Annotated in this window: 422 protein-coding genes, 7 tRNA genes, 1 other RNA gene, 1 pseudogene and 1 riboswitch (2 of these 432 cut by a window edge); of the genes and pseudogenes, 230 read left to right on the top strand and 201 right to left on the bottom strand. The window is 56.0% G+C overall.

Going from position 1 to position 456765, the window contains the following annotated elements:
- From fliD to EL361_RS09475, 14 genes are all read right to left on the bottom strand, one after another.
- A protein-coding gene (gene fliD / locus EL361_RS09540; protein ID WP_126378896.1) for a flagellar filament capping protein FliD crosses the window boundary here: on the bottom strand, nt 1-639 show its beginning. It extends 1047 nt beyond the left edge of the window; the window shows 639 of its 1686 coding nt (coding positions 1-639); its start codon is at nt 637-639; its stop codon lies beyond the left edge, outside the window.
- 152 nt (nt 640-791) lie between these two features.
- On the bottom strand, nt 792-1682 hold the full coding sequence (locus EL361_RS09535; RefSeq protein ID WP_126378894.1) for a flagellin N-terminal helical domain-containing protein: 891 nt from the start codon (nt 1680-1682) through the stop codon (nt 792-794).
- Between the two features lie 327 nt (nt 1683-2009).
- A complete protein-coding gene (locus tag EL361_RS09530) occupies nt 2010-2963 on the bottom strand; it encodes a hypothetical protein (protein ID WP_126378892.1) in 954 nt (317 codons plus the stop codon).
- A 334-nt stretch (nt 2964-3297) separates the two neighbouring features.
- Entirely contained in the window at nt 3298-4101 is an 804-nt protein-coding gene (gene tsaB / locus EL361_RS09525; protein ID WP_172961699.1) for a tRNA (adenosine(37)-N6)-threonylcarbamoyltransferase complex dimerization subunit type 1 TsaB, read from the bottom strand.
- Between the two features lie 8 nt (nt 4102-4109).
- Nucleotides 4110-5177 (bottom strand): RIP metalloprotease RseP, encoded by a 1068-nt coding sequence (gene rseP, locus EL361_RS09520; RefSeq protein WP_126378888.1) that lies wholly within the window; start codon nt 5175-5177, stop codon nt 4110-4112.
- Nucleotides 5178-5246: 69 nt separating this feature from the next.
- Nucleotides 5247-6440, bottom strand: coding sequence for a 1-deoxy-D-xylulose-5-phosphate reductoisomerase (dxr, locus tag EL361_RS09515; protein ID WP_126378886.1), 1194 nt, complete (start codon nt 6438-6440; stop codon nt 5247-5249).
- A gap of 36 nt (nt 6441-6476) precedes the next feature.
- Entirely contained in the window at nt 6477-7322 is an 846-nt protein-coding gene (locus EL361_RS09510) for a phosphatidate cytidylyltransferase (RefSeq protein WP_126378884.1), read from the bottom strand.
- Between the two features lie 15 nt (nt 7323-7337).
- Nucleotides 7338-8078: a polyprenyl diphosphate synthase gene (gene uppS / locus EL361_RS09505; protein WP_126378882.1), complete on the bottom strand. Its 741-nt coding sequence runs from the start codon at nt 8076-8078 to the stop codon at nt 7338-7340.
- Between the two features lie 72 nt (nt 8079-8150).
- Complete coding sequence (gene frr, locus EL361_RS09500) at nt 8151-8705, bottom strand: ribosome recycling factor (RefSeq protein WP_126378880.1); 555 nt, start codon at nt 8703-8705, stop codon at nt 8151-8153.
- A gap of 6 nt (nt 8706-8711) precedes the next feature.
- A complete protein-coding gene (pyrH, locus tag EL361_RS09495; protein ID WP_126378878.1) occupies nt 8712-9431 on the bottom strand; it encodes a UMP kinase in 720 nt (239 codons plus the stop codon).
- A gap of 104 nt (nt 9432-9535) precedes the next feature.
- Nucleotides 9536-10372 (bottom strand): translation elongation factor Ts, encoded by an 837-nt coding sequence (gene tsf / locus EL361_RS09490; protein WP_126378876.1) that lies wholly within the window; start codon nt 10370-10372, stop codon nt 9536-9538.
- Between the two features lie 17 nt (nt 10373-10389).
- Nucleotides 10390-11271, bottom strand: coding sequence for a 30S ribosomal protein S2 (gene rpsB / locus EL361_RS09485; RefSeq protein WP_126378874.1), 882 nt, complete (start codon nt 11269-11271; stop codon nt 10390-10392).
- A gap of 228 nt (nt 11272-11499) precedes the next feature.
- On the bottom strand, nt 11500-12294 hold the full coding sequence (locus EL361_RS09480) for a fumarylacetoacetate hydrolase family protein (protein ID WP_126378872.1): 795 nt from the start codon (nt 12292-12294) through the stop codon (nt 11500-11502).
- Between the two features lie 164 nt (nt 12295-12458).
- Nucleotides 12459-15833 (bottom strand): ABC transporter substrate binding protein, encoded by a 3375-nt coding sequence (locus tag EL361_RS09475; RefSeq protein ID WP_126378870.1) that lies wholly within the window; start codon nt 15831-15833, stop codon nt 12459-12461.
- Between the two features lie 400 nt (nt 15834-16233).
- Between EL361_RS09475 and EL361_RS09470 the strand changes: the two genes are divergently transcribed.
- Nucleotides 16234-17034 carry a 2-amino-3,7-dideoxy-D-threo-hept-6-ulosonate synthase gene (locus EL361_RS09470; RefSeq protein WP_126378868.1) on the top strand — a complete coding sequence of 267 codons (801 nt, stop codon included), beginning with the start codon at nt 16234-16236 and terminating at the stop codon, nt 17032-17034.
- A 99-nt stretch (nt 17035-17133) separates the two neighbouring features.
- Here the strand turns inward: EL361_RS09470 and EL361_RS09465 are convergent, their stop codons facing one another.
- Nucleotides 17134-18321 (bottom strand): response regulator, encoded by a 1188-nt coding sequence (locus tag EL361_RS09465; RefSeq protein WP_126378866.1) that lies wholly within the window; start codon nt 18319-18321, stop codon nt 17134-17136.
- A gap of 445 nt (nt 18322-18766) precedes the next feature.
- Here EL361_RS09465 and EL361_RS09460 point away from each other — a divergent pair, with 445 nt between their 5' ends.
- From EL361_RS09460 to EL361_RS09435, 6 genes are all read left to right on the top strand, one after another.
- Nucleotides 18767-19231: a cytochrome c family protein gene (locus EL361_RS09460; RefSeq protein WP_126378864.1), complete on the top strand. Its 465-nt coding sequence runs from the start codon at nt 18767-18769 to the stop codon at nt 19229-19231.
- A gap of 9 nt (nt 19232-19240) precedes the next feature.
- A complete protein-coding gene (locus EL361_RS09455) occupies nt 19241-21268 on the top strand; it encodes a methyl-accepting chemotaxis protein (RefSeq protein ID WP_126378861.1) in 2028 nt (675 codons plus the stop codon).
- A 216-nt stretch (nt 21269-21484) separates the two neighbouring features.
- Entirely contained in the window at nt 21485-23809 is a 2325-nt protein-coding gene (locus EL361_RS09450) for a methyl-accepting chemotaxis protein (protein WP_126378859.1), read from the top strand.
- 369 nt (nt 23810-24178) lie between these two features.
- Nucleotides 24179-25345, top strand: coding sequence for a multiheme c-type cytochrome (locus EL361_RS09445; protein WP_232034750.1), 1167 nt, complete (start codon nt 24179-24181; stop codon nt 25343-25345).
- Between the two features lie 23 nt (nt 25346-25368).
- Nucleotides 25369-26043, top strand: coding sequence for a hypothetical protein (locus EL361_RS09440; RefSeq protein ID WP_126378855.1), 675 nt, complete (start codon nt 25369-25371; stop codon nt 26041-26043).
- Nucleotides 26040-26843 (top strand): formate dehydrogenase subunit gamma, encoded by an 804-nt coding sequence (locus EL361_RS09435; RefSeq protein ID WP_126378854.1) that lies wholly within the window; start codon nt 26040-26042, stop codon nt 26841-26843. Before EL361_RS09440 ends, EL361_RS09435 begins: the two co-directional genes overlap by 4 nt.
- Nucleotides 26844-27043: 200 nt before the next feature.
- On the opposite strand, the gene EL361_RS09430 is transcribed toward EL361_RS09435, so the two are convergent.
- From EL361_RS09430 to EL361_RS09395, 8 genes are all read right to left on the bottom strand, one after another.
- On the bottom strand, nt 27044-27592 hold the full coding sequence (locus EL361_RS09430) for a methyltransferase family protein (RefSeq protein WP_126378852.1): 549 nt from the start codon (nt 27590-27592) through the stop codon (nt 27044-27046).
- Nucleotides 27593-27613: 21 nt separating this feature from the next.
- Nucleotides 27614-28072, bottom strand: a complete 459-nt coding sequence (locus EL361_RS09425) for a hypothetical protein (protein WP_126378850.1) — start codon at nt 28070-28072, stop codon at nt 27614-27616.
- 88 nt (nt 28073-28160) lie between these two features.
- On the bottom strand, nt 28161-28391 hold the full coding sequence (locus tag EL361_RS09420; RefSeq protein ID WP_126378848.1) for a hypothetical protein: 231 nt from the start codon (nt 28389-28391) through the stop codon (nt 28161-28163).
- A 218-nt stretch (nt 28392-28609) separates the two neighbouring features.
- The gene (locus EL361_RS09415) at nt 28610-30010 is read right to left on the bottom strand and encodes an NAD(P)/FAD-dependent oxidoreductase (RefSeq protein ID WP_126378846.1); all 1401 of its coding nucleotides are present in this window, start codon (nt 30008-30010) and stop codon (nt 28610-28612) included.
- 224 nt (nt 30011-30234) lie between these two features.
- Nucleotides 30235-30768 (bottom strand): ribosome biogenesis factor YjgA, encoded by a 534-nt coding sequence (gene yjgA, locus EL361_RS09410; RefSeq protein ID WP_126378844.1) that lies wholly within the window; start codon nt 30766-30768, stop codon nt 30235-30237.
- 84 nt (nt 30769-30852) lie between these two features.
- A complete protein-coding gene (locus EL361_RS09405) occupies nt 30853-31644 on the bottom strand; it encodes an MBL fold metallo-hydrolase (RefSeq protein ID WP_172961698.1) in 792 nt (263 codons plus the stop codon).
- A gap of 76 nt (nt 31645-31720) precedes the next feature.
- Entirely contained in the window at nt 31721-33406 is a 1686-nt protein-coding gene (locus EL361_RS09400) for a methyl-accepting chemotaxis protein (RefSeq protein ID WP_126378840.1), read from the bottom strand.
- 72 nt (nt 33407-33478) lie between these two features.
- The gene (locus tag EL361_RS09395; RefSeq protein WP_172961697.1) at nt 33479-35785 is read right to left on the bottom strand and encodes an EAL domain-containing protein; all 2307 of its coding nucleotides are present in this window, start codon (nt 35783-35785) and stop codon (nt 33479-33481) included.
- A gap of 198 nt (nt 35786-35983) precedes the next feature.
- On the opposite strand from EL361_RS09395, the gene EL361_RS09390 reads away from it, so the two are divergent.
- From EL361_RS09390 to EL361_RS09375, 4 genes are read left to right on the top strand one after another with little or no spacing between them, the layout of a single operon-like run.
- On the top strand, nt 35984-36349 hold the full coding sequence (locus EL361_RS09390) for a PAS domain-containing protein (RefSeq protein WP_126378836.1): 366 nt from the start codon (nt 35984-35986) through the stop codon (nt 36347-36349).
- 53 nt (nt 36350-36402) lie between these two features.
- A complete protein-coding gene (locus tag EL361_RS09385) occupies nt 36403-39960 on the top strand; it encodes a PAS domain S-box protein (protein WP_232034922.1) in 3558 nt (1185 codons plus the stop codon).
- Entirely contained in the window at nt 39957-40991 is a 1035-nt protein-coding gene (locus EL361_RS09380; RefSeq protein ID WP_126378832.1) for a response regulator, read from the top strand. Before EL361_RS09385 ends, EL361_RS09380 begins: the two co-directional genes overlap by 4 nt.
- A 10-nt stretch (nt 40992-41001) precedes the next feature.
- Nucleotides 41002-42291: a mechanosensitive ion channel family protein gene (locus EL361_RS09375; protein WP_126378830.1), complete on the top strand. Its 1290-nt coding sequence runs from the start codon at nt 41002-41004 to the stop codon at nt 42289-42291.
- A 136-nt stretch (nt 42292-42427) separates the two neighbouring features.
- Here EL361_RS09375 and lysA read toward each other — a convergent pair whose 3' ends face one another.
- From lysA to EL361_RS09315, 12 genes are all read right to left on the bottom strand, one after another.
- Nucleotides 42428-43702, bottom strand: a complete 1275-nt coding sequence (lysA, locus tag EL361_RS09370; protein WP_126378828.1) for a diaminopimelate decarboxylase — start codon at nt 43700-43702, stop codon at nt 42428-42430.
- Nucleotides 43699-44391 (bottom strand): TrmB family transcriptional regulator, encoded by a 693-nt coding sequence (locus EL361_RS09365; protein WP_172961696.1) that lies wholly within the window; start codon nt 44389-44391, stop codon nt 43699-43701. The genes lysA and EL361_RS09365 overlap by 4 nt, the downstream gene beginning before the upstream one ends.
- A 113-nt stretch (nt 44392-44504) precedes the next feature.
- Nucleotides 44505-45488: an HD-GYP domain-containing protein gene (locus EL361_RS09360; RefSeq protein WP_126378824.1), complete on the bottom strand. Its 984-nt coding sequence runs from the start codon at nt 45486-45488 to the stop codon at nt 44505-44507.
- A 324-nt stretch (nt 45489-45812) separates the two neighbouring features.
- Nucleotides 45813-46919 carry a M20 family metallopeptidase gene (locus EL361_RS09355; RefSeq protein ID WP_126378823.1) on the bottom strand — a complete coding sequence of 369 codons (1107 nt, stop codon included), beginning with the start codon at nt 46917-46919 and terminating at the stop codon, nt 45813-45815.
- Nucleotides 46920-47057: 138 nt separating this feature from the next.
- Complete coding sequence (locus tag EL361_RS09350) at nt 47058-47255, bottom strand: hypothetical protein (RefSeq protein ID WP_126378821.1); 198 nt, start codon at nt 47253-47255, stop codon at nt 47058-47060.
- 276 nt (nt 47256-47531) lie between these two features.
- A complete protein-coding gene (locus tag EL361_RS09345; RefSeq protein ID WP_126378819.1) occupies nt 47532-48824 on the bottom strand; it encodes an amidohydrolase family protein in 1293 nt (430 codons plus the stop codon).
- A 71-nt stretch (nt 48825-48895) separates the two neighbouring features.
- Nucleotides 48896-49837, bottom strand: a complete 942-nt coding sequence (locus EL361_RS09340; RefSeq protein WP_126378816.1) for an ABC transporter permease — start codon at nt 49835-49837, stop codon at nt 48896-48898.
- A 3-nt stretch (nt 49838-49840) separates the two neighbouring features.
- Nucleotides 49841-50890 (bottom strand): ABC transporter permease, encoded by a 1050-nt coding sequence (locus EL361_RS09335; RefSeq protein WP_126378814.1) that lies wholly within the window; start codon nt 50888-50890, stop codon nt 49841-49843.
- Nucleotides 50887-52461: an ABC transporter ATP-binding protein gene (locus EL361_RS09330; RefSeq protein ID WP_126378812.1), complete on the bottom strand. Its 1575-nt coding sequence runs from the start codon at nt 52459-52461 to the stop codon at nt 50887-50889. Before EL361_RS09330 ends, EL361_RS09335 begins: the two co-directional genes overlap by 4 nt.
- A gap of 61 nt (nt 52462-52522) precedes the next feature.
- The gene (locus EL361_RS09325) at nt 52523-53521 is read right to left on the bottom strand and encodes a BMP family protein (protein ID WP_126378810.1); all 999 of its coding nucleotides are present in this window, start codon (nt 53519-53521) and stop codon (nt 52523-52525) included.
- Between the two features lie 316 nt (nt 53522-53837).
- A complete protein-coding gene (gene feoB / locus EL361_RS09320) occupies nt 53838-56024 on the bottom strand; it encodes a ferrous iron transport protein B (RefSeq protein WP_126378808.1) in 2187 nt (728 codons plus the stop codon).
- Nucleotides 56025-56027: 3 nt separating this feature from the next.
- Complete coding sequence (locus EL361_RS09315; RefSeq protein WP_126378807.1) at nt 56028-56270, bottom strand: FeoA family protein; 243 nt, start codon at nt 56268-56270, stop codon at nt 56028-56030.
- A gap of 446 nt (nt 56271-56716) precedes the next feature.
- Between EL361_RS09315 and EL361_RS09310 the strand changes: the two genes are divergently transcribed.
- The 9 genes from EL361_RS09310 (at nt 56717) to EL361_RS09270 (ending at nt 64603) form a co-directional block, all read left to right on the top strand.
- On the top strand, nt 56717-57631 hold the full coding sequence (locus tag EL361_RS09310; protein WP_172961695.1) for a diguanylate cyclase domain-containing protein: 915 nt from the start codon (nt 56717-56719) through the stop codon (nt 57629-57631).
- A 135-nt stretch (nt 57632-57766) separates the two neighbouring features.
- The gene (locus EL361_RS09305; RefSeq protein WP_126378802.1) at nt 57767-58357 is read left to right on the top strand and encodes a superoxide dismutase; all 591 of its coding nucleotides are present in this window, start codon (nt 57767-57769) and stop codon (nt 58355-58357) included.
- Between the two features lie 635 nt (nt 58358-58992).
- Entirely contained in the window at nt 58993-59292 is a 300-nt protein-coding gene (locus EL361_RS09300; RefSeq protein ID WP_126378800.1) for a hypothetical protein, read from the top strand.
- A gap of 20 nt (nt 59293-59312) precedes the next feature.
- Nucleotides 59313-60101, top strand: coding sequence for an ABC transporter substrate-binding protein (locus EL361_RS09295; protein ID WP_172961694.1), 789 nt, complete (start codon nt 59313-59315; stop codon nt 60099-60101).
- A gap of 75 nt (nt 60102-60176) precedes the next feature.
- On the top strand, nt 60177-60833 hold the full coding sequence (locus EL361_RS09290; RefSeq protein ID WP_126378798.1) for an amino acid ABC transporter permease: 657 nt from the start codon (nt 60177-60179) through the stop codon (nt 60831-60833).
- Between the two features lie 8 nt (nt 60834-60841).
- Nucleotides 60842-61579, top strand: coding sequence for an amino acid ABC transporter ATP-binding protein (locus tag EL361_RS09285; protein ID WP_126378796.1), 738 nt, complete (start codon nt 60842-60844; stop codon nt 61577-61579).
- A 13-nt stretch (nt 61580-61592) separates the two neighbouring features.
- Nucleotides 61593-62906 carry a lysine 2,3-aminomutase gene (gene kamA, locus EL361_RS09280; protein WP_126378794.1) on the top strand — a complete coding sequence of 438 codons (1314 nt, stop codon included), beginning with the start codon at nt 61593-61595 and terminating at the stop codon, nt 62904-62906.
- Nucleotides 62893-63738 carry a putative beta-lysine N-acetyltransferase gene (gene ablB, locus EL361_RS09275; protein WP_232034749.1) on the top strand — a complete coding sequence of 282 codons (846 nt, stop codon included), beginning with the start codon at nt 62893-62895 and terminating at the stop codon, nt 63736-63738. Before kamA ends, ablB begins: the two co-directional genes overlap by 14 nt.
- Entirely contained in the window at nt 63707-64603 is an 897-nt protein-coding gene (locus EL361_RS09270) for a YitT family protein (RefSeq protein WP_126378792.1), read from the top strand. Before ablB ends, EL361_RS09270 begins: the two co-directional genes overlap by 32 nt.
- Before the next feature lie 163 nt (nt 64604-64766).
- Here EL361_RS09270 and EL361_RS09265 read toward each other — a convergent pair.
- From EL361_RS09265 to EL361_RS09255, 3 genes are all read right to left on the bottom strand, one after another.
- A tRNA-Pro gene (locus tag EL361_RS09265) sits at nt 64767-64843 on the bottom strand.
- A gap of 143 nt (nt 64844-64986) precedes the next feature.
- Nucleotides 64987-66000 carry an AmmeMemoRadiSam system radical SAM enzyme gene (amrS, locus tag EL361_RS09260; protein WP_126378790.1) on the bottom strand — a complete coding sequence of 338 codons (1014 nt, stop codon included), beginning with the start codon at nt 65998-66000 and terminating at the stop codon, nt 64987-64989.
- 110 nt (nt 66001-66110) lie between these two features.
- The gene (locus tag EL361_RS09255; protein ID WP_126378788.1) at nt 66111-66431 is read right to left on the bottom strand and encodes a hypothetical protein; all 321 of its coding nucleotides are present in this window, start codon (nt 66429-66431) and stop codon (nt 66111-66113) included.
- A gap of 94 nt (nt 66432-66525) precedes the next feature.
- On the opposite strand from EL361_RS09255, the gene purM reads away from it, so the two are divergent.
- From purM to EL361_RS09235, 4 genes are all read left to right on the top strand, one after another.
- On the top strand, nt 66526-67590 hold the full coding sequence (gene purM, locus EL361_RS09250) for a phosphoribosylformylglycinamidine cyclo-ligase (RefSeq protein WP_126378786.1): 1065 nt from the start codon (nt 66526-66528) through the stop codon (nt 67588-67590).
- Between the two features lie 192 nt (nt 67591-67782).
- Nucleotides 67783-69237, top strand: a complete 1455-nt coding sequence (locus tag EL361_RS09245; RefSeq protein WP_126378784.1) for a CHASE domain-containing protein — start codon at nt 67783-67785, stop codon at nt 69235-69237.
- Nucleotides 69234-69908 carry a sensor histidine kinase gene (locus EL361_RS09240; RefSeq protein ID WP_126378782.1) on the top strand — a complete coding sequence of 225 codons (675 nt, stop codon included), beginning with the start codon at nt 69234-69236 and terminating at the stop codon, nt 69906-69908. Before EL361_RS09245 ends, EL361_RS09240 begins: the two co-directional genes overlap by 4 nt.
- A 144-nt stretch (nt 69909-70052) precedes the next feature.
- Nucleotides 70053-70472 carry a PPC domain-containing DNA-binding protein gene (locus EL361_RS09235; protein ID WP_126378781.1) on the top strand — a complete coding sequence of 140 codons (420 nt, stop codon included), beginning with the start codon at nt 70053-70055 and terminating at the stop codon, nt 70470-70472.
- 107 nt (nt 70473-70579) lie between these two features.
- Here EL361_RS09235 and EL361_RS09230 read toward each other — a convergent pair whose 3' ends face one another.
- From EL361_RS09230 to rplM, 3 genes are all read right to left on the bottom strand, one after another.
- On the bottom strand, nt 70580-71845 hold the full coding sequence (locus EL361_RS09230) for a radical SAM family protein (protein ID WP_126378779.1): 1266 nt from the start codon (nt 71843-71845) through the stop codon (nt 70580-70582).
- A 102-nt stretch (nt 71846-71947) separates the two neighbouring features.
- The gene (rpsI, locus tag EL361_RS09225; RefSeq protein WP_126378777.1) at nt 71948-72340 is read right to left on the bottom strand and encodes a 30S ribosomal protein S9; all 393 of its coding nucleotides are present in this window, start codon (nt 72338-72340) and stop codon (nt 71948-71950) included.
- 23 nt (nt 72341-72363) lie between these two features.
- Nucleotides 72364-72792, bottom strand: coding sequence for a 50S ribosomal protein L13 (rplM, locus tag EL361_RS09220; protein ID WP_126378775.1), 429 nt, complete (start codon nt 72790-72792; stop codon nt 72364-72366).
- A 227-nt stretch (nt 72793-73019) separates the two neighbouring features.
- On the opposite strand from rplM, the gene EL361_RS09215 reads away from it, so the two are divergent.
- The 4 genes from EL361_RS09215 to EL361_RS09200 all read left to right on the top strand — a co-directional run bounded on the left by EL361_RS09215 (nt 73020) and on the right by EL361_RS09200 (nt 76315).
- On the top strand, nt 73020-74261 hold the full coding sequence (locus tag EL361_RS09215) for an HD domain-containing protein (protein WP_126378773.1): 1242 nt from the start codon (nt 73020-73022) through the stop codon (nt 74259-74261).
- Between the two features lie 25 nt (nt 74262-74286).
- Nucleotides 74287-74625, top strand: coding sequence for a helix-turn-helix domain-containing protein (locus EL361_RS09210; RefSeq protein ID WP_126378770.1), 339 nt, complete (start codon nt 74287-74289; stop codon nt 74623-74625).
- Between the two features lie 108 nt (nt 74626-74733).
- Nucleotides 74734-75690 carry an MBL fold metallo-hydrolase gene (locus tag EL361_RS09205; protein WP_126378768.1) on the top strand — a complete coding sequence of 319 codons (957 nt, stop codon included), beginning with the start codon at nt 74734-74736 and terminating at the stop codon, nt 75688-75690.
- 148 nt (nt 75691-75838) lie between these two features.
- A complete protein-coding gene (locus tag EL361_RS09200) occupies nt 75839-76315 on the top strand; it encodes a hypothetical protein (RefSeq protein WP_126378767.1) in 477 nt (158 codons plus the stop codon).
- A 76-nt stretch (nt 76316-76391) separates the two neighbouring features.
- Here the strand turns inward: EL361_RS09200 and EL361_RS09195 are convergent, their stop codons facing one another.
- From EL361_RS09195 to EL361_RS09160, 8 genes are all read right to left on the bottom strand, one after another.
- The gene (locus tag EL361_RS09195; RefSeq protein ID WP_126378765.1) at nt 76392-77150 is read right to left on the bottom strand and encodes a substrate-binding periplasmic protein; all 759 of its coding nucleotides are present in this window, start codon (nt 77148-77150) and stop codon (nt 76392-76394) included.
- A gap of 149 nt (nt 77151-77299) precedes the next feature.
- A complete protein-coding gene (locus tag EL361_RS09190; protein ID WP_126378763.1) occupies nt 77300-77716 on the bottom strand; it encodes a MarR family winged helix-turn-helix transcriptional regulator in 417 nt (138 codons plus the stop codon).
- A gap of 20 nt (nt 77717-77736) precedes the next feature.
- Nucleotides 77737-78507: an urease accessory protein UreH domain-containing protein gene (locus tag EL361_RS09185; protein WP_126378761.1), complete on the bottom strand. Its 771-nt coding sequence runs from the start codon at nt 78505-78507 to the stop codon at nt 77737-77739.
- 177 nt (nt 78508-78684) lie between these two features.
- A complete protein-coding gene (locus tag EL361_RS09180) occupies nt 78685-79869 on the bottom strand; it encodes an aminotransferase-like domain-containing protein (protein WP_126378759.1) in 1185 nt (394 codons plus the stop codon).
- A 74-nt stretch (nt 79870-79943) separates the two neighbouring features.
- Nucleotides 79944-80585, bottom strand: a complete 642-nt coding sequence (thiE, locus tag EL361_RS09175; RefSeq protein WP_126378757.1) for a thiamine phosphate synthase — start codon at nt 80583-80585, stop codon at nt 79944-79946.
- Nucleotides 80582-81433, bottom strand: a complete 852-nt coding sequence (thiM, locus tag EL361_RS09170) for a hydroxyethylthiazole kinase (RefSeq protein WP_126378755.1) — start codon at nt 81431-81433, stop codon at nt 80582-80584. Before thiM ends, thiE begins: the two co-directional genes overlap by 4 nt.
- 347 nt (nt 81434-81780) lie before the next feature.
- Entirely contained in the window at nt 81781-82722 is a 942-nt protein-coding gene (arsS, locus tag EL361_RS09165; protein ID WP_172961693.1) for an arsenosugar biosynthesis radical SAM (seleno)protein ArsS, read from the bottom strand.
- A gap of 59 nt (nt 82723-82781) precedes the next feature.
- The gene (locus tag EL361_RS09160; protein ID WP_126378751.1) at nt 82782-83306 is read right to left on the bottom strand and encodes a type 1 glutamine amidotransferase domain-containing protein; all 525 of its coding nucleotides are present in this window, start codon (nt 83304-83306) and stop codon (nt 82782-82784) included.
- Nucleotides 83307-83522: 216 nt separating this feature from the next.
- Between EL361_RS09160 and EL361_RS09155 the strand changes: the two genes are divergently transcribed.
- Both EL361_RS09155 and EL361_RS09150 read left to right on the top strand, forming a co-directional pair.
- Complete coding sequence (locus tag EL361_RS09155; protein ID WP_126378749.1) at nt 83523-84011, top strand: CBS domain-containing protein; 489 nt, start codon at nt 83523-83525, stop codon at nt 84009-84011.
- 265 nt (nt 84012-84276) lie between these two features.
- Nucleotides 84277-85227 (top strand): delta(1)-pyrroline-2-carboxylate reductase family protein, encoded by a 951-nt coding sequence (locus tag EL361_RS09150; protein WP_126378747.1) that lies wholly within the window; start codon nt 84277-84279, stop codon nt 85225-85227.
- A gap of 30 nt (nt 85228-85257) precedes the next feature.
- Here the strand turns inward: EL361_RS09150 and EL361_RS09145 are convergent, their stop codons facing one another.
- Entirely contained in the window at nt 85258-86694 is a 1437-nt protein-coding gene (locus EL361_RS09145) for an aminotransferase-like domain-containing protein (protein WP_172961692.1), read from the bottom strand.
- A 121-nt stretch (nt 86695-86815) separates the two neighbouring features.
- Between EL361_RS09145 and EL361_RS09140 the strand changes: the two genes are divergently transcribed.
- A complete protein-coding gene (locus EL361_RS09140) occupies nt 86816-87592 on the top strand; it encodes an NHL repeat-containing protein (protein ID WP_126378744.1) in 777 nt (258 codons plus the stop codon).
- A gap of 66 nt (nt 87593-87658) precedes the next feature.
- Here the strand turns inward: EL361_RS09140 and EL361_RS09135 are convergent, their stop codons facing one another.
- On the bottom strand, nt 87659-88264 hold the full coding sequence (locus EL361_RS09135) for a TetR/AcrR family transcriptional regulator (RefSeq protein ID WP_126378742.1): 606 nt from the start codon (nt 88262-88264) through the stop codon (nt 87659-87661).
- 141 nt (nt 88265-88405) lie between these two features.
- Here EL361_RS09135 and EL361_RS09130 point away from each other — a divergent pair, with 141 nt between their 5' ends.
- Nucleotides 88406-89206: an EFR1 family ferrodoxin gene (locus EL361_RS09130; RefSeq protein WP_126378740.1), complete on the top strand. Its 801-nt coding sequence runs from the start codon at nt 88406-88408 to the stop codon at nt 89204-89206.
- A gap of 100 nt (nt 89207-89306) precedes the next feature.
- On the opposite strand, the gene EL361_RS09125 is transcribed toward EL361_RS09130, so the two are convergent.
- Entirely contained in the window at nt 89307-90314 is a 1008-nt protein-coding gene (locus EL361_RS09125) for an HD-GYP domain-containing protein (RefSeq protein WP_232034748.1), read from the bottom strand.
- 421 nt (nt 90315-90735) lie between these two features.
- On the opposite strand from EL361_RS09125, the gene mraZ reads away from it, so the two are divergent.
- From mraZ to EL361_RS09040, 17 genes are all read left to right on the top strand, one after another.
- Nucleotides 90736-91191, top strand: a complete 456-nt coding sequence (gene mraZ / locus EL361_RS09120; RefSeq protein WP_126381395.1) for a division/cell wall cluster transcriptional repressor MraZ — start codon at nt 90736-90738, stop codon at nt 91189-91191.
- 12 nt (nt 91192-91203) lie between these two features.
- The gene (rsmH, locus tag EL361_RS09115; protein WP_126378738.1) at nt 91204-92190 is read left to right on the top strand and encodes a 16S rRNA (cytosine(1402)-N(4))-methyltransferase RsmH; all 987 of its coding nucleotides are present in this window, start codon (nt 91204-91206) and stop codon (nt 92188-92190) included.
- Nucleotides 92190-92495, top strand: a complete 306-nt coding sequence (locus tag EL361_RS09110; protein ID WP_126378736.1) for a hypothetical protein — start codon at nt 92190-92192, stop codon at nt 92493-92495. Before rsmH ends, EL361_RS09110 begins: the two co-directional genes overlap by 1 nt.
- Before the next feature lie 3 nt (nt 92496-92498).
- On the top strand, nt 92499-94487 hold the full coding sequence (locus EL361_RS09105) for a penicillin-binding transpeptidase domain-containing protein (RefSeq protein ID WP_126378734.1): 1989 nt from the start codon (nt 92499-92501) through the stop codon (nt 94485-94487).
- Between the two features lies 1 nt (nt 94488).
- Nucleotides 94489-95934: a UDP-N-acetylmuramoyl-L-alanyl-D-glutamate--2,6-diaminopimelate ligase gene (locus EL361_RS09100; RefSeq protein WP_126378732.1), complete on the top strand. Its 1446-nt coding sequence runs from the start codon at nt 94489-94491 to the stop codon at nt 95932-95934.
- Entirely contained in the window at nt 95928-97328 is a 1401-nt protein-coding gene (locus EL361_RS09095; RefSeq protein WP_232034747.1) for a UDP-N-acetylmuramoyl-tripeptide--D-alanyl-D-alanine ligase, read from the top strand. The genes EL361_RS09100 and EL361_RS09095 overlap by 7 nt, the downstream gene beginning before the upstream one ends.
- Nucleotides 97325-98401: a phospho-N-acetylmuramoyl-pentapeptide-transferase gene (mraY, locus tag EL361_RS09090; RefSeq protein ID WP_126378730.1), complete on the top strand. Its 1077-nt coding sequence runs from the start codon at nt 97325-97327 to the stop codon at nt 98399-98401. Before EL361_RS09095 ends, mraY begins: the two co-directional genes overlap by 4 nt.
- A 4-nt stretch (nt 98402-98405) precedes the next feature.
- Entirely contained in the window at nt 98406-99701 is a 1296-nt protein-coding gene (murD, locus tag EL361_RS09085) for a UDP-N-acetylmuramoyl-L-alanine--D-glutamate ligase (protein WP_126378728.1), read from the top strand.
- Nucleotides 99698-100831, top strand: a complete 1134-nt coding sequence (gene ftsW, locus EL361_RS09080; protein WP_126378727.1) for a putative lipid II flippase FtsW — start codon at nt 99698-99700, stop codon at nt 100829-100831. The genes murD and ftsW overlap by 4 nt, the downstream gene beginning before the upstream one ends.
- Complete coding sequence (murG, locus tag EL361_RS09075; protein WP_126378725.1) at nt 100831-101922, top strand: undecaprenyldiphospho-muramoylpentapeptide beta-N-acetylglucosaminyltransferase; 1092 nt, start codon at nt 100831-100833, stop codon at nt 101920-101922. The genes ftsW and murG overlap by 1 nt, the downstream gene beginning before the upstream one ends.
- Before the next feature lie 31 nt (nt 101923-101953).
- On the top strand, nt 101954-103321 hold the full coding sequence (gene murC / locus EL361_RS09070) for a UDP-N-acetylmuramate--L-alanine ligase (protein ID WP_126378723.1): 1368 nt from the start codon (nt 101954-101956) through the stop codon (nt 103319-103321).
- A gap of 10 nt (nt 103322-103331) precedes the next feature.
- Nucleotides 103332-104216 (top strand): UDP-N-acetylmuramate dehydrogenase, encoded by an 885-nt coding sequence (gene murB / locus EL361_RS09065; protein WP_126378721.1) that lies wholly within the window; start codon nt 103332-103334, stop codon nt 104214-104216.
- On the top strand, nt 104213-105034 hold the full coding sequence (locus tag EL361_RS09060; RefSeq protein ID WP_126378719.1) for a cell division protein FtsQ/DivIB: 822 nt from the start codon (nt 104213-104215) through the stop codon (nt 105032-105034). The genes murB and EL361_RS09060 overlap by 4 nt, the downstream gene beginning before the upstream one ends.
- 31 nt (nt 105035-105065) lie before the next feature.
- The gene (ftsA, locus tag EL361_RS09055) at nt 105066-106295 is read left to right on the top strand and encodes a cell division protein FtsA (RefSeq protein ID WP_126378717.1); all 1230 of its coding nucleotides are present in this window, start codon (nt 105066-105068) and stop codon (nt 106293-106295) included.
- A gap of 61 nt (nt 106296-106356) precedes the next feature.
- Nucleotides 106357-107742: a cell division protein FtsZ gene (gene ftsZ, locus EL361_RS09050; protein ID WP_126378715.1), complete on the top strand. Its 1386-nt coding sequence runs from the start codon at nt 106357-106359 to the stop codon at nt 107740-107742.
- Between the two features lie 164 nt (nt 107743-107906).
- Nucleotides 107907-109286 (top strand): M23 family metallopeptidase, encoded by a 1380-nt coding sequence (locus tag EL361_RS09045; RefSeq protein ID WP_172961691.1) that lies wholly within the window; start codon nt 107907-107909, stop codon nt 109284-109286.
- 108 nt (nt 109287-109394) lie between these two features.
- Complete coding sequence (locus tag EL361_RS09040) at nt 109395-111065, top strand: radical SAM protein (RefSeq protein ID WP_126378711.1); 1671 nt, start codon at nt 109395-109397, stop codon at nt 111063-111065.
- A 2-nt stretch (nt 111066-111067) separates the two neighbouring features.
- Here EL361_RS09040 and EL361_RS09035 read toward each other — a convergent pair whose 3' ends face one another.
- Complete coding sequence (locus EL361_RS09035; RefSeq protein WP_172961690.1) at nt 111068-111340, bottom strand: FmdB family zinc ribbon protein; 273 nt, start codon at nt 111338-111340, stop codon at nt 111068-111070.
- Between the two features lie 203 nt (nt 111341-111543).
- Between EL361_RS09035 and EL361_RS09030 the strand changes: the two genes are divergently transcribed.
- Both EL361_RS09030 and EL361_RS09025 read left to right on the top strand, forming a co-directional pair.
- Nucleotides 111544-112548, top strand: a complete 1005-nt coding sequence (locus EL361_RS09030) for an HD-GYP domain-containing protein (protein ID WP_126378707.1) — start codon at nt 111544-111546, stop codon at nt 112546-112548.
- Between the two features lie 87 nt (nt 112549-112635).
- The gene (locus tag EL361_RS09025; RefSeq protein WP_172961689.1) at nt 112636-113802 is read left to right on the top strand and encodes an ATP-grasp domain-containing protein; all 1167 of its coding nucleotides are present in this window, start codon (nt 112636-112638) and stop codon (nt 113800-113802) included.
- Nucleotides 113803-113821: 19 nt separating this feature from the next.
- Here the strand turns inward: EL361_RS09025 and EL361_RS09020 are convergent, their stop codons facing one another.
- From EL361_RS09020 to EL361_RS08940, 18 genes are all read right to left on the bottom strand, one after another.
- The gene (locus EL361_RS09020) at nt 113822-114208 is read right to left on the bottom strand and encodes a response regulator (RefSeq protein WP_126378703.1); all 387 of its coding nucleotides are present in this window, start codon (nt 114206-114208) and stop codon (nt 113822-113824) included.
- A gap of 50 nt (nt 114209-114258) precedes the next feature.
- A complete protein-coding gene (locus EL361_RS09015) occupies nt 114259-116967 on the bottom strand; it encodes an ATP-binding protein (RefSeq protein ID WP_172961688.1) in 2709 nt (902 codons plus the stop codon).
- A gap of 22 nt (nt 116968-116989) precedes the next feature.
- The gene (locus tag EL361_RS09010; RefSeq protein ID WP_126378699.1) at nt 116990-117748 is read right to left on the bottom strand and encodes a substrate-binding periplasmic protein; all 759 of its coding nucleotides are present in this window, start codon (nt 117746-117748) and stop codon (nt 116990-116992) included.
- Between the two features lie 184 nt (nt 117749-117932).
- A complete protein-coding gene (locus EL361_RS09005; RefSeq protein ID WP_126378697.1) occupies nt 117933-118298 on the bottom strand; it encodes a CGGC domain-containing protein in 366 nt (121 codons plus the stop codon).
- A gap of 311 nt (nt 118299-118609) precedes the next feature.
- A complete protein-coding gene (locus tag EL361_RS09000) occupies nt 118610-118885 on the bottom strand; it encodes a hypothetical protein (RefSeq protein ID WP_126378695.1) in 276 nt (91 codons plus the stop codon).
- Between the two features lie 33 nt (nt 118886-118918).
- Complete coding sequence (locus tag EL361_RS08995; protein ID WP_126378693.1) at nt 118919-121159, bottom strand: hypothetical protein; 2241 nt, start codon at nt 121157-121159, stop codon at nt 118919-118921.
- 13 nt (nt 121160-121172) lie between these two features.
- On the bottom strand, nt 121173-121712 hold the full coding sequence (locus EL361_RS08990) for a prepilin-type N-terminal cleavage/methylation domain-containing protein (RefSeq protein WP_126378692.1): 540 nt from the start codon (nt 121710-121712) through the stop codon (nt 121173-121175).
- Nucleotides 121713-121725: 13 nt separating this feature from the next.
- Nucleotides 121726-122115, bottom strand: coding sequence for a type II secretion system protein (locus EL361_RS08985; RefSeq protein WP_126378690.1), 390 nt, complete (start codon nt 122113-122115; stop codon nt 121726-121728).
- Between the two features lie 57 nt (nt 122116-122172).
- A complete protein-coding gene (locus EL361_RS17325) occupies nt 122173-122574 on the bottom strand; it encodes a prepilin-type N-terminal cleavage/methylation domain-containing protein (protein ID WP_126378688.1) in 402 nt (133 codons plus the stop codon).
- Complete coding sequence (locus tag EL361_RS08975; protein WP_126378686.1) at nt 122571-123044, bottom strand: pilus assembly FimT family protein; 474 nt, start codon at nt 123042-123044, stop codon at nt 122571-122573. The genes EL361_RS17325 and EL361_RS08975 overlap by 4 nt, the downstream gene beginning before the upstream one ends.
- A 60-nt stretch (nt 123045-123104) precedes the next feature.
- Nucleotides 123105-123530 (bottom strand): type IV pilin protein, encoded by a 426-nt coding sequence (locus EL361_RS08970; protein WP_232034745.1) that lies wholly within the window; start codon nt 123528-123530, stop codon nt 123105-123107.
- A gap of 45 nt (nt 123531-123575) precedes the next feature.
- Nucleotides 123576-124805 (bottom strand): type II secretion system F family protein, encoded by a 1230-nt coding sequence (locus EL361_RS08965; protein WP_126378684.1) that lies wholly within the window; start codon nt 124803-124805, stop codon nt 123576-123578.
- 13 nt (nt 124806-124818) lie between these two features.
- Entirely contained in the window at nt 124819-126525 is a 1707-nt protein-coding gene (locus EL361_RS08960; protein ID WP_232034744.1) for a GspE/PulE family protein, read from the bottom strand.
- Between the two features lie 52 nt (nt 126526-126577).
- Nucleotides 126578-128170, bottom strand: a complete 1593-nt coding sequence (locus EL361_RS08955; protein WP_172961687.1) for an AAA family ATPase — start codon at nt 128168-128170, stop codon at nt 126578-126580.
- Nucleotides 128171-128181: 11 nt separating this feature from the next.
- Complete coding sequence (gene pilQ, locus EL361_RS08950) at nt 128182-129783, bottom strand: type IV pilus secretin PilQ (protein ID WP_172961686.1); 1602 nt, start codon at nt 129781-129783, stop codon at nt 128182-128184.
- Nucleotides 129776-130294 carry a hypothetical protein gene (locus EL361_RS17070; RefSeq protein WP_172961685.1) on the bottom strand — a complete coding sequence of 173 codons (519 nt, stop codon included), beginning with the start codon at nt 130292-130294 and terminating at the stop codon, nt 129776-129778. The genes pilQ and EL361_RS17070 overlap by 8 nt, the downstream gene beginning before the upstream one ends.
- A gap of 26 nt (nt 130295-130320) precedes the next feature.
- Nucleotides 130321-130848, bottom strand: coding sequence for a hypothetical protein (locus EL361_RS08945; RefSeq protein WP_126378678.1), 528 nt, complete (start codon nt 130846-130848; stop codon nt 130321-130323).
- A 10-nt stretch (nt 130849-130858) separates the two neighbouring features.
- Nucleotides 130859-132940 (bottom strand): hypothetical protein, encoded by a 2082-nt coding sequence (locus EL361_RS08940; protein WP_126378676.1) that lies wholly within the window; start codon nt 132938-132940, stop codon nt 130859-130861.
- A gap of 452 nt (nt 132941-133392) precedes the next feature.
- Between EL361_RS08940 and EL361_RS08935 the strand changes: the two genes are divergently transcribed.
- Nucleotides 133393-133947, top strand: coding sequence for a chalcone isomerase family protein (locus EL361_RS08935; RefSeq protein ID WP_172961684.1), 555 nt, complete (start codon nt 133393-133395; stop codon nt 133945-133947).
- Nucleotides 133948-133958: 11 nt separating this feature from the next.
- On the opposite strand, the gene EL361_RS08930 is transcribed toward EL361_RS08935, so the two are convergent.
- From EL361_RS08930 to EL361_RS08910, 5 genes are all read right to left on the bottom strand, one after another.
- Complete coding sequence (locus EL361_RS08930) at nt 133959-136874, bottom strand: PAS domain S-box protein (RefSeq protein WP_126378672.1); 2916 nt, start codon at nt 136872-136874, stop codon at nt 133959-133961.
- Nucleotides 136875-137074: 200 nt separating this feature from the next.
- A complete protein-coding gene (locus EL361_RS08925) occupies nt 137075-137656 on the bottom strand; it encodes a substrate-binding periplasmic protein (RefSeq protein ID WP_232034921.1) in 582 nt (193 codons plus the stop codon).
- 414 nt (nt 137657-138070) lie between these two features.
- Complete coding sequence (locus EL361_RS08920) at nt 138071-139222, bottom strand: HD domain-containing phosphohydrolase (RefSeq protein WP_126378668.1); 1152 nt, start codon at nt 139220-139222, stop codon at nt 138071-138073.
- A gap of 403 nt (nt 139223-139625) precedes the next feature.
- A complete protein-coding gene (locus tag EL361_RS08915; protein WP_126378666.1) occupies nt 139626-140447 on the bottom strand; it encodes an IclR family transcriptional regulator in 822 nt (273 codons plus the stop codon).
- 90 nt (nt 140448-140537) lie between these two features.
- Nucleotides 140538-142103, bottom strand: a complete 1566-nt coding sequence (locus tag EL361_RS08910) for a BCCT family transporter (protein WP_172961683.1) — start codon at nt 142101-142103, stop codon at nt 140538-140540.
- Nucleotides 142104-142592: 489 nt separating this feature from the next.
- On the opposite strand from EL361_RS08910, the gene EL361_RS08905 reads away from it, so the two are divergent.
- The 15 genes from EL361_RS08905 to EL361_RS08835 all read left to right on the top strand — a co-directional run bounded on the left by EL361_RS08905 (nt 142593) and on the right by EL361_RS08835 (nt 163621).
- On the top strand, nt 142593-143663 hold the full coding sequence (locus EL361_RS08905) for a pyruvate ferredoxin oxidoreductase (protein WP_126378662.1): 1071 nt from the start codon (nt 142593-142595) through the stop codon (nt 143661-143663).
- Nucleotides 143664-143666: 3 nt separating this feature from the next.
- Nucleotides 143667-144428, top strand: coding sequence for a thiamine pyrophosphate-dependent enzyme (locus EL361_RS08900; protein ID WP_126378660.1), 762 nt, complete (start codon nt 143667-143669; stop codon nt 144426-144428).
- Nucleotides 144418-144975, top strand: coding sequence for a 2-oxoacid:acceptor oxidoreductase family protein (locus tag EL361_RS08895; RefSeq protein WP_126378658.1), 558 nt, complete (start codon nt 144418-144420; stop codon nt 144973-144975). The genes EL361_RS08900 and EL361_RS08895 overlap by 11 nt, the downstream gene beginning before the upstream one ends.
- Nucleotides 144968-145183 carry a 4Fe-4S binding protein gene (locus EL361_RS08890; protein ID WP_126378656.1) on the top strand — a complete coding sequence of 72 codons (216 nt, stop codon included), beginning with the start codon at nt 144968-144970 and terminating at the stop codon, nt 145181-145183. Before EL361_RS08895 ends, EL361_RS08890 begins: the two co-directional genes overlap by 8 nt.
- Before the next feature lie 51 nt (nt 145184-145234).
- Nucleotides 145235-147382 carry an acetate--CoA ligase family protein gene (locus EL361_RS08885; RefSeq protein WP_126378654.1) on the top strand — a complete coding sequence of 716 codons (2148 nt, stop codon included), beginning with the start codon at nt 145235-145237 and terminating at the stop codon, nt 147380-147382.
- A 38-nt stretch (nt 147383-147420) separates the two neighbouring features.
- A complete protein-coding gene (locus tag EL361_RS08880) occupies nt 147421-148746 on the top strand; it encodes an NAD(P)/FAD-dependent oxidoreductase (RefSeq protein ID WP_126378652.1) in 1326 nt (441 codons plus the stop codon).
- A gap of 102 nt (nt 148747-148848) precedes the next feature.
- The gene (locus tag EL361_RS08875) at nt 148849-149232 is read left to right on the top strand and encodes a RidA family protein (RefSeq protein WP_126378650.1); all 384 of its coding nucleotides are present in this window, start codon (nt 148849-148851) and stop codon (nt 149230-149232) included.
- Nucleotides 149233-149295: 63 nt separating this feature from the next.
- Complete coding sequence (locus tag EL361_RS08870) at nt 149296-150612, top strand: MFS transporter (protein WP_126378648.1); 1317 nt, start codon at nt 149296-149298, stop codon at nt 150610-150612.
- Nucleotides 150613-150714: 102 nt separating this feature from the next.
- Nucleotides 150715-151590 carry a DMT family transporter gene (locus tag EL361_RS08865; protein WP_126378646.1) on the top strand — a complete coding sequence of 292 codons (876 nt, stop codon included), beginning with the start codon at nt 150715-150717 and terminating at the stop codon, nt 151588-151590.
- Nucleotides 151580-152686: a lipid-A-disaccharide synthase gene (gene lpxB, locus EL361_RS08860; RefSeq protein WP_126378644.1), complete on the top strand. Its 1107-nt coding sequence runs from the start codon at nt 151580-151582 to the stop codon at nt 152684-152686. Before EL361_RS08865 ends, lpxB (EL361_RS08860) begins: the two co-directional genes overlap by 11 nt.
- A gap of 14 nt (nt 152687-152700) precedes the next feature.
- Nucleotides 152701-153492, top strand: a complete 792-nt coding sequence (proC, locus tag EL361_RS08855) for a pyrroline-5-carboxylate reductase (protein ID WP_126378642.1) — start codon at nt 152701-152703, stop codon at nt 153490-153492.
- Nucleotides 153493-154221: 729 nt separating this feature from the next.
- Nucleotides 154222-154296: riboswitch (cyclic di-GMP riboswitch) on the top strand.
- 114 nt (nt 154297-154410) lie between these two features.
- Nucleotides 154411-156141 (top strand): ShlB/FhaC/HecB family hemolysin secretion/activation protein, encoded by a 1731-nt coding sequence (locus EL361_RS08850; RefSeq protein WP_126378639.1) that lies wholly within the window; start codon nt 154411-154413, stop codon nt 156139-156141.
- Nucleotides 156142-156150: 9 nt separating this feature from the next.
- Nucleotides 156151-162216 (top strand): two-partner secretion domain-containing protein, encoded by a 6066-nt coding sequence (locus tag EL361_RS08845; RefSeq protein WP_126378637.1) that lies wholly within the window; start codon nt 156151-156153, stop codon nt 162214-162216.
- Nucleotides 162217-162231: 15 nt separating this feature from the next.
- Nucleotides 162232-162843 (top strand): hypothetical protein, encoded by a 612-nt coding sequence (locus EL361_RS08840; protein ID WP_126378635.1) that lies wholly within the window; start codon nt 162232-162234, stop codon nt 162841-162843.
- A 118-nt stretch (nt 162844-162961) separates the two neighbouring features.
- The gene (locus tag EL361_RS08835; protein ID WP_126378633.1) at nt 162962-163621 is read left to right on the top strand and encodes a transposase; all 660 of its coding nucleotides are present in this window, start codon (nt 162962-162964) and stop codon (nt 163619-163621) included.
- A 92-nt stretch (nt 163622-163713) separates the two neighbouring features.
- On the opposite strand, the gene EL361_RS08830 is transcribed toward EL361_RS08835, so the two are convergent.
- Together EL361_RS08830 and EL361_RS17065 are read right to left on the bottom strand one after the other, a co-directional pair.
- Nucleotides 163714-164160, bottom strand: a complete 447-nt coding sequence (locus EL361_RS08830) for a cysteine peptidase family C39 domain-containing protein (protein WP_126378631.1) — start codon at nt 164158-164160, stop codon at nt 163714-163716.
- A 321-nt stretch (nt 164161-164481) separates the two neighbouring features.
- Nucleotides 164482-164640: a hypothetical protein gene (locus tag EL361_RS17065; RefSeq protein ID WP_172961682.1), complete on the bottom strand. Its 159-nt coding sequence runs from the start codon at nt 164638-164640 to the stop codon at nt 164482-164484.
- A 418-nt stretch (nt 164641-165058) separates the two neighbouring features.
- Between EL361_RS17065 and EL361_RS08825 the strand changes: the two genes are divergently transcribed.
- Nucleotides 165059-165442: a phage portal protein gene (locus EL361_RS08825; protein WP_172961681.1), complete on the top strand. Its 384-nt coding sequence runs from the start codon at nt 165059-165061 to the stop codon at nt 165440-165442.
- A gap of 707 nt (nt 165443-166149) precedes the next feature.
- On the opposite strand, the gene EL361_RS08820 is transcribed toward EL361_RS08825, so the two are convergent.
- From EL361_RS08820 to EL361_RS08740, 17 genes are all read right to left on the bottom strand, one after another.
- On the bottom strand, nt 166150-167784 hold the full coding sequence (locus tag EL361_RS08820) for a Coenzyme F420 hydrogenase/dehydrogenase, beta subunit C-terminal domain (protein ID WP_172961680.1): 1635 nt from the start codon (nt 167782-167784) through the stop codon (nt 166150-166152).
- 88 nt (nt 167785-167872) lie between these two features.
- Nucleotides 167873-169123, bottom strand: a complete 1251-nt coding sequence (locus EL361_RS08815; protein ID WP_126378625.1) for a sulfate adenylyltransferase — start codon at nt 169121-169123, stop codon at nt 167873-167875.
- Between the two features lie 12 nt (nt 169124-169135).
- Nucleotides 169136-169642 carry a PocR ligand-binding domain-containing protein gene (locus EL361_RS08810; RefSeq protein WP_126378623.1) on the bottom strand — a complete coding sequence of 169 codons (507 nt, stop codon included), beginning with the start codon at nt 169640-169642 and terminating at the stop codon, nt 169136-169138.
- Between the two features lie 237 nt (nt 169643-169879).
- Nucleotides 169880-171640: a multiheme c-type cytochrome gene (locus EL361_RS08805; RefSeq protein WP_126378621.1), complete on the bottom strand. Its 1761-nt coding sequence runs from the start codon at nt 171638-171640 to the stop codon at nt 169880-169882.
- A gap of 10 nt (nt 171641-171650) precedes the next feature.
- On the bottom strand, nt 171651-172511 hold the full coding sequence (locus EL361_RS08800; protein ID WP_126378619.1) for a cytochrome b N-terminal domain-containing protein: 861 nt from the start codon (nt 172509-172511) through the stop codon (nt 171651-171653).
- Nucleotides 172512-172526: 15 nt separating this feature from the next.
- Nucleotides 172527-172922: a QcrA and Rieske domain-containing protein gene (locus EL361_RS08795; protein WP_126378616.1), complete on the bottom strand. Its 396-nt coding sequence runs from the start codon at nt 172920-172922 to the stop codon at nt 172527-172529.
- Nucleotides 172901-174337: a cytochrome c3 family protein gene (locus tag EL361_RS08790; RefSeq protein WP_126378614.1), complete on the bottom strand. Its 1437-nt coding sequence runs from the start codon at nt 174335-174337 to the stop codon at nt 172901-172903. The genes EL361_RS08795 and EL361_RS08790 overlap by 22 nt, the downstream gene beginning before the upstream one ends.
- A gap of 2 nt (nt 174338-174339) precedes the next feature.
- Nucleotides 174340-174582 (bottom strand): hypothetical protein, encoded by a 243-nt coding sequence (locus tag EL361_RS08785; protein ID WP_126378612.1) that lies wholly within the window; start codon nt 174580-174582, stop codon nt 174340-174342.
- 30 nt (nt 174583-174612) lie between these two features.
- Nucleotides 174613-174963, bottom strand: a complete 351-nt coding sequence (locus EL361_RS08780) for a hypothetical protein (RefSeq protein ID WP_126378610.1) — start codon at nt 174961-174963, stop codon at nt 174613-174615.
- A 39-nt stretch (nt 174964-175002) separates the two neighbouring features.
- Nucleotides 175003-175311, bottom strand: coding sequence for a hypothetical protein (locus EL361_RS08775; RefSeq protein ID WP_126378608.1), 309 nt, complete (start codon nt 175309-175311; stop codon nt 175003-175005).
- 49 nt (nt 175312-175360) lie between these two features.
- Nucleotides 175361-175600 carry a sulfurtransferase TusA family protein gene (locus tag EL361_RS08770; protein WP_126378606.1) on the bottom strand — a complete coding sequence of 80 codons (240 nt, stop codon included), beginning with the start codon at nt 175598-175600 and terminating at the stop codon, nt 175361-175363.
- Nucleotides 175601-175664: 64 nt separating this feature from the next.
- A complete protein-coding gene (locus EL361_RS08765; protein WP_126378604.1) occupies nt 175665-176852 on the bottom strand; it encodes a YeeE/YedE thiosulfate transporter family protein in 1188 nt (395 codons plus the stop codon).
- A 21-nt stretch (nt 176853-176873) separates the two neighbouring features.
- Nucleotides 176874-177287 carry a hypothetical protein gene (locus tag EL361_RS08760; RefSeq protein ID WP_126378602.1) on the bottom strand — a complete coding sequence of 138 codons (414 nt, stop codon included), beginning with the start codon at nt 177285-177287 and terminating at the stop codon, nt 176874-176876.
- A 30-nt stretch (nt 177288-177317) separates the two neighbouring features.
- Nucleotides 177318-177743 (bottom strand): rhodanese-like domain-containing protein, encoded by a 426-nt coding sequence (locus EL361_RS08755; RefSeq protein WP_126378600.1) that lies wholly within the window; start codon nt 177741-177743, stop codon nt 177318-177320.
- A complete protein-coding gene (locus EL361_RS08750; protein WP_126378598.1) occupies nt 177740-178888 on the bottom strand; it encodes a hypothetical protein in 1149 nt (382 codons plus the stop codon). The genes EL361_RS08755 and EL361_RS08750 overlap by 4 nt, the downstream gene beginning before the upstream one ends.
- A gap of 18 nt (nt 178889-178906) precedes the next feature.
- The gene (locus EL361_RS08745) at nt 178907-179110 is read right to left on the bottom strand and encodes a hypothetical protein (protein WP_126378596.1); all 204 of its coding nucleotides are present in this window, start codon (nt 179108-179110) and stop codon (nt 178907-178909) included.
- 229 nt (nt 179111-179339) lie between these two features.
- The gene (locus tag EL361_RS08740) at nt 179340-182219 is read right to left on the bottom strand and encodes a sigma 54-interacting transcriptional regulator (protein WP_172961679.1); all 2880 of its coding nucleotides are present in this window, start codon (nt 182217-182219) and stop codon (nt 179340-179342) included.
- Nucleotides 182220-183344: 1125 nt separating this feature from the next.
- Between EL361_RS08740 and EL361_RS08735 the strand changes: the two genes are divergently transcribed.
- The 7 genes from EL361_RS08735 (at nt 183345) to EL361_RS08705 (ending at nt 192944) form a co-directional block, all read left to right on the top strand.
- A complete protein-coding gene (locus EL361_RS08735) occupies nt 183345-185048 on the top strand; it encodes a DNA primase family protein (protein WP_126378592.1) in 1704 nt (567 codons plus the stop codon).
- 300 nt (nt 185049-185348) lie between these two features.
- Complete coding sequence (locus EL361_RS08730) at nt 185349-186761, top strand: primase-helicase zinc-binding domain-containing protein (RefSeq protein WP_126378590.1); 1413 nt, start codon at nt 185349-185351, stop codon at nt 186759-186761.
- Nucleotides 186761-187342, top strand: coding sequence for a hypothetical protein (locus tag EL361_RS08725; protein WP_126378588.1), 582 nt, complete (start codon nt 186761-186763; stop codon nt 187340-187342). The genes EL361_RS08730 and EL361_RS08725 overlap by 1 nt, the downstream gene beginning before the upstream one ends.
- The gene (locus EL361_RS08720; protein WP_232034743.1) at nt 187305-189311 is read left to right on the top strand and encodes a terminase gpA endonuclease subunit; all 2007 of its coding nucleotides are present in this window, start codon (nt 187305-187307) and stop codon (nt 189309-189311) included. Before EL361_RS08725 ends, EL361_RS08720 begins: the two co-directional genes overlap by 38 nt.
- Before the next feature lie 2 nt (nt 189312-189313).
- Nucleotides 189314-189526, top strand: coding sequence for a helix-turn-helix transcriptional regulator (locus EL361_RS08715; RefSeq protein ID WP_232034742.1), 213 nt, complete (start codon nt 189314-189316; stop codon nt 189524-189526).
- A 162-nt stretch (nt 189527-189688) separates the two neighbouring features.
- Nucleotides 189689-190531, top strand: coding sequence for a pentapeptide repeat-containing protein (locus EL361_RS08710; RefSeq protein WP_126378586.1), 843 nt, complete (start codon nt 189689-189691; stop codon nt 190529-190531).
- A gap of 4 nt (nt 190532-190535) precedes the next feature.
- On the top strand, nt 190536-192944 hold the full coding sequence (locus EL361_RS08705) for a hypothetical protein (RefSeq protein WP_126378584.1): 2409 nt from the start codon (nt 190536-190538) through the stop codon (nt 192942-192944).
- A 150-nt stretch (nt 192945-193094) separates the two neighbouring features.
- On the opposite strand, the gene EL361_RS08700 is transcribed toward EL361_RS08705, so the two are convergent.
- Nucleotides 193095-193310 (bottom strand): hypothetical protein, encoded by a 216-nt coding sequence (locus tag EL361_RS08700; protein ID WP_126378582.1) that lies wholly within the window; start codon nt 193308-193310, stop codon nt 193095-193097.
- Here EL361_RS08700 and EL361_RS08695 point away from each other — a divergent pair.
- The 28 genes from EL361_RS08695 to dndE all read left to right on the top strand — a co-directional run bounded on the left by EL361_RS08695 (nt 193301) and on the right by dndE (nt 215134).
- Nucleotides 193301-194818 carry a phage portal protein gene (locus EL361_RS08695; protein WP_126378580.1) on the top strand — a complete coding sequence of 506 codons (1518 nt, stop codon included), beginning with the start codon at nt 193301-193303 and terminating at the stop codon, nt 194816-194818. The two genes, EL361_RS08700 and EL361_RS08695, sit on opposite strands and share 10 nt — an antisense overlap.
- Nucleotides 194811-196010 carry a S49 family peptidase gene (locus tag EL361_RS08690; protein ID WP_126378578.1) on the top strand — a complete coding sequence of 400 codons (1200 nt, stop codon included), beginning with the start codon at nt 194811-194813 and terminating at the stop codon, nt 196008-196010. Before EL361_RS08695 ends, EL361_RS08690 begins: the two co-directional genes overlap by 8 nt.
- Before the next feature lie 3 nt (nt 196011-196013).
- The gene (locus tag EL361_RS08685; RefSeq protein WP_126378575.1) at nt 196014-196373 is read left to right on the top strand and encodes a head decoration protein; all 360 of its coding nucleotides are present in this window, start codon (nt 196014-196016) and stop codon (nt 196371-196373) included.
- Nucleotides 196374-196392: 19 nt separating this feature from the next.
- Entirely contained in the window at nt 196393-197418 is a 1026-nt protein-coding gene (locus tag EL361_RS08680; protein ID WP_126378573.1) for a major capsid protein, read from the top strand.
- 9 nt (nt 197419-197427) lie between these two features.
- Entirely contained in the window at nt 197428-197808 is a 381-nt protein-coding gene (locus EL361_RS08675) for a hypothetical protein (protein WP_126378571.1), read from the top strand.
- 26 nt (nt 197809-197834) lie between these two features.
- Complete coding sequence (locus EL361_RS08670) at nt 197835-198098, top strand: hypothetical protein (RefSeq protein WP_126378569.1); 264 nt, start codon at nt 197835-197837, stop codon at nt 198096-198098.
- Nucleotides 198095-198523 (top strand): DUF5675 family protein, encoded by a 429-nt coding sequence (locus EL361_RS08665; protein ID WP_232034741.1) that lies wholly within the window; start codon nt 198095-198097, stop codon nt 198521-198523. The genes EL361_RS08670 and EL361_RS08665 overlap by 4 nt, the downstream gene beginning before the upstream one ends.
- Nucleotides 198516-199052 carry a hypothetical protein gene (locus EL361_RS08660; protein ID WP_126378567.1) on the top strand — a complete coding sequence of 179 codons (537 nt, stop codon included), beginning with the start codon at nt 198516-198518 and terminating at the stop codon, nt 199050-199052. The genes EL361_RS08665 and EL361_RS08660 overlap by 8 nt, the downstream gene beginning before the upstream one ends.
- Entirely contained in the window at nt 199052-199387 is a 336-nt protein-coding gene (locus EL361_RS08655; protein WP_126378565.1) for a head-tail joining protein, read from the top strand. Before EL361_RS08660 ends, EL361_RS08655 begins: the two co-directional genes overlap by 1 nt.
- Entirely contained in the window at nt 199387-199914 is a 528-nt protein-coding gene (locus tag EL361_RS08650) for a phage tail protein (RefSeq protein WP_126378563.1), read from the top strand. The genes EL361_RS08655 and EL361_RS08650 overlap by 1 nt, the downstream gene beginning before the upstream one ends.
- Nucleotides 199911-200435 carry a hypothetical protein gene (locus tag EL361_RS08645; RefSeq protein ID WP_126378561.1) on the top strand — a complete coding sequence of 175 codons (525 nt, stop codon included), beginning with the start codon at nt 199911-199913 and terminating at the stop codon, nt 200433-200435. The genes EL361_RS08650 and EL361_RS08645 overlap by 4 nt, the downstream gene beginning before the upstream one ends.
- A complete protein-coding gene (locus tag EL361_RS08640; RefSeq protein WP_172961678.1) occupies nt 200413-201093 on the top strand; it encodes a phage baseplate assembly protein V in 681 nt (226 codons plus the stop codon). Before EL361_RS08645 ends, EL361_RS08640 begins: the two co-directional genes overlap by 23 nt.
- A complete protein-coding gene (locus tag EL361_RS08635; RefSeq protein ID WP_126378557.1) occupies nt 201093-201428 on the top strand; it encodes a GPW/gp25 family protein in 336 nt (111 codons plus the stop codon). The genes EL361_RS08640 and EL361_RS08635 overlap by 1 nt, the downstream gene beginning before the upstream one ends.
- Nucleotides 201425-202312 carry a baseplate assembly protein gene (locus tag EL361_RS08630; protein WP_126378555.1) on the top strand — a complete coding sequence of 296 codons (888 nt, stop codon included), beginning with the start codon at nt 201425-201427 and terminating at the stop codon, nt 202310-202312. The genes EL361_RS08635 and EL361_RS08630 overlap by 4 nt, the downstream gene beginning before the upstream one ends.
- Nucleotides 202305-202928, top strand: coding sequence for a phage tail protein I (locus EL361_RS08625; RefSeq protein ID WP_126378553.1), 624 nt, complete (start codon nt 202305-202307; stop codon nt 202926-202928). The genes EL361_RS08630 and EL361_RS08625 overlap by 8 nt, the downstream gene beginning before the upstream one ends.
- The gene (locus EL361_RS08620) at nt 202928-203926 is read left to right on the top strand and encodes a phage tail protein (RefSeq protein ID WP_126378551.1); all 999 of its coding nucleotides are present in this window, start codon (nt 202928-202930) and stop codon (nt 203924-203926) included. Before EL361_RS08625 ends, EL361_RS08620 begins: the two co-directional genes overlap by 1 nt.
- Before the next feature lie 10 nt (nt 203927-203936).
- Entirely contained in the window at nt 203937-204542 is a 606-nt protein-coding gene (locus EL361_RS08615) for a tail fiber assembly protein (protein ID WP_126378549.1), read from the top strand.
- Nucleotides 204543-204553: 11 nt separating this feature from the next.
- Nucleotides 204554-205762 (top strand): phage tail sheath C-terminal domain-containing protein, encoded by a 1209-nt coding sequence (locus EL361_RS08610; protein WP_126378547.1) that lies wholly within the window; start codon nt 204554-204556, stop codon nt 205760-205762.
- Nucleotides 205762-206271: a phage major tail tube protein gene (locus tag EL361_RS08605; protein ID WP_126378545.1), complete on the top strand. Its 510-nt coding sequence runs from the start codon at nt 205762-205764 to the stop codon at nt 206269-206271. The genes EL361_RS08610 and EL361_RS08605 overlap by 1 nt, the downstream gene beginning before the upstream one ends.
- A gap of 21 nt (nt 206272-206292) precedes the next feature.
- Complete coding sequence (locus tag EL361_RS08600) at nt 206293-206532, top strand: phage tail assembly protein (protein WP_126378543.1); 240 nt, start codon at nt 206293-206295, stop codon at nt 206530-206532.
- 128 nt (nt 206533-206660) lie between these two features.
- The gene (locus EL361_RS08595; RefSeq protein ID WP_126378541.1) at nt 206661-208520 is read left to right on the top strand and encodes a phage tail tape measure protein; all 1860 of its coding nucleotides are present in this window, start codon (nt 206661-206663) and stop codon (nt 208518-208520) included.
- Between the two features lie 3 nt (nt 208521-208523).
- Nucleotides 208524-208913: a phage tail protein gene (locus tag EL361_RS08590; protein WP_126378539.1), complete on the top strand. Its 390-nt coding sequence runs from the start codon at nt 208524-208526 to the stop codon at nt 208911-208913.
- Nucleotides 208914-209120: a tail protein X gene (locus EL361_RS08585; RefSeq protein WP_126378537.1), complete on the top strand. Its 207-nt coding sequence runs from the start codon at nt 208914-208916 to the stop codon at nt 209118-209120. It abuts the gene before it with no gap.
- Nucleotides 209121-209123: 3 nt separating this feature from the next.
- Nucleotides 209124-210119, top strand: a complete 996-nt coding sequence (locus EL361_RS08580) for a contractile injection system protein, VgrG/Pvc8 family (RefSeq protein WP_126378535.1) — start codon at nt 209124-209126, stop codon at nt 210117-210119.
- Between the two features lie 93 nt (nt 210120-210212).
- On the top strand, nt 210213-211319 hold the full coding sequence (dndB, locus tag EL361_RS08575; RefSeq protein WP_126378533.1) for a DNA sulfur modification protein DndB: 1107 nt from the start codon (nt 210213-210215) through the stop codon (nt 211317-211319).
- Nucleotides 211300-212802, top strand: coding sequence for a DNA phosphorothioation system sulfurtransferase DndC (dndC, locus tag EL361_RS08570; protein WP_126378531.1), 1503 nt, complete (start codon nt 211300-211302; stop codon nt 212800-212802). Before dndB ends, dndC begins: the two co-directional genes overlap by 20 nt.
- Nucleotides 212777-214777: a DNA sulfur modification protein DndD gene (gene dndD / locus EL361_RS08565; RefSeq protein WP_126378529.1), complete on the top strand. Its 2001-nt coding sequence runs from the start codon at nt 212777-212779 to the stop codon at nt 214775-214777. The genes dndC and dndD overlap by 26 nt, the downstream gene beginning before the upstream one ends.
- Nucleotides 214778-214780: 3 nt before the next feature.
- Complete coding sequence (dndE, locus tag EL361_RS08560; RefSeq protein WP_126378527.1) at nt 214781-215134, top strand: DNA sulfur modification protein DndE; 354 nt, start codon at nt 214781-214783, stop codon at nt 215132-215134.
- Between the two features lie 13 nt (nt 215135-215147).
- Here dndE and EL361_RS08555 read toward each other — a convergent pair whose 3' ends face one another.
- From EL361_RS08555 to EL361_RS08530, 6 genes are all read right to left on the bottom strand, one after another.
- Nucleotides 215148-215399, bottom strand: coding sequence for a hypothetical protein (locus EL361_RS08555; protein ID WP_126378525.1), 252 nt, complete (start codon nt 215397-215399; stop codon nt 215148-215150).
- A gap of 21 nt (nt 215400-215420) precedes the next feature.
- Entirely contained in the window at nt 215421-215888 is a 468-nt protein-coding gene (locus tag EL361_RS08550) for a hypothetical protein (RefSeq protein WP_126378523.1), read from the bottom strand.
- A 3-nt stretch (nt 215889-215891) separates the two neighbouring features.
- Nucleotides 215892-217856, bottom strand: coding sequence for an AAA family ATPase (locus tag EL361_RS08545; RefSeq protein WP_126378521.1), 1965 nt, complete (start codon nt 217854-217856; stop codon nt 215892-215894).
- A complete protein-coding gene (locus tag EL361_RS08540; RefSeq protein WP_126378519.1) occupies nt 217846-218049 on the bottom strand; it encodes a hypothetical protein in 204 nt (67 codons plus the stop codon). The genes EL361_RS08545 and EL361_RS08540 overlap by 11 nt, the downstream gene beginning before the upstream one ends.
- On the bottom strand, nt 218050-220014 hold the full coding sequence (locus EL361_RS08535) for a DEAD/DEAH box helicase family protein (protein WP_126378517.1): 1965 nt from the start codon (nt 220012-220014) through the stop codon (nt 218050-218052). It abuts the gene before it with no gap.
- A gap of 167 nt (nt 220015-220181) precedes the next feature.
- Nucleotides 220182-220604, bottom strand: a complete 423-nt coding sequence (locus EL361_RS08530; RefSeq protein ID WP_126378515.1) for a helix-turn-helix domain-containing protein — start codon at nt 220602-220604, stop codon at nt 220182-220184.
- A 178-nt stretch (nt 220605-220782) separates the two neighbouring features.
- Here EL361_RS08530 and EL361_RS08525 point away from each other — a divergent pair, with 178 nt between their 5' ends.
- The 6 genes from EL361_RS08525 to EL361_RS08505 all read left to right on the top strand — a co-directional run bounded on the left by EL361_RS08525 (nt 220783) and on the right by EL361_RS08505 (nt 222551).
- On the top strand, nt 220783-220977 hold the full coding sequence (locus EL361_RS08525) for a helix-turn-helix domain-containing protein (protein ID WP_232034910.1): 195 nt from the start codon (nt 220783-220785) through the stop codon (nt 220975-220977).
- Between the two features lie 70 nt (nt 220978-221047).
- A complete protein-coding gene (locus EL361_RS08520; RefSeq protein ID WP_126378511.1) occupies nt 221048-221515 on the top strand; it encodes a phage regulatory CII family protein in 468 nt (155 codons plus the stop codon).
- Between the two features lie 177 nt (nt 221516-221692).
- The gene (locus tag EL361_RS08515) at nt 221693-221929 is read left to right on the top strand and encodes a hypothetical protein (protein WP_126378509.1); all 237 of its coding nucleotides are present in this window, start codon (nt 221693-221695) and stop codon (nt 221927-221929) included.
- Nucleotides 221930-221939: 10 nt separating this feature from the next.
- Nucleotides 221940-222158 (top strand): hypothetical protein, encoded by a 219-nt coding sequence (locus tag EL361_RS08510; protein ID WP_126378507.1) that lies wholly within the window; start codon nt 221940-221942, stop codon nt 222156-222158.
- Nucleotides 222155-222286 (top strand): hypothetical protein, encoded by a 132-nt coding sequence (locus EL361_RS17320; RefSeq protein WP_269471683.1) that lies wholly within the window; start codon nt 222155-222157, stop codon nt 222284-222286. The genes EL361_RS08510 and EL361_RS17320 overlap by 4 nt, the downstream gene beginning before the upstream one ends.
- A complete protein-coding gene (locus EL361_RS08505; protein ID WP_126378505.1) occupies nt 222279-222551 on the top strand; it encodes a hypothetical protein in 273 nt (90 codons plus the stop codon). The genes EL361_RS17320 and EL361_RS08505 overlap by 8 nt, the downstream gene beginning before the upstream one ends.
- 58 nt (nt 222552-222609) lie before the next feature.
- On the opposite strand, the gene EL361_RS08500 is transcribed toward EL361_RS08505, so the two are convergent.
- Complete coding sequence (locus EL361_RS08500) at nt 222610-223548, bottom strand: pentapeptide repeat-containing protein (RefSeq protein WP_126378503.1); 939 nt, start codon at nt 223546-223548, stop codon at nt 222610-222612.
- 289 nt (nt 223549-223837) lie between these two features.
- Here EL361_RS08500 and EL361_RS08495 point away from each other — a divergent pair, with 289 nt between their 5' ends.
- Together EL361_RS08495 and EL361_RS08490 are read left to right on the top strand one after the other, a co-directional pair.
- Nucleotides 223838-224086 (top strand): hypothetical protein, encoded by a 249-nt coding sequence (locus tag EL361_RS08495; RefSeq protein WP_126378501.1) that lies wholly within the window; start codon nt 223838-223840, stop codon nt 224084-224086.
- The gene (locus EL361_RS08490; RefSeq protein WP_126378498.1) at nt 224083-224409 is read left to right on the top strand and encodes a helix-turn-helix domain-containing protein; all 327 of its coding nucleotides are present in this window, start codon (nt 224083-224085) and stop codon (nt 224407-224409) included. Before EL361_RS08495 ends, EL361_RS08490 begins: the two co-directional genes overlap by 4 nt.
- 4 nt (nt 224410-224413) lie before the next feature.
- Here the strand turns inward: EL361_RS08490 and EL361_RS08485 are convergent, their stop codons facing one another.
- Both EL361_RS08485 and EL361_RS08480 read right to left on the bottom strand, forming a co-directional pair.
- Entirely contained in the window at nt 224414-225604 is a 1191-nt protein-coding gene (locus tag EL361_RS08485) for a tyrosine-type recombinase/integrase (protein WP_126378496.1), read from the bottom strand.
- Nucleotides 225605-225710: 106 nt separating this feature from the next.
- Nucleotides 225711-225787, bottom strand: a tRNA-Arg gene (locus EL361_RS08480).
- 247 nt (nt 225788-226034) lie between these two features.
- On the opposite strand from EL361_RS08480, the gene EL361_RS08475 reads away from it, so the two are divergent.
- The 5 genes from EL361_RS08475 (at nt 226035) to EL361_RS08455 (ending at nt 232203) form a co-directional block, all read left to right on the top strand.
- Nucleotides 226035-226820 (top strand): 3',5'-cyclic-nucleotide phosphodiesterase, encoded by a 786-nt coding sequence (locus EL361_RS08475; protein WP_126378494.1) that lies wholly within the window; start codon nt 226035-226037, stop codon nt 226818-226820.
- Between the two features lie 22 nt (nt 226821-226842).
- Nucleotides 226843-228060, top strand: a complete 1218-nt coding sequence (locus EL361_RS08470; RefSeq protein WP_126378492.1) for a bifunctional folylpolyglutamate synthase/dihydrofolate synthase — start codon at nt 226843-226845, stop codon at nt 228058-228060.
- 225 nt (nt 228061-228285) lie between these two features.
- On the top strand, nt 228286-229686 hold the full coding sequence (selA, locus tag EL361_RS08465; RefSeq protein ID WP_126378490.1) for an L-seryl-tRNA(Sec) selenium transferase: 1401 nt from the start codon (nt 228286-228288) through the stop codon (nt 229684-229686).
- A 28-nt stretch (nt 229687-229714) separates the two neighbouring features.
- Nucleotides 229715-231103, top strand: a complete 1389-nt coding sequence (locus EL361_RS08460) for an aminopeptidase (RefSeq protein WP_126378488.1) — start codon at nt 229715-229717, stop codon at nt 231101-231103.
- Between the two features lie 551 nt (nt 231104-231654).
- Nucleotides 231655-232203, top strand: coding sequence for a hypothetical protein (locus EL361_RS08455; protein WP_126378486.1), 549 nt, complete (start codon nt 231655-231657; stop codon nt 232201-232203).
- A gap of 235 nt (nt 232204-232438) precedes the next feature.
- Here the strand turns inward: EL361_RS08455 and EL361_RS08450 are convergent, their stop codons facing one another.
- Nucleotides 232439-232924 carry a VOC family protein gene (locus EL361_RS08450; protein ID WP_126378485.1) on the bottom strand — a complete coding sequence of 162 codons (486 nt, stop codon included), beginning with the start codon at nt 232922-232924 and terminating at the stop codon, nt 232439-232441.
- A gap of 160 nt (nt 232925-233084) precedes the next feature.
- Here EL361_RS08450 and selB point away from each other — a divergent pair, with 160 nt between their 5' ends.
- Together selB and EL361_RS08440 are read left to right on the top strand one after the other, a co-directional pair.
- Nucleotides 233085-234992 (top strand): selenocysteine-specific translation elongation factor, encoded by a 1908-nt coding sequence (gene selB / locus EL361_RS08445; RefSeq protein WP_126378483.1) that lies wholly within the window; start codon nt 233085-233087, stop codon nt 234990-234992.
- A gap of 148 nt (nt 234993-235140) precedes the next feature.
- Nucleotides 235141-235380: a hypothetical protein gene (locus EL361_RS08440; protein ID WP_126378481.1), complete on the top strand. Its 240-nt coding sequence runs from the start codon at nt 235141-235143 to the stop codon at nt 235378-235380.
- A gap of 69 nt (nt 235381-235449) precedes the next feature.
- Here the strand turns inward: EL361_RS08440 and EL361_RS08435 are convergent, their stop codons facing one another.
- Together EL361_RS08435 and EL361_RS08430 are read right to left on the bottom strand one after the other, a co-directional pair.
- The gene (locus EL361_RS08435) at nt 235450-235914 is read right to left on the bottom strand and encodes a hypothetical protein (protein WP_126378479.1); all 465 of its coding nucleotides are present in this window, start codon (nt 235912-235914) and stop codon (nt 235450-235452) included.
- 292 nt (nt 235915-236206) lie between these two features.
- Nucleotides 236207-236282: transfer RNA gene (locus EL361_RS08430), tRNA-His, on the bottom strand.
- 87 nt (nt 236283-236369) lie between these two features.
- Here EL361_RS08430 and murA point away from each other — a divergent pair.
- The 3 genes from murA (at nt 236370) to EL361_RS08415 (ending at nt 241672) form a co-directional block, all read left to right on the top strand.
- Nucleotides 236370-237623, top strand: coding sequence for a UDP-N-acetylglucosamine 1-carboxyvinyltransferase (gene murA / locus EL361_RS08425; RefSeq protein WP_126378477.1), 1254 nt, complete (start codon nt 236370-236372; stop codon nt 237621-237623).
- Nucleotides 237624-237812: 189 nt separating this feature from the next.
- On the top strand, nt 237813-238025 hold the full coding sequence (locus EL361_RS08420) for a hypothetical protein (RefSeq protein WP_126378475.1): 213 nt from the start codon (nt 237813-237815) through the stop codon (nt 238023-238025).
- Nucleotides 238025-241672, top strand: a complete 3648-nt coding sequence (locus EL361_RS08415) for an ATP-binding protein (protein ID WP_126378473.1) — start codon at nt 238025-238027, stop codon at nt 241670-241672. Before EL361_RS08420 ends, EL361_RS08415 begins: the two co-directional genes overlap by 1 nt.
- A gap of 83 nt (nt 241673-241755) precedes the next feature.
- On the opposite strand, the gene EL361_RS08410 is transcribed toward EL361_RS08415, so the two are convergent.
- Nucleotides 241756-242697 (bottom strand): Gfo/Idh/MocA family protein, encoded by a 942-nt coding sequence (locus EL361_RS08410; protein ID WP_232034909.1) that lies wholly within the window; start codon nt 242695-242697, stop codon nt 241756-241758.
- Between the two features lie 134 nt (nt 242698-242831).
- On the opposite strand from EL361_RS08410, the gene lpxB (EL361_RS08405) reads away from it, so the two are divergent.
- Both lpxB (EL361_RS08405) and EL361_RS08400 read left to right on the top strand, forming a co-directional pair.
- Nucleotides 242832-243977, top strand: a complete 1146-nt coding sequence (lpxB, locus tag EL361_RS08405; RefSeq protein WP_126378471.1) for a lipid-A-disaccharide synthase — start codon at nt 242832-242834, stop codon at nt 243975-243977.
- Between the two features lie 26 nt (nt 243978-244003).
- Entirely contained in the window at nt 244004-246568 is a 2565-nt protein-coding gene (locus tag EL361_RS08400) for a DNA internalization-related competence protein ComEC/Rec2 (RefSeq protein WP_126378469.1), read from the top strand.
- Nucleotides 246569-246605: 37 nt separating this feature from the next.
- Here EL361_RS08400 and EL361_RS08395 read toward each other — a convergent pair whose 3' ends face one another.
- From EL361_RS08395 to EL361_RS08380, 4 genes are all read right to left on the bottom strand, one after another.
- Nucleotides 246606-247256: a FecR family protein gene (locus EL361_RS08395; protein ID WP_126378467.1), complete on the bottom strand. Its 651-nt coding sequence runs from the start codon at nt 247254-247256 to the stop codon at nt 246606-246608.
- Nucleotides 247257-247358: 102 nt separating this feature from the next.
- Nucleotides 247359-248363, bottom strand: coding sequence for a tryptophan--tRNA ligase (trpS, locus tag EL361_RS08390; RefSeq protein WP_126378465.1), 1005 nt, complete (start codon nt 248361-248363; stop codon nt 247359-247361).
- 20 nt (nt 248364-248383) lie between these two features.
- Nucleotides 248384-249031, bottom strand: a complete 648-nt coding sequence (locus tag EL361_RS08385) for a site-2 protease family protein (protein ID WP_126378463.1) — start codon at nt 249029-249031, stop codon at nt 248384-248386.
- 181 nt (nt 249032-249212) lie between these two features.
- Nucleotides 249213-249578: a response regulator gene (locus EL361_RS08380; RefSeq protein ID WP_126378461.1), complete on the bottom strand. Its 366-nt coding sequence runs from the start codon at nt 249576-249578 to the stop codon at nt 249213-249215.
- A 147-nt stretch (nt 249579-249725) separates the two neighbouring features.
- Here EL361_RS08380 and EL361_RS08375 point away from each other — a divergent pair, with 147 nt between their 5' ends.
- The 5 genes from EL361_RS08375 to EL361_RS08355 all read left to right on the top strand — a co-directional run bounded on the left by EL361_RS08375 (nt 249726) and on the right by EL361_RS08355 (nt 253960).
- Nucleotides 249726-250016: a hypothetical protein gene (locus EL361_RS08375; protein WP_338031072.1), complete on the top strand. Its 291-nt coding sequence runs from the start codon at nt 249726-249728 to the stop codon at nt 250014-250016.
- 4 nt (nt 250017-250020) lie between these two features.
- Nucleotides 250021-250917 (top strand): PP-loop family protein, encoded by an 897-nt coding sequence (locus EL361_RS08370; RefSeq protein ID WP_126378459.1) that lies wholly within the window; start codon nt 250021-250023, stop codon nt 250915-250917.
- 183 nt (nt 250918-251100) lie between these two features.
- The gene (locus tag EL361_RS08365) at nt 251101-251481 is read left to right on the top strand and encodes a DUF3568 family protein (protein WP_126378457.1); all 381 of its coding nucleotides are present in this window, start codon (nt 251101-251103) and stop codon (nt 251479-251481) included.
- Between the two features lie 124 nt (nt 251482-251605).
- On the top strand, nt 251606-252631 hold the full coding sequence (locus tag EL361_RS08360) for a glycosyltransferase family 2 protein (RefSeq protein ID WP_126378455.1): 1026 nt from the start codon (nt 251606-251608) through the stop codon (nt 252629-252631).
- 69 nt (nt 252632-252700) lie between these two features.
- Nucleotides 252701-253960, top strand: coding sequence for a glycosyltransferase (locus EL361_RS08355; RefSeq protein ID WP_172961677.1), 1260 nt, complete (start codon nt 252701-252703; stop codon nt 253958-253960).
- A 40-nt stretch (nt 253961-254000) separates the two neighbouring features.
- On the opposite strand, the gene EL361_RS08350 is transcribed toward EL361_RS08355, so the two are convergent.
- From EL361_RS08350 to EL361_RS08335, 4 genes are all read right to left on the bottom strand, one after another.
- Nucleotides 254001-256256, bottom strand: coding sequence for a methyl-accepting chemotaxis protein (locus EL361_RS08350; protein WP_126378451.1), 2256 nt, complete (start codon nt 256254-256256; stop codon nt 254001-254003).
- A 207-nt stretch (nt 256257-256463) separates the two neighbouring features.
- Nucleotides 256464-257492, bottom strand: a complete 1029-nt coding sequence (gene mltG, locus EL361_RS08345; protein WP_126378449.1) for an endolytic transglycosylase MltG — start codon at nt 257490-257492, stop codon at nt 256464-256466.
- Entirely contained in the window at nt 257489-257920 is a 432-nt protein-coding gene (gene ruvX, locus EL361_RS08340) for a Holliday junction resolvase RuvX (RefSeq protein WP_126378447.1), read from the bottom strand. Before ruvX ends, mltG begins: the two co-directional genes overlap by 4 nt.
- Before the next feature lie 10 nt (nt 257921-257930).
- A complete protein-coding gene (locus tag EL361_RS08335) occupies nt 257931-261479 on the bottom strand; it encodes an FAD-binding and (Fe-S)-binding domain-containing protein (protein ID WP_126378445.1) in 3549 nt (1182 codons plus the stop codon).
- 178 nt (nt 261480-261657) lie between these two features.
- Between EL361_RS08335 and EL361_RS08330 the strand changes: the two genes are divergently transcribed.
- Nucleotides 261658-262299 carry a CPBP family intramembrane glutamic endopeptidase gene (locus EL361_RS08330; RefSeq protein ID WP_126378443.1) on the top strand — a complete coding sequence of 214 codons (642 nt, stop codon included), beginning with the start codon at nt 261658-261660 and terminating at the stop codon, nt 262297-262299.
- Nucleotides 262300-262350: 51 nt separating this feature from the next.
- Here the strand turns inward: EL361_RS08330 and EL361_RS08325 are convergent, their stop codons facing one another.
- The 9 genes from EL361_RS08325 to nth all read right to left on the bottom strand — a co-directional run bounded on the left by EL361_RS08325 (nt 262351) and on the right by nth (nt 271711).
- Nucleotides 262351-263097: a substrate-binding periplasmic protein gene (locus EL361_RS08325; RefSeq protein ID WP_126378441.1), complete on the bottom strand. Its 747-nt coding sequence runs from the start codon at nt 263095-263097 to the stop codon at nt 262351-262353.
- Nucleotides 263098-263175: 78 nt separating this feature from the next.
- Complete coding sequence (hypF, locus tag EL361_RS08320) at nt 263176-265545, bottom strand: carbamoyltransferase HypF (RefSeq protein WP_126381375.1); 2370 nt, start codon at nt 265543-265545, stop codon at nt 263176-263178.
- 61 nt (nt 265546-265606) lie between these two features.
- Nucleotides 265607-266557, bottom strand: a complete 951-nt coding sequence (locus tag EL361_RS08315; protein WP_126378439.1) for a DUF362 domain-containing protein — start codon at nt 266555-266557, stop codon at nt 265607-265609.
- A 3-nt stretch (nt 266558-266560) separates the two neighbouring features.
- Nucleotides 266561-266953 (bottom strand): tautomerase family protein, encoded by a 393-nt coding sequence (locus EL361_RS08310; RefSeq protein ID WP_126378437.1) that lies wholly within the window; start codon nt 266951-266953, stop codon nt 266561-266563.
- Between the two features lie 78 nt (nt 266954-267031).
- On the bottom strand, nt 267032-268408 hold the full coding sequence (locus EL361_RS08305) for a Y-family DNA polymerase (protein WP_338031071.1): 1377 nt from the start codon (nt 268406-268408) through the stop codon (nt 267032-267034).
- Between the two features lie 219 nt (nt 268409-268627).
- Nucleotides 268628-269128, bottom strand: a complete 501-nt coding sequence (locus EL361_RS08300; RefSeq protein WP_126378435.1) for a LexA family protein — start codon at nt 269126-269128, stop codon at nt 268628-268630.
- A gap of 154 nt (nt 269129-269282) precedes the next feature.
- A complete protein-coding gene (locus EL361_RS08295; protein ID WP_126378433.1) occupies nt 269283-269897 on the bottom strand; it encodes a YdcF family protein in 615 nt (204 codons plus the stop codon).
- Between the two features lie 3 nt (nt 269898-269900).
- The gene (gene tgt, locus EL361_RS08290; protein WP_126381370.1) at nt 269901-271025 is read right to left on the bottom strand and encodes a tRNA guanosine(34) transglycosylase Tgt; all 1125 of its coding nucleotides are present in this window, start codon (nt 271023-271025) and stop codon (nt 269901-269903) included.
- A 44-nt stretch (nt 271026-271069) separates the two neighbouring features.
- Nucleotides 271070-271711, bottom strand: a complete 642-nt coding sequence (gene nth, locus EL361_RS08285) for an endonuclease III (RefSeq protein WP_126378432.1) — start codon at nt 271709-271711, stop codon at nt 271070-271072.
- Nucleotides 271712-272118: 407 nt separating this feature from the next.
- Between nth and EL361_RS08280 the strand changes: the two genes are divergently transcribed.
- The gene (locus EL361_RS08280) at nt 272119-272460 is read left to right on the top strand and encodes a PilZ domain-containing protein (RefSeq protein ID WP_126378430.1); all 342 of its coding nucleotides are present in this window, start codon (nt 272119-272121) and stop codon (nt 272458-272460) included.
- Between the two features lie 363 nt (nt 272461-272823).
- On the opposite strand, the gene EL361_RS08275 is transcribed toward EL361_RS08280, so the two are convergent.
- Nucleotides 272824-274572: an ARMT1-like domain-containing protein gene (locus EL361_RS08275; protein ID WP_126378428.1), complete on the bottom strand. Its 1749-nt coding sequence runs from the start codon at nt 274570-274572 to the stop codon at nt 272824-272826.
- A gap of 186 nt (nt 274573-274758) precedes the next feature.
- Here EL361_RS08275 and EL361_RS08270 point away from each other — a divergent pair, with 186 nt between their 5' ends.
- Nucleotides 274759-275574, top strand: coding sequence for a hypothetical protein (locus EL361_RS08270; RefSeq protein ID WP_126378426.1), 816 nt, complete (start codon nt 274759-274761; stop codon nt 275572-275574).
- A 12-nt stretch (nt 275575-275586) separates the two neighbouring features.
- On the opposite strand, the gene EL361_RS08265 is transcribed toward EL361_RS08270, so the two are convergent.
- From EL361_RS08265 to EL361_RS08255, 3 genes are read right to left on the bottom strand one after another with little or no spacing between them, the layout of a single operon-like run.
- Nucleotides 275587-276600 (bottom strand): glycosyltransferase family 9 protein, encoded by a 1014-nt coding sequence (locus EL361_RS08265; RefSeq protein WP_126378424.1) that lies wholly within the window; start codon nt 276598-276600, stop codon nt 275587-275589.
- Complete coding sequence (gene waaF / locus EL361_RS08260; RefSeq protein ID WP_126378422.1) at nt 276593-277627, bottom strand: lipopolysaccharide heptosyltransferase II; 1035 nt, start codon at nt 277625-277627, stop codon at nt 276593-276595. Before waaF ends, EL361_RS08265 begins: the two co-directional genes overlap by 8 nt.
- Entirely contained in the window at nt 277624-278229 is a 606-nt protein-coding gene (locus EL361_RS08255) for a D-glycero-alpha-D-manno-heptose-1,7-bisphosphate 7-phosphatase (RefSeq protein ID WP_126378419.1), read from the bottom strand. Before EL361_RS08255 ends, waaF begins: the two co-directional genes overlap by 4 nt.
- A 306-nt stretch (nt 278230-278535) precedes the next feature.
- Between EL361_RS08255 and EL361_RS08250 the strand changes: the two genes are divergently transcribed.
- The 22 genes and pseudogenes from EL361_RS08250 to EL361_RS08145 all read left to right on the top strand — a co-directional run bounded on the left by EL361_RS08250 (nt 278536) and on the right by EL361_RS08145 (nt 297534).
- Entirely contained in the window at nt 278536-279603 is a 1068-nt protein-coding gene (locus EL361_RS08250; RefSeq protein ID WP_126378417.1) for a hemolysin family protein, read from the top strand.
- Nucleotides 279587-280018 carry a cytochrome c maturation protein CcmE gene (locus tag EL361_RS08245; protein ID WP_126378415.1) on the top strand — a complete coding sequence of 144 codons (432 nt, stop codon included), beginning with the start codon at nt 279587-279589 and terminating at the stop codon, nt 280016-280018. The genes EL361_RS08250 and EL361_RS08245 overlap by 17 nt, the downstream gene beginning before the upstream one ends.
- A gap of 60 nt (nt 280019-280078) precedes the next feature.
- Entirely contained in the window at nt 280079-281956 is a 1878-nt protein-coding gene (locus tag EL361_RS08240; RefSeq protein WP_126378413.1) for a heme lyase CcmF/NrfE family subunit, read from the top strand.
- A gap of 2 nt (nt 281957-281958) precedes the next feature.
- On the top strand, nt 281959-282621 hold the full coding sequence (ccmA, locus tag EL361_RS08235; RefSeq protein ID WP_126378411.1) for a heme ABC exporter ATP-binding protein CcmA: 663 nt from the start codon (nt 281959-281961) through the stop codon (nt 282619-282621).
- The gene (locus EL361_RS08230) at nt 282618-283292 is read left to right on the top strand and encodes a heme exporter protein CcmB (protein ID WP_126378409.1); all 675 of its coding nucleotides are present in this window, start codon (nt 282618-282620) and stop codon (nt 283290-283292) included. Before ccmA ends, EL361_RS08230 begins: the two co-directional genes overlap by 4 nt.
- 4 nt (nt 283293-283296) lie before the next feature.
- Nucleotides 283297-283890, top strand: coding sequence for a hypothetical protein (locus tag EL361_RS08225; RefSeq protein ID WP_126378407.1), 594 nt, complete (start codon nt 283297-283299; stop codon nt 283888-283890).
- Nucleotides 283874-284563, top strand: a complete 690-nt coding sequence (ccsA, locus tag EL361_RS08220; RefSeq protein ID WP_126378405.1) for a cytochrome c biogenesis protein CcsA — start codon at nt 283874-283876, stop codon at nt 284561-284563. Before EL361_RS08225 ends, ccsA begins: the two co-directional genes overlap by 17 nt.
- Before the next feature lie 85 nt (nt 284564-284648).
- Nucleotides 284649-284861, top strand: a complete 213-nt coding sequence (locus EL361_RS17355) for a CcmD family protein (protein ID WP_338031077.1) — start codon at nt 284649-284651, stop codon at nt 284859-284861.
- Entirely contained in the window at nt 284854-285504 is a 651-nt protein-coding gene (locus tag EL361_RS08210; protein ID WP_126378403.1) for a tetratricopeptide repeat protein, read from the top strand. Before EL361_RS17355 ends, EL361_RS08210 begins: the two co-directional genes overlap by 8 nt.
- A 289-nt stretch (nt 285505-285793) precedes the next feature.
- Nucleotides 285794-286942, top strand: coding sequence for an ABC transporter substrate-binding protein (locus EL361_RS08205; protein WP_126378401.1), 1149 nt, complete (start codon nt 285794-285796; stop codon nt 286940-286942).
- Between the two features lie 210 nt (nt 286943-287152).
- Nucleotides 287153-287988, top strand: a pseudogene (locus EL361_RS08200) (branched-chain amino acid ABC transporter permease).
- 9 nt (nt 287989-287997) lie between these two features.
- Nucleotides 287998-289035 carry a branched-chain amino acid ABC transporter permease gene (locus EL361_RS08195; RefSeq protein WP_126378399.1) on the top strand — a complete coding sequence of 346 codons (1038 nt, stop codon included), beginning with the start codon at nt 287998-288000 and terminating at the stop codon, nt 289033-289035.
- On the top strand, nt 289019-289807 hold the full coding sequence (locus tag EL361_RS08190) for an ABC transporter ATP-binding protein (RefSeq protein ID WP_126378397.1): 789 nt from the start codon (nt 289019-289021) through the stop codon (nt 289805-289807). Before EL361_RS08195 ends, EL361_RS08190 begins: the two co-directional genes overlap by 17 nt.
- Complete coding sequence (locus EL361_RS08185) at nt 289800-290507, top strand: ABC transporter ATP-binding protein (protein ID WP_126378395.1); 708 nt, start codon at nt 289800-289802, stop codon at nt 290505-290507. The genes EL361_RS08190 and EL361_RS08185 overlap by 8 nt, the downstream gene beginning before the upstream one ends.
- 51 nt (nt 290508-290558) lie before the next feature.
- Entirely contained in the window at nt 290559-292073 is a 1515-nt protein-coding gene (gene guaB, locus EL361_RS08180) for an IMP dehydrogenase (protein ID WP_126378393.1), read from the top strand.
- A gap of 17 nt (nt 292074-292090) precedes the next feature.
- Nucleotides 292091-293650, top strand: a complete 1560-nt coding sequence (gene guaA / locus EL361_RS08175) for a glutamine-hydrolyzing GMP synthase (protein WP_126378391.1) — start codon at nt 292091-292093, stop codon at nt 293648-293650.
- Between the two features lie 96 nt (nt 293651-293746).
- Nucleotides 293747-294070, top strand: a complete 324-nt coding sequence (tatB, locus tag EL361_RS08170; RefSeq protein WP_232034908.1) for a Sec-independent protein translocase protein TatB — start codon at nt 293747-293749, stop codon at nt 294068-294070.
- A gap of 251 nt (nt 294071-294321) precedes the next feature.
- Nucleotides 294322-295068 carry a twin-arginine translocase subunit TatC gene (tatC, locus tag EL361_RS08165; RefSeq protein WP_420810704.1) on the top strand — a complete coding sequence of 249 codons (747 nt, stop codon included), beginning with the start codon at nt 294322-294324 and terminating at the stop codon, nt 295066-295068.
- A gap of 120 nt (nt 295069-295188) precedes the next feature.
- Nucleotides 295189-295776: an imidazoleglycerol-phosphate dehydratase HisB gene (hisB, locus tag EL361_RS08160; RefSeq protein ID WP_126378386.1), complete on the top strand. Its 588-nt coding sequence runs from the start codon at nt 295189-295191 to the stop codon at nt 295774-295776.
- Complete coding sequence (locus EL361_RS08155) at nt 295776-296426, top strand: hypothetical protein (RefSeq protein ID WP_126378384.1); 651 nt, start codon at nt 295776-295778, stop codon at nt 296424-296426. Before hisB ends, EL361_RS08155 begins: the two co-directional genes overlap by 1 nt.
- Nucleotides 296423-297154 (top strand): 1-(5-phosphoribosyl)-5-[(5-phosphoribosylamino)methylideneamino]imidazole-4-carboxamide isomerase, encoded by a 732-nt coding sequence (gene hisA, locus EL361_RS08150; protein ID WP_126378382.1) that lies wholly within the window; start codon nt 296423-296425, stop codon nt 297152-297154. The genes EL361_RS08155 and hisA overlap by 4 nt, the downstream gene beginning before the upstream one ends.
- Nucleotides 297155-297321: 167 nt before the next feature.
- Nucleotides 297322-297534 carry a heavy-metal-associated domain-containing protein gene (locus EL361_RS08145; protein ID WP_126378380.1) on the top strand — a complete coding sequence of 71 codons (213 nt, stop codon included), beginning with the start codon at nt 297322-297324 and terminating at the stop codon, nt 297532-297534.
- Nucleotides 297535-297798: 264 nt separating this feature from the next.
- Here EL361_RS08145 and EL361_RS08140 read toward each other — a convergent pair whose 3' ends face one another.
- The 5 genes from EL361_RS08140 to upp form a co-directional block, all read right to left on the bottom strand.
- The gene (locus EL361_RS08140; protein WP_126378378.1) at nt 297799-298209 is read right to left on the bottom strand and encodes a hypothetical protein; all 411 of its coding nucleotides are present in this window, start codon (nt 298207-298209) and stop codon (nt 297799-297801) included.
- 137 nt (nt 298210-298346) lie between these two features.
- Nucleotides 298347-300188, bottom strand: coding sequence for a bifunctional homocysteine S-methyltransferase/methylenetetrahydrofolate reductase (locus tag EL361_RS08135; protein WP_126378376.1), 1842 nt, complete (start codon nt 300186-300188; stop codon nt 298347-298349).
- A gap of 104 nt (nt 300189-300292) precedes the next feature.
- Nucleotides 300293-301306 (bottom strand): GDP-mannose 4,6-dehydratase, encoded by a 1014-nt coding sequence (locus tag EL361_RS08130; protein WP_126378374.1) that lies wholly within the window; start codon nt 301304-301306, stop codon nt 300293-300295.
- Between the two features lie 13 nt (nt 301307-301319).
- Nucleotides 301320-302654 (bottom strand): uracil-xanthine permease family protein, encoded by a 1335-nt coding sequence (locus tag EL361_RS08125; RefSeq protein ID WP_126378372.1) that lies wholly within the window; start codon nt 302652-302654, stop codon nt 301320-301322.
- A gap of 62 nt (nt 302655-302716) precedes the next feature.
- Nucleotides 302717-303343 carry a uracil phosphoribosyltransferase gene (gene upp / locus EL361_RS08120; protein ID WP_126378370.1) on the bottom strand — a complete coding sequence of 209 codons (627 nt, stop codon included), beginning with the start codon at nt 303341-303343 and terminating at the stop codon, nt 302717-302719.
- A 220-nt stretch (nt 303344-303563) separates the two neighbouring features.
- On the opposite strand from upp, the gene EL361_RS08115 reads away from it, so the two are divergent.
- The 15 genes from EL361_RS08115 (at nt 303564) to EL361_RS08045 (ending at nt 315547) form a co-directional block, all read left to right on the top strand.
- On the top strand, nt 303564-303884 hold the full coding sequence (locus tag EL361_RS08115) for a hypothetical protein (protein WP_126378368.1): 321 nt from the start codon (nt 303564-303566) through the stop codon (nt 303882-303884).
- Nucleotides 303885-303904: 20 nt separating this feature from the next.
- Entirely contained in the window at nt 303905-304234 is a 330-nt protein-coding gene (cutA, locus tag EL361_RS08110; RefSeq protein ID WP_126378366.1) for a divalent-cation tolerance protein CutA, read from the top strand.
- A gap of 18 nt (nt 304235-304252) precedes the next feature.
- Nucleotides 304253-305191, top strand: a complete 939-nt coding sequence (locus EL361_RS08105; protein WP_126378364.1) for a carbohydrate kinase family protein — start codon at nt 304253-304255, stop codon at nt 305189-305191.
- Between the two features lie 438 nt (nt 305192-305629).
- Nucleotides 305630-306724: a phosphotransferase family protein gene (locus EL361_RS08100; RefSeq protein WP_126378362.1), complete on the top strand. Its 1095-nt coding sequence runs from the start codon at nt 305630-305632 to the stop codon at nt 306722-306724.
- Nucleotides 306725-306727: 3 nt separating this feature from the next.
- A complete protein-coding gene (locus EL361_RS08095) occupies nt 306728-307333 on the top strand; it encodes an adenylyl-sulfate kinase (protein ID WP_126378360.1) in 606 nt (201 codons plus the stop codon).
- On the top strand, nt 307334-308707 hold the full coding sequence (gene miaB, locus EL361_RS08090) for a tRNA (N6-isopentenyl adenosine(37)-C2)-methylthiotransferase MiaB (protein ID WP_126378358.1): 1374 nt from the start codon (nt 307334-307336) through the stop codon (nt 308705-308707). It begins immediately after the preceding gene.
- Nucleotides 308701-309192 (top strand): bifunctional nuclease family protein, encoded by a 492-nt coding sequence (locus tag EL361_RS08085; protein ID WP_126378356.1) that lies wholly within the window; start codon nt 308701-308703, stop codon nt 309190-309192. Before miaB ends, EL361_RS08085 begins: the two co-directional genes overlap by 7 nt.
- 88 nt (nt 309193-309280) lie before the next feature.
- Nucleotides 309281-309937: a histidinol phosphate phosphatase domain-containing protein gene (locus EL361_RS08080; RefSeq protein ID WP_126378354.1), complete on the top strand. Its 657-nt coding sequence runs from the start codon at nt 309281-309283 to the stop codon at nt 309935-309937.
- Between the two features lie 30 nt (nt 309938-309967).
- Nucleotides 309968-310723: an SIR2 family NAD-dependent protein deacylase gene (locus tag EL361_RS08075; protein WP_126378352.1), complete on the top strand. Its 756-nt coding sequence runs from the start codon at nt 309968-309970 to the stop codon at nt 310721-310723.
- A gap of 117 nt (nt 310724-310840) precedes the next feature.
- Nucleotides 310841-311548 carry a MotA/TolQ/ExbB proton channel family protein gene (locus EL361_RS08070; RefSeq protein ID WP_126378350.1) on the top strand — a complete coding sequence of 236 codons (708 nt, stop codon included), beginning with the start codon at nt 310841-310843 and terminating at the stop codon, nt 311546-311548.
- A gap of 14 nt (nt 311549-311562) precedes the next feature.
- On the top strand, nt 311563-311991 hold the full coding sequence (locus EL361_RS08065) for an ExbD/TolR family protein (RefSeq protein ID WP_126378348.1): 429 nt from the start codon (nt 311563-311565) through the stop codon (nt 311989-311991).
- A 44-nt stretch (nt 311992-312035) separates the two neighbouring features.
- Nucleotides 312036-312845 (top strand): cell envelope integrity protein TolA, encoded by an 810-nt coding sequence (gene tolA / locus EL361_RS08060; RefSeq protein WP_126378346.1) that lies wholly within the window; start codon nt 312036-312038, stop codon nt 312843-312845.
- Between the two features lie 4 nt (nt 312846-312849).
- Entirely contained in the window at nt 312850-314172 is a 1323-nt protein-coding gene (locus EL361_RS08055; protein ID WP_126378345.1) for a PD40 domain-containing protein, read from the top strand.
- A gap of 182 nt (nt 314173-314354) precedes the next feature.
- Nucleotides 314355-314876 carry a peptidoglycan-associated lipoprotein Pal gene (pal, locus tag EL361_RS08050; RefSeq protein ID WP_126378343.1) on the top strand — a complete coding sequence of 174 codons (522 nt, stop codon included), beginning with the start codon at nt 314355-314357 and terminating at the stop codon, nt 314874-314876.
- Nucleotides 314877-315016: 140 nt separating this feature from the next.
- On the top strand, nt 315017-315547 hold the full coding sequence (locus EL361_RS08045; protein WP_126378341.1) for a cysteine hydrolase family protein: 531 nt from the start codon (nt 315017-315019) through the stop codon (nt 315545-315547).
- 232 nt (nt 315548-315779) lie between these two features.
- Here EL361_RS08045 and EL361_RS08040 read toward each other — a convergent pair whose 3' ends face one another.
- The 9 genes from EL361_RS08040 to EL361_RS08000 all read right to left on the bottom strand — a co-directional run bounded on the left by EL361_RS08040 (nt 315780) and on the right by EL361_RS08000 (nt 323422).
- Entirely contained in the window at nt 315780-316286 is a 507-nt protein-coding gene (locus tag EL361_RS08040) for a phosphatidylglycerophosphatase A family protein (protein ID WP_126378339.1), read from the bottom strand.
- A gap of 48 nt (nt 316287-316334) precedes the next feature.
- On the bottom strand, nt 316335-316952 hold the full coding sequence (locus EL361_RS08035; protein WP_126381363.1) for a Maf family protein: 618 nt from the start codon (nt 316950-316952) through the stop codon (nt 316335-316337).
- 107 nt (nt 316953-317059) lie between these two features.
- Nucleotides 317060-317554 (bottom strand): DinB family protein, encoded by a 495-nt coding sequence (locus EL361_RS08030; protein WP_126378337.1) that lies wholly within the window; start codon nt 317552-317554, stop codon nt 317060-317062.
- A gap of 63 nt (nt 317555-317617) precedes the next feature.
- Nucleotides 317618-317884, bottom strand: a complete 267-nt coding sequence (locus tag EL361_RS08025) for a hypothetical protein (protein WP_152034915.1) — start codon at nt 317882-317884, stop codon at nt 317618-317620.
- A 70-nt stretch (nt 317885-317954) separates the two neighbouring features.
- Complete coding sequence (locus EL361_RS08020; protein ID WP_232034906.1) at nt 317955-319343, bottom strand: dihydrolipoyl dehydrogenase family protein; 1389 nt, start codon at nt 319341-319343, stop codon at nt 317955-317957.
- Nucleotides 319324-320778: an aminomethyl-transferring glycine dehydrogenase subunit GcvPB gene (gene gcvPB, locus EL361_RS08015; RefSeq protein ID WP_126378333.1), complete on the bottom strand. Its 1455-nt coding sequence runs from the start codon at nt 320776-320778 to the stop codon at nt 319324-319326. Before gcvPB ends, EL361_RS08020 begins: the two co-directional genes overlap by 20 nt.
- A complete protein-coding gene (gene gcvPA / locus EL361_RS08010; protein WP_126378331.1) occupies nt 320775-322112 on the bottom strand; it encodes an aminomethyl-transferring glycine dehydrogenase subunit GcvPA in 1338 nt (445 codons plus the stop codon). Before gcvPA ends, gcvPB begins: the two co-directional genes overlap by 4 nt.
- Nucleotides 322113-322411: 299 nt before the next feature.
- Nucleotides 322412-322795: a glycine cleavage system protein GcvH gene (gene gcvH, locus EL361_RS08005; RefSeq protein WP_172961822.1), complete on the bottom strand. Its 384-nt coding sequence runs from the start codon at nt 322793-322795 to the stop codon at nt 322412-322414.
- A gap of 210 nt (nt 322796-323005) precedes the next feature.
- Nucleotides 323006-323422, bottom strand: coding sequence for a response regulator (locus EL361_RS08000; protein ID WP_126378328.1), 417 nt, complete (start codon nt 323420-323422; stop codon nt 323006-323008).
- Nucleotides 323423-323586: 164 nt separating this feature from the next.
- Here EL361_RS08000 and EL361_RS07995 point away from each other — a divergent pair, with 164 nt between their 5' ends.
- Nucleotides 323587-323925 (top strand): hypothetical protein, encoded by a 339-nt coding sequence (locus EL361_RS07995; protein WP_126378326.1) that lies wholly within the window; start codon nt 323587-323589, stop codon nt 323923-323925.
- Nucleotides 323918-324736, top strand: coding sequence for an HD domain-containing protein (locus tag EL361_RS07990; RefSeq protein WP_172961676.1), 819 nt, complete (start codon nt 323918-323920; stop codon nt 324734-324736). The genes EL361_RS07995 and EL361_RS07990 overlap by 8 nt, the downstream gene beginning before the upstream one ends.
- Here the strand turns inward: EL361_RS07990 and EL361_RS07985 are convergent.
- A complete protein-coding gene (locus EL361_RS07985; protein ID WP_126378323.1) occupies nt 324700-325371 on the bottom strand; it encodes a flagellar brake protein in 672 nt (223 codons plus the stop codon). The genes EL361_RS07990 and EL361_RS07985 overlap by 37 nt on opposite strands.
- Nucleotides 325372-325575: 204 nt before the next feature.
- Here EL361_RS07985 and EL361_RS07980 point away from each other — a divergent pair, with 204 nt between their 5' ends.
- From EL361_RS07980 to EL361_RS07955, 6 genes are all read left to right on the top strand, one after another.
- Complete coding sequence (locus EL361_RS07980; RefSeq protein WP_126378320.1) at nt 325576-326322, top strand: hypothetical protein; 747 nt, start codon at nt 325576-325578, stop codon at nt 326320-326322.
- Nucleotides 326323-326529: 207 nt separating this feature from the next.
- Nucleotides 326530-328173 carry a dephospho-CoA kinase gene (gene coaE / locus EL361_RS07975; RefSeq protein WP_126378318.1) on the top strand — a complete coding sequence of 548 codons (1644 nt, stop codon included), beginning with the start codon at nt 326530-326532 and terminating at the stop codon, nt 328171-328173.
- Entirely contained in the window at nt 328174-328911 is a 738-nt protein-coding gene (locus tag EL361_RS07970; RefSeq protein ID WP_126378316.1) for a rhomboid family intramembrane serine protease, read from the top strand.
- Nucleotides 328912-329086: 175 nt separating this feature from the next.
- Nucleotides 329087-329857 carry an ABC transporter ATP-binding protein gene (locus EL361_RS07965; RefSeq protein WP_126378314.1) on the top strand — a complete coding sequence of 257 codons (771 nt, stop codon included), beginning with the start codon at nt 329087-329089 and terminating at the stop codon, nt 329855-329857.
- A gap of 25 nt (nt 329858-329882) precedes the next feature.
- Nucleotides 329883-331049, top strand: a complete 1167-nt coding sequence (locus tag EL361_RS07960) for a SufB/SufD family protein (protein WP_126378313.1) — start codon at nt 329883-329885, stop codon at nt 331047-331049.
- A 389-nt stretch (nt 331050-331438) separates the two neighbouring features.
- Nucleotides 331439-333757, top strand: coding sequence for a GGDEF domain-containing protein (locus tag EL361_RS07955; RefSeq protein ID WP_126378311.1), 2319 nt, complete (start codon nt 331439-331441; stop codon nt 333755-333757).
- 79 nt (nt 333758-333836) lie between these two features.
- On the opposite strand, the gene EL361_RS07950 is transcribed toward EL361_RS07955, so the two are convergent.
- Nucleotides 333837-334697: a DMT family transporter gene (locus tag EL361_RS07950; protein WP_172961675.1), complete on the bottom strand. Its 861-nt coding sequence runs from the start codon at nt 334695-334697 to the stop codon at nt 333837-333839.
- A gap of 254 nt (nt 334698-334951) precedes the next feature.
- On the opposite strand from EL361_RS07950, the gene EL361_RS07945 reads away from it, so the two are divergent.
- Nucleotides 334952-335404, top strand: a complete 453-nt coding sequence (locus tag EL361_RS07945; protein WP_172961674.1) for a metal-dependent hydrolase — start codon at nt 334952-334954, stop codon at nt 335402-335404.
- 100 nt (nt 335405-335504) lie between these two features.
- On the top strand, nt 335505-335708 hold the full coding sequence (locus tag EL361_RS07940) for a hypothetical protein (protein ID WP_126378307.1): 204 nt from the start codon (nt 335505-335507) through the stop codon (nt 335706-335708).
- 112 nt (nt 335709-335820) lie between these two features.
- Here EL361_RS07940 and EL361_RS07935 read toward each other — a convergent pair whose 3' ends face one another.
- From EL361_RS07935 to EL361_RS07920, 4 genes are all read right to left on the bottom strand, one after another.
- On the bottom strand, nt 335821-336120 hold the full coding sequence (locus EL361_RS07935; RefSeq protein ID WP_126378305.1) for a hypothetical protein: 300 nt from the start codon (nt 336118-336120) through the stop codon (nt 335821-335823).
- 187 nt (nt 336121-336307) lie between these two features.
- Nucleotides 336308-337117 carry a J domain-containing protein gene (locus tag EL361_RS07930; RefSeq protein ID WP_126378303.1) on the bottom strand — a complete coding sequence of 270 codons (810 nt, stop codon included), beginning with the start codon at nt 337115-337117 and terminating at the stop codon, nt 336308-336310.
- Between the two features lie 38 nt (nt 337118-337155).
- Nucleotides 337156-337608, bottom strand: a complete 453-nt coding sequence (locus tag EL361_RS07925; protein WP_126378301.1) for a YkgJ family cysteine cluster protein — start codon at nt 337606-337608, stop codon at nt 337156-337158.
- On the bottom strand, nt 337605-338015 hold the full coding sequence (locus EL361_RS07920; RefSeq protein ID WP_126378299.1) for a CoA-binding protein: 411 nt from the start codon (nt 338013-338015) through the stop codon (nt 337605-337607). Before EL361_RS07920 ends, EL361_RS07925 begins: the two co-directional genes overlap by 4 nt.
- Before the next feature lie 125 nt (nt 338016-338140).
- Here EL361_RS07920 and mqnC point away from each other — a divergent pair, with 125 nt between their 5' ends.
- Nucleotides 338141-339169, top strand: a complete 1029-nt coding sequence (gene mqnC / locus EL361_RS07915) for a cyclic dehypoxanthinyl futalosine synthase (protein WP_126378297.1) — start codon at nt 338141-338143, stop codon at nt 339167-339169.
- 312 nt (nt 339170-339481) lie between these two features.
- Nucleotides 339482-340243, top strand: coding sequence for a glycerophosphodiester phosphodiesterase (locus EL361_RS07910; protein ID WP_126378295.1), 762 nt, complete (start codon nt 339482-339484; stop codon nt 340241-340243).
- Between the two features lie 131 nt (nt 340244-340374).
- Here the strand turns inward: EL361_RS07910 and EL361_RS07905 are convergent, their stop codons facing one another.
- The 3 genes from EL361_RS07905 to EL361_RS07895 form a co-directional block, all read right to left on the bottom strand.
- A complete protein-coding gene (locus EL361_RS07905; protein WP_126378293.1) occupies nt 340375-341565 on the bottom strand; it encodes a murein transglycosylase domain-containing protein in 1191 nt (396 codons plus the stop codon).
- A 195-nt stretch (nt 341566-341760) separates the two neighbouring features.
- Nucleotides 341761-342231 (bottom strand): HAD family hydrolase, encoded by a 471-nt coding sequence (locus EL361_RS07900; protein WP_126378291.1) that lies wholly within the window; start codon nt 342229-342231, stop codon nt 341761-341763.
- 30 nt (nt 342232-342261) lie between these two features.
- Nucleotides 342262-342576, bottom strand: coding sequence for a hypothetical protein (locus EL361_RS07895; RefSeq protein WP_126378289.1), 315 nt, complete (start codon nt 342574-342576; stop codon nt 342262-342264).
- A 185-nt stretch (nt 342577-342761) separates the two neighbouring features.
- Between EL361_RS07895 and aspA the strand changes: the two genes are divergently transcribed.
- Nucleotides 342762-344171, top strand: coding sequence for an aspartate ammonia-lyase (gene aspA / locus EL361_RS07890; RefSeq protein ID WP_126378287.1), 1410 nt, complete (start codon nt 342762-342764; stop codon nt 344169-344171).
- A 155-nt stretch (nt 344172-344326) separates the two neighbouring features.
- On the opposite strand, the gene EL361_RS07885 is transcribed toward aspA, so the two are convergent.
- Both EL361_RS07885 and EL361_RS07880 read right to left on the bottom strand, forming a co-directional pair.
- Nucleotides 344327-345001 (bottom strand): M15 family metallopeptidase, encoded by a 675-nt coding sequence (locus EL361_RS07885; RefSeq protein ID WP_232034905.1) that lies wholly within the window; start codon nt 344999-345001, stop codon nt 344327-344329.
- A 174-nt stretch (nt 345002-345175) separates the two neighbouring features.
- A complete protein-coding gene (locus EL361_RS07880; RefSeq protein ID WP_126378285.1) occupies nt 345176-345628 on the bottom strand; it encodes a phosphate-starvation-inducible PsiE family protein in 453 nt (150 codons plus the stop codon).
- Nucleotides 345629-345846: 218 nt separating this feature from the next.
- Between EL361_RS07880 and EL361_RS07875 the strand changes: the two genes are divergently transcribed.
- The 4 genes from EL361_RS07875 to EL361_RS07860 all read left to right on the top strand — a co-directional run bounded on the left by EL361_RS07875 (nt 345847) and on the right by EL361_RS07860 (nt 351135).
- Nucleotides 345847-348558 (top strand): cation-transporting P-type ATPase, encoded by a 2712-nt coding sequence (locus tag EL361_RS07875; RefSeq protein ID WP_126378283.1) that lies wholly within the window; start codon nt 345847-345849, stop codon nt 348556-348558.
- A 95-nt stretch (nt 348559-348653) separates the two neighbouring features.
- Nucleotides 348654-349880: a M24 family metallopeptidase gene (locus tag EL361_RS07870; protein WP_126378281.1), complete on the top strand. Its 1227-nt coding sequence runs from the start codon at nt 348654-348656 to the stop codon at nt 349878-349880.
- Between the two features lie 19 nt (nt 349881-349899).
- Nucleotides 349900-350694, top strand: a complete 795-nt coding sequence (gene surE / locus EL361_RS07865; protein ID WP_172961673.1) for a 5'/3'-nucleotidase SurE — start codon at nt 349900-349902, stop codon at nt 350692-350694.
- 141 nt (nt 350695-350835) lie between these two features.
- Complete coding sequence (locus EL361_RS07860) at nt 350836-351135, top strand: hypothetical protein (protein ID WP_126378277.1); 300 nt, start codon at nt 350836-350838, stop codon at nt 351133-351135.
- On the opposite strand, the gene EL361_RS07855 is transcribed toward EL361_RS07860, so the two are convergent.
- Together EL361_RS07855 and EL361_RS07850 are read right to left on the bottom strand one after the other, a co-directional pair.
- Complete coding sequence (locus tag EL361_RS07855; protein WP_126378275.1) at nt 351132-352010, bottom strand: PhzF family phenazine biosynthesis protein; 879 nt, start codon at nt 352008-352010, stop codon at nt 351132-351134. The two genes, EL361_RS07860 and EL361_RS07855, sit on opposite strands and share 4 nt — an antisense overlap.
- Before the next feature lie 19 nt (nt 352011-352029).
- Nucleotides 352030-353907 (bottom strand): protein-disulfide reductase DsbD family protein, encoded by a 1878-nt coding sequence (locus EL361_RS07850; RefSeq protein ID WP_126378273.1) that lies wholly within the window; start codon nt 353905-353907, stop codon nt 352030-352032.
- Between the two features lie 105 nt (nt 353908-354012).
- On the opposite strand from EL361_RS07850, the gene EL361_RS07845 reads away from it, so the two are divergent.
- Nucleotides 354013-354088, top strand: a tRNA-Lys gene (locus EL361_RS07845).
- A gap of 126 nt (nt 354089-354214) precedes the next feature.
- A tRNA-Lys gene (locus tag EL361_RS07840) sits at nt 354215-354290 on the top strand.
- A 73-nt stretch (nt 354291-354363) separates the two neighbouring features.
- On the opposite strand, the gene EL361_RS07835 is transcribed toward EL361_RS07840, so the two are convergent.
- From EL361_RS07835 to EL361_RS07825, 3 genes are all read right to left on the bottom strand, one after another.
- The gene (locus tag EL361_RS07835; RefSeq protein WP_126378271.1) at nt 354364-355296 is read right to left on the bottom strand and encodes a ketopantoate reductase family protein; all 933 of its coding nucleotides are present in this window, start codon (nt 355294-355296) and stop codon (nt 354364-354366) included.
- A 135-nt stretch (nt 355297-355431) separates the two neighbouring features.
- Nucleotides 355432-356754 carry a (Fe-S)-binding protein gene (locus tag EL361_RS07830; RefSeq protein WP_126378269.1) on the bottom strand — a complete coding sequence of 441 codons (1323 nt, stop codon included), beginning with the start codon at nt 356752-356754 and terminating at the stop codon, nt 355432-355434.
- 379 nt (nt 356755-357133) lie between these two features.
- Entirely contained in the window at nt 357134-357535 is a 402-nt protein-coding gene (locus tag EL361_RS07825) for a rhodanese-related (seleno)protein (RefSeq protein WP_338031070.1), read from the bottom strand.
- A 424-nt stretch (nt 357536-357959) separates the two neighbouring features.
- On the opposite strand from EL361_RS07825, the gene EL361_RS07820 reads away from it, so the two are divergent.
- Both EL361_RS07820 and EL361_RS07815 read left to right on the top strand, forming a co-directional pair.
- Nucleotides 357960-358670 carry a DUF2046 domain-containing protein gene (locus EL361_RS07820; protein ID WP_126378265.1) on the top strand — a complete coding sequence of 237 codons (711 nt, stop codon included), beginning with the start codon at nt 357960-357962 and terminating at the stop codon, nt 358668-358670.
- Nucleotides 358671-358767: 97 nt separating this feature from the next.
- Nucleotides 358768-360138 carry a glycosyltransferase gene (locus tag EL361_RS07815; protein WP_126378263.1) on the top strand — a complete coding sequence of 457 codons (1371 nt, stop codon included), beginning with the start codon at nt 358768-358770 and terminating at the stop codon, nt 360136-360138.
- 56 nt (nt 360139-360194) lie between these two features.
- Here the strand turns inward: EL361_RS07815 and EL361_RS07810 are convergent, their stop codons facing one another.
- Entirely contained in the window at nt 360195-362333 is a 2139-nt protein-coding gene (locus EL361_RS07810) for a diguanylate cyclase (protein ID WP_126378261.1), read from the bottom strand.
- Between the two features lie 144 nt (nt 362334-362477).
- Nucleotides 362478-363167, bottom strand: a complete 690-nt coding sequence (locus tag EL361_RS07805; protein ID WP_126378259.1) for an SOS response-associated peptidase — start codon at nt 363165-363167, stop codon at nt 362478-362480.
- A 149-nt stretch (nt 363168-363316) separates the two neighbouring features.
- Between EL361_RS07805 and EL361_RS07800 the strand changes: the two genes are divergently transcribed.
- Nucleotides 363317-364156, top strand: a complete 840-nt coding sequence (locus EL361_RS07800) for a ribonuclease H-like domain-containing protein (RefSeq protein ID WP_126378257.1) — start codon at nt 363317-363319, stop codon at nt 364154-364156.
- A gap of 110 nt (nt 364157-364266) precedes the next feature.
- On the opposite strand, the gene EL361_RS07795 is transcribed toward EL361_RS07800, so the two are convergent.
- The 5 genes from EL361_RS07795 to EL361_RS07775 all read right to left on the bottom strand — a co-directional run bounded on the left by EL361_RS07795 (nt 364267) and on the right by EL361_RS07775 (nt 371167).
- On the bottom strand, nt 364267-364755 hold the full coding sequence (locus tag EL361_RS07795) for a MarR family winged helix-turn-helix transcriptional regulator (RefSeq protein ID WP_126378255.1): 489 nt from the start codon (nt 364753-364755) through the stop codon (nt 364267-364269).
- 108 nt (nt 364756-364863) lie between these two features.
- Nucleotides 364864-367983, bottom strand: a complete 3120-nt coding sequence (locus EL361_RS07790; RefSeq protein ID WP_269471682.1) for an efflux RND transporter permease subunit — start codon at nt 367981-367983, stop codon at nt 364864-364866.
- Nucleotides 367983-369149, bottom strand: a complete 1167-nt coding sequence (locus EL361_RS07785) for an efflux RND transporter periplasmic adaptor subunit (RefSeq protein WP_126378253.1) — start codon at nt 369147-369149, stop codon at nt 367983-367985. Before EL361_RS07785 ends, EL361_RS07790 begins: the two co-directional genes overlap by 1 nt.
- A gap of 140 nt (nt 369150-369289) precedes the next feature.
- Nucleotides 369290-370162 (bottom strand): DMT family transporter, encoded by an 873-nt coding sequence (locus EL361_RS07780; protein WP_126378251.1) that lies wholly within the window; start codon nt 370160-370162, stop codon nt 369290-369292.
- Between the two features lie 6 nt (nt 370163-370168).
- Nucleotides 370169-371167, bottom strand: coding sequence for a metal-dependent hydrolase (locus EL361_RS07775; protein ID WP_126378249.1), 999 nt, complete (start codon nt 371165-371167; stop codon nt 370169-370171).
- A gap of 205 nt (nt 371168-371372) precedes the next feature.
- On the opposite strand from EL361_RS07775, the gene EL361_RS07770 reads away from it, so the two are divergent.
- From EL361_RS07770 to EL361_RS07735, 8 genes are all read left to right on the top strand, one after another.
- Nucleotides 371373-372005, top strand: coding sequence for an HAD family hydrolase (locus tag EL361_RS07770; protein ID WP_126378247.1), 633 nt, complete (start codon nt 371373-371375; stop codon nt 372003-372005).
- Nucleotides 372006-372023: 18 nt separating this feature from the next.
- Nucleotides 372024-372665 carry a phosphatidylserine decarboxylase family protein gene (locus EL361_RS07765; RefSeq protein WP_126378245.1) on the top strand — a complete coding sequence of 214 codons (642 nt, stop codon included), beginning with the start codon at nt 372024-372026 and terminating at the stop codon, nt 372663-372665.
- A gap of 17 nt (nt 372666-372682) precedes the next feature.
- Nucleotides 372683-373444 (top strand): CDP-diacylglycerol--serine O-phosphatidyltransferase, encoded by a 762-nt coding sequence (pssA, locus tag EL361_RS07760; protein ID WP_126378242.1) that lies wholly within the window; start codon nt 372683-372685, stop codon nt 373442-373444.
- 158 nt (nt 373445-373602) lie between these two features.
- Nucleotides 373603-375138, top strand: a complete 1536-nt coding sequence (locus tag EL361_RS07755) for a 2-isopropylmalate synthase (RefSeq protein ID WP_126378240.1) — start codon at nt 373603-373605, stop codon at nt 375136-375138.
- Nucleotides 375123-376382 carry a 3-isopropylmalate dehydratase large subunit gene (gene leuC, locus EL361_RS07750; RefSeq protein WP_126378238.1) on the top strand — a complete coding sequence of 420 codons (1260 nt, stop codon included), beginning with the start codon at nt 375123-375125 and terminating at the stop codon, nt 376380-376382. Before EL361_RS07755 ends, leuC begins: the two co-directional genes overlap by 16 nt.
- A 12-nt stretch (nt 376383-376394) precedes the next feature.
- Nucleotides 376395-376895 carry a 3-isopropylmalate dehydratase small subunit gene (locus EL361_RS07745; RefSeq protein ID WP_126378236.1) on the top strand — a complete coding sequence of 167 codons (501 nt, stop codon included), beginning with the start codon at nt 376395-376397 and terminating at the stop codon, nt 376893-376895.
- Nucleotides 376896-376909: 14 nt separating this feature from the next.
- Nucleotides 376910-377983, top strand: coding sequence for a 3-isopropylmalate dehydrogenase (leuB, locus tag EL361_RS07740; RefSeq protein ID WP_126378234.1), 1074 nt, complete (start codon nt 376910-376912; stop codon nt 377981-377983).
- A gap of 108 nt (nt 377984-378091) precedes the next feature.
- A complete protein-coding gene (locus tag EL361_RS07735) occupies nt 378092-380059 on the top strand; it encodes an ABC-F family ATP-binding cassette domain-containing protein (RefSeq protein WP_126378232.1) in 1968 nt (655 codons plus the stop codon).
- On the opposite strand, the gene EL361_RS07730 is transcribed toward EL361_RS07735, so the two are convergent.
- A complete protein-coding gene (locus EL361_RS07730; protein WP_126378230.1) occupies nt 380056-380847 on the bottom strand; it encodes a substrate-binding periplasmic protein in 792 nt (263 codons plus the stop codon). The two genes, EL361_RS07735 and EL361_RS07730, sit on opposite strands and share 4 nt — an antisense overlap.
- A gap of 200 nt (nt 380848-381047) precedes the next feature.
- Between EL361_RS07730 and EL361_RS07725 the strand changes: the two genes are divergently transcribed.
- The 5 genes from EL361_RS07725 to EL361_RS07705 all read left to right on the top strand — a co-directional run bounded on the left by EL361_RS07725 (nt 381048) and on the right by EL361_RS07705 (nt 385725).
- Nucleotides 381048-381467, top strand: a complete 420-nt coding sequence (locus EL361_RS07725; protein WP_420810703.1) for a (deoxy)nucleoside triphosphate pyrophosphohydrolase — start codon at nt 381048-381050, stop codon at nt 381465-381467.
- Nucleotides 381467-382354: a methylenetetrahydrofolate reductase [NAD(P)H] gene (gene metF / locus EL361_RS07720; protein WP_126378226.1), complete on the top strand. Its 888-nt coding sequence runs from the start codon at nt 381467-381469 to the stop codon at nt 382352-382354. The genes EL361_RS07725 and metF overlap by 1 nt, the downstream gene beginning before the upstream one ends.
- 104 nt (nt 382355-382458) lie before the next feature.
- Entirely contained in the window at nt 382459-383493 is a 1035-nt protein-coding gene (locus EL361_RS07715) for an aspartate-semialdehyde dehydrogenase (protein WP_126378225.1), read from the top strand.
- Between the two features lie 182 nt (nt 383494-383675).
- A complete protein-coding gene (locus tag EL361_RS07710; protein ID WP_126378223.1) occupies nt 383676-384617 on the top strand; it encodes an aminotransferase class IV in 942 nt (313 codons plus the stop codon).
- Nucleotides 384618-384672: 55 nt separating this feature from the next.
- Complete coding sequence (locus tag EL361_RS07705; protein ID WP_172961672.1) at nt 384673-385725, top strand: glycosyltransferase; 1053 nt, start codon at nt 384673-384675, stop codon at nt 385723-385725.
- Here the strand turns inward: EL361_RS07705 and EL361_RS07700 are convergent.
- Nucleotides 385715-386365, bottom strand: coding sequence for a TIM44-like domain-containing protein (locus EL361_RS07700; RefSeq protein WP_126378219.1), 651 nt, complete (start codon nt 386363-386365; stop codon nt 385715-385717). The genes EL361_RS07705 and EL361_RS07700 overlap by 11 nt on opposite strands.
- Nucleotides 386366-386530: 165 nt before the next feature.
- On the bottom strand, nt 386531-386929 hold the full coding sequence (locus EL361_RS07695; protein ID WP_126378217.1) for a response regulator: 399 nt from the start codon (nt 386927-386929) through the stop codon (nt 386531-386533).
- Nucleotides 386930-387137: 208 nt separating this feature from the next.
- Between EL361_RS07695 and EL361_RS07690 the strand changes: the two genes are divergently transcribed.
- Nucleotides 387138-387656 (top strand): hypothetical protein, encoded by a 519-nt coding sequence (locus tag EL361_RS07690; RefSeq protein ID WP_126378215.1) that lies wholly within the window; start codon nt 387138-387140, stop codon nt 387654-387656.
- A 97-nt stretch (nt 387657-387753) separates the two neighbouring features.
- Here EL361_RS07690 and EL361_RS07685 read toward each other — a convergent pair whose 3' ends face one another.
- A complete protein-coding gene (locus tag EL361_RS07685; RefSeq protein WP_126378213.1) occupies nt 387754-388524 on the bottom strand; it encodes a DUF4198 domain-containing protein in 771 nt (256 codons plus the stop codon).
- A gap of 389 nt (nt 388525-388913) precedes the next feature.
- Here EL361_RS07685 and EL361_RS07680 point away from each other — a divergent pair, with 389 nt between their 5' ends.
- Together EL361_RS07680 and EL361_RS17060 are read left to right on the top strand one after the other, a co-directional pair.
- A complete protein-coding gene (locus EL361_RS07680) occupies nt 388914-389177 on the top strand; it encodes an RNA recognition motif domain-containing protein (RefSeq protein ID WP_126378211.1) in 264 nt (87 codons plus the stop codon).
- 111 nt (nt 389178-389288) lie between these two features.
- Nucleotides 389289-389453, top strand: a complete 165-nt coding sequence (locus tag EL361_RS17060; protein WP_172961671.1) for a hypothetical protein — start codon at nt 389289-389291, stop codon at nt 389451-389453.
- 49 nt (nt 389454-389502) lie between these two features.
- On the opposite strand, the gene ffs is transcribed toward EL361_RS17060, so the two are convergent.
- An RNA gene (ffs, locus tag EL361_RS07675) (signal recognition particle sRNA small type) lies at nt 389503-389596 on the bottom strand.
- 159 nt (nt 389597-389755) lie between these two features.
- Here ffs and EL361_RS07670 point away from each other — a divergent pair.
- Nucleotides 389756-390103, top strand: coding sequence for a hypothetical protein (locus EL361_RS07670; protein WP_126378209.1), 348 nt, complete (start codon nt 389756-389758; stop codon nt 390101-390103).
- 35 nt (nt 390104-390138) lie between these two features.
- On the opposite strand, the gene EL361_RS07665 is transcribed toward EL361_RS07670, so the two are convergent.
- The 3 genes from EL361_RS07665 to EL361_RS07655 all read right to left on the bottom strand — a co-directional run bounded on the left by EL361_RS07665 (nt 390139) and on the right by EL361_RS07655 (nt 392206).
- Nucleotides 390139-391359 carry a hypothetical protein gene (locus EL361_RS07665; protein WP_126378207.1) on the bottom strand — a complete coding sequence of 407 codons (1221 nt, stop codon included), beginning with the start codon at nt 391357-391359 and terminating at the stop codon, nt 390139-390141.
- Nucleotides 391360-391455: 96 nt separating this feature from the next.
- Nucleotides 391456-391872: an ATP-binding protein gene (locus EL361_RS07660; RefSeq protein WP_126378205.1), complete on the bottom strand. Its 417-nt coding sequence runs from the start codon at nt 391870-391872 to the stop codon at nt 391456-391458.
- A gap of 4 nt (nt 391873-391876) precedes the next feature.
- Nucleotides 391877-392206 (bottom strand): STAS domain-containing protein, encoded by a 330-nt coding sequence (locus EL361_RS07655; protein ID WP_126378203.1) that lies wholly within the window; start codon nt 392204-392206, stop codon nt 391877-391879.
- A 146-nt stretch (nt 392207-392352) separates the two neighbouring features.
- On the opposite strand from EL361_RS07655, the gene EL361_RS07650 reads away from it, so the two are divergent.
- The 3 genes from EL361_RS07650 to EL361_RS07640 are packed head-to-tail and all read left to right on the top strand — an operon-like array spanning nt 392353 to nt 397834.
- The gene (locus EL361_RS07650; RefSeq protein WP_126378201.1) at nt 392353-394392 is read left to right on the top strand and encodes a SpoIIE family protein phosphatase; all 2040 of its coding nucleotides are present in this window, start codon (nt 392353-392355) and stop codon (nt 394390-394392) included.
- Nucleotides 394392-396854, top strand: a complete 2463-nt coding sequence (locus tag EL361_RS07645; RefSeq protein ID WP_126378199.1) for an MFS transporter — start codon at nt 394392-394394, stop codon at nt 396852-396854. Before EL361_RS07650 ends, EL361_RS07645 begins: the two co-directional genes overlap by 1 nt.
- Nucleotides 396851-397834: a diaminopimelate epimerase gene (locus EL361_RS07640; protein ID WP_126378197.1), complete on the top strand. Its 984-nt coding sequence runs from the start codon at nt 396851-396853 to the stop codon at nt 397832-397834. The genes EL361_RS07645 and EL361_RS07640 overlap by 4 nt, the downstream gene beginning before the upstream one ends.
- Here EL361_RS07640 and EL361_RS07635 read toward each other — a convergent pair.
- Both EL361_RS07635 and EL361_RS07630 read right to left on the bottom strand, forming a co-directional pair.
- On the bottom strand, nt 397831-398631 hold the full coding sequence (locus tag EL361_RS07635; protein ID WP_126378195.1) for a formyltransferase family protein: 801 nt from the start codon (nt 398629-398631) through the stop codon (nt 397831-397833). The genes EL361_RS07640 and EL361_RS07635 overlap by 4 nt on opposite strands.
- Nucleotides 398628-399800, bottom strand: a complete 1173-nt coding sequence (locus tag EL361_RS07630; RefSeq protein ID WP_126378193.1) for an ABC transporter substrate-binding protein — start codon at nt 399798-399800, stop codon at nt 398628-398630. Before EL361_RS07630 ends, EL361_RS07635 begins: the two co-directional genes overlap by 4 nt.
- 327 nt (nt 399801-400127) lie before the next feature.
- On the opposite strand from EL361_RS07630, the gene EL361_RS07625 reads away from it, so the two are divergent.
- The gene (locus EL361_RS07625) at nt 400128-401843 is read left to right on the top strand and encodes a methyl-accepting chemotaxis protein (protein ID WP_232034903.1); all 1716 of its coding nucleotides are present in this window, start codon (nt 400128-400130) and stop codon (nt 401841-401843) included.
- Between the two features lie 70 nt (nt 401844-401913).
- On the opposite strand, the gene EL361_RS07620 is transcribed toward EL361_RS07625, so the two are convergent.
- From EL361_RS07620 to EL361_RS07610, 3 genes are all read right to left on the bottom strand, one after another.
- Nucleotides 401914-404049: an adenylate/guanylate cyclase domain-containing protein gene (locus EL361_RS07620; RefSeq protein WP_126378189.1), complete on the bottom strand. Its 2136-nt coding sequence runs from the start codon at nt 404047-404049 to the stop codon at nt 401914-401916.
- Between the two features lie 287 nt (nt 404050-404336).
- Nucleotides 404337-404428: transfer RNA gene (locus tag EL361_RS07615), tRNA-Ser, on the bottom strand.
- 368 nt (nt 404429-404796) lie between these two features.
- Entirely contained in the window at nt 404797-405903 is a 1107-nt protein-coding gene (locus EL361_RS07610) for a DegT/DnrJ/EryC1/StrS family aminotransferase (RefSeq protein WP_126378187.1), read from the bottom strand.
- A 333-nt stretch (nt 405904-406236) separates the two neighbouring features.
- Between EL361_RS07610 and EL361_RS07605 the strand changes: the two genes are divergently transcribed.
- Nucleotides 406237-407586, top strand: coding sequence for a Na+/H+ antiporter NhaC family protein (locus tag EL361_RS07605; protein ID WP_126378185.1), 1350 nt, complete (start codon nt 406237-406239; stop codon nt 407584-407586).
- 200 nt (nt 407587-407786) lie between these two features.
- Here EL361_RS07605 and EL361_RS07600 read toward each other — a convergent pair whose 3' ends face one another.
- The 4 genes from EL361_RS07600 to EL361_RS07585 all read right to left on the bottom strand — a co-directional run bounded on the left by EL361_RS07600 (nt 407787) and on the right by EL361_RS07585 (nt 412916).
- A complete protein-coding gene (locus tag EL361_RS07600) occupies nt 407787-408860 on the bottom strand; it encodes an NAD(P)H-dependent flavin oxidoreductase (RefSeq protein ID WP_126381353.1) in 1074 nt (357 codons plus the stop codon).
- Nucleotides 408861-409078: 218 nt separating this feature from the next.
- A complete protein-coding gene (locus EL361_RS07595) occupies nt 409079-409978 on the bottom strand; it encodes a phosphoribosylaminoimidazolesuccinocarboxamide synthase (RefSeq protein ID WP_126378183.1) in 900 nt (299 codons plus the stop codon).
- Nucleotides 409979-410113: 135 nt separating this feature from the next.
- A complete protein-coding gene (hisD, locus tag EL361_RS07590) occupies nt 410114-411418 on the bottom strand; it encodes a histidinol dehydrogenase (protein ID WP_126378181.1) in 1305 nt (434 codons plus the stop codon).
- A gap of 175 nt (nt 411419-411593) precedes the next feature.
- Nucleotides 411594-412916 carry an outer membrane homotrimeric porin gene (locus EL361_RS07585; protein WP_126378179.1) on the bottom strand — a complete coding sequence of 441 codons (1323 nt, stop codon included), beginning with the start codon at nt 412914-412916 and terminating at the stop codon, nt 411594-411596.
- Nucleotides 412917-413375: 459 nt separating this feature from the next.
- Between EL361_RS07585 and uvrC the strand changes: the two genes are divergently transcribed.
- Complete coding sequence (gene uvrC / locus EL361_RS07580; protein ID WP_126378177.1) at nt 413376-415205, top strand: excinuclease ABC subunit UvrC; 1830 nt, start codon at nt 413376-413378, stop codon at nt 415203-415205.
- 4 nt (nt 415206-415209) lie between these two features.
- Here uvrC and EL361_RS07575 read toward each other — a convergent pair whose 3' ends face one another.
- The 4 genes from EL361_RS07575 to EL361_RS07560 form a co-directional block, all read right to left on the bottom strand.
- Nucleotides 415210-417837, bottom strand: a complete 2628-nt coding sequence (locus EL361_RS07575) for a diguanylate cyclase (protein ID WP_126378175.1) — start codon at nt 417835-417837, stop codon at nt 415210-415212.
- A 227-nt stretch (nt 417838-418064) separates the two neighbouring features.
- A complete protein-coding gene (locus EL361_RS07570; RefSeq protein ID WP_126378173.1) occupies nt 418065-418757 on the bottom strand; it encodes a metal-dependent hydrolase in 693 nt (230 codons plus the stop codon).
- 45 nt (nt 418758-418802) lie between these two features.
- Nucleotides 418803-419867 carry a M20/M25/M40 family metallo-hydrolase gene (locus tag EL361_RS07565; protein WP_126378171.1) on the bottom strand — a complete coding sequence of 355 codons (1065 nt, stop codon included), beginning with the start codon at nt 419865-419867 and terminating at the stop codon, nt 418803-418805.
- A gap of 35 nt (nt 419868-419902) precedes the next feature.
- Nucleotides 419903-420466: a UbiX family flavin prenyltransferase gene (locus tag EL361_RS07560; RefSeq protein WP_126378169.1), complete on the bottom strand. Its 564-nt coding sequence runs from the start codon at nt 420464-420466 to the stop codon at nt 419903-419905.
- Nucleotides 420467-420661: 195 nt separating this feature from the next.
- On the opposite strand from EL361_RS07560, the gene EL361_RS07555 reads away from it, so the two are divergent.
- Nucleotides 420662-420738: transfer RNA gene (locus EL361_RS07555), tRNA-Arg, on the top strand.
- A gap of 69 nt (nt 420739-420807) precedes the next feature.
- Here the strand turns inward: EL361_RS07555 and EL361_RS07550 are convergent.
- From EL361_RS07550 to EL361_RS07540, 3 genes are read right to left on the bottom strand one after another with little or no spacing between them, the layout of a single operon-like run.
- A complete protein-coding gene (locus tag EL361_RS07550; protein WP_126378167.1) occupies nt 420808-421167 on the bottom strand; it encodes a YdbL family probable chaperone protein in 360 nt (119 codons plus the stop codon).
- Nucleotides 421168-421182: 15 nt separating this feature from the next.
- Nucleotides 421183-421371: a YnbE family lipoprotein gene (locus EL361_RS07545; protein ID WP_126378165.1), complete on the bottom strand. Its 189-nt coding sequence runs from the start codon at nt 421369-421371 to the stop codon at nt 421183-421185.
- A gap of 10 nt (nt 421372-421381) precedes the next feature.
- Complete coding sequence (locus tag EL361_RS07540; protein ID WP_126378163.1) at nt 421382-424030, bottom strand: intermembrane phospholipid transport YdbH family protein; 2649 nt, start codon at nt 424028-424030, stop codon at nt 421382-421384.
- A gap of 362 nt (nt 424031-424392) precedes the next feature.
- On the opposite strand from EL361_RS07540, the gene EL361_RS07535 reads away from it, so the two are divergent.
- Both EL361_RS07535 and EL361_RS07530 read left to right on the top strand, forming a co-directional pair.
- Complete coding sequence (locus tag EL361_RS07535; protein ID WP_172961670.1) at nt 424393-425646, top strand: NHLP bacteriocin system secretion protein; 1254 nt, start codon at nt 424393-424395, stop codon at nt 425644-425646.
- Between the two features lie 6 nt (nt 425647-425652).
- Complete coding sequence (locus EL361_RS07530) at nt 425653-426156, top strand: RNA polymerase sigma factor (RefSeq protein WP_126378159.1); 504 nt, start codon at nt 425653-425655, stop codon at nt 426154-426156.
- On the opposite strand, the gene EL361_RS07525 is transcribed toward EL361_RS07530, so the two are convergent.
- The 6 genes from EL361_RS07525 to EL361_RS07500 form a co-directional block, all read right to left on the bottom strand.
- Nucleotides 426128-427051: a GNAT family N-acetyltransferase gene (locus EL361_RS07525; protein ID WP_126378157.1), complete on the bottom strand. Its 924-nt coding sequence runs from the start codon at nt 427049-427051 to the stop codon at nt 426128-426130. The genes EL361_RS07530 and EL361_RS07525 overlap by 29 nt on opposite strands.
- Before the next feature lie 56 nt (nt 427052-427107).
- On the bottom strand, nt 427108-428601 hold the full coding sequence (locus EL361_RS07520) for a calcium-binding protein (protein ID WP_126378155.1): 1494 nt from the start codon (nt 428599-428601) through the stop codon (nt 427108-427110).
- An 84-nt stretch (nt 428602-428685) separates the two neighbouring features.
- On the bottom strand, nt 428686-430380 hold the full coding sequence (locus EL361_RS07515; protein WP_126378153.1) for a calcium-binding protein: 1695 nt from the start codon (nt 430378-430380) through the stop codon (nt 428686-428688).
- An 89-nt stretch (nt 430381-430469) separates the two neighbouring features.
- Nucleotides 430470-432359 (bottom strand): hypothetical protein, encoded by a 1890-nt coding sequence (locus EL361_RS17315; protein ID WP_126378151.1) that lies wholly within the window; start codon nt 432357-432359, stop codon nt 430470-430472.
- Nucleotides 432360-432467: 108 nt separating this feature from the next.
- On the bottom strand, nt 432468-433673 hold the full coding sequence (locus tag EL361_RS07505; RefSeq protein WP_126378148.1) for a calcium-binding protein: 1206 nt from the start codon (nt 433671-433673) through the stop codon (nt 432468-432470).
- A 62-nt stretch (nt 433674-433735) separates the two neighbouring features.
- Complete coding sequence (locus EL361_RS07500; RefSeq protein WP_126378146.1) at nt 433736-435487, bottom strand: calcium-binding protein; 1752 nt, start codon at nt 435485-435487, stop codon at nt 433736-433738.
- Between the two features lie 277 nt (nt 435488-435764).
- Here EL361_RS07500 and EL361_RS07495 point away from each other — a divergent pair, with 277 nt between their 5' ends.
- Both EL361_RS07495 and EL361_RS07490 read left to right on the top strand, forming a co-directional pair.
- A complete protein-coding gene (locus EL361_RS07495) occupies nt 435765-437894 on the top strand; it encodes an NHLP family bacteriocin export ABC transporter peptidase/permease/ATPase subunit (RefSeq protein ID WP_172961669.1) in 2130 nt (709 codons plus the stop codon).
- 2 nt (nt 437895-437896) lie between these two features.
- The gene (locus EL361_RS07490) at nt 437897-440752 is read left to right on the top strand and encodes an NHLP bacteriocin export ABC transporter permease/ATPase subunit (RefSeq protein WP_126378142.1); all 2856 of its coding nucleotides are present in this window, start codon (nt 437897-437899) and stop codon (nt 440750-440752) included.
- Nucleotides 440753-441014: 262 nt separating this feature from the next.
- On the opposite strand, the gene EL361_RS07485 is transcribed toward EL361_RS07490, so the two are convergent.
- The 3 genes from EL361_RS07485 to modA are packed head-to-tail and all read right to left on the bottom strand — an operon-like array spanning nt 441015 to nt 443092.
- Nucleotides 441015-441704 (bottom strand): ATP-binding cassette domain-containing protein, encoded by a 690-nt coding sequence (locus EL361_RS07485; protein ID WP_126378140.1) that lies wholly within the window; start codon nt 441702-441704, stop codon nt 441015-441017.
- Complete coding sequence (gene modB / locus EL361_RS07480; RefSeq protein WP_126378138.1) at nt 441701-442357, bottom strand: molybdate ABC transporter permease subunit; 657 nt, start codon at nt 442355-442357, stop codon at nt 441701-441703. Before modB ends, EL361_RS07485 begins: the two co-directional genes overlap by 4 nt.
- A complete protein-coding gene (gene modA / locus EL361_RS07475) occupies nt 442358-443092 on the bottom strand; it encodes a molybdate ABC transporter substrate-binding protein (RefSeq protein ID WP_126378136.1) in 735 nt (244 codons plus the stop codon).
- A 134-nt stretch (nt 443093-443226) separates the two neighbouring features.
- Between modA and EL361_RS07470 the strand changes: the two genes are divergently transcribed.
- A complete protein-coding gene (locus EL361_RS07470) occupies nt 443227-444306 on the top strand; it encodes a TOBE domain-containing protein (protein WP_126378134.1) in 1080 nt (359 codons plus the stop codon).
- A gap of 182 nt (nt 444307-444488) precedes the next feature.
- On the opposite strand, the gene EL361_RS07465 is transcribed toward EL361_RS07470, so the two are convergent.
- Nucleotides 444489-445592: a homocitrate synthase/isopropylmalate synthase family protein gene (locus tag EL361_RS07465; protein ID WP_126378132.1), complete on the bottom strand. Its 1104-nt coding sequence runs from the start codon at nt 445590-445592 to the stop codon at nt 444489-444491.
- A gap of 329 nt (nt 445593-445921) precedes the next feature.
- Here EL361_RS07465 and nifH point away from each other — a divergent pair, with 329 nt between their 5' ends.
- The 11 genes from nifH to EL361_RS07410 all read left to right on the top strand — a co-directional run.
- Entirely contained in the window at nt 445922-446749 is an 828-nt protein-coding gene (nifH, locus tag EL361_RS07460) for a nitrogenase iron protein (RefSeq protein ID WP_126378131.1), read from the top strand.
- A gap of 38 nt (nt 446750-446787) precedes the next feature.
- Nucleotides 446788-447144, top strand: a complete 357-nt coding sequence (locus EL361_RS07455) for a P-II family nitrogen regulator (protein WP_126378129.1) — start codon at nt 446788-446790, stop codon at nt 447142-447144.
- The gene (locus tag EL361_RS07450; protein WP_126378127.1) at nt 447141-447515 is read left to right on the top strand and encodes a P-II family nitrogen regulator; all 375 of its coding nucleotides are present in this window, start codon (nt 447141-447143) and stop codon (nt 447513-447515) included. The genes EL361_RS07455 and EL361_RS07450 overlap by 4 nt, the downstream gene beginning before the upstream one ends.
- A 174-nt stretch (nt 447516-447689) precedes the next feature.
- Nucleotides 447690-449330, top strand: coding sequence for a nitrogenase molybdenum-iron protein alpha chain (gene nifD, locus EL361_RS07445; protein ID WP_126378125.1), 1641 nt, complete (start codon nt 447690-447692; stop codon nt 449328-449330).
- Between the two features lie 163 nt (nt 449331-449493).
- Nucleotides 449494-450867, top strand: a complete 1374-nt coding sequence (gene nifK / locus EL361_RS07440; protein WP_126378122.1) for a nitrogenase molybdenum-iron protein subunit beta — start codon at nt 449494-449496, stop codon at nt 450865-450867.
- 67 nt (nt 450868-450934) lie between these two features.
- The gene (locus tag EL361_RS07435) at nt 450935-452119 is read left to right on the top strand and encodes a NifB/NifX family molybdenum-iron cluster-binding protein (RefSeq protein WP_126378120.1); all 1185 of its coding nucleotides are present in this window, start codon (nt 450935-450937) and stop codon (nt 452117-452119) included.
- Between the two features lie 50 nt (nt 452120-452169).
- Nucleotides 452170-452472, top strand: coding sequence for a (2Fe-2S) ferredoxin domain-containing protein (locus EL361_RS07430; RefSeq protein WP_126378118.1), 303 nt, complete (start codon nt 452170-452172; stop codon nt 452470-452472).
- A 14-nt stretch (nt 452473-452486) separates the two neighbouring features.
- Entirely contained in the window at nt 452487-452963 is a 477-nt protein-coding gene (locus tag EL361_RS07425) for a GNAT family N-acetyltransferase (protein WP_126378115.1), read from the top strand.
- Entirely contained in the window at nt 452953-454389 is a 1437-nt protein-coding gene (gene nifE, locus EL361_RS07420) for a nitrogenase iron-molybdenum cofactor biosynthesis protein NifE (protein ID WP_126378114.1), read from the top strand. Before EL361_RS07425 ends, nifE begins: the two co-directional genes overlap by 11 nt.
- Nucleotides 454386-455753 carry a nitrogenase component 1 gene (locus tag EL361_RS07415; protein WP_126378112.1) on the top strand — a complete coding sequence of 456 codons (1368 nt, stop codon included), beginning with the start codon at nt 454386-454388 and terminating at the stop codon, nt 455751-455753. Before nifE ends, EL361_RS07415 begins: the two co-directional genes overlap by 4 nt.
- A gap of 217 nt (nt 455754-455970) precedes the next feature.
- Nucleotides 455971-456765, top strand: the 5' portion of a protein-coding gene (locus EL361_RS07410; protein ID WP_126378110.1) for a radical SAM protein. It continues 480 nt past the right edge of the window; only the first 795 of its 1275 coding nucleotides appear in the window; it begins with the start codon at nt 455971-455973; its stop codon lies beyond the right edge, outside the window.

Raw genomic sequence — 456765 nt, 5'->3', positions numbered from 1 at the left:
GGTATCGTCGTAACCGGACAGGGTGGAACCTGCCAAGGATAATGTCGCTCCCGAGCCCATGTCCATGCCCCGCATCTGGAGATAGGAAGAGGACCCGTCACTGACAATGGATGCCCGGACGCCGGGATTGTCGGCGTCCTTGTTGATCATGTTCAGCGCACCGGCCAGTGTGGTGCCGTCCGGGATGGTGATGGTGACAGCGGCCTTCCCATTATAGTTCAAAACGATGGTCTGATCCGATCCCGTGCTGTTGATGACAGTGGTGGGATCGGCATACCCGGTGCTGTTGGTTTGGATCTTGTTCTGGGCCAATTGGTTCACCAGAATGAGATGGTTACCCTCTGCAGCGTCGCTATCTGCCGTGGCAGTGAGTACGTCCTCGTCTGTGGACGTGACGTTCTTGACGAAAAATTCACTGGGCTTGTCCATGGACTGCATGTGAGTCTTGAGGGACAGCAGTGTGGTGTTCAGGTCCTGAAAAGCCGTCTGCTTGTCTTCCCAATCCGCTTTCCATGATTCGAGCCTGTTTTTATGAAAGCTCTGGGCTTTGACCATAGCTTGGATGATGGAATCGAAGTCGGTTCCATTGCCCAATCCCGTGAAGTGGATGGCGCCTGAGGTAAGGTAGTCGCCTGCCATACGCTTGTTCCTCTCGTGCAGAAATTTCCGGTTAGCGGTTTAACATCGCTGAAAATGCAATGTTGATGCCACCGGGGACGCACGAGACCGGACCACATATGCGTGGCCCGGTTCGTCGATGGTTATTTGCTTTTATCGTTGCTGTTTATCCATTATCCGCCGAGTAACTGCATGGCCATGCGCGGCAGCGAGTTGGCCTGGGCCAGCATGGCCGTGGCTGCCTGCGACAGGATTTGCTGCTTCACGAAATTAGTCATTTCCAGAGCTACATCCACGTCCGAGATGCGAGATTCAGAGGCGGAGAGATTCTCGGCCTGAATCTGCAGGTTGGTGATGGTGTTCTCAAGACGGTTCTGCATGGCTCCCAGCCCGGCTCGAATCTTGTCCTTGGATACGATGGCATCATTGATACCATCCAGAGCATTCTGTGCCGCCGACTGGGTGGAAATGGCGAATCCAGCTCCTGCAACTGCCTGATTGCCCACGCCAAGGGCCGAGGCCGTGGCATTGCCGATCTGGATGTAGTAATAGTCTTCGGCGCTGTCGTTGGCCGTTCCAAAGTGAATCTTCATCTTGCCCGAAGGAGTCAGGCCGGAACCATCGTGGGTCGAGCTGGAGAGGTTGCCATTCAAGAGGTACAGCCCGTTGAAATCCGTGGCGTTGGCAATACGGGTGATTTCCGAGGCCATGGCCTGATATTCTGAATCCAGGATCAGACGTTGGTCGGAGTTATAAGTACCAGTTGCGGCCTGTTCGGCCAGTTCCTTCATGCGTATCAACTTTTCATCGATGACGGCCAGCGCTCCATCTGCGGTTTGCAACATGGATATGGCGTCATTGGCATTGCGCACACCCTGATTCAGGGCGGCAATGTCCGAGCGCATGATTTCACGAATAGCCATTCCCGCTGCATCGTCGGCAGCTGTACCGATGCGCAGACCGGAAGAAAGTCGGCGGACGGAAACGGAAAGGGCTCCAAAGGAATTGCTCAGATTGCGAGCGGCGTTCATCGCCATCAGGTTATTATTGATAACCATCGACATGTCACTTTCCTCCATGAAAGCTTCGGTGCCGGCGTCCATGCCGGCGGATATGGATAGCGGTGGGATAAGTGGTGGAACCGAATCCTTGGTTCCGTCGGAGCCGATCCTTTGGCTCCTGTTTATCCCCGTGCTGGGAGTCTCATCGTCTTCGTGGAGGAGTTACTTTAGGGTTGGCGGGATTAAATAATGAGAAAAATAAACAGCCCCGGCTATAGAGCTCCGCGGCTGCTTATTTTTGGGATGTTTTTGAGTGCTGCTATTAAGTATGTTGGAAAAAACCATAATGAATCGAACAGCCGTGATCTAGGATCGATTTTGTTGCGGGGGCTACTCTTTGTTGGTCAATGCTGTGATCCCTGCCTCATCCGCTTTGGCTTTTATCTCGTTGAGATTTTTTTTGATTTTGACATATTTAGGAGAGTAAGGGGTCAATTGCTGGTTGATGTTGTGCCAGGATTGGAAGATCTGTTCCTCAATAAGTTTCCTGACTTCGGGGTTGCTCGTTTGATTGAATTTGTCGATGTTTTCGAGTGCCAGTTTGTAGTTAGCATCAGTGATAGTGTAATTTGTCAGTTTAGTTTCAGTTACAGACTTAATTCCATTTTTTATTAGATCGGTTGTCGAATCGATGGGCATATAGGTTGAATTGATCTGGTCCAATTTGATTCCACGAGTGAATCCTAGCCCCCACAAAAAATCATTGGTTGAGGTTTTGAAATCTAATTGAAGAAAGCCGGAATCGTTTTGCGTGCTGTCGATGTGGACAGTTTTTTCGGTTCCCATGGCTTTAATAACGAGGGTTTTGGTTTGTTTTGGAATAGACGTTTGAATAGCACCTGGGATAACGGGCAAGCTGCTTCGTAAAAGGATATTGTTTCCGGGACCATAGGCTTCAATATCGATGGAGAATTGTATTTTTTGTGATTTTTGATGTTGCTCGATTTGTGACATCTCAATGTATATTGTTCTACTGTCTTTCGCTTCTATGACTTCTAGATGGGGGGGCTGGGCGAAGGCCTCGCTTACGGTGAATAGATAACTTATTCTCTCTCTTGCTCTATTTGCATTCCCTTCTTGTACCCCAGACATCATGTTCGTGATGATACCGGGAGCGCAAACGCCAATGATGAACGCCTGTCTGAATTCCTTCTCGCCAAAGACGATGGCCAACACTGAACCGATAAAGAAAAAAAGGCCGAGGGCCCAAAATAATCCGGCCTCCGGCGGTGGTTCGCTTGGATTTGTTGCATAGGTGCTCGCAAGTTTGCAAAGTGTAGGCATGAGCCCCCCCACTCCTGCAATGGAGATACAGCCAAGTGAGCATCTCATGGTTATTCCTCCGTGTTCAAGTGCCGTGTGCTAATTCTAGGAGCTAACCTATACATAAAATATAGATAAACAATTCGTTAGCGGTAAAGTAACATTTATGGAGTAGGGGTCAAGTAGGCCCTCGTTGGGAGCTGTAGGGAATTCTGATGTTTTGTCAGAAGTCGTTGTTTGCTCTACATGACGTCGTCTTGGAAGAGGGGCACTGAGGGATGTTTGGGGAAGGCTAAAGAGGAAGGGGGAGCATTGGTGGAATTTGTACGGTTAGCTATTATGGGTACAATTGGCATCAGCTCTCGCTGTCGCCGCAGATTGGTGCGGTGATGGCGGAAGTGGCCGTGGCCAGTCGACGTAAAGCCTCTTCAGGGCCGATGCCGCGGCCTGCGGCGATACCGGGAAGGTTGTCTTCAGCGTCCGAGGCCCGCAGGTACATCGGCTCAAGGGGGGTCGTGGTGTAGGACGCGTGGGCGGCGGCCCCGGCCAGGACATGGAGCAGCGGGTGGTCGAATCCTTCGCCCAGAATGCGCAGGCTGGGTAGGGCCTCTTGGAAGAATTCGAGATTATTGCGCAAGCCACTGCCCACGGCGCTGACTGGTGCGGGTAGCGTATTGATGGCGGCAACCGCCTGATCCAGAGGCAGCGGTTGTGGATTGCCCAACGCCTTTCCTTCTGGAACGGAAAAGGCCTGAACATAGACTTGGCGGCTGCGGGAATGGGTAATCACGGCCAGGGTTCCCTCAAGCAGTGGGGCGGGACCTGCGGCGATGAGCGGCAAATACTCCAGACCCGCCATGGGGATATCAGCAGCCCGGGAAAGACCGAGGGCCGTAGCCAGAATCATGCGTAGCCCTGTGAAGCTCCCGGGGCCACGGACGCAGGCTATGCCGGTTAAATTTGCCGTGGTCAGCCCCAGGCGGTCCAACAGGCTCTGTAGTGCAGGGACCAGGTGCTGCATGGAACTGCCTGCCACCGTCAGTTCCTGCGAGGCAAGAAGCTCTCCGTCTTCAGCCAGGACCAACTGGAGTCGTTGTTCGCTCCCGTTCAGAACCAGCTGAGGGGTCGGGATGCGTCTGGGGGATCGTTTCTTGCCCATTGCAATCCTTAGGAGAAGAGCCGGTACAGGTCGTTGAAGATGGCCAGCCCCATAAGCATCACCAGGAACATGATGCCAAGGCGGGTGGTGATGATCTGCCATTTTTCGGACACCGGGCGGCGGAAGATCATTTCCAGTCCGCAGAACAGGATGTGCCCACCGTCCAGTACGGGAATGGGGAAGAGGTTGATCAGTCCCAGGTTGACGCTGATGATGGCGGTCAGGAACAGGACGCTGGTCAGGCCCTGTTCGGCGCCGTCGCTTACCAACTGGGCGATCATGATGGGGCCACCCACGGTATCCAGAGGAATGGCGCGCTCAACGATCTTGATCAATGCCTGCAGCGTGACCTTGATGTAATTGAGGGTCTGCATCCCGCCTTCGGTCATGGCTTCGCCAAAGGACATGGGTTGGGTCACGACGTCGCCACGTGAGCCGATACCCACCATGGGAGTGGTGATGGTTTCCCCGAACAGATTGGTGTTTTCCGCAAGGCGGGGAGTGATCTGGATATCGATTTGTTGGCTGTCCCTGTCCACGGTGAAGAGCAAGGTGCGGCCTTCACTCTCCTGAATCAGGGTGGTCATTTCCTTCCAGAAGATGACCGGTTCTCCGTCGATGGCGGTAATAAAGTCGCCGGGCTGTAACCCTGCGATCTGTGCCGCGCTGCTTTCCTGGACCGTGCCTACAACGGGCTTCAGATCCATCTTGCCTTCGACAAAGAACAATCCCCAGAGGATGAACCAGGCCAGCACGAAGTTGAAGATCGGGCCTGCTGCTACCACCATCATGCGGTGCAGGGGCGGACGCAGGGCAAAGCTTTCCTCGCGGGTGAAGCCCTCGGGCAGGTCCTCTTCGTCGCCACCTTCACCCAACAGCGAAACATAGCCGCCCAACGGGATCAGGGAAAGTTTGTAGTCGGTCTGACCGCGTCTGAAGCCAACCAGCTTGGGCCCGAAGCCCAGCGAGAAGGCCTTGACGCCGACGCCCAGCAGACGTGCGACAATGAAGTGGCCCAGTTCGTGGAAGAAGATCAGAGCTCCGAGAACGAGAATGACTGCGATGGTTCCCTGCATGGGCGACGGTACTCCATGCCGACGCATTGCGACGGCGTTGTGCTTGGGCTGGAAGTGTTCGGTCTTGGGCTACGATGCCCAGTGTCTGACGCGGTCCCTGGTCTCATGATCCACAGCGAGGATTGCTTCCAGGCTGGTGGCGTCGGCTCCGGCGTGGTCGTCCAGAGCACGTCCAACCAGTGCCGGGATGTTCGTGAAGCCTATGTTGCCGCTCAGGAACAGTTCCACGGCCACTTCGTTGGCGGCATTGAGTACCACCGGGTAGCTGGGGCCTGCTTCGAGGGCTTGGAACGCATACGCCAGGCAAGGGAATATATCTAATGCCGGGGCCTCAAAGGTCAAGTGTCCTGCGTGCACTAGATCCAGCGGTTTCAGGGACAGGGGCAGTCTGCCTGGCCAGCCCAGGGCATAGGCGATGGCGACCTGCATGTCGGCAGGGCCCAGTTGGGCCAGCATGGAACGATCTTCGTACTCCACCAGAGAATGGACGAAGCTTTGAGGGTGAACCACAACTTCGATTTGATCAGCGGGTAGTCCGAACAGATGGAAGGCCTCAATGACCTCAAGCCCCTTGTTCATCAGGGTGGCCGAGTCGATACTGATCTTGGCGCCCATGGACCAGTTGGGGTGGTTCAGAGCCTGTTCACGAGTTACGGTTTTCAGATATTCAGCGCTCTTGCCCCTGAACGGTCCGCCCGAGGCCGTGAGCAGCAGACGACGGACGGGTGACTGTCGCTGTCCGATCAAACCCTGGAAGAGGGCGTTGTGCTCGCTGTCCACCGGGAGAATGGCAGCCCCTGTCTTGTGGCAGGCCTCGCGGAAGAGGTGTCCGGCCAGGACAAGGGCCTCTTTGTTGGCCAGGGCAATAGTCTTACCCGCACGTGCGGCGGCCAGAGCAGGGACCAATCCGGCGGCACCGACCTGGGCCGCAAGGACGGTATGCGCTTCGGGTAAAGTTGCCAGCTGGGCATAAGCCTCCGGGCCCACGAGAATTTCCGGGGTGTAGTCGGCAGGTAAGAGTGCTTTGACCTCGGCGGCAGCTTCTTCGGTCAGCATTGCCAGCAGCGGTGGGCGTAATGCCGTAGCCTGTTCGGCCAAGCGCACAGCGTTGCGGGCTCCAGCCAGAGCCAGAATCTGAAACCGCCCGGGGTGCTGAGCCACGACCTTCAGGGTGCTGACGCCGATGGACCCTGTGCTGCCCAACAGGACAAGGGGTTTGGGCGAGGGTGAATCTGTGGGCAGCGGAGAGATGTAGTTCATCATGGAATGCCTTGCACGAGGGGTGACAGGTTGTCCGGCCTAGCGGAAGAAATTGAACAGGGCATCCAGCCCAGCATAGGTGGCCACTGCCAGAAGCAGGCTGTCGATCCGGTCCAGGATTCCACCGTGTCCGGGGAGCAATGTCCCGGAGTCCTTCACATGCAGGCGGCGTTTGAGGGCAGATTCGAAGAAGTCACCGAACTGGGCCGAGATGTTCAGGCCAATGCCGAGCAGTGCCCACATCCACCATGGGCGTCCCGCTCCTGCGCCAGCCAGCCAGTATTCATCCACGGCGCCTGCAGCCAGGCAGACCATGATGCTCGCGACCATGCCACCCATGCTACCAGCCCAGGTTTTCTTGGGACTGACCATGGGCCAGACCTTGGGGCCGCCGATCAATGAGCCAGCATAGAAGGCGCCGGTATCCGATGCAAGGACTGCCAGCAGCACCAGTACGATTTCCATGCGCTCGAAGCCAAAGAGGAACTGGAGCAGTACGGGGACATAGAGCAGGCCTGTGATGAATACCGAGGACTGACCATAGGAGTATTCCTCGCTCTGGTCTTCGGGGTGCAGGCTGTAACGCTTGAGGAACCAGAGGTTGCAGACCCAGAAAGCGGCCACAAGGGCAGCCAGGATCAACCATGGTTCATTCCATTTGCCAGCCAGCAGAATCAGGGTGCCCAGCCCGAGGCCGGAAATTTTCAGGGTCAGGTGTCGCCTCTTGGACCAGAACATGCCGAAGAATTCCCACAGTCCACCTGCGGCAATGGCCGTCAGCAGGGCAAATTCTGACCAACCTCTGAATGTGATGGACAGAGCCCAGAGGACAACCAGCATCAAGCCGGTTCCGATGCGTTTTTTATGTGAGGAGGACAGGGCCATTGTATGGTCTCCGGGTTAGGTGTCCTGCTCGGCCTGTTCACCTGTCTTGCCGAAACGGCGCTTGCGCCCGGCATAGGTTTCCAGGGCCTTGTGCAGTTCGGTTTCATCGAAGTCGGGCCAGAGGGTGTCGGTGAAATAGAACTCGGCGTAGGCGGCCTGGAACAGCAGATAGTTCGAGAGCCTCTGTTCGCCACTGGTGCGGATGATGAGATCCGGGTCCGGCTGCCCTGCTGTGTACAACCGATTTGCGAGAGCTTCTTCGGTAAACTCTGCCGGGGGCGTTTCGGCCTCGGCCAGCAGGCGGGCGGCACGGACGATTTCGTCCCGGCTGGAATAGTTCAGCGCCAGGTTCAGGGTCATGGACGCGCAGTCATTGGTGGTGGTCATGACATGTTGCAGAACCTTACGAGTGGCCAGTGGCAACTCGTTGATCTCACCCAGAATATTCAAACGGATATCCTGTTCAAGCAACAGGCTGAGTTCATTGGTCAGGAAGCGTTTGAGGAGATCGAACAGGAAGCTGATTTCTTCCTTGGGGCGGCCCCAGTTCTCTTTGGAAAAAGTGTACAGCGTCAGATGCCTGATGCCCAGCTTGCGACATTCGGTGACAACTTTGCGGGCCGTTTTGGTGCCAGCCCGATGCCCCTCGCTGCGGGTCAGGCCTCTGGAGGTGGCCCAGCGTCCATTGCCGTCCATGATGACGGCAAGGTGAACAGGTAAAGAGGTAAGCTGCAGGACGATCCTCCTTGGAATCATCTGTCTCCATGAGACGGTCAAGCCCCGGGGTGGAATACCACCCCGGGGCATATCATCTCCCTCGAGTGAGGGCTATATTTCCATGATTTCGATTTCTTTGGCCTCGAGGACCTCATCAGCCTTCTTGATCATGGCATCGGTGACTTTCTGGACGTCATCCTGACCTTTATGTAGTTCGTCTTCGGTGATGTCCTTGTCCTTCTGCATGGCCTTGAGCATGTCGTTGGCGTCGCGGCGGACATTGCGCATGCCGATGCGGCAGTCTTCGGTATACTTCTTGGCGAGCTTGGCCAGTTCCTTGCGGCGTTCTTCGGTCAGGGGCGGAATGTTGATGCGGATCAGCTTTCCGTCGTTGACCGGGGTCAGCCCAAGGTCCGACTTCATGATGGCCTTTTCGATGGAGGCAAAGGCTCCACGATCCCAAGGCTGGATGGTCAGCGACCTGGATTCTGGGATGGAGATCGAGGCGATCTGTTTCAAGGGCGTAGGAGTGCCGTAGTAGTCCACCATGATATCTTCGACCAGAGATGCCGAAGCGCGTCCAGTGCGTAATTTGGTGAACTCTCTGTCCAGGTTCGCCAGTGCCTTGTTCATCCTTTCCCGGGCGTCATCCATAACGGATTGCATTGTCGCTTATCCTCCTTGAACTATGGTTCCGACGGCCTCCCCATTCACGACACGCTTGATGTTGCCGGGTGTGAACAGGTTGAACACGCAGATGGGCAGGTCATTATCCATGGCCAGGGAAATGGCTGTGGAATCCATGACCTTGAGGCGTTTGCTCAGGACGTCGATGTATGTCAGCTGCTCGAAGAGCGTCGCATCGTCATGTTCCATGGGGTCCTTGTCGTAGACCCCGTCCACCTTGGTTGCCTTCAGGATGGCTTCGGTGTTCAGTTCGGCGGCTCGCAGCGCGGCTGCGGTGTCAGTGGTGAAGTAGGGGTTGCCGGTTCCGGCAGCACAGATCACCACTCGGCCCTTTTCCAGATGGCGCACGGCGCGACGTCTGATGTAGGGCTCGGCCACTTCCTTCATGTCGATGGCGCTCATGACACGGGTCTGCACGCCTTCCTTCTCCAGTCCGTCCTGCACAGCCAGTGCGTTCATCACCGTGGCCAGCATGCCCATGTAATCGCCCTGGGCGCGGTCCATGCCTTTGGCGCTTGCGGCCATGCCACGGAAGATGTTGCCTCCGCCGATGACCAGAGCCACCTGCAGGCCCATTTGTGCTACTTCTGCAATTTCACGGGCAAATACGCTAACGGATTCGGGGTCTATACCGAATTTTTTGCTCCCCGCCAATGCCTCGCCACTGAGCTTCAACAGGACACGATTGAACCGGAGTTTGCTCATACGCGCATCTCTCCCCTGGTTGTAGGGTGTTTGCCTCCAAGATGAATATCATCTCTGGGGCTGAATGTCGGTCAAAAAAAACGGGCCTTACGGCCCGTTTGAATCTATTCCTCGTCGGACGACGGTGCGCCCTCACCGAGGGCCAGTCGCGTAAAGCTCAAGACTTTCGCGCCGCCAGCGGCTTCCTTGAGGTACTGCTTGATGGATTTTTTGTCGTCCTTGATGAACGGCTGCTCCAGCAGGCAGACTTCTTTGTAGTATTTGTTTACGCGGCCGATCATGATCTTTTCGACGATCTCGGCGGGTTTGCCTTCTTCGAGGCCCTGATTGCGGTAGATTTCCTTTTCCTTCTCCAGGAGATCCTGGGGAACTTCGTCAGAGGAAACGCAAAGCGGGTTCACGGCAGCAACCTGCATGGCAATGTCTTTGCCAATGGCAGCATCGTCGGTGCCGTCGAGGGCCACGAGGACGCCGATCTTCATGTTGGAGTGGATGTAGACACCCACAACGCCGTCGGCAGCGACTTTGGCAAAACGGCCAACGCCCATGTTTTCGCCCAGCTTGCCAATCAGGCCGGAGACGTCAACCATTTCGGCGGGCAGGTCAGCGGCAACACCGGTGGTCACATCGAGGCCAGCGATCTGCTCGGCCAGGTTGGCGGCAAAGCCTTGGAAGTCTTCGCCTTTGGCCACGAAGTCAGTCTCGCACATCAGCTCGACCAGAGTAGCGGTCTTACCATCGGCGGAGATGTAAGTACCCACAACGCCTTCAGAGGTGGCGCGGCCAGCCTTCTTGGCGGCCTTGGCAAGGCCCTTCTCGCGCAGGAACGCGATGGCCTTTTCTTCGTCGCCACCGCTCTCCACGAGCGCTTTCTTGCAGTCCATCATGCCTACGCCGGTCTTCTCGCGCAGGTCTTTAACCATAGCTGCGGTGATAGCCATTGTTATCTCCTTGAAAGTTACTCGGAAGCTTCTTCGGTGGTCTCGGTCTTGGGGGCCTCGGTTGCCTCGGCTTCAGCCTTGGGGGCTTCGGCGGGCTTGGCTTTGGGGACCTCGATCTTGGGGACTTCGGTCTTGGGAGCCGCGGGCTTGGGTGCGTCAGCCTTCTTGTCCTTGGCCTGAGCGGCGTCGGCAGCTTTAGCCATGGCCACTTCTTCCTGACGGGCGCCGCCTTCGAGGCAGGCGTCGGCCACGTGGGCCACAAACAGCTTGATGGCGCGGATGGCGTCGTCGTTGCCGGGGATGACGTAGTCGATGACATCAGGGTCGCAGTTGGTGTCAACCACAGCCACGATGGGGATACCGAGCTTGCGACATTCCTTGACGGCGATGTCCTCGCGCTTGGGATCGATGACAAACGCAGCGGCGGGCAGCCTTTCCATGTCCTTGATGCCGCCGAGTGCGTTGTTCAGCTTGGCGACTTCACGGGTCATGCCCACGACTTCTTTCTTGGTGTATTTGCTGGTGGTGCCATCCTCGAACATCTCCTCCAGCTTCTTCAGGCGGTCAATGGAACGCTTGATGGTCTGGAAGTTGGTGAGCGTGCCGCCCATCCAACGGTTGGTGATGTAGTACTGGCCAGCACGAGCGGCTTCCTGCTTCACGGCTTCCTGAGCCTGACGCTTGGTGCCGATGAAGATGATTTTTTCGCCCTTGGCGACGTTCTCAGCGATGAAATCGTGAGCGGTCTGGAACAGACGGACAGTCTGCTGAAGGTCGATGATGTGGATGCCGTTGCGAGCGCCGAAGATGTAAGGACGCATCTTGGGGTTCCAGCGTCGGGTCTGGTGACCAAAGTGGACGCCGGTCTCCAGCATCTGCTTCATGGTAACGTAAGCCATTGGAATTCCTCCTGGGTTGTTTCCTCCACTCCGGCCTTGTGGCGTCCGTCAAACCCTGCACCGTGCAGGGCACCCGGGACGCGGCCGAGGTGTGTGGTCTTGAAGAGTCGCGGACTTTTACGTGAAAACAAACGAAATGGCAAGCCCTGAGATCCGAATGCCTGCCTTCCCTTCAGTGGAAATTGCGTGCCGGATTCAGGTCTCTGCCGCAATGCCCAGATATTTATATCATTGCAGCGTGGCTGCCGGATCCTCTGTGACGGGCGCGCTTGGCTGTGGCGCATTTTGAACCGTGTTGGTCAACAGTCCTACGGTTTCGATTTCCACAGTGACTTCGTCACCGGCTTTGAGCTCTCCGATACCTGCGGGTGTTCCCGTCAGCACCACATCCCCGGGCATGAGCGTCATGACGCGAGAGATAAAGCTGACGGCTTCGGGTACGGAAAAGACCATTTCCGATGTATTGCCCTGTTGGCGGACCTGTCCGTTCACCAGTGTTCGGATGTTCAGATTACCCGGATTGGATACATCGGTCTCGATCCAGGGGCCGATGGGGGCAAAGGTGTCGAATCCTTTGGCACGAGTGAACAAGCCGTCCTTGCGCTGCAGATCGCGGGCAGTGACGTCGTTGGCGCATGCATATCCAAATATATAAGGGGCCAATTCATCAGCAGGGACGTTTTTGCACTGGCGTCCGATGATGACGGCAAGTTCCCCCTCGTAGTCCACTTGTTCCGACATGGATGGAATGAGGATGGGTTGGCCGTGGGCGATGACGGATGTGGGGGGCTTCAAAAAGATCAGGGGTTCCTGTGGCAGCTCATGGCCCAATTCTTCGGCATGCGAGCGGTAGTTCAGCCCCAGGCAGACGATCTTGCTGGGTACTGCCAGAGGCAGAACCTGAACTTCGGACAGGGAAAGAGGTTTGTCCAGACCCTTGGAGCGGTCGAGGCAGAGGACTTCGCCGTCGAGTAATTGGGCGTAGAAAGAGTAGTTATTGTAAGCCACTCGGATGATGCGCATTGATGGGCCTCCGGTTTCGCGTTCACCGTCAAGTCCGGCGAACATCACTCGCGGGACCATAACAGCCCTGGGCCAAGGTGTCTAACCGCTGGCTGGGACTTCTCTGCTCGGTGATGGCACTAGGTCGGGTGAAGGCTCCTGGAATCGGGCTTCTGGGGCTATGGCTATTTGTTCTCCAGAACCTCTTGCAGAACATCCAGAATTTCACTGAATTCAACGGGTTTTGAGACATAGGCCGTCATGCCGCCTTCCATGAACCCGGCACGGTCTCCGGCCATGGCATGGGCTGTCATGGCTACGATGGGGATATGGGCCCTGTGCACGAATTCCGGAGAAGTCCGGATGATCTTTGTGGCTTCGAGGCCATCCATCAACGGCATCTGGATGTCCATGAATATACAGTCGAAAGACTCTTCGCGCAGGGTATCCAATGCCTGCTGACCGTTGTATGCCGCACGGACCGTGCATCCTTGGTTTTCCAGCATTTTAACCAGGGAGAGGCTGCTGATGCGTTCGTCCTCGACCAGCAGGATTTTGGCTTTGGAGGCTGCCTGGGCGGTCTTGGGTGGGGTGGGCATGGAAATGGATTTTTCTTGCGTGGGCAGCTTGAAGCCAATGCTGATATAGAAGGTCGTTCCCTGGCCGGGGAGGCTCTCCACAGCGAGACTGCCCTCAAGGAGTTCAACGAGGTTCTTGACGATGGGCAGCCCCAATCCGGCTCCCTGATGTTTGCGTGAATAGGTGCCCTCGGCTTGAGTGAAGGTACTGAACATCGAGTCCACCAGAGCATCCGAGATTCCTGGCCCGGTATCACTGACCATGAACAGCAATCGGCTTGTTTCGGGTTTGGATGTCTCAAGTCTTGAAACGTCAATGGAGACGGCTCCGTGCTGGGTGAATTTGCAGGCGTTGCCCACCAGGTTGAGCAGGATCTGACGCAGGCGCAGTTCATCCCCAATGACCTGTGGGGGCACTTCCGGGTGGCAACGGATATTCAGTTCGATCCCTGCCGATGTGGCGAGAGTGCTGTATGTGCTCTTCACCTCATCCAGGATTTCACTCATGCTGATAAGTTCATCCCGCAACTGGATTTTCCCGGCTTCGATTCTGGACATGTCGAGGATGTCCCCCAGCAGTCGCGTCAGCCGTTGGCAGGAGAGAACCGCGTTGTCCACATATTCGCGTTGGTCATGGTTCAGGGGAGTCATGCCCATCAATTGCAGCATTCCCATGACACCATTGATGGGAGTGCGGATTTCATGACTCATGTTGGCCAGGAATTGGGATTTGGCCCGGCTTACGGCCTCGGCCTGTTCCTTGGCCTGAAGCAAGGTACGTTCGGCTTCCTTGCGCATGGTGATATCACGCACTGCCGTGGCACGGGTTGGTTTGCCCTTGTAGGTAAACATCCGCCCCTGGAATTCTGCCCAGAATGTCGAGCCATCCTTGCGTACGGCAAGAGCTTCGTATGGATTCTCCGCTCCAGACAGAATATTCTGTTTGACCAGCTCCCTGGATTCAGGGGCAATGACGTCGGTTCCGAAGATGCCGATGAGCTCCTCATTGCTGTAACCGAACATGTCACTGGCAGACTGGTTGGCCTCGATGCAGACTCCCTTGTCCGAAATGAAAATGGCTTCGGCCGTGGCTCTGGAGAGGGCGGTGTGGCGCTCCTCGCTTTCGCGCAATGCCTGTTCCGCCTGAATACGCTGGCTGAAGTCCTCCAGCGTTGCGATCACCTCGGTGGGGGATTTTCCTGGGTGCACGGGGTTGAAGTTGACCCGGATGTAGGAGGCTTTGCCGCCGGTTACGGAAACGTATGGGCCTTCGAAGATGCCGATTTCCCCATTCAGGGCGGTTTTGAGAGCTTGGCGCAGTTCATTACTTTCGGTCTGGCCTATTGTGTTGAATCCAATCAGTTGGTGGCGCGATGAGCCCATGATGTCGATGAATCGCTCATTGCAATCAACGATGGTTCCTTGTTCATTGTAGAGAATAATGCCCAGTGGCGAATTGTTGAAGACAATGCTGTGCCTGCTCTTGCTTTGTTCAAGGGCTTCCTTGGTCTTTTGCAGTTCCGTGATGTCCTTTCCCAAGGCGACAAACAGGTTGTCGGAGAGTTTGGCTGCGGTCGTCAGCACCGAGATGATTGTCCCATCTTTGCGACGAACGTCGTACTGGGCCTGAACGGTTCCCTTCTCAATGAGCATGGCGAAATTGTTTTGAGCGCGAGGATGGTCGTGTTCGGCCAGGGGGTTGGGGAAATTCAGTTGCAGGAATTCATCCTGAGTGTACCCGGTCATTTCGCAACCCGCCCGGTTGACTTCATGGAACCGACCGGTCTTGTCAAAGACGAACAGACCGTCAGGGGCATTTTCGATATAGCCTCTGTACTTGGCTTCACTTTCGATCAGTGCCGTCTCGGCGCGTCGCAGGGCACGTAGGGTTTTTGTCAATAGCGCAATGACCACCAGCAGGATCAGTATGGCGCCGCCGCTGATCTGAATCAGTGACTGATGGGTTTCATAGAATGTTTTTGGCCGGTTCAGGAGCAGGGAGCCGGGGGGGAGAAGGTCCTCGGAAATGTTCCAGCGTTTGAGCTCGAGAGCATCGAAAATATACAGATTGGCAGCCTCACCGGGGACGACCTTGATCTGTTCCGCGAGTTCGCCTTGAAGGATGCGCAGTGCGAGTTGTGCGGCGGTTCTGCCCTGGGATTCGTGGCTGACGACCTTGCCTCCCAGAATGCCCTGCCCCAGTCCATGCTCCCAGAGGTGGAAGACAGGTGCCTTGGCGTGTCTGCGTATCAAGCTCAGGCTGTCGGCAAAGGACATGGAGAGTCCTGACTTGTCACGATAGGCGGACAGCAACAGGATAGAGGTGTTTTTTCCCAGCTTCGAGAGTTTCTGCGTGAGTTCCTCAAAGCTCATGTCTGCGAGCAACAGCTCGTGGATTTCAAGGTTGGGGTTGGTTTGGGACAGGCGGCGTAGTTTCCTCAGGTCGCTTTGTCCGCTGGGGGTGCCATCAGCAATAACGGCGACTTGTGTTGTGCTGGGGGAGAGCCTGTGAATCAGCGCCAGGGTCTCGCTGAGGGAGATGGATTCGATGACGCCGGTAATATTGGGCTCCGCATCCTGGGCAAGGGCAAGGTTCACATTATTGAGCCCGCAAAACACAAGAGGGATGGACGGGAAGAGTTTATGTCGGTTGTCCAAGGCGAAGCGCAAGGCATTGTCATCCGAGGTCAGGATGATGTCATAGCGTGGTGCCACTGCCAGTTTGTGGCTCAGTTGTCGTTTGAAATGCGCAATGTCCTCGGGGCCGGGAAAGCGTTTGCTGTCCATGAATTCCACATCCAGCATGACTCCGGCGGGCTCGAATATGGATTTGATGCCGTCAATTTGTTGGAAGAATGTCGGAAAACCGGGGTGGTAGGAACTGATCAGCAAAGCCCTTTGGTCGTTTGACGCCGAATTTGCATTGGAACAGAAGAGCAGAATCAGGCAGGTGATGAACAACCGGGCGTATGCTGGAATCATATTGTTATCTCCGACACGACGTGGCGGGTGCCATGAAGCCGTTGAGTTTGCCCCGAGTGTGATTTTTATGGGGGCGCTTCCTTGCGTGCAGTCCTAATGAGTACCATGAGTGACGGTTGTGTCACAATGGTTTCTGGGGTTGATGTGCCAGTTGATTTTGGTAAATTCCAGTTGACAGGAGAAGGGGCGGGGGCATATATGTCCAATCTATGATCGATCACAACGCAATCAACTTTTTTGGTTTTTATTATTTTACCACGGGAATCAAGGCCCGTGGGGTTGATTGCATGGCGCGCTGAGCGCGCCTGAGTGATCCACGCCAGCAAGGGCCTCCGGAGATACCGGTGGCCTTTTTTTTGTGACTTAATAAGGGTATGGAGAAAATCCCAAGGAGGTAACAATGCATATTGGTAAAGCCATCAGAATGGAGCGAATCTTCAATAGAGATACGGAACGCGCCATCATCGTCCCTCTTGACCATGGCACGACCATCGGGCCGGTCAAGGGGCTGATAGACATGCGTGAAACCCTGACTCACATCGCAGAAGGCGGGGCCAATGCGGTGCTGATGCACAAAGGGTTGGTGCCCTGTGGTCATAGGCGGCAGGGGCCTGATATCGGACTGATCGTGCATCTTTCAGCCAGCACGGTACTGTCGCCTTTTCCCAACGCCAAGACCCTGACGGGCACGGTGGAAGATGCCATCAAGCTGGGCGCGGACGCGGTGTCCGTGCATGTGAATATCGGTGACGAAACTGAACGGGATATGTTGAGCGATCTTGGAAGGATGGCCTCGCGAGCTTCGGATTGGGGCATGCCCATCCTGGCCATGGTCTATGCCCGTGGCCCCAAGATCGAGAATGAATACGATCCTGATACCGTCGCTCATTGCGCCCGTGTGGGCATGGAGTTGGGCGCTGATGTGGTGAAGGTGCCCTACACCGGAGACCCTGAAAGCTTCAAACGGGTAACGGATGGGGTCTGCGTGCCCGTGGTGATTGCCGGTGGTCCCAAGCTGGACAGCTCTCGCGATCTGTTTGTCATGGTTCGCGATTCCCTTGCGGCTGGCGGCTCTGGCTTGTCCATTGGGCGTAATATCTTTCAGGCTGACAGGCCATATCACCTGATCAAGGCCTTGCATGGCGTGGTCCACAAGGACTGGGACGTGGATAAGGCTGAGCATGTTGCGTTGGGCGAGTAACGCCCGCCAGTTGGGTTTGATACTCTTCAGGGCTTCCAGGTGATGCCTGGAACATGAAATCGAAGCGTCCGGTCAGCATTGCTGGCCGGACGCTTGGTGTCAGAAGTCCAAAGGCAGGGGCTGCGGTGTGAGGGGACCGCCGTTTCGGTACAACTTCCAAGTGTACTTGAGTACCGCCAGAATGTCGTTCATCACGTTACTGCATTCGTCGGCTTCAACCGTTTCGGTGCGGACGATGCCGGAACCGGGCAGGCTGGGAATATCTCCCATGATGCGCTGATACAGTGTCTCGGCGGGGAGTGATATTCCACCCGCCTCGGCCATGCCGACGGCGATCTGCTTGGCGGCCCGTCTGGGGTCGGAGGTAAACAGGCAGGCTCTTGCCACGGCGGCATAGACGCCACCACCCGTGGGGCCATGCTGCACGGCCAGCGAATACGCCTGTCCGGCTGCCTTGAGCTCTCCCTGGCGGACAAGGGCGAATCCAAGGTCCAAAAACGGATTGGGCGCGTTGGGATTGTCCATCAGCGTTTGAACCAGCACATTTCTCGTGCGGGTGATGCCGTTATTGCGGGCATGGGCATCCACAGCCCGACGCATGCATGCCTTGGCCTTGTCGGGCTCTCCCAAGGCCTCCCAGGCGTTGGCCATTCCGATGTAGGCCTCGGCAAACAGGTTGTTGATGGCGAGCGCCTTGTTGAAAGAACCTATGGCCAGCTCGAAATGCTCAGCCGATAACTGATCGCAACCCTTGGTATAGTATTGATGTGCTTCTTGCTGCCTTGAAGTCGCTCTTTTCATGGCGGCAATGGCCTGAACTCGACGCCCTCGTCGGGTTTCCTCCTGCGCCTGGCGCATGGCGGCAATGCGTTCCCGTCCGGGATTGGCTCCGCTGGCAGCAAGTCGACACTGCTTGAGCAGACCTTCCTGTGAGTAGGGGCGAACCAGGTAGCCTGAACATCCGGCTCCCAGGGCCTCGAGAACGCAGGCTCGGCTGCTGCTCATGCTGGTGACGATGACAGGCAGTGTCGCAAAGGAACGACGACGGCGTAGTAACCGCAAGACCTTTGCTCCAGTGGTCCGGCCCAGGTCTGCATCCAGAAGAACCACGTCCACCGGGTTGGCGACGATCCAGACCAGAGCCTTTTCGATGGATGCGAACGTCACGATTTCGGGGACTCCTGCGGCGCGCAAGGCGCTTCGGTCCAGACGAAGATGCTCCCGGTTGGCCGAGACCGCCAGGGCAGTGGTGAAGGGGGTCAGATTCTTTTTGTGCAGAGTCAGCATCCATACCTCGTATCAAAGCTTCAGATGGTTCATCCTTGTTATCGGCCTCGATGCTGGTTCGCTTTAGCGCAGAAGCGCTGATCGGTCCGATGCTCCTGTTGTTCCTGTTGGTTACGAAACGAAGTGGGATCATGGCTGCTTGAGGAAAACCATATTTGTTCGGGAGGCCCCTTGATTGTGCCGCCATTGTCGTTTAGGGCCTCAGGTCAGAGTCGCTTTACTTTGTCCTTTTTTTCGCAATCCAGGAGCTGCTTGGGGGCATTCCGACTTGGTTCATCCGAGTCGATGCAACCGATAGTGTCGTTCCGGGGTGAGATTTTCAGAATTTGACCGATAAGATTGGTTCGGCACTCGGGGGAAGGGTGCCGGGAGGTGGTGATTGATGCCTTGCTCGCCTTGGCATTGAGTCATGTCTAAATTTATTCAGCCAAGGTGGGTTTTGGTCATGAGTATTAGATTCAAGAGGGCATTGACTGGTGCCCTGGTGCTTGCCGTTACATTGGCAGGGGCCGTTGGCGCAGGCGCCAAGCAGTATATCGGAAGTGAAGCCTGCTCGGAATGTCATGATGAGCAGTTTGAACATTTCGTGAGCTATTCCAAAAAAGCCAAATCCTGGCACAGCATCGAAATCATGGCCTCGGATTTGACGCAGGCTGAACAGGAAAGCTGTTACGAATGTCATACCACCGGGTACGGAAAGGGTGGTTTCGTCAGCATCAAGGAAACACCCGAGTTGGCCGATGTCGGTTGTGAGACCTGTCATGGTCCCGGTGCCGAGCATGCCGAATCCGGAGGGGATACCGAAGCCATTGAGCGCACTCCCAGTGTAGAAGGTTGCGAAACCTGCCACAATGCAGACCGAGTCGAGGACTTCAACTTCAAGCCGCTGATCTTCAGCGGTGCGCACTAGGAGATCCTTATGCTCGATTATTTTCGCAGCCATGTGAACGCCCGTGTGACCGCTCTGGTTATTGGGATCTGTGTCCTGGTCTTCGCCGCGCTGATCACCATCAGCTCCATGTGGCAGAGTGACGCCATGGAGGCTCAGCTGGATGCCTCGCTCACTAGAACTTCCGAGCTCATCAAGCAGACCGTGGAAAAGCCCATGGTCATCGGTGATGATGCAAGCACCAAGAAAGAGTTCGCCTTCTTGAAGGACAAGTATCCCGACACGGAAATTTATCTGACCAACTACAAGGCCAATGTGACCTATTCCACAGTGGATGAGTCCGTGCGCAAGGACTTTGAATCTGCCTATGACCAGGCAGATATGTTGGGCCTGATGACAACGTCGCTGAGCGAACAGACAGAGACCGGGCTGCTGACCAAGAGCGGCGGGCGGGACTTGTTCATGCGCGTCATGTCCATCCCCAATGAGAAGTCCTGCTATCACTGTCATGGTAGTTCTCAGGCCATTCTTGGCAGCATCGCCGTCATTCAGGACGTCAGCCCCAATGTGAGCGCCATTCGTACGCAGATTTATGAATTCATCGCCTTGTGCGTTGGTGGACTGATTCTGTTGGTGGTGCCCGTGGTGCTGTTCCTGCGTCGCAACGTTATTGCTCGCCTGGCAGATATCGCTGGTGCCTCCAATGAGGTGGCCAACGGAAACTTTGATGCCCGTTTCGAATGCGCCAGTACTGATGAATTGGGTCAGTTGGGGTGCAACCTCTCGGGCATGGTTGGCAAATTGAAGACCCAGCTCGGGTTCTCGCAGGGTATTCTGTCCGGGATGACTATCGCCTGCTATGTGGCCGATACCGATGCCAACGTGTCATTCATCAACAAGCCTATGCTTGAACTGATCGGCCTGGATGGCGATCCGGAATCCTTCCATGGGCGAAATGTCTCCGATTTGTTCTTTGGCGATTCGACTCGCGAGACAGTCGAGAACCTTGCTCTCAATGATCGCAAACCGCATTCCGTACCGCGTGAAGAATATGAGAACCGCAAGGGCCAGACCCTGTTCCTGAACATGGAAGCGGCTCCACTTTATGACCTTGACGGGAACCTGATTGGTGCCTTTGCCCTGATCATGGACCTGACTGCCATTGTGGAGAATGAGCGGATGATCGAGGCGCAGAATATGCGCATTGCCAAGGCTGCCGGAGATGCAGAACAGGTGTCGGTCAACGTGTCCTCCTCGGCGGACGAACTGTCTGCTCAGGTCGAAGAGGCCAGCCGCGGTTCAGATGGCCAGTTGGCCCGGACCTCCGAGGTGGCTACCGCCATGGAGCAGATGAACGCCACCGTGCTGGAAGTTGCTCAGAATGCGGATAGCGCGGCAGAGTTGGCCGATCGCACCAAGATTAAGGCCCAGGAAGGCCAGACCGTGGTGGAAGAATCCGTGCGTATTGCCGAGCATGTGGCAACGCAGGCCATGGGACTTCAGGAGAGCATGAAGGAGCTGGGCTCTCAGGCCGAGGATGTTGGTCGTATCGTAGAGGTCATTACGGACATCGCGGACCAGACCAATCTGCTGGCCCTGAATGCGGCTATCGAGGCCGCCCGGGCGGGTGAGGCCGGACGCGGATTTGCCGTTGTGGCCGATGAGGTGCGCAAGCTGGCCGAACGGACCATGAGCGCCACTCAGGAAGTGACCCAGTCCATCCAGACGATTCAGAACAGTGCCAAGGCCAGTGTGGCCAGTACTGAAGAGGCCGTCGTCTCCGTTGAGCAAAGTCGCGAGAAGGCTCATGTCTCAGGCGAGGCCCTGGCGGAGATTCTGGGCATGGTGGAGAATACTGCGGACCAGGTCCGTTCCATTGCCACGGCAGCCGAAGAGCAGTCGGCAACATCGGAACAGATCACAAGATCCACCGAGGACATCAACTCCATTGCCAATGAGACGGCTCAGGCTATGACCGAAGCGGCCAAGGCTGTGAATGATCTTGCCGAACAGGCTCAGGCCCTGCGCGGGATCATTGAGGACATGCGCTCTTCATAGTTGCAACGCATCTATATCAGTAGTTCAATAACGGCTCCGGAGTCCTCTCCGGGGCCGTTTTTTGTTTGTCTCTGTTGTGTTATTTTTGATGTATAGTGGTGTTGGAGTGTAATGACTGGATTTTGATCAATGCTGCGAGTATGTTAAAGAAGATTTTTGATGAGTCGATAAGACTTTGAAGTATCTGGGAGTGTGTGTTTCAAATTGGGAGTAGGTATGGGTAAATTGAAAAGTATCAATGTGCAGTTGTCACTGTTTGTTACGGTGGTCATTATTGCGGCGATTACAGGCCTTGTACTGTACGTGAATTCGTCGACATTCTCGGTTGCGACTGATTTGGGGTATCAGTCTGCCAATCAGTCAACGGATCTCACAGCCAAATCTCTGGCGAGCTATCTGGACAATGCCGTGGCGTTAACCGAAGGGCTTGCCGGGCAGAAGGCCATTTCCGACACGCTGATGCCGGGTTATCCAGCTGAGCGGACTCAACGACTGTTCGAGGAACTCATGACCTCGTACAAGGATTATTGGGCCATGTTCGTTTTTGACCGCGAGGGAAAGATCGTAGCCGGGTCCAACGCCAAGGGGGCGGACATGCGGGGCATGGACCGTGCCTCACGGGGATACGTCAAGGCTGTCCTGGGTGGGCAGGATTTGTATATCACTCCTGATATCCTCAAATCCAAAAGTGGTGGGGGGATTTACATCTTTGGCGTTGCCAAGGCCATCAAGGGACCAGACGGGTTCGTGACCGGTGGATTGGCTGTTTTCCCCCGTTGGGAAGTCTTCACAGAGCAGTTCATCGATCCGATTCGAATCGGCAAGGATGGCTATGGTTTTATCTTTGATACTTCCGGGCGGATCATTGCCCATGCCGTGAATAAGGACCTGATGCTCAAGGATCTGTCCGAACACGCCTTTGTGCAGCAGGCCATGAAAGAGAAAAACGGCTTCTTCGAGTACGACTGGAAGGGCCGTAAGAAGGTGATGGCCGTGCGCGAGAATAAGCGCACTGGCTGGCTGGTCTGCATGAGTGTTTATGAGTCTGATCTTGCGGCGGGCGCGCTCGCCCAGCGCAATGTCATGATTGGGGCCGGGCTTGGGATGGTCCTGGTTGTGGCTGGTATCATTCTGGCTGCGCTGAAATTCCAGGTCTTCAAGCCTCTGTCGAATATCGAAGCCTTTGCCGGCGAAATATCCAGAGGCAACATGTCTGCCGAGCTGTCAGGCAAGTTCCGGTATGAACTGGAGAACCTGGCTGGGCATATCTCGCACATGGTGTCGGAGCTGAAGCAGAAGCTCGGTTTCGCGGAGAGCGTCCTTGTGGGGCTCACGCAGCCCTGCATGGTGGTGGACAATGATGAACGAATCACCTTCGTCAATGACCCCTACTTGAAGCTGTTCGAGCGCGACGAGACTCCAGAGCAGGCAATGGGACTGACCCTGTCAAAGTTTTATTATGGCGAAGAAGGTCGGGAAACCATGGCCGGCAAATGTCTGCGCGACGGTTGCGTGGTCCTGGACCATGAAATGCAGACCCAGAGCTCCAAGGGCTCGGAGCTGCACATTCGTTACGATGTGGCCCCGCTGACCGACATCGACGGCAATGTGATTGGCGTGTTTCTGCTGTTCTTCGACCTGACTGAAATCAAGAAAAGTCAGGCCCTGATTCAGGAAAAGAATATCAAGATCGAGCACGCTGCAGCCCAGGCCAACGAGGTTGCGGAGCAGGTTGTGGCAGCTAGTGAAGAGCTTTCGGCTCAGATCGAGCAGTCTTCCAGTGGTGCCGAAGTCCAACGCGAGCGCTCTGCCGAGGCTGCTACGGCCATGGAAGAGATGAACGCCACGGTGCTTGAGGTTGCGCAGAATGCTTCTGAGGCCTCTTCCCTGGCGGATCAATCCAAAGGGAAGGCGCAGGAGGGCTCGGATGTCGTTCGCAAGATGGTCGGCACCATTCAGGAAATCCACACGCATGCGTCACAGCTTCGTAATGACATGGCCGAGTTGGGAACCCAGGCGGAAGGCATTGGGCAGATCATGACCGTGATTACCGATATTGCGGATCAGACGAACCTGCTGGCATTGAACGCCGCCATCGAGGCCGCCCGAGCAGGCGATGCGGGGCGTGGTTTTGCAGTTGTTGCGGACGAAGTGCGCAAGCTGGCGGAGAAGACCATGTCCGCCACCAATGAAGTGGGCAGTTTTATCGCCAATATCCAGCAAAGTGCGCAAAAGAATATTGCTAATACCGAGTCTGCTACCAAGGCGATCGACTTGAGTACCGAGATGGCGGACCAGTCCGGTCGGGCTTTGGTGGAGATTGTCGATCTGGTGGAGCGCACCGCTGATCAGGTCCGGGGCATTGCCACCGCATCCGAGCAGCAATCGGCTACCAGCGAGGAAATCAGCCGTGCCACGGGCGAGATCAATCAAATTGCCATGGAGACGGCTCAGGCCATGAATGAATCGCAGCAGGCGATCTCGGATCTGGCCCGTATTGCTGGAGACCTGAAGGTAGCCATCGACGAAATGCAGGATTGATCGAGTTTCCTTCAACCTAACGTCAGGAATGATCTTGGCGTTGGAAATCCAACAGGCAGATATAATGCCCCGAGCCTTCGGCTCGGGGCATTTTTTTTCGTTATTATAATAATTTAGATTTTATTTTGGTGTTTATTTTTTGATGCAGTAAGGCTCTATGGTTCTGTTTTTGTCTATTGAATATCGTATTAATTGTTGCTTTTTCGCTGGAATAATAGAATTAATATAAGAGGTGTGATTTTTTTTGTATCGTTTGCTTGGGAGGGTGCGATGCGATTGTGTCTTTGTTTAGTGTTATGCGTTGTTTTGTTGGCTGTTTATGGTTGTAGTGGAGGGGAAACTAGCTACGACATCAAAGCGATCACCTCAGTGGAAAAAACCTATGTCGGATCGGACGAATGCAAATACTGTCATCTGGAACATTACGATTCCTGGAAGGCGACTTTGCATAGCCGTATGCTTCAGGATGCCAAGGCGAACAAGGATGTCTTTGTCGTGAAGCTTGATCCTGATAAAATCAGGGCAGACTTCAGGAAGATCGAGAAGAAGCTCAAGGTTCCACCCGACGAGATTTACATCCCTCGCGAGGATGAGGTCCTTTATACCATCGGCAGTCAGTGGAAGCAGCGTTATATCGTTAATAAAAACGGTGATTTATATATTAGTCCGGTGCAGTACAACATCGAGACTGGGCGGTTCGTGAATTATCACGAACACGACTGGGACAAGCGTCCCTGGATGTTGAAGTGTGGTGGTTGCCATGCAACCGGTGTCGATCTTGCGTCCAAGACCTTGACCGAGCCGGGAGTTGGCTGTGAGGCTTGTCACGGGCCAGGCTCACACCACGTGGCTCTTCCCAAGACTGCAGTCTTTGACAAGCGTTCCACCATTGTTAATCCCGCCAAACTGACGCCGGGAGTGGCTGTGCAGATCTGCGGATCGTGCCATAACCGTGGCAAGTCGACCATGGTCAAGGGTGGGGGCTGGCCTGTGGGCTACAAGCCAGGCAAGGCGCTCACTTCCTACTACAACTCCACCTCTTACGAGGCAGGCGACAAGAAGCACGTCTATGCCAATGAATTCTCCAAGGGGCACCATCAGCAGTATATCGACTGGCAGCAGTCCAAGCACTATCTCGAAGGCGTGACCTGTAATTCATGCCACTATGTGCACCAGTTGGGTGTGCCTAGCACCCGCTATCAGACTCGTGCTTCCGGCTCATCTCAATGTTTGAGTTGTCACCCCATGATCAACAACAATCAGGCGCATGCCATCCATTCGTTTGGCAATTGCGTGGGATGTCATATGCCTCGCATCGCCAAGAGTGCGGAGTCCGGTGACATTCATAGCCATGTGTTCATGGCGTTGTTGCCCAAGGATACGTTGGCTAACCCCGCTATCCCCAATTCGTGCCAGACCTGTCATGAGCATAAGGACCAGGATCTCAAGAAGCTGCAGATGCGTTTTGAGGCCTTGGCGCAGTTGCCCAAGCCGCAGGGTAAGGTCATCGGGAATGTTGGGGACATGGGCAAGTAACAGGGAGATTGAAAGGAGGCTGTATGCACCCTGTCAAAACGATATTGGGGCTGCTCCTGTTCTCCCTGTGGGCGTTGCCCGGTCCGAGCTGGTGTATGGAGGTGAAATCCGATGTGCACCGCTACCGGAATTACGAACTCAGTACGGGATACTACGAGCGGTATGAGGTCAGACCTGGGTTGAACAGACCCTTGATCATGGACGAAACTCCAGCCCGCCCCGGGATTTTATCCTATGGGCCTGGAACGGCGACGGTCAGGGTCAGAACGCGCCTGCAGGATGCCCATGCAGGAATCGCCTTCTACGAAGGCAGAACCTGTGTGGATTGCCATCGCCAACAGGGAGGGGACAACCTGCATGTGGTGCGTAACGATCTGGTGTGTCGTCAATGTCACGGTGGTGAGCCCATCTCCAGCGTGAACCATTACTATTCGCCGCTGAACAAGATCAGGCGGCATGCCTATATCTGCGCCAAGTGTCACCAGGGGGCGGGAATTTCCTATGCCTCCTACCTGGTGCACGAGCCGAATCCGGCCATGATGTCCACGCGGGAATCGTTCCCGCTGCTGTTCTATGCCTTCTGGGCCATGATTGCACTGGCAGGCGGAACGTTGGCGATCTTCCTGCCGCACACCGTGCTGTGGGGGCTGAGGGAGCTGTTCTCCGGCGGAAAGAAGAAGGGGGGTGACGAGTCATGATGATACGACGCTTTACTCCCGTGCAGAGGCTCTTTCACCTGTCGCTGATTCTGACATTCATGATGCAGACCGCAACCGGGTTTGGGCGCCTCTATATCGAGACTGCCTGGGGCAAGTGGCTTGCAGGGCTATTCGGAGGATATACCGGATGTCTGGCCGTGCATAAATGGGTCGGCATTCTGATGCTTGTGCTGTTCCTGCTGCATATTGTTTATGCGGTGGTGCAGATCGCCAGGGGCAAGATGCGTGGGCAGGATTCGCTTTTGCCCCGATTGTCCGACATAGGGGAATTCCTGCGCCATACCGCCTGGATATTCGGACTGGCCCGCCAGCCCCGGTTTGACCGTTGGACCTGGTGGGAGAAGTTCGATTACTGGGCTGTGTTCTGGGGTATGGTCATCCTGGGCAGTACAGGGCTCATCCTCTTTGATTCCCTGGTGTCAAGCCGGGTGATCATGGGCTGGGGTATTAATGTGGCCTTGTGGGTCCACCGAGTGGAGGCGATCCTTGCGATCCTGCATGTGGTCTTGATTCACTTCTTTGTGGCGCATCTGCGCCGTAGCCATTTCCCCATGGATAAAGCCATGTTCGAGGGAGGGGTTGAAGTGGACGCCGCAAAAGAGCATCGCCCTGCCTGGATTGAACGGCTCAAGGCTGGTGGCGATCTCGAAGGGCACGTTATCAGTGCTGTCCCAACGGCCATGCGTGCCGTGTACTTTGTCTTTGGGTACGCGGTCGTGGTCATCGGAGCCCTGCTCGTGATCTACGCCTTGATCAACGCGCCTCGGGTGACCTGGTAACACCAACCAATAACCATGAATGAAAAGCCCCGGACCGAAATCCGGGGCTTTTTTGTGCCGTGGCACAGAATCCGCGCAGGCGCGAGCAGGGTGGGGTGTGTGAGGCTGGCCTGGGCGGAGAGGGGGGTACCGAGCCGGGAGGGCTTGGGTGACTTTGATGAAAGAAGGAGTTGTCCTCTCTGCCGGGCAGCATGGCAATATCAGCGCCGTGGCCAAATCCGGGGGAAGAGGAAGGGGACCTTGCGGCGATAGCGGTCATAAGCCGGGCCGAAGCGCGCGGCGAGTTCGTGTTCTTCCACATGCCGATGCCAGAAGCTGCCGGCCAGTAGCCCGAACAGGAAACCGATCAGGCCGGCTGTGAGTGATGAGATGAGCGTCATCAATCCCATCCAGTAGAGCATGGCTCCCAATTGGATGGGGTTGCGGGTGCGGGCGTAGGGGCCTGTGGTGATCAGGCGCTGCGTCGGTGCCGTGGGGGCGGGGGTGCCACCGTGCTTCCACTGGGTCCGTACCGCCCAGGACAATAGCAGGATACTACTGATGAGCGATGGAGCCCCCACGGTAATTTCCAGCCAGCGGGGCCAGGGATTGCCCATTTGCTGAAGCGCCGGCTCCAGAATCATGAGCAGCCCGAGGGGAATTCCGCACAGGAACAGCGCCGCACCGATGGCTAGGGACAGCGCTTTGCGCATGGGGCCGGGTTTGGACCCGGCCAGTCGTAACAAAACCTCAACAACAGGGCGACGCATGGTGCCCTCCTTGGCGAGGGGCTAGTCGCCGCTTTCCGCCTTGGGTTTGGGGGCAGCAGGCGTTTTGGGCAGGTAACGCTTGATCTTGGTGGCAGCGGCAATGGTTTCGTCCGGTGCTCCCAGAAAGCGCATGACTCCCTTGGGGGAAATGTAGTGCCAGCCTTCGGGCTCGGTCAAAAGTGTTGCGCCATTGGAGGTCAGAAAATCTTCGGCCAGAGCCTGGTCCACGGCTTCCTGCATCTCGCCCAGCAGGCGCTCGTTTTCCAGAACCAATGAGGAGGTGCGGAAGATCTCAAAAGCGCTGTGGGCGATGTCGATGAGCGGGAATTCCGTGTCCTTCTTGCGCCCGGCAAGGATGCGTTCCAGGGTGGTCAGGTCCTTTTTCAGGGCCTTGATTTCTTCCTGGGCGATTTCGCGGGCTGACTCGATGTTCTCCATCATGGATTTGATCATGGGCGCGGTCTGGCTTGGTCCGGGCATGGGGTTGCGACTCCTCCTGAAGCTTGGGTTGAAAGATGGCTGGACCGCCTTGTCATGAGGCGGTCGTGGTTTTTACTCGCGGGCCGGGTCAGGGGCCAGTCTGGTTCATTACGGCAGTCAGGTATTGCAGCACCGAGATGCCGGAAATAGTCCATACGATGAGCAGCGCGGCGATGAACGAGACCATCGAGAGCACCGTAACGATGATCGGCTGCTGTGTCATTCTCGAAAAGACCATATCCTTCAAGACTTTGTGGATGTAAAAATGCCATGCCAGAAAAACGACGATGAAAATACCCAGAGCGTAGATGATGGCCATATGCGTGCCCCCCCTCGGATGACTAGAACCGTTACGGGATTCAGAATCTTCATATTTCTCGTAACAGTTGCACGGGAGTGGAGCAAGGGGCGGGGAGTTTTTGGGGAGGGAGGATGGCTCGGCCCGGGCTTTGTTGATCTGAATGAAAAAGCCCCCGCACCGATCAGGCGCAGGGGCTTTGTGTCGTCTGGTGGCTCTCGCTCTGTCATGCCGGGGAGCTAGCCCTGGCGGCGGACGATTTCCTTGGCCGGGATGATACCCGTGGCCGAGGCCGAAACAATGTTGCCCGCCACGCCCGGACCATCTCCGGCCACGAACAGGCCTCTGATGGAGGTCTCCAGTTCATTGCTGGTCTTGACCTGGGTGGCAAAGAACTTGATCTCCGGTGCGTAGAGCAGGGTTTCGTCGTTGGCGACACCGGGGACGGCGTAGTTCAACTGTTCCAGTCCCTGGACCAGATTGGTCACTATGCGCTCGGGCAGGGCCATGGCGATGTCGCCGGGCACCACGTCCTTCATGGTGGGGTCGATGTAGGAGTTGCGGATGCGGTCCCAGGTGCTGCGGCGACCGCGGCGCAGATCGCCGAAACGCTGCAGGATGGGCTTGCCTCCGCCGATGATGCTTGCCAGCCGCCCGATGGACTCGCCGTAGGCCTGGTTGTCGGAGACGGGCTCGGTGAGCACGACCTTGGACAGGAAGGCGAAGTTGGTGTTCTGGCTCTTGATATTCATGTTGGCGTGGCCGTTGACGCACACGAAATCCTGATAGTTTTCCAGGGCCACAAATCCACCGTAGTTGGTGCAGAAGGTCCTGGTCTGGTCATCATATTTGCGGGTCCGCACGAAGAACGTGGGGTCGTATACAATCTCGCAGAGGTCCTTCATGATGTCGTTGTGGACTTCCACGCGCACACCGACTTCGATGCCGCGCTGGGTCACACCCACGCCGTGGTTCTGTACGACCTTGGCGGTCCACTCCGCACCCACCCGGCCCGGGGCCAGGATCACGTTGTCGGCGTAGTAGCCGCCGCGCTTGGTCAGCACGCCGGTGACATGGTCGCCGTCCACAATGATGTCCTTGACCTCCTCGGAGGTCTGGATGGTCACGCCCTTGGCTTTCAGGTCTTCCACCATGCCATTGATATGACCGGGCAGATTGTCGCTGCCCAGATGCTTCTGCTTGATGATCAAGAGGTCCACGCCATGCTTCAGCGCATTCTTGCGGATGTCTTTGGCCTTCTCCATGTCTGTGGGGAAGACCTGGCCGTCCATGCCGTAGGCATTGAAGATATCCTCGGTCTCATCGATCAGGGCCTGAGCCTCGGCGATGGGCAGGAACTGGGTCAGGTCCGTCTTGCCGAGAATGGGGATGAAATTCAGCTTGCCGTCGGAGAACAGGCCAGCCCCGCCCATGCCTGCAAGGATATTGCAAGGGCGGCACTTGACGCATTCCTGGCCGTCGCCGATGGGGCAGTTGCGCTTGAGCGGCTGCTTGCCCTTTTCCAGCACCAGGATTTTGAGCTTGGAGTTGTTGGCCAGGTACCAGGCGGAGAAGAGTCCGGCTGGTCCGCCGCCAACGATGATGACGTCATAGTGTTTTTGGGTTTTTTTCGGTGCCATTAAATCTTTTTGCTCCTGGGGCGGCTGCCAAAATCATGGGGTCCGGGGCAGCTGCGTGCGGCCGGCTGATTTCAGTCCGACCAAGGTGTTTCGGCGCGCGCTGACAAAAGCGCGCAGAACCCTTGATTGTCCATTTCATGGCTTGGAGAGGAAAGCAAGTAAAAAAATAGGCCACCGAAAAAAGATCAGTGGCCTGCAAAATGGTGAGGAGCGAGGGTGGAATGCTATTGTCCACTCACTTCCCGTAAATATTTGAATAAGATGCGAAAAGCCTTGGGGGGCTTGTTGGCCTTGCGCTCGCCCGCGGCGTTGCGGGCCAGGGTGCGCAGGCGCTGGCGGTCGGCCTCCGGGTTGGCGGCAACGATTTCCTCGATGAGTTCGTCGTCACCATCCATCAGGCGTTCGCGCCATTCTTCCAGTTGATGGAAGCGGTCATCGTTCTGATGTTTTTTCTGATCCACGTATTCCATGGCCTCACGCAGGGCATCGATATTGTCGGCCTCTGCACGCATGAGTTTGCCCAGGTGCTGGCGATGGCGGCGCTTGGCCTCGTGCTTTTTTACGGTCTTGTCAAAAAGCGCGGCCTCGCGAATGGCCTCGGGGATGTCCATGGCCTTGATTTTTTCGTTGGGCATGGCGCACAGCTTTTCACCGAGGGCTTGTAGTTCGATCATCTCGCGTTTGCGTTGCGTTTTGCTCTTGCGGATGTCTTCGCCATCAAACTCATCAAATTCTTCGTCTTTTTTGCGTTGGCCCATGTTGGTTCCCTTGGAAAGTTCTTGTTCGATTGTGGCAAGGCTCGGGGCTTGTCCCGGAGCTGTGGAGTGAATGATCGTCCTGCTTTATGCGTTCAGCTTGGCTCGCAGGGCTCGAAAGTGTTCTCCGGCCTGGGTCCGGTTCATGGGGGTGCCATGTCCCGGGTATATCGCAACGATATTGGCGTGGTCCAGCAGCCAGAGCAATTTGTTTAGCGTGTGCTCCAGTTCTTCGGGGTCGTGGCCCGGTAGTCTGGGCATTCCGGGTTCTTCGGGGCAGAGGATGTCGCCGGTAATCAGTGCGCCCCCGACCCGGAAGCAGAGCCCATCCGGGCTGTGGCCCGGTGTGTGGTAGACCTGAAGCGCATCGCGTGGGCCAATGGGGATGGTCAGACAACGCAGGCTTCCGCCCGGTGTTTCCATGTCCCGTGCGACTCCTGCCGAGGTGGGCAGGGCAAACAGGGCGATGGCTTTGGCCGCATGCGGTGTCGCGGTGTCCAGAACTGTTGCGCCTGTCAGGTCAGCGTCGCGATTGCGCAGGGCATCAGCGGCCAGCTTGTGGCAGACAAGGGAAATGATGAGCCCGGGCGTATCCAGAATTCGCGAGGCCCCGAGGCAATGGTCTGCGTGACAATGGGTCAGGCAGATCATGGCCTGGCGCGGCATCTCGCGCGTGAACTGCGCCATCAGCCCGGCCAGGGCGTCAGCCTCGTCGGAGTCGGTCCCGGGATCCACCAGAATGGCATATTCCGGTGAACGCAGCAGGTAGCTGTTGCAGCAATTGGACGCATCAAGACGCAGAACGGATGCCAGTTCCGTTTCATAGGCTCCGGGGATGGTGTCCCATTCGAGCTGCGAAAAGCCTGTGCCTCCGGCCACGATGTAACCCCTCCGTGGGCAACGGATACCCGAGAACCTCGTGATCGTCCAGAAGCCTGATGAACAGGCCAGCGAACTATCCCAGAGTCACGTCCGCGGCGATGACGCCCGAGGGCTTGTCCTGGTCGCCGAAAGGAGTGGAGACTGTGATGCATCGCTCGCCGCTGGCCTGGGAGACATAGACCTCGGAAATGACCATGGTCCCGGTCTCCATGGCTGTCGTGAACCATGGTCGTGAAGACCAGTCCTTGCCCTTGGCCCGAGCGTCATGTGGGGACTCCTGGCCGGGACGCGGGATATTCGAACAGGGTTGGATGCCTTTGGCATCAGTCAGATACAGAAGTTCGAGGAAGGCGCTCTGCGCGATGGTTTGGCGCATGGCCGTCTCCTGGCGCTCCGGTGTCATGGAAAGGATGTCTGCGGATTCAGCCAGCTGGTTGAGGGCCTGCTGAACCTTTCCCGTGCCCATAAGGTCAAAGGCTCCGTTCAGGCCATCGAGTTCCGATACCCCAGAGAGGAGGTTTTCAAGGGCCTGGGAGGAGGTCTCCATGCCTTCGTTGGTCTGCTGGGAGATGTTGTCCACTTGAGCCACGGCGCGAGTGACCTGCTCGCTGGCAGCTGATTGCTGGGTGGCTGCTGTGGCAATGGAGCGAATCTGGTCGGCATTTTCAGCAGCAAGTTCAACGATGGTGGTCAGCATTGTCCCCGAGCGTCGAGCGACCTCCGTGGCCTGCTCAACGATGGCGGCAGCAGCGGTCATGCCCGTGCGGGTGCGATCCACACCACCCTGGATGGCCTCGACCTGTTGCCCGACGTCCCGTGTGGCTTCCATGGTTTTTTCAGCCAGTTTGCGTACCTCGTCGGCCACGACGGCAAAGCCGCGTCCGGCATCCCCGGCACGGGCGGCTTCGATGGCGGCGTTGAGGGCCAACAGGTTGGTCTGGTCTGCAATGTCCGCGATAACATTCATGATGCGTCCGATGCCTTCGGCCTGCACGCCCAGTCCCGAGACAACCTCGGACAATTCTGCGGTGTGCTCATTCACGGCCTGGATGGCGGCAACGGTTTCATCCACGGCACTGGCCCCTGCCTGGGCTTCTTCCATAGCCCGGTCAGCAGCCACTGCTGCGGCTTCCGCACTTTCTGCTACCTGAGCAACAGAGGCGTTCATCTGCTCCATGGCGGAGGCTGATTCGCTGGATAAGCGTTGTTGGTCGCGTGCTCCGCTACTGGCGCTCATGGTTGCGGTTTGCAGTTCTCCTGCTGCGCCGTGAATATTGGTAATGGCAGTGTGCAGGGTGCCGGAGGCGCTTTGCAGGCTCTGGCAGCGGGCGGCCTCACCATGTCGACGAGCCGTTTGCGTTTGGGATTGGGCAATGGAGAGTTCGGTGCGAAGCTGTTCTGTCTCGGTATTCATTTGGGCAATAGATCTTACATAGTCGTCGTTTTCCACAATAATGTCTTTTAGTAAGTTTTGAAAGTCTACAAAATTGTCTACTCTATGTGTTTTGGTCTTGGCTGCGAGCAGGGCCGCCAAGGCGGATTCGCGGCGTTTGGCTGTCACTGCCAATGCGGTTCCGCCGGCGGCCAGAGCCAGAATGCTGATCAGGGTGAGGGTAATGGCTGTATATTGATATACGCTGTAATCATTGATGAAGTTGCTATTTCCAGCTGCGGATGGTGCCGTAAAGATTATTGCGGCCAAGGCTGTAGCCAGCAGGAGAAGGGGCAGGGAAAGGAGGGCAAGGGTGCGTCGAAACATGGATCACCTGTCATTGGGTTGGGGGTTTGCTCTATCCTCCAACAGCAATTTCAGGGCCAGTTTCAGGTGTTGTTAGGGTTTTGTGTTTACTTGCGTGATGACCATTTGTGGCTTGCCCTCGGGTTCGGCCAGGGCATCTCCAATGATGTAGGCCTTGGCATCGATCGCAGGAACGGGGCGCGAGAAGTAGAATCCCTGTCCGTACTCGCATTTGAGGGTATTCAGGATGTCCTGCTGGCTCGATTTCTCAACACCCTCGGCAATGACTTGCAATCCCATGTTGTGGGCCAGATTGATGATGGCCTTGACGATCTCGCGGTTCTCGGGGGTGGTGTCCATGCGCTTGACGAAGGACAGGTCGATCTTCAGGTGGTCCAGAGGGAATTTCTGGAGATAGCTCATGGATGAATAGCCGGTACCGAAATCGTCGATGGAAATCTGGATGCCCAGTTCCTTCAGTCGATTCAATTTGTCCACGGCGGCTTCGGCGTTTTCCATGATGGTGGTCTCTGTTATTTCCAGCTTGAGCCGGTCTGCGGGCATTCCTGTTGTTTTCAGAATCTCGCGGATGCTATCCACCAGGTCAGATTGCGTGAACTGGCGAGCCGAAAGGTTGACTGAAAGCACCAGGTCTTGCGCCTGAGGCATGGTCTCACGCCAGGCACTCATGGTCCGGCAGGATTCCTCCAGAACATGACGGCCCAGAACCATGATCAATCCTGTTTCCTCGGCCAGGGGGATGAATTCCGCAGGGGAGATCACTCCGCGTTCGGGGTGGTTCCAGCGGACCAGGGCTTCGAAACCGATGAGCTTGGAATCATGCAGGGAAAGAATGGGCTGGTATTCAACAAAGAACTCATTGCCGCTTACTGCCCGGCGCAGATCGTTTTCCAGAGTCATCAATTCAACGGCCTTGTCCAGCATGTGCGGCACAAAGACCTTGAGCTTGCCATAGCCGGCCTGTTTGGCCAGATGCAGGGCAATGTTGGCCTTTCGGATCAGCTCGGCGTCGTCATCTTCGGGAGGGGGAAAGAGTACCGCTCCGAAGCAGGCTGTCATGTTCAGTTCATGCCCATCGATATTGAGAGGTTCTTCGATGGCGGCACGGGCTCGGTTGATGATGTTGATGGCCTTGCGCGGTTTGTCCAGTTCCTCCAACAGGAAGATGAATTGGTCTGAGCTGTACCGGGCAACCATGTCCAGGCTGCGTACACTTTTGTGCATGCGGGCAGCGATTTGCTCCAGAGCCTTGTCACCGATGCGATGCCCGAAGCTGTCGTTGATGACTTTGAGCCGGTCGATGTCTGCGAAGGCCAGTGCGAAATGATAGTGCTCGCGCCGTTTGGCGCGCTGTACGGCCTGGGAGATTCGATCAGAGGCCAGCACCCTGTTGGCCAGGCCTGTCATATTGTCGTGCAGTGCTTGATAGCGGAGTTGAATCTCCAGCAATTTGCGCTCGGTAATGTCGCGTATCGAGAGCCGTAATCCCTGGGAGAGATTGTCTTGTCCGATGATTTCATGGCGCGCCGCGTTCAGCCAGTGCATGGCCCCGTCATGACGAAAGATTCTGAAGTCCAGGGAGTCTCCCAAGTCACCGGTCAGGAAGTCATTCCACTTTGAGAGGTCATCTCTGTGCACCAGACTGGCCATCAGGTGCTGTTCGTTGTCGAAATCTTCTGTGCCGTATCCGGTGACATGCTTGCAGGCTGGGCTGGTGTAGCGGTGTTCGCCTTCAGGCCCGAGCCAGACCTCCATGGCGTGGGTGTGCTCCGCGATGGTGCGATATCGTTCCTCGGAGATGCGGAGGTGATTTTCCATCTCTTTGCGTTTGGAGATGTCAGTCAACATCACCAACTTGGAAATTTTTCCATCTCTGCGTTTGACCGGGGCGCAGACGGCTTCAAACCACGTGCTGTGCCACAGGGCATGAAACTCGTAACGGGCGGTCTCGTTGATGAAGAGATTGACGTTGACGCACCAGGGGCAGGTTTCCTCCAGGCCAAAGAGAGCCTTGTAACAGGGCTCGCCTGTGACGTCCCTTCCGATCTGTTTGATCATGGCGGGGTTCATGAACTCAACGGTTCCGTCCGGGGAGCAGATATAGAGCTGCCCGTCGAAGGCGTCGACAAGGGCGTCGTATTCGTTGCTCTGTTCCAAGCAGCGAAGTTTGTGGCGACGAAGGGTATGGATCAGTATGGTCAGCACCGCTATGACCACCAGGCACACACCGAGAGCGATCAGTAGAGGGGCATCGCCGGTGAACGGGAGAGAGGCGCCATGGGCCTTGCCGGGCAACAGTAACAGAGTGCCCACAGCCATGAGGCTTGGTGCGAACAAGGTGGGGCGCTTGCCCTGTAGTGGATAGATTTGCCCGATCATTACAACCGTTTGTACGTAAAAAGCAATGTTGAGACAATGGTAAATGATCATTTATTTGCGTTGAAATATAAGAAAATTCTGCGAGTCATGACTGTGGCGCGGGTTGTAGCGGTGATGGGAAACTGATAGTAGATCATGATCATTAACAGAGCCCGGTCAGTCTGACCCGGTCTGTGCCTTTCTCTGCCGGGACATGCTGTGGACGATTCAAAAAAGACCAAACAACAGTTGATCGAAGAGCTTGCCGAGCTGCGTCGGCAACTCGCCCTGAAATATTCGTCGGATGGGGTTCCGGGTGACTTGGAATTGCGGGCCATGCTCGACACGCTGCGCTCGCCCATCTTCATCAAGGATGCGCAACATCGTTGGGTCTACTTGAACAAGGCTGCCGGGGATGTCGTGGGTAAACCCTGCGCTGAGATGCTCGGAAACACTGATTCTATCGCTTATCCTCCCGAGTATGTGGATTTCCTTTGGAACAAGGATGAATACGTCCTGAATACCGGCAAGACGATCTCCTATGAAGTCACCCCCCCTGGCCCGGAAGCAAGACCCACTGCCTGACCCTCAAGAGTCGGTATCTCGCCCCGGGGGGAGAGCGTTTTCTTGTGGGAATCATGCAGGATGTCACGGAGATCAAACAGGCGCAACGAGCCCTTCGGGAGAGCGAAGGCCGGTTGCGATCCATCCTCAATACTTCTCGCGTGGGTGTTGTGGTGTCTCGCAAAGACGGGATTGTTTACACCAATCCGGTGATGCTGGAGCGGAGCGGATATACGGCAGAGGAGGTGATCGGGCGTCAGGTGCTTGATTTCGTGTATCCCGAAGATCGTGCCATGGTTGTCGAGATGCTTGCCCAGCGTTTCGACGGGAAAGTGAATGAAGTTTACTACAGCTATCGGCTATTGAAGAAGCATGGCGATTTTAGCTGGGTGGGCGTCTATGGCTCGCTGGTGGACTGGGACGGAGAGCCTGCGAGCCTGGCGTTCATCATCGATCTCAGCGAGCAGAAGCAGGCGGAGGCCGCGTTGGCCAGAAGCGAAAGCCGCCTGCGTCGGGTGATCGATCTGGTCCCACATGCCATTTATGCACGCCATGAGGATGGTCGGTTTCTGATGGTCAACCGGGCAACCACCGAACTCTATGGATGCTCCATGGAAGACCTGGCTCATGGACGTTGTTCCGGCCCGGAGGGGCAGCGAGTGGATCGTTCCCTTGCTCAGCTCGAAAAGCCGGTGTTCAGTGGCGCCACACCGTTTCAAGTTGCGGAGTTGTGTCTGGAAGACGCCAATGGCAGGACGCGGCATTTGGAATACTCCGCCGTACCCTTTCCCGCGGACGTGCCGGGGCGTGCCGTGCTGGGTGTTTGTACCGATGTGACCAGCCGCGAGGAAATGCGTCTGCGTCTGGAACGTTTCAATGACTGCCTGCTCCGTTTCGGGAGCGAACCGGATGAGAATATTTCCAGCCTTGTCGCCCTGTGCGGCGAGATGTTGGGCGGTGCCTGTTCCTTGTATAATCGTCGTGAAGGCAGGCAACTGATCGTCGCGGGGCATTGGAATGTACCTGCGGATATGCCCCTCGTGGATGACGCCGATGGACACATCTGTGCGGATGTTATCGAAAACGCCCAGGACAGTGTGTTGCTGGTGCGTAACCTTCAGGATTCCCCCTACGGAGAGAGTGATCCCAATGTCCGGGCCTATGGGTTGCAAACTTATGTAGGCGTTCCTGTTCGTACCGAGAAAGAGGTCGTGGGCAGTCTGTGTGTGGTGTATACCGATGACCGTCTGTTGACTGAAGAGGATGAATGGCTGCTGTCTGTAGTCTCCTCTGCCGTTGCCGTGGAAGAGCGCCGGATGTTTGCCCAGAATTCTCTGCGGCAAAGTGAACGGACTTTACGTGCCTTGTCCGATGCCACCAGTGACATGATGGTGCTTCTGGATATCGAGGGTGTCGTGCTGGCTGCCAACGCCAAGGCTGCGGCCGTGTTTGATCTGAAACCGCAGGATATGGTTGGTAAAAGAATCGAAGCGCTCCATGGCAGTCCTCGGCAGCATGACCGTTGGCAGCGGTTGTTGCAGGTGCGTCAGGCTGATGAAGCTGTGCAATTCACCGAACAGCGCGGGGGGCAGAGCCTGGAGCATCGAGTCTATCCCGTGCATGACGAGTTCGGGACTGTTGTCCGTTTCGCCGTATTTACCAGGGATATCACCGAAGCCCTGCTCGCCGAGCGCAAGCTGGCAGAGAGTGAAGAACGCTTCAGGGCGACATTTGAGCAAGCTGCAGTGGGTATGGCGCATATTTCGGTGGAAGGCGCATGGCTGCGCGTCAACGACAAACTCTGCGATATCATCGGCTATGCGCGGGAGGAACTGCTAGGCAGGCAATTCAGTGAATTTGTGCATCCAGAGTATCTGGAAGAAAGTCTGAAGTTCCGTGATCAGATGCTCAGCGGCGAGATCTCGTCATTCAAGCAGGAACAGCGCTATCAAAAGAGGAATGGAGTGGCGACCTGGATCAACGTGACGGTTGCGACGATTCGGGATGAGAACGGCGAACCCAAGTATTTTTCATGTGTGTTGGAGGATATATCCCTACGCAAGCAGATTGAACGCTCTCTGCTTCGCCGGGATGCGGTACTGGAAGCAGTGGGCCTCGCCGCAGAAAAATTCTTGCAGACCAGCATGTGGACCGAATGCATGCAGGAGATCCTGTCCAGTCTTGGCTCTGCAGCGGGGGCCTGTCGGGCTTATATGTTCGAGAATGTTCTGGATGAGCAGGAACGGCTGTGCATGAGCCAGCGCTTTGAGTGGTGCAGCCCCGGAATCGAACCTCAAATCGATAATGAAGTCCTGGATAAACTCTCTTACGCTGACTATGGCCTGGATACCCTGCAGAAGACACTCGAGGCTCGTCAGCCACTGCATGGGCGGGTGTGTGATCTGCCTTTGGGCGACCGGATGATTCTTGAACCTCAGGGAATCAAATCCTTGGTTGTGGTCCCTGTCTATGCCGGGAACGATTGGTGGGGATTCATCGGATTTGACGACTGCAAGGTCGAACGCCAATGGCTGGATGCGGAGATCGAGGCATTGGTGGCTGCTGCAAACATTGTGGGCAGTGCCATTGCCCGCAAGCTCACGGAGACGGCTCTGCGTGATTCCGAGCGTAAGTTCAGGCTCATTGCAGATACGGTTCAGGATGTGTTCTGGATCAGTACCCCGAATCGTGGACAAGTGTTGTATGTGAATGAGGCCTATGAGCGTCAGGTTGGGCCTCGTGAGGAGTTGTACCGGAATCCTTTCTCCTTCGCGCAGGCCATTCATCCCGATGACAGGCGCCTGGTTCAGCGAACCTACGCCCGGCCCCGCCCTGAAGTTCGCGAGATTGAATATCGCATCAGGCGCAAGCAGGGCGATTGGATTTGGGTCCGCGAGCGGGCTTTCCCGGTCATGGGTGCGGATGGTGAGATGGAATGGTTGGCCGGGATTACCATCGATATCACGGAGCGCCGTCAGGCCGAGGAAGAGATTCGCCGTTCCCTGAAGGAAAAGGAACTATTGCTGCAAGAGGTGCATCACCGGGTCAAGAACAACCTTCAGATCATTACCGGACTACTCGACATGGCGGGGCGTCGTATCGAGGATGAACGGGCCCGCGAGATCATGCGTGATACCCAGTCCAAGATTCACGGTATGGCCATGATCCATTTGCAACTTTACGGGTACGAGCGTTTTGATTCCATCGATATTGCCAATTACGCCCGCATGCTGACGTGGCAATTGGCTCAGATGTATGGAGCCAAAGCCATCCAGCCAGAATTTGAGCTTGAGGAAATTCATCTTTCGCTGAGCAAGGCCATCCCCTGTGGACTGGTGCTCTCGGAGGTCCTGTCGAATGTTTTCAAGCACGCATATCCGATGGGGCAGGCTGGTTCACTGATGTTGAGCGTCCAGAGAGGCCAGAACGGTCGAGTGGTTATTCAGGTTAGCGATCAGGGGCAGGGCATCCCGGATGGCGAGCTGGATAGGGAGCTCAGCTCTGTTGGGCTTAAATTGCTGAAAAATATTGTTAAATTCCAGCTTTCAGGTGAGTTGCACATTGTGTCGGACCATGGCACTACAGTCACCATATCTTTTGATGACGATGAGAAGGGAGAATCCAGTTCATGACGAACCCCGAGCGGAACCAATACAGAATCATGGTCGTTGATGACGAAGCTGTCATCATTACGCAATTGGAAGAATTGCTGACGACTCTGGGCTACGATGTTGTCTGCAAGGCCTCCACGGGCGATGATGCCGTGCGTCTGGCACGAGAGCTGCGGCCGGACCTGGTGCTGATGGATATCGTGATGCCGGGTGAAAAGGATGGAATCACCGCCTGTGGCGAGATTCAGGATAAGATGGATATTCCGGTGATCCTGCTCACCGCCTATGGCGATGATGCTCATGTTGATCGGGCCAAGGTTGTTCATCCCTATGGTTATATCTTGAAGCCCAGCCAGAATGATCAGATCAAAGCCGTGATTGAGATTGTCCTCGAGAAAAAAGCCATGGAGCGCAACCTCGACGACATGATGGTCGGTTTCCGTTCTCAGGCCGAGGACCGGGAGCTGCAGCTCAAGGAAATTCATCATCGCATCAAGAACAATCTGAATATGATTTGCGGACTGCTGGCTCTGCAATCCATGCATATCGAGAATGAAGCCTGCGTGGAGGCTCTGAAGGCCGTGCGCAGTCGCGTGGTCTCCATCGCCAAGGTTCATGAGAAGCTCTACAGTTCGGAACATCTTGATACAATCGCCGCCAGGGATTATTTTGAAAGCCTGACGGATTCATTGTTGCGGTCCTATGTTTTTCCTCCGGGAGTGGAGTTGAAACTGGATTGCGAGGAGATGGAATTGGAGCCGGACAAGGTCATGCCTGTGGGCCTGATCGTGACTGAATTTTTGACCAACTCGTTGAAATACGCCTTCCCCGAAGGAGGTCCGGGTACCATTTCCATTGTATTCAGCAAGGTCGTAGGCAACTACGAATTGGTGGTCATGGATGATGGTGTGGGCCTGGCCGACGATGTGGACCTGAACCATCCCAAGTCTCTTGGGTTGGAACTGGTCCGCGGATTGGTCGCCCAGGTTGGCGGGACCCTTGAACTGTCTCGTTCCGGTGGTACCCGCTTTACGGTTCGCATTCCCACCTAGGAGTTGTTTCATGCAACAGCAGCCCTTTTCGCTGGAAGCTTTCATCGCTTGGGGATTGGAGTTGCCGTTGCAGGCCTGGAAATGGCTGACAGTGGGCAGTGGCGCGATGCAGGCTGCTGTGGTGCTCGGGGTTGTGCTTCTTGGGTGGCTGCTGGCTTTGCCGCTCAAGCAGGCTGTGCGGGCGCGGTTCCCCGGAGGCATGGAAGGTGATTTGCCATTGCCCCGGCTTGCGCGAACCCTGGTGCGTGCCTTGCCGGCCATGGTCAGTGCTTTACTGGCGGCTGCCGCTCGCGAGGGGCTCAAACTCTCAGGTTACGGAGGGGTGCTACTGGATTCGGTGCTGACGCTGCTGGTCGTCTCTTCCGTGATTATTCTTGGCTCCTCAATTATTCGTTCTCGATTCTGGCGACGTTGCTTTGCCACTCTTGCCGTGATTGCTGCGACCCTGCATGTGTTGGGAATTTTGGGTCCTGTCATGCAGGTTCTGGACAGTGTGGGGTTTGACCTTGGTGGAACCCGGGTCACTCTGCTTGTCTTGGCCAAAGCAGCCTTGCTGTTATTGATTTTCTTTCGCTTGGGAGGGATGGCCTCTATCTTTGTGGAGCGTCGTCTTGAGGGTGTATCGGAGTTGACTCCTTCGACCCGAGTGTTGCTTTCCAAGACGGCACGGATAAGCTTTTATGTCCTGGCCACCCTGCTCGCTCTGAATAGCGTAGGCATTGACCTTACCGCTCTGACCGTTTTTTCCGGGGCCATTGGTGTGGGAGTTGGCTTTGGGTTGCGTAATGTCTTTGCCAATCTGATCAGCGGTCTCATCCTGCTGATGGACAAGTCCATCAAGCCAGGGGACGTTATCGAAATAGGCGGGGTCTATGGCTGGATTACTGAACTGCGGGGACGGTTCGTGTCTGTTGTGACCCGTGACGGCAAGGAATATCTGATTCCCAATGAGGATTTGATCACCAGCCAAGTGGTGAACTGGTCATTCTCGGACAGTAACGTGCGTCTGAAGGTGCCAGTGGGAGTCTCCTACGGGACGGATATCAAGCGGGCTCTGAAACTCATGGAACAGGCCGTTCAGGGATTGCCGCGAGTGTTATTGAGCCCGGCACCTGTGGCCTTGTTTCTGGAGTTTGGCGACAGCTCATTGAATCTGGAACTCAGAGTGTGGATCAAGGATCCTCAAAATGGTGTGGCCAATATAACGAGCGCGATCAATGTGGCCATTCTGGATGTCTTTCGCGCAGAAGGAATTCAGATTCCCTTCCCTCAAAGAGATGTGCACATCATCTCAGAATAATTCCGAATCATTCTTCCGTGCCAGAGAAAAAGCCCCGGCCCCACGATGGGACCGGGGCTTTCCACGGAGGTGTTCGATGAGGGGGTGCCTGGTCCCCCTCAATCATTCGAACTATCAAAATTCGTTAATGCTGTGTTTAGCTCGCCAGTCCGTATGGAGCCAAAAGGTCCTCGAGGGTGTCGGCTCTGCGGATGAGCCTTGGCTGACCGTCTGACTGGATCAGCACTTCAGCCGGGCGCAGGCGGCAGTTGTAGTTGGAACTCATGACATAACCATAGGCGCCGGCATCCAGCACAGCCAGGATATCGTTTTCGATCAGTTCAGGCAGCATTCTGTCCTTGGCGATGATGTCTCCGGTCTCGCAGATATTGCCGACCACGGTGACGGGAGTGGATTCACCGAAGGGAGTGTCGCCGCCGCGATAGGCCTCGATGTCGTGGTGCGAATCGTAGAGCACCGGGCGAGAGAGGACATTGAAGCCGAGGTCCGTTCCGGCATAGGCGTTTCCGGCAACGTCCTTGACTGCATGCACTGTGCCCAGCAAAACCCCGCATTCCGCGCAGATATACCGACCTGGTTCCACATGGTAACGCGGGGTCCATCCGGTTTCGGCTTCGAATCGTTCGATTGTGCGGGTCAGGCCCTTGCCCAGTTCTTTCAGATCCAGTCGGGGTTGCCCCGACAGTTTTTTGTAGGGAACCCCGAAGCCACCACCGAAGTCGATGAAGTCTATTTCGTCAAAGCTGGTTGCAATGGTCATCAGTGTCTGGGCGGCCTCCAGATAGGTCTCACCGGTCATGAACAGCGAGCCGATGTGCTGGTTCACGCCCGCCAACCGCAGGCGGTGTCGGGCCAGGATGGCCTTAACCGTGGGGATGTCGTCTGGGGAAACTCCGAATTTGGTCTTCTTCCCGGCAGTGACAACCTTGGCGTGGTGTCCAGCACCGGAGCCGGGGTTGAAGCGGATGGCCACTTCCCCACCCGGATTGGTCTGGCCGAACAGCTCCAGTTGCGACAGGGAATCCACGGAGACCCGGACGCCACGTTCCGTGGCGAAGCGCATCTCCTGAGCGGAAACATTATTGCAAATATACAGGATGTCCTGAGGCTTGAAACCGGCGGTCAGTTCGATGTGGATCTCACCCGGGCTCATGGCATCCACGCGCAGGCCTTCTTCTTTTACGATGGAAAGCAGTTGCGGGTTGCTGTTGGCCTTGGCCGAGTAGTTGACCTCGAATCGTTCATGATCCACCAGCCCGGTCAGTTCCCGACAGCGACGGCGCAGGATGTCTTCGTTGTAAACATACAGAGGGCTGCCATAGGCCTGCATCAATTCCGCTGGAGTGCTGTCTCCGTAAAATTGGGTCTGGGCAGTGAAACCGCCATGGATATGGTATCTATCGTTGCTCATGATCGTGTGTCTCGCTCGATGAGTTCAAGTTCGTTCAGAAAAGCCTCGCGCATGAGGCGGACGAGTTGGCTGTTCCTGGAATACAGGCACTGCGCAGTGGCCTCGGGGAGCAGGGTGCCCGTGAGTACCGCACTGGTGTCGGCGATGATGTTGACCTGCCCAAGTTCTTTGGGTTTGGAGTGATGGTGCACTCCAGCGACAGGGCAGGCATCGGAGATGAGTACGGTTTTTACGCCTCGGGATACACATCCTTCGAGGGCCTGTGACATGGCCGGGACTTCGCTGGAATGCGCAGAGATGTAGACATGACTTTGTGCTCCATCCAGCATGCTCCGCATCCGTTCGGCAACGCTTTCGTGGCCGGTGAGGGTGAGGTACGGAGCTGTTTCGCTGACACGGTCAGGCAGCTCCTTGTCCAGCATTTTCAGCGTTTTTTCACTGCGTTTACGCAGCAGCTTCAGGAATTCATCCTTGGGGGTGGGCAGATGCTTGCTGGTCTTTTGCTCGCTGCGCATGGCTCCGCCTTTTTCAGCCAATCCGGCCAGGGCGGCATAGGCATTGGAGCGGGAGATTCCTGCCCGTTTGGCACATTCGTATCCGCTGAGTGGCCCATGGGTCAGTAGCGTGATGTACATGACCGCTTCTTGTCCGGTCAGCCCGAAGGTTTTGAGTGCCTCGATGGTGTCCATGCGTATCTCCATAGTAGTTCTAAGAAGTACTACTATGATTTGGATCAGCGAATGTCAAGCGGGTGAATATCAATAATGGAAGCTGAGGATGAAGCGGGGTGAGGCTGAGGGGATTAGACGATGTCGGCGCCGGAGAGCACCTGAACGAAGCGCTTGAACATGTTGATGTCCAATTCGCCGTACATTTCGTCACGCATGATCCTGAGGACCTGGAAGGGGTTCATGGCTTTGCAGTAGGAACGATTGGTGGTCATGGCGTCGTAGATGTCAGCAATGGTCACGGCGCGAACCGGGCGCGAGATTTGCTCTTTGCGCAGGTTCATGGGGTAGCCGTTGCCGTCGAGTTTCTCGTGGTGGTGCTGGATGCAGTCTGTGGCAATCTGGCCGAGGGGAAATAGCCTGCAAAGTTTCAAACCCTGAGTGGTATGTGTCTCGATGATGTTTCGTTCCTGATTGGTCAGGACTCCTGGCTTCAGGAGGATTTCGCTGGGAATTACGGATTTGCCAATGTCATGCAACATGGCTCCGATTCCAGCCTGGACCATGGTTTCCTCATCCAGATCATAGGTCTGGAGCAGGGCCGAGGAATAGAGGAACACATGCACGCAATGAGAGAACGTGCTGTAATCGTGAGAGATGAACTGCGCTATGGCCTTGAAGGATTGGCCTTGGGCAAGCAGACGTACGGTTTCCTGAACGGTCTCGACGATACGCTGGAAGTTGCGTTGGCGGACGATGTGCTCGGGCAGGCGACGATCAAAGGCTTCCTGTACAATGGCAAGAGAGGCTTCATGCAGAATGCGGGCGCGTTCTTCATAGGCTGCGTTGTCATCCATCAGGACGTGGCCAAGATTGTCCTCCACATATTCCTTGTAGAAGACTTCGTGTTCTTTCTGGATGTAGACTTCGCAAACGCCGTGATCGCAAAGCTTGTTGCGATGTGCTTGGGTGAATTGCTCATCGGCTTTTGTGTAGAGGACGAACTCCCTGCCCTGGAGCAGGTGCACATTGAATCGGCCACATTTCCCCGGCACAAGCATGAGCGGAGAGATGGAGATGTAGCTCTCTTGGAGCTGAGCAGCGTTTTCGTTGTGCATGGTTCCTCTGGTCCGGTTGATTGCCGAGTCAGAGGGAGGGCGGGGCGCACCAGCCCATAGTCACCGCAAGCAGAAGGCTCTGCCTTTGCGGTTCGCAGTTGGTACTCACATATGACGCCGCCAAAGACGGCGATAAATCTCCCACACTCCCGGTGCCCCTTCGGGCAAACATATAGTTTACCAAAAAAAGCAAGCTCTGTATATAGGGGGGGGTAACAAATGTACAGTGCTTTTTTCCCTCTGTATTGGCCTGTAAATAGGCGTAAAACTCAGAACACTGCAATAATGTTGCAATTTTGTGCCGATATAGTGTCGAAAAGATGTTTAGTTTTTTATCGGGATGTTGATGGGGATGGCTTGCAGGAAGGATTGCAGGCGTCGGGACAGGGTGTTCAGGCTCTCGAGCGTGACGTGTTCGGCCAGGCTGTGGGCTGTGGAACTGCCCCAGGCGCCCCAGACCACTCCGGGAATGCCACGTTCGGTAAGAAAACGGGCGTCACTGGCACCGTGCGCGCAGCCGGGGTGCATGTCGGGGTGCTGCTCAAGCAGCAAGCCAAGGTATGGGGTTTCATACGGGATGAGTTGGGGCTCCTGAACCAGAACTTCCAGTGTTCCCCGGATTGTGGCGCGCATGGCCTTTACGAGTTCGTCGGGAGTGTCCTCTTCCGTGTAGCGAACATCGAACAGGGCATGGGCTTCTGCGGGGACCTGGTTCAAGGAGTTTGAGCCCGTATGCAGAGCACCCAGGTTCAGTGTTCGATGCCAGTGTTCGCCACCCTTGTCCGGGAACAACTCTTTGAGTCGCAGGTAATCTTCGATAAGCAGATCCGCAGCATTTTCGCCCCGCCAAGGGCGGGCTCCATGAGCCGCCTTTCCTTGGGCCGTCAGGCGCAGGTTGAGGATTCCCTTTTGTTTGATGATCACCGTGTCCGGTGCGCCACCGTCCAGAGCAATGCAGAAATTCGTGCGCACCTGTTTTAGCAGAGTCCTGGCTCCGTCGTGACCTCCGGATTCTTCATCTCCGGTCAGCAGCAGGCCAAAGGGCATGTCAGCCTGTGTTCCTCCCTGCGCCACGACTTCGCGAAGTGAATCCCGATACCGAAGCATGGACATCGCCACGCCGTATTTATCGTCAAGGCTTCCGCGACCCCAGAGACTTCCGTTTTCCACCTTGGGCTCGAACAGGGAGTCGTCTTCGGCTTCAACCACATCGAAGTGGGCCATCAGCAGCACGGGTACAGCGTCGTCCTTGGGAAGAACTGAAACGCAGGGCACGTCATTATTGTGGGTCAGTTGGCTGGCAATGCCGTTGGCTTTGAGCCAGGCGTGAATGTAGGCCGCGCAGGAGTCAATTTCTTCAGGGCGGGAGCTGGTGGATTTGAAACGGATGAGTTTCGAGGTCAGTGCGATGAGTTCGTCGAGATTGTCCATAGGTCCTTCATGGGTTCCAGATATGTCACGGGGAGGGCAAACATATGAGGATCGTGGTGAGGGGTCAATCCTGGATACGTAAACTGCCCGTCAGGGGAAGACGGGCAGCTCAAGAGTTCAGTGCAGGGCGGATAGCCGTTAGATCAGGTAGACCCCAAGAGCAAAACACAGAACACTCAAAGTGAAAACGAGCATGCCAAAGATCTCTTTGATTTTGCATGTGTCGTCACTGTCGGTCAGGTCCATGCGATATCGATGGGCGTAGTCCGACGGATGGGGAGTGTTGATGTCGAGGCTCAGGGGACGGTCGCAGTTGCGAGCGTTGCCGTTGTTCATGGTTTGGTATCCTCCTCACAGTGGTCGTTGTGGGACCGTGGATTGGCCCGCCGCACAGTCCCTGATCGCGCCGCCCTCAGTCAGGAAACATGTTCCCTGTTCCGAGGTGTTTTGTGAGGAAAGCAAGAGCTGTTCCCGATAGCGATGCAGAGTTGGAAAAAGTCTAGAGAAATTACAGAAGGGCTTGTGATTACAGGGAAATGAAAAAGGCATGAGCTGAAAACCCATGCCTTTGTAATGATTTGGCTGTGTGCAGGTGGAAAAAGCTGCCCGGTGTTATTGACCGGTAGCTGTCCGCTTCAGGGAAAAATCAACCCGGTGGTCGTTGTCTCCCATCCGGACCTTGGAGGTGATCTCAGGGGTTTCGGCCACGATGTTGCCCCGTCGGACAACAGTCAACCGCGCCGAGCGCAGGCGGATGGCCTCGATGGCGTCCTTGGCCTGAAGGATCACAAAGTCCGCATCAGTTCCTGGCTTCAGGCCGTAGCCGTCCAGCTGCATGACCTGCGCGGCATCGGATGTGACTGCATCAAATAGGGTGTTCAACTGGGAGATTCCCATCATCTGCAGGCAGTGCGCGCCCATGTGTGCCACTTCCAGCATGTCGTGACTGCCCATGGGATACCAGGGGTCCATGATGTCGTCCTGCCCCAAGGCCACGATCAATCCCGCGGCCATCAGTTCCGGCACCCGGGTCAGCCCCCGGCGCTTGGGATAGGTGTCGTGGCGGCCCTGGAGAGTGATGTTCACCAGCGGGTTGCAGACCACATTCAGCCGGGCTTCGGCCATGAGTGGGATCAGCTTGGAGACATAATAATTGTCCATGGAATGCATGCTTGTCAGATGCGAGCCCGTGACCCGGCCATGCAGTCCGAGCCGCTGCGTCTCGAAGGCCAGAGCCTCCACGTGTCGCGACAGGGGGTCGTCGGATTCGTCGCAGTGCATGTCCACCAGGAGGCCCCGCTGGGCGGCCTGCTCGCAGAGCCATTGTACGGATTCACGTCCCTCGTTCATGGTTCGCTCGAAATGCGGGATACCACCCACCACATCCACGCCCTTGTCCAGAGCCCGCTGCAGCAACTCCTTGCCGCCGGGGGTGCGCAGCACACCGTCCTGGGGGAAGGCCACCAATTGAATGTCCACGTAGTCCTTCATCTGCTCGCGCACTTCCAGCAGGACGTCCACGGCCATCAGGGTGGGGTCGGTCACATCCACATGGGTGCGCACAGCCAGAGTGCCTCGCGCCACGGACCATGTCAGCAGTTCCAGAGCACGGTCTTTGACGGCCTCGGCAGTGAGATCGGGTTTCAGTTCGCCCCAGATCTTGATGCCTTCCAACAGGGTTCCGCTTTCATTGAAGCGAGGTAGCCCCGTGGACAGGGTGGCATCCATATGGAAGTGGCTGTCCACAAATGGAGGGGTCACCAGACGTCCGCTGGCATCGATGGTTTCAGTGGCCTGAGCCTCGATGCGTGGGGCGATCTCTATGAATTTTCCATCCTGAACGGCGATGTCATGTGGCTCGATATGGCCGTGAAGCGTGGCGTTCTTGACGAGTAGATCCAGCATGGGAGTGACCTCTTTGATTGTTGATCCTGTGGGGAGTTGCCACGGAACAAACGACTTCGTGCATGGTCTGTTTATCGTTCGCCTTTTCGGAAAGGCACCAGCAGGGCCTTGGGATAGGCTGCCCGGCGCGACATGATGATCAGCGCGACGATGGAGAACACGTAGGGCATCATCAGATAGAACTGGTACGGTATGGCCATGGCTGCCTGTTGCTGCACGCGCATCTGCACGGCGTCAAAGGCGGCAAACAGGGTTGCGCCCAAGAGCGCCTTGCCCGGTCGCCATGAGGCGAAGACCACCAGTGCGATGCAAATCCAGCCGCGTCCGTTGACCATGCCGATGTAATAGGCGTCAAAGGCCGACAACGTCAAAAATGCTCCACCCACGGCCATCAGAGCGCTGCCCGAGACCACGGCCCAGGTGCGGATGGAGAAGACCGAAAGGCCTTGGGACTCCACGGCCATGGGATTCTCACCGGTCATGCGCAGGGCCAGCCCCGCCGGGGTTCGGTACAACACGTAGCTGACAACAATGACGGCCACGATGGCCAAAACGGTCATGGGTGATTGCTGGAAGAACACCGGTCCCACGAACGGGAGGTCCGAGAGGCCGGGGATGTTGATGTTCTCGAAGGGGATGATTTTGGGTGGAGTTGTGGCTTTGGGCAGCAGCATGCGGAACACAAAGGACGAGCAGGCCGAGGCCAGCATGGTGATGCCCAGCCCGGTGACGTGCTGTGACAGTCCCAGATGCACGGTGAAAGCCGCATGCAACAGGCCGAAGGTCGCGCCCACCAGCGCGGCAAACATGACGCCACCCCACAAGCTTCCGCCCATGTAAACCCACATCCAGCCGGACATGCAGCCCGCAGCCATGATGCCTTCGATGCCCAGATTCAGGACCCCGGCGCGCTCGCAGATCAGTTCACCCAGCGTGCCGAAGACAAGGGGAGTCGCCATGCGGACCGTTGCCAGCCAGAAGCCGGTTTCAAGTAGAAAATTCAGAATATCCATGGGCTACCTCCACCTGATGCGGTAGCGCGAGACGAGCATGCTGACCAAGACGGCCAGCAGCGCGGCGGCGGTGGCCACGTCTGCAATGTAGTTGGAAATATTCAGGGAGCGGCTCATGGAGTCGGCCCCGATGGAGACGATGGCGACAAAAATGGCCGAGATCACGACTCCCAGAGGATGCAGTGCTGCAAGCATGGCGACCACGATGCCCGAATAGCCGAAGCCCGGGGACAGGTCCAGGGTCAGGTAGCCCTTGAGTCCGCACAGTTCGGCCACCCCCGCAAAGCCGGCTAGTCCGCCGGAGATGAGCGCGGTGCGGACAATGGCGGCGTTGACCGGGATGCCAGCAAAGCGGCTGGCCTGCTGGTTATGCCCCACAGCGCGGATTTCGAATCCCCAGGTGGTGAAGCGCATCAAGGCCCAGGCTCCCACGGCGCAGGCCAAGGCGATGACAAATCCCCAGTGCAGGCGTGTCTTGGCGACCATCTGCCCCAACTCTGCGGAGTCGACGACAGGCGCGGCCTGGGGCCAGCCCATGGCCATGGGGTCTTTCCAGGGCCCAAAGACCAGCCAGTTCACGAACAGCAGTACGATGAAATTCAGAAGCAGGGTCGTGACCACCTCGTCCACGGACAGTTTGGTCTTGAGCAGAGTCGGGCCGAGTAGCAGCAGTCCACCAGCCAGAGCTCCGGCCAGGAACAGAACAGGGACCATCAGCCAGACCGGGAGGTCGAGCATCCCGGTGCCCAGCCAGGTGGCGATGCAGGCCCCGGCGTACAGCTGTCCTTCACCGCCGATGTTCCAGAGCTTGGCCCGGAAGGCAATGGCCGCTGCCAGCCCGGTGAAGATCAAGGGGGTTGCGCGGGTCAGGGTTTCGGTCAGAGCAAAGGTGGAGCCCAATGAACCTTTGAGCAGCAAGCCCCAGGCTTCCATGGGAGAGGCCCCGGACCAGATGATGAGCAGGGAACAGAAACCCATGGCCACGGCAATGGCTAGGATCGGTCCCAATGCCTTGAGTGCCAGGGAGACGTTTTCGCGTGGTTCAAGCCTCATTGCAGGGTCTCCCCGGTCGTGGCTGACGCGGAATGTATGGTGTCGGAGGTGTGTGGGGCGGCACGATGTCCGCTCATGGCCAGGCCGAGTTGTGCGGCGTCCACTTCACCGGGGCGTACCGGAGTTGAGAGACGTCCACAATGCATGACCTGGATGCGATCCGTGACCTGGAACAGCTCGTCCAGATCCTCGGAGATGAGCAGCACTCCGGCGCCACGTTCTGCGGCTTCCATCAGGCAGCGGTGCACGAAGGCTGCAGCGCCCACGTCCAGCCCCCAGGTGGGTTGGCTGGCCAGGATGACCGATGGTTTGCCTGACAGCACACGGGCCAGGATGAGCTTCTGCATATTGCCGCCCGAAAGCTTGCGCGTGGCCGCTCCCGGTCCGGGACAACGCACATCAAAGCGCTCTATGAGTTCCTTGGCCCGGCGGCGCAGACTCTTGAAATTCAGGAATCCAAAGCGTGAAAATTCCTTGTTGCGATAGACCTCGCTCCCCAGATTTTCCTGTACGGTCATGTCGCCGATCAGTCCGGTTCCTGTGCGGTCCTCGGGTATGCGTCCCACGCCCATGGCAACCATCCCGGCGGGGGTGGGGCGGGCAATGGTCTTGCCATTTACGGCGATGCTCCCGGAATCAGGGGGGGTCAGTCCGGAAATCAGGTCTGCCAATTGGGCCTGCCCATTGCCGGATACGCCAGCGATGCCCAGGATTTCTCCGGCATGCAGTGAAAGGTTCAAGTTATCCAACAGCGCCCGGCCTTCGGGACTTTGGACCGTCACACCATCAATACGCAGGAGTTCTTTACCTGTTAGGCTTGGAACGCGTTCGGTTTTGGGAACTTCGCCACCCACCATGGCCCGAGCCAGGGTTTCGGCGTCGGTCTCGGCGGTGGGGGTGGTCAGCACCACTTTGCCATGGCGCAGGACCACGCAGCGGTCACTGGCAGCCATGACCTCACGCAATTTATGGGTGATGAAGATGACGGACAGGCCCTTGTCCACCAGCAGGCGCAGGGTCTCGAAAAGTTTGTCGCTCTCCTGGGGGGTGAGCACGGCGGTGGGTTCGTCCAGAATCAGTACGCTGGTGTCCCGGAACAAGGCCTTCAGGATTTCCACGCGCTGGCGCTGGCCCACGGACAGGTCGCGGACCAGGGCATCGGGGGTGACGGTGAGCCCGAATTGTTCCATCAGTTCGGCCAATCGTTTGCGTGCTGCGCCGGTTTCCAGGCTCAGGCTCAGCGTCGGTTCGGTGCCCAGGATGATGTTTTCAAGCACAGACATGTTTTCGCCCAGAGTGAAGTGCTGGTGCACCATGCCCACTCCGGCATGCAAGGCTTCACGAGGTGATCCCTGCGGGATAACGTTGCCGTGGATTTCCACTCGGCCGTCGTCGGGCACGTAATGCCCGAACAGGACGTTCATCAATGTGGTCTTGCCGGCGCCGTTTTCGCCCAACAGGGCCAGCATCTCGCCCTTTCCCAATTCCAGGGAGATGGCGTCGTTGGCGACAAGCGACCCGAAGCGTTTGGTGATGTTGCTCAATCGCAAGGCAGGCTTTGGTGTATACATCCAGGTTCCTTAACGTGAAAAGGGCCGCCCCGGAAAGAGGCGGCCCTTGGGATTTCAGTGCCTAGAAGGTGGACTTGGGTTCGTTGTCGTTGATCTCGACGGTGAAGGAACCGGCCTTGATGGCGGCAGCGGTCTTGGCAACTTCGGCCTTTACTTCAGCGGGGATTTTGGCGTCGAACTCGTAGTAGGGGGACAGGGAAGATCCACCCTTGGCCATCATGGTCCACTCCTTGTAGTCCTCGGCAGCAAAGGTGCCAGCTTCGACACGCTCGATGGCGTGGCCGATGGCGGAATCCATGCTCCACAGAGCGGAGGTCACGACCACGTTGGTGCCGTTCTCTTCCTTGTTCATGTCGTTGACATTACCGAAGGCGATGATGCCCTTTTCGCGGGCAGAATCGACCACACCGGCACGCTCGGCGTACAGCACGTCCACACCGGACTCGACCTGGGCGTAGGCAAATTCCTTGGCCTTCGGCGGATCATACCAGGAACCGATGAAGGAAACCTTGAATTGTACGGCCGGGTTCGTGGCCTTGGCTCCAGCCATGAACGCATTGAACAGACGGTTGACTTCGCCGATGGGGTAGCCGCCGACCATGCCGATCTTGTTGGACTTGGTCATCTTGCCCGCGATCATGCCCATCAGATAGCAGGGCTCGTGGATGTAGTTGTCGAACACGGACATGTTCTTGCCGTGAGGGCCGAAGGAATCACCCATCAGGTAAGCCACTTCGGGATAGTCATCGGCAACCTTGCGCACATCACGGGAGATGCCGAAGGCCTCGCCCACGATCAGGTTCACGCCAGCTTCTGAGTATTCGCGCAGCACGCGGATGTAATCGGTATTGGAAACTTTTTCGGAGTACACGTACTCGATGGCGCCCTGCTCGGCGTATTTGACCAGTGCCTTGTGCAGGCAGGCATCCCATTTCTGCTGAATGGGCTGGGTGTAGATGCCAGCGACTTTGAGCTTCTTGGCGAAGGCCGTGCCGGGCAGAAGCAGCGCCGTGGCTACGGCAACAAGACACAGGAAACGGATCAGACGGGACTTGATCATCACACCCCTCCACATGGGCTGACAAATTGATGGGATGGTGGCCTTTCGGTCTCCCCACTGACCACCATTATATACAGCAATGCAATGTAAACTGAGGCATCAATACAGCAACTGTCGTGCCAGGGAAAGTGTCAGCTTATCATCAATATATTAGGGGTGTTGCCGGTGTGGACTTTTTGGTCTTGCTGACAAAAAGGTCAATTGTCTTGCTCAGGTCGGGTTGGAATTTTCAATATTGTAAAAGGGAGAATCCCGTGCGTCGGGAGATCGCACGGGATTCTTGGTCAGGAGTGTGATGGGAAGCAGGGGAGAATTGTTACAATGACGAACCGATCTGATACACCGCCACGGAGAGCCCATAGGCCAGGACTGTGTTGAAGACCATGGAGAAGCCTGCCCATTTCCAGGAGCTTTCCTTGGCCATGGCGACCACGGCCACAAAGCAGGGCGCATAGAGCAGGGTGAAGATGATCAGCGCGATGGCGCTCCAGGATGAGAACCCAGGATCGGCGGCCAGCCTTGAGGACAGGCCTTCGGATTCCTCGGGATCAACCTCGCCCAGAGAATAGGATGTGCCCAAGGTGGAGACGATGACTTCCTTGGCGGCGAAACCACCCACCAGCGCAATGTTGGTGCGCCAGTCAAAGCCTGCGTACTTGGTAATGCCTTCCAGAGTGGTGCCCAGGCGTCCTGCCAGCGAGTTCTTGAGCGCTGCCTCGGCCTCGGCGTTGTCCACGTCGGACAAGTGGTCATTAAAGGTTGCCAGTGCTCCCTCGGAGGCACCGTTTTGCTGAGCCAGGTTCATTTCCGTGTGAACGGCCTGACGTTGCGTTTCGAACTGCTCGGCCTGCTGATCGGGAAGTCCCGGGAAGGTCATGGCAGCCCAGAGCAGAATGGAGATGGCCAGAATCACGGTACCGGCCTTTTTTACATACTGCCAGCCGCGTTCCCAGGTGTGGATCAGCACGCCACGCAGGGTGGGGATGCGGTACGGCGGCAGCTCCATCAGGAAGGGGGTTGCCTCGCCCTTGATGCAAGTCATGCGCAGGCCCTTGGCCACGAGCAGGGCCACGGCCCAGGCACCGAGGGTAATCATGAACAGGGCGTTCCCTCCGCTTTCGGGGAAGAAGGCGGCAATGAGCAGGATGAAGACAGGTACCTTGGCACCGCAGGCCATGAATGGAGCGGTCAGGATGGTCGCCAGCTTCTCGCGCGGGCTGCGCAGGGTGCGTGCGGCCATGACACCGGGCACGGCGCAGCCACCCGGAATACCGCCAGAGATGATGAACGGCATGACCGAACTGCCGTGCAGCCCGAAGATCTTGAAGACCTTGTCCAGCATGTAGGCCATACGGGCCATGTAGCCCAGGTCCTCCAGAAAGGAGAGGCAGAAGAACATGACCAGAATGAGAGGTAAAAAGCCCAGTACGCCGCCCACGCCGTCGATCATGCCCGAGACCACCAGTGACTGGAACAGCCCTTCGGGAATGGTTGCCTCGGCAACACCGCCCAGCCAGCCGAAGAAGACCTCAAGCCAGCCCATGGGGATTTCACCCACGGCAAAGGTCATCTGGAACATGCCGTAGAGCACGGTGAGCATGATGATGGGGCCGAGAAAGGCGTTGGTCAGCACCTTGTCGACGCGGTCCGAGGTGCGGATACGGTCGGCAGTGACGTCCTTGGCGATGACGCCCTCGCGCATCAGGGTGGCGATGTAGCCGTAGCGCTGGTCTGCGATGACCGATTCTGGGCTGGTGCCCAAGGTCTTTTGCAGGTGGTCGGCCACTCGTGCGGAGATGTCCTCCAGGCTTCTTGCCAGGGTTCCGGTCTTGCGGCCAAGTTCCAGAATTTCTTCGTCGCCTTCCAGGTATTTCAGTGCCACCCAACGAGCGGGGACGCGATCGGTCATGAATCTGTCGGCAGTGATCAGAGGTTCCATCTCATTCAGAGCCGCGTCGATATCCTGCCCGTAGGAAATGGCCAGTGGTTCTACTTTGCCTCGGTTGTTGGCCGCGAATTCCACCGCCGCCTTAAGCATCTCGTCCTTGCCGTCACCGGAACGGGCCACGGTTTCGACTACGGGCACTCCCATCAGTTTGGAGAGCAGCTTGGAGTCGATACTCATTTTACGGCGTTTGACCTCGTCCATCATATTCAGGGCCAGAACAAGAGGCGCGCCGAGCTCCAGAAACTGAACAGCCAGATACAGACTGCGCTCCAGCGTATTGGCGTCCAGGATGTCGATGACTGCGTGGGGCTTTTCATGGATCAGAAAATTGCGGGCCGCCAGTTCTTCCTCGGTATAGGGAGTGAGCGAGTAGGTGCCGGGCAGGTCAACGATGCGCAGGTCGCGGTCCATGGCTTTGAGGCTGCCTTCCTTTTTGGTGACGGTCACGCCGGGGTAGTTGCCCACGTGTTGGCGAGCGCCGGTCAGGGCATTGAACATGGTTGTTTTGCCGGAGTTGGGGTTGCCGGCAAGGGCGATGGTGAGTTTGTCAGACATGGGTTAGGCCTCCGCGGTGGTGACAGTGATGTGATCGGCTTCGTTGCTGCGCAGGGTAAGGGTGAAGTCCCTGAGTCGAATGGCCACAGGGTCGCGCAGAGGCGCTTTGCCAATGACCTGAATTTCCGTACCGGGGACCAACCCCATGTCGCGGATTCGACGGCCCAATTCGCCTTGGGCAGTGATGTTGGAGATGGTGGCGCTTGTGTCCACCTTCAGTTGGCGAAGTCCGATTTCGTTGGTCATTGCTGTCCTCCTCGTGTCTTTCCCTGCGGAGCCTGCCCCCAGGACAAGGGTGAGTTTATGAAGTTGAAATTCATTATCATTGCATGTGTATTAAAAAAGCGGGCCTGTTCCAGGGGCACCTCTGCTGGGCCGGATGAAATGGACCGCTAGTTGCTTACAATTGTGCAGGCGGAATAGGGCGTGAATGTTTTTCAACATCGTGCCGGAAACACGCTGATAATGAGAATGGATTTCAATGTCAACTCAAAAGTGAATGAAAAAGAATTTTGCCCAAGCGTTTGGATCGCGGAGAGGGGGGATGGGCATGGAGCGAAAAAATAGTTATTTGACAATGATTGTCATTTTCAATATCCCGTCTCAGACAAAGCCAGAAGCTGAATGAACCAGAATGATTGTTTTGATATGTGCTATTTCAAAAAGCGTGAATGCGTGTTTCGGGGGAAAGAGTGAAGGTTGATACCAAGTTGTTTTTGATTTTGTTTTCGCTGGTAACGGCACCATTGGCTACGGCCCTTGTGTTGATTCATGAGGGATATGGTGAGCTTGGCGAATTGTTTTTGTCTGTGAGCGCTATTGCGTCGTTCTTGATGCTCAAGCCTTTGGCAAGCCTGCTGGCCAATGTGATTTTCATGCGTGACATCAAAGCCATGAACCGGTTTTGTCTGCAGGTGAAACAGGGGAAGTACAACGCCGCCTGGCCTCTGCCTGACGAACAGGAAGATGAGCATGAATTGTTGCAGCTTAAGCGCAACCTGTTTTGGATGGTGCATGCTATCTCGAGCCGTGAGGATTGGTTGCAAAGTCGTCTGAGCGAAACCGCCGAGACTAAGGAACGGTTTGAACGCATGTCATACATGGATGGATTGACCGGTATCTACAACCGGCGTTTTTTTGATGAGCGACTGTTGGAATTGGCAGAACAGGCCATGAACAAAGGCGAAAGTTTTTATCTGATGATGCTCGATTGCGACGGGTTCAAAGCCGTGAACGATGTGTTTGGGCATCAGGCCGGGGATGCACTTTTGGTGCGGTTGGCTGGCATTCTGCAGCGTTTTACCCGCGAGGGTGTGGATTATCCTTTCCGGTACGGGGGGGATGAATTCGGAGTGATCTTTACCTGCGTGGAGCAGGATGCGGTCATGCGAATTTCCGAACGGATTAGGGAGCGGTTTCATGATGTGCGCGTAGGGGACAGCTCGCTGAGCATTGGAGTTGGTCGATTTGAATGGGCCGTAGATGCGGAGGCGGCAGTTGAGGAGCTGAAGCAGCGCGTGGATCTGGCTGTGTATGCCGCCAAGAACGGCGGAAAGGATCGAGTGATTCTGGCCGGGCAGAGACCACCAGAGATGAGAGCGCAATAGCGAGCAGCCCCGGTTGCCTACTGTTATCCTTCTTCCGTCACAAGGGGGGGGAGTAGGCGGAATGCCTTGGTAATGTGATCAAGAACTATGAATGAATCGATAAATCGGGTATGTGATTGGCAGGAGGACACCATTATGAGTATAACTCTGCCCCAATTGCCTTTTGCTAAGGATGCCTTGGCGCCACACATCAGTGCAAACACGTTGGATTTTCATCATGGAAAACATCACAATCTTTATGTCACCAACGTCAACAACATGATTGAAGGCACCGATCTGGCGGGAGCGTCCCTTGAGGACATCGTTAAGAAAACAGCTGGCGATGCCTCCAAGGCTGGGCTGTTCAACAATGCAGCTCAGGTCTGGAACCACACCTTTTTCTGGAACTCCATGAAACCAGGGGGGGGCGGCGCTCCCACCGGGGCCATCGCTTCGCGTATCGAGACCGATTTCGGTGGCTACGACAAGTTTGCCGAAGCCTTCAAGACCGCTGGAATGACCCAGTTCGGCAGTGGCTGGGCCTGGTTGGTGGAGAAGGGTGGGAAGCTGGAAATCATGAAAACTCCCAATGCGGAACTCCCCCTGGCGCTAGGCATCAAGCCGCTGTTAACCTGCGACGTCTGGGAACACGCCTACTACCTGGATTACCAGAACCGCCGTGCGGACTTTTTGGCAGCCTTCCTGGCGCACCTTGTGAACTGGGATTTTGCCAACGCGAATCTGTAAAAATTTGATTTCGATCAACAATGAAACAAGGGGCTTGTGGTGAATCACCACAAGCCCCTTGTTTGTTGGGGCGCAGAGAGTCGAATCTCGGCATTCTGTTCCAAAGGACTGGAGTCTAGGCGATGAGGACAGTTGTGTTTGATTTGGCGGATAATGGTCTCCCGAAGATTTGTGGATGAATTTTTATTGATCGCGAAACAATGCAGTAGGTTTGTGTCTATCTTATGTGTGTTTTTCATAGGGATATCGAGGATGATTCAGGATAGTCGAGAATATGTAAGCTTTTTGTGACTTCGCAAGGGTTATCCCGGTAGTCTGTCTGTGTCTGTGTAAAATTGATGGTAATATGTATTGAATTTGTATCTGAATCAAAAATCAATTTATTACATGACTGTGGTTTTATGATTGGTGTTATGATTTGTTGTGTATTCTAGTGTTCTAATAATGAATTTGTTGTAGTTGTTTGCTATGAAATTGATTGTAGTGCTTGTTGTATATTTTAGATTTTATCTTTGTTTTCATTTTTTTCGATTATTTGACATTTTAATATTTGAATAATAGAAGCTTTATGTCTTGAGGTACAAGTTTGAATTCGGTTTTGTGGTGGGGGGCTTGTTATGAAAGGCGGCTGGCAATTGTTTAAAATACTTGTAGTCGTTTTTGCGCTGGTTGCCGTGGCTGGCGGGGTGCTGGCTGTTGCCGAATCCTCGAATTGCGAGGGGCAGGTTGACGTCTTGAGCATTGCTGCCGTGACCAGGAGCGGACATTTTTCGCACCCGAGCTATAAGCTGGAGGGCAGTCTGGATATCCGTGATTGCCCTTCCCTGACCGGCTGTGCGCCTTGCGGTGACGAACAGTCGCTGCGAGCCCTGAAGATTTGGGCCCGAAAGACCTTTGATACAGGGGACCGGCCCATCGTCCTGAAGTTCCGTTAATCATTTTCCCAGGAGTATGTATGTGTTGTTGGCGGAAGATTCCGTTGTTCTTTGTTGTGCTCGTCCTTTCGACGATGTTTGTTGCCGGGTGTAACGAAACCAAGAAGGATTCCCTGTCCCGCGTGAAGGAAGCGGGTGAAATCAGCTTTGCCATGAGCGGAGGCTATCCTCCGTTTAATTTCTATAACGACAAAAACGAACTTGTCGGGTTTGACGTCGATGTTGCCCGCGAAGTGGCCAAGCGTCTGGGTGCGGAACTGAAGCCCGTGACCACCGAGTGGAGTGGCATCATCGAGGGGCTGCGAGCCGGGGTCTACGATGGCATTCTCGGGAGCATGGCCGTGACTGAGGATCGATTGAAGGTCGTTAATTTCTCTACTCCCTATTATTATTCCGGCGCCCAAATCATGGTGAAGACAGGTTCTTCTTTTGCTGCTCCCAAGGAGTTGGCAGGCAAGACTCTTGGCGTGGTCACTGGCACTACGTTCGCTGACGACGCCGCTAAGCTAGGTGCCGGCGATGTGAGGCTTTACAAGGACGACACTCAGACCTTGATGGAGCTGAATAGTGGAGTTGTGGACGGGGTCATTACCGATCGCATTGTGGGCGTCAATGCAATGAATTCCGGGAAGTTTGATATTGAGATGCTCGGTTTTCCGCTCAGGAGTGAGGATATTGCCGTTGCCTTCAAGAAGGGGGACGACACTCTGTTGAACGAGGTCAATACCGCGCTTGTTGCGATGCATGCCGACGGGACCCTGGCGCAATTGAGTCAGAAGTGGCTCAAGGCGGACATCACCACCAGATAGGCTTGGCCTGAACAAAGTTTGGAGTGCGGCCTTGCGCCGCACTCTGTTAATTTTCTGAAAACTACCGGACGATGAATGTATTTCGATATTGCTGTTCTTCCGAAGTACCTGCCTTATTTCCTTCCTGCGGCCTGGATGACGCTCAAGGTCTCAGCGTTGGGAATCCTTTTGGGATTGGGGCTCGGACTCGGGACCGCTTTTATGCGTATCTCGGACAAGGCTTTGTTCAATCTTCCTGCACGCGCCTATATCTATTTTATTCGAGGCACCCCGTTGCTGCTGCAATTGCTGTTTATCTATTTCGGCCTTCGAAGTCTGGCGGGGCTGGAAGCGCTGAGTTCAGCCGTACTTGCTTTGGGTATTCACAATGGGGCCTACATCGCCGAGATCTTTCGTGGGGCCATCGTTTCCATCGCTGGCGGTCAGATGGAGGCAGCCCGGAGCCTCGGCATGACCTATTCACGGGCCATGATTCGCATCATCCTGCCGCAAGCCTTCAAGCGGGCGATTCCTGCCTTGGGCAACCAGTTCATCATCGCGCTCAAGGATTCCTCGTTGGCGAGCACCATCACTATCAATGAATTGCTGCTCAAGTCGCAGCAACTCGCCTCGTCGAACTTTCTGATGATGGAGATGCTGACTCTCGCGGCGCTTTTTTACCTTTTCTATACCGCCATCTTCAGCTGGTTCTTCCATCGCCTGGAAGCCCGCCTGGATGTGAGTAACGCCTAGGAGATTATGTGCAAGATCAGCCAGTTATCGAAATAGCGGAATTGAACAAGTGGTTTGGTGACAATCATGTGCTCAAGGGGATCGACTTGAGCGTCATGCCCTCCGACGTGGTGGTTGTTGTCGGCGCCAGTGGCTCTGGAAAGAGTACCTTGCTGCGCTGCGTGAACTATCTGGAAACCTACGATGAAGGTCAGATCAAAGTCTCCGGGAAGCTCGTCCATGGAGGTGAGCGTTTCATCAATGCCTTGCGCGCGAGGGTGGGGATGGTCTTTCAGCATTTCAATCTCTTTCCCCACATGACGGTTATGGGCAACGTGATTGAAGGCCCTACTCAGGTGCTGAAGATGCCGAAGAAACAGGCTCGCGAGGTCGGGCGATATTATTTGGATAAGGTTGGTTTGGGAGACAAGGAAGACGCCTATCCTGAAACCTTGTCGGGCGGACAGAAGCAGCGGGTCGCTATCGCACGTGCTTTGGCCATGGAGCCCGAGGTCATGTTGTTCGATGAACCCACCTCGGCTTTGGATCCTGAATTGGTTGGTGAGGTGTTGGCCGTGATGAAGCGGCTTGCCGAGGATGGCATGACCATGATGGTCGTGACCCATGAGATGGGGTTTGCCCGTGAAGTGGCTGATTCTGTCGCCTTCATGGATGACGGAGTAATTCTGGAGCAAGACTGCCCCACCAGGCTGTTCGATGCTCCTCAGGAGGCCCGCACGCAGGAGTTTTTGGGCCAGATATTGTAACCAGGGAGTTTTTTTGAAGATATTCACGCAGCATCAGCAGGAGATGGCAGAAACGCTACGTCCCTCGGCTTCCCGATCGGACTGGACAGATTGGAAGTGGCATATGCGCAATTCCATCAAGTCGGTCGATGATTTCGAGAGGATTCTGGGGGTCGATTTTCCGGAGAAGAAGAAAAAGATATTTGAGCGGACACTCAGGAAGTTCCCCATGTCCGTGACACCATATTATCTGTCACTCATTGATGTGGATGACTTTGAGAACGATCCGGTCTTCATGCAGTCCTTCCCCAGTATCGAAGAGTTGAAGATTGGTCGTTATGACATGACCGACCCCCTGCACGAAGACAAGGATAGTCCGGTGCCGGGCGTTACCCACCGCTATCCAGACCGTGTCCTTTTTCATGTGAGCAATACTTGCGCCATGTACTGCCGTCACTGCACGCGCAAGCGCAAGGTTGGCGACAATGACTGCATTCCCACGCGCGAGGTTATTGAGCAGGGCATTGAGTATATTCGCAACACCCCGCAAGTTCGCGACGTGCTTCTTTCCGGGGGGGATCCGTTCCTGCTGTCTGATGACCGGTTGGATTGGATTCTGACCGAGGTCGGCAAGATTGATCATGTCGAAGTGGTGCGTATCGGCACCAGGACGCCGGTCGTGTTGCCCTATCGCATCACGGAAGATCTAGTGGAAATGCTGAAGAAGCATCACCCCTTGTGGATCAATACCCATTTCAACCACCCTCGGGAATTGACGGCATCCTCTCGCAGGGCGCTCATGCGCCTTGCGGATGCAGGCATCCCTTTAGGCAATCAGAGCGTACTGCTGGCGGGAGTCAATGACTGCCAGCGACTGATCAAGACATTGAATCAGAAGTTGGTGAAGAATCGAGTCAGGCCCTATTATCTGTATCAGTGCGATATGTCCGAAGGGCTTTCTCATTTCCGAACTCCCATCGGCAAGGGGATCGAGATACTGGAGAGCCTGCGCGGACATACCAGTGGTTTTTCCGTGCCCACCTATGTGGTGGATGCTCCGGGGGGAGGTGGCAAGATTCCCGTAATGCCCAACTACATTGTTTCATGGGGGCCCAACAAAGTCGTGCTGCGCAATTTCGAGGGAGTCATTACCACCTATAATGAGCCAAAAACTTATGACTCAAAATACTGCGATCGCGAATGCTCCAAGTGTAATCTTCAACTCAAGGAAGATGATGCCGAGGAGAATGCGGTGGGTATCGAGAAACTGCTTTCGGACTGGGACGATACCACCAGCCTTACACCCAGAGGCAACGAACGGGTGGGGCGGAGGGATGATGCAGCCTGATCAGGTCACACGCCTTGGCAATTCAACCATCCAGCATGGTCCCGCTAGTGATCGCGTGTACCTGATGAAACTGGATGAGGGCGATATGCCCGGCATCGTGGATGATCTGATCAATCTTGGACGGTCTCGCGGTTATTCCAAGCTGTTTGTCAGGGTTTCAGCCCGAGAGTCTTCGTTGTTCAAAGCCAGGGGTTTTGTGCCAGAGGCACGAGTGGCAGGAATGCGAAAAGGATGCGAGACCGGCTATTTCATGAGCCGATATTTGGATGCTGGGCGGGAGCGTTCGCGCAACGCGCCGCTGGTCTCCAGGGTGCTGGATTTGGCTCACAGTAAAGCGCCTGAAAAGATTCTCGAGGTTGGCGATCTCCGCGGGCTCGAATCGCTAGGGCCGGACAACACGGAAGAGCTAGCCGCGCTTTACAAGAACGTGTTCGAGACGTACCCGTTTCCTATCATGCAGACGGACTACCTGCGTGAGATTATGGCCTCGAATGTTTTGTTCTATGGTGTTCGTTTGGGCCGGAAGCTGATTGCAGCTGCCTCGGCAGAGATTGATACCGATTGGCGCTGCGCCGAGATGACTGATTTTGCCACGCTTCGGGAGTGTCGGGGGCAGGGGCTGGCCGGAAAGTTGCTGGCATACATGGAGCGACAGGTTCGGGCGCGGGGTATCCGCACAGCATACACGATTGCCCGAGCCGAAAGCCCGGGGATGAATATCGTGTTTTCAAGTGCCTGTTATCAATTTGGTGGCACCTTGAAGAACAATACGCAAATCGGGGGCAAACTGGAGAGCATGAATGTCTGGTACAAGCAGATCATTTCTAGGTAAGGGACCGAGTTTCAGGGTGGATTTCACCTTCTCCATCTGGTGGAACCTGTTGCTCATTTCAACGGGTTCCCTTTTTCTGGCCATCGCCTTCAAGAGCCTCGCCGTCCCTCATGAACTGGTCACCGGGGGATTGTTCGGGCTGGCCTCGCTTGTATATTATGTGACGGATGTATTCTCGCCCGGTTGGCTGTACCTGTTGCTGAATGTCCCTTTGTTTGTCTTTGCCTGGGTCAAGGTCAGTCGGCGTTTTTTCTATTACAGCGCCTTCGCCATGGTCGCTACCACGGTGTTCTATGAGGTTCTGACGATCCCCATGCCCGTGAAGAATCAGCTGTATGCCAGCGTGGCAGGTGGAGCGTTGGCTGGCTTTGGTGCGGGCATCGTGCTCCGATCACTGGGCTCCAATGGCGGACTTGATGTGATCGGGGTCTATCTTTTTCAGCGGTACAACATTGGAATCGGCAAGGTGTATCTGGTCTTCAACGGGGTGCTGTATGCGGCGAGTTTGGCCTATTTCTCGCTGGATCTGGTCATTGCATCGTTGATCATGGTGTTCATCACAGCTGTGGTTATGGAAAATACGCTTTCCCTGTTCAACCAACGGAAGGTTGTGTTCATCATTTCCAATGCCGCTGATGAAATAAGTCATGACGTCTTGCATTCCCTGAAGCAGAGCGCGACATTCCTCAAGGGATTTGGGGCCTTTTCGCGTCAGGAAAAGAATGTGCTGATGACAGTGGTCAATAATCTGCAGCTGAAGAAGCTGGAGGAGATTACCTTCGGGCACGACGAAAAGGCTTTGTTCATCGTGGAAAATACCTTTTCGGTATTGGGGGCAAGCTTCTCCAGACGAAAGATCTATTAGCAGTGGTATGAAGAGACTTGCTCATGTGGTAGAATGTTTTTCCTCTAGGCCAATGCCAGCCGTATTGCTATTTTGAAAGTGCTACAATCCTTTTGATAAGCGTGTGCAGAACGCAAAATGAAAAAGCGGTTTCAGGTGATTACCTGAAACCGCTGATTTTTCATGGTCGGGGCGGAGAGATTTGAACTCCCGGCATCCTGCTCCCAAAGCAGGCGCGCTACCAGACTGCGCCACGCCCCGATTGAAGGAATGGTTACTTACGCCAAACCCTATGGGCTTGTCCATCAACATCTTACAATAGATTCGAATTGCCGGGGTCGGAGATCAGCGGGCTTGCTGCGAGCAAACGAACCTGTCGCCTTCTGCTGAGGAGGCAGATGTTCTTATAGATCAACCCCGGCGATAATCTGCCCACACTTGGCGCAGGCTCCATCTTTCAGATCGCTACCTGTGATGGTGAAGCCTCGGCGGCTGACGACCACAGTCCCGCAGCCGGGGCAACGCGTGGATTCGGCATCATGTCCTGGAACGTTGCCGGTATACACATACTGAAGCCCGGCGGCCTCGCCGATGGCCCAGGCCCGCTCCAGCGTTGCCACCGAGGTGGGGCCGACATCCTGTTTCTCGAAGTCCGGGTGAAAGCGCGAGACATGCCACGGTACATCGATGCCCAACTCCTCTGCGATGAATCCGGCGATGTCCGCCAGTTCCTGATCGGAATCGTTCAGGCCCGGGATGACCAGGGTCGTCACCTCCAGCCACCAGCCCAACTCGCGGATGCGTTTCAGGTTCTCCAGCACTGGCGCAAGGCGCGCCCCGCACTGGTCCTTGTAGAAGTCCTCGGAAAAACTTTTCAGATCTATGTTGGCTGCGTGGATGATCGGCCCCAGCCGGTCCAGGCATTCCGGGCTCATGAAACCGTTGGAGACCATGATATTCTTCAGGCCCTTATCCACAGCCAGGGTGGCGGTGGGTTCGATCAGTTCGAAGAAGACCGTGGGCTCGGAATAGGTGTAGGAGATGGAGCCGCAATCGTGCTCCAGGGCGCTGGCGACCAGTTGGGCGGGTGAGGCAGCCTGCCCCATGGGCATCTGACCGTTTCGTGGTGGCTGGGAGAGCGAGAAATTCTGGCAAAAGGAGCACGACAGGTTGCAGCCCATGGTGGCGAAGGACAGGGTGCGCGTACCGGGCATGAAATGAAAGAGCGGTTTCTTTTCCACTGGATCCACGCCAAGAGCGGCTACCTTGTCATCCACGAGGGTGAACAATTTGCCGTCGCGATTGGTGCGGACCCCACAGGTCCCGGCTTCGCCCTTGGCCACGATGCAGAAGTGGTTGCACAAGCGGCACTGGACCCGCTGGTCCGTCAAAGTCTTGTACAGCTCGGCTTCGCGCATGGAGATAGCTCCGAAAGAATGAGATGGTTGGTGAAATTGTCTATACCAGAGGCATCAATCCCACGGCACCTGTCTCCGGGAAATGTTGCCGTCATCGTCGCTCGTTGCGACTAGTCGTTGCCGTGGGCCGGATTTTTGATATTGATTTGCGGCTCAACGGTGATGGGTGGCAGCTCATAGTCCTGCTTGGGCTTTGGTTTGGGCTGCACGCTGATTACGTTGTTGCCGCTTTGCGGGTCGCGGCCCAGATACATATTCTCGTGCACCGTGCCAAAAACATTGTCCTTGCGGTCATTGTTGCCTGTGCTGCTGGTGCCGAACCCCTGCGAGGCCGGTTGGTCATCCGCAGCCAGAACAGGTATGGATAACAGGCAGATGGTCAGCAATATGGCTGATACAGGAATCATAGAGAATAGCGTGGATTTTTTCATTATAATTGCTCCCTTGAATTTCGGGGCGTAAATCCCTATAAAGCACACCTCGGCGCAAAGCCGTTTAGTCTTTCTTTTGCAAGGAGCATACCCCATGACTGACAGGGCCAAAGCCTATACCGAAGCCGGAGTGGATATTCACGCCGGAAATGCATTCGTCTCTCGCATCAAGGATATGGTGGCCTCCACCTTTACCGGCGGGGTCATCACCGACATCGGCGGCTTTGGCGGGCTGTTCAAGCTGGATACCAGCTCCATGGAAGAGCCCGTCCTCGTGGCTGGAACAGATGGTGTGGGCACCAAGCTGAATCTCGCCTTCGAGTATGACGTCCACGATACCATCGGTATCGATCTTGTGGCCATGAGTGTCAACGATATTCTGGTTCAGGGTGCGAAGCCGCTGTTCTTCCTGGACTATTTCGCCACAGGTAAGCTGGAAGGCGACCGAGCCACCCAGGTGCTCGCGGGGATCGTGGAAGGCTGCAAGCAGGGCGAATGTGCGCTGCTGGGTGGTGAAACCGCCGAGATGCCGGACTTCTACAAGCCCGGTGAATACGACGTATCCGGCTTCTGCGTGGGGGTTGTCGACAACGCCAATATCGTGGACGGATCAGCTATCCGTGCTGGCGACGCCATCGTCGGCCTGGCCTCCTCGGGTGTGCATTCCAATGGCTACTCCCTGGTCCGCAAGTTGGCCAAGGAAGCTGGCTTTGGTAAGGACGATGCCTTCCCGGGGACGGACAAGACCGCAGCCGAGGTGCTGCTCGAGCCCACCCGTATCTACGTCAAGACCGTGCGTGCCCTGATGCGCGAGATGGACATCCACGGCATGTGCCATGTGACCGGCGGCGGGTTCTACGACAATATCCCGCGTATCCTGCCCCGTGGTACCAAGGCCGAGATCAATTTTGGTACCTGGGACATCCTGCCCGTGTTCACGTGGCTCATGAACCAGGGCAAGCTGACCTGGCCCGAGATGCTCCAGATTTTCAACTGCGGCATCGGCTACATCGTCGTGGTGCCCCAGGAGCAGGCCGAAGACGTCGTTTCCCGTGTGGAGGGTATGGGTGAAAAGGCCTATGTTATCGGCACGGTCGAGCGCCTGAAGGGTGATGATGCCGAGCAGGTGATCGTGAACTTCGAGGATGCCGCCTGCTAGTTGAGGTTTTATCTCCAGGTTGATTGGAGCCCCTTTACGAGGGTGCTTTGGCAACTGGTAGAGTGATTCAAACAAATCAAACCCCGTTCGGATTTCCGAGCGGGGTTTTTTCATTGATATGGACAGCTAAATCAAATTGTCTGTATAGTGCTTGTCTCACTCTATCGTCCCTGGGGCTGGGAGCGGAGACGTATGGATAGACGGGTATCCCGAACGATTCGTTTGAAATCACTGCTGATTGCCACTTTGGTTGGCATACTGCTCGGCGGTGTTCTGTATTTGGTGGAAAGGCCGTATTATCGATTGCTTGCAACTCAGGAGCGTGATCGGGTTCAGGTGTGGAGTGCTAGGTTGGGTGCGGCGTTGGGTACTTCGGTCAGTAGGCGGTTGGCTCTGCTTGCAGGGCTCAAGGCGCATGTTGTTTCCATCGCAATAAAGGACGGTAACGCAGAGGCCTTGAACTCGTCCTTTGAAGGGTTTGCCACGGGACTGTACCACTCCACTCCAGGTGTCCGCAATTTCATCGTCGCCCCGGCAGGGGTGAATAAGTACGTGTATCCTCTGGAGCGCAATAAAAAGGCTCTGGGACATAATATCATGGCCGACCAGCGGCCCACCGTACGGCGCGATGTGCAACGAACAGTAGAGACCCGTATGCCTGCCCTCAGTGGACCGTATGAATTGCGCCAGGGCGGGTTGGGGCTGGTTGTTCGGGATGCGGTGTACCTTGGGGATGCGCTCTGGGGGTTGGTTTCCATGGTGATCGACATGCCCCCTGTGCTCGAAGAGGCCGGAGTGCTTGAAATTCCAGAAGGCCTGGTGCTGGGCCTGCACGATGTGCGGGGCAAGCTTTTTTATGGCAGCCCGGAAGTTTTTTCGTTGTCTCCCGTTCTGGTCAAGGTGCTGTTGCCCGAGGGTGCCTGGGAGCTTGGTGTGGTGCCCAAGCGGGGCTGGGGAGTAAGTTTTGACTTTGCCATTGCCATCTTCAGGGGGTTGGCTCTTGCCATTGTGCTGTTGGCCGGGACCAGTGCCTACCTACTCTCCAACAGGCAACAACACCTGACCCTGGCCGTGGTGGAGAGGACCGACGAACTCTCAACGCTCAATGCTGATTTGAAGTTGGAGAATACCAGGCGGCGTGAGACCGAAGCCTTGATGAGCAGGCAGCAGGAATATATTCAGGATATTATCGATTCAATGCCGTCCATGATTGTGGGTGTCACTGCGGACGGCGTGATCAAACTCTGGAATTTGCGGGCAGCCGATGAGTTGGGCATCATGGCTCGAGATGCTGTCAACAGCCAATTGAAAGATGTGGCCCCTGGCATTGTCGAATACATGAGTATGGTGGGAAGAGCGTTGGAGACGGGAGAGGTACAGCGCGATTTGCGAAGGCACAGGCTTGATGCCGAAGAAGGACTTATTGAGGATGTTACGGTTTACCCGTTGGGAAGTGAGCGTCATGAGGTCGTGATCCGCATTGATGATGTGACTGAGCGTGTGGGTATCGAGCAGCGGATGATTCAGACCGAGCGGATGGTCTCCCTGGGAGGACTTGCCGCCGGTATGGCTCATGAGATCAACAATCCCTTGGGGGGGTGCTGCAAAGTGTCCAGAATATCCAACGGCGGTTGGACCCCGCATTGAGTGCCAACGCCCAGGCCCTGAAGAACCATAAGCTGGATGCGCAAGCCATGCAGGGGTATTTGAAGGAGCGCAAGATCGACTTCATGCTGGAGGGGATCAAGGTCTCTGGTGAACGGGCTGCCCGGGTGGTGGGCAATATGCTGTCGTTCAGCAATAGGCAGGGTATGGAGCGAACAACCTGCAAACTTGATGAAGTCGCGGATGATGCCCTTGCTCTGGCCTCCACGGACTATGACCTGACCAGATCATATGATTTCAAGACGATTCAAATCATCAGGGATTATCAAAAAGAAATGCCGATGGTGTTATGCGTGCGTTCGGACATCGAACAGGTTGTCTTGAATCTGGTGATGAATGCAGCACAGGCCATTGGATCAACGATCAGGGATGTTGCCGCCCCGCGTATTGTCGTCCGCCTTCGACATGATGATGACCATGCCCTGCTGGAGGTAGAGGACAACGGGCCGGGCATGACCGCATTGAATATGCACCGTGTCTTTGAACCGTTCTTTACGACCAAGGAACCGGGCGAGGGGACTGGTCTGGGGCTTTCGGTGTCCTATTTCATTGTGACCAAGAATCATGGCGGGACCATGTCTGTGCGAAGCAAGCTCGGAGAAGGGACCTGCTTCTCGGTGCAACTGCCAGTGGGCGGTGGGGTGAAGGAGTAAAAACCTTCAGCTTCTTTTGATGTTGCAGCCGCGGCATTTCGTCCGGGGTGGGATGATGGAGTGGTGAAAGAGATTTCCGTTGACCTGAGAAGGTACTGTTCGTTAGGAATTGTTTGATTAAACAACCAAGAGTAGGAGAGGGGCATGGAATACAAGCGTTACGGTTCAAAGATTCTGGTCCGGTTGGATCCCGGTGAAGAAGTTGTTGCCGGTGTGGCTGCTGTCTGTGAGAAGGAAGGCGTCCGCCTCGGTGCCGTATCTGGTATCGGCGCAGTGGACAAGGCAACAGTAGGGTTGTTCAACACAGTGACCAAGGAATACCTGTCTACCACTCTGGAAAAACTCTTCGAAATCACCAGCCTGGTCGGTAATATTTCCGAGATGGACGGAAAGCTCTATCTGCACCTGCACGCCACCCTGGCCGATGTGGAGCACAATGCTTTTGGCGGTCATCTGAACGAGGCCCGTGTCAGTGCCACGGCCGAAATCTGGATCGACGTTGTGGAAGGGGCTGTTGATCGAATGCTTAGCGAGACTGTGGGTCTGAATCTGCTTGAATTTTAGAGATATGATCACTTGGCTCTCAAATGATAGAGAGTCGGGCAGAAATATGAAAAGGCGGTTGTCGGAAATTCCGGCAACCGCCTTTGTCGTGCGTGATGTGGGTGAGCTTAATCGTCGAGATAGGGATTGAAGTAGCCGAATTTCAGCCAGGGGTTCTGCTTTCGCAGGCGCTTTCTGAAATTGTCGAAACCCATGCTTGGCCCGGAGACATGAGAGGCTGACAGGTCCAGGTACAGCTCGGGGTCCAGGTTCAGGTTGCGCAGCTGGATGAAGTCCACCTTGAGTTCGTTTACAAAGGCCTGGAGCTTGTCCAGTTCGCCTTCGGTATCCGAGACACCCGGGAAGAACAGATAGTTCAGGGACACGAACAGTCCGGCGGCTTTGGCCTCGCGGATGGAATTCCTGACGGATTCCAAGCCGTCGTAACCATTGGGCCGGTAATAGGCCGCATACAGGTTGGGATCGGCGCTGTTCATGGAGACACGGATGGACGACACCCCGGCTGCGGCCAACGGGCCTATGGCCTCGGGCAGACTGGCGTTGGTGTTGACGTTCACGGTGCCTTTGCCCCCGCCCTTGCGAAAAAGGGTCACGGCCTTCTCGATGAGCTTGGCCTCGGTCAGGGGCTCGCCTTCGCACCCCTGCCCGAAGGAATAGACCGGGCGCTTCTTTTCGCGCCGGTAATGCTCGGCCATGATCTCGGCCACTTCCTGGGGCTTGGGCCGGAAGTCGATGCGGTTCTGCGGGGAGACAAAGCCCGAGTCCTCGGGCTGGTACGAGATGCAGCCAACACAGCGTGCGTTGCAGACCTGAGAGGTGGGCAGCGGGGCTTCGAAACGCCCCAGGGCCAGGTTTTTGGCAGCCGGACAGCAGTAGGTCAGGGCGCATTTGGCCAAATGCGCCACGAGGCGGTTGTCAGGATACTTGCGCAACCATGCATGGGCGCCCTGATCGATACGTTCCTGCGGGACGTTGGTGAAAATTTGACGCCTGTCCTCGTCCACCTTCTTGGCGCAAACCCAGAATTGACCATTGGCGTAGCCCACTGCTCCGTACGCGACCAGGGGCAGGTGAGGTGCATCGTCTGCGGTATCGTAGGCCGTGATGCCGGTGATGGTGTAGGCCGGGCAGACAAAGGCGGAGACGGCGTTTTCTGACAGGGCCACGGCTTCGCCAGAGTCGGGATCCATGCCCACGGCGTGGCGCCCGGGCAGCAGGAAGACATCGGAGCCGGGGGGCAGTGGAGTCAGGTCCTGCGGACGCGGCAGGGCCAGTTCCTCGCCACGGCGACAGAGCATGAGCAGACCGGGATGGTCGTAGATCTGGCCTTTCTCGTCGGCGAAGAGCAGTCTGGGCTGAACCTTGGTGGCCATGTGCGGCCTCTCCTTGGCTTGTGGGGCAAGACCCCGGCATAGAAAAAAGGCGGACCCGCATGGCAGGTCCGCCCTTGAATAGCACCGCTTGAAGCGTATTGTCTAACGCTTGGAGTACTGGAAGCGGGCACGTGCGCCGCGCTGACCGTACTTTTTGCGTTCCTTGACGCGAGCGTCACGGGTGACGAGGCCGGCTTTCTTGAGCACGGGACGGGTATCGCCGTCGAACTCGAGAAGGGCGCGGGTGATGCCATGACGGACGGCCTGAGCCTGCCCGGCGATGCCGCCACCAGCGACGTTGACCTTGATATCGAACTTGCCAATGGTCTTGGTCAGGTTCAGGGGCTGGCGGATGATCATCTGTAGGGTCGCACGAGGAAAGTACTCGTCGTAGGGGCGACCGTTGATGGTGATCTGGCCAGTGCCATTTTCATACATGCGGGTGCGGGCGACGGAGGCTTTTCTCCGGCCGGTACCGTAATAAAATTCGCTCATTTGATCCTACTCCTTGGCGGTGCTTAAAATTCGAGCTCTTTGGGGCCCTGGGCAGCGTGGGGGTGATCGGTCCCAGCGTAGACCTTGAGCTTCTTCAGCTGGGCACGGCCAAGCTTGTTCTTGGGCAGCATGCCACGCACAGCCTTTTCGATGACCATTTCGGGCTTGGTGGCGAGCAGGTCCTTCAAGGAGATCTCGCGGATACCGCCCGGGTAGCCGGTGTGGTGGTAGTACTTTTTGGCTTCCAGCTTGTTGCCGGTTACCTTGATCTTCTCGGCGTTGATCACCACGATGAAATCACCCACATCAGCGTGAGGGGCAAATTCGGGCTTGTGCTTGCCGCGAAGGCGGGTGGCAATCTCAGTTGCCAGGCGGCCGAGGATCTTGTCCTCTGCGTCGACCACGTACCATTCGCGTGCGACGTCGCCTTCTTTGGGGGTATATGTCTTCATTCTGCTGCTCCTGAAATCAGTGTCGGAACGAAACGCGATAAGCGGTATCGAACCGGCTGTCAATGACAAAACCATTGGTTCTGCCGAAAATCATCACGGGGGCGCGCAATATAAACAAAATGGATAGCTTTGTGAACCCCTAATTTTCAACCTCTTCAAAACCCAGTCATTCCGGGCCTTGAGCTTTGTTTCCGGGAGGGGTAACGTCCATAGTTCAGGGAGGATTCATGCCCATCATCAGAAAAAGCCTGCTTCAATTTATATTTTCCGGTGCCTATATGCAACGCTGGAATGACAAGCTCCGGCCCGTGGCACTTCTGGAGGTGGACAAACAGGCCCACAAGATGATGGTCGCCTGGTTGCTGCTTATGCTCAATTCGCGCGGCATGACCTCTGAACAGCGCCGTGAGCTTGGCGAATCCGTGGTGGAAGGCGGTATCTTCGATTATTTCTATCGCCTGGTGATCACGGACATCAAGCCTCCCATCTATTACCGTATCAAAGAGAACCCTGCGCATTACGCGCTGCTGACGTCATGGGTTCTGGACCAGCTGCGCCCGACCATGCAGCCTTTGGGGCAGGACTACTGGGACAAACTGACGACCCGCCTCAAGAATCCCGGCACCCACGGCCTGGCGGATGAAATTTTGGACGCCGCGCATACCTATGCCTCGGGCTGGGAGTTTGACCTGATCAAGGACCTTGGACCCTGGGATGACGAAAAGGAAAGTATTGACCAGTCCTTCACCGACGGGCTCAAACGGTACGATCATCTGGTGGGAGTCAAGGAACTGCGGCAGGGGCCGAGCACTGCTCTGGGCCGGTTTGCACATCTATGCGGGCAACTCAGGTTTCAGACCCGCTGGTCGCAGACCCCGCGCATCCCCGAGACCTCGGTGCTGGGCCACCTCTTCATTGTGGCGGCGTATTCGTATTTCTTCAGCCTCGCGGTGGACGCATGCCCGCTGCGCCGTCAGAATAACTTCTTTACCGGCCTGTTCCATGATCTGCCCGAAGTCCTGACCCGGGACATTATCTCCCCGGTCAAGAAATCCGCCCAGCCTATCGCCGATTTGATCCGCCAGTACGAGGATAGTGAGCTGGAGACTCGTGTCTTTGGTCCCCTGACCGCAGGCGGCTATGGCGACGTGGCCGAGCGGTTGTCGTATTTTCTGGGTGTGGAAGTGGGCAGTGAATTCAAGTCTGCCATCATCCGTGGCGGGCGGCCCCAGGCCGTGGACTTCGAGACCCTGCAGCAGCGCTGCAATGAGGATCGGTACGACCCCAAGGATGGGCGCATGCTCAAGGCCTGCGACAGTCTGGCGGCCTTTGTGGAGGCCTATACCGCGCTCAGGAACGGTATCTCCTCCGACCAGTTGCAGCAGGCCGTGTGGCGTATCCGCAAGCGCTACAACGCGTTTTCCTTCGGTGACCTGCACGTGGGGGCTTTGCTGGCGGACTTCGATTGATTCGCGGCATTTTGTTGGGGGATTGATGACTATTGAAGGGAATCATGACGAGTTGTGGGTGCTTCTGGATCGGCATCTTCATAAGGCATTGCGCGGGGGTGAAAGCCAGGATTCATTAGCCAGGAAAATTGGCGTTTCTCAGAATTCGATTAGTTGTTGGCTTAAGGGCGAGCGTCGTGGTCACGTCCGTTTGCTTAGTATTCTGAAGATCATTCAAGCCCTTGATATTGATCCAGCCGAAGTCTTCGAGATTCTATTTGCCAAGGACAGTCTGTCCGGCATTGAGCGGCTACGCCATGAACGCGATCAGGCAGTGAACGCCCTTGATCGTGTCAGACGGGCGTTGGACCAAGATCCTGAATAACCCCGCCCCTTCTCTCCTTTATTGCTGCTTTGACCCGTTCCCGTGCAGCATGTATATCATTGCTAATCCTTTGGATTTCATGATCCCGTGACCGGGAAGGAGATCGCCATGCAAGTGACCGTGTGGGGATGTCGTGGCTCGTTGCCTGCATCCACCAATGTGCCCCTGATTCGCACCAAGATCGTGAGGGCTCTGGAATCCGCAGTGAAACGCGGAGTGGATGAGTCCACCAATATTCAGGATTTCATTGACCGGGAGTTGCCTTTTTCCGTGTGGGGTTCCTATGGCTCCAACACCACCTGCGTGCAGATTGCCGCTGGCAGCGACGAGTACCTGCTGGTGGATGCCGGTTCGGGGTTGCGGGATTTTGGCAATCGCATCATCGCCACCAAGGGGCCTCGCCCGCATGTCTATAATATCCTGATGAGCCATTTGCACTGGGACCATCTGATGGGATTCCCGTTCTTCATCCCTGCCTACATCCCCGGGAATGTGATTCGTTTCTGGGGCTGTCACGATCAGATCGAGCATGTGTTTCGCACTCAGCAGTCAGAGCCGTTTTTTCCGGTCACCTTCGATGACCTTGGCGCGCAGGTGGAGTTCAACATCCTGGAGCCGGGAAAGGCCGTTGAGCTTGGAGGGACCACGGTCACGCCTTTCGAGCAGAATCATCCGGGCCGTTCGTACGGCTATCGCTTTGAGCAGGACGGCAAGGCCTTTGTCATGTCCACTGACAGTGAGCACCATGAAGGTGCGGACGACGCGGATTATCCCTTCCTGAGTCACGTGCGCGACGCAGACCTGATGATTTTCGACGCGCAGTATACCTTCCATGCCGCCAACACCAGCAAGAAGGATTGGGGGCATTCCTCCAACATTGTCGGGGTGGAGCTGGCCAAGCGCGCCGGGGTGAAGCGCATCTGCCTGTTTCATCAGGAACCCACTCTGGATGATGCTTCCATCGAGAGCTTCCAGCGGGACACCGCGCGCTATGCACAGTTGTTTATGCCGGAGGCTGAATTGGAAGTCCTGATGGCTTATGATGGTCTGGTGGTGGAGCTCTAGCTGAACTTTGTGATTTGATTACTGTTTATAATGTGCAACAGCCCCCGGACAACTGTTCGGGGGCTGTTGTTCTTTGTGTTGGGATGAGGTAGAAATTTCATATTAAAAACTAAATTAATCAATGAGTTGCGTTGTTTTAGGAGGCGGAATGTTTGCGGTTGTCATCATCGCCTTGGTTTTGGGGGCCCACTTCTACAGAAAGAGACGACTGGCTCGAAACGTCTATGTTGTCATGTTCTACCTGTTCAACGGTGTCGGGCTTTTCTCTCTGTGGGGGACGATGGCTTCTGGTGTTCTCCCCGGAGTGTTGATCATGATTTTGTGGTTGGGAGTGCTGAATGCGCGCATGTGGGTGACTGTGCTGCGGGTGGTGCCGGTGCGAGATGGCCTTGTTTTTGAGACAATATTTCGCTCCGTGGTGCTGAAAAGAGGAACGTTCAAGGCGACTCGCAAGCAGAGTCTGCAATGGAGTCTTGTTTTGATGTCTCGGGGAGGCGGGGAGAATGTTGTCTACCACGTCAACGGTGGCTGGCGGAATTGGTTTCGGGTGGAACCGTGGGTTGCGGGGGCGTTTGAGTTGATTCCGGATTATGCCTGCGAAGTGGTCGATGGCCTACCGGAATGAGTGCAGATCGAATTCTTCGAGGTGATTGCTCTTTCGAAGCGAGATTGGCGGAAAGACCATTGCCTTTAGTGCAAGCCTACTGCCTGGGAGAGTAACGGCGCAGCACGGCGTCGATGGTGCCGTCCTGGATGAGCCGCACCAGCATCTTGCTTAATTGATCGGCGCGGTCTGCGTGCCGCGACTTCTTGGAGAAAGCAAAGTGCATGGGCTGATAGCCCTGGTATTTGAGCGGTGCTTTGTTGACCAGGGCATCTGTTTTCGGGTGCGCAGCCAGCCACCAATCGGCCTGGGTTTCGTTGGCGATAAAGGTTTGGATACGGTTTCCGGTGAGTCGCTTGAAGCCGTCATCCATGGAGGCTACTTGTGATTTGCGTAGCGCGGAGTCGATATCAAATTGGGGGAAGTGTTTTTCACCGCGTTTGACCCCGACGCGCAGGGCCCGCAGGTGCTCATAGCTGGTGATCCCCTTGGCGCGATGCTTGAGGGCGTAGAAAGCCGACGCCGTCTGGGTGGCGTAGGGTGGAGTGACGTAGGTCAGGTATTGTTCCCGGGCGGGTGTCATTAGCAGACCGGTCATGATGTCGGCCTGACCATTCTTCATCCATTTTAGGCAGGTCCCGAAGTCGGCGGGGCGGAACTCCAGGCCGACGCGCATCCGGGCAGCGGCTTCATTGAGAATATCAACATCAATGCCCGCCGGTCTTGATTCCAACATCATCTTCCAGGGCGGCAGCGAACTGAGCGCCACGATGAGGACATCCTGATCCTGGGCGACGGCAGCTTTGAGCGGCAGTGCAAGTATGATGGCGATGATCATTGCGCAAAAAATGCGCATCTGTCGTCTCCTGTCTGCAGTGTTTAGGCAACTGGAGGGAGGGAGGGCCCATGAGAACCCTACTTTAGCTTGTATAGCAAGGAGTTGGGCGCGAGGCAACAGATAGGAGGCAATGCAACAGAGTGAAAATGGCCCGGGGGCAGTAGTGCTTAAAGTCGTGGGATCATTTTGGAGAGCAGGTTTTCCAGTGTTTCGGCTTCGCCTTCGTCCAGTCCGGTTAACAATTCTTCGGTCAGGCGCAGGTGCAGGCGATGGTGCTCTTCGAAATGGCGCTCCCCCTTTTGGGTCAGGCCCACAAGGATGGAGCGCCGATCCTGTTCGTGCGGGGTGCGCTCGATGAGGTTCTTGTCCTGCAATCGATCGGCCAGCACGGTGAGCGTCCCGGTAGTGATGCCCATCTTCTCGGCCAGTTCCTTCATGCGCATTCGGCCATGGACACCGAGGATTTCGATGGTGTGCATCTGGGGCAGGGTCAAGCCTTTGTCTTTGACCACGCACTGTTCCCAAGACGAGAAGCGCTCAAAGAATTCCGTGAGAAGATTGGTCAGTCTTTCGTTGCGTTGCAAGGTGGCCTCCTCAGCGGGTTTTACGCGCCCGTGGGCAGTGAGTAAACCCCGACGATGACAATGAGCGCACCGGCTCCCCGCATGATGGCGCTTTCCAACCAGGGTTTCTCCAGCCCGCGCATCCAGGACGCAGCCTTGTACAATCCAGCAATGACCAGCCCCACGCTCAGTGCGGTGCCGATGGCGTAACTGCCGAAGACCATGGCGCTGGTTGTCGGGTCGCCTGACTCGATGGAGTATTTGAACATGATGGCAGCCGTGGGGCAGGGGATGATCATGTTTACGAATCCGAAACCGAACATGGCCGGGCCGGTGGCCTTCCTGAGACGGGAAAGGAGTCCTTTCTTGTGGTCGCAGCCGCAATGTGCATGGTTGTTATGCTCTGTATGTTCGTGATTGCAGCAGGCTGAGTGCTGTTCGTGGTCATGAGCTTCATGATTTCCGTGATCGTGGTGCCCGTGCTCATGGTCATGGCTGTGCAACAGCTCCGGGCGAATCATCAAAGCGAGGCCCAGAGCGATAATGATACCGTTGACGACCCAGTCCACGTGGTTTTGATAGCCCGCAGGTATCCAGCCGGAAATGGCTCCCAGGCTCAAACCCAGCGCCACGCAGGCCAAAGCCGTGCCCGAGAGGAACATGAAGGTCAGCCATGCAACACGGGAGGCGCGTCGTTCACCACTGACGAAGGGGGCCAGCACCAACCATGAATGGCCGCAGGGATTGATGCCGTGGATCAGGCCGATGACAAAGCTTGATTGCAGGGCGACAGAGAATATCGAGAGGTCCATGAGTGCTCCTTTTTGTTCGTGACACGAAAAGCTCTATTGTCGAATAGTTTGATAGTCAAGCTAAATATTCGGGCGATGTCCGTCGTACCTGAGACGTTAAAAAAGGGAGGAACCTGTGGTTCCTCCCTTGATGATTAAGCGGGATGATTAAGCCGAAGTCCGCTTAGAAACGGTCTGTTACAGGCTGGCGATGTAATCCTTCATGCACTTGCCAAGCCGTTTCATGCCCTCAGTGATGGTTTCAGGGACGGCGTTGGTGTAGTTCAGGCGCAAGGTGTTGGCGTCGCGGCCATCCACGTAGAATGGATTGCCGGGCACAAAGGCGACTTTTTCCTTGATGGCCAGGTCGAAGAGCTTCATGGACGAGCAGCCCTCGGGCATTTCGGCCCAGAGAAACATGCCGCCTTCGGCGCGGGTCAGGGTGACTTCCTCGGGGAAGAACTCATCCGCCGCGGTGAGCATGGCGTTGCACTGGGTTCCGTAGCAGTCGCAGATCTTGGCGATGTGTTCGTCCAGGTCGTTGTCTTCAAGCCAGCGGTGCACGATGCGCTGGGATACCGTGGATGTGTGCAGGTCGGCGGCCTGCTTGGCGGTGACCAGCTTGTGACGCAGGTCGGGGTCGGCAACGACCCAGCCGATGCGGAAGCCCGGTGCGGCGATCTTGGAGAAGGTTCCCAGCAGCAGGCTCTTCTCGGGGCGGTAGGCCATGAGCGGGCGTTGGCGCTCTCCGGCAAAGCGCAGGTCGCCATACGGGTTGTCCTCGGCAAAGACGGTGTCGGTTCCTTTGAGCATCTCGGCCACAGCTTGGCGTTTTTCGTCCGAGTAGGTCAGACCCGAGGGGTTCTGGAAGCTGGTGACAGCGTAGAACAGCTTGGGGTTCTTCGCCAGGGCGCGTTCCAGGGCATCCAGGTCCGGTCCGTCGGCTGTGACATTCACAGTCTCGTATTTCGGCTCGAACATTGAGAAGGCCTGAATGGCTCCCAGATAGCCAGGAGATTCCATGACAATGGTGTCGCCCGGATCAATGAGCACCTTGGCCATCAGGTCCAGGGCCTGTTGCGAACCGGTGGTGATCATGATGTCGTCGGCGGAAACATCGAGTCCGTCACGCTCACGGTAGCGGGCTGCAATCCACTCACGCAGAGGGGGGTGTCCCTCGGTGGTGGAGTACTGCAGGGTCTCACCGCCGTGGTCGGCAATGACAGTGCGTGCTGCTTCGGCCAGCGCTTCGCTGGGGAACAGGGCCGGGTTGGGCAGGCCCCCAGCAAAAGAGATGACCGTGGGGTCCTGGGTGACTTTCAAGATCTCGCGGATGAATGAGCGAGGTACGGATTGCATACGGTTGGCGAAATTATGAGACATGAGAGCTCCTTGAACGGTCTTGACGAAAATAATAAATATCGTGGTTGAGGTTGTTGAGTACGTATGTCGTTTGTTCAAACTCGCGCCGCGCGGACCTGATCAAGCAGATTGCGAGCGGCAGCTTCGGGGTCTTGGGCGGCACAGATGGCTGAAACCACGGCAACACCGTTCGCCCCTGCACGGATGACATCAGCGGCATTGTCCGGGCCGATGCCACCGATACCTACGAGGGGGCGGCTCGTGGCGTGTCGGGCGAGAGCAAGTCCGTCCAGGCCCCAGGCTGCGGCGGTGTCGGTCTTGGTGGGGGTGTCGAAAACGGGGCTGATGCCCATGTAGTCAACGCCCCAACCTTCGGCCTGAATGACCTGCTCCATGGTTTCCACGGACAGGCCGATGATGGCCTCCGGGCCCATGATGGCCCGGGCTTCGTGATACGGCAGATCGCTCTGTCCGATGTGGATGCCATCGGCTCCGATGGCACGTGCCACTTCAACATTGTCATTGATGATCAACTTGGCGTCTGTTCCGGTGATGGCGGTTTGAACAGCCTTGGCCAGCGCAATGAACTCTGACGTGGAAGCGTTCTTGTCACGGACCTGAATCACGGTTGCTCCACCCTTCACAGCCAATCGGGCAGTTTCGGGCACGCCACGCGAACCGCACAGGGCGGTGTCCGTGACCAGATAGACGGAATAGTCCACCGTGGCCTGGGTCACATCCACTCCAGTTCGATGGCCTGTTCCAACTGCTCGCGGGTCAGGTTGTGCAGGGCATCATAGAAATGCATCTGCAGGGTGCCAGGACCTTGGGACTGGGCGGCTGCCACGGCTCCGGCGGCACTCATCACGGCCATGGCCGAGACGGAGGCATCAAAGGGATCACCTGCCGTTACGGCGAAAGCCCCGCACAGGGCGGAGGCCGTGCAGCCCATGCCCGTGACTTTGGTCATCAGATTATGGCCTCCGGTAACGGTGATCAGGGAGTCGCCATCGGTGATTGTGTCGGACGGGCCACTGATAATTACGGTGCAGCCGTATTCGTTCGCAAGGTCACTGGCGACATCCGAAATGCCCTCGCCGGAATGTGTGCTGTCCACCCCGCGATTCGCTCCACCTGCAGCGGCAAGAGCCGCAGCAACACGTTGCTTGTCTGCCGCGCCCGTGGCTGCGGCAACGGTCAGTATTTCGGAGGCATTGCCGCGCAGAATGGTCGGGTTGCACTCGTTCATGATGGTCACGGCCGTGTCAGTACGCAGTCTGGACGCGCCTGCTCCAACGGGGTCGAAGACCACGGGGATGCCACGTTCGCTGGCCGCAGTGCCAGCCTTGATCATGCTTTCGATCCACGGTCCGCGCAGTGTGCCGATGTTGATGACCAACCCGCCGACAATACCGATCAGGTCGTCCATTTCCTCGGGAGCGTGTGCCATGATGGGCGAGGCCCCCAGGGCAAGCAGGGCGTTGGCCGTCGTGTTCATGACCACAAAATTGGTGATGTTGTGCACCAGCGGCGTGGTGGCCCGTACCTCTTCGAGGTTTTCGAAAATCGTGCTGATGTCAGTCATGGTCACCTCACTGGGTGGTCAAGGATTATCGGTTGTTTTGATATGTCATACCCAAAAGGGTTCCGATTGCAAGCTCTCAGGGCGTCTATAGCGGCGCGTCTGCGCTGTTTCCTCAGGGATTTCGGACCCTCGCCTATGTGGAATAGTACTTGGTTTCGGTTCATCCTCGCGCCTCGCCCCCACACCACTCTAAACGCCCTGAGTCCGAGGCGGCCATAGTGGCGCGTTGTCTTTGGCACAAACAAGCCCCAACCGTGCACGGTTGGGGCGGTGGAAAAGTTTTGGGGGAGGTGGTCGGGGAGGGGACGTTTTCAAAGCACCCCTCCCCGACAAATCATTCCCGAATATTACGCCAGCGCCCCGCCGCAGGAGGAGCCTGCGCCAGCGGTACAGCCGAAGCAGTGCTGGCCAGTGACAATATCACGCAGGGCCAGGTCGTCGGCATCGAAGTCGTCAACCGTGGCCGGGCCGTCCTTGATGGGCAGCTTCAGGGCCTGGTTGAAGTCGCAGTCGTAGAGGGTGCCGTCCCAGCCGATATTGACCTGATGACGGCACATCAGCCCCGGAACCGTGTCCAGATTGAAGGATTTGACCAGCAGTTCCATGTATTCCTGGTCCTTGCCCTGGCGCCTGAGTTCTTCCATGTAGCGCCCGATGGGGATGTTGGTGATGGTTAAGAGGCGGTTGAAGACCACGCCGTAGCGGTCCTTGAGTTCACGCTTGTAGTCGGCCTCCAGTGCGCACTGGTCGGGCGGCAGGTAGGGGCCAAGGGGATGGTTGAAGACCAGATCGATGATCGGCCCACCTTCGCTGCCATAGCCCAGTTCATTCAGCTCGCGCAGTACGGAGAGGCTTTTGTCAAAGCTTCCGGCGCCACGCATCTTGCAGACGTTTTCATCCAGATAGCAGGGCAGGGAAGCCACCAGCTTGACTGCGTTGTCCGCAAAGAAACGGGGCATGCTGGTGCAGCAGTCCTCGGTCATGGCGGTCAGGTTGGTCCGGACCTGAACCGGGAGTTCCTGCTCCAGGGCTGTCGCAATGAAGCGTCTCAGGCTGGGATTCAGTTCGGGGGCACCGCCTGTGATATCCAGCAGGCTGGGGCGCAGGGTGCAGGCCACGCGAATGATCTTTTCCATGGTCTCCCAGCTCATGCTTTCGGTGCGCTCGGGCGAACATTCCAGATGGCAGTGGGTGCACGCCTGGTTGCAGGTGAGGCCCACGTTGACCTGAAGGATGTCTACTTTTTCGGCCTGGAGTACTCCGTCGAGCTTGCTGTCAAAAGCGTTCACTGCTGAATTTCTCCCTGTTTGATCTGCTTGGGTATGACAAAGGTTGGCATTGGGGCTGACTAATCGGTCATCATGTCGATGATGGCTCGGCAATAGGCCGGGAGATCATCCGGTTTGCGACTGGAGACCATGGTGCGGTCCACAACGACTTCCTCATCCACCCATGTGGCACCGGCATTGATGAGGTCGTCCTTGATGCCGGGGGTGGAGGTGCAGCGGTAGCCTTCCATGATGCCTGCCGAGATGGGAATCCAGCCCCCGTGGCAGATGTGCGCCAGAGGCTTGCCCGCTTCGAAGATTTCACGAGTCAGTTTTTTCACTGAATCAAAGCGGCGGAGTTTGTCCGGCGCGAAGCCTCCTGCAATGATCAGGGCATCGAAGTCTTCGGCACGGACTTCATCCAGAGCTGCGTCCGACTTGCAGGGATAGCCGTGTTTGCCTGTGTATATGCGGCCCTTTTCCTGGGCGGCGATCACCACTTCGGCCCCGGCCTCGATGAACCGCAGCTGGGGGTAGAGCAGTTCCAGGTCTTCGTAAATGTCATCAACAAACATCAGGATGCGTTTGCCTTGAAGAGGTAGCATGATATGGTCCTTAAAAGAGATTTGAGAGGTGATCGCCTTGGTTTTTTTGGGGGTGGCGAGAGAACCCCAACCCTTAGGATAGGTAAATCCCTCGGCCCGTGCAAGGGTGAGCAAGGGACTCCTAGCGGTTGCGGTCTATCTAAACATGAAATATAAAGAAATTATGGATACTTGCATGGGCGGTTTTGACTGCCAAGACGTAAAGGAGAAAATCTGATGCTGATGCGCAAGCGTGCCTGGGATATCATGCGAGACGATTACACCCGCGTGGAGGCTGGTTCCGGTCTGGTGAGCCTGATTCAGGTTCTCAAGGATGCGGTCTCGGAAGATGCGGACAATCACATCGCCGTGGTGGTTGACGAGACAGGCAAATACAAGGGCGTGATCACCATGTGGAATGTGATGCGCAAGCTGGAGCAGTGCGTGTTCAGCGAGGACATGCTTCTCAAGTATAGCGACGGCGATTGGGATAGGGCGTTTACCCGTGCCTGCAAGGCCTGCTCGGACAAGGGTGTGGATGACTTGCTGGAAGACAACGTGCCCTCAGTGCAGCCCAATGATCCCCTAGTGGTCGTGGTGGAATCATTCCTGAAGCATCGCCGTGGCTGGGCTCTGGTGCGCGAAGGCGGCAAGGTGCTGGGAGTGGTCTTCAAGAGCGATATTTTCAAGGAAGTGAGTCGAGACGTCCTGGCCCAACTCACCTAGCAGATTGCCTCAGCATGGCCGTTTGCATTGTTGCTGCGAAAACGTCAAAGTCTCGCGTACATGAATACGCGTCGACCTTGGCGTTTTCTTGTGCCTCGCCTCCGACCCTCCTGAGGCAATCTGCGCGGAGCATGGTCGTGATATTGGCAGTATGCGGGGCATGGACAGCGAAAGCAGGCGTCTGTTTTGTTGAGTGAATTGTGAATTGTTTTTTGAATTTTGCAGCGGCCCCTGCGGGGGCCGTTCATCGTTTCAAGGGGGATTTATGCGTCTGTTTACGCCCAAGGAAACTGCGGCATTGCTGCCATACCCCGAACTTGCCAGGGCCATTGCCGGAGTCCTGCTGGAAATGGCCTGCGGCAAGCTTGAGGCCCTGCCTCGGTTGCACGATTCGTTGCCGGGAGGTGGTACCTTGCTGGTCATGCCAGCCTCGGATGACAAAGTGGCTGTGACCAAGCTGGTGACCGTGCATCCGGGGAATCCGGCGCAGGGCCTGCCGCTGATTCAGGGGGAGATGGTGGTCATGGACGCTGTGAGCGGGAAGCGACTCGGCGTGCTCGACGGCCCGACGGTGACCGCGCGGCGTACGGCAGCCCTTTCCCTTCTTGCGGCACAGACCTTGGCTTCACGACAGGATGGATCGTTGTTGCTGGTTGGTGCGGGAGTTCAGGCACGGGCCCACTTGGAAGCTTTTGCCAACGGGTTGGGTACCCGCCGTGTCCATTGCTGTTCCCGTTCGCGGGAAAGTGCGGGGGGCATGGTCGCATTCGCGCGGAACTTGGGTGTGGACGCCACGGTCGTGGACTCAGTGGAAGAAGCTGTGAAGGTGTGCTCGTTGGTCGTTACCGCCACCACGAGCAGCGTGCCGGTCTTGCCAGAGGTCGTTGCCTCGCAGGCCTTCATCGCAGCCGTGGGCTCCTTCACGCCGCAGGCAGCGGAGATCCCGGCGCGCTTGGTGCGTTCCTGTCGCGTCGTGGTGGACACCTGGGAGACCCGGCATGAGGCAGGCGATTTGATCCAGGCAGAAGTGGACTGGGGCGGAGTGGAACTCCTGGCTGATGTCCTGCGAGACAATCAGAGCCATACGCCTACTGGTGACGCGAAAGGCTGTCTTTCCAAGGGCGTTGACGTCGATCGACATGGGCCGGTGTTGTTCAAATCCGTTGGACACGCGCTGTTTGATCTGGCTGCCGGACGGCTCGCACTGGCCTCTTGATCGTCGGTTGCAGGGCAAGTCCTTGGGCTGTTATTTCTGTTCGGCCAATGCCGTGACGATGTTGCCCAGGGTTCCAAGGGCTTTGCGCACGTCGTCGTTCCAGACCCCACGACAGTTGATGCGGATGCAGTTCTTGAAGGTGTCCGAGAAGGACAGCAGGCTGCCCGGGAAGACGACGACCCCTTTTTCCCTGGCCCGGACGAAGACATCCTTGGAATCAACCTGTTTTGGCATCTGGACCCAGATGTAGAATCCACCCTCCGGACGTGAGACCTGAGTGCCCTCGGGGAAGCGCCGTCCGATTTCGCACTGCATGCGGGCCATGGACAGGGAAATGGCTGCGCGCAGCCCTTTCATGTGTTTGTCGAATTCCCCCCTTCGCAAGAATTCGCCCAGAGCCAGCTGCATCGGTGTGGCGGGGCGGGCGTCGGTCATGGACATGTGCGCCAGAACCTGCTCCTTGAATTCTCCTGGCAGGACCCAGCCCAGGCGATAGCCCGGGGCAACGGTTCTGGTCAGGGACGAAGCCGTGGCTACAAGCCCTGTTGTGTCAAAGGTCTTGAACAGGCTCGGTCTGTCCTGGCCGAAATACAACTCGCCGTAGACGTCGTCTTCCACCAGAGGAATGTTCTTTTCCGCCAGAAGTTCAACGATCTGTCGTTTGGAACTGTCCGGGGTGAGGCTGCCGTCCATGTGAAAATTGGGAATGAGCAGGCAGGCCTTGACGTCGAAGTCGCGGATGGCATCGGCCACATGCTGCACGGGGATGCCGTTCTGCGGGCAGGAGGGAATCTCGATGGCCCGCAGGCCCAGCGTTTCGATGACCCGCAGGTACAGGATGAAGGCCGGAGACTGGATGAGTACGGCGTCGCCCGGGCGGGTGATGCAGGTCAGTAGCGTGGCGATACTGCTCATGGTTCCAGGGGTGACGACGATTTCGTCGGGCGACACGGCCAGATCGGCATTCATGCAGCGCAGGGCAATCTGCTTGCGCAACTCCAGGTTGCCTTGGGGTGGCTCGTAGGACACAGCCCTGATGGGGTCGTCCTGAATGACCGAACGCAGAATCTTTCCCAAGCAACGTCCTGCCAGCAGGGATTTCTCCGGGTAATAGCGATTCATGGCATCGCAGATGTTGCCGTGACAGGTTCTGAGGGCGGCTTCCAGCAGGGCTGGGCGGCTCATGTCCATCTGTCCGGGCCTGGCCTCGGGGCATAAGCTGGGGGCAGGCAGGCGTTTGTAATCGAGGCTGACATAGAAGCCCGAGCGCTCGCGCGATTCCAGAATGCCCCGGCTTTCCAATTCTGCATACGCCTGGGCCACTGTGGGCACGCTGACCCTGATGGTGGTGGCCATTTTCCTGAGCGAAGGCAGACGCTCGCCCGGTTGCAGGACCCCTGATTCCACAAGGTTCAGAACATGTTCCTCTATCTTCTTATACTGATAGGGCTGAATCGTGTTTGGCATAGTGGAGTGTCGATGTCTGTTAAGGTTTCTATTTTGCATTTTTGTATCTGTTCAATGAGCAGATGGTCCGCTAGCAATACTCTTATCCGTTTTGTCATGCAACGAAAGAGTGGGGATTGTGATGCGGACACGTGAATTGATCATCGGGTTGTTGGTAATGGCTTGTGCCATCGGTGTGTCGGGATGCGGGGGGAATGACTTTGAAGCTCCCAGGCTGATGACCGAGGGCTTGGCAAATCCATGTGGGTTGGCCTTCGATGGTCGGGGACGGCTGTATGTAGCCGAAGCAGGGAAAGGCAGGGTCCTTGCGTTGGGACACGGCGATGAGCGTGTAACAGTGGCCGATAACATCGAGCAGCTTGCCGGAGTGGAGATTGATCGAGATAACAAGGTGCTTGTGATTTCCAGATCCCGGGGGGAAGTGCTGAGCATCGGGCCTCGGGGTGAGCAGACAGTGCTGGTCTCTGGTTTGAATGAGCCGCAGGGGCTGTTGGCCGAGCGTTTTGGTGGATTACTCATCTTTGAAGGTGGCCGGGGACGGGTGTTGCGTCTGGGGCGCGATGGAACGTTGCGCGAGGCCGTGTCCCCACAGGAACAGGTCGGTGCTGTGAGTCCTGCGGCTTGGGACGCTGCGGATTCATGTGCGGATGTCTTGCATCCTGGGATCCGTTTCGGAACGTCAATGGCGGTGGACCCTGTGCTGATGGCCGTTGCACCGTCGGGGGCCGTGTATGTTGCAGATCAGCAAACGAAGGTCATTCGTTCCGTGACCGGGAGCGGCTATCGTCGGTTTCTTGTACCGGATGGTCAGGACGTGACTGGCATGGCCTGCGATCGGGATGGCAATCTGTTTTATTGTACAATGCAGGGCAGGATTTATTGGTTGCCAAGGCCCTGAAATGGGAGGGGTGTTTTCGGTAGGGCCGGCCAAGGGCCACCGGGTGGATGGCGCGATGTTGCCAGGCTATGGTACCGCGTCTTGCTGCGCTGGGGTTGTCCGAGATAACCGAATGGTCATCTCAGTCAGCTCATCCGCAAAGGATTCGTCCATGGGGGCGTGCCCCGTGAGCAGTCGATACCACATCGTGCCGAAAACAATATCCACCAGCATGTCCAGGTCTTGCCTGGCGCTGATGTCTCCTTGTTCCACTGCCCGGAGGAAGATTGCGCGGAGCACAGCGCGCCGCTTTGCGGTGAAATGAGTCCGAAATCTTTCGCGGAAGCCTTCGTCCTGCTGTGCCTGCGCCATCAGGAAGCGAAGGTGAAGCCCGGCCCCATCCTCGATGACCTTCATGGATTGCCTCAGGAACTGGCCAAGCGTTTCCTGCAATGGCTCGGATGCGGAAACGGTGATTTCTGAGTTGGCCTGACGAAGAAGCGCTTCCAGCACGATATCAGCCAGCGTGGGCCACCATCGGTAGATCGTCGGTTTGCCGACTTCGGCTCGCCTTGCGATGGCTTCGATGGTCAGTCCCGTCCCTCCTTGCTCATGGAGCAGGTCATGGGCCGCATTGAGTATTGCTTCGCGCGATTTTTCGCTTCTGGGGCGTCCAATATTTGCCTTCACCATCGTCCACCTCTTTGTTTCAACCAGGTGTTTTGTGCCATGCTTGACATCCGTTGGCAAGTTTCGTTACGTTACGTTGCGTAACGAAACTAGGAGCGCGTTGTTCCCGACTCCAGTGCGGGAACAATAGCTGGAGGGAGTGTAATGGAAATTCAATTGCTGAAACTCGTCTACTTTTCCCCGACAGGGACGACAAAGAGGGTTGTTCATGGCATTGCGGCCGGAATTCGGCCGTGTACCATCGAGGAAGTTGATATTACAACGCCACGGGCACGGGAGATGCCGTTGCTGAGCTCGGGTGAGGAACTGCTCATTGTCGCCGTCCCCGTGTATATGGGGAGGGTCCCCGGCTTGTTGAGCGAGTGGCTGAATTCGATTCAGGCTCACGACACTCCCACGGTCTGTGTTGTTGTCTATGGCAATCGGGTTTATGACAATGCACTGCTCGAACTCAAGGATATTGTGACACGCCGCGGGTGTGTTCCCATTGCCGGTGCCGCCTATGTAGGTGAGCATTCGTTCTCGAATTCCGAAACACCATCGAAGGGGCGTCCCGATAAGGAAGATCTAGGCCATGCAGAACGCTTTGGGCGGAAGATACGTGAAAAACTCCAGTCCATTTCGTCCCTCTCGCAGGTCTCCGATGTGGTGGTGCCGGGTACGCGTCCCTATGGCGGGATTACGAAGCTGTGGGATGTTGATTTTATTGCAGTGAGTGATCTCTGCGTGCGGTGCGGTGTGTGTGCAGAGGTTTGCCCTGTGGGTGCTGTCGATGCGCACGAGAGTGCGCGGATTGATCATGAAAAATGTATCACGTGCTGTGCCTGCATCAAGAAGTGCCCACAAGGAGCCAGAACCATGAAGCCTGGTCTGGTCATGGAGGCTCGGCGAAGGGTGAACACACTTTTTGTGGAACGAAAAGCCCCGGAATATTTTTTAGACTGAGTGAATGTCTGCTGAAGAATCGCTTGTGCAGACTGGTTTGGCGCAAGCAAAAGGCTCCCTGTCGGGGAGCCTTTTGTTTGTTGTCTGTGATGGGCCCGTGTCACCAGCGTTCGCTGACCACGGCCTCCAGAAGGAATTTTGTGACCTTCGTGCTGTAGGCTCGGGTGGACTGTCCCAGTTCCTTGGCCGCCGCCAGCGGCTCCATGGCCTCGGCGTAGGGGCGTTTGGTGATCATGGCGCAGTAGGAATCCGCCACCGCACAGATGGACCCTAATGGGGACATCTCCTTGACCTTGTTGGGGTAGCCGGTTCCGTCCAGGCGCTCGTGATGTTCCATGATGCAATGCTGCATCTCATCGAATTTGAGGCCCAGTTTCAGGGCGATCTTGGACCCCAACAGCGGGTGCATGTTGACCTTGGTCCGCTCATCCTGAGTCAGCGGTTTTTCCTTGTCACGGATGAAGGCGGGAATCTTGCCCATGCCCATGTCGTGCAGGAACAGGGCGAGGGCTGTCTTGTCGTAAACGCGGCGGTTGAAGCCCCCGGGGAAAACCTTTCCGAAAAGCCATAGGCCCAGTGCGCCGGTGTTGAAGGAATGCTTGGCCAGTGAATGCTCACCGGTATGCAGTCGTCGTACCAGGCTCTTTACCCGATTCTGGTCCTCCCAGACGTATTCGGTAAGCACCATCAGATCGTTATAGAGTTTGGTAAATACGGCCTTGACTGGTTGCTCCATGAATTCTTCGATACGGTCGGTCAGGGCGTAACAGAAAATCTCCGCGATTTCCCCTTCCTTCAGGTTCTCGTCCACCAGTACCAGATCCAGCTGCTTGGCAATGTGTTTGGAATAGACGGCATGATCGCTGCGTGCAACGAAGATGTTTCCTTCCTTGCACAGTTCGGCGACGCGTTCCTGCTCGTCTTTGTCCATGCGGTCGCCTTTCTTTTTGAGCAACAGTATCTGAGCGGTTTCTTCCTTGAGAATGAACAAATCCAAAGGTGGTCTGAATTTCGGGAAGCTGGAGAGAATATCCGTGCTGATCTGGTAGTATTCTTCGTCGAGATTATCGATGATGCTGGATTTGAGCGTATTTTTCATTGCGCACATATCTGTCCCTTCCCTGTGTGATGCCCTGTTGCAGTCCCTGAGGCTATCATAATCCATCCCTGCTCGGAAGCTGTGGCCCTCTTCCATCGCTGAAGGGCAAGCCTGCCCTCTGGATGTTGATCGCACATACTTTGTTCAGCCGTTGCATTCAGTGTCGATCTGAGTCTTCATCACCCGCTGTGTGGCGCATCGCCCTTCGAAAAACCACCATTGCAATTGTTTGCTCCGCCAGTTGAACGAGTGTGACACCACAGTCCTTCTTTTTTTTGAATACCTTGTCAACCGCTCTTCTTTACTTTTTAAGGTATTTTTTAGACAATCTCTAGAAAATACAAGGTCTCAATTTGAAATGTCCTTGACATGTACCCGCCTCTTGGTGGTAGATGGTGGTAAAAAGTGGGAATAAGTGAAAGCCATGCGCATGTTCAGGGGACATTCAAACCGCAGCCTCGACCCGAAAGGGCGGCTGATGATTCCGCCAGAGTTCAGGAAAGCCGCGGCTTCCCTGGGTTCCGATGGGGCTCTGATGCTGACCAATTTTGATGGTTGTGTGGTTGGGTACCCCTTGCCCGAGTGGGAGCGCATTGAAGAAAGCTTTAACCGCATTAATGTCTTGGACAAGCGCCTCAGGAACTTTCAGCGGTTCTTTATTTCAGGAGCCATGGAAGTCTCACTGGACAAGCAGGGGCGAATTCTCATACCTCCCCACCTTCGTTCGTACGCTGGACTCGATAAGGAGGTCGTCGTTGCCGGAGTTGGGAAGAAGTTTGAGATTTGGAACCAGGATGTGTTTGAGGCCAAGCGCCGCGAGATGGAAGAGGCCTTTGATGAGGACATGGCAGAGCTCGCCGACAAGGGATTCGAGCTTCATTTGTAGGGAGGAGCGGGGATGAGCGAACAAGATCAGAAAAGCCCCGCTGACCGACATATCCCTGTCCTGTTTGAAGAGGTCATGGAGTATCTCGAGCCCACCCCGGGCGGTCGTTATTTGGACGGCACGCTGGGTATGGGGGGGCACACCGAAGGCATTATGATGCGTTCGGACGGCAAGGCAGAAGTGTTGGGCCTGGATCGGGATCAGCAGGCCCTCGAGCTGGCGGCACAGAGACTGGAACGCTTCGGCGAGCGAGTCAGTTTTGCACAAAGCCGCTTCAGCGAATTCGAGGGACCGCTTCACGAACTGGGCTGGGACTCTCTGGATGGGGCATTGATCGATATCGGAGTGTCGTCTCTTCAATTGGACGATCCCGAGCGTGGATTCAGCTTCATTCAGGACGGTCCGCTGGACATGAGAATGGGTCATGCCGATGGGCAACCCCCTGCGAGTTCGATCGTCAATAAGGCGTCATTCGAGCAGTTGAAAATGATCATCGGTCGCTACGGCGAAGAACCCCAGGGCGGGCGTATTGCGCGGGCCATTATCGAGGCCCGATTCAAGAAGCCCATTGAAACAACCCTGGAACTGGCGGCCCTTGTAGAGAACGCCTATCCCGCGAAATTGCGGGCCACGGCGCGGAATCACCCGGCTACCCGGACGTTTCAGGCCCTGCGCATGGAAGTGAACAGGGAATTGGATGAACTTCAGGAATACCTCAACCGGATACTACCTTTCCTGAAGCCGGGAGCCAGATTGGCGGTCATTTCTTTCCACTCGCTGGAGGACAGGATCGTCAAGCGCATGTTCCAGAAGGAGGCAAAGGGCTGTCTTTGTCCCCGGGAAGTGCCGATCTGCCAGTGCGGTCATGTGCCGCAACTGAAGATACTGACAAAAAAGCCCGTGACTGCGGGTGAGAGTGAGCGTGAATCCAACCCCAGGGCGCGAAGCGCCAAGTTGAGGGTTGCCGAAAGGCTTGCTTCACCCACCCCGGAGGCATAATGGCCGGGGCGAAATGGGTCTGGGCGACGGCGGGGCTTCTGGCTCTCTCGCTGCTGCTGGGTTTGGGTTTGGTCTGGTGCAATATTGAGCGCATGGACCTGGCCTACGGCCTGAAAACGCAGCAGGTGGAGTTGGAGCGAGTCGAAGCTCTGATCGGCAAGCTTGAACTGGAGCGCAACAATTTGTTGTCGCCGCACAGGCTTCGGGCCAAGGCGACCGAGCTAGGGCTCGGGCCAGCCGGCCAGGGACGGCTGCGGCGAATCACCGACGGGGACAAGGATCCACAGGGTCCGCCTGAGGAGTAGACCATGGCTGCCAAGTACGCGCCACGACATGTCAGACGCCGGGATTGGGCCGGCATCAAGCTGACTGTCGTTGCGTTGCTCTTCGGGGCGACTTGGCTGGTGCTGTGGGGCAGGGCCTTTCAGGTCCAGGTGCTCATGGGCGACGAGCTGGCGCGGATGGCGAAGCGTCAGCATTTGGCATCCGAATTCATCAGTGGTGAGCGGGGGAGGATCTTTGACAGCCAGGGGCGGATGCTCGCGCAAAGCGTGCAGAGTCGCTCCATTTATGCGCGTCCCATGGATGTGAAGGATTCGGCCCGTGTCTCGAGAGAGTTGGGAAGGATTCTTGGCATTCCCCGAAGTCAGGTCGCAGGGAAACTCAAGTCCACACGACCTTTTGTCTGGCTTTCCAGACAGGTCAATGACCGCGAGGCGTCTCTGGTCGAGGCCCTTGAACTGCCAGGTATCGAACTGGTGGACGAGTACAAGAGGTTTTATCCCAACGGCCATCTGGCCGGTCAACTCCTCGGGTTCAATGGATACGACGGTCAGGGCCTGGAAGGCCTGGAGCGGTCACTACAGCTCCGCCTTGTGGGTAAGAAGGACAAGACCATTGTCCAGCGTGATGCCAGAGGCCGGAAGCTCTATCTGGATGGTTCCGAGGATAGCGATGATGTCCGAGGCGAAGACGTCCATCTGACCATCGATGCAGATATTCAGGCCGTGGCCGAACAGGCTCTGGAAAAGGCCGTTGTCCGCAACAAGGGTTCCAATGGCACCGGGTTGGTGATCGAGGTTGCCACCGGTGAGATCAAGGCCTGGGCGCAGTATCCCTTTTTTAATCCGAATATCTACGGTCAGTATCGTCCCTCGTCTTGGCGAAACCGCATCGCTCTGGATGCTCTTGAGCCTGGATCGACCCTGAAGCCATTCGTTATCGCGGCGGCGTTGCAGGAAAAAGCCGTGACTCGCGATTCCAGCTTTGACTGCGAGAATGGCAAATGGGAGATGCGCGGAGCGACCATTCGGGATACTCATGAGTACGGCATCCTGCCGGTACACAAGATTCTTCGTTACTCATCGAACATCGGCGCGGCCAAGATCGGGCTCGAGCTGGGAGCCTCCCGGCTGCATGGTTACTTGTCCAAACTTGGATTCGGGGCGCGTCCGGGATTGGATCTGCCCGGTGAGAGTAAAGGCATCCTGCGCGAACCAGGCGCCTGGCAGAAGGTGGATCTGGCCAACATTTCATTTGGTCAGGGGATGTCAGCGACTCCGTTGCAAGTGGCGCGCGGCTATCTGTGCTTGGCACGCAAGGGCGTCATGGTTCCGCTGAAGTTGCTCAAGGGGGAGCAGTCCCAGGAGCCAGAAAGAAAAGTTTTTGATGTCGACGTCGCCCGCGAAGTGCTGTCCATGATGCGGGATGTCGTTGAGGAAGATGGTACGGGCCGTGTGGCTCGCATTGATGGGATCGATGTCGGTGGCAAGACCGGTACGGCCCAGAAGGCCTCGGCCAAGGGCGGATACGGCGATAAGTATGTCGCTTCGTTCGTCGGCCTCATTCCGGCGGGGGAGCCGGAATATCTGGTCCTGGTCATGGTTGATGAACCGGAACCCAATCACTACGGAAGCGTGGTTGCGGCACCGGCGGTCAGGGAAATTGCCATACAGACGCTGGCTTTTCTGGGGAAGCTCCCGGAACCTGCGGCTGAGGCAGTCCTGGCAACGGCAGCAAGGAGTGGGAAGGATGGGACTGTTCGTAGATCAGCTCTTGGAATGCATGAGAAAGGCCGGATGCGCACTGCGCTTCGGCAGGCGGGTTCGACCGTACCAGATGTTGTGGGCCTGTCCCTCCGGCGGGCAGTTGAGATTCTCGCAACTGCCGGAACCGTTCCCGATTTCGAGGGAGAAGGCGTTGTCGTCCGACGTCAGGACCCCAAGCCGGGACGAGCATGGCCTGACGGGAGCAAACGTTGCGTTTTATGGCTCGGAAAACATCCGGGCCGGAGTTGATATGAAGTCGGAATATACCTGGGATGAATTGCTTGCCAAAGTGGCGGATGGACTGATGGTCCGTTCGGACTCGCGTGCTGTGCAGCCCGGTGAGGTTTTTGTTGCCATTCCCGGTGCATCGACGGATGCCACGGCCTATGTGCCCGATGCCGTGGCTCGTGGTGCCGCCTATGTGGTTGCCCGCAGCGGACAGCACATGCCCGCCGGAACCAAGGCCAAGCTGATCGTGCACGAAAATCCCCGCCGTGCCTTGGGCGAGTTGGCGGCTGCATATTTCAAGACCCGTGAAAAGGGCCTGACTGTCGTCGGTATCACTGGAACCAACGGCAAGACCACCATCAGCTACATGCTGGAGCATCTGTTGGCCCATGCCGGGCACAAGGTCGGCGTCATCGGTACGGTGAGCTACCGTTGGCCAGGGTTCACCCTCGAGGCTCCCCTGACCACTCCGGATTGCTGGCAGTTGCACGAGCTGGTTTCCAACATGGCTGGCAGCGGTGTGGATACTGTGGTCATGGAAGTGTCTTCCCACGCTCTGGATCAGGATCGTATCTGGGGACTGGATTACGATGTGGCCGTGCTGACCAACATTACCCAGGATCATCTGGATTATCACGGCAACATGGATAGTTATTTCCGGGCCAAGGCCAAACTGTTCGAGGAAATTTCCAAGCCCGGCAAGGTCGCCATTCTCAATGCCGACGATTCCTACGGGCGCATCCTGCTGCAGCGCTACAACCCCGCTATCGGTTACGGCTTGCGCTACCCCAATGTGGGCGAGGGCAAGGGACTGTCAGGTGAGATCAGGTCTATGAACTCCAATGGTCTGGTCTTGAAGATGAAGTTCGGTGACGACTCTTGGGAGTTGTCCTCTCCGCTTATCGGACGACACAACGCCTCCAATCTGCTGGCCGTGCAGGGCGTCGGTCTGGCTCTGGGCCTGAAACCCAAGAAGCTCAAGGCACTGGAAAAGTTCATGGGCGTTCCCGGGCGTCTCGAGCGTATCGAAAATAATCGTGGTCTGAACATCTTTGTGGACTATGCCCATACCCCCGATGCCTTGGATAATGTGCTCTCCGGTGTGCGAGAACTCGATTTCAAACGCCTGCTGTGTGTGTTCGGTTGCGGCGGCAACCGCGACAAGGCCAAGCGTCCGCTCATGGCAGAGGCCGTGTGCAGGCACTCGGATGTGGCCGTTCTGACCTCCGACAATCCGCGCCATGAGGTTCCGCTGGAGATCATGAATGATGTCCGGCCCGGGCTCGGAGGTTGCGCCGAGGTCATTGAGGATCCCGATCGCAGGCAGGCCATCGCCAAGGCCATTGCGGAGATGGGGCCCCGCGATGTGCTCATCGTGGCAGGCAAGGGACATGAAACCTATCAGGATATCGGCGGAGAGCGTTTTCCGTTCAACGATGCCGAAGTGATCCGGGAGTTGGCGTGTTGAATCTGACAGTGACGCAGGCTGCTATCGCCATGGGCGCGTTGGGCGACGTGGAGAACGGCCAGGACATTCAATTGTCGGGCGTGTGCACGGATAGTCGTGTGCTGCGACCTGGCGAGATCTTCTTTTGCCTGTCTGGCGAAAATTTCGATGGGCATGAGTTTGCCGGTCGGGCCATGGACGGAGGCGCAGCCGCCGTGGTTGTTTCGCGTCCTCTGCCCGAGTTGGCCGGGCGTGCTCCGGTGTTGATGGTGCGAGACGTGTTGCAGGCCTTGGGCGCCTTAGGTGCAGCATGGCGCATGGCCGCGCAATCCACTGTGGTGGGAGTGACCGGCTCGGCGGGCAAGACAACGGTCAAGGAAATGCTGGCCGGGATGCTCGAAGCCGTGGGCGAGACGGGTAAGAATTACAAGAATTTCAATAATCAGCTCGGTGTGCCTCAGTGCATGATGGGGCTGACCGGCGCCGAGGCCTTCTGGGTGTTGGAGCTTGGCATCAGCCAGGCTCATGACATGGATGAGCTTGGGGCCATGGTTCGGCCCGACGTGGTGGTGATCAACAATATAGGCCCCGCACATCTGGAAGGGCTGGGCAGTCTGGAAGGTGTGGCCAAGGCCAAGACCGACCTGTTGCGCTATCTGTCCGATGGCGGCGCGGCCTTTGTGTGCATGGACTACCCGCTGCTTTGGGACTGCGCCAAGGAAATCAAACCGGACGTGATCGGGTTCTCCGCCGCTGGCGCAGAGACTCCCTACAAGGGTGAGTACCTCGGCCCACTGGAGAATGGGAGTGGTCGGTTCCGCCTGACTCTCCGAGATGATGTGTTGGAATTCGAGGCCCCGTTCATGGGCACCTATTTCGCGGAGAACATGATCGCTGCTGCGGCTGTAGCGCATTCGATGGGGAGTGACATCGCTGCCATCAAGGCGGGGATTCTGGCCGCCAGCGTGCCTGAACACCGCTTTCAGATTTGCGAGGCCGGGCCGTGGACCGTCATAGATGATGCTTACAATGCCAATCCCCTGTCCATGCGCAGATCCATGGACAATGCAACCGAACTGGCAGGCCAGCGGCCTCTTGTTCTGGTCCTGGGCGAAATGAAGGAGCTTGGCGACGGCGCAGCCGACCTGCATCGCGAACTGGGGTTGGCTGCAGCCAAGACAGGCGCCAGGGCGCTGCTCTGGTTCGGCGGTCACGCTGATGCCGTGCGCCAGGGATTGGGCAACGGTGATTGGCCCGGGATCTTCATGCAGACCGATGAACCCCGGAATCTTAAATCAAATCTCGCGGAGTTGGATCTTGACGGCGGCGTTGTGCTGGTCAAGGGATCCCGCTCCTGCAAAATGGAACGTTACGTGCGCGAATTGGCGGGTAACCAAGGGGACTGCGGCAAATGATTTATAATCTGCTGTATCCACTCTTTAGTGATGTCGGTATCTTCAACGTCTTTCGCTACATCACTTTCCGGTCGGTGTGGGCACTGCTGACCGCATTGTTGATTACCATTGTCGTCGGTCCTGCATTCATCCGCTTGTTGAAGCGCATCAAGTTCGGTCAGGAAATCCATGAGGACGTCTCCGCACACATGCACAAGGCGGGGACACCAACCATGGGCGGTCTGCTCATGGGCTTTGGTGTTCTGGTTGCTGTCTTCATGTGGGCCGATCTGACCAACGTGTATATCTGGTTGGCCTTGCTGGTCTTTGTGGGGTTCGGAGCCATCGGGTTCATGGACGACTGGCTGAAGGTGGTCAAGAAGCACAACAAGGGCCTGTCCGCCAAGGCCAAGTTCGGTTTGCAGATTCTTGTGGCCGGTGCGGCCATGTATCTGCTTATCCAGCAGCCGGCCTACGACACACATTTGGCATTCCCCTTCTTCAAGGGACTGCGGCCTGACCTGGGCTGGTTCTATCTGCCCTTTGCCGTACTGGTTGTGGTGGGATCGTCCAATGGCGTGAATCTGACCGACGGATTGGATGGGTTGGCCATCGGACCCTCCATCGTGGCCGCAGGCTGCTTTGCCATCTTTGTCTACGTCACCGGGCACGTTGCCATCGCCAAGTATCTGCAGATTACCTATGTGGCGGGCATGGGTGAGGTGACCGTGTTCTGCGGGGCACTCGTTGGCGCGGGGCTCGGGTTCCTCTGGTACAACGCCTATCCGGCCCAGGTGTTCATGGGAGATGTGGGTTCGTTGTCCATCGGCAGCAGCCTCGGATTCGTGGCCGTGCTGTGCAAGAACGAGCTGATGCTGGTCATCGTGGGCGGACTGTTCGTGGTGGAGACTCTCTCGGTCATTCTGCAGGTTGGATATTTCAAGTTCACTGGCGGCAAACGTATCTTCCGCATGGCTCCATTGCATCATCATTTTGAACTCAAGGGCATTCCTGAATCCAAGATCATTACACGGTTCTGGATTCTGTCCATCCTGCTCGGGATGATGGCCCTGTCCACATTGAAGTTGAGGTAGAGAGATGTTCGGCAGGAAAGCAGGCAATTTGAAGAATGTGACGGCAGCGGTGGTCGGGGCAGGGCGCTCCGGTCGTGCGGCCGCATTGCTGCTGGCTGACCTTGGGGCCAGGGTTCGCCTGCTGGAACGCAGTGAAGACGGGCTGGACAAGACTTATGTGCACGATGCCCAGTCAGCGGGAGTGGAATTGCGACTTGGTGCTCACAAGACCGAGGACTTTGCCGGTCTGCAACTGATCGTCATGTCGCCGGGCATTCCGGTGCGGACCGTCAAGGCGCTCCTGCCCGTGGGCGAAAATCCGGAAATCATCTCCGAACTGGAGCTTGCCTCGCGCTACGCCGGAGGCCACATTCTGGCCGTGACCGGGACCAATGGAAAAACCACGGTCACAGGGCTGGCTGCCCATGTCCTGCAAAATGCAGGGCTCAACGTGTTCCTGGGAGGCAATATCGGTGTCCCCCTGTCCGAGCATGTGCTTTCCGGGCGTGAAGTTGATGTCCTTGCCCTGGAAGTTTCCAGTTTTCAGGCTCAGGCCTGCACCAGCTTTCATCCCGAAGTCGGAGTGCTGTTGAATTTCAGTCCTGACCATCAGGACTACCACGCCGACATGGAAGAATACCTCCGTGCCAAGCTGAATATGTTTGCTTTCATGACCACCGATGATCTGGCCGTACTGCCCGTGGAGATGCGGGATACGCTGGAAGAATACCACTTCACCAAGGCGCGGATAAAATGGTTTGAATCCACGGATCGTTTTGAATGTGAACGCCTGCCCGGTACGCATAATCAGGCTAACATGGAGGCCGTGTTCCAGGCCACCAAACGCTTCGGTTCCACCGAGCGCTGCATGCGGGAAGCTCTGGAGAGTTTTGAGCCGTATCCGCACCGTCTGGAGCGGATAGGCACCAAGGCGGGGGTGTTGTTCGTGGATGATTCCAAGGCAACCACCGTGGAAGCTTTGCGCGCTGCCCTGGAAACATTCGAGAGCCCGGTGCTGCTGCTGGCTGGGGGCGTGTACAAAGGGGGCGATTTGGAAGCCCTCGTACCATTGTTACGGCGCAAGGCCAGGGCTGTGTGCCTGTTTGGTGACAGCCGCGAAGTCTTTGAGAAGGCCTGGGCCGGGCATGTGTCCCTGGCTTGGGAAGCCACGTTGGACAATGCCATGCGCAGGCTCATGACCTGGGCTGAAGAGGGTGACGTGATGTTGCTTTCGCCGGCGACGGCCAGTTTTGACCAGTATGTCAACTACAAGGAGCGCGGGAAGCACTTCCAGCGCGTTTTCGAGGAGCTGGATTCATGAGAGCGGCCGTGGTCGAAGCCGGGGCATTGCCCCGTCACGCTATCACTTGGCGCGTAGACTGGGTGCTTGTGGTCTGCACCCTGGCGCTTATCGGTGCCGGGCTGGTGATGGTCATGAGCGCTAGTGGCATCATGGCTGACCGTTCCTTCGGCGATAAATATCTGTTCTTCAGGCGCCAGGCCGTCTTCGCTCTGACCGGGCTGATTGTGATGGGGCTGGCTGCCTTTGCTAAGCGTGAGATTTACTACCGCCTGACGTATCCGATTCTGTTCGGGGTGATTGGGCTGCTTGTGGTCACTTTGGTCACGCCCTTGGGCTTTGAGGCAGGTGGGGCCAAGCGCTGGTTGCGTCTGGGATCGTTCTCCATGCAGCCTCTGGAAGCCGCCAAGGTCGCTCTGGTGTTCTACCTGGCTTATTTCTTCAGCCATAAGCAGGACCAGGTGAAGACCTTCAGTGTGGGCTTTCTGCCGCCGGTCATGGTCACCGGTTCATTGTGTCTTCTGCTGCTGTTGCAACCGGATTTCGGTGGGGCAGTGTTTTTGTGCCTGCTCCTGTTCCTGGTCAGCCTCGTGGGTGGCACAAGCCTGGTTTATCTTGGGTCTTCAGTGATTCTGGGATTGGGCTGTGGCTGGTTGCTCATCTCCCAGTCGGCGTATCGCATCAAGCGTTGGACAGCATTTCTGGACCCCTTCGGCAATGCCCAGGACACCGGATACCAGCTGGTCCAGTCACTGTTCGCCTTTGGTTCAGGGGGCTGGTTCGGTGCGGGGCTGGGTGCGGGCAAGCAGAAGCTGCTGTTCCTGCCCGAGGCACACAATGATTTTATTCTGGCCGTGGTTGGTGAGGAATTGGGCTATATCGGCGTGTCCCTGATTTTTACGCTGCTGGGTCTGTTGCTGTGGCGGGGATTCAAGGTTTCTCTGGACCAGGACAATGCACAGGATCGTTTCATCGGCTACGGCATGACGCTGATTTTGGCCATCGGTGCCGTGCTGAACATGGCCGTGGTGCTGGGCATGGCTCCACCCAAGGGTGTGCCGATGCCTTTCTTGTCCTATGGCGGATCAAGCCTGATCGTGTCCTGCTTCTGTATCGGCGTGTTGCTGAACCTCTCCCGGAGGCGTGCCTGATGCAGCGTATCGTGCTGACCACCGGCGGAACTGGTGGGCATATTTTCCCGGCCCTGGCTGTGGCCGAGGAAATCAAGCGCCGCCACCCGGATTGCGATGTGTTGTTCGTGGGTGGCAAGCACGGGCGTGAGCGGGAATTTGCGGAGCGTGCCGGGCTGCGTTTTTTGGGTTTGCCCGTACGTGGGGTCATTGGTCGTGGATTCAGGGCCGTTGGCGCGGTGTTTGGTTTGGGCTTGGCTGTATTGCGCTCCTGGTGGTTGATGCTTCGTTTCAAGCCACAGGTTGTGTTGGGCTTTGGTGGCTATGCGGGCTTTGCTCCTGTGCTGGCTGCCTGCTTGCGCGGTGTTCCGTGTGCCGTGCATGAGCAGAACAGCTATCCCGGCAGTACCAACCGCTTGCTGGGCAAGTGGGTGAACCGGGTCTTCACGAGCTTCCCGGATGCACATGGATTTTTTGATGCGGCCAAGGTGGAGATGATGGGCAATCCGGTGCGCACAGCATTGGTCAAACAGGGTGCAGAGCTTGCCCCCCAGAGTGCGCAGGGCAATTGTAAGCGCTTGCTCATCGTGGGTGGCAGTCAGGGCGCCCATGCCATCAACAAAGCCGTTACCGGTTCTTTACAGAGTTTGAGGGACAAGGGTTTTGAACTCTGGCACCAGACTGGTGAACAGGATCTGAATGAGGTCCGCGCTGCGTATGCACAGATTGGCTGGAAGGACGAGAGCGCGCGGATTGATGCCTTTATCGACAATATGGCCGAGGCCTATGCCTGGGCCGATGCGGTGCTCTGCCGGGCTGGTGCAACAACCGTGGCCGAGCTGACCGTGGTGGGCAAGGCCAGCGTGCTGATTCCGTTTCCGCAGGCCACACATAATCATCAGCTAGCCAATGCCCAATATCTGGAGCGTGGCGGTGCCGCAGTGATTCTGATGCAGAATCTGCTGGATGAAATAGACCTTGCGGATTCGTTATACAAAATTTTCGAAGCTCCAGAACGGCTCTCGCAGATGTGCGAAGCGGCACGTTCCCTGGGGCGACCGGACGCTGCAAAGCGACTGGTGGACGCCATCGAGGAGATGGCCGGGAACTGATCTCCCGAAACATGAACCGACAGGTAATACAATGAGAAACAAGATCAAAAAAATACACATGGTGGGCATCGGTGGTTCGGGTATGAACGGCATCGCAGAGGTGCTGTTGAACCTGGGCTACGACGTGGCCGGTTCCGACCTCGCCAGCTCCAGCGTCACCGAACGGCTTGTCGAATTGGGTGCCACGGTCCACAAGGGCCACCTGGCCGAGAACCTTGGTGCGGCCGATGTGCTGGTCAAGTCCACAGCCGTAGGCGAGGACAATCCCGAGGTTGCCCAGGCCCGCAAGATGGGTATCCCGGTCATCCCGCGTGCTGAAATGCTGGCCGAACTGATGCGCCTGCGCACGGGGATTGCTGTGGCGGGAACTCACGGCAAGACGACGACCACATCATTTCTGGCTTCCATCTTCACCGCCGCCAAGCTTGACCCCACGGTCATCATTGGCGGCAGGTTGAACACCTTTGGAACCAACGCCCTGCTGGGTGAGGGTGAATACCTCATTGCCGAGGCCGATGAGTCTGATGGCTCGTTTCTGTGCCTGATGCCCATCATCACCGTGGTCACCAATGTGGACATGGATCATATGGATTTCTACCCGAATCTGGATGCCATCGAGAACTCCTTTGTTGAGTTTATGAATTCCGTCCCGTTCCATGGGTTGAATGTGGTCTGCCTGGATGATCCCGGGGTACGAAAGATTCTGCCTCGCATCAACCGCCCGGTGATGACCTATGGCCTGGATGACGAGAACGCCAGGATCAAGGGCGTGCTCACCGAGTGTGAGGCTGAAAGCTGTTTCGATGTGTATCTGGACGGTGAGTTCTGGGCCGAGGCGCGCCTCAACCAGCCCGGACGACACAATGTTCTGAATGCTCTGGGCGCCATCGGTATCGCTCTGGAGGCCGGCCTGCCCAAGGAAGCAATCCTTGAAGGGTTGGCCGAATTCGGAGGAGTGGGCAGGCGTTTTGAGCGTAAAGGCGAACGGGGTGGCGTGACGGTTGTGGACGATTACGGTCATCACCCCACAGAAGTTGCTGCGACCCTGAATACCGCTCGTCAATGTTATCCGAGCAAGCGTTTGGTTGTTGCTTTTCAGCCTCATCGCTTTACACGGACCCAAGCTCTGTTTGGTGATTTCTGCAAGGCTTTCAGCGAGGCTGACCTGCTTCTGTTGACTGAGATATATCCGGCCAGCGAAGCGCCTATTCCCGGCGTCAGTGGACAGAGTCTGGCTCAGGGTATCCGACAGGTCTCCGAGACCCCGGTGCTGTTCTTTGATGATTTTGACGCCATGTCTGCGGCGTTGCCCGAGGTCCTGCGCGAGAATGATCTGTTGATCACCCTCGGTGCAGGCAATATCTGGCAGGTCGGCACGGGCTGGCTGAAGGGAAACTAAGAGGAAGATCATGGGACTGAAAGTGTTGCCCGGACCGCTCATGAGTGAGCGAACCACCCTGAAACTCGGCGGACCCGCCCTGGCTGAAGTGCACATCGGCCATGAACGGGATCTGGACGAGTTGCCCGCCGTGCTGGAAAAGGCCGGAGGCCGTCCCATGGTGTTGGGATGGGGGAGCAACATTTTGGCGTCGGACGACACGCTGCCCATTGTTCTGTTGCGGGTTCCCGAGGGCGGAGGCCCTAGAATCGTTCATGAGACCGGGGAAAGAGTCACGGTGCAGGCCGACGCGGGAATGCGTCTGCCCAGGCTTCTCACCTGGTGTGCCAAGCAGGGCCTTTCTGGTCTTGAGGGTTTGGTCGGCATTCCTGGCAGCGTGGGTGGCGCTGTCGCCATGAACGCAGGCTCCTTTGGCTGCGAGATGGCCGAGGTGTTGTCCCGGGTCCTTCTGTTCAGTCCTTGCTGCGGACTGCGTTGGGTTGGCCGCGAGGATGTGCGCATGGACTACCGCTTTTTCGCACCGCGCACCTACGACGATTACTTCATCGTTATGGGTGTGGAGTTGGATGTGATCCGTGCCGAGAAGCCTCTGGTCGATGAGGTCATGGCTCGGCATATGACGACGAAAAAGGCCTCGCAGCCCATCAGCGCGGCCAGTGCTGGCTGTGTGTTCAAGAATCCCGAAGGCGATGCTGCCGGTCGATTGCTGGAACAGGCAGGGTTCAGAGGAAAGGGCCTTGGCGGGATGATTTTTTCGGAGATCCACGCGAATTTTCTGGTGAATGCAGGAGGCGGTACCTCTGAGCAGGCCTTCGAACTGATCGCCAGCGCCAGGGACGAGGTTACCCGAAGGTTCGGTGTCGGGCTGGAACTCGAAGTCAAGGTGGTGTCATGACCATGGCGGCGACCATGCGCACAGGTGGGCTCCTGCCTCGCTCCAAGGGGGGCAACAGTTATCACGGCCGTGCGGCTGGTGGTGGCGGTAGGCTGCGCCCCGGAAAAGCGCTGGTCTGGATGTTTGCCCTTGTGGTGGGACTGGGCTTTGTAGCTCTGCTCAGTCTGGGCCTCCTGGTGAGTTTTCGATGGTTGACCACCAGTGCGTATTTTTCGTTGTCCGAGATTGAGGTCACGGGCAACCGCCATCTGAGTACCGAAGAATTGGTGACTCTGACCGGAACGGAACTCGGCGTGAACACTCTTGATATGCGAATCGAGGATATCGAGGGGCGCCTGGTCGCGAATCCTTGGACCGAGCAGGTGGCGGTACGGCGGGTGTTGCCGGGTAAGTTGTCCATCGCCGTGACCGAAAGGATTCCGGCTTACTGGATGCGCACTGGAAAAGGACTGTTCTATGCCGAGGCCGATGGATCGGTCATTGATGCCGTAGCCTCCGACCGCTTCGTTTCACTTCCGCAATTGGAAGTGGGGCAGGGCGGTGACGCCAGCCTGGACCGGCTCGTTAATCTAATGGCGGATTTCAACGAGGCGGGATTGCCCATCAAGGCAGGGCAGGCTGCATGGGTCAGGCTTCATGCCGATAGGCTGGAATTATATTTTGAGGAACGGGACTTGTGGCTGTCGGTCTCGGAGAAGGAATGGAAGCGGAATATGGAGCGTTTAACCCTGGTCTGGGGAGACCTTGAGCGGCGTGGGGAAGCTGCTGGCACCAGGGAAATACGGATTTTCGGCGGCAAGGTCTGGGTACGGACCTGATCGCGAATTGCACTGATCAAGGAGTCGAGTCATGGCCAAATCGGAATTGATCGTCGGCCTGGACATTGGGACGACAAAAATCTGCTCTGTTGTGGGCGAACTGACCCCCGAGGGCGTTGATGTCGTGGGCATCGGCACCAGCCCGTCCACGGGCCTGAGAAAGGGTGTGGTGGTCAACATCGAGCAGACCGTGCAGTCCATCAAGAAGGCCTTGGAAGAGGCTGAGTTGATGGCCGGGTGCGACATCCGTTCGGTCTATGCCGGAATTGCCGGTAGTCACATCAAGGGATTCAATAGTCATGGCGTTATCGCGGTCAAGGGTGGCGAAGTCGCCCCACGCGATGTCGAGCGTGTTATCGACGCAGCCAAGGCCGTGGCGATTCCTCTGGATCGTGAGGTCATTCACATCCTGCCTCAGGAATACATCGTGGACGACCAGCGAGGTATCCATGATCCCCTCGGGATGGCTGGTGTGCGTCTGGAGGTGAAGGTGCACATTGTGACCGGCGCCGTGACCAGTGCCCAGAATATTGTGCGTTCATGCCATCGCTCCGGGCTGGATGTCTCGGATATCGTGCTTGAGGCCCTGGCCTCCTCCAAGGCCGTACTGACCCCCGAGGAACGGGAGATTGGTGTGGCTTTGGTGGATCTGGGCGGCGGGACTTCGGATCTGGCAATTTTCTCAGACGACTCCATTAAGCATACTTCGGTGCTGGCCCTGGGCGGCACCAATCTGACCAACGACATCGCCTTTGGCCTGCGCACTCCCATGGCCGCAGCCGAGCAGATCAAGGAACGTTACGGCTGTGCCCTGGCTGAGATGGTGTCTCCCGAGGAAACCATTGAAGTGCCCAGTGTGGGCGACCGTGAGCCACGGCGTCTTTCCAGACAGGTATTGGCCGAGATCTGCGAACCGCGGGTTGAGGAAATCCTGGTGCTCATCGATCAGGAACTGTCCCGCTCCGGATTCAAGAACAAGATTGCCGCAGGCGTTGTGCTTACTGGCGGAACCGCGCTTATCGAGGGACTTCAGGAACTGGGAGAACAGATTTTCAACCTGCCCTGCCGCATTGGCTATCCGCGCGAAGTGGGAGGTTTGAAGGATGTTGTCAACAGCCCCATGTTCGCCACAGCCACGGGGCTGCTGATGTACGGGGCCGAAAAGGAAGGCGGAGAGCTCAATTTCCGCATTCGTGACGACAAAAAAGTGTTTAACCGCATCCTTGGCAAGATGCGGAAATGGTTTGTTGACATCAAGTAAAGCATTGAAACGGGGAAAACGCTGTGCCGGGGGGTACGGCCAACCATGGAGGAGGATACACATGGATTACCTCGAGCTTGAAAATGACAGTTGCGCAAAAATCAAGGTGTTCGGCGCTGGCGGCGGCGGCGGAAACGCCGTGAACAACATGATCTGCTCTGCATTGCGCGGAGTTGAGTTCATCGTTGCAAACACGGATGTGCAGGCGCTCAACAAGAGCAAGGCAGAGCACAAGCTTCAGCTTGGCGAAAAGCTGACCAAGGGCCTTGGTGCAGGCGCAAACCCGGAGATCGGCCGTGATGCCGCTCTGGAGAGCATGGATCTGATCCGCGAACAGGTCGATGGTGCGGACATGGTGTTCGTGACCGCCGGTATGGGTGGCGGAACGGGTACGGGTGCTGCTCCGGTCATCGCCCAGTGCGCCAAGGAAGCTGGCGCACTCACCGTGGGTGTTGTGACCAAACCCTTTTACTTTGAAGGCAAACGCCGCTTGCAGGCTGCCGAGGATGGCATCAAGGCCCTGTCCGACAGTGTGGACAGTCTGATTTCCATCCCCAACGACAGGCTGCTGTCTCTGGCATCCAAGAAGGCAACCTTCCTGGAAATGCTCAAGAAAGCCGATGAAGTGCTGTACTTCGCGGTCAAGGGCATTTCCGATTTGATCATGGTTCCCGGTCTGATCAACCTGGACTTCGCGGACGTCAAGGCCGTGATGAGCGAGATGGGTCTGGCCATGATGGGTACCGGTATCGCACGGGGCGAGACCCGCGCCCGCGAGGCCGCCATGAAGGCCATCACCAGTCCGCTTCTGGAAGATGTATCCATCGATGGTGCCAAGGGTGTGCTGCTCAACGTGACCTGCGGACCCGACCTGACCATTGATGAGGTTTCCGAAGCCGCCAGTACCATCTCTGAGGCAGCCGACGAAGATGCCCGTATCTATTTCGGTACGGTCTTCGATCAGGATGCCGGAGATGAAATGCGTATTACCGTCATCGCCACGGGTATCGAGAGCAATGCCATGCACATGGCCCCTCCTGTGGACGACAAGATGGCTAAATTGCTGCAGTTGCAGGGTGGACGCGCAGGCAAGATGGCCCAGCCCGTTCCCCGGTCTTCCATTGCTCCGGAGATCTCTGGAGGATCGGTCCGTGAGGAACGCATCCAGCGAGGGTTGAACGCTGCCCGGGGTGACAAGGATTTGGAAATTCCGGCCTTCCTGCGTGCCAAGGGCACCAGGGCACAGGGCGCTGTTCAGGCTCAGCCCGAACCCGTCCGCGCAGTTAAGGCTCAGTCCTTTTCTGCCCCCACGCATCAGATCCGCGAGGCACAGCCTCAGACCATGAGCGTGCAGCAGACCGGGACCTCAAGCCCCGGCACCGAAGACTTTGTCTTCGATGAAGAGGAATTCGAGATTCCGTCCTTCATCAGGATGCAGGCTGACTAACAAATTCGGGTAGTATCCTCCCCCGAAGAAGCAAGGGGCCGGGCGCGATGGATTTCGCCGCCCGTTGCCTCGGCCCCTGCTTCTCCCCTTTGCAGGGATGGGAGAGGAGTGTTATCCGCTGACACGGGAGCAACATGGGACTATTTACACGATCGAGCCGAAATATGTTCAGGGACCGTAAAGCCGAGCGTAGGCGCAGCCTGTGCGCGAAGCTGGCTTGTGCCGCTATCGTTGTCGCGGGTATCGCGTTCTTTGTCGTCATGGTGCACAACCCTTCCGAACGTCATGTTGAAATGACAGAGGCTGACGGTGCCTCGGTCATTGCTACCGAGTCCATCAGCACTCCCGAGGTGCAAGTCGTTTCTGCTGTCGAGCCGGAACCAATGCTCGATGTGGTCAAACTGAAAATCAAGCGCGGGCAGACGGCTGCTGCACTGTTGTCTGAATTTCTGTCTCCTGGCGAAATCCACGAGTTGAATAACCGCAGCAAAAACGTGTATCCGCTGTCGCGAATGAAGGCCGGACGTCCGTACCGTATTGTGTCCCGATTGGGTGAACTTGAGCGTTTCGAATACGAAATTTCCGGGGAAGAAATGCTGGTGGTCGCCCGTGGTGGTGCGGGCTATGATATTTTGAAGGAGCCCATCGTCTATGACACCGAGACGCGAGTGGTCCGTGGTCGGATCGATTCCTCGTTGTTCGGTGCCGTGTCCGATTGCGGCGAGAGCCCGGCCTTGGCAGTGCGCCTGTCCGAGATTTTTGCCTGGGACATCGACTTCATCCGGGACATCCGCACGGGTGACATGTTCAGTGCCGTGGTGGAAAAGCGGTTCCGTGATGGCAAGTTTTCTGGTTACGGTACCATCGAGGCTGCTGAATTCGTGAACCAGGGTGAGTCTTTCAAGGGCTTTCTGTTTGCGGACAAGCACGGCATCAAAAGCTATTACGATGAGAATGGTCGTTCCCTGCGCAAGGCCTTCCTGAAAGCTCCTCTTAATTTTTCGCGGATTTCATCGGGCTTCAACCTGCGTCGGTTGCACCCCGTTCTGAAGATTCGTCGCCCTCATCCGGGCATTGACTATGCCGCCCCCATGGGCACTCCGGTCAAGACCGTGGGTGACGGCCTGATCATCAAGAAGGGCTGGGACAAGGGCGGCGGTCGATATCTGAAGATTCGCCATAACAGTGTGTACGAGACCACCTACATGCATCTGAAGGGCTTCGCCAAGGGCATGAAACAAGGTGTTCGGGTCAAGCAGGGGCAGGTCATCGCTTATGTGGGGTCCTCGGGCATGTCCACAGGGCCACACCTGGACTTCCGCATGAAAAAGAGCGGCAGCTTCGTCAATCCCAGGCGCATCAAATCTCCGTCCTGCGCTCCCATTGCTGAAAAACAGATGGCGGAGTTCGAGACTCTGATCGGCCCGCTGCTGGCCAAACTGGAAAGTGCCGGAGTCATGCATGCAGATGCCGCTGCCGCTACAGATGCTGCTGCGAATGCGGCAACTGCTGCCGATGCTGCAAATACATCCGTGAACCAATAGAATTTCCGGACGCGCTCTCCTGCCCGTCCGGTCTATCCCCATGAACCGTCGCCTTCTCCCCAGAGGCGGCGGTTTCCCTTTTGAAGGGTTTGGAGTTACAAAGCGCCCATGAGCGATAATCCGCATATCTATTATGGGCGTGATCGTCCGGCCCTCAAGGAATGGGGCGGGCGACTGCCTGTGGCCCTTGTTTTTGCCCAACCGTCCAAGGTGGCTTTGTCCACCCTTGGTTGGCAGGTTGTGTGGAAGCTGCTCAATGATTGCCCCGAAATTGCGGTGGAGCGTTTTTTCTGGGAGGGGGGCGACGAGCCGCCTGTTGCCTATGATTCGGGACGGGAATTATCCGAGTTTCCGGTGATCGCCTTTTCCTTGAATTTCGAGGAGGAGATCAAAGGCCTTGTGGAGGTTCTGGGTCGGGCAGGTGTCCCAGCACGCAGGGATGACCGGAACGGGTGGCCCCTTGTGCTGGCTGGAGGACCCTTGGCATTCTTGAACCCTGCCCCCGTAGCTCCGGCGATCGATCTGTTCTGGGTGGGGGAGGCCGAGGCCGGGTTTGATACCCTGCTGGTCGATTTGGCCAGTCACGTCCTGGACGGGGGCGAACCAGGTGACTTCGTGGCTGCTGTCGCGCAACGAGTGGGAGTATACGCTCCAGGTCTCACGAGTGGAACTGTGCGCCGGGCGCTTCCCGAAAATGCCAACCGGACGCTGCCCGAACCCGGGCATTCGTGCTTTGTCAGCCCTGAATCGGAATTTCGCGACATGTTTCTGTTGGAGGTCAACAGAGGCTGTCCCTATGGCTGTCGGTTTTGTGCCGCCGGCTATATCTATCGTCCGCCGCGCCATGCTGACATGGCGACCTTGCAGGCCAAGGTGGAGGCAGCCAACCCGCTCAAGGTCGGCCTTGTGGGCACAGCGCTTACGGATTGGCCGGAGCTGTTGCCATTTCTGAAATGGCTCCACGAACGGGGCACCAAATTTTCGTTGGCATCACTGCGGGCCGATGGATTGAGCGAGGAGTTGTTGGAGTTCCTGCGTCGTACGGGTACCCGAAGTCTGACCCTGGCGTTGGAAGGGGCCAGCCGCCGTCTGCGCACTGCCGTGAACAAGCGCTTGGATGAAGAGGCCTTTCTGGATGCCGTGCGCCGTGCCAGCCGATTGCAGTTCAACCATCTGAAGATGTATCTCATTGCAGGCTGGCCCGGAGAAGGCCCGGCCGATTATGAGGAATTGGGCGAATTCCTGAAGCTTGTGGCCGAGGCCATCGATGAAGGGCGCGGAGGCAAGAAGAAGGGAATTGACCATGTGACGGTGAGTGCCAGTTGCCTGGTGCCTAAGCCTTGGACGCCATTTCAGTGGGCTCCCATGGCTACGGAAAAGCAACTCTCCAGCGCCATGCAGCAGATTCGTGCGGTCGTGAAGCCCCTGAAGGGGTTTCGGGCCATGGTCGAAAAACCATCTTCAGCGCGCTTGCAGGCCCTGTTGGCCCGTGGGGGCGAGGAGATATTTGATTTGGCCGAAGCGGCTGCCCGGCCTGGAATGAGTTGGAAAAAGGCCCTCAAGCAGTGGGACGTCGATCCGGCGCAGATTCTGGACCGTGAACGCGATGAGAATGAAGTCTTTCCCTGGGAGTGTCTGGAAATGGGCGTGGACAGAAAGTTCCTGTGGCGCGAATGGCAGCGTTATAAAAAGGAACAGGCCTCGCGGCACTGTGGTGATGCACCGTGCGAGGCCTGTAATCTCTGTGGTATGGGGAAGTGGCTTCAGCCAGCCAAGTAAAATTAGTCGTCGTTGCCCACTGTTGAACCGCAGCCACCTGTGCCGCAGCCACCCGCCATGGGGCACACGTTTTTTCGGCCAGTGGGATTGTATCCCCTGATGGGGGCAACACCTCGGTCGATGGGACTGGCATATTCCGTGCGGATGGCAGCCTTGGACATCACTTTTCGTGTCTGTTCCTGGCATTTTGGGCAGGGCGGGCAAGGGGCATCGGGGCTAGCCAGGTCTTCAAAGACATATCCGCATTTTTCGCATTCATATTCGTACATCGGCATGGAAAGAGGCTCCTTCATCGGGAAAGTCGGTTCTGTGCCGTGGTTCGGCCTTCGTTGCGGATAGTAATCTCCAGGGCCGCGAAGTCAAGGACCACGGACCTTGCGATGATTGTGAACAGCGAAATCCTTTGACACCCCAGACGGATTAACCGATCATCAAAGGCTGGGTACAAGACCGTTTAGACTCCTCGATTCGATACACCATGCCAGACAATCCACAGACTTCCACGCCGCCACTTGGTGAAAACGATTTTTTTGCCATCAGCCCGAAACTCATCCGGCCTTGGGGCAAGGGGCGATTCACCCTGTTTTTGAAACAGGGCGGGTCCTATGTTCTGTACACCCGCAAGGGTGAAGCCTTTACCGCTTCACACCGCGAGAAGCTCGACGGGCTCGGAATTAATCAGGTCTACGTCCAGAGTGGTGAACGGGCGGGCTATACCCGCTACCTCATCGACAATCTGAAGGATATCCTCGACGACGAGGGGATTTCTTTGGAGCAGCGGAGCCAGGCCTGGCACCAGGCCTCCGTGGCACTGACCAGGAAGTTGTTCGAGGAGCGCCTGCCCAAGGGGTTTTCCAAACGTCGATTCAAGGAGATCGTGGAACTCCTTCGCTCCAGCGTGGATTTCTTCGCGGTCAAGGGGGCACTCAAGCATCTGGCCAGCCTCGTGGCCCCCGGTTACAAGCTGTATAACCACAGCCTGGGCGTGACGGTGCTCACAGCGTTCGTTTTGGGGACATACGAGCACGCGGACAAGGCCCTGATTACCAAATGCTGTGCCGGGGCCATGTTGCATGACCTGGGCAAATCACTGCTGGACGATACTGTGCTGGACGCTGATCCTTCTCAATTGACCAACGGATTGCTGGCTGCGTTCAGGGCACATCCCTCGGCAGGAGTCGGACTGTGTTCTTCGGTTCCTCTGGAACAGGAAACACTGAATTGCATTCTGTTTCATCATGAACATTGCGATGGCTCGGGTTTCCCCTCCGGACTTGGTGGCGAAGCGCTGCCGTACTATGTTCGGGTCCTGGCCGTGTGCAACGAATACGATGGTCTGACTCGTGCTTCCGGGTGGCGTTCTGCGCTTTCGCCTTATGAAGCCCTGTATCGCATCAAGTCTCACAAGGAAGCCTTTGATCTGGACGCCCTGAAGCGCCTGATCCTGGTGCTGTCCAACGCCGAAATCAAGATCTCCAACTAGTCTTGAAGGGCTCTCCTGTAGCCCTCCGGAATGGTTTGGTGTACCTTGCCGACTCTTATGAACACTCCGACAGCAAGTGAGGCTGTGATGATTCTGCTCGATAAGCCGTATGTCTCCGAATATCTGAAAGGACGCATCGCCATGCACAATATTCCGGTGCTGGATACTCCAGAGGCCCGTGCCGCCTTGGGAGCAAGTCCGAATCTGATGCCTGCTGAACGGTTTTCCGCAATGGCACGTGAGGCCGAGGCTCCGCGCCTGTATGCCAATTCCGAGAATGCCATTGGCTGGATCGCTAGGCATCTTGCAGATACGGGGCTGCCGGACCGCATTGACCGCTTCAAGAACAAGGTGCGCTTCCGCCAACTGCTTCAGCCCATGTACCCGGATTACGGATTTGCCGCCGTGGCCTTCGATGAGCTGGACGAAGTGGACCCATCGTTCTATGGCAAACCGTTCATCATCAAGCCTGCTGTAGGTTTTTTCAGCCTTGGTGTGCACAAGGTTGAGAGTGACGAGCAATGGCCACAGACCGTCGCTGCCATCCGGGACGAGGTGGACAGCATCCGCTCCCAGTATCCGGAGCAGGTGCTGGCCGTGGACACCTTCATCATCGAAGAGAATATTCCCGGTGATGAATATGCGGTGGATGTCTACTGGGACGAGGCAGGCCAGCCCGTTATCCTGAATATTCTGTACCACATGTTCCCGGATGAGAATCATCTCAATGATCGGGTCTACGTGACCTCGCCGGATATAGTGCGAGAGCATCTGGCCGGATTCACGGAGTTGATGGACAGCATCGGACGTTTGGCCGGGCTGAAGAATTTCCCTTCACATATCGAGTTGCGCTTGGATGCGGATGGCCGGGTCGGACTCATTGAAGCCAACCCCATGCGTTTTGCGGGCTGGTGCGTGGCTGATTTGACTTGGCACGCCTGGGGTATTGATCCCTATAGCATGTATCTGTGTGGTGAACGCCCGGATTGGGATGCCTTGATTGCCCAGCGGGAAGGGACCGTGACCAGTGTTGTCATTGCGGATATTTCATCGGACGTTGCCACTAGCGATATTGCAGCGGTGGATTACGATGCCTTCACGCGGCATTTCACCGAACCGCTGGAACTCAGACGCATTGACTGGACGGAATACCCCGTTTTTGCCTTCATGTTTGCACGCCACACCAAGGATAACTTGTCTGAACTGGATAGTATCCTGCGTTCGGATCTCAAGGAATATCTGCGGATGAAGTAGGCGCTTGCTCAGGGCCGATTCAGTCGTTCAGCACCGCAGCCACCTTGGCCAACAACGTCGCTTTGTCCAAGGGCTTGGGCACGATCTCATTGGCGCCGGCCTCGAAGACGGCTTCGATGGTTTGCGGAGTCAGGTCCGAAGTGATCATGACGATCGGAGTGTTTGCGAGGCGGGCGTCCTGCTTGATGCTCTTGCAGGCTGCAAGGCCGCCCATACCGGGCATGATGACATCCAGAAAGATCAACTCGATTTCTTGGCTCTCCGCATCTTGTGAATCGCCGCCCAGTATCTCCAACGCCTGTTCTCCAGACTCGGCATGCAGAATGGGGCCGTAGCCCTGCGTCTGCAGGAAGAATTCGATCAGGGAGCGAATGCTCTTGGTGTCATCAACAATGAGGATGCTCATCCTGAATCTCCGTTGCGTCAAATCATGATGCCGATGCGGTTGATCCTGTTCTAGTCGGTATATCGGATTGCCACGGTGTCGAGGTGTTGTTCCAGACGATCGATCTGGTCCATGATCAGTGTTGCATCATCCGCCTTTGCAGCGGCTTCCAGCGAGCGCCCATACTCGGTAATCACATTGAATCCGTATCCCCCGCCAGCACCTCTGAGGCTGTGACCGGTAACACGAATGCTTTCCAGATCGCCTTGCTGTGAAGCCTTGCGCATGGAGACGATGTGAGTACGCACCTCAGTAAGAAATTCTTCCACCAGCGGGCGCATGGCCCGATCCACTGTGACCGCGGAATTCATGTCCGGTTCGGGCGTGCTCGGGACATTGCCGTTATTCCCGCAAGTCAAGTTTTCCAGCGCCTGCAGGAAGGTGTGTTTCTTGATGGGCTTGGTCAGGTGGCCAGAGCAACCTGCCGAGGCACTTTTCTGGACATGCTCATCAAAGGCATGAGCCGTCAGGGCGATGATGGGAATGGCGGCTTGGCCCGTCTCCAGTTCGTGCTTTCGGATCAGGCGGGTGGCTGTGTAGCCGTCCATGATGGGCATTTCCATATCCATCAGGACCACGTCAAATTGCCCCGCCTTGAATAATTCGACGGCCTGTTTTCCATTTTCAGCCATGATCAGGGTGTGGAGGCTGCCCTGCAGATAGAATTGGATAAGCTTGCGGTTGTAGGCCTGGTCTTCGGCCAGAAGTAAAGAGAGTCCGGTGGTGGCTTGGGGAAGACTGGGGACGTTCTGTTTTTTCTGCTGCTGAGCAGGAGACTCAGCCAATGCTCGCATGAGCTTGCCATGCGTAAACGGTTTGACAAGAGCGACTTCCGTGCTGGCGAGGGCATCCCCCCCATGCAGCAATCCGCTCTGGGGGGAGGTCAGAACCAGGATGCGGCCATCGCTTGCGCATAGGCCTGCAAGAGGATGCAAGCTGTTCTCAGCTTGTATGCCATCGGTCGTCAGAATCAGATCATAACCAAGGGCTTCGCTATTATGCTCAAAGATAGTCAAGGCGGTGCGTTGATCCGGGAATGCATGAACCTCTGCTCCCAGAGATTCAAAGTCCATGCTCAGGGCTTGGCGACAAACTCTGTTGGGCTCCACGAGCAGAACTCGAGCATCTCTGAGGAAGGACAGCGGCTGGTGTCTCTGCACCTGGATGGGGACGCCGAATCGGGCTGTGAATTGGAAGAGTGAGCCTCCCTCGGGATTGTCCTCCAGCCAGATACGCCCGTTCATGAGGTGTACGATACGGCTGCAGATTGCCAGACCAAGCCCGGTGCCGCCAAAGAGGCGAGTTGTGGAAGAATCGGCCTGGGTGAAGCTTTCGAAGATGATTTCTTTTTTGTCTTCCGGGATGCCGATGCCTGTGTCCAGCACGCTGAACAGGATTTCACCTTTGTTGGGCCCGCCGGAATGCGTTGCGGAAACCGTGATTTCCCCGTGCTCGGTGAATTTGATGGCATTGGAAATGAGATTCGACAGGATCTGGTGCAGGCGGGTAGGGTCACCCTCTATCATTTGCGCAATTTTTGGGTCCACCCTGCACAGGAGTTCGACCCCCCTGTCAAAGGCGCTGGGCGCCATGATGTCGCAGGCGTTTTCGATGACATCTTCGATACTGAACGGGATATGCTCCAGGGTGACCTGTCCGGCTTCGATCTTTGAGAAATCGAGGATATCATTGATGATGGATAGCAACGTCTCGCCACTATTGCGGAAGATATTGACGTACTGGTTTTGTTCCGGGGTCAGTTCGGTTTCGGCAAGGACGTCCGAGATGCCGATGATAGCATTCAGAGGCGTGCGGATTTCATGGCTCATGCTGGCCAGAAAATCGCTTTTGGCTTTGTTGGCGATCTCTGCCGTTTGTCTGGATTTCTGAACTTCCTCCAGAACACGGTTCAGTTCCCTGGTCCGTTCCCGTACTTTTTCTTCCAGTGTTCTGTTGTATTCGCCAAGCTGCAATCCCGCTTCCCGCAGGCTCTTGGTCAGGCGCTCGGACTGCTTGCGTGAGCGCAAAAGCTTTTCGATCATCGAATTGAATGCTTCTTCAAGGACCTTCAATTCGTTGCGACCTTTGGTGCCTGCATCCACGGTGAGATTGTCGAGCTTGTCCAGGTCGATTTCACGTGCGGCAGCCGTCAGTTTGGCCAGGGGGCGTGAAAGCATTGCCCGGCTCATCCACAGGAAGATGACCCATAGGGCAAATGTTTTGAGGACCGAGTTGATCAGGATCAGCATCAGGCTGTGCCAGACCTTGCCAAGGATGACGCTCCGGCTGGAGTGCAGGGTGAGTGTCCCCATGGGGATGGTGGAGGAACCAGGCTCGTAATACATGATTGTATCCGAGTATGTGAGCAGGGCGGTGTCCTCGGGAGTGGAAAGCGGCGAGATTTCCCCTGCGGTGAAGTTTCCCTGATATTCGGTTTCGATCAGGATTCCGACGACAATGGGGCTTTCCATGACGCCGTCGAGAATGGAGCGGATCTGTGCGTCGTCGACATTGTAAATGGCTGTGCCAAGTCCCTGGTTCAGTGTCTTGACCAGAGCTCGGAGCTCGTGACCGACGTTGGTCTTGGTGTTGTCGAATTCCGAGTACATGTGCATGGCGGTGAGTGCCGCCGTGACGATGACATAGATTGCAAAGACCAGCATCAGCAGCCGTGTTCCAATGGAATCGGCAAGCGAGACAGTGTGCTTGGTGCTGGTCATGATATCAGTCCTGGCAGAGGGATCAGGGGATTTCGTAGTCCGGCATGGGGAATCCCCAGCGCTGGAAGATCTTCTTGAGTTCACCGCTGCGGTAGAGTCTTTCCATGCCCTCATCATAGAGTTTCATGACCTGGGAGCCGCGCTCCGAGGTGTTGAACACAGGGTGGTAGGAGCGGGTTCCCACGGTTTCAATTCTGAAGTCATCCATGTCCATGGGAATCGTGTTGCTTCTGATGGAGTCCTGAATGAAATTCAGGTCATCCAGATAGAAGTCGACCCTGCCAAGAATAACCATTCCCAGGCCTGATGTGCCGGATTTGACCTCGCGCACTTTCATGGGCACCGGGATATTCGATTCGTCGTAATAGCCGATGCGCCACGCGATGGAGCGATCTTTCATGCTTTCAGGAAAGTTCCAATCGCCGATGTTTTCGCGGTTGAAAAATGCATAATAGCGTCCGGCGTACATGGGGTATTTGGCCAAAATCAGGGAGTGTAGTGGCTTGTCGTGGCAGGTCATGAAATCGGCCTGCCCGGTGCGGACCAGATGGTAGGCACGTTCCGAAGGCACGTATTCCCGGTGGATGCGGATGCCGTATTGCGCGAAGAGTTTATTGAGGATTTCGTGATAGAGCCCGGTCCCGTCGCGGTTGGTAAAGCCTTCCCACGAAGGCCCGACAACGCGGATTTCGGGGATGTCGGTTGAATCAACGGCTTGGGAAATCTGCGTGGAGACGGACAGGAGGAGGGCGGCCAGCAGCAGGCCCAGAACATAGCGCATCGGTTTCTCCCTGAGATGAGTCTTTCGTTTGGCGGGGTTTTGCGTCTTGTGTTGTGCAAACCCTGACAAATTCCTTGATGACAGACCGTAGCACGTCGTTGTGCACTTGTCAGGACATCAGAGACTGATTTTTAGGAGAAAAATAATCAAATTCCGCCCCTTTGATGTAAGGGGCGGAATGGAATCAGGCAAATATCTTGTCCGGGACATAGGCGTGGGTGCCCTCGATGACGGGGATTCCAGCCTTGACCTGGATTTTTGTGATGATGGTGTCGGCTTCGGGACAGTGGTCGCTGATGCAAGGGCCAACGTGTATTGCCGTGGGCCGTTCGTCCAGAGGCATGTTCCACAGCTTGACCTGGATCAGCCTGGTGACGATGCTGGCGCCCGGGCAGCCGCCACAGCTCAGGATTCCCATGACTTGCGCTTCCTTGCCCTCATATTGCTTGAATGCCCCTTCCCGGCGGTTGAAGGCCACAAGACAGCGCGAGCAACCAATGCAGACATCGTCCATGGTGTTTTTGCATCCGATGATCAGAATCTTTTCCATTGTGGTTCTCCCTGTTGTGAATCGATCGAAATTCAGGCGCATAATGCGCCCTGATTGCTGGGTCGAAGTGGGAAAATGCAGGAAGAGTGCCTGGTTTTTAAGTGCAGTATTTCAGCTTGTTGGGAGAATCGAAGGGGCGAGTAAGTACTTTGTTCAGGCGAGGGATGAGTCTTTTTTGAGTGGATAAGGGGGATTTTGAGTGGGCTGTATGGGGCGAAAAGACTCAAAGCGCGCCGTTCATGAACAGCGCAGGTGGGCCCAGCTTGCTTATGGTTGAGACCTCTCTGCCAGAGTACACCTGCGGGAAGGAGTTATTGACTGACGGGTGCGCTCCTGATGGTGCCGGGTTGGCCCTTGGTCGCTGGCTTGTAGATGATGGTTCCGCTGGACTGTTTGCCCGGGGCGGTTTGGCCTTGAGAGCCCTGAGCAGAAGGCGCTGCTTCATCTGAAGACGGCGGGGAGGTCTCTACGGATTGCTCCGGGGCATTGGCGGGAGCGGAGGCGGGGGTGTCCATGGACACCAGCGCAAAGGCCGGGGCTGCGGCCAGTAACAGAATAGCAAGTGTCAGGGCGGTGATGGTTTTCATAGTGGTCTCCAAGTGATTTGGGCCGTACTCGATCTAATTGTAAAACAGGAAGCGGTAGGTCAGGTCATCCAGTGTTGCCCCATAGTTGTATGGGTCCGAGTATGCACGCCATCGCCACCCTCTGCGTTCATAGCTGTAAGTGATCATGCGTCCTGCGGCGTGAAAGGCAATTTCCGGTCTGTTGCCCGGCCAATTCGTGATACTGGCTGGCCACGATGCCGAATTGGGCGTGAGGAATTCCTGAGTGCGGATGGTGGCCCCATCAGACAGGATACGGATGTCTGCCGCCGCGAGAGCAGTACTGTTGATGGCAGTACTGTTGACCGCGTCCCATGTGCAGGGGCGCAGGGTTCCGTCCACTCTATACGTAGGGGCGGACTGGATATGAGTGAAGAAGTCATCAGTAATGGCCCAGTCACCAATGGTGTAGGGTGGCCAACTGGGGAAGGCGTGTGTTCTGCTGCTGTCCCATTCGGTCTGGTAGCGGCTGCGGCCGCGTTCGCCGTTTCCTGCAATAATGTCGTAGGGCAGAGTGTCTGGAGTACGGGCCACAATGCTCGGTATTTGATACGAAGCGTCGCCATAGAAGACCTTGATCCGGTTGACCTTCTTGCCCTGCACGAATTGCTCTTCCACGCGCACGAGCAGGGTTGTGTTATCACTGATAATACGGCCGTCACCACTCCATTGCTTGGGATAGGCGGCCAGGTCGTCTGTGACCTCCTTGTAAGCCAACCACTCGCGCCGTGAACCGGCCTGGCGCCAGAAGACCAACAGGATGTTGTCGTTCTCGGTGATATTCAGAGGGCGGCTACCGCCTTCATATTCTGGAGCCTGCTGCCATCTGGAGATCGTGGAACCTTGTCCCGGGGGCTTCAGTTCATTGGGAATATGATCGCCTACCACGCCACTGGGCAGAGTGGTTTCGGTGGGGTCGATGTATTTCATGAACGAGAAACCGTAGAAATTAGTGTTGCTTCCAGACCGATGGTAACGCACCAGCACACCATTCATGCCAAAGGGCAGCTTCCAAGCCGTGGAGAGCTTGACCTGCACATCATAGGACAGGCGGGTGTCCACCTTCCAACGATCACTGAAATCGGTTTCGCGTCCCAGGCGCAGTGTATGCTCACAGGGGGTGTTGACCCAGGGATTCTCGCACAGGCTATGGATGGCGGCGTAATAGGTGTGGTTTCCCTGCGATGCCGTATAGGCTTTGATGGCAACAACGTTGTCGCCGTCGGAATCCGTGAGATCGTTGGCATTGAAGTCACTGACATCATACATCAGGATGGTCGGCCCTGCGGCGTCGGCATCAGGGTCGAGCTCCGCAGCATTCTCGACGGGAGAGTCGTAGTACGCCAGCACCTTGGTGGCCGTAGTTCCGCCCGTGGTCACGCGACCAATGGATTGGAAGCCATAAGTCTTGCGCAGGATCAGGGTTTCGCTTTGAAAATCCGCCAGCGAGAACGTGCCGGACTCCGGCTCAAGGCCGCTTAATGTGACCGAGCCGTTGGCTTCCACGGTCAGGGTACGGTAGGTGTATGTCTTGTCCTCGCCATAGATGGCAATGCGCCCGTTGTGGGCAGGAAAGTTGTCCATGGAGGATGGCAGGCCACTGACAGCATCTGCATTGCCGGAAACCCCGTTGCTGGTCTGGTTGGCGATGCCTACGAAGTCCAGGTCCGCACTGGCATCAATGGGGATCGTGCCCGTGGGCGGGGTGTAGGTGAAGGTCACATACTGAGTGCCACCTGCTCCGGTGCTGATGGACCCGGCACTTGCCAGAGTCACGGGGATGTCGTTGCCGACTTCGTCCTGCACACTGATCATGCTCCCAGCAGGGAAATCGATGGTGGAGGAGCTGAGGTCTTCCATATCCTGCAAGGGGATGTTGCCGATAGCCTTGGCGACGATGGTGTTGGTGCTTGCATCGTGTGACGCGACCTGGAAGCCGTAGGAAAAGACATTGAGGTCGAATTGTTGGCTCCCATCGCCAGTCAGGTTGAAGGTCTTGCCCGAAACGTCCTCAAGCATGTCGCTCTTGTCATCGGTTACTGCGGATTTGTTGTATTCCGCCGCAACGATGCGGATGCCAGCCTCGGCGGCATAGAAAGCCTGACGGGCCGTTGCAGAGTGGGCCTGCTCCACATGAGTGGTGGAGATGAAGCCGGACATGGTGGCGGTCACGGCACCCAGAGCCAGGAGCGTGAAGACAACCATGAGCAGGACGGCGCCACGGGGTCTTGTGTTGATGCTGGTAAGGTTCATCATTGCGCGACTCCGGTTATTGCAACTTGGGTGCGTTGAGGTTGGAGGAGTTGCGAGGGTTCACCGTGTGGGTGAAGGCAAGGGAGTTTGAATCCAGTGACTCCATTCTCAGGGTGATGGTGACTTCGTAGAGATCGTCGAACCCGTCTGCCGGGGTCCATGTATTGCCGTTACCGTCACTGTAGGTAAACAGGGTTTCGCCCGAGGCGAATGAGGCCAGATCATCGACCAGTGTGAACTGGCCGTTCATGGCGATGGTCGATCCTGAAATCTCAAGGGAACCAGCTTGGCCATTGTGGTCGATGTAGAAAAAATGGGTGCCATCGATATTGCCGCTATGAGCCTGATCGATGTCTTGGATTTCGGTGAGTTCCACGTGCATGCGAGTCAGAGCCAGACGCGCCTTTTGCGCAAGAGACGCCGTCTGGTAACTCTGCACGTACTGCTGAACGCCGTAGACCAAGGCGTAGAAAAAGGCCGTGGCGACGATGGTGGTCAGAACCAACGCAGAGATCAACTCGATCAATGTGAAGCCAGGTTTGCGTTGCTTTTTCATGCCATGACTCCGACTACTCGGTGAAATAGGCCGTGATGCTTTGTCCGTTTTTGGACATCTGCACCTGGCGGACGTTGCTGAAGGTGTATGATCCGTCCGTTGCACCAACGGAGATGGTCTGGGTCGTGATGGTCACGTCGTTGTCCGAGGCCCAGTTGGAGAGCAGGCTGTTCAGGTTCAGGGAATCTTCGCTAAGCTCTTCGCGGTATTCACTGACCAGTTGTTCGACCTCGCGCATGGTATCGTATTGCACATCGACCATGCTCACGGTCTGTGGCCCCATCTTTAGGATGTTTCCCACCTGAATGAGCAACAGGCACATGGAGAGACCAATAACCAAAGCAAGGACAACTTCGAGCAGGGTGAATCCTGTGCGCTGTCTCAGAGGGCGTGTTTTGGTCATTGTTTTCTCCGGGTTGATATCTGCGATTGCTTTGACAGTTGAAGTGCTTTGGCAGGCCTAGGGTTGTTCCCAAATGACAGGAGCGATTGTTGCGCTCCCCTGTCCCGAATTATAGTTTACCGTAATAGTGATGGTGTCTGCCCCCGCATTGGCAGCGAAGTCGGGAGCTTGAAATTTTACGGAATCGTAGCTGACGTTGTTTGCGGCATTGGTCGCAATATTGCTTACTGTTGCACCACCGCCAGCTAAAGTCGGGTCAAGGACAAGCCTTGCATGTTCGATGCTGCATTGCGAAACTGCAGCGGCCATCACGCCTTCAAGTGATGCTGATTCGGCATTGTCGCGGAGGGTAGCAAAGCGCGGGATGGCAAATCCTGCAATAATCCCCAGTATGACAAGCACGGCAATGAGCTCAATGAGGGTAAAGCCTTTGCACTTCGTGTGTTGGAGTTGGCTCATGGTACAAATCCGGTGGTGGGGATGACAGTGATTGATTCGGTAATGGTTGCCCCTCCAGAGGTCGTCGTGAGAGCCAGGGTCAAAGCTGCGTTTATTGCTGTATTCTGGGAGCTGTCTCTGTAGGGCACCCCCCATTGGTCGAAGGAGATGGTGAAGGCGGGAACATTGATATCTGATGGGGGTGCGTAATTGATGGTTGAAACTCCCGGAAAAACGGGCGTCTGTGCTGCTCCAGCCCCCCTGAAGAGATGGTACTGGCTACCTGTCGAGATGATACCGTAGGGGATGTTTTCCCCCATGGCCCGGGATTGGGCATAGCGTAAGCGGATGCGCAACAGGTCGGCTTCCTTGCGGATGTCGTTGTCGTCGTTCAAGGCCAGCATAGCCCCGGTCATCAACATGCCGAAGATCACCAGCGTGGCGACAACTTCAAGCAGTGTGAATCCCGATTGGCAATGAGCTTTACGCATTGTTTTCTCTTGGTTGGGTTACCGGGTGCGGCTTTGCCGCACCCGGTGAAACGGTTTCGTTTAGGGCATGGTCCACGTGTAAACCTTGGGTGTAGCCGTGCCGCCCGTATAGGTGACGGTTGCAGTGACAGTGGTGTCAGTGCTTGCCCAAGCGACGGAGTACTTGACGGTGTCATACTGCATGTCTGCGGCAGCTGCAGTGGCAATGAGAGCGCAGGTCGGAGTGGTTCCGGCCATGGCCAGGGAACCGTATTCGATGCTGCACTGGGACAGAGCCGCTGCACCAACACCGTCCATGGAGGCAGCTTCAGCGTCCGTCCGCAGATCAGCGTATTTTGGGATGGCGAATCCAGCCAGGATACCGAGGATTACCAGTACGGCGATCAGTTCGATCAGGGTGAAACCGCTTTTTTTCCTCTTGTTGTTCTGAGTCATGAGTTGCTCCTTGTTGGGACCGTCGGAACGGTCATTTGTTTGTTTTTCCATATATTTTGACCCTCTTGTTATTTGGGCAGCAAGGGGGCGATTGCATTATAATCCTGTCATCTTTGTGAGTTCGAATATGGGCAGCATGATGGCCAGGGCAAAGAACCCCACCACGCCAGACAGACTCAATACCAGGATAGGACCAATCATCTCGGACATTCTACCTACGGAATATTCAACTTCGTAGTCATAGTGGGTGGCCACTTCCTGAAGCATGCCGTCTAGATTCCCGGATTCCTCGCCGATGGCGATCATGTTGATGACCATGGGCGTGAAATGTTTGCTTGATTGCAGGGGCCCTGAGATTCCGCGGCCTTCCATGAGCTTGGACTCCAGATTGTCGAATTCGCGAGAGATGGCGGCGTTGCCGATGGTGCGCGAGATGATGCTCACGGAATTCAAAACACTGACACCGCTGGACTGGAGGATGGCAAAGATACTGGAAAAACGGGCCATGGCTGCTTTCCGTAATACTGGGCCGATGATCGGGATTCGTAAGAAAAGTGTGTCGCGTTGAAAGCGTCCCGTCGGAGTTTTGCAATAAATGGCCAGGCCAGCAATAAATGCGATGATGCCAAGGACGCCGACATGCCAATAAGCAAAGAGCATTTCGCTCATGGTGATGCATAATTTTGTAGGCCAAGGCAATTCAATGCCCGCACCAGCAAAGAGAGTCACAAACTGAGGGATGACGAAACCCAACAGGAAAGTGAAGGCGCCGAGCAAGGCGATGACGACGATGATGGGATAGGTCATCGCCGACTTGATCTTGCTCTTGACCTTGTGCTCGTGGTCGATGAGGTAGGCCAACCGTTCCATGACGTCGGACAGGTTGCCGCTGACCTCTCCGGCCTGGATCATGTTGATATAGAGTTCAGAAAAGCATTCCGGGTGCTGGGCAAAGGCCTGGTGCATGGTTGAGCCCAGGCGAATGTTTTGGGACATCTTGATCACGGCATGCTTGAGCTTTTTATTTTCGCTCTGCTGTTCCATGACATCCAGAGCCCGTGTTACGGGCAGGCCCGCATCCAGCATGGTTCGTAGTTGCTTGGTGAACAGCATCAGCTCCGGGGCTTTTACCTTGGCCAGCTTGCGGTTGATGGCCTCAAGCCATTCTGGCTCATCGCCAGCGTCACTCTTGCCGCCCGCCTTGACGTTCTGCGGGATGTAGCCCTTGGCGGCAATGAGTTGCATGGCCTGGGCTTCGTTTTCTGCGGCAATGGTGCCTGTCACGGGCGAACCGCTGTCGGTGATGGCCTTGTACTTGTAATTCATTGTACCGACCTGCCTAGATCAACACCGCTGAAGCGGCTTCTTCAAGGGTGGTGATTCCGGCGATGACCTTGGACGCCCCGTCTTCCTTCAGCGTACGCAGAATGCCAGCTTTCACGGCCGCTCGGGTGATTTCCCGTGCCGAGGCCCGCTGCATGATCATGGACTGGACCATGTCATCAATGGGCAGAATCTCGAACAGGCCCACTCGGCCCAGATAACCAATCTGGTTGCACTGGGCGCAGCCTCGACCGCGGTAGAAGGTATGGCCGTTGGGGGAAATGCCCATGGCTTCCAGAGCGGCGGTGGGAGGTTCGTAGGCTTCCTTGCAGTGGGGGCAGACCTTGCGGATCAACCGCTGAGCAACAGAAACCAAGAGGGTGGAGGCCACCAGGAAGGGCTCGACACCCATCTCTGTCAGACGGGTGACGGCCCCGGCTGCGTCGTTGGTGTGGATGGTGGATAACAGGCGGTGGCCTGTGAGCGCGGCCTGCACGGCGATGCCCGCGGTCTCTGCATCACGGATTTCACCGACCATGATCACATCCGGGTCCTGGCGCAGGATGGAACGCAGACCGCTGGCAAAGGTCATGCCCGCTTTCTTGTTGAGTTGCACCTGCCTGATCTTGGGCACTCGGTATTCCACCGGGTCTTCCAAGGTAATGATATTGATGTCCGGCTGGTTGATGCGCCTGAGCACCGCATACAGGCTGGTGCTCTTGCCGCTGCCCGTGGGGCCGGTGGAAAGGATCATGCCGTATGGCCGCTGCACTGCGATCTTCAGTTTGTCGCGATCTTCCTCGATCATGCCCAGATCATCCAGGGTCAGCCCGGACCCGTTTCTGAGCAGCAGTCGCAGGATCATGTTTTCGCCATAGATGGTGGGCAGGGTCGAGGCACGTACATGCACTTCGCGCTTTTCGTAGTTGAACGAGAAGCGTCCGTCCTGTGGGATCATGGCGGTGGCGATGTCCATGTTGCCCAGGATTTTCAGGCGCGAGACAATGGGCAGAAAATATTTCTTGGGCGGAGCCGGGACCTCGCGCAATTTGCCATCCACGCGGAAGCGCAGCTGGACGTAGTCCTTTTCTGGGCTGATGTGCACATCACTGGCTCCGTCGCGCACGGCTTGGGAGAGAATGGAGTTGACCATGCGCACCACCGGGGCCTCGTCCGCCATTTCCTGAAGCGAGGACACCGTGAACTCGGATTCTGTAGCGGACATTGCGTCTTCGGTTTCCACGCCCCCGTCGTCCACGCCCTCCATGACCTGATCCAGGTCCGAGGAGATGCCGTAAACGGAATAGCAGAGGCTTTCGAATTCCTTCTCCGAGCAGATCAGTGGTTCCACTTCCAGCCCTGTGTGAATTTCCACAGCGTCCAGGGCGTCAATGTCCATGGGGTCTGCCGTGGCTACATACAGCAGGCGGCCCTTGCGGCTGACCGGGACAACCAGATGTTCCTGCACCAGTTCCAGCGGAACAAGCTCCGCCACCGCGATATCAAAGGGATGAGTGTCCGAGTTGTAGCGCAGGATGTTCATCTGGCCGCTGATCAGGTCCAGGATGGTGTGTTCCTTGACCACGGCGTTATGCACCAGATATTCGCCAAGCTTCATGCCGCTCTGCTTCTGACCGGGCAGATGCCCCATCAGTTGCTCCTCGGTCATGATGCCCGCTTCCACGAGCATTTCGCCCAGTCGTTTTCTATTGGTGATTCTCATCGTATTTCCTTTGACCTGCTTCGCAGGATGAAACTCGTTTGCCCATGGCTTCTTACCATTGTAATCGGACCAGTGCGTTGCCGCTTGCCAGTGTGGCTCCAGGCAGCAGGTTTTGCGCCAGAATCCGGCGTGCCTCGTGTTCCGAAAGACAGGGCTCATCAGAGATTATGGCAAAACGGCGCGAGCCTGCGGCGTCCAGATGGGGCAGTATCCGGGGCTTTGTCTCTTCGGGCAGGGTGCGCCAGATTTTGATGGCCTCGCTCAATTCCGGTTTGTCGTCCAGTTGGACCCAGTAAGCAGGGGCTGTACCAACTTCCATCGTGGGGAAATTTACTCGCTGCCCGACCTGGAGCAGGTTCGGGTCGGTCATACCCGGGTTGGCCTTGAGTACCGTTTCCAGCAGGCTTGGATCGAACCGGCCATAGATGGCCTTGATCAATGAGGAAAGACTCTCATAACGGACTGCGGTCACCTGGCCTAGCAGCATCTGTATGAACGGTTGTTCGACGATGTTTTCGGGTGAAGGTGGCGTCGCTTCGCTAATACTTTGCGGCGGCACTACCTCGGCAACGGGTTGAACAGTCACGAAACGTTTGGGTTGTTGGGCTACAGCAGGTTTTTCGGCATGTTTCGGGAGTACAGGCTCCGGAATTGGTGTCCGGGCTACTGCCAGGGCTGCTGGATTGACCTGTTGTAAGGCGGGGATAATTACCTGCTGAATCCGTGCGTGCAGCACTGGGGCATATGTCTGAAGACCGAACCACAGGGCAAGGGCCATTGCTGCCGCTACAGGCAGGGCCAGCCAGCGTCGTGTGGTTTTGGGAGCCAGTTCGTTTCTGCGGGCACAGGCCCGGACCAGTTTCCAACCGGCCTTGCGCTTTTCCTTCATGATCAGACCCAGCACCACCTTGTGGCAGAGGCGCACGATGCGTCTCGGGTAGCCACCAGTGGTTCGGTGCAGGGCCAGATAGCCCAGGGATGTAAAAATTTCGGGCGCGCGGTAGTCGGCCTTGGCTGTGTCCAGGCGGTGGCGGACCATGGCTTTGGTTTCGGACAGGGATAACGGTTCCAGTCGGATCAGGTCGTTGACCCGGTCCGCGAGGTTGGGCATGGCGGTGAGCATCTCGCTGAATTCGCTCTGGGCAAAGATCACGATCTGCAACAGCTTGCGGTCGTTGGTCTCGTAGTTGAGCAGTTCACGCAGGACTTCCAGACAGTGGGGAGGCATTTTCTGCCCTTCATCCACCACCAGCACCATGATTTTTTCCTGATCCAGTCCTGCTGTCAGGATGGTTTCCTTAACGGCCTCTTTGAGCTGCCAGTCACTGAGTCCTTCGGTCTCCGAGCCGCAGAAGATTTCGTGCAGCACCACCAGCAATTCATGCGCAGAGGAGAACCCTGGGTCCAGCAACAGACGGGCGGTGACGGATTCGTCTTCGTCCAGAGTGCGGATCAACTCTCGGCACAGGGTGGTCTTGCCGGTCCCCACTTCGCCCAGCACCACGGACAGACCACGCCGCAGCCGGAGCGCAATCTCCAGTTCGTGCAGACAGCGCTCGTGTCCCTGCGACCGGTACAGAAAGTCCGGGTCGGGTGAGTTGGAGAACGGCTCCATCCTGAGGTCAAGAATTTCGAAGTAGTTCATGGTGTGCGCGGCTAGTTGTCGCTGTCCTTTTCTTCCAGTTCCTTGGCGATGTCGTCGTTGATGTCGGTTTCGACTTCTTCCAGGGTCTTCTGAACCTCGCCGGGAATCCATTCGGCCAGGATGGTGGGGGTGATGAAGATCAGTACCTCTTCCAGCTCTTCGCCCTTGCTTGTGCTACCGAACAGATGTCCCAGCCCGGGGACGTCTTTCAGGTAGGGCAGTCCTGCGCCCCCTGAGGTGTTCCGGGTTCGCTTCAGGCCCGAAATGACAACCGTTTCACCCGAGCGACTGATGAGGCTGGTCTCCGTGGCTTTCTTGATGATCAGCGGGTTGCCCTGCACGGTACGGGTGAAGTCCACCTCGTCCTTCTTGACGTTGATGTCCATGCGCAGGTTCACGCCGTCGATGACATGCGGGGTGATTTCCAGACGCAGGGTGGCGTCCTTCCACTCCACCTCGTAGTTGCCGGCTTCGTCGATGGTCACGAAGGGTACTTCTTCACCGTTTTCGGTGTAGGCGGTCTGGTTGTCCAAAGTGGTCAGGGATGGGTTGGACAGGATGTTCAGCTTGCTGTCCTCTTCCAGGGCGCGCAGTTGTACTTCCAGTACATTACCGCTTGCCGTGACGTATGCCAGCCCCAGTTGCGCGCCAATTCCGTCATCGTTGGGGATGTTACCGGGGAAGTTCATCGCATATGCGGAGCCGGTCGCACCAGGGCGCGTATTATTGAGCGTGGGATTTGCAATTCCCGTGTCGACATCTCGGTTGTCAGCACCACCACCGGCTGACCAAGCCCCGCTTTGGTTGCTCGAAGCATACCCACCACCCCACTGAATACCGAGGTCGCGGGCGGTGTCGCTGGAGGTCTCCACAATGTAGGCCTTGAAGTGGACCTGGGCGCTGGGACGGTCCAGCTTGTCCACCAACTCCGCGAACCGGACCACATCTTCCTTGACGGAATGGATGATCAGCGAGTTGGTGTGTTCCACCACTTCCACGGAGCCGCGGGGATTGCCCTCGGCGTCCTTGGCCAGCAGTTTTTCCATATCCTCGCGCAGTTGTTCGGCGTCGGCGTAGTTGATCTTGATGGCCGTGGTCACCAGGGGTTTGCGGTAGCGGATCTGGTCGAGCTTCAGGTTCTTTTCCATGTCCTCGGCAGTCATCACGCGCAGGATCTGCCCTTCCCATTCCCAGGCAAGGCCGTGGGTGCGAGTCAGGCCCTTGAAGACTTGGTCCCAGGGCAGGTTCTCGACGTTGACGTTGATGGTGCCGGCCACACCGGGGCTGACCATGATGCTCTGGTTGGCAATCTTGCCCAGAGCGCGAAGCACGGCCACGACGTTGGCGTTGCGCATGTCGAGACCACCGATCATCACCGAGGGCAACTCGCGCTCAGGTTCCAGCTCGATATCCTTGGCTACGAGATCGCTGGGGGCTACCCGTTGCGGCGGTGAGGGGCTGTGGCCTTTGGACTGTTCGGCCATTTCCTTCCATTTTTCGTAGAAGGGGTCGCGCTCGGTCGTGTCTTTTTTACAGCCGGCAATAGCCAACAGGCAAAGGCACAGCATGGCGGTCAGGACGATTCGGGAGATGTTGGCAACGCGCTTATTCATTATTGTTGTCCTCGACAAAGGTAATGATGTCTTCCTGAATGGGGATGGCCACCTTGTCCGCCACACCGGTCTCGGCGTTGCGGCCCTCGAGGGTGACGTGGTCGGGAGCGATGGACAACAGCGTATAGCCGGTCTCATCCACGAGTTCCCCTTCTGTGTATTCGGAGGCATTGATGACGGCGAACTGATTGCTGCCAATGCTCATGTAGCCGCTGTAGGTGAAGCGGGAGTCTCCCTGGCGGGCGGAAGATTCGGCTTCAGCCTGCGTGGGGTCGCGCTTGAGCAACGGATCGGGCGAATGCTCACCGCCGAGCAAGGCGATGCGATGTTCTTCCACCTCGGTCAGGGCGTTTACTTCGGAGGCTTTTTGCACGCCTGCCACGAGTTCCGCAAAGTCCTTGGTGGTAGTGCGGGGTGCGGTTTGGGCCGTGTCTCCGCCGATGAGAGTAAATACGGCGTAAACCAGAGCCAGTCCCATTAGGACTAGAAGTATTGCTTGACGCTTGGGCATCGGGTTCATCCTCGGGTTTTGGGTCGCTATTCCAGCGTCAGCCAGGCTTTGAGTTGCATGTTTGCCTGGGCGCGGTCCTCGCGGATGGTGATCTGTTCGATATGCGCGAGGCAGGACAGGGCTCCCAGCTCCAGAAGCAGATTCTGCTGAGCCTCCATGGGGCCCTGGAATGAACAATCCACGGAGATGGTGTTGCTACCAGTGGCAATGGAAGACGGGTCGGGGACAATGGCGTTGGCCATAACGCCCAAATCGCTGGCCAGTTCACGCAGGATGGAAGAAATTTCGGTGATTCTGTCCTGAGTCAGGTGTACTTCCCGTTCATCCGGGATGCCTGTGGGCAGTCCCTTGTCCAGCTGGACCTTCATCTTTGCGTAGGTGGGCATCAGGGCGTTGTGGCGTTGCATGGCGTGGTTGCTTTCTTCAATGTCCAGCCGCTTGCGCTCGACATCCCGCTGCTGCGGAATGATGGCTGCCAACACGAGCAGAATCAGCACCATGGTGCAGATGGCCAGCTTGACCAGAATCTGTGGGGGGATGGAGATGGATTTCATGATGTATCCCCTAGCTCATGTTGATGTGAAGGATGAATCGCAGGACATCGCCTCTGGCTCCCAGGCGCTCGACTTCACGCTTGTGCACCACGGGAGAGCTGAACAGGGGCGAGTGTTGAAGGCGAGCGAGATACGTTGCCAACTTGGCGTCGAACATTTCGGGAGCGCCCTGGACCACCCCGTCAAGCACCATGATCTTTGGAGACTCTATAGTGGGCTTGGATTTTTTCTTTTCGTCTGGATCGGGTTTGGACATGGGCGGTGCGCCGAGCTCAAGGCCCATGGAAATCAGGCGGACGCCCTCGGGCGTCAGGTTGCCGAGTTCGGTGATGGCCGCGAGGCCTTCGTATTTCGTGCTGAGGTCTTTCAAGCGTTTTTGCTGCTTGCCGACGCGGGTGGCCATGGTCAGCAACAGGGGTTCATCCACCTGAGGTGAGAAGGAGGCCAACACGGTCTGGTAATTGTCCAGTTCGGTCTGCAGATCTTTTTGGGTGTTCTGTTGCCAGAGCCAGGTCGCGGCCAAGACAAGAACCAGCGCCAGAAAGACGCCATAGACCAGATTGCCCTGGTGAATGATTTGCCTGTCCTTGTCTTTGTCCTTGTAAGTATGCAGCAGGTTGGGTGTTGCATCGGAGTCGCACAGGGCCAGTCCGCAGACGAGGTTGAACTCCAGGCGGCTGGAGGATTCGTCGGGTACGCTGGGTGCGCCAGGTTTGGTCCCCAGTGTGCCCAGCGGGTCCAGCAACACGCATTCAATACCCAATTGGGCGGATAGTACATCCAGGAAATGGCGGTTGGTGCAAAGGTCTCCGGAGAAGAATATCTTCTGGACCGGTGCCCCATTCAGGGAATTCATATGGTGCCCGAAGGTGCGCTCAATTTGTCGCACGAGGCGAGACATGGCCGGGCCTGCCAAATCAATCAGGGCCTCGGCGCTGAGGTCTGCCCCAGGGGTGCCTGCCGGGATTTCCCTGTTGAGCAGGATTCCCAGCAGCAGCGCGTGGGCCTGTTCCTCGTCGATGGGTGCGCTGGGCTGCTTTGGCGTGGCGGCAGGGGCGGGTTCTGGCTCGGCGGAGGGCGCCGCTTCTGATTCTGTGGGCGCCGGGCTAGTTGTGTCGGCGGCGTCGATCTCAAACTGGTATTCCAGCTCGAAGACAGGTTCGGGTGCTTCTGCGGTCGCAGGCGTCTCGTCGATCTCGATCTCAAGTTCGATGGGAGAGGGTGCTTCAATTTCGGCTGGAGCGGCTGCTTCAGGTTCCGGGGGAGTGGTGAGTCGTCTGTTGTAGGCATCGGCCAATTCTGAAACCAGGCTTGAAGTTCCTGTGTTGACTCCACGGGACAGGACAAGATCACCCTCTGAGAACAGATCGATGCGCGACCAATTGCGACCGATGTAGATGGCAGCGCAGACTTCGTCGCAGCCCGAGATCAGTTCGGACCGGAACAGGGACTGGAGGGCAATGGGGGAGATGGTTACACCAGCGAGTTTGATACTAGCGGCTGCGAACAGAGTCTTGGCCTTGTCCAATACCTCTTTGGGAACCACGTAGACCAATGCCTGAATCTTGGGCACTCCCTTGTCCATGACTTCGCCCTGAATCTCGTAATCCATGACCATGGAGTTCGCATCGAAGCTTTTCTCCTTCATGGCGGTCCAGTATACGGCCTCGGATAATTTGGACTTGGGAACCTTGGGGACCCGGACGTGCCACATCTCTGCCTGGGCCGTGGAAACCAGCGACCAGATCTGGGCCTGCTTATCCGATCCTCTGAATTTTTTGATTTGGTTGGTCAGGAACGCAGCAAATCCCGGCGAGTCCGGCGTGACGCCGGTTTCGAAGGGGACGCTCCAGAACCCGGAGAGTCGGGGGCCTTGATCGGTGCGTTCAATCCTCACTAGGCGAAGGCTGTCCGGCGCAATATCCACGCCGATGGCTGCGCTGTTGCCCGAGCGACGTTTCTGACCAAGCCGGAATCCGGATTGGCTGAAGCTTTTGCTACCGGTTTGCTTGCCAGGGATTGCTCCGTCATTTTTGCCTTTGATGGCTTTAAGGAGCTTCTCTGTGGAAGACGAAGAGATAGAAGGCGACAAGCATTTCCCCCCAATGCTAATGGCTCAATGGCGACCGCCATATACGGTCCACTGCCGCTTTGGTCCCTAAACCTCTGGCAGTGTTGTCTTATCTACACAGTCTGCTAGGAAACTCCTTGCGTTACGTCAATAGGGAAGAACCAGATTTCTTGTGGGGAGCGATCTGGGGATAACTGGGGGTATCTCCTGCGACCACTGGGGGTAAAGGGGTTTTTGGGGTGCTCCTGTCTGTGGTGGCTGTTTTGGGCTGTGGAATACTCTGTATGTGATAACCAAAGAGGAGGGTTTTCCCTTCCATTGAGTTGAGGGTTTTTGGACAGTGTTTTTTCTTGCATTCCATTTTGATTCGTCAACGTGTAAATGCTCCACTTATGGGGCTTCAGGAATGCGTGTCATTTCAAACGAGGACTATGGGTGGGCGAGGTGAGACCGATAATAAGGAGCGAATACTCATGCGGTTGATTGTGTCGATGATGATGGTCTTGTTGATGGTGCCTTCGACAATGGCTGGTGAGTTGGCTGGAGTGGTGATGCCTGACGATGTGCAGGTTTCGGGCAAACGGTTGCAACTCAATGGGTTGGCGTTGCGTAAGGTCGTCTTTTTCAAGGTTTACGTGGGGGGGCTCTACCTGCCCGAGGCCATGACCGATGGTCAACAGGTGCTCCAGTCCGATACGCAGCGACAGGTGGTGATGCATTTTCTGCGCAACGTGGGGCGCGAAGATCTCAATGAGGCCTGGCTGGAAGGATTGGAAGCGAATACGCCCCAGGCTTCGGTCCAGCTGAAGGTGCAGTTTGAGACCCTGTGTGCCTGGATGAGCGATGTTGCAGAAGGGGACAAGCTTGTTGTGACCTACGAGCCTGGAACTGGAACTCGTATTGAGGTGAAAGGCGACGTCAAGGGAGTGCTGCCAGGCAAGCCTTTTGCTGATGCGTTATTCTCCTGCTGGATTGGTCCCAACCCTGGCCCGGGAAAGGCCTTCAGGGAGGCGATGCTCGGAGGCTGATGAATCCTTCGCTACTCTGGTGCATCTGTCTTGTCGCCGATTTTGAGCAGCTTTTCGCGCAGGAGATCAAAATCTAGGGGTTTTGGAAGATAGTCATCCATGCCCGCCTTGAGGAATTGCTCTCGATCTCCGACCAGCGCGTGGGCGGTGAGGGCAATGATCGGGATTTTTGTCTTGGCTCCCAGGCTATTGTCTGCACGGATCGCCTGGGTTGCCTGGATGCCGTCCATGATGGGCATCTGGATATCCATGAGTACGCAATGGTAATCACTCTGTTTCAATTTTTTGATAGCTTCCCTGCCGTTTTCGACCCCCTCGGCGTGGTGTCCGAGTTTTTTCAGGAAATGGGCGATGGCGGTACTGTTGACGCGGTCGTCCTCGGCAAAGAGAATTCGAAGTTGGCGTGGGGCAGGGAGTGACTGACGGGGTTGAATTTCCGGCTCTGTCGATTCACAGGTTTCGCAATACAAGGGAACGCTGAAATAGAACGTCGTCCCCTTGTTCACTGTGCTGTCCACGGCCAGCGTTCCCCCCATCAGTTCACTCAGGCGCCTGACGATGCGCAGTCCCAATCCAGCTCCCTGATAGGGCCGGGTCAAATCAGATTGCACTTGGGTGAAAGCATCGAATATGCTGTTGATTTTGTCATCGGGGATACCGATGCCCGTGTCCGCAACCTCGAAGAGCAGACGGCACTGATCAGGTCCGGGGGGGGTGAGTCGGGAAATCCTGACGCGAATGCTCCCGGACATCGTGAATTTTAAGGCATTGCCCAAGAGGTTGAACAGCACTTGCCGGAGCCTGGTGGCATCACCTTCCATGGTGTCCGGGATGTCATTTTCGAGGAGAATGCTGAATTCCAATCCCCTGTCTTTGGCAATCAGGTCGAAGGTCGCACGGATGGATTCCAATAATTCGCTGAGCTTGAACTTATGCCGAAGCAGATCTGCTGCCCCAGCTTCAATTCTGGAAAGATCGAGCAAGTCCCCGAGGAGCAACGTCAGATTTCGCCCGCTGGCCAGCGCGCTCTCGATGTATTGAGCTTGTTCCTTGTCCAGACCGGTTGTTTCCATGAGTTGCAGCATACCCAGGATACCGTTGAGTGGTGTTCGTATTTCATGACTCATATTGGCCAGGAATTCCGTTTTTGCCCGGTTGGCATCCTCAGCGGATTGCATGGCCTTTTGTAATTGATTTTCTGCCTTTGTGCGTTCCGTGATGTCGTGGATAATGGAAAAAAGCAGCTGTTTGCCTTTGACTTCGATGGGGCCGGAGAAAACTTCGACATCGCGTAATTCCCCGGAAGACAGTTTGTGTTTGAGAATGAACTGCAATCGGCCATTTTGCTCTGCCTTGGACATGAGCTCCCTTATTTGCTCCTGGGGCATAGGATTGATGTCGGGGACAGTCATGGTCTTTAGCGTGTCCCGTTCATAACCGTAATAGCGTTCGGCCGCAGGGTTGGCGTCGTAGATTTCACCTGTTTGAGGGTCCACCATCAGCATGACCGAGTGACTGCTCTCAAAGAATGCCCGGTATTGCTCTTCGCTTTCGCGAATGGCTGCTTCGGCAATTTTTTGTCTGGTAATGTCCTCAAAGGTAACGCCTAATCTGTCGCCTGGCAGAAAGAAAGTTCGGACCTTGTAAGCGCCCTTGATGCGGCTGTCCTGATAGCTAACTTCTTCGGTGATGTAGTCACGTCCGGTGCGGATGGGGGAGAGGAAGGACTCGGTAATGCCCATGCGGTTGGCGTGGGGCCAGAGTTCATTGAATTCCTTGCCTTTCCATTCCGTAAGGGTGATTTTTGTCAGTTTTTCGGCCTCGGGGTTGGCGTATTCCAGATAGAGCCGGTCAGGTGGTTGGTACTGGTAGATGAACAGGCCTGCCGGAATATGCTCGACAACGTCCTTGGAAGTCTTGGAGATGTCTTCGTGAATGCCTCGCTCCAGAGCGATGGCGATTTGTTCGGAGCATGCGGCCAGTAATTTTACCTCGGTGTCCGAGTAGGCATTTGCCTTGGTGTAATGCTGAACAACCAGGGTGCCAACAGTCTCGCCTTTAACCCGAAGCGGGAGTCCCAGCCATGATTCCGGCAACTCACCATGCACATGCAAATCTCCTGCAGCTATCATCTCCAGCATTTGTTTCTTGCCGATGAGAACAGGCCGTTGTTCACGCAGGGGCATCAGCGACAGTCTTTTGTTTTCGGGATCAAAGATGTCTTCCACAACCGGGCAGGAATCGATGGTCTCATCGCGGCAATAAATGAATTCCAGCGTCTGCCGCTGCTTGTTGATCATGGCGACATAGAGATTGTCTGCATCCATTTCCTGGCGCAGCAGGTCGTGAATGGATTCCAGCAATTCTTCAGAGTTCTTTGCTCGATTTGCCTTGCTCAGAATTTCGAAGAGCAGGTTTTGCGTGTATTCACTTTGGTGCAGTGCCCGTGTGCGCAATTCCTCGGATCTTTTGCGTATGGAGATATCGCGGGCAATCCCCATGATGGCATCGCTTCCCTCGTACTGAAACTTTCGGGCACTGACTTCCACGGGGATGCGAGTTCCATTCTTGGCAACGTGGATGGTTTCGAAGATGGCGGTAGGTGTAAGGCCATAGCGATTTGCGACAGAGGGGACCAGAGGCTGAATCTCTGGCGCGTCAATGTCTGTCAGAGACATGCCCAGCATCTCTTCGCGGGTGTAGCCCAGGCGTTTGCAGGCGGCCTCGTTGACATCAATGAATTGGCCTCGTGTTCCATCCGGGAGAACGGGGAAAACAAAGACAGCATCCTCGATGCCGTCGAAGAGTACACGGAATTGGCTGTTCTCATGCGACAGAGATTTCTCCAAGGCCCGAATACGCTCCTTGGCAGAGCGCAATTCGTCCAGAGGTTCCTTGTGGATTTGTTTGTTTGCAGGCGCTGTCATGTGTATCCGTTCGCCGTCAATGACGGTTGTAAAATGTTGTCGCAAATGGATAATGGTTGCGAATCTTACACCAAAAGAATGATGGTGCGCCAGTCCTCTGATGAGCTGGTGGTGGGAGTGTGGCTATTCGCTGTCGATCGAATTGGGAGAGTCGAGGCGTTGCGGGCGCAATGCACCATGAGTAGGTGAATGAATCCAGGCTACTCCCGGATGTAATTGTCTATTACACGGGATACTTCGCCTTCTTGGAGCAAATTGGTCAGCTCGCGTTCTATCTGTGGCTCCAGGTTATTGTGCCGTGAATGCTTTGAGATGGCAAAATGAACGCCGTAGGCGTCGGGGGGAGTGTACGCTGCTCTCTCGAACATTCCAGAATAGCCTTCGGTGATGATTTGGTAGTTGAGATTGGTCTCAATGCCAAGGATGGCACTGACGCGGTTGTTTTTCAGCATTTCTAGTAGTTGTGTCTGCTGAGTAACCTCGACGCACTGGATTTGCGGGTCAATATGGAGCCGTTCGAAGATATGAGCCCCCTTGACCGTTCCGATGATGCTTTTGTTAATATCGGGATACGATCGAATGAGGTCTTTGTTTCCTTTCTGAACATAGAGCACGGTCTGCTGGATGGCGTACGGTGGCATGATGTAATGGCTGAATTCCAGTCGCTCTTTGGTCAGGGCAAAATTGGTGATGAGATCGACTTGCCCATCCTTCATCATGCTGACGCAACGCTTCCAGGGGCATGCAACAAATTCGAACCTGATATTCAGCTTTTCGCCAATTCGGTTCAGGATATCGGCGTCAATTCCCGAGACTGATCCGTCTTCATTGATGATCTTTCATGGCGGGTAGTGGGCCATGGCGACTTTGAGGGTTGTCTCCTGAGCGTTGGTTCCTGTGCTGAAGAGGAACGCAATGGTGGCAAGTGTCAGAATTGTGTATATTTTTCTGAGGCAGATCCTTTGGAATGATTGCATTTCCATGGATAGATACCTGTAGTGAAGCTGCATGATTTTTCAAGACGCTACGCGCGTCATGGCTGATGGTTTGCCATGCATGATAACTCACTCTGGTCTTGAGTGCCATATCCATTTGAGAACCGTGTGCTTCTTTAGCCTGCGCGCTTGCGAAAGACGTTTGACCTGCTGGTAAACGATTCTTCTGGTGATCTGTTTCCAGCGGATTTTGTGGATCCCCTACAGGGATTCGATGATGGTTACCGAGTTTTTGATCTTGAGGTTGCCCCGGTACTTCTTGAGGTAGGTGATCGCCACGCTGCTAACCTCTTCTCCCTTTGACATCACCTTGATGGTTTTCTCATTGTTGCTCATGAAAACGTCTTCTCCCAGAATCATTCCTTCTTCCAGCTTTTCAACGGAAATATCGCGCATGTGGTATTTTGCGGCACTTCCCATGATCCTGCCCAGTGCGGAGATGATGGAGGGGTCGTGAACCCCTCGCATATTCTTGAGCTTCTTGTAGGCTTCGCCTTCGGAGACGGAGGTCCCTTTCAGCTTGTCGAAATCCAGCACGACCCGCAGGATTCGGGCTCCCAGCGGGATGATGTTTTCGCGCACCTGGTCGGCCGGATAGCCCATGCCGTCGTATCGTTTTTCCTGATAGGCGATGATTTCCGCTGCTTTTTCCAGCCGCGGGATGTTGGCGATGAGCTTTTTGGCAACATCCACATGTCCACAAAACAGGTTGAATTCTTCGGCACTGAGTTCGCGGTTTTTGTTGATGCGGGCCAGGATCTGATCGGGTACGGCGATGTAACCGATGGATGACAACAGCGCAGCCGTCTCCGTGAGCCAGGGGTCTTCATCATTTAGAGCCTTGGCTAACTGTCGTACGTAAGGAATGATGCGCGAGGTGCGGCCAAAGACCTCCGGGCGAAGAAGGGCGAGAATCTCGCACAGCATCTTCACGCTACCCCGCAGGGTTTTCTCCGTGAGTTCTTTTTCGGCCAGGATCAGGCTGTATTGCTGGATGGCGCTGTCCAGCACGTTGATCAGGGTTTCGTTTTCAACGGGCTTGGTCAGAAAACGGAAGATTTGGCCCTTGTTGATGGCCGTGATGGCAGTTTCCAGTTCGGCGTAGCCAGTGAGCATGATGCGAACGGTCTGCGGGTGTTGTTGGTGGACCTTGATCAGGAAATCCATCCCGTTCATGCCCGGCATCTTGAGGTCCGACACAACGACAGCGAAGGGGCCTTTGGCGCCCAGCATTTCAATCCCCTGCTCAGCACCCGTGGCGATGGAGACCTCATAGTCTCCGCCCAGTGTTCGTTCGAACGAGGTCAGTATTCTCTCGTCGTCATCCACAAAGAGAATTTTCTTGTTCCCCATGGTCGTTTGCCCCTTGGCTGATCGTGGACTTATGGAAATCAGCATAAATGGTCTCAGAGTCTGGAAGTTCACCAATACCATGAAGTTGTGGTGAACAGAAGTGGGGCGGGGTGATTATTTGGAGTGGGTGGAGCAGCGGAGGGGCTTGAACGGATTGTGCGGGATGTCGTTGGCAAAGAAAAGGGCCACGGTGAGCAACCGTGGCCCTGCGTATTCTTATGGTGCGCCAGGGAGGATTCGAACCCCCGGTCACTGGCTATAAAGGATGGCTGCTCCGAGTCGGTGTTTTGGGTCTGTTAAGTCGTTAAGGTGTTCAAGAGACACACGTCACGCATGAAATCCGGCGTGCGTTATGGCTGGGCTTGAGGTCGACGGAGAGGGGGGCTCTGGTCTTATGCTCAATCTATGGCGCTACAAGTAATTCAGCGACCTCATCAATATCAGCATCGAATGAACGCTCTGGAGCTTGAAAGAGTCTAGAGGCTTCTGCAGCGGCCAGTGGTATTTCCTGAAGAAGTTTCCGGGAAAAAGATCTGTCCAGGCGTACCGTGGGAACAGAACAGCTGATTGTGGCAATGATTTTTCCTGAATCATCAAAGACAGGTGCTGCAATGCATCGTAGCCCTTTGAATAATTCCTCAAAATCCAATCCAAAGCCTTGTTTGCGGATGGATTCGATTTCTTTGTAGATGATGTTTATTTTGTCTGTGTTGACGTCAGCGTTGCTGCGTCGCAATTCTTTGATGAAATTTCGCAGTTCATCTTCTGGCAGGAATGACAAAAAGACCTTTCCTGATGCAGAAATATAGGCAGGGAAAGATGTTCCAATTATTGAATCCATCTGCAAGGCATGGCTTGACGTTATTTGATGGACGACGACCATGTCCACACCGGAAAGAATACTTAAGTTTACAGTCTCATTAACCTTATTTCGCAGGTTTTGTAGGATTGGTTGCAGCAATGATGTGATGTTGCTTTGTGAAGCAATTTGCTTGCCCAATTTGTGAAACTTTAATGTCAGTGCGTAAGCCCCACCGCGTTCAAGCTGCTGTACATAGCCAAGCTCTTCCAGAGTCCGCAAGATGCGTTGCAAGGTTCCCTTCGGGATCGAACACGTCTCGTTGAGCGTCTTCAGCTTCCAGTTGCTTTTAGTCGCCATTGTCTCAATGACGAAAAGAGCCTTTTCCAAAGATTGCATCATGTAATATTTATCATTCTGTGACATTGTATCCCCGGAAAATATATTCTGCTGTTGCTTTAGGATTGTAGATCGAAATTCATATGCCCCTCATTGGTTGTGAGGGGCATATGAATGTTAGTTGCTTTTCGTTTTATTGTCTAGCCAATCGGGTTTGTCTAATAGGTATATCCCCTCTTTCACTAGTGAAATACACATTGCAAAAGTAAATAGCATCATGGGGAATCCGGCAAGGGATATTAAGCCGCGAACGGGTTCGATCCCTCCGCATATGCACAAGACATAAGCAATAAGTCCGGTGACAATACCCCAGATGATCTTGAGTTTTTTAGGAGGTTCTTCACTTGCACGGACGCCTTTAGTCGATATTATTGCCAAGGTTGCAACCAAAGAGTCTGTCATGGTTGCAAATGAAAATACAATAGTGACGACAAATATACCCATCAGGATTTTACTGAAGGGGAATTGCGAGAGGAGAATGTATACCATGGACTCCATGCCAAATTCGTGAATGCCGGACCATACATCGACAAGTCCGCTCCATTGGAAAAAGACTGCCGTTCCTCCAAAGGTGGCAATCCAGAAATGGCAAAAGATTGTTGGAGGGATAGTATTTACGAGTATAAATTGTCGGATGGTTCTTCCTTTCCCCATACGAGCCAGGAAGTGCCCCAGTAGTGGGGCAAAGATGAAAAAGATTTCCATATATGGGACGAGCCACTGCATGGGCCATTTGTCATTGATCTGCATTGTGTTGAGCAGCGTGCTATTTCGGAAGAAATTATTCGCAAAATAGCCGAATGATTCAACTCCAATCCCCAGAATGAACAGTGTTGGCCCCATGAAAAGAATGAGAGCCATAAAAAAGAAAAAAGCTTGTGTGGTTCCAGAGGATAGGATGCGCATCCCTTTTTTCAGGCCGGAATACGATGACAGGACATAAATTGGAATGATGATGGCTGCTGCGGCAGCCCAGGTCCATTGGCCAGGGGTGTAATCAAAGATATGGCCTGTTCCGCTTCCTATCTGCATGAGACCGGCCCCCATGCTGGTGGCGATGGCGCAACAGAGAGAGAAGAGGCAGATTGCGTGTACTGTTGGGGCCACGACAGGGCGCCATTTTTCTGGGAAAATGGCATACATACCCGCAGCTACTGATAATGGATACTGACGGTTGAAGCCTACCAGGGCAATCGCTACGCCGCAGATGGTATAAAAACAGTATTGGGCGATGGTCCAATGCAGAGTGGTTTGAGCGATGGCAAAGACTCCGGCATCTTTGGATCCTGGCGTGATGTGCAAGCTCAATGGTGGTTGCATCATATGAAAGATGGGTTCACCCATGGCCCAAAAAAGTATTCCAATGCCGATGCATCCGCAAAGGGATAGAGCAAACCACTGCCAAAAGGTAAACTCGGGTTTGGCGTCTTTACCTCCTAGTCGTATATCTCCAATGGGAGAAAAGGCGATCCCGATGGTAAACATGACAATGATGATTCCCAACGAGACTTCAAGCCATCCGAAATTGAAATGTATCCATTCCTTGGCTGTGTTCAGGATTCCCGCCAAGCCTTCCTGATATGTCAGGCCTAAGGTGATTCCAGCTATCAAGAGTATGAATCCGGGCCAGAAGGTATAGTGGTTGAGCTTTCTTCGGTCGTCCAATGTCTTTACCTCTGGCATAATCATCCTCCGCTTTGTTCCAAAATCTGCAATGAACTCGTGTTGTTGAATGCTTCGGCGCACTGTCGAAGGGGCTGTCCGAGTCAAGATGTGATTTTTGGAGCGCTATTAGTGTGCGATGTTCGCTATAGAGTCTTATTGTGAAACTCCGTACCGACATGTGGTAAACGTATGGAAACTAAAAAATGATGTCAATGGGGTTTTGTAAATTTTTTGACTTGTTTATTATATCCTTAAATATGGGCTTTAACTCTCTGGAATGTTAATTTTATAATTGTTCAGATTTTTGATTCTAGGGGGTTGACGTAGGAATTAGGCTCAGCTAGGGTTTCCGCAAGTGGTACAAGGTGCCGCATTGTGGTACTTAAAAATTCACAGCCAATGGCGTTTAGTTTTTTTTTGCTTATTCAGGTGGTACGACGTACCGCATCGTGGAACAAGCCGTCACAATTGGACGAGCGAACCTAACAGCAGTTCATTGAGGTGAGTATGACCCAGGAAACTTTGTTTTTGAAAAACACGGAAACCTTTGCCGAGAGTCTCGCTCGTTGCGGAGTGAAATATCACTTTGCATACCCGATTACTCCGGCCACGGATGTGATGAAGCGCATGGCAGTCATTTTGCCCCAGTACGGTGGCGAAATGATGCAAATGGAAAGTGAGCTGGCTGTGTCCAGTGCCTTGGCCGGTGCGGCCTGCACAGGAACCTTGGTGGCAACGTCCAGCTCCGGGCCAGGCCTGACTCTGATGCATGAAGCTATCGGTTTTATGTGTGCGGCAGAGCTGCCATGTCTCATGTTTGACTCAATGCGAGTCGGTCCCGGAGACGGTGATATCATTGGTGCCCAAAGTGATTACTTTGTCGCCACCCGTGGGGGCGCACATGGTGATTATCATGTGATTGTTCTGGCCCCTGCTTCCGGCCAGGAAATAGCAGATATTATGCCTCATGGTGTCAGGCTGGCTTACAAATACCGGACTCCGGTCTTGTTTGTGGTTGACGGCTTAAGCGCCCAGACTACCGAGTCCACCACTTTGCCGGCCTACAATGACTATTCCGCTGAATTTGATACTTCAGATTGGGCTTACACCGGTACGCAGGATCACCCCAAGCGTGCGCTCATCACTGGCAGCTATTCTCATCAGGATGGCTATGAAATGAATGAAATGCTCCGCGCCAAGTATGAAAAGATCTACGACAACGAGCAGATGTGGGAAGCCGAACAGGTTGAAGACGCTGACCTCGTGATTGCTGCGTTCGGTATTCATGGTCGGATGTGTACCGATATGGTTGCCAAAATGAGGGCCGAAGGCAAAAAAGTCGGCTTTATCAGGCCCATTACCCTGTGGCCTTTCCCGGACCGTGCCTTTGCTGCTCTGCCCGACTCAGTGAAAAATATCCTGGTGGTCGAAATGAACCATGGGCAGATGATCGATGATGTCAGGTTGGCTGTAAACGGCCGAATCCCTGTTCATTTTCTCGGTAAGACCGGTGGTGATATGCCCATGTGCACCCTGGCAGAGATGATTGCCGAAGCAAACAGAATCCTGGGGGAATAAATAATGGAAAATCTTAGCGCAAAATATGGAAAAACTTTAAATCTGGACAAATTGACCAGTTATTGTCCTGGCTGTGGTCATGGCATTGTGACCCGGCTCGTGGCTGAGGCCATTGAGAACCTGGGAATCATGGAACGGACCATCGCCATCGTGGGCATCGGCTGTGGCGGTTTCTCCCATCATTATATGGATATTGATGCCATTGAAGCCACCCATGGTCGTGCTCCTTCCTTTGCCGTCGGCTACAAGCTGACCCGTCCGGATAATATTGTGTTCACATATGCCGGAGATGGTGACACCAGCGCAATCGGTCTTGGTGATCTTTTGCATGCAGCCAACAAAGGCATGCCCATCACCACGATCATGGTTAATAACACCGTGTTTGGCATGACTGGTGGACAGATGTCTCCCACTTCTCTGGAAGGTCAGGTGACGGCCACTACCGTCAAGGGACGGGATGTGAGTAAGCAGGGCTATCCTCTGCTTGTGCCGGAATTGATGAGGGCTATGCCCGGAGTGAAATATCTGGCCAGAGAAACCGTCGCCACTCCCAAGGGTGTCCGCAAGACCAAGAAGAGCATTCAGAAAGCGTTTGACTGTCAGGTCAAGGGTTTGGGGTATGCGTTTGTTGAGTTGATCGTTCCTTGCCCGACCGGCCTTAAGCTGAATGTTAAGGGCTCTTACGAACGGTGCGGTAAGGAGATGACTGACTATTTTAAACCTCAGGTCTTCAAAGATGAAACGGAGCAGGGTCATGTTGCATAAATGTATGTTTTCAGGCTCAGGCGGGCAGGGCTCTGCGCTGATGGCGAAAATGGTCTGCCTTGGAGCTATTAAGGAAAATCTGAAAGTTGTCATGACCCAGACCTACGGCATTGAACAGCGAGGTGGTGACTCTACTGCTTTTGTCATTGTTTCGGATGAGCCAATCGGTAGCCCCATCGTTGAAAATGATTCGGACATTGCAGTTGCTCTTAGCCAGTCTATCTATGACAACTGTTTTGAAGGAGTCGTCCCCGGCGGAATGCTTTTTACCAACAGCTCCATGGTTGAGTCACCGAAGGATGCTGATGGTTTTGAACAGGTCTTCCTGTCTGCTTCGGACACTGCCCTGGAACTCGGCACTGTGCGTTGCGCCAACATGGTTATGCTGGGAGCAGTCCTTGCCGGAACGGGAATTCTTAAGTTGGAAACAATTGAAGAAGTTGTGAAAGAAACTCTCGGAGCTAAAAAGCCTAAGCTTGTAGGCTTGAATATAGAAGCGCTGCGCACAGGGTATGCCGCGGTGGAAAAGGAGTCCGGCAATGAGTGAGAAAAGACATATCATTGATGCCCGTCGCTGTAAGGCATGCGGTCTTTGCGTGGACAATTGTCCTAAGGGCGTTCTTGCTATTGGCGGCAAAATCAATGCTCAAGGCTACAATTACGTGATTCAGGAAAATCCTGAAAAATGTGTTCTTTGTGATATTTGCGGCATGATTTGTCCTGACATGGCCATTGGTGTCGTCGCTGAAAAATAATGATGTTCCATCCTCGCTTTGTCGGGAATGGAGCCAATAAGGAGTTAGTCCATGAGTGATCTGCTTCCTCTGTTTCAACCTAAAAGTGTTGCCCTGATTGGTGCTTCTTCCAATTCGAAGAAGTACGGGTATTGGACAGCAAAAAGCCTGGTTGAAAATAAGTTTGAAGGAGACATCTATTTTGTTTCCCGTTCCGGTGGCGAACTTTTTGGCCTTCCCACCTATCCGGATATTCTCGAAGTGCCCGGAGAAGTTGATCTGGCCATTATTGCCATCGCTCCCAAATTTATCCTGTCTGTCATGGAACAGTGCGTTGAGAAGGGTGTAAAGAGCGCCATTGTCGTTTCCACTGGTTTTGGTGAAACCGGACCAGAAGGGAAAGAGCTGGAACGCAAGATGCTCGAAATCGCTCGTAAGGGTAATATGCGAGTACAGGGTCCGAACTGCATGGGCACATACAGCGCGGCCAAAAGCATGAACGCAAGTATCATCGATTTGGCTCCTGGTCCCATGAGCCTGGTTCTGCAAAGCGGAAACTTTGGTATTGATATCAACTTCAATGCCAAGTCCAGGAACCTCGGCTACAGCTGCTGGGCAACCATTGGCAACCAGATGGACTTACGATTCCATGACTTTGTGGAATATGTTGAGACAGATGACGAGACTAAAGTCCTTCTTCTGTACATGGAAGGTCTGCGTGTTGAGAGCGAGGAAGATGGCCGCAAGTTCATCGAAGCTGCCAAAAGAACAGCTGCGAAAACTCCCATTGCCGCAATCAAGATTGGTCGTAGTGCAGCGGGTGCTCGCGCAGCTGCTTCCCATACCGGCTCTCTTGCCGGTAGCGAGAAGATCTTTGATGCAGCACTCAAGCAGGCTGGCATCATTCGTGTCGATAGCCCCGGTCAGTTGTTGGATGTCGCCGAGGCGTTCTCCAAGTGCAAGCCTGCCAATGGTAAGCGCATTGCGGTACTGACCGATGGTGGTGGACACGGCGTTATGGCTACGGATTTTGCTGAAAAGTTCAATCTCGAGGCCCCTGTCCTCTCCGATGCCACACAGGCCAAATTGCAAGAAATCCTGATGCCGCATTGCCCCATCAAGAATCCGGTTGACTTGGCCGGAACCCCTGAAGCGGACATGTGGGTCTTTGATCGTTGTCTGGATGTTCTTTTGGACGACCCGGATGTGGACGGTGTCATTATTGTCGGATTGTACGGCGGTTATGCCGACCTGTCAGAAGAATTCAGAGTTTTGGAAATGGATGTGGCCAAGAGCATGGTCAAGAAGATTTCCGAAGCCAACAAGCCTGTTGTGATGCAGTCCATTTATCAGCCGCAACATCCTGAATGTCTTGAATACATTAGTGAAAATGGTGTGCCGGTCTTCGGAGCTGTTGATGCAGCGGTAAGAACCATGGGCGTGCTCGCTGGTTACAGTGACCTCAAGAAATCCTTGCAGGAAGAGGCCGGGGAAGAATTGCCGGTCATGCCTTCCGATCGCAAGGAAAAAGCCGAAGCTGTCCTCAATGCAGTCAAAGCATCTGGTCGCACAAATCTTGTCGAAACAGAGGCTAGAAGCGTCCTGAGATGCTACGGCCTTGATATTATGGAAGATTATCTGGCCACAAATGCAGATGAAGCTGCTGATTTCTATAAGAAAATCGGTGGTAAAGTGGTCATGAAGATCGTTTCGCCTGACATCCTGCACAAGACCGATGCTGGTGGTGTGGCTCTGAATATTGATTCTGAGGACAAAGCCCGCGATGCCTTTGAGCAGCTGATGAAGAATGGCCGCAGATACAAATCTGATGCTGACATCTTTGGCGTCATGATGACTGCCATGCTCCCCGGTGGAGTGGAGTGCATTATCGGTTCAAGTCATGACAACACCTTTGGGCCTACTGTGATGTTTGGTCTGGGCGGTATTTTCGTGGAAATTCTCAAAGATGTGGCCTTCAGGGTGGCTCCGGTGAATATGCCCTCCTGTCGTAGCATGATTCGAGAAATTAAAGGGTTGGGAATGCTTCAGGGCGCCAGGGGTAGCAAGCCTTGCGATTTGGAAGCGTTAGCTGAAACAGTATGCATTATCTCGCAGATGGTGAACGAGTTGCGCGATATTGCAGAGGTTGACCTCAACCCTGTTTTTGCATTGGAAAAAAGTTTGTCCATTGCAGATGCAAGAATCGTTTTGCACGGTTAATATATCAAAATTACACTATACAATAAGAGAGTTGAGCTATGCGTGATGTAAAGCTTTATCCCACGACGACTGGTCAGAGCTGGGTCGAAATGTCTGCATACAAGCATCATAATTTCAAAGATCACTCTGAAATCAAAGATGAATATGACTATATAATTGTTGGCGCTGGTTACGGGGGGCAGGCTGCGGCCAGGCGCCTGGCCGAGCTGCATCCCGATTCAAAGATTGCTGTTTTTGAGGCTATCAAGATCGGCGATAATGATAGTGGTAAAAATGCTGGTTTCATCATTGATGTGCCGCATGATTTTGGTGATCAGGGCGCTTCTTCTTTTGAAGACAACAAGAAATACTTTGAATTGAATACCTTCATCATTAAGTGGATGGAAGACACCATTAAAGAGAAGGGCATTGAAGATGTGGACTGGGATCATTGTGGAAAGTATCTGTGCTGCGCCGAGACAAAGAGCTTTAAACTGATTGAGCATGAGATTGAAGAGCTCAAAAAGATGAATTGCTCTTATGAGGTTGTTGAGGGCGAGGATTTGTATCGGCGCACCGGCACCAGGTATTACAAGAAAGCTTTGTACACCTCTGGTACCGTGCTCATCAATCCTGCGGACGTTTTGCGGGCCATGTTTACTGTGATGCCTGAGAATGTGGATGTTTTCGAAGAGAGCCCGGTCATGCGCATCGACGAAGGCAGCCCGACCGGCATTGTGCTCAGAAGCGGCAGGAGAGTTCAGGGTAAATTCGTTCTGGTCACTGGTGGGCCGTTTATCCAGGAATTCGGCATTGGTAAGAAGGTGTTTTGCCCGGTGCTTTCTTACGGGGCATTCACCCGCCAGTTCACTGAGGAGGAAATGCGGCATATGGAAGGCGTCAAGCCCTGGGGCTGTACCGCTGGGCATCCCGCCGGAACCACTGTCCGATTTACCAGAGACAACCGTATTTATGTGCGCAATGGTTTCTCCTTTGCGACGAATCTCACGACCTCTCATCAGCGCATCCAGAGGGCAATTCCAAAATTGCGTAAAGCTTATGAGAATCGTTTCCCGGAACTCAAGCATGTTAATTTTGAGTTCGTTTATGGTGGAATGATTAACATGACCATGAACTACCGGCCCTTGATGATGCAGCAGCATCCCACCGTTTTTGCTTCAGCATGCGGTGAAGGTGCTGGCGTCGCCAAGACAAGCCTGCTTGGCTACTACCTGGCTGAATGGGTCAGCGGTATGTCGAGTCAGAATCTTGATTTCCTCAAGAGAATCTCCACTCCCAAACGGCTCCCGCCGGAACCGTTCCTGACTATTGGTGCAGAAGCCAGACTCTTCTACGAAGAGCTTTGTGCCAAGAAAGAAATCTAATACTGCCTCAACCCTCGCCTACTCCTGCATAACAGGAAGGATGCTGATACACCCCACCCAGCATCCTTCCTGCAGGAGTCCTATTATCCAAAGGAGTTTGAAATGGAATTCTTTAATTCGGCAGAATCATGTGAAGTAATAGGCCCTTACTGTCACTGTGTTAAAGCTGGAAATACATATTACACCTGCGGGCAAGTACCTTTTCATCCTGTCAACGGGAATGTCGTAGGTGTGACTATCAAGGAGCAAGCCTTTCAGACGTTGTATAATCTGAAATCAGTTCTTGATGCTGCAGGTCTTGAAATTTCAGATATTGTCAAAGTTAATGTGTTTTTGACCAGCATGGATGATTTTGATGGTTTCAATGAAGTCTATGCTGATTTTATGGGCGAACACCGTCCGGCGCGACTCTGCTTGGGGGCCAGTGAGATTGCCCACGGATGTCTTCTTGAGTTGGATGCAATAGCTTATAAGGAATCAGAGTAGAAAATTGCCGTGAGAAGTTGGGATTTCAAATCGTAATGTATTACCGATGAGGAGAGGAACACAATGGTAACAACAGGCCAGAACAGTGTGAAATATGAAGATGCTCCTTTTAGTCCCGTTCATAAAAAAATAGCAATTGGCACCTTTATGGGCCAAGTCTGTGATGGATACGTTCTCGGTATTGTCGGCATTGCCTTGACCTACGCCACCGGTGCTCTGGGGCTGGACGGCTACTGGATGGGGCTGATTGGAGCCGGAGCTCTTTTTGGGATTCTGCTCGGAAGCCTGTTGACCGGAATTATCATTGACCGTGTTGGAAGAAGGGCGACGTACATGTTCGTGTCCTTTTTCTGCCTGGTCTTGTCGGTTCTTCAATTTTTCTTGTCAGATCCGACGCTCCTTGTTGTTGTCAGGTTCCTTCTTGGCATGTGTGTGGGAGCCGACTATACCGTCGGTGTCGCACTGCTCAGCGAATGGACTCCCGAGCGGATTCGTACGAAGATGATGGCCTGGCTTATGGCTGCCTGGACATTTGGATACATCATTTCCTACTTCGCCGGTCTTTTCATCGCTTCCATGGGAGATATGGGAGAGAATGGATGGCGCTGGATTATCGCTTCTTCTGCTATCTTCGCTTTTATTACCCTTGTTGTGCGCCTGGGGTCCCCCGAGTCGCCGTCCTGGATGTTGGCCAAGAAGCGTGTTGGTGATGCACTGGCACTGGTTCACAAGCATCTTGGGGCAAATTATGCTCTGCCGGAAGAAAAAGAGAAAGTCGTCTCCGCCTCTTTCTTCAGGCTGTTCAGCCCTGAGCTGTGGCGTAGTACTGTTACTTCCTGTGTTTTCTTCCTCTGTCAGGTGCTTCCTTTCTTTGCCATCAGCATTTTCCTGCCGGTCGTTGTGAAGGGATTGAACATCGCCAACCCTCATGCCTCTGGGATGCTGTACAACGGTTTCACCATGGTTGGTGTTCTGATTGGTATCATGATCGCCGACAAGATCTCCCGTCGTGCGTTTCTGCTGTGGACATTCTACGGTGCTGCGGCGATTCTGACCCTGATGACCGTTTGGCCTAATATGCCTACCACGCTGGCATTTGTTCTGCTTGGGTCTTTCTCTACTGTTCTCGCTATCTCTATTGTTGCTGAGTGGCTGTATCCGCCCGAACTTTTCCCTACGGAACTCCGCGGCTCGGGCGTTGGTCTGACCATTGCCTTCAGCCGTATTGGTGCCGGTATGGGAACCTGGATGCTTCCTGTTGTTACTGAGCAGTATGGAGTTACCGTCACCCTGGGGTGCTGTATTGCTTCGCTGGTGATCGGTGGTGTTGTCTGCCAGCTCTTGGCCCCTGAAACTTCCCCTAAATTTGCTAAGTCATAACCCGTATTAGGTGTAATTACGCCATGGTGATGTCCCTCGGCTTAGGTCGGGGGGCATCACCTCGTATGGGCTGATGATTCTAATATAGCGAAGAATTAAGACATGATAAGAATTTCATCTGGCTACGGGTTCGCCGTCCTGGCTGCATTTTGCTGGTCATTAATGACCCTTTTTTCAAAAATTTTATTTGCAGCTGGGCTTTCCCCCTTGGAAATATCTTTTTGGCGGGCCTCCATCGGATGTATTTGTTTTGGAATCCATGCGTCCTACTCGTACTCATTGAAGATCAAGCCTAGCCGGGCGCTGCTGTTTATGCTTTGGGGGATGCTGAGCATAGGCGGACTTTTTTATGTATTTTTCATGTCAATGCAATACAACGGTGCAGCCATGGGAGAAATCCTATTGTATACTGCTCCAGTTTGGGTTGCTGTATTCTCACGATTTATTTCGCGTGAAGTCGTGTCGCGGCGAAGATGGTTGGCAATCGTTGTCGCACTGGTTGGAGTGACATTTGTGTGTTTCTCTGGGGGGAGTCTGCAAACTGAAACATCGGCTACAGGTGTTTCTTGTGGTTTGGCTTCTGGCCTTATATATGCCATGCAGTATCCGTTTTTCAAGTATTGGCAAAAGCAATACAGCACTGAAGTCCTCTATACATATCTGCAATTGGGTGGATCTCTGGTTTTACTTCCTTTCATCCATTTTAATGTCCCCTATTCCACACAGACATGGTCTGTCGTTGTGATGACAGCCCTGTTTACTGGTTACATGGCATTTTGGGCTTACGGACAAAGTTTGAAACGTATCCCCCAAGTCCATGTCGCTGTGTTTTGCAACCTGGAACCCATCTTGGGGACGGTTTGGGTCTGCTGCTTTTTTGGTGAAAATTTCACCTTGGCGGGATGGGCTGGGTTTTCCTTGATTATCCTCGCTGTTTTCATGCTGTCTTTGGAACTAAAGGGTACCAATGATTCGTAAGATATGGATCAATTGCAGCGAAGCCTCTGGTGATATGTGTGCCGGAGCTTTGGCTCGTGAGTTGTTGCGGCAGTGCCCAACACTCGAGATTGGCGGTATGGGGGGGCCTGTGTTGGCCCAGGCAGGAGCTAATGTGCATTTCCCGATGAGTCGTATTTGTTTTTCGGGATTTTGGGATGTGTTCTGCGGCCTGCCGGGAATATTTCGTTTGCAACGCGAGATCGCCAAACTTTGGGAGCAGGATCGCCCCGATGCGATTGTGATGGTGGATTGTCCTGATTTTAATTTGCCCCTGGCCAAAACCGCACATGCCATGAACATTCCTGTGTATTATTTCATGGCACCTCAATTCTGGGCCTGGAAGCAGCAAGGTATGAAGAATATGCAACGATATGTGCACAATATCATTTGCGCACTGCCATTCGAGCCCGAATATTTTCACGAAAGAGGCTGCCGAGCCTTATATGCGGGACATCCTCTTCTAGACGTAATTCCCCTGCGATCTTTGGATAAATTAGACCCGGATCATCACCATATAGGCATTATGCCGGGCAGCAGGAAAAAAGAAATTTCCTTTTTGTTGCCTGATTTTGCCTCGGTTGCTTCCAGGGTTCATCAGAAGAAGCCTTGGGTAACGTTCTCTGTCGCCCGCGCTCCAGGGATAAACAAAAAATACTTACAACAATTTTGGCCAGATCATCTGCCCATGAACATCGTGGAACCTGAAGAGCGGTATCAGATGATTCGTAAATCTTGCTTGATTTTGGCGGCATCGGGAACGGCAACTCTCGAAACTGCCCTTATCGGTACTCCAACCATCGTGTCCTATAAAATTGATCGCCCTGCAGCGTTCATCCTGCGTAAGTTGGCATTTTCAAAGTTTGTCAGCTTGACCAATATCCTATTTCAAAAAGAGTTATTCCCTGAATATTTACAAGAAAAAGCCAATGCTGAGAGCTATTATCAACAGATTATCGCCTGGCTGAATAATCCCAATATATTGTCGGAGTTGCGTAACAAATTGCAAGAAATGCGTCATATTGCAGGACCCTCTGGCGGGATTAAGACCGCAGCAGAAACAATTTTGGCGCAATAAAAGGGGGGGGTGAAGTGAAAATTGGCTTTATCGGAACGGGGAATATGGGCGGGGCCATCATCAGAGCCCTTTCGGAAGTGGACGATATTACTCTTTATGGTTTGAATAAGACCAGGGGCAAATTGGAAGAATTGGCGCAAGAGACGGGCCTTATTCCTTGCCGTAGCGTACAGGAGATAACTGAAAAATCAGACTTCATTGTTTTGGCTGTAAAGCCGCAGCAGGTTCATGGAATATGGCCTGAAATGATTCCTGCTTTGACGAAGGAGAAATGCCTTGTCTCCATTGCTGCAGGATTGACTTTGAGTACTCTGAAAGAAAGTACCCAAAGCATTTGCCCGATTATCCGAGCCATGCCTAACACTCCGGTTTTGATCAAAGAGGGTGTTACCGCCATCTGCTTGGATGATGCGACCATTTCTGAAAAGCAAAAGAAGTTCATTCAGGATCTTTTTCGGAATTCCGGAGACGTTCATGTCCTTGCTGAGGATCAGTTCGATGTGTTTACAGCTGTCATAGGTTCGGGTCCTGCTTTCATCTTTTACCTTATTGAAACAATGATAGAATCAGGAGTAGAGCTAGGACTGCACCGGGACATTTCCTCCCGAATGGTAAAAAAGCTTTTCAGTGGTGCCAGCCTTATGGCGGAACATTCAGAAGAGCATGTCAGCATGCTTAAGGAAATGTCCATTGCTCCCGCCGGGACGACCATCGCTGCTTTAGCCCATTTTGATCGGACTGCCGTGCGCGGGAATATCATGGATGCAATCCGTATGGCTTATGACCGCAGTATGGAGCTTGGTTGATACGTGGCTATTGCCGAATGATGAATTTGTATTGGGATCAATCATCACTTTCAGTCACGCATTGTTATCCATGAACCGCTTCAGGTGATTTTGAGTCCTTCCTAAAGATGTGATTGGCCACCCCCGCCCCTGAAAAGGGGGGGGCACTTTTATGTTAGTTTTTCTGGTCATAAAGACGACAGGATATGACCAGAAAAAGACGCATGTCACTATTGGATAGTGACTTTTTGGGGCTTCGCCGCACGCTTGGAAGATGTGCTCTTCTGGGGCGTGGCTACAGGCTTGTAACAGTTCGATCAATCTTTGCCGAGGTAATGAGCGAGTTGCCCCTGGCACGCAGCATACTTATCCGAAAACGAGAAAGGGGCTACGGTTGTTAACCGTAACCCCTTGAAATCTTTGGTGCGCCAGGGAGGATTCGAACCCCCGGCTGTCGGCTTGGAGGGGGTATGCAAAGATCAATTATGACAGTGCGTTATAGATCTATTTTGAATTAAATCGGTATCTCAAAAAATTTCTAATAATCGTCTTTCATCACCCGATAGCAGGGTGAGTGGAGCAAATTTGGAGCAGATTGAGAGTGGCGTTTGGGGGGATAGTAGGCTTGGGCAAACGATCATGGAGCCCATCTTCCCCTTTCTTGGGAAACATGAAGAAATCTTCAGCAGTGATAGCCTTTGCGTTGACTTGTCTCTAGTCTTTGGATATCGAACAATCTGTTGATCATTGCCAAGCTAAAGCCAAACCTGTTGAGAAGCAGGGACGGAAAGCCACGGGTCTTACGAAGACAGCCGGGTTGCCAAGGGTACCTCTCTTTATTCTCGCCCTTCATTCCTTTTTGTTTTTCTACCTTTGAGTTTTCCATACGCTCTGGGCTTTCTGCGGCCCTTGCTTGGGGGATTCAAAGGGGAAATATCTATGGCTTTGGGGAAAGCTTGCGCTACAGCTATGGCCTTTGCTGCCATGCTGTTGGCATTTCAGGGGATGGCCTTCGCCCAGTCCGTTCAGGACGCAGGGCGGGTTCAGGAACGCATCCTTCAGCGTGAGGAAGAGCGCCGCCGCGCTCGCCAGGAGCAGCTGGAACAGCAAACCAGGCAGCCACCTTCAGGCATTGAATTGCAGAAGGAGCCTCCGTCTGCGCCGCTGGACGATGCCACCTGCTTTGATGTCGAGACCATCAATGTCACAGGCGTTACGCTGATTTCCGATAGCGTCATTGCGGGCATGACCTCCAACTATACAGGCCGCTGCCTGACCCTTGCGGACACCAACGAACTGCTCAAGGCCATCACCAACGAATACGTCGACCGCGGCTTTGTGACCACCCGTGCCTATCTGCCGGAGCAGGATATCTCCGGCGGTACCCTCGAGCTCAAGGTCATAGAAGGTCGCATCGAAGGCATCAAGCTGAACGACGGCTCGGGCAAGAAGCAGAACCAGCTGCTCGGCCCCTTCATGGGGCTCACCGGCGATCCGCTCAATCTGCGTGACCTGGAGCAGGGGCTGGATCAGTTCAATCGCCTGTCCTGCAACAACGCCACCATGAAACTCGTCCCCGGCAGTGAGCCGGGGCAGAGCATCGTCGCCATCAGCAACGAGCCCGCCAAAAGCTGGCGTATCTTGCTGGGCTGGGATGACTCCGGCCAGAAATCCACGGGCAGAAACCAGTACTCTCTGAGCTTCGAGAAAGACAACTTCATCGGGGTCAGCGACATGCTGTCCCTGAGCTATTCCGCCACGCCTTTGCCTTGGGAAACGAGTGGACACGCCAGGGATAGCCAAAGCCTCTCGGCCTATTGGTCCCTGCCTCTCGGGTATTGGACCGTCAGCCTATCTGCCAGCAAATTCAACTACACCACCACGCTCTTCGGCACGACTCAGGAATTCACCAACGAGGGTGACACCACGGTGCAATCGCTGGGCATCGACCGCGTAATCCACCGTGATGCCGACAGCAAAACATCTCTGGGCATCGGTGTGGAGCACCGCGAGGTGGAGAGCCTGATCGAGGGCGTTCGCCTGGTGGCCAGCAGCTATGAGACCACCGACGTCGGCCTCAGGGCCAGCCATACCCGTCGCTTGTTGGGCGGTTCGCTGAGTATGGGCCTTGAATACCACTGGGGCGCAGAGTTCCTGGGTTCTTCGGAGCCTCTTGCGGGCGATGGCGTGCCCACCCCCAAATACACCAAGTGGGAAGGCAACCTGAGCTACTACCATCCGGTGCCCATCGCGGGTCAATCCCTGATGTGGAGCTCGACCCTCCGTGCACAGTACAGCCCGGATTCCATGTACAGCGCCGAGCGCATGTCCATCGGCAGCCGCTACACCGTCCGTGGCTTCTCAGCCGACAGCCTGAGCGGAGATAGTGGGGGCTACATCCGCAACGAGCTCTCCTGGCAACTGCCGTTTCAGAACTACCGAACTGACAAGATCTCGGCCTGCGAATTCTTCGCTGGCTACGACTACGGGATGATCCTTGGGGATGAGGATGACCCGTATGAACGGGGCCGTGTGCAGGGTGTTGCCCTGGGCCTGCGGACTCTGGGCGAGTTGAGCGCCAGCGTGACCTTTGCCAAGGCCCTGGCCGCCCCCGACTTTCTCGATAAAGACGATTTCGAAATCTATAGCGCCGTGACCGTGACGTTCTAGGGGAATGAGATGAAAGCCAATATAATAGCCCGCCAACTTGTCAGTGTGATTCTGTCGTGCCTGATTGTTTTCCAGCCCGGTTTCATTGCCATGGCTCAGGATCGGCCTACGGTGGTCGATCCCTCTGCCCCCGCAGGCAAGAAACCGACCATGGAACAGGCCACCAATGGTGTGCCCATTCAGCAGATCGCCACACCCGGCAGTGGTGGGGTCTCGCACAACCTGTTCTCGGATTTCAACGTCAACAAGATCGGCCTGATCATCAACAACAGCAAGACCATGGGCGCGTCTCAACTGGGCGGCATGATCAAGGGCAACCCCAACCTGACGGCAGGGGAGGCCAAGCTGATCCTGAACGAGATCACCGGGGCCAACCGTTCGCACCTTGAGGGTTATACCGAATTGCACGGCGGTAAGGCCGACTACATCCTGGCCAACCCCAATGGCATCACGGTCAATGGCGGTGGATTCATCAACTTCCCAAAGGTGACCCTGACCACCGGTGAATCGCGCTTTGGCGCTGGCGGGCTGGAAGGCATCGACGTCCGCGCGGGAGACATTCTGGTGGAAGGCGAGGGCATCAACGCCGCCAATATGGACGCCTTCACGCTGCTGGCCCGTGCGACCCGGATCAATGCGGACATCCACGCCCAGACCCTGACCATCGCGGCAGGGCAGAATGCCTATAATCCCGCTGATGGCTCCATCACGCCTCTGGCTCCTGACGCATCCGTTGTCCCCAGCGTGGCCATCGACTCCAGCGCCTTGGGCGGCATGTACGCGGGCCGTATCGTACTCCAGGGCACCGAGGCCGGAGTCGGGGTCAACCTTGAGGGCATTACCCAGGCCACAAACAAATTGGAACTGACCGCCGATGGGTTCATCCGCTTGAAGGGTAAGACCACGGCGGGCAGCGACATGCGGGTTCGCTCCCTGAACGATGATGTGACCGTGGAAGGAACGGTCTATTCCGGCGGCAATGCGCAGCTTCAAGCAGCGAACACGCTGGGCATCAGCACCGCCGTTCCCGGCGAAACGCCCGTTGTGGCTGCTGCGCAACAACTCACCTTGTCCGGTGACATCGTGCGGGTCGAGGATGTGGACGTGATGGCTGGTCTGCAAGCAAATGGCAGCGTGTCGGGCGGCGCCATGCAGGTCACTGCGGGGACTCGGATCACGGGCACCGACGCTGATTTTGTTTCCGGCGGCAATCTGGCCCTGACTTCGCAGGAGATTGATGTCGAGGGCGTTGTCCAGGCCTCGGATGAATTATCGATGACCGCTCAGAGTCTTGTTCGCCTGAGGGGCGAGGCAACGGCGGGCAATGAATTGACACTCCGCTCGCAAGCCGGAAACGCCGTCGTGGAGGGTACCGTCTATTCCGGCGGTGATGCGCTGCTCTCAGCCGCGAACACCTTGGATATCGGCCCTGCCGCTCCGGGGGATGACTCCAGTATCGCTGCTGTGCATCAACTCACGTTGTCAGGCGATACGGTGACCATCAATGATGTCGATGTCACTGCTGGCCTTCAGGCTGATGGTTCCATCTCTGGCGGAACCATGTCCGTTACCGCTGGAACACAAGTCGCCGTTGCGGACTCCCGCCTTGTTTCCGGCGATACCATGACCTTTGCTGCACCCGATACCGGCATCAACGGTGCAACCATTGAAGCGGTAAACACGCTGACTTTCCAGGGCACAACTGCCGGGACGGGCGATGTCACCGTAACGGGCGCGGCGGATGTGTCGTCCCTGAACACCATGGACGTGCTCACCCGTTCGCTGACGATGTCCGGCGGATTGTTGCAGGCCAAGGACTTCACCCTCTTGTTAACCGACGCCTTGACCTTGGGCAACGCCATACTGACTTCTACGGCTTCACTCGACATTACTGCCGATTCGTTGGTCAACGGGGCAGGGGGCACCATCTCCAGCTACGACGACCTGACATTCAACCTCGATACGCTTCAGAACAACGGTGGTCTGATCTATGCGGGCGACCTGCTGGATGTGAATGTTCGGGAACTTCGCAATACCGCCCAAGGCTACATCGTCGCTCAGAATGACGTGGACATCGAAGGCCTGACCTCAGGCACCCGCGCGGACCTTGTCTACAACGATCAATCGGTGATCGAGAGTCTGGCAGGTGGGGTGCGGATCGCGGCAGGCAGTGTGGAGAATGTTTCGGGGGCGGCGACAACAACTTCGAGCGTTGTGAGTGTTGATTATTCTGTAGGCGGAATTAGTGCTCATCCTTCTGGCTTTATCCCGGGAACGACTCAGAGGAATGTATATGAACCAACCACTGATGATATTCGGTCATGGGCAATAAATTGGAAATCTTTTTTCAATGATACAAACAACTTATATGGGCTTCCGACGCAAGACCCAGCAGGCATTGGTCTTGGTACAGGTTTTACCTCAGACGGGTTACAGCAATGGATCTACATTACAGAAGAAGTGATTGCCGATTCGCCGAGAACTGCTGAAATTCTGTCGGCATTGGACATTTCAATCGATGCCGATAGCGTCCAGAACATCCAGGGGCTGATTTCTTCAGGCGGTGATTTGGTGATTAATGCCGATTCCCTGGTCAACCAGGGGGCCGAACTGTATCGCCATGTCAACATCTACCGCAATTTTATGTGGGTTTACTCTGACGCAGAACACGGTCACGGTCATCCTCCAGGACACACTTTCAGAACTTACAGCATTTCTCAGGCCTTCGACTCTGTTCCATCTATCGTTTCCGCCGCTGGCACACTGACCATCAATGTCCCCGGGCATGTGTCCAACGAGAGTTTCAAGCAGGGCGTCGCATACAACGGCAAATTTGCCGACTCCGCCGAATATTCAGGGTTGGAAGTCAGCGCTCCGGTCATCACCCGTCCCACCGGGACCGCCATTACCCCCAAGGTGGTTTCCCTGCCAACTGGCGTAGGCTCGCTGTATGTGGTCAACAATGACCCCGGCCACACCTATCTGATCGAGACCAACCCCGCCCTGACCAGCCTGGGGAACTATTTTGGCTCCGACTATTTCTTCAACGAAGTCGGCGTCAATGTCGCTGACCTGAATACCCAGATTCTGGGCGACGCCTTTTTCGAGACCAATATGGTCCGCAAGCAGGTGCTCGAAACCACGGGCAAGCGCTACCTCAGCCCCACCTACACCAGCGACGCCGATCAGTTGCGCCAGCTGATGGACAACGCGGCTCAGGCCCATGCGGACCTCGGGTTGGAAATCGGTGTGGCCCTGACCGCCGAGCAACTCGCGGGTCTGACCCAGGACATCGTTTGGTACGAAACCCGCGAGGTAATGGGGCAGGAAGTCCTTGTGCCCGTGCTGTATCTCAGCTCCGTGTCCCAAGAGAATTTGAGCCTTGCTCGTGGCGCCATGCTCATTGGCTCCGATGTTAATATCGAAACCGCATTGCTCGACAACAGCGGCGGAATCATGGCCGATGGAACCGTGACCGTCGAGTCAGACAATGTCTTGAATCGCCAAGGTGCCATCCAGGGTGAAACCGTTGATATCACCACCAGCGGCTCCATCATCAACCAGAGTGGTGCGCTCAAGGGCGGTGACGTTAACCTGACCGCCGGTGGCGACGTGATCGTGGAAACACGCACTGACACGCAGACGGCCAACTTCTTCCGGCGCAGCAGCACCCAGACCTACGTGCATCAGGCCGCCGAGGTCACGGCGGAAAACTCCCTGAATATCGTCTCCGGTGGCAATACTTCCATTCAGGGAGCAAATGTTTCCGCCGGTGGTGCGGCCAACATCACCGCCCTGGGTGACGTGAATATCGGCTCCAAAACGGTCCAGGCCAAATACAGAGATGCTCAATGGCGCAATGTCCAGAAGACGGGCAACATCGTCTCCAGTGTGCAGGCCGGTGAACTGAATATCGCCTCCGGCGGCGACGTAATAGTGGCGGGTAGTTCCCTGTCTGCCGATGGCGATGCTGTCGTCGATGCGGCGGGTAACGTCGTGGTGCAGGGCGTTACCAATCGATTCCAATCCGACTATTCCACTTCGGCCAAAGAGGAGCACATCAAGAACGACCGGGTTGTTCAGTCTTCCATCTCCGCTGGTGGCGATGTCATCGTGAATGCTGGCGAAAACGTGATGATGGAAGCCGTCAATGTGAACGCTGGCGGCGACGTGGCACTCACAGCACAGGGTGGCGATTTGGCCATCCTGCCCGGACAGAACACTTCCTATTACCATCTGGAAAGCAAAAAGTCGGGCTTCATGGGGATGGGGTCCACCAAATTGAAGGATCTGAACGAGGTCAACCACGTCCGCAGCGAGATCGAGGCGGGTGGCAAGATCGCCCTTGAAGCCAAGAAGGATGTTGTACTTCAGGCTGCTCGAGTGACTTCTGGCGGGGATATTGTCATCAGCTCTCAAAGTGGTCAGGTCTCATTGCTGGCAGTAAAAGACAGTAGCTATAAGCAGGAGATTACATCCCATTCAGGCTTCTTCACTTGGTCCAGCAAAGGAAAGGGTTCTACGGATGAGACGGTGTTGCATACCGTAATTAGTGCTCAGGGAGAGTTGTCGATAACCACTCCTGAAGGCATCGTCGTCGAATACAGAAGTTCTGGAGATGCCCGTCAGGATGTTGAGAATCTCTCCAAGGTCCAAGGCCTGGAATGGATGGCCAATCTGCTGGAGCGGGACGATGTAGATTGGCAGCGCGTCCAGGAAATCCACGATGCATGGGAGTTCTCCGATAGTGGCCTCGGCACTGGGGCTATGCTCATCGTGGCTATCGCAGCCTCAGCGCTAACGGCAGGCGCTGCATCAAGTCTTTCTATGAGTATCATGGGATTTGAAACAGTAGGGAAAGCACTTGTCGTCTCAAGCACCGGCCTAGCCGCAAGCGGAGTCCAAGCGGCCATGTGCACCGCCTTGACCGCAGCATTTACTTCGCTAAGTGCACAGGTTGCCATCAGTCTGGCTGATGCTGCGGCTGGTGGGAATCTCGGAAAGAATTTGGGGAATATTGTCTCAGAGGAGGGGTTACGCTCACTGATGACGACAATGGTTATGGCCGGGGCGTTGGATTTTACTCATTTAGAGTTTGATAAGCTCGGTGATGCTGGACAGGTATTGGCAGAGACAACTGTTAAAACAGCAACGAGAAGTTTCATCGGTGGAGAGGATCTGGAAAAAGCTTTTCTGTCTTCTTTAGCGTCAACCTTTGCCAGCTATCTTCAAGGTTCAATTTCACCTGAAAAGTTGGATGAGAATGTTAAAATGATTATGGAAGGGGTTGCCGGGGCAGCGGGAGCAGCAATCGTAGGAGGAGACCCTGTCCAAGGTGCCTTCAGTGCTATTGCTTCGAATCTCGCTGGACGCATTAGCTTGCCAGAGTTGACAGAGCAACAAAAGCAAGAGGACAGAGCCTTCGTCACAATATGTAAAGAGGCATACAATACAGGGAATAACCAGAGCCCCCCCCCAGGTTATGAAATTTTAGATGACGATAGGCTTAAGGTGATCTGCGCCGAGACAGGCGCTGACTATGAAACGCTTAAAGGTTTACAAGTTAATGACTCAGGGTTGCATGCTGATATATTGATAAATAGCTCTGATAATAAAGTTGTTGTTGCATTTCGTGGTTCCGAAATGGAATTAGGTGATTGGATCACAAATGCAGAGCAATCTGTAGGTGTTGCTGGTGGGCAATATGAAAACTTAGAAAGACAAATGGACGAACTGAGCAATATTGCAACTTACTATAAATCTGATTTGGTAGCAACCGGCCACTCACTTGGAGGTGGGCTGTCTATTGCTGCTGGATCTACTGGCTATATTGATAAAGTGGTAGCATTCAATCCGGCAGGTGTTAACAGCAATACAATAATTCAATTAGGTGGAGATATTGCGAATGTGAATAAAATAACGACATCGTACACATCGCGTTCAGATCTTTTGTCTGCACTTAATAATGTCATGGATATGGTGTTTGATCTTTCAGTTGGAAACCAAGTGACAATTGATGGTGCCGGGTTTCATGGAATTGAGGGTTTTAACTCTGCATTCGGAATCAATCCGTAAAATGAGGTGATGATAATGATTAAGGAGATTGCTTTTACTATAGTAATGCTTCTTTGTTCAGTGCCTGTGATTGCAAGCGATCTGCCTGAAATTACTCAAACCATGAAGCTCTACGAAGGTGTTCTTACATTTCCACCTCCTTTGTGGATTAATGATGTCAAGGAGTTGGGTGGCTCAATATATCACCGTGAACAGAGAGGGAATTTGTTTACGCTGGAACAGATCCCCAAGGGGCAAGAATTCGACTCTTGGACTCAGCTTCACGGGGTTTATGGGTACTATTTGCCTGAGTACGACATGGATCGCTTCCTTAGGGAGTCGATCGGAGCTTTGGTGGTGGGTTGCAAAGTTGAGCCTAAGATGGGGGTTGCCCGCAACGACAAGGGCGACATAATGCTCTCATATCGATGCGATGAACTTCAGGATGAACTGGTCAAAAATGGAAATAATGCTGAGCGAGCAATTGTCTTTGCGAGCCAAGTTCGTCAGTCTTTTGCCAAGGTGTACCAATCGTGGAGAGGTGCAACAGAAACACTGGAAAAATTGACTTTTACGAAGTCTGTTATTGAGGAAGCCACAAAGCGAACGCAGGCTATTCGTTTTTTTGGTGCCCAGCCAAAAGAATGATGCAGAAAATAGGGAAATTAGGAATTGAATTAGGGGTGAATTAGGGGGACAGAATTGAATTAGGGGGACACCATACCTATTTCTTGACTTCTGATGTGATATCGGTTTTCTGTTTTCGATGCCCAGAATCCGTCGTATCGTCCTTCCCGGTGAGCCGCACCATATTATCCAACGGGGCAATCGCCGCTTGCCCGTTTTCTTTTGCGAAGAAGACTACCAGTACTATATCGAGGTCATGCGGGAGTGGTGCGACAAGCGCTCTGTCTCGATCTGGGCGTATTGCCTGATGAGCAATCATATTCACTTGATAGCAGTGCCCGAAACTGAAGATGGATTGCGTTTGGCCATTGGCGAGGCCCACAGGCGCTACACCCTGCGGGTCAATCGGCGAAAGGGGTGGACAGGGCACCTCTGGCAGGGACGTTTTTCATCGTTTGTCATGGATGAACCTTACCTCATTGCCGCCGCGCGATATGTCGAGCTGAATCCCGTCGAGGCGGGAATGGTCAAAACCCCGGCTGATTACAGATGGAGTAGCGCCAGGGCGCACCTTGCTGCAAAGGATGACCAGTTCGTAAAGGCAGCGCCTCTTCTGGGGTTGGTTCCAGATTGGGGTTCATTTCTCAAGCATCCCGTAGATGAGGACGTTTATGGCCTAATGTCTCAACACGAAAGCACGGGCAGGCCCCTTGGGTCCGAGAGTTTTTTCGATCGTATCCAATCGTTGTTTGGCGTTGACCTGCGCCCCAAGAAGCCAGGGCGAAAGATAATTAAATAGGTATGGTGTCCCCCTAATTCTAATTCTAAAGATAATTAAATAGGTATGGTGTCCCCCTAATTCTCACATCGTAAGTGATTCACATTTAAATATTACAATTGTTGTTTACTAATACTCATATAGCTCACTACATTCATTCTACCCCAATCTTTTCTTTTATTTGTACGTATGCTTTTTTTAGGGTCTAATATATACATCTCTCTATCATCACGTACAAATACCACCCAATGCCAATATTCCACCCCTTCAGCATCAAAGTGTCTATTGATTTTAAATAAGCATAAATCAGGTATCTTCGATATATTTTTGAAGGAAAAACGAATTAAACGAGAACCTTCAAATCCAAAAATATTGAGTAGTGATTTCACATCACGCGATGTTGTTAGATATCCATTCTTTGCTAGCCCAGTGAGTTTTTCAAAAGCCTTCTTCCTTACTTCTGCATAAGTATGGTTTGTAACCATTGCAACGCAAGCAAGTCCACAACCATTGACGTCCGATTGTATAATTCTACGAATCTTTTTTTTGGGTACTATCATTGCTGTCCAGCTAAGGGTTGTAAAATATTTTCAAAATTCCAAAGGATTATGTGTACGCTAATGGGATTTTTCTCAACCCATTGCATTCCAAGGATATTTTGAGCATGAGCCACCATTGCGCTCTTCTCTCCCAAACGCTATCCCTGATCCCCATACATGTTTTCCAGAGGCTGGAAAACAGGCACAAAAAAGACTGCTCTTCCAGCAATTTTGGATTCAAAGAACTGTTCACCTTCCTACTGCTTTGGAGTTCGCTTTTCGATTATCAGCTAGGGGTAAATGCCCAAAGTAGTTACACGGTGACTGACCAAGGCAAAATTATTACTCGTCATCATCATCGTCGTCATCATCGCCCAGGTAGTCATCGTTGTTGGGGTTGTGTGCATCTGCCCAGTCATCCATGTCAGCGTCATTGTTTGGGTTGTTGATGTCTGCCCAGAGATCAAGTTCATCTTGGTCCATGCTTGAGGGGTTTGGCATGTTGTCTCCTTGAGTTTTTGGTCTTTACAAACATTGGTCTAGTCGTCAGGAAATTTAAAAAGTGTTATTACTTAGCTTATAAAATAATTAAGCGTCTTGATTTGGTCAAGAAGGATGTATTTCGGAAGGAAAATGTTTTTTTGTCCACCACGTCCACCACGTCCACGACATGATGCCCGGCCTGATTTATCCTGCCGGGCATGTCTATTTGGTCAACACAAGAGCTTGAGCAGCAGTTAGCCGCCTGGAAGAAGGCGCTTCTCTCTGTGTCGCGGGGTAAAGCGTATTCGATAGCAGGGCGCACGCTCACGCTGCAGGACGCGGCGGAGATCCGCACTACCATCGAATGGCTCGATGCGGAGCACCGCAAGCTCATTGGTCAGTCCGGCCCTGTCTTCGTTACTGGGCAGGTCGTGCGATGAGGGCTCCCGCGCTGACTCGTAAGCGCTCCTTGCGTATGGCCTCCGCCCTTGGTCGCTCCATGCCGTCTATCTCGCGCGACGCCGGGCGGCATCGCGGTACCCTCAGCAACTACCGTCCCACCCGCACGACCATTTCCCACGAGGCTTTCGAGCGTGGCACCGCGCAGACTCGTTCCGAGGATTTGACCGCCAACGATTGGGCTGCCGCCTCGGTTGTCGATTCCATGACCGTGAACACGGTCGGCTCCGGCATCAAGCCCCAGGCTCGCGTGAACTGGAAGCGCCTGGGCATTTCGCAGGAAGCGGCCAAGGACTTGAACGAGCAGATGGAGTGGGCCTGGCGGCTGTGGTCCGCCGGAATTAGGGGGACACGGAATTAGGGGGACACCATACCTATTTCTCAATTTTGGATTCGATATCGATCCTAAGCTGACCTGCCTAGAGTGCCACGTGTGGTCCTTCCCAGCGCTTCCTCCTTCCTTCTCACCCCTCGAACCGAAATGGTTCACTGTAAGCTTTAAAGAAAAAGGCACCGGTAAAAATACCGATGCCTTTGGTTTTTTATGGTGCGCCAGGGAGGATTCGAACCCCCGGCCGTCGGCTTAGAAGATGTATGTAAAGATCAGTCATAACAGTGTGTTGCGATTTATATGTAAATTAATTCGGCATCTTGAAAAATCTTCATTCATCACGATTCATCACCCGATAGCAGGGTGAGTGGAGCAAATTTGGAGCAGATATGGTCCTGCTTGGCGGGGTGCTCTGGGGACAAACTCCTCGAGGAGTTGTCTGGAATCTGATGCAAGACATTAGCTCTATAGCGATTGAGGCAAGCATGAAATTTGTGGCCGATCTGGATGGGGTCGAGATGATGGCGCACTGAATGCCGCTCGGTATTTAAGGGGCCAGATTTTCAATTTTGGCACGTTGCGATAAGCAAAACTGATCAGCACGCTTTGCTCTCTCCAAGGCCGTAACCATTTATCTCGTCTTCTTTTCAGCGTATGGCAAATTCAGTTTTCAACACGTGCCCGGAGATCCCCTGCACGTCATGGGAGTAGAGCCAAGTGAACGCTGAGCGTCGCCTCTAGCGACCATTGGGGAGCTTGACCAACTGCTGCGCAGCGGATTCCTTTTTGGCCGCGGAATGCCATTCGATGACCTCCCGTAAGGTGATCATCCGTTCAGCGTCCGGCGCTTCGTCGTACTGTTCGAGCACGGTCTCCTTGGCCTCCTCGAGAATCTTTACGCCCTTGGCCGTGCGTGCGATGACCGTCGTCCAGCCTTCCGGGGCGCCGATGCCGCCAAAGGATAGATCGGCGAACTCGGAGGTGTAGTCATCGCAATACCGGCAGGCCTTGCGCTTAACGAAGTCCAGTTCGTCGAGGCGCAGGGAGAGTTGCTCGCCGTTCTTCAGGCGAACCAGGAAGCGGTCTCTGATGTTGATCTTGTCGACTTCTTCCCAGGAGAAGTTTCCGATGCGTTCGATCTTCTCCCTGCGTTTGTCGCCGAAGACATAGCCGCCGGAGCAGAACAATCCCAACAGGCAGTAAACCGATTGCGAAGGCACTACCCCCAAGGTTTCCATCTTGCGCACCGCGTTGATCTGGCAGGGTGTGCCCACCACGGCAACATTGGACAGCCCCTTGTGTGTGGCAGGGCCAAGCATGCGCATGGAAGGTGAATAGGTCGAATAGTCCTGAGCATAGAGGGAGATGGCTCCGCTGACAGAAAAGTCGAAGCTAGAGCCCGCGGATTCGATGACTTGGTCGGCATCCGTAGCCAGCCAGGGGATGCGTTTGAACGGGCCGGCCTGTCGCGTTACCGCCGCGCCGTCGATGAGCTTTTCTTCGAAGAGGTGGGAGAGGATGGCGGTCACCGTGCCCCCGTCCGTGGCGCGTGTGCGAAGTGCTTCGTCCCGCGCTCTGAATACGCCGATTTGCTCGGTCCGGCCTAGGGGTGGCTGCCAGCCCACCTTGGCCTTGAGCATCTCGTTCAGGTCGTCCACCGCCGGGCAGATCATGTAGCAGACTCCGCATTCGATGCACTTGTTGGGATCCCGGAACATGGGGCGTCCGGTCTCCGAGAGTTCTAGCGCACCGTAGTTCATGGCCGTGCAGAAGGTCACGCAGGCGCCGCACTGGTGGCAGCGGCCCTTGCGCTGGACATCCCGGATCAGGCTCTTGAAGGTGCGCGTCTTGGTTTTGCGGTAGCCTTCCTTGTATCGGGCAACGATGTCTAGGACGCGGTCCTCAAGGTAGCGGACCTGGGTTTCAATCTCCTCGGGGGACAGGCGGCGAATGTTCTGCCCCAAGGTCGTGGCCGCGTTTTTCTCCATCCCCGTGATCGCGTTGACCACGTCGGCATCGACCTCCCCTTTGGGGGGGAGCAGGCCGCACCCGCCGACGATTCCGGCGAAATCGTTGCCCACGAACACGGGCAACGCGATGTTGAGCAGGCCGGCCTGGCAGGTGCCGACGATGATCTTTCCCTCCTTGCGGACCAACTCGGCCATGGCCTTGTGGGATTTAGCGCAGACGCTTTCTTCCCTGTGAGGCTCCCCGCCGCGGATGATCGGACAGAGCTGGTTCGCCCATCTTCGTTTTTCGATCACGTGATCACCCGCCGCGTCATAGGCATAGGCGGTCATTCCCGAATGGTCGTTGAAGTCGGCGCCGAACTTCTTCCATTTGTCGGATGAAATCAGATCCTTCATTTGCATGGGGGACTGGCCTCCTCTTACGATACGAGAACCAAGGGCGGTGGCGGCGGCTCCGCACCTGGGGGCCGCCGCCGGGATTTCGCCGGAATCAGAACTTCGCCAGCGTGAAGATCGGGCTGCGCCGGCGCAGGTAGTCTTCCGTGACGTAGCCATCCCCAAAGCCGTATTTGTCGGCAGCTCCGACGATTACGTCGAATACCTCGGGGCGCAACAGGTTGTCCGTGGGCCGGATTCCGGTGGAGAGCAGACTGCAGACGCTCTTGGATTCCAGCAGGTCCACCTTGTCCGGGTGCGCGCAGAACCCCGTATAGGTCACGCCCTGGCAGTGGCTGCAGTAGAACCATTCCTTGGACAGGATGGATTCCAGGCCCAGGTCGGGAAGGTCCTTGAAGGCGAAGTGGGCGGCGTAGGTGTCGCCGAAGCCCTGTGGATGCGCGTGGTTCTTGCCGAAGATGTGGCCGGTGCAACCCATGTTTTTGCGCATGATGGCGTGTAACACCGCCTCCTTGGCGCCGGCGTAGCGGCGGTCCCAGAGCAGCATGGTGGTCAGGTGGACGCTTTCCTGGAAGTAGCCCGACTTCTGCAGTTCGTGGTGGCCCAGGAGCACGTTTTCGTCGATGCAATCCCCGATGCTCTTGTCGCCCACCGCGCAACTGACCATGATGCCCCTGGCCCTGTGCTGGAACCAAGCCATCTTCATCATCCATTCGTGCCCTGTATGCGGCACGTCGGTGGTGTGGAAGGCCACCACCCGCTTCCAGCGGCGCCGCTTGAACTTCTCGCGTAGCTGCTTGGGCGTGTAGAAGTACCTGTCGTACGGATCTTGGAAGATGGGGGGATTGATCATGGTCACCTTGCCGCCCAGGAACCAGTCCTCGAGGGAATGGATCAGCTTGATGCCAGGGTGGTCCACGTTTTCGGCGCTGTAAATCTGGTTGGCCATGTAGTCCTTGTCATAGGAATAAATGTCCTCGACCTCCAGCACCGCAAAGGGGACGTTGTGGTATTCGAGCAGGAGCTTGTGCCCCACCTCAATCGCCATTTCCCTGCAGTTTTCCTCGCTGATATCGTAGAGAATGGGCAGCGACCAGACGTAGCCGTTGGGCAGCATCATGGTGGTGAGGACACTGTCCAACTGCTCCTTGGTCATGAAGCCTTCCAGAGGAGAGAACACCCCGTAGGCGATATTGACGATTTCACGGGCAGTCTTTCCCTTGAGGCGCAGCGTGCCTTGGCATTCACCTGCCATCGTCGTTGCAAGCTGTTTGTCGGTGATTATCCTGTCCACGAGCTGACCGCCATGCGGAGACAGTGAGTTATCCACCGTTACCGAGTTCATTGGACACCTCCGTTATTTCTTGTTCCTGGTGAGGATGTCCTCAAGGCGGCGCTTCAGGTATTCCCCTGCGGCGTCGATTTCCTTGGGGTTCAGCCGTTCGATTCCCTTGCTCAACTGTTCGATTTTCTGTGCGCTCAGGCCCGTTGCCAATCCCACCTTCAGTGTGTCGATCCGCCCTCCGCTGGGCAGTAATCCGCAGCAGCCTAGATACCCGACGAAGTCCGTGCCCAGAAATATCGGCATTGCGATGACGAGCAGTCCGGCCGCGCAGGTGGTGAGCCGCATTTCGTTCCGTTTTAAGGGGAGAGCCTCGATCGCGCTTGGTACCTGGGCGCAGATCTCGGCGAGTCCCTTGGCGTCCCTCCTGATTTTGGGGCACAGCGGATTGGCCCAGTTGCGGTACGCGGTGATTCGGATGCCAACCTCGTCGATGATACAGCAGTTGAAACCCGAACGTTCGTTCAACTCCTGCTCCAGTGCGATCCATTGTTCCGTCGGTATGAGGTTGGACATTTTCATGGAGCACCACGCCTTTTGGTTTGTGGCCCCGCGGATCGGCCATCCCGCTGGTTCATCCAGACAAAAGCAGAAAGGATGCCAACGAAAACGGGACGCTTTGTGTTTTAAAGGTTCGTAAATTCAGTTGCTTGAAAATAACAGATTTGGCGTGTGCGTTTGTGTCTCGGTGCGCAATCGCTCCAATGGTACAGTTTGTCACATTGCAATGTGTCATCTTGAACAGCCCAGTACGATCGCTCATTGTCCTTTCCTTGCTACAGAAATTGCGGTTCGGGGCGCGGTGCAGGCCGTTGCCGCTCCGACCGCGAGGCGCTTGCGGCTCGCGGCGAAGTCCTTGAATACGGCGTCGTCGTAACGGGCATGACAGGGCAGGCATGGGGTGACCTCGGCAGCGGCGCGCCGTTCGTCTGCGTTCAGTTTCCTGCCGCCGTCCGGGAAGGCCTGCCACGCGGGATTCCCCAGGGCCTCTAGGCTTGGGCCCAGCAGGGCCAGATGGCAGTCCTGGCATGTTCTGGCCGGGGGGACCGTGGAATGCGGATCGAAGAAGGCTATGGCGTTTCGTGCCGGGGCCATCGGGGTCCGGCCTTGTTCCGGGCAAAGGTCCACGCGCACCTCGCAGGGCGAATACGGGGCCAGCCGCCCTGTTGCGTCCACGGCCAGCGGCGGATCCTCGAAGCGCGTGTGGGAGGCGCTTTCCTGCCATTTGCCCGACGTGTGTTCGTCCGCCAGGGCATCATACTGCCGCCCGGTGGGATCGAGTTGGACATGGCAACCGTAGCAGCGGGGCATGAACCGACTGTGGCAGGCCTGGCAGGTCAGACGTTCATGTCCAGGCAAGGCGTGATGCTCGGCGGGGTTGGCAGGTAGGGACAGGAGAAGCGGCTTGCCGTCCAGTTTACGAAAGAGCAGGGCCTGCGGGTTTTGCGGTTGTCGCGACGGACCGTCTCCGGGCCTGGTTGACAGCTGCAGGGCGTAGAGGGGGGTGGCCCCGCGGCTGGTTGTGGCTACGGCCCGTGCCTCGAAGGTGGGAACCGCGGGGTTCAATTTCGCCATCCGGGCGGCTTCGGCCAGGGCGTCCCGTCCGGATGAGAATCTGGGAGCGTGGCAATCCTGGCAGGCCACGTCCAACTGGTCCCGCAGACGGCGGTGGGCCAGGCCCCCGCCCATCAGTTCGGTTCCAGTGTGACAGTCGATGCAGACCATCCCCGCCTGGAAATGGGCGTCCGGCGGGATGGACTGGAAGAATCGTCCTCCCGAGAGCCGACGGGCGTTGAGGGTTCCTTGCGTGTGCGGAGTGCCGTAGCCGTTGGCTTCCCACTGGCCCTGGTAGGTCAGGCCCACGCGCGCCGAGCGGTTGTGGCAGCGCACGCAGTTATCTAGGGGCACCTGCATGGACAGTGCGCAATGGTCGAATTCACCCGCGAGCAAGAAAGCTTTTCCGGGACTGGAGACCACGTGGCAGGCGCTACACCCCCCGCCCCGTGCCGTCTGTTCTCCTCGCCCGCGTCCTTTGGGCCACCACAGGTGGCAGGCTGCGCAGAGCTTGGCGAAATACTGTTCGGGGGCCGTTCGGACGGTTGGGGCTTGGTCCCAGAGCAGGGCTGCGTTGCGTGGGCCGTGATCGATGCCCCAGAGAGAGTCCAGGGCTCCCAGGATGCCGCTGGCCGTGGCCATGACCGAATGCTTGACCGCAGGGACCATGGCCGGATGGCATTGCCGCTGGCCGCAGGTCTGCGCCGCCACGCGCAGGTCGCCAGGGTTGACCACCATGCCTTGGTGGGCTCTGTCGGCCTCGAAGGCGTGGGGGTTGCCGAGGTGGCAGGACGAGCAGCCCATGGTCACCGCGTCATGGGCTGCAGATCCCAGCCCTCCGCGTGCCATATGGCAGGATATGCAACCTTCGCGGGGATTGCCTCTGGAGGCGGCCAGATGGTTTTCCTGCCGGGTCACGGTCGCGGCCAGGACGAGAAAGGCAAGCAGGATGATGAGCGTCCGCATGTTTCCTCCTTCAGGCCAAGGCCCGTTTCAGTTCGAGCAGCAGGTACAACCCTACGCAGATCAGCACCGCGTAGTGCGCGGGCTTGGCCCAGCGCCCTCGCAGAATGGGCAGGGCCGCGACCAGCACGAAGAATAGTCCGGGCAGGATGATGCCACCCCAGAGGGGGGGCATGAGTCGTAAAAGTTCCTGCAATCCCAGTAAAAACCAGGGGCCGGACGCCCCGTCCACGGGCATTCCTGGGGGTGCGGGCAGGCCCAGGGGCACGGTCACGGTCCACCCCCCCAGGAGGAGCGCGGCAATGGCCAGTGTGTTGTTGTCGGGCCGCCAGGAGCGCAGATGCCCATGCAACAGGGCGAGCAGCGCCACGGGTAAAATGAAGCAATGGGCGATGTAGGGCGGCAGGAAAAAGGACTGGCCCTCGCCTACGGCCAAGGGAGCCAGCCACGCTCCCACAAGGGGCACGGCCCCCGCGAGGTTCTTGAGGATGGTCCCGGCCAGCACGGATTCCTGATCGCCCTTGAGAATGAAGCCCGTGAGCAGGAGCAGGAAACAGATGCCCAGTCCGCCGGTCAGGCGCAGCCAGACTCTGAGGGAAGTGCGGGCAGAGGCTCCTTTGGCGAGGTGATGCGTCACATGGATCAGGGCCAAGAGGGCGCAGGCCTGCCCACTGGCGAAGTGGAGCCGTCTGAAGAAAAATCCATAGGGCACCAGGGTGGTGATGTGCTCGACGCTCTGGAAGACGTTGCCCTGGGGGCGGTACTGGAAGAGGAGGACTAAACCGGAGCTTAGACTGATGATCAGGCAGGGCAGAAACAGGCCGGACAAAAGTTTCCACCAACACGGGCATTGTCTGAGCGGTTCGTGCCTCATGCTTCTTCTCCTAGGTTACAAGGGAGCCTCCACCTCAATGCTGCCGTTGCCCAGATGATGGATTTCCAGGGAAGTGAGATCCTCCCGGGCCTGGCCCGAGAGTCTTCTGCCCCGGGCGTCGTAGCGGCTGTCGTGGCAGGGACAAAGGAATTGCCCTCGAGACTCCTGCCAACAGACCGTGCAGCATAGATGCGTGCAGCGCGCCGACAGGGCCAGAAGCCCCGAATCCGTGCGGATCAGGTAGACCCCGTCCCGATAGCTGTGGTCCGTCTGCTCTTCGGGGCCGAAGCGGACTCTGCGGGTGCCGGCTCTGCGCCAGGACACGAAGCGTAGCACAGGCCAAGCTACAAGGCCTGCGATGACCAAGTGCAGGGCGGACTTCATCCATCCTAGGGCTGTTCGACGCAACATCTGTTCTTCTCCAGCAGCCTTGAGAGATATGCCGCGAATCGGCGGCGGAAGTCCTGCGACGAGTGAAGCAAACGTTCGGCGTCTTTCGTCGTCAACAACTGCCCGTTTCCGGGCGTGGGAGGAGTCGCTTCGAACAGGACGAGGTCAGGCGGGACGGCCCACGCTGGGGCGAGGCCTGTTGCCTCCTGGTTTTCGTGGCAGGATGAGCACAGCCGGCCCTTTGCCCCTGTGGTGTGCGGCTCATAGGGCAGAAAGGCCCAGCCTGGGCCGGATGAGTCTCCGCGCTGGGGAATCACGCTCTCAAGCACGACCCGTCCCAGAGAGTTCGTGAAGGAGACGAGGTACTGGTTCTTGGGGCGTAGGACCGAGATACGTCCTCTGGCGTCCACGCCCAGCGGCAGTTGCTCCCAGCGGCGGAAGCGCCATCCCACCAGCCATCTCGTCTTTTTTTGGGGACTCCTCAACGCTCGAGCCGTGCGCGGGTCGTGCGTAGGCGCATCCAGGCGCATCACGGACAGGCCGTACTCCCCGAAGGCCCATTGGGCATGGCAGGCGCTGCAACGCAGGCGACTATGCAGCATTTCGTCGTGCCCGGCAGTATCCGTCGAAATCCTGGGAAGAACCCTAGTCCTGCCGTCCCGGGCGTCGAACATCGCTGTACCGTTCTGGAGGCGAACGCCTCGCCGCGTGGGGTCGGGAGGTTCGCCCGTATATCCCCCATGGCAGGCGGTGCACGATGGCGCGCGTCCGCCTTGCCCCATGACCTCTGCCCCGCTGTGGCAATCCAGGCAGCCGAGCCCCCGGCTAGCATGGATGTCCTGCGTGAGTTGGATGACGGGTGAGGTCTGCCGTTGATTTCCGTAGATCTCGCCTTGAAACACCCCGTGGAAATCTGCGCCGACGTGGTTTTCCTGGTGACATTCCAGGCAGGCCGAGTCGTCTGCGGCAGCCACGCGCGTGGCGTGTTCATCTGCCGTCTTGGGCGTTGCTTCCGGCAAGCCGCAAGACGTTGTACCCTCCAGGCTGTGGCAGGCGGCGCAGCCTGTGGGACGTCTGCCGTCCTTGCCCGGGGAGCCGAGGTGGCAGTGCAGGCATTCACTACGTAAAAAATCGTCTACCAGCATGGCCGGGGAACGGGGAGTTGGGATGGGCTGCGGGAGTGGGCGCAGGGCATTGTTCGCGCTGAAGACGTGGGGCAGGACGGAGTCCTGCGCGCCCCAGAGATAGCGGGTCTGGTTGATGATGCCCGCTAGCGTGGAGTGAGGCGAGCGGAAGACAGCCTGGACCTGTTCGCCATGGCAATCTCCACAGTCCGTCGGGGCCGTCGTCCCACCATGGGCTGTAAGCGCCCACAGGATCGACATTAGCGCCAGGGCGTAGAGGCCCTGCTTCCGAAGTTTTGCGACGCCACGCATGGCTACCACCAAGAGACGACTTCATCGTATTCGAAGATCAGTTCGATGAGCTCGTCGTAGTCCCCGTCCGTGTTTTCCTCGTACAAGGGGAACTCCATGGTGTGGTACCCTAGGGACAGAGTGCTGATGAGTTTGCGCTGCGTATCATCGGGAACCGAGTTCAGGATGTGCAGCATCTTCTTGCGCTTGCGCCTGGGGCATATCCCGATGTCCAGATTGTCTTGTTCAATGCGTTCGGTCATCATGCGACCTCCCGGTCGGCCGGTCGAGGCGGCCTAGTTGTCCAGCATCCAAAGGATGGGCATCCTGCCCACGGGTGCCTCCATGCGATTGCCGAAGGGAATGACGATATCCATTTCCTTGAGTTTTTTGGCGATGGCGTCCGTTGTGAGATACTTGATCAGGTGTTCCTCCTTGAACCGGACGTTGGAGTAGCATTCGCACTCCATGTCCTCGACAAGCCACTCGAAGTTTTCCTGAAGCTTCTCGTTCATTTCTGCCGGCACATCCAACAGGAACATGTAGGAGAAGTAGTTGCCCACGGCCAACCCCAACGCTGATCTCGTGCACTGCCACAAATCCTCGAAACGGTGTACGATCATGCCGACATGCTTGATGTTTTCCATTGTTCGTTCCTCCGTGGCACCGTTCGCGTGCGAGTTGCTTCAAAAACTCAGATATCGGCCGCAGCCATCGATGATCTCGCAATGCCGTTCCTGCGTTGCGTAATCCTTATCTCCGAATCCGGGGACGGGCCGTTCACCGCCGTGCTCCTCGAAGCAGACCAGACACATGGCCATACGATTGACCACCTTGGGAAGTTCTTCGAACAGCGGGTCTTTCATCATGCTGCATCCGAGATGGCTGAAGAAGATGTCCACGCCCACATCGGCGCGTCTGGCGGCCTGACAAAGTTTGACGAGTTGCGGCAGGTGCTCGTTGGACGAAACGTAGACACCCAGTTTCTTGTCCATGACCAACCTCCATGCGTTGCAGACGTTCCCTGCGTCGGGGAACAATCCGTTAGGACTTGCGGATGTAGTAGCTGATGTACCCTTCCGCTTCCTTGTTTCCCAGGTATTCCCCGCCCTGCTTCTTGGCTCCCAGTTCGATGTCGTTTGTGGTCCCGGGGTCGGTCCCCATCATCTCAAGAACCGTGCCCGGAGCCATGCTCTTCAACGCCTTCTTGAGCTTGAGCATGGGCATGGGACAACTCAGTCCTCGGCAGTCCAGGGTTTCGTCGGGAGTGATGTTCTCAGTCATGGTGTCCTCCTGTTGTGGATGCCGGTGGGGGTTGGACGGAGAGCCCGCTGACCCGCGCCAGCTGTTACATCTCAACAACAAATTTATCAGTGGCTTCATTCCAGGCTGCCAGCAGGTACCACAGGGCCAGGACCAGGAAGATGCACAGGACCGTGCCCCGATAACCCAGATAGTCAGGTAGAAAGACTCGGGTTCCCACCAGTGCCTTGATGCTCTCGGAGGAGTTGATAGCTGCTTTGGTCAGTGAATTGGAGAGGGTGAAGACCACCAGCGCCACTATGAGCTTGATCTGACCTTCGGCGGCGCGCCAGGCCGTGCCGCTGCCGCAGCCTCCGGTCATGAGCATGCCGAAGCCGAAGATGAAGCCGCCCAACATTCCTCCCAGGGCGAAATTGGAGGAGACATAGGACATCTCGGGCCTGATCCCGGACCATTTGAGGATCGCAAAGCCCAGAACACTGATCATCAGGCTTGCGGCCACGGCCTGGGTGACCTTGGCGTCGCCGGTCATGAAGGGCTCACGGAAGGCCCTGGCAAAGCAGAAGCGGCTGCGCACCAGAATGAATCCGAAGGCCATGCCGCAGAGCAGAATGCCTCCCTCAATGGTGTAGCCCCGGAGTCGATAGACCTCGTTGGCGGCAATCCCCAAGGCGAGTACCAGCCAGCCCAGATACGGTTTGATAGGACTCCAGTCACGTCGGCTTTCTTTGGGTTTGGCCTGGGCACCGCCGCCAGAGGGCAGATGTTCCATTTCCCAGTACAGATATTTGAGGCCTAGCCAGGCCCCCCCCAGCAGTCCGGCCATCATGGCGAAACCCGAAAGGGACAGGGCGCTGATGGCGGAATAGAAACCGCCCACATTGCAGCCGCCAGCCAAGCCGGCGCCGATGCCCAGCAGGGTGCCGCCGACAATGCCCTTGGCAATCTCCAGCTTGGGTGGCACGCGGAATCCGAACTGACGGGCGATGAGGGAGGCAGCAAATGATCCCCAGAGCAGGCCCATGGTGATGATGGAGTTGGTGTCGATCCAGGCCGAATGCGGCGGGGTGGCGTAGAGCCCCACACTGTGGAAGAACCAGTCGCCCCAGACGCGCAACCCGCCGACCACGCCCCAGGGCCTTGCCCAGGTGAAACAGATGACGCTCATCAATCCGATGAGGATCCCGCCGACTCCCGTGGGCCACTCTTTGATGAACAGTCGTTCATAAGCCTGTTTCAGTGTTGCCAGGAATTCGCTGTCTCGGATGCTCATGGGGTCAACTCCCGTTTGTGGTCAGCAGCCTTCTTCGGCTTCCGGTTCCGGTGCAGCCGGTTGCGCCTCCTGATCGTCGGACAGCCCGGGCAACCCCACCAGTCCCGGTGAGCGCTCGACTTGGTCGGCCAGTGTGAACAGCACCGCCTGGTCGTAGTACATCCAGGCCAGTTTGGACGTAGGTTCCACCAGAATCGCCTTCCAGAAGAATCGTTTGGCCTCAAGATGTTGTTTCCGGGCCAGACTGACCTTGCCGAAGCGGATCAGACGTGCGCAGAGAGCCGTGTCGAAACTGGCGATCTGGGCCCTTGTCAGTCCGTATTCCACGGCCATGGTCACGGCTTTCGGTTCAGGGGTTTGTTCTTCGGCCAAAGGCGCTACCGTGATCAGAAGCGCTGCCAGTAGGCAAACCGTCAATGCAAACAATCTGGACATGTAGCACCTCCGAAATGCAGAGGAATTATCCTATTCGACCGGATATTCGGCCTTGTTCCAGGCTCGCCATCCTCCTATGAGATTAACGGTTCTGCCATAGCCCATGCGGAGAAGCGACAGGACTCCAAGGCTGCTGCGATCCCCGCTACGACAGTAGAGGACGATGCTGGCGTCGCGTTCCGGCACCAGTTCCTCGATCTTGAATTCCAGCCAGCCCCGGGGGATGGTGAGCGCCCCGGCAATGTGGCCCTGCCTGAATTCTTTATCTTCGCGGCAGTCGATGAAGTAGACCCCGCCCTTGTCCCACATCAGTTTGGCCTGATTGACGTCGACATGGGTGACGGCGGCCTTGGCTTCACGCACCAGATCCTTTTTGGTTAGGTCTTGGGGCAGGGCTGTCTGAGCCAGGCAGGTGCAGAGGGTCAGGGTCAGGAGAATGGTCATTATTCTTTTCATGGCGTTTCTCCCTGATCGATGCTCAGCAGGGCTTGTTCATCCTGCCGGGGTGGAATCTCGGTTTCCGGAACCATGACCATGGCGTTGGCCCGTCGGTAGGGTTCGGATACATCCCCTGACAGTAGGAACAGAGCCTTGTTGCCGTGGCAGGCGTTGCAGGTCTTATTCTGCGGGGTGATCCTGCGAATATTGTGGGGTGTGGCCAGCTTCCATGTTGGTAGGGCATCAAATTCGGCAAGTCCGTTTTCCACGTAGAAGTCGAACAGATTCGGGGCCACGGGGACATGCCTGAGCGTCACGAATCTTTGGGGGCGCTTAAGGCTTTGCTGGGGGTTGAGCCCGATTTTGAAACCCAGGAAGTTTTCATCGTTATTGAAATACTTGAAGCCATAGCGATCGAGCGCGACATGGCATGAGCTGCAGTTCTTGTAAGGCACGGAGTGACAGACTTGGCAACTTACCTGTTCCCGATGCGTGCGATGTTGCTTTGCGTTGTCGGCACCCTCGGCGTAGATGGAGAGGTGGCAGTCCTCGCAGCGCGGTGCTCTGGGAGCCTCGTAGCGGTGAGCGGCATCGGTTTGACCATCGCCATGCATTTCCTCACCGGTGTGGCATTTGATGCAGCGGAAGAAGCGCTTGCGCCAATGTACGTCAGGCGGCGACCCCTGATTCTTACCAAAATATTCGTTTTCAATCCGGCTGCCGTGACAGGCCGTGCAGACTTCGCGCATGGGGGGGGTGCGTATGAACTGGTGTCCGTCCAGGAATCCTCCCCCCACATAGGATGGGCGGCTGATATGGCATTGTCCGCAACTGGCGTGGCAGGCCCCGCAATGGGCGTTTCTGGCAGTGTCCACATTGGCCTTGGTCTCGGGGGTGTTGCCGCTGCGGGAGTCGATCATCAGCTGGAAGGGCTTCAGGGTAACATGCAGGCTACCCTTGGCGATGGTGGTCACTTCCTCGTGGCAATCACCGCAGACCCGGGTTGCGTCGCCGGTGGTCGGATCGCGCACCAGTCCATCGTGGGCCGCAATGAAATCTGGCTCACCGGGGTTGCCCCCGTGGCAGTCGTGACAATCGATTTCCCCGTGGTTTTCATCCTCAAGGAAAGCCCGGTCCACAAAGACCTTTTCGTGCGGAGCCAACGGCTCCACCGCACCACCTCACCCTTCGCCTGCGAATTGGGTCGATCCGCTGGGCACTCCGACGGTACTTCTGGCGATTTCCCTCACGGCATTGATGAGTTTTTCCGGGGTGGTGTGGCATTCGATGCATTGACTGGTTTCTGCCGCAGTCATTGGTGCTGCCCAGAGCAGCATCAGAGCCAGAGGCATCACGAGTTTCTGCAGTGCTTGCTGTAGGTACATGTCCGCCCTCCACGCATGTCGCTGACAGGTTGCCCATGAGCACTCCATGGGTCCTGATGAAAGCAACATGGGGGCCAGTTGCGGCCTTTGGCGAGGTCCGTTTTTGATCTGATTGATTTCAGGGGGTTGTACGTCGCTAAGCGGGAGACCCGTCACGAATGGAAGGGTCTAAAGTGTGCCGCGAAACAGATTGTAACATGACAATCTGTGCGCTGGATCGGGGCAGGGACTAAGGTTTGATGCCCAGTTCCTGCATCTTTCGGTAGAGCGTGGTGCGGCTGATACCGATCAGTTTTGAGGCAACTGTTTTATTCCAGTGGGCCTGTTCTAGGGCTTTGGAGATTCTGGCGCGTTCAGAATCCCAGAGCGTTGCGTTGTCGACGTTGTGTTTATCCGGCAGCAACTGGGTCTGCAACTCCACGGGCAGATGGCGCATCGTGATGGGGCCCCCTGGACAGAGAATGCTGGCGTGTTCCAGGGAATGCTTGAGTTCGCGGATATTGCCTGGCCAGGAGTAGCGGACGAAGACCTCCATGACCTCTCCGGTGACACCTGTGATGTCCTTGCCATAGATGGTCCGGTAGTGGTCGAGGAAATGTTCTGTGAGCAATGGGATGTCACCGGTTCGATCACGCAGGGACGGCAGTTTGATGACCATGACCTTGAGTCGGTAATAGAGGTCCTTGCGGAAATGCCCGTCCTGAACCCGGTCCCAGAGGTTGCGATTTGTGGCTGCAACGACCCGGACATCTGCCTTGTGCGTGGTTGAATCACCAACGCGTTCATATTCCTTGCTCTCAAGGACACGAAGCAGCTTGAGCTGTGTACTGGGCTTCAGATCCCCGATTTCGTCCAGGAAGATGGTGCCACCCTCGGCGGCCTGGAAACGGCCCATACGGTCCTGGACTGCGCCGGTAAAGGCGCCCCGTACATGGCCGAAGAGTTCGCTTTCCAGCAGGTTTTCAGCCAGCGCCGCGCAGTTAACCTTGACCAGAGGGCCAGTGATGCAGGTGCTGCCGTAGTGCAGAGCCTCGACGATAAGCTCCTTGCCGGTCCCTGAATCTCCCATGACCAGGACTGTTGTTTTCAGGTCAGTGAGTTGGTCCAGAATGGTGTAAATCTCACGCATTCGTTCACTTTTGCCCACGATGCTTCGGTAGCTGGCGCGTTCGTCCAGACGCTTCTCCAGCTCATCTAGGCGAGTGACGTCTCTGACCACGAGAACCGCACCAGCGAATTGGTTGTTGCTGGTCATGAGGGGCGAGGCGTTGAGCATGGTGACCTGGTTACAGCGAGTGCCGCAACGGCATTCTGCCCGGTAACCGCGAATAGCGGTCTTGGTTTCCAATACTTGGCTCAATACACGCAGGCAAGCGGGATGATGGTCATTGTCAAAGGCTTCATTGAGGTCTTTGCCCTCGATCATGTAGGGAGCCCTTGTGCAGAGCGAAGTCAGTGCCTGGTTTTTGTTCAACAGGCGCATGTCCTGATCCACGGTAATGATGGAATCGGACATGCTACGGAAGACCGCTTGCAAAGTGTTGCGCAACTTGTCTTGCTCTTTGTGGGCGCGGCGCAAGGTTTGTTCTACGAGGACGCTGGCCGTGATATCTCGGCCAACGGATTGAAATTCCACAAGCCTATCGTGCTCATCAAAGATGGCCTTATCGATCCAGTGTTGCCAGCGGATTTCACCGTCGGGCATGATGGTCCTGTGCTTAAGTCGCCCTACGGGAGAGTCCTTGGTGAGCGAGGCAAAGTGGAATTCGCATTTCTTGCGGTCCTCTTCGGGGATGAGCGGTTTGAAGTATCTGCCCATCAATTGTTCCCGATCCGTCCCGAAGTACCGGCAGTAAGCGTCGTTTACGAAGGTCAGCGTTCCATCGGGGGTGAAGCGGCAGATGAGTTCAGTTTGATCTTCAAGCACCGCACGGTAGCGGGCCTCACTTTCTTCCAGGCGCTTGTGTGCTTTTTCGAATTCTCTGGTGCGCTCGCTGACGCGCTGTTCGAGTTCGTCGCGAATTTGTTTGAGAGTCTCTTGAGCTCGTTTGCGTTCGGTGATGTCCCTGTCGATGCCTCTATATCCTAAATACTTGCCGTCTTGATCAAAAATAGGATCCGCGCTGGTTTCGAGAACCACGTGGCGGCCATCCTTGTGCAAGTTAGTATTTTCGAGATTCTTGAAGGGTTTCCGTTTCGAGATGTGGTCATGGAAAATTGCAGAGACTCGGGCGGCCTCCTTTACGGGCATGAAGTCGAACGGTGACTGCCCAAGGAGAATTTCGGGAGGATAGCCCAGGATGTCTTGTACCTTCGGGCTGACGTATGAGTAAACTCCGTTGTAATCCACCTCCCATATCCAGTCGCTGGTGGTTTCGACCAAGGCGCGATATTTTTCTTCGCTGTGGCGCAGGGCCTCGTTGATCTGGGCCTGTTCGGTGATGTCCATGAACGACCCGGCAATGCACAGGGGGGTATCGGCCTTGTCCTTGACCAGCATTGCCGAGGCCCGGATGCGGAAGGGAGGGCGGCCATGCCCCTTGGCCATCAACTCCCCGGCCCAGTATTCCTTTTTGCGAACGGCCTGGAGCACTTTGGACGCGGCGGCTTCGTTATCCCAGAAATCAAGGAAACGGCGCCCATGGACTTCCCGCTTGTGGGTGAATCCCCACATGTAGAGGAAGGAGGCGTTGGTATAGCAGACGTGGAATTCGAGGTCTGTCACGAGGACGGCGGTCTGGGACATATCCAGAATCTGGTCCCGGATTTGTAGCTTGGTCGTGTGAAGTTTGTGTGAGCTGGTGTTCAGGCCGTAGACATGCACGAAGCCGTACTCCGGGAAGGGGACCACGGTCAGGGCGAAGACGGCCTTGGGGCACAGGGCTTCAAAGCTGTGGCATTTGCCGGGGGAAGGCTTCGGGAAGACCTTGGAGAACAGCGGCTCGGGGAGAACTTCGCCAGCCTGGCAACTGAAATGCTCAAGAATAATCGCGCTGGCTTCGTTGGCGTACTGAATCCGGCCGTCGCAATCCACCCGCATGACCGGTTCGGGGCAGGCATCGGGAAACAGGCTTGGCTGATCGGCGGGTATTGCTGTTTTGGTGGGCACCGTCTCATACTGCAGGGAGGAGGAGCCTACGCTCTTGCTTTTGCTTTTGGTTTTCGTCTGTACTCGCCCCATGCTATTCCAGCCTTCCGGCGGGACCGTTCGCAAAACAGTGATGCAGATCCTGCGAGCCGATTCTGTCCGGGGTGCAATGTGTATAAAATTGTACCTGTTTATAACATTACATAATGTTTAGCGCGCTTGCAACACGTTGTTCATTTGTTTGTCTTCATATGATGTGTTTCGATATGGTATACTTGCTGTTTTGTTGTTTTATATGTTCTCAATATAGTTTATATAGCGTTCGCTTCTATTGTGATGCATTACCCTTATGTGCTTAGACTGGCCGTTCTCACAGGACTTTTTTTGAAATTTTGAACGCCACAGGTGTCCATCAAGGAAGCTGTCGATTTCCGTCGTGCGGGGACGGCTCCGGGCGGATGGGTGAGGCGCTGGCCGGGGCTTCGCGGCAGCGATGGCCCGGTGTTTCCATGTCTGTTTGTCTTCCGCCCGCAATGAGCAAAATGGCAAATCGAGAAACCAAAAGAAAAATGGCTCCGGTAAATCACCGGAACCATTTGATTTTATGGTGCGCCAGGGAGGATTCGAACCCCCGGCCGTCGGCTTAGAAGGCCGGGCGAGCGTTACCGCAGTAGACCCACTTTTCCATCAAATTACAGGTAGTTATGATGAATTAATGGGGGAGGCTTTTACCCCCTGTTTTCGTGTAAAATCCGCATTTCACTTATCCGGCTACTTATCCGCGCCGAACCGTCGCAGGCCTTGTGGTGACCCGCAATCATACCCTGTGTCTGTATTTGAGTCCACATTTCAACCTACCTGCACGAACGATCCGAACGCGCCTTGTACGTCTGTGAGTTTTCAGCGGCCCGCGCGCTTCCCCCTCTCCCCCCTCCCTAAGAAGCAAGCCAGATGGTCCTATAGGCCGTTTTCTCGATGCCGAAGGCCACGGGTCCTTCCTGGCCTTTCCCAAGTACGGGTACTGAAACTCTCACGCTTTTCGCGTGGCGTGCGGAAAACATTACGTGGAAAAATGGAAAATCATCAGGCGCTACACCTGTTTGACGTCCGTTGTTCTGACTTCGTGTTACCGGCTGGAGGCGCTGCATGAGCCATGAGCTCAAAACGGGGTCGGGACCAGAGGCCAAAGCTGGTGATCAGGTGCCCGGCACCCAGGGAGTCGCCGTTTCGGACCTGGAAGAGATGCGCCGCAAGGTACAGGCGCGACGTGCGGAGGAGGAGCGGGCCGGTCAGACCGAGGATGATCAAGACGGTCAGGATAACCATGCTGGCGGAGGGAGCCGCACGGTTCCTTCGGATTTTGTTATGCCTTGCGTACGTGCGGAGGATCTCGGACTTGGGATGCTTTATGCGGAAATCCACCGCGACAGATTCCTCTTCATCAAACAGACCCAGGAGTGGCTTGTTTGGAGTGGCCACCATTGGGGATTGGATAAGATGGACCAGGCTAAGGCCGAGGTCGAAGCCGTGGCGGAGCGCCTTTTGGAAGAGCATTCGCGCCTTGGGCAATCGGCTACGGATGCCTCTCAATCCGGAAATAAGGACGCGGCCACGCTCTATCAACGTCAACAGCAGATGGTCATGACCCGGGTCAAAAGGCTCCGCAAGAAGGGTGGCCCCGAAGCCTGCTTGGAATTTGCCCACACCAACCGCACCCCCTTGGCCATTTCTGGTGAAGAATTGGATGCCCGCGAATGGCAGGTGGCCTGTGCAAATGGAGTATTGGACCTTCGCTCTGGTCGGTTTCGTGGGGGGAGGGCGGAAGATTTTATCCTTAAGGCCTCGCCCGTTGAATGGCAGGGGATCGATGCCCCGGCTCCTCGTTGGGAGCGGTTCCTCCATGAGATTATGGGGGATGATGCCGAGATGGCCGGTTATCTGGCGCGCTTGTTCGGTGCTTCCATGCGCGGCGGTAACAAGGAGCATGTGCTCCCGGTGCTGCATGGCAAGGGGCGCAACGGCAAATCCATGCTGGTCGAAACTATTATGCATGTTCTTGGGCCACTCGCTGGACCAATCCCGGCGGAGATGCTGCTGGATCAGAACAGCGTCCGCAACTCCGACGCACCGTCTCCTTCCATTATGGCTTTGCGTGGTCTTCGTGCGGCGTTTGCCTCCGAGACGGACGAAAATCGTCGTTTCTCTTCGGCTCGTTGTAAATGGCTCTCTGGCGGTGACATGCTCACTGGCCGCTGGCCCAACGACAAGCGGCCCATCACCTTTGCGCCTACGCACATCCTCTTTCTGTTGACTAACCACAAGCCCCATGCCCCGGCCGATGATTTCGCCTTTTGGGAACGGATGCACCTGATCCCGTTTGAGCGTTCTTTTGTGAATCGTGAGCCAGAGGACGAGACCGAGATGCGGCGCGACGACTCCCTGGGGGAAGCGCTCATGGCTGAGGCCTCGGGCATTCTCGCCTGGCTGGTGCGTGGTTGTTTGGAGTGGCAACAGCATGGCCTGAATCCGCCTGCCAAGGTCCTTGCCGCTACGGATGATTATCGCCGGGATGAGGATTTGCTGGCCTTGTTCGTGGACGACTGCTGCGACGTTGTGCTCGCTGATCTGAATGATCCCTCGACCCGCACGAATGCTACGGATCTCTATGACGCCTTCGTGCGCTGGTTTTCGGTGAACATCTCCAAGAAGAAGCAATTCCCCCAGCGCAAGTTCGGCGCGTTGGCCCAGAAGAAGTTCCGTAAGGAAAAGGTGGGGGGGAAGAATTGGTACTACGGCCTGCTGCTCAATGCTGAAACCCGTGAGGAAATGGGTGGAGAGAAGCTGTTCTAGGACGAAGGACCATAGACAGGAGCGGGTAGCCGCTTTCGCTCCTGGGTGAATATCCCGCAATTTCGGGGTCATAGAGTGCGGCCAGGACCCAAGGATGATTCATGTGCAGAGTCCCTTATACGGTACTGTTGCGACATTCAGACAAGTATCAACACTTATCATCCTATTATCCTATTTAACTTATAATAATAAAGAAAATAAAGATGTTAGAGATAGGATCAAAGCCAGGATCGAAGCAGGAGCAGGGTAGGACCATGCAGAAAATTTGCTTTTTCCACTGGTCGGAGGGGGGAGGCGCACATGAACGTGCTTGAGTTACTACAGGCTGATGGTGTTTCGCCTCGTAAGGTGTCCGGTTCCAAGGGTGGTGAGCACCACAGCCCTTGTCCGGGGTGTGGTGGGACGGATCGTTTCCATTGCTGGCCTGAGCAGAACGGTGGGGATGGTAGCTGGTGGTGCCGTGGCTGCGATTCCGGTGGCGATTGTATTCAGTACCTGGTGGATTTTCGACACATGGATTTTCGTGCCGCTGCGGCCTTCGTTGGGCGAAAGCTGGAGCCATGCGCCCCGCGTCCACTACTGCCCCCACGGCGTCTTCGTGAGGCCTCTCCGTGGCAGCCAGAGCCCGCCCGTGAGCCTTCCGAGCGCTGGCGCACCCGAGCGAATGAACTGGTGGTCGCGGCCCATGCTGAACTGCTGCGGACCTCTGAGGCTTTGGAGTTCCTTGCGCGGCGAGGTCTGCCTTTGGAGGCTGTCGAGCGTTATCGGCTGGGGTGGCTCTCCAAAGATGTGTACCGCGAACGCTCGGCGTGGGGTTTGCCGCACGAGATGAACCCGCGAACGGGTAAGCCGCGCAAGTTGTGGATACCAGCGGGCTTGGTGATTCCAATTTTCCATGATGGTCAACTGCACCGTGTGCGTGTGCGCCGCCCCAAGCCCGGGCCGTTTGGCCCCAAGAAATATTGCTGGGTGCCGGGCAGTGGTAGCGGGACCATGGTTCTCTCCCCTGGTGCCCGGGCCTTTGTGGCTGTGGAAGCGGAGCTGGACGCCATGCTCTGCGACTTTGCTACAGGTGACGACGTGGGCGCTCTGGGGCTGGGCACTATCTCCGCCAAGCCGGATGCCTGGACGCATGGGGTCCTCTCCCAATCTCTGACCATTCTGAATGCACTGGATTTTGAGTCCTTCGTGCCGACGGATAGCAGCGAAAAGGCTCAGCTGGAAGCCGAGCGCAAGGTGCGCCAGCAACGCCGCGTGCGTGACTGGTGGCAGGTGACCTACGATCACGCCGAACGCTGGCCAGTGCCCGAAGCCAAGGATCCCGGCGAGGCCTTCGCGGCGGGTGTGAGTATCGCGGACTGGATCAAGGCGGGCCTGCCGCCGGTCATGCTCATGCCTGCGGCCCCTGTGCGTCCAGCCAAACCCCAACCCACTCCCGAGGTCTCGGCTCCGGCCCTGGCCTCACCTGAGTCTAAGCAGCCTGAACAAAAAACCACCAGCCTGGCGGCCTTGGAGCGTTTGCTGCGGGAGACCGGCATTCAGCTGACGTTCAGTGGTTCTCAACCTTTCGATATTCCGAAGCCCCTTCGTGGACACACTGGCATTCTGCGACGGCTCAAGGAGTTGTGCTTTCAGGACGACGAACTAGGGGCTTATCTCGACCGACATCCCGCCGCGATTATCACGGCGGATAACCTGGTGGTGAGGATCTGATGAGCAAGACAGATCAGATGCCGATGGAGAATCTTACGAGCGTTAACGAGGTTCTTGAGCACCTGCAGGACTGCGGTCGCAAGGTGAGAAAATCCAAGTTGTATCAGGATGTGAAAACAGGACTGCTCGCGCGACAGCCCGGAGGCGGATTTAGCAAGGCCGCTGTGGATGCCTACGCGCAGGCGTTGCCCTTGGTGGCCGTGCCCAAGGTGGACTCCGACAATATCAAGGAGCTCGCCAGGCGCAGGCAGGAAGCAACCATTCAGAAGATTGAGGAAGAGACCGCGCGGATCCGCTTTAAGCGGGAGGTGGAGCGTGGCCGCTTCATCCCTCGTGAACAGGTGGAGCTGGAGCTGGCGGGCCGGGCTGTTGTTTTGGAGTCTGGTCTTCGGCAGGCCGTGGAGATGAACGTGCTCGATCTGATCCACTTGGTGGACGGTGACCCACGCAAGTCACAGCGGTTTTTGGAAGTGTTTGATGGCTATCTCAACGAAGCGCTGAACCAGTTTGCAAGTAAAGCAGAATTCGAGGTGACGTTTACAGATGCTGATGCAGGAAATGGAACCGAAACAGGTGAATAGCCGCAGCCTGACGGTGGCGCTGCCGCGTTGGCTACCCGACGCGGTGCGCTCCGTTTTGTCGCGGCGAATTGGCGAGGATGGCCGTGTGGTGCATCGCTTCCGGTTCTCACTGGGCGAGCGCAAGGTCTACCGCAAGCGCAGGCCCATGCCCGTGAGCCAATGGGCAGAGAAGCACCGCATCGTTCATCAGTCGTCCATTCCCGGGCGCTGGCACAACGAGGTGACCCCCTACATGGCAGGCGTGATGGATGCCTCGTTTTTTCCGTCCGTGGAGACGGTGGCCATCTGCAAGACTCCGCAGACCGGCGGGTCCGAAGCCATTCATAACTGCATCGGCTACGCAATCGACCGTGCGCCTGGGCCGGTGATGTATGTATTCCCGGATCGGCTGACAGCCAAGGAGAATGCCCAGGACCGGATCATCCCGATGCTGGAGTCCAGCCCGCAGCTGCGCAACTATCTGACCGGGCTTGCGGACGACGCCAGCAGCCTGCGTATCAACCTTGCGCACATGACCATCTACCTTGGCTGGTCCGGCTCCGTCTCCCGCCTGGGAAACAAGCCGGTGCGCTTTCTGGTGATGGATGAGCTGGACAAATACAAGAACCCCAAGAACGAGACCTCCAGCGAGGCCCTGGCCGAGAAGCGCACCACGACCTGGCGGCGCAAGCGCAAGATATGGAAGATCTCGACCCCCACCATAGAGAGCGGCCCGATCTGGCGGTCGCTGACCGAAGAGGTCCAAGTCGTCTTTGATTACTTTGTGCGTTGCCCGCATTGCGGGATGCACCTACTCATGGATTTTGACCATATTCGTTGGCCCAAGGATGAGCGGGATCCCGAGGTGGTTCGTGCGCGTCGCCTGGCTTGGTACGAATGCGGGCAGTGTGGTGTGTGCTGGGACGACAACGACCGAGACAAGGCCGTGCGCTTGGGCGAGTGGCGGGCGCGCAACACCGGGCTGGAATTGGCGGGGCATTTGCGTGCGCATCGCCCGGCCAAGGTTGGGTTCCATATCCCGGCCTGGCTGTCCTACTTCGTTTCGCTTTCCGAGGTCGCGGCGGCCTTCCTGAAATGGAAGAAGACCGGCAACCGCGACGACCTGAAGGACTTTATGAACCAGTACAAGGCCGAGCCGTGGCGAGCCTATGAGGTGCAGCGCAACGAGGATGCGATCCTGGCCTTGTGCGACGACCGTCCGCGCGGCATCGTGCCCGGGGCGCTGGAGGACGGTACTCCGCACGTGGCCGCTTTGGTGGCCGGGGTGGACTCCCAGAAGCGCTATTTCCGCTACGTGATCCGGGCCATCGGCTGGGGCGAGGATGAGGAGAGCTGGTTGGTGCAGGCCGGGAGCGTCCCCAGCTTCGAGGCCCTAGAGCAGGTACTTTGCAAGAACACCTACTGCGATGCGGATGGGAATGAGCACCGTGTGCGGTTGGCGGTGCAGGACGCTATGGGCACGCGCACCAAAGAAGTCTATCAGTTCTGCGTCAAGAATCGAGGGCGGGTGTTCCCCTACCAGGGCAAGCGTACACTCTCTTCACCTGTGCAGTATGCCCCGCAGGAATTCTACCCAGGTACAAAATCTCGCATCCCTGGTGGCCTTGTGCTGTGGAAGGTGGATACCACCTTCTTCAAGAATGATCTCGCCGCTAAACTGCAGATAGAGCCAAGCGACCCGGGCGCGTTTCATCTGCATGCGAGTGTGACCAATGAATATGCTCAGGAGATGGTGGCCGAATACTACGACGATGAGCAGCTCTGTTGGCAGTGCCCCAAGGGCAAGGATAATCACTTTTGGGACTGTGAGGTCATGGCATTGGTGGCGGCCTATGAGTTGAACATCCGCAACTGGAAGCGGCCAAGGGCGAAGCCGAAGCAGGCGAACGAACGTAAGCAGCAGATGATCCCCCACCCCAATACAAATGCTGGGTACGGTTCTCGCCCGGACTGGTTCAACAGGAGATAGCTATGAAAATGGATAGAAGCGCAGAGATGGGCAAAGGTCGAAAATTGAACTGGAAGCAAGCCTGCGAGATGCTGAATTGCTCCAAGAGCCATTTTTATAATTTGATTAATGAGGGCAAGCTTCCAGCTTTTCGGGCAGGGAAGGTGCGCGGGGTGTGGGTGTGGGAAGAAGAGGTGAATAATTTATTAAGTAGGCACTCGGGGCTCAGCAGGTGAAGAAGATAAGGATGTTTCCAGTAAAAAGCATGGGAGAGTAGGAGAAACCCAATACAAGTAATTAAAAAAACAACTTTCTGTACAAAATGTATCGGTTCAGCTAAGAGCAATATGGCACTTGCTCAATGGATTGTATATATTTGAAAATGTATAGGAGTGGGAATGCTTTCAAGTTTATATGATAAATACAATTTGTTTGCTACATGGTGTATAAATTTTGATTTGATGTTTTATATATCTAATGTGAAGAGATTTTATTTTTTGTATTATAGTCGTATAAAAAGATTTTGTGCTTCGAATAAAGAGCTTGTATTTATATTTATAGCGCTAATTGTTGTTACTTTTTCAATATCATTAAAAAATTATTTGAATGATCAAAGTTTTTTTTCTGGTGTAAAAGTTGAAATGCACGGGGCTATTTTAGAGTTTTTTATATTTGGTATTGTATTTCATATTCTGTCGGAGAGAAAAAAGAAAAATGAAAGTATTGATTCTATTCGTGTAAAGATGGATGTATGCAAAGAGGTATATACTCCATATAGTCATTCTGGCTTGGTTAACTGTTTTGATGAGCTGTGTAGGCTGAAAGTTAAAGGTTTTAATCTGGATTGCATAGAGATAGTAAAATTAAGTTTATGTAATAAAGACATTAATGAGGTGTCATTTGTGAAATCTGATATGTGTGGGTGTAGATTTTGCGCGGCCAAGTTTATTGATTCTTCATTTAGTGGCTCAGTGTTGATTGAGTGTAGTTTTGTGCTGTCGAAGATGCGTGGTGGTGATTTTGATGATTGTCTAATTGTTGATAGTGATTTTTCAAAGTCAGTAATAAATGGGGCAAGTTTCTGTAACTCATTATTGGTTGATGTTGATTTTGAAGGAGCAGAGTTGCGAGAAGTTGATTTTTGTGGGGCGGAATTGCGCGGCATAGATTTTAGCAAGTGCGTATACTTTGATGTTGACTCTGTGTCTAGTGCTATTCTTGTTGATTGTATAGGGGTGTAGAGCTGTGGATAGTAAATTAGATTTTAAAGTTATTGTTGAGTTGCTACGATGTCATGGTGATATAACAATCAACTCCAAATGTGATTATGAGGAAAAAGGGCATTGGCAAATTTATAAATTCTCCATGAGGCAAGCTTTAGATGCTGCTTCAATTAAGTATTTAATATATTTTTACTCTGATGCCACAACGGATTCTGTTAATAGAGCGTTTTCAAGGGTGTCACGATTAGGTGATCCGATAGTCGTCCATCCAGTCTCTATGGAGTTGAATATAAAAACTATAGTTGGTCTTGACAACTTGAGCGTTTATACTACTCGTCAATTCTTAGTGAAGTTGATTACATCAGAAATTAATGATTATAAAAAGAAAATTTCTGATCTTACAGTGGATAATTATATCCAACCCACGATTGAATCAGAAGATGCTTCTCGTTCTTTTCCTGGGGTGAAGGTGGGGCCTTCACGTGATAAGGGGGCTTTGAAAGTTTTGTTGGCTTCACCTGGGCAAGGTAAGTCTTTTTTTTCTAGGCACTTTGCTTCAAGTATGACCGATATCATACCTATTTATATTTTTTCCAACCAGTGGAAATCAATTTTTGAAAGTGACTTGAAATCTATATGGAGTACTTTAACTTTTTGTTTCAATTATTATGGGGCTTCGATCCACTGGGTTGAGGGGCACGAGAAGCGATTTTTAAAAGCAATGCTAGCCGCAGGAGTATTTCAAATAATATTTGACGGGTTTGATGAGTATATTCTTTGGAACAATAAAACGGTAAGTGCAGAAGAGGCTTTGCGGTCATTGGCTGAGCTCGCACATGATTCAAATTCTGATATTATAATAACTTCAAGAACTACTTTTTGGAACGCGGCTGTAAACGATGATGTTTTAAGCACATTGCCTTGTGATGTTGATGTGTTTCATATGAAATCGTTTAAAGATGAGCAGGTGGAAAGGTATTTTAAACTAACGATTGAATCAGAGGGGGCTGTTCAAAAAGCCTTGAAATTATATAAAGATCTTTACCTTATATTTGCTGATAGAAAGTATAACCCAATTGGTAAGGGCGTTACGATCAGTTTGCTTGCAGATTTATTTAAATATGGGCATAGCGTTTCAGATTTGCGTGATCATCTCAATGGGAGAAGCTATTTAGCTTGGCTAATGGAGCGTTTGTGCGAGCGTGAGGAGAGGAGGCAGCAGATTGGCCTAGATTTTCAAACTCAATTAAAAGTTTTTAAGGATTTTATTGAGGCGACAGCCTCTAAATTGGGTGAAGGGAGCGGTGAGGTATTGGAGGAGGTTTTAGAGGCTAATGGCGTCGAGTCGCATCAAATTGTTGATTTGTTAGGAGGCGCTGATAATCGAGCTCTTGGAAAACTGACCTCGCATCCTCTTTTGTGTTTGAAAGATAGCGAAGATAATGTTTGGGCATTTAGGCAGGAGCAAATTTTCTATAATTTGGCTGCGCAGCGTATTTGCGAGTATATACTTGAGCGATCTGATGTAAAAGGAGAGCTTGATGTTTTCTCTCAGTCTGATCTTTTGGCTTTTATAAATGATTTGATATCATTGAATTCTCTTCATGCCTCTAATGTTGCGTTAGCGATTGTGGAGTATTCTTTTTCACGGCAAGATTTAAGTAAAGCTGAATCAGAAGTTGTATCTATCGTTCAATTTTTGCTGAGTATGGGGTGTAGTATTCATTTTAATTCGCAACTGAGCTCTTTGTCGTTGCTAGGGACAACGCTTGCTTTGCAGGCAATATCAAAGCTGGCTTCTCGTTCGGATGTGCACGAGCGGACTAGATATTTTAAAAAATTTCTTTCTATAAATGATATGTTTAGTGATTTGTATTTTAACGGAGAAATTTCTGCATTTGATTTTTCAAACTGTCATTTTTCAAATTGTAGATTTGTGCATACATCGTTTTCATCTTGCATTTTTGATAGAAATACTAAATTTGTATCCTGTTATACAAAGTATTTAAGCCTTTTAAATAGTGATACTTTTGCTTCAAGTTCATTCAAAAATTGTTTTTTAGATGAAGATACAGTTTATATCATTGAATCGTTGAAAGCAAAACGCGGCGAAACGAAATATTCATATATTTTGCTTATTAAAGATATTAAACGGGTTGTTGATGAATTTGTTTATCGAGATGCATTGATAATGAAGGGTGTTGATCTTGCCGATATTTCAATGTCTCAGGTTGGTTTATCGATGAATTATGATGTTATAATGGATATGTTTTTCAATAATGCTCTTGATAAAGAGAGTGGTAGTTATGGAGATACCGCTATAATAAAACAAGGCTGTATTTCTGATTTTAGTTTTTATGCAGAAAATAATATTCTTAAAGGTTCATTGAAAAAAATTGAAATAGAATTAAAGAAGAAATTGCTCGGATAGATGATTGCCTGGGGTTGGTTAGATAACTGTCTGTGTTTGTGAATATATAATTAGTTTGTCGTTTTATAATATTTTTTTCCGTCCACCACGTCCACCACGTCCACGACATGATGCCCGGCCCGGTCTATCCTGCCGGGCATGTCTATTTGGTCAACAGAAGAGCTTGAGCAGCAGATAGCCGCCTGGAAGAAGGCGCTTCTCTCCGTGTCGCGGGGTAAAGCGTACTCTATAGCAGGGCGCACGCTCACGCTGCAGGACGCGCCGGAGATCCGCACCACTATCGAATGGCTTGATGCGGAGCGCTGCAAGCTCGTTGGTCAGTCCGGCCCCGTGTTCGTCACCGGGCGGGTTGTGCGATGAGGGCACCGGCGCTGACTCGCAAGCGCTCCCTGCGCATGGCCTCCGCCCTTGGTCGCTCCATGCCGTCTATCTCGCGCGACGCCGGGCGGCATCGCGGTACCCTCAGCAACTACCGTCCCACCCGCACGACCATTTCCCACGAGGCTTTCGAGCGTGGCACCGCGCAGACCCGCTCCGAGGATTTGACCGCCAACGATTGGGCTGCCGCTTCGGTTGTCGATTCCATGACCGTGAATACGGTCGGCTCAGGCATCAAGCCCCAGGCGCGAGTGAATTGGAAGCGCTTGGGTATCTCGCAGGAAGCCGCCAAAGACCTAAACGAGCAGATGGAGTGGGCCTGGCGACTGTGGTCTGCTGAGGCGCACGTCTCGGGTAAGCTCCATTTTGACGACCTTGTCTTTCTGGGCATGCGCTCGCTGTTGCGCATGGGCGAGCTGGTGCATCTGCCGCTGATGCTCGATGATCCGGGCCGTACCTTTTCTCTGGCGTTTCAGGATGTGCATCCGGCGCGTCTTTGTACCCCCTCCGACCGCACCATGGATACGTCCCTTCGAGACGGCGTGGAGCTGTCGCCCATCGGCCGTCCCCTTGCCTATTGGATTGCCAGCCCTGAGCCGAGCCGGGGAGTGGGCCTGAACCAACCATTCTCCCTCCTTGGTTCGGCCCACTTTGTCCGGCGTCCGGCGCTGACCGGGCACCGCCCTGGCGTGTTCCACTGCTTCCGAGCGGAGGAGGACGAACAGGTGCGCGGTGTGCCCAAGCTCGCCCCGGGCATGAAGCTGTTCCGGCATCTGAACGACTCCTTCGACTACGAGCTCATGGCGCAGATCGTCTCCGCGTCCTTCCCGGTGTTCATCGCCACCAAGGACCCCCAAGCCGTTGCTCGCCAGTGGGCGCAGCCCCAGCCAGTGGAAGGCGAAGAGGATCAGCGTCGTTATTTCCAGAATCTTCCCCCCGGCACGGTCGCCTATGGCAATCCGGGTGAAGAGCCCATCCCCATCGAAAGCAAACGGCCCGGCAACAACTTCACCTCGTTTGCCGAGCTGATCATGCGTTCCATGGCCGCTTCTGTGGGCATGCCCTACGAGGTCCTGGCCAAGGATTTTTCCAAGACCAACTATTCCTCCGCCCGGGCCGCATTGTTGGAGGCCTGGCGCATCTTCATGCTCTACCGCACCTGGCTGGTGCGTCATTATTGCCAGCCCATCTGGAGCATGATCCAGGAAGAAGCCTGGCTGCGCGGCATCATCACGCTGCCCCAGGGCGCTCCCGATTTTTATGACGCGATGGCTGCCTACACCAACGCCACCTGGATTGGCCCCGCTCGTGGGTATGTGGATCCGGTGAAGGAAGTCGTGGCCTCGACCAAGGCCCTGGAGGCCCGCTTGACCACTTACGCCGACGTTATTGCCGAACGCGGTGGCGATATCGAGGAGGTCTGGGACCAGCGCGAAGCCGAAGAAGCCCGCCTGCGTGAACTGGATAGCAAGCAACAGGAGATCGCCGATGTTTGAGCTTTTGGGGCAGCGCTTGTGGGCGGTCGCGCCCAGCGCCGTGGAACGTATCTATCTTGAAACCCGCCATCCCTCGGCTGGTGCGGGCCTGTTTGGTCGTCAGTCCGAGCAGGCTCGCGCCTCTTATGACGTCATCAGCGGCGTGGCCGTGATCAACATCCAAGGTGTGCTGTCCAAGCGCGGCGGCTGGTGGGCACAGGGCTACGAGCAGATTCGCGAGGATATCCAAGCGGCTCTAGCTGATAGCTCAGTGCGTTCTCTTCTGCTGAATGTGGATAGCCCCGGCGGTGGTGCCGACGGCGTGAAGGTCCTAGCTGACTGGATCTATTCGGTCCGGGACGAAAAGCCCATGTGTGCCTATGCCGACGGCACCATGATGTCCGCCGCGTACTGGATCGGCGCGGCCACGGGCAAGATTTACGCACCCAAGACTGCCGAGGTAGGTTCCGTGGGTGTGGTCATGCAGCACCTGGATTGGTCCAAGTACAACGACCAGCTCGGCGTGAACGTCACTTACGTCCATGCGGGCAAATGGAAGGTTGTGGGCAACCCGGACAACCCCTTGTCCGAGGAAGATCAAGCCTGCCTGCAGGAACAATGCACCACCCTCTACAGCCTGTTCACTGAGGACGTTGCCCAGGGCATGGGCCTTGATGCCTCGGGCGTGGACCAGTGGGCGGACGGCAAAACATTTTTCGCTGAAAAGGCCCTGGAATTGGGGCTTGTCAGCGGCATCGTCGCAGGCCGTGAAGAACTCATCGAACGTCTAACACAGGAGTCATCTCCCATGACCAGAAAGGAGCTGGAAGCCCAGCATCCGGAGCTGCTCGCGCAGATCGAAACAGAGGCCAAAGACGGCGCGCAGGAACAGGGCCGAAAGCAGGCCATGGCCGAAGCCGCCACCCTGATCCGCACCGTGGCCGGTGACGAAGCCGCCGACCGTTTTCAGGCGCTGGCCGATGCCGGGGTTTCCTCCGTACAGCTCGAAGCCCTTGCGCCGTTGCTCGCTGCATCCGCGCAGAAGCCCGAGGACGAAGGCGGGGACGAAAGCGAGTCACGCAAACAGATTTTGCAGGCCCTGCATGACAGCGGCCCGTCCCCCGTCCATGCCACCCGGCAGCCCCAGCCTGAGACCCCCGATATGAAGCGGGCGGCCTCGGCTGAACGCATGAAAAAACTGGAAAGGAGGTAGGCCATGCACGTTGCAAGCTACCAGGCCCCGAACTTTGTGGGCAGTCATCCTGCGATCATGAAGCATTGCGTGCTGGCCTCCAGCGGTGCGGAAGTGGATCTCGTTGCCGGAACGGTGCTCGGTCTTGTCACCGCCACAGGTAAAGCCGTGCCTTGGAACCCTGCCGCCGCTGACGGCAGTGAAGTTGCCGCCGTGATCCTGGTGGAGGACGTCCGTGTGCCCAGCGCGGGAGACATCAGCGCGAACGTATACGTGCATGGTGAGTTTCGGGGCAAAGGCCTCGGTTGGCCCGATGCCGCGACTGCCGAGCAAAAGGCCGCAGCCGTCACCGCCCTGGCTACCAAGGGCCTGTACGTCAAGTAACTAGCAAGGAGAATTCAATATGCCCACTCAACTGCCTCTTCAGTTCGATGCCCGGACTTTGACCGAGGTCATCACCGCCCGCAAGCCGCTCCCGGGTCTGTTCAAGGAGCTATTCTTCCGTACCCGCAACAAGCTGCCCAGCAAGTTTGCTGAGCTGGAAGTGCTGGTTCGCGGCCGTACCCTGGTCCCCTTTGTGACCGACTACGAGGGTGGAACCCTGTCCCCCAAAACCAAGCGTGAGCTGCGCACGGTCAAGACTCCGCGCATGAACCCCATCGAACGTTTCTCCGCACCGGAGTTGATCGACGTCAGCCGTCCGGGTCAGGGACCCTATCGCAATACGCCAGAAGATCTGGACGCCGCCATCGAGGAGACCATCGTCCGCGACCTGGATGCCATCAAAGACGACATCGAACTGACCATCGAGTTCATGTGCGCCCAAGCGGTCAAGGGCGGATTGTCCGTTGTTCAGGAGGGGATGAAGGTCCTGGACATCGATTTTCTCATGCCCGCTGAGCACAAGATCGTGCTTGGTGATGGCGTGAAGTGGGGCCAGGACGGCGGCGATCCCGAAGCCAATTTCGAGGACTGGGCCGCGCTCATCCTGAATGCCGCCGGGGTGGGTGCGGATGTGTGCGTCATGGGCACCAACGCTTGGCGCGCTTTCAAGGGCAACGCCAAGATTAAGGACGATTTGGATCGCCGTCGCATCGAGATTGGGAGCCTTTCCCCGGACGTGAACAAGCTGCGCAAGGGTGAATACAACGGCCTGGATATCTACTCCTACGGCGGTGAGTACGAGGACTTCGATGGCACGGTTCAGCATCTGCTGCACCCTGATTATGTCCTGTTGGGCTCCACCTCTGCCAAGTGCAGCATCGAGTTCGGCGTGCCCGAGGATCTCAAGAACCACGGCAAGCCCAACGAGTATTTCGCCAAGGCCTGGGAAGAGGAAAATCCCTCCGCCTATTGGATGGGTGTCGAGTCCCGCCCGCTCCCGTTCCCCAAACAATCCGGCGGCTTTGTCTACGCCAAAGTGCTCTAGGAGGTCGTCATGGCAAAGAAGAAAATCAAGGTCGTCATGGCTGTGACCTATAGCGGCAAGGAAGGCCAGGTGCCTGCTGGGAAAGCAGTGCCCCTGCCCGAAGCAGAAGCCCGGGACCTCATCGACCAGGGCTTGGCCCAGGAATATGCGGCCGAGGCCGATGCGCCTTCTCTGATCAATCCCGAGATGGAAGCTCTCCGGACCCAGGTGGCCGAACTGCACCAGCAGCTTGCAGCCAAGGGTGAAGAGCTGCAAATCGCGCAGGCCGATTTCGACGCCAAGCTGGAGCAGGCTCAGGAATATGCTGAAGGGCTTGAGGCTCAGCTGCAGCAGGCGGGGCAGGGCGGCGAAGAGCCCGAGGCCAAGGATACGAAGAAGGCCGGAAAGTAACCGGACATTCCAAGCAGGAACGCACGATGACACTGACCCCGCTAGAAACGCTCCTCGGTAGCGCCATTATCTCTATCATCACGGCTCTGTCCGTGCGTCTGGTTCTGGGTGGTTCTTTTGTGACCAAGGCTCAGTGCAGGCTTAACCACGAGCAGGAGTGCCGTACCAACGGCAGTATCCAGCGCAAGCTTGATATCCAGTTCCGGATGCTGCGTGCGCTGATCCTGCATTCGGACCTGCCCACGGAAAAGAAGGAAGAAATCCTCAACGAGCGGGGCGTGAGCCGATGAAAACGGTGTTTTTAACCCGCTCCAGCACGGGTGAGCAGGGGACGTTTGGCTCGCTGGCCATTGCGGGCCAGCTATTGCGCACGGCGGAACTGCCGGACCATGGCAATCGTCGCAACGTCTCCTGCATCCCCGTGGGGGATTATCCCTGCCACCTGGTGCGCTCCCCTCGGTTTGGAACGGTCTATCTCGTGGGGAAGGTGCCCGGGCGTACTGGGGTGCTGATCCACGGAGGCAATTTGGCGGGCGATTCAAATCGTGGTTGGCGTACCCATTCTCACGGCTGCATTTTGCCCGGTTTGCATCATGGTCGTCTGGGGGACCAGCGAGCCGTGCTTTGTTCGCGTCCTGCCTTGAGCAGGTTCATGGCGGCTTTGGGCGGCCAGCCTTTCATCCTCAAAATTCGGGAGGCTTTTTCCCATGCTTGAGTTTTTGCTCTCCATTATTTCGGGCGGCGCGACGGGCCTGCTCGGTTCCTTGTTCAAAGGCGTTGGCGATTATTTCAAACGCCGTCAGGAGATGGCTCACGATCGCGAGATGCGCGTGCTGGATATGGAGATGATGGACAAGGAATGGGAATACCGCGATCGCGCTGCTGCGCGTGAGGGCGAGGTGCGCATGCAGGAGTCCGCCGACGATCTGCAGGCAGCATCCTATGAGCATGATCAGGCGACCTACTCGCGTGGGTTCAAGGTCAAGCTGGCGGTCAACCGTACCTTGCTGGTGCTGGTGGATGTTGTGCGTGGGTTAACGCGCCCAGGGCTGACCATCTTTATGCTCTGGCTGATTTGGGACACTCGCTGCGAGGTCCAGGCGGCTCTGGAGGCTGCGGGCATCGAGCGCATTGATATTGCCATGGCCATGGATCTGCAAAAACGCATCGTGTGCACCATCCTCTATCTGGCGACCTTGTGCGTGGCCTGGTGGTTTGGTGATCGTGGCAGGAAGGCTGCCTAATGGACTCCTTGTTTGCAGATGATCTTGAGTTCTTCTTCGCGGGGCTGGATGCTCAGGAAGTGATCGTGACCTTGCCGGACGGCAGTACGCGCAGCTTCCTGGGGTATTTGGATGCGCCGTTTGCCCTGCATGAGCTGGGAGACGGTTTTGCCCTGGAAACAGCCGCGCATAAATTGACCTGCAAAGCTTCGGACGCGGCGGGGATCATGCGGGGGGAATCCACCATCACCGTGGTCGGAACGGAATACGACGTCACGGACGTCAAACCCGACGGTGCCGGGGTGACGGTGATCGATCTTACTAAAGCCGATGCAATCGTGGAGGTCATGAGCTAATGGCCTCGGTCTATTTGCAGACGAACACCTTAGAGGTGGAGCGCATTGCTCAGCAGTTCGCGGCGACCAAGGGCCAGGTGCAGAAGGCTTCACGGCGGGCCGTGCGTAAGCTGGTCCGCTGGGTGCAGTCCATCTCCCTGCGCGAGGCCTCGCGCGATACCGGGATTAAACGCAAGATTTTGAAGCACCGCCTGCGCATGAGCGTAAATGGCAACCAGTTTACTGCCCGTGTCTGGTATGGGCTGAATGCCATCCCACTCTCTGCGATGGGGCCGAAGCAGACCAAGACGGGCGTCAGTGCCGGGCCTGTCGATCGTCGTCATGCCTTTATCGTTCGCCATGGGGCCAAAGGGCAGGTCTATCGCCGCGTGCATCGGGATCAACGCCTGCCGCTGGCCATTCAATATGAAAACATCGCCGACGAGTTTCGGCGCATTTTGCTGACGGATATCAGTCTGCGTTTTGAGCGGATGTTTAGCAAATATTTTGAGCAGGAACTGCGTTGGGAAGTCCGGAGGGCCGCATGATCAATGCCGCTCATAAAGGAATCATTGTCGCATTACGTGCGGGCTGTCCCGGTCTGCAGGATGTTTTGGATTACGGGCGCGAGACAACGCTTAAAACCCCTGCCGCTGTCTTGAACCTTGCCCATATCGAACCCGACGATACCCCGGAGGATGGCTCTGGCAAGCTTGCCCTGCGTTGCCGGTGGGAAGTGTTTCTGGTGGTGCCTGACCGGGCAAAATACGAACAAAAGCTTCGTGAGTTGGCTGCGGTGGTGGGCACCCTTGTGCACGGTCATCGCTTCGGGCTTCAGGCCTCCCCCGCAAATTTTATCTTGGCGGAACCCAATGAGTTCGAACCCCAATTCAAAGGGGCCAAATGCTGGCGCGTGGAATTTGAGCAGGTGTTGTTGTTTGGCGCGTCCGTTTGGGATGGCGAGGGTGTGGTGCCCGAGCAGCTGATGGTGTCGTACACGCCGTTGATCGGTGCGGAACATGAGGCAGATTATCAGGAGGTTACGGATGGAAGCGTTTCGCAGTTCTGATCTAGAGCGACGCGTGGCCCGCCTGATCTGCTTCGGTACGGTGGAGGAGGCGGACTACCCGGCGGCTCGCGTGCGTGTGCGCATGGGTAAGGCACTCTCCGCGTGGTTGCCCTGGCTGACGCAACGCGCCGGGAATGATCGTTCCTGGTGGGCACCGAGTATCGGGGAGCAGGTGGTGGTTTTATCCCCCTCTGGCGAATGCGCCCAAGGCGTGATCCTGGGCAGTATCTATCAGGCGAAGTATCCAGCGCCTGCGGTTTCTCCGCATATCAACCGCCGTGTCTATTCGGATGGCGCTGTCATTGATTACGACACCGAGAGTCACAGGTTGCATGCCTTGATTCCAGGGGATGCCTTTGTGGAGGCTTCCGGTGACATCACCGCTCAGGTCGGGAAAAGCATCAATATGCAGGCAGGGACGCGTGTCACAATTAGCGCTCCCTTGATTGAACTGGATGCGGCGTTGATCCACCTGATCGGAGCTATTCAGACCGGCGGCAGAGGTGGCGAGATTTATCCCGTTGAGCTGAATGGACCAGCCAACCAGACGGGCGGTGATTTCGTGAACGAGGGGCACGATGTGAAGGCTTCCGGCATTTCTCTAACCGGCCATGTGCATGACTGCCCACATGATGGTGAGACGGGAGCACCCAAGTGATGCGTGGCATGTGCGCTGCGAGCGGCAAGTCTTTGGACGGTATTGCGCATTTGCGCCAGTCCATTCGGGATATTCTGACAACCCCCCTTGGGTCGCGTGTTCATCGGCGGGATTACGGCAGCCGTCTGCCCCGTCTGGTGGATGCCCCTTTGAACGATGGAACACTCATCGAACTCTACGCGGCCACGGCAGAGGCCATTGCCAAGTGGGAACCTCGGTTTGGCCTCTCCAGCGTTAAGGCCGAACGCGGTGAAGCAGGGCGTGTCGTGCTTGCTTTGACCGGTACCTATCTGCCCGAGGGCAAGGCTGTGACCCTGGAGGGCATTATCCTATGAGCAGTTTCGAAAAGATTGATCTTTCCAAGCTCCCTGCACCGTCGCTGATCGAAGAGTTCAGTTTTGAACAGCTCCTCGAAGCGATTCTTGCCGACTATCTACAGCGGGATCCAGACCATAGTGCTCCGGTCGAGTCCGACCCGGCCTACAAGGTTTTGGAAACGGCGGCGCACCGTGAGCTGATTCTGCGGCAGCGAGTGAATGAAGCAGCCTGTGCCGTTATGTTGGCTTACGCCTCGGATGTGGATCTCGATAATCTGGCCGCATTCGTGCCCCTGCAGCGTAAACTCGTCGACCCCGGAGACCCGGATGCGTATCCGCCTATCCTTCCCACTTATGAAGGTGACGAGGATTTTCGCCGTCGTGTTCAGCTCGCGCCTGAAGGGTTCTCGGTGGCCGGGCCGGATGGGGCGTATATCTTCCATGCCTTGGCAGTGCCTGAGGTCAAAGACGCAGCCGTATCCAGTCCGACACCGGGCGAGGTCGTTGTGCATGTCCTTGGGCGTATTGGAGACGGCATTCCGGATGCAGACGTTCTGGAGACTGTGCAGTTGGTGCTCTCGGCGTCCGAGACGCGGCCCCTGACAGATCATGTGACCGTTCTGGCGGCGCAAGCCGTCAACTACAGCGTGCAGGCGCGGTTGTATGTGCGCTCCGGACCGAGCACCGAGGCCGTGCAAGCAACCGCGTTGAACTCCATGGCTTCCCTCGCGGCAGACCGGCATGTGCTGGGCACGGGGATGCCGCTCTCCGCTGTTTACGCCGCTTTGCATGTCGAGGGCGTGGCCCGTGTGGAGCTGGCTTCGCCTGCTGTGGATGTGAACTGCGACCCCCATCAAGCGGCATATTGCACGGGTATCGTCTTGGAGGTGACAAGTGTCTAACCACCTGCTGCCCCCCAACTCCACGCCACGGGAGCGGGCGCTCTCTGAGGCCTGTTCTTGCCTTTCCGCTGTTCCGGTGCCGATTCGTTCGCTTTGGAATTCGGCCACCTGTCCCGAACTCTTGTTGCCCTGGTTAGCTTGGGCGTTGTCTGTGGATGAATGGGACGTCACCTGGTCCGAGAAGCAGAAGCGGGCCACCATTGCCGCCGCCGTGGCTGTGCATCGCATCAAGGGCACACGCGGGGCTCTGAATCGTGCGATCTCAGCGCTGGGCTACAGCGTCCGCGTGACCGAGTGGTTCGAGGCTGAACCAGCCGGAGATCCTTTTACCTTTCGTCTGACCATTGAAGTGGATGATCGCGGCATCGATGATGCTCTGCTCAACACTCTGGAACGGGTGGTCAACAAGGCGAAGAATACGCGCTCTCATCTGGCAGGAATTACCGTGGCCGCGCGTGTGGCCGGGACGCTCTTTATGGGAGGTACTGCCCTAAGTGGTGACATTGTGACCGTGAGCCCCTGGGCCATTGGCGAGCGCCAATGCAGCGGCACCCCCTGCTTTGCTTTGGCAACGGTTGGCTATGATTCTGTGACCATCAATCCCCTGGGGGCATAATGGCTGATTATTTCACGATTTTGACGAGCCAGGGCAAAGCTGCGGTGGCAAACGCAACAGCCTTGGGAACGGCAATTAGCATTGCAGAAATGGCCATAGGTGACGGTGGTGGTGCAGCGATGTCTCCCACTGCGGAAATGACGGCCCTGGTCAACGAAGTCTACCGGGCAGAGATCAATAACATTGCCGTCGAGACCGAAAGCCCAACCATTATGCGGGTGGAATTGATCGTGCCCACCACTGTGGGCGGCTGGACCGCTCGTGAAGTGGGCGTTTTTGACGACGCTGGCAGATTGTTTGCCGTGGGCAATTTCCCCGATACTTATAAGCCCCAGCTCTCCGAGGGTTCGGCCCGTGAATTGAAGGTCGTGGTCCTGCTGGAAGTAACCGAAAGCGGCGTTGTTAACCTGAGTGTTGATCCCACCATCGTGCTCGCAACGAGCAAGTATGTGGATGATGCCCTTGCGGCTCTTGAACAGTTGTTTACGGAGCAGATGAATGCGGCCTTGGATGAAAGCGTTGGAACAATGACCCCGGAGGACATCGGGGCCGCCCCAGCCAATCATACCCACCCACCAGATACCCCCACAGGGACCGTTGTCGCCATTGCTGGCACCTCCGTGCCCGATGGCTGGCTGGAATGTGATGGGGCGAGCCTGTCGACTACCAGCTATGCAGGGCTTTATGCCGTGATCGGATCGGTCTTTGGTTCCGGGACGGATGCGTTCAACCTGCCTGACCTGCGTGGCGAGTTCCTGCGTGGTTGGGACCATGGCCGGGGTGTCGATTCTGGCCGCAACTTCGGTAGCTATCAGGGGGAAGCATTCAAGAGTCACAACCACGCTGCAAAAATTCCTAATGCTTATTGCGAGGGGCCTGGGCGCGGACTGATCTACATGACGCCAAACGCGACGACTACATCTGTTGCCACCACTGCTGTGGGAGGCACTGAAACCCGCCCGCGTAACCGAGCCTTGATGTTCATCATCAAATACTAGGGGGAACCCAATGCAGATTTTTAATTACCACCCCGTAACGGGCGAATATCTGGGCAATGGCATCGCCCGCCCTGATCCCTTGGAAGAGGGTCGGTTTCTTATTCCTGCTCATGCCACGGAGGTCGCTCCACCCGAGGCTGGTGAGAGGCAAGCCTCGGTTTGGGCAGACCAAGCCTGGAGCCTGATGGAGGATCACCGGGGTGAGATTTACTATTCCACGGTTACTGGCGAACCAGTGGTCATCGAATACCTTGGGGATGTTCCCAAGGAGCTGACGGGAATCGCCCCCGGTGATTTTCAGATTTGGGACGCCGAAGCGGAGACCTGGGCGGATGATCTTCAGGCTCTGAATTTCCTGCATGCTTCTGCTCTTCGTACTGAGCGCGATCGCCGCGTGCGCGAGGTCTATGACGCTGCTGTGATGCAACTGCTGCGCGAGCGCCGCAAGGCTGTGGCCATGGCGGGAGACGTGGCGATTGTAGATGCCCTGATTGCCGATTGGGATGCGTATGTGGATGCCCTTTGTAGTTTGCCGGACCAACCCGGTTTTCCTTGGCAAGGCCCTGATGATTTGGTCGTGCCCTGGCCCGAACCCCCTGCGACTAAAACCGCATAAAGGAGGCCCTTATGTCTGAACTTTTTTTGCACGGCGTGGAGATCCTCGAAATCGATTCGGGTCCGCGTCCTATCAAGACTGTTCGCTCTGCAACCATCGGTATTGTGGGCACGGCCCCGGATGCGGATGCTGCAGCCTTTCCTTTGAACACTCCCGTACTCATCGCTGGTAACCGGCGTGAGGCGGCTAAGCTGGATACTGTGGGCGATGGCAAGGGCACGTTGCCTGCTGCTTTGGATGGAGTCTTCGACCAGTGCGGGGCCGTGGTCATTGTGATCCGCGTGGACGAAGGGGCGGACGAAGCCGCTACTTTGACCAACGTCGTGGGTGGCGTGGATGAAACAACTGGTCAATACGAGGGCGTGCATGCGCTTTTGGCCTGCAAGTCCGTGGTTGGATTTATGCCGCGTCTGCTCATCGCGCCGGGCTTTACGCATCAGCGCCAGGAGGACGCGGAGAATCCCGGTACCTACCTCAAGAATCCTGTGGTAGCCGAACTGGAAAGCATCGCCAACCGCCTGCGCGCGGTGATCATCGTTGACGGTCCGAACACCAATGATGCAGCCGCTATCAGTGCCATTGGCGATTACGGCACAGCGCGAGTCTACATGGTGGACCCGTGGGTGAAAGTTTTTCGTGATGGTGTGTATGTCACCGAACCGGCGTCGCCCCGCGTGGCTGGTCTGATCGCCCTTATCGACAATGAGAAAGGCTTTTGGTGGTCGCCGTCCAACCAACAGGTGCTTGGCATCTCCGGCACCGCGCGCCCGGTTGATTTTACCTTGGGTGACAAGTCTTGCAGGGCCAATCTGCTGAACGAGCAGAATGTGGCCACCATCATCAATGAGGATGGCTACCGCCTGTGGGGCAACCGCACCGCATCGTCTGATTCCAAGTGGGCTTTCCTGTCCGTGCGGCGCATCGCTGATATGATTAACGAGTCCATCCTTCAGGCTCATCTGTGGGCTGTCGATCGCAACATCACCAAGACCTATGTCGAGGACGTCACTGAAGGAGTCAACGCCTACCTGCGGCATTTGACCGCCGTGGGTGCGATTCTGGGCGGGACGTGTTGGGCGGATCCTGAGCTCAATACCTCGGACCAGACGACGCAGGGCAAGGTCTACTTCGATTTTGATTTCTCCACCCCGTACCCGGCTGAACACGTCACCTTCAGGTCGCACCTGGTTGATGACTACATCGAGGAGGTCTTCAAGTAATGTCTGCCGCTGATCACATTCTCAAGAATTATGCGCTATTCGTGGATGGTCGTGGCTACGTCGGCAACTGCGATGAGCTGCAACCGCCCAACCTGGCCCTTGTGACCGAAGACTATCGCGCCGGGGGAATGGACGCGCCCATTGCTTTGGATATGGGCATGGAGAAGCTGGAGTGCACGTTCACCCTCTCCAAACAGTGCGAGCACCTCCTTGGGCAGTTTGGCGTGGCTACGAACAATGGCGTTCAGCTGACGGCTCGCGGGGCGCTCGAAAGCCTGGACGGGAGCGTTGTCCCTGTGGCGCTTAACATGCGCGGCACGGTCGTAAAGATCGAGCATGGCGCGTGGAAGCCGGGCGAGAAGTCTACGCTCTCCGTCACCGTGTCCCTGACGTATTACAAGCGCGAACAGAACGGTAGCGTCCTGCACGAAATTGATGTGCTGAACATGAAGCGGATTATCGGCGGCACGGATCGCCTGGCTGCAATCCGCGATGCTTGTGGCATCTAACCCTGAAAGGAGCACGACAAGATGGAAAAGATTACTCTTGAATATCCGGTAGAGATCGACGGGCAGAACTATGGCGAACTGTCCATGCGGCGGCCTGTGCTCCGGGACATGCTGATTGCCGAGCAAAAGGGCGGCAGTGACTTGAAGAAGGAGTCGGTCACTTTCTCCAACCTCTGCGAAGTGACCCCCGAGATCATCCAGGCCCTGGACATGAAAGACTACAAAAAGCTGCAGGCGGTCTATTCGGGTTTTTTGTCATAGACGCGGAAACGGCCCGGCGTGGCATGCTGGCCTTGGCCTATTATACGGGTTGGAGCCGGGCCGAACTTTTGGCGCTGGATGTTGAGGAGTTTTTGATCTGGATCTCGCACCTTCCTCGGAGCAAATAAGTGACCAAACAGCGATTATCTGCAGTTGTCGAATTCGGGGCGGCCATGGGCAGTTCCTTCAGCACAGCAACAAAAGCTGTGCGGGGTGATTTGTCGGGTGTCAGCTCTGCCTTTCAGGACATCAAGGCTAAGCAGGACAAGCTGCATAAGTTCGCTGGGTTCGACATGCAGGCTTTGGGGCGAGCCAAACGCGAAATGGTTGAATCGCGTGAGGAAGTCCAGCGCCTTGGTGATGAGCTTGCTCAAACCGTCAAACCTTCCAAAAAGCTGCAGTCTGCATTTGAGCGGGCCAAGCGCAAGGCGGATAAAACCGCAAAGGCCTACAACCGCCAGAAGGGCCAACTCACGATTCTGAATCATGAATTGAAGAAAGCCGGGGTCAATACCCGCGACCTTGAGGGCGAGTTTGATCGACTGTCGAGCGAAGTCGCTAAAGCTGAACGCCGCATGAAATCCTTCCAGGGGGTGATGCGTGCCGATGTGGGTGGCAGCTTTCGCAATATGGCCGGGCACGCCGGGCGCTTCACCGCCGTTATGGGTGCCAGTGTCGGTGCGGTGGGTGCTGCGGTGACGGTGACGAATAAAATGACGGCGGAGCAGACCGCTATGGCGCAGTCCCTGAACGTCTCCGCCGATGGTTTGTCGGCTTGGGGTGGGCTGGCCAAGGAGATGGGCTTCGAGGTCGACAACGTCGGTGACCTGATGGAGGAGTTGAACAACAAGATCGGCGAATCCGCAGGGCTTGAGGAGATCACGGCGGTTACTGAGAGCTTGCAGATCCTTGGCTTGACCTTTGAGGAGTTGCAGAACCTCTCCCCGGAGGAGCAGTTCCGCCGGGTGGCCGGGGCCGTGAAGGAATTGGACGATCACCAGGTCGCTGTGTCTGCCGCTGATATCCTGATGGGTGGAGAGGCCAACAAATTCTTTGGCTATCTCCGCAGCCGCAAGGAGGGGGTGGACGAGCTGCTTGCCCAGCAGAAGCAGCTCAATGTCTTGTCCGACGAAGGGCGGGCCGGGGCACAGAAGTACAACGTGGCCTTTGCCAAGTTCTCCACGGTTATTTCCTCCACCACGCAGGAGGTTGCCGGGTTGATTGGCGGGGCGCTGGCTCCGGTGGTGGAGGAATGGGGGCCGAAACTGGCGGACTGGGTGCGTGACAACCGCACGGCCTTTGCCGAGATCGGGACCACGGTCAAGGAACTGGTGCCTGCTGTAATTTCATTTGGCAGTGGCCTGGCCTCCGTCTTTAGGACTGTGGGCACGGTCGTCTCCTGGGCCGCAGGCATGCTTGGCGGGTTTGATAACTTGGCCATTGCCGTGGCCGTGACTCTGGGCGCAAAGACCATGCTCAGTGTCGTGCAGTTTGGACAATCACTGTGGGCGGCAGGGGCTGCCCTGCAGCCCATCATTGCCATGGCGTTGCCCGGGTTTGTGGCGGGCATCAAGGCCGTGGGCATCGCCTTTGCCTCCAATCCTATAGGCTTGGTCCTGACCGGCATTACGCTGGCAGTGGTCCGGCTGATCACCATCTGGGACGATCTGAAGAAGTCGTTCGCAGAGGGGGGCTTCCTTGGGGCGGTGGGACGCTACTTCGATTTCTTTGGGGGTGATGATGCAGCCAAGGCTCCCGGCCCTGGGGGTGCTGCCGGTGGCAGTGGGGTTTCCGTCCCGGCCATGGCGGGCGCACCTTCCATCCCTGATCTCCCTTCCATGTCCGGCGGTGCGCAGATTACGCAGCGCGTCGAGGGCATCCACGTGTATGCCGCGCCCGGGCAATCTGCCGATGAGATTGCCGATGCGGTCATGCGCAAACTCGATGAGCGCACGCACGATGCCCGGCGTGGTGCTCTGTATGACTAGCCAATGCCAAAAATCATGATGAAGCTCGGGCGGTACGCCTTCTCTTTGAACACCGCCGCCTATCAGGAGCTGCAGCATAGCGCCGCGTATCGTTGGACGGCTCAGGAGCGCCACGGTCAGCATGCTGCTTTGCAGTATCTGGGACCGGGCGAGGACTCTCTTTCTCTGTCTGGCGCGATTTATCCACATTTGGCTGGTGCGGCTGACCAGGTGGAGAAGATGCGCACGGAGGCCGCTTTGGGCGAGCCGCTCTTGTTGGTGGATGGCCTGGGGAGGATCCACGGCAAGTGGGTAATCCTAAACGCCACTGAGACGCAGCGCGTATTTTTTGCCGATGGCGTACCGCGCAAGATCGAATTTTCCCTTAAGCTTCGTTACTTTGGAGAGGCCTAAATGCTCCGCTATCGCAGCAAGGACGGCGACATGATCGACGACATCTGCCACAGGCACTATGGCCGCACGGATGGCACGGTCGAGGCCGTATTGAAAGCCAACCAAGGGCTGGCGGACTTGGGGCCGGTGCTGGAGGCGGGTGTGATCATCAATCTGCCTGATTTGCCCGATCCGGAGCCGGAGAAGGGCACAAGCCTTTGGGATTAGGTGATGGAAGCGAAACTGCACAAGCCCGCGTTCCGCATTGTGGCCAATGGCGACGACATCACCGCGTCCATTCGCAAGCGGTTTATTTCGCTATCCATCACTGATGAGGCCGGGATGCAGTCCGACAGTCTGTCGCTGGTCCTGGACGACTCTCCGCCGCACATCAGGCTTCCGTCCCAGGGGGCGGAGCTGCGCGTCTGGCTTGGCTATGAGCCTTCGGTCCGGTTCATGGGGCTGTATGTGGTAGATGAGATCGGGCTGATCCTGTCGCCGGCACGCATGACCATCAAGGCGGCGGGTGCGCCCTTTGAGAAGAGCACGGCTTACCGAGAGTTGCAAACGCAGCAAACGCGGTCCTGGACGCCGCGCACCGTGCGAGAATTGGTGGAAGCGATTGCCTCCGAGCATGGCCTGACGCCTGCGGTTGGTCCGGAGATCGGGCAGATCACGCTACCGCACGTGGACCAGATCAATGAATCAAACATGCACCTGCTGACGCGCCTGGCCATGGACCTGGACGCCGTGGCCAAGGCCAATGGTGGTAGCCTGATCTTTGTGAAAAAGGGGCTTGGCCAGACCGCCTCGGGTAAGGAGCTGGAGCGGATCACGCTCACGTCTGAGGACGTCACCAGCTGCAGCGTGACCATCTCGGGCCGTCAGAACTACAATACCGTCGTGGCCACCTGGCGCGATGTGGACGCAGCGAAGGATGTGGAAGAGTGCGCAGGTGAGGGCGAACCCATGTTTCGGCTTCGCCATGTATTCCCAACCAAGGCCGCTGCTCAGCAGGCTGCCCGGGCGAAGCTTGGGGCCTTCCAACGTGGCAAGGCGAACATCTCCTTGAGCCTACCCGGTCGCCCCGGGATTATGGCGGAGAGCCGCCTTGTCCTTGGTGGTGGCTTCCGCGAGGGCATCGCCGGGGAATTGAGCGTGACGCGGGTGGTTCACAACCTGGGGAGTGGGGGACTGACGGTGTCTGTGGATGGAGAGGTAATATGATGTTGGCAGATTCATTTAGCTGAAATTATTGAATATTATGTATAAGGAAGTTTTAGAGTTGACTTCCAACGTTAATTGATAGAGTTTTTCTGCATGAAAAACACATCCGCTTCTGAATTTGTCTATTCATTCCCTGCTATTCGTGGAATTCAGGCAAAAAGAGAATATTATATCACAATGTGCCCTCTTAAGCTTGTTCCTCGGCTGTTCAAGTTTGTCGAGGAAGACTTGCCTCCTGAATTAAGGGCGCAGCGTAGCATCAACAGGCAGAGAATCCCTGCGATTGCCCAATATATTGTGAAAAATATTGAAAGTTATGCCTTTTCATCTCTTACGGTTTCAATTGACGGAGAGGTGAGTTTTGAACCGTTTGGCGATGATGTTGTAGGAAGAAAACAAGGAGTGCTGACCATACCCATGGAGGCTAGGTTTTTGATCAACGATGGTCAGCATCGTCGAGCCGCTATTGAAGAAGCTCTGCAAATTTGTCCTGAGCTGGGGGAAGAAACCATATCCGTTGTGTTTTTTGTTGACGCAGGGTTGGAACGAAGTCAGCAGATGTTTGCTGATTTGAATAGATATGCGGTGAGGACTACTCGTTCTTTGGGCATTTTGTATGATCACCGGGACCCTATGGCTCGTTTGGTAACTAAGCTAGTTGCGAATGTCCCTGTATTTATCGGGATGACCGAAAAGGCGAAGACCACGATTTCCAATCGCTCTCGAAAGCTATTCACTTTGAGTAGTATCTACCAGGCAACGAAGCGACTGCTACAAAAAAGAAAAGATGAAAAAATTACACGAGCCGAAGAGAAGCTAGCTCAGGATTTTTGGCGTGAAGTCTCCAGATGTGTTCCAGATTGGCTCCTTGCCGTTCAGCGCAAAGTGAGTCCTTCAGAGCTTAGAACTGAGTATATTCATGCACATGGGATTGCCTTGCAGGCACTTGCTATTGCAGGTTCTGATCTCATTGTTCGCTGTCCGGATACCTGGAAGGAGCGTCTCCCTAGGTTGGAAAAAGTTGATTGGTCCAGGAGTAATCTTGCCCTCTGGGAAGGTCGAGCAATGATCGGTGGTAGGCTTAGTAAGGCAAATAATAACGTCATGCTAACTGCGAATGTATTGAAAAAAAGTTTAGGACTTCCGCTTAACTCCATAGAACTTGAGCTTGAGGAAAAGTATGCTGCCGGAAGAAAGTAATATTACTCGTGATAAAATAGATTTGATATGTGCCACAATACAAGATTTATATACTGCTGATGATAGGCCTTGGATTATCGGTTTTAGTGGGGGTAAAGACTCGACTACAGTGTTGCATTTGATATGGATGGCACTGTCTCAGCTGTCTTTATCTAAATTGAAAAAGAAAATATATTGCATATCTTCTGATACATATGTTGAGATGCCGTTAATAGAGAAATATCTGCATAGTAAGATTGATCATTTGAACCGTTCTGCTGCTTTATCTGAAATCCCTATCGAAGCTTATACGGTGACCCCTGATGTAGATGAAACATTTTGGGTTAACCTGATTGGACGTGGGTATCCTGCGCCATATCGCAATTTTCGTTGGTGTACAGATCGAATGAAAATTAAACCGACAAGCAGGTTTATCAAAGATAAGATTGCAGTACATGGGGACGTCGTAATAGCTCTTGGTGTAAGGAGAGATGAAAGTTCAGCTCGTGCAAGCAGCATGCAAGCAGAAAGAACGACAGAAGATGGTAAGAAAATTGGTCGAAAAATTATATCAAAATATGTTTCACAACATAAAGATTTGCCAAGTGCATCTGTTTTTTCTCCAATTGAAGATTGGACGACAGAAGAAGTCTGGGAATTCTTAGATAAGCACGATGCTCCTTGGGGTGGTGATCATAGCGAGCTTAAGATTCTTTATCGTAATGCTCAAAAGGCTGATGATGATGGAGAAGACGAACTTGCCGAAAAAACATTTGGGAATAGTAGATTTGGCTGTTGGACATGCACCGTCGTCCAAAATGATATTTCGATGGAAGCTACTGTTTTGAAAGAGGGCAATGCATGGATGATGCCCCTGCTGAAGTTCCGAGATTGGCTGACCACTACACAAGACCCGGAGAAGAAAGGGGATATACGTGAGTTTAGGCGGCGTACTGGGAATGTTCAGACATGGACGGATGCTGACGGTAAAAAATCCATTATTTGGGGACCATATACATTCCAATTTCGAAAAATAATTTTACGGAAATTATTGCAGGCCCAAACTCAGGCTCGACTGCTTAAAGGCGATCTTGAGTTGGAGCTTATACGCCGAGACGAGCTTTTGGCCATCCGCCAGCTGTGGCGTTGCGAGGAAGGAGATTGGGGTGATTCCTTCAAGCAGATTTATAAGGATGAAGTGGGCGTTGATCTCGATGCACCAAGAGATGATTGGTCAGGAATGGGAGTGACGGAGCACAATATTCTGCGTGATGTGTGTGAGAAGCATGAATTGCCAGTTGGCCTTTTAACTGACCTTTTTGCCATGGAACAAAGATACAATGGCATGAGCCGAAGATCGAAAATCTTTGATAATGTTCATTCGATTTTGAAGAAAGACTGGCGAACTCGAGATGAGGTATTCGCTGAAATCGCAAGGCAAAATTCTGAGCAACAAACCGGCATAGGGGATCTCGTACATGCTGCTGAAAAAAATAATTCTTAATAATTATGGCTTATATAAAGGGAAAAAGATTTTCGATCTGACTCCGAGGATGAAGTATAATAAAATTCGGCCTGTTGTTTTGTTCGGAGGAAAAAACGGTGCAGGAAAAACGACTCTATTCGATTCGCTTCGCTTGGCGTTATACGGAAAAAACTCTTTAGGTAATAGGGTGAGTAAGCAGGAGTATTTAGATTTTTTGCGAAGCAGAATTCATCGTTCGCCTAGCGATGTCGTTGGTTCTTCAAACGCGTCAGTTGCTTTGGAGTTTGATTATGTCTCAATGGGGTTGACAGACACTTATTTTGTAGAGCGATCTTGGGCGATTGGAAATGGAAAAGGCATTTTAGAGCATCTGCGGATTGAGAAAAATGGGGAGAAGTTGGAGGGTGTTACTGCTGATTTTTGGCAAGGTTTTGTCGAGGATATTATCCCTGAACGGCTGTCCACGTTGTTCTTTTTTGATGGTGAAAAGAAAATTCAAGATATTGCCCAAGATGGCGTGGGTAATAAAGCTCTTGCAGAATCTATTCGAAGTCTTCTTGGTTTGGATATTGTTGAGAGATTAAAGTCTGACCTTGGAATTTATAGGTCCCGCGAAGTTAAAAAGGTCGCTAGCCAAAGCTGCGTCGCGCAACTGGCTACTCTTGAGAGTGAGCGTTTTAGTTTTGAGGAAGGTCTTTCCAATATTATCGAAAAGCTTGGTGAGGTTCGTAAGGATATAGACATGATCGAAGGAGCTGTTCGGAGGAAAGAAAGTCAGCTCCATAGCGAAGGTCACGTTTTTGCTCGGCAGCGAGAATCGTTAATAGTACGAAAATCAGAGTTGGCTACTTCTATAGAAGAAATACAGAAAGCTATTCGTGAAGAATGCGAAGAGGTATTTCCTTTTTCATTTTGCCCAACAGTCGCAAAAAAACTCGTAGTGCAAATTGAGAACGAAGTTGACCAAAGGCGACTAAGGATTGTTGGGGATGAACTGAAAAATATTGAGTTAGAGTTGCTGAGATCCCTGGAAGGGTTTGGTGGTGAAGGTGTTCAGGTCCCAGCGATAGTTTCGAGCGTTATTGAAGGGCGATTAAATGCGATTCATTCAGGTGTTGAGTCCCAGGAGTTCTTGGGGCTTTCTGAGTCAGAGTCTCAACATGTATTATCCTGGTTAAGTGCTGCCGAGAAAGATTCGAGGCCGAGAATGCAACGGCTTGCTCAACGTTTGGAAGAGGTAGTTCGGGAATTGCAAAAAGTTGACCGAGAGATTGCCAAATCCCCGAGTGACTCAGTGCTCAACCCAATTATGGAAGAGTTGGCTGGGTTGAACCAGCGCCTAGGGATGAAAGAGCGCGAATATCATGTTCTCGAGGATCAAAAGCGAATTATTAAGAATAAAATTTCTGAAACAAATCGATTGTATGAACGTTTGGTAAAACGCGAACAAGATGAGTTAGCTGCCGGTGAACGAGTTGAGATGGTGGCGCGTATTCAGAATGGCCTAGATGAATATATTGATAAGCTAACCAGGGCGAAAATTGAGGAATTAAAGACTACCGTCGCTTCATGCTTTAATTCGTTAAGCCGCAAGGGAGATTTGATTCGAGAGATTGATATTGATCCTGAGACGTTTGGGGTGACGCTTTTAGATCGTTATGGAAATTCTTTGCCTAAGGAAGAGCTCAGTTCTGGTGAAAAGCAAATGTACGCAGTTGCAATGCTCTGGGCACTTACAAAGGCTTCAGGCAGGGCGTTGCCTGTGATTATTGATACTCCCCTCGGGCGGCTCGATAGCGATCATCGTAGGAAGCTGATTCAAAATTATTTTCCTAAAGCTTCTGAGCAAGTGATAATTCTATCTACCGATACTGAAGTTGATCAGGATTGGTATAATGAGCTTAGTCCGAGTATTTCACATTGTTATCATTTGAAATATGACTCAGATAGTAATCAGACAATTGTCTCTAACGAATATTTTTGGCGAGGATGAGTGATGAATAGTCTGAAGTTACAAAAAATTCCATTTTCAAAAGATGCGGACAATAAGCTCCGTGCTTTGAAGTCCCGGACTGGTATAACTCCTAATATTCTCTGTAGAATAGGATTTTGTATGTCTTTGGAACGAAGTAATTATCCTTTGCATGTGGAAATTCAGGAGAAAGGTCGAGAGATTAATCGCCATACATTGCTGGGAGATTACGAGTCCATTGCTGTTTCATTGTTGAAGGTCTGGATGGATATGAATTCAGCCCCTATGGAAGAACTTGACGATTTGTTTGTTTCGCATATGAACCGTGGGGTTGTTAGCGTTTTCCAAAAGGTCAAATCACTGTCTGATATGGTTTAGTTCGTACGAAGCGTTATGGTCTAGGGCTTTTTCTGCCTATGCAGATCCCAACTTTTTCTTTTGCGGCAAGTATCTTTTTTTCTTGAATTGTTGCCTCCCTCCCAAAGGGGCCATGTTCGAATGCAATCTTATACACGATTTTGATGGCTTCTTCTGATCTTTCAAGTAGTAGGCTTAGGGTTTGAATGTTTTTGGTTGTAGGTGCAAGGCTAAGGATGGTTTCAAGCTCTCCATCCTTGTATTGTTTTCCTTTTCTTGAGTGCATTGCTTCTCCTGCGGTCGACAATTATTGATCTGATATTTTATCTAATAGGCCGCAGTAGCTAGTTAAGAATTCTTCTACATCGTATGGCTTGCTTGTGAAATTTTCAGCTAAAATTTCATATCCGCCACTTGCATATTCATTTAAAGTGTTAAGCCCTTTGTCCGTGAGTTTTGTAGATACATCTGGATCTATTATACTTGCTAAATGTTCTTGTACCAAAGTTTTTTCTGTTGGTGATATGCCATACCGCTTTAGCTCTGAACTTATCATCAGCCCAATTATAAGCTTTTGAACTGGTATATATGTTTTTACAAAATTCTTCTGGAATTCAGTGGTTTCTGATTTGCCATGAACTTTGCTTTTTTTTCCAGAAGCAATGCCAAGCATGAGGCACAGATAATAAATATCGAATTTAGTTTCAAAGTATGGTTTTTGGTCTTTGATATTTTTGAACCAGTTGTCTGTGTCATTTCTTAGGTAGAAGGGCATATTTTACTCCAGGTCTCTATCAAATTGCATAAAGTATTGCTTTCCATATACTAGCGCGCATGTGTCATTTTGAGCATGCTCATATTTGTCGATATCATGCAGTAGTTCTTGTGTGCCTTCGCTTTTTCCGAAGATGGTCATATAATGAATGCCGTGCTCGCAATTCTTCTCTAGAGCTGTTACGAAGCCTGCTCTTTCTGGGGAAATGGTAAATGCCACAAATTGTTTGCATAATTTTGGAATAATTTTTCCGATTTCTTGGCGTACCTCGAAAGAGATTGGGTTTGCAGGGCTATCCACAATGAGCGGAAATTGGTGTTTTCCTCGATGAAGCAAATTTGTTAGGAATGTATAGCCAACGGATAATGTTTGTCCCACGCTGGCGCCATCTTGATTTTTTAGTTTCAGTGATTCTCCAATTGACTCAATCTTAAGTGGGCTTCGGCTTAAAATTACATCAAGTTTAGAGTTGCATTCGTTTGTTAGTTCTTCTCTTATGTAACGCCTTGATTTTTCTAAGGCCTGTCTTGCAATTTTTTTCAATGTCTCTGTTCGCGACTGTAGATCAAGGGTGTCAGATATCTCTGCAACCTTTTTTCTTGCTTCTTTGTATTGTCTTTCTAGTGACTTGAGGCAGTTTGTTTTTGCATCGTCTGTCTCTGCAGGCTCTCTTTGAAATTCATCAATAATTTTTTTTGTCTTTTCGTTTTTAGTTTCCAAATCTTTGCGTTCTTCTTCGAGAATTTTTAATTCCTCTCCGCCGCTGTCGATAAATGCATCATGGGCTGCTCTAGTTTCGCTTTCTACTCTTTTCTTGTGGATAATTGATAGTCTTAGCTCGTCTAGCTTTGTTTTGAAGTCGTTATGCGAAGATCCTTCTGGTTGAAGAAATTGATCTATGTCTTGTTTGAGTCCATTGAGGAAGCCAGAAGTTTCTTCTGCAAGGTATTGCTCAGCTTTTTTCTTTACTACTGACCTTGCTTTTCCATCCATTGGCCGTCCACATATGCACTCATCTTCTTCGAGTAGCTCAATGAAAAATTGTTTCGAAGTGCTGGATGGTAGCTTTAATGTGTCAAGCTGATGTTTCAAGCTTGTAAGGTTGTTAGTGAACTTTTTCGTTAAAACATGGGGGGTTCTAATAAGAGATAGTAATTCGAGAGCAATCTCTTTAGATTTGTTTTCTGCTGCTTCTTGTAGCTCAAGTTTTTCAAAATATAGAATTCTATTTTGCTCTTCATTGTTTGTGTGTTTACTCATCTCTGTTTTTATAATTATAAGCCTGGCGTTGTTTTCTGAAATACTGTCATTGTGCTTCTTGAGCTTTTTCTCGATTGATTCAATTCGATCGTGAATTTTCGATGCTTTGTTTCTCCATTTATTGAGGCCTTTGGTTGTTTTAGATGAGCTGTTTTGGGTTGCTTTTTTCCAAATTGATTCAGCTTCATTTTCAATTTCATTTAGTAAGTAGAGTTGGCATAATGCATCAATTGCATTCTCTGCTTCAGATTGCCGGGCATCTAGGAGGCTGTCTGCAAATTCACCATCAAATACGAATAGCCTAACAAATTTTTCAGTCAAAAAACGGTGTGCCTGGGTTGGGGGGTTCCATCCTTTGGTGATTCCTCCACTCCCTGGTGAGGTGGTTGTGTATGTTGCTGTTTCGTTTTGAAAGTCTAGTGTGAGCTCGAAGGTGAGGGGACGATCGTCAATAAGAAGTGTTGTTTCAAAAAATCCAGTAGAAAAGTCTGAATCGCGTCTTTTATATCTTAAGATGGTGTTCTTGTCCCAAGACTGTGCTTCTCCACTCATTGAAGCTCTAAGTAAATTTAAAGTAGTTGTTTTTCCCGTGCCATTTGGCATTTGAATTAAGGAGATGGGTGCAAGTATTCCATTGTGATTGAGGCTAACTTCAATGTCGGGACATCTTAAATTTTTAGATTTCCATCCTCCAATTTCAATTTTCATCTTCCGCCTCGTACGTATCAGTTTGGATGCTGTCTAATGTGGTGCTTAAGAATGTATTTGTGTCTTCAGGTGTTATGTTCCCGTTGCTCATTTCATTGAGCCAGGCGATGATTTTGTTCGCAGTTAAAGGGCTTTGCCCCAGGTCGTGTGTGGCTTCAATAACGGCCTTTTCAAGTTCAGTGTCTATAGACATTTATTCTGTCCTCTTGGTTTTTGAGAGAGCGCTTAGCCATTCGTATCTTTCCTTATCTGTATTATGCGCTTTCTCTTCATTAATGCCTTGTACGAAGTCTATGATTGTTGCTCGTTTAGAACTATTGTTTGGGTCAGTACGCAAACATCTTCCGATGCGTTGAATGGTCTCAAGTTTTGCCCTTGCAGCAGAAAATAGAATCACATTTTTCAGATTTTTAATGTCAATTCCTTGGGAGATTCTGTGGCAAGTAATCAAGCAGTCTATCCTTCCGTTTGAGAATTCAATGAGGTGTGACCTGTCGTCATCTCCATAGTATGTTCTGTACTTTGATGTTTCTGTATGTATTATTGGAAGTATTTTGTTCCCATATTCTTTTGTTTCGACGAATACTATTGTAGATTTAAGTAGTTCATTTTTGTCTCTAATATGATTTTGGAATACTGCTGGCTTTTGTTCTGCTGTCTTGTATACTTTTGATAGCTCTATCCATACTTCTTGTCTGGTCATTGGGTTGCCTGACTTTCGCCTTGCCGCTTCTCTTGAGTGTACTTTTTGTAGGCGCTTTTTATCATTCTGAGTTAGTTCATATTCTAAAGCGACATAATCAAATTCACAGAGGATTCCTCTTTGGATCGCATCTTCAATTTTAAAAGTGTAGATTGTCTCCCCAATTTCATCAGATAAGAATTTGTTCCCTTCTTCATCATATTCTCTTTCAGGTGTTGCGCTAAGCCCAAGTCGGTAGCCGAATTGGTGATGCTCGCCTGCTAAATTTTTGCAATGGCTAGGTGAGCCGAGGCCATGAACTTCGTCATGTATTATTGCTATTGAATTTCTTTTGTTGATGGGGAGTTGTTTAAATAAATCTTTGAGTGCTCCTCGAGATATTATAATGGCGCTATTTTCTGGATTTGATGAAAAGAAGTTCATCTCATGATTTTTTTCGTATTGCCTGAGCACGGTGTAGTTGAAAGAGTTTTTTAGATTCCATGAATCAATTTCTTTTCGCCATTGATCAAGAAGATCAACTCCATCTGTGGTAATAATTACGCTGTTGATTTTTTTTTCTTTTATTAATTGCGTTATAATTTTGATTGCAGTTCGCGTTTTGCCTGTTCCGGTCGCCATTTCCAGGATGCCTTGTTTTGCAAGAAGAAATTTACTTACAGCCTCATCTTGGTGGCGCCATTTGTTGTCAGGTTGTTCTGGGGTTGCCCCTGTCAAAGGCGGTGTTTCTTCGTCAATTGGCATACTTTGAGGCGAGTATGATTTGATAAGTTTCATCACCTTTTTTGAAAGCGTCAGAACTTCAAGGCCAGGCGCATTTCCTCGCCAGGCTTCTATGAACTGCTCAAGTTTGATTTCAACTCGTTCTGTTTCTGATGCTATCCAACTTCGATAGACATCAATTGATTCATAGTTTCTTTTATGTCCTGAAAGTGTTTCATTCGCTGACCCGGTGAAAGCAATAGAATCTCCAGATGGATATTTGAAAATTCCAATTTTTTCATGGAACATTCCATCTGTTTCTTGCCCTGATGGTTTTGCGAATCGTATTTCCAGTTTATTATTGGCGATTAACCATATTAATATTTTAATTCTACGGACCTTGTTTTCAGGTGCTGATGGGTTCTTAGTGAACTCGATGACATCAACTAATATTTGGTCAACTAGTATCTGATAATATTTCTCTTTATCAATAGGATCGATGATTTTTTTTAAAGCAGATTTATCGTCTTCGCTTAAGCATGGAGATATAAGTAGCTGAATTTTTATATCGTCTGATTCGGTGATTCTTGGCAGTGCTTCAGCCCATGTAATGAGAGCACTGCTTGAAAAGAATCCTGTGGAGCGAAAATACTCTGTGCATAAGCTAAGGCAGGGCGAGAAAAAATCTTTTCCTAAATCTGAAATACCAGTTCTGTAGTGGCTTTTGATTGTCTCTCGTAAGTTTTCTGTCATTATTATATTTTTTTTATATCATTTGATTACATATTCTTTCGGTATGCATAATGCTTTTCTTTCTATGTGGTGTTGTTTTAATGCAATGTGTAAGTCTATTTGTGTATTTTAAAAAAGAGGCGTCAGTGTCCCGCGTGGGATGCCGTCGCCTCTGCTTTTGCCTGCTATTAGCGTGAATCGTCGTCGGTGCCTGTGGCAATCTTCAGTGGAGATCTGCCACCGCTAACGTAGTCGAGTAGCGCCTGCTTTATTTCTTCCTCGCTGGCTCCAACTGTTTGGAGTGTTGTTTTGATATCAGCGAGCTCCTTTCCTAGTTCGGTCTTTGTTTCAATGTCTTCGTCTTTGGATTGCCCCCGTTCGTCTCGGAACATGGAGCCTTCACCAGTGAGGACCCAATTAGCGTTTAATTCGAAATTTTTTATCCAATTGGTCAAGGCTTTAGCGCTTGGGAGTGTTTTCCCGGAGAGATAATCCGACATTGTTTGTGTCGTGATCTCGCCGAGCTCTGCGAGCTTCTTTTTTTGTATTTTTTCGGATGATATAACCGATTGTAATCGTTCGGCTAATCCGATGCTGTAAGAATTCTTCACTATAAAATCCGAAATTTTAGTTGCCGACTACGAAATTCTGGAATATCACTTCACTTAACGACTGGGTGAAACAGCAAACACCAGCCATGGAGAGTCACTTATGGAAAAAATAATTGTTAACTTATGTGAATCCCTACACCTCCAAAAACCTAACCGTCAAGCGCGTCTCAAGGCGTGGATGGTGACGTATGGCCTGGAATCACGCGAATTGGCTCGTGCAGCAGGTGTCAGCCCGCAGATGATGTCCATGATCATTTCTGGCCGTCGTGCTCCGCGTGAACGCATCGAGCGGCTCGTGCAGGCTGGAGTGCCTCGTGAATTGCTTCCTGATCCTCGCGAGGGGAAGCGCAGTTCCAGCTCTTCCATCGCCTGATCCACCGTACATCAATCAATGAAGGTGTCGGCGCGTGCCGACAACATGAGAAAGCAAGAGGAATTACATCATGTCTTTGAATCTCGAAAAGCTCAGCCTGTACGACGCAATTCAACTCTCCGTGAGCAAGTCCGGCAAAACGCGCGACGAGATCGCCGCCGAGGTCGGTTGGGCGGCGTCCAACGCCAACCGCATATTCTCCTCAGAAAACTACTGGCCCAGCCTGCCAACCGTGGCGCGGTTCTGCGTGGCCTGCGGCAACACGTTGCTTTTGGATTGGCTGCATTCCCAGGTTCGTTTGGGTGGCCTCAAGTTTGATCCAGAGCCCATGGACGCGGCTGATCTGGTGCTTTCCATGGGGCGCATGTTTCGCGAACTGGGCGATGTGGCCCGCGTGGGCGAGCGCAGTGTGGCTGACAACCACATCAGCCCGGACGAGGCGCGTCGGCTCATGCGCGAATTGTATGAGCTGATTGAGGAGGCCATGGCCACGCTCTCCGGCCTGCAGGCCCTGCGCAACGCACCGCAAGACGGATAGCCGTGCCGTGCTCGTTGCCCCTGGGGAGTAACCGTATCCCCTCCAACGCGGGGAGGCCGTTTACCCCCATTTGCCACTCGGCGGTTTCCCCGCATCCCCTGGTGCAACGATCGTTCACTCACTCCTTAACCGACGTGTGGCCACTGCGCCCGCCTCGCAAACAGCATGGAGGAAGTCATGGACGCCTTGAACCAATTCGATAGCACTTTGCGCAAGATGAAGCAGATCGCTTTGGATTTGCGGAGCGAGCAGGTTTGCCGTGAGGAGGATGAATCCTCCGTGACTGCGGCACTGGCTATGCTGGAGATGGTGGGCCGCCGGATGCATTGCAACGTGGCCCGTGGTGTTGCGTCGCCTCCTCCGTCGTCCTGCGCGGATTGGCGTGAACGTCAGCTCCCGGCCGGGGACAGGTAAGGAGAACGCCATGCTTGTGGATACCTATCGACTTCCCATTGTTCCGCCTGTGGCCACACCTGAGACGGCTGAGCCTGCCCGGGCGGTTATCGTGGCTGAGGATAAGCACGGTCGGCTTGTGGAGCGCCAGTTGGAACTAGAGCCGGATTTGCCTTCCTTCGTGCGTCTGCTGGCTGATCTGCGGCGCTGTGGCTACCGGGGGATTGTGCTGCGCAAGGTGGCGTCATGAGCAGCGCACTGTGGGCCGATGCCCTTGGGGCGGGATATTTTGCCCTGGGGCTGTGGTTGGCTGTGGCCGTGACGAGCGAGGTGCTTCGTCTGGTGGGGAGCCTGGCGGGGAGAGTGGGCGATGAATAGCGCGGTAGTTTCTCCGGGTATTCGTCGGGCTCTGGGACGCGCCCGGCGCGCCATGGATCCGGACCTAGCGGCTCGCGAGGGCAGGGCTGTGGTGTTGTGCTCCGCCATGACGGCGTTCTCACTGTTTAACTCCATCAAGAAATTTTCGGGCGAGCAGGGCGAAGCCTCGCGCCTACGCCGCCGGGCTGAACTGCTGGTCAGCGAGCTGAAGGCGTTGGAGTCGCTTTGTGGTGATGGATGGAGGGATGAATATGAGCACCTGTGAGTCTTGGGCGTCCTCAGAGTCTTATTGTTCCGAAAAATGGACGACTGAAGCCTTCGGATTAGCCGCTACGGCGAGTAAGTTTGGTGGACATGATGGAAATCAAACCGCCCAGCAGAATGTATCCGAGTATAACCTCTGCCATAACCCAATGTTTTGCCTGTGCGGTAATTGGGGTCACATCGCCGAAGCCCAGAGTCGTGATGGTGACTGTGGAGTAGTAGAGCAGGGTGTCAAAGTTCCAGGCAAGACCGTTGGACAGGTGAAAGGCATCTACACCGATGTGCTCATACGCAAAAGCGAATCCAACAGCCGCTGCAATGCACCATCCCAGCCACAGCATAAACGAGCGCCCACAGTCGCAAAGGATCAGCCAGGGGATGTAGAGAAGCCAAAAGCGCCAGTGTTTGTTGTGAACGCGAAATTCTTCGATGAAGTCTTGGTCCATGGCGAATCTTCGAAATTGCTGACTGCCGTGGCAGTTGCCGAGCTCGATGTCTCGGTATCCTCCTCGGGATATTCCCCATTGCTTGTAGGAAATGTTGCGGACGTCAGCTTCATCAAGTTGGGCACCCCTGAAATTAGTTTTTTGAACCCTTGTATCCATGAGCAATGTTCGTTTGAGGTTTGCGCTGCCCATATCAGCGCCCTTGAGATTTGCGCACGAGAGATTTGCATTTTTGAGGTTCGATCTAGGAATTTCTGCTTTCTCAAGGTTGGCGGCTGGAAGTTCTGCCGCTTGGAGGTTTGCATTCCAAAGCCGTGCATATTTAAGATTTGTTTGTGCGAGATAGGCACCTTGAAGATTTGCATCATCAAGGTTCGCATTTTTGAGGTTTGCTTTTCCAATGAGTGCATCTTGGAAATTAACCTTCTGCAAGTTTTTTCCCTGAAGGTTCGCCCCGCTCAGATCAGGGGTTATGTGGGGATTGTCATCCCGCCATTTATTCCATTTTGTGACGCCAGTCAGAAGAATTTCGAGATGCTTGGGGTTAGCCACTGTGCAGCTCCTTTAGGTCATTGTTCTAAACAATCAAAGCTACATAGTGCTTTACGCATGAGGATGCCAGCATGAACTGGTTGCAGATCATTCTTGCCGTGCTCTCTGGTGGTGCGATTTTCTTTATCGCCCAGGGGAGCCTTTTGGTGGGCTGCGCCCTTAACTTGCCGCCCAGCCGTTTTGGATCCGCGAGACGTTTCGGGCGCGGCAGTGGGGCATGTTCGTCCTGTCGCTTTGGTACACGCTGGCTTGGGCAAATGGTTTGTTCGCCAGCCTAGGGAGGTAACGGATGCTGCAACCAGGGATGGATATCATGATGCAGCGGGGCAAACAGAGGCCCGTTGTGGTGCGGGTGGACCGGCGCGATGCGCGTGGGTTCTGGGTTGGATTTCAGCATGTGCAGGGGCGCGTGCGGCAGGATCATCTGCGGACCTTTCGCGGGGCAGAGGTGCAGGCCGTGCGTGTGCCGGAAGGATTTCAAAAGGTGCTGCCGGGTGTGCTGGTGGCGGACACGGAACGAGAGGAGGGAATCAAATGAGCGGTGAAAACTTATTGGGCAAAGGGTTCAGGGACATTGCTACGGAGGCATTTCAGGACGCTTTGGCTGCCCTTGCCGAGAGTGGACAGATCGTCTTCGTGCGCGAGGCGGAGAATCCGTATCAACATCGCCAAGCGTTCACGACGCGAGAGGTGGCCAAGCTCTATGGTGTGTCGCGGCGGACGCTGGAGCTGTGGCGCTCCGAGGGGCGCGGGCCTCGGTACACACGCCACGGCAAGCAAGTGTTGTATCCGCGTGCGGCGCTGGATAATTTTTTTGTGAAGCAAGCAGTGTTGACGGTGGACGATGATGGCCTGTTGTAGGCGGTCAGCCTTGGGCGGCGTCCGTAGCCGTGTCGGTGTTTTCTTCAGCGGCGAGGTCGGCGGCTTTGAGTACGTCGGCGATGATGGCTTGGCGGTCACGCTCTTGGCCGGGGATAAGCTTGGCGTAACGAAGGGTCATGCTGATCTTTTCGTGGCGCATGAGTTCTTTGAGTTCCTGGAGGGTGACCCGGCGGGATTGGGCCAGCCAGCTGGCAAACGTGTGCCGCAGGGTGTGGAAGATCACATGGTCGCAGGGGCGCGGCCAGCCTTCATTGAGCTTCAGGTCGGCAACGGCGCGGCCAAAAGCGGAGCTGATGCCACTGGTAATGCGCCCACCGTTGCGCGCCTGGAAGATATGCTCCCCAGGGGCACGGCTATAGGACTGCAGCAGCTCGATCATGTCCGCCGGGGCGGGGATGGAGTCGCGGCGGCCACCCTTGGCCGTGAAGCTGATCACACCTGCCGAGGTGTCCAGGTCCGCGCCGGTGATGCTGAAGATCTCCACCGCGCGCAGGCCTGTCTTGAGGGAGAGCAAGCTCATGTCGTGCAGCTGCTTGGAGCGGTTGCGCAGGTTCGCCAGCAGGCTTTTGGCCTCCTGTGGGGTGAGGTAGCGGTTGGATTCGTTATCTGGCTGGGGCAGAGAAAATTTAGAGTTGCGCCGCGAGCGCATGGGGTTGGAGCCGGAGTAAAGCTCCATGCCGATGGCGTGGTTGATGGCGCGGCGGGCAAAGGAGAAGCAATGGTTGACCGATTGTTCGGACATAAGGCGTGCGAGCTTGGCTTTGTGCTCTGTCAGGATGGCTACGGTGATGGCCTCAATGGGCAGGGCGGCGAACGCGGCACGCATGTGCTTGTTCCAACGGCTCAGCTCCTTATCAATAAACTTACCCTCGGCGCGCGCCCAGGCCTCGTAGGATTCCACGGCCTGGCCGACGGTGAAGCGCTTGGCCCCTTTGGCGGGGATGGGCTTGCCGTCGCGCACGGTGTTGACCACGTCGTTGCGCTTTTGGCTTGCGTACTCGGGGGTGATGCCCTCGGAGGCCCAGCCAATGGTCTGCCAGTGACCCTTATTGTCTGCGCCCTTGTACCAGATCACAAAGCAGCGATCCGCACGGCCCCGGTGAGGGCGACGGTTGGGGGATTCGCGATAGTAAACACCACGATAGCGGGTCTTGAGGAACTTGCGAGTAGCCATGCTCTACGGATAAGCGATGCGCATCGGGTTCGCAACTCACTTATCCATAACTTATCCAAGAACGACAAAGGGGCTACGGTGATTAACCGTAACCCCTTGAAATTCTTGGTGCGCCAGGGAGGATTCGAACCCCCGGCCGTCGGCTTAGAAGGCCGATGCTCTATCCAACTGAGCTACTGGCGCGCGCGGAAGGAGGGGACATATACTCCAGGATGGGGATGGGGGTCAAGGCTGCGTATCCCATCTGAGGAGCTGGATTCCGAATTCCCCTGAGACCCGCTTGGTGCGGCGTAAAAAAAGTGGTGCCGGAGTGTCGGATGTTTGGAATTCTCCTCAGCGATGTGATATGTTCTCTGATATTGGGGAAACATGTGGCGCAGTTGCCAGGACGAGGTGAGTATGTCTCTGGCGCTGCAAGGGAGTTCTGTGCATGAAATTCAAGGTGCTGGGGTGTTCCGGCTCAAGGCAACCGGGGCATAACCTGACGTCTTATTGCATCAACGACACCATTCTTCTCGATGCCGGGGCTGTGTGCGGATATCTAGACGTCGAGGATCAGGAGCGCATTACGCACATCCTGGTTTCCCATGCCAATCTCGACCACACCAAGGATATCGCGTTCCTGGCGGATAATCTGGCGAGTGCGGTCTTTGCCGGACGCAAGGGCCCCGTGCAGGTGTGTTCGCAGATCAGTGTGCTCAAGAGCCTGAAAGACCATCTCTTCAATGATGATATCTGGCCGGATTTTACAGCGATTCCGTCCAAAGAACAGCCGACGATTGTTCTTGAACCCATCGAGTTTGGCGTGCCGCTTCATCTTGGCGGACTGAATGTCATTGCCTTCCCTGTGCCGCATTCCTCCGGCTCCACTGGTTTTGCTCTCTATGGAGAGGACCCTGCCGAGCATGTTGTCGTAACTGGCGATACCGGCCCCAATGGAGGCTGGACCAGCTTCGTCAATGACCTGCACTTCCCTGTGAATAACTTGGTTGTTGAGTGCTCTTTCCCTAATGAACTCGAAGGATTGGCCCTGGCATCGGATCATCTGACGCCGCGTTTGCTCAAGCAGAAGGTGGAGCGCTTAAAGATCAAACCCGTGCTTTACGTGACCCACCTGAAGGCTATATACACCCGCCAGATTCAAAAGGAACTCCAGCACGAGCTGGCCGGGTACCAATATCATTTACCTCGGAAAGGCGTTGTCTACGATTTCTAGGTTCAGCAATTTCAACGAAGTCATGGCCCATCTTGACGGGCTGGGCATGTTCCATATGGAGCTTGGCCTTTCAAGGGTTGCCAAGGCCCTGTCTACCTTGGGGCTGACCCGTCCGCCGTACAAGGTGGCGCATGTGGTGGGCACCAATGGCAAGGGCTCCACCTCTCGTTATCTGGCGGAGATCGCCTCGGCTCACGACTTGCGCGTCGGGCTCTATTCCTCCCCACATTTCGTAACCCCTCGGGAGCGTGTGCTCGTCAATGGCTGCATGCTGAGCGAGTCGTCTTGGACCGGGTTGGCCAATGAAGTCTTCCATGCTTCGGGCGATGATGGATTGACCTATTTCGAATTCATCACTGTACTGGCAGTTTTGGCCTTTGCCCGCGCTGGCGTGGACGTGGCCGTGATGGAGGCCGGGCTGGGGGGGCGATACGACGCTGCCAACGCTCTGGAAACGGACCTCACGGTGTTCACGCCCGTGGGGTTGGATCATACCCAGATTCTGGGAGACACGCTGGATGCCATTGCCAGGGACAAGGCCGGGGCCATGCGTCCGGGAGTTTTGGCCGTGACCGCCAAACAACACCCCGAGGCCAAGTCCGCGCTCATGGATGTTGCCGCGCGTCTCCGCACTGCATTATTGGATGGTGTAACGGCCCAGGGGGCCGTTTGTCCTGTCCTGGCACCCGGTATGCTGGGGCCGCACCAGATTGCCAACGCCCGTTTGGCTTTTGCTGCCTGGAAGCTTTTGACTCGATCCATGCACCTGTCTCTTGATTTGGAGGCGTGTATCCAGGGGGTGTCACAAGCCCGATTACCCGGGCGCTTTCAGTGTATTTCCGGTGAGCCGGAATTGATTCTGGATGGGGCGCATAACCCCCAGGCTCTGGATGCCCTGGCCGCGACGCTACGTACCGAGGGTATTGAACCCCAAGCCGTGATCTTTGGCTGCATGCAGGATAAGGACTTACGGTCCATGGCTCAGCAGGTGCAATCCCTGACGCAGGGTCCGATCTTTGCCACGGGGCTACCAGACATGGAGCGCGCCATGGCGTCTGGTCCTCTGGCCGTCGCCTTGGGTGAGCGTGCTCATGGGGTCCGCGACATGGCGGAGGCTCTGGAGCATGTGGCCAGCCTGAATGGCCCCGTACTGATTTGTGGCTCCTTGTATCTGCTGGGAGAATTCTTTGCCTTGCATCCCGAGCATCTGGGCATGCACGGACCGGATGTATCCATCTAGGTCCACACGATTCTCGATCATTACATGCTGTTAATGATGCCGTTCTTGCTTCCCGCACTTGCCCTGATACTCGAGGCATTGGGTTGTGGTCTGTCCACACTCAGGCCGAGGCACGTTTGTGCCTCTGTGTGATGGAGTTGTGGGGACTTGCGGCAGGGCTGGCGAACGGGTAGCATTCCCGGCAGTTTGAGTACAACTGGACCCTTATTCATACGGAAGGCGAATATGGCGAATCTGTATCGGCATCTGCCGTCAGTGGACGCGGCGCTTGCAGCGCTTTTGGAGGACCCGGAGCTTGCACTCCTGCCCCGGCTCCTGCTGAAGGACCTGGTGAATGACACGTTCGAGGCTCTGCGCGAAGATATCCGTGAGGGGAGCATAGAAGACCCTGCCGGACTGAAGCTTGATGTCCTGTTGCCCGGCCTGCGGGTTGCCGTGCGCAGTGGTGCGCGTCCGCATTTTCGGCGCGTGCTCAATGCCACAGGCGTGGTCATTCACACCAATCTTGGTCGATCCATCCTTGCGCCGCAAGCCATGGAGGCCGTAAGCGACGCCTGCGCCCATTACTCGAATCTCGAATTTGCTCTGGAAACGGGTGAGCGTGGCAGCCGCTACAGCCATGTGGAGCCGCTCTTGTGTCGTCTGACCGGAGCCGAGGCCGCCCTGGTGGTCAATAACAACGCCGCCGCCGTAATGCTCATTCTGGACACCATGGCCAAGGGACGCGAGGTTGTCGTCTCTCGCGGGCAACTGGTGGAGATCGGCGGTTCTTTCCGTATTCCGGACGTGATGGAAAAGAGTGGGGCCATCCTGCGCGAGGTTGGAGCCACCAACCGCACTCATCTTCATGACTACGAGGATGCCATCAACGAAAATACCGGTGCGCTGATGAAGGTACATTGTTCCAATTTCCGGGTCATCGGTTTCACCAAGGAAGTGTCGGCTTCCGAGTTGGCTGCCCTTGGGCAGAAGCACGACCTGCCCGTAATCGAGGACCTGGGCAGCGGCAGTCTGTTCGACTTCGGTGGTGGTGCATTGGATGAACCCACCGTGCAGCAGGCCGTGGCCGCCGGACTGGATGTGGTCTCCTTCTCTGGCGACAAGGTCCTGGGCGGGCCGCAGGCCGGGATCATCGTGGGCACCAAACGCTGGATCGACAAGATCAAGAAGAACCCCATGAACCGGGCCCTGCGCATCGACAAGATGACACTTGCCGCTCTCGAAGCCACCTTGCGTCTGTATTTGGACCCCTTGACGGCAAGGCGGTCCGTGCCCACCTTGAAGATGATTACTGCCACTGCCGATGAACTCAAGGTCAGAGCGAGACGACTCAAGAATCGTCTGGGCAGGGACCTGGGGGATACGGCGACTGTGGATTTGGTCCCGGGTGTGTCCCGTGTGGGCGGGGGCTCTTTCCCGGAGCGTGATCTGCCGACGACACTGGTCACCGTGGAACCGAGCACAAAGATGGCGGCCGACGAATTGAAAGCGCGACTGCGCGACACGACTCCGCCACTCATCGGGCGCATCGAGGATGATCGCTTTTGTCTGGACCCACGGACTCTGGAAGACAAGGAATTTCAATTGGCCTCCGCAGCTTTGCAGCAGGTCCTGAACGCTGAATAACGACACGCATTCTCAAGGAGATTCATACATGGCCAAGACCAAGAAGCCCGAGTTGAACTACGAAACCAAGAACTGCTGGGATGTCTATTCCTCCAAGCAGGATATTGCGGCCATGGATGACGTGGCCACCCGCTACATCGATTTCATCTCGCAGTGCAAGACTGAACGTGAAACTGTTGATTTCATTTTGGAAAAAGTCAAAGCCGCTGGCTTTGAGGAAGGCTACGGCAAGGACAGGGTCGTGCGCGTGATGCGTGGCAAGACCGTGTTTTTGGCTCGGCGCGGCAAGCGTCCATTATCAGAGGGCGTGCGCCTTGTGGGTGCCCATGTAGACACCCCGCGGCTGGACCTGAAACAGCATCCTCTCTACGAATCCTGCGCCGTGGGCCTGGCCAAGACCCATTACTACGGTGGAATCCGCAAGCACCAGTGGCTGGCGCGCCCTCTGGCCCTGCACGGCGTGGTCGTGAAGGCCGATGGCCAGACCGTGCGTGTGAATATCGGCGAAGATCCCACCGACCCGGTGCTGACGGTCCTCGATCTGTTGCCGCATCTGGCTTATGCCCAGATGGAAAAAACAGTGACCAAGGCCTTTGAGGCCGAGAAGCTGAACATTGTGTTGGGTCATGCCCCGGCCAAGTCCAAGAAGGGAGATGAGCCCAAGGAACCCATCAAGCAGCGTGTGCTGGAACTGCTCCACGAGAAGTACGACATCGTGGAAGAGGACCTGTTCTCCGCCGAGATGCAGGTGGTGCCCGCCGGTCCTGCCCGTTTTGTCGGTTTGGACGGCTCCCTCATCGGTGGCTACGGTCAGGATGACCGCGTGTGCAGTTTTGCCACTTTGGAAGCCTTTCTGAACAGCACCGAACAGCCCGAACACACGCAGATCGCCCTCTACTGGGACAAGGAAGAGATCGGCTCCGAGGGTGCCACCGGCGCCAAGAGCCTGTTCTTTGAATACTGCATGGAAGACCTGGCGCGTGAGTGGGAACCCGAGACTCGTCTGTCCGAGATATTCCTGAACACCAAGGCCGTGTCTGCCGATGTGCATGGTGCTCTGGACCCCGACTATCAGGACGTCCACGAGAAGCTCAACTCCTCGCTGCTGGGCCACGGCCCCGTGTTCTGCAAGTTCACCGGCCATCGTGGCAAGGTTGGGGCCAATGACGCCCACGCCGAATACGTAGGTTGGCTGCGCGGCATGCTCAGCAAGGCCGGAGTGCCCTGGCAGATGGCCGAACTGGGCAAGGTCGATGTGGGCGGTGGTGGCACCGTGGCCAAGTTCCTGGCCGTCTACGGGATGGATGTCATCGATTTCGGACCCGGAGTGCTCTCCATGCACAGTCCCTTTGAGGTGTCCTCGAAGGCTGATGTTTATGCTTCCATTCAGGCCTATCGCGCCTTCCTAGAAAGCTAGGGCAGGGCGCTGAAAAACAGCCATCTGCTTTGTTGTTTTAAAAAGCCCAAACTCTCGCGTATTGTCATATACGCGTCGAGCTTGGGCTTTTTTTGCGCCTAGCATCTGACCATTTTTGAACGCCCTGAAAAGAGAAGTCGCTTCTCCACTCGTTAGGTATTGCGTCGGCCTTGCTTTGCTTTCGTGCCTACCCCTCGCGGCGATTGAACGCCCCTAGGGGAGTAGTGATTGCCGTGCTCTCAGCTTAAAAGTAAAGGCTTTCAGGGATTCGCTGGAAGCCTTTTCAGTTTTCTGAATTGATTCTAAGTTTTAGTCGTTAAAAATGTCTAAATAAATAATGCATCTAGCTTATTTGTCATTTTAACGTGTCCTTGTGGGTGGATTTTCTGCAGTGAAGGAGTCTCTTTTAGCGTCATGTTTGTGGTTATTATGCTTTTCACCTGACTCCAGTTCTGAGTATGAGTCATAATTGCACTTTTATCAATTGAGATGTAACGATATGTGGCTTTGATATATTGAATGAGTGTTGTTTAAACGTTGTGGAGACGAAAATGTTGGATAGGCCTAAAGAGACACTGATTCGTGCTGGCGAGCTGTTTATGTATACTGTATGGATTCAGTGCCAAATGTCAGATCTTGTTATCCTTCGGAACAATCCTGATAAAATCAAAGCATTTATTTCTACTCCAGAAAGGGTGCCGAACGAGTTGCACTTGAAGAGAGCAGCTTATTGGGAGAAGCTATTTAAAAATGTTATGGGCGAGTTTTTCGATTTATTTGAGGATGATATCACAAAAGATGAAAAGAAATTGATAGAGTATATACATGCGACTCGAAATGCTATTGCCCATTCGCATGTGTCATTGGGCAGGGACTATCATTTGTATAGGCCAGCTGGAGGAAAGAAAAAAGAGGAAGAGATTAAGCGGGTTATGAATCTTCAGTCAATAAAAGACAAGTCTGATCCTATGATGGTGCTTTTGCCTTGGTATGATGATGAGAAATATCTCTACTTTTTCAAGGTAATGAAGTTTATTGATGAAATTACATTTGAAAGGTTGTCTAGCTTAATTGGTGTACCGCATTCTAGGATAAGATAGTCAGTGATTTAACAGGCAATAGCGTGGTTTATGTGTGATATAGAGATGCTTGTTTTTTTCTGTCTCGCTAGGCAATGACACTAAGGCAATAGGTAATGTGAAAATAAATGATTGTAGATTGTTTTGTTGGGTAAGTTCTGTTTTCTGTGCCAAGGTAAAAAACAAAGCCGCCTCTCATTTGAGAGGCGGCTTTTTAATTGGCTTGGGTTCGGGTGTGGCGGAGAACGAGTGGTTATTAGCCCTTGGCCACGGCTTCAACCATTTCCAGCGGGGCCATGGTGCGGTCGGCCACTTCCTGTGGGGAAAGGCCCGTTTTCAGCAGATTGCGGATGACCAAGGGCATGGGTTCACCCACTTCGACCAGATGTCCATCCGGGTCCTGGATTCGGAAGCAGCGTTGCCCCCAAGGCATCTCGCGTACTCCGTGCACAATGGGCACGCCTGCGGATTCGATCTTGTCCCAGGACTCGACGATGGTCTCGGTTTCGAAATAGAGTTCGAAATTGCTGCGGCCCTGTGGACCGGGCTGTTCAGCCGGAGTGCAGCCATGGATCAGTTCGCTGGCACTTGCTGCGGACCACAACGACATGCCACCCGCATAAGCCGTGTAAGCCTCGGCCACCGCGAATTGGACTTCAAGGCCTAACAGGCCTTCATAGAATTTTCTGGCCGAGTTCATGTCCGCCACGAACACGGCGGGCCCTTCGAAGGTAATGCTCATCGTGTTTCCCCTTGTGTGGTTTGGGCTACGCTATCGGTTTTCCTCTCAAAGAGCTAGACCGATGACGGTTCTTCAGCAAGTTCGGATAGCTTGAGGCCGCCAGCGATTTCACCTACTCTGCATAAATCATATTGCAACACGGTTTTCAAGGAGACAGTGCATGCCGCTCATCATGGGCACCGCCGGACATATCGATCACGGCAAGACGACTCTCATCAAGGCTCTCACGGGCATCGACTGCGACCGGCTCAAGGAAGAAAAGAAACGCGGCATCACCATTGAGTTGGGATTCGCATTTCTGGATATGCCCGATGGGGGCAGGCTGGGTGTCATCGATGTCCCCGGACACGAGCGTTTCGTGAAGAATATGGTGGCCGGGGCCGCAGGGGTGGACTTTGCGCTATTGGTGATCGCGGCTGACGAGGGCGTAATGCCCCAGACCCGCGAGCATTTGGAAATTTGCACTCTGTTGGGAATCAGGCACGGCTTGGTGGCTCTGACCAAGACCGACATGGTGGACGAGGATTGGTTGGAGATGGTCACGGATGATGTCTCCGGTGCGTTGGCGGATACCTTTTTGGCCGAGGCTCCGATCATGCCCGTGTCTGCACATACGGGCCAGGGGCTGGATGAGCTACGAGCTGCCATCGCCGAGCTTGCAGGAACTTATGACAGCCACCGTCGTTCGGATCTTTTCCGTCTGCCTGTGGATCGCATCTTCACCATGAAGGGACACGGCACCGTGGTTACGGGGACGCTGGTCTCCGGCAGTATTTCCGAGGGGGAGGATGTCCGTCTGTATCCCAAAGGAACGGTCACCAAGGTGCGCGGGTTGCAATCTCACGGTACGAGCGTGACCGAGGCCCCCGCCGGGCGGCGTACGGCCGTGAATCTGGCCGGACTGGAGGTGGAGGATGTGACCCGTGGCGAGGTGCTGGCACGTCCGGGGTCCTTGTTCCCCAGCCTGGTCTGGGATGTGGAGTTGGACTATCTGCCTTCTGCCGGTCGTGAGCTGAAGCATCGCCGCGAGGTGCACCTGCACCACGGAGCACGTGAAGTGCTGGCACGAATTCATTTGCTGGATCGTGATGCCCTGCGCCCCGGCGACAAGGTGATCTGTCAGATTCGCCTGCCCGAGCCGCTACCCGGGGTCTATGGCGATCGCATTGTGTTGCGATCCTTTTCGCCACTTCGGACCATTGCGGGAGGGCGCATCCTGAATCCACTGGGCCGCAAGGTGAAGCGATTCGATGAATCCGGGCTGGCGCGTTTGACCGGGCTGTCCGTTGATGATCAGGAAGCCGTGCTCGGAATGCAGTTGACCCTGGCCGGAGCCGAGGGCTTGTCCCTTGCACAGCTCAGGACTATGGCCGGGCTGGAGGCCAAAGCCTTGGACAAGGCCTTGCAATCGTTGCTCAGTAAGGGTGAGGCCTTTTTGTTTGAACGCGAGACGCGTCGGTACGCCTCGGGCCAGGTCGTTGATGAACTTTGTGAATCCGCATTGGCATTCGTGGATGCCTTCCACAAGACGGATCCCATGAAGCAGGGCGTCTTGCGTGGTGAGTTGGCCTCCACATGGGGCCGTGCACTGCCGGAACGCCTGTTCCACGCCATTGTGGAGCGGTTGCTCAAACGCGGCGAGCTGGTGGCTGAAGCCGAAGCTCTGCGTCTGAAGGGGCACAAGGTCAGTCTGGCTGCGGATCAGGAAAAATTGCGGGAAGCCGTGCTCGGGGCCTATGCCTCAGGCGGTGAGACACCACCCAATCTGAAAGATGTGCTGGAGCCGCTGGGAGTGAGCTACAAGGAAGCCGCAGGCGTGTTCAGGCTGCTCATGGAGCAGGGTAAACTGGTCAAGGTCAAGGAGGACATGTTCTTCCATGCCGAGGCTCTGGGGTCCATCCGTTCCAAGGTGGTCAGTTTTCTGGAACAGAGTGGTGAAATGGCGGCCCCGGACTTCAAGACCATCACCGGGCTTTCTCGAAAATTCGCCATCCCGCTTCTGGAGCATTTCGACAAAGACAAGCTCACCGTGCGAGTGGGGGATAAGCGCAGGCTTCGCAAGCGCTGATGACTTCTTGCGAGCGCGTTATAAACGGCTGTTATTTGTGGGTATCATGTGAGAGGGGATAGTATTTTTCGTTTTTGGCCTGTTCCCCTCTTGCTTGATTGGATTTGCCTCGGTAATATCCTTTTTCAAACTTTGATAACTACCTAATATGACTAATAATTTAATTGCCACCCGCTTTTCCACCACTCCTCTGGCGATGGTGGATGACGAGACCGACAGAGTGATGGTCTACTCAGCCGAGCTGCACGAAACCCTTGTGCATGTGAAGGGGCGCTGGCGTATCGGTGCGTTTGCCAAGAGTGACCTCAAGGACAATTTCAAGAAGGTCAGCAGTGCAGAGGCTTGGAAATATCTGAAATTGGCCATGCGCGAAGTTGGATTTCTGTAAGCCGGAGCGCAGCTCGCCTGTATGATCAAAGCACAAGGTCGCCCAAGCGGCCTTTTTTGGTGGGCAAAATCAGAGATTGGTCAGATTGACCGTGGCCTCTTCTCCGCCTGTCTTTTTTTGATATCGCCGGACACAGTGGCGGATGCATTCCTGAATGCTTCGGCCCAGATTGTCTTCTGGAACCTTGCGCATTTTCGAGCAGAGGCAGCTTCCGTTTTTAAGGGTCAGGCTCAGGGAGAAGGCTGCCATGCGAGTGGTGTGCCCTTCGGTCATGTAGGGGTTGACGTCAAAGCCTCGCATCACGACCGCGACATTGGCGATAAGGTCACTGTAGCCGGACAAGGTGCTGGCGATGGCCGCACGGTCCTTCGATGAAATATTGACCTTGCCGCCGGGGTTGCTTGGGAGTTGGAATTGGATGGGAACGCTGCTCGCGGCAAAGGCTGAATCAGGGCCAATGAGAAGAGTTGATGAACATAAAGAAAGAGCTGCCCAGAGAAGGCTGACTGTAGTGATGTGCATAATGGGTGTCATGTGAATTCTGTCTCTTCTGTCTCTGTGTGTTCTCTCTGGTTGGTGCTGCTTCCCGGTGCAAGGGCAGCGGTTTGGTCAAGCAGTTGTATAGGTTACGTCCTGCCAGTGCAAGACTTTGCAGGGCGGTTGTTGAATGCGATATGGAGCAGGCACAGTACGGACATGGCGACGGGGAATTCACTTTTGTTTTGGACCGGCCCGGGGTATAAATCCCCAGCGCTTTGCGGGCGGGAGTGCCGAGTTTGAAATCGGCAAAAGAAAAGCCCCGCCGGAGCGGGGCATATTCTTCTTATGGGGTGAGTGATGGGACTTGAACCCACGGCCACCTGGGCCACAACCAGGTGCTCTACCAACTGAGCTACACCCACCGCAAGAGGAAGGTTGATTTAACTGAGGACCGGTGGACGGTCAAGTGTTTTTAAGAAGAGAACGTTAATTTACATAAGGTGGAGTGCATGGACAAGCTTGTGATTGAGGGGGGCAGACCCCTTTCCGGTACCATTAAGGTCAGTGGCGCCAAGAATGCCGCATTGCCTATTCTGTTGGCAGCACTGGCGGTGGAAGGTCCCATCACCTATACCAATGTGCCCAGATTGCGGGATATTCACACGACGTTGAAGCTGCTGGAAATCCTGGGATGTGCGAGTTCCTTCGAGGGCAACACCGCAAAGGTGGAAATGTGTGACCTGAAGATCGAGGCCCCCTACGATCTGGTGAAGACCATGCGAGCTTCGGTGCTGTGCCTTGGGCCGCTTCTGGCTCGGATGGGAGAGGCCAAGGTCTCCTTGCCCGGAGGCTGCGCCATTGGAGCCCGACCCGTTGATCTGCACCTTAAGGGACTGGAGGCAATGGGTGCCACTTTTGATCTGGATGCCGGTTATATCCATGGCACCTGCAAGGACGGATTGAAGGGCGCGCATATTCAGTTCGACTTCCCCACCGTGGGTGGAACCGAGAACCTGCTTATGGCTGCGGCTCTGGCCGAGGGCGAGACCATGCTGGTCAATGCCGCGCGTGAGCCGGAAGTCGTGGACCTGGCTAAATTCCTGATCGCCTGTGGAGCCAAGATTACCGGGCACGGGACCAGCGTCATTACCGTACAGGGTGTTGAGAAGCTTACTGGCTGCGAATATCGCATCATGCCCGACCGCATCGAAGCCGGAACCTTCCTCTGCGCAGCCGCCATCACCGACGGTGAGCTTATCGTCGAGGATTGTCCGCTGTTTGAACTGGAGGCCGTGGTCCAGAAGCTCCGAGAGATGGGTATGACCATCGAAGAAGCTGAGGGTGGGGTGCTTTGCCGCCGTGGAAATGGCCTCAACGGTGCCAACGTGACCACCTTGCCATTTCCTGGATATCCCACGGACATGCAGGCCCAGATCATGGCCACCATGTGCGTGGCCCAAGGCGCGGGGATGATCAAGGAAACCATTTTTGAGAACCGTTTCATGCATGTGCAGGAACTCAGGCGCATGGGGGCGGACATTACCCTTGATGGACGCACCGCTATGGTTCGAGGTGTCACCGAATTGCGTGGCGCGCCGGTCATGGCATCGGACCTGCGTGCTTCGGCCTCGCTGGTCCTGGCTGGGCTGGCAGCCAAGGGAGTAACAGAAGTGCAGCGCATTTACCATCTGGATCGTGGGTATGAGCGCATCGAGAATAAACTGCTGGCGGTGGGGGGGCATATTCGCCGCGAAAAAGAGTAGTTTTGATCGAGGCGAGCCGTTCTTTCGTGCTCCAGAAATTGATTGCAGACCCCGGTTTCAAAATTGGAACCGGGGTTTTTTTGTTACCTGCAACAACCCGGAATGATTTGACGCAGACCTTGTAAAAATGATTAAACTATAGGTAGTATGGAGTTCGATTTATGTTGCGCGTTGATTCCGGAGTAGGGAATGAAACGGATGAAGTTGTTTTTTGGGCGAAACATGAGCCTGCTGCTTCTTTTTGTATTGGCAGGGCTGCTTTTCGGGTGGCCACTGATTACTTTGGCGGAGGGCGGGCAGGGCTTTGCTCTCTATCTGACCTTCGGTGCCACCTTGATTATTGTCCTGCTGTTCATTGTCGCCCGGGTACGGGAGGGAAGCGATAATGAGAGGAATGGCTGATGGGCGCTTCCGGTATGCTTCTCGGTATCATTGCCATCTATGCGGCCATTGTGTTCGCCATTGCCCTGTTCGTGGAGGAATCTCCATCCTGGCGTAAGCGGGTTGAGTCCAGCCCATATGTCTATGCCCTGGCTCTTGCTGTTTACAGCACCACATGGTCGTTCTACGGCAGCGTGGGGCTGGCGGCCCGTTCCGGCTACATGTACGCGCCTATTACGTTGGGCATTCTGCTTTCTGCCACGGTCTGGTGGATTGTGCTGCGACGTATGGTTCGCTTCAAGACAGAACGACGCGTGACCAGTATCGCGGATTTCATTTCCGCGCGATATGATCACTCCCAGTCCGTGGCCGCACTTGTGACAATGATGGCTCTCGTGGGCAGCTTGCCCTATGTGGCTTTGCAGATGAAAGCGATCCTTTCGACCCTGGAAATCGCAGCCACATTCTCTTCGGGGCAGGGGCCGGTATTGCGACCTGCCTGGCTTGATGCTGCCGGGCCTGCCCTGGTCGCATTCATGAGCGTCTTCACCATCCTTGTCGGTGTGCGGCGGCTTGACCCCACTGAGCGGCATCAAGGGATGATTGCTGCGGTTGCTGTGGAATCCGTGGTCAAGCTGATGGCCCTGACAGCCGTGGGTGCGTATGTGACCTGGGGCATGTTTGATGGCCTGGATGATATCTATGCCCGCGTGGAGGCCTTGCCCTTCGAGGTGCTCACCGGGGTTGGTGATGGCAGCACCAACGCGTACATGACCTGGGCCAGCATGTTGTTCCTGACCATGTTTGCCGGGTTGCTCCTGCCCCGGCAGTTTCATGTGGCTGTGGTGGAGAATTCCGATGAACGGCATATTCTCAAGGCCATGTGGTTGTTCCCCTTATATGTTTTTTTGCTGCAGATTTTCGTGATGCCCATTGCCATGGGGGGACTGGCCTTTGGCCTGCCCCGCGATGCTGCGGATTCGTTTGTGCTGCGGCTGCCGTTTATGAGTGGAGCCCACGGACTGGGTATCCTGGCCTTTTTGGGAGGGCTGTCAGCCGGAATGAGCATGATTGTCGTCAGCACCATGACCATGGCGACGATGATCACGAACCATCTTCTCTTGCCCGCATTGGACCTGTTCCCGAAGCTGAGTTTTATCAGGAGATATCTGCTGCAGGGGCGCTGGGCCGTTGTCATCGTGTTCCTGACCCTCGGGTTCGCCTTCAACGTCATGATGGGTGATTCCTATATTCTGGTGAACATGGGAATCATCTCCTTTGCAGCGGCCCTCCAATTTGCCCCAGCGGTTCTGGGTGGTCTGTTCTGGGATGGTGGCACTCGCGAGGGAGCCATTGCTGGCTTGGGGGCCGGATTTGTCGTCTGGGGCTGGACCATGCTGGTTCCCGCCTTTGTCCGCAGTGGTTGGCTGGCTGCAAGCGTTTTGGACGTTGGGCCTCTCGGGGTGAGTTGGTTGCGGCCCGAAGCTCTGCTGGGGTTGGATGTCCTGGATCCGCTAACCCATTCATTGTTCTGGTCCATGCTGCTTAATGGTGGGCTGTATGTCGTGATGTCGGTGTTCATGGGCGAAGCGTTGAGAGATAGAGACCCGCAGTCCTTGAGCGAGGTGGTGGGGCGCAGCAAGGTTGTTCGGCAGGCACGAGGCTGGAGCTCGCATATAGATCTGGATAGTAAGCGGCGTCTGTTAGCTCGCCAATTCTCTGGTTATTATCCGGCCCGCAAGGCAGTTGAATTGTCCGAACGCTGTTTGGAAGAGGCCGGGCTGCATGGGATGGAAACCATTAATATTCGGCAATTGATGGCCTTGTATGCCGAATCCGAACGGGTGCTGACAGGTGTGATCGGTTCCGCTGCTGCATACAAGACCATGCGCGACGGCAGTCTGTATTCGACTCGGGAAACAATGGAGCTATCGGAGGTGTATGCAGACATCCTGGCTGACCTGAAATTGTCTCCCGAGGATTTGGCCAAACGCATCGATTATTATCAGGAGCGTGAAGTCCTGCTCAAGGAACACGCGGATGAATTGGTCAAGGCCAATATTAAGCTGATGGAGGAGATTGCGGAACGCAGGCGGACGGAGGAGGACTTGGCCACGGCCGAGCGCAAGTATCGAGGCATTTTCGAGAACGCCATGGAGGGGATTTTTCAGAGCTCTCCCGAGGGCAAATTGTTGAGTGCCAATCCGGCCTTTGCCAGGTTCCTGGGGTATTCTTCTGCAGAGGATCTCCTCCATGGGGTTACAGATCTCAGGACTCAGGTTTACGTGAATCCCACAGATCGCGACAGGTTTGTGGAAGAGATGCACAAGAAGCGAGGGGTCTCAGGCTTTGAGGTGTTGTTCAAGTGCAGAGAGCGTGGTCAACGCTGGGGTGCAATGCATGCCCGTGCGATTCTTGATGAGCAGGGTCGTATTGATCATTTCGAGGGGATTCTCGAGGATATTCATGACCGGAAGATGGCAGAGGAAAAGATTCTGAGCGCCAGCCGATACATTAAGGATGTCATCGACTCCATGCCTTCTGCCGTGCTCGGTCTGGACAGGAAAGGGCGGATTACCAACTGGAACTCCGCTGCCGTGCGACAGCTTGGACTTCCGGGGGTCAAGACTGATTCGTTGTGCTTGTCCGAGATCTTTCACGAAGCACTTGGGTACAGCGAGATCTTTCAGCGAGCCATGAACATGCGCATGCCCCAGCATTTGCCCAAGGTCGTGCGCGAGCACGAAGGGCAGGTCCGATACGAAGACGTGATGGTTTACCCCCTGACCGCGACTGGTGGCGGCGAACAGGCCGTGATGCGCGTGGACGACATCACCGATCGTGTGCGTATGGAAGAAATGATGGTCCAAACCGAAAAGATGATGTCCGTCGGTGGGCTGGCTGCTGGCATGGCCCATGAGATCAACAATCCTCTGGGTGGAATTCTGCAAGCTGTGCAGAATATCATCCGGCGCGTCTCCGATGGGTTGCCTGGCAATATCAAGGTTGCCGAAGAGGTGGATGTGCCCCTGCCCAAGATCAGGGAATATCTGGAACGGCGGAAGGTGTTGAGCATGATCGAGGGCATCCGTGACTCGGGTCTGCGTGCTGCGGAGATCGTGACCAACATGCTGGAATTCAGCCGTCGGAGTGCATCCGAGAAAATTCAGGTGGATATCGAAACCTTGCTCAATGCAACCGTGGAGTTGGCCTCCAAGGATTACGATCTCAAGAAGAGTTATGATTTTCGCAAGATCCGGGTCGAACGGGAATTTGAATCAGGCTTGCCCAAGGTGTACTGCACACCTTCTGAAATTGAGCAGGTCGTACTCAATCTGTTGCGCAATGCCGCTCAGGCCCTGACCAAGGAAGGAGACGAATCCAAGCAGCCGCAGATCACCATCCGTACATTCAAAGAGACTGCTGGTGTGCGTATCGAGGTGGAGGATAACGGCCCCGGCATGGAGTCGCACATCCGCAAGCGTGTTTTTGAACCGTTCTTTACGACCAAGGAAGCCGGGGAGGGGACAGGGCTGGGATTGTCCGTGTCGTATTTTATTGTCACCACCAAGCACAGTGGCGATTTCCATGTGGAATCGACGCCGGGGCGCGGTTGCACGTTTGTCATCAATCTTCCTGTGGGGGCACCGACCGTGGACAATTCCTGAACGCGTGTAAGGCATGCAGAAAGAAAAAGGCCCCCGCCGGATTGGCAGGGGCCTTTGCTATTTAATGTCTGGCTTGGGCGTGGCTAGCAGGCGCACTGCTCCAGGCGCTCAATGATCTCCAGAACCTTCAGTCCGTCCTCACCGGTGATGGGCAAGGGGGTGCCGTCTTTCACGGCGGCCAGGAAGGCCTTCAGTTCTTCCACCACGGGTTCGCGGTACATGACCGGCCATTCCTTGATGGAATAGTGGGCATCGTAGCCCTCGAACTTGCTGTAGGCCTTGACCTGCTGAGTGATCAGGTCGGCGGCGATGTAGCGATCCTTGGTGGCGATATGAATGAAACGAGATTTGTACGGGGTGACCCAGTTGGTATTGACATGGGCCAGGACTCCGTTCTCCATTTCGGCGGTGATCAGCGCGGTGTCTTCGTGCTTGCCGATGGTGGTGGAGGTCACCGCATAGGCGCTCTTGTACTCCGAGCCAGTGATGAACCGGATCAGGTCGATATCATGAGAGCCCAGGTCGCGCATCACACCCACATCCTGAATGCGGGGCGGGTAGGGTCCGACGCGCTCGATCTGGATGGAGATGACACCATTGTCCTCGACCAACTCCTTGACCCGCCGGACAGCCGGATTGAAGCGCTCGATATGACCAACCATCAGGGGCAGGCCTTTTTCGTTGGCTTTGTCCAGCAACTGGCGGCCTTCGTCTGCCGAGGCCGCCAGGGGCTTCTCTATCAGCAGCGGGACGCCCGCATCCATGACTTTCAACCCCACGGGCAGGTGATACACGGTGGGCACGCAGACGCTGACGGCGTCCAGAGGTTGGGACAGCAGGTCGTCCAAATTGTCGAAGGTCGGAACGCCAAAGCGCTCGTGGACTTCATCCAGGGCAGCCTGTTCGGTATCCATGACACCCACGACGTTGACGCCGGGGAGTTCGGAGTACACACGCAGGTGCAGCTTGCCCATCCAGCCCAGACCGATGACGCCGACGTTCATGGGAGTGTTTTCATTGCTCATGGTGGTATTCCTCAAAAGGTATCTTTGGGCCGGGTGACGAGTCCGTTGCTTCCGGCCTGTGTTTGGCTTACGTTCGCGTGGCGACTAACATATTTTGCCGCGTCTGCCAAAACCTCAATACTCCCTCGGAACGCATGAATAAAGCAATAAAAGCCCGTCGAATCTGGATCAACGCAGGAGAAGTGTCCGGCGATCTGCATGGAGCACTTCTGGTCAGGGCTCTGAAAAAGAGGGATGAGAGGCTGCATTGCCTGGGGATGGGCGGTCCTGCCATGGCCGAGGCTGGATTCAGTGAACAATTCAATATCAGCGAATTGTCACTGGTGGGGCTGACCGAAGTGCTGGCTCATCTACCACGGGTGCTTGGTCTGATGCGCAGGTTGTACTTGTGTCTGAAAAAGGAACGGCCGGATGCCATCGTGCTCATCGACTCGCCTGATTTCAATTTCTTCGTGGCGCGCATGGCCCGCCGGCTGGGTATTCCCGTTTACTACTACATTTGTCCTCAGGTCTGGGCCTGGAGAACCGGGCGTGTGAACTTCCTCAAGAAGTTCGTGCGCCGGGTGCTGTGCATTTTGCCTTTCGAGAAGCCTTTTCTGGCCAGACACGGGCTTGAAGCAGACTATGTGGGCCATCCTCTCATGGATCAGGTGCCTCTTGATGAACTGAGCGATATTGAGCGCATCAAGGGGCGGGTGGGCATCCTGCCGGGGAGTCGTACCCGGGAAATTGAAACACTGTTGCCGGAGTTTGTGGATGCGGCCCGGCGTATTGCCGAGCGCCTGCCCGAAGTCAGTTTTTCCCTGGTCCGCGCACCGGGCGTCAGCGAGGCCAAGCTGGCCCCGTATCTGCCGGACGACCTGCCCATTGAAATTCTCCCGCCAGAAGATCGCTATCGTTTCATGCGCCAGTGCGAGACCATCCTGGCAGCCTCGGGAACCGTGACTCTGGAGACCGCCCTGCTTGGGACGCCCACTGTGGTCGCCTATAAGGTCTCGCCTCTGTCATATCGTATTGGCAAGGCCGTGGTGAAGGTGGAGTTCATCAGTCTGCCCAACCTGATTCTTGGTGAAGAAGCCTTCCCGGAATTGCTTCAGGAAGAGGCCTGCGGGGAGGCCATTGCGGACAAGGCTTTGGCCTGGCTCACGGACGAGAGCGCCATGGTTGCCGTACATGCCCGGCTGGAACGCCTGGCTGACATGGTTGGCAAACCAGGTGCCCCGGACCGGGCGGTAGAGATTATTCTGAAGGACCTGGAGTCCATCGCTGCCATGAAATGATCGCAGCCACCTGAGGGGGGAGGGCCATGCACCGGACTGAGCAGCACCAGAGACGCCTCATTCCGCCGGGGCTTCTGCCCTGGCAGTATGGAATCCTGGGGTTCGCTGCCGGAATTCTGGGACTGCGTTTTCCCTTTCCCGCCTGCCTTTCCTTGATTTTTATTTTTCTATTGTGCCGGGCTTCGAGCCTGAAGATGCGTGCCCGAGTGGCTGTGGCTGCGTGTTTTCTTGTGGGGTTGGGTTGGGCCGTTGCGGTTTTACCTGTTCCCCCAGACTCACCTCCCCAATGGATGCTGGATCGAAAAACCGCTGTGGTCCAGGGCCGGGTCGATCATGTGGAAACTCGTCCTGGCGGTGTGTTGCGCGTCTTTCTGGGCGAGGCTCGATACTCATTGGTGGACGGACAGCAGGGGGAAATCCCCGGTCTGTTGCTTTGGAACTGGCATTTCCCGCGTACCCGGCCTCATGCGGGGCAAGAGGTGCAGGTGCGGATGCGGGTGCGCCCGGTTCGTGGCTATGCCAATGACGGGGGCTGGGATACAGTGTTTCATTGGCAGCGCCAAGGCGTGTTCTACCGGGGTTGGACTCATGGGGCAAAGGGTGCACCTGAGTTGTCCGGCCCCCCTCCTGGGATGCTGGAGCGCTGGCGGGAGGCCATGCGACTGGCTGTGAGTGGAGACGTCGTGGCCTACGAAGCGCGAACAACCAATCCTTCCGATTCGTTGAGGACGGATGGTCATGGACGGGCATTGCTGGCAGCGTTGGTCCTGGGGGATCGGTTGCTCCTGGACGAAAATCTGTACGCAGCAGTGCAGGACGCCGCCTTGGGGCACAGTCTGGCACTTTCCGGACTTCATTTGGGTTTTGCAGCGACCATGGGCTTTGCCCTGGCCTGGTTGCTGGGGTGGATTCGCCCGGCTCTCTATCTGCGGTGTCCGCGTTTGAAGCTGGGGGTGCTCCTGGCTATACCCTTTGCACTGTTTTATCTCTGGTTGGGTGGGGCTTCGCCCAGTCTGGTCCGAGCTGCGGTGATGTTGTTCAGTTGGGGGGTGATGCTCTGGCTGGACCGCGAGCGCCCTCTGCTGGACGGGTTGTTTGCTGCTGTAGCCCTGATTCTGCTGGTTTCCCCATTGTCCCTGTTCGATATCCGTTTGCAATTGTCCGTGGTGGCCGTGGCCGGAATCTCCATTCTGGGGCCGATCCTGTGGCGAATGATTTCCAAAGTACGCCTGCCGGGTGAACAGCGAATTGCTGGAACAGAGAGCGACTCGAAGGACGCGATAAGAATGCGTTTGAGCAAATGGGTCTCCGTGCTGGTTGGTTCGGTCATTCGTAGCACGTTGGGCGTGTTGGCCGTGAGTACTGCCGCCACACTGGCGCTGTTGCCGCTCAGTGTCTGGTATTTCGGGCAGGTGGCTCTGGGGCTGTGGACAAACGCTGTGTGGCTGCCGGTGTTGGGGTTGTTCGCCATCCCTGCCGGTTTGGCGGGGGCGTTGCTGTCGACCCTGCCGGGAGTGTCCTGGCTGGGGCAGGGGCTGTTGGCTCTGGATGCGGCATTACTGGAGGCATGTGCGCAAGGTGTGTTGGCCTTGGGCGAGGCAGGGTGGTTTCCTGTGCTGACGCCCATGCGTCCGCTGTGGCCGCAGATTCTGGGAACTTATGCGCTGGTCCTGAGCTTGTTGGTCGTGTTGCGTACCCGGCATCGGGCCGCCTGGGGAGGAGTACTGCTGGCCGTGGGGCTCCTGATCTGGCCGTGGGCACAACGGGAATTCACTGATGCTGATGAGGCTGTGAGTTTGACCCTGCTGGATGTGGGACAGGGGCAATCCGTACTTGTCGAGGCTCCGGGCGGACATCGGGTTTTGATCGATGGGGGAGGGGCCTGGTCGAAGTCCTTTGACGTGGGGAAGGCCGTGGTCACACCCCAAGTGGCTTGGGGCCGACTTCCTCAATTGGATTTGGTGGTGTTGACCCACCCTGATCAGGATCATTACCGGGGGCTGTTGCATCCATTGCGGCGATGCACGGTGAAGCGCTTTGCTCATAATGGGCGCTGGGTTTCGGGTGAGGAGGGCGCCGAATTGCGAGAAATTTTGAGAGACCGGGGCATTCCCGTTGAGGTCTGGCGCGCGGGGATGCGTCATGAACTGGCTCCAGGGGTGGCGCTGGAAGTGTTGCATCCCGATGACCCGGAACGCTATGCGGACAACAACGACGGCTCTCTGGTGCTACGCCTGACCTGGAACGGGCGGGGGCTCGCCTTGATTCCGGGGGATGTGGAAGCGCCGGGATTGGATGAGCTGTTGACCTCGGATGCTGGGTTGACGGCTGAGGTCCTGGTACTGCCGCACCACGGTGCAGCTGACGCCTTGAGTCCCGAATTGTATAAGCGTTGCAAGCCTCGATTCGCACTGGCCGCAGCCGGATTTTTGAACCATCTTGGGTTTCCGCATCCCGAGGTTTGCGCCACTTTGGCCCGGCGAGGGGTGCCGGTCTTCGACACGGGGAAATGCGGGCAACTGCGGTTGGTCTGGACCGATGCACACCTGCCTCCTGCCGTGTTGCCCTGTCTGCCAGGGCAGATCGAGTGATGACCATGGAGGTGAGAGCGAATCTGGCGGGGTGCGATTAGTCGAAATCGATGGTTGCCAAGGCGCGATCGACTTTTTTCTTGGGCCAGAATTTGGGTGGCAGAGGCGCGCGGAAGGGGCCGAGGATGGTGACCCCCTGGCCCGGCTCGGTCAGTGTGGTAAACCCCGATTTATTTTCGATACGCACCTCGCGTCCGGAGATGAGCAGGACATCCAGCACGGTTCCGTTCAGGAAACCGCCCCAGAAATCCGTTCCCCGGATGCCAATGTTGGCCAGCGGTGTCTGGATCATGAAATCTGGTCTAGCAACCTTGGTCAACTCCCCGGTCACGGCCCGGAAGGCACCGGAGGCAAGCTTGAATAGTGCGCGTCCGGTTGAGTTGTTCGGGGTGTATTCATAGCCTTCAATACGGAAGTCTGTGCTGTTCGACAGGACCAGGACCGTGCCGTCAACCATGACCAATTCCACCCTGGCCCTAGGCCCTGTGTTGATGACGTCGCCCTCGAATACGGAGGCCTCAAGACTCAGAACCCGTTGTCTCTCCTGCCCTTGAACGAAGGCAGCCCCCTGGATACGGGTTACGGTCCCGGCGGGTTCCAGGGCCAGGGCTCGGTCCGGCATGGAAGTCACCGCCAACAGCGGCAGGGTCAGTAGCTCCAGGATGAGTTTGCGTACGGAAATCTGCATGAGGCTGTTTTACCACAACCCGGACCGCCTGTACCAGAATCAAAAAATCGGGCCGGACTTCTCGTGAAGCCCGGCCCGATAAATGAGATTTGTTAAGCGGTCTTAGAAGTCGAAGCCGATGAGCTCGCGCACGGATGCCATGGTTTCCTGCGCTGCGGCGCGGGCTTTGGCATTGCCCTGATTCAGCACGTCCCAGAGCAGGTCCGGGTCCTTGTCGTACTGGGCGCGGCGCTCGTGGATGGGGGTCAGGAAGCGCTCCATGGACTCCATGAGGAGGCGTTTGCAATCCACGCAGCCCCAGGAGGCGTCGCGGCAGCCCTTTTCGATCTCGGGCAGGTGCCCGGCATCGGTCATGATCTTGTGGTACGGGAACAGGTTGCAGATGCCCGGATCGCCGGGGTCGGTCTTGCGCATGCGGTTTGTGTCCGTGAGCATGCTCATGACCTTCTTGCGGACGGAGTCCATGTCCTCGCCAAGGGCGATGGAGTTGCCGTAGCTCTTGGACATCTTGCGACCGTCCAAGCCGGGCAGTTTGGATTCCTTGGTCAGCATGGCCTGAGCCTCGGGGAAGAAGGGCTTGTCCTCGGGACAGTTCAGGTAGTTGAAGCGGCGTGCGATCTCGCGGTTCAGCTCCAGATGCGGCAACTGATCTTCACCCACGGGCACGGCTCCGGGACGGAACATGATGATGTCAGTGGTCATCAATACCGGGTAGCCCAGGAAACCGTATGTATTCAGGTCCTTGGCGGCCAGTTGCTCCTTCATGTCCTTGTAGGTGGGGCAGCGTTCCAGCCAGCCCAGAGGCGTAATCATGGACAACAGCAAATGCAGCTCCGCGATTTCCTTGATCTGGGACTGCTGGTAGATCACGCATTTATTGGGATCCAACCCGGCGGCAAGCCAGTCCTTGGCCAGTTCGGGCACGAACTGCTTGATACGTTTGGGATTTGAATATTCGCTGGTCATGGCGTGCCAGTCAGCCACGAAAAAATAACAGTCGTATTCTTCCTGGAGTTTAAGCCAGTTGGCGAGCACGCCGAAATGGTGGCCGAGGTGCAGCGGGCCCGTGGGCCGCATGCCGGAGACGATGCGATTGTTTGCAGTCATGGTCTTGTCCAGGGAAAGGGTTACAGGATCGTCATCAGCAGTTGCCAGACGGGATTGAAAACAAAGCGCAGGCCACCGCTCATCACAAGGACGATCAGGATGATGAATCCGTAGCGTTCGAGTTGCAGGTACTTGAAGGCCAGATCCGGTGGCAGAAGTTCCGCCAGAATCTTGCTGCCGTCAAGGGGCGGGATGGGCAGCAGATTGAAAACGCCCAGAATGACGTTGATGATCACCCCGAATTGGCAGATCAGATACGTGGGTTCAAAGAAGAACGCCATGGTACTGTCGGCCAGCGGCGGGTTGGCTTGCAGAAATTTGAACCCGATCAGGAAGAGCCCCGCCAGCACGAAGTTTACAAAGGCTCCGGCGGCCGAGACCACGATGATCCCGAGGCGAGTGTTTTTGTAGTATCGCGGGTTGATGGGCACGGGTTTGGCCCAGCCGATGATGAAGCCGCCAGTCATGGCTGTGAGGATGAAGACCAGCGAGCCCATGGGGTCCAGATGCTTGATGGGGTTCAGCGTGAGGCGTCCCATCATTTTTGCAGTGGGGTCCCCGAACCAGTATGAGGTCAGCCCATGGGCCACTTCATGGCAGGTAACTGCCAACATGAAGGGAACAGCCAGGATGCTGATGCGGATGATGCTTTCAGATATGTCGAACATGGGGTTTGCGGATTATCACATGCGCGGGGGCCGGGCAAGTTGCGGTCGATTGGTCGGGGCGAAGCCTGTGGCCGATATGACACAAATATAGACAAGCGGAACCTCTGCCTTGGGAATGCACTTTGGCAACAGGCTCAGTGCCCCTGTCGTGGAACAGGGCAGATGGAATTCCGCGCTTGGGTCAGGCATTTTTCAAGGCTGCTGAAACCTTGGATTTCAGTTCCGAAAGATCCACGGCCTTGACCACGTAATAATCTGCTGCAATTGACTTCAGGTCATGTTGGAAGCTGTCGAAGGCGGTGCACAGGATCACCGGAAGGTTCTGCTCACGACTGCGAATCTGTTGCAGCAGATCAAGCCCGGACAGGTTGGGGCCGAGTTTGATATCCAGAACCACGACATCAGGGATTTCGCGCTCCAGAAGTCCAAGGATGTCCTCGCTGCCATCGGAGGTGGCTACGGTGTATCCTTCAGCTTCCAGTTCTTCCTGGTATAGCAGGCGGATGTGCTTCTCATCATCAACGACAAGAACCTTGCTCTGGCTCATTTTCCGGTCCTCCATCACGGCGGGCACATTGCGGGCTCGCCGGGAAAGGGTTAGCTTGCGCGGAGTTCAGCCCGTGGTCTATGCCCGTGATGGGCCCGTCGGGGGCAGTACTTCGAAGCCTATGTATAATGGAACGGATACGTCTAAATGGCAACCCAAAACACAGAGATTCCTCTTGCATCACCTGCCGGGGTGCTGATAGACGACAATTCCGAGGATTTTACTATGAATAATTGGAAGCCAGTGACTGTGGTTATGGAAAGAGAAGAGGAAACCCTCGAGTTTTCGAAACTAAATACTGCCTTGCAACTGCTGAATAAGCTGGGGCTGGGCGTTAACGATGCGTTGATTATTCGGGGTGATGAACTTCTGACCCCTGATCGCAGAATTCATACCGGTGATGACATTGTCGTGCGCACCGTCGTGTCGAGGGGATAGAGCTATGAAATGTTCACGCTGCAAGGCGCTGGCACAGGTCTCACTGCCCAGTCATCACAGTGGCTTTTGTCCTGACTGTTTCCAGATGTTCTTCACTCGACAGGTCGAACGAGCCATCCATAAGCACAAGATGTTCTCCAAGGAGGACAAGGTGTTGGTGGCATTGTCCGGTGGTAAGGATTCCCTGGCTCTGTTCATGGAACTGGTGAAGCAGGGCTATGATGTGACCGGTCTGCACATTGATCTGGGTATCCCCGTGTCTTCGGCAGCAGCCAGAGCCAAGGTTGAAGAGTTCTGCGAACGCGTAGGCGGCGAGCTTCGAGTCGTGGAAATGGAGAAGGAAGGGCTACCCATCCCCCTGGTTCGGGAGAGGATTCGCCGTCCCATCTGTTCCATGTGTGGCAAGATCAAACGCTATTTCTTCAATAAGGTTGCGCTGGACGAAGGCTATACTGCTTTGTGTACCGGGCATAACCTGGATGACGAAGTGGGACGCCTGTTTGCCAATACCTTGCGTTGGGATGTGTCGTACCTGTCGGACCAGGGGCCTGTGTTGCCTGCTGGCGGAGGATTTGCTTCCAAGTGCCGTCCGCTCTTCAGGCTGACGGAATTCGAGACGGCGGCCTATTGCTTCTTCAATGGCATTGATCATCATGTGGCTCCGTGCCCCTATTCCAAGGGAGCCAGCTTTACGGTGCGCAAGGAATTGATGAACATGCTGGAGAGCAAGAGTCCGGGCAGCAAGAGGGCTTTCTACGAGAACTTTTTGAAGCAGGGGCGGCCTGCTTTTGCCGCGGTGGAGCAGGAGGAAGGCCCGGCGCTGGAGCCCTGCTTGCGCTGCGGGTACCCGACATCTGCAGAAATTTGCGGAGTTTGCCGGGTGCGGGACATGCTTGAGTAGCCCTTTTGGGGGAGTGCGTCCATAAGACACTCCGTGATGACTGCATTGCCACGTACAGAGGCCCCTTTTTTGCACTGAGCATCTTGCTTGGCAGGTGGTTTTCATGTATTGCAGTCACATATCCACATTGAATGAAGCCCTGTATGTGAAATAATCAAACTGCGATCTCTCAAGGGGGGAACGATGCGCAAAGTTCTTGCATATGCACTGGTTGCCGTGTCCATGGCGTTTATGTTGAGCGCCTGTGGTGCGAAGCTCGAAGGCGCGAGCTCCAATATCATTACCGGTACGGTTGTGTCTGAAGAAGCCGGCACCATTACCGAGATTCATGCGGCAACACTGAAGGCACTGGAGTCTTTGGAGTTGCCTATTTCCTACGATAAGAAGGATAATCTCGTGGCCGTGCTTCAGACCTTCACCGCTGAAGGCGACACCATCCGCATCACGATTTCCTATCGGACGCTGGACGTTTCCGAACTTCGCTTGTTCTCCGAAGACAAGATCGACAGTTTTAAAATGGCTGGTTTGCTGGATGAAATCCGCAATCAGATGTCGTTGATCTAGACCTTCGATCCTCTCGATATGCAGACCCCGTCAGCCTCAAGGCTGGCGGGGTTTTTCATTCTGGCGTTTCCGGTGACTGGACGATATAGGATTGTTCGCCGCCACAGCGCAAAAAGAGGAAAACATGCCTGTCCGTATTCCAGAAGTCTCCGTGGTTCTGCCCGCGTATAACGCCGCCGCCAGTATTGGTTTGGCTCTGGATGGTTTGCTTGCGCAGACACATCCATCCTTTGAGATCCTAGTTGTGGACGATGGCTCAACGGACGATACCGCACAAATTATTACCGACTATGCGGCCAGAGACTCACGGGTCCGCCCTTTGCTGCTCGGGCATGAAGGCGTGGCCGAGGCCTTCAACGCAGGGATCGAAGCTGCTCTGGGTGATTTTGTGGCGCGTATGGATGCTGATGACCAGTGCCTGCCCGAACGTCTTGCGCGCCAGGCCGCACATCTGCGCGAGCGCCCGGACGTGGGGCTGGTCGCCTGTTGCATCCGGTTTGGGGGTGATCGACAGGCCCAGGCTGGATATGCCCGGCACGTGGATTGGACCAATACTCTGACCAGTCGTGATGACATTGCTCTGGGCCGATTTGTGGATGCTCCCATTGCCAATCCCTCGGTCATGTTTCGCCGCCATCTGGTGAATGATCACGGCGGGGCCTTGCAAGGTGATTTCCCCGAGGATTACGAGATGTGGCTACGCTGGCTGGACCGTGGCGTTATCATGGAGAAGTTGCCGTCTGAGCTGTTGATCTGGAACGATCCGCCTAGCCGGGCTACACGTACGGACCCGCGCTACGCACCGGAAGCGTTTTACCGGGTCAAGGCACGGTATCTGGCTCGTTGGCTGGCTGAGCACAATACGCATCATCCCGATGTGATCGTCATGGGTTCGGGCCGTACTACGCGCAAGCGAGCTGATTTGTTGGAAGAATATGGAGTGCGCATCCGGGCCTATTGCGATGTGGATCCACGCAAGATTGGCAAGATTATTCGCGGGTTGCCCGTGTTGGCGCGCGAGGACATTCCGGGGCCGGATGAGTGCTTTGCCCTGCCCTTTGTGGCCAGCGTTGGTGCCAGAGAGGATATAGCCAGCCATCTTGAATCGCTCGGTTTTGTCCTTGGGCAGGATTACATTCCGGCAGCGTAGTCTTCTTGTCCCCGCCATGCCGCCGTGGCATGCTGCTCTATTCTTTGTAATAACAACCGGGAGCGAACCGTGAAGCGCGTCGCCTTTGTCCTGCATGAATCTCCCATCCGGCGAAATGCCGGAGTCGAACTCTATGTCCTGAACCTGGCCCGTGAGTTTCAAGGCACTGGTTGGGACGTTGAGTGTATCTACCCCGATCCGCGGAGTCCCGAGCCTCTAGGAACGGTGACGAGGGACGTCGTGGAAGGGGTGGCATTCACGGCTTTTTCCGTGCCCGTGAAGCCTGACCTTGTGGCCCGATTTATGGATGATGAAATTGGTCTGGCTCTGGCTGGATATCTGGTGAGCAGCGGGGCGCAGTTGGTGCACGTGCATCATCTCATTGGGTTTACGGGGAGTGCTTTGACGGCAATGGCCAATGCTGGGCTCCCTGTTGTGATGACCGTGCACGATGCCTGGTTCTGCTGCAACCAGTGTCATTTCGTGCGCTGGGATGGTCAGATCTGTGCGGAAGGTCCTCCCAGTGACGAGCTGTGTGCCACTTGCCTGATGGAGCGGGTACCCAATCTGAAGGCCATGTATCCGCATGAGGCTGTGACCAAAATCATGCGGGCGCGAACAGCATTCCTGACCGAAGCCCTGGCGAAAACCGACGTCCTTCTGGCAGCCTCCTGGTACACTCGTGAGAATCTGCTCCGCGCTGGCATCCCGGAAGGCAAGATTGTTCTTGCTCCTCTTGGCATTCCCGGATTTGAACCTCAGCAACCCATCCCCCGAGGGGCAGGGCCGATTCGCTTGGGCTATCTGGGTAACATCTCCATCAAGAAGGGGCTGGATGTCTTGCTGGAGGCCTATGCGGGCCTGCCGCGTGGTGTGGCGGAACTGTCCGTGCACGGGGCCGTGATCCAGCCCGAATGGTTCCAGATGCTGTCGGGGCTGGCAGAAGCTCTGGGTGTGAACCTCTATGGAGCGTATCAGCCGCTGGAACTCCCTGGCATTCTGGCCGGATTGGACGCCGTGATCATCCCCTCTCGCGAGGAGAGCTATTCCCTGGTCGTGCGCGAGGCCTTCCATGCCGGACTGCCGGTTGTGGCTTCCCGGTTGCCAGCCATCGAAGAAGCCGTGGATCATGAGATTAATGGTCTTCTGTTTGCTCCGGGCGATGCTGCAGGCCTGACTGAGGCTCTGGCCCGTATCGTTGGCGAGCCGGGGCTCCTTGAACGCCTGGGTTCCAATGTGCCTGCCGTGCGGAGTATCAGCGACGACCGCAAGAAACTCGAAAAACTCTATGCCACAGTTCTCGAACGTAGCAAGGCGGAGCAGGCCTAAGCCCACTCCGCCCTGATTCATGTTTGCGTGCAGATGCTGTTTATGAGTTCTCGTCCTTGATCTGCTGGATCAGGCCCGAGAGTTCGCTGGCCTGTCCGGCGAGTTCATTCAGCGCTTGGTAGGATTGATCCATGGCTTCGGAGATATTGGTCGACAGCTCGTCGATCTCCTCAACCACCCTGTTGATCTCCTCACTGGCTGCTGATTGCTCTTCGGAAGCAGTGGCGATGTTGCGGACCTGATCGGCAGTGCCTTCGGACAGTCCGACGATTTCCTCCAGGGATTGGCCGGAGGTGTCGGCCAGTTCGTTGGCCCGCTCCACTGCGGTTACAGCCTTGTCCACATTATCAGTATTCTTGCGTGCGGATTCCTGAATGGCAGTGATGGAATCGCCCACTTCCTTGGTTGCGGACATGGTCTTTTCGGCCAGCTTGCGGACTTCATCCGCAACAACCGCGAATCCTCGCCCGGCATCGCCGGCCCGTGCTGCCTCGATGGCAGCGTTCAGTGCCAGAAGGTTGGTCTGGTCTGCAATATCCGTAATGGTGGTCATGATCTGGCCGATAGCTTCGGCCTGCCCACCCAACTGGTCCATATCGTCCTTGAGGATCATTGCCATTTCATGGATGGTGGAGATGGCCTCGATGGACTTGGCCACCACGTCGCGGCCTTCGACGGCCTTGGACTTGGCTGCTTCGGCGTTTTCCGCAGCGCTGGAGGCGTTGCGAGCCACTTCGAGAACCGTGGCGTTCATCTCTTCCATGGCAGTGGCGGTTTCGCTGATGCGCTGCTTCTGCTGAGAGGTGCCGTTGTTGATCTCTTCGGCCTGGGCGGACATTTCCTCCGAGGCTGTGGAGACACGGGCCACAATGCTGTCCAGGGTGCCTGCGGCAGCGAGCATTCCTTCCTGCTTGGCTGTTTCTGCCTTGCGCTGGGCCGCTTCGGCCTCGCCCATGGCGACGCGAGCGCGTTCAGCTTCCTTTGCCGCCTCTTCGCTCTTGGCTTCGGCTTCGCCCATCTTGGCCTTCAAGCTTTCCACCATGGCTTCAATGGCGTCCTTGAGCTTCAGCACTTCACCCTTGAAGTTTCCACTCATGCTTGCGTCCAGGTCGCCTTGGGCCACATGGCCTGCATAGGTGACGACGGTGTCCAGAGGCTTCTTCAAGCCCTGGCGCATGAAGAAACTCATGGCGACGATACACAGGATGACGAACAGACCGCCGAAGAAGGCAGCATTGTTCAGCAGGCTGCTGATGGCCTTGTCAAAGGCTTCGCGCTCGGTCTGGACTGTGGTTTCCACTTCGTCCATGTAGACGCCCATGCCGATGACCCAGCCCCAGGGCTTGAACAGCTTGACGTAGGAGAGCTTCGGGAAGTCTCCGTCCTTTCCGGGCTTGCCCCAAACGTATTCAACAAAACCTTCGCCCTTTTCCTTTGCCTGTTGCGCCATTTCCACGAAGAGCCTCTTGCCCTTGGGGTCCTTGAAGTCCGAGAGGTCCTGACCGTTCAAGGCAGGCTTGATGGGATGCATGATCATGCGCGGATGGACGTCATTGACCCACAGGTAGTTCCCATCAGCCAGACGCATCTTGCCAATCTGTTCCAGGGCCTCTTGCTTGAGTTCTCCTGTGATATCCTCGACCCAGGCGCCGGTGCCGATGACCCACCCCAATTCCGGAATGAGCTTGACGTAGGAGACCTTGAGCTTGGGTTCACTTTCTCCGGGCTTGGACCACAGGTAGTCCACCATGCCTTCTCCGGCATCGGTCTTGGCAACCTTGGCCATTTCAACGAACAATCTCTTGCCGTTGGGATCCTTGAAATCGGAGAGATCCTTTCCGTCGAGGGCCGGCTTGATGGGATGCATGACCATCTTGGGCCCGGTGTCATTGATCCAGAGATAATTGTCACCTTCATAGCGTATCCTGGAAACGAGGGCCTTGAGTTCGGCCTTCAGATCCGCCGCGGGGATGACTCCCTTCATTTCCTTGTAATGATTGGTGACCAGGCTGCTTGTCGAGTCCACAATCATCTTCAATTGCTGGGCCTTTTGCATCTTCAGGCTTTCAACATCCAGCGATTGTTCGTGGAACTTTTCGGCCATGGTGTACGCCATTTGCACGACATCACGCAGACTGTACTGTTCTTCCTGATAGATGAATTCCTTCGTCTTTTCGGCGCGCTCAGCAGAGAATTGCCGGAAGTCGAATGACAGGTAGAAATAGAAGAAGATACCTTCAAGAACAAGGGCCAGAGCCACTGCGCCGATCATCTTGACGACGATGGAATTCCTCATGACGCCTCCTGGCTACAGGTGGAAAGGGGGGGCTATCTCATTATATAACCACATTGCGTTGCGTGCGCAATGATTATCCGATTAGATTTATCGGAAAATATGCTTGGCTATATAAAGCAAAAGGATAACCCCTCAGAAAAAAAGAGTACAGGGGGTTTCGGTGGGCGGAGGGATGGTTCGGGCAGGCGGTAGCAATGCACCAGTGGGTTAGCGGCGGAGCTGGTACTTCCGGACGGCACTGTTGTGTTCTTTCAGTGAGCTGCTGAATTGGTGTGTACCATCACCCTTGGAGACAAAATATAGGAGTCTATGCTTTTCTGGAGCATCTGCTGCCTCCAGAGAACGAAATCCTGGAGAGCAGATGGGGCCCGGTGGCAAGCCGCGCCGGGCATAGGTATTGTAGAGGTTGGTTTTGTCTTTCAGATGCGTACGCTTCAGGTTGCCGTCGAAGGCGGTGCCCAGGCCATAGATGACTGTGGGGTCGCATTGCAGGAGCATGCGCTTTTCGATGCGATTGGCATACACTCCGGCGATGCGTTCGCGTTCGGCATCGGCTCCGGTCTCTTTTTCCACCATGGAGGCCAGAATCATAACCCGGGCCAGTTCCTTGGGCTTGGGTCGATCGGTTGGCCAGATCTTGTTGCCTGCATGCCGCCAAAAGGCCGAAAGCATGGCCCGTACGAGAGGTTCGGCATTTTTCCCGCGTGGGCGTGGAAGGTGGTAGGTGTCGGGGAAAAGGAATCCTTCGGCGTTGTCAAAGGGGATGTTGAATTTTGCGAGCAAGGACTTGTCGTGTACGGCCTTTTCAAAGCTCTCGAAGCTTGCAAGACCGGATTCGTCCACCAGACGACCGATTTGCCACCAGGTCAGGCCCTCGGGGATGAACAGCTTGTGCAGCATGGCTTGGCCCGCTGTGATGGCGTCCAGTATCTGGATCGGTGTCCAGCTGGTATTCAAACGGAATTCACCGGCCTTGATGGACCCGAGTTTTTCTTCCCATCGGGCCAGCATCCTGAACTTTTTAAAGTTGGTGATTAACCCTTTATCCCGGAGGGTTCGGGCAACCGCATCAAAGGTACTGCCCGGCTGGATGTCGAGTACGATCTCGCGGCCATACGTCTCTGGCGGGGTATTCAGGAAGTCGTGAGCCTGCCAGGTAAGGAAGGTGCTGATCGCCACAAAAAACAGGATTCCGGCAGCCAACGTGTAATAGAGGGTTTTCAGGCCAGGTTTCATGTCTGCCAATCCCCACGTTTCCATTGGACGAGCCAGGTTTCCAGGATGCGAACCGCAGCCTGTTGGTCCAGGACTTCCTTGCGTTTGCTACGTTTGATCATCCCGGCTTCGATGAGCTCTTCCTCGGCAGCTGCAGACGAAAGTCGTTCATCCACCAAGTGGATGGAGACCTCAGTCCGTCTGCCCAGGCTCTGAGCGAAATTGCGGGCCTGCCGGGTCGTCATGGAGTCGCTGCCGTCCATGTTCAGGGGCAGACCCACCGCAATTCTTTCAACGGCTTCGGTCTCGATGATTGTCGCTAGCTCGGCAAAAAGTGCGTCGCGAGTTGTCCGTACAAGGGTTTTGTACGGAAAGGCCATGGTCCCCAGAGGGTCGGTCAGGGCCAGTCCCACACGCTTCAGACCGAAGTCGATACCAAGAATACGCATAGTGCCCCGTCTAGTCCTCTTTCAGAGAGACAGTGCGTCCGTCAGTGGTGGACTCGCCATTCTTCAGGGCAGTCAGCAGTTCCTTTTTCCATTTGGGGCCACCTGCCAACTCGGCCAGATACTCAAGGGTATGCAGTACGGCGCGATGCTCGTTCAGGGCGATCAGGCTGCGGGAGATGCCCACGCGGCAGGATGGACAGCCAACCAGCACGGGACTTTTCTCGTCATAGCCCGGCAGTTCTTCCTTGAGAACCATCTGTTTCTGGGCACGCAAACGATTGTAAATGGCCGGAGTCGTCAACGCCCCCATACCGGATTCGCCGCAGCAACCAGGGCTCAGGTTCACATCCTGTCCGGTCAGTTTGGTCAGGGCCTTGGCGTAGGCCGCGCCAGCCTTGGAGGCCGGGACTCCGGACCACTCTGCGTGACAGGCCGAGTGATACAGCAGTGGTCCTTTGCCTGTCAGGTTCAGGCCGGGGGTGTTTTCGAGGATGTATTGGGTCACATCCATGTGCGCCATGGGCGTGGTGAAGGTGTCCAGATGGTACTCGGACAGGGCCTCGCGGCAGGTGCCGCATGAGGTCAGCACGTGATGAGGCGTGAAGCCTGATTGGGCGGCGTTGTGGACCAGATCCGAAAGGCGATCCATGTTGCGCGAGCGGTTGGTGTTGAAAGCTTCCTCGCAGCCACTGGCCAGAAGAGGATAGCCGCAGCACATGTGCTCGGGCGGCAGGATGACCCGGGTTCGGGACTTGAGCAACAGATACAAACCGGCCATGCCGATGGTCCGGGTGAAGAGGCTGGCTCCGCAACCCGGGAAATAGAAGACCGTGCCACCGGCCTTGCCCGCAGGGGCGAAGAGGCTGCCCTTGTCCAGGTGAAGAACCTCGGACAGGTTCTTGAAGCCGAGAGCCGGACCCTTGCCTTGGAAAATGGGGCTTTGGGCACGTTTGCGCCACGGAGCCGGGATAAGGCCCACGGCACGATTGCCCACGGCCTGTCCCATGGCTGCGAATTTGGCGGCACGAGGAACGCGCTTGACCGGATCGCCTGTCAGGTAATGCAGAATGTGGGATTTCAGGGGATGCCCGCCCGCGCCTTTTTCCTCCAGGAAGGTGCGCATATGGAGTGTGACTTCCGGGGTGTTGATCTTCACGGGGCAGACGCTCATGCACTTGCCGCAGGCCGTGCAGTGGTCCATCAGGTCGCGAAGCTGTCGCATCAGGCTTTCGTCGGGTTCGCCACTGACGACCAATGAATAGTAGATGGCTTCGATGATGGCGCCCAGGCTGATGTTCTTGTTGCGCGGGTGGTGAATCAGCGAGCGCGTGGGTGAATACATGGGGCAGACGTATTTACATTTGCCGCAGCGGGTGCAGGTCTGCACATTGGTCAGCAGACTCATCAACCGTTTGCGGTCGGCAAGTCCGGTTTTGGCCAGATCGCCGATGAGCTTGTTGAAAGAGAAGGTGTACGGGGTGACCGGCAGCTCTCGCTTGACCAGTTTGCCCGGGTTCAGGATGTTGTGCGGATCCACAATCTGTTTGTAGGCTGCCAGCGCCTTGATTTTGGCCTCGGGCAGGAAACCGATTTTGGTGATGCCAATGCCGTGCTCGCCGGAAACCACGCCACCCAGTTCACCGACTCTGGCCGAGATTTTGTGCACGGCCTCTTCGGCCAGACGCATCATTTCGGGGTCGTTGGAGTTCACAGGCAGGTTGACGTGGCAGTTGCCATCGCCTGCGTGCATGTGATTGGCGATGATGATGCGTGTGGCACCAATGTTTTCGTAGATGCCATCAAGCTTCTCGGACAGGTCCGAGTAGCGGGATTTCAGGTCGCGGAAGAAATAGTAGGCCTGGACTCCCAGTTCCTCGTCGCTGATCTCGGCGGTGGTTACCTCACCGTTGATGATGCGTGAGGCATAGGTGAATTCCATGTTGATGAATTTGTCCTGTACGCCGAAGCCCTGGAGGCGTCCCACATCCTGCAGCGCAGCTCGATAGGCCACGGCCATGTAGTACAGGTTCTGGGCCTCCAGAAAGTCCGAGAACTGGGGGATGACTCCAATGGGTATGACTACGTCTTCGTTGATTTTGAAGCCAGAAGTGCGTTTGGAGATGGCGGACAGCTTGTGTCTGTCTTCCCAGAAATATTCGGCCTCGGCTGGGTTGCTGGCCGCGAAAACATCCACGTTTTCGTATGGCTCGGCGATATCCACAATGGCCTGAACCGCCTGGTCCAGCGCGTCCTGATCCTGGGAATCCAACTGCAGGATGAGCACGCTGATGGGCTCTCCTTCGTAGCGGCTGGATTTTTTCTTGTACTCGATGGCCTGGACGTATTTGATGCCGAATTCTTCCAGCGCGGAGATTTTTACCAGATCGCCCTGTTCGCGGATGGTGTCTCTGAGGCCCACGATATCCTTGATGACCTGCATGGCCGGGCGCATGGTGCGACCGAAGAATTCCAGGCACAGCACGCGCGAGTGAGCCTGCACGGGATGCAGGGTGAAACAGCCTTCGGTGATGATGCCGTCCACGCCTTCCTTTTGCACGCCGGGCAGTCCACCCAGGAATTTGTCGGTGACGTCCTTGCCCAGACCTTTGGCGCGCAGTTCGTTGCCGCCCAGTTTGATCACGTCCTTGACCTTGCCTTCCTCGTCCAGAATCTCGAAGATTGCGGTTTCGCCGGGCATGATCTTGTGACGCGGGTGATCCACACGGCGGACCTCGATCAGGTCTCCATCAGGAGTGACCATCTTGTAGGACAGAATGTTGTCGATGGTGGTGCCGTATTCAAAGGCGAAGGGGCCGCCGGAGTTTTCCGAAATGTTGCCACCAATGCTGGATGCGGCCTTGGATGCCGGGTCCACGGTGAACAGCATATTCTTTTTGGCTGCTGCGTTGATGGCATCCAGAGTGATCACGCCGCCCTGGGTGCAGAGCACCATTTCATCAGTGTCCACGGACAGAATGCTATCCAGTTTGGCCATGGACAGCACAATGGAGCGCCGGTCGCCGGGGATGGCTCCGCCGGTCAGGCCGGAACCGCCTCCGCGAGGGATCAGGGAGAAATTCATCTCGCGTGCCAGGCGCACGATGTCGCGAATGTGGGCCGTGGTTTCGGGCAACAACACCAGCAGCGGCAGTTCCATGCGCAGGTCGGTGGCGTCGGTGGCGCATTCCACTCGTGAATTGGGGCGCTTGTCGATGGATTCCTCGGGCAAGATCTGCTGCAGTCTCTTGATGACCTCGTCCTTGAACTTTTGGTCATCGCGGAAGCGATTCCAGAAACGGAACATGCCCGTGGCAATGGCAGAGGAGTACTCTTCGGCCATGGCAAGTTTGGTCTGTGCAAAGGATGTCTGTACGCTCTGCCAGACCGTGTCTGGATCGATGAACGGATTGTAGCGGATCAGAAAAAGCTCTGCGGTCAGGTCCAAAGCGGCCTCGCGAACGTGTTCGGGCCAGGCTTTGAATTCGTCGTCGGGAACGCCGAGCACCCTTTCTACCAAGGGATCGGCGGAGATGGAAATGTGGGGGCCTTTGTAGGGCATATGCGGAAACCAACCTAAGTCTTATTTGTTGCTGAGCCGAGTAATATATGATGGGTGGCAATGGATGGCAAGTCTTGGCTGGGCAGTGAGCGACGATCAACTCGGCATGGACCGCCAAGGAGAAAAAACTGTATGATGATTATAGATATTCTCCAAATATCGATCATGAGGAGGGAGTATGGCCAGGGGTGCTGGATGGATGCTGGGGTTGTATGCTGGGCTGACCATTCCTTTTTTACTGAATGACTTTGCCAATATCTACGTCAAGGACTTCGCCGCATGGGTTACCATTGACTATGGATTCGCCAAGGCTTTGCCTTTGCTGGTGATCATTGCCGTTTGCCTTTCAGGACGATTGGCCTGGGCTGATTTTGGTATTGCCCGATTGCCCGCTATTTTGCTGATTTACTACGGGCTTGGCATGAGTGTGCTTGGGACGTTGCTGGATCAGTATGGGCTGCCGCTGTTTACCATTCTATTGCCGTCGGAAGGGCTGGGGGGCATTCCCTCGGCCCCTGACGGGAGCGTTCTGGGCTGGGTTGATCTGCATTTCGGGTTGTTTATGACCGGAGTACTGGAGGAGTTGATCTTCCGAGGGCTGGCTTTTACGGCACTGACCCGAGCAGGACTGCCCACCTGGGTCGTTTTTACGGTGTCGTCCATTGTTTTCGGGATGATCCATTGGTCATTGGGGGTCGCCGCCGTGGCAACGACGGGGCTGATCGGTGCTGTCTTCATGGTCGGCATGTGGCGCACTGGCAGTGTGCTGCCATTGATTTTTGCCCATTTCGTGGTCAACTACATCTTCTTTGGATTCTAGAAGCGCGAGCCATAGCGGGGGAACAAAGGCGGGGCCCCGTCTGGAGGAGGGTTACCACTCGGACTGCACGAAACCGTGCCGATCTTGGATGACCGCAAGAGTGCCATCGGCCATCATGGCTGTAATCCCCGAGTTGAAGGCGACCAGGAGCCGGAGGTGGTCGTCCCTGCTTTTTGGGAAGCAGAGATAAAGCAGCTTGTGTTCCAGAGCTGGTTGGAGGGCTTCGATATCCCTTGTGCCTCCCAGATGCTTGCGCGCAAGGTAGAGCCCTACAAGTAGGTCCATGGTAACGAGGTCCACCCGTTTGCGCAGGAGCATGCGCAGGTTGGTCAGGTCATCTACGAACGGCTGTTTGTTCAGATAGCTGGCCGCATCGAATTCCCGTGTGTTGACATAACCCTTTACGATTCCGATACGATAGGGTGTGAGGTCCTTGAGTGTGGAGTAGCTGATGCCGCTGCCTCGACGGGCAAGCAGGACCAGCGGACCACCGGGAACGGGGATGGAAAACACAAAATCTTTGCGTAACTCCTGGCTGAAGTACTCCGGAACGTAGCCCTGGAATCGACCGACGCGGGTTTCTTCCACTGTTCGCTTCCAGGGCATGAATGTCAGGTCGACCTCAATGTCCGAGCGAGCGAATGCCGTTCTGATTATCTCGGCCACGTATCCCTGTTGCTCGAGTTCCTGACCAATGTATGGTGGCCATTCCAGCGTTGCCAGCCGGATGGTCTCGGCTTGTGCACAAGAGCCGACGGTAAGTAGGATGAATAGTGCTACGGCAACAGAGCGAAACATGGCGGCTCAGTGGTTGGAAGTCCAAACGCCTCTCCAGTATGCCACTGACAAGAGAAAAATTCAAAGGTTTGGGGGGAGTTATTTGGCAGTGGCGGAGAGGCAGGTGTTGCTGGCCTGAAAGTCGTCGTCTTTTTCCAGCAAGCGCACCCCATAGGCCGCCTGCCCCAGCGAGATGCAGGCATCACCCGGAGGGAGTTCGCGATGGGTGAGCGGCGAGAGCCCGAGGTTGCGCAGGGCTCGGGGTAATCCTTCGGCCAAGGTCTTGTTGAGCATCACCCCGCCGGACAGGCCCACATGGGAGATGCCCGTGACATCCGCAAAGGCCCGGGCCGTGTCGGCGAGTCCCTGAATGAGTCCCAGGTGAAAGCGGCGGCTGATGATTGCCGGGTCGGTTCCCGCCTCCCAATCCTCGGCCACGCAGGCAAACAGCGCCAGGGTGTCGAGCAAAGCTGGCTGGCTGGCTGTGCGCAAGGCGCACGGGTAGGCTGTGTTCTCGGTCATGTCCTGGACGGATTCCAGCATGATGGCCGCTTCGGCCTCGTAGGAGATAACGGGCTTCAGGTTCAGCAGGGCGGACACAGCATCGAACAGCCTGCCGCAGCTGGTGGAGGCTGGGCAGTTCACGTTTCGCTCCAGCATCTGGGTCACTATGGCCGAGGCCTGGGCATGGTCGTCCAGCCAGCCCCACGTGCGTCCGAAGGGTTCGAATTGCCCCAATTCCCAGAGCATGGATTGAGCGATGCGCCAGGGTTCCTTGATGGCGGCTTCGCCACCGGGCAGTCGCACGGGGGAAAAATGAGCCAGTCGTTCGTGGCAGAGTTCCTCGTTATCCACGAGTAGCACTTCACCACCCCACAAGGTTCCGTCCTCTCCATAGCCCGTGCCGTCCAGAGCCAGGCCGATGCAGGCTCCGTCGAATTTGTTCTCGGCCATGACTGCGTGCACGTGGGCTACATGATGCTGGACCCGGTGCATGGGCAGCCCGGATTCGCGGGCAAATTCGGTGGTCATGTAATTGGGGTGCAGGTCGCAGATCACGGCTTGGGGTTCGACTTGCAGAATGCCTTGGAGATGTGCGGCGATTTCCTTGTAGAATCCGAAGGTCTCCAGGTTCTCCATGGTCCCGATGTGTTGGCTGACAAAGGCTTGGTCGTTCTTGGTCAGGCAGAGGGTAGTCTTGAGTTCCGGGCCGGTACCCAGCACGCATGGTCCCCCGCGAGACAGGAAGACCGGCGAGGGGGTGAACCCTCGTGCCCGGCGCAGGAATTGCGGAGCGTCCTTGGCGTGTCCATCGTTCACCACGCGCAGCACCGAGTCATCGCAGCGGATCAGGATGTCGCGGTTGTGCAGCAGAAAGACGTCGGCAATGTTCGACAATCGGGACAGCGCCTCGCGGTTGCCCAGGCTGATGGGTTCGCTGGACAGATTGCCCGAGGTCATGACCAGAGCTGGCAATCGCGCCCCGCCGAGTTCCTTGCCATAAAAATTGAACAGTACATGATGCAGCGGTGTGTAGGGCAGCATCAGACCCACGAAGGGGGTGTCCGGTGCCACTGCCGGTGCCAAGGGGGATGGCGTCAATCCCTGGGCCAGCACAATGGGCCGTTTGATGCCCGTCAGCCAGTCGGATTCGGCCTCTCCCAATTCTGCCAGTTGGCGGGCCGCGTCCAGGTCCGGGACCATCACGGCCAAAGGTTTGCCATAGCGGTTCTTGCGCTGGCGCAGGGTGGTCACGGCATTCTCATCGGTGGCGTCGCAGGCCAGATGAAATCCACCCAGCCCTTTGACCGCAGCGACTTTCCCGGCGGCGAGTTCAGAGGCCAGTTGACGCAGGGCTTCTTCGCCACGGGCGAGTTCCTTGCCGTCCGGGGTGGTCAGCCAGACCTCGGGTCCGCAGATCGGGCAGGCATTGGGCTGGGCGTGGAAGCGCCTGTCCAGCGGATCCTGATATTCCTTGGCGCAGCTTTCGCACAGCGGGAAGCAGGCCATGGAGGTCTTGTCACGGTCGTAGGGGATGGAGCGGGTGATGGTGTAGCGCGGGCCGCAGTTGGTGCAGTTGGTGAACGGGTACAGATAGCGTGGATTGTCCGGGTCGTTCATGTCGTCCAGGCAATCATTGCAGGTGGCAACATCCGGGCTGATGAGCACGCTGTGGCCTTCGCCGCCAGTGCTGGCGATGATCTCGAAGGCGTTTTCGTCGGGGACGGGTGCAAGAATCTTTTCATCACAGGTCACGATGGAGGCCAGCGGGGGCAGCTTGTCGTGCAGGTCCGTACTGAATGCGGTAACGGCATCGGCGGGGCCTTGGATTTCAATGATCACCCCTTCGGGGGTGTTCTTGACGCTGCCGGTGAGCGAGTGATCCAGGGCAATGCGATAGATGAAGGGTCGAAAGCCCACACCCTGCACAGCGCCGGTGATGGTGAAGCGTTTGCGTGCCGTGTCCATGTCTGCTTCGATCCGGGATGTGTTCACTTCGGATGACCTGCTCGATGTCAATGTTGCCTGCTCAGTTCTGGTCGCCGGGTGTCTCTTTCAATCGGGTCAGAACGCGCTTGAGTGCGCCTTTGGCCAGCCGCACCGGGTGGAAGCTGACCGGGGTCAGTTGGCCGGGGATTTCAAACCCTGTGGCGTCAAAGGCCTCGGGCTGTTCCAGTGGAAATGAAAGTTCGTGGAGTTGTGCTCCGGGGGTGTTCCGCGCCTGGGCTTCGCGCCACAGGGCGATAGCACCCGGCGAAAGATGTAGGATGGAATAGAGTGCGGTGTCCAGTGATACCGGGCAGTTCGATGCGCCTATGAGCCCCAATTCAAAGGTCTCGCCCCCTGTGGGGCCGGTGACGTGCATGCAGTTTACTCCGTCCAGCAGGGTCACTACCGGAGGCAGAGCGGCGGCCACGTCCAGGATCATGGCCTCGAAGCGGTTGTCCTGCTCGCCAAAGCGGGTGTGGGCAATGGCTTTGCGCATGCCCGTGACGCAGCCAAAGAGGTTTTTCACGCTGGCGGTGATGGTCATCTGGCAATGGGCCTTCAGGCGCGGCAGATTGAGGATGATATCAGCCTCGCAGGCCATGGCTGACAGCCCGATGCAGCCCCCGAAGGATAAATCCAGCGGGCGTGGTTTGCCCAGAGAGATGATGGGCACGTCCAGCCCCTTGAGGGCAGCCGTGATGCCCACCTTGTCCGCCACACCCTTGGCCGAACCAAAGGCCGGGGAATCCCCCACCGTGACACGGCAGCCGTGATCCTTGAGCCAGAGGCAGGCGGCGCGAACCATGGCCGGTTCGGAGCAGCCGAGAGGTCCCTTGCTGGCGGAAACGAGGTTGGGTTTGATCAGCACGCGGGTGCCCGACGCAGGCGCAAAATCGATGGCCGAGAATACGCTGGCCACGCTTTGGGTAAGGACGACGGTGTCGTAGCTTGGGCAGTGGGTCAGGGCTACGGGAGTGGCAGTAGTGGACATGGGCTAGACGTCTATCTTGAAGCCGAGGTCCACTTCCGAGGCCGGAATGCCGCCGCGAATGCCCCAATTGTCTAGGGGGATGTCCTGCACGACGATAAAGACGTCTGCTCTGGCAAGGCCAAGGCGCTGGTGCAGTGTGTCCACCAGGGTTTTGTAGAGTGTCCGCTTAGCGTTCAGACTACGCCCTTCAAAGAGTTTGATTTCAACTGTGACATGGTCCTCGGTGTAGTGGGGCGGAAATTCGAAATGCTCGGAGTCGAATTCCAGCAGTCGCTGGAATCGATCGTCCTGAGGCACCTTGAGTGAAAGGACCAGAGCTTCGTGCACGGCGTCCAGCAGGGTTTTCCTGTAGTTGCTATCCTTGCCTTTGCGGATGGAAATGGTGACTTGGGGCATGAGCTCTCCGATTGTTTTTTGGGGAGCAACAGTATCACCAGCTTGGGCCTGCTTGTCCAGAAATGAGACTTTGCTGTATTAATCGACCAAGGGTAGCTCCTCCCAGTTTGTCGTATAGCGAGGGGATTTGTGGTTCTGGCGCATCTTCCAGGCGCGGCCCAGGCCCGTTGCCGCGTAGGTCACGGTGTCGCGGCCCCATTTGGAGTTGGTGGCGTCCAGAGCCTGCATCAGTGCCTGCTGGCGCGGCATATCCTGCTGCGGACTTTTTTGGTTCGATTCCTGTTGGTTGGTTGTCTGTCCTTGCCGGACTCCATTCTGTGAGGATGAAGAGGGCACTTTCCCTGCGGCAGGCGCTGCGGTGAGGTCTAGCAGGGACAGTTGCCGGGCATCCGCGTTCTGGATGTCCGTGAGCATGACCCCGGCCTTTTTGTAGGAGAATCCGGCCTTGTAGATGGCGCTGGTGGCATCTCCGGCTGCGGCGAGCAGGGTGGGGGTGTGGTCCGTGGGCACGGGCAGGCGCACGGTGCGGCTGTTGGAGTATTGCGGCAACTCGGGGCGGTGCGGGTTGGTCAGTAGATAGACCATCAACTGTCCTGCCACGCCGTTCTGTGCGCGCAGTTTTTCCGCAGCGCGGGCGGTGTAGGCGGTCACGGCCTCGCGCATCTGTGTCCAGGTGGTCACGGGCTTGCCGAAACTGCGCGAGGTGACGATGGCCTTTTTGGATGCGGGCGCGTCTTCCAGAGGGATGCAGGAGCGGCCTCGCAGTTCCCAGACCGTCATCAGGCCTGTGGCGGTGAGGCGTTTCTTGACCCACGGGTCGGGCAGATCTCGCAGTTGGCGTGCATTTGTCACACCCACTGCCGCCAGTTTTTTGGTGATGCGCCGCCCGATGCCCCAGACATCCGAGACATGAACTCCCTCCAGCACCTTTCCCAGATTCGTGGAGCAGGACAGGTCGCAGACTCCGTGCATTTTCGGAGTGTTCTTGGCGATGCGGTTGGCGACCTTGGCCAGGGTCTTGGTTGGGCCGATGCCCACGGATACGGTGATGCCCGTCCAGCGTCGCACCGTCTCGCGCATCTCGCTGGCTTGGGCCTGTAGCGACCTGTCCGGGGTGGGTTTCAGATGCAAAAAGGCTTCGTCGATGGAGTAGACCTCCATGCGCGGAGTGAAACGGCCCAAGGTGTCCATGACGCGCCGCGACATGTCACCGTAGAGCGCGTAGTTGGACGAAAATACGCGTACCCCATGTCGGGCAAAGAACCCTTTGCGCTTGAAGGCAGGCTCGGCCATGCGCACGCCGATGGCCTTGGCTTCGGGGGAGCGGGCGATGACGCAGCCGTCGTTGTTGGACAGCACCACCACGGGCACATCCCGTGCGGATGGATCAAAGACCCGTTCGCAGGACGCGTAGAAATTATTACAATCCACCAAAGCAAACATTTTCCTCATCATATTCTTTTGGCCGTTCCTCAATAGTCCTCTGTAGCGTTGCCACGAGGTGTTCGGGGCGTCAGAGATAAGAACTTTTGGAGTGTATATGGCTGTTTTCCCTGAGCGCTTCTGAATGGTCAGATGCGCGGCGCCAAATGAATTCAAGGCCGACGCGTATCTTTGAATACGCGAGGATTTGAATTCAGTGCAGCAACAAAGCAGATGGCCATTCAGAAGCGCTCAGACTTTGTGGATGACATAAGTGACAACCCCCCAAATCTCGAAGCAGGCTTCCGGTCCGACCTGTATGGGCTTGTAGTCCGGGTTCTCGGGTAGCAGCCAGACATGGCCGTTCTTGTTGCGAATACGCTTGACCGTGAGTTCCCCGTCCAGAGCGGCGATGATTACATCCCGATCCTTGGGGTTCAGAGCGCGGTCCACCACCAGAATATCCTTGTTGTGAATACCGGCTCCGAGCATGGAATCGCCGCAGGCGCGTACAAAGAACGTCGCTGCCGGATGCGCCACGAGGTGTTCATTCAGGTCCAGCGTTTGATCGATATAGTCATCAGCAGGTGAGGGGAAACCAGCAGCCACAGGAGTCAGGTAGAGCGGCAGTTCAAGAGGTGTATGGGGTGAGAACCCCAACAGATTGCCGTCTTGCAGCAATGGCGCGGCAAGGGGCGTGTGGGTATTGTTCGGGCAGTATTTCCGGGCGTCAGTGTGCTGTTCGCAGGGCATGGGGCAATCCTCCAATCTGGAGGAATAGCGTGCCTGTCAGGCTGGGGCAACCTTACTTGACAAGAAACTCTAGTGCGCTGTTCAGGCTGGAGAAAGACTGCGCATGAGTGCTGGAGATTGGAGAGAATTGGAATGTTAGGTCGGAGGCTTCTGATCAGAAGCGCCCACCCAATACGTACCAACCGAGTTTGATGGTCTCCATGACGACCTGTTGGGCAGCGATTCTGTCTGCCCACCATTGTTCAGGGAAGGGTTCATCCGGGGTGGCTATAGCCAGGACCTCGGTATTGGATAGGGCCTGGCGGAAGATCAGCCTTGCCCGGAATACATGATAGGGCGAGGTGACGATGATGATGCGCTGCGCACCGGGAAAGGCTTGGGCAAAGGCTTCGGCCTCTGCTGCGGTGCTGGGCAGTTGTTCTCCGTAATAGCGGATGGCTTCGTCCGGTACCCCATTTTTGTTGAGCAGGCGGCGGTTGATCTCGTAGCCGGGCGGAACAATGATGTCGATTCCGGCAAGGACCTTGAGGCCGGGGTCGGTGATGGCTCTGGAAACGTATACCAACGGTGCGTAGTCTTGTTTGTGAAGTGTGGCAGCTTGTTGGGCACGGTATACGCTGCCACCCAGCACAAGGATGGCGTCGGACTTTTGGAGGGTATCCTGCTTATGGATCATGTTACCTGCCATGAGCACAGCACCTACCCCGAGCAGAGTGAGCAGGGTTGCCAGGACGCCGATGATCTTGAGTGCCGTACCCAGTGTCCGCATCGTCTATTCTCCATTGACCCCGTAGATTGCTTCCACGCTTTTTTTGAACTCGGCGAAGCCTCCCCGGCGCAAGGCGTCGCGGGCATCTTTTGCCAGGCGCAGGAAATAGGCCAGGTTGTGAATCGTATTCAGCCTGGACGAGAGCAGCTCCTTGGCGATGTACAGATGGCGCAGATAGGCCTTGGAGAAGGTGCGGCAGGTGTAGCAGTCGCAGTTGGGGTCGAGCGGACTGTCATCTTCCATGAATTCGGCACGCTTGATGTTCACCTTGCCTTGTGAGGTGTAGAGGGTGCCGTTGCGCGCGTTGCGCGTGGGCAGCACGCAGTCGAACATGTCGATGCCAGCCTCGATGCCGTCCAGAATATCCAGTGGAGTACCCACGCCCATCAGATAGCGGGGTTTGTCTGCGGGGAGCAGCGGAGCCGAGTGGCGCAGGATGCGCAGCATCTCCGGCTTGGTTTCACCCACGGACAGGCCACCCAGTGCGTAGCCCTCGAATGGGATGGCAGTGATTTCCTCAATGCTGCGTTCGCGCAGATCCTCGTAGAATCCGCCCTGGCAGATGCCGAACAACAGCTGGCCGTTCTTTCCGGCAGGGTGGAACTCGCGGCAGCGCTTGGCCCAGGCCGTGGTGCGTTCCAGAGCCTGGATGGTGTAGTCGCGGTCCGATCCGGCTGCGGCGCATTCATCGAAAACCATCATGATGTCAGAGCCGAGGTTCTGCTGGATCTCGATGGATTTTTCGGGTGAGAAAAAGTGTTTGGAGCCGTTCAGGTGCGAGCGGAATTCCACCCCGTCGTCGGTGATATTACGCAGTCCGGCCAGGCTGAAGACCTGGAAACCGCCCGAATCCGTCAGGATGGGGCCGTCCCAGCCGTTGAATTTGTGCAGGCCCCCGCGCCGGGCCACCACTTCGTCACCGGGGCGCAGATAGAGATGGTAGGTGTTCCCCAGAATGACCTGTGCGCCGACCTCGGTCAGGTCGCGCGGGTCCACGCTCTTGACGCTGCCCACGGTTCCCACGGGCATGAACATCGGAGTGTGCACGGTGCCATGTGCGGTGTGCAACATGCCCAATCGGGCACCACCTTCGGTGGCGCAGACCCGGAAATCACCGGGGGCGGTCAGTTCCTGTTGGGCAGTCTCTTCGGCGGGGATCAATTGTTCTTTGCTCACTTGGTCTTTACTCCGCGTTTGGGGCAGATGTCGTTCATCTCGCAATCGTTGCAGCGAGGGGTGCGTGCCGGGCAGACGTGGCGTCCGAACAGCACAAGCATGTGGTTGGCATCGCCCCAGTCGGGTTTGGGGAACAGTTTCATCAGATCCTGTTCAATCTTCTTTACATCAGTCGATGTGGTCAGGCCCATGCGAAAGGCCAGCCGTTTGACGTGGGTGTCCACCGCCACTCCCTCCTGAATGCCAAAGGCATTGGAGAGTACGATGTTTGCCGTCTTGCGCGCCACACCCGGCAGTCGGGTCAGGTCTTTCATGGTGCGGGGCACCTCACCATCATAGTCATTAATAATGATGGTCGCTTCACCAATCAGGTTTTTTGTCTTCTGGCGAAAGAACCCGGCGGAGTGAATGACCTTTTCCACCTCGGCCGGATCAGCCTGGGCCATGGCCGGTGGGTCCGGCCAGCGGCGGAATAGTTCCGGGGTGACCTTGTTCACTCGTACATCCGTACACTGAGCCGAGAGCATGGTCGCGGCCAGAAGCTCCCAAGGCGTCGTCCAGTCCAGTTCGGATTGGGGGGCCGGGTAGCGGTTTTTCAACCGGGAGAGAATTTCCAGAGCGCGGGCTTGTCGTTTCATGGGCTGTCCAGTCGTTTTGCCATCAATCGGTGGCGCGGGGGAGCTATACGGGGCTTTGTTTGCAAGCGCAAGTTCGGTTGCTTTCAGTCTACGTGATTTGGTCTCGTTGTGCCAGACGTGGGTGTCTATGAAAAGTGGATGTGAAAGTGTCTATTTAAGATGGACAAGTCTAGTTTAAGTAAACAAAATAAATATAACTTACTCAACATTTGACACATGTCTGAAGCATGTCTGAAAAATGATCACATGTAATTACAGGCCCTAAAGCTATAAATGCGTGCGCAATGAAAATCTTGGTACAGGGCTTGTAGAGTAGAGTGCAAGGCGAGCGAAAGCCGCCCCAAAAAGAGTGAGAGAACGTCGGAGTCGGGAAGGAAGCCCGGTTCTGCAAGGGGAGGGAAAAAGAGATGGGACATAGCGAACTTTACGAACAACGACATTTCAATGCCAGAATGCGCCTGACTGCCTTTGCTTTTAACCATGTCAGCGAGATTGTTTCTGGCGCAAGCCGCCGCCCCATCTCTCTTGTAAATATTCATCATCAGGGCGCCCGCCTTAGAATGCAACCTGGCGTGAACTACGATCTGAGCCTCGGACATACAGTCACTTTGAATCTGAACCTGGGTGGAACCGAAACCGAGAACCTGACCGGACACGTGACCTGGACCAGCGATGATGACATCTACGTTGATTTTGGATCTCCGTTGACGGTGGGCGCTTCTTATCTTCAGGGACTGATTGATAACTAAGTTGGGGTACGCGGACGGCAATGTGCCATCCGCTGTCCGGCCCGGGAGGAAAACCCGGATCCCCCCGGGCCGGAAACATATTTGGGGCTAGACGGGCGGCATGTGCTGTTCGTCCCGCCACACACCGGGCGGGAATCCCGGATCCGCCCGGTGTGTGCGCCACCTCCCGAACCTCCGTGTTCGGTCGAGAAGCGCGAAGAGATTTGCTAATGACAGAGAACATCGGGTTGTCTGTCAGCCGCAGGTCGGGAATCCCGGACCCGTGCTGCGGCAATGTTCAGTAGAAAGGCCTGTACAGGATTGTACAGGCCTTTTTCGTTGTTCGGAGAACGGGAAGGGCCGCTGGGCTGTACCCGGTGGACGTCAGCTCAGGGTCTCGTCACTGAACTTGCCCACTCCGTATTCACTGCGCCGGAAGAATTTGTCCGGGCTGGGACCGATGATCTGTAGCTCCGGGTTCTTCTGTTGCATGTCCAGGGCAATGCGCATTTCCTTGGTGCAGCCCGTGGAGAAGGTCGAATCCTTCCCTGCCCAGACCGGCGGAATCTTCTTGCCCATGAGTTCGAAGCTGCGCTCGATGTCGGCCACGGTCTGGAAGCGCCAGACGTTCAGCAGGCCACTACGCTGGACGCGTTCCCACATGAACATCAGATCATCGGCATCCATGCCTTCCTCGAAATGCTCGGCTGGATTGATGATGAAGGTGGCTTCGAGCTTTTCGCGCAGGTGTCTGACATGGGTGTCGACCAGCTTGATGGCGGTATCCGTCTGCCCGGGGATGGAGCCGATGACTGCGCTGTAGAACATGACGCTACGTCCGGAGGCTTTGGCCCCTCGCATGGCGGCGATCAGTTCGTCGGCCTTGTCCAGGAGTTGGTACTCGTTGAATTTGACCACGTGCTCTGCGCAGGGCTTGTGATGCAATTGGAATGCACCGTCGGAGTTCCTGTGAAAACACAGAATGTCGCGGGTGAATTCCTGGCCGGTCTGGATCAGCCGCCTGTTGTGGGGTTCTCCCTTTGCCAGGATCAGGTCTGCTTCTTTCCAGGCTCGGGCGAAGGTCACGCTACAGCGATAGAGGTTCAGTTCTTCACGGGTGCCGTCAGAGATGACCAGCAACGGATGTTCGCGCTGGGCCTGGAGCAACTCGTTTTTGCTGGCCCGAGGGTTGGCAAACAGGTGTGCATCCTCCAGGGCTTTGCTCAGCACATGGTCCTGCTCCCAGTCCCAGAATGAAGGGGCTTCGAAATAGAATCCTTCCTTCAGAGCCAGTACCACACGGTGCCCCTGGCGAATGAGTGCCCGGATGATGGGCAGGTCGAACATCAGGCCACCGCTGGTGTCGGGCAGGTAGAGGATGCGCAGGCTGCGCTCCTGCCCGGGTTCGAAAACTGTTTTCAGGATCTGCAGGGCATGGTCGTCGCACAGATCCGTAGCGTTGAGCCGATCGCAGGCGTCCTGATAGTAGGGACCGGTCCAGATATCGCTCAAGGTGGACAGGATAATCAGGCGCGTCAGTTCGATCATGTCCAGCCCGAACCGAAAATCCGTCAGCCGTTCGCAGCGGTGGGACGCATCCGGGCAGATATTGAGCAGCCTGTCCACCTCGGGTGACTCAAGGGCCTCTTGAGCCTGACGATTGTACTTGGCCTTGCGCTCCCTGTACGGATCGGTCAGTCCGCTCTGGGTCAGGAAAATGGTGATGAACCGTTTGATGACCCTGGATGGGATCATGATGGGAGAGACCAGAACCTGACGAAATTTGTGAGCACAGAGCATGAGGATGCGCTTGCGGTCGGCGGAGTCGGCTACAAATTCGCGCACCAGTCCGGCCAGAGCCAGCCATTTGGCGTTGTATTCATCCCTTAGGTCCTGATCCAGATCCGTGTTCAGCAACAGTGGCAGGCGACGGTCCGAGAACGGGCCATAGACCTGGGCTTCACCCTTCAAGGCAACCATGAAGCGAATCTGTTCCGGCGAGGCGTTCTTGCCCGGATCGATGGAATGCTCCAGATTGTTTTCGGTGAGAAAGTGCAGCAGCCATGCGTCAAGAGCCGGTGAACGGCCATAGTGCAGATTTTGGACGCTGGTAAACTCTGAGGAAAAGGGCATGTATTATCTCCGGAACTCTGATGTTATGTTGTACTGTGCACCGTACGATGAAATCTTGAGGACTTGAATCTTTTTTTGACCGCTAAAACCGAGGGTTGCGTGCTTTTGTTGTGGAGAAGGCCCTGTCCTGTTATAGAAAGGTGCGGCTGATGCTGTGGATGAAAAAACCCGATCCTCTGGTCAACAATGCTCCCGAACGGTCCTCATTTTGTGCCTCGCTCTGGTGTCGTGCTCTTCACGGTGCTTGTGCTCGCCGTGTGTTGTCTTTCCGGTTGCGGGAAGAAGTATATTCCTGGCTATGGAGGGGAACCTTCCGGGCCGGTTCTATCCGAACAGGAGGCCCCTGGGATTGATCCTGCCAACCTGCCTGAAGGTTGGGGCTATGTGGATGTCCTCTGCTTCAAGGGTGTGGGGCGCGAGCGTGGTGAACGGGATACCCTGTTCGGCTGCCTGATGCATGCCCGTAACAAGGGGACGGGAACCCTGCGGTTGCCCAAAGGGGTCTATCTGGGCCACGTGGCAGATTTTATTGCAAGAGCCCTGAAATTCTATCATGTTGAAGAACATTTTGAGCATTTGTATGGCTATCGCGTGGTTTTGGCCTTGCGCCCCGCCACACCTGAGGAAATCGCCAAGCACGATAATCGGGATGCCATCCGTTTTGCCGCCGGAACCGCCGGAGAAATCGCTCTGACAGTATTGGGAGCGCCTTTCGTTCCCATCATTGCTCCAGTTGTTTTTGCCTTCGAGGCTGTGGATGCGGATCAGGAGTTTCAGGCCTATCGGCATGAGGCCAAGGCTAAGGGGTTGCCTGAGCCGACTCGTCGTGGTGATGAGATCGTTTCCGAGGAATATGCCGCGCGCTACGGGCGCTATTGGGACCACGTGGCCGGGGATGAGAATGTCCCAAAGGACCGCGTCCCTCTGATGTATATGGTGGAAAGGTGTTATCTCGCCCATCCCGAGGGGGGGCGAACGAATCTGGTCAAGGCTGAGGACTGAGAACCGGAAGGCTTAACGCTCCTGAACGGCCCTGGCGACATCTTCCGGTTTGATCTCCACCATGCAGCGTTCGCCTCGGCGGCAGCCGCGTCCGCCGTGCAGCGAACACGGGCGGCATGCCAAATCCAATTCCAATACCTTGTCTCGTTTCCCGGAAGGGAAAAATCCCCAAGCTTTGGTCGTCGGGCCGAACAGGGCAACGACCTTGGTTCCCACTGCTGTGCCCAGATGCATTGGACCTGAGTCGTTGGTGACCAGTGCGCCGCAGTGCGAAAGCAGGGCGCAGGTCTGGCGAATATCCGTGGAGTTGGTCAGGTCGGTGACCCCCTCGGGCGTTTCATCAGAAAAGAGCGGCGTCTTGTGGCGACCGATGATGACGCAATGCCAGCCCATGCTGCGCAGGTAGGAAATCAGTTCTTCCCAATGGCCGGTCGGCCAGCGTTTGCCAGCATGGGTGGCGTAAGGGTGCAGGGCGCAGACCGGGCCGTTGGCACCAATGGCATCCAGAGTCTGGAGACCTTCCTCCCGTTCCTCGTCGGAGAGCCAGATTCGCGGAGAGAGCAACTCGGGCGCAGGAGTTTCGCTTTCTACTGCGAGGGCATAGCGTTGGGGTACATTCAGGGCCTCCAGCCTTTGTCGGGCCTTTGCCGAGCCGGTGAGTCCGTACAGGCGGCGCGAGATGCTGAACTTGGGATAGCGGCGGATGGGACCGTCCCAGACGACTCCCAATAATCGGGAGCGCAGGGTGCCGTGCAAGTCAAGCAGTCCCCAGCCCTTGTAATTCTTGGCCAGTTCCTTGCGGGCAGAAAGCCAGGCTAGGCCTTTGAGGCTTTTGTCCTCGGGCAGCACGAGCTTCTCGATGGCCGGGTGGCCCACAAGTGCCGGGGCAAAAGGAGGCTTGGTCAGGAAGTGGAATTTCCAGCCCCGCGTGCGATGCAGGTGATCCAGTACACCGGTGGTCAAAGCCACGTCACCCAATGCGGAAAGGCGCATCACCAGCCAGTTCTTGGGTAGATTGTCAGCCATGGGTCACATCCAGTTTGGCGGCTACGTCGTTGAAGACGTGTTCGGGGGAAAGATCGCGCATGCAGCGGTGGTGTCCTTGGGGGCATTGTTTGGGGCCATGCAGGGAGCATGGGCGGCAGTCCAGGCTGGTTTCGATGACTGTGGAGCGCTCCCCGCGTGGGAAGAACCCCAGGTCTTTGACCGTGGGACCGAAGATGGCGGTGACGGGGGTGCCCTGGACCCAGGCCAGGTGCATGGGGCCGGAGTCGCCAGTCAGGTAACAGTTCAGGCGTTTCAACCAGGCGGCGAGCTCCGGCAGGCTGAGGTGCCCGGAGAGGTCGGCGACGCGGTCGTGCTTGTGTGGCGTTTGCGCTCCAGCCACAACACGGGCGGCAACGTCTTCCTCGCCAGGTCCGCCGAAGACCAGGACTCGCGCCCCTGCTTCCACCGCCAGATCAATGACTCTGCTGAAGTAGGCTTCGGGCCATTGTTTGGTGGGCCAGGTGGAGCCGGGGTGGATGCCCAGGACCGGGGCATCATCCATTGCATGGAAATAGGCGGCGGCGTTGGCCAGGGCCTTGTCGGGCAGCACAAGCGTCGGCTCGTGGACCGGTGTCAGGTCCAGAGGGCCGGTCAGGCGGAGTAGGCGTTCGATTTCGTCGAAGCGGGCAAAGGCCCGGTCCACCGTGTGAGTGTAGAAAAAGGAGTTGAAACGTGGCCGATTGTAGCCGATGCGGCGGGGAATGCTGGACCAGCGGGCGATGAGGCCACTGCGCAAGCTGGTGTGTGGGCTGATCCACAGGTCGAATCCCTGGCGAGAAAGATCACGCCCCATGGCGTATGCTCCAGATAGTCCCTTCTGCTTTCCGCGTTTGGCGAAACCGTGCACGGCGGCGAGTTCGGGTTGGGCCGCGAACAGTGGTTCGACTCCCTTGCGAACGTAAAAATGCAGATCGGCATCGGGATAGGCCCGGGCCAGAGTGTGGATCAGTGGCAGGGTCAGTATTGCGTCGCCCAGGAAGGCGGTGTTCCAGATGCCGATTTTCATTCAGCCATCCCGATCTTGGACAACAACCAGCCGCAGGCGGCTTCCAGATCACGTGCAACCACGTGGGGCCAGCCTTCACGTTGTTCGGTCAATTCCATCCAGGCCTCTGTGAGCTCGGGCAGCCCCAGTTTTTGGGCGGAGGCTTGGCCCTTGCCCGTAAGCACCAGCACCGAGGCCGCAAGTTTTGCGTTTAGTCCCAAGGAGACGTCCGCTGTTTTGTCGCCGATCATCACCGTGGTCTCCGGGCTCAGGCCATGGTTCTGAACCAACGTCTCCCAAAGGCCGGTCGCGGGCTTGCGGCAGTTGCAGCATTCTTCGGGGGCGTGGGGGCAAAAGGCCGACCCCCCAATGTGCACACCATTTATTTTAAGGATATGGTCCAGGCGTTGCTCCACCGCATGGTAATCCTTTTCATTAAAGTAACCGCGTCCAATGCCGGATTGGTTGGTGGCGATATAGAGGCTCATCCCTGCCTGTGTTAAGCTGGCTAACGCCCTGGCCGCTCCGGGAAGCAGTTCCACACCGTCAGGGTCGTGCAGATAGTGCTTGTCGTGGATGACCGTACCGTCGCGGTCCAGAATGATGGTTTGGATATTTTTCATGTTGTCTTATTCCTGCCATGGGATGAACTCCATAGCGGTACGGGTCTCTTTGTGGGGCATGAGGCGGCTTGAAGTCAAGGACGAACCCATGTCGTCCGAGCAGGTGTTCGGGCGGCGGGAAGCCCCGTCGGGCGGTCACTTGTGCAAATATTGTCTCTTGCACGGGGTGTGGGGCTCTGTTACATCGCTAAGGAGAAAAGCCATGGAACAATGCTTATCGGATAAACCACGCCCTGCGCGATTGACTGCTGCCCGTCTTGGGTGGCTTGCGGCTGCGGCTGTTCGAGGTCACAGGAAGGTCTTAACATGTTTGACCTGATTTTGGCCGTTGGACTTGCAGTTGGTATTTCAGCCTTCTGCTCCGTAACCGAGGCTGTCCTGTATTCCGTGCCCTGGAGTCGCATTGAACAACTGCGCGAATCAGGCCGGAAATCGGGCAATATTCTCTATACACTGCGGTCGGATGTAGAGAAGCCTATTGCAGCGATTCTTTCGCTGAACACCATTGCCAATACTGCCGGGGCCGCCATTGCCGGAGCCGCAGCGGCCCGTGTGTTCGGGCAGGAATCCATGGGGATTTTCGCCGCAGCCTTTACGGTGCTGATCCTCGTGTTCTCTGAAATCATGCCCAAAACTATTGGGGTTCTTTACGCCCGCAATCTTGCGCCAGTATTGGCTAGTCCCCTTATGGGGCTGATTTGGATTTTGTCCCCCATAATTTGGGTGCTGGGGTTGATGTCCGGCATGGTGCGCAGGACCAGCGGCCCCAAACATACCGAGGCGGATATCTCTGCTCTGGCCAGCCTGACGCGACGCTCCGGGGTGCTCAAGCCCTTTGAGGAAGCTTGTATCAAGGGGATTCTGGCTCTGGACGAGAAAATCGTCCGCGACATCATGACCCCACGGACCGTTGTGTTTTCGCTGCCAGCCGAAGAGATCGTGGGCAACACCCGGGCCGAGAAGAGTGTTTGGCCCTATAGCCGGGTGCCGGTCTACGAGGATGGCAATCCCGAGGATATCGTGGGTGTGGTCTATCGTCGTCAGGTGCTTCAGGCACTGGCCGAGGACAAGGATGACCTGCGTGTTTCCGAGCTGATGAAGCCTGTTAAATTCGTGCTGGATTCCCTGCCTCTGGACAAGATGTTGATCGGTTTTCTGGAGTCGAGAATACACATTGCCGTCGTGTTGGATGAATGGGGCGGAGTGGCCGGAGTGGTCTCGCTAGAGGACGTGCTCGAGGAACTTCTGGGCAAGGAAATTGTGGATGAGACCGACGAGGTCGTCGATACCCGCGCTTTGGCGCGGACCCAACGCGAACAACTGGTACGCGGCACCAAAAAGCCGCGAGGAAATATAAATGGCGAAGAAGAATAGCAAAGGGATTTATGTTGCCGCCCTGTGCCTGTTGTTGGGCGGACTGGGCTGGTTGCTCTTTTCGGGAGTGACCGAGAATAGCGTGTATTTTGTCAATGTTTCCGAAGCGTTGACCATCGAGCCTTCCAAGCTCGCCAACGCCCGCCTGTTCGGCTCCGTGGACGCCAGGGATATCCAGGGTGGCCCGGGCACCATGGGTGTGTCTTTTCTCCTGGTGGATAAGGATGACACCACGAAATCCATGATGGTGACCTATAAGGGCGCGGTGCCCGACACCTTCAAGGCCGGAGTGGAAGTTATTGTTGAGGGCGGATTGAATCCTGCCAATGGCGTTTTCGTGGCCAAGACACTGATGACCAAGTGTCCTTCCAAATACCAGAAGATTCGCGATGAGGAAAAGGCGGACAAGGGCTAGAGGCCCGCGTTCGTCCCGGTTTAGCCAAGAAGTCCTGGCGACCCCCTACCGAGGTATCATATGCAGTTGATCGGATTTTTTTGTCTTGCAGTAGCGCTTCTCATCACCGTTGGTTCGGGATTGGCCTGCGCCTGGGGTCTGTGGACCCGGCGCGAGGAGCCCGTGCGTATTGCCGAGTATGGCCAAAGCGGCGCCATGCTGCTGTTCGGCATGGCCTGTGCCATCTTGCTCAGAGCCCTTGTGGCACGTGATTTTTCTTTTCAGTATGTGGCTTCGTACACCGACACCTTCCTGCCCATGTTCTATGCGGTTACCGCCTTCTGGGCCGGGCAGGCCGGGTCGTTCCTGTTCTGGGCCGTATGCGTGGCCGTCATGGCGGGTATTTTCTCCCAGACAAAAAGCTATCGTGACCTGACGCCGCAGACCAAGGCCTGGTTTTGGCTGCTGCATGCAGGCGTGCAGGCGTTTTTCCTGCTGGTCCTCGTTGGCCCCACCAACCCGTTCCTGACTCTGGACCCGGTTCCCGCAGAGGGGACGGGCCTGAACCCGCTGCTCAGAAACCCAGGCATGATCTTCCATCCGCCGCTGCTGTTTTTTGGCTATGCCGGTTTCACCGTCCCCGCCTGTCTGGCCGTGGCGGTCTGGATTACCGGAGATCCCAAGGGCTGGCTGTCTGCCGGGCGTAACTGGAGCCTTGTCTCCTGGTTGTTTCTGACTTCCGGCATCGTCCTCGGTGCCTGGTGGTCCTACATGGAACTGGGCTGGGGCGGATACTGGGCCTGGGATCCTGTCGAGAATGCCTCGCTGATCCCCTGGCTGGCGGCAACGGCTTTCCTGCATACTGCCGTGATTCAGAATCGCCGTAATGCCCTGCACAAGACCAATGTCTTCTTTATTGTGTTGACGCTGCTGCTTTGTTTCTTCGCAACATATGTGGTGCGAAGTGGAGTGATCGACTCCCTGCATGCCTTTGGAGATGGTGGTGTCGGTGGTCCGCTGCTGACGTTCATGATTGCCATGCTGGCCATCGGAGCCATCGGAGCCCTGCAGGGCAAGGACAAGACCGCTAGACAGTTGGACGAATTCCTGTCTCGCCAAGGCCTGCTTCTGGTTGCCGCGTGGCTGTTCCTGGCCGTGGGTGTGGTGGTTCTGCTGGGCACCATGTGGCCTGTGATTTCCAATATCTGGAGCCCGAACCCGCAGGGGATGGACGCGGGTTTCTACAACCGGGTCTGCCTGCCGTTGTTCACCCTCATGGCTCTGTTCCTGGTCTTCTGTCCCTGGTTGGGCTGGAAGGGTGGGCTGCGGAACAAGAAGATGTTCCTGGCCGTGGCAGCAACCTTGATTCCTGCCGCCGGGTTCTTCTGGAGCTTGGGCGTGCACGACATGCTTCCCCTTGTTGCCGCGTCGTCGGCGACTTCGGCCCTGGCTGGCATCGTGGCCTTGTTTGCGACTCAGCCCTTCATGCGCCGTTCGCGCATGATGTGGGGTGCGTACGGCGTGCATGTCGGCCTTGCCTTGATGGTGCTGGGTATTGCCTTCTCTGGTCCGTACAAGCAGGAGATTGAGACTGTTCTTGCCAAGGGCGAGAGTGTGACCCTCGGTGCCTATGAATTCACCTACACCGACCATCATGAGCATGCCGATCAGAGCATGGCCCGTTTCGAGGCCTATCTGGACGTGAGCAAGGACGGTAAACCCTTTGGGCAGCTCAGACCCGAGCGGCATCAGTACCGGAACTGGCAGCAGGCCTTTGCCGAGGTTTCCGTGATTCCGTCTCTGGGTGACGAGGTCTATTCCACGGTGCTGGGGCACGACAAGGAAGGGAAGGCTTCGTTCAAGATCAGTGTGAATCCGCTGGTGAACTGGGTCTGGATCGGCGGTACGCTGATGACCCTGTTCCCGTTGCTGGCCCTTGGGCGCAGGAAGCAGGACTAGCAATGCTCATTCGGTTGGCTGATGTTTCCAAATTCTACGGGTCAAAGCTCGTGTTCAAGAAACTCTCGCTGGAGCTGCCCGCTGGCAACGTGCTGTTGCTGGTGGGTGCCAATGGCGCTGGCAAGTCAACGTTGCTGCGGATCATGGCTGGATTGTCACGTCCATCCACCGGAGAGGTCAGCTTGGACATCGGACCTGAGAAGACGGGCTATGTTGGCCATCAAACCTTTATCTATGCAAAGCTCTCGGCCGTGGAGAACCTCCGTTTCTGGGCCGGGCTCCACGGCCTGGATACAAGTGAAAAAGCCATGCTGGAGGCCCTGGACCGCGTGGGGCTCAAGAAGGCAGCCTTTGAAGAGGCTGGCAGCTTCTCCCGGGGCATGGCTCAGCGTTTGTCTTTGGCCCGGGCGTTCATGACCCGTCCCGACTTGCTGTTCCTGGATGAACCCGGAACCGGCCTGGATAAGCGTTCCACCGCCGTGTTGCACCGCGAGATTGAGGGCGCGCGTGAGCGGGGAGCGGGAGTTGTCTGGATCAGCCATGACGTGTCCGGCGATTTGAAACGGGCGGATCTGGTGTTTGCCATTGCCGGCAAGGGCTGTGGATATTTTGGTCCGGCGGCAGACTATGTGCCCACCGGAGCCGTGGCCGAGGAGGGCGCATGATCGGCGGTGCCCTGGCGATAGCCAGAAAGGACTTGCGCCTGATTTTGTCCGGTGGAGTGGGCCTGGCCCAGCCTGTGTTGCTGGGACTGCTCCTGATTTTTGTGTTCAGTCTGGCGCGCCCCACGGGTGAGTTGGTGCCTCCGCAGGCCGCTGCCGGTGTGTTTTGGCTGGCTAGTCTGTTCTCACAGGTCCTAATTTTCAATACGCTGTACGGATTGGAAGAGCATAACGGGACGCGTTTGGCACTCTTGTTGTCTCCGGTGCCCGTGCATGCGATCTGGTTGGGCAAGGCCCTGGCCGGTTGGCTGCTGCTGATGACGGCCCAGTTGGTGTTTTTTCCGGCGGCCATGGTTTTTTTGGGGCAGTCCGTGCAGGGTTCTCTGCCCCAGATGTTGCTCATGCTGGGGTTGGTGGACTGGGGCGTTGTTGTACTGGGAGCGCTTCTGGGTGCGCTGGCACAGGGGCAGGCGGCAAAAGAGAGCTTGCTTACCGTGATCCTGTTTCCGCTTCTGGTGCCTTTGCTCATGGCCGGGGTTCGTGTCTTTGGAGTTGCCTTTGCGGGCGAGGATGTGGACGTCTCCGGCTGGATAGGATTGGCCGGAGCCTTTGACGCGGCTTTCTCCGGCGCGGCGTTGTTCTTGTTTCCTTTCGTCTATAGTGGAGAGGAATAATTTTATGTCTTTTGGAGTGCGTGAATCTTTTTTTGCTATTGAAAATGATTTGCTGCAGTTCTCAAGATATGTTGATTTTAGCGAAGGGAATTTGCAGGTTTTTTCATATGAGTTAGCTCGGCTACTGCTCATTATTGGATCTGAAGTTGATATAGCATTTAAGGTGCTATGTAAGAAACTGTGCGGAGAGAGTGAGTTTAAGGGGATAAGTCAATATAAGAAATGTTTGCTCAGTCGGGATCTTTGGATTGATGATGATAATCGCCTCTTCAATCCTCAATCTCCACTTGATGAGACAGATAAAGTATATATGCCTAGGCATCATCTGACGTTGTTTCCATGGGCTGGTTTTTCTTTGGATGATTCGCCAAAGTGGTGGAAGTCTTACAATGCTGTGAAGCATGACAGATTGTCTTCGAGCGATGCCGCAAGCCTTAAAAATGTTTTATTAGCTTCTTCTGCCCTTTTTTATATTGTGAGTAGTCTGGGACATATACAAAACAAATTGTTTTGGGATGATAACTCAGTAAAGCCAGGCTTGCGATTGTTTGTAATGAAAGGATTTATGTCAGGAAGTGATCATGTTGAAATCAGATGACGGCAACTGGCTGACTCCCGTATCCATACTGGCAGCGATCATGATCTGTGTGGCTCAGTATTTTATCTGGGTTTATGCGCCGGTGGAAATGACCATGGGGCCGGTCCAGAAGATTTTTTATCCGCACATCGGGCTGGCCTGGTGGTCGCTCTTCAGCTTTCTGGTGGTGTTTGTCGCGGGCATCGGATTCCTGGCGCGACGGACCCCGTTCTGGGACAATCTAGGCGCCGCAGCCGCTGAGGTGGGCGTTTTGTTCTCAGGTTTGGCACTCGTGCTGGGCATGATCTGGGGCAAGGCCTCCTGGGGCGTGTGGTGGACCTGGGATCCGCGACTGACCACCACCCTGGTCATGTGGTTCGTGTATTGCGGTTATCTGATTTTACGGGCTAGCGGACTGGGCGGCGAACGCCGCGCTACCGTGACCGCTGTGGTGGGCATCGTGGCCTTCCTGGATGTGCCACTGGTGTTCTTGTCCGCACGCATGTGGCGCAGTATCCATCCCTCGGTCTTCAAGCGGGAAGGCGGCGGGCTGGAACCCGAGATGCTGACCACCATGTTTGTCTGTTTGGCAGCCTTTGGCCTGCTGTGGCTGGCCATGACTGCATTCCGGGCGCGACAGCTCGGGCAGGCCGAACGTTTGGATGCAGTGGCCCGTGCTTCTGTGGATGGCTGAGCCAAGAATATTTGTGTTGAACGATTGATTCCAGAGCCTGCCCGATGACGAAATGGGCCAAATGGAGCCAGAGTGTGTGTCAGGCATGCATTATGGCTGTGAGTTGGCCCGGGGCGGTGACGCTCATATGGAGCTTCCGGCAGGCAGAAAGGAGGATATGATGGACTACCAGACTTACTTACTTGCCGCCAATATAGCCATCTGGCTCGGCGTCGGTGGATATCTGGCCTTCCTGGCCGCGCAGCAGCGCAGGCTGAACACCCGCATCCGTCAAATGGAGCAGCTCTCCGATGGGTAGAAAGCAGAAAATCAAAGCCGAGCGTAAAGCACAGCAGCAGGCCGAAGTGGCCAGCGAGCCTCGGATGCCCTCTCTGTCCGGCGGGGCAAAGTTGGTATTGTTTATTGCCGTGGTCGGACTTGCGGCCACTCTGATCTGGTCCGTCGGTTATCGGGCGGATCATCCCTCTATGACCATGAAGCCTCGCCAGAAGCAGGCTGCGGATCACAGCAATGAGAGTCCCATGGGCGACATGGGCATGATCACCGAGCTGATGAAGAAGCTTGAAGAGAACCCCAAGGACGTGCACACGCTGCATACCCTGGGTGAGCAGTTTATGCGCATGCAGGCCTGGGATCGCGCGGAGGCATTGTTGGCCCGTGCCCTGGTTGTGGAGCCCAGTAATGTGCAGGTGCTCAATCTGTTGGGCATTACCGAGTTCAACTTGAAGCGTTTTGAAGACGCTGCAGGAAAATTCGAGATGATTCTCGAGCTTGAGCCCGACAATGTGATGTCCAAATACAATCTGGGCATTTTGTATGGACATTTCCTGGACAATAAAACCAAGGCTGCCGGATATCTGCAATCCGTGATCGATTCAGCGGGCGTGGATGAACAGACTCGCAAGCAGGCTCAAGAGGCCATCAAGGAACTCGATCAATAAGCATTATGGAACCTCATGGTTTCTGACGGCCCCGGAGGAAAACCTCCGGGGCTGTTTCGTTTTGTGGGTATTTGAGGGGGTGGATTGACAAAAAAAGTAAAATAGACTGGTTTGCCCGACGGATAGATTAAAGATTTGACAATGGAGTAAGCCTCATGGCAATTATTTTTTCCTGAGATAGAAAAGTGTCGATGCGGCGGGGCGGGTGGCCCCTTCGGCCCATCCCGGGCGTAATCGGCACTTTCGGGGGACCGCCCCCCGTTGGATCAACTTTTCGTGGAGGTTTCAAATGAGGAATGGATGGTGGAAAGCCATTTTACTGGCCTGCGTGATCGCGCTGATGAGTGCACCCGCATTTGCAAAAACCGTTAAAATCGCTTGTGCGTCCCCCTTCACCGGACCTGCCGCCGCTTATGGCGACAACGTGAAAGCCGGTGTGGAAATCAAGGTTGACGAAGTCAACGCCGCTGGCGGAATCAATGGTGCTCAGGTTGAAGTCGTCTGGATGGACGAGCTTTGCGACCCCAAGGAAGCCGCCACCGTGGCCACCAAGATTGCCCGTGACGAAGAGATCGTCGGTATCGTCGGTCACCTGTGTTCCTCCGCTCATTTGGCCGCACTGCCCACCTACGTGCGCAAGGGTATTGCCGCTATTTCCCCCACCGCTACCAACGTCACCATTTCGGACCTGAACAAGGACCGCAAGGGGGTCGTTTGGTCCTTCCGTGATGTTTACCGTGACGATTACCAGGGCCAGTTCCTGGCCAAGTACGCCAACAAGGCCCTGGGCCTGAATAAGGTTGCCGTGTTCTACGAGAACAACGACTACGGCATCGGCCTGAAGGACGCCTTCGTGGGCGAAGCCCAGGCTCTTGGTATGGACGTCGTGGGCGTGGAGGCCTACGTCAAGGGTACCACCGATTTCACCCCCCAGCTGACCAAGCTGAAGGGTGCTTCTCCTGAAGGTATCTTTATTTCTGGTTATTATAACGAGGGCGCACTTATCGCCACCCAGGCCAAGAAAATTGGTATGAATGTCGTGAAGTTCGGTGCTGATGGCCTGGACAACGGCGACTACATCAAGCTTGCTGGTGATGCCTCCGAGAATACCTACCTGACCACTCCGTTCATAGCTGATGCTGCCAACGACATCGGCAAGAAGTTCATCGAGACCTTCACCGCTCGCTACAAGCGTGATGTTGACTACATGAGCGTCAACGCTTATGACGCCGCAGGCATCCTGCTCCAGGCTATTGAAAAGGCCGGTACCGACCGCACCAAAATCCGCGATTACATGGCGGCTATGACGACTCCCGAAAAGGGCTTCACCGGTGCTTCTGGTCTGACCTACTTCAATGAGCATGGCGACGCCCAGAAATCTGCCTTCGTAAAGATGGTCAAGGGTGGCAAATTTGCCACCGCCGACAAGCAGCTCTAATCAGAGCTGTCGCATCGACGATAAGCGAGACAGGCTGGGCTTAGCCCCAGCCTGTTTCTTTATTTATTAATCGGGCAGAGTAGCGTATGAATCCCGAAACCGGTGGGTGATCCCCTGCCCGCCTAGCCTCGATTATCTCGGAGTGTCCTCTTGTTAGACCAGTTCCTGCCTCAACTCGTGAACGGTCTCACCTTGGGAGTGATCTATGCGATGATCGCCGTCGGCTATACCATGGTCTACGGTGTCATTGAATTGATCAACTTCGCCCATGGCGAGATCTATATGTTTGGCGCATTTTTCTGTGTGATGTTCATTTCCGTTTTTGGGGTGCCGTTTTACCTGGCCATTGTCATGGCCATGGGCTGTTGCGCGGTGATGGGTATCCTGCTGGATATCGTCGCTTATCGACCACTACGCAATGCACCTCGCCTGGCCGCACTGATTACGGCCATCGGTATGTCCATCTTCCTTCAAAACCTTGCCATGGTCATCTGGGGCAGCCGCTCCCTGCCGTTTGTGCAGGATGCCGTGCCCGCTTATTTGAACGAGACGGCATTGAATATGGGTGATGTGTATCTGACCTGGCTGCAGGTCTTTATTTTTGCGGTCACCATCGTGATGATGCTGGGCCTGTTCTTCATCATCACCTACACGAAGATCGGCACGGCCATGCGCGCCCTGGCGCAGAACAAGACCGCTGCCGCTCTGATGGGCATCAACGTCAATTTCGTGATCTCGTTTACCTTTGCCCTTGGCTCGGCCTTCGGTGCCATGGCGGGCATTTTGGTCTCCGTCTATTACAATACATTATATCCCACAATGGGTTACGTTGCGGGAGTCAAGGCTTTTGCGGCTGCGGTGCTGGGGGTATCGGCTCGGTTCCGGGCGCCATGCTGGGTGGCTTGGTCCTGGGTGTTGCCGAGGCCTTGGGTGCCGGTTATGTCTCGTCGCTGTATCGTGATGGTGTCGCCTATGCGGTGCTGATCGCGGTCATCCTCTTCAAACCTTCTGGTCTGCTCGGCAAGTCCGTTGTAGACAAGGCATAGGGGAACGACATGCAGCGTAAACTCTTTCTTGTTTTTCTGATCGCGGCTCTGATCTATCCTCTGGCGCCATTCAGCAATGATTATCTCCTGCACGTCATGACGTTGGTCATGGTGTACATGGTTCTGGCCATGGGACTGAATATCGTCCCGGGTTTTTGCGGCCTGCTGGATCTTGGCTACGTCGGATTCTTCGGTATCGGGGCCTATACCTCTGGCCTGTTGACCGTGCACTACGGCATGTCGTTCTGGTTGATTGTTCCTCTGGCTGCTGCCAATGGAGCGCTGTGGGGGACATTGCTCGGTGCGCCAACGCTACGGCTGACCGGCGACTATTTTGCCATCGTCACCTTCGGCTTCTCGGAGTTGGTGGTGCTGTTCCTGACGAACGAAATCTGGCTGACCCGTGGCCCGCTTGGCTTGCCCGGCATCGAGCCTGTGAGCCTGAACCTCGAATTCCTGAATCCTGACTGGTTCTGGTATTTTGATGGTGAAGCTCCGTATTTCTATCTGGCGGTTATCATGGTGGCCTGTGTGTATTTCCTCCTTAAACGGGTGGAGGATTCACGTCTTGGACGAGCCTGGTTCGCCATTCGCGAAGACCCGCTGGCCGCTGCCAGTTGTGGCGTGAATATCCTGAACTACAAGGTCATCGCCTTTGCCATTTCCGCAGCCATTGGAGCTGTTGGTGGTTCCTTCTTTGCTCGCTGGCACCTGTTCCTTTCGCCTGACATGTTCAAATTCTGGGAGTCTTTCCTGGTCCTGTGCATGGTGGTTCTCGGTGGTCTGGGTAACCTGCGCGGCGCATTGATTGGTGCCGTGATCATGGTCACTCTGGGCGAGGTGTTGCGTGAGATGCTTCCTGTCTTGGGATTGCCTCCGGAAACCCGCTTCCTGGCCTATGGTCTGGTCATGGTGTTTATCATGCGCTTCAAGCCTGCGGGCTTCTTCCCGGCCATTGCATCGAGCAGCAAGACCAACCCACAGCTTGTGGCATTGGGAAAGCGACTTAGTCAGACTTATGGAGGCGCAAGTGGATCCGATTCTTAAAATAGATTGCGTCACCAAGCGCTTCGGTGGCCTGATGGCGTTGGCCGAGGCGGACTATGAAGTTCGCCGGGGCGAGATTCTGGGCCTCATCGGCCCCAACGGTGCAGGCAAGACCACCATGTTCAACTGCATTGCGGGGGTCTATACCCCTTCCGATGGTCAGGTGGTCTTCAGCCCGGAACCGGGCACGAATATCGTGACCAATGGTTTCAAGCCTGAAAAAATCACCAAGCTGGGCATTGCCCGCACCTTCCAGAATATCCGGCTATTCAATGATCTGACCGTGTTGGACAACGTGCGTCTTGGTTGTCACTGTCGGACTTCGTCCAATTTCTTCGGCGCTGTGATTCGCACGGCATCCCAGAAGCGCGAGGAACAGTTGATTATTGACTCTGCCATGCGTTGGCTGGAGTTCGTTGGCCTGGGCAAGGATGCGCTCAGTGGTGCTTCCAGTCTGTCTTATGGTGACCAGCGTCGTCTGGAGATTGCACGAGCCCTGGCCACGGAGCCTAAGCTGATCATGCTGGACGAACCCGCCGCTGGAATGAACCCCCAGGAAACCCAGATGCTCATCAGCCTCATTCAGGATATTCTGAATGAGGGCATTACTGTTGTGCTTATCGAGCACGACATGAAACTGGTGATGACCATCTGCGAGCGACTGGTGGTGCTGGACCACGGCATGCTCATTGCCGAGGGCAGTCCCAAGTCCGTTCGCGAGAATCCGAAGGTGATCGAAGCCTATCTGGGACGGGGAGCCGCCAATGCTTAAAGTTGATAATATTCATACATATTATGGCAGCATTCATGCCTTGAAGGGCGTCTCTCTGGAGATCAACGAGGGTGAGATCGTGACCCTGATCGGTGCCAACGGCGCTGGCAAGTCCACGACGCTCATGAGTATCTCCGGTGTGACCCGGGCCAAGAAAGGCAGCGTCACCTTCATGGGCAAGGATATCACCAAGGTTTCCACCGATAAAATTGTCGCCATGGGCGTGACCCAGGTCCCCGAAGGGCGTATGATATTCCCGGCGCTGACCGTGGAAGAGAATCTGCTCATGGGCAGCTATTTGCGCAAGGACAAGGACGTTGTCGTCAAGGACAAGCGTATGGTCTACGAGCTGTTCCCGGTGCTGTCCGAGCGCCGCAAACAGCACGGCGGTACGTTGTCCGGTGGTGAGCAGCAGATGCTGGCCATTGGCCGGGCCCTGATGGCGCGGCCTGCGCTGCTGTTGCTGGATGAACCATCCCTGGGCCTGGCGCCCATCGTGGTGGAGAACATTTTTGAGGTTATCAAGAAAATCAACTCGACCGGAACCACCGTGCTGCTCGTTGAGCAGAATGCACAGATGGCTTTGGCCGCAGCTGACAGGGCATACGTACTCGCTACTGGCGAGGTGATCATGGAGGGGACCTCCGAGGAGCTCCTGAACGACCCCAAGGTGCGCGCTGCGTACCTTGGCGAAGAGTAGAGCGACCCTCCTGGAATATTGTAATCGGCGCATGCGCCAACGGAGAGATTCATGGAGAAGATCGCCCATCGAGGCCTGACCTTCGACGACGTGCTGATGCTTCCTGCTTATTCGGAAGTACTGCCCGATGCCGTGGATGTGAGTACCTGGCTCGCCCCCGGTTTGAAGCTCAACATCCCGCTGATCAGTGCGGCCATGGACACGGTGACCGAGTCCGAGATGGCCGTTGCGCTGGCGCGCCAGGGCGGAGCCGGCGTAATTCACAAGAACCTGACCATCGAACAGCAGCGTCTGGAAGTGGAAAAGGTCAAGAAATCCGAGTCCGGCATGATTCTGGACCCTGTGACCATCGATCCCGAGATCACCGTAGCCGAGGCTTTGCTCGTCATGGCCCGTTACAAGATCTCCGGACTGCCCGTGGTCAAGGGTGACCAGCTGGTAGGCATCCTCACCAACCGCGATGTGCGTTTCGTTACCGATTCGGACATTCTGGTGCGCGACGTGATGACCTCCAACAATCTGGTGACCGTGCCCGTGGGCACCACTCTGGAACAGGCCAAGGCCTATCTCCATGAGAATCGTATCGAGAAGCTCCTGGTTGTTGAACAAGGCCAGTTGAAAGGCCTGCTGACCATCAAGGATATCGAGAAGATCAAGAAGTACCCCATGGCCTGCAAGGACGATCATGGTCGCCTGCGCGTGGGTGCTGCCATTGGTGTGGGCGGAGACCGTGACGAACGCGCAGAAGCGCTGGTTCAGGCCGGTGTGGATTTCCTGGTGCTGGATTCAGCCCATGGTCATTCTGCGAACATTCTGCGCTCCGTTGCCGCCGTGAAGAGTGCCTATCCCGATGTCGCTTTGGTGGCAGGTAATGTGGCAACCTATGAAGGTGCCAAGGCCTTGATCAAGGCTGGCGCGGATACCGTCAAGGTTGGTATCGGTCCCGGTTCCATCTGCACAACTCGTGTAGTGGCCGGAGTGGGCGTGCCCCAGATCACCGCGATCATGGAAGCCGCCAAAGCCTGTCGCGAAGCCGACCGCTGCCTTATCGCAGACGGTGGCATCAAGTTCTCGGGTGACATCGTCAAGGCCCTTGCCGCTGGTGCCAACTCGGCCATGATGGGCTCCATGTTCGCTGGGACCGAGGAAAGCCCTGGTGAGACCATTCTCTATCAAGGCCGGACGTACAAGATCTACCGTGGCATGGGCTCCATTGATGCCATGCGCGAAGGCAGCTCCGACCGCTATTTCCAGGAGAAGCAGGCCAGCGAAGACAAGGAAGACATGGCGCGTCAGACCGGTGAGCGTTTGTCCGACAGCTCCAAAAAACTGGTGCCCGAAGGCATCGTGGGACGTGTCCCCTACAAGGGCACCGTGACCGACAGCATCTATCAGTTGATGGGTGGTATCCGTTCCGGTATGGGCTACACCGGTTGCCACACTATCGCCGAGATGGAAGAGAAGGTGCAGTTTACCCAGATTTCACCGGCCGGTCTGCGCGAAAGCCACGTGCATGATGTGATCATCACCAAGGAAGCACCGAACTATCGAGTGGATTCCTACTAACATACGGAATTTGAATTATGAGTAATACCGACAGCGTCGTCATTCTGGACTACGGCTCCCAGTATACCCAGCTGATCGCACGCCGCGTGCGCGAGGCCGGAGTCTACTCCGAGATCCTGACCTGCGAGGCGTCCCTGGAAGAGATCAAGGCCCGCGATCCTCAGGCTATTATTTTCTCCGGTGGACCGGCCAGCGTGCTGGGCGAGGATTCCCCCGAGTTGCAGCAGGGTGTGCTAGAGCTGGGTCTGCCCGTGCTGGGTATCTGCTATGGCATGCAGCTTCTGGCTCACAATCTGGGTGGCAAGATCACCGCCAGCGAGGACCGTGAATACGGCCGCGCCGAGCTGGAAATCACCTCCTATGGCGATTGCCCCCTGTGGGATGGCCTGAAGGAACAGGATGTTCACAACGTCTGGATGTCCCATGGAGACCATGTCGAAGAGCCGCCCCCGGGCTTTGAAGTCGTGGCCCAGACCCCCAGCGTGGCCGTGGCTGCCATGGCCAATGCCGCCAAGAAAATCTACTGCCTGCAGTTCCACCCCGAGGTGGCGCACACCGATGACGGCAGTTTGATTCTGTCCAACTTCCTGTTCAAGGTGGCTGGTCTGTCTCCGGACTGGACCATGAGTTCGTTTGTGGACTCCAATGTGGCTCAGCTGCGTGAAGCCATTGGTGAGGACGAGCACGTGGTCTGCGGCCTCTCCGGCGGCATCGACTCCACCGTGGTTGCCCTGCTGCTGCACAAGGCCATCGGCAAGCGCCTGACCTGCATCTTTGTGGACAATGGCCTGCTGCGGATGAACGAGGGCGAGGAAGTCATCGGCTACCTGCGTGAGCATTTCGATCTGAATCTGATTTGGGTTCAGGCCCAGGACGAGTTCCTCGGAGAGCTGGCTGGCGTCGAAGATCCCGAGAAAAAGCGCAAGATCATCGGCTACAAGTTCATCGAGATTTTCGACCGCGAGGCCGCCAAGATCGAGAACGTGAAATACCTGGCTCAGGGAACATTGTACCCTGACGTCATTGAGTCCATCAGCTTTAAGGGTGGCCCCAGCGCAGTCATCAAGAGTCATCACAATGTGGGTGGCCTGCCTGAAACCATGAAGCTCAAGCTTGTGGAACCGCTGCGTGAGCTGTTCAAGGACGAGGTTCGGCGCGTGGCCGTGGAACTGGGCCTGCCCGATTCCATCATCTGGCGTCATCCCTTCCCCGGTCCCGGCCTTGCCATCCGCATCATCGGTGAGATTACCGAGGAACGGCTGGACATTCTGCGCCGTGCGGACAAGGTTGTGCAGACCGAGTTGCATGCCTCCGACTGGTACCGAAAAGTCTGGCAGGGATTCGCTGTTCTCTTGCCCTTGAAGACCGTCGGGGTTATGGGTGATGACCGTACCTATGAAAATGTGGTGGCGTTACGCGTCGTTGACAGTCTTGATGCCATGACTGCGGACTGGACCCGCCTGCCTTCCGAGGTGTTGGCGAAGATGTCCAACCGCATCATCAATGAAGTCAAGGGAGTCAACCGGGTTGTGTTTGATATCTCCTCGAAGCCTCCGGGAACCATCGAGTGGGAATAGGCTGCAAGCCGACTTCACATATGTTTTGATGGCGGGCCGTGAGGCCCGCCCTGAACTTCTGCTAACCCAAGGTGAATCATGTTTGGAATCGGCACGATGGAATTGCTTGTCATCTTTGTGGTGGCACTGATCGTCATTGGTCCCCGAAAGCTTCCGCAGATGGCCCGCTCCATGGGTAAGGCCTTTGGTGAGTTCAAGCGCGTCAGCGCCGATGTGAAGCGTACCATCGACACCGAGGTGGACAAGGTCGAGCGCCAGGAGAAGAAGGTCAAGGCCAAGAGTGAACTCATGGCCGAGGACGCTGCTGCCTCCATGCAGGAAAAGTCCGGTTCTGATGCTGACGCTGGTGACGCTGCCAAGACTGTCGAAGCTATGGACGTGACCCCGGAACCTGCGGCTACGGCCTCCAAGGAAGCCTAGTTGATCGTGGCTTTTGTACGACCTGAAACGAGAGTTCTTGTAACTATCAGCTAACCCTCTCTCTCACCCCGCGGACACACATGAGCGACGACAAACAGAATCCTGAACTTGAAGAGTCCGAGGACACCGCCCAGGCAGAGATGGACGAACAGGAAGTTGCCCAGTTGGGCGCTGCTGCCGACGACGCTGCCTCTGATTCCGAAGCCTCCGATGCCGACTCCGAAGAGGAAGAAGAGGGCGAGCTTCAGGAAATGGGGCTTCTGGACCACCTGGATGAACTGCGCAAGCGAGTCACCAAGGCCGCGCTGGCGTTCATCATCGGTACCTGCGCAAGCTATGCCTTTGCCGAACATCTTTTTGGTTACCTGATCATCCCGCTCAAAAGCGTACTGGGTGAAACCGAGCAGCTCATCTACACTGGACTAGCTGAAGGATTTATCACCTACATCAAGCTGTCGGCCATCGCCGGTTTCTTTGCCATGAGTCCCTTTATCTTCTATCAATTCTGGGCCTTTGTTGCTCCGGGGTTGTATAAGGAAGAGCGTCGCTGGGTGGCCCCCATTGCGTTGTTTACGGCCTTGTTCTTTGTGGGCGGTGCGTGCTTTGGCTATTTCAAGGTCTTCCCCATTGCCTTCGAATTCTTTGCCGGATTCGAGAATGAGTCCATCAAGCTGTTACCCTCGGTCAAGGAGTACCTGTCCCTGGCCATCAAGTTGCTGTTTGCATTTGGTATTTCCTTTGAATTGCCACTGGTTATCTTTTTCCTGGCACGGTTGGGGATCGTGGACGCCAAGGGGCTGCGGAGCAAACGCAAGTACGCCATCCTGATGGCCTTTGTGGTTGCCGCCATGCTGACCCCACCGGATCCGTTCTCCCAGGGCATGATGGCTGGTCCGCTGATCATCCTGTATGAGATTGGTATTCTGGCTGCGCACTTCTTCGGCAAGAAGAAGCCTGTGCCCGAGGATGAGGAAGAGTCTGCCGAAGAGGTAGCCTAGCTCTACGGAATTATTGGGAACGGCCGCGCTTAGCGCGGCCGTTCTTTTTGACTGCATGGAAAAAAACGTGCATCTTTCTTTGTTCCTGATACAATTTACAGACCTGACGGGAGTGTCAATATGAACACCCGGAATGCCCGCTACGAGCGTGCTACCAAAGAGACCGACATTACGGTGGAGTTGAACCTCGACGGCTCGGGCAAGACCGAGATCGCTACGGGGATGGGCTTTGCCGACCACATGCTGACTCTGATGGCCTTTTGGGCCGGTATGGATCTCAAGCTGACCTGCAAGGGTGATATTGAGATTGATGCCCACCACAGCCTGGAGGACATCGGCCTATCGCTGGGGCACGCCATGGCGGAAGCCTTGGGCGACAAAGCCGGGATTGGTCGTGTGGGCAATGCCAAGGTGCCCATGGACGAGGCCCTGACCGAAGTGTGCATTGATATTTCCGGCAGGCCCTATCTCGTGTACGAGGATGGGCCGGTTCCGGCGCTCATCGCGGGCGAGGAGAAGGACGTTTGGCGCGAATTCTTCAAGTCCGTGGCGCAGCGCGCCGGGATGAACCTGCACGTGAATTTCCTTTATGGCCGTAACGGTCATCACCTGCTGGAAAGCGCGTTCAAGGGCTTTGGCCTCGCGCTACGACAGGCCATGGCATTGGGGCGTGAAGGCGTGCTGAGCACCAAGGGGAGCCTGGACTAATGACTTATTTACGTCGTGTTGCCACTGCCGCGCTGCTAGCGGTGTGTGCGATGTTTGTGCTGGCTTCGTGCCAGCGGCCGCATACTGTCATTGAAGGCCCTGCGGGAACCTTGGCTGTGGCCGGGTTCTTTCAGCCGGAGTCGAATCGCGATCTGATGGCGGGTTATCTGCCAGAAAATCCGATTCACATGGATCGCAAGGTGCTTAACGAGCTTGATGCTGGTTTATCCGCCGCCTTGGCCAAGGGAGAATCCAAGGCTTGGATCAGGCCTGCCAAGGTTGATCACTGCCGGACTTTGGTTCTGGAGCGTTCGAAGGGCAAGGTTGTTGCGGCTTTCGCGCATTGGCTGGAAGTGGCCAAATGCGTCGAGGCGGACTGGTTGCTGGTGCCGCAAGTGACGTACCTGCGCGAGCGTGAAGGCTCTGAGGTGTCGGTGCAGAACGCCGCATCCGTGACGCTGGACCTGTTCCTGATCAGTGTGGCAGACGAGTCCATCGCCGCTCGCTATCACTTCGAGGAAACGCAACTTTCCCTGACTGAAAATATCCTCGACGCGGGCAAGTTCGTGCGCCGGGGTGGAAAATGGATAACAGCCCTTGAGCTCGCCCGAGAGGGCATGGAGCGCGGGGTGAAGGAGTTTGGACTGTGATTGTTTTTCCCGCCGTCGATATCAAGGACGGTCAGTGCGTCCGTCTGAAACAGGGCCTTGCCGATCAGGTGACAGTCTTTGCCGATGATCCGGCGGAGATGGCGTTGCATTGGGCCGAACTGGGCGCTCAGTACCTGCATGTGGTTGATCTGGATGGAGCCTTTTCCGGACTGCCTGCCAATTTTGATCTGATCAAGCGTATTTGTTCCGAGATCGGGATTCCCGTTCAACTCGGCGGCGGCATTCGTGACCTGCGCACAGCACAGGCCTATATCAAGGCCGGTGTGACCCGTTTGATTATCGGGACCATGGCCCTTGAGGACCCCGAGGAATTCGGCCTGCTGTGCAAGGAGTTTCCGGGCAAGATCGGAGTGTCTCTGGATGCCGTGGACGGCAAATTGAAGACCAAGGGCTGGGTCGAAGATTCCGGTCAGACCGTATTTGATGTGTTGCCCCGCCTTGAAGAGCAGGGTGCGGCATTTATCATCTATACCGATATCAGCCGCGACGGCATGCAGACCGGCGTGAACGTCGAAGGGCTGGAAAAGCTTTGCGAGGCCACGACGATCCCGGTGATTGCTGCCGGAGGCGTGACCAATATGGACGATATCAAGGCGTTGTATCCGCTGGGTCCCAAAGGTCTGGAAGGGGCCATCACTGGCCGAGCCATCTATGCGGGCACCTTGTCTTTGACTGAGGCCAATGATTGGTTGGTGGACCAAGGCTGATTGAATAAAAACGCTGAAAAACAGCCATCTGCTTTGTCTCTTCGAAAAACTCAACATCTTACGTATGTGTGTAATACGCTGCGATCTTGAGTTTTTCTTGATCCTTGCATCTGACTATTTTTGAGCGCTTTTCAGAGAATCTTCATTCCAACGACAAGGAGATGATCATGAAGAAGCTTGAAATCAACGGCATGAGTTGCAGTCATTGCACGGCATCGGTCTTTGAGGCTCTGGACAAGATCGAGGGCCTGCGAAATATCGGTGTCAGTCTGGAAGACAAGTGCGCCACCTTCAAGGCGCCCGACAGCGTAACCGAGGAGCAGTTGAAGGCGGCCATCACGGCCATCGGCTTCGAGGTGGGTGAATACACCGAAGATTAGTACGGGGCACTACCCCGGTCGCCGCAAAGGATGAGATGTTCTTTTGCGTATAAATGATTATTGAAAGCCGCCTCCTGACTGGGGTGCGGCTTTTTATACATGGACTGTTTTCGCCTCCGGTTGACCACGGGTAGCTAGGTGGCTGAGAAATCGCGTATTTGGCTTTGGGTTTTATTCTGATTCAGCCAGTGCATGGTTGCAATTCGACACAAAAAAAGCCCGCCCCGCGTGAAGCGGAGCGGGCTTGACCCTCTTGCGTCAGTATCATCCCGCAACCAGTGGTGCGGACAAATCTCTGCTGGCGTCCAGATAATCCCGGGCAATCTGAGGCAAGGCTTCGCGCTGTTCAGGCGGGGTGTTTGGCCCCTGGTGGTCGAATTCAGTAATGGCCTTGCGGAAAGCTGGAGACAAAACCCGAAGGATGTTCAGGGCGACCATCCCTTCTGTGGGATCCAGAGATCCCTTTTCGATTTTGTCATCCAAATAACGGCAGACCGCAAAGAAGGATTCTAGCCTGCGTTTGGAAGACATGATGCCGATTCCCGGCATGTTAGCGAGTGCTTCTGTAGCTGCATCAAGGGCGGCATCGAAGCAGTCGTGGATATCAAATTCGAGATCAGCGGTGATTTTGCCGTGCTCATACAGCCAGGCAATGAATGTTTCTTTGGAGATCATGGTGGGCCTCCACCTGTCATATTTTCCCTTTACGACAGAATACATGAAAGCTTCATGCCGGGCAATGTGTCAGAAATAAAAAAAACGGCGAATCCCTAAGGGAAACGCCGTATATTGATTTTCTTGTTAAGAGGTGGTCATGGAGTCCACAACCCTTTGTCCCTGAGTCGATTCACAAGATCCAGTGCCACTGCTGTGCGGTTGAAGGGGGGCATGATGTAGATTCCTGCAAAATGATCCCAGGCGTATTCGATCAGCTCCCAGGCAATGTCTGCGCCGACCTGTGCGCCATTGTCTCCGGCGTCGTGCATTCTGGCCCGGATATCGTCCGGGATGGTGATGCCCGGGAATTCGTTATGCAGGAACTCGGCATTGCGCGCACTGGCCAGAGGCATGATCCCCAGATGGATGGGCGTGTCGATGTGTCGGGTCAGGGCCACGACCTCGTCCACTTTTCCGCGGGTGTAGACGGGTTGGGTCAGGAAATAGCGCGCCCCACATTCGATTTTTCGTTCCATGCGCTTGACCTGTAGCGCCGGATTCTTGGTGTTGGGGTTGAATGCCGCTCCAATGGCAAAGCCTGCCCGCATACGCATGGGGTCGCCGTGGCGGTTTTCCCCCTGATTGAAACGCTCCAGCAGTTCGATCAGTTCAAAGGAGCGCAGATCGAACACGCCCTTGATCACATCGTCCGAACCAGCGGGAGGCGGATCGCCTGTCACGGCCAGCACATTTTGCAAGCCCTGTGCGGCGAGGCCCATGACGGTCGATTGCGTGCCTACGAGGTTGCGGTCGCGTCCGGTCAGATGCACCACCACTTCGGCACCGGTGCGGCGGCGGATCATGCCCGCCAGAGTGATGTTGGACAGGCGCGGGACGGCCAAGGGGTTTTCGGCCACGGTGATGGCGTCCACCCCTGCGTTGGCAAGAGCTTCTGCTCCCTGAAGGGCGGGGGTGATGTCCAGGTGCTTGGGCGGATCAATTTCCACCAGCACCATCTTTTTTGTGCCCAGCTTGCGCGAGAATTCGCTTGGTGGCAGGTCCGCCAAAGGCATGGCTTGAGATGGAGTCGCGGTCGTTGTCTGGAGGGTTCGCAGGGGTGCGGAGGCATCCCGCTCGTCCAGCAGTTTGCGCAGGGCGGCGATGTGTGCGGGGCCAGTGCCACAGCATCCGCCCACCAGCCGTGCGCCCAAACTGACGCAGCGCATGACCGCCGTGGCGAAATATTCCGGGGAGCTGTTGTAGAGCAGGCGATCACCGCTTTGCTCGGGGAAACCTGCGTTGGGCATGACGGACAACGGTTTCTCCGGTGTCCCAGAGCGCCTCAGTACCTTGAGCGCACCCTGGGGACCCATTCCGCAGTTGATGCCCACCACATCGGCCCCGGCCTGAATCATCGCCGCAAAGCTGTCCTGTGGGCTTTGGCCCGAGAGTGAGCCGCCCTGGCCTGTGAAGACCATCTGCGTGACCACGGGCAGGTTTGTGGCCTCCTTGGCGGCAGCCAGGGCCAGCAGTAGCATTTCAAGCCTGGGGAAGGTTTCGATGATCAGGACGTCGGCACCGCCCTCGGCCAGGGCTTTGGCCTGCTCGGTGTAGACCTCGGTCACGCGATGGTCGGGCAATGGCTCATCCATCCGGCCCAGCGGCCCCATGGACCCGGCCACCCAGACATGGCCCGTGGCTGTATCGGCGGCTTTGCGGGCCAGTTCAGCCCCACGAATGTTCAGTTCGCTCACCTTATGCGCCAGGCCATACGCTTCCAGTTTGATGGCGTTGGCCCCGAATGTATTGGTTTCAAGGACTTCAGCCCCGGCATCCAGGTATTCGGTGTGTACGGCATTGACTAACGCGGGATTGTCCAGATTGAGCAGGTCGAAACAGGTCGTGGGGTCCGCGCCCTTGTCAAAGAGTCGCGAGCCCATGGCTCCATCGGCCAGGATAACGCGTTTGGAGAGTTCGGTAATCAGGTTCTGTCGCATGCCAGGGTTGTATCCTTTTCATGCCCGGGAGCAAAGGGCGGGCGGTTGGCGATAAAAAAGGCCGCCCCGAAAGGGACGGCCTTTGATTATTCATAGTGTCCGGGTCAGGGTTTGCAGACGTGCCCTTCAGTCTCGCACAGGTACTGCTCCAGGCAGTCCTCGTAGAACTCGAATGTTCGTTTGAGGCCCTCGTCCACGCCAATGGCTGGGGACCAACCCAGAGCATTCTTGATCTTGGTGCCGTCACCGTAGAAGTCGCCAATGTCGATCTTCTTCTTTTCTTCGGGCCAGGGCACCAGTTTGTAGGAGCCTCGCCCGGAAATGGTGACCATCTTTTCCACCAGATCCTTCAGGGAGATGGGCTCGTCGCCAGCGAGGTTATAGACCTCGCCCACGGCTTCGTCCTTCTCGCCTGCCAGCAGCAGTGCATCCACAACGTCGTCCACGTAGTTCAGATCGCGGCGCTGGGAGCCGTCGCCGTAGAGCTGGATTTCCTTGCTCTGCATCACCAGCCGGATGAACCAGCCAATGAACCCCTGACGGTTGTGCTTCAGGAGCTGGCGAGGGCCATAGGTGTTGGTCAGGCGCAGGACCGAAGTCGGGATGCCGTACACCTTCTGGTAGAGCAGGTGATACCACTCGCCTGCGATGCAGTTGATACCGTTGACATCCACGGGGTCCAGCGGGTGCTTCTCGTCCACGGGCATATACTGGGGCTTGCCGTAGATCTGACGCGTACTGGACAACACGATGCGGGCATCGCGGTTGTTGTGACGGCAGGCCTCCAACACTCCCAGCTGCGCCTTGGCATTGATCTCCAGGTCCGTATACGGGTCATGCATGGAGTCGATGTGGCTGACCTGCCCGGCGAGGTTGAAGATCATCTCCTTGTCGCGCACCAGATAGCGCATGGCCACCTGGTCGCGCACATCCGAGATGTTCAGCCGGATGTCATCAGCCACGGGGGCGATGTTGTGCATGTTGCCGCCGTATTCGTCGATCATGGAATCGACCACGGTGACGTCGGCCCCTTCGGCCACCAATCTGATTGCCAGATTGGAACCGATGAAACCACACCCGCCGGTGATGAGGATCTTTTTACCCTGGTAGAAGCTCATGCTTTCCTCCGGGTTAATCCTTACCGGGCAGAATCAGATTCAGCAAGACTCCAGTGACGCCAGCCAGGCCGATACCGCCGAGGCTGAAGTCCGCAGTTCCGAAGCTCATGCCGCCGATGCCGAAGACCAGGATGATGGCCACGACAGACAGGTTGCGGGGCTCCATCAGGTCCTTACCGGCCCTGACAAGAGCGTTCATGCCCACCACGGTGATGGCGCCGAACAGCAGGATCATGATGCCGCCCATGACGGGGGTAGGGACGCTGGACAACACTGCACCCAACTTGCCCACAAAGGCCAGCAGGATAGCGGTGATGGCGGCCCAGGTCATGATGCCAGGGTTGAAGACCTTGGTCAGGGCGACAGCGCCGGTGACTTCGGAATAGGTGGTGTTCGGAGGTCCGCCCAGGCACGAAGCCAGGGTAGTGGCTAATCCGTCGCCCAGCATGGTGCGGTGGATACCGGGGGATTTCAGATAGTCCTTGCCGGTCACGGAACCGATGGCCAGCACATCACCGAAATGCTCAATGGCAGGGGCGATGGCAACGGGCACGATGAAGGCCACGGCCTTCCAGTTCCATTCGGGTGTCACGAAATTGGGGATGGACAGCCACTGTGCGGCGGCGACCTTGCTGAAATCGACGAGGTTTGCACCGGCATAGCTGGTCATCAGGGCGGCGCCGGAGGCTTCCTGAGCTGCGCGTGCGGCGTTGAACTCGGCCAGGGCCGAGGCCGTGTAGCCGGTCATGTCGAAGATCAGGCAGAGCGCGTAGCCTGCGACGATACCGCACAGAATGGGGATCAGGCGCAGAAACCGGCCACCAAGCAGTGAGACGGCAACGGTTACACCCAGCGAGACCATGGAGACCCACAGTGCCACCTTGGGGGCGACCAGGATCAGCGAGCCGTCACCGGCTTTGCCTACGGCCATGAAGATGGCCACCTTGGCCAGAATCAGGCCGATAACCATGATCACCGGGCCGGTAACGATGGGAGGCAGGATCTTGTGCAGCACGGCGGAACCCTTGATCTTGATCAGGGCGGAAAGCACCATGTAGAACACGCCCGCAGCGGCCAGACCACTCATGGTGGCGGGGATGCCCCACTGCTGCACACCATAGATAATGGGGGCAATGAATGCGAACGACGAGGCCAGGAATACAGGCACCTGGCGTTTGGTCACCGCCTGGAAGAGCAGGGTTCCCGCTCCGGCAGTAAACAGGGCTACGTTGGGGTCCAGTCCCGTCAAAAGCGGAACCAGCACCAGCGCACCAAAGGCCACGAACAGCATCTGCGCACCGAGCAGGCTGTCTTTCAGGCGGAAGGAATAGTCCGTTGCTGCCATCATCTCCTCCTAGTATCTATAGTCCGGACGTCAAAAAAAAGCGGGGCAAATGCCCCGCCAGGTAGCTATTTGGTGCCGAAGATCTTGTCGCCTGCGTCGCCAAGGCCGGGCAGGATGTATCCGACTTCGTTCAAGCGTTCATCCACGCTTGCGACATAGACATCCACATCGGGATGCTCTTTTTCCAGTCGCTCAAGGCCTTCGGGGGCAGCGACCAGGAACAGGCCACGGATCTGCTTGCATCCGGCGTCCTTCAGGAGTTGGATGGTCGCCATCAGTGTGCCGCCAGTGGCGAGCATGGGGTCAAGAATCAAAGCCATGCGGCTGTCGATGTTCTTGGCAAGCTTCACGTAGTATTCCACGGGTTGCAGGGTCTCTTCATTGCGATAGAAACCGACCACGCTGGTCTTGGCTCCGGGGATCATGTCCAGCACGCCGTCGATCATGCCCAGTCCCGCACGCAGGATGGGAACGACGGTCAGGGTCTTGCCGTGGATATTGTCCACTTCGACGTCTCCGGCCCAGCCCTGAATGATGCGCTTGTCCGTGTCGAGGTCTTTGGTGGCCTCATAGGTCAGCAGGCGGGCGATCTCGTTGGAGAGTTGGCGGAAGTCCTTTGTGGACAGGCCATCCTGACGCAACAGGCCGAGCTTGTGCCTCACCAGGGGATGGTCTACAACATGTACGGGCATGTTAACTCCTTATATAATTCAAGGGATTGTTATGATCTCAAATCCCCTTGCGAATACCCGTAACCTTGGCTTCGGGTCAAGCCCCTCCCGGTGCTGGGAAGGGCTGTTTTTCAAGCTGAATACTCGACGTCATTGAAGAAATTAATGTGACATTTTTTTTCCGACACCTGCCGCGAGGGGCGACGCCTGGCGATGGGGAGGACATCCGGCTGGAGGATCGATGGTGAAAATACTGTTTGGGATAGCCCTGATGGGCCTCTGTGCGCTGGTTCCCTTGCCTGTGGCTCTGGCCGCTGGCGAGGCCGTTACCTCCAGCGATGCCAAGGCCTCAGCCCTGGTCATGGAGCGCTGCATTCTGTGCCACGACACCCGGCGAATCTGTGAGTCTCTTGGGCGCAAGGGCAAGGATGGCTGGGACAAGACCGTGACCCGGATGATCGGCAAGGGCGCACCCGTGGGGCCTGAGCAGAAGCAATTGATCGTGGATTGGCTGTGGATATTGCCCGAGGGCAGTGCTCCGGTGTGCCCCGAGGGGCAGTAGGCGCAATGGAGGACTTGGACATGTCGCCGGTAGTTGTCTACATGACCGCTGTGGATGCGGATGAAGCCGGGCGTATCGGGCGCGAACTCGTGACCCGTCGGCTGGCAGCCTGCGTGAATATTTTGGGGCCCATTCGCAGTCTCTACTGGTGGGATGGCAAGGTTCAGGATGAAGGCGAGATTGCCTTCATTGCCAAGACCTGGGAAGACCGCCTGGATGAATTGACCCGCACAGTTCGGGAGTTGCATTCCTACGACGAACCCTGCGTGGTGGCTGTGCCCGTGACGGGTGGCAGTCCCTCTTTTATCGATTGGATACGGGGTGAGACACACCCCGATGAGAGTGTTTGAAATTTCAAAGGAGATTCGATGAAGATTTATGTTTCAGGCTCGCTGGCCTTTGACCGGATCATGAGCTTTCCTGGTAAGTTTGCGGACCATATCCTGGCCGACAAGATCCATATTCTCAATGTCTGCTTCGTGGGCAATGGCCTGACCGAGCGTTTTGGTGGCACTGCGGGCAACATCGCCTACAGCTTGGCCCTGCTTGGTGAAAAGCCGGTGATCCTGTCCTCTGCGGGTTGGGATTTTGACCATTACCACAAGCGCCTGACTGATTTGGATCTGCCCATGGAAGGCGTGCATATGGTGGACGGTGAATTGACCGCCAACTGTCACATCACCACCGATATGTCCGACAATCAGATTACCTGCTTCAACCCCGGTGCCATGAACGAGCGCTGTCGTTACGAATTCAACGGCGTGAATGTGGACGAGGATATCGCCATCGTTTCTCCCGGCAATCTGGTGGATATGGTGGAGTTGCCCAGGAAGTACAAGCAGATGGGCCTCAGGTACATCTTTGACCCCGGGCAGAACATCACAGCCCTTGCGGGTGAGGATATGGCCGAGTGCATCGACGGTTCCTGGGCCTTGATTTCCAATGACTATGAGTTGGAGATGATCGTCAAGGCCACTGGTTTGTCCCGCGATGAGATTCAGGCCAAGACCAAAAACCTGATAACGACCCTCGGCGAAAAGGGCTCCGTGGTGTATGCTGAGGACGGAACCGTGACCGAGGTGCCCACAGCCAAGCTGGAAGCCGTGGTCGACCCCACCGGTGCGGGTGATTCGTATCGCGCCGGGCTGCTCAAGGGACTGTCCATGGGCCTGCCCCTGGCCAAGGCCGCTTATGTGGGTTCGGCCTGCGCCAAGTGGAGCGTGGAAAAGCTCGGCACTCAGGAGCATCATTTCAGTGAGGATGAATTTTGGACGGCTTATGAGGACAACTTCGGGCCTCGTCCGTAGCAAACCGCTGAAAAGCGCACGCTTGTGGCGTTGCGGAAAACGATCGGACCCTCACGTACGAGAAAGGTACGCTTCGGCCCCGATCGTTTCCCGCGCCTTGCCTTCGCACACTTTTGAGCTGTTTGCGAGTCGGAGCAAGAGGTAGGCGATCCCTCGCATACGTTCGAGTATGCGTCGGGCCCGCCTCGACCTCGCGCCTGGCATCCTCACAGTTTTGAATAGCTTAGGGATGTATGCAGTTGAAAAATGCGCGGGGTGAGGGCTGAGCAGTCCCTGCATTGCTTGCGAGTGTGAAGTGCTCAACGGTCAACCGAACAGCATGCAGGACAATGGGTTCAAGAATGTTCCGAACCGCCTGCGCTGTCCAATGCCAGCGAACTGCCTTTGATTGGCGGTCCATGCTGTCCGTCCGGTCCGCGAGAGCCCTGGAGGTTGCCCATGATCGAGATGAAGCGTGAGCATATCGAGCGCTATCTGCAAGAAGCGCTGGGTGGCGATGTGACCTTTACGGGGGCCGGAGATATTGGTTCCCTGGATGAACAGGGCATCAAGGACTTTGGTTACGGCAAGCCGCTGCTGGTGCGCTGGGAGAAGGACGGCGTGTCCGGCGAGGGCGTGATCTCCGCCATGCGTGGGGATAAATACGGCCACCAGGACTATTGGGACCGCGCCCGGATTCTGCTTTTCCAGTACGAGACCTCGGCCCGTCTGTCCAAGCACGTGCGCCCGCTGGGGGCTGGCTATGTGAATGCCGAGGGCCGTATGATTCCTCTGCACGAGGTCCGCGAATTCTTCATCGTCAACGAGAAGCTCGAAGGCAGCGACTATTTCCTGGAGTTGGAGCGCATCCGCAAGGGTGAGTTGCTCGGGCAGGACCTGGAATTGACCCGAGGCTTCGCCCGCTGGCTGGCTGAAATTCATGGCGTGAAGCACGATGAAGTGGATCGTTACGACCGCCGTATCCGCAATTTGATCGGTGACTGCGAGTGCATCTACGGCATCATTGATGGCTATCCCCATCCCTATTCAATGTTTCCCCCCGAGCGCTTTCTAGCTCTGGAAAAGCGGCTGGTGGACTGGCGTTGGAAACTCAAGGGCTACACCCATCGTCTGGCCGAGGTGCATGGAGATTTCCATCCCTGGAATGTGCTGGTGCGCCGGGACGAAGGAGCTGCCTTCGACTTCAGCGTGCTGGATCGAAGTCGGGGGGTATGGGGCGAACCGGCGGACGACGTTGCCACCATGAGCATGAATTATGTCCTCTATGGACTGCTGGATGGCAACACGCAGCTGGAAGGCCCGTTCCTCGATCTGTACATGGCGTTTTGGGAGTCCTATCTGGAAGCCACCGGAGACCGGGAAATGCTGGAGGTCATCGCTCCATTCTATGTGTTCCGGGGGCTTGTGGTCGCCTCACCCGAATGGTACCCCCGCCTTGCACCGCAGGTGCGTACCGCTTTGCTTTCGCTGGTGGAAAAGGTGCTTGAGGACGAGCGTTTTGATTATGCCGATATCAACCGTTACCTGAGGTGAGCCATGGCTGAATCAGCAAGACAGGGCTGGGCCATCTGGGTGGTCGGGCTGCCCGGATCGGGCAAGTCCAATCTTGCCCGGGCTGTGGCGGAAGAGTTTGGTGCCCAAGGCAAGGCCGTGACCTGGCTACAGATGGATGCGCGGCGCAAGGCGTATTTTCCCAAGCCCACCTACAGTAAGGAAGAGCGCGAAGAGGCCTATCGTCTGTTCGCGGAAGAGGCCGCCGAACTGACACGTTCCGGGATCAATGTGGTCATGGACGGGGCGGCCTACAAGGCGGCCTTCAGGGAGTATGCCCGGCGCCTGATTCCGCGTTTTGCCGAGGTGCATGTGCAGTGTACTCTGGAGAACGCCATGGCGCGAGAGGGCAAGCGTGCAGCGGGGCTGGTCATGGCCGGGCTGTACGCCAAGGCGCTGGAACGCAAGCGCAGCGGCAAACAATTTCCCGGACTTGGTGAGGTCATCGGGGTGGATGTACCCTTTGAGGAAAACCCCGCCGCCGAGTTCGCCATTTGCAACGACAATATCCCAAAACAGGAGACGCGCAGGCGCACGCTTGAATTTCTGCATCGCTGGTTGAGCGAAGAAGCTGCGCCTGACGGACAATAGATGACCCAAGACAACAAGACCTTTCATATAATGACTTTTGGCTGCCAGATGAACGTTCATGATTCTGGATGGTTGGCTCGGGCGCTCATGGCCTACGGCTGGCGCGAGGCTCCCGAAGACCAGGCAACGGCTCTGATTATCAACACCTGCAGCGTGCGTGATAAACCCGAGCAGAAGGTCTACAGCCTCGTGGGACGATTGGGGCAATACTGCCGCAAGGACAACGCCAAGTTCGTGGCTGTGGGCGGTTGTGTCGCCCAGCAGGTGGGTGAGGGCTTTTTCGAGCGTTCGGATCATGTGCGGCTGGTGTTCGGCACGGATCAGACCGGGCAGGTTCCGGAAGGTCTGGACAAGCTGTATCATGATGAAGTCGAGCGTCTGGCGATGTTGGACTTTGAGGATGGCTTCAAGCTCAGAAAATTCCATCTGCCCGACGACGGCCCCGTATCACATCTGCCCGGTCAGGCGTTCGTGAATATCATGCAGGGCTGCGACAATTTCTGCGCCTATTGCATTGTGCCCTATGTGCGCGGGCGACAGAAATCCCGTTCCACGGAGGATATCCTGGCCGAGGTGCGTGCCTTGGCCGAGCACGGCGTGCGGGAACTGACTCTGCTGGGGCAGAATGTGAACAGCTTCAGTCTGGACAGACACGGAGACGGCACGAGCTTTGCCCAGCTTCTGTACAAGGTGGCGGCCATACCGGGCATCCGGCGGCTCAGATTCACCTCGTCGCACCCCAAGGACCTGGCCCCCGAGGTTATCAATGCCTTTGGCGAACTTCCCAATCTTTGCACGGGCCTTCATTTGCCCATGCAGTCTGGTTCGGATAGAGTATTAAATGCGATGGGTCGTGGCTATGACATGGCTCGTTACATGGGGCTGGTCGAGGGCCTGCGGCGTGCGCGACCTGAGATTGCCCTGACTACGGATCTGATTGTCGGCTTCCCCGGCGAAACCGAGGAAGATTTCCTGGAGACCCTGGAAGCTGTGCGCGAAGTAGGCTTTGAGTCGAGCTTTTCGTTTATCTATTCGGACCGTCCCGGAACCCGCTCGGTGCGCATGGAGCCCAAGGTCGAGCGTGAAGTGGCCCAGGAACGCCTGATTCGCCTCCAAGCCTTGCAGGATGAGTTGACCTCCTCGGCGCTCAAGGCCCAGGTCGGGACCGAAACCGAGGTGCTCCTGGAATCCCCGAGCAAGAAGCAGGATGGTGGAGACATCGTGTTCTGGCGTGGGCGCGACTCCTGCGGGCGAGTGGTGAACATTCCGTTGCCAGCAGACGACAGCGATCTGGCAGGCAAGTTGCTCACTGTACATATCGATGCTGCGAAGAAACATTCCCTTATGGGGAAGGCGGTAGGAGAGCCATGGTAGAAATGAAGGTGTACGGATTGGCCCTGGACGAGACCTCACAGGTACCGGTGCTGGTCCTGAAGGATCTGGCCGAGGAACAGACCCTACCCATCTGGATTGGTGCCATGGAAGCCATGGCCATTTCCCTTGTGCTCAACGAGGTCTCTCTGCCTCGACCCATGACTCATGATCTGCTGTTGAATCTCGCCGAAGGCGTTGGGGGGAAGGTTTCCCGAGTGGAAATCGTGCGCCTGGAAGGAGGCACCTACTACGCCGAGATCGAAGTGGACCTGGGTGAAGAGATTCGACGTATCGATTCGCGTCCTTCGGATGCCGTTGCCTTGGCCCTGCGCGCCGGGTGCTCGATTTTTGTGGCCGACGAAGTCCTGGCTGAAGCGGCGCGCGAGTCTGCGGACTCCAGGCCGGAGTTCAAGACGGAAGAGGCCAGCAAGTGGAACGATCTGTTGGAACAGTTCTCCGAGGACGACAATAAATATAAAATGTGACCCGAAACTCGTGTCTTCACCGGCCCTGACGGACCGGCAGTGACCGATAAATTTCAAGGAACGGCTTGTCCGCTCCAATGGAAATCCTATGATTGATCTGCATACCCATACCATTTTCAGCGACGGGGAACTCATCCCCGCCGAGCTTGCCCGTCGTGCCAAGGTTGCCGGATACGAGGCCCTGGCCATGACCGACCATGTTGATCACAGCAATATCGAACATATCATTACAAGCATCCGCAAGGTGACCTGTCGCTATTCTCCCTACATGGGACTGGATTTGTTCTGTGGAGTGGAGATCACCCACGTGCCTCCGGGATTGATTCCGGAACTGGTGACCCAGGCCCGTGACCTGGGGGCGCAGATTGTGGTGGTGCATGGCGAGACCCCGGTGGAACCCGTGGCCCGAGGGACCAATCTTGCTGCCATTGAAGGCGGAGCGGACATCCTGGCTCATCCCGGTTTCATTACCGAGGAGGAGACACGATTGGCCGTGGAGAAGGGCGTGGCCCTGGAAATCACCACCCGCAAGGGACACAGCATGGCCAATGGACATGTGGTGACCATGGCCAAGCAGTTCGGGGCAAAGTTGATCATCAACAACGATGCTCATGCCCCTGGAGATCTGGTGTCTTCCGAGATGCGCAAGCGCGCCGGTATGGGTGCGGGGTTGACTGCGGATGAATATTACGTGGTGGAAGCCAATTCCCGCGAGTTGCTCCAAAAGCTGATCGGCACCTGCTAGTGGGTGAAAATCCTCCGAGGGATCGTCACCATGAGTGAATCCTGGCGCGAGTCGTGCCAACAGGCCGCGAACGTGTTGCGCCGTGCCCGGCGGGCTGTGGCCTTTACCGGGGCAGGTATTTCGGTGCCCAGCGGTATTCCCGATTTCCGAAGCAAGGGTGGGTTGTGGTCGAAGTACGACCCTGTTGAGGTGGCCAGCCTGCAAGCCATGACCTCCAACCCTGCAGGAGTTTGGCGGTTTCTGGTGGATACGGCAATCATGTTTCATCCGGCCCGTCCCAATTCCGCACATATCGCTCTGGCCGAATTGGAACGCAAGGGGTACATCGCCGGGGTTCTGACTCAGAATATCGACGGACTGCATCAGCAGGCTGGTTCCGAAACCGTGGTGGAATACCACGGCGGTTGGGATAATTGGTATTGCCGTCGCTGCTACAAGGGTTGGGATCACAGCCGTGCTCATGAACTGACCCCGGGTGAATTGCCCGTCCGCTGTGAGTGCGGGGGGCTGATTCGACCCCCTGTGGTCTTTTTTGGGGAGGGCATCCCCCAGGATGCTCTTCGGGAGAGTGACCGCTTGCTCAGTGGGACGGATGTGCTGTTGATCGTTGGGACCTCCGGCGAGGTGACCCCGGCCAACACCCTGCCGCGGCGAGTCAAGAACGCAGGTGGCACAGTCATCGAGATCAATCTCGGGCGAACCTGGTATGAAGGGGTTTCCGACATCCGCGTGGATGCCTCAGCCGAAAGGGCACTTCCTGTGCTTTATGATCTTGTCGTTTCCTGATATGTCCCCCCTGAAAGGTTAAATTGTTTCACCGCGCGGATTCGTTACGGAATTTGTTGCGGCCCCGAATAACAGCCCGGGCCATGGCTTGGGCGAATTCAGAAAAGGATCCGGGATATGGACGCTATGCCACAGATCGGTATCTTCGCCATGCTGACCCACGCCACGCTGACGGTTAAATTCGTGCTTGGCCTGCTCATTTTCATGTCGTTGACGAGTTGGAGCGTGATCTTGTTCAAGTATTTCGCGCTGAGTTCGGCTCGCAAGCGGGCCGCAGAGGACTTGAAACAGTTCCAGAGTGCCTCCTCTTTGGAGGAAGGTATGCGTGGCCTGTCGCAGCGACAGAGCTCACCCCTCTACCAGAGCGGTATTCCCGCAGTAAATGAACTCCGGCGTTTGGATGCGTCGGGCGTTGTTTGCGAGAACGGGATGAGTGTGGTGGTCATGGAGAACCTGGACCGAGCCTTGAAGCTCGGAGTGGGTGCACAACTCAAGGAGTTGTCAAAATCCATGGCGTTCCTGGCAACCTGCGGTAATTCGGCCCCGTTTATCGGGCTGTTCGGCACGGTCTGGGGCATCATGCATGCCTTCCATTCCATCGGACAAATGAAAACGGCGGCTCTGGCAGCCGTGGCTCCGGGTATTTCAGAGGCCCTTATTGCGACTGCTGTCGGGCTGGCCGTGGCCATCCCGGCGACCATTGCCTACAACTTTTTTCTGGGTGCACTGTCCGCCATCGAAACGGAACTCAACGGGTTTGCCGGATCGTTCCTCAATGCGGCTCAGCGTGAGATGTCCAGCAACGCCAACGGCAAAAAGGACTGACCCAGGAGGTCGCCATGGCGCATATCCCCACCAAGAACGGCTTTATAGCCGACATCAACGTCACTCCCTTTGTTGACGTCATGCTGGTGCTGCTGATCATCTTCATGGTCACGGCTCCACTCATGACTCAGGGACTTGAGGTGGAACTGCCCGAGACCAAGACTGTGCGAACCCTGCCCAAGGACAAGGATCACATGGTGCTGACCATCAAGAAGGACGGCTCCTTGTTTCTGGATGAATATGCCGTCAAGCCTGGTGAACTGGAAGGGCATCTGAAGCGCCTGGTCAAGGCAGATCGCAAGTTCCTGTATCTCAGAGCAGACAAGGATGTGACCTACGGCACCGTTGTGGCTGTGATGGGAGAGGTCAAATCCGCGGGCATCGACAAGATGGGCGTGGTGGCAGAGCCCATCGACGAACGGCCCAAGGCCAAAAAGAAATAATCGGACGTACCGAGCGCACGCCCTGACGGGATGCGCTACCTAATATGATGCGCACCCTGTCCTGGCTTCTCTCCTTTCTCCTCCACGCGTGCGTGGTGCTGTCTGGCATGTATCTGGCGACGCCAACGATGCATGTCAGTCTGGACGTGCCCGTGTATACGGTGGAGCTGGTGACGCTTCAGCCCAAGAAGGGAAAACCTGCCCGGGTCAAGAAGGAAGCGCCCCCGGTAGTCAAGGCCAAGCCCGTCCCCGCTCCCAAGCCTGAACCAGGCCCTCCCATTTCCAAGCCCGAGGCCAAGGTCATCGCCGACAAGGTGGACAAGCCCAAGAAGCCCGAGGCCAAGGAAGTGAAGAAGCCGGCTCCGCCCAAGCCTAAGAAGCCTGAAAAAACAAAGCAGCAACTCCTGGCCGAGGCTTTGGCCCAGGCCCAGAAAGATGTAAAGTGGAAGGAGCGCAAGGAGAAGAAGGACCAGGAGCGTGCCCATAAGCAGGCACTGGAGGACATGCGCAAGCTGGTGGACGCCGAAGACGCTGAACTGGAAGGCATGGGAGGAGAGGACGAAGAAGGCGCCATGTTGGGCCTCAAGGATATTTACGCGCTCCAGGTCAAGGAAATCATCCAGGCCAATTGGCGCTACCCGAGCATTCCCGTGGATCAGTCCCTGTCCGCCGGCGTATTCATCCGGGTGGGGCCGGGTGGGCATATCACCGAGTATTCCCTGCTGGCACGTTCCGGGCGGCCGGATTTCGACGAGTCCGTGCTGAAGGCCGTTGAGGAAACCGAGCTGTTGCCTCCGCCTCCTGGGGACATTCGCGAGATCAGGATCAACTTCAACTTGCAGGATATGCGGTAGCCCTATGCTCAGACGTGCCATTGCTCTATTCTTGACCATTCTGGCCTTTGCTCTGATCCCATTGCAGGCTCAGGCCTCCGAGACATTGACCATTGATATCTTTGGACCGGGACAGAGCCGGGTCAACATGGCCCTGACCCAGGCCCTGCCGTTGGCCGAAGGTGGACAGATTCCTCCCGAAGCAGAGATTTTTGAGAAATATGTGACAGAGAATCTCGACATGCTGCCCTTTTTGCGCATGACGCCCGCAGCGGATGTGCTCGGTGGCGTGAATGTCCAGAAAGTTACGTCCGATGGCATCGATTTCCGTCGCTTCTCCGTCTCCAAGGTTGACCTTGTGATGACCATGGGCTGGCAGCCCGGTGAAGGGCGCCCCGGCAGGCTCGAAGTGCGTGTCTACGAGACGTTCTCGGCCCGGTTGGTGGTGGGGAAAGCCTATCGTGTCACGAGGGACAGTTTGGCCCGTGCGGCCGATATGTTCTGCTCGCATTTCATGGAAGCTCTCACCGGGCACGGCGAATTTTTCCGCTCGGTCTTGGCCTTTACCAAACAGGGCCAGGGCAATGCTCGCGAGGTCTGGACCATGACCCCGCAAGGCAGGGAACTTCGACAGATCACATTCTTCGGCGGGTCGAGCATCAGCCCGGCCTGGTCCCCGGATGGGAGATACCTGGCGTTTGCCCATCATGGCTCAAGCAGCCACACTCTGGGCGTATGGGACAAGTCGACCAATCGGATTTTTCGCACCAAGCTCCCCGGAACCACTATCGGCGGTACTGCTTTCGACCCCGAGGGCAATGTGGCTGTTGCCTTGTCACGAGGGAACATGGAAATCTTTCGCCTGACACGTGATCTGACACGGATCAAGGAAACACTGGTCAAATCCTGGGCCATTGATGTTTCGCCATCGTTTGATGCCGTGGGCAAGCGTATGGCCTTTGTGTCTGACCGACGTGGCAATCCTCAAGTCTTTGTGAAGGACCTGGCCACGGGCAAGGAGAACCGCCTGACCTTTGAGGGCAAGTACAACACCAGCCCGTCCATTTCACCTGATGGTAAATTGGTCGTGTTTTCGCGTCGCACCAAGTCCGGGCACCGTATTTTTGTGATGGATGTGGATACCGGACGCGAACGGCAGATTACCTTTGGCCCGGGCAATGATGAAGAACCCGCTTTTTCTCCTGATGGCTATTTCGTAGCCTTTTCTTCCAACAGAACGGGCAAATATCAGTTGTACCTGACAACCCGTCACGGTGATGAGCCCCGGAAGTTGAAGACCGGAAAAGGAGCTGTGACACATCCGACTTTTGGTCCAAGGCTCTTCTAGATCGTTTTGGGATGGGTTCACCGAATTGTCACTGGTCAAAAAAGCAACGGTATCCTATTGATTTTCATGCACCGGCAAGCTAGTATTGCGTATTAGTGTAAAACGTCGATGCGTTTTTCGGATACTTCCCGACAGCGTTATCTGTAGGGATATTTTTCTAAGTTGATTCTGAGGAGGACGTGATGAGAAGCAAGGTCTTGCTGGGAATGGTCGTAATCATGGCCATGATGTTGATGCTGGCCACTGGTTGTGCCAAAAAGACGACGAGTTCGTCCGAGGGTCAGGGCTTGTCTTTCACGACTCCCGCACCTGGGAGCGTTTCTGGGGCCTCTGATGCCGAGATGCAGGCCATGAAAATGGCTGAGCAGGAACTGACGGCTAACAAAATTTTCTTTGATTTCGACAAGTATGACCTCAAGCCCGCTTCCAAGGATGTGCTTAAGGCCAAGGCTGCCGTGCTGAAGAAGTACGGTTCCTGGAAGATGCTGGTTGAGGGTCATTGCGATGATCGTGGTACAGAGGAGTACAACCTGGCACTGGGTGAGCGCCGCGCACGCGCCGCTTATGAGTTCCTGATCGTTCTGGGCGTGCCTTCCTCCCGCCTGAAGATTGTCTCCTTCGGCGAGGAACGTCCCGCCGTGTCCGGTTCCAACGAGACTGCATGGGCCAAGAACCGCCGCGCCGAGTTCAAGGTCTTCAAGTAGACTCTGCCTACAAGTGATTGCAAAGCGCCGCACGGTCATCCTGTGCGGCGCTTTTTTTGGATGGAGACTCTTATTATGGTACCTGCAATTCCTTTCTTTGGCAGGGCATAGGTTCGAATTAATCCATTGGAGATTCTGCAATGTCTGACAAGACTGCCTTGATTGTGATTGATGTGCAGCGTGTGATGTACGAGACCCCGGGTGAGGTCCCCTTTGATGGTGAGACTGTTTTGGAGGTTATTCGAGGACTCATCGCCCGAGCCCGCAAGGTAGGGACGCCTGTCATTTACGTGCAGCATGATTTTGGGGATGACAGTGCCATGCCCAGAGGCAGTGACCTGTGGCAGATTCATCCAGCCATTGCGCCTCAGCAAGGGGACCTGGTGGTGGAAAAAACCAAGCCGGATGCCTTTGCCGGAACCAGGCTCAAGGACGTCTTGTCAGAACTGGGAGCGACGCGCCTGGTGCTTTGTGGGTTGCAGTCCGATTGCTGCGTGGATACCACTTGCCGTCGTGCTTCCAGTGAGGATTACGAGGTCGTACTGGCCGCAGATGGGCATACGACCTTTGACTGTGATCTGCTCGGCGGGGAGCAGTTGGTGGCCTATCATAACTGGTCTATGGGCAAACGTTTTGCCACGGTACAACCCGCTGCGGAGATCGATTTGTAAGTCGGGTTGCAAGGGCAACTGTACAGCGTGAGTTCCGGGTTGTGCGCGATTCGATATATGTTTGTCTTTTTTGGTGGGAGTGCTATGGTTTCATGACTTGGTCGGATGTGTTTTTACGCAACCACCAGGCATCATAAGCCAGCGGCCTCCACCGTGGAAGTGCTGGGGGGCACCTTTGATAGCGTCCGGTTCGCAACTGCGGGCCGGGCGCTTTGTGGTGTCGATTCTATGGCTACATGCCGTTGGCGTGGACGGCGACCCAATTCACGAACGCCCAGCGTGCGCCGTAGAGCGCAGCGGCGGCGTAAAGACCGGCAACAACGTCGTCAATCATCACTCCCCAGCCTGCGGGCAGCCATTTTTCTGAGCGGCGGATGGGGAAGGGCTTGGCGATGTCGAACAGCCTGAAAAAGATGAACCCCGCCAGAATCTGCCAGGTGGGCAGGATGGAGAAGGGCAGTAAGGTCAGCCATTGGCCCAGCACTTCATCGATGATGACGCAGCCGGGGTCCTTTTTGCCGAGCACGACTTCGGCACGCGTGGCCGCCAGGGAACCGAGCACGAACAGCGCGATGAGGATTATTGAGCGCGTGACGGGTGAGAAGGGCATGAACAGAAAGGGCGCAGTGATGAGTGCTGCGGCAGAGCCCCATGTCCCTGGGCCTGCCGGAAGGTGTCCAATGGGGCCGAGGGTGGCGAAGGCAGTGGCGATGCGGTCGGATGTAGAGACGTTGCTCATGAAGGACTTCCAGAATATCGGGATGAATGATTTGCCCGGTTGTTCGGTTTACCCTCTGGGGCGGATGGCACGGAGCTCGAACAGAATGTCGACCAGCTTGTGCAGGGGCAAGCCAACCACATTGTTGTATGACCCGGAGATCGATTCCACCAGGAAACCACCTTGGCCCTGAATGGCGTAGGCACCAGCCTTGTCCATGGGCTCGCCGGTTGCCACATAGGCGAATAGCACTTCCAGAGGCTGAGGGCCCATGGTTACATCCGTGGAGACTGAAAAGAGTTTGGGTTCTCCTCCAGGGTGAAAAACAGCGCAGCCTGAGACCACGCGATGGGTATTGCCCACCAGCTTGGAAAGCATCAGCATGGCCTCGTCCGGGCCGCTGGGCTTGCCCATGATCTCGTTGTCCAGGACCACGATGGTGTCCGAGCCGATGACGATGGCCTCGGGATTCAGTTTGGCTACAGCCTCGGCCTTGGCCAGAGAGGCGCGGCGGGCATAGCCGTCCGGGTCTTCACCGAGCATGGGATCAGGCTCTTCGCCCGGGCTGACCTGAATGTTGAAATCAATGCCCAGAGACTGAAGCATGTCCTTGCGCCTCGGAGAGCCGGAGGCAAGGATGATGGATTGAACGGCCTCGAGGGGGCCGGGGAGTGTGTCGGTATGCATGGGCATCTTGTAGACGAAATCGGGCCGGGCGAAAAGCAGAAGCTGATGGCCGGGCCGGTCTTCGTGAATAGTGAAGGTCACAGACCTTCTCTTTTCCCGGGACGGGTCTACCCGGGCAGAACGGTCAGGTATTCATCTCTGGTGAGCCAGAGTTCTTCCATCCTGTACAGGTGCCAGTGATCGTGCATTAGTGCGTGGCGGGCCAGGATATGCAGGCCGTACTGCTCATATTCCGGATGCGTTGCCTCGCGCGTCCAGGCTGATGCTGGCTGGGCCTCAAGGAGTGTCAGTTGTTCCTCGCGGTGGAATCTGAAGATGGTTAACGCCTGCTCGGGGGGCATGATCTGAGCTGGTTTTGCTGATGATTCAGCATCGCCGGGAATGAAAGGCACAAACTCCGGGTTCTCCTCGTTGATGATCCGCCTGAAACGCTCGGTGAGCATCGGTTGCACGGCGGCCAGATGATCAAGATGCTCGGCGATGCTCCAGACTCCTTCGCCACGCACTCGTGTCATGATCTTTCGGGGAATCTCGAGAATGAATGTGTCGAGAATGGTCTGTGAAGATTGTAGACCGGAAAGGATGGCGGGAATGTCAGGCATGGCGTCTCCTGTTTGAAGGCGAAGGTGCATCGAGGCCAGCATTATTTGGTATGGCGGTTTGAATTATTGGCGTTTCGGTTTCCGCTGTTCCTGGCGGAGATTCTGTTGCTCCGGCTTGTGACATTCAAGGTAGATGCAACGGAAGAGCAGGAATCCCAGCAGAATGGCGGAGAGAGTCAGCAGCACGTGCCCCAGGTCGAGCTCGGCTCCAATGGTGTCCAAAGTGAAGCGATAGGCAAAGACTTCGGAGAACTCCACTTGCCGGAATAGAAGATAGCCGGTCACGAGACCCAGACCGAAGACACCGATCAGGAAAGCAAATCGTTTCATCATCTCTCCCATAAAAAAAGGCCGGGTGGAACAAACGCTCCGCCCGGCCCTGAAGTCACTGTCGTCAATCTCAGTCGTCTGTTGGCTCGGCGGTAAGAGCATGCTGCAAAGCCTCGTCCAGGGTCGGGTGAGCCCAGATGAGATTTTCGGCATCCTCACGTGTCCAACTGTCGCGTACCATGAGGGTGGCTTGGGTTACAAGGTGAGAAACTCCGTGTCCCACAGCGGTTACGCCTGCCACCCTGCCATCCAGCCAGATCACTTTCACAAAGCCCTGGGCCATGGCGTGGCTCTGGGCAATGGGGTTGGCAGCCAACTGGAAGCGACTGATTGCGGGGGACAGGCCTTCTGCCTTGAGTTCGTCGACCATGCGCCCAACACGGATGGACTCCGGTGCACCATAGATGCACCATGGCATGGGGCCGGGGGCGTATGGCCCTTCGATTTTGCCTGCGGCCAGACGCGCTGCATAAATGCCCTGATGCGAAGCGGCATGGGCCAACATGGCCTGACCATTGGCATCGCCGATACAGGAGATGCCCGGAGCAGCTTCCAGGTACTCATCCACCTGAATAAAACCGCCCCTGCCAAGGATGACGCCCTTGTTTTCCAGGCCTAGCCCTTGTGTATTGGGGCCACGCCCGGTAGCGACCAGAGCAATATCCGCACCTAGGGTATCACCGGATTCCAGCGTCAGTTCGGCCTGCCCATCCTTGGAGACAAGCTTGGCCACGCGTTTGCCGGTTAAGAGTTTCCATTTGTCCCGCTTGGCGAGTCCGGCCAGGGTCTTGGAGACCTCTGGATCTTCCCATGGAGCAATGCGGTCCAGGGCTTCCACCACGGTAATGGTGGCTCCTAGGCGCGAGAAGAAACGTCCGAGTTCCAAGCCGATGACTCCTCCACCTACAATGATCAGAGAGGAAGGGGCCTCGGTCAGGTCCAGGATGCCGTCGGAGTCCAGGACACGGTCGCCGTCGGGTTCCATGCCCGGGAAGGCCGTGGGCCGGGAGCCCGTGGCAATGACCAGTCGGTCGAAACCGACGGTTACCGGACCATTTTCTGTGTCCACGGTGAGGGCGTCGGACGAGGTCACGACTCCCATTCCCCTGAACAGGGCGACGCCCGAGTCGGCCAGACGCTTTTCCAGGGCCTTGCGGTTGCCCGAAAGCAACTGTCCCTTGCGTTTTTGCAGGGCTGGCAGGTCCACTTCGATCGTGCCGGAGGCTACCTTCAGTTTGGCCTGTGCATGCAACTCGTGCACGCATTCGGTGGCTCCAAGAAAGAGCTTGGTGGGAATGCAGCCCCGATTCAGGCAGGTCCCACCCAGTTCGGCGCGTTCCACCACGGCCACGTCCAGGCCCAGGCGAGCGGCTTCCAGAGCGCAGTCCACGCCGCCGGGCCCAGCGCCGAGTACGACCAGCGAGAAGCGCACGCTGTGGTTATTCGCAGCCGCAGTCATCGGTCAGTACCATGTCTCTTGCGGCCTTGGTTTCATCCAACCGCGTTACGGGCAGAGTTACCGGAGCGGCCTTGATGGAATCCGGGTCGGTTTCGGCGCGTTTGACAATCTCGATCAGGTCATCAAGGAAGCCATCCAAAGTGTCTTTGCATTCGGTCTCCGTGGGCTCCATCATCATGCATTCCTTGACGATCAGCGGGAAGTAGATGGTGGGGGCGTGGTGCCCCTTGTCCAGGAGCGCCTTGGCGATATCCAGAGCGCGGACGCCATTGAGCTTTTCGCCCACGGCAGAGGCCACGAATTCGTGCATGCAGATTCGGTTGTAGGGAATCTCCAGCACGTCTTCCAAACGCTTGCGCATGTAGTTGGCGGAGAGCACGGCGTTTTCGCTGGCACGGGTCAGGCCCTCGCCGCCCAGGCGCAGCACGTAGGCGTAGGCTTTGAGCATGACGCCGAAGTTGCCGTAGAACGGGGCCATGTAGCCGATGGACTGCGGGTGGTCGTAGTCCAGGACGTAGCGACCATCTTCGAGCTTCTTGACCCGCGAGATGGGCAGAAACGGCACCAACTTTTCGCAGACGCCCACAGGACCGGAGCCGGGGCCACCGCCGCCATGGGGAGTGCCCAGAGTCTTGTGCAGGTTCCAGTGCACGACATCGAAACCGGCGTCGCCCACGCGCATCTTGCCCATGATGGCGTTCATGTTCGCGCCATCGTAATAGAGCAGGGCGTCCACATCGTGGATCATCTTGACGATTTCGGGCAGGTGGCTTTCGAACAGCCCCAGGGTGTTGGGGCAGGTCAGCATTACACCGGCCACTTCGTCATCCAGAGCGGCACGTAGGGCCTCGGGGTCCACAATGCCGTCCTTGGACTCGATGGTTACCACGTCAAAGCCGGCCAGGGCGGCCGATGCCGGGTTGGTCCCGTGGGCCGAGTCCGGGCAGATGATCTTGGTTTTCTTGTTGCCCTTGGACTTGTGGTAGGCGGCAATGATCATTGCCCCGGTCAGCTCGCCATGCGCTCCGGCCATGGGGTGTAGGGTGTAGCCCGCCATGCCGGTGATTTCGCAGAGCAGGCTTTCCATGTCGTACATGACTTCCAACGCACCCTGAGTGAAGTGTCCTGCGCCCTTCAGTTGAGCCGCCAGCGGATGCAGGCGGGTGAAACCGGGCAGGGCGGCCACGTTCTCGGTGAATTTGGGGTTGTACTTCATGGTGCAGGAGCCAAGGGGATAGAAATTGCCATCCACACCGAAGTTGCGTTTCGACAGGCGCGTGAAGTGGCGTACCACGTCCAGTTCGCCCAACTCGGGCAAACGAACGCGGGAGCCGCGCATCATCTCTGCAGGCAGATAGTCCGCAGCCTTGGAGGTGGTCAGGTTGTTGCACATGCCCTTGCGGCAGGGAGTGGATTTTTCAAATAAGGTTCTCATTTCAGCAGACCTCCCAACATCTCGGCCATGATTCCGATATCCTCGCGGGTGTGCTTTTCGGTGCAGGCCACAAGCAGGCAATTCTCCAGTCCATCGTAGTAGCGGCCCAGGGGGAAGCCGGGCACGTAGCCGCGTTCGGTGAGCGCGTCTACGACATCATAGGCCGAGACCGGAAGCTTGAGGGCGAATTCGTTGCAGAACGGTCCTTCGGAGTACATTTCAACACCGGGGATGGCCGTCAGCCGTTTGGCGGCAAAGTGGGCCAGTTCCATGCAGCGGGCAGCCGTCTGCTCCAGACCGCCGGGGCCGAGCAGGCTCATGTGGACCAGCGTACGCAAGGCGCACAGGGCCTGGTTGGAGCAGATGTTGGAGGTGGCCTTCTGGCGGCGGATGTGCTGCTCGCGGGCTTGCAGGGTCAGCACGTATCCGGTGCGGTCCTGGCTGTCCACGGTGCGGCCTACGATACGGCCGGGCAACTGGCGTACCATTTTTTTGGTGCAGGCCATGATACCCAGGTAGGGGCCACCAAAGGACAGGGGCTGGCCCAGGCTCTGAGCCTCTGCCACGGCCACGTCTGCACCCATCTCGCCGGGGGTTTTTAAGACCGACTGCATCAGCGGGTAAACGCTGACAACACTGGTAGCCTTGACTGAGCGGGCATGGTCACAGAGTTTGGTAAAGTCGTTGACCTGTCCGAAGAAGTTGGGGTTCTGAACCACCACCGCTGCGGTGTCGGTATCCACTGCGTCCATGAGTCCCTTGATATCTGTCTGGCCCTGCTTGTGCGGGACGGTGACCAACTCAAGGTTCAGATTGGACGTGTAGGAGCTGAGCATGATGCGGTAGATGGGAGACAGCGCTTCGCTGATGACCAGCTTGCGACGCTTCTTGGAAGCACGCACGCCCATCATCATGGCTTCGAAAATCGCCGAACCACCATCGTAGACACTGGCATTGGTGCAGTCCATATCCAGCAAACGGCAGATGGCCGTCTGGAATTCGAAGATGGCCTGCAACGTACCCTGAGATGCCTCGGGCTGGTACGGGGTATAAGCGGTGTAGAATTCCCCGCGGCTGATCAGTGCATCAACGGCGGCAGGGATGTGATGGTCATAGAAACCCGCGCCCAGAAAGCTCACGACATCGACCTTGTTTCTGGCAGCCAAGCGCTCCATGCGCGCCATGACTTCCATTTCGGAAAGGCCTTTGGGGAGGTCGAAACTCTTTGGGCGGAGTTCGGGAGGAATGTCGGCAAACAGCTCGTCCATGGACGTTACGCCCACGGTCTTGAGCATCTGCTTGGTTTCCTCCTCGGTATGGGGGACATACGGCATGGCAACCGGCTCCTTTCTAGCTTCTGAAAAGCATGCATCTGCTGTGTTGCTGCGGAACGATCAAACTCTTGTGTATGTTGGATACACGGCGATCTTGATCCTTCCTTGCGCCTGGCATCTCCCTACTTTTGAGAAGCTAATCGTTGATTGTCGCAATGGGCGTTCTGGTCTCATTGGACAATCTGTTTGTGCCTCAGACAAGCGGGCGTCCGCATGGGAGAAGCGAATGAGTTATTGTGTCGACGGGCTCTTTACCTCTTGAAGAGAAAGTCAGCGAGAGGCAAAGGGGGAAGCCCTGTCTAGTGGGCCTCTTCGGCGACGATTTTCTCGTAGGCTGCAGCGTCGAGCAGATCATCGGCACCGCCGGTGATCTTGAACTTGATCAGCCAGCCTTCACCGTAGGGGTCCTGATTGACCTTCTCGGGTGCGTCTTCCAGGGCTTCGTTCACGGCAATGACCTCGCCGGACACGGGGGCATAGATCTCGCTGGCGGCCTTGACGGATTCCACGGAACCCATCTCTTCGCCGGCTTCGAATGTGTCGCCTTCTTCGGGCAATTCGATGTAGGTCATGTCGCCCAGTTGCTCCTGAGCGAAGTGGCTGATGCCAACGATGGCGGTGTCGCCTTCGATCTTGGCCCACTCATGGGTCTTGGCGTATTTCAGTTCTGCGGGAATCACGATGGTCCTCCTTGGGTGCGAATCGCGCTCATGCGACGGTTCGCAGATCGGTGCGGAAGGTCTCCGCGGATGGGAATGTCTGTCCGTAACCAATATAAAAAGCCGGAATTATACCTTTCCGGCTTTGGGGGCAAGGGGAAGCAAATCGCCTGAGCCGGCGAGGGGTGGCCCTCATGTGGTCAGATCGGGGCTGGAGTTTTTGTCGGCCACGGCTCAGGCCGGGCTTTTTTCCTCAAGGGGCAGGCCCAGATTTCTGATTTCGTTGAGCAGTGTTTTCTTGCGGATGGGTTTGACCAGATATGAAGTGGCTTCTCCCAGGAAGAATGCGTCGTGCAGTTCCTTGGTGTCATCCAGAGCGGAGATCATCACGGCTTTGACGCGTCTGTCTTCGGGTACACCTTGCTCGGTCTCAATTTCTCGAATTTCTCGCAGAGCCTGTTGACCGTCCATATTGGGCATGATGATGTCCAGACAGATCAGGTCGTATGGTTCTCCGGTCTTGAAAGAGCTCCGAAATGCTTCTACAGCTTCTTCCCCATCCACGGCTACATCACAGTAGCCGTAAGTATAGAGAATCTTCTGCATTAGGCGGCGGCTATCGAAGTCGTCATCAACGATCAGAAATCGCATGGTTGAGAACCCCCAGTAAATGGCAAAGGTTGGTCTTGACTCCATAAATAAAATGAGGAGGTTTGGCAATCTCGGCGGTTGTGGGCGAGGTGCGAAACGGGTACCTTTTGCGGGCCTGCGCGGGTGCGACAGGTTTGAAATGTGATTTGTTCAAGGAGTACGCAGTGTTCAATATGCTTAATGTGGCAGTTCAGGTTCAGACAACAGCGCAGCGCACAGGCTGGGAAGGGTGGCCTTTTACCGGTCTGGGGAGCCCCTGGGTGGCTGGTGCGGCCCGGTTGCTGTTCGTCCTTGTTGTTTTTATTGGCATTGCCTGGCTCCTGCGAGTCCTGTTCGGGCCGGGGGGGCGACTGCGGCCTGAGGAGTTTGGTACCGAACACATCGATGAACGTAATCGCAAGAAGGCCAAGGCCAAGGTGTTGCGGCAGAGCTGGAAGGATGGGGAGTTGTCTGATGATGACTATGAGGAAGCGGTCAAAACCCTCTGGAAAGACGATGCCTGATTTACTTGGGGTGCATCGTCGCCGTTTCGGGGACTTTGTGGCCAAGTACAGGGCCATGGCGGATGGGCAATTGGGGAACATCGACCTCAAGCGTGAGCATTCGCTGCGGGTGCTGGACAATGCCCAGCTTATTCTCAAGGGGATTGCCGGACAGGGCGGGCTGGACGCCGGGCTTGTCGAGACCGTGCATTTGGCTGCCCTGTATCATGATACTGGCCGCTTCCCTCAATTGGTTCGTTACGGCACCTTCAAGGACAAGCTTTCGGATGATCACGGACGGATGGGGGTTCGTGCCCTGCGCGAAGAGGGATTGTTGGAGGATTTGGACCCGGTCCGCCGCAAGGTAGTGCTGTCGGCAGTGATTCTGCATAACCGTCGCAATCTGCCCAGGGGGCTTCCCTTCGGGATCGATTTGGCCGCGCGTGCGGTGCGCGATGCGGACAAGCTGGACATCTTTTTGGTTATGCTCGAACACCTTGATTGTGATTCACCGCTGGACAAGACCATTACGCTGGGGCTTGAAGAAGATCCGGAGGCCTATACTCCTGTTGTGCTGGAACAGGTTCAGGGGCGCAGCCAGGCCAATTATATGGATATGCGCTATCTCAACGACTTTAAATTGCTGCTGGCCTCTTGGGTTTACGATCTGAATTTTACTTCGAGTCGTGCATTGCTGCGTGAGAGGGGGCATTTGAATGATTTGCTGAAATTGATGCCTGATCGGCCCGAGTTCATTGAACTGGGGCGGCAGTTGCAGACCGACCTGTTGCGAGATCAGGGAGAGAACAGCCCGATGACCTGGGCTACGTAATTCTTGATCCATTGATCGACCTTGGAGTCCAACTCCTGGAAAGTGAGCCCCAGGTTGATAATGTTGTTTGACTCGCAGGCCGCGCGGCGAACCTCACCTATGATGCGTGCCTCACCCATTGCGCCGAACAGTGGACACTCGATGCTGACCGTATCGCCCAGAGCAGGGAGCTTGTCGGGATCGCTGACCGAATAGGACAGGCCACAGCCAGTCCGGCTCAAATCCAGAATCATGGCTTGATATTCGTCGCTGCCACTGAAGGCCTGCACCGGAAAATAGCATTCAATGCGGTGTTCCTTGCGCAGGTTGTGAGATTCGATGGCGCTGGGGAAGTCCACAAAGACCAGAGGATGAGGAGTGGCGGTATAGGCCTGGATACGGGAGGCGAAGCCCCAAATATTGCCTTCATACAGGAAGCTGATTTTGGCTTCGTTACCGGAATAGAGATAGTCGTAGATGCCGTTATGAATCTTGCGTTTTGGGGTTTTGAATATGAAATAACGCTTGCGCTCAAGGCCGATAAACGACGTTTTCAATCGTTCATCGAGTCCTGCCAGCGTAACCAGTAGCTGGGTCCCGGGGGTGATATTGTAGATGCTGCTGGGCAGCTTGCTTGTGGTCTTTGTCGGGGCCATGGTCCCCTCTCCTTTCTGTCTTGGGCTCTGTTTTCTACGCTTCTTTGACGTCAGCGACTGTTTTTATCAACTGCCCCAGATGAATTTAAGGGAAAACCCCACCGTCCGGGGAGGGTGCCGAGTGTGTTCCCCTCCGCCCTTGATTCCATTGCGATTTCAATGGATAATGCGAAATCGTGCCCAACCTTCGGCAGGGGATGTATTGTGAGCGAAGAAAGCGTCAAGGATATCAATTTACTGGAAATGCCCTTGGAAGGGATCGCCGCTTACTGGCTGTCCCTGAAGAAAGTCATGGGTATCAAGTATGTGCCCAAGGTGATTCAGGACGAGGCGGAAAATACCGAGGAGCCATACATCAAGTATCTGCTTGAGACATGCTTTACCGGTGCCTCGGAAGCTGACGTGCGCAGGCTTGGGATGATCCGGCGGGAGAGTACGCTGCGTGAACTTCGCCTCAAGCTGACTCTGATGCGTGAGGCCCTGGTCGCCATCGCTGCCGCAGATAACCCCCGCAAGGCGCTGTTGCGTATGGGGTCGTATCTGCCGGAACCGTCTCTGACCGAGGAGAACCTCACCAAGATGGCGTTGGACATGGTTCGCCTGGCCGAGACGGGCAAGGATAGCTATGTCGTTACGGTGGAGGCCTCTCTCCCCGCCGAGCAGTTGATTCTGAAATTGTTCTTTTATGTCCTCTGGGCACGGCGTGAGGGCAAGGCCGGACTGGAACCCATGGCCGAGAATGGCCGTTGCCGGTATTTCAACCAGGGGTTGGGCATGGTCATGGATGGGTTTGAGCGGGGGTTTGTCCTCGGGTGCCTTGAGATTGCTGCGGAAGAAATGCTCGGTGCTGCGACTGTGAAAATGAATCTGGCTTTGGACATGGCTTTGGCCCTGCGTACCAAGATCAGCTATGAAGATTTGTTCAAGGTCGCCCGCGCTCATATGCTATAACGCCGAAAAAAAAATGCCACGGGGGGCTGCTTTTGGCTAGCTCGTGCTTATTTGATTTCTCCGGGCGGCTTCGTTTCTCCGCATCGTTGTCCATTTTATAGTGTTCTGAGGCCCTTGTTCTGTTTTCGCTGTTGCGGTTGTGCTGCAGCGAAATGTGCAACGGTGTCACGCCAGAATTGCAATGCCAACAAAAGGCCCATCAAATTTATGAATTCTTTCAATGACACTTCCGCCGATGATACCGCGCGGAGCTTCGATGTTTCCTCCGCTTCGGTGGCAGGTCGTTTGGACGCATATCTGGCTGAACAACTGGCTGGCGAAGGTGTTTCGCGCGGCAAAGTGCAGGATCTGATCAAGGGGGGCAAGGTTTTTGTGGATGGTACTGTGCGTACCAAGCCCAAGTTCAAGCTCATGGGCGGCGAGACCGTGGACGTGGCTTTGGAGCTTCCTGGCTCGGGCATTGTTCCCGAGCAGAGTGAGCTGGACGTGTTGTTCGAGGATGGACGGGTGGCCGTGATCCATAAAACTGCCGGGTTGACCGTGCATCCCGCTCCCGGGCGACCCGCCGGGACTTTGGTGCATCAATTGGCTCATCGATTTCCCAAGATTCTGGAAATGGAAGGGGAGCGTCCCGGCATCGTGCACCGCATCGACAAGGATACCTCTGGTCTGCTGTTGGTTGCGCTGGATGAAGCCTCGCGCTTGGCTTTGTCTGCTGACTTTGCCGAACGCCGGGTGGATAAACGCTATCTGGCTTTGGTACACGGTGTGCCTCAAGGCAATGTTGGGAATCAGGGGACAATCGACGCCCCCATTGGTCGTCACCCGCGCAGCAAGACCAAGATGGCGGTTGTGGAAAAAGGCGGGCGCGACGCTCTGTCCGATTGGGAAGTTCTGTGGTCCACCCCGGACGGATCGGCCAGCATGGTGGCGGTGACCATCCACACTGGCCGGACCCATCAGATTCGCGTGCATATGGCACACCTCGGCCATCCTTTGCTGGGAGACGTCGTCTATGGCTCGCGCCAACATGCCGAGTGGTGTCGTGATTCAGGACTGGATCCGGCCCTGGCCGGACGACAGATGCTGCATGCCTGGCGCCTTGGATTTACCCACCCTCATTCCGGGGAGAGACTGGAATTCGTCCTGCCTCCGGCTGAAGACTTCCAACGTCTGGCCCTGAGCCTTGGGCAGAGTGTGCAGCGTGTGGGAGTGGTGGGGATGCCCGGCTGTGGCAAGTCCACTGTGGCTGCGCTGCTGGCTGAAGCTGGAGCGCCGTTGTTTTCCGCAGATCAATGCGTGGCCGAATTATATGAGGAAGAGGCGGACGGGTGGATCATGCTCCGCAGGCGCTTCGGGGAAAAATTTGCGCCTACCGGTTCTGCGGTGGACAAAGCCCAGTTGTTTGCCGCCATGCGCTCCTCCGAGGGGATGCGCCGCGAGATTCTGGATGTGGTGCATCCGTTGGTGCGTCACCGCATGACCGAATTCTGGCGCAGCCACCGCCGCGAGGATGTGGCTGTGGCCGAGGTTCCGTTGCTCCTGGAAGGTGGTTGGGTCGAGCAGGGACTTGCGGACGTGGTTGTGGGGGTGTCCTGTACCGAGGGTGTGCGCAGAGCCCGTCTTGCTACGCGGGGTTGGGATGAAGAGACCGTGGCGACGCTTGAGTCGTGGCAGTGGGCGGAGGCCGACAAGTTGGCGGCCTGTGATTTTGTGGTTGATAATGGCGGAACCTTGGAAGATTTGAAGCAGAATGTGGCGGAGCTGCTCAGGCAGCTTGTCGACAGGCGTCGGGAGAGCCGCGTTGCCCTTGAGAACCGCTTGAATGCTTTGTGGGCTGGAAACTGTTAGATGTTCCCCCTGCGTGATTCCATTCCCCGCGTGCATGTCCCCTATTCGGTGTACGGCATCATCGTGCTCAACGCCTTGGCCTTTGCCTATACCCTGACGCTGTCCCCACCAGAGACGGCGTCCTTGTTTCATCTCTATGGTGTGGTCCCGGCTCGGTTCACTCACCCCTGGGTGGCGCAGCACGTTGGCTATCCGGATTTCGGGATGCACACCTTCGTGACCTACATGTTCCTGCATGGCGGTTGGCTGCATTTCATCGTGAATATGTGGACCCTGTGGATATTCGCGGACAACATCGAAGATGTCATGGGGCCGCTTAGGTTCGCAGGATTCTACCTCTGTTCAGGGCTGGCGGCGCTGGGAGTGCATTATATTTTCAACCCGGAGGCCGTGGCCCCGGTTGTGGGAGCCAGCGGGGCCATCGCCGGAGTCATGGGAGCCTATTTCCTGCTCTATCCCCACGCCAAGGTTGTCACGCTTATCCCCATTTTCATCTTTCCGTTGATCCTGAATATTCCGGCGGTGCTCTATCTGGGCATCTGGTTTGTGGTGCAGTTTTTTTCAGGGGTTTCGGATGCCATGTCAACGAGCTCGGGCGCGGGCATTGCATGGTGGGCCCATGCCGGGGGCTTTGTGGCTGGAATGCTGCTGCTCCCAGTGTTTCGCAAGAAGGGGCGTTGTTATTTCTGTGCCAAACCTGAAGGACCTGTTCTATATAAAGATGATTTTCGGCGCTAGGAGCGTAATGACGATGATCTTTGCTGTATTGAGGCCGGAGTCGAGCTTTGCGAATTCAGATTAGTTTGATAGGAATTTTCTCCGCACCACTTGCTGGACATTTCCGGTAAGAAGATTATGTGTGTGGGCACGCGGGCGCAAGGCGGCGTTCGCCGAGACCAAGAAGGAATAATACATGCTGAAAATTGAAAATTTGCACGTCAACATAGGCGACAAGGAAGTCCTGCGTGGTATCGATCTGACCATCGAGGAAGGCGAGACTTTCATCCTGTTCGGACCCAACGGTTCGGGCAAGACGACACTGCTCATGAGCTTGATGGGTTTCGGCAACTACACAGTGACCGGCGGCACCATCACCTTCAAGGGGGTGGATATCACCCACGCGCCCATTCACGAGCGCGCTCGCTTGGGTGTTGGCATGAGCTTCCAGCGTCCTCCCACCATCCACGGTCTGAAGACCCGGCACCTGGTGGAAATGTGTGGCAAGCATAGCCGGAACGGTATTCCGGATGTGGATGGACTCTCCGGTCTGGTTAATTTTACCGATTTTCTGGAGCGCGATATTAACGCCGGTTTCTCCGGTGGTGAGATCAAGCGTTCCGAGCTGTTGCAGCTGATGGCTCAGTCCCCGGATTTGGTACTCTTTGACGAGCCGGAATCCGGTGTTGACCTGGAGAACATGCAGCTCATCGGTAAGACTGCCCGGCAGTTGCTGGATGGTTTTGTGGCTCCCGACCCGCTCAGGAGCATGAAAGAGATCCGCTCCAGCCATAAGACCTCTGGCCTGATCATCACCCATACCGGATACATTCTGGACTACATCAACGCTGACCGTGGTCAGGTGATGTACAATGGCCACCTGTGCTGCGAAGCACGGCCCCGCGACATTCTGGAGCACGTGGGCAAGTATGGCTACCAGGAATGCGTCCGCTGCCTGACCAAATAACGATATTAGATTTTCGGAGACGGATATGAACGCAAGCGACGTCAAACTGTCCGATTTTACCTTCTCTGGTGCGGAAGAAAGCACCATCGAGGACCTGCGCAGCCTGTCGGACGATGACAAGCATCAACTGCTTATGGCGGGTGTGGATGTGGAGCAGGATAAACGCGCCGGTTCCTTCTTGCACCTGAACCATAGTGGTGTGCACTGCAAGTCCAATCACAAGGGCGTCGAGATTCTCGATATCAAGAAGGCCCTGGATAAGTACGATGGCCTTCCTGAGTATTTCTGGAAGCTCATTGATCCTGACAAGGATGAGTTTACCCGCCAGGCCCACGACAATCTGCACGGCGGTTATTTCGTGCGCACCGAAAAAGGTGCGAAGATCGAAGAGCCTGTGCAGTCCTGTCTGTTCCTCAAGGGTGAGCAGGTGGGCCAGAACGTCCACAACGTCGTCATTGTGGAAGAAGACAGCGAGTTGCACATCATTACCGGTTGTGCCGTGTCGAGCGAGACCGAAGCTGCGGCCCATCTGGGTATTTCCGAGTTTTTCGTGAAGAAGGGCGGCAAGCTGACCTTCACCATGATCCATAACTGGGGAGAGAATGTCGTGGTCCGTCCGCGCACCCGTGGCATTGTCGAAGAAGGCGGCGTGTTCCAGAGCAACTACGTGCTGATGAAGGCCGTGGGAACTTTGCAGTCCTATCCTTCCATTGATCTGGTTGGTGAGGGCGCCCGTGCCCGATTCAATTCCGTGATCGTTGCCCCCGAAGGCAGTCATGTGAACTCCGGTTCGGCAATCAACCTGATGGCTCCCAACACCCGTGGTGAAATCATTTCCCGTACCCTGACCACTGGTGGCACCATCGTTGCCCCGGGGCGTATCACTGCCTCCGCGGTGCCTGCGCGTGGTCATCTGGAATGCAAGGGCCTGATTCTTGGTGGTGGCCGTATCCATGCTATTCCGGAACTGGATGCCTCTCGCGAGGGCGTGGAACTTTCCCATGAGGCTGCGGTGGGCAAGATTGCTCAGGAGGAGATCGAGTATCTCCAGGCCCGTGGTCTGGATGAGGACGAGGCTACCTCGACCATCGTGCGCGGTTTCCTGAACGTGGAAATGGACGGACTGCCCGAGGCTCTGAAGCAGGCCATTGACGAGCAGATCAATCATTTGGATTCCAGCGACGCAATGTAGTTCCTTCAACGGCGGAGCTTCGTTGCAGCAATGTCATTCCTGTTGAGTGAGGGTGACACCACTGCTGCAGAGTGGCCCTTTGAAAGAACGTGCGCGAATAATAATATAAGGCCCGGTCGGAAACGACCGGGCCTTACTTATGTTCCGATGACATGACAACGTGGTGCTTGATCTGGCTTTGTGTTCGTTGTGAATCAGTATTGGCCAATTTGATATTGTTATTCGATATCTACTTTGCTGTTCATTGTGGCGTCTGGGGGATTTACCCAATTTGGCAAAGTCTTGCATAACTGGTTGTCAATGCTTGCATTTATGATCTATAGGGGAAATAAATATATTGCCGGGGTAGGTTGCACCACCGGTTTCACCGAGCCAGGAAGGGGGTTTTCATGGCCGGAAAAGGAAGTTCCAAGGCCGACATCAAGCCCGGTCGCAATAGGGAAAAGATTCCCATGTGTCGTTCCATCGCGCGTCGCTTTGATCCTCATCGCTGGAGCATCAAGGGGCGCTTTCTGTATCTGACAGGAGCGTTGCTCGTTCTGGGTAACCTCTTTCTCATTGGCTATCTTTATGTGATCTTCGGTGGAGTGCTCGAGCGCTCTGCTCAGGCCCAACTCAATCTGGTGAGGACCACTGTTAGTATAGAGGTCCAGGGCCTGGAAGGGATGGTTCGATCCCAGGCTGCCGCCTTGGCGGAGATGCCCGGAGTCAAAGCTTCTCTGGCCGCAGGTGCATCCGACGGTATGTCTGATTTTCTGTTGTCGTATGGCAACAATGTCCGCAAGGCTCTTGGGCTGATGTCTCTGGACTTTGAACTGTCTGGAAGCGATGCCAAGGAGACCGAGGCCGCGACATGGATGGAGAATGTCGGCGGTAAGCCCGTACTCTTCGCGCGCTGGCCTGTCCAACGTGGAGACACCCGCGTCGGGTGTGTGGTTACCCGGTGCGATCTGTGGGAAGGGCTTTCAAAGATCGATTTGCCCCAAGGTCTTGGGATCGCCCTGGCCTCAGGCAGAACCGAAGGCTCATTGCAGATCCTGACCGAGCGGGGAGCCTTGGCCAAGGGGTTGGATTTCGAGGCCGCGGCCACGGGACTGGCGGAAGGCCATGGTGATGCATTCGGGATTGCAATGCCTCTGGACAATGACATTTGGGCAATTTTGTCCTTTGACGCGTCGGGGCTGAGCGAGTCCCGCTGGAACAAGATCAATCTCTTCATCTGGTTCTTCCTGGGCGGTGCGCTGCTCATCATGACCGTGCTCTATCTGAACGTGATTCGCATCGAGAGCTTCTTTTCCCGGATGAAGAAGATCATCATCTCTTCGCATTCCAACTATTTTGCCGAGCGGTTTGAGAGTGACAGTGTGCACTGTCTGGATGTGTTGCACTGTCATAACGAGGAGTGCCCGGTCTACCAGAACCCGTCCCTGACCTGTTATCTGGAGACTGGTTCCGAGGCCATTTCGCCAAAATGGCGGGACACCTGCCTCTTCCTGAATAAGTATGAAACCTGTCATAACTGTCCCGTATACGCCTTACGCAAGGGTGACGAACTGACCGAAATGCGTAACGTGATGAACACCATGATGCGCCTGTGGAGTGAGTTCCTGGAGCGTGTGGGGCATTTGCTGGCTTACGTGTTGCGTAGTCAGGGGCAGTCGGGGTTGATGCCTTCGCTGGATGAAATCTCTGATCGTCTTGAGCAGATGGCCAAACTGACGTTCTTTGGCCGTGACGTGCAAGGTGCCTTTGACAAGACAGAGGTCTACGCCCAACTGGGGCACGTCTTTACGGAAGGATTCGGGCTGCCCAAACACATGGTGTTTGAGGTGGATGAAGATGCGGACCGCCTGGTGCTGGCTCTGGACGGCATAGAAGACGAGGGGTTGTGCAAGCATCAGGTGTTGCTTTCCTGCGAGTCCTGCCGGGCCTGTCGAGTCGCCGAGGACGTCGTCTCGTTCTACAATCCGAAATTGTGTCCGCATTTCAATTGCGACATGTCCGAGGCTGTTCGAGTCTGCATGCCTGTGGTCATGAGTGGCAAGGTTGGAGCAGTGGCTTCCTTCATGACTACGCGGCGCGAATGGGAACCTCTGCGGGCTCAGATGCCGATTCTGCGCAAGTATCTGGATGAGGCCGGCCCGGTTCTGAGCTCCCTGAAGCTGTTGAAGCTGTCCAAGGAGCAGGCTCTGCGTGACCCGTTGACCCATTGCCATAACAGACGGTTCCTGGATGAGTTCATCACCAAGTACGAGCCACTCATTGATCGTGAGGGCAAGACCACAGGTCTGTTGATGTGCGATATGGACTACTTCAAGCAGGTCAACGACGAACACGGCCACGAAGCTGGAGACGCCGTGCTGCAGCAGGTAGTCGGCATTATCCAGGCCAATATCCGCCGTAGTGACTTGTTGATTCGCTATGGTGGTGAGGAATTCCTTGCACTCTTGCAGAACGTTGAGACTGGTTCAGCGGAAGCCGTGGCCGAAAAGATTCGCAAGGCGGTGGAGGATACGGCGTTCGAACTGCCTTCCGGTTCCCGATTGCATAAGACAATCAGTGTCGGTGTCTCCGAATTCCCCGATGATGGCGATGGAATGTACAAGGCCATCAAGTTTGCGGACGTTGCTCTGTACAGCGCCAAGGATGGGGGCCGGAACAAGGTCATCCGCTTCAAGCCCGAGATGTGGACTGACGAGTCTTACTAATGGATGAATGAGCCGCTTTGCGGCAAAGATGGATATCGATCATGAGGTCCCGGTGTGGTGCAGCCATGCCGGGACCTTTTTATCTGCTCCGGCCGGAATGTTGGATTGCCCTGGCGCGCAGGGCCGGGAGTGCGCCACGCAACGTGACAGCAGTGATGACTACCGTCCCACCGATAAAAGCCCATGGGCCTGGAAGTTCGCCATAGCCCAAGGCAACCCAGACCGGGTTGAATATCGGCTCGAGGGTCATGATCAAAATCGCGGGCAGCGCCCCCAGCCGTTTGATGCACCACACGTAGAGCAGGAGCGAGAATCCCTGCTGGAATACCCCGAGATACAGCAAGCCGAGCCAGCCTTCCGCGCTGGGCAGTCCCTGGGACAGGAAGGGCAGGCCCAAGGCGGCGGTGATGGCGTGACCGAAGACGACGGATTCAACGGGTGATGCGGTCTTCTGGGCGCGCATGCACAGGGTGAAGATGGCGTAGGAAATGCCGGTACCCACGGCGATGATATTGCCCCACATGCCCGTGGGAGACAGTTTGTCCATGAAGAACAGGATCATGCCGCACATGGTGACAGCAATGAACAGCCAATCGGAGCGACGGGTACGTTCTCCCAGAAACAGGGGGGCGAGCAAGGCGACATAGACCGGTGCCGTGTAGGCGAGCAGGATGGCGTTGGCCGAAGTGGTCAGTTTGGTTGCCACAACGTTGCTGACCAGCAGACCGGCATAGCCTAGTGCCGCGCCGAGTTGGGCACGGGAGAAGGTAAAGCAGAGTCGCCCGCGCAGGAGCACGGCCATGGTTAATGCTGCCAGAGTGCTCCTCAGGCCGGTGAGAGCCATGGGGTGCAGGTCCGTGAGTTTGATGGCCAACCCACCGGAACTCCAGATGAGTGCGGTGGTCGCAAGCAGCAGTGCCGCCTTGGTGTTGTCTTTCAACAGGGGCTCCGATCGCCGTTGTCGGTGGGGTTTTTCCCGTGCAATGGTCAAGCGCGGTGTTGCCATGTATCACGGGCGGGCTCTGCCTCTCAATGACAAAAAGATACCTGAAAAGCTTGTACAGTGACATTGCGCCCGGACCCGGTCGCTGGTACGACCCGTTCATTCGTGATCGGCTTCAGGGAATGTCGAAACCTTGGGTCATGTGCTGCAAGAATTTTCACCGGGTCCTGCGTAGGGACGGGGAGTTGAATGTGCCTGGATACAGGGGGCATCTCATGGGAGGCGGTCTGTTCGCCGGAGTGGCGTGGGCTGCGGTTGCTCTATGGTTGCCCGAGCAGGAGCCGGGACCGCTTTTTGGCATCGTGCTGACAGCCATTACAGTGCTCGCGGCCCTGTTCCCGGATGTGGATACGGATTCCAAGGGGCAGAGCCTGTTTTATGCCATTCTGGCAGCGGTGGATTTGGGGTTGCTCATCCGTGGGCAGTTCAAGTGGGCCGCCGTCATCGGCTTTGCGGCCATGCTGCCTGCATTGGGGCATCATCGGGGATGGACGCATTCCTGGTGGGCCATGTTCGTGATCCCTTTGCCCATTCTGGTCTTGCCGGTGATTTTTTGGGAGGTTCATCCTCTGGCACTGGCGCCGTTCTATGCAGCGGCCGTGTTGGGGTATCTTTCGCATCTGGTGTTGGACGCGGTGCTCTGAGAGGGGGCGAGACAGGATTTATGGCTTGGGATGCACGAGAAAAAAAGAACGATCGTGGTTGGGTATTGACGCCCATGCGGGGTGCGGATAGACCGGTCTGATGCGAAAGTTGTGTGCCCGTTGCAAGTACTGGAGTCCGCCCCAAGGCAAGCCCATCCTCTGTGAGGTTGAAGGGCTGTGTCTGTACCGTCCCCCTGGGGACGATGAGGAGCACGATGTCCAGTGCCTGACCGAGGCCTGCGGATGTTGCGAATTCTACGAGCCGCATCCTGATCCCCCCAGTCCTCCTGAAGATACCTACTAGATACGGTCGTTCCCGGTATTGCTACCGGTGCTGTCGCTAACCGCGCCTTTCGGCAGGCCGCCCATCCATTGCGGTAAGGCGGCCCGACGAAAAGGGCTCTACGGACTGTTGGCTAGTCCTGTTCCATCTCGGGCAGCCAGCCCTGGAGCACGTCTACCAACTGCTTGGCCTGCTTGGCCGAGGAAATGTTGAACTTGGACTGCAAGGAGTAACGACCGCCACGCTTCTGGTAGCGACCCACGCGGATCTTGGCGGGCTTGTACTCTTCGGTACGTTTGTCCATCTCTTGATACATAAAGATAATAGTAGACCAGGATCCCTTGGTCAGCACTTCCTTCTTGAGTTCCTTGACCAGAAGGCGGCCTTCCTCGTCTTCCCAGTTGATCGTGATGTCGTCGATGGTCTCGGCCATGCGGATGAGCTCCTTTGCGTCTTGATTCTTTGGATGGTGCACAGGCCATTTGCAATGCCTACGCGCCAGCTTCACTCGCATGGATGCGCGAGGATTGCAAGCCGGGAGGCGGTGGCTGGTCAGCGAATCAGAGAATACGGGAAGGCTGTGATGGCTTTTTCTGTATCGAACAGCCTGACTATTTTGATCATTTAGCCATCAGGCGGAGATACAGGTCGCCTTTGAATGGGCCAAGCTTGCGCCCTAGGCCCCGAAGCCGCAGCGGGCGCCCCACCACATAGTCAGCCGGGATGGGCACTTCCACAGTGACGGGATCACCCGACCAGGCCCGGCGGATGGTCAGGCGGATGATGTTGCCCGGCAGGAGCTGTCCAGCTTGCAGGGTCACGGTCTGTTCATCGTCCATCTGTCTGGCAAACCAGTGTTTGACGGTCCCGAAGAGTCCTCTGGACAAGTCCATTTTCAACTGCTTGCTGCCCCAGCGCAGGGACAGGCTGCGGCGTTTGACCACCTGTGGCGCACTCTTGGCGGAGGCCCCACCCTGGCGGATCTGGCTATAGATGTCTTCGAAGACCTTGCGGGCGAAGGGGTCGTTCAGGATGTTCTTGAGAACGTCTTCCTTCTTGTAGGTAAAGCGCGGGCCGGGGGTAGCCTCTCGCTTGGGGCCTGGTTTTGGACCTGCCCCCGGACGGGCCTTGGCTTCGGCCTTGGCCTGACGCTCGTAGCGGCGGGCACCTTCCGTCTTGTCTGCCTTGGGTTTTCCCGGCCTGGGATCAGCGCGTTTTTTGCCACGGCGTGGGGGAGGCTCGTTGACCAAAGCCTCCTTAAGCAGGACGTAAGCCTCGTTGACTTCCTGAAATTTTGTATGGGCTTCGGGATCGTTGGGGTTCAGGTCGGGGTGCAGCTCAAAGGCTCGTGCACGGAAGGCGGTTTTGACTTCCTCCATGTCCGCTCCGGAGCGGACTCCGAGCACCTTGTAGCACTGCTTGATATTCATTTCCCCCCCAGGGAATGCTGTGAAAAATCGCCTGCCGCCTATTCCACCAGATCCGAGACCCGGAGCGCAGTGGCGGCTTCGGGGTCGGATTCATCAACGTCCAGGGCCAGTACGTAAGCGACCCCCTGCTTCCTGAACGCCGCATGGCCAGCCTCGAGGCTGACACCTTTGCAGTCGGTCTGAATCATCTCCCAACTGCTCTCGTCCACAAGATTTCCGCGGAAGAATGGCCAGGCTCGGCAGATGTCCGGACGGCCAAGGTGCACGCTGCAACCTTTGCCGTCCTTGTAGAATATGCAAAAACCGTCCTCACCGGCCACGAGGCGGAGTTTTCCGCTGACGCGTTCGGCGTATTTGCTGAGCATTTCCTCCACAGTCAGGCCCAGGTGTTTCGCCAGGCGGATGCGGTCCTTGGTGGCCATGACGATACCGCCTGTGCCTTCGCAGCAGTGACCGCACATTTGACATTCGAATGCAGTGTGCTCGCTCATCCGAGGAGTCTCCTGTGTTCGACCATGGTGCAGGCGTCCTGAATGACGGTAATGCCCTGAGCCTGCAGAAGCTCGGTGGCCTCGAGGCTGGTAATGCCGGACTGCATCCAGAAGCATTGGGGCTTGGGCATCAGGCTGGTGACTTCACGGGCATGGTCGGGGCAGAACTGCGGAGCGCGGAAGACATCCACAAGGTCCACGGGGTGAGGAATGTCGGCCAGAGTCTTGAACGTGGGCAGCCCCCAGACGCCTGTGCGTGCGGGATGGACGGGGATCACATTGTACCCCGCATTAATCAGATATTGGCCCACCGTATTAACGGCTTGACCTGGCTTGTCTTTGGCGCCGAGAATGGCAATGGTCTTGACCTTTTCGAGCAGCGCCTTTAGCTCATCATCGAATAGCATAAAACTCCGAGGCCGGAATTGGATGGTAAATGGACTGGATATGGACCGGAAAGGGGCGATCCCCGCCGGGCCTTTTGTTCTCTTCGAATTTTATGGCCTCGTCAAGAACTACACCCGGAGGGACGATGCCCCAGCGCCTGAGTCCGAATGATGCAGTCGAGCTTCTCAAGTCGGAAAATGTTTTCAGCCTGGGCCGTATGGCCCATGAGCGTCGTCTTGAGATGCATCCGCATGAACGAGTGACCTACATTGTGGATCGCAATATTAATTATACCAACGTTTGCGTGTCTGGTTGCAAATTTTGCGCATTCTTTCGTGCGCCTGGCGACCCCGAAGGCTATGTCCTCACCAAGGATGAACTGGCGCAGAAGGTGCGCGAGACCGTGGAACTGGGTGGCTACCAGATTCTGCTTCAGGGCGGGATGCACCCTGACCTGGAGCTGGATTTCTATGAGGACATGTTGTCCTTTTTGAAGAGTGAATTTCCCTCCGTGGCTGTTCATGGGTTTTCTCCCACCGAGATTGCCTATCTGGGCGAGGCGACGGGATTGGGCGTGCCCGAGGTCATCCGCCGTCTTGTGGCTGCGGGGCTGGATTCCATCCCCGGCGGTGGTGCGGAAATTCTGACTGATCGCATGCGCGAGAAAGTGTCGCCACGCAAATGCAGCACGGATGCATGGCTGGATGTCATGCGCGAGGCACACAAACAGGGCCTGAAGACCACGGCCACCATGATGTTTGGTCAGGGGGAGACGTTGGAGGAGCGCATTGAGCATCTGGACAGACTGCGCAAAGTGCAGGACGAGACCGGAGGCTTCACGGCATTCATTCCCTGGACCTTCCAGCCCGAGAACACGCGTAATCCCATGCCCGAAGCCTCAAGTGACGCCTATTTGAAGACTCTGGCCGTGTCGCGTTTGTATCTGGATAACATTCCCAACGTCCAGGCCTCGTGGGTGACGCAGGGGCCTCTGGTTGGTCAATTGGCTTTGTTCTGGGGCGCCAACGACTTTGGCTCCACCATGATCGAGGAAAACGTCGTGGCTGCAGCCGGGGTGCATTTCCGTCTGCCCGAGAACAAGCTGCGTCGGCTGGTGGCGTCTGCCGGGTTTACTCCTTGTCGGCGGACCATGGATTATTCGTTGTTGGAATAGTGGAGGTCGGGCGATGAAATTCCCCCACTGGCTTCGTTAAGTGAATTGTTAGCGAGTCATCGAGCCTACAAGACCTTACGCCTTAGGTGTGCTGCAGCCCGTCCCAAATCTCACGTATTCTAGGATACGCGTCGAGCCTGGACTAGCCTTGCGCCTCGCCAGCGAGGTTTTTGATCGCCTTTGGAGGCAAGTCGCGGCCTGCTTGAAAGCCCCGATCTGTAGGTTCTTGTTCCCCCATTGCCACAATGACAAATTAATAGGTTATGTAGCCTTCAACCGGGATGCCTTCACATCCCTTTATGAGAACAACGTATGCCGACATTCGATCTTGATCATTCCCTGTGTTGGGCGCATCGCGGTTTCAGCGCCAAGTATCCCGAGAATACGCTCGCTGCCTTCGAGGCCGCTCTGGAAGCAGGTGCCGATGGCATAGAATTGGATGTGACCCTGTCGCGAGATGGACGGTTGGTGGTCATTCATGACGAGACTTTGGACCGGACCACCGATGGCACCGGGCCGGTCAGTGCACTGGATTGGGATGAGTTGGGGGACTTGGATGCCGGGCGTTGGTTTGATGAGGCCTTCGCCGGGCAGCGACTGCCGTCACTTTCCGAGGTGCTGGACGTCGTGGGAGGCAAGATGCTCGTGAACATCGAGATCAAGCCCGAAGCCGCGTGTGTCTCTGCTGATGTTCCGGTGGAACAGCAGGTCTTGGACTGTGTGCGCGAGCATGGGCTGATGGACTCGGTGGTTGTTTCCAGTTTTGATTATTCGATTCTGCTGCGTCTGCGTGGCTTGGACGCCGACCTGCGATTGGGGACATTGTTCACGGGTGAAGAGGAAAATATCGATTTTCGTGCTCTGCTCCAGGCCATTGACGCCTTCTCCTTTCATATCCGTGCGGCAGAATTGATCCCCGAGATCGTGGATCTGTTCCATGAGGACGGGATCAAGGTCTATTGCTGGACCGAAAGTTACGATGACGAAGCCCTGGCCATGGAGCAGGTGCTGGAGATGGGCGTTGACGGTTTTTTCGCCAACAACGTGGAGTATTTTCTGGCTAAGCGCGCCTAACGCTTTCACCAATGATATTTATGCCCGGGCACGGTGATTCACCTGCCCGGGCTTTTTTTGCCTGTCGCTTATTGGCAATGAGGTTGCTTCCCGCGCTGACGGCGCGAGGGCTCACGATGTTTACCGGGGGCCTAGCTCCTGCCGGTCCCCACAAAGAGTTTCTTGCTGTTGACCACTTTGTCCAGATAGCGCCGTGTTTCTGCAAAGGGCACACGGGTGCGCAGGTGCTCGTAAACCTGCTTGGGCGTCAGGGCGTTGATGCGGGCAACGGCCCTGGTGCGGTCCTTGTCGAAGCTGCGTAAAACCGTGCCCGAACCGCCATTGTAGGCTGCAATCATGCAATATTCGCGGGAGATGGGATCGGTCACCTTGTTCAGGTGCCGGGTGTCCAGCAGGTGCAGGTAGGCCGTGCCGTAGAGGATGTTGTTTTCGGGCTGGAACAGGAACTGTTTGTCGGGCTTACCGGATTTGCCGGTCAGATACTTGGAAACTTCGGCTCCTGCGGAGCGTGGCACGATCTGCATCAGGCCGAAAGCCGGGGCGCTGGATGCGGCAAAGGGGTTGAAATCGCTTTCGGTCTTGATCACGGCATAGATCAGGTTCTGACTGATTTTGAATTTGGCGGCGTTCTGATCGACCAGTCCGGCGTATTTGCGCGCGCGGATGTGCAGGTGGTCCTTGATGAGCCGAAAGCTGACCGTGTGGGCTGTGGCCTTGCCTTTGGCGCCATCCACGGTCCTAGTCGTGATACCGCGGGCCATGAGTGCATCGGCAAAACGCTCGGCCCGCCAGTTCCAGCGGATATCCTTGCCGTCGAAGTCCTTGACCTCGCCGAGCAGGAACGGCGTGTCGCCCAACTTGATTTCCTTGTCCGAGTAAAGGTCCAGGGAGCGTGGGTCTGCCGGTGCCAATACCGTGGTCACGATAGCGTTTTTGAGGCTGCCTTGCGGGTCCTTGGGGTCCAGGGTCTCCACTGTGACCAAGCCGGTATCAAAATTCACGCTGGCACGTGAGAGGTAGTTGCGGGTGTATTTGACGTAACGCTTGGGGGTGGGCTCCTGGCGTTCCTTTTCCCCCCAGACTCCGCCGATGGCCTTGCGAAAGGCCTCCAATCGCTCCTTGAATTGTTTCAGGTCCCAGCTCAAAGCCTTGGGATTTAGAACATATCGTGTGGCCTTTTCCGCTGCCATGACTCCCGCACCGGCGGCGTCGCCCGTGGCGATGATGCGCACGGTGCGTACGGCGTCGCCCGCACTGCACGCGGCAAGCAGAAGGCAGAGGGCCAGGGAGATAAGGATCTTGGTGCTGGAACGATTGGGCATGTGAGGCTCCGGTCTTGGGATTCGGTGACCGAGGCATTGTGCCCCAGCGTCAAGCCGGGGTCAAAGTTGGTGGCTTGGCTTCAGTGGCGGGGCAAGCCGATGGCGCGGGGCGTCGCAGGGAGGAGTGAATGATGGCGCGTGTGGGAGTTGCCCCTGCTCCTTCGCATGAGAAGGTTTTGAGGACGAGGTGGAAATTCAGCTGCGCAAGGTGGCCAGGAGTCGGGTGGGGATAAGCAGCAGGTCCATGGCATCCGTGATGCTCGGGCAGATGACATCGGCCATGAGCAGTGCTTCCGAATAGGTGCCTTCGGCCTGAATCACGCCGACTCCCAGTGCTGCTTCATGGAGCATCAAACGGTCGTTGAAGCCGTTGCCCATGGCTGCGACGCAGCTGGAACCAAGACCCCGAACGAAATCTCTTTTGGCAGCGTCCTGATTTCCTTCGGGCAGGACCACCAGCCGCACGGGCAGGTCGGAAAGCAGTTGGGCGGCTTTGCCATGCGTGTCTGCCGTCACCACATGCACGTAGACTTCGCTGCCCAGAGCCGTAATGCGTTCGGCCACACCGGGCAGCAGTTCGCCATCCACGCACAGGGTCCCGTTCAGGTCCAGCACGAGGTGGATGATTTCAAGCCGGGTGCGCCCGGGGATGTCGAATTGGTACATGGCGTTCTCCAACTGGGGCGAGGGGCGCTGTTACGCCAGTCCCAGCTCCAAGCATTCATTCAGCTCTGCCACGATCTGTGTCCCGCGTTCAGGGTCGGTTGTGGCAAAAAGCTCATCCACCAGAGTGTGATCGAGGACATGAGTGTCGTATTCGATGGTGGCGGACATGGTGAAGATGGAAACGTCCACCTTCTTGATCCCCTTAGGCAGGACGTCTGTCCTGGGAATCTTGGACAACTCCGGAACAGTCATGATGGCCGGGCTGACGCCGAGCTTGAGGGTGCCGGGTGTGTGCTTTTTTACGGTCAGATAATCACGGGCCTTGAAGAGCCACTGGAAATCCATGCGATCTGTCTCCTGGGAATATATGGTTCATTCCCGCGTGGGGGCTGCGGGCGTTAAGCACGCTTTCTATGCCATCACTCTGAGGTTTGCAAGAGATTGCCGAGGGGGGAATGGTGGCGTACATCTGGTGTGCCACGATAAAAAACGTCCCGCCCTTTGGCGGGCAGAGTCAAAGTGAGGCGACCATGGCCGGGACACGTATCGAGAAAGACAGTCTGGGAACCATGGAGGTTCCTGAAGAGTGCTATTACGGCATCCAGACCCTGCGCGCAGTTCAGAATTTTTGCATTACCCAGATTCCCATCTCCCATTATCCCCGTTTTTTGTACTCCCTGGCCTTCATCAAGAAGGCTGCCGCCGCTGCCAACGCCTCATTGGGGTTGTTGGATCAGGAAATGTCCATGGCCATTTCCCGCGCCTGTGACGATATTCTGGATGACAAACTGCATGACCAGTTCGTGGTGGACGTGATTCAGGGCGGGGCTGGAACCTCGGCCAACATGAATGCCAATGAGGTCATCGCCAACCGGACTCTGGAGCTGATGGGGTATGAGAAGGGGCGTTACGACATTGTCTCGCCCAATACGCATATCAATATGTCTCAGTCCACCAACGACGTGTACCCCACGGCCTTGCGTATTACCCTGATCCTGAAAATCAGGGTGCTCATCGAGGAACTGGAAAAACTGGCGAGGGCCTTTGAGGCCAAGCGGGATGAATTTTCTGACGTGTTGAAGATCGGTCGGACCCAGTTGCAGGACGCCGTGCCCATGACCCTTGGTCAGGAATTCGGGGCCTGGGGCGTGACCATGCGCGAAGATATGCAGCGTCTGGCCGAGGCCCAGTCCCTGGTGCACGAGATCAATCTGGGCGGTACGGCCATTGGTACGGGCCTGAATGCGCACCCGGATTATCGCCGATCTGTGACCGAATATCTGACCGCCATGTCCGCTTTGCCGCTGATTTCCGCTACGGATCTGGTGGAGGCTACTCAGGATACAGGCGCCTACGTGCAGCTTTCGGGCGTGTGCAAGCGCGTGGCCGTGAAACTGTCCAAGATCTGCAATGACCTTCGTCTACTGTCTTCCGGACCTCGCTGTGGCCTGAACGAGATCAACCTGCCGCCCATGGCTCCGGGCTCGACCATCATGCCCGGCAAGGTCAACCCCGTGATTCCCGAGGTCGTCAATCAGGTCGCCTTCACCGTGGTGGGCGGCGATATCACCGTGACCATGGCTGCCGAGGCCGGGCAGTTGGAATTGAACGTCATGGAACCGGTCATCGCGCATACCCTGTTCAACAATCTGGACATGCTGCGTCGGGCGTGCAGCACCCTGCGGGAGCGCTGTGTCATGGGCATCACCGCCAACCGGGAGCATTGCCGCCGCATGGTGGAGAACAGCATTGGGCTGGCAACGGCTTTGAATCCCTATATCGGCTATGAACGCTCCGCCGAGGTCGCCAAGGAAGCCTTGGCCTCGGGGCGCACCGTGGCTGAAATCGTGTTGGAAAAGGGCATCCTGAGTCAGGAAGAACTGGATGATATTCTGAAGCCTGAGAGCATGACTGCCCCGCGTCAGTTCAGGTCGTCCTAACATGCCGAACTGCTTCGTTGTTGCGGGGTATTTCAAATCTCATAGATGAAGAATGCCGTACGATTTACAATGTTCCTGACGTTTTTTTCATAAAAAGGCCTCGGTGAATTTTATCATCGAGGCCTTTTGGTTTTGAATGGGTTAACGTCACCAGCCTATTTTCTGTAGTTTTTGACCCACGGCTCAAGCTGGCTAGGGATTTTCTGGAAGTGCATGTAGTCGACTTTGCCCTTTTCAGCCCAGTCTCCTCCCCATTCCCAACCAAGTTCCTTGAAAGCCTGCACCACGCGGGACCCCGGTGTCAGTGTCCCCGGCTTGGTAGGCTCGTACGTGGCTCCGGGCGGGAGAATCAGGTCGCCTTTGCAATAGGGATTCAGCCGGGGGTTGAAGTCGATGGCAAGCCCGAGGCCATGCAGGGAAACAGTGCGAGAGCCGACAATGGGGCGCCAGACGTATGCCGAGGTATTGTTGGTGTCAGGGGACAATCCAAAAGGACCTTTCAACTGTACCAATGGATGGGCAATGGGCAGTACGCTTTCGACCGGGAAACGGGTCTCCCGGATCACGGCGAAGAGTTGCCTGATATCCGGGGCCAGCTCCTTGTGGATGACGACCTGTCCCTGGTGCAGCTTTCGGTCAAAGCCATAGTAGTGCACATCCACGGCAACGAGTTGCTGCTGGATTTCTTCTGGTGCGTCCGGGGGCTGATTGGTCCAGATCGCTTGTATATCTGTCAGGGCGCTGTCCACGATGGCAGGTGTACAGGCTGGCAAGGAGCAGAGGATGGCGAAGAGGATCCACAAGGTCAGTGTGGGCTGTCTGAACTGCAATTTTTTTCCTGCTATCGTTGTTGAGAGTAGCGTCGTTGCGCAGGGTTGCATCATTCTACCGTCCATCATCGGTCCGTATTTGTGATGATGTCTGTTTGGCGATGCCGTTCGTGGACGTGTACTGTGAGCGCTGAGCCGTTATACTCTTTGCATGAGGAACAACGTCTGGTGATGTCAGCATTTGCCTTTCATGCAGGTCAGCCAGTAGCCGATGCTCAGCGCGAGAATGACCACTCCGAGGGAAATCACCTGCATGTGATCGTTGACTGAAAAATCCAATACAATCACTTTCCGGGCGGCGGCCATGAGTGCCGTTGATATGACGAGCTTGAGGTGAATGATCTGGGTGTCCAGATACACCACGATATTGGCAAAGATTTCAATGGCAATGAGGACCGCCATGAAGGCTCCGAACGTTGCCAGGATATCATTGATGCTCAGCAGAAAGACCGGGGGAGTGATCAGCCGCTGGTAGAGCATCCACACCACGTCGAAAATGCCCAGGATGATGACGAGCGTCATGAGGATGGCGAGTGCTTTAACGGAAACCCTGATGATGCTCCAGAGCTTTCTGGTGAACGGGTCCGAGTGCTCGTGAGCCTTTGGAGTTGTTTCATTGAAGATCATGCTACCTCTGAGGGCTTGAAGGTTCGATGTGGAGGCGCAGGTTGAGGGGCTTTCCTGCCTGGCTTGCTGCATTGAGTTGCTGCCAAGAATTTATGTCCAAGTATCCCCTCGTTGTCTTGATCACAAAAAGACTCTCTGTCATTGTATAAGTTGTCAAAAGAATTCAATGCAAGCTTGGGAATATTGTCAACATACTTTGACGATCGGCGGAGATGAAGATGGAAACGCTTTTGGACAGGCATTGGCATAGACTTCAGGCTGAAAAGGTCATCGAGTTGATGGGGAGCCATGGCGAAAAGGGGCTCGATCAGTTTCAGAGTGACAAACGCTTTCAGCACTTTGGGGAGAACCTCATTGTTGGCAAGAAACCGCGTAGCGGTTTCGAACGTTTTTTACTCCAGTTTCATCAGCCTCTGGTTTACATCCTGCTGTCTGCTGGCGGGGTGACAGCTGTTCTTGGTGAGTGGGTCGATGCTGGCGTGATTCTCGCCGTAGTCGTCGTCAACAGTCTGATCGGTTTTCTTCAGGAGGCCAAAGCAGAAAAGGCCTTGAGTTCACTGACCTCTGCAATGCGGGTTCAGGCGACTGTCGTCCGTGCAGGCGAAACCATCGTGTTGGATGCTGCTGCACTTGTTCCTGGAGATATCGTGCTGTTGCGCTCTGGGGACAAGGTCCCCGCGGATGTTCGCATTCTGCTCGGCAAGGAGCTCCGCATCGATGAGTCGACTCTCACTGGAGAGTCTGTGCCTGTTGAGAAGAATGCTGTTGCAGTGGATCGAGACGCCGTCCTGGCAGAACGAAGTTGCATGGGGTACGCGGGAACTCTGGTCAGCTATGGGCAGGGCACAGGAGTTGTCGTCGCGACCGGGAACAAGACCGAGATTGGCAGAATTTCCGGTCTGATCGATTCAGCCAAGAGCCTGGAGACTCCACTGACACGTCAGATCACAAAATTCAGTCATATTCTTCTGATCGCCATCCTCATTTTAGCTTCAGCGTCTTTTATTTTTGGTGTGCTTCAGGGAGAACCAGCTTCCGAGATGTTCATGGCCGCAGTGGCTTTGGCCGTTGGTGCAATCCCTGAGGGGTTGCCCGCTGCCGTAACAATTATTCTGGCTTTGGGCGTGTCGCGCATGGCCGGACGCAAGGCCATTATTCGTAAACTTCCGGCTGTGGAGACTCTTGGCGGGACGACAGTTATTTGTTCAGATAAGACAGGGACTTTGACCAAAAATCAGATGACTGTGCAGCAGATCTATTCCGCAGGTATTGTTTATAATGTCTCCGGGACCGGATACTCCTTGGAAGGAAATATCGCTGGTGCTGAAGACGATGCCGATGCCAGCAGCAAGAGCCTTGCGGCATGCCTGCGCGCGGGAATGCTGTGTAATGACGCACGGATTAGTGGCATGCCTGATTCGCCAGTTGTGGAGGGGGATCCTACAGAGGCCGCGCTGCTTGTGTCTGCTGCCAAGTATGGTTTGAACTTGGCGGAGGAGAATGCTGATTCACCTCGGATTGACGAGTTGCCGTTTGAATCGGATCTGCAATACATGGTGACTTTTCATCAGGCCGGTGGCGAGATCGTCGCCTATATGAAAGGATCTGTGGAAAGGGTGGTGGCCTGTTGTGAGGACATGATGGTGGCCGATGGAAATACGGCACCACTTGATGCAGATGAAATCATGAGCAGACAGGATCAACTTGCTTCGAGAGGGCTTCGCGTCCTGGCCTTTGCCGTCAAGACACTTCCAAAAAGCGATGCATACGCTCAGAGCGATGTTCAAGATCGTATGACGTTCGTTGGGTTGCAGGGAATGATTGATCCTCCTCGCGAAGAGGCAAGGATCGCGGTAGAGGCCTGCCAACAGGCAGGCATTTCCGTAAAGATGATTACCGGCGACCATGCAGTGACTGCACAAGCCATTGGAAGCAAACTCGGCCTTGTTGGAAACAATTGTACACTGGGTGCGGACTGTCCAGTCATGACAGGGTGGGAGATTGAGGAACTCACCGATGAGGAACTCATTGGTCGGGTTGATGAAATTCCCGTTTTCGCAAGGGTTTCGCCTCATCAGAAATTGAGACTAGTCATGGCTCTGCAAGCACGAGGTGAAGTCTGTGCAATGACTGGTGACGGAGTCAACGATGCTCCTGCTTTGAAGCAGGCGGATATCGGGATTGCCATGGGCGTGAACGGCACTGAGGCTGCTAAGGAAGCTGCGGACATGGTGTTGACCGACGATAATTTTTCAACGATTGAAGCTGCCGTGGAAGAAGGGCGCTGCGTCTTCTCCAATTTGGTCAAATTCATTGCCTGGACATTGCCCACCAATGCCGGGGAGGGGCTTGTCATACTCACAGCGATTTTGTTCGGTGTGACCCTTCCGATTCTTCCGGTGCAGATTCTCTGGATCAATATGACGACAGCTCTCTGCCTCGGTATGATGTTGGCCTTCGAGCCCATGGAGCCCGGGCTTATGGACCGCAAACCGCGGCGGCCAGACCAGCCCATTCTTGGGGGATTGATCATTAAACGGATCGCAATGGTCAGCCTGATTCTACTCGTCGCGGCTTTTGGCCTTTATGAATGGGAAATCCAGACTGGGGCTGATATCGCCAAGGCACGAACCATGGCTGTTAATGTTTTTGTCGTGGTCGAGGCATTTTACCTCTTCAATTCCAGGTCGTTCGAACGTTCACCCTTCGCGCTTGGAATCATGAGCAATCCGCTTGTTCCCATAGGTTTTGTTGCAATGATGATTTTGCAATTACTCTATACATACGTTCCTGTTATGAACGCGCTATTTTCCAGTGCCCCTCTTGATGTGCTTGATTGGGCAAAGATACTGACCTGTGGATTCGTGGCCTTTGCAGTGATCGAATTGGATAAGAAGCGGGTGCGAGGCCGGAAGGCCCAGGATAATTAGCTGTTATTGGCAGTTGCCTTCTTTCTAATATATTTCGTATGACCGTGCCTCGGCGGGATGACCCGCCGGGGTATTTGTTTTCCAAGGAGCCGATCATGTTTACCGCCATCGAAACCATCCCCCGTGAAGAACTGGAACTGCGCTGGGCGCGCTGCCGAGCCATGCTTGAAACCCATGCTCCCGAGGCTGAAGGCCTTTTGGCGTTTTCGCGGGTGAATCTGTATTATCTGACCGGACATCTGGCTAACGGCCTGTTCTGGTTGCCAAAAAGTGGCGAGCCCGTATTGCTGTGCCGCAAGGGCATTGAGCGTGCGCGTCTGGAATCCAGTGTACCTCATATTGTCGAGTTCCGTTCCTACAAGGATATCAAGGGACTACTGGCCGATGTTGGTTCGCCCTTGGGCAAGATCATTGGTGTGCAGATGGATGGCCTGCCCTGGAGCTTCGGCGTCAAGCTGGAGCAGACACTGAACGGCGATTGCAGGATCGTACCCGCCGATTTCGTGTTGACCATGACCCGTGCCAAGAAGACTGAGTGGGAGCTTGCCAAGCTGCGTCTGTGCGGTGAGCGGCACCACAAGGCGCTGTACGAGATGCTGCCCGAGATGATCCGCCCCGGTATGAGCGAGCGCGAAGTGAGCCACAAGTCCTGGGAGGCTTTCTTTGCACTGGGCCATTCCGGGCCGCTGCGCATGGGCAATTTTGGCGAGGAATGTTTTCTTGGGCATGTCTCTGCCGGTGATTCCGGCAACTACCCCAGCGTGTTCAATGGACCGGTTGGTATCCGTGGCGAACACCCGGCAGTGCCGTTCATGGGCTATGCGGGCAAGATATGGAATGCGGGCGAACCCCTGACGTGTGATATCGGTTTCTGTCTGGAAGGGTATGTCACGGACAAGACCCAGTGCTACTGGGCTGGACCGGCAACCAGCATTTCCGACGAGGTCAGGCGTGGCCATGATTTTTGTGTGGAAATCCAGGCCTGGCTGGCCGAGCGCATGCTACCGGGCGCCATTCCCGAGGATCTGTACAATCAGGTCATGGAGGAGTCGACGCGTCGGGGCATGACCGAAGGCTTCATGTCTTTGGGCAAAAACAAGGTCGTGTTCCTGGGCCACGGTATCGGGCTGGTCATCGACGAGTTCCCGGCCATCGCCAACAAGATCAAGACTCCACTGGAAGAGGGCATGGTCTTTGCTCTTGAGCCCAAGTTCGGGGTGCCCGGGCTGGGCATGGTGGGCGTGGAAAATACCTTTGAGGTCACCGCCAGTGGTGCCAAATGCATCTCCGGGCATGACTATGACATCCTCTGCATCGAATAATCGGAGACAATCCAACGCAATGCCAAAAATTCTGGTGACCAATGATGATGGAGTGCATTCCCCGGGGCTGCATGCGGCTGTGGATGGTTTGTATGGGCTGGCGGATGTCGAGATTGTGGCTCCGTTGCACCAGCAGACGGCCATGGGCCGTGCGCTGACAGGTAACAAGGCAAGCGCCATGCAACCCGTGCCTCTCTCCATCGGTGGGCGGGATTATCAGGCCTATGCCTGTGACGCCTCGCCAGCCTTTGCGGTGCGGCATGGTTTGAGTTGCTTGCCGTCGTTTAGTCCGGATCTTGTGGTGTCCGGCATCAATTACGGTGAGAATCTCGGTTCAAGCATTACCGGCTCCGGTACGGTGGGCGCAGCGTTGCAGGGGGCCGGACAAGGCATCCCCTCCATTGCGATCTCGTTGGAAACAAGCATTGATACCATCCATGACTACTCCGAGCAGGAGTGGGATGTGGCCGCTCATTTTCTGCGTCTGTTTGCGGGGATTATGCTGGGGAACAGCCGTCCCATGGATGTAGATGTCCTGAAGATCGATGTGCCCTGTGGCGCGACTCTGGAGACTCCCTGGCGATTGACCCGCCTGTCCCCGGATTCCTATTACGGCATCGAGTTGCCGAAGCCATCCCTGAGCAGTCAGTTGGGGGATTATCGCATCACCAAGGCCGTGGCCGAAGGCGAACCCAAGGATACGGACGTCCATGCTCTGGCCGTGGACAAGGTCGTTTCCGTGACTCCGCTCAGTCTCGATTGTACCTCGCGCGAGCGGTTCTCGGTGATCAACTCATGGCTTGGCGGCGCATAGCCCTGCGCTGCCTGTGAATACGCGGGACTCCTGCCTGATTACTCGGAAATAAATGGAATCCTTCCCCTTTTGCCGTGGCTGTGCTACGCAAGGGGCAAGGCTGACCACCTGTTCCCGAGACCTCAACAAGGCGGGTAGTTTGTGCGTAGGCTTTCCACTGCTGCGATCGCGGCGCTGACCATTCTGATGACTGTTGCCCCGGCATTGGCCCGGGATCCCGACGAATGGGAACTCACCGCAAGCGCGGGGGGCTTCCTGTACCTGATTCTGGCATTCTTTCTGGCAGTGTTCTTGTGGCAGACCAGAAACGGCTTGCCCAAACGGACCTGGGAAGGGGCCATCAATATCTTCTACAAGCGTTGCAAGGCCAGTGAGGGCCGCCCCGGGTTCTATGAGTACCTGATGAAGGGCCTGGACAAGGACCCCAAGCTGCCTCGCTAATCGAACGTTCCTTTGGCAACCATGACGACGTCCCCGCCCACCACGGCGCGGGACGGGCTTGTGGCGTTGCCGTTGATCCTGACGTGAATCCCGCTGTCGCGGCCACAGAAACGGCCCTGACGGATGATGATGTGCTCATCGATCTCAGCCAGCCCGTGGCGGACCAGATACGCTCCTGCCGGACCGGCGGCGCTACCCGTGGCGATATCCTCCACCATTCCCAGATTGTCCCAACTGCGGCCTTCGCGAGCGGTCACGTCCAGTGCGTAGGAAAACTTCGCGCCCACGGATTGCAGGAGCTGTTCGAAGTCCGGTGTGGACACCCGCACCTGTTCCAGGCCTGAAGTCAGCGGCAGGATCAGATACGGCAATCCGGTGCTGACCATTTGCAGTGGCAGGTCCTGCGCCTTGTGCTCGGGGCGCAGGTTCAGGGCGGCCAGGAACTGGTTAGCGGCTTCGCCTTCGATGGGCTCGCCCAGCACAGGTTTTCCTTGGTCCATGGATGCCTCGTACCAGCCGTCCCGGCGAAGGCAGTCCAATTGAACAGTCTTGGCCTTCAGGCGCAGTTTGAATTGGGCCCCGTCGTTGTCTCCGAATAATTCATGCAGTACGGCTGCGGCCCCGAGGATGGGGTGCCCGGCAAAATCCAGTTCTTCTTCCATGGTGAAGATGCGGGCCTCAAAGGTTCCGGCATGCTCCGTGGGACTCAGGAAGATGGATTCGAAATGGCGCATCTCCTGGGTCAGTGCCTGCATGGTCGGGCCATCAAGCGCCGAAGCATCGGGGAAGACCGTCAGGCTGTTGCCGGACAGGGGGCTGCGCGAGAAAACATCCACGTGACGAAAGGCAAGGCCGGTGAGTGAGCGGTCGTTCATGATGATCCTTTGGCGGTGGCTAGTCGCCCAGCGTGGTCTTGAGGGCGTCGTCCATCTGCGAGGCACTGAACAGGTCGCGTAGCACAAGCGGGGACTTGTGACCCGGACCGGGCGGGAAAATGGCGACAACAGGGATGGATTGACTGCCCAAGGCCCGCAGCAGGGCCAGACCTTCGGGGTTGTCCTGGGTCATGTCCACCTGCACATAGGTCAGGTCAAAGTGCTCTTGCCATTTGGTGAGGTTGTCCGTCTTGAGGGTGGTGTGCTCCAGAACTTTGCAGTTGGGGCACCAGTCCGCCGTGAAGTCGACAACGATGGGGCGTTTACCCAGCATGGAGCGAAAGGCCTGCGGCTCGAAGGATTGCCACTTGATGGGCGTTGCCTTGGGAGCGAAGAGCATGAGCGCTGCCAGTGCCACCAGCGCGGCTGCGGCCAGACGTATGGCCCATCGTTTGCCTTTGGGTTGTGATAGGTTCGTCCATTTGCCCCACATCCAGGCAGCGAAGGCAACAGCCAGGAGCAGCCCCAGAGCCGGTAAGAGCATGGTGGTGGGCAGGATGGTCAGCAGGTAGAGCACCGTGCCCATCAGGAAGAATCCCACCCCGGCCTCCAGATAGATCATCCAGTTGCCAGGTTTTGGGAACAGCCGGACCAAACCAGGCCGAGCGGTCATCAACAGGAATGGCGAGGCCATGCCCAGGCCGATGGTCAGGAACACCGCCATGATGGTTTCCGGTGATTGCAGCAGCACCCAGCCCAGCACGCCCCCCAGGAACGGGCCGCTGCATGGAGTTGCCAGCAATGTCGCCAAAACTCCCGTGAACAGGGCGCAGACTTTGGGGCTGCCGGAGGAACGGTCGGCTTTGAGGTCCACCACAGGCAGATCCCACAGGCCGAACAGGGAGAGCCCCAGAGCAAAAACAACAGTGGCCAGCCCAAGGATGAGTCCCGGAGTCTGAAAGAGTTGTCCCCAGGCCAGACCCAGGGCAGAGAGCAGTGCTCCAAGGAAGAGGAAATAGAGCATTACTCCGGCCGAGAAGAACAGGTTGTGTTCACGAAAGGCCCGGATGCGGTCGGCTTCGGTCTGCTCTTCGGAACCCGCCATGAGCGCTGAGAGTTTGAGGCTCAGAACCGGCAGCACACAGGGCATGAAGTTCAGGAGCAGGCCGGCAATAAAGGCGAAAAGTAGCGCCAGCTCGATGTCCGTGACTTCCAGTTCCGGATGGAAATATGTGGGACTGAAGCTCCATTCTGTAACGGAGGAAGGAGGCGAAGTGGCGGGTGCCTCGGTGGTGGATTCCGATGTCGAGGGGGACAGGGTGTTTTGCTTGTTGGTGTCCACGACTTCGGAGAATTCTTTATTCAGATAGAATTCGTACCAGAAGAAATCTGTGGCATCGGGCAGGGATGCTAGATTGATGCCTGTCAGCGGTAATGAAACCTCTGTACGCAGTGGCCAACAATTGGTGGCGGAGCAAGCGGCAAAGGAGAGGCTTCCGGTGAGCGAGATGGCGCTGGTGGGAAGTTGCCCCAAGGGAACGAACAGGGGGGTGCTTCCATAATAAGTATGAACCATGAGTGAAGGGTCGAACACGTCGGGTTCTTCTTCGCCCTCGGGATAGATGACCTTGAGCGGTGATCCGCCATCCAATGAAATGGATAAATGGGTGGGCATTCCGGTTTCACCCGGGGGATTGGCATAGGCGTGGTAGCCTTCATCCAGTTCCAGCCAGAGCACGGCCAGCAGCTCCGTGTCCGGGGTTGCGTCGCCCACGCGAAACAGTTCCCATCTGAGGGAGTAGAAATCGGGCTGGGCCCCGGGGCTGGCAAAAACGCAGGCTGGGGCCAGCAGGAAAAGAAGCATGAATGCCGCAAAGCGGATGCATAAGGGTTTCATAGGTGCCCAGCATGCCACGGAGAAGATTTTTCATAAAGCCGAAAGTTTGTGGTTGACATGGAGAGGGGTGAAGGCATAAAAGTGGCCCTCCCAAACGGGAAACGTGGGCCACTGGCTCAATTGGCAGAGCAGTTGACTCTTAATCAATTGGTTCGGGGTTCGAGTCCCTGGTGGCCCACCACCGCATATCCGCCGCCTCCGCAAGGAGGCGGCTTTCTTTTGACCAACAGGTTTTTAGAAATGTGTCGACGGGTGTTGACAGCCGAAGCGAAGAAGAATAGTAAAACCCCTCCCAAACGGGAAACGTGGGCCACTGGCTCAATTGGCAGAGCAGTTGACTCTTAATCAATTGGTTCGGGGTTCGAGTCCCTGGTGGCCCACCACCGCATATACGCCGCCTCCGCAAGGAGGCGGCTTTTTTTGTCTTGTCTAGTGGAATCCTTGAAATTCAGGGGATTATTCGGATGAGTCCGCGTGTCCGTTGCGAGCGTCGATGGCCTTCACCTGGGCATGCACAGCACGGGTCTGCGGGAAATCGGATTCTGATTGCGCCTGAGCAAGAACGCCACCTGAGATGGCATCGGTTTCCGTGCGCGCCCCATGATCCAGATCCTGAAGCATGGACGGCCTGACCTTGGCTGTTTTCTTGATGGTGTCGATGCCTTTGTCCCAGGCTGCCTGCCTGTCGATCATCACACCAGCCCGGTCTGCTGCCGTAGCGGCCTCGTCGAACAGGGCACGCATCAATGTCATGCAGTGATCATTCTCCAGCAGCTTTCCATTGGGTTGCCCGGTCAATGCGGCAACGGGGTTCATCATGGCATTCAGGCAGAGCTTGTTCCAGATGGCCGGGCGCGGGTCCTTCACCCAGGTGGAATTCAGGCCCGAATCCGCCAGCAACTCCCCCACCCAGTTCATGGCATTACCAGGCAGCCACGGGCCTGCAATGATAAATCCCTGGCTGGAACCGTCCACCACGCCCGGTGCCTTGCGCGTGGAGCCATAGGTGGCGATTCCAGCTGCGAGGTTTTCCTGCCCGAACAATGGGGCCAGGGTTTCAGCATTGCCCAGACCGTTTTGCAGGGTCAGGCAGACACCGTCTGGCTTCAGGATTTCGCGGATGGGAGCGATGGCCGCAGTCTGGTGCGCCTTGACCAGCACGATAATTAGCTCGGTCGGCTGGAGTTTTGAGGGAGAGTTGGATGCCGCCAGAAGGGGAAAGGTCTGGCGTTTTCCCTGCCAGTCCGGAGCCAGGATGATGCCGTCCTTGGCAAGGGCTTCGAGATGAGACCCCGGGCGTCCGTAGGCCTGCACGTCCAACCCGGAGGCGATCATCCGTGCGCCCAGAGAGCAGCCAAGGGCTCCGCAGCCGGCAATGGTTATCAGCATGAGACGATGCTCCTGTGGAGGTTTTGGTCAGCAGTCTGGCATGGACTTCCGGCAATGAAAAGGGCCACGTCTCCTGACATGGCCCACTCAAAGGACGGGCATGGCTTACCCGCCGGGTGAGGTTGTCTTGATTTATCAGTACTCGGCAGAGTCGATATCGATGCCGAACTTGTCCCACTGGGCCTTGGCTTCGGCTTCTGCCTGCTTGATGCGTTCTTCCTGCCAGGGTTCAAGGACCAGAGTCTCGGCGACCAGTTGCCAGAGATATTTCACCTCGTAGTCGCAGTCATAGAATTTGGGAATGCGTTTCATGATCTGGTCACGACAGTTGGAGCAGCCCACCACCACGACGTTGGCTCCGGTGCGTTTGATCTGGTTGTATTTGTGTCTGGCGTGGTGGGCGGATTCGTTCTCAAACGGCATGGGCCACATACCGCCACCCGCACCACAGCAGTAGTTCAATTCCCGGTTGGGAGTCATTTCCACATAGTTGTCCACGCAGCGTCGCATGACCCAGCGGGGCTCCTCGAAGAATCCTCGCCCGAAGTGGCGCTGCAGTTCGCGGCCGTGTTTACAGGAGTCGTGCCACGTGAAGATCTTGCCTGCATTCACGCTGGGGTCGAGCTTGATGCGCCCCTGGCGAATGATTTCAACAAGATAGTCATAGAGATAGGTGTATCCCGCCGTGTTGGTGGGGTCCTCAATCTTGCATTTCTCCATGCCTGTTCGGCAACCGTAGGAGCCACCCCCACAGTCGGGCATGATCATGCGTTCGATTTCATGCTTGTGCATGTAGTTGATCTTGCGCTGGGCCAGGAATTTGTTGGATTCGTAGTTTCCTGTGAACAACGCCCAGTCCACGGCTTCCCAACCTTCGCTGGGGACGGTCCAATCCTCGCGTGCCGCATAGAAGATGCGCCACCACCAGAACTGATCTTCGTAGTCGCCGTAGACTTCTTTTGAATTGGGGAAGAACAGGATCTTGGCCTTGTCCTTGTCCACGGGGACATAGAACCCGGGGCAGTCGTCATCGGACATTTCTTGGCCGAGTTCGGCCATGCCCATCAGGTAGTCATCCATGGCGATGGCGAGGTTGTTGCCGGAGTCCACGTTGTTCTGCATGCCCTTGTGCAGGGTGCCGGGGACCTTGTCGCGGTCGCGTAGGTGCTTCATGTGGGCCATGACTGCCGGGATATCGATGCCCATGGGGCAGGCGAAGGCGCAGCGACCGCAACCGGTACAAATCCATGGAAAGTCGGATGCCACGACTTCGTCAATCATGCCCAGCGATATCATGCGCAGGACCTGACGCGTACTGAGGCCACCCTGACCTTCGGTGCCTGAAACAGGGCAACCGTTGGAACAAGTGCCACAGGCCATGCAGGCATTGAAGTCGAATTTCCCCAAGTGTGCCTTGATCTCTGAGGGAAGCTCCCTCGGTATCAGTGCGGCCTCCATACGTCCTCCAGTGCTCCGGGTGGTTCGTTAGCATGTCTCTCTCACGGCCACGTATGAGCCGTGTCTCACCTTCCATGAAGATAAACATAAAGGATGCCAGCGCTACGATTTGCATGAAATTGCAGGAGGATGACAGGGCGTATGGTCTCTTGAGGGGGGATAGGGCAGGGGAATACCCCCGAAAAGCGTCTCGTACGACAAGATTTATCTTATCGTACAAGACTTATCAGTTCATTCAGGTAACACGCACGCATGAAAGGGGAAATCGTGGTGCAATCAGCGTTGTTCTGTTGTCTTGCTCTGCAAGACATTGCGTGGGCTTTGTCTGGAGAGCAAGCTGTTGGGACGTGGAGTTTACATCAAAAGATCGGAATAAAACCTATTTGGGCTCCACCGGGAATCCGGAATCCTCCCAGGCATTCCATCCACCTTCCAGAGCTTTGACGTTTTTGTGGCCCAACGCCATCAACTTCTGCGCCACCCGGGCGCTAGTGTATTCGTTGGGTCAGGCGCAGTAGAGAACGACCTCACTGCCCGGCGGGATCATCTGGTCGAGGGATGTGATGTCTTTGTGGTTTGCGCGGATTGATCCAGGAATTTTGTGATTGCTTTGTTTCCAGCTGGATGGGGTGCGGACGTCCACCACAAAGAGGTTCGAAGCTCCGAGCTTGTCCCGTAATTCGGTGATTTCGATCCGTTCAACATCTTTTGCAAGGGCCTGTGGGCTTGCGATGAACACTGCCAAAACTACAAGCACCGCATAAACAGCATGTTGGCGCATAATTGAAACCTTCCTGATTTTGGGTTTGCATATACTGTAGCATGTAGGGCGAGGAGCGTCAGTCCTCTATTCCTCTGCAGGACGAAGAACGCAGAATTGTGATTGGGGTTGCCGTGCGTTGGACAGTTGTACAATATGAGGTGATGCTGTGGAGTCATGAAAGAGTCTTGAAAAAATCTAGACAGAGTAACGAGCAGGGGCTAATGAAGAAATGACAACCAGGGGCAAGGCGTGTGGCGCAGACTCTAGTGGGTTGATCAGCCTGCGGGAAATAGCCCGGCGGCTGGGACTGCCTTCATCCACTGTCGCTTACTACAAGGATCGCTATCGGCGGTTCATTCTCCCTTCAGCGGGAGTGGGGCGCCGCCAGCGGTATTGCCCATCGGTTCTCGATGTCTTCGTCAGAATCAGGGAAATGTATAATATGAGCAGTACTGCAGCCGAAATTGAGCGCGATCTCGAAGCGAGATTCCGTAAAACCGCCCCCCCGCAGCGGAGGGTGGAAGCACAGCCGGACTCCGTGTCGCTTTTGCTTGAGCGAGTCTCCGGTCTGCTGGATGATCAGACGTTGTATCGCCGCGAGATTGGTTCCCTGCGCGAGGAAGTTTCCGTGCTCAAGAGCGGTCTTGCCGAGCGGGAAGCCGCGCATGAGCGGGCGGTACGGGATATGGAGGCGGAACTGACTTTCCTGCGAGAGGAGAACAAGCGCCTGTCGCACTATGTCGAAACGCATATCCGCCGTGGCAATCCCCTGCATTCCAAACCCTCTGAAGCCTTTCTCGGATTACCGTTGGTCATCCGTTCCGAGCATGACGAATATCTGGGCGTGGCCGCTCCGACGAAAGGCGCTTTTACCCCCAAGGGGCTGGTCGGTCTGATTCAGAAAAGCGCAAGTGCCTCCCGCTCCGTGGATATGGACTGGGACCGTGATCGCGACCATTGGATTCTCAAGGTGCTGACCACTGCCCCGGAGACGGGATGTGAGCAGGCACTGGTGTTTATGCTCCATGAAGTCAGAACCCCCAATCGAAACCTCGTGGCTCGGCTGGCTCATCTGATTGTCGACGGCAACGAGGTGCCTGATAATTTTCTGCTTGGCTTCTTCAAGCAACTGCGTGACACGTTTAATTCCTGATCTCTTGTCCTGAAGCTTTTGTGCACAATGGGAATGTGTTAGGTTAATGGCGCACTAGATTTGCGACCATAAGCCCAACCCGTGAGAAGGAACGGTCATGCAGAGCAGGAAAAGCCCCCTCAACGAGTATATCCCCACATCTCCCACGAGCCCCGAGGAGTACCTGGAATTCGTCGGGCCGGATCGGGTCGAGCGGCTGAAGCAGTTGGCTGCTCCTCTGGAGGGCAAGGGCTGGGCGAATGTGAATTCCACGTTGGTGGGGGGGGGCGTCGCCGAGATGATCAAGGGGACTCTGCCCCTGGCTCGGGGCCTGGGCATCGATGCCCACTGGCATGTGCTGGAGGGCAGTGACGAATTCTTTTCGGTGACCAAAAAATTTCATAATCTGCTGCAGGGCATGGAACAGGAAATTTCATTGGACGAGATTTTCCATGCCTACCTGGACACCATCGATCAGAACACTCGAGAGACATTCATTACCTCGGACCTGGTGGTGGTGCATGATCCTCAGCCAGCAGCCATGGTCATGAACGGAGTCATCTATGGCAATGTGCTGTGGCGTTGTCACATCGATACCACTTCGCCGGACATGACCATCTGGCGGTTCCTGCTTCCCTATATCAACCACTGCGCCGGGGCGATTTTCACCATGCCCGAGTTTGTGGGGCCTGGTTTGCAGATTCCGGTATATCAGATCATGCCGGGGATTGACCCCCTGTCCGAGAAGAACCTGCTGCGGACTCGAGCCGATGCCTTGGGCATCCTTTCGCCGTTGCTCAATGAGCACAACATTGATCCTGACCGACCGATTCTGGCGACAGTGTCGCGTTATGATCGACACAAGAATCAGACTGCGGTGGTCAAGGCGTTTCGCAAGATGCGGTCCAAGATCTCAATGGACCCTGCCCCGCAGATGGTCTTCCTGGGCAACACTTCGGATGATCCCGAGGCTGAGCAGATGCTGGCTCAGTTGCGTGAACTGGCCGAGGGCGATCCGGATATCCATTTTCTCGTGAACGTGGATGATAATGACGCCGTGGTGGGGGCGCTCTTGAACGTGGCGCGCGGGGTTGTTCATGCGGCTACGCGTGAAGGGTTCGGACTGGTGGTGACCGAGGCCCTCTGGCAGCGTGCGCCGGTGATCGGATCCAACCGGGGAGGCATCCGTACTCAGGTGATCGACGGCAAAACCGGCTTTCTGGTGGACCCGGATGACACTGAAGCCATTGCCAAGGCCATGGTTCGTCTGATTGAGGATGATAATGTCTGCTCAGGGATGTGCGAGGCTGCCCACGAGCACGTGCGGCGCAATTTCCTGTTGCCACATGTGGTTGAAAAGTATCTTGAATTGATGCGTTACTATGCCCGTGTGGACCGCAAGGCCCCGGATTTCAGACTGTCAGAATTGACGTACTCGGAAGTCATTAATGCCATGCGACCTCGTCCTTCATTTTTCCCGGATGAGTAACCAGCCGAGCGTGTGCCGAGGTGGAGGGCTCCGGTCTGGCTGAGGTTTATGCAGGGCTAGGCGCTGAATACACGGTTTCGCCCGTGTCGTTTGGCTTCATAGAGGGCGTCGTCGGCACGTTTGAGCAGGTCTTCCAGGCTATCTTTCTTGGATTCAAGCGTGGCGACACCGATACTCACCGTAAAGCCGATCTCATGCTCTTGAGTGTTCACCAGTACCTTGTCCAATTTCTCCCGCAGGCGTTCTGCTGTGGCGAAGGCCCGTGAAGCGTTGGTCTCCGGCAGGACGACGGCAAACTCCTCTCCTCCCATTCTGCCCATGATATCTGAATCCCGCAGGGTGTCCTGGCATGTTTGGACCAGGATTTTGAGAACCTCGTCACCCGCGGCATGTCCATGCGTATCATTGATGCGCTTGAAGTGGTCGATGTCCAGCATGAAGGTGGACAGGGCACGGTCGTAGCGTTTGGCACCGGCAAATGCCCGTGCGCCAAGCTCAAAGAAATGGCGCCGGTTATTGGTGCCGGTCAGTGAGTCTTTGGCGGCCAGTTTGCGCAGGGTTTCTTCCATCTTACGGCGCTTGGTCGTGTCATGGGCGACGGCGTACACCACTTTGTCCTCAAGTGAAGGGGTGGCATTCCACGTTATCCATCGGAAACTGCCGTCTTTGCAGCGGTAGCGGTTTTCGAATCCAATAAGTTCTTTACCCCTGGCCAGTATCAGGTTGGCATCTACCGTGCTGTTGACGTCGTCGGGCAGAACGAAGTCAATGAAGGGACGGCTGAGCAGTTCTTCCTCAGACCAGCCCAGCTTCTTGGTCCAGGCGGGGTTGATCTGTTTGAAAAATCCATCGAATCCGGCAATGCACATCATGCCTGGTGTGAGTTTGAAGAATTTTTCGCGCTCAATCTCTGCCATTTTCCGATCCGTCAAATCCAGGATCAGAATGATGATTCCCTCGACAGAATCGCCAAACGTATGAGGCAGGTAGGTGATTTCGAAGTTGCGGGTACCCTTCTTGGGCGACTGGAAGGTCAATTCGAAGTTTTGCCGTTCTCCTTTCAAGGCCCGTTCGTACATGGGGGCGACCTTGGCATACAATTTGTCCCCGACCAGTGTTGAGACATGTTTGCCCAAGATGGATTTCACCGGGGTTTCGAAGATTTCTTCGTAGTAGTTATTGGCGAATTGGTACTGCAGGTCTTTATTCAGGTAGGCAATGAGTGCCGGAGTGCCATCCATGACCGCTTGCATCATGTCACGACTGCGGACCAGTTCCATCTCCGTTATGGTTTGTTTGGTGATGTCCGCGAGCACGACCACGGCCCCTGAAAATTTCCCGGAAATGTCCAGCATGCTGGAGAGCGTGATCTTGAAGTAGCGATCTTCGCCATAACAGCGAGCCTTTTTTTCAACGCGCAGCACCCGGCGGTCCTGAGCAAGGAAGTTTCGAATTTCGACAGCCAGCCAGGGCAAGGACTCGGAGAGTCTGCGGCCAACCACGGACTTGCGAGTCTTGATGCCTGGGATGTCGATTCCGCAGGCTTTCTCGTCATTGGTCAAAGGGGAGAGTTCTTCAGGGGTGACGCCGATGCCCATGAAGGAGGCTGCGGAGACATTCAGATTTTCCACGATACCTGCGTGATCTACCAGGAATATCGGATCCGAGATGCTTTCGAATAGGGTGAGATATTTATTCTTTTCATTTGTTTGGCGGCGGTTGGCGTCCTGTAATTCCTGGATGCGCTGGTCTTTTTCAAGAGAGATCCATTCCGAGCACAACGTGATTTCAAACAGATCAAAGCAGCGGGCGATGAACTTGCGACAACGGCGGCGTTCCTCTCCTGTTTTGATGTGTTTGTTGAGCAGATCGATATAAGATTGGCGGTAGTATTTGAGCAGGCCAAGAAACATGGTCATGGAGATACCGCGCCTGCGGTGTGTCCGTGCCTGCTCAATGCCAAAGGCTGCGACCGGGTGCGTCGAATAGTCCACATCAGGGTTGAACTCCGGGGGGGCGTTGTCGAATTGCTCAACGGCAGTGAGCAGGGACAACGAAATACCAGCGATGGATGCGCGCCAGTCTTCGATCTTGGTGGAATTATACTGCGAGTATCCATGCTCCTTGGCGTAGAACAGGATGCGTTCGACCAGCCATGTTTCGCTGGCGGTGATGATTTCTTGGAGTTGCTGCATGGGCCCGGTCAGTCTTTTTATACGATTAAAGAGGGGTGGCTTAGGAGTGTAAAGCCGATAATAATAACAAGATATACACAGAAAGCAAGGCTCTGATATGTTAGTTAAAGATCAACACCTTGGGGCATAGCAATAGGTGTTGACTCAAGGATTCTCCTCCTGTCTCACCATGATGGAATGATCGTCATTTTTTGCCGAATTGACCCTGTGAGGGATGGGCCAGGCTTCCAGAGACTCGGCGGGGCAGGGCTCCAGCAGCGGCAGAACTTGGACCGCGTCTCCCTTGAGCCAGATTGAATAGGATTCAACGGGAATAATGACTGGCATACGTCCATGAATGGGAGCCATAAGCTCGTTGGCCGTGGTGGTTAGAATGGAGCAGCTGAATATGGACGTGGGGGGCGAGCCATTTGATTCTGGCGTGCTCCAGTGCTCCCAGATTCCTGCAAATCCCATGGTCGTATCATCCTTCAGGCGGATGCAGTGCGGTTGAGTGGTTCCGTCCGGCAGGCGCTGCCATTCGAAGAAGTGTGAAGCCGGGATGAGGCAACGCCGTTGACGGAAGGCCGTGCGGAATGAGGGCTTTTGGTCCACGGTCTCGGCTCTGGCATTGATCAGGCGGGTGCCGACATTCGTGTCTTTGGCCCAGGATGGGACAAGGCCCCATTTGAGCATTCGGAAAGCAGGTGAGCCGGATTCCGGATGCGCCAGTATGGCCCCGATCATCTGCGTAGGGGCAATATTGTAGCGCGGGGCATAGCTGGGCTCCTTGGTCAGATCAAACTGCTCTGCCAAGTGCTTTTTGGGGGTGTCGAGGCCGAAACGTCCGCACATACGATAAAGATGGTGGTTAAGGGGGATTTCGTCAAGTCCGCTTGACCTCTCTGCGGCCCCCCGCGTAGCGTCTCCCGGCAACAATCATCAACCTCGATTCCATGCCGGTCTTGCCTCTGTATGCAGGCTCCGGCAGCCGCAAGGATGCCATGCTCAAACACACATTCTGCCATATCCCGCGCATTGGCGCGACCACGGAACAACGATACTGGGACAAAGGGCTCAAGCATTGGGATATTGCAGCGAGCAGTATCGGCGAGGCCGCTCTGGGCGGTAAAACGGCCTGGGTGCGACAACATCTGGATGAATCCCACGAGCGTTTGGAAACTGGCGACGCCCACTGGTTCGATTCCAGGCTGCCCAGCGGAGAGAGCTGGCGTTTGTTTGGTGAGTTCCGCGACCGTGTGGCCTATGTGGATATCGAAACCACGGGGCTGACCTACGGCGAGGACCATATCACCACCATTGCCCTGTCTGGAGCGGGTGAGGTCAAAACCTATGTGTATGGCGACAATCTGGATGAATTCCAGGATGACATCAGGGCTTTTGACGTCATTTCCACCTACAATGGCAAGTGCTTCGATGTCCCGTTCATCGAACGTTCCTTTGGCATTCGCCTGGACATGGGACACATCGACCTCAGATACGTGCTCAAGAAGATCGGTTTTTCAGGTGGCTTGAAAAGCATTGAAAAACAGATGGGGATTGGCCGTGATGACCTTGAAGGGGTGGATGGGTATTTTGCGGTTATTCTGTGGCACGAGTACCAGAATACGGGCAATCCAGCTGCGCTGGAGACATTACTGGCCTACAACGCGGCTGATGTGATCAGCCTGGAGTCGCTCATGGTCCATGCCTACAACACGTTGCTGGATGAGACCCCCTTTGCCGATGGAAATCGGCAGGAAGAGCGTCCGGCCCTCACCGTTTCGCATGAGCCTGATCGAAAACTCGTGGATAAGCTCATGGTCCGGCACGGATTGTTCTAGGGAAGCAGAGGGAGGAGGCGCAATCCGGGAGGGGATGGAGGCATCACCCCGGCCTAAAGCTGTATTTTGCTTGTTTTTGTGAGGTGAGGATTAGCTGGCCTGCAAGCTGACTATTTGGACTTGGGGCAAGGGTTGTGTGAGGTTTTACGCCCCGAGAGCTGCAGGATTTGTTGGCGAATACGCTCAAGCAGTTCAGTGCCTTCGATCATTTCCTCATTGGAAATGCCCTTGAGCATGACTTCTTTGGCAGCGTCGAGTTTTTCGCTTAACTCCCTCATGACTCCCCAAGTCTTTTCTTCCACGTCGATCAGTTTGACCCTTCGATCTTTATCCGAGACCCGTCGGCGGACCCATCCGTCACGTTCCATGCCGTCCAGAATGCGTACCATGGTCGGTCCTTCAATACCGATTTCCGCAGCCAGATCCTTTTGCGATAACGCGCTGCCATGTTCTTCAAGAATATACAGCACCAGCCAGCGTGAGTTGGAGAGGCCAAAGGGTCTGGCGAGCTCGTCTGCTAGATTGCGCAAATCCCGGGCTGTATTGTCCAGACTGACGACAAAATCATGGCTGATGTGGTGCCAGGAGTTGTTATTCATGGAGTGCTCCTTAGGGAGTTCGATAGCCTATCTCCTATGCAATGTCATTGATGGTGCCCCCGCCCTGGGGGGGAGGGGGTGGGCGGGGGCACCAAAGAGGGATCACTTTTAGGGTATTCGTTTCTTCGGAGGATGGAAGAGGTCCGTGAAACGGGTGATCCCTTTGTAGAAGGCGGGAATGAAGAAGGTTGCGATAAACGTCGCCGCCAGCATTCCGCCGATTACGCCGGTTCCAATGGAGTGGCGGCTGGCTGCACCAGCGCCACTGGAAATGGCCAGCGGTACACAACCCAGGACAAAGGCCAGCGAAGTCATGACAATGGGTCTGAAGCGCAGTCGTGCCGCCTCAAGTGCGGCGTCATGCACGGACATGCCCTCGGCGCGTTTCTGCACTGCGAATTCCACGATAAGGATGGCATTCTTGGCAGACAGGCCGATCAGGGTGATCAGTGCGATCTGGAAGTAGACATCGTTGGACAGTCCGCGCATCCAGTTGGCCGCGATGGCGCCGAACAGGGCGAACGGAACCACCATGAGGACTGCCAGGGGCAGATTCCATTTTTCGTACTGTGCCGCCAGGATCAGGAAGACCATCAACAGGCCGAGCACGAAGACGGAATAGGAACTACCGCCCGAAAGTCGTTCCTGATAGGCCGATCCGGTCCAGGCCAGGGTGTAGCCATCGGTCAGGGTCTCGGCGGCAACTTCTTCCAGAGCTGCCAAGGCCTGCCCAGAGCTGTAGCCAGGGGCCGGGGCACCCATGATCTTTGCTGCCGGGAATACATTGTAACGCTCCATGACCTCGGGGCCGGTGGTGCGCTCCACTTTGACCAGAGCGGTCAGGGGCACCATGTCTCCGGAACTGGAGCGGACATAGACACGGCCAAGATCCTCAGGGCTGCGGCGGTAGTCGCCCTCAGACTGCAGGTTGACCTGGAAGGTTCGGCCCAGCTTGTTGAAGTCGTTGACGTAATAACTACCGAAGGTGGCCTGCATCACACTGAAAACGTCATTGACCGGCACGCCCATGGCCCGGGCCTTTTCACGGTCCAATTCCACGTGCAGTTGCGGCGAGTTTACGTTGAAAGTGCTTTGCACATAAGCCAGTTCAGGGCGTTTGGCTGCTGCCTGCTGTAGCTTTGCCAGTGTGTCGGCAAGTTCAAATGCGCTGGCACCCGTACGGGACTGGATATAGCCTTCGAATCCGCCAGTGTTACTCATGCCATTGATGGGCGGGGGCATGAAGGCCAGGACAATTCCTTCCTCCATTGCTGCTCCCATGCCGAAGATCTTTTTGACCACATCGTGCGAGGATTGGCCTGGACCTCGTTCGTCCCAGGGCTTGAGCTTGATGAACATGGTGCCGAAGTTGCTGTTGGCTGTGACAGACAGCAGGTTGAATCCGATCAGGTTGATGCTGGTGTCCACTTCTGGGAGTTGTCCGATCTGGGTTTCCAACTCGCGCATTAATTGCTCGGTACGCGAAATGGACGCGCCAGGCGGCAGGATGGCCACTGCAATGGCGTAGCCCTTGTCCTCTTCTGGAACCAGGGCGCTAGGCACGATCTGAAACAGATGCCAGGTTACACCGCACAGGCCCAACAGAAGAACAACTGCCAGTACGCCGCGTTTCAGCAGCAGGCGGACACCTGTGGTGTAGCCGTTGGTGATGCGCTCGAAGAAGCGGTTGAACCAGCGCAATGGAGCGATAGGTTCCTGATGTCCGGGCTTGAGCAGAATGGCACACAGAGCCGGGGTCAGTGTCAGGGCCACGATGCCCGAAATGACAACGGACACAGCGATCGTCACCGCGAATTGCTTGTACATCTCACCGGCCAGTCCGCCCATGAAGGCCACGGGTACAAACACGGAGCAGAGCACGAGCACAATGGCGATGACCGCACCTGCCACTTCTTCCATGGCTTTGATGGTGGCTTCCTTGGGGCCAAGGCCTTCGGTGGTCATGACACGTTCGACGTTTTCGATCACCACGATGGCGTCATCCACCACAATGCCGATGGCCAGCACCAGCCCAAATAGGGTCAGGGTGTTGATGGAAAAACCAAGGGCATACATCCCTGCAAATGTGCCGATGATGGACACGGGCACAGCCAATAGCGGGATGACCGTTGGTCGCCAGTTTTGCAAGAACAGGAAGATGATCAAAGCCACAAGGATGAAGGCTTCGAACAGCGTTTGCCGAACTTCTTCCACGGAGATGCGCACGAAGTCGGTGATGTCGTAGTCCATGGACCAGGTCAGGCCATCAGGGAATGAAGGGGCGAGTCTGTCCATGGCAGCGATGACCGAGTCGGCTGTCTGGAGTGCATTGGCACCCGGTGAGAGGTAGATGGCAATATTTACCGAAGGTTTACCCTTGCGCAGGGTGACCATGTTGTAGTTCTTGGACCCCAACTCCAGGCGCGCCACATCTCTCAGACGCAGGTATGAACCGTCTTCATTGGCGCGCAAGATGATATTCCCGAATTCTTCGGGGGTGGCCAGGCGGCCCTTGGTGGTGACCGTATAGGATGTCTCCACAGGGTTGGCCTGGGGGAGGTTGCCAATGGCACCTGCGGCAAATTGGGCGTTTTGCTCATTGATGGCGGCAGCGATGTCCGCGGGGGTCATTTTCAGCTGGGCCAGCTTGTCGGGCTTGAGCCAGACACGCATGGAATAATCCTTGGCCCCTAGTACTTCGGCGTCACCAACACCGGGCAGACGTTTGATTTCATCAACCACGTTTACGGAGGCATAGTTGCTCATGTAAATGGTGTCGTAGCGTTCGTCGTCGCTACGAAGGCCCACAACCTGAAGCATGCTTGATGACTTTTTGGTGACGGTGACGCCTTGGCGAGTCACCTCGGTGGGCAGAGAGCTGGTGGCGGCTTGAACCCGGTTATTGACGTTGATGGTGTTCTGGTCCGGGTCCGTGCCCACGGCAAAGGTGACGGTGACTTTTAGGGTGCCGTCACTGGCGCTTGTGGAGCGCATGTACAGCATGTTGTCGACGCCGTTGATCTCCTGTTCCAGAGGTGCGGCGACGTTCTGGGAAATAACCTCGGCGCTGGCTCCGGGATAATACGCTTTGACTTCGACTTCGGGTGGAACGATTTCCGGAAATTCGGCAATAGGCAGCGTGGTCATCGCCATGATTCCCGCCAGTGAGATCAGCAGCGAGATGACCGTGGCGAAGATGGGCCTGTGAATGAAGAATCTTGAGATCATTACTGGGCGCTCCCCTGGCCAGCTTCAGCGACTTCGGTCTTGGACACGGTCACTGTGACGCCGGGACGGACCTTGATTACGCCATCGGAAATGATGCGCTCGCCACCAGACAATCCACTGAGAATCTGGAAGCCGTCGCCGATGGTCTCGCCGATAACCACATGACGAGGCTGGGCGACGTTGGTTTCATCCAGAATATATACGATAGTAGCGTTTTTGGTGAAAAGTACCGCGCGCTGAGGAATGACCACAGCATCCTTGAGGGTCATGCCCTGCATGACCGCGCGTGCAAAACTGCCAGGCAGGATCATTCCGTCGGGGTTGGGCACCTCGGCACGTACGCGTACGGCTCCGGTTTGCGGGTCTTCATGGCGATCCATAAAGTTGATGTGTCCGATTTGCTTATAGAGATTGCCATCGGACAGCCGCAGGCGAACGACAGGTCCGTCCTTGGGCGCACTGATCTGGCCATCGGCGAGCTGACGTTTGCGTTTCAGTACTTCGGTGCCGGGTACGGAGAAATTGACGTATACCGGGTCCAACCTTGTGACGGTGGTCAGGAGACTGCCGGAGGCGTCCAGAGTGATCAAACTGCCTTCGGAGCGGGTTTCCCTGCTGGTGATTCCCGAGATGGGAGCACGAACTTCGGTATAGCCCAAGTTGAGCTCCGCTGTTTCCACGCTGCCGCGTGCGGTGCGGACCGTTGCCAGAGCGGCTTCATATTTTGCCTCGGCGTCGTCGCGTTCGTGGGTGCTGACAGCGCCTTGCTTATAGATGGACAGGGTCCTGTCCCGATACAGACGTGCCAGTTCCAGGTTTGCTTCCTGCTGTTGCAGTGCACCTCGAGCCTGCTCCAGAGCCGCGTGATACGTGTTCGGATCAATGCGGAACAGGATGTCGCCTTCCTGAACAAAGGATCCTTCGCGATAGGTGCGTTCCAGCAGGATGCCGCTGACCTGAGCGCGGACTTCGACCTCGCGGGAACCGTCCACCTGGGCTGCATATTCGACGTCCAGAGGCACATCGGCTTTGGTGACCGTAATAGCTTTGACCAGCGGGGGCGGCGGTGCTGTTCCCGCATGCCCTTTGGCGTCCTTGTCGGTACAACCAGCCGCAAAGAGTGGGATGATGAGGAAGATAATTAGTAATTTCAGTCCATTGTGCATTGTTTGAAACCCCTTGTTTTAAACAAAGATGCCAGCCTATCTATTAGCTTGCTATCTTTTTGTGACTAACTATGCCTCGAAGTGGGGGTTGTCAAGGAGATAAAACATTGTTTGAATTTTTGTTTCAGAAAGGAGGAAGGCTACTTTCCTAAAAGGCCAATAACTGTGGCTCCTGCGAACATCATGGAGGCTCCGGCGAGTTTGGCGCCCATGCCCGTTTCCTTGAGCCACAGCCCACCCAGCAGCACTCCGAACACGGCGTTGAGCCGTTTGATGGCGATCATATAGGCGGCTTTGACCATGGACATGGCCAGACAGTGGCAGATGATGTGAATGAAAACCAGAATGCCTAGAATCATGCCCTTGGCTGGAGCTATGCGGAGAGCCGAGAGTCGTGCTTTGCCCAACAACGGCAGAGTAATGAGCATGATCAGTCCTTGGGCAATGAAAAAGGTGCAGCCAAAGAACAGGGGGTCGGATTCGATGATGCCCTTTTTTCCGAGAACGGCACTGAAGGCATAGACCAGAGCCGCCCCCAGCATGGCACGCGTTCCCGGTTCGGCTGTGATGGCCTTGAAGGGGGCCAGCCAGCCACCAATCTGTTTGGCCTCCAGATTTAGAACATAGCTGCCGAGAACGATGAAAAGCACTCCGGAAGCACCCCATGCATTCGGTACTTCTCCCAGGATGAAATAGCCTGTGACCAGGGCAAAAGCAGGCGTGAAGGCCAAGTACGGCAGTGTCAGGGACAGGGGCGAGAGGTTGATGCCCCGGAAGTACAACAGCACTCCGGCGATGTTGATGGGCAACAGCAGGCTAAAGGTGGGCCAGAACTCTGGGGAGAGGTCGGGAATTTCGATGAAGATGAGCAGGGTTGCGAACAGCGGAATGGAGTAGACCGAGGGCAATAGTGCTGCCTCGAACGGGTTGAGATCGGGGAACGAGCGCTTGAGATAGGCCGCTTCCGTGGCCGAGAAAAGTGCGGTCAGGAACGCAAGGCTGAACCAGAGCATGATGGTTTAGTTCGTGACGGCGTAGGCGATGACCTGGCCGTGGTGGTTGTAGCGGAATCGGGTCAGGGTCTCGTCGGTACCGAGGACGGCTGTCAGAGTAAAAGGCACCTGGCTGATGTCCATGTAACGACGGGCAATGGGGCCGTGGCTATAGAATCGGGCGTCCAGGAATTCCACATCACGTCCACCGTCGGGGCGGAGAGTGATTTTCATGGTAGGCCATTTGGCGAACCAGTCCCATGTGGCGAAGAACGAGGCTTCCTGTCCCAGTCTGGACAGGAGCGTCGGGTCGGCTTTGGTGAATTCGGCAAATTCTATGCTCGAGTGCAGGGCCGGAATGGCACTGACCGAGCCGATGCGCAGGCGATCTCCGTCTTCCACAATGATTTTCCAGAAAATGGGGGACAGCAGGTCCGTGCTGACGGTGATCGATTCGGCCTGGATACCGTTTTCGGCCAGGACCTGCGGCATTGAATCCTCCACCAGCCCACGTACGCTGTGAGTGGCGACGGGATAAAGCAGCATGAAGGCCAGGCCAAGGGTGGCAATGCGCCTACCGTGTTCGCGCGAGCGCAAGGACCAGACGAACAGCCCCAGCGCCGTCAGGGTCAGGAAGGGATCGATAATGAAAACAGCGCCCCAATCGTAGCGGACTTTGGAAAAAGGGGCCATCAACTGGGTGCCGTAGGTGGTGACCACATCGAGCCAGAGGTGGAGGGCAAGCAGCGAGAGGGAGACGATGAACGTCTTCATTGGTTTGAAGGCTTTGTGCAATAACCAGAAGAGTGCTGTCAGGATCAGGGCCTGGGCTGAGATGCCTACCAGAGAATGAGTGATACCCCGGTGGTGGAGCAGATAGTCTTCAGGGCTTAGACCCACGAAGTTGTCGATGTCGGGGAGCCATGCCGCCAGAATGCACAGGGCATACGCCAGTCGGGTGCCGAACCGGCTGTGGAGTAGGCGACCGGCTAATGCGCCAGAGGCTATATGTGTAATGGGATCCATATTGGTTATGTACCCCAGGGATTTGGCAACAGCAACCTGTGGTGGTCTTCGGCAGTGATTCTATTGTTCTGAAGCGTTGATGGTGGAGGTGCGGATATCTGCCCAAGACCATGTATAGTTCACTGAGATTGTTTTAATCACTGGAATAATCAGATTGTTTGCCTGAGTTCTGGACGTTGCCCTTGGGCCGGGGTAAGATGGAGAGATGGAAAAGAAACACAATGATCCCGGTGCGCGACAAGTGGATGCCGTGATATTCGATTTTGGTGGAGTTTTGGCAGAAGAGGGCTTTTTTGATGGATTTCGGGCCTTGTCCGAGGCTCAGAACATCGATTTTACCTTGCTCTCTGAAACCGCGGTGGATTTGGCACGAGAAGGCGGTTACGCCGAGGGACGCATCGACGAACAGGAATTCTGGGTACGGCTCAGGACTCAGACCGGGCTTGAAGGAACTGATGCCGAGTTACGCCATGAATTGTTATCCCGATTCATCCTGCGCCCCTGGATGTTCGAGTATGTGGACAAGCTGAGAGCCGCCGGGTACAAGGTTGCGGTCCTGAGTGATCAGACCAACTGGTTGGAAGAACTGGATGCCAAGCATGGCATGCTGCAACATTTTGATCTGGTCTGGAATAGCTACCGCACGGGCAGAACCAAGAAGGAACCTGCCTTGTTTGATGATTTTACCCTGGCTCTGGGGGTTGCCCCGGAACGCGCTCTGTTTGTCGACGATCACGGCGGGCACATCCGCCGGGCCGAGGCCCGGGGCATGAAGGCCATCCACTATGTCGGCCGCGAAGATTTTGAGCGCCGCATCAACGAAATCTGCCCGCTGTAGCGGGGTTGGAGAACGATAATGAAAAGCCCATCCTTTGGATTCTCCCGTGAAGGGGTTCCCTTTGCCGCCCTGTGCGCCCTGCTGACCCTGAGCCTGGCCTTCCTGGAATGCGCCACGGGAACAGCAGTGATGTTCGTGCTTACTTTTTTTGTGGTGCATTTTTTCCGCGACCCCGAGCGCGTGGCACCCAAGGGACCGGGCATGGCCATTAGTCCGGCGGATGGAAAGGTCTGCAAGGTCGGCATGGCCAAGGACCCCATTACCGGCAAGCAGCGCAAGGTTGTGTGCGTGTTCATGAATGTCTTCAGCGTGCACGTGAACCGCGCACCGGTTGACGGCGAAGTTGAAGTCATCAAATATTTTCCGGGCAAATTCCTCAATGCCTCCCTGGACAAGGCCTCCGAGGATAACGAGCGCTTGGCCATGTCCATCCGTGGCATCGAAGGCGGTGATTGGACTGTGGTGCAGATCGCTGGCCTCATTGCCCGGCGCATCGTTTGCTGGGCTGAGGAAGGCGATCAGTTGGCGCGCGGCCAGCGATTCGGCCTGATCAAGTTTGGCTCCAGGGTTGACCTTTACTTGCCGGATGCCTATGACGTATCTGTCCATGTGGGCGAACAAGTATTTGCAGGACAGACTGTCCTTGCCCGCAGAAAGTAGGAACGAACGACACCATCATGAGCCAAGAAAAGCCACGCCCCATCCATAAGGGAGTCTACATCCTCCCTAATTTGCTGACCACGGGAAGCCTGTTTTCGGGGTTCCTGGGCATCATGTGGGCTATTGACGGGCGCTTTGAAGCCTGTGCCTTGGCTATTCTGGTCAGTGCGGTGCTCGATGGGCTGGACGGCAAAGTCGCTCGTCTGACAGGCACTGCCAGTGAATTTGGCGTGCAGTTCGATTCTCTGGCCGACCTGGTGGCCTTCGGTGTGACGCCGGGAGTGATGCTCTATCTCTGGAAGCTGCATGCCTTCGGGCGGCTGGGGCTCATGGCCTCATTCCTGATCGTGATTTGCGGAGCACTCCGTTTGGCACGTTTCAACGTGGCTTCATCCACCAGCTCCAAGAAATTCTTCATCGGTTTGCCCATTCCGGCTCAGGCCTGTATCATGGCGTCCTTCGTCCTGTTTGTGCCGTTCTTGCCGGAATCTCTGGTCCCCTACGAGCCCATGGGCTTGTTGGCGATGGCTTACGTGTGCTCGTTCCTCATGGTCAGCCGCGTGCGCTATGCCTCTTTCAAGGAGTATGGATTCGTCAAGGCGCATCCGTTCTCCAGTATGGTTACCGTGATTCTTCTTTTTGTCATGGTGGCCTCTCAGCCGAAGGTTCTCGGATTCCTGATCCTCTTCGGTTACATGCTCTCCGGTCCCATTTATACCTACTATCTATTGCTACGCCGCCCCAGCGCGCTACGTAACGCTTCCCAGAAGATTACGTAAAGCTCCCCCGTCCCGTGCGGATGGGGTTCATCCCCGGCACGTGGCAGTCTTTCCCACACCGTTTTGCGATGTGGTGAAACACCCCCAGAACAACGTTTCCATTTGTCACTGCACAAGCCTATTGTGTGGTTGGCTCTATTCAGACAAGGAGAAGTCCCATGTCAGATCGCGTGTATATTTTTGATACGACCCTTCGTGATGGCGAGCAGTCCCCCGGTTGCACCATGAACCTGCGCGAGAAAGTCCGCTTGGCGCGCCAACTTGATTCCCTTGGTGTTGACATTATCGAGGCTGGCTTTCCGGCTGCCAGTGAAGGAGATTTTGAGGCCGTGCGGGCCATAGCCGAGGCCGTGGAGAACGCCCAGGTTGCCGGCCTGTGTCGTGCCATGCCTGCCGATATCGATCGGGCCTGGAATGCGGTCAAGGATGCCAAGCACCCTCGGATTCATACGTTCATCGCCACCAGTCCGCTGCACATGAAGCACAAGCTTGGCAAGGAACCGGACCAGGTTTTGAAGATGGCCGAGGCTGCTGTGCGCCATGCCGCCCAGTATACGGATAACGTCGAGTTTTCCGCTGAGGATGCCTCCCGTTCGGATTGGAACTTCCTGGTCAAGGTCTGTGAACGGGTCATCGACTGCGGTGCCAAGGTCGTCAACATCCCGGATACCGTGGGGTATGCCCAGCCCGATGAGTACGCGGAGTTGATTGCCTATCTCATCAAGAATGTTTCCAATCAGGACAAGGCCATCTTCTCGGTCCATTGTCACAATGACCTGGGTATGGCCGTTGCCAGCACCATGGCCGCTTTGCGTGCGGGTGCGCGCCAGGCCGAAGTGACCCTGTCCGGCATTGGCGAGCGTGCGGGGAACGCCGCTCTGGAAGAGGTCGTCATGAACATCCGCACCCGGCCTCAGCATTATCCCTTTGAGACGAATATCGCGACGGAGCAGTTGTACCCGGCCAACCGGCTGTTGGCGCGAATTATCGGCCGTCCCATTCCGCCGACCAAGGCCATTACCGGTGACAATGCCTTTGCCCATGAGTCTGGTATCCATCAGGATGGCGTACTCAAGCATCGCCAAACTTATGAGATCATGACTCCCGAGAGCGTGGGGCGTGCTGGTAATGATATGGTTTTGGGTAAGCACTCCGGTCGTCATGCCATCGGGCAGAAAGTGGCCGAGATGGGGTATCGCCTCTCCGATGGGGACGTGGAACTCGTTGCGAACGCAGTTAAAAGGCTGGCGGATATCAAGAAAAATATTTATGACGAAGACCTTGAAGCCATTGTCCTGGAAGAGGTGTTCCGCATCCCGGACAAGTATCGCTTGAAGCACCTGCACATCCAGTCCGGCAACATGGACATTCCGCCTACCGCGGCTGTTGTGATGGATGTGGACGGTGAGGAACACAAGATGACCACCTTTGGTGTTGGTCCGGTTGACGCCGTGTTCAACACCATTTCGGAAATTATCGGCCAAAAACCTGTCCTGGAACAATATCTGGTCAACGCCATCACCGGCGGCACTGATGCCCAGGGTGAAGTGACGGTGAAGATCCGCGCGGGTGAGCGTACGGCCGTGGGCCGTGGCTCTGACCCGGATATCATCTTCGCTAGTGCCAAGGCCTTCCTGAATGCAATGAATCGACTCGCAAAATCCGTGGAGGAAGCAGAATGCCCCGTACTGTAGCTCAGAAAATCTTGCAGCAGCACAGCGATGACACCGTCGGCGAGGCGGGCCAGATCGTCCGCTGCCGTGTGTCCATGGTGCTGGCCAACGACATCACCGCCCCCTTGGCTATCAAGTCATTCAGAGCCATGGGCGCTGCCGATGTCTTTGACAAGGACAAGGTAGCCCTGGTTTGTGACCACTTTACGCCCAACAAGGACATCGACTCCGCCGAGCAGGTCAAGGTGGTGCGCGAGTTTGCCAAGGAGAAGGGCATTACCCATTACTACGAGGGTGGAAACGTGGGCGTCGAGCACGCGCTGCTGCCTGAACTGGGGCTTGTGGGTCCTGGGGACATCGTGGTCGGAGCCGATAGCCACACCTGCACCTACGGTGGTCTTGGCGCGTTTGCCACAGGCATGGGCTCCACGGATATCGCCGGGGCCATGGCCCTGGGGGAAACCTGGTTCAAGGTCCCCCCGACCATTCGTGTGGAAATAACCGGAACCCCGGAAAAACATGTCGGTGCCAAGGACTACATCCTGAACCTTATCGGCAAGATCGGTGTTGCCGGAGCCCTGTACAAGGCTCTGGAATTTGGCGGCGGCGTGGTGGACGGCTTGTCCATCGAGGGCCGCATGACCATGGCCAACATGGCCATCGAAGCCGGTGGCAAGGTCGGCCTGTTTGCCTCTGATGCCAAGACCCTGAAATACACCAAGGCTGCAGGTCGCAAGGGTGACGAAACTCTGTCCGCCGATTCTGGCGCCATTTATGAGCGCGTGGTGGACATCGACGTCACCGGTATGGAGCCGCAGATTGCCTGCCCGCATCTGCCCGACAACGTCAAGCCGGTGTCCGAGGTCAAGGATGTGGAGATCCATCAGGCCGTCATCGGCTCCTGCACCAACGGTCGTATCGAGGACATGCGCGAAGCCGCAGCCATCCTGAAGGGCCGCAAGGTTTCCTCTAGCGTGCGTTGCATCGTGCTGCCCGCAACGCCCAAGATCTGGCGCCAATGCATGGACGAAGGGTTGTTTGCCATCTTCATGGATGCCGGAGCAGTGATTGGACCCCCGACCTGCGGTCCCTGCCTGGGCGGTCACATGGGGATACTGGCGGGCGGTGAGCGCTGTATTGCCACCACCAACCGCAACTTCAAGGGGCGTATGGGCAGCCTGCAGGCCGAGGTCTTTTTGGCCAATCCAGCTGTTGCTGCGGCTTCCGCCGTTACTGGAATCATCACTCATCCGAAAGATATCTAGGAGAGTCCGGTCATGAAATATAAAGGAAAAGCCCACGTCGTGGGCGCGAATATCGATACCGATGCCATCATCCCGGCCCGGTTCCTGGTGACCACCGACGAAGCCGAGCTTGGCGCCAATTGCATGGAAGGCCAGGAAGAAGGCTGGGTCAAGCGTGTTTCGCCGGGCGACATCATGGTCGCCGGTCCCAACTTCGGCTGTGGCTCCTCGCGTGAGCATGCTCCCATCGCCATCAAAGGCGCAGGCATGCCCGTGGTCGTGGCTCACAGTTTTGCCCGTATCTTCTATCGTAATGGCTTCAACATGGGGCTGATTCTGTTGGAAGTGGGCGATGACTTCGCGAAGTTCTCCGATGGGGATCAGATCGAGGCCGACCCCGAAGCCGGTGTGGTGCGAAACCTGACCACTGGTGTGGAAGTGACCTGCCAGCCTGTACCTCCGTTCATGAACGAGATTCTGAATGCGGGTGGTCTTGTGGGCTATGTTAAAAATCGTCTGGCTCAGTCGGCGTAAGGGAGGAACTGGATATGGAACTCAAAATCTGTTTTCTCCCTGGTGACGGCATTGGCCCCGAGATCATGGAGCAGGCAGGCACGGTGCTCGAGGCCGTGGCTGAAAAATTCGGTCATACCCTGACCGCCTCCAGCGCGCGTATCGGCGGTGTGGCCATTGATGCCGACGGCGTGCCCCTGCCTCAGGAAACCATCGACGCATGCAAGGCCGCGGACGCGGTACTGCTGGGTGCCGTTGGTGGGCCTAAATGGGACGAAATCGACCCCGCCATCCGTCCCGAGCGTGGGTTGTTGGCCATTCGCAAGGAGATGGGGCTGTTTGCCAACCTGCGCCCGGCCCAGTTGTTCCCGCAGCTCAAGCACGCCTGCTTCCTGCGTCCGGACCTCGTTGAAAATGGCCTGGATGTGATGGTCATTCGCGAGCTGACTGGCGGTATCTACTTCGGCGAGCCCAAGGGCATCGAGGAGAAGGACGGCGAAAAGATGGGCTACAACACCATGGTCTACTACGAGCATGAGGTTGAGCGCATCGCCCGGGTGGCCTTCGAGGCTGCACGTAAACGCGACAAGCGTCTCTGCTCTGTGGACAAGGCCAACGTGCTGGATGTCTCCCGCCTGTGGCGTGAGGTCGTCATCCGTACCCATGCCGACTACCCGGATGTGGAGTTGACCCACATGTATGTCGACAACGCAGCCATGCAGCTGGTGCGTAACCCTTCGCAATTCGACGTCATCGTCACCGGCAACCTGTTTGGTGACATCCTGTCTGATGAGGCGGGTTGCATCACCGGTTCCATCGGCATGCTGCCTTCGGCTTCTTTGGGAACGGACGGCCCCGGCCTGTACGAGCCCATTCATGGCTCGGCCCCGGATATTGCCGGTCAAGACAAGGCCAACCCCTTGGCGACCATCCTTTCCGTTGCCATGATGCTTCGTCATTCCTTCAATCTTACTGCCGAGGCCGAGGCCATCGAGGCCGCAGTGTCCAAGGTCCTGGACCAGGGCTATCGCACCGGCGACATCCGTGAAGAAGGGTGTGAGTTGATCGGCTGTCAAAAAATGGGGCAGCTGGTGGTAGAAGCAATTTGAGCACCGGGCGAGCAGGGCGACCAGTTCCTGTTCACTTGACTTCCTGCGTGAATGGGGTACCCGGAGAACCGCATGGTTTTTCGGGTACCCTTTTAACCAATCGATAGTATGTCTCGTATATCCATTCAGTCCCTTTCCAAGTCCTTTGGTGGACACGACCTGTTCGAGTCTTTCTCCCTGGAGATTACCGGCGGGATGCGCTTGGCCGTGATCGGCCCCAACGGCTGCGGTAAATCAACGTTGCTGCGGATTCTGGCCAATGAGGAAGTTCCTGATTTTGGTCAGGTCATGATCCCCAAGGATACACTTCTGGGTTTTTCCAAGCAGGAGTTGAACGAGTCTGATCTCATGACGCCCGCTCTGGCCTGGGTTATGGCCGCGTTGCCGTCCTGGAGCGAATTCTGGGAGAAATGGGAGCAGGCTACCGAAACGCATGACGAGATCGCTCTCAACAAGCTGACCCAGGAGCAGGCGCACCTGGAGCATCTTTTCGGATACAACCCGGAGCACAAGGCCAAGGCCGTGCTGACGGGCCTGGGGTTTGAAGAGCAGCAATTGAATCAACCCTTACGGGAGTTGTCCGGTGGGTGGCGCGAACGTGCCAAGCTGGCGCGTATCCTCGTCGAGGGGGCAGGCGCATTGATGCTGGACGAACCCACCAACCACCTGGATCTGGAAGCCGTGGAGTGGTTGGAGGATTACCTCATTTCCTTCGAAGGTCCGCTCATTTTTGTTGCTCACGATCGTGTGCTTCTGGACCGTGTGGCGACACATGTCCTGTTTCTTGGTGGGGTCAAGCCCGTGGTCCGAAAAGGGACCTTCACCGAATTTCTGGCCTGGATGGTCGAGACCGAGGAGCAACGCCGTCGGGCCGAACAGAAGGTTCAGGACGATATCAGCAAGAAGGCTGATTTCGTGCGCCGCTTTCAATCCAAGGCCACCAAGGCCCGCCAAGCCAATAGCATGAAGAAGCAGGTAGCCAAGCTGGAGAGAGAGCTGGAGGGCTTGAAGCCCGAGGCCAAGTCCAGAGAGTTGGCCTTCAAGTGGCCCGAACCTGCGCGTGGCAACCGGACCGTACTCTCCAGTGTTGGCGTGCAGTACGCCTATCCTGACAGTCCTGCCCTGTGGCAGCCCTTGGATTTCAATTTGTACGCCGGGCAGAAGGTTGCCCTGGCTGGTCCCAACGGTTGCGGCAAGACCACCCTGCTCAAGGCCTTGATGGGCGATCTGAAGCCCTCGGCGGGTACCGTGGAAGTGGGCAACAAGATTACCGTGGGCTATTTCAGCCAGCATCAGGCCGATCTGCTGGATTTGAACAAGCCGGCGCTGGCAGAGATTCGCCGTCTGTCTGATCCACGTATTTCCGAAGAGGAGCTACGGAGTGTGTTGGGGCTCTTCATGCTGGGCGAGAGCTATTGGGAGCGCAAGGTACGCGAGCTGTCCGGTGGCGAGAAAAATCGTCTGGTGTTGGCAACGCTGTTCCTGAAGCGTGCCAACTTCCTGGTGCTGGACGAACCCACCAACCATCTGGACCTGGAAAGCCGGGACTCTTTGATCAGTGCCCTGCGCGATTACCCCGGCACCATCCTGATGGTGGCCCACGACCGCCATCTGATGACCGAGGTGGCCAAGGAAGTCTGGTGGCTGAAGCACGACGGCATCGAAATCTTCATGGACGGCTTTTCGGGTTATGACCGCGCCCGTCGGGCTTTTCTGGAAGAATCCGCATGCAGCCCCAAGGCAGATGCCGTGCGCAAGGTTTCCCGCGCAGAGGCCAAGGAAATGAAGCGCGTGCAGGCCGAGACTCGCAACGCACTGTACAAGAAGATCAAGCCGTTGAGGGCGGAGTACGAGAAGCTGGAAGCCCGATTGGAGACGCTACTTGGCGAACAGTCCGAGGTGGAACAGAGCCTGGCTGACCCTGATGTCTACGCTGATGTGCCTCGATCTACAGAACTCATGAAGCGCTTTTCCGAGCTGAATGAGCAGGTCGAAAAACTCATGGAACGCATGGGGGCACTGGAAGAGGAACTCGCGACTCTGGAAGCCGAGCGCGAAGCGCTGACAGGGTGCTAGCGGTATTTGTCCAGAATGGCGTCCATACGGCCGTCGGTTCGCATTCGCTCCATTTCCTGGTCCAGCTTCTGGATAAAGTCTCCCCAGTCACGGTGCGTGCTGAATACGTAGCGGTAGCTGGCTGAAGCCAACGGTTTCTTTGAGAATCTGAGTTGCTGCGGAGTGAGAAATGGGGTTTCCCGAATCAGCCACTGGGCCACGTGCTGGTTGATTACTGCGGCATCTGTTCTCCTGCTGAGGAGCATTTTCAATTGAATGTGGGTATTGGTGGCGTCCATGCGGGTGGCGTTGCCGGATAAAAAGAGCGGCTCCAGCGTGGGGTAGCGGTATCCCAGTACTGTGCCTACGACTTTGTTATCCAAGTCCGTAGGGCCGTTGAAAGCCCATTCTTCCCCGGTGCGAAAAGCCAGGACATCGGTGGAATCAACGACTGGTTGGGACCACAGGTAGCGTGAAGGCTGGGCCACCCATTCCTTGGCCTTGGTGTAGACGTCGATGTCTCCCTGCTTCAGGCGTTGCATGGCGCGCTTTTCGGGGAGCCATACCAACTCGACACTGTAGTCCAGCGTTGAAGTCGCCTCTACGAATATTTCGGGCATGATGCCAAGGGGTTGGTCTTTTCCCTTGGGGAAGTGGTAGGGTGGCCAGCCCTTGTCCGGGCAGCCCATGATGATGGGATCCTGAAGGGAGGCGCCTGGCTCTGCCCGAGCCTGTTGATTCAGCAGGAGCAGGTTCGAGCTGAGCAGTGCGAATGCGAGCAGGATGATGGCGATGCGGGTTGAGGTCATGTTTGCAACTGTTGTTATGAAGATTGGTCCAATGACACAATCTGATTGATTCGTGGTTCAACTGTCAACCCTTGGCTAGGTAAGGGATCGCTGTTGGCAGCGAATCCCGGGCTTGATTTCGCTAGGCTTCGAGCATAATGTTTCCGGTCATTGTCGTGGAACAGAGTCATATAGCTGGATACGGGGGAGCAGTGCCACCACTGAACGGGCAATTGCCTGAGGTCGATGTCGTGGCCGCCGTGATCTGGCGGGGCCGGAAATTCCTGGCTGTCTGCCGTCCGGAAGGCAAGCCGCAGGCCGGTTTCTGGGAATTTCCCGGAGGCAAGGTCGAGCCTGGCGAATCTCGAGAGGATGCCCTGGCGCGAGAACTAAATGAAGAACTGGGGCTGACCCCCACGACCTGGGCCTATTGGCGTGAGAAATACCACACCTATGAGCACATTCGGGTCCGGTTGCATTTTTATCATGTTTATCAGTTTGCAGGCCGCGCCACTGCCAGGGAAGAGCAGGGGCTGGCCTGGCTGAATGCCGAAGAAGCCGGGCAGTACCCGTTTCTGGAAGCTGATACCGAAATCGTGGCGGCCCTGATCGACGGGCCAGCTTCCGAAGGAGCAATATAGTGCGCATCCGTGACCTGATGCAACAGAGCGGGAAGTTTATTTCCCTGGAATTTTTCCCGCCTAAGGATCCCAAGGATTGGCCAGCTTTTTTTGAAACAGTGGCCGCGTTGAAGGCCGTCGATCCGCTGTTCGTATCCGTGACCTATGGAGCGGGCGGCGGCACTCAGGATAATACCCTGGAGATCGTTCGAAAGCTGAGACACGAGCAGGGGCTGACCCCCATGGCGCATCTGACCTGCGTTGGGGCGTCTGCGGAGAAGCTGCATGGCTTCCTGGGCGCGTTGGAAGAAGCGGGTGTGGAAAATGTGCTTGCCCTGCGTGGTGATCCGCCACAGGGTCAGGAATGCTGGGAACCCGATTCCGAGGAGTTCCGCCACGCCTCGGATCTGGTTGATTTTATAGGCAGGCATTACCCGGATATGGGAGTGGGAGTTGCCGGATACCCCGAGGGGCACCCGGAATGCTCGACCTTCCGCGAGGACTTCGAGTTCTTGAAGTTCAAGCTGGATGCAGGGGCGGATTTCGCCATCACCCAGTTGTTCTTCGACAATCGGTTCTATTGGAATTTTTTGGAGCGACTCTCCAGCATGGGCGTGAACAAACCCGTTATCCCGGGTGTGCTGCCCATCATGAGCCTGCAGTCGGCCAAGCGCATTCTGTCATTCTGCGGGGCAAATATCCCGGGCAAGCTGCTGCTTGATCTGGAAGCCGCCGACGCCGAAGGCGGGGCCAAGGCAGCCTACAAGGTGGGCATGGACTGGGCTAAAAGCCAGGTGCGTGGTTTGCTGGAAGGTGGTGCTCCCGGTGTGCACTTGTACACCTTGAACAGGGCTGAAGCCTGCTTGGAACTGGTCGAGTCGCTGGACCCCGCGCTGCTGGGCCGTTGATCAGAGAATAGAGTTTTTGCATGCCGCCGGTCCAACCCCGGCGGCAGATAGATTTGAACGATTTGCCGCGCGCTGTGTGGCTGAGAATGAAAGGAGAACAGATCATGGCCAAGGAAGGATATGTCGTCGCAGTCTGTGGTGCCACCGGTGCGGTGGGACGTACGATGCTGGAAGTGCTTGAACAACGTGATTTTCCTGCCAGCAAGGTAATCGCTTTGGCGTCCGAGCGCAGTGCTGGTAAAAAAGTGCCTTTCAAGGGTGGCGAGCTCACCGTTGAAGTGCTCAATGAGTATTCCTTCGAGGGCGTGGATCTGGCCCTGTTCTCTGCTGGAGGCAGCACTTCCAAGACCTTTGCCCCTCTGGCCGCCAAGGCCGGATGCGTGGTGGTGGACAACTCCAGCGCCTGGCGCATGGACCCCGAGTGCCCGCTGGTGGTGCCTGAGGTGAACCCTCATGATTTGGAGTGGCACAAGGGAATCATCGCTAACCCCAACTGTTCGACCATTCAGATGATGGTCGCCCTGAAGCCCATCCATGATGCCGCAAAGATCAAACGTGTGGTGGTGTCCACCTATCAGGCCGTGTCTGGAACCGGACAGAAAGCCATCGACGAGTTGGCTGGTCAGGTGACCATGATGTTCAATGGTCAGGTGGAGGATATCGAGCCCAGCGCTTATCCCCATCGCATCGCCTTCAACTGTCTGCCACATATCGATATCTTCATGGACAATGATTACACCCGTGAAGAGATGAAGATGGTGCACGAGACGACCAAGATTATGGGTGATGAGTCCATCAAGGTCACGGCCACTGCTGTTCGCGTTCCTGTGTTCTACGGCCACAGCGAATCCATTAACATCGAGACCGAGCTGAAGCTCAGTGCCAAGGAATGTCGCGCTTTGCTGACACAGGCTCCTGGCGTGCAGGTCCTCGATAACCCGGCGGAACAGATCTATCCCATGCCCATTGAGGCTCAGGGCCAGGATGCCACGTATGTCGGTCGCATCCGCGAGGACGAAACCATCGCCAATGGGCTGAACATCTGGGTCGTTTCTGATAACATCCGCAAGGGTGCGGCAACCAACACCGTGCAGATTGCTGAGAAGTTGATCGAAATGGACCTCGTTCGCGTCCCCTAAAAGTATTGAAAAGCAGACATCTGCTTTGTCGCTGCAATACATTTAGAGTTTTACGTATGATGAATACGCGGCAATCCTGAATGTATTTTGCTCCGCATATCTGACGGTTTTTGAATACTTTTGGAAGACAATGGAACTGACACAACTGGGCCGGGTTTCAAAAGTCCGACCAGGGAGAGAACATGATCCCGATCATGGAATCTGAAGATTATCTGAAGAAGATGCTTTCCACCCGCCGCCCGGGGCGCAAGGATGTTCTGGCCTTTTACGAGCATCGTCTGGGTGGTATCTGCCAGGATCCCAATCTGATGCTGTTGCCGTTGGACGATCATATCGTTCACCGCGGCGATGGCGTGTTCGAGACCATGAAGTACCTGGGGCGCAAGATCTATCAGCTTGATGCCCACATCAACCGCATGAAGCGGAGCGCAAAGGCCATCCATCTGGACCCGCCGTGCACCTGGGAACGCTTGAAGGAAATCATTATCAAGGTCGCCAAGGCGGGCGAGGAAGATAATGGGCTGGTGCGAGTGTTGCTGGGGCGTGGTCCCGGGGGCTTCGGCATTGCCCCGGACGAGTGCCCCATGGCCAGCCTGTACGTGGTGGCCTACAAGTTTACGCCCAAGCCTCAGCACTGGTATGATAAGGGGGCAACGGCCTTCCGTACCTCCATTCCGGCCAAACAGGATTGGATTGCCCAGATCAAGAGCGTGAACTACCTGCCCAACGTGCTCATGAAGCGTGAGGCTATGGAAAAGGGTTTCGACTATCCCATCTGTTTTGACGAGCATGATTTCCTGGCCGAAGGTGCCACCGAAAACATGTGCATTGTGGACCGTGACGGAACTATCGTCGTTCCCGAGTTTTCCAATGCCCTGCCGGGAACCACCCTGTTGCGTGCCCTGGAATTGCTGGCCCCTGAACGTAAGAGTTTCTTTCGCAAGATTTCCGAAGGCCAGTTGGCCTCGGCACGAGAGATCCTTGTCTTCGGCACCACGGGTGATTGCCTGCCCATCGTTCGTTATGAAGGAAAACCCATCCATGACGCTCGCCCCGGACCGGTCTGCCAGCGTGCACGGGAATTGATCCTCAAGGATATGGAAGAGAACGGACTGCCGTTCTAATAAATACGCGATGTGGGACCGGGATGACCGGTCCCGCTTTTTTTCAGGACGTGGCATGAAGATTCTTCAGTTGGATATGGGCCGGGAATGGCGCGGCGGGCAACGCCAGGTGCTGTACCTGATGCGTCACCTGCAGGTGACGCATGGGTTCGAGACCCTGTTGGCCTCTCCTGGCAACAGCCCGTTGGGTGTGCGATGCGGACAGCTGGGGCTAGAGACGGTCTCGCTGGCTGGTCGTTTTGAAGTGGACCCCCGCAATATTTTGAAGCTCAGAAAATTGATCTCCAGCCATGGGGTAGATATCGTCCATACCCACTGCTCGCGCAGTGCCTCGCTTGGGGCCATGCTGAAAAAGGCTTGTGGAGTGCGGCTGATTCATTCCCGTCGGGTTTCCTATCCTGTGAAAGGCGATCTTTCCAAATTGAAGTACCGCGTGGCCAATGCAGTGATTGCCGTAAGTGCCGAGATTGGTGAGGTCATGGCCAGTTGCGGTGTGCCGCGTGAGAATTTGCACGTGATCCATAGCGGCATTGATCCTGCCCTCTACGAACAGGCTGCTGCCGCGCCCAAACCGGTTCCGACGGTGATTGGGGTTGTGGGCGCTTTGTCACCGCAAAAGGGGCATGCGGTGTTTCTGAAGGCCTTGGGGGAATTGGCTGCGCGGCGTGATGACTGGAGTGCCATGGTCGTGGGGAATGGTGAATTGCGCCCCGAATTGGAGGCCGCGACCGAGGCCCTTGGATTGACCGGTAAGGTCGAATTTACCGGTTACCGGGAAAGCAGTGAGGCACTGTCCAGAATTTCGATCCTCGTTGTTCCGTCTGTGGACGGAGAGGGGTCCAGCGGTACAATCAAGGAAGGGTGGGCCGCAAAGGTTCCCGTGCTCTGTTCGGATCTGGTTGCCAATCTGGAACTGGTGCAGATTGGCCGGAGCGGATTGACCTTTGCCAACCACGATGCCTCAGGGCTGGCCCGGCAACTGACCGTATTGATGGATGACCCGGAATTGTGTGAGCGTTTGTCCAGCGGAGGCCTGGAGCGCCTTCAGGGCTTCACGAATACTGCCATGGCCGAAGCTGTTTGCAAGGTCTACAGAACTATTGGGTAATAGCTCCGGCATCGTCCACCGGGCGGATGCCGTCCAAAAGCCAGGTGGCCGAGTTGTCTCCCGTCGGCCTGAGGAATCGCCACATTTCGCGTGATTCGCGGTTGACGCCGCTGCCCGGTTCCTTCTCAAGGATTTCATAGAGAACCGTCGCTTCTTCCATGCCGTCCTCACGGGCATGAACTTCCACCAGACCGGCATTGATGAGCAGTGTCTCGGCTCTGGGCGGGCGGGTTTCAGAATCTGCTCTGCGTTCGAATTCCTGCATGGCTCCCGGGGTGCAGAACTGTACCAGATCGTCCAGGTCACGTGCATCCCAGGATTCGCGGATGCGGGCGCACATCAGTTTGGCTCCTGCCAGGAAATCCACTTCATCAAATTCAAAATCTTCTGAATGAATCTGCGGCTTTTGGCCTTGCTCGTCGGAACGCAGCATGTCCCAAGCCTGTTGGGCGCGTTTGTAGGCCTCTGTGGCCTGCCGGCGAGGATCGGTATCCTGATCCTGAGGCGGGTTGCCATCTCGGGTGTCGGGCCCCTGCCCGCCTGGACCTTTTTGCCCGTTGCGTTTGGAGCCCAAGGCCATCCGGATGAGGAGATACACCAGAACTCCGATGATCAATACATCAAATGGGGTCAGTCGCATCAGCACTCCTCGTGGTTGTTCGGCTACTGCCGTCGGGCCTGGGGTCCGGCCTGTCCGGATAATGAACGATACCTGCCCGATCTTGCCGGGGCAAGTCTACAAGATCATGAATTTCAGGGCACGACCAGTCACCGATCGTGCCCTGAGTATTTTTGTGAGGAGGGATTAGTTGATCAGGCCGATATTCTTCAGCAGTTGCAGGAAGAGTTGACGGTCGATGGGTTTGGGAACGTACGAGGTTGCTCCCCCCTTGTAGTAGGCTTCAACGACATTCTTGGGGTCGTCGAGAGCCGTCGTCATGATGACTTTGCTTTCATTGGAACTGGTGATTCCATTGTTTTTTTCGAGTTGTCTGATCTTCTTGAGGGCTTCCTGGCCGTCCATTTCCGGCATCATGATGTCCATACAGACCAAGTCATAGGGTGCTTCGTTGGTGAGGGAGATCTCGTAGGCCTCCACTGCTTCCTTGCCGTTGACGGCAACATCAACATCCCCATAGGGAGACAGGATCCGTTGCAAGAGCTTGCGGCTCGTGAAGTCGTCTTCCACTACCAGAAAACGCATCTTTCCCTCCGATTCTTGTACGTGTACTCTGTACCATGTGGACTGATGTCCATGAGATAATTTTCAGGACGTACTCTAGCTCATGTGTAATGAAATGCAAAGTGCAGTTTTTCTTTTAATTATCGGAGCTTTCCGAGGATGACACGCAGTTGTGTCCTCTTCATGTGCTTCAAGGATATTGAGTGTATTGTGATTGTTCGAGACTGGTATGCTGACTGAGCGCGAGGCTACAGCCCGAGTGCGCACCAAGGGGTTTATGGGGACTTGCCTCATTGGCGGCGTTGCTGGGTGTGTTGCGGCCTATGCAAAGGATGGAGGTTGGGCCATTTGGCCTGTGACAGCGGTTCTGCTGGTGTTGCTTGGGAATGTAGTCGGTGGTTTCACCGGGCTTTTCCTGCGCAAGATGCTGCGGCGTAAGCCGACCGGGGCGGGTGGATATGAGATCAATACCGAGGCCAGCCTGATTCTGTCTGCTTATGGTGCTTTTCTGGGTGGAGTGCTGGCCATGATTCTGGGGATGTGGACACAGACGCACTGGTGGGCCATTGGTGGTGCAGCGTTGGGGGCCTCTGTTGCTGGATTCATGGGAGACTTGTTAGGAATGCTGGTGTTTTTGATGGCCTTGAACTCCATGGATGAAGCAGGGAGGGCTGTTGCCATGGATAAGGCAGTTCGCAAGTCGCGTGAAGCCTTACTCAAGCTTGATGATGGTGACAAACCCTCTTGAAAATAAACACTTGGCTGTAATGAAAAAGGCAGACCGCTATTGGGGGCGGCCTGCCTTTTTGGCATCAAGGGGGGGGAGAGGGCATGCCCCTTGGTGGCTACTGCCAGGAGTGCATGTAGGTCCAGAACACTGCTCCAATCTCGACGGATTTTTGTTTCCCCTCGGGGTTGGGCAGTGTGAAATCGGCTTCATTCAAGGCTGCAAATCCCCACCAGCCGGACTGTGGGCAGGTAAAGGAGAAGATGCCGTTGGCATCGGCCTTGACGAGCTGGGTCTCATGATATTCGCCGGGCATGGTGAAGCGACCCTGATTGTAAAGCTCCACTTCGACCTCTGCATTCGGTACGGGCTTGCCGTCCAGCAGCACAAGACCCGTAAATGCATTGCCTGCATAGTTGCCGAACGGGCGCAGCATGGGGATTATTTCTGTCTTCAAACCAACGGGCTCGTCCCAGCCCTCGTCGCCACCAAAAGCAGGTACGGCAACCTTGGTATAATGAATGATGGAACAATCTTCTGCGGGTTCCCAGTAGGGTTCAGGTTCCATGAAGAAAGTGTATACTCCCGGGCGCTTGAACGTGTAATTTACGTTCCAGCCGGTGTGGTCCATGATCTTTTTCTTATTCAGTTGAGGCAGGAGGTCAGTTGTTGTTCCGTTGTAGGCAACGCCGCATTGTTTGGGCTTGACCAGTTCCATTCCAACGCCAGCAAAGGGGTGCGAAAAAGAGAAATCGATTTCGGCTTTTTTCTGGGTCATTGTGGCCGCGGGCTGCGACGGGATGGTCATGCCAAAATGAGCCAGGGCAGGAGTGGCGAGGGTCAGGCACAGGACGGCGGTGAAAATAGGTTTCACTAAATTACGAAACATACAACCTCCTCGGTAGGTGTTTTTATAAATCATACGACATAATGCGATACGATATTTAAAAGCGTGTGACCGTGAAGTCAAGCCAATAAATTTAAGTGACTCCATATATTTTATTTGTGTTTCAAAATTCCCCCAGGGCTTTTGGGTGGCATTTGCCTTGTTTTTGTCGTTCATTTTTGATTATTATTCTTGCCTCAGTCATGCCGTTGGCGTATTAAATAGAAATATACACCAGCGGCCCCCGTGGAGGCGCGGCCTTGATGTTGGCTAGCGCTGGTTTGAATTGAAACAGGTCTATCGAGAAGCAGCGTGTGCATCTTTGTACGCTGCTCTTTTTTTTGGGCGCATGGGCGCTCTAGCATGATCATCTATTCTAGGAGAATATCGAAATGTCTAAAAAGCTCTATGTTGGTAACCTGCCTTGGTCCGCTACTGAATCTGATGTGCGCGAGGCTTTTGAGGCCTACGGTGAAGTGACTTCCGTCAAGCTGATCGAAGATCGTGAGACTGGTCGTCCCCGTGGTTTTGGCTTTGTGGAAATGGAAGACGCTGGCGCTATCGAGGCGATTGAAAATCTGGACGGCAGGGATTTCGGCGGTCGTAACCTCAAGGTGAACGAGGCCAAGCCTCGCGAGGAACGCCCCCGTTGGTAGGTTCCCACTTGAATTTCTAGTCCGTTATTCGGCACCCGTCTCTTTTTCGGGAGACGGGTGTTTTTTTTCTGGCCCAATGGCTTTGAATAATCAGTAAACGAGGAGATAACCATGCCTCCCAAACGTAATTATAAGTTCGAAAAGCGGCAAAAGGATCTGGCGAAAAAGAAGAAGAAAGAAGAGAAAATGCAGCGTAAGCAGGAAAGAAAGCAGGATACCTTTGACGAGGGGGATGATTCCGCAGTGGACCAAGAGGATCAGTCCGAGGAGTCCTAAGCTCTTGTTCATTGGAATAAGAAAAGCGCCAGCCTTGCGGCTGGCGCCTTTGAGTGGAAACCAGGCACCCAGTAACGACCGTTACCGTTGCTCCCTTTCGGGCCTGGCGGGGTTGGCGGCGTTGCTGCCGCCCGGTTTCCCTGCGGTTGATTCTTGTGCACGGACATGGACGTGCTTGTCAAGCCGTATCTCTTGAAATGGATGTCCCCTCGAGTCTGCTGTGTACAGGCACTTTAGTCAAAAAGGGTTGTGTGATAGGTTTTGTCATGCAAGATCGCATGGGGCGAAGACAGGAGAATCCAATGAAATCCATGATGATTGGTCTGATGTGTTTGGCATCGATTCTGGCTGCGACAGGTTGTTCCCGGGGCATTACTCAGGAACACGCGCGAGCTCAGTGCATGACTTGGGGCGCCCAGGGAGTGGGGGACGATCCGGGATATTTTTGTCTGGAGAGAGCTGAAGTCTGTTCGGACAATTTTATTGGAGGTGAACTGGAGACCATGAACCGTGAGCAGTGCTTTGAGCATTGTGACCAAGTGAAATCCGATCAACGGAAATTGCATCCCATTGATGGCTGTGAAGCCTTGATCAATAAGGCCTGGGGATTGTGCCGAGCCTATTGCTCATCCAAGCGGGCAACGAGATAGCCCTTTATCGATGAATTGGTGACAGCGGACAGTCATTAGTGGTTTGACTTTTTGAGTGGGGCAAAGGTTGTCTCGCGAGGACGTTCCGGCTTGCCTTCTTGTTGTTGCCGCAGGCGATTGTTGGTTGCCGTGGCAGTGGTTGCTGCGCACAAGGCGGAGGCCAGAGCACCCACAGCATACCCTGCCGCTGTTTTTGAAATGGGTAAGGCTCCAAGGACTGTAGCGACGATGCAGATCATGGCGGGGATAATAAAGGCAAACCCAGCAGCTACTGCACCTGCATAAACATTTCCCACCCCCGGTAAGAGCAGCGAGAGTACAAAAGCCGTTGTCGGATTCTTGTCTTTCTTCGATTCATCAATTGTTTTTCGTGCTTCTTTTGTGATGAAGTCCCGGTCGCGTTGTTTCATGTCGTTTGTCGGCGTGAGGATTTGCTCCGCGATATCATCGCTGACCCCCAATCTGAACATGGCGTCTTCGAGTTGCAGGCTTTCTGTATTCTCCCACGGAAGACTACCGCTTACGATCACTCTGCCGACTTCGGCAGGTCTTATTCTTTCTGGTTTGGGCTGCGAAATCACAGGCTCGTCTGGAACTTGCTGTGCGCTTGGTTTGGGGGCGTCTTGGATGCTTTTGGTCGATGGTTCTATTGGAGGAGGCAAGTTTGGAGGATCGAGAAAATCAGTATCTTCCATTATTCTCATGTTGCCTTGTTCTTGAACGGCGGTTTGAGGCGCGAAATCGGCTTTTGGATCGTTATAGGAAGGCAAGTCCGGGAATTCATCGTCGGGGGAAGGCTCCCACTCCTGGTCGATGAGCATTGGAATATCCTGGGATATGTCCTCGGAAGGGACGGCAGGTTCTTCTTCTGGTCCCCGAGTTGGAGCGGGGTGCGAATTCCTCTGAAGGCTGGACGGGACTTCGGGCTCGAGATGCCCAGAGCCTTCATCCGGTGAATGAAGCGGGGGCATCTCGCGAAGGACGCTGCTGAGATCGGCTGACGGAACAATATCTTTGCTCGTGGTCGGGCTTTCGTCCTGTTTTCGGGCAAGGGGCTGGGGAGAAGAAAATTCACCGGGTTGCATGGTGACGGGGGCATTGGGAGCGATGGCTTGCATGGCCCGAAGCACGAAGTTGACGTGCTGTTCTTCTGTGATTTCTCCCCGAGAACGTTGGGCGGCACTGTCGGCAACTTTGGCTGCTACGGCCTCGAGTAGTTCGGAAAAAGCACTGTGAATGGAGCTTTCATCTGTCATGTCCACTCCGATGTTGTGAACAGCCTTTCTTGGGGAGAGGTGCCCGTTGAGATTAAGAGATGGTCGTCAAATGTTGTCATAAATGGTTTTGATGGACTACCCGGGGGCGGATGGAGGCGGGGCGTAGCTTAGCTCCAGAATGTTTTTGTCCTCGTCACGTCTGTAGATCATGGATGCGAAGACTTTTTTTGCCAAGAAAACTCCAAGGCCCCCAATGGGGCGATCCTCGATTCCGGCTTCAAGATCGGGCGGGGTGGTTTCTGTGGGGTCGTACGCAAGGCCTGCATCGATAATCGCGATGCGTAGCGCTCCACCCCGGGCTTCTGTTTCCACTTCAATATCGCCCGATCCTTCGGGATATGCGTAGTTCACTACGTTGACGAGCAGTTCCTCTAACGCCATTTCCAGCATCCCCGTGTCAACGTCCGGCGCCAGTCCAAGGACAGCGCTGCACACATGATCTCGAAAACCGGGGAGGCTGGAAAGGGTTGCCGGCAGCCGGAGTGAATCCATGAATCTAGCTCCCCAGAGCCTCGTCCAGAGTCCCGTGGATGGGGAACATCTGGGTGAAGAAGGACATTTCGAAGACTTCTTTGACCATGCCGTCCAAGCCACAGAACGAAATGGTTCCCTGGTCGGCCTTGATTTTCTTTGCGACGGCAAGGATGCTGCGTAGGCCTGCGCTGGTGATGTACTCAAGCTCGGAGACGTCCACCACGAAAGCCTTGTCTCCTTTGGCAATCCAGGTCTCAAGTTCTTTCTGAAAGGAGGGGGCTGCGACGGTGTCCATGCTGCCGCCAACCTTGGCGACAACTTTGCCTTGAATGGCTTCCACATTGAGTTTCATTGTTTCTCCAGCACGCTTGGGCGGTGGCCCGCCACGGATTGTTTTTAGGAAATTGCATGATAAGTTGAAAGCATACACACAAACTGTTACCAAAACACTAGTAGTCCAGCAACACCATTTGCGTTGTTTTGTCGAAGGGGGGTGGAGTGCGCTTTACGTTATACAAAAAATTGGCCGTGCTTGTCGGTGGTACGCTTCTGTTTGTCGCTGCCGCTGTACTCTTTTTTGCCGGTCGCGATGTGGAGCGGACGGTCTTCGATTCCGAGCTCAAAGGTGCAGAAAACATTATGCGCCTGGTGGATTTGAATCTTGAAGGTCGTTTTAAGAGCTACCTCATGTGGAAGGTCTCCATGGTTTCTTCCCGCAAGCAGCAGCTTGAACAAGAGAGCACGATTCTGCTTTCCGGGTTGGACCGTATCCTTGGTGCCAAGCAGTCCAAGAAATCCGTAAAATCAGCTCTTCTCTGGCTGACGGGAGTCAGTCGCAATCCTGATCGCCTGGTTTTTGTCTATGACAAGAAAGGGAAGATGCTTGGCGTTAATATTGCCGATTTTGCCAAGGCTGACTTGCTGCAGATGAAAGATTTCAAGGGCCGTGCCGTGATGACCGCCATGCGTGACGAATCCATGCGTTACGGTAATTCATTTACCACCTTCAGGTGGGGACAGGCGACCAGAACCCGCTCGGGGCGTTATCTTGGAATGTTTTCATATTACCCCCGGCTTGGTTGGATTGTTGGGGTTTGCGAAAGTCTGGACAGTATGACCACAGAGGTCCGGCAGCGACAGGAAGAAATTCTGCAAGGCCTGCGCGAGACGATCCCGGATGTGCGTGTGGCACGGTCTGGACCGGTCTTTCTGTTCAGCGGCGACGGAGAACTCCTGGTGGAACCGTCGCGTCCGCTCATGGACCTTATGGGCAAGGAAGCGAGTAACGAGAAAGACTTTCTGATCGAATTGGCCAAGAAGGCTTCCTGGGCTTCCGACGAAGGGAACGAAGGATCGCAGATCATCGACTCTGGCCCGGATGCCCCCTCACAAATCTTTGTTTCACATTTTCGTCCTATGGACTGGTTCGTCGCTGCAGTCGCTCCCAAAGCTGAGCTTCGTGCCCCGGCCGCCCTGCTGGTGGAACGGCTTTCAGTGGTCCTGGCCTGTGCCTTGGTGCTGGGTCTTGCTCTGGCCCTGATCATGGCACGGCGGATAGTGCGCCCCATCAAGGCGTTGACTGCTCATGTCAAAGATGTCCCAGAGCGGGATTGGACCACGGAAAATGCGGGTGAGATCGAGGTGCTGGGGAAAATGGCCGAGAGGCGGAGCGACGAGGTGGGAGCCTTGGCCGAGGCCTTCGTCTATATGGATTCCGAACTTCGGCGCAACATTCGTGAACTGATCAAGACCGAGGCAGAAAAGCATCGCATTGAGAGCGAGTTGGGCGTGGCGCGCGATATTCAGATGGGGCTGCTGCCCAAGATTTTCCCCGCCTTCCCGGAGCGTGATGAGTTGGATCTCTATGCTGTGCTTGAACCGGCTCGCGAAGTTGGTGGCGATCTGTATGATTTCTTCTTTGTCGATGATGGCACGGTATGCGTTGTCGTGGGCGATGTGTCCGACAAGGGAGTGCCTGCAGCCTTGTTCATGACCATTGCCAAGACGTTGATCAAGAACGAAGCCCTGCTTGGTCGACCACCGGAGGAGATCCTGCGGCGAGTCAACGATGACTTGGGCAGGGATAACCCCAGTGCCATGTTCGTGACCACATTCGTTGGCCTGCTGGACGTTGCCAGTGGCGATTTGGCCTTTGCCAGCGGAGGTCACAATCCTCCACTTATCATTCCCACTTCAGGGGAGATTACCTATCTGCGTGAGGTCAGTGGCCCCATGGTGGGTGCCATGGCGGGCATGTCCTTTGTCGGATTGTCCGCGAAGTTGAATGTGGGTGACATGCTGTTGGTCTACACCGATGGAGTTACCGAAGCCATGAACGAATCAAAGGAAATGCTCACCGAGGATGGACTGTTCGAGGTTGTCACCAGGCTGCGTGATGAGGATGCCAAGGGCATGGTCGACGGCATTGTCCAGGCTGTTCATGCGCATGCCGATGGTGCGCCCCAATCTGATGACATCACCGTCCTTGGTGTACGGTTGTCCGAATATTCCAGCAAAGATACCCGAGGGGATTCCTGATGCAGCATTCCAGCGACGATTTGATCTCTAATAAACGTAGTCGCAAATCCCGAATTCTCAGGGGACGGCTTGTTGCCGCCGCATTGATCGTGTTGGTGCTGGCATCCGGTTTCAATCTGCTTCTGCATTTATCTTCACTGGAAAAGATGTGGATCGAGACCCTGTCTGATGGTGGCAGGGTGGTTGCGGCAGACCTTCAGGCAAATATTGGTCGCTCCGTTCGCTACGGGAAGCGAATTGATAAATTTGTGGGCATGGATTCGCTGCTGGACGAAGCCATGAATAATCTGGTCCGTCAGGACCCACGCAGACGGGCGACTCTGGTTGGCAGTGAAAAAGACGATCAGGCCGTCTGGCGGATTGATGTGATCAATGCCGGTGGCCTTGTGCTTTACAGCTCTGAAAAGGAGCGCCAGGGAAAACGCGTTGAGGGCGTGGGGGATATCTCGAGTTCGTTGCCTTTTGAAACAGAAATCTCGCGTATTGTTCCTGAGCCGATTCACGATGTGGGGGGAAATGCCGTTGGGGCTGTGCTGGTCTCCTTCCGCAAGGATGCCGTCTCTGGTGTACTCAAGGCCATGGCCCACGACGAATTGCTTGTGGGTGGGGTTGTCTTCGTGGCTGCGGCAATTCTTTTTTGGCTCTCTTTGTTCTTGATTCTGCCTCGAGAGCGGATGCGATTGGCCAAGGCGTTGAATTGGGATTTTCTTAAGCCTCGCCCCAAATCCTTTGCATTCCCCAGAAAATCTCTGATGCGGGCCATGCTGATCGCCGTGCTGGTCTGTCAGGTGACGTACGCCCTCTATGCGGCCAGTGTGTATCGCGACACTCTGCATGAAATCGTTCGTGGCAAGGTCACAGCAGTTAGCTCCATTCTGCGCGATGATTTACAGTATCTCTTGGGCAAGGGTGTCCAACTTGAGAGGTTGAAGAGGGTTGAGGAGGCCATGGTCGAACTGCTGGGGGCAGTGACGGAGGCCGAGGCCATGGTCGTGGCGGATAAAGCTGGGAAGATTCTGTTCGAGGCTGGAGACCCAGGAGCGCTGGAGCGCGATGGTGGGATGCCAGTACGGGTCAGCATTGTTGATGAATCAGGTAGATCTGCTGGCTCCATCGCGACCATAGTTCCAGCCGATATTTTTCGAACTCAACTCAGAAATGTGGCCTTGGATTCACTGACGATTCTGGTGATCGCTCTGCTGTTTGCCATGGAAGTGACCATTCTGGTGCTCGGGTTCTTCGAAAGGACTACGGGGCGCTCCACAGGTCGCCGCAGCTATGCTGCTGTTCGTCCTGCCGGTTTTCTGCTGCTTTTTGGGGCAGACAGTTCGTTGTCATTCATCCCATTGCACATGAAGGCCCTGCACGGATCGTTCATGGGGATTCCACAGGAGATGCTCATCGCCTTGCCCATTTCGGTGGAAATGTTCAGCGCTGGCCTGATGATCGCCCTCTCCGGTTCATGGATTGATCGCAAGGGCTGGCGGCAGCCGCTGTTGATCGGTTTGGGGATTTGCGTGGCTGGTTTTATAGCCTCATGGTCCGCAGGTGGGCCAGGGGCTTTCGTGGCTGCCCGTGGGCTTGTCGGTATGGGCTATGGGTTGGCCCTGATGGCCATGCAGGGGTTCATCGTCCAGTATTCGGACGAGAATCACCGGGCTACTGGTTTTTCCCAGTTCTGGGCCGGAGTCTACGCTGGTAGCGTCTGCGGTGTGGCCGCGGGTGCCTTGGTGGCTCAACAGGTCGGGTACGGTCCGGTGTTCCTGTTCGGAGCAGTAATTCTCGTGCTGGCATTGCTCTATGGCCTGACGGCTATGGCAGGAATCGGGTCCGGGGAAGACACCGCAGGGGCAGCCTTGGACTCTGCCGGAATGCGTTTGGGGTATGGTGGATTCTTGCTCAAGCCGAAGGTCTTGTTGACCGTGCTTCTGGCCAATATTCCCGCCGCACTGGCCGTGATCGGGCTGCTCAACTATTTTACACCGATTTATCTGAGTGGTGAGGGAGTTTCCCAAGGCGATATTGGCCGTATCTTCATGCTCAACAGCATCGCCATTATCCTGATGGCTCAGTTGACGGGGAGCCGAATCGACAAATCCAAGGACAAGCGTGGCTGGGTTGCCATGGCAGGCCTGCTGGGGGCGGCCGCCTTCCTCTGCTTCAGTGTAGTCCAGGGGGTGCTTGCCGTTGCTGTCGCCGTTGTGCTGCTTGGTTTTTCTTCCTGCATCGCGCTTTCAGCTATTGGGGCTTACGTTCTCGGACTGGATGAATCCGAGGAATTGGGGAAGGGGCGTGCCACAGCCGTCGTTGCATCTACTTACAGGGTAGGGCAGGTGCTTGGTCCGGTGGCCTTTGGCTGGCTTGCGGCATTTGATATCAAGGTGGCCATGCCCATTGCAGGTGGTGTGTATCTCGTGGTGACCCTATTGTATCCCCTCGTCGTGAAGCGGGTCCGGGCATGAGCGAGGAGTGCATTGAGTTGGAGCGATGGTCCGTATACGGGAACGACCTCCTGTTTCTGGACGCCTTGACCGAGCCTGCTCCCGCCGAAGCAATACTGCCTGGCTTGGCCAAGCGCGCTTTGGCATCTAGCGGGAGTGATTCCCTGATTCTGCTTCAGACCTGTTCCCGGGCGACACTTCAGGCGGTCAATGATGTGTGGTCCTATTGGGATAAACTTCCGTCTGCCGTGCCTGATGCCATGGTCCGCATTTTTGAACCCGATGGCTCCGAATCGCTCTCGTGTGGAAATGGATTACTCAGTGCAGCATCATTGTTGCTGGAGCGCGGGGTGCCTCTTCCTGCTCATGTGCTGACAGGTCTTCCCTCTCCCTGCCCGTGGATCGTGGAGGTCGGGACTGACCGTGCAGGACGTGCCTGGTTGAGAAGCGGCACTGCCCGACGAGTGCCTCCTTCACTGGCTGACCCTGCTTCCAGAACTCCGGTCTGTTCGGCACTGGATCGTTTCAGTGGTATCTTCCCTGGTGATATCGATGACCTCAGGTTCCCAGCCGAACTGGCGGGATATCTGGTGTTGACTGGGGAGCCACACCTGGTCGTGATGGCCAGTGAATGGAAGGATTGGATTCCTGAGACTCCAACAGCTGTGGGCCGCTGGCTGGATGCCTTGGGAAGACACCTGAATTTAGGCGATCGAGTGTTTTTCCCCAAGGGTGTCAATATTGATTTGGTGCTGGGGGGGACCCCGGAAGACGGGGTGCGGTATCGCTGTTTTGAGCGGGGTGTGAATCGCGAAACAGGCGCTTGTGGTACGGGTGCGCTGGCTGTTGCCTACGCCTGGAAAGAACTGTCATGCGAGGAGTGTGACATGGTCAGAGTGCAACCCCAGGGAGCAGGCAATGGTGGGTATATTGTTCGCTGGGGTGACGGCGGCATGCGCCTGTGCGGTACACCTCGTTTTTTGGGACGAGTGACTTCTTAGCGATAAGTCGAAAGTATTTCCCTGTATTCCAGTGTATCGAAAAGCTTGCCTCCAGCCCTTCGGAATGCTTCCAGTTCTTCACTACTTGGATATTTGTAATAGGTCGCCTCAGCTTCCTGCTGGGGGGTGGCCTTGATCTCCTGTCCGTCTTCCAGCTTGGTCATCAGTTCTGCAAAGATATCCGCGCCACCCATGTAGAGTTGCACGTAGTGCCAGAAGACTGATTTTGAGCGGTCCGCATTGATCCAGGCGATGTCCATGACTGGTCCGGTGTCGATGCCGGGATCAATGGCGTGCAGGGTGCATCCCATTCGGGATTCTCCGTTTACCAGAGCCCTGAAAGGGGCGTACAGACCTCGGTATTGCGGCAGTGCCCCCGGATGCAGGTTGAACAGTCCCAGTCGCGGGACGTTGATGGCCTCGGTTCGGAAGATCAGATCGAACCTGTTGGAGAGCATGATATCCGGTTCCAGGTCGTGCAGTCGACGGATGGTCTCGGGCGCATTGATATCAGCGATTGTCTCCATGGTTGCACTGTACTTGCGGGCAAGCCCGTCGAAGGTCAGACGGCGTGGAAGATCTTTTTTGGGGCAGGCGTCCAGGGCAGGGAAGATGTGGTCGATCGGCAGATCCCGCTCGAAGAACAACTGGTCTGCAGGTGGGCCCGGAGTGCGTTCCTCAGGCATGACCTTGTCCGAAAGCAGGAACGTCAGTTCATGCCTTTCCAAGTGCTTTGCCAGACGGTTCAGGGCAATGTTGCCCAGAAGGTCACGCTTGACGCAACAGACAATTCTCACTGTTCGGGCACCGCTACAGGCTTTTTGATGTCCTGATAGATGGCGTCAGCCGCTGTGAGAATGTCGATGGGTGGGTCATAGCCAATAGCTTGGGCTTCGGCCAGATTGATGGCGATACGCATGGGGTCTTCGAACACCTGGTCCAGGCTGCGGGGCATGGCACCGTTGAATATCTTGGCCATGGTCATGGCGTGGAATCGGCCTACGTGTTTGAAGCCGGCCTGTGAAATGGAAAGAAGTACACCATTTTCCACCTCTTCGGAACTCCCCTGGGAAAAGGTGGGAACCTTGTGCCTGTCCAGCGGAGTCATGACATTCGGCAGATTGATGATGTCCATCCCGGTGTGAATGGTCAGATATACGGCATCCACGCGTGGAGCCAGCATTTCCATGCAGCGGGCCAGGCCCCTGTAGGCGATTTCGTTTTCCTGCACATCGTTGGGGGAAAAACAAGGGATGACTTCAAAACCGCGTTCGGCCGCAACGGCTTCCACATCTTCTACGGCTGCATAGCTCCGTCCCTCCAGGGTGTTTTCGTAGGAGATGCCTAACCGATTGAAGCCGAACATGTCGTGGAACAGACGGATTTGGCGCTTGTGGCGTTCTGGGTCAAGCCTGGCGTGAACATGGTCATAGCCGGAGTCTTCGACGCTTTTTACGATGCCTGCGCTCAGGGGGTCGGTGGACGACAGGACGATGGTGGGGACCTTGTGCTGATCATTGGCCAGTATTTGCCCGGCACGGGTGCCCATGGCGATTATCAGGTCGATGTCCTTGCCTTGGCTGAGACGTTTGATCGAAGCTTCACCAACGGATTTGTACTCTCCCGGATCCCAGTTACAGGTCCAATGCCCGTCTTCCACGAATTGGATGTAGTTGCTCTTGGCGTTTTTTGAGAGCCACTTCCAGAGCTGAGTGGAATCTTCGGGGTCGCCTATTTCGGGAAATTCAAGAGGTTCTATCCAGCCCAGAGACATTAAGCCGGTGATCGTGGATTTGAGAACCAAGGGATAGTTGCGGAAAGGGCCACCTTCAAGATAGCCGACGCGCCACTTCTTGCCATGATTCAGGGTCGGGGTGTTGGGGATGCTATCCCATTCCGCAGAGATGGCCGGGGAGGCCAACGCTATAATGAACAAGGCCAGAGTGCCGAGGATGATTGTACGCATGGACCCCCCATGAACCGACGCCTGAAACAGGCGGTTTTTTGATCTCGTGGAATTTATTCAGCTTTATACAGGAAATCAGAGGAATTTTCCAGCGACTGTTTTCTAATGAACAAGTTTTTTCAATACATGCCGGTGGCGCCATACCCTTGGGGATTATTTGGTGCATTTTTCTGCAAGGATATGATATTATAGTCTATCATTATCGTTATTATCCTGGGAAGTAGGTGTGTCATGTTGAGAAAATTTACGATTGCACAGCGGATTGTTTTTTTACTGGTTTTTATGGTGCTGTTTTCCTTGGCCGTCGGAGGTTCCCTGGCGATTTATATGACCAAGGTCCAGAATGAATCCCTTGTTGAGACGGAAGGGGTTATGCTGGCGGGTTATGAGCGAACGCTTCAATTTTCCGTCGAAACCATTGCATCGGAATTTGGCGAGGTCGTGAAGGTCGCCAATGAGGCTGGCGCAGATCCTGTTGAAGCGTTGCGTGCGGCCATCAAGCCTGTTCGTTTCGATGGGGATGGGTATTACTTTATTTACAATACCAAAGGATACACCGTGGCGCATCCTTTGCGTCCTGAATTCAACGACCAGCCCGGTATGGAGAAAAAGGACAAGAAGGGCAATCAGTATATCAAACTGTTGAATGACAAGGCTCAGGCTGGGGGCGGGTTTGTGACTTATTGGTTCAATAAGCCGGGTGAACCTGAACCGAGCCCGAAACTGGCCTTTGCCAAAATGATACCCGGGACTAGTTTTTGGGTGGCTACTGGTATCTACATCGATGCCATTGAGGCGGAGCGAACTCGAATCAATGAGAAGCTCGGCGCTATTCTTCAATCCGCGTTGACTGTGGTTGGAGTGACCGTAGGGATAGTGTTCTTCTTTATTGTGCTGCCGTTGTCCGTGGGGATAGTGCGCAGTATCCTTCGGCCGTTGCGAGACGCAACAGCCAAGGCACAGGAGGTTGCTGAAGGCAATCTGGATGTGACGGTCGAAGCCCGTGGTCGGGATGAGATCACCCGACTGGAGGCTGCTCTCAACCTCATGCTGGAGACCTTGAATAATAATATCAGGGAAATCGAGATCAAGAGCGGTCAGGCCGAAGAGCAAGCCGAGGTCGCGCGGCAGGCTGCTGATGAAGCCAACGAGGCGAGGCAGATGGCTGAACGCGCCAAAAGCGAAGGCATGCGTGCTGCTGCGGACAAGTTGGAAGTCGTTGTTGCCAGGGTCGCTGCGGCTTCCGAGGAAATCTCTGCGCAGTCCAATGAGATTCGCCAGGGAGCCGAGTTGCAAAGTCAGCGTATTGCGGAAACCGCAACCGCTATGGAAGAGATGAATGCCACGGTACTCGAAGTGGCTCGGAATTCCGGTCAGGCTGCAGAGGTGGGTGCCGTTGCTCGCGACAAGGCCCAGGAAGGGGCAGATACTGTCGAGCAATCCGTGAAGTCCATGCGCGTCACTCAGGAGCAGACCGAAGCCCTGAAGAGCAATATGGATCATCTGGGTAACCAGGCGAATTCCATTGGGGCAATCATGACGGTGATTGAGGATATCGCCGACCAGACCAATCTGTTGGCCTTGAACGCTGCCATTGAGGCTGCGCGGGCTGGTGATGCCGGCCGAGGGTTTGCCGTGGTGGCAGACGAGGTGCGAAAATTGGCTGAGAAGACCATGGGAGCCACCAAGGAAGTTGGCGACTCCATTCGGGCTATTCAGGATGTGGCTCGGCAGAATATTGAATCCGTGGATGTTGCCGTGCGCGACCTGAGTGAGGCCGTGGAGCTCAGCAACAAATCAGGAGAGATGCTGGGAGAGATTGTCAACGGAGTGGAGATTTCCGCTGATCAGATTCAGGAGATTGCGACTGCAGCCGAGGAGCAGTCAGCGACTTCCGAGGAAATCAATCGCTCCATTGATGAAATCAATAGCATCACTCAGGAGACGACGCAGGGTGTGACCCAGACCGCGGAAGCTGTTCAGGAATTGACCGAGCAGTTGGTCAAACTGAATGATTTGATTCAGGAATTGAAGGAAGGATAGACAGGAACGATTGCATCGCTCAAAGGGAACGCCCGACTCCATTGGAGCCGGGCGTTCTGTCGTTGTTGTGCTATTTGCTCTTCATCTGGAAGGTTCCATTCCAGTCCTGTGGAGGAGGGGTTTCCAGGAATGTGCGGCAGCGATTGTGATAGATGATGGCGGGTTTGTCCGTCTTGTTCGTCTGGTAGATTTCAGCAAAGCATTTCTGGGCATCTGCGAATTGTCGCTGGAGATAGAGATTGAATCCTTCACCAAATAGGGTCGCCAGTCTAGCCTCATTGGCTCCAAGTTCGCCCTGCATAGCCAGCAGTTCGTAGACGCGAACGGGCTGCGTTCTGCCTTTGACGATCACATAATCCAGAGGCCTGACTTCGATGCTGGCCTTGGCGGCCTGATAGGTGGACTCGCTGATGATGATTCCCGTGTCGTAGTATTTGTTCAGACCTTCGAGACGACTGGCAAGGTTCACGTTGTCGCCGATGACCGTGTAGTCCATCCGATCATCTGATCCAATATTGCCCACTGTCACTTCCCCGGTGTTGATTCCCATGCGTGTGGGGAAGGCCGGGCGCGTTTTTCCGTTGGTGCTTTGAGCGCGTTCCCGAAGCAGATTCCGACATTCAATGGCGGCCCTGCAGGCTAGTTCGGCATGATTGGGGATGGATTCTGGCGCCCCCCAGAAGGCCATGATGGAGTCGCCGATGTATTTGTCGATGGTGCCTTTGCGAGCCGTAATGACCTGACTGAATTCACTCAGATAGTCCGAAAGATGGCCTACGAGTTCCTGAGGCTGCATGGATTCGGATAAGCGAGTGAAGTCGGCAATGTCTGAAAAGAAGACAGTCAGTTCCCGGGTTTGACCACCAATGGTTGCTTCCTCCCCCATGGTGATCAGCCGCTTGACCAGGTTGGCCGGCACATATTTTTTGAAGGACCGCAGACCGCTGACCATCTGCCCGTAGTTTTCGATCATCTCGTCCACTTCCTTGACCATGGTCTGGATCGGAGGGACAGCTTCGAGATCGAAATCCTTGATACGGCCCATGCTGCCGGATAGTTGCCGGATAGGTTTGGATATTTTGCTGGAGAAGAACAGAGCCGCGAGAACCGCGGTGAGTACTAGGATAAGGCTGATGCCCAGAGTGAACATGGCCGTGCGCCGGGCCTCGCCCATAAAGGCGTCCTGATTGACGACAACAGCTACGTCCCACTTCCATGGAATGTCCTTGGGTAACGGTGCCACTGCCGCGAGGTAGCTTTCTCCAAGGAAATTGAAATCAAGGGCGGCCTGCTGGACGGTTGTGTCCCCTTCGGATTGGGCGTTGAGGAAGGATGACCATGTCTTGGCAAACACATTGTGCTGGATATCGTTGATGTTCAGGGGGCGTGTTTGATTTTTGCCGCTTATGTTTTCGGTTACGGCAAAGACGTTGGAGCCGCGTTTGCCAGTCATACCGACGATATTGCCATCTTCGGTGATGATCATGGCGTGGGAGTCCAGAACGCTGGACCGATTCATGAATTCAGACAGAGAGGCAACGTTGATGTCGATTCCCAAGACGCCGGTGACGCGACCGCTGCTGTCGAAGGTTGGGATAGAGCAGGTGATGCCGGGCTGACCATCGCTTGAAAAGATATAGAGATCGGACCATGTAATTGATCCCTTCATGACAGAATCCAGATACCATGGGCGGTCTCGGGGGTCGAAAGCCTTGGCTTCGATAATGGTTTGATCTGTGGGGTATTTGACGCCCCACTTGGCTTCCTCATGGAACCAGGAGGAGTAGGCGTTGATCTCGTCCCGGAACAGGAAGCAGAAACTCAGGCTATTGTCCGGCATGCGTTTGGCCATCAGGAATGTGCCGTTTTCGTCGCCGTAGTAGAAATTGGAAAACTCGGGGCTGTTGCGCAGAGCCTTGGTGAAATAGAGCTTGCGGTCAACAATGGACAGATTTTGGAAGACCCCGGCGGCTTCCATATCCTGATAGACCGAGAGGGTCCCCTCGGCTTTTTGAACATATTGCAAGGCATTAACAACGATGCCGTCCTTGTGTTTGGCAATGAGTTGTTCGGCCATGAATTGAACGGATTTTTTGCCTCCAGAATAGGCGACAACGGTGACAACCCCTCCGCACAATAAGATCAGGCTAACCATGAGGATCAGAATATTGACCCGAAACGAAAGCTTGAACCGCTTGTCGAGCATGACTTCCCCCTCGAAGAAATGATGACTGCGTACTCGGGAGCCTTGCTGGTCGTGAAAGCGACGTTGGCGACCGCTTGTGCTTCCCAAAATTCGTGCTGTGGCCGAATGCAGAAAATATCAGCCTTTATACCGTTACACGAATAGCTTGTTCTATGTCCATGCTTGTCGAAGGAAAGAGGGGTAATATGCAGAAAAGTTATGAGTTGTGGCGGAACAAAGGGGTGAATAATTTGTGGGATTAGCCAAAGAAAAAGCCCCCTGAATTTCAGGGGGCTTTGAATTCTTCGTGGCGGAGAGGAGAGGATTTGAACCTCCGGTCCCCGTGAAGGGACACACGCTTTCCAGGCGTGCTCCTTAAGCCGGACTCGGACACCTCTCCGCGAAGGAGTGCTTGTTTACCCAATCCACGGTGGGTTGGCAAGCCCTAAAGTCCAAAAAATAATCCGGCACTTGAATTAGTACCGGATTATTGAGTCTAATCCTTGGGGGGAGGGGCGGAGGAGTCTTTGTCTTTCTTGTCTTTGGGCTGCCAACTGCAGCTCTCTGAGGAAGGACCTCAGCCCCGGATACCGAGTTTGGGCAGGATGACTTGTGTCAGCACAATGTAGATGCCGACGATGATCAAGATGTTCAGCAGGCTGTCCATGGGTACTCCTTGCTGGCAGTTTATCGCTTCCCGGGGAGGCGACCTATATTCAAAGAAGATAAGCCCCTCTGGGCAGAGGTCAACCTTTCCTTTGAACTCCCTTAGCTCTGATGGAAATCGTGGATGGCCGAACAGACTTCGTCTGCCTGTTCGGGCGCCAAGCCAGGGAACAGAGGTAGACTCAGGATTTCAGCGGCGAGCTGTTCGCTCTGGGCCAGTTCATCGGCCCGGTAGGGGGCATTGCCGCTGGTGAATAGGGCTTGCTTGTGCCCGGGGATGGGGTAATGCAGCCCGGTACCAATGCCTCGCCCGGCAAGGAACGCTGCCAGTTCATCCCGGCGTTGGCTGCGAATGACATACAGGTGGTAGACGTGCTCGCAGCCCTCGGCCACAGCCGGAGTGATGACGGGGAGACCGGACAGGCCTTCATCATAAATATCCGCCAGCATTCGCCGCTCGGCTGTGAGGCGATCCATGTGTTTCAGACGTTCGCGCAGAAATGCCGCCTGAAGTTCATCCATGCGGCTGTTCACCCCGGGGACGGTGCATTCGTAGCGTTGCGATTCGCCATATTGACGCAGCAGGCGCAGAGCCTGATCAGCCTCGGCAGACGATCCGCAGACGGCTCCCGCGTCACCCAGGGCACCGAGATTCTTGGTTGGGTAGAAGCTGTAGGCAGACAAATCACCCACAGTACCCACAGTGCGTCCGCCCGAGGCCGCGCCATGAGCCTGGGCGCAATCTTCGATGAAAGCCACGCCACGCTTGTGGCAAAGGTCTTCCAAAGCATCCAGGTCGCAGGGGTGGCCGTAGAGGTGAACTCCGATGACGGCACGGGTTTGATCGGTGATCAGGCGTGCAGCGCTTTGGGGTGAGATGCAATAGCTCTGTTCGTTCACCTCGGCGAAGACGGGGATGCAACCAGCGGCGAGTACGGCGTGGTAGCAGGGCAAAGCTGTGTGCGCAGGCAGGACGACCTCACCACCTTCGCAATCCAGTGCCTTGAGGGCCAGCACCAGAGCGTCTGTCCCGCTATTCAGGGATACGCAGTGGTTGGTGCCTACCCATGCGGCGAATTCCTGCTCAAAGGCTTTGACTTCTGGTCCCATCAGGTACCAGCCGCGTTTCAAAACACGCTCGAAAGCAGCGCGTAGGTCATCTTCTTGGGGGGCAAGCTGGGCCTTGAGATTATTAAATGGTATGCTCATCGGATTATTTTCTCCGGTTGAATTCGGGAAAGAGCGAGACCCACATTTACCCGCGCCCCGACCGGAATGCAAATGAAGAACTGATGACTGTGGAGCACCTTCGGGAATGCTCTTTTATGGAATCCAATCTCGTCTAGTCGTCATCAATGGCATACGTGGCTTCCTGAACATTTCTGGGCACCTCAGATCCCAGGTGAAAACGGTGGACATGCTCAAGCCCATTACCTAAGTAGCTGCTCGCATGGTTGTATTTTCTCCATGCCTAACTCCTGATTGTTTAGCGCGCATTGTGGCGACAATGCGCCATAGATCTGCAATGCAAAGGGATTTGAAATGACTCAACAGTACGAAACACCCAAGGGCCGTGCGCTACTGCCGCTCATTCTTTTTTTAATTCTTTTCATAGGCACTGGCGCGGTTCTTTCCGCACAAGGGCGAACCATGGCTTTTTATCAACTGTCAGCCGCCGTCGCCATCCTGCCGGCCGTGGCGCTTGCTCTTGCCATGGGCAAAGGCAAATTGAATAAAAAGATATCCATTTTTCTGTCCGGTGTGGGTGACATCAATATCATCACCATGTGCATGATTTATTTACTTGCAGGAGGGTTCGCTTCGGTTGCCAAGGCCATTGGCGGTGTTGACGCCACGGTTAACCTCGGGTTGGCCTTTATCCCTCCCCAGATGGTTTTGCCCGGTCTTTTTGCTATCGCTGCCTTTGTCGCTACCGCAATGGGCACCTCCATGGGCACTATTGCTGCGATTGCGCCCATCGCTGCTGGCGTCGGGCAACAAACCGATATTTCCAGTGCCGTGCTCATGGGTACAGTGGTCGGTGGAGCCATGTTTGGCGATAACCTGTCCATGATCTCCGACACTACGATTGCAGCTACGCGCACCCAGGGATGCGCCATGAGTGACAAGTTTAAAATGAACGTCCGCATTGTGCTGCCGGCAGCATTGGTTACACTCCTGCTCCTTGCTGTCTTCGGCTCGTCGGGGGGAGTCTCTCATGCCGGAGACTGGGAGCTCATTCGTGTTCTCCCATATTTGGTTATCCTCGGGCTGGCCATTGCCGGAGTTAATGTTTTTGTTGTGCTTGCTTCGGGTATCGTCTTGGCTGGTACTGTCGGGCTTGCCGCTGTTTCCGACTATTCGTTGCTCAAGTTTTCGCAGGATATTTACGCTGGATTTACCGGCATGCATGAAATCCTTGTGCTTTCGATGTTCATTGGCGGTCTCGGCGAACTCATCCGATACAATGGCGGGCTGCAATGGTTGCTTGAACGCGTTAACAGCCTGACTCGGTCAAAGGAAAGGACAAGCACAAGGCGGTCTGGCGAATTTGGTATAGCGGTTCTGGTTTCCCTTGCTGATGCTTGTACTGCCAATAATACAGTAGCTATTATTCTTACGGGTGGGTTGGCGAAGGAAATTGCCACGGACAATGGCATCGACCCTCGCCGTAGCGCCAGCTTGCTTGATATTTTTTCCTGCATCGTTCAGGGCGTGACGCCGTATGCTGCACAGGTTCTTCTTGCGGGGTCCATCGCCGGAATATCCCCGGTAGCTGTGGTGGCTAACAACTGGTACTGCATGATTCTTGCTGTGGTTTCCATCGCAGCCATCATCACTGGATGGCCGCATATGCATGAGAAGATGGCTAAACAAGATCAATATGTTTGAAGCAAAAGTCTCTACTCTAGGGTGTTTCTGCCAATCAAAGAGTTGCTGTGAATCAGCGTCAGCCTAATCGAAAACAGTGGGCGTGGAGCAAACACAATCTTCATTAAAGCGAGTAACGAAAAGAGGGCCTCAGACTATTGTCTGAGGCCCTCGGCTAATCGGTGGTGGAGCAGGTGTGAACCTTCGGAACTTTAGGGTGCCTAGGCGCGCGCACCGATGTATTCGGTTTTGAGCGATGCGATGAGTTCGTGGACCGAGATGATTTCCTTGACCCGGTGCACATTGGACCCGGCAAAGGCAAAACCATGCTCCAGCTTGCCCTTGACTGCATTGGTCAGGGCACTGGCGATGCAGTACGGACTTTTTTCAATGTCGCAGGTCTTGATGCAGTGGAAGGGGCAGCGGAAGGGCTTGCGCTTGCCAGCGCGGACGGCGTCAATGAACTTGCTGCGCACGGCACGTCCGGGAAGTCCCACGGGGCTCTTGATGATTTCCACATCGGCTTCGGTGGCATCCACAAAGGACTGCTTGAAGCGCTCGTCCGCATCGCATTCGTGAGTTGCCACGAAACGGGTTCCCATTTGTACGCCCGAGGCGCCAAGTTGGAGCATTTTTCTGATGTCCTGTCCGTCATAGACGCCTCCGGCAGCAATGACAGGTACCCTGCGTCCGGTCTGTTCCTCGAAGGGGCGGACGGCTTCGATCACTTCTTCCACCAGTTTTTCGAGGCGGAAGTCAGGGTCATCAAGCTGTTCGACCTTGAAGCCCAAGTGGCCACCAGCCTTGGGGCCTTCAACCACGAAAGCGTCGGGCAGATAGTCGAACTTGGACAACCACTTCTTGGTGATGATTTTGGCGGCGCGTCCGGAACTGACGATGGGCGCGAGCTTTGTCTTGGCTCCATCGGTCAGGTAGCCGGGCAGGTCCAGGGGCAGGCCTGCGCCGGAAAAGATGATGTCGGCACCTTCCTTGACGGAAGTGCGCACCATGTCGGCAAAGTTGGTCAGGGCGACCATGATGTTGACGCCCAGGATACCGTCGGAATTGTCACGAGCGGCACGCAGTTCGCGAGTCAGGGCCTTGACGTGGGCTTCGGAGTCCTTGGCTGCTGCGTTGTCACGGAATCCGATCATGGCAGCGGCGATCACGCCAATGCCACCTTCGTTAGCCACGGCCGAGGCAAGGCCGGAGAGGGAGATTCCCACTCCCATACCACCTTGGATGATGGGCACTTTGGCCACGAGGTCGCCGATGGTCAGCTCGGGCATTTTCAGCTCGGGCAGCTTCACTTCCGGCATTTTGAACTCAGGCATCTTGAGTTCGGGCATTTTGAATTCAGGCAGTTTCATGATGTTCCTCATGTTGCGAGACGACGACACACGTTGCGTACGCAATGCTGTCACCGTTTTAGTATGATCCAGGCGGATTGCCCGGATTGTTATTCCTGCGCCACCGGTTTCATCGGTTGGCCTATTAGGTATTTAGCACCAGCTTATTTAAAAGGGAATGCTTCGCCCGTGAGAAATTCGTACGCTTCAACGTATTTTGCCCGGGTGCGGTCAATGACTTCATTGGGCAGTGTCGGCGGTGGGGGCGTCTTGTCCCAGTCCTGTGCGGACAGCCAGTCACGCAGGTACTGCTTGTCGAAGCTGGGCTGGGATGCACCGGGGGCGTAGCCCTTCTGGGGCCAGAATCGCGAGGAGTCCGGTGTCAACACTTCGTCGATGAGGATGACGCCAGCATCGGTCATGCCGAACTCAAATTTGGTGTCGGCAATGATGATACCCTTGTCGGCTGCGTATTCGCTACCGGCCTTGTAGATATCCAGGGTGATTTTGGAAACCTGTTCCACGATCTCACGTCCGGCGTGATCCATGGCCTGGTCCACGGTGATGTTTTCATCGTGTTCGCCCAGATCTGCCTTGGTGGAGGGAGTGAAGAGCGGCTGCGGGAGCTGCTGGGACTCCTGGAGATTCGCGGGCAGATCATAGCCGCAAACGGTGCCGGTACGCTGGTAATCCTTCCAGCCGGAGCCGGTGATGTAGCCGCGCACAATGCACTCGATGGGCAGGGGGCGGGCCTTTTTGACGATGACGGAACGGCCTTCCAGGTCGTCAGCGTAAGGTGCCAGCGGCGCAGGGAACTTGGTCACGTCATGTTCGATCAGGTGGTTGGGAACAATGTCCGCGAACTTATCCATCCAGAACAGGGTAATCATGTTCAGGATGACTCCCTTGTGGGGGATGGGCTCGTTCATGACCACGTCGAAGGCACTCATGCGATCGGTGGTGATGATGAGTAGCTCGTCGGATGAAATTTCATAGATGTCGCGGACTTTGCCACGAGAAACAAGGGGATATTCCTTGATGTCTGTCTGGGTGACGATGTTCATGGTGCTCTCCTTGGCGTGTGGTGGCCCATCTCTTACTGTAAAAACGATTGTTTTGAAAGAGGGGCTTTTCGCTCAAAAAATGTTGTGCAGACTTGCAAGGGTGAAACGCTAGTGTCGCAAGAGCTGTAAGACTATTTAACTCTTTCGTTTCTCAACGCTGCGGGCGTGGGCTTCCAATCCTTCCAGACGCGCCAGTCGGGCAATCTTGTCAGCATGAGCCTGAACAAATGCCGGGGAGGTCGCTACAACACTGGACTTTTTGACGAAGGTCTGCACGGACAGGGCAGAAGAGAATCGCGCCGTGGACAGCGTCGGCAGAACGTGGTTGGGGCCTGCAAAGTAATCCCCCACAGGTTCGGGAGCCGTGTGTCCCATAAAAATGGCTCCGGCATGGCGTATCTTGCCCAGCAAGGCCCAGGGATCGGCCACGGCCAGCTCCAGGTGCTCGGGAGCCAGCCGGTTGATGCAGTCCACGGCGGCGTCCAGATCCGGGCAGAGCAGGATGGCGCCCCAGTCACTCAGGGATTTTCGGGCTACTTCCGCACGCGGAAGCTCTACGGTCTGTTGCTCCAGTTCGGCCCGGACCGCCTGGGCCAGTTTCGGGTCGGTGGTGGCAAGAATGGAGGAGGCCAGTGGGTCGTGCTCGGCCTGGGAGAGCATGTCTGCCGCCAACCAGGCCGGGTTGGCGCTCTCGTCGGCGATGATGGCGATTTCGCTGGGCCCGGCGATCATGTCGATGCCTACCTTGCCCATGAGCAGGCGTTTGGCGGTGGTCACAAAGATGTTGCCCGGACCGGCAATGACATCCACTGCTTTCACGGACGCGGTGCCATAGGCCAGGGCGGCAATGGCCCAGGCGCTGCCTGCGCGGAAAAGTTCACTCAGCCCCAGCAACTTTGCCGTGGCGAGAAGGTACGGGTTCAGACTTCCATCCGGGCGTGGCGGTGTGGTCAGCTGGATTTCACGAACCCCAGCCACCTGTGCGGGAATGGCGTTCATCAGCAGGCTGGAGATGAGCGGAACCTGCCCGCCCTGACCGCCGGGAACATAAAGACCGACACGGTCGACGGGGGTGACCATCTGCCCGAGGATGGTGCCGTCGTCCTTGGTGGTCCACCAGGAGTTCTCGCGCTGGCGTTCATGATAATCCCGAATATTGGCAGCGGCTTCGGCCAGTATCTCCATGTCCGCCGCTGGAATCTCCGCCATGGCGGCTTCGAATTCCTGTGGGGAGACCTTGAGTGTATCAGTCGTCAGGGTCTTGCAGTCGAATTTGCGACCATAATCCACCAATGCCTGATCACCGCGCTCGCGCACGTCATTCAGGATATCGGTTACTGTAGCATCCACGTTGGCACCGGGGGCATCCCGTCCGGCAAGGCGATTTTGGAGGGTGGCCCAATCCTGGGGGCCGGAATAGGGCAGTTCGGGGCAGGGCATGGAGGCTCTCCTTATGGGCAGCAACCCTCAGCAATGAGGGGAGTGATCGTTTCTGATGGAAAGGCAGGCAGAATAGAGGAGGACGGGAAAAAAGTCGAGTCGCGGGCACTGGGATAAAAAAAGGCCGGGACCCGAAGGTCCCGGCCGAAAAGGCGTCAGGTTGTTCTAAGCGGTCTTAGAAGCTGTAGGTCAGAGTGACAGCCATCTTGGTAGCGGCGTCGGTCTCTTCGGTAGCAGCAGCCCAGGTGTCTTCGTCACGATCCACGGAAACGTAGCCCAACTTGGCGGACAGGGCGAGGTTTTCGTAGAGCTGGTAGGTGCTGTCGAAGTTGACTTCCCAGAAGGTGTCCTTCTCGGTCAGCACGGTGCCGGCCTGGTCAGCCATGTTCTCGTCGGAGGTACCCTGACCGTACATCAGCACGAAGCGGTGGGTCAGGCTCTCAACGAAGGAGATGTCGTCAAGGATCAGAGCAACAGCCATGAAGTCGTGACGATCGGTCAGGACGTTGCCTGCCAGGTTGTGAGCAGCGCCGTCCATACCGAAGTGGGTGATGGCGGTAGCGGAGTCAAGGTAAGGCATGGTCTCGGAACCGTTGGTGGTGTCGTCGTCGTCACCGGAGCCGTACACGACGGCCAGAGAAGGAGTAACCATGTCCATCTTGTAGGAAACGATACCAGCAGCGAACCAACCGGAACGGTCGTTGTTCTCTTCTTCAGCGTCCACGGAACCGTAAGCGAGGTCCAGGCCGAAGGTGATGGGATCGAAAGCGGACACTTCAACTGCAGCGCCGAGCCACAGAGCGGTCAGCGAATCAGCAGGAGCGGTGATACCAGCTTCGTTGGTGATGCCAGCCAGGCCAGCAGCAGCAGCGGCATCCTGGCCAACCATGGCGTAGATGACGTAAGGGGTCACGGAGTAGCCGTCCATGGCGATGGGCAGGATGGCAGTCAGGGCGTCAATGTCACCCTTGTTCTGGCCGTCTTCATCGGTGTAGAGGCGAGTGAAACCGGCAACCAGGGAGACGTTCTCGTTGAAAGCGTAGGAACCCACGATAGCGGCAACGTCGTTGTCAGCAATGGGGTTACCAGCAACAGCGGAAGGCCAAGCAACGCCCTGCAGACCAACACGCCAAGCCACGGGGCCGGTCTTAAAGTCGGTGTAAGCATGCTTCAGCTCGATCTCACCACCGTCAGTGCCGATGGAACCACCGGAGCCTTCAACCTGGGAGTCAACAACGCCCCAAGTGGTGTCATACTCGAAGCCCACGACAGCGCGGAGGTCTTCGGAGGTCACGTACTGGAAGTACATGCGGACACGCTGCAGAGCCGAGAAGTCGTCCTCGTTGGCGCCGTCAGTTTTGCCGTCCTGGAGGTCGGTGTTGTCAGTCCACTGCAGGGAATGCTCGAAAGAAGCAGAGAACTGCATCTCTTTTGCGTTGGCCATAGCGGCGCCCAGCACGAAGCAGGCAACCAGAGCCATAACAAGAATGCGTTTCATGATGATATCCATCCTTCGTTTACGATAAAAAAAGAAAACCCTAACCTGACGCCGAACGGAAATATCCCGTTCAGGTAGAGGTCTAACCCCATTCAAACGGTGAATCAAGGGAAAAACGGCGTTTTTTTGACTGGGGTAAAAATTTTTTTACCGTCAAAATACTTGTACTTATGAGGGTGGGCGGAGTGTTTTGTTGGTAACTGCATGAAAATATTGATGTTTTATTCTCTACCTTCTGTGGAGTCGATAGTTGTTGTGTCCATTCCAAAGGTTAAAGAAAGTCTAAACTTTTCATCTTGTCTTGGGTTCAAAATCCTTGACGGCTAAATTCGGAAGTTTACGACTGCAACACGGAACAGGGCTATAGACTTATTATAATGTTAATGGAGGTGTTCTTATCCCCGGATGATTCCGTGGGATGGGGTTGCCTCTGTGACGGTGTGGTACTACTTGAGTGGCATGTTCGATTTCAAGAGTGGGGACTACCCCAAAGGCCCGGGCGTGTATCTGATGCACGATGCCAAGGGGCGGGTCATCTATGTGGGCAAGGCCAAGAGTCTGGTCAAACGGTTGGCTTCGTATTTTAGGTCCATGGAGCGCCATACCCCCAAGACCAGGATGCTCGTGGCGCGGATTGCACGTATCGAAACCCTTTCCACCGCCACCGAAAAGGAAGCTCTGCTGCTGGAAGCAAGCCTCATCAAGAAGCATCGTCCGCGCTACAATATCGTGCTGCGCGACGATAAATCCTATGTCCTGTTCCGGCTGACCAAGGCCCATGACTACCCGCGCCTGACCATGACCCGTCGGGTGGTGCGCGACGGGAGTGTCTATTATGGCCCCTTCACGTCCAGCCTTGCTGCTCGCAGAACCTGGAAGGTATTGGGCAAGGCCTTTCCGCTCCGTAAGTGCGGGGACAGGACCTTCACCAATCGGATTCGTCCCTGCCTGTATCATCATATCGGGCAATGTCTGGCGCCCTGTGTGGGGTTGGCGGACGCCAAGGCTTATGCCGCGCTGGTCCGACGGGTGGAGATGTTTCTGGCCGGACGCGCCGGGGATGTTGTCGGGCAGTTGACCCGCGAGATGCAGGACGCTTCGCAACAGATGGAATTTGAGCGCGCCGCCGAGTTTCGCGATCAGATACGCGCCATTGAGGCCACGGTGGAGCGACAGGCCGTCGTGTTGCCCAAGCCAGTTGATCTGGATGTGTTGGCCGTGGCCGAGGGGCGCGGTGGCCTTGGCCTTGGGCTGCTTTTTGTGCGCCAGGGGCGGCTATTGGATGGGCGGTCCTATCACTTTCCCGGGTTGGGGCTCGAGGACGCACCCGAAGCCGTCTCCGGATTTTTGACTCAGTATTACTGGGCTTCCCGCTTCATCCCGGAGCGGTTGCTGTTGCCCTGGGCGCTGGATGATGCCGAAACTCTGGAGAGCGCGCTGGCTGAACGCCGAGGTGGTCCTGTGCGTCTGGGAGTGCCACGCGGTGGGCCGGAAAAGCAGATTCTGGATATGGCGCGTGCCAATGCCGCACAGGCCAGACCCGAAGCCGCAGCCGGACAGGACGTTCCCGAACGTTTGAAGCGAGCGCTGCACCTGTCCGCAGAGCCGCACCGCGTGGAATGCGTGGACGTGTCGCATCTGGGAGGCAAGGGGATGCGAGCCGGACTGGTCGTGTTCGAGGGTGGTGTTCCGTTCAGGGACGATTACCGGACCTACACCTTTCCCGAGCTTGAGGGGAGCGGCGATGATTATGCCGCGTTGGCGGATTGGGCCAGACGACGCGCCGAGGCCGGGCCACCTTGGCCGGATCTGTTGCTGATCGATGGCGGACGTGGGCAGATCGCGGCTGTGTCTGCCGGGCTGGAGCAGGCCGGTGCATTGGATGAATTTCCCTTGGCGGGTATCGCCAAGTCCATAGGCGACGGATCGGGTCCGGATCGCCGTGCCGGAGCGCTGACGGATCGGATCTTTTTGCCCGCCAGGAGCAATCCGCTACCTCTCAAACCCGGAAGCCCGGAGTTGTTGTTCTTGCAGCGGGTGCGCGACGAAGCCCACCGATTCATCATTGGTCGTCAGCGCAAGAGTCGTAAGAAGACCATGATCTCCAGCGAATTGGAGAGCCTGCCAGGAATCGGACCCAAGACTGCCCGCTTGTTGTGGGATTCCTTTGGGTCCCTGGAAGCCATGCGCGCGGCAAGCCTGAAGGATTTGCTCGGGGTCAGTGGGCTGGGCAAGAAACGGGCAGAAAAGGTCCATCAGGCATTGCAAAGCCTGGGCGGTGGGAACTGAAGGCCTAGCGTGAGCCTGGGGCTGCGTCTTGCACGGCCACGACGACACGATTCCGCCCCTGTTCCTTGGCCTGATAGAGCGCCAGATCAGCGGCTTTGAGGACATCCTCCGCTGTGTCGCCGTGGTCGGGGAACAGCGCCGCCCCAATTGAAACCGTGATGCGCAGTCTTTCCTTCTTGGTGGGAACCGTTATTAATTCGGAGATGCCCCGGCAGATTTCTGTCGCCTTGCCCAGAAGCGTCTTCTGGTCGACCTCATTGATGATAATGGCGAATTCTTCTCCCCCAAAGCGGCAGGGGACGTCTTCTGCCCTGACGTTATCCAATAAATAGCCACCAAGTTCCCGCAGGACCATGTCTCCGATGTCATGTCCGTGCGTGTCGTTGACCTGCTTGAAGTGATCGATATCGATCATGAGAATGCCGAAAGTTCTTTTGCGTCGTATGGTGCGTGACACCTCTGTGGCAATGATCTCATCCATGAACCGGCGGTTGTACAGGCCTGTGAGTGGGTCCTGAATGGTTTGCTGGCGGAGTGTTTCCCGGAGTCTGATGTTGGCCAGCGCCAGCGCCAGATTGTCTGCGATCCTTGCTGCTAGCTGAGCTTTTGTCTGGTTGCCCTTGGGGCCTGGAGTGTCGAACGCAATGTGCAGCAGGCCGATGAGTTCGCTTTGAGCGATGAGGGGAGTGCATGAGTATTCATGAGCTGGGTCCACATTCAGGTGATGGCATGTCGGGAGACGATTTTCGAAATCGACGAGATAGGGTTTGCCCTGTCTCAGTGCCCAGCATTGGTCTGTGCTGAAGGAAGGCCTGCTGCTGTTGGGAGAAACCAGGTTCAAGGAGGTCGATTTTTCGTCAAAGATATAGAATGAGATGTCGTCCCCTGGGAACAGGTTGGATAGAAAACTGAGGATGATGGGGTAGGTTTCCTCAACCTTGTGGCAAAGCTGAATCATCTGCCCCATTTTCTGTAACTGGCTGCGTTGTGCGTCTCTACTCTCAAGCTCATTGATCCAGTTGGACAACTCGGTGGTGCGTTCTTCCACTCGTTGCTCCAATTCCTGTTTGGCTCGCCTCAGGGCCTCGTTGGACTCCTTGCGCTGAGTGATGTCTGAAATCAGTCCTTCGATGTATTTGGTGTCCCCTTGGGAATCCCGAACGATACGGGCGTTGATGGACACCCAGATGATCGTGTCATCGGTGCGTCGGAAGCGGGTTTCGAAATTGATGATTCTGCCTTCTTCCTGCAACGTTTGAACAAGCGAGTCTCGATCTTCCGGGCTGACGTATATCTGATGTCTAGTGTTTTGGACTTGCTTGAGCAGGGAGTGCTCATCCTTATAACCAAGTATTTTGGCCATCGACGGGTTGGCGCTGATAAACCGGCCATCAATCGTGGTCTGGAATACACCCTCGATTGTGTGTTCAAAAATGCCCCGGTATTTTTTCTCTGAAGTGTCGCGTTCCTTGCAGGATGTATGGAGTTGCTCCATGAATCTGTTGTAATACGCCGCCAATTGTCCGATTTCGCCACTGTCCTTTACATTCAGCCTGCTGGAATAATCGCCCTCAGCCCCGTGCGCAAAACTGGTGATCAATGAATGAATGGGGCGGGTGATGGAGGAGCTGAGCCACCAGGTGATGGGAATGATCAGAATCAGTGAAAATACGACCATTCCGAAGCTTGTGTAGCCAATTGTCCTGAGGGGTTCGTAGAATTCTTCGAGATAGCTGGACGAGGCGACGATCCAATCCAACTCACTGATGTAGTTGAAGATGACGAGTTTTTCCCTGGGTTCCAGTTCTCCGGGGTTTTGCCAGGGATAGATGATTTTCCCATTTTTCAGGGTGCAGAGTTCCTTGATGAACATTCGCCCGGACGAATCCCTGGAATCATAGATGTTGGTCCCTTCGAGTTGAGGGTGGATGATCAGGTTTCCCTTGCTGTCTATGACGTACGGATAACCTGTTTTGCCGAACGTGATGGAAAGGATGTGCTCCTTGAAGTCGTCGGTGCTGAACAGCTCTTTGAATTCATCGCGATAGGAGCTGGCGGCAATGATCCAATCCCATGGCCTGAAAGTGGTCATGTATAGGGCTTTGGGGCGGGGAGATTGTTCTCCTGGATTGGCCCATGTGTACTCGATGTACCCTTCTTTTTTAGCCATTTGCTGTTGAATGAATATGTTGCCGGACAAATCTGTGCCGACCAGCTCCTTGTGTGGGTGGACCTTGGTTATTCCACTTGAATCGATGCAATAGATATAACCTGTGGTCCCTATGACCTGACTCTCGAGGATGTCTGCGGCCTTGTTTTTTGCCTCGTTCTCACTCAATTCGCCGTTGAGTTGTTTCTGATAGAAATGCTTGACGATTTCCTTGTTTTTTTCTGCGACAGCACGCAGGTGGTTTTTGATGGCGACATCGGTTGCAGTTTGCACCATGTCCAGAATGCCTTTTGTGGTGTTTCGGAGTTCGGTTTCAATGCTTACTTCAATGGTATCTCTGATGATCAGGTATAGAATGGCGTTGCCCAGACCAATGGTAAGAACAAATGCCAGAGCGAACCCGTAGAGCAGTTTGAATTGAATGGAGTGCTTTTTGGCGAGAGGCAGCTTTCCGTTTAGCATAAGGATACCAGATGTCGTTTATGAGTTCGGTTTTCAGGATTCTATAATGGTAACTCAGCTATTTGTTGCGTGCAATCAGAGATGAGAAACTCTTGAACGGGACTGTGTTGTAGTGCCCGAGATGTGGTGCTTCTCTTTCTGGATTCAACTCATGAAAAACGCCGGAGACCCGTTGGCCTCCGGCGTTGATTGTCGAACTGTCGGTGTTATCTGGAAATGAAGTGTTCTTACAACGTCAGTGGGGTGCCGATGTCCATGGCAACAAGTTTGCTGCTCGGGGCGTACTCGGCAAGTGCCCCGGCAAAGGCCGAGGTGTTCTGCTCCAGCACTGGGAAGGTGCCCCAGTGCATGGGCACGGCCTTGGCGCAGCCGAGTAGCTTGCAGGCCAGCGCCGCTTGACGGGCATCCATGGTGAACACGCCGCCGATGGGCAGCAGGGCGTAGTCGATGTCGTACAATTGTCCCCATTGTTCCATGCTACCGAAGATGCCGGTGTCGCCCGCATGATAGATGGTCACACCGCTGGGCAGGGTCAGGATGTAGCCAGTTGCAAGGCCGCTGTCCGAGGAGTGAAAGGCCTGGGTCATGGTGATTTTGATGCCTGCGATTTCGATGGTTCCGCCAATGTTGATGCCGATGCCGTTGGCGATTTGAGCAGCTGGAACCCCGGCTTCCTGAATTTTGCCCGCCGTGCCGACGATGGCCACCAGTTGCGCCCCGGTGGTCTTGCAGATCTCCACGCTGGAGCCCACGTGGTCGCCGTGATCGTGAGTCAACAGCACGGCGTCGCAGGTGGTGATCTCGGCACTGGGCACAGGGGCGGACGGATTGCCCTCGAAGAACGGGTCCACGAGGATGGTTGCGTCGTCCGTATCGATTCGGAAGTTGGCGTGTCCGTACCAGGTCAGGGTGTCGGGCATGGCTCTTCTCCTTATTTGCCTTGTGGTGATCGCTGGGGGCGATTCTCAGCGCGGGTTTGAAGGATGTTGCGTGGTGAACTCCAGAAGTCCGCTCACGGTGCGTTCCATGGTGTTATAATCCAGTTTCTCGGCAGTGTCACAGGGCTTGTGCAGACATGGGTATGCCAGCGTACCCGGTGCGGTGAGCAGTACGGCCTCGCATCCCTGGGCTGCGAACGGGGCGTGGTCGGACTTGTCGATCCAGAAGGCACCGTCTTTGGTCACGACGGCCTCGGTGTCCGTGGCGTTGTTCAGGGCCATGGTCAAAGTCTCGGCCAATGCCCGGTCTGCTGGGCGTGCCCCCACCGTGAGGTTGCCTCCGGAAAAGCGCAGGAAGGTTCGCCATCCTGCATCCTTGCCTGTCCAGCCCACGGAATCCACGGCCACGACGCGGTCTGGCAGTGCTCCTTGCCGTGAGAGGTGTTGGGCATACTGCACGCTTCCGCTGGCGGGGGTCATGAAATAAGGTTCTTCCTCGTTGGGGAAAAACGCAATTTGTACGTCAGTGCGCGGTGGTGATGCCTTCAGAAGGCGAGCCAGTTCCAGAAGTACGGCAACCCCGGAGGCGTTGTCGTTGGCACCGGGGGCCTCGGGCACCGTGTCGTAGTGGGCGCAGAGCAACAGGGCAGGGCCGATCCTGGATGACGTGTTGTTGGTGGCTCCGGCAGTGTTCGGAGTTGGGGCGGCTTTGCGCGGTGATGACGCGAAATTGGTCGGTGTGGAAACGGAGTTTGGTCCAAAGTTCGCCACGATGATGGGCGGGGATGGATAATCCGGAATGGGACGCAGATGCTCAAAGGATACGCCCGCTGCGGTGAGTTGCCCCGTGATATAGGCGCTCGCACGTTGGTAGTTGTCAGGGGCATCCATGTTGCGTTCGCCGATGTCCGAAGCCAATGCCATGACATGTGCCTTCAGGTTTGCCGTGACCGCAGGCTTGTCCCAATGCTGCCCGGCCCAGAGGGGGCGGGGCAGAGTCAGGAACAGGGCGCCCAGTAAGAGGGCGATGCGAAAGCCCGCCGTGATTGTCGATGTGACAAACGAGTGCAGGTGAGGTTGGGCGTGGTGCATGGTTTGGGTAGGCCTTGGCCGGAGCTGTTGTCGGGTCAGCCTTCCCAGCGTTTGGACAGGGTGTGGGGCAGGCGCAGTTGGTCCAGAATGCGGGCACAGAGGTGGTCTACCAGTTCCTGGATGGATTGCGGGCCATGGTAGAAGCCGGGGCAGGCCGGGACAATGGTGGCGCCTGCACTGTCGGCGCGGAGCATGTTTTCCAGATGGATGCGTGACAGCGGCGTTTCGCGTGCGACGAGGATCAGAGGGCGTTGTTCCTTGAGGGTCACATCTGCGGCGCGGTGGATGAGGTTCGAGCCAAGGCCTGAGGCAATGGCCGCCAGCGAGGCCATGGAGCAGGGGCAGACCACCATGCCGTCGTGTTGCCATGAGCCACTGGCCGGGGGGGCACCGATGTTGGCCTGGTCGTGGATGCGATGGGCGTGCGTGTCCATGTCCTGTTCATCGCCTTCCAGGGCCATGACTTTGCGTGCGGCGTTGGAAATGATCATATGCAGTTCGATATGTGGCATCTGGCCCAGGGTGCGGGCCAGAGTGGCTGCGTAGGGCATGCCGCTGGCGCCGGTGACGGCGAGCAGGATGCGCTTGGTGTCCGACATAATTGCTCCTTTGCGTAAAAATCCAGACTAGCATTGGCCCGAACTCCTTGACAAGAACAAGGGCCGGGGAGGATGATTCAGATGGAGTGAAAACGGCCCGATGGACCAGGGCACTGGTCATCACGAGGGCTGTGTGGGAGCGGGGATATATCTTGACAAATCGCGTCCCGCAGGCATAGACAATCACTCCTTTGTGGGCAATTAGCTCAGTTGGATAGAGCGCTAGCCTCCGGAGCTAGAGGCCGCAGGTTCGAATCCTGCATTGCCCACCACAAATTTTAAGGGGCTTACGATTTTCATCGTAAGCCCCTTTTCTTTGCTAGAATGATTCGCCCATCAGATCATTTCTTGTACCAGGTGCCATCGGGTGCCTGGAGCATTTCTCCGGGGGTTGCCAGCTTGCGGAGCTTGGCGGCGCGGCGCTCACCCACAAAGAGGGGGTCCACACCGTTCTTCTTGGCAATGGCGGCATACACGGCCTTGCGGTCCTTGTTCTCTGCCGCAACAAGGGGGCCGGCTTTGTCCTTCAAGGCTTCCAGGAACCCCTTGTTATTCTCGCCGATGGCCTGTTCGGCCTTCAGGGCGTTGATTTGCGGGACCCTTGCCTTCATTTGTTCCTTGAGGTTACCGGCATGGGCCACGCCGGAACACAGGGCTATGGCCAGTACAATCAGGGCGGCAGTGCTGATCAATTTTTTCATATTTCGCTCCGCTCTCTATTGGGCTTCATCAATGTCAGAGAAGAAATCATCCAATGCCCGGTCCACCTTGACGTTAACGTCAATGGTGATGTGGATGGGTTTGACCTCCACGGGCTTGACCTCGATCTGGTGCTTTGTGGAGCAGGCCCCCAGCGCCATGAGTATGGCCGCCAGGATGGCTGGTGCAACAAGCTTGTGCCTCATGTGGTTCCCCTTACTGCTCCTTGCTGAATAATTTACGCAGGCGGAGCATTCTGTCCAAGGGCAGATTGAAGTTCACATCCAGGCGTATTCCCTGAAACTTCATGCCCTGACCTGCTGTTTTCAGTTCAACCAGTCCATAGTCTTCTGAATATTCGAAAGGTAAGTTTTCTGCGGGCTGCCCGTCAAGTTGCAACTGAACCTTCAGGGTTTCGCCCTCGGAGGTGGCTGTGACCTTGGCCCATTTGTACTCGAAGGACTTCAAGGCCTCGCTGGCAATTTTCATCTGCACATACTGCGGGCTGCCGGGCGGGACTCCACTCAGCAGCGAATCCGCTTGTTCGACCATAATCCGGCCACCTTCTTCGGGGGAGGACTGGAGTTCGGCCTCGTCAAAGGTGACTTGTCCATCCTTGATCCTGACAGGAATCTTGCCACTGATTTTACCCTCGCCGCTGGCCTGGGCAAATCCCAACTGGCTCAGAAGCTGGGTGATGCTCAAGTCCGAGCAATACAGCGTCAGTTCGTAATCGGTCTGATCGGGGGTGAGCCGCAGAGGCAAGGACTGAATCAAGCCGCCGAGCCAGCGGAAGCGGACCCCTTCGATGATGGTCTCTTTGCTCCCGTTCAACTGGAACAGCAAGTGTCCATCGTTGATGCTGATGTCCTTGTAGCTCACTTGATCAAAGGCCAGGCGTTGCAGCGGGGCGCTTTGCAGTTCCAGCAGATTCGGCATGTTCAGGGACGCATTGATCCCACTGATGCGGGCATCGCGTTTGATGTCTTCAATGATTCCATTGGTGATCTGGGCTTGCCCGGTCGCCACCAGCCCGCTGGGGCCATAGCGCATTTTGGTCTGAGCCGAGAGAGTGCCTGAACCGGTGATGTTGGTCAGCTCCGGGGTGAGTGTGACCAGCTCGAATCCGGGGGGCAACGCGTAACCGTCCACCTTGGCGCTGGCCTCGAAGAGCGGAATGGAGACGGGGTTGATTCGTGCTGAGATTTCGGCTCGCAGTCCTGGCAGCAGGGCTCCCAGGTAGGCTCCATCCAGAAGTACCGACTGACGATCCTGACGGACGTCCAGTTGCAGTTGCCCCCATTGGCGATCCATGGCTTTGATGACGGGGATGCTCAGGGTGCCTTTGTTTGCCTTGGTTGGCGGGTAGGCCAGCGGCAGGGTGAGAGTGCCCTTGGATACTTGCGCCTGGGGAGTCTTGATGGAGATGTTGCGCCCTATGAGAGTGATCGCCGCTTCTGGCTCGGGCAGAGCGCGCACGGTGCCACGCAGATTGAAGTCCGCCCGGGCCTCGATGCCGTCTGAAGATAATCGAACCTTTGGCAGGATGCCCTGCACGGTGCCCGTGATGGATGAGGAGAGGGAACCGGACAGGGTGCCCGAGGCGCGCAGCGCTTCGGTTTTCAGATCAATTCCGGCCTTGGTCAGCTGTTGCGGGGGCAGGAACAGCCCCCAGTCCAGAGTGCCGTCATCGCCACGACCTCGTGCGTTCAGGGCGTAAGTTGCATTGTCCATGAGCACCTTGTCTTCGCCCGATCGAAATGCCCCTTGGATGTCGCCAATCGTGCTGGCGGTCCAGTTGTCTGTCTCCTGACTGGCCCGGAGTGCGCCGCTCAATAGTGCCTTGACCGGGAATTCGTCCCCATGCTGCTCGAGGGTGTAGTCGGCCTCCAGTGATGTGGCGTCACCGGTCTGCACTCGTCCTTGGGCCCGTAGTCCGGTGGATGCTCCAAAACCATGCAGGGGCAGCATCTCCAGCGTGAATGGGAAACCATCTTTTGCATCCTGGTGCAGCGAGGCTTGCAGGCCCTGTCCTGAGGCCAGGACCTTTCCCTTTTCGAGGATGACCGGGGAATCGATGGAGAGGGTGAATTGCCCCAGCCGAAATTTTCCCGTGCTCAGGTTGTAGCTGCCATCGGCCGAGGCCGTGGTCTGCCCGTGCAAGGTCAGGTCGGAGGAGGAACTGCTCAGCAAGGGGAGCAGTTGCTGTAGGGCGAGCCCCTTCAGGTTTATGCTCATGGTGACACCCGGCGCAGCGTCGGAGGGTGTTACGCCTGGATATGCTCCGAGTTGCAGGCTGGCCTTGGCGCTCAGGGTTGCTCCCATGGGGGCCGCCAGCAGAGCGAGCTTGCCACCGCTTCGATCCGAGGCTGTGGTGAACTCCAGGGAAAAGGGGATGGCATGGACCTCCTGCCCTAGCGGGAGATGCAGCATCCCACTGGAGATCACTATTCGATTCAGAGGAGGCAAGGCCGGGAGTGCGCCTTCCGTGGCGGCCCTGTCCGGGGTGTTGGTCTTTACAGGCTGGTCCAGAGACGGAGCCAGCTCCAGCCGGACGTCCGCGATGCGCACATCCCCGATTCGCCCGTTCCGCAATCCGGCAAGAGAATAAGTGACGTCCATCTGGCCGATTTCCAACTCGGCCACCCCTGGCACGGAGAGCACCACACCATGCAGACTGGTTTCGCTCAGGCCCACCATGCGCACGGAGCAGGAGCGCAACTCAACGACCTCCTGGGCGTCATTGACCAACCCGGGCAGGATTCCGGTCAGGACGACGGGTAACAGCACGAACCACCCCAGCAGAACCAAGGTGATCAGAACAGCCAGGGCTGTGGTTGTATATTTAATGATTGTACGATTCATGGCAGTTTCTATGTCCACGTATCTATATCCCGAGATGCCTGAGCGCACAACCGGCAGGTTGGAGACGGCTTTTTGCTCTGCCAGCCGGTATGGAAAAGACGTGTTCAGGCTAATGGCAGAGCTTTTTCCTGCTTTTGGTGTGCAAACAGTACGGATGGACAAGGAGTAGCAATGAAAGTGTTGTTTGGTGACGTTTGGGTACCATTCATGAGGGTACTCATATCTGTTTCATCTTGCTCCGCATTGTTTCGGCAAGCCCTAGTCACTTAACATAATATGGCTTTTATACCTTTGAGGAATATGCTAATTCGCATGGCAACATAGATGGGGTATTGATCTCCATTTGATTTATGGGGGGATACATGGCTGGGACATCGAACAAGGGTAAGCAGACTGCCGTCAGTTCGCCGGATGAACTGACTCGGCTGATCAATATCGTTGATTCCAAAGGCATCTATGCGGTGGTGACAGGGCTTGTCCTTTTACTGGCTCTGTTGGTGTGGAGTTTTGTGGGGACGGTTCCCGTTACCGTGAACGGCATGGGGATTCTGATTCCACCTGAGGGCCTGATGGACGTGGTGGCAGTGGGGCATGGGCAGATTTCCGATGTTTCGGTCAAGCCCGGAGACGTGCTGCACAAGGGAGATGTTCTGGCCGTGGTGCAACAGCCTCGGATGGAAAATGAGCGACTGAAACTGGTTTCGGAACTGGAGAACGCCAAGCTCTGGTTGCATGAGCGCTCCGCCTACTACGAACGCACCATTGCCATGCGCCAGGGTAACGACGCAGAACAGAGTGATCTGATTACCTTCCAGCGTGCCCATCTGAACGATTATTTTGATTTTTTGCGAAAATTCCTGAGCGACCTTGAGCATATGGACAGGGGCTTCATCACCAAGAAGTACCTCCAGGATATTCGCAATCAGAAGAATATGGTCATGTCGGAGATGTCCACTCGTACACTTCAGCTTTCCGAGATGGACACCAACATGTTCAACCTGCGTAGCGAGGCCGAGTTGGACCTTTTGGGCAATCAGGAAAAGGTCATTGCCCTCGAACTTGCTCTGCGCAGCCTTGAACGTGACCTGAATCTTTCCTCTCACGTGACCAGCCCTTTTGACGGGCGGGTGGTGGAAGTGATTGTGGAGCGCGGCGCCTACGTCTCCGAGGGCCAGGCTGTGGCCGTGCTTGAGCCATTGAATTCACCTTTGGAAGCCATGGTGCTGCTGCCCGTGGAACAGGGCAAGAAGGTTGAGCCGGGCATGGTCGTCTATGTGTATCCCTCCACTGCCGAGAAGGAGGAATACGGCTGCATTTACGGCAAGGTGAAAGATGTTTCTGATTACCCCGTGTCTGCCCAATCTCTGCTCAAAGGGATCGGGCGGCGCGAAGTGGTCAACGCCATGCTGGAATCCGGTGTGATGATTGGGACTTCGGTGACCCTGCTCAAGGACCCGGAGAAGCCTAATCAGTTTCATTGGTCATCATCTTCGGGCCCGGAGGATTTCTCCATTGAGGCCGGAACGATCTGTACCGGAGAGGTCGTGATTTCCTCTAGGCGACCCATTGATCTTGTTTTCCCGAAGCTTTCCCGTGCACTTGGACTGAGGCGTTAGACAGTCATGAAGGACGCAGCTCCCCCCATCATGACGGCCGCTCGGTTCCAGGCCGAGTATCGTGAGCATGCGGGCGGGCTGTGTGGTTATCTTCAGAATTCACTCAGGGGCAACCGTGCTCTGGCGGAAGACCTGGTTCAGGAAGCCTTTATCCGGGCCTGGAACAATCGCCAGAGCCTGCGTGATGCCACAGCCTTTCGGCCCTGGCTCTATTCCATTGCCATGAATCTGCTACGCAGCCATTGCCGCAAGCCTGTGCGAGAAATGCAGGTGGAAGTGGATGATACCCTTCCGGGAGTGGAGGGGCGCGTGCAGGCGCGTGAGGAACTCGAGCGTCTGTCGGAGGCCTTGCAGGAACTGAGTGAAGAGCAGCGCGAGGCTGTGCTTCTGGTTCGTGTGCAGCAAATGACCTTTGCCGAGGCCGCTCTGGCCTTGGATGTGCCCGAGAGCACAGTCAAGACCCGCGTCAGGCGCGGGCTTTTCAAACTGGCCGATCTTCTCGGTCTGTAATCAATTCCTTCGAGCTTTCCAGAGACCAACGTTGCTCCGTGGCCTTGGCCATGCGGCGGCGGCACATGGCCACCAGCGGGGTGTTGCCGTGCTCCAGCCCCATGGTGAAGTAGCGGGGGCCGTGATCGTGCTGCAGCCAGAAGCCGCGCACGACCATGGCGATGGCGATTGCTCCTGACCTGCGCAGGTTTTCGTGCACGAAAACATCGGTGTAGCGAACAGTCTCGGAGGATGTGCGGTGGGTTCCCAGCCAGCCGACGATGTTGCCCTCGTGGCGGAGGAGAAGGCTATTGACGGGTTCGATATGCCGGGATTCTCGCATGGGGTTGGCACGTGGTTCATACCAACCGGAGCGCCCTTGTCGAGAAAGAATAAATTGGGCATCCGTGCGCGACATGTCGCGCCACGGTGTCAGTTCGTAGCCCTTGGGCAGCCCTCCATCGTTCTGGTAGCGTGGATATTCGGTGCGCAGGACTTCGCCGATGGGACCTTTCCAGTCGCCTTTGACCATGAGTAGTTTGGGGCTTGGAGTCGAGTATTGAGCCTTGTGCAACAGGGCCGCCATGGCCGGTGCTCCGGGTAGGCTCTCGCTCCACGAGGTGCTGAAAGTGCGAATCCCCACCTTGGCAAGGAGGTCTTCTGCTGTTTCCAGCAGGGCTGTGCCCAGTCCTTGAAGACGATGCTGAAGGTTGATCAGAACGGAGAGGAGCGTGGCCCGCCCCCGTCCATGCTCGATCAGAATTAGACCGACGGGTTCGCCCTCTTTTGTTAGGGCGCCTATGGCAAGGATGCCATCCTTGCCGGCTTTTTCCAGCTTGGATCGATAGGCCGGGAAGGTCATGCCCGCGAAAGAGGGGGCTGTGGTCGGATTCAGCTGTCGTAAGCGGTAAGGCATTTGGTGGAACTCCACGTTTTTTCAAGAGCGAATCATCTATTGGCACGTTGTTGTAGCTATCGCGTCTCCAGCCTGTCCATGATTTCGCTGTGGGTCAGTTCTTGTCCTTCTAGGACGATGGTGCTGCCGCCATTATCATAGGAGATGATGGTTTTGCCGTTCTCGGTGCTGATGGTCAGGTCATCAGGGGCAACGCCTTCGATGATGATTTTGTCTTCGCTGGGATCGAAGTCGGTGATGACCGCATTGGTATCCTCTGCTTCGAAAATGAAGACATCGTTGCCTGAACCACCGGTGATTTCATGGAGATCGACACTGCCATCTGTGTATTGCCCTGCACCGCCTACGTAGATGGTGTCGTTTCCTTCACCCCCCGATATGGTGTCGCTGCCGAAGGCTCCATGAATTTCGTCGTCTCCGGTTCCGCCATCCAGCAGGCTTGAACCACGGCCATACATGGTGTCGTCACCCGATCCTCCGTACATGGTGTCTCCACCTGTCATGGAATCGTTGCCGGAGCCTCCGTACATGGTGGTGGTGTGATCACCATCCAGGGTATTGCCGCGATATCCCCCTTCCATGGTGTCGTTGCCCTCGCCACCATACATGGAGTTGTCTCCGCCGCCTCCGTTGAGGTAATCGTCGCCCGACCCCCCGTACATGGTGTCACTATTCTTGCCGCCGAACATCGAGTCATCGCCCGTGCCACCATAGAGATGGTTGGAGCCTCGGCCCCCGCTCATGGTGTCGCTTCCTTCACCGCCGTACATCCAATCGTCGCCAGAGGCTCCTTTCATGGAGTCATTGCCAGTGCCGCCGTACATGGTGTCTTCGCCAGCCCCGCCATCCATGGTGTCGTTGCCGGTCTTGCCGTACATTCTGTCATCCCCGGAATCGCCTTTCATGTAGTCTCTGCCCGCGCCACCATACATGGTGTCCTCACCCAAGCCGCCTTTCATTGTGTCGTTGCCTGTGCCGCCGGACATCCAGTCATCCCCGGAATCGCCCTTCATGTAGTCTCTACCTGAGCCTCCGTAGAGAGTGTCCTCACCGGTGCCGCCTTTCAGGGTGTCGTTGCCGGAACCACCGGACATCCAATCATGCCCGGAACCGCCTTTCATGGAATCGGAGCCGGAACCTCCATACATAGAGTCTTCACCAGCTCCACCGTACATGGTGTCGTGGCCCCATCCACCTTTCATGGTGTCGTCGCCGGACAGCCCCCACATTTTGTCACTCCCTCGGCCACCGAGGATTTCATCATCGCCGAAGCCACCCCAGACGGTCATGCCGCCAGACCTGGAGCTTCCCGACTCGCTGTCGTCTCCCTTGCCGCCGACGATTATGTCGAGTTCGGCATCGGAAAGTTCCTGTCTGGGCATGTTCATGAAACTGATGGCCTGCTGTTCGCTCACGGGCAGGTTCAGCTCTTGCCCTAGAGCAGTGATCTCGGCGATGCCACTTTTGGCATCCTTGGCGTTCATGACCCGGCTGAGGCTGGTTTTATCTTTAATAATAGCGAGGTAAAGTTTGTGCTCGGTGGAGTTCATGGCTGCTCCTGTGTTGGCGGTGGCGTTTTCTGTCTGCTTATTGTCATTGTGTACTGATCAGACGTTTGAGGGAGATGAATAGTTTCAATCCTTCTGGGTATTTTCCCAAATTTCATCGGCTGTCATATGGGTGCCCTGGAGAGTGATTGTGGACGTGTTGCCGTCTGCGTCAGTGAAGGTGATGATTGTGGATGTTCCCGTTCCTTCAACCTGAAGTTGATCCTGGCTGGTCAGGCCGTCAATGGCTAGGCGGTCGCTGGCGGGGTTAAAATCAGTGATAGTGTCGTTGCCGGATTCCCCATCAAAAACAAAGACATCGCTACCGCCACCACCACTGAGCAGATCGTCACCCGCTCCGCCCGTGAGGGTGTCCTGGCCTTCGCCACCATCAAGAATATCGCCACCTGTTCCGCCATTGAGGCGGTCATCACCCTGGCCGCCCTGCAGAGTATCGTCACCACTTCCACCGTTCAAATGGGAGGCTCCGCGGTCAGGGGAAAAACTGGAAGCGTCCAGATAGTCGTTGCCGCTGCCACCATCCAGAGTATCGTCGCCCGTCCCTCCATAGAGGGAGTCGTCGCCCTCGCCTCCAGAGATTTTGTCATCCCCATGACCACCATTGATGAGGTCATTGCCGGTTCCCCCATCCAGCTTGTCTTCTCCTGCACCGCCTCTGATGGTGTCGTCGCCTTCACCGCCGCTCATGTTCTGAGCACCCGCATCCAGATCGCCACCGGTCATGCTGTCGTTGCCGGAGCCGCCATACATGAAGTTGTCGCCACTGCCACCTTCCATGGTGTCATTGCCGGAACCGCCATACATGGTGTCGTCTCCGTGGCCTCCGCTCATGGAGTCGTTTCCTGTTCCCCCCATCATCCTGTCGGTGCCACTGCCGCCATACATGGTGTCATGGCCTGTACCGCCATACATGCGCTGTGCTCCAGCGTCACCGTATGTCCCTCCGTACATGAGGTCGTTTCCGCTGCCGCCATACATGGTGTTGTCGCCCGATCCGCCGTGCATGGTGTCGTTGCCGGAGCCGCCGGACATCCAGTCGTCGCCGGAGTCGCCTTTCATGTAATCGTTGCCCGACCTTCCATAGAGCGTGTCGTGGCCGGAACCGCCATGCAGCTTGTCATTGCCCAAGCCACCGGACAAGTAGTCCTCGCCCGAGTCTCCATAGAGCTTGTCGTTGCCACTGCCGCCGTACAGAGTGTCGTGGCCAGTTCCCCCTCGCAGGGTGTCGTGGCCTGAGCCGCCGGAGAGATAGTCCTCTCCCGTGTTTCCATAGAGTTTGTCGTTGCCGGTTCCACCGTACAAGGTGTCGTGCCCGCTACCGCCAGAAAGGGTGTCGTTGCCGGAGCCACCATACAGTTTGTCTTCGCCGGAGTTGCCGAACAGTCGGTCGTGGCCTCCACCGCCTTTGAGAGTATCGTGGCCCGATCCTCCCATAAGGGTGTCGTTGTAAGAGCTCCCTGTGATCAGATCGTCGCCCCACCAGCCACAGATGCACCAGCCCTTGGGTTTGGAATCGCCGGAATCACCCCCGCCCCCTTTGCCACCAACAATATAATCAAGTTCAGTGTCCGAGAGTTCCCGACTCGTGACCTCATGGAGGAATCGAACCACTTGCTCCTCAGTCACAGGAAGGTTTAGTTTTTGTCCCAACGCGGTAATCTCGTTGATTCCACTGGCGGCATCCTTGGCATTGGTGATGCGGCGAAGGATGTCTTTGTCGCTGACAATGGCCTGGTAGAGTTTTTGCTCTGTGGAGGTCATATTGTATCCTTGGGGTTCGGTGGTCTTTTGGAACAACTTGCTTCAGCTTCTATAGACTCAGACTTTTTTCATGCAAAAAAGTTTCAATTTCATTGGGTATTTTCCCAGACTTCGTCAGCCGTCATCGTGACTCCCTCAAGAGTAATTGTGGAGTGGCCGTAAGTGATGACGGTGTTTCCGTCTTGAGTTGTGACGGAGATGTCGTCTTGCGTGGGGTTGCCCAGAAAGCTCAGGCGATCCTCGCCGGGGGTGAAATCCGTGACTGTGTCGTGACCATAGTCATTGCCGAAGACGAAAACATCGCTGCCTTCACCGCCGGTCAATACGTCGTCTCCCGGGTCACCGAAGAGATGTCCCCAGAACGTGAAAGCGTCACTCGATCCGCCATACAGCGTGTCATCGCCTTCGCCACCAGCCAGTGTGTCTGTCCCTTTGCCGCCATCCATGGAGTCGTCACCCGTGCCGCCATCCATGGAGTCGTCACTGTACCCGCCAGACATGTGGTCATTGCCAGCCCCACCATCCATGGTGTCGGCTCCGTCGTCGCTGTCCCAGGAGAACTTGCCGCCCTCCATGGTGTCATCGCCCGTTCCACCTTCCATGGAGTCAGCACCGGAGCCTCCTGTCATTTGGTCGTCACCCGCGCCGCCGTCCATGGTGTCGTTTCCAGAATCACCCTTCATGGAGTCGTCGCCTGCGTCACCGCTGAGACCGTCGTCCCCCTGGCCTCCCTGCAAGGTATCGTCACCCGCGCCACCCGACATGGTGTCGTCCCCCAGTTGACCATCCATGTCATCGTCGCCATCACCGCCAGACATTTGGTCGTTTAGGATGTCATCGGCTGAGAGTTCGACGCCTTGCAGGGTGATGCTTGTCTCGCCATAGGTGATGATGGTGTTGCCATCCTGAGTGCTGACGCTGACATCTTCCGGAGCTGGGTCGCCTTCGAGAATTAATTGGTCCTCGGCGGGATTGAAATCGGTAATGACGTCGTTGCCGTCGGCCCTGCCGAAACTGAAGGTGTCGCCGCCCTGGCCGCCGGTCAGTTGGTCGTCCCCGCTGCCGCCAGAGAGAGTGTCGCTGCCTTGGTCGCCACTCAGCGTGTCGTTACCCGAGCCGCCAACGAGAACATCGTTACCTTCGCCACCGGAGATGTTGTCGTTGCCCTTCTGACCTTCGAGATGGTCGTTGCCCGCGCCGCCATCGATCTGGTCGTCACCGTCCACGCCGTACAGGGAGTCGTTGCCCGCGCCACCGCTCATCGAGTCGTCGCCATCCCAGCCGGTCATCTGGTCGTTGCCCTCACCGCCTGCCATGGTGTCGTTGCCATCGCCGCCGGACATGCTGTCGTTGCCAGCACCGCCCTGCATGGAATCGTTACCGCTGCCGCCGTACATGGTGTCGTTGCCCGCGTCGCCATATATGGTGTCGTGGCCATCATTCCCCAACATGTAGTCGCTGCCATCGCCGCCGGACAGGTAGTCGTTTCCGTCCTCCCCGCTCATGAAATCGTTTCCGTCTTCACCATACAGTCTGTCGTTGCCGGTGCCTCCCCAGATAGCGTCGTCACCAGCTCCACCATGCAGAGAGTCATTACCGGAGTCGCCATGCACCCAGTCGTCTCCATCACCGCCATCAACATAGTCGTTGCCGGATCCGCCATGCATGGTGTCTTCGCCTCCGTATCCGTACATGGTGTCCTCGCCGGAGCCGCCATCCATGTTGTTGTCCCAGAAGGTGCCCATGAGCAGTTCGCTTTTGCCACCCACGACCATGCCCAATTCCTTGTCCGAGAGTTCTCGGCCATTCTCGTGGCAAAGGAAGTCATGAGCATCTTCTGTTGAGACGGTGAGGTCGTGTTCTTCTCCAAAGGCCCGGATCAGGCCAGTTTGTTCTTCTGTGGTTTGGGCTGCCATCAGGCGGCGAAGAAATTCAGGGTCGGTGGCAATCAGCGCGTGGAGTCTGTTGTCGGCAGTCATTGTGCTTCCTTCAGCGACAGAGGAGTTTCAAGCGTAAGGAGAGGTTCCGGTCAGATGTCGAATTTCCATCCCTGTGGAATGGACGCCATTCAAGGCCAAATAATTTCATTAATTCTGATTGATGTTATTCCAGACCTCTTCGGCACTCATCTCGGTACCCTCAAGGGTGATGGTGGTGTCGCCGTAGGTGATGATGGTGTTGCCGTCCTGAGTCGTGACGTTGATGTCGCCCTGGCCGGGGTTGCCGATCAGCTTCAGGCGATCTTCGGAGGAGTCGAAGTCCGTTATGGTGTCGTTGCCATCGCCCCGGCCGAAGACGAAAACGTCGTTGCCCGAGCCGCCGGTCAGCAGGTCGTCGCCCGTGCCGCCGCGCAAGAGGTCGTCACCCTCACCGCCGTCAAGTCTATCGTCGCCACTCCCACCGGAAAGAGTATCGTTGCCCGCTTCTCCATAGAGGGTGTCGTTGCCTGAGCCGCCAAACAACTTGTCATCACCGTCTCCGGCGATGAGTCTATCGTTTCCCTGTCCGCCTCCGAGTACGTCGTTGCCGATGTCGCCAAGGAGAAGGTCGTCGCCCGTGCCGCCATACATGCTGTCGTCGCCTGCACCACCAGCCATCCAGTCGCTACCCGAGCCGCCGCGCATGGAATCGTCACCCTCGCCGCCGTCCATGAAATCGCCGTCGGCTCCGCCATACATGGTGTCATTGCCGGTCCCGCCCTTCATGGTGTCGTTGCCGCTGCCACCAAGCATGGTATCGTCGCCGGTGGCGCCGTCCATCCAGTCGTTGCCTGCTCCCCCGTCCATGTAGTCGCCGCCGCCGTCCTCGGCATTGGTTGTGAAACTTATTCTTATACCATCTTCAGTATATCCAACCACTGTATGGGTCGTATCGCCGGTCATGACGTCGTTGCCCGAGCCTCCGTACATGGTGTCCGAATCATTGCCGCCTTCCATGGTGTCGTTGCCCGCTCCGCCGGACATTTCACACCAGCCCATGCTGACCATGCTGTCATCGCCGGAGCTGCCGGACAGGAAGTTCTCGTTGTAGCTGATATAGAAAGGGTTTTCATCCCGGTCATGGACGAGCTTCCCGCCCGCCACGGCTTCGAGTTCCTGATCGGAGAGTTCGCGGCCATTGAGGATCGACAGAAATTGCCCCACTTGCTCCCTGGAAACGGGGATGTCGTTCTCCTTGCCAAAGGCATGAATCAGGTCGATCTGCTCATCCATGGAATCTGCTTCCATCAAGGCTCCCAACCGGCCGGGGTTGGTGACAATCAGAGTGTAGAGCTGTTTTTCCTTGTTGTTCATGGCTTCCTCTCAAAGCTTCCTGATGGTCAGGATGTTGTGTGACCGAGTGATGGATCGGGCGCCTAATGACCCTGCTGGATATTCTCCCAGACCTCTTCGGCACTCATCTCGGTGCCTTGCAAGGTCACGGTGGAATCTCCAAAAGTGATGATGGTGTTGCCGTCCTGGTTGGTCACGGTGAAATCATTGGGGGATTGCGCAGCCATGCGGAGTTGATCGGAGTTGGGGTCAAAGTCCGTGATGGTGTCGTGTCCTACGGAGCCATCGATGACAAAGATGTCGTTGCCCCAGCCGCCGGTCAGCAGGTCGTCGCCTGTACCGCCGTCCAGGTAGTCGTCTCCGCCGCCGCCATCGAGGGTGTCGTTGCCTGCGCCGCCGTAGAGTGCGTCTTCGCCGCCACCCCATTCGCCGCCGCTGATCACATCGTTGCCCTCGCCACCTTCAAGGGTGTCATTGCCGTAGCTGCCATCCAGGGTGTCATTGCCGGTTCCGCCGTTCAAGCGATCGTCGCCACCGTCGCCCCAGAGGTCGTCATTGCCGGCGTCACCCTTGAGGGTGTCGTTGCCTGCCCCACCATCAAGGATGTCGTTACCCTCGCCGCCGCGCATGTAGTCGTCGCCGGTTCCGCCCTCCATGATGTCGCTACCGGCTTCGCCAAACAGGGTGTCGTTGCCGGAGCCGCCATTCATGCGGTCACTGCCATCGCCACCGCGCATGAAGTCGTTGCCGGAGCCGCCATCCATGCGGTCGCCACCTTCACCACCCCACATCAGGTCGTTACCGGCACCGCCGTCCATCGTGTCATATCCTTCGTCTCCGTAGAGCCAGTCATTGCCTGCGCCGCCGTACAGGTCGTCGTCTTCGCCACCGCCGTACATGGTGTCGTTGCCGTCGCCGCCGTCAAGCACGTCAAAGCCACTGCCGCCGGAGAGGTAATCGTTGCCAGCATCGCCTTCGAGGAGGTCGCCACCATTCCCACCCCAGAGGGAATCGTTTCCGTCTCCGCCGTGCAGGGTGTCGCTGCCATCGCCACCTTTGAGGTTGTCGTTGCCCGTGCCGCCATCCATGAGGTCGTGGCCCGTCTCGCCCCAGAGAGTGTCGTTGCCCGCGCCACCAGACAGAGTGTCGTTGCCCTCGCCACCCTGCAGATTGTCGTTACCCTCGCCGCCATCCAGATAGTCCCTACCTGTGCCCCCGAAGAGAGAGTCGTTGCCAGATCCGCCGAAAACGGTGTCGTCGCCGCGGTCACCCTGCAGCCAGTCGTTGCCGGTTCCGCCGTCTACAAAATCATTGCCCGATCCGCCCAGTAGCGTGTCGTTTCCGCCACCGCCAAAGAGGTAGTCGTTATCCAGACCGCCAAAGAAGTAATCGTCGCGCCAGGTGCCATCAAAGATATCGGTTTTGCCACCGATCACCATGCCCAATTCGTTATCGGACAGTTCGCGGTTGTTCATGGAGCCAAGAATATCGCGGACCACGGTCTCTTTCACATCCAGATTCAAGAGCCGCCCCTGATTCAGGACCGCTTTGATTCTGGCATCGAGTGTCGGAGCATTGAGCACAAGGCTCAGCCGTTGCTGATCCGAAACAATGGCCTGGCAGAGTTTGCGTTCGTTGCGGGTCACGATTGATTCTCCCTTGCTGCGGCCCTCGATAAGGCTTCGTAGCGTTTCCGAGGGGCGTGGCGGCAGAGTGGAGACTTTGGATAACGGAGTCATGGCCTGCCATGCGGATCGGAGCCTGTCGCGTTCCTGCTTAGTCAGACTGGGGTCCGACAGCAGTTCCTGAAGCTGTGAAGTAAGCTTGTGGGACATGATTCACCCTTTCTTGTGAGCGCTCGGTAAGAAGTGGGGTTTGCAATACAGACGCTTGATGTCGGCAAATAGTTTCACTGTGTTTCCATATTTAATATGAAATTATCCGGCTTTAAATTCCTTAGAAATTCAGGCATGATCCCCCAAACTGGATGGACCTGCAATACGCTGTCGCAGTACTTTTGCTGGCCGTTGATACAGAGAGGGAGAGACCATGAGGGGGAACTCAGGGGTACTGAAGTTTCGCGCCAGGTGTAAAACACCCGTTGTGTTGCAGATGGAAGCCGTTGAATGCGGTGCTGCAGCCTTGGGGAGTGTGCTTGGATTTCATGGACGACATATACCCTTGTCGGAGTTGCGTGAGCAATGCGGAGTCAATCGCGATGGTTCGCGTGCCTCCAACATCGTTCGTGCCGCTCGGGCACAGGGGCTTGAAGCTTCGGGCTATCAGCGCAGCGCCGAGGAAGCCCTGACTCGAACAACGTTCCCGGCCATTGCCTTCTGGAGGCAAAGCCATTTCGTGGTTCTCGAGGGAACCCAGGGTGATCGCGTCTGGATCAATGATCCGCAGGGCGGGCACCGTCGCCTGTCCATGGATGAGTTTGCCAAGGATTATTCCCTTGTGATCCTGGAATTCAAGCCTGGTTCGGAATTTGAGAGACAGGAGCGCTCCTCGGACTTGATTGAGGGCATGAGGAGCCGTCTGTCCGGGGATCGCAACTCGGTCCTGTTGATTGTGCTCCTGAGCCTTTTGCTGGCCGCGCCTTCCATGGCGGTTCCGGTCTTTACCAAGATATTCGTGGATAACGTGCTGGTGGCCAAATCCCTGAACTGGGCCGGTCCCGTCCTGGGGGCCATGCTCTTGGCTCTTGTGCTGAAGTATACCTTGACCTGGATGCAGCAACATTACATCCTCAAGCTGCAGACCAAGTTGACGCTGACCTCGTCGGCGACCTTCATGTGGCATGTGCTGCATCTCCCTGCCAAATTCTTTTCGCAACGCTACGCTCCCGAAATCACGCAACGCTGTCGTCTGAATGAGATTCTGGCTGGAACGCTGTCCGCGCAGTTGGCCACGGGGCTGCTTAACCTGCTGCTGGCAGTGCTGTATCTGCTGGCCATGTTCTTCTTCGATATCTGGCTTGGGTTGCTGACACTTGTGGTGATTGCCCTGAATGCTGGCTTCGTGCAGTGGATGGGCCCTTCACGGCGCGAGGAGTACCTGCGCATGGCTCAGGATTCAGCCAAGGTGGAGGCCACAGCCATGGCCTCGCTCCAAGCCATGGAAACAGTCAAGGCCCAGGCCATGGAAGAGGATGTTTTTTCCTTCTGGGCCGGGAACCATGCCGCAGCGGCCACGGGCGCCCAACGCCTGGGCGTGATCTCCAATCGCATGAATCTGGCGCCGATGCTGCTCATGGGCCTGTCTGGAGCATCGATTATCGGCATCGGGGCTTTGCGGGTCGTTTCCGGAGACATGACCTTGGGTGAGCTGGTGGCCTTTCAGGTCCTGGCAGGGATGCTGCTCGGACCGGTCATGCAGTTGGCCGGTCTTGGGGGAGCGCTGCAGGATGCTGCGGCAGGCATGCGCAGGCTGGACGATGTGCTCAGTCACCCGGCGGATATTGATGCCGGAGAGATGATGGTCGAACAGGATGTGGTGCTGGCCGAGGCCGGACATCTTGACGGTAGCATTGAGCTCAGAGAACTCACTTTTGGCTATAGCCCCCTCGATCAGCCATTTATCAATGATTTTTCGCTTAACCTCGCCCCAGGTGCCCGGGTGGCGCTGGTGGGTGGCTCGGGCAGTGGCAAGTCTACTCTGGCCCGGATTGCGGCGGGATTGTATCAGCCTTGGAAGGGCGATGTTCTGCTTGGAGGCAAGCCGCGTTCCCAATGGCCCGCTTATGTGTTGCGCAACGGAATTCAGATGGTGGATCAGCAGATCGTGCTGTTTGCCGGTACGGTGCGCGACAATCTGACCCTGTGGAATCCGGCAGTGTCCGACGAGGACCTGATTCGGGCCTGCAAGGATGCCTGCATCTATGATTTCGTGATGAAGCTGCCGGGAGGACTGGATGGGACCCTGGTCGAAAATGGACGCAACCTGTCAGGCGGACAACGCCAGTGTCTGGAGATCGCCAGAGCGCTGGCCGTTAATCCGTCCATCCTGATTCTGGATGAAGCCACCAACTCACTGGATACACTTCGTGAGCAGACCCTCGATACCAATTTGCGCCGCCGGGGCTGCACCTGTCTGATCGTGGCACACCGGCTGTCCACCATTCGTGATGCGGATGAAATCGTTGTCATGAGTCGCGGCAAGGTGGTCGAGCGTGGAACCCATGATGATTTGATGTCCCGCCAGGGGCTGTATCAGCGGCTGATCCGCTCGGAGGGGAACTAATCATGGCTGCAACAGCACCCAGAAGACGTATCGAGCTTGATTCCCTGGATATGGCTTGGAAAGTGACGGGCGGGGATGCCTATATCGTTGCAGAACCAGCGGCGGGCAGCGGCCTGCCCCGCGGCACGGAAACCCTTGCTCGAATCGGTCATGACGGGGTTGTGGTCGGAGTGACTGCGGGAGAGTTCTGCAATTTGGTCCGGGTGAATCTGGAAGCGACCCCCAACGCTCGTCTGACGCCGGTGGATCCTTTGGCGCTGGCCAGGGCCTGTGCCCGGGATAATGGTCATGGTGTGGCTCGGGTCATGGAACTGGTGCGTCAACTGGCAATCTCCATCAATAGTGAGATCCCTGCCGCCAGAGTCAGCAAGATGCTCAAACCCGGCAGTAACTTTACGCTTCCCGGTGGGTTTGCCTGTTCGGCGCTGGAAGAGTGCTGGTTTACCTTTGAGGAGGGGAGTTGCCGATATGGTGGGGATCATGAGATCGGCAAGCTCAAGCCCGGCGGAGTTTATCCCCTGTGTGGGAACCTTTGGATTGAGGTGCAGGAGCGGACGCGACTGGTGGTACTGGCTACGGCGCGGCTGTCAGAAGCGGGACGGTTTTTTCCGGCCTTGGCGGGGTTCTCTCAGCTAGTCATGCAGGCCTGTTGCGAGCGTTTTTCGGCTTCGGACATCAAGCAGTTCGTGCAGTTGGCCCGCAGCGTTCAGCATCGTCGCGAGCGCTTTGCCAAGACTCTGGAACAGGGTGCGTCCATTGTGGAGAGGGATGGAGCCGTGGTGCCAACCATGGATCTGCCCTTGTCCGAGACCCTGCGTCTGATCACTTCGGCTCAGGGCATGACGCTGGAGGAACCGCCGAGGCTGGCCGACAGCCGTGAGGCACAACTTGAAGATATTCTGGGTCATAACGGCATTTTTTCGCGCACGGTTGCTCTGCAAGGGCAGTGGTTTGAAAACGATTGCGGTCCATTGCTGGGTTGGCTGGATGCCGGGAATGGGCAGTCCTCTCCCGTGGCTTTACTGCCGCGTAGCTCAGGGGGCTATACCCTGACGAATCCCGAAGATGGTCTGCTGCTGCCGCTGACGGAGGAACTTGCCCAGCGCCTGGATGCCGAAGGCTTACAGCTTTATGTGCCTTTGCCCACAGGACAACTATCGCCGCTGAAGCTCATGCAGCACAGCCTCAAAGGACGCAACCGCGATTTGATCACTGTGGGAGTGATGGGAATCCTTGGCGGCTTGATGGGATTTGCCGTGCCCGTGGGCACTGCCTTGGTCGTGGACAGTGTGATTCCCAGCGGTCAGTTGGGACTGCTCGGGCAGATTGTCGCCGGGTTGGTCATGTTGGCCATTGGCGGAGCTGTGTTCGAGTTGGTCAAGGGACTGGCCATGCTGCGTGTCGAGAGCATGGCACAGGTCTCGCTGCAATCCGGCGTGTTCGGTCGCCTGCTTCGCCTGCCTCCCGGGTTCTTCAACAAATTCAGTTCCGGTGACCTGGCCAACCGGGCCATGGCGGTGGACGGCATTCGCCAGCGTCTGTCCGGGGCGGTGCTGACCACGCTGCTGTCATCCCTTTTTGCACTGGCCAACATTGGCCTGTTGCTTGTGTATTCCTGGCAACTGGCCGTTGTGGTGACGGGAATTTTGCTGCTTACCGGGCTTGGGGCTTGGCTGGGGGTGAAATCCCAGATGCGTATGCAACTCAGCATGCAGAATGTCATCGGCAAATTGGCTGGATTTGAATTGGAAATGATCCTGGGCATCAACAAACTGCGGGCAGCCGGGAGTGAATCCAATGCCTTTGCGCGCTGGATGCTGATGTTTTCCGAATTGCGCAAGCTGTCCTATGGCATTGGCAAGGGCATGGCTGCCATGCTCTGCTTCAGTGAAATTCTGCCTCTGTTCGCCACATTGTGCGTCTTTTCGACGTTGATGCTGACGGGCTTGTTCGCTGAGCTGTCCCTGGGCAGTTTCCTGGGGTTCAACGCCGCCATGGGGCAATTGACCATGGCCGTGGGATCATTGGCTTCGCTCGCCTTTTCCCTGATGTTCATTACGCCCATGTACCAGCGGGCGAGGCCCATTCTGGAGACGCCCCCCGAGACCCACAAGGCTCTGGAGTCTCCCGGAGAACTCAAGGGTCGGGTGGAGGTCTCCAACGTCAGATTCCGCTACGAGGGGGCCCAAAGCTGGGCCTTGTGTGGTGTGAGTCTGCGGGCCGAACCCGGTGAACTGGTGGCGATTGTGGGTGAATCCGGTTCTGGAAAGAGCACGCTGCTCAAGTTGCTGCTCGGTTTCTACGAGCCTTTGGCCGGTGCGGTGCTGTATGACGGCAAAGACCTTGCGCGTCTGGACAAGGGGCGTGTTCGTCGTCAGATCGGCGCAGTGATTCAGAACGGTGAGCTGATTCAGGGCAATGTCTTTTTCAATATCATGGGCGCTCGTGGCGGTGACGAGGATGATGCCTGGGAGGCTGCGCGTCTGGCTGCTGTGGATGAAGATATTCGGGCCATGCCCATGGGCATGCAGACCTTTGTCCCTCATGGTGGAGGAACATTCTCCGGCGGTCAGAAGCAGCGCATCATGATTGCTCGGGCCTTGGCAAAGCGCCCGGTGGTCGTCTTCATGGACGAGGCCACAAGCAATCTGGACAATGTGAGCCAAGCCAAGGTCATGGAGAACATCAAGCGCATGCACGCCACACGAGTGGTGATTGCCCATCGCCTGAGCACCATTCAGGAAGCCGATCGTATCTATGTCATGCGAGGCGGGGCCGTGGTGGAAGAGGGCGACTACACGTCATTGATGAAAGCCGGGGGATTGTTCTCCTGTCTGGCCGCAAGGCAGAAGATTTAGGGAGACCGCATGGGAAAGTATCTGGTGTGGGGACTTTACTCACTGGCTGTGTTTATTTGTCTGTATTGGATCGTGTCCAGCCTTGTGAATGGTCAGCCTGAACTGGGGCTTCTCAAACCATTGGTCCCACTGCTGGCTGGGAGCCTTTCAGTTTGAGCCAGAAGGCCGTTTCAGGCCGAAATTTTGCCCATAACCGTACATCCCCAGCCCGAGTGCTGGGTCTGTGCATGCAGCGACTACCGTTCGATCTAGATCGGTGGTCTTAGGGCTGTGGCATGAAGGCACTCAGGTCGTTGGAACAGCCCGGTGCGACTCGTGTCAGCCAGTTCTCGGAAAGGCAGCCACGTTCAAGGGGGATTGTCTGGTCGGCCAGATAGGCGGCTTCCTCCAGATCATGGGTGACATGCAGGATGGGCACGGTTAGTGAGTTTTTCAGGTCTCGCAATTCGCATCGCAGGCTGCGGCGCGTATCCACATCCAAAGCCGAGAAAGGCTCGTCCAGCAGAAGCAGGACGGGATTTCTTGCCAGTGCCTGACAGAAGGCCACTCGTTGCCGCTCTCCACCAGAGACGGCCCCCGGGCGTTTGTCCGCCAGATGGGCGACCCCGAAAATATCCAATAATTCATCGATTCGCTGCTCGTCTTTGGTGGCAAAGCCGACGTTGTTCCGCACGCTGAGGTGCGGAAAGAGTGGGTAGTCCTGGAAGACCAGTCCCAGGCCGCGCTTTTGTGGGGGCAGAAAGATGTCGTTGGCTGTGTCCACGAAGACCGTATCTCCCAGAGTGACGACGCCACGGTCAGGCCTCTCCAACCCGGCAATGATGCGCATCAGGGTGGATTTGCCTGCACCCGAAGGACCGACAATGGCAGTCAGTTGCCCAGGAAGGCAGCTCAGGGACACTTTCAGGGTGAACTGCGGGAGTTGTTTTCGGATGTTGACACATAGGGTCATGATCGACCTCCGTTCAGACGATTAATGGTCACCAGTGCCAGGAAGCTGATGGGGATCAGGGCCAGGGAGAGGTACAGGGCGTCGGAGTAACGCAGTGCCTCCACGGCCTCGAAAATGGCGATGGAAGCTACCTTTGTGGTGCCGGGCATGCTGCCGCCTACCATCAGGATGACCCCGAATTCCCCCAGCGAGTGAGCAAAGACCAACACGGAGGCGGCGCACAGGCCGGGAATGCTGTTGGGCAGAACCACGCGGAAGAATGCCGCAGTGGGTGACAGCCCCAGAACAGCGGCGGCTTCGAGAAGCCGTCGATCCAGCTTCTCGAAGGCCGCGCGCATGGGTTGTACGGCAAAGGGCAGGTTATAGGTCAGCGAGGCCAACAGGATGGCCGAAAAGCTGAAGACAAGGCGTTCCCCGAACAAACTCTCCCAGGCGGCTCCCATTGGGGCTCTAGGCCCCATGAAGACGAGCAGGGCAAAGCCCAACACCGTTGGTGGCAGCACCATGGGCAGTGAGACCAGGGCATCGGCCACGCTTTTGCCCGGAAAGCGGAAGAACGCTAGGGCATAGGCGATGGGGGCGGCCACCAGCGGTAAAAGCAGGGTGGTCAACAGGGCCAATTTGGCAGAGATGATCAGGGGCGTCAGATCCATTTATTCGTATCCGTATTTTGTTTTGATGGCTTTGGCTTCGGGGCCGGAAAGGAACTTGATGAATTTCTGTGCGGCTTCGGGATGAGGGGCGTTCTTGAGCAGGCAGGCAGCCTGCACCACGCGCGGGGCTTCTTCGACCACGCTGAAGCAGCCTTTGCGGCCCTGCTCCGTGAAGACGGAGGAATAGGCGCAGAATCCGGCATCAGCTGCTCCGGTGTGGGCATACTGGAAGGCTTGGGCGATGCTCTGACCGTGGACCAGTTTGGGCTGAATGTCATCCCAGATTCCAGCCTTTTGCAGCGCTTTCATGGCTGAGGTCCCGTAGGGTGCTGTTTCCGTGTTGGCAATGGCGATTTTGGACGCCGAGGCAGACATGGCTGCTTCGTGCCAGGGACGATTGCAGAGTCCGGGCTTTGAGGACCATAAAACGACCTTGCCCAGAGCGTAGACAAAGGGCTTTTCCGCCAGACCTGCGACATGGAGTTTGTCTGGACGTTTCTGGTCTGCGGCCAGGAAAATGTCGTGTGGCGAACCATTGGTGATCTGGGCGTAGAGCTTGCCCGTGGAGGCAAAAGTCGCTTCTGCCTTGATTCCGGTGGCCTTTTCGAAAGCCGGAATGATTTCCTGCATGGCGGGCATGAAGTTGGCGGCCTGGGCAATGAGCAGATCTGCAGCCCGTGCGGACAAGGGCAGACTCAGCAGCAGAGTCAGGGTAAGGATTGTTGCGCGTATCATAGCGTTTTGCTCCAGTTGTTGCGGTTGGTTCGATATGCGACCAGTCTCTAAGCTCAATGGCCTAAGGCGCATGCAGCGACTCCGGCAAGCTGGTCACGCATCTCGGTATAACCGTGACTGTTAGGAAAAAACGCATGGTTAATGACTCCGCATTGATGGAAAGACACAAGGAACGCTCTCAAAAACTCGCTCCGTGCGAAGTCTTCACGGTGCCCGATGGAGTGCGACATCTTGAACCAGCGCAATTGGTGGCCTTGGAGCGGAGTTTCAAGCTCTGGTGCGCCGCTGCAAAGCGTTCTGATCGCCGTCGTTCGCGTGAACGGATGCGACTTTTGTTTTTGATGCTGCGCTATAGCGGGGCGCGATTGGGTGAGGTGCAGGCTCTGGATGACCGCTGTGATCTTGATTTGGAGAGTGGCGAGGCTGTCTTCGGTGAGAATGGCGCTCGACGAACAGTGCCGCTGCCAGTGACTCTGTGCCGGGAACTGGATCGCTTCCTTGATGGTCCGCTTGGAGCGGGGCTCGAAGGGACTCTGTTTCAGGTGGACCCCGGATATGTTCGACGTATTTTTTATGCTCGCGCAGCAGAGGCGGGGTGTTCCAAGACATTGGCCGCGCCCCGGGGGCTGCGGGCTTCCCGTGCCGTGGAACTGTTGCGGAGCGGGGTTCCACTGACGGTTGTGCGTGATATTCTTGGACAGTCCTCCACGGATCTGACCTGTGTGTTCCAGGCGTATTCCCAGGAGGATGCGCAACGCATTGTGCGTCGGCTCGCCCCGGACGATGCAGCTTTGCGCACCAGCGCGCGCAATACCTTTCTGTGCCGTGTGCTGAAAGTGCGTTGCGACGGAGTCATGGCTGAGGTGATCCTGAAAACTGACTTCGGCACAGAACTGTGTTCGCTGATTACCCAAGAGAGCGCCATGAACCTGGGACTTGAGCCGGGTGCCCCGGTGGCGGCTACAGTTAAGGCACCATTGGTGGATCTGGGGCAGGCAGGAGCCACTACCGATTTGGATCGTAACCGCATTCCGGCAGTGATCACGGGCATCAAACGTACTGCGGTTATCGGCGAGATCATCGGCGAGGCCGCAGACGGAACTTCGCTTTGTGCTCTGGTCTCTGGAGCCACTCTGGATCAGCTCGATCCGGTAATCGGCCAGTTGATGGAGTTTCGCTTCAAGGCGCTGGTGGTGGTGCTGAACAGCTTGTAGCAGTCGCGGTTGCGGGTTCCATTTCACCACGTCCTCCCTTCTGTTTCGAAAGAGGGCGCGTGAATTTCGTTTACCAGTCCAGTATGATATTCATCAGCAGTCAGGACATTTGAGCCCAAGCAGAGGATCAGCCAGAGGGTAAGAATCAGGATTCTTTGTAACATCGTCTTTCCTCCTTTCTACTATGCGCCGAGTGCGTCTGCGACTTCATGCTTGGTCAATGGACGGCCCAGATCCCGGGCCGCGTCTCGTACCGCCTCGGTCAGGGCGGACAAATTCCCTGGGTTACCCGCCCGTCCCAACTGCTTGAGCGCGGCTCCCACGGCTGAGCGGCCGCTCTTGGTTCCGAATTCAATGCGTCTGGCTGACGAAGTCTGCCCCACAGCTTCAGGGGGAAAGGGTTCGTACAGGGCAGGAGCCTTTAGCAGGCCATCCACATGCAGTCCTGATTCGCAGGCAAAGATGTCACGACCGCAGATGGGCTTGTTGCGTGGCACCGCGATATCCGCCAATTCCTCCACCATGCGACACGCTTTGCGAATGGCAGACAGGTCATAACGTTTATCTGCGCTGCGCAGTGACATGAACGAGGCGACCTCCTCCAGGCGCGAGACACCGGTGCGTTCACCGATACCAAGAACCGAGACATCGGCGAAATCGGCCCCAGCCCTGAGAGCCGAGACTGCATTGGCCGTAGCCATGCCAAAATCATCATGACAATGAACGGCGATATGGGCGGGGAAAATGTTACGCAGTGTCGTTGTCAATTCCATCATCGCTGACGGATCCATGATCCCCACGGTATCCGCGATGCGGACGCGATCCGCCCCCAGCTCTGCTGCCCTCCGGGCGACCTGAAGCAGAAATCCCATATCCGCCCGAGAGGCGTCTTCCAGACCGATGGAGACGTAGCCAAAGCCCCGATTGCGGGCCAGGGGAATGAGTTCCCTCAGTTCCAGAAGCAGCTTGTCGCGGGTGGTCCCCAATCGGGACCCCAGATGAGCGTCGGACACGGGAACCCCGATGTTCAGGCGGTCGGCTCCTGCCGCTGCGGCCAGATCGATGTCCACGGCCTTCAGACGTGCCCAGACTGACAGTGCTGTGTTGCCCACCAATCCCCGGGCCCAGGACAGAAGTTCCCCAAGTTCTTTCTGGCCTGCCCACCCTGCTTCGATTTCCTCAATGCCTGCAGTGGCAAGTGTTTTGATCAGTTCACGGCATGCTGAATTGTCGAAAGTCACCCCGTAGGTCTGGGCGCCTTCGCGCAGTGTGGTGTCGATGAGCATTGTTCTGTCTCCTTAAATGTTCGGAAGGTGTTTCGGTTCGGTTGACCTGAAAGAGCAGAACTTGTGCCATTATTAAAACTCCTTTGATTTCAGTGTGATGACATTTTTGTGCGCTGATTCTGAGCCGACATAAAACCCGACATAATTGTAGGTTCTTACGTTTATGTAGGTTCATGAGAAGTGATTTTGTAGGGTGTTTCAGTGTCTCCTTTTTCGTCTTAGTGTAATTATTCTAGCGCCTTGCGCCATTTAATCGATTTTGGCACGGCCGTTGCCTTAAGGAGGGCAAACACCTGCAACCCCAAACGCCAAACATTCGGAGGCACACCATGCGTAAGATCGCAATTTATGGAAAGGGCGGCATCGGCAAGTCCACTACCACTCAGAACACCGTCGCAGGTCTGGCCGCGATGGGTAAGAAAGTCATGATTGTGGGCTGTGACCCCAAGGCAGACTCGACCCGCCTGATGCTGGGTGGTCTGGCTCAGAAGTCCGTGCTCGATACCCTTCGCGAGGAAGGCGAGGATGTGGAACTCGAAGATATCCGCAAGGGTGGCTTCGGCGGCACCTGGTGTGTTGAGTCTGGCGGTCCTGAGCCGGGCGTCGGTTGCGCCGGTCGTGGCATCATCACTTCCATCAACATGCTCGAGTCCCTGGGCGCATACGAAGAGAGTGAGAATCTCGACTATGCCTTCTACGACGTCCTTGGTGATGTTGTCTGCGGTGGATTCGCCATGCCTATTCGTGATGGCAAGGCCGAAGAGATCTACATTGTCTGCTCCGGTGAGATGATGGCCATGTATGCGGCCAACAACATCTGTAAGGGCATCATGAAGTACGCCCAATCCGGTTCCGTGCGCTTGGGCGGCCTGATCTGCAACTCCCGTAACGTGGATAACGAAAAGGAGATGATTCAGGAGCTGGCCAAGAAGCTGGGGACCCAGATGATCTACTTCGTGCCTCGCGACAACGACGTGCAGCGCGCCGAGATCAATCGTCAGACCGTGATCGAATGGAACCCAGAGGCGGGTCAGGCCGATCACTACCGCAACCTGGCCACTGCCATTGATCAGAACGAGATGTTCGTTGTTCCCACCCCCCTGGAAATTGAGGAACTGGAGCAGCTGCTCTTGGACTACGGCCTGCTGGCTGCCTAATTAAATCGATAATAACTGAAATTTCAGGAGAATTTATAATGATGATCATGATCAGAGCCATTGTTCGGCCCGAGAAATCAGACGACGTCCTTGCAGCACTCATGGACGCCGGATTCCCGGCCGTGACCAAATACTCCGTGGCGGGACGCGGCAAGCAGCGCGGCATCAAGATCGGTGAAGTCACCTACGACGAGATCCCCAAAACCATGCTCATGAGTGTGGTCAACGCCGTGGACAAGGACTTTGTCATTGAGACCATCATGACCGCAGCCCGTTCGGGCAAGAAAGGCAATTTCGGTGACGGCAAGATCTTCGTCACGGATGTTGAGGATGTCTACACCATCAGTTCCGGTGTGCAGGATACCGCCGCCGCTTCCGAGGGAGTTCCGGCATGAAGGAAATAATCGCAGTCGTGCGCATGAACATGATGAACCGCACCAAGCAGGCCCTGACCGATGCCGGGGTGGACGCGTTCTTTGCCAACGAGGCCCAGGGCCGAGGCAAGGGGCTGGTCGACAGCAAGGTCCTCGAGGGTGCTGGTGCGGGCTATGAAGAGGCGGTGGAACTGCTGGGCGAGCGTGGAAAATTGTATTCCAAGCGCATCGTCACCGCAGTGGTCCCCACGGAAGACGTGGATGACGTGGTCAAGGCCATTGTCGCGGCCAACAAGACCGGCAAGCCCGGCGATGGAAAGATCTTCGTCGTGCCGGTCGGAGATGCCGTCCGCGTCCGCACCGGGGAGACCGGCGCCGCCTCAATCGTTTAACTGGCCGCCCACGATCTTCCGATGGCTACGTTACTTCGAGAAATCCAAACCCTTACGTATGGCAAATACGTATCGGTCTTGAAATTTTCTCGGGCCTTGCCCTCGAAATTCGTGAGCGCCCAGTGAAAAGGTACTGTTTTACCAGTTAGATAACACCCTCTGAGGAGAGCAGACATGGCCACAGCCAAAAAGAAGCTCGTGAAATGGGAGCCCACCGACATCAAGGAGGAGATGCTTAAGAAGTATCCCCCCAAGGTGGCCCGCAAGCGAGCCAAGCAGATAATGATCAACGAAGCTCTGGAGAATGAGACTCCGGAAATCACCGCCAATGTGCGGACCATTCCGGGAATCATCACCATGCGCGGCTGCACCTACGCAGGCTGCAAGGGCGTTATTCTGGGGCCCACCAGAGACATCGTGAACATCACTCACGGTCCCATCGGTTGCGGATTCTACTCCTGGCTGACCAGGCGCAACCAGACTGACGCTTCGGGCGAAGGTGATGAAAACTACATGCCTTACTGTTTCTCCACCGACATGGAGGATAAGGACATCATCTTCGGTGGTGAGAAGAAGCTCGCAGCTGCCATTCAGGAAGCCTACGACCTGTTTCATCCCAAGGCCATCGCCATCTTCGCCACCTGTCCGGTGGGGCTCATCGGCGACGACATCCATGCCGTGGCGAAGCAGATGAAAGAGAAGTTCGGGGACTGCAACGTCTTTGGTTTCTCCTGCGAAGGCTACAAGGGTGTGTCTCAGTCCGCTGGTCACCACATCGCCAACAACCAGATTTTCAAACATGTGGTGGGCGAGAACGACGAGGAGAAGCCCGGTGAGTACCGAATCAACCTCCTCGGCGAGTATAATATTGGCGGCGACGGATTCGAGATAGATCGCATCCTGAAACTGTGCGGTATCACCAACATCGCCACCTTCTCGGGCAACTCCACCTACGATCAGTTCGCTTCAGCCCACAAAGCCGACCTGAACTGTGTCATGTGTCACCGCTCCATCAACTATGTGGCTGACATGCTCGAGACCAAGTTCGGTATCCCCTGGATCAAGGTGAACTTCATCGGGGCCGAATCCACGGCCAAGAGTCTGCGCAAGATCGGGACTTACTTCGGCGACAAGTCGTTTATCGAGAAGATCGAAGCCGTCATCGCCGCAGAAATGCCTGAGATCGAAGCTGTTGTTGCCGACGTGAGAACCCGTACCGAAGGCAAGACCGCGATGATGTTTGTGGGTGGCTCTCGTGCTCATCACTATCAGGATCTGTTCTCTGAAATGGGAATGAAGACCCTCTCAGCCGGGTACGAGTTCGCCCACCGCGACGACTACGAAGGCCGACATGTGATCCCCAATCTGAAGGTGGATGCGGATAGCCGTAACATCGAGGAAATCACTGTCGAGGCCGACGATACCCGGTATGCGCCGCGCAAAACCGAAGCCGAGTTGGCAGCTCTGGAAGAGGGTGGCTTGAAGTTCAAGGAATACGAAGGCCTGATTCCTGACATGGATAAGGGTTCCCTGATCATCGACGACTGCAACCAGTACGAGGCTGAAAAACTGGTGGAGATCTTGAAGCCCGACATCTTCTGCGCGGGTATCAAGGAAAAGTACTCCATTCAGAAGCTGGGTGTGCCCATGAAACAGCTGCACAGCTATGACTCCGGCGGCCCCTACGCCGGGTTCAAGGGCGCGATCAATTTCTATAAGGAGATCGATCGCCTCACGAACAGCAAGGTCTGGAGTTACATGAAGGCCCCCTGGCAGGAAAGTCCCGAGCTCTCGGCTACTTACGTCTGGGAATAGCGAAGCGGCGGGCCGTTGAAACCGCACCGTCTGCTTTGTCGCAGCGGTTGGTTCAAACCCTCGCGTATCAGTATTACGCGTCCGCCTTGACTCCTCCTGGCTCCTCGCATCCGGCTCGATTTGAGCGGCCCGCGAAGAGAAACAACTGAGAAGGAAGATTACAATGTTATTGAGACATACTCCCAATGAGGTCGCTGAGCGCAAGGCTCTGACCATCAACCCCGCCAAGACCTGCCAGCCGGTGGGGGCCATGTACGCGGCCTTGGGTGTCCACGGATGCCTGCCCCACAGTCATGGTTCGCAGGGCTGCTGTGCCTATCATCGCAGCATGCTGACCAGGCACTACAAGGAACCCGTTTCCGCTGGAACCAGCTCCTTCACCGAAGGCGCATCCGTGTTCGGTGGGCAGGCCAACCTGGTTCAGGCTCTGGACAACATGTTCACTGTGTATGAGCCCGAAGTCGTGGCCGTGCACACCACCTGTTTGTCCGAGACCATCGGCGACGATCTGCCACAGATCACGGACAAGGCCACCAAAGACGGCAAAGTCCCTGAAGGCAAACACGTCATCTATGCCAATACACCCAGCTATGTGGGCACGCACGTGACCGGCTTCTCCAACATGGTCAAAGGTATGGTCAAGCTGGCCGAGTCCACTGGCGTGAAGAACGGCAAAGTCAACGTCATTCCCGGCTGGGTCGAGCCCGCCGATATGGAAGAGATCAAACGCCTGTCTGCCCTGGTTGGCGTGGACATCACCATGTTCCCGGACACCTCGGGTGTTCTCAACGGCCCCCTGTCCGGCAAATACTCCATGTTCCCCGAAGGTGGCACCACCGTGAAGGAACTCAAGAGCACGGGTGATGCCATCGGCACCCTGGCTCTGGGCGAATGGTGTTCTGCCGATGCAGCCCGCCTGCTGGACACCCAGCACAAGGTCCCCTGCAAGGTGCTGGATATGCCCTTTGGCCTGAAGGCCACTGACCGTTTCGTGGATGCCTTGCGCATCATTGCCGGTGTCAACGTGCCCGAAGAAGTGAGCCGTGAGCGCGGGCAGCTGGTGGATATGATCTCGGACATGCACCAGTACTTCTATCACAAGAAGGTTGCTCTGGCCGGTGATCCCGACCAGGTGATCGCCCTGACCGAATTCCTGGTGTCCATCGACATGTGCCCGGTGCATATCGTGACCGGAACACAGAGCAAGAAGGTCAAAGCCAGACTTGAAGAACTGACGGCGGATGTGCCCTTCAAGGTCAATATCGCTGCCAAGGGTGACATGTTCCTGCTCCACCAGTGGATCAAGAACGAGCCTGTGGATCTGATCATTGGCAATACCTACGCCAAGTACATTGCCCGTGATGAGGATATTCCGCTGGTCCGCTTCGGCTTCCCGATCATTGACCGCGTGGGACATCAGTACTTCCCCACCGTCGGCTACAAGGGAGGCCTGCGGCTTTTGGAAATAATCCTGGGACGATTGCTGGACCGTACGGATCGCGATGCTCCCGAAGAAAGCTTCGAACTCGTCTACTAGGCCCATTTGCGGGGGAGGACGAACCTCCCCCGCAATGATTCTCACAACAGGTTCAGCAGGAGCAGCCATGGCCACTGTCCACTCGATTCAAGGCGAACATCCCTGTTTCAGCCCCGGCGCGCGCAAGCGTGTCGGCAGGCTGCATCTGTCGGTTGCACCACGCGCCACGGCCCGTATCCGATTCGCTGGTAGTTCTGTCGGGACACAGGCTTTGCCTCCGGCCGAGGCCTTGGCCCTGCTTGATTCTGTTTTTGCGGACGGGACGGAACTGGGCATCGTGGGCATTACCGGTCCGGGTGATCCGATGGCGACTCCCGAATCCACTCTGGAGACGTTGAAGTTGGTGCGGGCAAAATATCCCGAGCTGCCTTTGTGCCTGACCACGAATGGTTTGGGTGCTGCGGGTCATGCCCATGCTCTGGCAGAATTGGGGTTGGCGCATATCACCGTGCTGGTTGACGCCGTGGACCCCAAGGTGGCGGAGATGATCTACGCCTGGATTCGTCCCGGCACTAGGAACCTGTGTCTGCCTGATGCAGCCGAGTTGCTGGTTTCAGATCAGCTTCGGGCCATTGAAGCCTTTGTGGGGGCTGGAATCCCCGTCAAGGTCAACACCACTGTCTACCGAGGCTGTAACGAAGCTCATATCAGGGACGTGGCTCATACCGTGGCCGATCTCGGAGCCTCGATCATGGCGGTGATGCCGTACCGCGCGCTGGAAGGAAGTGAGGACTATCTCGCGGTGCAGCCCGGCCTGGGAATCATGCGCGAAGTGCGCGAGGCCGCAGGCAGGTACCTCAAGCTGATGCCTCAGGAAGAAACCTGCGGTTGGGATTTGATGGGGCTGGAACGCCCCGTATCGGAAGCCGTCGGCCTTGGACCGGTCCTGCCCAAGCCCTCTGGCCCACGCGTCAATGTTGCCGTGGCCAGCGAAAGCGGCATGGAGATCGACCTGCATCTGGGACAGGCACCCAAATTTTTGATTTACGGGCCTCGCGAAGATGGGTTGCCGTGTCTGCTGGGCACGCGTCCGGCTCCAGCGCCCGGTGGCGGTGATTCCCGTTGGGAAGAATTGGCCCTGACCCTGTCCGACTGTTTTGTACTCCTGGCTGCCGGAGCGGGGGAAAGTCCACGCAAGATCCTGGGAAGTCACGGTATCCAGGTGCTGGTAACCGACGCCGATGCCGAGGGGGCCGTTGATGTCCTCTTTGGTGGCGGGGAAAAGGGCAAGGGACGTGGCGGCAAACGCTAAAACAATTGAACCTCGAATGATTAACCACTGAGACCTCAAAGGAGACGACCATGGCGATTCCCGAACGAATGATTCTTGTCTGTCAGAGCTTCCGCGCGAATGGAGACCCCAAAGGACTCTGTCACAAGCAAACCAATGGTTTTCTCCAATACATCGAAGAAGAGATTCTGGACCGTGGATTGGATTGTCAGATCGCCGCAACAGGCTGCCTGAAGCAGTGCGAGTCCGGGCCGGTGATGGTCGTCCAGCCTGACAACTGGTGGTTCAAGGGTGTGGATAGCGAAGAAGCCATCGATGCCATCCTGGACGGCTTGGAAGAAGGCGAACCCTGTGCTGACTACTTGATTTCATAAAGGAAAAAAACCCAATGCCCATCGTTATTCGTCAGGCCGGTCACCACGACATCGAGCAACTTCTCCCTTTGTTGGGTGAACTGTGCGCCATGGAACAGGATTTTCTGTTCGATGAAGCTCGCCAGCGCCGGGGACTTGAACTGCTTGTCGACGACACGGGATCTTGCGTGCTGATGGCGGAACTGGATGGACAGACGGTGGGCATGTGTACGGCTCAGATTGTCATTTCGACTGCCGAGGGCGGGGCTTCCGCCCTGGTGGAGGATCTGGTGGTGGACAGTCGTTTCAGGGGCCGTGGGCTTGGCAGACGGCTGTTGGGGCGTTTGCGGCGCTGGACCGAAGGGCAGGGCGCCACACGCATGCAACTCCTGGCTGACAGGGATAACGCGGGTGCCCTGGGATTCTATGATCGATGCGGATGGGACCGGACCAATATGATCTGTTTACGGACTACTGATGCTTGCACCGCGGAGGTGCCCCATGAAGAATGAGCTGCTCGAAGAAAGAAAGGGTCAGATCCATACTGTAGGCGAAAGCCCCTTTGACATGGCCTGTAACCGCGAGAGTCTGGCCGGGGCCGTGTCCCAGCGAGCCTGCGTGTTCTGCGGCTCGCGAGTGGTGCTGTATCCCATCGCTGATGCATTGCACCTGGTGCATGGACCCATTGGTTGCGCGGTCTACACCTGGGATATCCGGGGGGCGTTATCCTCCGGACCGGAGCTGCACCGTTTGTCTTTTTCCACCGATTTGCAGGAACGCGATGTGATCTTTGGCGGCGAGACAAAGCTCGAAGCCGCATTGGTCGAACTCATTGAGCGTCACCAGCCCAAGGCTGCCTTTGTCTATTCCACCTGCATCGTCGGTCTGATCGGGGACGATCTGGAAGCGGTGTGTCGCAAGGTCGAGGAACGCTTCGGTATTCCGGTGATGCCTGTGCAGTCCGAGGGTTTCAAGGGCAGCAAGCGCGAAGGCTATCTCGCTGCCTGCAAGGCCATGAACCGGCTTGTGGGTACGGCTGACACCACGGGCATTAGTCCCCTGTCCGTGAACATCTTTGGTGACTTCAATCTGGCTGGTGAAATCTGGATCATCCGTAAGTATCTGGAACGCATGGGTGTGGAAGTCGTGGCCAATGTCACCGGTGATGGCCGGGTGGCCGATGTTCAACGGGCTCACGGTGCTGCATTGAACTTGGTGCAGTGTTCCGGGGCGACCCTGGATCTGGCCAAGATGATGGAAGAGGAGCACGGCGTTCCTCACGTGCGGGTCTCCTATCTTGGCATCGAGGACATGGCCGACTCGCTGTACAAGGTGGCCGAATTTTTCAAGGACATCGACCCGGATATCGAGCGCCGTACAAGCGAGTTGGTGCGCGAGGAACTGGAAGCCCTGATGCCCAAGCTGGCCGGATTGCGCAAGGACCTGGAGGGCAAGCGAGCAGCCATTTACGTGGGCGGGGCCTTCAAGGCGTTCTCGTTGATCAAGGCCTTCAGGCATCTGGGGATGAAAGTTGTGCTTGTGGGATCTCAGACCGGGACCCGTGAGGACTATCGCGAGTTGGCGACCATTACCGATCCCGGCACGGTCATTATCGATGATGCCAACCCCCTCGAACTGTCCAAGTACATCAAGGAAAAGGATGTCGACGTGTTCGTGGGCGGGGTCAAGGAACGACCCATTGCCTTCAAGCTGGGTGTGGGGTTCTGCGACCACAATCACGAGCGCAAGATCGCTCTGGAAGGCTTCATCGGCATGTACAATTTTGCATTGGAGATCCATGCCTCGGCCATGAGCCCGGTCTGGAACTTCATGCCAAGGCGGCGCGGGCGGGCTGAAGGTACGGTTGACTCAGGGGCCCGTGGCCCCGAAGGGAAGGGTTGCCCGCCCTGCGCAGCCACTGCAGGAGGTGCGTCATGATCGCTACTGCTCCCAAGACCAATTACGTCTCCACCACCAATGCCTGCAAGCTCTGCACTCCACTGGGTGCGACCCTGGCTTTTAAGGGTGTTGCTGGCGGGGTTCCGTTTCTGCATGGCTCTCAGGGCTGCGCCACTTACATGCGTCGCTATATCATCAGCCACTTCCGTGAGCCCATGGACATTGCGTCCTCGGCTCTGGGCGAAAAGAATGCCATCTATGGCGGCGGTCCGAATCTGAAGAAGGGCCTGATCAACGTCATGCGCAAATACGCACCCGAAGTCATCGGGGTGGCGACGACCTGTCTGACAGAAACCATCGGTGACGATGTGCATATGATTCTGCATGAATTCCGCCAGGAGTTCGGCGATCTGCCCCTGCCCGCCGTGGTGCAGGTCTCCACGCCCAGTTTTTCCGGTACGCACATGGATGGGTTCCACGGCGCGGTACTGTCTCTGGCCGAGCAGTTGTGTGTGGACCAGGTCGAGCCCACCGGACGCGTTAACGTCATGTCCGGGTTCGTGTCTGCGGAAGATTTGCGCCATATGCGCGAGATTGGCCGAGCTTTCGATCTGGAACTGACGTTATTGCCCGACTATTCGGACACCCTGGATGGTCCCACCTACGACGAATACCAGCCCATCGCAGCGGGGGGGACGACCCTGGAGGAAATCCGCTCCATGTCGGGTGCGCGAGCCTCTCTGGAATTCGGGACCAGCCTGGTGGGGCGCAAGACCGCCGGGGCTTCCTTGGAAAAACGATTTGGTGTGGTTAACCACCAGTTGCCCATGCCCATTGGCCTTCGCGCCACAGATGCCTTGATGGAGACCCTGAGCGAATTGACCGGACAGCCCATTCCAGAAGCTATCGCCGCTGAGCGTGGACGGTTGCTGGACGCCTTGGTGGACGGTCACAAGTACATCGCAGGGCAGCGGGCCGTGGTCTACGGCGATGAGGATATGGTTCTGGGGATGACATCACTTTTGGCTGAAATCGGAATACGCCCCGTGCTGGTCGCCACCGGTGCAGGAGGCGGAGGCTTCGCCGAGGCCGTGCACGAAACCTGTGCCGGACTGCTGCCTGAAATGCCTGAGGTCATGGAGAAGGTTGACTTCCACGACATCGCTGCACGAGCCGGAGAGCTGAAGCCGGACCTGTTGGTGGGCAACAGCAAGGGCTATCGCTACGCCCGTGACTGGAATGCCGATCTCTTGCGCGTCGGGTTCCCCATCCATGATCGCTTCGGTGGGCAGCGCCTGCTGCACTTGGGTTACCGGGGGGCATTGGGGTTGTTCGACAGTCTGGTCAATCTGGCCATCGAACGCAAACAGAACACCTCTGACATCGGCTACGGCTACATTTAGCAGGCTGCTGAAAAGTATCCGAAAGCTGCGTTACTCGAAAAATTCAAACTCTCTCGTATGCCCAATACGCATCAACTTGAATTTTTCTCATGCCTTGCCTTCGAATTTTTTGAGCAGCCTGCGGGGAAATGAATTAATCGCCTCGCCGCAGAATTGAAGACACTGACAAGCTACCTGTTGAAACGGATAATTCGAGTTGATCGCAAGGAGAATCGCCATGACCACGGAACGCAACAAGACCATGCACCCCTGTTTCAACAAAGACGTCAAGGGCGAGTGCGGCAGAGTTCATTTGCCTGTAGCCCCCAAGTGCAACGTGCTGTGCAATTTCTGCAATCGCAAGTTTGACTGTGTAAATGAGTCCCGCCCTGGCGTGACCTCGGCAGTGCTTTCCCCCGGGCAGGCTGCCAAATACATGGAGGATGTCCTGGCCAAGGAACCGCGAATCACGGTGGCAGGCATCGCCGGCCCCGGTGACCCCTTTGCCAATCCGCTGGAGACGCTGGGTACCATGCGTCGCATTCGCGAGAAATTTCCGGACTTGTTGTTTTGTGTCTCCACCAATGGCTTGGCTTTGCCTCCATATCTGGATGACGTGGCCGACCTGGGCGTGACTCATATGACGGTTACGGTCAACGCCGTGGACCCTGTCATCGGTGGAGAGGTCTATAAATGGGTGCGTGACGGTAAAGTGGTCTATCGCGGCAAGGATGCCGGCAAGCTGATTCTGGAGCGTCAGTTGGAATCCATCCGTGGTTTGAAGGCGCGTGGCATCACCGTGAAGGTCAACACCATCATCATTCCCGGGATCAATGACCATCATGTCGAGGAGATCGCCCGGGTCATGAAGGGACTGGATGTGGATTTGCATAATCTGATCCCCATGTATCCCAATCCAGGAACCGGTTTTGGGCATCTTCCAGAACCCACCAAGGCCGAGGTCAATGCCCTGCGTAAGGCCGCTGGAGTTCATGTTCCCCAGATGACTCACTGCAAGCGTTGCCGTGCCGAT

This window comes from Desulfovibrio ferrophilus, from assembly GCF_003966735.1.
Classification (GTDB): domain Bacteria; phylum Desulfobacterota; class Desulfovibrionia; order Desulfovibrionales; family Desulfovibrionaceae; genus Desulfovibrio_Q; species Desulfovibrio_Q ferrophilus.
The sequence above is the reverse complement of the archived record's forward strand: the minus strand, read 5'-3'. Positions and strand labels throughout refer to the sequence as shown.

What these genes read in the sequence shown, in the direction of transcription:
- EL361_RS08985 (WP_126378690.1), bottom strand. Translation starts at nt 122,115, where the DNA reads ATGACCAAAACACGCCCTCTGAGACAGCGCACAGGATTCACCCTGCTC.
- EL361_RS08580 (WP_126378535.1), top strand. Translation starts at nt 209,124, where the DNA reads ATGGAAGCGAAACTGCACAAGCCCGCGTTCCGCATTGTGGCCAATGGC.
- EL361_RS08960 (WP_232034744.1), bottom strand. Translation starts at nt 126,525, where the DNA reads ATGAGAATCACCAATAGAAAACGACTGGGCGAAATGCTCGTGGAAGCG.
- EL361_RS08045 (WP_126378341.1), top strand. Translation starts at nt 315,017, where the DNA reads ATGTCTGACAAGACTGCCTTGATTGTGATTGATGTGCAGCGTGTGATG.
- EL361_RS08040 (WP_126378339.1), bottom strand. Translation starts at nt 316,286, where the DNA reads ATGAGCAACGTCTCTACATCCGACCGCATCGCCACTGCCTTCGCCACC.
- modA (WP_126378136.1), bottom strand. Translation starts at nt 443,092, where the DNA reads ATGATACGCGCAACAATCCTTACCCTGACTCTGCTGCTGAGTCTGCCC.
- EL361_RS08365 (WP_126378457.1), top strand. Translation starts at nt 251,101, where the DNA reads ATGCGCAAAGTTCTTGCATATGCACTGGTTGCCGTGTCCATGGCGTTT.
- EL361_RS07595 (WP_126378183.1), bottom strand. Translation starts at nt 409,978, where the DNA reads ATGAACATCGTCACCCAGACAGACATCAAGGAATATCCCCTTGTTTCT.
- EL361_RS08240 (WP_126378413.1), top strand. Translation starts at nt 280,079, where the DNA reads ATGCAGTTGATCGGATTTTTTTGTCTTGCAGTAGCGCTTCTCATCACC.
- EL361_RS07535 (WP_172961670.1), top strand. Translation starts at nt 424,393, where the DNA reads ATGGCTGGGACATCGAACAAGGGTAAGCAGACTGCCGTCAGTTCGCCG.
- EL361_RS07935 (WP_126378305.1), bottom strand. Translation starts at nt 336,120, where the DNA reads ATGGCCGAGACCATCGACGACATCACGATCAACTGGGAAGACGAGGAA.
- EL361_RS07855 (WP_126378275.1), bottom strand. Translation starts at nt 352,010, where the DNA reads ATGAACGACCGCTCACTCACCGGCCTTGCCTTTCGTCACGTGGATGTT.
- EL361_RS07870 (WP_126378281.1), top strand. Translation starts at nt 348,654, where the DNA reads ATGTTTACCGCCATCGAAACCATCCCCCGTGAAGAACTGGAACTGCGC.
- EL361_RS09385 (WP_232034922.1), top strand. Translation starts at nt 36,403, where the DNA reads ATGCAGGATGTCACGGAGATCAAACAGGCGCAACGAGCCCTTCGGGAG.
- rsmH (WP_126378738.1), top strand. Translation starts at nt 91,204, where the DNA reads ATGAGCGAACAAGATCAGAAAAGCCCCGCTGACCGACATATCCCTGTC.
- mltG (WP_126378449.1), bottom strand. Translation starts at nt 257,492, where the DNA reads ATGAAACCTGGCCTGAAAACCCTCTATTACACGTTGGCTGCCGGAATC.
- EL361_RS08935 (WP_172961684.1), top strand. Translation starts at nt 133,393, where the DNA reads ATGCGGTTGATTGTGTCGATGATGATGGTCTTGTTGATGGTGCCTTCG.
- EL361_RS08555 (WP_126378525.1), bottom strand. Translation starts at nt 215,399, where the DNA reads ATGCACTCAAGAAAAGGAAAACAATACAAGGATGGAGAGCTTGAAACC.
- rplM (WP_126378775.1), bottom strand. Translation starts at nt 72,792, where the DNA reads ATGAAGACATATACCCCCAAAGAAGGCGACGTCGCACGCGAATGGTAC.
- EL361_RS08710 (WP_126378586.1), top strand. Translation starts at nt 189,689, where the DNA reads ATGCTTTCAAGTTTATATGATAAATACAATTTGTTTGCTACATGGTGT.
- EL361_RS08670 (WP_126378569.1), top strand. Translation starts at nt 197,835, where the DNA reads ATGACACTGACCCCGCTAGAAACGCTCCTCGGTAGCGCCATTATCTCT.
- EL361_RS08920 (WP_126378668.1), bottom strand. Translation starts at nt 139,222, where the DNA reads ATGGGGAACAAGAAAATTCTCTTTGTGGATGACGACGAGAGAATACTG.
- EL361_RS07730 (WP_126378230.1), bottom strand. Translation starts at nt 380,847, where the DNA reads ATGACCTCAACCCGCATCGCCATCATCCTGCTCGCATTCGCACTGCTC.
- EL361_RS09215 (WP_126378773.1), top strand. Translation starts at nt 73,020, where the DNA reads ATGCCCATCATCAGAAAAAGCCTGCTTCAATTTATATTTTCCGGTGCC.
- EL361_RS08315 (WP_126378439.1), bottom strand. Translation starts at nt 266,557, where the DNA reads ATGTCCACTACTGCCACTCCCGTAGCCCTGACCCACTGCCCAAGCTAC.
- EL361_RS09415 (WP_126378846.1), bottom strand. Translation starts at nt 30,010, where the DNA reads ATGGCACCGAAAAAAACCCAAAAACACTATGACGTCATCATCGTTGGC.
- EL361_RS08770 (WP_126378606.1), bottom strand. Translation starts at nt 175,600, where the DNA reads ATGACTGAGAACATCACTCCCGACGAAACCCTGGACTGCCGAGGACTG.
- EL361_RS07435 (WP_126378120.1), top strand. Translation starts at nt 450,935, where the DNA reads ATGGCCACTGTCCACTCGATTCAAGGCGAACATCCCTGTTTCAGCCCC.
- EL361_RS07780 (WP_126378251.1), bottom strand. Translation starts at nt 370,162, where the DNA reads ATGCTCTGGTTCAGCCTTGCGTTCCTGACCGCACTTTTCTCGGCCACG.
- EL361_RS07425 (WP_126378115.1), top strand. Translation starts at nt 452,487, where the DNA reads ATGCCCATCGTTATTCGTCAGGCCGGTCACCACGACATCGAGCAACTT.
- EL361_RS08535 (WP_126378517.1), bottom strand. Translation starts at nt 220,014, where the DNA reads ATGACAGAAAACTTACGAGAGACAATCAAAAGCCACTACAGAACTGGT.
- EL361_RS09010 (WP_126378699.1), bottom strand. Translation starts at nt 117,748, where the DNA reads ATGCGCTATGTTCTGGGCCTGCTGCTGGCCGCCCTCCTCCTGTCCGTC.
- EL361_RS08815 (WP_126378625.1), bottom strand. Translation starts at nt 169,123, where the DNA reads ATGAACTCGGTAACGGTGGATAACTCACTGTCTCCGCATGGCGGTCAG.
- EL361_RS09005 (WP_126378697.1), bottom strand. Translation starts at nt 118,298, where the DNA reads ATGGAAAAGATTCTGATCATCGGATGCAAAAACACCATGGACGATGTC.
- surE (WP_172961673.1), top strand. Translation starts at nt 349,900, where the DNA reads ATGCCAAAAATTCTGGTGACCAATGATGATGGAGTGCATTCCCCGGGG.
- tsaB (WP_172961699.1), bottom strand. Translation starts at nt 4,101, where the DNA reads ATGGGCAAGAAACGATCCCCCAGACGCATCCCGACCCCTCAGCTGGTT.
- EL361_RS07690 (WP_126378215.1), top strand. Translation starts at nt 387,138, where the DNA reads ATGCTGACTGAGCGCGAGGCTACAGCCCGAGTGCGCACCAAGGGGTTT.
- nifH (WP_126378131.1), top strand. Translation starts at nt 445,922, where the DNA reads ATGCGTAAGATCGCAATTTATGGAAAGGGCGGCATCGGCAAGTCCACT.
- EL361_RS08840 (WP_126378635.1), top strand. Translation starts at nt 162,232, where the DNA reads ATGATTAAGGAGATTGCTTTTACTATAGTAATGCTTCTTTGTTCAGTG.
- EL361_RS07920 (WP_126378299.1), bottom strand. Translation starts at nt 338,015, where the DNA reads ATGCTATTCGATGATGAGCTAAAGGCGCTGCTCGAAAAGGTCAAGACC.
- EL361_RS08540 (WP_126378519.1), bottom strand. Translation starts at nt 218,049, where the DNA reads ATGTCTATAGACACTGAACTTGAAAAGGCCGTTATTGAAGCCACACAC.
- EL361_RS07820 (WP_126378265.1), top strand. Translation starts at nt 357,960, where the DNA reads ATGAGCAGTACTGCAGCCGAAATTGAGCGCGATCTCGAAGCGAGATTC.
- EL361_RS08885 (WP_126378654.1), top strand. Translation starts at nt 145,235, where the DNA reads ATGAGTGATCTGCTTCCTCTGTTTCAACCTAAAAGTGTTGCCCTGATT.
- EL361_RS08380 (WP_126378461.1), bottom strand. Translation starts at nt 249,578, where the DNA reads ATGAGCCAGAGCAAGGTTCTTGTCGTTGATGATGAGAAGCACATCCGC.
- ablB (WP_232034749.1), top strand. Translation starts at nt 62,893, where the DNA reads ATGATGCAGCCTGATCAGGTCACACGCCTTGGCAATTCAACCATCCAG.
- EL361_RS09185 (WP_126378761.1), bottom strand. Translation starts at nt 78,507, where the DNA reads ATGGACCTCTCGATATTCTCTGTCGCCCTGCAATCAAGCTTTGTCATC.
- EL361_RS17355 (WP_338031077.1), top strand. Translation starts at nt 284,649, where the DNA reads ATGCATTATGGCTGTGAGTTGGCCCGGGGCGGTGACGCTCATATGGAG.
- EL361_RS07560 (WP_126378169.1), bottom strand. Translation starts at nt 420,466, where the DNA reads ATGTCGGACACCAAGCGCATCCTGCTCGCCGTCACCGGCGCCAGCGGC.
- nth (WP_126378432.1), bottom strand. Translation starts at nt 271,711, where the DNA reads ATGAAACGACAAGCCCGCGCTCTGGAAATTCTCTCCCGGTTGAAAAAC.
- EL361_RS07985 (WP_126378323.1), bottom strand. Translation starts at nt 325,371, where the DNA reads ATGGCCCCGACAAAGACCACAAGCAAGCTGCCCAGCAGCATCTACAAT.
- EL361_RS09205 (WP_126378768.1), top strand. Translation starts at nt 74,734, where the DNA reads ATGCAAGTGACCGTGTGGGGATGTCGTGGCTCGTTGCCTGCATCCACC.
- EL361_RS09200 (WP_126378767.1), top strand. Translation starts at nt 75,839, where the DNA reads ATGTTTGCGGTTGTCATCATCGCCTTGGTTTTGGGGGCCCACTTCTAC.
- EL361_RS08510 (WP_126378507.1), top strand. Translation starts at nt 221,940, where the DNA reads ATGCTTGTGGATACCTATCGACTTCCCATTGTTCCGCCTGTGGCCACA.
- EL361_RS08615 (WP_126378549.1), top strand. Translation starts at nt 203,937, where the DNA reads ATGCAGATTTTTAATTACCACCCCGTAACGGGCGAATATCTGGGCAAT.
- EL361_RS08460 (WP_126378488.1), top strand. Translation starts at nt 229,715, where the DNA reads ATGGCCAAGACCAAGAAGCCCGAGTTGAACTACGAAACCAAGAACTGC.
- nifD (WP_126378125.1), top strand. Translation starts at nt 447,690, where the DNA reads ATGGCCACAGCCAAAAAGAAGCTCGTGAAATGGGAGCCCACCGACATC.
- EL361_RS17070 (WP_172961685.1), bottom strand. Translation starts at nt 130,294, where the DNA reads ATGCCCAAGCGTCAAGCAATACTTCTAGTCCTAATGGGACTGGCTCTG.
- EL361_RS08105 (WP_126378364.1), top strand. Translation starts at nt 304,253, where the DNA reads ATGAAGATTTATGTTTCAGGCTCGCTGGCCTTTGACCGGATCATGAGC.
- EL361_RS08065 (WP_126378348.1), top strand. Translation starts at nt 311,563, where the DNA reads ATGGCGCATATCCCCACCAAGAACGGCTTTATAGCCGACATCAACGTC.
- yjgA (WP_126378844.1), bottom strand. Translation starts at nt 30,768, where the DNA reads ATGGGCCAACGCAAAAAAGACGAAGAATTTGATGAGTTTGATGGCGAA.
- pssA (WP_126378242.1), top strand. Translation starts at nt 372,683, where the DNA reads ATGAGCCAAGAAAAGCCACGCCCCATCCATAAGGGAGTCTACATCCTC.
- EL361_RS07450 (WP_126378127.1), top strand. Translation starts at nt 447,141, where the DNA reads ATGAAGGAAATAATCGCAGTCGTGCGCATGAACATGATGAACCGCACC.
- EL361_RS09145 (WP_172961692.1), bottom strand. Translation starts at nt 86,694, where the DNA reads ATGCCAAACACGATTCAGCCCTATCAGTATAAGAAGATAGAGGAACAT.
- murG (WP_126378725.1), top strand. Translation starts at nt 100,831, where the DNA reads ATGCAGCGTATCGTGCTGACCACCGGCGGAACTGGTGGGCATATTTTC.
- EL361_RS08850 (WP_126378639.1), top strand. Translation starts at nt 154,411, where the DNA reads ATGGCTTTGGGGAAAGCTTGCGCTACAGCTATGGCCTTTGCTGCCATG.
- EL361_RS08605 (WP_126378545.1), top strand. Translation starts at nt 205,762, where the DNA reads ATGTCTGCCGCTGATCACATTCTCAAGAATTATGCGCTATTCGTGGAT.
- EL361_RS07575 (WP_126378175.1), bottom strand. Translation starts at nt 417,837, where the DNA reads ATGCTAAACGGAAAGCTGCCTCTCGCCAAAAAGCACTCCATTCAATTC.
- EL361_RS09045 (WP_172961691.1), top strand. Translation starts at nt 107,907, where the DNA reads ATGTTCAGGGACCGTAAAGCCGAGCGTAGGCGCAGCCTGTGCGCGAAG.
- EL361_RS08790 (WP_126378614.1), bottom strand. Translation starts at nt 174,337, where the DNA reads ATGCGTGGCGTCGCAAAACTTCGGAAGCAGGGCCTCTACGCCCTGGCG.
- EL361_RS07570 (WP_126378173.1), bottom strand. Translation starts at nt 418,757, where the DNA reads ATGCCCGACACCCTGACCTGGTACGGACACGCCAACTTCCGAATCGAT.
- EL361_RS07815 (WP_126378263.1), top strand. Translation starts at nt 358,768, where the DNA reads ATGCAGAGCAGGAAAAGCCCCCTCAACGAGTATATCCCCACATCTCCC.
- EL361_RS08755 (WP_126378600.1), bottom strand. Translation starts at nt 177,743, where the DNA reads ATGAAAAGAATAATGACCATTCTCCTGACCCTGACCCTCTGCACCTGC.
- EL361_RS07490 (WP_126378142.1), top strand. Translation starts at nt 437,897, where the DNA reads ATGGCTGCAACAGCACCCAGAAGACGTATCGAGCTTGATTCCCTGGAT.
- EL361_RS07430 (WP_126378118.1), top strand. Translation starts at nt 452,170, where the DNA reads ATGGCGATTCCCGAACGAATGATTCTTGTCTGTCAGAGCTTCCGCGCG.
- EL361_RS17320 (WP_269471683.1), top strand. Translation starts at nt 222,155, where the DNA reads ATGAGCAGCGCACTGTGGGCCGATGCCCTTGGGGCGGGATATTTTGCC.
- EL361_RS08495 (WP_126378501.1), top strand. Translation starts at nt 223,838, where the DNA reads ATGCTGCAACCAGGGATGGATATCATGATGCAGCGGGGCAAACAGAGG.
- EL361_RS09435 (WP_126378854.1), top strand. Translation starts at nt 26,040, where the DNA reads ATGATGATACGACGCTTTACTCCCGTGCAGAGGCTCTTTCACCTGTCG.
- EL361_RS09340 (WP_126378816.1), bottom strand. Translation starts at nt 49,837, where the DNA reads ATGGATATTCTGAATTTTCTACTTGAAACCGGCTTCTGGCTGGCAACG.
- EL361_RS08350 (WP_126378451.1), bottom strand. Translation starts at nt 256,256, where the DNA reads ATGAGGAATTCCATCGTCGTCAAGATGATCGGCGCAGTGGCTCTGGCC.
- EL361_RS08890 (WP_126378656.1), top strand. Translation starts at nt 144,968, where the DNA reads ATGAGTGAGAAAAGACATATCATTGATGCCCGTCGCTGTAAGGCATGC.
- EL361_RS07530 (WP_126378159.1), top strand. Translation starts at nt 425,653, where the DNA reads ATGAAGGACGCAGCTCCCCCCATCATGACGGCCGCTCGGTTCCAGGCC.
- EL361_RS08410 (WP_232034909.1), bottom strand. Translation starts at nt 242,697, where the DNA reads ATGAGCAATGAAAACACTCCCATGAACGTCGGCGTCATCGGTCTGGGC.
- guaA (WP_126378391.1), top strand. Translation starts at nt 292,091, where the DNA reads ATGAGTAATACCGACAGCGTCGTCATTCTGGACTACGGCTCCCAGTAT.
- EL361_RS07795 (WP_126378255.1), bottom strand. Translation starts at nt 364,755, where the DNA reads ATGAATAACAACTCCTGGCACCACATCAGCCATGATTTTGTCGTCAGT.
- EL361_RS07755 (WP_126378240.1), top strand. Translation starts at nt 373,603, where the DNA reads ATGTCAGATCGCGTGTATATTTTTGATACGACCCTTCGTGATGGCGAG.
- EL361_RS07705 (WP_172961672.1), top strand. Translation starts at nt 384,673, where the DNA reads ATGAAGATTCTTCAGTTGGATATGGGCCGGGAATGGCGCGGCGGGCAA.
- EL361_RS07620 (WP_126378189.1), bottom strand. Translation starts at nt 404,049, where the DNA reads ATGCTCGACAAGCGGTTCAAGCTTTCGTTTCGGGTCAATATTCTGATC.
- EL361_RS07925 (WP_126378301.1), bottom strand. Translation starts at nt 337,608, where the DNA reads ATGAGCGAGCACACTGCATTCGAATGTCAAATGTGCGGTCACTGCTGC.
- EL361_RS08800 (WP_126378619.1), bottom strand. Translation starts at nt 172,511, where the DNA reads ATGAGGCACGAACCGCTCAGACAATGCCCGTGTTGGTGGAAACTTTTG.
- EL361_RS08715 (WP_232034742.1), top strand. Translation starts at nt 189,314, where the DNA reads ATGAAAATGGATAGAAGCGCAGAGATGGGCAAAGGTCGAAAATTGAAC.
- EL361_RS07775 (WP_126378249.1), bottom strand. Translation starts at nt 371,167, where the DNA reads ATGGATCCCATTACACATATAGCCTCTGGCGCATTAGCCGGTCGCCTA.
- EL361_RS07630 (WP_126378193.1), bottom strand. Translation starts at nt 399,800, where the DNA reads ATGCGTACAATCATCCTCGGCACTCTGGCCTTGTTCATTATAGCGTTG.
- EL361_RS07710 (WP_126378223.1), top strand. Translation starts at nt 383,676, where the DNA reads ATGATCCCGATCATGGAATCTGAAGATTATCTGAAGAAGATGCTTTCC.
- EL361_RS09110 (WP_126378736.1), top strand. Translation starts at nt 92,190, where the DNA reads ATGGCCGGGGCGAAATGGGTCTGGGCGACGGCGGGGCTTCTGGCTCTC.
- EL361_RS07495 (WP_172961669.1), top strand. Translation starts at nt 435,765, where the DNA reads ATGGAAGCCGTTGAATGCGGTGCTGCAGCCTTGGGGAGTGTGCTTGGA.
- EL361_RS08100 (WP_126378362.1), top strand. Translation starts at nt 305,630, where the DNA reads ATGATCGAGATGAAGCGTGAGCATATCGAGCGCTATCTGCAAGAAGCG.
- EL361_RS07900 (WP_126378291.1), bottom strand. Translation starts at nt 342,231, where the DNA reads ATGTACCAATTCGACATCCCCGGGCGCACCCGGCTTGAAATCATCCAC.
- EL361_RS08870 (WP_126378648.1), top strand. Translation starts at nt 149,296, where the DNA reads ATGGTAACAACAGGCCAGAACAGTGTGAAATATGAAGATGCTCCTTTT.
- EL361_RS08155 (WP_126378384.1), top strand. Translation starts at nt 295,776, where the DNA reads ATGACTTATTTACGTCGTGTTGCCACTGCCGCGCTGCTAGCGGTGTGT.
- EL361_RS08140 (WP_126378378.1), bottom strand. Translation starts at nt 298,209, where the DNA reads ATGATCTCCAAAGAAACATTCATTGCCTGGCTGTATGAGCACGGCAAA.
- EL361_RS08525 (WP_232034910.1), top strand. Translation starts at nt 220,783, where the DNA reads ATGGTGACGTATGGCCTGGAATCACGCGAATTGGCTCGTGCAGCAGGT.
- EL361_RS08825 (WP_172961681.1), top strand. Translation starts at nt 165,059, where the DNA reads ATGAGGGCTCCCGCGCTGACTCGTAAGCGCTCCTTGCGTATGGCCTCC.
- EL361_RS08995 (WP_126378693.1), bottom strand. Translation starts at nt 121,159, where the DNA reads ATGATGAACCTTACCAGCATCAACACAAGACCCCGTGGCGCCGTCCTG.
- EL361_RS09345 (WP_126378819.1), bottom strand. Translation starts at nt 48,824, where the DNA reads ATGCTGGATCTACTCGTCAAGAACGCCACGCTTCACGGCCATATCGAG.
- frr (WP_126378880.1), bottom strand. Translation starts at nt 8,705, where the DNA reads ATGCAATCCGTTATGGATGACGCCCGGGAAAGGATGAACAAGGCACTG.
- EL361_RS08975 (WP_126378686.1), bottom strand. Translation starts at nt 123,044, where the DNA reads ATGCGTAAAGCTCATTGCCAATCGGGATTCACACTGCTTGAAGTTGTC.
- EL361_RS08115 (WP_126378368.1), top strand. Translation starts at nt 303,564, where the DNA reads ATGGTGAAAATACTGTTTGGGATAGCCCTGATGGGCCTCTGTGCGCTG.
- EL361_RS08450 (WP_126378485.1), bottom strand. Translation starts at nt 232,924, where the DNA reads ATGAGCATTACCTTCGAAGGGCCCGCCGTGTTCGTGGCGGACATGAAC.
- EL361_RS09365 (WP_172961696.1), bottom strand. Translation starts at nt 44,391, where the DNA reads ATGGACACCATCGAGGCACTCAAAACCTTCGGGCTGACCGGACAAGAA.
- EL361_RS08830 (WP_126378631.1), bottom strand. Translation starts at nt 164,160, where the DNA reads ATGATAGTACCCAAAAAAAAGATTCGTAGAATTATACAATCGGACGTC.
- EL361_RS08760 (WP_126378602.1), bottom strand. Translation starts at nt 177,287, where the DNA reads ATGTCCAGATTGTTTGCATTGACGGTTTGCCTACTGGCAGCGCTTCTG.
- EL361_RS08375 (WP_338031072.1), top strand. Translation starts at nt 249,726, where the DNA reads ATGGCAACCCAAAACACAGAGATTCCTCTTGCATCACCTGCCGGGGTG.
- EL361_RS09000 (WP_126378695.1), bottom strand. Translation starts at nt 118,885, where the DNA reads ATGAAAACCATCACCGCCCTGACACTTGCTATTCTGTTACTGGCCGCA.
- EL361_RS09030 (WP_126378707.1), top strand. Translation starts at nt 111,544, where the DNA reads ATGCCAGACAATCCACAGACTTCCACGCCGCCACTTGGTGAAAACGAT.
- EL361_RS07680 (WP_126378211.1), top strand. Translation starts at nt 388,914, where the DNA reads ATGTCTAAAAAGCTCTATGTTGGTAACCTGCCTTGGTCCGCTACTGAA.
- EL361_RS09295 (WP_172961694.1), top strand. Translation starts at nt 59,313, where the DNA reads ATGTGTTGTTGGCGGAAGATTCCGTTGTTCTTTGTTGTGCTCGTCCTT.
- EL361_RS08485 (WP_126378496.1), bottom strand. Translation starts at nt 225,604, where the DNA reads ATGGCTACTCGCAAGTTCCTCAAGACCCGCTATCGTGGTGTTTACTAT.
- EL361_RS08270 (WP_126378426.1), top strand. Translation starts at nt 274,759, where the DNA reads ATGCTCCCGAACGGTCCTCATTTTGTGCCTCGCTCTGGTGTCGTGCTC.
- tatB (WP_232034908.1), top strand. Translation starts at nt 293,747, where the DNA reads ATGGAATTGCTTGTCATCTTTGTGGTGGCACTGATCGTCATTGGTCCC.
- EL361_RS09395 (WP_172961697.1), bottom strand. Translation starts at nt 35,785, where the DNA reads ATGATCGGGCAAATCTATCCACTACAGGGCAAGCGCCCCACCTTGTTC.
- EL361_RS08195 (WP_126378399.1), top strand. Translation starts at nt 287,998, where the DNA reads ATGCAGCGTAAACTCTTTCTTGTTTTTCTGATCGCGGCTCTGATCTAT.
- EL361_RS07625 (WP_232034903.1), top strand. Translation starts at nt 400,128, where the DNA reads ATGACCAAGGTCCAGAATGAATCCCTTGTTGAGACGGAAGGGGTTATG.
- ruvX (WP_126378447.1), bottom strand. Translation starts at nt 257,920, where the DNA reads ATGCGTATTCTTGGTATCGACTTCGGTCTGAAGCGTGTGGGACTGGCC.
- EL361_RS08095 (WP_126378360.1), top strand. Translation starts at nt 306,728, where the DNA reads ATGGCTGAATCAGCAAGACAGGGCTGGGCCATCTGGGTGGTCGGGCTG.
- EL361_RS08225 (WP_126378407.1), top strand. Translation starts at nt 283,297, where the DNA reads ATGTCTTTTGGAGTGCGTGAATCTTTTTTTGCTATTGAAAATGATTTG.
- EL361_RS07550 (WP_126378167.1), bottom strand. Translation starts at nt 421,167, where the DNA reads ATGAAAAAATTGATCAGCACTGCCGCCCTGATTGTACTGGCCATAGCC.
- EL361_RS07810 (WP_126378261.1), bottom strand. Translation starts at nt 362,333, where the DNA reads ATGCAGCAACTCCAAGAAATCATCACCGCCAGCGAAACATGGCTGGTC.
- EL361_RS08055 (WP_126378345.1), top strand. Translation starts at nt 312,850, where the DNA reads ATGCTCAGACGTGCCATTGCTCTATTCTTGACCATTCTGGCCTTTGCT.
- EL361_RS08475 (WP_126378494.1), top strand. Translation starts at nt 226,035, where the DNA reads ATGAAATTCAAGGTGCTGGGGTGTTCCGGCTCAAGGCAACCGGGGCAT.
- EL361_RS07585 (WP_126378179.1), bottom strand. Translation starts at nt 412,916, where the DNA reads ATGAAACGCATTCTTGTTATGGCTCTGGTTGCCTGCTTCGTGCTGGGC.
- EL361_RS08680 (WP_126378573.1), top strand. Translation starts at nt 196,393, where the DNA reads ATGCCCACTCAACTGCCTCTTCAGTTCGATGCCCGGACTTTGACCGAG.
- EL361_RS08075 (WP_126378352.1), top strand. Translation starts at nt 309,968, where the DNA reads ATGAGTGAATCCTGGCGCGAGTCGTGCCAACAGGCCGCGAACGTGTTG.
- EL361_RS08675 (WP_126378571.1), top strand. Translation starts at nt 197,428, where the DNA reads ATGGCAAAGAAGAAAATCAAGGTCGTCATGGCTGTGACCTATAGCGGC.
- EL361_RS08245 (WP_126378415.1), top strand. Translation starts at nt 279,587, where the DNA reads ATGGCGAAGAAGAATAGCAAAGGGATTTATGTTGCCGCCCTGTGCCTG.
- EL361_RS08025 (WP_152034915.1), bottom strand. Translation starts at nt 317,884, where the DNA reads ATGAAACGATTTGCTTTCCTGATCGGTGTCTTCGGTCTGGGTCTCGTG.
- EL361_RS08660 (WP_126378567.1), top strand. Translation starts at nt 198,516, where the DNA reads ATGCTTGAGTTTTTGCTCTCCATTATTTCGGGCGGCGCGACGGGCCTG.
- EL361_RS09360 (WP_126378824.1), bottom strand. Translation starts at nt 45,488, where the DNA reads ATGCACAACGAAAACGCTGCTCAGCTCCAAGAGAGCTACATCTCCATC.
- EL361_RS17065 (WP_172961682.1), bottom strand. Translation starts at nt 164,640, where the DNA reads ATGCCAAACCCCTCAAGCATGGACCAAGATGAACTTGATCTCTGGGCA.
- EL361_RS07685 (WP_126378213.1), bottom strand. Translation starts at nt 388,524, where the DNA reads ATGTTTCGTAATTTAGTGAAACCTATTTTCACCGCCGTCCTGTGCCTG.
- EL361_RS08730 (WP_126378590.1), top strand. Translation starts at nt 185,349, where the DNA reads ATGAACGTGCTTGAGTTACTACAGGCTGATGGTGTTTCGCCTCGTAAG.
- EL361_RS09350 (WP_126378821.1), bottom strand. Translation starts at nt 47,255, where the DNA reads ATGAACAACGGCAACGCTCGCAACTGCGACCGTCCCCTGAGCCTCGAC.
- EL361_RS08085 (WP_126378356.1), top strand. Translation starts at nt 308,701, where the DNA reads ATGGTAGAAATGAAGGTGTACGGATTGGCCCTGGACGAGACCTCACAG.
- pal (WP_126378343.1), top strand. Translation starts at nt 314,355, where the DNA reads ATGAGAAGCAAGGTCTTGCTGGGAATGGTCGTAATCATGGCCATGATG.
- EL361_RS08435 (WP_126378479.1), bottom strand. Translation starts at nt 235,914, where the DNA reads ATGACACCCATTATGCACATCACTACAGTCAGCCTTCTCTGGGCAGCT.
- EL361_RS08080 (WP_126378354.1), top strand. Translation starts at nt 309,281, where the DNA reads ATGATTGATCTGCATACCCATACCATTTTCAGCGACGGGGAACTCATC.
- EL361_RS08135 (WP_126378376.1), bottom strand. Translation starts at nt 300,188, where the DNA reads ATGCGACAGAACCTGATTACCGAACTCTCCAAACGCGTTATCCTGGCC.
- EL361_RS08945 (WP_126378678.1), bottom strand. Translation starts at nt 130,848, where the DNA reads ATGAAATCCATCTCCATCCCCCCACAGATTCTGGTCAAGCTGGCCATC.
- EL361_RS08720 (WP_232034743.1), top strand. Translation starts at nt 187,305, where the DNA reads ATGCTGATGCAGGAAATGGAACCGAAACAGGTGAATAGCCGCAGCCTG.
- cutA (WP_126378366.1), top strand. Translation starts at nt 303,905, where the DNA reads ATGTCGCCGGTAGTTGTCTACATGACCGCTGTGGATGCGGATGAAGCC.
- EL361_RS08685 (WP_126378575.1), top strand. Translation starts at nt 196,014, where the DNA reads ATGCACGTTGCAAGCTACCAGGCCCCGAACTTTGTGGGCAGTCATCCT.
- EL361_RS08020 (WP_232034906.1), bottom strand. Translation starts at nt 319,343, where the DNA reads ATGACTGCGGCTGCGAATAACCACAGCGTGCGCTTCTCGCTGGTCGTA.
- EL361_RS07465 (WP_126378132.1), bottom strand. Translation starts at nt 445,592, where the DNA reads ATGCTCATCGACACCACACTGCGCGAAGGCGCCCAGACCTACGGGGTG.
- EL361_RS09060 (WP_126378719.1), top strand. Translation starts at nt 104,213, where the DNA reads ATGACCATGGCGGCGACCATGCGCACAGGTGGGCTCCTGCCTCGCTCC.
- dndE (WP_126378527.1), top strand. Translation starts at nt 214,781, where the DNA reads ATGAATAGTCTGAAGTTACAAAAAATTCCATTTTCAAAAGATGCGGAC.
- EL361_RS07875 (WP_126378283.1), top strand. Translation starts at nt 345,847, where the DNA reads ATGGAAACGCTTTTGGACAGGCATTGGCATAGACTTCAGGCTGAAAAG.
- EL361_RS08370 (WP_126378459.1), top strand. Translation starts at nt 250,021, where the DNA reads ATGAAATGTTCACGCTGCAAGGCGCTGGCACAGGTCTCACTGCCCAGT.
- EL361_RS07765 (WP_126378245.1), top strand. Translation starts at nt 372,024, where the DNA reads ATGAAAAGCCCATCCTTTGGATTCTCCCGTGAAGGGGTTCCCTTTGCC.
- EL361_RS08965 (WP_126378684.1), bottom strand. Translation starts at nt 124,805, where the DNA reads ATGAATTACAAGTACAAGGCCATCACCGACAGCGGTTCGCCCGTGACA.
- EL361_RS09015 (WP_172961688.1), bottom strand. Translation starts at nt 116,967, where the DNA reads ATGACCAGCACCAAGCACACTGTCTCGCTTGCCGATTCCATTGGAACA.
- EL361_RS09270 (WP_126378792.1), top strand. Translation starts at nt 63,707, where the DNA reads ATGTCTGGTACAAGCAGATCATTTCTAGGTAAGGGACCGAGTTTCAGG.
- EL361_RS07965 (WP_126378314.1), top strand. Translation starts at nt 329,087, where the DNA reads ATGCTGAAAATTGAAAATTTGCACGTCAACATAGGCGACAAGGAAGTC.
- EL361_RS07895 (WP_126378289.1), bottom strand. Translation starts at nt 342,576, where the DNA reads ATGGATTTCCAGTGGCTCTTCAAGGCCCGTGATTATCTGACCGTAAAA.
- EL361_RS08420 (WP_126378475.1), top strand. Translation starts at nt 237,813, where the DNA reads ATGAAACGGATGAAGTTGTTTTTTGGGCGAAACATGAGCCTGCTGCTT.
- EL361_RS08205 (WP_126378401.1), top strand. Translation starts at nt 285,794, where the DNA reads ATGAGGAATGGATGGTGGAAAGCCATTTTACTGGCCTGCGTGATCGCG.
- EL361_RS08810 (WP_126378623.1), bottom strand. Translation starts at nt 169,642, where the DNA reads ATGAAAATGTCCAACCTCATACCGACGGAACAATGGATCGCACTGGAG.
- EL361_RS07745 (WP_126378236.1), top strand. Translation starts at nt 376,395, where the DNA reads ATGAAATATAAAGGAAAAGCCCACGTCGTGGGCGCGAATATCGATACC.
- EL361_RS09155 (WP_126378749.1), top strand. Translation starts at nt 83,523, where the DNA reads ATGCTGATGCGCAAGCGTGCCTGGGATATCATGCGAGACGATTACACC.
- EL361_RS08550 (WP_126378523.1), bottom strand. Translation starts at nt 215,888, where the DNA reads ATGCCCTTCTACCTAAGAAATGACACAGACAACTGGTTCAAAAATATC.
- EL361_RS07770 (WP_126378247.1), top strand. Translation starts at nt 371,373, where the DNA reads ATGGAAAAGAAACACAATGATCCCGGTGCGCGACAAGTGGATGCCGTG.
- EL361_RS08505 (WP_126378505.1), top strand. Translation starts at nt 222,279, where the DNA reads ATGAATAGCGCGGTAGTTTCTCCGGGTATTCGTCGGGCTCTGGGACGC.
- EL361_RS09400 (WP_126378840.1), bottom strand. Translation starts at nt 33,406, where the DNA reads ATGTTTCGACGCACCCTTGCCCTCCTTTCCCTGCCCCTTCTCCTGCTG.
- pyrH (WP_126378878.1), bottom strand. Translation starts at nt 9,431, where the DNA reads ATGAGCAAACTCCGGTTCAATCGTGTCCTGTTGAAGCTCAGTGGCGAG.
- EL361_RS09470 (WP_126378868.1), top strand. Translation starts at nt 16,234, where the DNA reads ATGCATATTGGTAAAGCCATCAGAATGGAGCGAATCTTCAATAGAGAT.
- EL361_RS07520 (WP_126378155.1), bottom strand. Translation starts at nt 428,601, where the DNA reads ATGAACTCCACCGAGCACAAACTTTACCTCGCTATTATTAAAGATAAA.
- hisD (WP_126378181.1), bottom strand. Translation starts at nt 411,418, where the DNA reads ATGCCCTGCCCCGAACTGCCCTATTCCGGCCCCCAGGATTGGGCCACC.
- purM (WP_126378786.1), top strand. Translation starts at nt 66,526, where the DNA reads ATGACTGACAGGGCCAAAGCCTATACCGAAGCCGGAGTGGATATTCAC.
- hisB (WP_126378386.1), top strand. Translation starts at nt 295,189, where the DNA reads ATGAACACCCGGAATGCCCGCTACGAGCGTGCTACCAAAGAGACCGAC.
- EL361_RS09465 (WP_126378866.1), bottom strand. Translation starts at nt 18,321, where the DNA reads ATGCTGACTCTGCACAAAAAGAATCTGACCCCCTTCACCACTGCCCTG.
- modB (WP_126378138.1), bottom strand. Translation starts at nt 442,357, where the DNA reads ATGGATCTGACGCCCCTGATCATCTCTGCCAAATTGGCCCTGTTGACC.
- EL361_RS09035 (WP_172961690.1), bottom strand. Translation starts at nt 111,340, where the DNA reads ATGCCGATGTACGAATATGAATGCGAAAAATGCGGATATGTCTTTGAA.
- EL361_RS08585 (WP_126378537.1), top strand. Translation starts at nt 208,914, where the DNA reads ATGCTCCGCTATCGCAGCAAGGACGGCGACATGATCGACGACATCTGC.
- EL361_RS09425 (WP_126378850.1), bottom strand. Translation starts at nt 28,072, where the DNA reads ATGCCCGGACCAAGCCAGACCGCGCCCATGATCAAATCCATGATGGAG.
- nifE (WP_126378114.1), top strand. Translation starts at nt 452,953, where the DNA reads ATGAAGAATGAGCTGCTCGAAGAAAGAAAGGGTCAGATCCATACTGTA.
- EL361_RS09305 (WP_126378802.1), top strand. Translation starts at nt 57,767, where the DNA reads ATGAGTATAACTCTGCCCCAATTGCCTTTTGCTAAGGATGCCTTGGCG.
- ftsZ (WP_126378715.1), top strand. Translation starts at nt 106,357, where the DNA reads ATGGATTACCTCGAGCTTGAAAATGACAGTTGCGCAAAAATCAAGGTG.
- EL361_RS09150 (WP_126378747.1), top strand. Translation starts at nt 84,277, where the DNA reads ATGCGTCTGTTTACGCCCAAGGAAACTGCGGCATTGCTGCCATACCCC.
- EL361_RS08185 (WP_126378395.1), top strand. Translation starts at nt 289,800, where the DNA reads ATGCTTAAAGTTGATAATATTCATACATATTATGGCAGCATTCATGCC.
- EL361_RS08280 (WP_126378430.1), top strand. Translation starts at nt 272,119, where the DNA reads ATGGGACATAGCGAACTTTACGAACAACGACATTTCAATGCCAGAATG.
- ftsA (WP_126378717.1), top strand. Translation starts at nt 105,066, where the DNA reads ATGGCCAAATCGGAATTGATCGTCGGCCTGGACATTGGGACGACAAAA.
- EL361_RS07960 (WP_126378313.1), top strand. Translation starts at nt 329,883, where the DNA reads ATGAACGCAAGCGACGTCAAACTGTCCGATTTTACCTTCTCTGGTGCG.
- EL361_RS07605 (WP_126378185.1), top strand. Translation starts at nt 406,237, where the DNA reads ATGACTCAACAGTACGAAACACCCAAGGGCCGTGCGCTACTGCCGCTC.
- gcvPB (WP_126378333.1), bottom strand. Translation starts at nt 320,778, where the DNA reads ATGAGAACCTTATTTGAAAAATCCACTCCCTGCCGCAAGGGCATGTGC.
- EL361_RS09530 (WP_126378892.1), bottom strand. Translation starts at nt 2,963, where the DNA reads ATGCCTACACTTTGCAAACTTGCGAGCACCTATGCAACAAATCCAAGC.
- EL361_RS07940 (WP_126378307.1), top strand. Translation starts at nt 335,505, where the DNA reads ATGCGAAAGTTGTGTGCCCGTTGCAAGTACTGGAGTCCGCCCCAAGGC.
- EL361_RS08000 (WP_126378328.1), bottom strand. Translation starts at nt 323,422, where the DNA reads ATGCGATTTCTGATCGTTGATGACGACTTCGATAGCCGCCGCCTAATG.
- guaB (WP_126378393.1), top strand. Translation starts at nt 290,559, where the DNA reads ATGGAGAAGATCGCCCATCGAGGCCTGACCTTCGACGACGTGCTGATG.
- EL361_RS09480 (WP_126378872.1), bottom strand. Translation starts at nt 12,294, where the DNA reads ATGCGCATCATCCGAGTGGCTTACAATAACTACTCTTTCTACGCCCAA.
- tatC (WP_420810704.1), top strand. Translation starts at nt 294,322, where the DNA reads ATGGGGCTTCTGGACCACCTGGATGAACTGCGCAAGCGAGTCACCAAG.
- EL361_RS07485 (WP_126378140.1), bottom strand. Translation starts at nt 441,704, where the DNA reads ATGACCCTATGTGTCAACATCCGAAAACAACTCCCGCAGTTCACCCTG.
- EL361_RS08820 (WP_172961680.1), bottom strand. Translation starts at nt 167,784, where the DNA reads ATGCAAATGAAGGATCTGATTTCATCCGACAAATGGAAGAAGTTCGGC.
- lysA (WP_126378828.1), bottom strand. Translation starts at nt 43,702, where the DNA reads ATGAGCAACGATAGATACCATATCCATGGCGGTTTCACTGCCCAGACC.
- dndB (WP_126378533.1), top strand. Translation starts at nt 210,213, where the DNA reads ATGAAAAACACATCCGCTTCTGAATTTGTCTATTCATTCCCTGCTATT.
- tolA (WP_126378346.1), top strand. Translation starts at nt 312,036, where the DNA reads ATGATGCGCACCCTGTCCTGGCTTCTCTCCTTTCTCCTCCACGCGTGC.
- EL361_RS08620 (WP_126378551.1), top strand. Translation starts at nt 202,928, where the DNA reads ATGGCTGATTATTTCACGATTTTGACGAGCCAGGGCAAAGCTGCGGTG.
- selA (WP_126378490.1), top strand. Translation starts at nt 228,286, where the DNA reads ATGGCGAATCTGTATCGGCATCTGCCGTCAGTGGACGCGGCGCTTGCA.
- EL361_RS07415 (WP_126378112.1), top strand. Translation starts at nt 454,386, where the DNA reads ATGATCGCTACTGCTCCCAAGACCAATTACGTCTCCACCACCAATGCC.
- EL361_RS08305 (WP_338031071.1), bottom strand. Translation starts at nt 268,408, where the DNA reads ATGATGAGGAAAATGTTTGCTTTGGTGGATTGTAATAATTTCTACGCG.
- EL361_RS08880 (WP_126378652.1), top strand. Translation starts at nt 147,421, where the DNA reads ATGCGTGATGTAAAGCTTTATCCCACGACGACTGGTCAGAGCTGGGTC.
- EL361_RS08600 (WP_126378543.1), top strand. Translation starts at nt 206,293, where the DNA reads ATGGAAAAGATTACTCTTGAATATCCGGTAGAGATCGACGGGCAGAAC.
- murD (WP_126378728.1), top strand. Translation starts at nt 98,406, where the DNA reads ATGTTCGGCAGGAAAGCAGGCAATTTGAAGAATGTGACGGCAGCGGTG.
- EL361_RS08265 (WP_126378424.1), bottom strand. Translation starts at nt 276,600, where the DNA reads ATGGCTGACAATCTACCCAAGAACTGGCTGGTGATGCGCCTTTCCGCA.
- EL361_RS09020 (WP_126378703.1), bottom strand. Translation starts at nt 114,208, where the DNA reads ATGAGCATCCTCATTGTTGATGACACCAAGAGCATTCGCTCCCTGATC.
- EL361_RS08030 (WP_126378337.1), bottom strand. Translation starts at nt 317,554, where the DNA reads ATGCCTGACATTCCCGCCATCCTTTCCGGTCTACAATCTTCACAGACC.
- murB (WP_126378721.1), top strand. Translation starts at nt 103,332, where the DNA reads ATGGGACTGAAAGTGTTGCCCGGACCGCTCATGAGTGAGCGAACCACC.
- EL361_RS08765 (WP_126378604.1), bottom strand. Translation starts at nt 176,852, where the DNA reads ATGAGCATCCGAGACAGCGAATTCCTGGCAACACTGAAACAGGCTTAT.
- EL361_RS17060 (WP_172961671.1), top strand. Translation starts at nt 389,289, where the DNA reads ATGCCTCCCAAACGTAATTATAAGTTCGAAAAGCGGCAAAAGGATCTG.
- EL361_RS07910 (WP_126378295.1), top strand. Translation starts at nt 339,482, where the DNA reads ATGCCGACATTCGATCTTGATCATTCCCTGTGTTGGGCGCATCGCGGT.
- EL361_RS09330 (WP_126378812.1), bottom strand. Translation starts at nt 52,461, where the DNA reads ATGTATACACCAAAGCCTGCCTTGCGATTGAGCAACATCACCAAACGC.
- EL361_RS07655 (WP_126378203.1), bottom strand. Translation starts at nt 392,206, where the DNA reads ATGAAACTCAATGTGGAAGCCATTCAAGGCAAAGTTGTCGCCAAGGTT.
- EL361_RS17315 (WP_126378151.1), bottom strand. Translation starts at nt 432,359, where the DNA reads ATGACTGCCGACAACAGACTCCACGCGCTGATTGCCACCGACCCTGAA.
- EL361_RS09100 (WP_126378732.1), top strand. Translation starts at nt 94,489, where the DNA reads ATGAAGTCGGAATATACCTGGGATGAATTGCTTGCCAAAGTGGCGGAT.
- EL361_RS07640 (WP_126378197.1), top strand. Translation starts at nt 396,851, where the DNA reads ATGAGCGAGGAGTGCATTGAGTTGGAGCGATGGTCCGTATACGGGAAC.
- EL361_RS07660 (WP_126378205.1), bottom strand. Translation starts at nt 391,872, where the DNA reads ATGGATTCACTCCGGCTGCCGGCAACCCTTTCCAGCCTCCCCGGTTTT.
- EL361_RS07880 (WP_126378285.1), bottom strand. Translation starts at nt 345,628, where the DNA reads ATGATCTTCAATGAAACAACTCCAAAGGCTCACGAGCACTCGGACCCG.
- mqnC (WP_126378297.1), top strand. Translation starts at nt 338,141, where the DNA reads ATGCCCCAGCGCCTGAGTCCGAATGATGCAGTCGAGCTTCTCAAGTCG.
- EL361_RS08665 (WP_232034741.1), top strand. Translation starts at nt 198,095, where the DNA reads ATGAAAACGGTGTTTTTAACCCGCTCCAGCACGGGTGAGCAGGGGACG.
- murC (WP_126378723.1), top strand. Translation starts at nt 101,954, where the DNA reads ATGAGAAACAAGATCAAAAAAATACACATGGTGGGCATCGGTGGTTCG.
- EL361_RS08070 (WP_126378350.1), top strand. Translation starts at nt 310,841, where the DNA reads ATGGACGCTATGCCACAGATCGGTATCTTCGCCATGCTGACCCACGCC.
- EL361_RS08900 (WP_126378660.1), top strand. Translation starts at nt 143,667, where the DNA reads ATGGAAAATCTTAGCGCAAAATATGGAAAAACTTTAAATCTGGACAAA.
- EL361_RS07505 (WP_126378148.1), bottom strand. Translation starts at nt 433,673, where the DNA reads ATGAACAACAAGGAAAAACAGCTCTACACTCTGATTGTCACCAACCCC.
- EL361_RS07700 (WP_126378219.1), bottom strand. Translation starts at nt 386,365, where the DNA reads ATGCGACTGACCCCATTTGATGTATTGATCATCGGAGTTCTGGTGTAT.
- EL361_RS07665 (WP_126378207.1), bottom strand. Translation starts at nt 391,359, where the DNA reads ATGACAGATGAAAGCTCCATTCACAGTGCTTTTTCCGAACTACTCGAG.
- EL361_RS07545 (WP_126378165.1), bottom strand. Translation starts at nt 421,371, where the DNA reads ATGAGGCACAAGCTTGTTGCACCAGCCATCCTGGCGGCCATACTCATG.
- EL361_RS08735 (WP_126378592.1), top strand. Translation starts at nt 183,345, where the DNA reads ATGAGCCATGAGCTCAAAACGGGGTCGGGACCAGAGGCCAAAGCTGGT.
- uvrC (WP_126378177.1), top strand. Translation starts at nt 413,376, where the DNA reads ATGTTCGATTTCAAGAGTGGGGACTACCCCAAAGGCCCGGGCGTGTAT.
- miaB (WP_126378358.1), top strand. Translation starts at nt 307,334, where the DNA reads ATGACCCAAGACAACAAGACCTTTCATATAATGACTTTTGGCTGCCAG.
- EL361_RS08395 (WP_126378467.1), bottom strand. Translation starts at nt 247,256, where the DNA reads ATGCAGATTTCCGTACGCAAACTCATCCTGGAGCTACTGACCCTGCCG.
- EL361_RS07500 (WP_126378146.1), bottom strand. Translation starts at nt 435,487, where the DNA reads ATGTCCCACAAGCTTACTTCACAGCTTCAGGAACTGCTGTCGGACCCC.
- gcvPA (WP_126378331.1), bottom strand. Translation starts at nt 322,112, where the DNA reads ATGCCGTATGTCCCCCATACCGAGGAGGAAACCAAGCAGATGCTCAAG.
- EL361_RS07970 (WP_126378316.1), top strand. Translation starts at nt 328,174, where the DNA reads ATGTTCCCCCTGCGTGATTCCATTCCCCGCGTGCATGTCCCCTATTCG.
- EL361_RS08865 (WP_126378646.1), top strand. Translation starts at nt 150,715, where the DNA reads ATGATAAGAATTTCATCTGGCTACGGGTTCGCCGTCCTGGCTGCATTT.
- leuB (WP_126378234.1), top strand. Translation starts at nt 376,910, where the DNA reads ATGGAACTCAAAATCTGTTTTCTCCCTGGTGACGGCATTGGCCCCGAG.
- ccmA (WP_126378411.1), top strand. Translation starts at nt 281,959, where the DNA reads ATGCTCATTCGGTTGGCTGATGTTTCCAAATTCTACGGGTCAAAGCTC.
- EL361_RS09160 (WP_126378751.1), bottom strand. Translation starts at nt 83,306, where the DNA reads ATGCTACCTCTTCAAGGCAAACGCATCCTGATGTTTGTTGATGACATT.
- EL361_RS09335 (WP_126378814.1), bottom strand. Translation starts at nt 50,890, where the DNA reads ATGAGGCTTGAACCACGCGAAAACGTCTCCCTGGCACTCAAGGCATTG.
- EL361_RS08400 (WP_126378469.1), top strand. Translation starts at nt 244,004, where the DNA reads ATGCACCGGACTGAGCAGCACCAGAGACGCCTCATTCCGCCGGGGCTT.
- EL361_RS07800 (WP_126378257.1), top strand. Translation starts at nt 363,317, where the DNA reads ATGCTCAAACACACATTCTGCCATATCCCGCGCATTGGCGCGACCACG.
- EL361_RS09450 (WP_126378859.1), top strand. Translation starts at nt 21,485, where the DNA reads ATGGGTAAATTGAAAAGTATCAATGTGCAGTTGTCACTGTTTGTTACG.
- EL361_RS08470 (WP_126378492.1), top strand. Translation starts at nt 226,843, where the DNA reads ATGGCCCATCTTGACGGGCTGGGCATGTTCCATATGGAGCTTGGCCTT.
- EL361_RS07990 (WP_172961676.1), top strand. Translation starts at nt 323,918, where the DNA reads ATGCCTGATTTACTTGGGGTGCATCGTCGCCGTTTCGGGGACTTTGTG.
- EL361_RS08145 (WP_126378380.1), top strand. Translation starts at nt 297,322, where the DNA reads ATGAAGAAGCTTGAAATCAACGGCATGAGTTGCAGTCATTGCACGGCA.
- hypF (WP_126381375.1), bottom strand. Translation starts at nt 265,545, where the DNA reads ATGGACACGGCACGCAAACGCTTCACCATCACCGGCGCTGTGCAGGGT.
- coaE (WP_126378318.1), top strand. Translation starts at nt 326,530, where the DNA reads ATGAATTCTTTCAATGACACTTCCGCCGATGATACCGCGCGGAGCTTC.
- EL361_RS09510 (WP_126378884.1), bottom strand. Translation starts at nt 7,322, where the DNA reads ATGGCCCTGTCCTCCTCACATAAAAAACGCATCGGAACCGGCTTGATG.
- EL361_RS09325 (WP_126378810.1), bottom strand. Translation starts at nt 53,521, where the DNA reads ATGATCAAGTCCCGTCTGATCCGTTTCCTGTGTCTTGTTGCCGTAGCC.
- selB (WP_126378483.1), top strand. Translation starts at nt 233,085, where the DNA reads ATGCCGCTCATCATGGGCACCGCCGGACATATCGATCACGGCAAGACG.
- EL361_RS09475 (WP_126378870.1), bottom strand. Translation starts at nt 15,833, where the DNA reads ATGATTCCAGCATACGCCCGGTTGTTCATCACCTGCCTGATTCTGCTC.
- EL361_RS07850 (WP_126378273.1), bottom strand. Translation starts at nt 353,907, where the DNA reads ATGAAACCCTTATGCATCCGCTTTGCGGCATTCATGCTTCTTTTCCTG.
- EL361_RS09210 (WP_126378770.1), top strand. Translation starts at nt 74,287, where the DNA reads ATGACTATTGAAGGGAATCATGACGAGTTGTGGGTGCTTCTGGATCGG.
- dndC (WP_126378531.1), top strand. Translation starts at nt 211,300, where the DNA reads ATGCTGCCGGAAGAAAGTAATATTACTCGTGATAAAATAGATTTGATA.
- EL361_RS08440 (WP_126378481.1), top strand. Translation starts at nt 235,141, where the DNA reads ATGACTAATAATTTAATTGCCACCCGCTTTTCCACCACTCCTCTGGCG.
- EL361_RS08210 (WP_126378403.1), top strand. Translation starts at nt 284,854, where the DNA reads ATGGGTAGAAAGCAGAAAATCAAAGCCGAGCGTAAAGCACAGCAGCAG.
- EL361_RS08125 (WP_126378372.1), bottom strand. Translation starts at nt 302,654, where the DNA reads ATGATGGCAGCAACGGACTATTCCTTCCGCCTGAAAGACAGCCTGCTC.
- EL361_RS08455 (WP_126378486.1), top strand. Translation starts at nt 231,655, where the DNA reads ATGTTGGATAGGCCTAAAGAGACACTGATTCGTGCTGGCGAGCTGTTT.
- EL361_RS08610 (WP_126378547.1), top strand. Translation starts at nt 204,554, where the DNA reads ATGTCTGAACTTTTTTTGCACGGCGTGGAGATCCTCGAAATCGATTCG.
- EL361_RS09180 (WP_126378759.1), bottom strand. Translation starts at nt 79,869, where the DNA reads ATGTCTCATAATTTCGCCAACCGTATGCAATCCGTACCTCGCTCATTC.
- leuC (WP_126378238.1), top strand. Translation starts at nt 375,123, where the DNA reads ATGCCCCGTACTGTAGCTCAGAAAATCTTGCAGCAGCACAGCGATGAC.
- EL361_RS07455 (WP_126378129.1), top strand. Translation starts at nt 446,788, where the DNA reads ATGATGATCATGATCAGAGCCATTGTTCGGCCCGAGAAATCAGACGAC.
- EL361_RS09455 (WP_126378861.1), top strand. Translation starts at nt 19,241, where the DNA reads ATGCTCGATTATTTTCGCAGCCATGTGAACGCCCGTGTGACCGCTCTG.
- EL361_RS08335 (WP_126378445.1), bottom strand. Translation starts at nt 261,479, where the DNA reads ATGCCCTACAAAGGCCCCCACATTTCCATCTCCGCCGATCCCTTGGTA.
- lpxB (WP_126378644.1), top strand. Translation starts at nt 151,580, where the DNA reads ATGATTCGTAAGATATGGATCAATTGCAGCGAAGCCTCTGGTGATATG.
- EL361_RS09355 (WP_126378823.1), bottom strand. Translation starts at nt 46,919, where the DNA reads ATGGACAATCTCGACGAACTCATCGCACTGACCTCGAAACTCATCCGT.
- nifK (WP_126378122.1), top strand. Translation starts at nt 449,494, where the DNA reads ATGTTATTGAGACATACTCCCAATGAGGTCGCTGAGCGCAAGGCTCTG.
- EL361_RS08250 (WP_126378417.1), top strand. Translation starts at nt 278,536, where the DNA reads ATGTTTGACCTGATTTTGGCCGTTGGACTTGCAGTTGGTATTTCAGCC.
- EL361_RS09135 (WP_126378742.1), bottom strand. Translation starts at nt 88,264, where the DNA reads ATGGTGAAGGCAAATATTGGACGCCCCAGAAGCGAAAAATCGCGCGAA.
- EL361_RS08635 (WP_126378557.1), top strand. Translation starts at nt 201,093, where the DNA reads ATGCGTGGCATGTGCGCTGCGAGCGGCAAGTCTTTGGACGGTATTGCG.
- EL361_RS09290 (WP_126378798.1), top strand. Translation starts at nt 60,177, where the DNA reads ATGTATTTCGATATTGCTGTTCTTCCGAAGTACCTGCCTTATTTCCTT.
- EL361_RS08990 (WP_126378692.1), bottom strand. Translation starts at nt 121,712, where the DNA reads ATGAAAAAGCAACGCAAACCTGGCTTCACATTGATCGAGTTGATCTCT.
- EL361_RS07905 (WP_126378293.1), bottom strand. Translation starts at nt 341,565, where the DNA reads ATGCCCAATCGTTCCAGCACCAAGATCCTTATCTCCCTGGCCCTCTGC.
- EL361_RS08515 (WP_126378509.1), top strand. Translation starts at nt 221,693, where the DNA reads ATGGACGCCTTGAACCAATTCGATAGCACTTTGCGCAAGATGAAGCAG.
- EL361_RS07670 (WP_126378209.1), top strand. Translation starts at nt 389,756, where the DNA reads ATGAAATCCATGATGATTGGTCTGATGTGTTTGGCATCGATTCTGGCT.
- EL361_RS07540 (WP_126378163.1), bottom strand. Translation starts at nt 424,030, where the DNA reads ATGAATCGTACAATCATTAAATATACAACCACAGCCCTGGCTGTTCTG.
- EL361_RS08275 (WP_126378428.1), bottom strand. Translation starts at nt 274,572, where the DNA reads ATGCCCTTTTCCTCAGAGTTTACCAGCGTCCAAAATCTGCACTATGGC.
- EL361_RS08630 (WP_126378555.1), top strand. Translation starts at nt 201,425, where the DNA reads ATGAGCAGTTTCGAAAAGATTGATCTTTCCAAGCTCCCTGCACCGTCG.
- EL361_RS08930 (WP_126378672.1), bottom strand. Translation starts at nt 136,874, where the DNA reads ATGACAGCGCCTGCAAACAAACAAATCCACAAGGAACCTCTGGACGAA.
- EL361_RS08520 (WP_126378511.1), top strand. Translation starts at nt 221,048, where the DNA reads ATGTCTTTGAATCTCGAAAAGCTCAGCCTGTACGACGCAATTCAACTC.
- EL361_RS08230 (WP_126378409.1), top strand. Translation starts at nt 282,618, where the DNA reads ATGATCGGCGGTGCCCTGGCGATAGCCAGAAAGGACTTGCGCCTGATT.
- EL361_RS09255 (WP_126378788.1), bottom strand. Translation starts at nt 66,431, where the DNA reads ATGAAAAAATCCACGCTATTCTCTATGATTCCTGTATCAGCCATATTG.
- EL361_RS08325 (WP_126378441.1), bottom strand. Translation starts at nt 263,097, where the DNA reads ATGTTTCGCTCTGTTGCCGTAGCACTATTCATCCTACTTACCGTCGGC.
- waaF (WP_126378422.1), bottom strand. Translation starts at nt 277,627, where the DNA reads ATGAAAATCGGCATCTGGAACACCGCCTTCCTGGGCGACGCAATACTG.
- EL361_RS09245 (WP_126378784.1), top strand. Translation starts at nt 67,783, where the DNA reads ATGGATAGACGGGTATCCCGAACGATTCGTTTGAAATCACTGCTGATT.
- EL361_RS07930 (WP_126378303.1), bottom strand. Translation starts at nt 337,117, where the DNA reads ATGAATATCAAGCAGTGCTACAAGGTGCTCGGAGTCCGCTCCGGAGCG.
- EL361_RS08385 (WP_126378463.1), bottom strand. Translation starts at nt 249,031, where the DNA reads ATGTTCGACATATCTGAAAGCATCATCCGCATCAGCATCCTGGCTGTT.
- lpxB (WP_126378471.1), top strand. Translation starts at nt 242,832, where the DNA reads ATGAATAAAGCAATAAAAGCCCGTCGAATCTGGATCAACGCAGGAGAA.
- mraZ (WP_126381395.1), top strand. Translation starts at nt 90,736, where the DNA reads ATGTTCAGGGGACATTCAAACCGCAGCCTCGACCCGAAAGGGCGGCTG.
- EL361_RS07785 (WP_126378253.1), bottom strand. Translation starts at nt 369,149, where the DNA reads ATGCACAATGGACTGAAATTACTAATTATCTTCCTCATCATCCCACTC.
- EL361_RS07735 (WP_126378232.1), top strand. Translation starts at nt 378,092, where the DNA reads ATGTCTCGTATATCCATTCAGTCCCTTTCCAAGTCCTTTGGTGGACAC.
- EL361_RS09380 (WP_126378832.1), top strand. Translation starts at nt 39,957, where the DNA reads ATGACGAACCCCGAGCGGAACCAATACAGAATCATGGTCGTTGATGAC.
- EL361_RS09420 (WP_126378848.1), bottom strand. Translation starts at nt 28,391, where the DNA reads ATGGCCATCATCTACGCTCTGGGTATTTTCATCGTCGTTTTTCTGGCA.
- EL361_RS17325 (WP_126378688.1), bottom strand. Translation starts at nt 122,574, where the DNA reads ATGAGCCAACTCCAACACACGAAGTGCAAAGGCTTTACCCTCATTGAG.
- feoB (WP_126378808.1), bottom strand. Translation starts at nt 56,024, where the DNA reads ATGTCTGACAAACTCACCATCGCCCTTGCCGGCAACCCCAACTCCGGC.
- EL361_RS08415 (WP_126378473.1), top strand. Translation starts at nt 238,025, where the DNA reads ATGGGCGCTTCCGGTATGCTTCTCGGTATCATTGCCATCTATGCGGCC.
- EL361_RS07515 (WP_126378153.1), bottom strand. Translation starts at nt 430,380, where the DNA reads ATGACCTCCACAGAGCAAAAACTCTACCAGGCCATTGTCAGCGACAAA.
- EL361_RS08905 (WP_126378662.1), top strand. Translation starts at nt 142,593, where the DNA reads ATGACCCAGGAAACTTTGTTTTTGAAAAACACGGAAACCTTTGCCGAG.
- pilQ (WP_172961686.1), bottom strand. Translation starts at nt 129,783, where the DNA reads ATGAATAAGCGCGTTGCCAACATCTCCCGAATCGTCCTGACCGCCATG.
- EL361_RS08130 (WP_126378374.1), bottom strand. Translation starts at nt 301,306, where the DNA reads ATGAGCTTCTACCAGGGTAAAAAGATCCTCATCACCGGCGGGTGTGGT.
- EL361_RS09105 (WP_126378734.1), top strand. Translation starts at nt 92,499, where the DNA reads ATGGCTGCCAAGTACGCGCCACGACATGTCAGACGCCGGGATTGGGCC.
- EL361_RS07470 (WP_126378134.1), top strand. Translation starts at nt 443,227, where the DNA reads ATGGTTAATGACTCCGCATTGATGGAAAGACACAAGGAACGCTCTCAA.
- EL361_RS08780 (WP_126378610.1), bottom strand. Translation starts at nt 174,963, where the DNA reads ATGGAAAACATCAAGCATGTCGGCATGATCGTACACCGTTTCGAGGAT.
- EL361_RS07805 (WP_126378259.1), bottom strand. Translation starts at nt 363,167, where the DNA reads ATGTGCGGACGTTTCGGCCTCGACACCCCCAAAAAGCACTTGGCAGAG.
- EL361_RS09040 (WP_126378711.1), top strand. Translation starts at nt 109,395, where the DNA reads ATGAGCGATAATCCGCATATCTATTATGGGCGTGATCGTCCGGCCCTC.
- EL361_RS08295 (WP_126378433.1), bottom strand. Translation starts at nt 269,897, where the DNA reads ATGCGGACACTGGGTACGGCACTCAAGATCATCGGCGTCCTGGCAACC.
- EL361_RS08955 (WP_172961687.1), bottom strand. Translation starts at nt 128,170, where the DNA reads ATGAACTACTTCGAAATTCTTGACCTCAGGATGGAGCCGTTCTCCAAC.
- EL361_RS08690 (WP_126378578.1), top strand. Translation starts at nt 194,811, where the DNA reads ATGTTTGAGCTTTTGGGGCAGCGCTTGTGGGCGGTCGCGCCCAGCGCC.
- EL361_RS08545 (WP_126378521.1), bottom strand. Translation starts at nt 217,856, where the DNA reads ATGAAAATTGAAATTGGAGGATGGAAATCTAAAAATTTAAGATGTCCC.
- dxr (WP_126378886.1), bottom strand. Translation starts at nt 6,440, where the DNA reads ATGATGAACTACATCTCTCCGCTGCCCACAGATTCACCCTCGCCCAAA.
- thiM (WP_126378755.1), bottom strand. Translation starts at nt 81,433, where the DNA reads ATGACTGACATCAGCACGATTTTCGAAAACCTCGAAGAGGTACGGGCC.
- EL361_RS09130 (WP_126378740.1), top strand. Translation starts at nt 88,406, where the DNA reads ATGGAAATTCAATTGCTGAAACTCGTCTACTTTTCCCCGACAGGGACG.
- ccsA (WP_126378405.1), top strand. Translation starts at nt 283,874, where the DNA reads ATGTTGAAATCAGATGACGGCAACTGGCTGACTCCCGTATCCATACTG.
- uppS (WP_126378882.1), bottom strand. Translation starts at nt 8,078, where the DNA reads ATGATTCCAAGGAGGATCGTCCTGCAGCTTACCTCTTTACCTGTTCAC.
- EL361_RS09440 (WP_126378855.1), top strand. Translation starts at nt 25,369, where the DNA reads ATGCACCCTGTCAAAACGATATTGGGGCTGCTCCTGTTCTCCCTGTGG.
- EL361_RS09375 (WP_126378830.1), top strand. Translation starts at nt 41,002, where the DNA reads ATGCAACAGCAGCCCTTTTCGCTGGAAGCTTTCATCGCTTGGGGATTG.
- EL361_RS07835 (WP_126378271.1), bottom strand. Translation starts at nt 355,296, where the DNA reads ATGCTGATAACCATTGCCGGCTGCGGAGCCCTTGGCTGCTCTCTGGGC.
- EL361_RS08970 (WP_232034745.1), bottom strand. Translation starts at nt 123,530, where the DNA reads ATGGAAAAACAAACAAATGACCGTTCCGACGGTCCCAACAAGGAGCAA.
- EL361_RS08490 (WP_126378498.1), top strand. Translation starts at nt 224,083, where the DNA reads ATGAGCGGTGAAAACTTATTGGGCAAAGGGTTCAGGGACATTGCTACG.
- EL361_RS08785 (WP_126378612.1), bottom strand. Translation starts at nt 174,582, where the DNA reads ATGATGACCGAACGCATTGAACAAGACAATCTGGACATCGGGATATGC.
- EL361_RS08845 (WP_126378637.1), top strand. Translation starts at nt 156,151, where the DNA reads ATGAAAGCCAATATAATAGCCCGCCAACTTGTCAGTGTGATTCTGTCG.
- EL361_RS07645 (WP_126378199.1), top strand. Translation starts at nt 394,392, where the DNA reads ATGCAGCATTCCAGCGACGATTTGATCTCTAATAAACGTAGTCGCAAA.
- EL361_RS08875 (WP_126378650.1), top strand. Translation starts at nt 148,849, where the DNA reads ATGGAATTCTTTAATTCGGCAGAATCATGTGAAGTAATAGGCCCTTAC.
- ftsW (WP_126378727.1), top strand. Translation starts at nt 99,698, where the DNA reads ATGAGAGCGGCCGTGGTCGAAGCCGGGGCATTGCCCCGTCACGCTATC.
- EL361_RS08310 (WP_126378437.1), bottom strand. Translation starts at nt 266,953, where the DNA reads ATGCCCCAAGTCACCATTTCCATCCGCAAAGGCAAGGATAGCAACTAC.
- EL361_RS08645 (WP_126378561.1), top strand. Translation starts at nt 199,911, where the DNA reads ATGATCAATGCCGCTCATAAAGGAATCATTGTCGCATTACGTGCGGGC.
- EL361_RS09125 (WP_232034748.1), bottom strand. Translation starts at nt 90,314, where the DNA reads ATGTGCGCAATGAAAAATACGCTCAAATCCAGCATCATCGATAATCTC.
- EL361_RS07610 (WP_126378187.1), bottom strand. Translation starts at nt 405,903, where the DNA reads ATGAGCATACCATTTAATAATCTCAAGGCCCAGCTTGCCCCCCAAGAA.
- EL361_RS08330 (WP_126378443.1), top strand. Translation starts at nt 261,658, where the DNA reads ATGGCCAGGGGTGCTGGATGGATGCTGGGGTTGTATGCTGGGCTGACC.
- EL361_RS08745 (WP_126378596.1), bottom strand. Translation starts at nt 179,110, where the DNA reads ATGTACCTACAGCAAGCACTGCAGAAACTCGTGATGCCTCTGGCTCTG.
- EL361_RS08835 (WP_126378633.1), top strand. Translation starts at nt 162,962, where the DNA reads ATGCCCAGAATCCGTCGTATCGTCCTTCCCGGTGAGCCGCACCATATT.
- EL361_RS08725 (WP_126378588.1), top strand. Translation starts at nt 186,761, where the DNA reads ATGAGCAAGACAGATCAGATGCCGATGGAGAATCTTACGAGCGTTAAC.
- EL361_RS08640 (WP_172961678.1), top strand. Translation starts at nt 200,413, where the DNA reads ATGGAAGCGTTTCGCAGTTCTGATCTAGAGCGACGCGTGGCCCGCCTG.
- EL361_RS08300 (WP_126378435.1), bottom strand. Translation starts at nt 269,128, where the DNA reads ATGCCCTGCGAACAGCACACTGACGCCCGGAAATACTGCCCGAACAAT.
- EL361_RS08695 (WP_126378580.1), top strand. Translation starts at nt 193,301, where the DNA reads ATGAGGGCACCGGCGCTGACTCGCAAGCGCTCCCTGCGCATGGCCTCC.
- rpsB (WP_126378874.1), bottom strand. Translation starts at nt 11,271, where the DNA reads ATGGCTTACGTTACCATGAAGCAGATGCTGGAGACCGGCGTCCACTTT.
- EL361_RS07790 (WP_269471682.1), bottom strand. Translation starts at nt 367,983, where the DNA reads ATGATCTCAAGATTCTTCATTCACAGGCCCATCTTCGCCACGGTCATC.
- EL361_RS09140 (WP_126378744.1), top strand. Translation starts at nt 86,816, where the DNA reads ATGCGGACACGTGAATTGATCATCGGGTTGTTGGTAATGGCTTGTGCC.
- upp (WP_126378370.1), bottom strand. Translation starts at nt 303,343, where the DNA reads ATGCCCGTACATGTTGTAGACCATCCCCTGGTGAGGCACAAGCTCGGC.
- EL361_RS07525 (WP_126378157.1), bottom strand. Translation starts at nt 427,051, where the DNA reads ATGCCTTACCGCTTACGACAGCTGAATCCGACCACAGCCCCCTCTTTC.
- rseP (WP_126378888.1), bottom strand. Translation starts at nt 5,177, where the DNA reads ATGCAGGGAACCATCGCAGTCATTCTCGTTCTCGGAGCTCTGATCTTC.
- EL361_RS09230 (WP_126378779.1), bottom strand. Translation starts at nt 71,845, where the DNA reads ATGGCCACCAAGGTTCAGCCCAGACTGCTCTTCGCCGACGAGAAAGGC.
- EL361_RS08910 (WP_172961683.1), bottom strand. Translation starts at nt 142,103, where the DNA reads ATGCCAGAGGTAAAGACATTGGACGACCGAAGAAAGCTCAACCACTAT.
- EL361_RS09535 (WP_126378894.1), bottom strand. Translation starts at nt 1,682, where the DNA reads ATGTCGATGGTTATCAATAATAACCTGATGGCGATGAACGCCGCTCGC.
- EL361_RS09430 (WP_126378852.1), bottom strand. Translation starts at nt 27,592, where the DNA reads ATGCGTCGCCCTGTTGTTGAGGTTTTGTTACGACTGGCCGGGTCCAAA.
- EL361_RS08655 (WP_126378565.1), top strand. Translation starts at nt 199,052, where the DNA reads ATGGACTCCTTGTTTGCAGATGATCTTGAGTTCTTCTTCGCGGGGCTG.
- dndD (WP_126378529.1), top strand. Translation starts at nt 212,777, where the DNA reads ATGCTGCTGAAAAAAATAATTCTTAATAATTATGGCTTATATAAAGGG.
- rpsI (WP_126378777.1), bottom strand. Translation starts at nt 72,340, where the DNA reads ATGAGCGAATTTTATTACGGTACCGGCCGGAGAAAAGCCTCCGTCGCC.
- EL361_RS09235 (WP_126378781.1), top strand. Translation starts at nt 70,053, where the DNA reads ATGGAATACAAGCGTTACGGTTCAAAGATTCTGGTCCGGTTGGATCCC.
- aspA (WP_126378287.1), top strand. Translation starts at nt 342,762, where the DNA reads ATGGCCGGGACACGTATCGAGAAAGACAGTCTGGGAACCATGGAGGTT.
- EL361_RS08255 (WP_126378419.1), bottom strand. Translation starts at nt 278,229, where the DNA reads ATGAAAAATATCCAAACCATCATTCTGGACCGCGACGGTACGGTCATC.
- EL361_RS09195 (WP_126378765.1), bottom strand. Translation starts at nt 77,150, where the DNA reads ATGCGCATTTTTTGCGCAATGATCATCGCCATCATACTTGCACTGCCG.
- EL361_RS08805 (WP_126378621.1), bottom strand. Translation starts at nt 171,640, where the DNA reads ATGCGGACGCTCATCATCCTGCTTGCCTTTCTCGTCCTGGCCGCGACC.
- EL361_RS08360 (WP_126378455.1), top strand. Translation starts at nt 251,606, where the DNA reads ATGCCTGTCCGTATTCCAGAAGTCTCCGTGGTTCTGCCCGCGTATAAC.
- EL361_RS07955 (WP_126378311.1), top strand. Translation starts at nt 331,439, where the DNA reads ATGGCCGGAAAAGGAAGTTCCAAGGCCGACATCAAGCCCGGTCGCAAT.
- EL361_RS08795 (WP_126378616.1), bottom strand. Translation starts at nt 172,922, where the DNA reads ATGTTGCGTCGAACAGCCCTAGGATGGATGAAGTCCGCCCTGCACTTG.
- EL361_RS07830 (WP_126378269.1), bottom strand. Translation starts at nt 356,754, where the DNA reads ATGGAGGCCGCACTGATACCGAGGGAGCTTCCCTCAGAGATCAAGGCA.
- EL361_RS08035 (WP_126381363.1), bottom strand. Translation starts at nt 316,952, where the DNA reads ATGCATACCGACACACTCCCCGGCCCCCTCGAGGCCGTTCAATCCATC.
- EL361_RS08590 (WP_126378539.1), top strand. Translation starts at nt 208,524, where the DNA reads ATGCCAAAAATCATGATGAAGCTCGGGCGGTACGCCTTCTCTTTGAAC.
- EL361_RS09460 (WP_126378864.1), top strand. Translation starts at nt 18,767, where the DNA reads ATGAGTATTAGATTCAAGAGGGCATTGACTGGTGCCCTGGTGCTTGCC.
- trpS (WP_126378465.1), bottom strand. Translation starts at nt 248,363, where the DNA reads ATGACTGCAAACAATCGCATCGTCTCCGGCATGCGGCCCACGGGCCCG.
- EL361_RS07565 (WP_126378171.1), bottom strand. Translation starts at nt 419,867, where the DNA reads ATGCACCACGCCCAACCTCACCTGCACTCGTTTGTCACATCGACAATC.
- EL361_RS08775 (WP_126378608.1), bottom strand. Translation starts at nt 175,311, where the DNA reads ATGGACAAGAAACTGGGTGTCTACGTTTCGTCCAACGAGCACCTGCCG.
- tsf (WP_126378876.1), bottom strand. Translation starts at nt 10,372, where the DNA reads ATGGCTATCACCGCAGCTATGGTTAAAGACCTGCGCGAGAAGACCGGC.
- EL361_RS09025 (WP_172961689.1), top strand. Translation starts at nt 112,636, where the DNA reads ATGATTCTGCTCGATAAGCCGTATGTCTCCGAATATCTGAAAGGACGC.
- EL361_RS09315 (WP_126378807.1), bottom strand. Translation starts at nt 56,270, where the DNA reads ATGACCAACGAAATCGGACTTCGCCAACTGAAGGTGGACACAAGCGCC.
- EL361_RS07715 (WP_126378225.1), top strand. Translation starts at nt 382,459, where the DNA reads ATGGCCAAGGAAGGATATGTCGTCGCAGTCTGTGGTGCCACCGGTGCG.
- EL361_RS07695 (WP_126378217.1), bottom strand. Translation starts at nt 386,929, where the DNA reads ATGCGTTTTCTGGTAGTGGAAGACGACTTCACGAGCCGCAAGCTCTTG.
- EL361_RS08895 (WP_126378658.1), top strand. Translation starts at nt 144,418, where the DNA reads ATGTTGCATAAATGTATGTTTTCAGGCTCAGGCGGGCAGGGCTCTGCG.
- murA (WP_126378477.1), top strand. Translation starts at nt 236,370, where the DNA reads ATGGACAAGCTTGTGATTGAGGGGGGCAGACCCCTTTCCGGTACCATT.
- EL361_RS08650 (WP_126378563.1), top strand. Translation starts at nt 199,387, where the DNA reads ATGGCCTCGGTCTATTTGCAGACGAACACCTTAGAGGTGGAGCGCATT.
- mraY (WP_126378730.1), top strand. Translation starts at nt 97,325, where the DNA reads ATGATTTATAATCTGCTGTATCCACTCTTTAGTGATGTCGGTATCTTC.
- EL361_RS08915 (WP_126378666.1), bottom strand. Translation starts at nt 140,447, where the DNA reads ATGTCACAGAATGATAAATATTACATGATGCAATCTTTGGAAAAGGCT.
- amrS (WP_126378790.1), bottom strand. Translation starts at nt 66,000, where the DNA reads ATGCGCGAAGCCGAGCTGTACAAGACTTTGACGGACCAGCGGGTCCAG.